The organism is Bradyrhizobium sp. USDA 4516 (genome assembly GCF_054055915.1).
In genome coordinates this window covers 1,414,891-1,810,000 of the sequence record NZ_JBSRXT010000001.1, presented here as the reverse complement: position 1 = coordinate 1,810,000, position 395,110 = coordinate 1,414,891, and the positions used below count along the sequence as shown (strand labels likewise).

Here is a 395,110-nt window from a genome sequence, read left to right as displayed (position 1 = left end):
ATGTCGGTCCCGAGGCCGTGCTGAAGGCGCAGATCGCCCAGGTCCAGGCCGACAAGAAGATGTCGGCCAAGGACAAGAAGGACGCGCTCGCCGACCTCAACGACGCCCTAAAGTCGCCGCCGCCCGCGGTCGAGAACAAGGGCAACATCGATCTCGTGACCAAGAGCTACGACAAGCTGATGGAAGAGTTCGGCGGCAGCGACGACAATTAATGCGTCGCATGATCTCGCCGGAAAACCGCTTCGCACTTTTCCGGATCACGCCCTGAGCCGTCAGCCGAATCAAAAATGAGCCCCGGAGAAATTTCTCCGGGGCTTTTTTATTGTCTCGGGACGCGTCCGGTTCAGGTGCGCGTGCGCATCCGCATCATGAAGCTGTCGAACGAGAGCTCGGCGACCTGCATCCAGGCCAGCGATTCGTTGCGATAAGCGGCGAGGCTCGCATGCATCTTGCCGAAATGCGGATTGCTCTTGGAAAGATCCGCGTAGATCTCGTTGGCCGCGTTGTAGCAGGCTTCCAGCACCTCCTGCGGGAATGGCCGCAACTGCGCGCCGGCCACGATCAGGCGCTTCAGCGCCGGCGGGTTGACCGCGTCATATTTGCCGGTCACCCAGGTGAAGGTGTCCTCGGAAGCCGCCTGGATCGCGGCCTGATAGTGCTTCGGCAGCGCGTTCCACTTGTCCTTGTTCATCACATTGTGGCCCTGGCCGGTACCTTCCCACCAGCCGGGGTAGTAGTAGAACTTCGCGACCTTGACGAAGCCGAGCTTCTCGTCGTCATACGGCCCGACCCATTCAGCGGCGTCGATGGTGCCTTTTTCCAGCGCCGGATAGATGTCGCCGCCGGCGATCTGCTGCGGCACCCCGCCGACCTTGGCGATGATGGTGCCGGCGAAGCCGCCGACCCGGAATTTCAAGCCCTGGAAATCCGCCATCGACTTGATCTCCTTCCTGAACCAGCCGCCCATCTGGGCGCCGGTCGAGCCGGTCGGAATGCCGATGCAGTTGAATTCTGCGAGCAGATTGTTGAGCAGGTCGGTGCCGCCGCCCCATTGCAGCCAGGAAATGTGCTGGCGCGTGTTGAGGCCGAACGGCAGCGACGTGCCGAAGGTGAAGGCGGGATTCTTGCCCCAGTAATAATACAGCGCGGTGTTGCCCATCTCGACCGTGCCGTTGGAGACGGCGTCCAGCACCTGCAGGCCGGGGACGATCTCGCCGGCGGCGAACGGCTGGATCTGGAAGCGGTTGTCGGTGATCTCGGCGACGCGCTTGCAGAAGAATTCACACCCGCCATAGAGCGTATCGAGCGCCTTCGGCCAGCTCGCCGCGAGCCGCCACCTGACCTCCGGCATCGATTGCGCGACCGCGGGCGCGGCGACCGCCGTCGCAGCCAGCCCGACGCCGCCTGCCTTCAAGAATTCACGACGTTTCATGCGTATCCCTCCTGTGTGCCGATGCCTCGACAAGGGGAACGATCTTGGTGCCGTCTTTCTTCGCCGATCGATCGACGTTCTGTGATGAATGTGTCCGGTGGCCCTCGACGGGCTCTTGTTGTGGAAATCCGAGTTTCCGGTTCCGCCGGTGAGGATGATCGTTTGCCGGAGGAAATCAAGCGCCTGCCTTCGTTGCAGGTGCGAAGGGCAATCGGCGCTGTCGGTCTCATCCGATACCCGCCGCGATGGCTGCCGGCCCTGCCGCGATCTGCTACGCAGGGCGGGTGGGTTGATGGGAGTTCAAGGACATGGCCAACAAGAAAATCGTGGTTGCCGGCGCAACCGGCCTCGTGGGCAACGCCGCCTTGCGACACTTCGGCGCATCCGACGATTGCGAGCGCATTGCGCTGTCGCGCCGCAAGCCACGCGATCTCTATGGCGCGCGGCATGTGCGAATCGATCTCACCAGCGCGGAGGATTGCCGTCGCGCCGCGGCGGAGCTCGGCGGCGCTACGCACCTGATCTACGCCGCGCTCTATGAGGCGCCCAGCCTGGTTGATGGCTGGCGCGATGCCGGCCAGATCGAAACCAACGACCGGATGCTGCGCAATTTGATGGGCGTGCTCGAACCCGTCGCGCCCGATCTCAAGCATGTCGCGCTGCTGCAGGGCACCAAGGCCTATGGCGTGCATGTCCGGCCGCTCACGGTGCCGGCGCGCGAGGGCCGTTCGGAGATGTACGAGCAGCCGAATTTCTATTGGGCGCAGGAGAATTTCCTGCGCGAGCTGCAGCGGGGCAAGAGCTGGCACTGGAGCATCTTGCGCCCGGTCCTGATCATCGGCGAAGCCATGGGCGGCGCGATGGACCTGATCCCGCCGCTCGGCGTCTACGCGGCGGTGCTGCGCGCGCAGGGCAGGCCGCTGGATTATCCGGGCGGCGCGCCGCGCGTCGCGCAAGCGGTCGATGTCGATCTGCTGGCACGCGCGATCGCCTGGTCGGGTGACGCCGAGGCTGCGCGCAATGAAGCGTTCAACGTCACCAATGGCGACGTCTTCACCTGGCAAAATATCTGGCCGGCGGTCTCGGACGCGCTCGAGATGACGCCGGGCCGGCACGTGCCGCTGTCGCTGGCGCAGGAGTATCCGAAATGGATCGCGCCGTGGGACGAATTGCGCAGGACGCACGACCTGATCGCGCCCGGGCTGGAGGAGTTCGTCGGCCTGTCCTTCCAATATGCCGATTACAGCATGCGCTACGGACAGACTGAAGCTGGTCCGCCGTCGATCGTCTCGACGGTGAAGATCAACCAGGCCGGCTTCACCGAGATGATGGATACGGAAGCGATGTTCCGGAAGTGGTTCAGGCTGGCGAAGGCGAGCCGGCTGCTGCCGTAGTCATTGAGCCGCGCTCCATCTTCTCCCTCTCCCCGTTCTTACGGGGAGAGGGTTGGGGTGAGGGGCATCCATCCGGCGAGCACTTCGCCGCTTGTTGAGCAGTTTGCCTCGCCCCTCACCCGGATCACACCGGACGATGCTTCGCATCGCCGGGGCGATCCGACCTCTCCCCGCAAAGAGCGGGGAGAGGTGAAGGGCACACTCGCTCTTTCGGCGAGCGGAGCGACCGAAGACGCTACCGCGAGAACGCTACTTCCATCGCCTTGCGCGTCTTGATCGTATCGTTGCTCTCGTCGACCTCGACATCGCTCCAGCGCACGACAGCGCCATGGGCGACGTCGCTCTTCAGCTTCACCCGATGGGCAAGCCCGATCGGCAATGCGCCGGCGGCGAGGCTGGCGGCGGCCGGCATCAGCTTGCCCCACACGGTGTAGCCGCCTTCGCCGTCGAGCATCTCGCCGGCGCGCAGATTGCGCTTGGCCACCGCTGCGACGTCGCCGCGGAAGCCGCGCGGCTGCCCGGTCGGCTCGTTGCGCAGCGCTGCCGACAGCACGGAGATGTTCAGCTCGAGTCCGATCAGATGATACGGCTTGTACATCGCCGCATAGCGGCCGGAGGCGTCGGTCTTGAGGCCGTACTGCTTGAAGCAATCGGCGGCATAATCGTTGGGCGCCTCCAGCACCACATAGACGCCCCAGCGCAGATCGCGGAACACCGGACGGCCGTCGCGCTCCAGCGACGACACCACTTCGACGATGCCGGATTTCTCCAGCACGCCGCCCTTGTCGCGCGGCCGCATCACATGCGGCAGGTCGTCGACGCCGCAGGGCGGAAACAGCAATCCCTCCGACGGCACGTCGAGGGTGCAGGCGTTGGCGATCGCCGCCATCTCGATCGCGGATTTGGTGCCGTCGAGGAAGGAGTTGAACATCTGCGGATTCATGCCGGCGGATTGCGCCTCGCCGGCGGTGAGCCCGTAATGCTGCCACACACCGTCCGGCGTGACGTCGTGATAGGCCGGCAGGTACTTTGTGCCCTTGCCGGCGGCGACGACGCGGAAGCCGGTCGCGCGGGCCCAGTCGACCAGCTCGGCTGTCAGCGCCGGCTGGTCGCCATAGGCCAGCGAATAGACCACGCCGGCCTTGCGTGCCTCCTCGGCGAGCAGCGGCCCCGCCAGCACATCGGCCTCGACATTGACCATCACGACATGTTTGCCGGCGGCAATCGCCGCGCGGGCATGGCGGATGCCGACGGCGGGATTGCCGGTCGCTTCCACCACGACATCGAATGCGCCGCCGGCGATCGCACGCGCGCCGTCGTCGGTGAAGGTGGTGGCGCTGATCCGCGCGTCGTCCCAGCCGACCGTGCGGCACGCCTCGCGGGCCCGGTCACGGTCGAGATCGACGATCACGGGCACCTCAAGCCCCGGCGTGTGCGGCACCTGCGACAGGAACATCGAGCCGAATTTTCCGGCGCCGATCAGGACGACGCGCACCGGCTTGCCGGCGGCGGCGCGGGTTTTGAGGAGGTGATGCAGGTTCATGATGCTTTCCAAACAAAAGGGTCGTTCCGGGGCGCGTGAAACGCGAACCCGGAACCTCGAGATTCCCCGATGCGCAACTGCGCATCTGCGGTTCGACGCTAACGCACCGCCCCGGAATGACGGTCGAAGACTTTACTCCGCCGCCTGCCGCGGTGCACGAGCGAGCCGCAGCAGCGCGTCGTCGGCGACGGTCTGGATCGGCGTGAAGTCGCGGTGCGCGATGTAGTCGGGCCGCGTCGGGGTGCGGATGTAATTCGAGACCGCGTTCAGCGTCAGGTAGACGATCTTGCGCGGGTAGGGCGTGATGTTGCCGCTCGATCCGTGCACCAGATTGCCGTGGAACATCAGCATGCCGCCGGGCTTGCCGGTCGGCGCGACGATGCCGCCCTGCTTCACGAGGCGGGTCACGGTTTCCTCGTCCAGCGTCCACAGCGGATAGGATGTGGTTTCGAGATCGTGCGAGGCTTTCAGATCGCCCGCGGTCTGGCTCTGCGGCACCAGCATCAAGGGGCCGTTGATCGGCATCACCTCGTCGAGGAAGATCGCGATGTTCATCGCGCGCGGCTCCGGCATGCCGTCATCGCGCTTCCAGGTGCCGTAGTCCTGGTGCCACTGCCAGACGTCGCCGGTGAAGGCCGCCTTCGCGTTGATCTTGAACTGATGCATGTAGACCTTCTCGCCGAACAGCTGCTCGATGGGGTCGATCATGCGCGGATGCGCGCCGAGGGTGCCGAACGCCTCATTGTAGAGATGCGCGGCGAAGGCCGTGCGCGGCGCGCCGCTCTTCTCGCGCCACACCTCGGGGCGGTTGGCGTCATAGATCGAGACTGCTTCGCGCGCGAGGAAGTCGACCTCTTCCTGGCTGAACAGCTCGGGCAGGAACAGCCAGCCTTCGCGATGGAAAAATTCGACCTGCTCTTGGGTCAGTTTCATGGTGCTTTCCTCCTGTTGTTATTGTCATTCCGGGGCGATGCGTGAGCATCGAACCCGGAATCTCGAGGTTCCCCGATGCGCAATTGCGCATCTGTGGTTCGGTGCTCCGCACCGCCCCGGAACGACGGCGTGAACGTCACGCCGCCACGTCGATTGCCCTCAGCTTCTCCTCGGTCATCCGTCCTGCCGTCTGCGCATGCGCCAGCGCCGCGGCTTCTGCCGCTGCGGCATTGCCGGAAAAAACATGCGCGGCGATGGTCTCGTGCTCGGTCCAGGCGCTGCCGCGGTAATCGAGCTCGGCGAGCACGGTCGCCATCGAGCGGCGCATATGCGGCCATTGCGGCGCGATCATCTCCTCGATCGCGGAATTGCCGGCGAGGCGATAGATCGCGCTGTGGAAATCGACGTCGAGTGCGATCAGGCGCGCCAGCGGCGTGCCGTCGTCGATCGCGCGTCCGGCTTCGAGCGCGGCTTCGAGTTGCGCGCGTGCCGCGGCATCTTCCTTTACACGCGTAGCGGCAAGCCGTGCCGCCAGCGCATCGATGGCGCCGCGGACTTCATAGAGTTCGCGGATGCGCTGCGGATCGAGCTGCGTCACCTCGAAGCCGCGTTTGCCGCTCTCCGCGACAAGGCCCTGGCGATGCAACAGATGCAGGGCGTGCGAAATCGGCTGGCGCGAGACGCCGAGCCGATCGGCAAGTTCGTTCTGGGTGATGCGCTGGCCAGGCAGCAGCGTGCGGTCGATGATCGCTTCGAGCAATCGCCCGTAAACCTGGTCGATGAGGTTTGGAAGCGGGTCCAACGGGATCATACCGACTGTCCAGTTTGGAATACGGAATTCCGTGTTCGAAAATGAGGTTACTGCGGGTTGGGGGAGCGGTCAAGGCTCCGGTTTGCGACCACGCTAAGCGATTGAGAATGGGCCGGTTTTTGACCGGGCCGCGCTGCGACAGCCGTCCCAACGTCGTGATGGCCGGGCTTGGGTCGGCCGTCCGCGTCCTTCTTGATGCCGGGACCAGAGCGGCGGATGCCCGGGACAAGCCCGGGCATGACGAGTTTTTCGGAAACGCTACTTCGCCTTGCCCAGCTCCATCAGCGTCCGCGTCATCAGATAGAGCCGCGGCACGATCGAGTTGGTGTCGATGTATTCGTCGCGCGCGTGATAGCCCCAGCCGGCGAGGCCGAAGCTTTCGACCACGACCGCCTTGCCGCTGCGCGCGGCGTAGCCGGCGTCGGTCGCGCCGCCGGTCATTTCCGCGATGTCGAGCGTGCGCCCGAGTTCGGTGTAGATCGTCTGTCCCTGCCTGGCGAGCGCGCGGCCGCGATCATCGGCCACGAACGGCGGGCGGCCCGCGACGACCTTCACGGTCACCTCGGTGTCCGCGATCAGTCTGTTCTTCACCTTCTCGTCGAGCGCGGCCTGCAGCTTTTGCACGCCGTCGGGAATGGTGAGGCGGATGTCGGCGCCGGCGGTGGCATGATCGGGGATCTGGTTGCGCACAGTGCCGGCCTTCGCGGTGGTCCAGTTCAGCTGCGTGCCCGGAATCGATTTCGCGATGTCCTGGGTCTGCAGCAATTGATGCGCGAGCTCGATCAGCGCGTTGCGGCCGAGCTGCGGCGCCGCGCCGGCATGCGAGGCCTTGCCTTTCACATCGATCGTGCCGGTGGCGGTGCCGCTGGCGCCGAGCAGCAGGCTTTCATTTTTCGCGACCGGCGGCGCCACCGTCGGCTCGCAGGACAGCACCACGTCGTGCTGGTCGGCGAGCTCGGCGATGATCTCGCCGGAGCCGATCGAGCCGACCTCCTCATCCGGATTGAACGACACCGTGAGCTTGGCGTAATCGCGCCAGCCCGCATCGTTCAGGATCTTGAGCGCATGCAGGATGACGGCGATGCCGCCCTTGTCGTCGGCAATGCCGGGTCCGTAGATCCTGTTGCCGTCGACCTTGTAGGGCTGGGTGTCGAGGATGCCGTGCTCATACACCGTATCCATATGCGCGATCAGCATCAGCTTCTTCGTGCCGGTGCCCTCAAAGCTGCCGATCACCATGTCGGCGCCGGCGCCCTTCGTGGTCTTGCGCCGCTCGGTCTTGGCGCCGAGCGCCTTCAGCCGTGCCTCGGTGTAGTCGGCCATCTTCTTCAGGCCTTCGACATCGCTGGAGCCCGATTCGATCAGCACCATGTCGTGCAGGCTCTCGATCACCGCCGGCTGGGCCTGCTCGGCGGCCGCGCGCAGCTTCTCGTCTGCGGCGGCAAGGGCGGAGGAGGAGGCGAGGGCGAGCAGGCCAGCCGACGCGAGCAATTTGATGGATAGTTTCATGATTGTCCTCCCTGCGCAGATGCAGAGAGACACTAGCATTGCGACTTGGCTGCCTCCAGCTGTGTCAGCTGCGCTCAAGCACCTCGACATCGAAGGTCCCGATCTCCGAGGCGTCGGCGGTCGCGTCGATCGTTGCGATCCTGTCGCCTGAGACCGTGACCCGCAGCACGATGCGCAGCGCGCCGCCGAAGATGACGGCAACGCCGATCCCGCCGTCGACCAGAGCGGCTTTCGCCGCCTGCGCGCGTCCCTTGAAGCTTTCGGCAACCGCTGCGGCGCCGCGGATCACCGGCAGCGAGCCGAGCCGCTGTGCGGCCTGATCGGCGCGCACCACGACGTCGGGCGCCAGCACGGCCAGCAGCCCTTCGAAATCGCCGTTGCGGGATGCGGCAAGAAAGGCCTCGACGATGCTGCGCTGCCGGATGAGATCGGCATCCGGTGCGGGTGGCGCACCCTGCACGCGACGCCTGGCACGGCTGGCGAGCTGCCGCGCGGCGGCCGGCGTGCGGCCGACGATCGGCGCGATCTCCTCGAACGGCACCGCGAACATATCGTGCAGCACGAAAGCCAGCCGCTCGGCCGGCGCCAGCGTTTCCAGCACCACGAGCAGCGCGGCGCCGACGGAATCGGCCATCTCGGTCTCGCGCTCGGACGGATTGTCCGCGATCGGCTCCGGCACATGTGGGCCGATCGGCTCCTCGCGGCGCGATTTGCGCGAGCGCAGCATGTCGAGACAGATGCGCGCGATCACCGTGGTCAGCCAGCCCCCGAGATTGTCGACCGCCGCCGTGTCGGTGCGGCCGAGCCGCAGCCAGGTTTCCTGCACGGCATCGTCGACTTCGGCGGTCGAGCCCAGCATGCGATAGGCCACCGCCCGCAGGCGCGGCCGGTTGGCCTCGAACTGCTCGGTGAGAGAATTTTTCTCGTCCACGGTCACATTCCCTTTGTCCGCTCCGTCATGGCCATGACGAACGAAACTGCGCCGATGTGACAACAGATCGGCACGGCGCCGTCAAAAGGCAATTCAGGAGAATGACATGATGAAAGCCCGCATGAACCACCCGGTGATGGTTGTTCCCGAGGCCATGAAGGCGCTGCAGGCGCTGAGCGAGAGCACCAAGCCAGCTCTGCCGGAAAAGCTGCTGGAACTGGTGCATCTGCGCGCCAGCCAGATCAATGGCTGCAGCGTCTGCGTCGATATGCACCCAAAGCTCGCCCGGCGTGCCGGCGAGACCGACGAGCGGCTGTTCGCGGTCGGTGCCTGGCGCGACGCGCCGTATTTCACCGAGGCCGAGCGCGCCGCGCTGGCGCTGACCGAAGCGGTGACCCGGCTCAGCGACCGCGAGGATCCGGTGACGGACGCGGTGTGGGACGAGGCGGCCAAGCACTTCGACGAGCAGCAGCTCGCGTCCCTGGTGCTGGGTATCGCGGCGATCAACGTCTGGAACCGGCTCAACGTCGCGGTGCGCCAGCCGGTCGGCGCCTGGAAGGTGTGAGAGAGTAGCTTTCTTACTTCGCCTCTCCCCTTGTGGGAGAGGCCGCCACCGATGCGTCGCATCGGTGGCGGGTGAGGGGTCTGCCTCCGCGGAGAGAACCCCTCACCCGGCACGATGCCGCTGCGCACCATCGCGCCACCCTCTCCCACAAGGGGAAAGGGTGCACCGCTTACGCGGAGAGAAACTCCAGCACGATCTCGCAGTAGCGCTGCGGGGCCTGCTCGAACATCGGATGGGTGGTGCCCGGGATCATCTCGGTGCGCGAACCCTTCACATTGGCGGCGAGCGCGTGCAGCACCTTCGGCAGCACGCCCTTGGTGTTGGCGCCGCCGATGAACAGCGTCGGCGTCTTGATCGCTTCCGCGTCCGCCTTCGAGAATGGCGGGCGTTGGTCGCGGGTCTGGCCGATCAGCGTGGTCGCATTGTCGCGCAACAGCTGCTTGGAGGTTGCCGGAATCCGCTTCCACGCGCCGGGGCCTTCGAGCGCGTCCATGAAGATCTGCAAGCCGCCGTCGATGTCGCCCTTGGCGATTTCCGCCGCGCATGCCGCGAAGCGTGCTGCCAGCGGCGAGGGGCCCGGCTTGAAATCGGGATCGAGGGTCTCGTCGAGCTCGCCGCCCGGCTCGGCGAGGATCAGCTTGCGCAACAGGTCAGGCCGCCGCTGCGCGGCACGGAAGCAGATATGGCCGCCGCGGGAATGCCCCATCAGGTCGACCGGTCTGGTGTCGAATTTTTCGATAAAGGCGATCACGTCGTCGACGTGCTGCGCGATCGAATAGGTGTCGCCGATGCCGTCCCAATGCGCCGGGAAGAAATGCCGCAGGCTGACCGCGATCACGCGGTGCCGCCGCGTCAGCGGGCCGAGCACCGCCGACCAGATCCGGAAGTCGCACAGCGAGCCGTGCACGCAGATCAGCGGCGGGCCCTCTCCGACATCGAGATAGGGCATATCGAAACCGTTGACGTGGAGGCTGTGCATTTTGGGCTCGCGGAGAGGCAGGAGATGTTGTTGATTTGGCCGAAGTTCCCACGGAATTCGGGTGGATAGCAACATTCTCCAAGCCTAGATTCCGGATCAACGGCAGGCTCACGCGAGAGCTGAAGGGAACATCTGGAGCGAGCCATGACCGGCCAGCATTTTGCAATCTTCGAGACCATGATCGGCGCCTGTGGCGTCGTCTGGGGCGAGCACGGCGTTACCGGGGTGCAGCTGCCGATGGGCACCGAGGAGAAGACCCGCAAGCGGATCTTCCAGCGCAACGGCGAGGTCACCGAGGCGGCGCCGCCGGCCGAGGTGCAGCACGCGATCGACGGCATGATCGAGCTGCTCGCCGGCAAGCCGAACGACCTTGCCGACATTGTGCTCGATCTCGACGGCGTGCCGGAATTCAACCGCGGCGTCTACGACATCGCGCGGAAGATCCCGCCGGGCAAGACCGTAACCTATGGCGATATCGCCAAGCAGCTCGGCGGGGTCGAGCTGTCACGCGATGTCGGCCAGGCGCTCGGCCGCAACCCGTGCCCGATCGTGGTGCCTTGCCACCGCGTGCTGGCGGCGGGCAACAAGCCGGGCGGCTTCTCGGCCAATGGCGGCGTCGTCACCAAGCTGAAGATGCTGCAGATCGAAGGCGCGATCGTGAACCACACGCCGAGCTTGTTTGATTGAGGTGCGCGCGCTCTTATCCTCCCCTGGAGGGGAGGATCGGTTCGCATGAAATGCGAACCGAGGTGGGGTGAAGGTCTCTCGTAACGGGCGCTGCCCGCGTTGAGAGATCACCCCACCCCGTCTCACATTGCGCTGCGCCTGATGTGAGCCACCCAGAGAGCGAGCTACGCTCGTCTCGCCCCCTCCAGGGGAGGGTGGCAGGGTGCGACTATCGCGAGTTTGGCTCACGTCACACCGTTTCGCACACAAACCCGCTGCCCTTCCGCCTGATCTTGCCAATCGACGGCGAGGGGAAATGCGCGGGGCAGCACAGCGTGTCGGTGTCGCAATAACGCTCCAGGAAGCCGCGCCGCGTCTTCGCGGCTTGCGCCTGGTCGACATCGAACTTCGCCGACAGCTCCGGATAATGCGTCTGGATCGGCGAGTGCATCAGATCGCCCGAAAAGACCGCAGCGTCCTTGCCGCGGCCGAAGGCGAAGGCGACGTGGCCCGGCGTGTGGCCGGGCGTCGGCAGGATGCGAGCATGGTCGCCGATCGCAAAGTCATGGCCGACGATCTCGGCGCGCTTGGCCTCGACCACCGGCAGCACGCTGTCCACGAAAGGCGGGACTTCCGCCTTCGCGTTGCTCTCGGTCCAGTAGTCGAACTCGGCCTTGTCGAACACGTAGCGCGCGTTTGGAAAGGTCGGCACCCAGCGGCCGTTCTCCAGCCGCGTGTTCCAGCCGACGTGATCGACATGCAGATGCGTGCACATCACATAGTCGATGTCAGCGACGGAGAAGCCGGCTGACGCCAGACTGCGCAGATAGTTGTCGTCGGTCTTCATATTCCATTTCGGCCGCGCCGGCCGCGGCTTGTCGTTGCCGATGCAGCTGTCGATCAGGATGGTATGGTGCGGTGTCTTCACGACGTAGGACTGGAACGCCAGGATCAAGGTGTCGCTGTCGTCGAGCGCACCGGTGGCCTGCATCCAGCCGCGGTTCTCGGCGAGCACGTCCGGCGTCAGTCCGGGCAGCATGTCGTGCGCGGGCAGGAATGTGGTCTCCTGCTCGACGATGCGATGAATGGTGAGATCGCCGGCGGCAAACTTCAGGCTCATGGTGATTCCTTGGCGTTGGCGCTTTCGAGCGAGGTGGAGTCCGGTTCGCGTGAAGAAGCGCGCAGGAAAGTTCTAGTGCGCGTCGCGCACGGCGGGAATGATGATGTTGGCAAGGATATCCATCGCCGCAAGGCCTTCCTTCGGCTGGCCGTACCGGGCTGCCGTCGTCATCATCACAAGGTCGAGATCGGAGCCAGGCCGGCGATGCACAAGACCTGCGCCGGGAGGTGAGAGGCGGGGAGGCATTCGCGCGTCACATGCTCCCCGCTGTTGCCGTGGTCACGCCGCCGGCGGCGCCGAGATCTTCACCGACGGCCGCTCCAGCATTTTCTGGTAGAACGCGTCGAGCTTGGGATAGGCCTTGCGCCAGCCGCAATCGGCGAAGCGGAAATCGGCATAGCCGAGCACGCAAACGAGGCCGATCTGCGCGATGTCGAACGACGCGCCATCGAGAACATCCGGCCGGTTCTCGAACCGCGCCATGCCGGCCCAGGCCCTGTTCCAGTGATCGTCGTGCCAGGCCTGCCACAGCGAGCCCTGCGGCCGCACCATTTTCTCGTAGCGGCACAGCAGCATGGAATCGAGCATGCCGTTGAGCAGGGAGTGATCGGTCTTCAGCTTCCAGCGCCGCGGGCCGTAGCCCGGGATCAGCCGGCCGCCGCCGAGCTCGTTGAGATATTCGACGATGACGTAGGAATCGAGGATGACGTCGCCATGGTCGAGGATCAGCACCGGCAGTTTCTTCAGCGGCGAGATCTTGGAGTATTCGTCGTTGGCCGTGCCGGGCGCGACGGTCGCCGGCACCAGCTCGATCTTGTCGATCAGGCCAAGCTCGATCGCCGCGATGCGCACCTTGCGGGCGAACGGGGAGGCGGGAGAGAAGGTGAGTTTCATGGAGATGACCTCTTTACGAACACACAGTCGTCATCCTGAGAGACCGTGAATGTATGACTCTCGATGACGCAACATACTCGATGTCGTCCCGGCCTAGTGCGCAATTGCGCACGGGAGCCGGGACGACGAGGGGAGAGATTGCGCTGTATCCCCGAAAACTACGCCCCAACGATTTCCTGGCGCTGCTCGCCGAGGCCTTCGATGCCGAGCGTCACGACGTCGCCGACGTTGAGATATTGCGGCGGCTTCATGCCGGTGCCGACGCCGGGCGGGGTGCCGGTCGTGACGATGTCGCCGGGCAGCAGCGTCATGAACTGCGAGACGTAGGAGATGCACTTCGCCATCGTGAAGATCATGGTCGAGGTCGTGCCGGTCTGGCGGCGCTGGCCGTTGACGTCGAGCCACATCGACAGCTTCTGCACGTCGGCGATTTCATCCTTGGTGACGAGCCACGGGCCGACCGGGCCGAACGTGTCGTGCGACTTGCCCTTGGTCCACTGTCCGAGGCGCTCGATCTGGAAGTTGCGCTCGGAGACGTCGTTGCAGATGCAGTAGCCGGCGACGTGGTTCAGCGCGTCGGCCTCCGAGACATATTTGGCGCGGGTGCCGATGATGGCGGCGATCTCGACTTCCCAGTCGAGCTTGGTCGAACCGCGCGGCTTCTCGACCGGATCGTTGGGACCGGACAGCGCGGTGTTGGCCTTCAGGAAGAAGATCGGCTCGGACGGGATCGGGTTGCCGGTTTCCTTGGCGTGGTCGGAATAATTCAGGCCGATCGCGACGAATTTGGAGATGCCGGTGACGGGGGCGCCGAAGCGCGGCTTGCCGGCGACGGCGGGCAGGGAGGCGGGATCGAGGGCAGCAAGCTTCTTCAGCGATTCCGGCGTGTAGGCATCGCCGGTCAGGTCCTTCAGATGGGCCGAGAGGTCGCGGAGCTGGCCGGATTTGTCGATCAGACCGGGCTTTTCCGCACCCTTTTCGCCATAACGAACAAGCTTCATGTTGATCACTCCCTACGATGTCCTGAGGATTGTTACTGGTATACCTCGACACGCTTCATGGAACAGCGCGCCGGGAAATTCAACCGCCCTGAGCGCGCTGCATTGCTGCCAAGCCCTATTTCAAGGCCATTTCGGTCCAATCAGCCCAGCGCGATAAACCTGAACGCGTCGCCGTCGCGCTTGATGTGGCCGGCATTGAAATGCCCGCCGATCACCAGCGTCGACGTATCGGCAAAGCGCGCGAACAATTCGCGCCGCGTTGCGGCCGATTGCTTCTGGTCGGAGTCCGCGGTCGACGACCAGTCGAGGTGGTACATCTGGCAGGGATGATGCGCGACATCGCCGGTTAGCAGCCCTTCCTCGCCGCCGGACCTGATGTGGATGCTCATATGGCCGGGGCTGTGTCCCGGCGTCGGGATCAGCGTGATCTCCTCGGTCAGCCGATGGTCGCTCGGCACCAGCTCGGCCTTGCCGGCATCCGCGATCGGCTTCACGGAATCGGCGAACACGGCGGCATGCGCGGGATCGTCGCTATGGTCGCGCCAGTGCTCGTATTCGGTCTTGCCGAACACGTAGCGCGCCTTGGCGAAGGTCGGGACCCATTTGCCGCCGACGAGTTTGGTGTTCCAGCCAACATGGTCGACATGCAGATGCGTGCACAGCACGGTGTCGATGCTGTCTGGGGCAAATCCGGCTGTGGTCAGTTTTTCCAGGAACGGATCGCTGCGGTTGTTCCAGGTCGGCACGTTGCGGCCCTGCTTGTCGTTGCCGAGCCCGGTGTCGACGATGATGCGGTGCTCCGGCGTTTCCACCAGCAGCGAATGGATCGACATCTTCAGCCGGCCGTCCTCGTTGGCGAAATGCGGGATCAGCCAGGGCAGGCTCTGGATCTCTTCCCGGCCGGCCAGCGGCAGGATGAAGCGGGTGCTGCCGACCGTCTCGAGCTCGACGACTTTCGTGATCCTGACCTTGCCTACGGTCCAGTGCATGCGGCGTGTCCTCTATTTTTTTGTTGCTCTTGCCGGACCATGCGGGTTTCCGCACGCCGACGCAATGGATCAAGTCGGCGCCTCCTGCGTTACCGCCTCGTTGGACGAAGGAGTGTGCAATGCCGGAACTCGCAATCTCCCCTGAAAAGGTCGGCTTCTTGATCGAGAAGGCGCGGGAATTCGACGTCAAGGAGGGGCTCGTCGATCCCGACTCCGGCTCGAACGGCGCCGACGACGACATGATCGATGTGCTGGAGGATGACGGCACGGATCCGGTGGCGCGCGAGATCACCGGCTTCATCAACGCGCTCAGCGAGGACGAGCAGGTCGACCTCGTCGCCCTGATGCGGCTCGGCCGCGGCGACGGCACGATCGAGGAATGGGCCGATCTCCGCCGCGAGGCGGCGCGCGGACGCACCGGCCATGTCGCCAACTATCTGTTGGGCGAGCCGATGCTCGGCGATCTCCTGGCTGAAGGACTCGACGAGTTTGGCTTGGGGCCGAGCGACGAACGCATCACGCCGATCCACTAAGGATGCGGCTCCTTGCTTACCTCGCCCCGCTTGCGGGGAGAGGTCGGAATTCAAGCGTAGCTTGAATTCCGGGTGAGGGGGGCCTCCGCAATCTTTGCCTTCACCGTCTTTGCGGTGACAGCCCCTCACCCCAACCCTCTCCCCGTAAGAACGCAGGGGTGTCCGGGGAATGATTCACTGTGTCGCGGTGCATGCTCGGCAGGACCGAGGCAAATCGGTCTTTTCTGGTTGTCGAGACACAGAGGGCCGAGCATGCGATATCGCGGTAGCATTTTTGGAAGGCTGCTTGAACCGATCAATCGACGGCAGTTTCAGACGGTTGTGGATCGTCTGGACGGGGATGCCTACGACAAGTCGTTCAGGAGCTGGGATCATCTGGTGGCGCTGATCTATGCCCAGCTTAGCGGCAACAGCAGTCTGCGCGGGGTAGTGACTGGCTTCAACGCCAATTCGCAGCATCACTATCACTTGGGAACCGGCAAGCTGTCGCGCTCGACGTTGTCCGATGCCAATGCCCGCCGTCCGATCGGCATTTTCGCGCAAACCTTTGCGGCGCTGTCGGCGATGGCGCGTCGCCAGCTGCGGAGTGAAGGCATGGAGATGGTGCGTCTGATCGACGCCAGTCCGATCCCGCTCGGCAAGGTCTGCAGTTGGGCGACGTGGAACGGCCGCATCCGCGGCATGAAGCTGCATGTCGTCTACGACCCAAGGAGCGATGTCCCGACCTGCGTCGAGATGACGGCCGCGAACGTCAATGACATCGAGATCGGCCGACAGACCCCAATCCAGCCCGCCACCACCTATGTGTTTGACAAGGGCTATTGCCGTTTCGACTGGTGGCAGAAGATCAATGATAGCAAGGCTTTCTTCGTTACCCGGGCGAAGACGAGCATCCGTCTTCGCTCGCTCAGGCATCGCGCCATCCGCAAGCGTAACGGGGATGGCTTCGAAATCCTTGCCGATGACGAGGTGAAGCTCACCAGCAAGGGCGATTCGCGCCTTCCAATCCCGCTCCGCCGCATCAAGATCAGACGCGAGAAAGGCGGCAAGATCACACTCCTGACCAACGACCTTGCCCGTAGCGCCGTCGAGATCGCCGCCCTCTACAAGAGCAGATGGCAAATCGAGCTGCTGTTCCGCTGGATCAAGCAGCATCTCGATATTCGCAAGTTCCTCGGCGCCAACGACAACGCGATCCGCCTTCAGGTGCTCGCTGCGATGATTGCCTACCTGCTGCTGCGCATCGCCGCTCACACCAACTGCATCAAAATGCTCCCGCTCAGGTTCGCCGAACTCGTCGGCCAGCTCCTGCTCACGCGTCGATCCCTCGCTGCCATCGACAAACCTCCGCCCATCAACCCCAGCCGTCGGAAATCAACCATCTCACCTGACCAGATGGAGCTCCGCTATGCCTGAATTTCCCCGGACACCCCTGCGTAAGAACGGGGAGAGGGAGCAGGAAGGAGAAACCGTGCTAACGCGCGCAGTCGACGATCACGGTGCCGATCTTGTCGCCCTTCTCGACGGCGAGATGGGCGTCGGCGGTCTCGGCGAGCGCGAATTGCCCGGCGATATTGTGCACGCGGGTGCCCGACGCCAGCCATTTGGTGATGTCGGCCTGCGCGGCCGCGAGCAGCGGCGGCGGCAGCGCGAACAGCACCAGCGAGCGCACGGTGATGCATTTCTCCATTAATTCGCGCACCGGCAGCGTGGGGGTGCGGTTGCCGTTGGTGGCGTAGACCGCGATCGTCGAGTTCATCGCCATGATCTTCAGCGTGGTCGCGAGATTGCCGCCGAAATCGACGTCGATCACGCGGTCGACACCGCGGTTCTCGGTGAAGGCCATCACCTTGGAGACGACATCCTCGGTCCGGTAGTTGACGACGGTGTCCGCGCCGGCGAGCCGTGCCTCGACGTCCTTGACCTGCGAACTGACGGTCGCAATTACGCGCGCGCCGCCCCATTTTGCCAATTGCACGGCGTAGTGGCCGACCGCGCCGGCGCCGCCGGTAACCAGCACCGTCTGCCCCGAGATCGGGCCGTCCGCAAACAGCGCGCACCACGCCGTCATGCAGGGGATGCCGAGCGTAGCACCTGCCGCGAACGACACGTCCTGCGGCAGCGGCGTCACCAGGTAATCGGCCAGCGTGATGTATTCGGCCGCGGTGCCGAAGGCGCGGCCGTTGCGCTGGCCGTTGAACAGCCAGACGCGGTCGCCGACCGCAAAGCGCGTGACGCCTTCACCGACCTGGTCGATGATCCCGGCACCGTCGCTGTTCGGGATCACGCGCGGGAATTCCATCGCGCGATAGTTGCCGCTTCGGCGGCCGACATCGGCCGGGTTGACGCCGGACGCCTCGAGGCGAACCCGGACTTCACCGGGACCAGCCTCGGGCGTCGGCATCTCGCCGACGGTAAGCACCGTCGGCGCCGCGCCGGTCCGTTCGTACCAAACAGCTCTCACAACGTGCCTGGGAAGGCGCCGCCATCGAGCAGCAGGTTCTGCCCGGTGATGAAGCCGGCCTTGGCCCCGCACAGGAATGCGCAGGCATAGCCGAATTCGTCGGGATCGCCGAAGCGGCCGGCAGGGTTCAGCTTGGCACGCTCGGCCAGCACCTGCTCGGCCGAAATGCCGCGCTTCTCGGCCTCGGGCTTCGCGGTGCCGCGCAGGCGGTCGGTCTCGAACGGGCCCGGCAGCAGGCCGTTGATGGTGACGTTGTTGATCACGGTCTTGCGCGACAGGCCGGCGACGAAGCCGGTGAGGCCGGCGCGGGCGCCGTTGGACAGGCCGAGGATCTCGATCGGCGCCTTCACCGCGGCCGAGGTGATGTTGACGATGCGGCCGAACTTGCGCGCCATCATGCCGTCGACGGTCGCCTTGATCAGCTCGATCGGCGTCAGCATGTTGGCGTCGATCGCCTTGATCCAGTCGTCGCGGGTCCAGTTGCGGAAATCGCCCGGCGGCGGGCCGCCGGCATTGTTGATCAGGATGTCGGGCTCGGGGCAGGCCTTGAGCACGGCTTCGCGTCCCGCCGCCGTCGTGATGTCGCCGACGATCTCGGTGACGGTGACGCCGGGGTGCGCCTTGCGGATTTCGTCGGCGGTCTGCTTCAGCGCCTCGGCGCCGCGCGCCGTCAGGGTAACGTGCACCCCCTCATTGGCGAGCGCGATCGCGCAGGCGCGGCCCAGTCCCTTGCTCGATGCGCATACGATGGCGCGGCGGCCTTTGATTCCAAGATCCACGGTTCACTCCCTGTGATATCGGTCGGTTTGTAAAGGTTTGATGGCACCAGTCTAGCCAAGCTCGGCGGCGCCGATAAGGGACGTGCAATGCATAAGTGCATGCCGGACAGGAACAGTGCGGTGGGCCGGCGGGCTAGATGCGTTGCTCGCGCCGCAGCCGCTCGATCGCCATGGTGGCTTCGGGCGGCAGCGACCGGAATCCGGCCTGTCCGGCCGCGGAGAACAACGGCCGCAATTGCGATCCGTTGAGGAATTGCGGCTGTCTGGCGAGCGGCACCAGCTGATCGAACACCAGCACCAGCGTGGTCACGACGAGACCGACCCTGATGGCGCCGAGCAGCGCGCCGCCAAGGCGGTCGCCGATCCCGATCTCCGCGCCGATGGTGTCGTCGAGCATTGTCCGCGCCATCTTTCCGAGGATGACGCCAATCAGGAGGAAGAGGCCGAACAGCAGCACGCCATTGGGCGGAAACGGCGACGACGGCAGCGTCGCGATGTGGGGCCCGATCATCGCCAACGCGGCGACTGCAAGCGGCATGGCGACGAGATAGGCCAGGATGGTGACCGCGCTGCGCAGCAGGCCGGTCGTGAAGCCGGTCACCACTGCGAACATCAATCCGAGGATGACGGCAAGGTCGAAGAGATTCATGGATGAGGAATTCCTGCCCCAATCTCCTACTGTCCCCTGGTTGATCAAACCTGCTTACATCAGGGACAATTGTCGCTATCACTCGTCCGCTTCAACCCGGGAACCTGTCGATGTCCGACCTATTCGATGTCAGTAAAGAAATGATCCTCATCACCGGCGCCTCGCAGGGGCTCGGGCGGCAGTTCGCCCGCGTGCTGGCGGCACATGGCGCCGCGGTGGTGCTGGCCGCGCGCCAGACCGCGAAGCTGAAAAGCCTCGAGGAGGAGATCAAGGCCAAGGGCGGCCGCGCTGCCGCGGTGCAGATGGACGTCGCGGATATTTCCGGCATCGCGCAAGCACTCGACGTCGCCGAAGCTGCGCTCGGTCCGGTCACGGTGCTGATCAACAATGCCGGCATCGCGATCGAGAAGCTGTCGACGGAGCAGACCGAGGCGGATTGGGACGCCGTGATTGGCGCTAATCTGAAGGGCGCCTACTTCCTCGCGACCGAACTTGCGCGGCGCATGATGGCGCGCAAGCAGCCGGGCAATATCATCAACGTCGCGTCCGTGCTCGGACAGGGCGTGCTCAAGGCGGTGTCGCCCTATGCGATCTCCAAGGCCGGCATGATCCAGGGCACCAAGGCAATGGCGCTGGAGCTCGCCGGCAACAACATCCGGGTCAACGCGCTGGCGCCGGGCTATATCGATACCGAGATGAACCATGATTTCTGGTCGACGCCGGCGGGCGAGCGGCTCGCCAAGCGCATCCCGCAGCGCCGGGTCGGCGCCGAGTCCGATCTCGACGGCGCGATCATGCTGCTGGCCTCGAACGCCTCGCGCTACATGACCGGGACGGTGGTGACGGTGGATGGCGGGTTCTTGCTGAACTAGCTTTGTAGCCCGGATGAAGCGCAGCGAAATCCGGGGAGCATGCGTGAAGGTCCCGGATTGCGCTTCGCTTCATCCGGGCTACGATTGCAACGCATCAGGTCACGAGCACGGCCCGAGGCAGTCGGCGCGGTTTCTGGATAATAGAAGAATGCCGCTGATTTGCCCGACGAGTCAAGTCGCCGTGTCGAAGCCTGTCAGTAGCTCGTGATCTGTCGCCTGTTTGTAGCTCGTGAAGTGTCGTGTTTTCGGTGCTCCGGAACAAGGGGGGCGCGATGGGCACGGCATCCATTCACGAGGGTGTACGACGGATGCGGTTTTCAGATTTGCTGGATCGGACGGAGGCGAAGGAACTGACGCAGGAGGCAGCATCGGAGGTTCTTGGGATCAGTGTTCGGACGTTTCAACGCTGGGCGGAGCGCTATGAGGCGGAGGGCGACGACGGGCTTGTCGACCGCCGGCTGGGGCGTCGTTCGCCACGGCGGGCGCCGGAGGAGGAGCTGGAACGGATGCTTGCGCTGTACCGGGACAAGTACGCGGACTTCACGGTGAAGCACTTCCACGAGCAGATGCAAAAGCGGCACGACTATGTGCTGGGCTATACGGTGACGAAGCTGGCGCTGCACGCGGCGGGGCTGGTGCGGAAGGCTCCGAAGCGTTCGGCGCACCGCAAGAAGCGGCCGCGGCGGCCGCTTCGGGGCATGCTGCTGCACCAGGACGGATCGCGCCACGTTTGGATCGAAGGCCTGCCCGCGAGGGACCTGATCGTCACGATGGACGATGCGACCAGCGAGATCTACTCGATGGTGCTGGTCGAGGAAGAAGGAACGGCCTCGACCTTCCAGGCCTTGCGCGAAGTGATTGGCGAGCATGGCCTGTTCTGCGCGCTCTACACCGACCGCGGCAGCCATTATTTCCTGACCCCAAAAGCTGGCGAGAAGGTCTCGAAGACGCAACAAACCCAGGTGGGACGGGCTTTGTCGCATCTTGGGATCGAGCATATCGCAGCCTATTCGCCGCAGGCGCGCGGGCGTTCCGAGCGGGTGTTCGGCACCTTGCAGGATCGGCTGCCGAAGGAGCTGCGGCTTGCCGGGATCACGACGGTTGAGGCTGCCAACGCGTGGCTGAAGGCGCATTACATCCCCGGGCACAACGCCGCGTTTGCGATCAAGCCCGAACAGGAAGGCACGGCATTCGTGGCCGACCGGCATGAGGCCTGGCGCGAGGCGCTGTGCGTGATCGAGGAGCGAACCGTCGCCAACGACAATACCGTTGCATGGAACGGTCGGCGGCTGCAGTTGCCGGAGAGCCGGCTCAGACCTCACTTCGTCAAGGCCTTGGTGCGGCTCCATGAGTATCCCGATGGCACCGTCAGCGTGTTCCTTGGACCGCATCGATTGGCGAGGTTTGCGCCTGACGGACAGCAGATCAGCCCCGACGCGCTTCAGCCTGGCGGCGTGCTCGGAGCCATCAAGGACAAGCCCTGGCGGGCGCGCAAGCGCGCGTCCTTGACCGCTCCTGCGCGCGCCGCCGTCGAGAAAGCGCGGGTCGGGACGGAGAAACGGGCTTCAAGTCGAACAAAGAAACTCACCTACAGGGCTAAAACCGCCACAACAGCCGTGGCATGATCAATCAGGGAAAGCCGTCCCCGCCTTCCGGCTCCCCTGCAAATCAGAAACGAAGGCGACAGATCACGAGCTACAAAAACACGACATCTTCACCCGCTACGGACAGTCGCCGTGTCGAAGCCGGCAGCCCCCCGGCTCCTTTGCATGGGGTTGTTTTCGATATTTTGGCAATGCGGCCCTGCGACGGCAGCCTCATAGGGGGACAAAGGCGCTCTTGCGCCGTGCCCACCCTACGCATTTGGTCACCCCGCCCGCATCTCCGCCCTGATCATGTCGGCCGCCTTCTCGCCGATCATGATGGTCGGTGCATTGGTGTTGCCGCCTATCAGGGTCGGCATGATCGAGGCGTCGACTACGCGCAGGCCTTCGAGCCCGTGCACGCGCAGCTTCGGATTGACCACCGCGAGCGGATCGCCGGTGCCCATCTTGCAGGTGCCGACCGGGTGATAGACTGTGTCGACGCGCTCGCGCAGGATGCTGCGGATATCGTCGTCGGTGCGCACGTTGGACGTGAACACATCCTTCTGCTGCAGGGCGCGCAGCGCCGGCGCCTCCATCAGCCGCCGTGTGGTCTTGTAGCCCTCGACCATCGATTCGAGATCGGCCCCCTCGCCGAGGAAGTTGGGGTCGATCAGCGGCGCCTGCATCGGGTCGCTGCCGGCCAGCGCGACGCTGCCGCGGCTCTTCGGCCGGAGCAGGCAGACATGGCAGGAGAAGCCGGTGCCGCCGTGGCGCTTGCGGCCGTGGTCGTCGACCATCGCCATGCCGAAATGCAGCTGGATGTCGGGGATGTCGAGATCGGGCCGCGTCTTCAGGAAGCCGCCGCATTCGGCGAAGTTCGAGGTGAGGGGGCCGCGGCGCTCGCGCCGATATTGCATGATGGCGCGGACGAGCCGCGGCATGCCCTTCAGCGAGATGCCGGCGAAGTTCGGATTGTCGGACATGTAGCCGAAGATGAAATCGGGATGGTCCTGCAGGTTTTGGCCGACGCCGGGCAGATGATGCACGCTGGCGAGGCCGTGCTTGCCGAGCGCTGCGGCATCGCCGACGCCCGACAGCATCAACAGCTGCGGCGACTGGAACGCGCCGGCCGCAAGCAGGACTTCGCGCCGCGCGCGGATTTGCTTCAGCTCCTTGCCCTGGCGGTATTCGACGCCGACCGCGCGCTTGCCCTCGAACAGGATGCGCGTTGCGTGCGCATTGGTCTCGACGCGAAGGTTGGGACGCCTGCCGATATGCGGATGCACATAGGCGCGTGCCGCGCTCCAGCGCTCGCCGTTGCGTTGCGTTACCTGGTAGATGCCGAGGCCCTCATGGTCGTCGGCATTGAAATCCTCGCGGATGCGGAATTGCGCCTCCTGCGCCGCCTGCAGGAAGGTCTGCTGGATCGGATTGCCGGAGCGCAGCTTGTTGACGGCGAGCGGGCCGCCCTTGCCGTGATACTCGCCGTCGAAATCGGAATTGTCTTCCGAGCGCTTGAAATAGGGCAGCACGTCGGCGAACGCCCAGCCGGCATTGCCGAGCGCGGCCCAGTGGTCGTAATCGGCGCGATGGCCGCGAATGTAGACCATGGCGTTGATCGCCGAGGAGCCGCCGAGCCCCTTGCCGCGCGGCTGATAGCCGATGCGGCCGTTGAGGCCTTTCTGCGGCACGGTGTTGAAGGCCCAGTTGTTGACGGTGCCCGCGACCATCAGCACCAGGGCGCCCGGCGTGGTGACGACCCAATTGTCATTGGTGCCGCCGGCGTCGAGCAGCGCCACCGACGTCGCCGGATCCTCCGACAGCCGCCCCGCCACCGCGCAGCCGCCGGAGCCCGCGCCCACCACCACGAAATCGAATGTGTCAGTCACGTTTCCCCCATTCCTTATTTGTCATTCCGGGGCGATGCGTTAGCATCGAACCCGGAATCTCGAGGTTCCCCGATGCGCAATTGCGCATCTGTGGTTCGCTTCGCGCCCCGGAACGACAGCACTTCTACGACAACATCCGCATCAGCTTCTCCAGCCGCGCGACCTTCGCGCCATAGGGCGGATAGAGATCGGCAAGCCGGTTGAAGCGCGAGCGGTAGAACACCGGCTTGAACTTGGTCAGCGTCTTAAACCCCCACTCGCCGTGATAGGCGCCGGTGCCGGAGGCGCCGACGCCGCCCATCGGTTGATAGGCCTGCGCGAAGTGGAACAGGCAGTCATTGACGGTGACGCCGCCGGACACCGTGCGCGCCAGCACCGCATCGCGGGCGGCGCTGTCAGTGCCGAACCAGTACAGCGCCAGCGGGCGATCGCGGCTGTTGACGAAGGCGATCGCCTCCGCCGCATCGCGCACGCCGATGACCGGCAACAGCGGCCCGAAGATCTCCTCCTGCATCACCGTCATGTCCGGCGTCGCGTCAACGATCACGGTCGGCGGAAATTTGCGCCTCGCCTTCCACTCGCGGTCGTTCGGCGCTGCCGGCTGCATGATGGTCGCGCCTTTCGCGGCGGCGTCGGCGACCAGCCCCTCGAGGCGTGCATAGTGCCGATCCGAGACGATCGACGTGTAATCGGCGTTATCGGGATCGGTACCGAACATGTGCTGCATGTGACCCTGTAGCCGCATCGCGAAGGGTTGCACCGAGGCCTGCGGCACCAGCGCGTAATCGGGCGCGATGCAGGTTTGGCCGGCATTGAGCAGCTTGCCATAGGCGATGCGCTGCGCGGCTTCGTCGATGTCGGCGGAGCCGTCGACGATCACGGGCGACTTGCCGCCGAGCTCGAGCGTCACCGGCGTCAAATTGCGGCCACAGGCTTCGGCCACCAGCCGGCCGACCCGCGTCGAACCGGTGAAGATCAGATGATCGAACGGCAGCGCGGCAAACGCCTTTGCGATTTCGTCGTCGATATCGGTGACCGCGAGCTCGGTGACATCGAATTTTTTTGCGATCGTCTCCATCAGCAACCCGGCAAAGCGCGGCACCAGCTCGCTCGGCTTGATGATGGCGCGGTTGCCGGCCGCGATCGCGGCGACCGCGGGCGCCAGGGTCAGCTGCAGCGGATAATTCCACGGCGCGATGATGCCGACCACGCCGAGCGGCTGCGGCATCAGCCGGTTCTTGGCCGGCGCGAACTGGACCGTGGTCGGGACCTTCCGCAGCGCCATCCAGCCTTTGAGGTGCTTGGCCGCGTGCCTGATCTCGCCGAGCACCAGCATGGTCTCGGCGATCGCGGTCTCGACGGTGCAGCGGTGGCCGAAATCGGCCGAGATCGCCGCCTCGAATCGCGCCTCATTCTCGGTCAGCGCGGCGCGCAGGCGGCGCAGCCGGTCGAGCCGTGCCTGCAATGTCGGCGCCGGCTCGCTGCGCGACAGCTCGAACTGGCGATGAAAGGCCTCCTCAAGCGCATGCAGCCCCGGACTCTTCAATGGCCGGTCCATGGCATTTCCCCCTCGGATGACGTTTTCTTGACTGATTTGTTGCGCGCCAAGCTCCGCTTTTGCGCGCGGTCTGGCAAGGCCCGGTTCCCGGCAGCAAATCCTGCCGGGATAAGCCGGCGATTTCGACGTCACAAAATCCTCAAAAACCCGCATCCGGGGCTTTCCAAACCGGGCTCACGTTGATACATACGCCCCGCACCCGATGGCTTCGGCCCGGGTCGCCTTCTCAGGAAGCCCCCGGACGGATCGATCGGCGCCGTTGAAAAGCGTTGGCCGGCCGGCTCAGGCACCCTTTCTGCAAGGCACGCAACGGTTTAACGCGGGGTGGAGCAGCCCGGTAGCTCGTCAGGCTCATAACCTGAAGGTCATAGGTTCAAATCCTATCCCCGCAACCAAAGTCCGGACCAACCGGTTCCGATAAAATGGCCCGCATCTCGCGGGCCATTTTTGCTTTAGGAGGACGATCGGGCCGCGTGTCGTCGACCGATTAGGCGCAGATCACGGCATTTCCGCAACACGGGCCGCTCCCTAGACGATGAAATGGAATTCGTGCCACGCACTCCAGCTGATGCCATCGCTGGCGCGAACCCAGAGGTCGTCAGGCACGGTACCGCCCTGGAATGTCGTACTCGCAATTTGGGCCGCGCTGACGTTGATGGCGGTGCCGGTGGGCTGCGTATTCCCGCCAATGCTCCAGTGGCCGCTGCTTGCCGACGGCGTCGAATCCCAGAGTTGATATTGTGCGATACTGTCGCCGTCGGCATCCGCGACTGAAAACAGAGTTAGTGCGGCCACGCTCTGATTAGCCGTCGCGTGGAAGTCGGACGCGGTCACCAACGGAGCGCTGTCAACCGGCGCGGTGACGTGAAATTCCTTCCACGCCCCCCAGGCAAAGCCGTCGTAAGCCCTCACCCAGAGATCGTCCGAACCCGAGCCGCTTTGAAAGCTTATGCTCGAAAGTTGAGCTGCCGTGACATTGATGGCGGCATTGGTGCCTTGGGCGACTCCCCCGACCACCCAGTGCCCGCTGCTCGCATCCACCGTCGAATCCCACACCTGATAGTTTGTGATGGTGTCGGCATCCGCATCGGTGATCGAGAACAGCGTCGAGGCCGCGATGTCCTGGCCGTGGCTCGCCGAATAGTCGGCGGCCGTGACGATCGGAAGGTTGTCGACCGGCGCATTGACGTGAAACTCCTTCCAGTTGCTCCATGTCATGCCATCAAAGGCTCGGACCCAGAGATCGTCAGAGCCCGAGCCGCTCTGGAACGATGTACTGGCCAGTTGCGCCGCACTCACATCGATGCTCTGGCCGGTGGGCTGCGCGACGCCGGCCACGACAAAATGCCCGCTGGCAGGATCGGCGGTCGAGTCCCAGAACTGGTAGTTGGTCATTGCATCGCTGTCGGCGTCGTTGACCGTGAACAGGCTTGCCGCCGCGACAGTCTGGCCATGGGTGGCGGTCAGATCCGATGCGATCGCCACAGGAGCATTGTCGATCGGGGCATTGACGTGGAACTCTTTCCAGTTGCTCCATGTCATGCCATCAAAGGCTCGGACCCAGAGGTCGTCGGAGCCCGAGCCGCTCTGGAACGATGTACTGGCCAGTTGTGCCGTGCTCACATCGATGCTCTGGCCGGTGGGCTGTACGACGCCGCCCACGACAAAATGCCCGCTGGCAGGATCGGCGGTCGAGTCCCAGAATTGGTAGTTGGTCATTGCATCGCTGTCGGCGTCGTTGACCGTGAACAGGCTTGCCGCCGCGACAGTCTGGCCATGCGTGGCGGTCAGATCCGACGCGATCGCCACAGGAGCATGGTCGATCGGGGCATTGACGTGGAACTCTTTCCAGTTGCTCCATGTCATGCCATCAAAGGCTCGGACCCAGAGGTCGTCGGAGCCCGAGCCGCTCTGGAACGATGTATTGGCCAGTTGTGCCGCGCTCACATCGATGCTCTGGCCGGTGGGCTGCGCGATGCCGGCCACGACAAAATGCCCGCTGGCAGGATCGGCGGTCGAGTCCCAGAACTGGTAGTTGGTCATTGCATCGCTGTCGGCGTCGTTGACCGTGAACAGGCTTGCCGCCGCGACAGTCTGGCCATGGGTGGCGGTCAGATCCGATGCGATCGCCACAGGAGCATGGTCGATCGGGGCATTGACGCGGAACTCTTTCCAGTTGCTCCATGTCATGCCATCAAAGGCTCGGACCCAGAGATCGTCGGAGCCCGAGCCGCTCTGGAACGATGTATTGGCCAGTTGTGCCGCGCTCACATCGATGCTCTGGCCGGTGGGCTGCGCGACGCCGGCCACGACAAAATGCCCGCTGGCAGGATCGGCGGTCGAGTCCCAGAACTGATAGTTGGTGATCGTATCGCTGTCGGCGTCGCTGACCGTGAACAGGCTTGTCGCCGCGATAGTCTGGCCATGGGTGGCGGCCAGATCCGACGCGCTCACCACAGGAGCATGGTCGATCGGCGCGTTGACGTGGAACTCTTTCCAGGCCCCCCATGCGGTGCCGTCATTGGCTCGCACCCAGAGATCATCCGAGCCGGAGCCGGTCTGGAACGAGGTATTGGTCAATTGTGCGGCCGTCACATCGATGGCTACGTTGGAAGCCTGCGCTACTCCGCCGATCACCCAATGGCCGCTGGCGGGATCGGTCGTTGAATCCCAAACCTGATAGCCGACGATCGTGTCTCCATCGGAGTCGGTCGCACTGAAGAGACTCGATGCGGCGATGTTCTGTTTGTGGGTGGCCGAAACGTCGGTTGCGTTGGCCACCGGCGGATGGTCCGCAAATGGGGTTGCCGTGAGCCGGGTCCACGCGCCCCAGAGATATCCGTCATATGCCCGGACCCAGAGCGTGTCTGAGGCTGTGCCGAATATATAACTCACTTGCGAGATATTGGCGGCCGAGACGTCGATTTCGGCATTGGTGGCTTGCGTGACACCATTGATGGCCCAATGCCCGTGGCCCTCGGTGTCCCACAACGCATATTGGGTGACCGCATCGCCATCCGCGTCGGTGGCCGAGAACAGTCCCGATCCGGCCAGCGAGAGCTGCCCGTGCGTGCCGGTCACGTTAGTGGCCGTGACCGTTGGGGCGCGATCGGCCGGAGAAATCACAAAGGATTTCCAGTCGCTCCACAAATAGCCGTCGAAGGCTCTGATCCACAGCGTGTCCGAGCCGGGTCCGGCCTGGTAACTCGTTTGAGCCAGCTGCGAAGCGCTGATGTCGATCTCGGTGTTGGTGCCCTGAACTGTTCCGTTCACCGTCCAGTGACCGTAGCCGTTGCTGTCCCACAGGGCATATTGGGTGATGCTATCGCCCGCGGCCATGTTCACCGAGAACAGTGACGAGGCGGAAAAAACCTGATTTCGAGCCGCGGCCTGATCGGCCGCCGTCACGACCGGTGTCGTCCGGATGCTGTATCCGAGATCCTTCAGAATTCCGATGTCCAGGTTGGAGATCGCGTACTGGTAATTGCCGTAGAAAACGATCCCGTTCATCAGGTCCAGCGTGAGAGGATCCTGAACGGTCGAGGGACTGGCGTAGAGGTCGGATTGCTGATTGCCGAAGTGGTAGTAGTTCTGGGTGGTGCTGTTCGTGGTCAAAGGCACCGGGCCGCCGTAAGCGGCCTCGGCATTGGCACCGACAAAGTAAGCGCCGTATGCGGTCTTTTGAATCAGGGTGTCGAACGTCGATTCGTAGGCGCCGGCCAGCTGGCCGCTCTGGTTGTACCAGCCCACCATGCCGAAGCCATGCATGAGCTCGTGGAGAAAAACGTCGATCGGATTGATCACGTTTCCAGGGACCTGACTGGAGTAGGTCAGGCCGTAGTCCAGGTCGATGTACTGGAAGTAGCCGGGGTCGATGTTGATGGTGATGTCGCTCGTCGTGCCGGGGACATGCTGTCCGGTGGTCAGCTCGTACTGGCTGGATGGCTCGTACACGGCGAGCCCGCCGCTTGAGCCGATATAGTAGCTGGAGGTAGGCCCGCCATCGGCACGGCCAACGGCGGTCGGCAGGATGTTGAGCGACACAACCAGAGTGCCGATGCCCAGGATATATTGCTGCCAAATGTTGAGGGCCTGCTCAAGATCGTAAACGAGAGACGCGTCAGCGGATCCGCCGACGTTCGACGGATCGTTCAATGTTACTGAATAATTCCAGGGCATCTCGGTCGGACTTTCAATCTATGGTAGCGCCGGCGTAATAAGTGACATTCAACTGACTGCCGCGGTGTAGTCAACAGACGTCAAGGGGGCCGGCGCCGACGCGGCATCCGTGCCGCGATCCGTAAGACTACGGACCTCGGGCCGAGTTCGAACGGCTCCGCTAAGGGTTCCTCGATCGGCATGATCGAGCTCACGAATCCGGCGCGGCCGTTCATAACGCCAATTGCATCTCGCCGGAGAGCCATAGTACTCTGGCTGTCATATTCATCTGCTGCTCTTTGGTTCGCTGCGAACAGTCAGTTTGCACTGACGGCGAAGTTGTAAGGGCGGGGGCAGGGCGCGCTTACGGCAATCCCGGCTCATTCGACTGCAGTCAATTTCAGCTACTCAACAGATTAATCGTGAAATGATTGAAACGCGGGGCGGCAGCACAGCAGACAGCGGGATAGTTGCACTCGTGATGTTGCTGCGTTTTCACGGTATCCCGGCCGATGTCGACCAGATTCGTCATCAATTCGGGAATGGCTCGTTCGCAACGCCGGAGATGCTGCGCTACGCGCGCTCGACCGGCGTCAAGGCCCGCGAGGTGAGCAGCAACTGGCTGAGGCTGGAGAAGGTCCCGCTTCCGGCCATTGCCCTGTTGCGCGACGGCGGCCATCTGATCCTTGCCAAGGTGGGCGCAGACAAGATCCTCGTTCAGTCACCCCTGTCAGAGCGCCCGGAGTTGATCACGAGGGCCGACCTGGAGGCGGTGTGGGCCGGCCGGCTGATCCTGGTGAGCCGCCGGGCGGGACTGGTCAACCTTGCCCGTCGCTTTGATTTGTCATGGTTCCTGGGAGCCATTCACAAATATCGCTACCATTTCCTGGAGGTGTTGATCGCCTCCTTTTTCTTGCAGCTGTTTGCGCTCGTGTCGCCGCTGTTCTTCCAGGTGGTGATCGACAAGGTCCTCGTTAATCACACGCTCAGTACGCTCGATGTGCTCGCGGTGGGTTTGATAGGCATTGCGGTTTTTGAGACGGCCCTCGGCATATTGCGAACATACCTGTTCTCTCACGTGACGAACAGGATCGACGTCGAACTGGGAGCCCGCCTGTTCCGGCACCTCATAGGCCTTCCGATTGCCTATTTTCAGGCGCGCCGGGTCGGCGACTCGGTTGCGCGGGTCCGCGAGCTCGAGAATATTCGCAACTTCCTGACCGGCTCTGCCCTGACGGTGGTGATCGATCTGTTCTTCACCGCAGTTTTCATCGCGGTGATGTTCGTCTACTCGCCGATCCTGACCTGGATCGTCCTTGGATCCTTCCCGCTCTATGTCGGTATCTCGGCCGGCGCGACGCCGCTGTTCCGTCAGCGGCTGGACACCAAATTCGAGCGCGGCGCCGAAAACCAGGCCTTTCTTGTCGAGAGCGTAACGGGTGTCGAGACGATCAAGGCCATGGCGCTCGAACCGCAGATGCAGCGCCGCTGGGAGGAGCAGCTTGCCGAGTACGTTGCCGCGAGCTTCCGCGTGCTCAGCCTGGCGAATGTTGCGAGCCAATCGGTTCAGTTCGTGAGCAAGCTCGTCACCGCGGTGATCCTTTACGCCGGTGCCAAGCTGGTGATCGACGGCAGCCTTACGGTGGGCGAGCTGATCGCCTTCAACATGTTCTCCTCGCGCGTCAGCGCTCCGGTCCTGAGACTGGCGCAGCTCTGGCAGGACTTCCATCAGGCCAGGCTCTCGGTCGCGCGGCTGGGCGATATCCTGAACACGCCGGCGGAGCAGACGTTCAATCCCGGTCGCGCGGTGCCGCCTCCCATCAAGGGCCAGGTCACACTCGAGCACGTGTCCTTCCGATATCGTGTGGATGGACCGGAAGTGCTGCACGACATCAACATCAACATTCCCGCCGGCCAGGTGGTCGGCATCGTCGGTCCGTCCGGCTCAGGCAAGAGCACCTTCACGAAGCTGGTCCAGCGCCTTTACGTCCCGGAAAAGGGCAGGGTTCTCGTCGATGGAGTCGATCTTGCGATGGTCGATCCGGCGTGGTTGCGTCGCCAGGTCGGCGTCGTCCTGCAAGAGAACGTGCTGTTCAATCGCAGTGTGCGGGAAAACATAGCGCTCGCCGACCCGGCCGCTCCGATGCAGCAGGTGATCGCGGCGGCCCAGCTTGCGGGAGCTCATGAGTTCATTCTGGAGCTGCCGGAAGGCTACGACACTGTCGTAGGCGAGCGCGGCAACAGCCTGTCGGGAGGGCAGCGGCAGCGTATCGCGATCGCGCGGGCCCTTATCACCGACCCGCGCATCCTGATCTTCGACGAAGCGACCAGCTCGCTGGACTATGAAAGCGAAAGGGTCATTCAGGACAATATGAACCGGATCGTGAAGGGGCGAACGGTCTTTGTCATTGCGCATCGTCTGTCCGCGGTCAGGCGCACCGATCGAATCATCACCATCGATCGCGGGCGGCTCGTCGAACAGGGATCCCACGAGGAGCTGCTCAGCACAGGCGGAAGATACGCGTCACTGTACCGGTTGCAGGCGGGGATCCATGAAGTCGGCTCGTGAAGCGCTTCCGGCCGGGGGCAAATCGAGGGACGAACTGGCTTTCCTGCCGGCCGCCCTCGAAATCGTCGAGACGCCGCCATCTCCGACGGCCAGGCTTACCGGCGTCCTGATTGCAGCGTTGTTCTGTTGCGCGGTCGCGTGGGCCGGTCTCGGCAAGATTGACATTGTTGCCTCTGCATCGGGAAAGATCGTGCCGGGCGATCGTGTCAAGCTGGTTCAGCCGCTCGAAATCGGCGTGGTCCGGGCCATTCACGTTCGCGACGGCCAGACCGTCAAGGCGGGCGAGGTTCTGATCGAGCTGGATCCGACGAGCAATCAGGCCGAGCTTCAGCACCTGAAAAACGATCTTCTCTCGGCATTGCTGGACATTTCGCGCACGCGCTCCGCGCTCGACGGAAACACCGGCGCGCTTGACGGGGCGCCGGACGACACGCCGCCCGCCTTGATTAAAATGCACCTGGAGTTCTTGCGGAGCCAGGATTCGGAGCAGCGCGCCAAGCTGGCGGAACTGGATCGGCAACGGGTCCAGAAGGTCGCGGAGACCAGGACAATCGAGGCCGGCATCGCGAAGATCGATGCTTTGCTTCCGGTGCTGCAAGAGCGGGTCGGGGTTCGCAAGTACTTGGCCGACAGGGAGTACGGCTCGAAGCTGCAATATTTGTCGGAGCTCCAGGAACTCGTCGGGCTGCAGCAGGACATCCTGGTGCAGCGGAGCAAGCTCGAAGAGGCCAATGCAGCCGTGGCAGCCCTCGATGAGACGCGCGCCAAGCTCGTCTCGGAATACCGCCACCGCTTGTACGACGATCTGGCCAAGGCGACGCAGAAGGCCGGCAGCCTCAAGGACGAGGTGGCCAAGGCCGAGCACCGGACGAAGCTTCAGAAGCTTGCGGCGCCCATCGATGGCGTGGTGCAGCAACTGGCTGTGCACACGGTCGGCGGGGTCGTAACTCCCGCCCAGACGCTCGCGGTGGTGGTGCCGAGCGACAATCAGATTGAAATCGAAGCGATGGTTTCAAATCGCGACATCGGCTTTGTGCACCCGGGTCAGGACGCCGAGATCAAGGTCGATACTTTCAACTTCACGCGTTACGGCCTGCTGCACGGCAGGATCGTCAGCGTCTCGCGCGATTCGGTCTCCCGGGACAGGTCGCGGGACTCGGCCCGCGGGACGAATGGCGGAGGGACGGAAGAAAGCAGCGAGCCGAAGGGTCAGGCGCCGGCGTATATCGCGCATGTCTCAATTGACCGGACCAAGATGATCATCGACGACAAGGAGATCAGTCTTTCGCCGGGGATGGCCGTCACCGTCCAAATCCGGACGGGCGCCCGCAGCGTCATGAGCTATTTGCTGTCGCCGATCATGCGCTACCGGCAGGATGCTCTCCGAGAGCGGTGAAAGCCGGCAGGTCGACCCGTCATGACGGGGTCCGGGATTCCACGTGGCTCAAGCTTGGATCGGATTCGTGTATCGCAAGGCAGTTTTGCCCGGCGTCGTACGTCCGATATCCATGGCTGTTCAGCCTGCGAACGAGTTCAGCCTTGTCGGTCTTGATGAATTCGGCGTGGATGACGGGATGATGCTGCTGGATCGTTGCGCCGGCCCCTTCCAGCACCTTCAATTCCATCCCTTCGACGTCGATCTTGATCAGATCGCAGCGGCTGAGCTTCAGGGAATCCAGGGTGACCATCGCCGTTTCGGTGCTGTTGGCCTCGGAATAATCGACCTTCTGGCCGATTTGCTCGGTAGCCGGGCGTCGCGTCACCTCCAGGCTCCCGAAGCTCGCGGGCTCCTGGTGGCTTAAGTTCGGCACCCGGGTTTTCCCGGTTTCCGACGAAATAACCGCGTGTATGGCCTTCGCATTAAAGCAGTTGTTGATCGCGATGTTGCCGGCAAGCGCATAATAGACCCGCTCCTGCGCTTCGATCGCAAGGACCGAGCCCCAGCCGTCCATATGTTTGGACCATTCGATGGTGTGAACGCCGATGTTTGCCCCGCAATCGATCGCGACGACGCCATCGCCCCGATAGGTTCTTCGCAGTGCAAGAAGGCCCTTCGTCAGCTCGATTTCGGTGGCATCGAACACGCCGTGCTCGAGGATCTGGATCCCGACTCCAAAGGTGTGCTCACCCGCCGTGTGGTAGTCCAGCCGGTTTACGATCAGCGGGCCGTGCGCTGACGCTGCGATGACGAATGGGACCTTGCTGGGGTTGCGGCTCATCGTTTGTATTTCTTTGTGTCTGCGCCAGCGGAAGCGGCCGGGAGGGGTACTCGCCAAGGTTTCGTCCGTTGACGCGGTTGTCAATCTCGCTTACGTTCCGTCTACTTTTTAAGCGTAATCTATATTTTAGGGCAGGGGATATTCGTGAATGCCATTGCCGTCGCGCCGGCGATCGGGCTGAATCGCTCGATTGACCATGTGACTGACCAACCCAAAGTAATCGTTGATCGTTCGACCAGCGCCGTACCGGTCAAGTCGGACGCTGTTTCGTCAGATGCCGACGCGCCGAAGCCTGCCTATCCCGCGGCCGCCGAACTGCCGACTCAAGTGGGTCCCAAGGGACTGCGCTTCGACTTCAACGATGGCGCCCGGGTATTCTGTCCCGAGGCCGAAACTCCCTGGCGCGTGCGGATCTGGGACGCCGAGTGCGGCAATCTTCTTTTCGAGACGCAGTTCGCGGGCGGCCGCGTCAACAGCTCAAAGCGATACTATGTTCGTTTCCGGATCGAGGTTCTGCAGGGCGATGAGGTCGTGTTCTCGCACGAGTACAATGCGAGGGACCGTCACGTCCTGATCCAGCTTCCGATCGGCACCCTGGGCGACACGATCGGCTGGTTTCCCTATGTGGCGAAGTTCGGGGAAGCGCATGGGTGCAGGCTGACCTGTGCGATGGCGGAAAAGTTGATTCCGCTGTTCCGGGATGCGTATCCCGAGATCAACTTCGTCACCCACGAGGAAATTCAGACCGACCGCTACTACGCCACGTACAGCGTCGGATTGTTCTTCGACGACAAGAACTTCGTGTTTCAGCCGAGCGACTTCCGCCATGTCGGGCTGCACCGGACCGCGGGCTACATCCTCGGCGTCGATCCCGCCGAGGTGGCGCCCCGCATCTCGCTTGCGGATGATCGCAGGCCGTTTCCCGAGCCTTACGTCTGCATCGCGGTGCAGAGCACCACGCAATGCAAATACTGGAATAACCCCGCCGGCTGGCGGGAGCTGACCGGCTTTCTCACGCAAGCCGGCTACCGCGTGATCTGCATCGATCAGAAACCGACGCACGGCCACGAGCTGGTGTGGAATCACATTCCCAACGGCGCGGAGGACTGGACCGGTGATCGGCCGATCCAGGAGCGGGCGAACCTGCTCAAGCACGCGGCGTTTTTCGTCGGCCTTTCCAGCGGCCTCTCATGGCTGGCCTGGGCGGTCGGCACCCCGGTCGTGATGATCTCGGGATTCACGCATCCGACAAATGAATTTGCTACGCCGTACCGGGTCATCAACTATCACGCGTGCAACAGCTGCTGGAACGATCCGGCGGTTCGATTCGACCACAAGGATTTCTTCTGGTGTCCCCGCCACAAGGGGACGCCGCGTCAGTTCGAATGCACAAGGCTGATCACCGTGGATCACGTCAAGTCGGTGATCAGAACGATTCCTGGATTTAAGCTTTAGCCGTTTTCAAGCACTGTTTTTTTGGGGGGCCGCGCTGCCATGAGCACAACATTTGTAAGCTCGGGTGTTACCAGCTCAGGACTGATCGAAACGGGGTCCAATATTCTCGAGGTCCTCAACGGAGGCTCGGCAGTTTCGACGGGGCTATCTGGCGGCGGCCAACTCTTGGTCGACTCCGGCGGCTACGCGGTCCGCACCGCGATTTCTAGCGGCGGCAGTGCCGTCATCAGCGCAGGTGGCGGGGCCGATCATCTCACCGTCTCGAACGGCGGCACGCTCAACGTGGCCGGCATGGTCAACAGCAATACCGCCGTGTTGACCGGCGGTGTCGAGAATGTCCTGTCCGGCGGGTTCATCTCCGGCGCGAGCGGATCGGGGACCGGAATTTCGGGTGGCACGGTCAACCTGCTGGCTGGCGGCTCGGCCGCCTTCGTCGGGGTGTCGAGCGGCGGCACCTTCAACGTAATGGGCAAGGTGCTCAGCAACGTTGGTATCTACACCGGCGGCGTGGAGAACGTCTCCTCGGGTGGTTTTATCTCCGGCAACAACAGTGCCGGCACCGGCGTTTCCGGCGGCACCCTGAATCTGTTGGCAGGCGGCTCGGCCGCCTATGTCGCCGTCTCGAACGGCGGTGTCTTCAACGTCGCGGGCACGGTGCTGAGCACCGTCGGGGTGTATAGCGGCGGCGTAGAGAACGTGCTGTCGGGCGGCGTGGTCCTCGGCGTGTCCGGAGGCTTCGGCACCGCGATCTCCGGCGGCACGGTGAACGTGCAGACGGGCGGGTCGGCGACCGCAATGTTCGTCTATGCCGGCGGTGCGCTGAATGACAGCGGCGTCGTCACCAACCAGTTCGTGCTCAGCGGCGGCGTCGAAACCGTTTCGTCCGGCGGTCTTGCGTCGGGGGCGCAAATCTCGGCCGGCGGTCTGCTCGACGTTCTCGCCGGGGGCTCGGCGACGGGTATCGGCGATGCCGGGAGGGTGATCATCGAGGCCGGCGGCATTGCCGACCACATCCTGGTTTCGTCCGGCGGCGTGCTCAGCGTCGGCGGCACCATTACCAGCAATACCGGCGTGTTGGCCGGCGGCGTCGAGACTGTCTTGTCCGGCGGGCTCATCTCCGGTGCGGCCGGCTCCGGAACGGGAATTTCGGGCGGCACGATCAACCTGCAGGCTGGCGGATCGGCCTTCTACGTCGGCGTTTCGAGCGGCGGCACGTTCAACGTGTCCGGTTATGTGGGCGCAGGGTCCGTATACAACGGAGGCGTGGAAACCGTTTATTCGGGTGGGCTGATCTCGGGTGGCGCTGGAATCGGAACAGGGGTCTCTGCCGGCGGCACGCTGACCGTACTCGCGGGCGGCTCGGCCGCATGGGTGGGCGTTTCGAGTGGCGGCATTTTCAACGTGTCCGGCACCTTCCTCAACAATGGCGGCGTCTTTGCCGGCGGCGTGGAGAACGTCTATTCGGGCGGTCTGATCTCGGGCGCGAGCGGATCCGGAACGGGAATTTCGGGCGGCACGCTCAACCTGTTCGCGGGCGGCTCGGCCGCCTTCGTCGGCGTATCGAGCGGCGGCACGTTCAACGTGGCGGGCACAGTGCTGAGCAACGTCTCTGTCAACAGCGGCGGTGTCGAGAACATTCTTTCGGGTGGTGTTGTCACCGGCGTCACGAGCTCGGGGACGGGCATATCCGGCGGTACCGTCAACGTATTTGGCGGCGGCGCGCTGGATCACGCGACGGTTTCCAGCGGCGGCGTTCTGAACATCTCTGCCGGTGGCACGGCGCACCACCTGACGGTGTCGGGCGGCGGCACCATGAATGTCAGAGGCACAACCACCAGCAACGTGCTGGTCACGGACGGTGGTGTCGAGAACGTGCTGTCCGGAGGACTGATCTCCGGGACTTCCGGCTCCGGGACTGTCATTTCCTCCGGCGGCATCGTGAACCTGCAAGCCGGCGGTGCTGCGGCCTATCTGACCGTTTCGAGCGGCGGCACGTTCAATGTGTCGGGCACCGTGCTCAGCAATGTGACCGTTTCTGCCGGTGGCGTTGAGAACGTCTTCTCGGGTGGTATTGTCGGCGGCGCGTCAGGCTCCGGGACGTCCATTTCCGGCGGCACACTCAACGTCCTTGCGGGCGGTTCACTTGCTCACGTGACGGCCTGGAGCGGTGGCGCTCTGAACGTTTCGGCCGGCGGTACCGCGCACAACATCACGGTGTCGAGTGGCGGCACCATGAGTGTTGCCGGCACGATCACTAGCAACACGACGATCACCGACGGCGGTGTCGAGAACGTGCTGTCCGGCGGCCTGATCTCCGGGGCGTCGAGTGCGGCGACCGTCATTTCCGCGGGCGGCATACTGAACGTTCAGGCCGGTGGTTCGGCTGCTCACGTCGGCGTGTCGAGCGGCGGTACCTTCAATGTCGCGGGCAATGTGCTGAGCAATACAGCAGTCTTCAGCGGTGGCGTCGAGAACGTCTTGTCCGGAGGATCGATCTCAGGGGCGAGCGGATCGGGGACTGGGGTTTCGGGCGGTACCTTGAACTTGTCCGCTGGCGCCACGGCTTCCTTTGTCGGCGTGTATAACGGCGGCATCTTCAATGTTGCGGGCACCGTGCTGAGAAATAACGGCGTCAATGCCGGCGGTGTCGAGAATGTGTTGTCTGGCGGCCTGATCACCGGCGCCATCAGCTCCGGGACCGGCGTCAACTCGGGCGGCGTACTGAACGTCCAGGCCGGCGGCTCGGCGGCGTTCGTCGCCGTTTCGAGCGGCGGCACGCTCAACGTGTCGGGCACCGTGCTCAGCACGGTCGGCGTCTATACCGGCGGCGTCGAGAATGTCTTCTCGGGTGGTGTCGTCACCGGCACATCGGTCTCCGGCACGGGCACGGGCATAGCCGGCGGCACGGTCAACGTATTCTCGGGCGGTGCGCTGGCCCACGCGGGGGTGTCCAGCGGCGGCGTCCTGAATGTTTTCGCCGGCGCTACGGTGCACGACGTCGGGGTGTCGAGCGGCGGCACGTTCAACGTTGCCGGCACGGTGACCAGCCACGTCGCGGTATTTGCCGGCGGCACCGAGATCGTATCGTCGGGCGGCTCCACGGGGCCGGTCATCATTTCCGGCGGCTTGCTCGAATTGCAGGCCGGGAGCGTCGCGAGCGGCGGCATCAGCTTCAGCGGCTCGGGCGGGCAGCTCAAGATCGATGGCACGTCGATATCCACCACCATCAGCGGGCTGGTGCTGGGCGACAGCATCGATCTGGCAGGCCTCAATTTCGTATCCGGCGGATCGGCGATCTTGCTTCCGGGCAATATCCTGCATGTCACGGAGGGGGCTTCCACCTTCGACCTGCAGCTCGATCAGACGCCCGGCGTGCGGTTCGGCGTCAGCGCGGATTCCGGCACCGGCACGCTGATCACGGCGCGTGCCGACAGCGCGCCGGTCACGTCCGCGTCCGACATACACGCAACCCTTGGCCAGAGCTTTGTAGCGGCTTCCAGCCTCTTCAGCGTGTCGGACGCCGACGGCGATACGATCACCCAATACGCGTTCTGGGACACCGAGGGCAACGGACATTGGGCCATCAATGGTGTCACCCAGGCCACCAACACCGAGATCGATGTGTCCGCGGCGAACCTGTCGCAGGTCAGCTACGTATTTGGTCCCACTGGATCGACGGACTCGCTCTACGTGCGGGCCAATGACGGCACGCTTTGGGGCGGCTGGACCAAATTTTCGGCAACGGCATTTGCGGACACCGCACCGACCGTGAACGCAAACAACGTCACTGCAGCGCACGGTCAGACATCGGTTGCCGCATCGAGCCTGTTCACGGTGTCCGATCCGGATCCCGATACGATGACCCAGTTCGCCTTCTGGGACACCGGCGGAAACGGCCATTGGGTGGTGAATGGTGTTGCCCAGGCCGCCGGCGTCGAGATCGATGTTCCGGCGTCGCAGCTGTCGCAGGTGAGCTACGTCTTCGGGCCGACAGGGTCGGCCCCTGACACGCTGTATATCAGGGCGAATGACGGGACATTGTGGGGAGGTTGGAAGAGCTTCACGGCAACGCCGGGACCCGATCGGCCTCCGGTCGTCACAGCGCCGAACCTGACTGGAAGCCACCTGCAGCAGTCGGTTCCCGCGACCAGCATCTTCACGGCCACGGATCCAGACGGCGATCCGATCACCCAGTACGCCCTTTGGGACACCGGTGGCAACGGCCACTGGGTGGTGAACGGTGTCGCCCAATCCGCCGGCGTCGAGATCGATGTCTCTGCAGCGCAGCTGTCGCAGGTGAGCTACGTGTTCGGCCCTGGCGGCTCAGCGCCCGATACGCTCTACGTGCGGGCCAGCGACGGAATGTTGTGGGGAGCCTGGACGGCTTTCACGGCGATGCCGGGACCCGACACTGCTCCGGTCGTTACCGCATCGAACGTGAAGGCGGCCCATGGGCAGACGTCGGCGCTCGCCTCGAGCCTGTTCGGGGTCACCGATGCCGAGAGCGATACGATCACTCAGTATGCGTTCTGGGACACCGGCGGAAACGGCCACTGGGTTGTGAATGGCGTTGCCCAGGCTGCCAACACCGAGATCGATGTGAGCGCGGCGAACCTGTCGCAGGTGAGCTACGTGTTCGGTCCGGGCGGCTCGACGCCCGATACGCTCTGGGTGCGGGCCAATGACGGCAGCCTGTGGAGCGCGTGGAAGAGCTTCACGGCAACACCAGGCGACGACACTGCTCCGGTCGTTACCGCATCGAACGTGAAGGCGGCCCATGGGCAGACGTCGGCGCTTGCCTCGAGCCTGTTCGGGGTCACCGATGCCGAGAGCGATACGATCACCCAGTACGCGTTCTGGGACACCGGAGGAAACGGCCACTGGGTGGTGAATGGCGTTGCCCAGGCCGCCAACACCGAGATCGATGTGAGCGCGGCGAACCTGTCGCAGGTGAGCTACGTGTTCGGCCCCGGCGGTTCGACGCCCGATACGCTCTGGGTGCGGGCCAATGACGGCAGCATGTGGGGAGCCTGGAAGAGCTTCACGGCAACACCGGGTGATGACACCGCTCCGGTCGTCACCGCATCGAACGTGAAGGCGGCCCATGGGCAGACGTCGGCGCTCGCCTCGAGCCTGTTCACGGTTTCGGATGCCGAGAGCGATACCATCACCCAATACGCCTTCTGGGATACGGGCGGGAACGGCCACTGGGTTGTGAATGGCGTTGCCCAGGCTGCCAACACCGAGATCGATGTGAGCGCGGCGAACCTGTCGCAGGTGAGCTACGTGTTCGGCCCCGGCGGTTCGACGCCCGATACGCTCTGGGTGCGGGCCAATGACGGCAGCATGTGGGGAGCCTGGAAGAGCTTCACGGCAACACCGGGTGATGACACCGCTCCGGTCGTTACCGCATCGAACGTGAAGGCGGCCCATGGGCAGACGTCGGCGCTCGCCTCGAGCCTGTTCACGGTTTCGGATGCCGAGAGCGATACCATCACCCAATACGCCTTCTGGGATACGGGCGGGAACGGCCACTGGGTTGTGAATGGCGTTGCCCAGGCTGCCAACACCGAGATCGATGTGAGCGCGGCGAACCTGTCGCAGGTGAGCTACGTGTTCGGCCCCGGTGGTTCGACGCCCGATACGCTCTGGGTTAAGGCCAATGACGGTAGCATGTGGAGTGTGTGGAAGAGCTTCACGGCAACACCGGGTGATGACACCGCTCCGGTCGTCACCGCATCGAACGTGAAGGCGGCCCATGGGCAGACGTCGGCGCTCGCCTCGAGCCTATTCGGGGTCACCGATGCCGAGAGCGATACCATCACCCAATACGCGTTCTGGGACACCGGCGGGAACGGCCACTGGGTTGTGAATGGCGTTGCCCAGGCTGCCAACACCGAGATCGATGTGAGCGCGGCGAACCTGTCGCAGGTGAGCTACGTCTTCGGCCCCGGCGGTTCGACGCCCGATACGCTCTGGGTGCGGGCCAATGACGGCAGCATGTGGGGAGCCTGGAAGAGCTTCACGGCAACGCCGGGTGATGACACCGCTCCGGTCGTTACCGCGTCGAACGTGAAGGCGGCCCATGGGCAGACGTCGGCGCTCGCCTCGAGCCTGTTCACGGTTTCGGATGCCGAGAGCGATACCATCACCCAATACGCCTTCTGGGATACGGGCGGGAACGGCCACTGGGTTGTGAATGGCGTTGCCCAGGCTGCCAACACCGAGATCGATGTGAGCGCGGCGAACCTGTCGCAGGTGAGCTACGTGTTCGGCCCCGGTGGTTCGACGCCCGATACGCTCTGGGTTAAGGCCAATGACGGTAGCATGTGGAGTGTGTGGAAGAGCTTCACGGCAACGCCGGGACCCGACACCGCTCCGGTCGTTACCGCATCGAACGTGACCGGGATTCACGGCCATTCAATCGCGGCCTCGAGCCTGTTCGGGGTCACCGATGCCGAGAGCGATACGATCACCCAGTACGCCTTCTGGGACACCGGCGGGAACGGCCATTGGGTTGTGAACGGTGTCGCCCAGGCCGCCAACTCCGAGATCGATGTGAGCGCGGCCAACCTGTCACAGGTGAGCTACGTCTTCGGCCCCGGTGGCTCGCCATCGGATACGCTCTGGGTTAAGGCCAATGACGGCAGCATGTGGAGCGCCTGGAAGAGCTTCACGGCCACCGCAACGAACCAGGCGCCGACAGTCTCGGTCTCGAACGTGACGACAGTCTCGGGGCAGGTCTTCGCGGCTTCGAGCCTGGTCAGCGCGACGGACGCGGATGGCGATACCATCACGAAATATGCGTTGTGGGATTCCAACACGAACGGGCGTTGGAATGTCAACGGCGTGAACCAGTCTGCGAATACAGAGATCGACGTCACTTCGGCACAACTTGCCCAGACGACCTATCAGGCCGGTTCCGGCACCGACCAGCTCTGGATTCGGGCCTATGACGGCATCGCATGGGGAGCGTGGCAGCCGTTCTACGCGACCGGAGAGAGCCCCAGCACTGCCACCATCGCAGCGGGTACCACCCTGGAATTGACGGGGGCTTCGAACGCCGCCGTTACGTTCCTGGGCAGCACGGGGACGCTGAAGCTCGACAATTCCGCGAGCTTCACCGGAACTGTCGCCGGGATGTCCGGTTCGGACACGATCGATTTCGCGAACATCAATTTCGCGAACGTTCAAACGCCGACCTTCACCGGAAACGCCTCGGGCGGAACGCTCACGGTGACGGACGGCACTGTCACCGCCAGCATTGCGCTGCTGGGCAACTACATGGCTTCCACATTCACGGCCTCGAGCGACGGCCATGGTGGTACCTCGGTCGTCGATCCGCCGGCGATGCAGGTCAGTCAGCTTGCGCAGCCGCAGCATGCGTAAGGGCTTGAGATAGGCGGCTGTGGAGGGCCCTCCGCAACCAAGATCGCTCAACCGGCAAAGATGAAAAGGCCCGCCTCCTGGCGGGCCTTTTTCGTGCCTTGCAGCGCTTCCGCGACGCCGCGCGACACCTAACGCCTGGTTGCTCAGTACCTGATCACAGCGACGAGCCGTTACAGGCTGCTTCGACCGCCTGGTCGTCCACATTCGGGTCGGCCGCGGCGGTGGCCCAGGCGAGCTCGACGAGGGTCACGATCCGCCGGCCGGCACCGTCGAGCTGGCAGACGATCAGGCCTTGTTCTTCGATGTAGGTCAGAAGATGCCGGGCACGGCGCAGCGAATGCGTGCCGTAGGCGCGGGCGATCGCGGCATCGCTCGGGCACGGCCAGCCCTCCTTCGCGGCGCGGGCGATCATCATGAAGACGCCCTGCATGTCCTCGGGCAACAGCGCGGCACGCAACGAGACGTCCTGCCAGGCGTCGTCCTCCGCGACATCAGCGCCGAGCCCGGCGCGGGCGCGCGTCAGCATCCGGCGGAAATCGGTCAGCTCCGGCACCACGGCACCGAGACCCTCGATGCGGCAGCGGACCACGAACTCCTGATAGAGCACGCCGATGGCGCGGAAGCCGGCGTCGGGCTCGGCGAGGATAGCGCGCAGGATACGGTCCAACCGTTCACGCCGCTCGGCCAATTGCTCGGCGCTCGGCGGCGGCTCCGCAGCTTCGGGATCTGGCTCCGGTGCCGGCTGCTTGGCGGCCATCAACTGGCTGAGCAGGTCCGGCGACGGCGTCCGGCGCTGCGGCCGCACCGCTTCCGGCGGCGGAGCGGCGAGGATGATCGCGCGTGCGTCCTCCAGTGCCGCTTCAGGCAGCGGCATCAACCGCGGCGCTGCGTTGCGCGGCTGGGTGTCGGTCGGACCGATGCGCAAGCCCAGCGGACGGCGGGAGAGCGCAGGTCCCAGCGCCATGAATTGTCCGCGCTCGAGGTCGCGGAAGGCTTCCGCCTGCCGCCGTTCCATGCCGAGCAGGTCGGCGGCGCGCGCCATGTCGATATCGAGGAAGGTACGGCCCATCAGGAAGTTCGACGCTTCGGCCGCGACATTCTTGGCGAGCTTCGCCAGCCGCTGGGTTGCGATGATCCCGGCGAGCCCGCGCTTGCGACCGCGGCACATCAAATTGGTCATTGCACCGAGCGAAAGCTTGCGCGCCTCGTCGGACACCTCGCCCGCGACCGCCGGCGCGAACAGCTGCGCCTCGTCCACCACCACCAGCATCGGATACCAGTGGTCGCGGGCGACGTCGAACAGCCCGCCGAGGAAGGCCGCGGCGCGCCGCATCTGGTTCTCGGCGTCGAGTCCTTCGAGATTGAGCACCGTGGAGACGCGATGGATGCGCACGCGCTCGCCGGCGACCTGCAGGCTGCGCTCGGTGTGGTCCTCGGCGTCGATGACGAGGTGGCCAAATCGTTCGGCCAGGGTGACGAAATCACCTTCAGGATCGATGATGGTCTGCTGCACCCAGGGGGCGCTCTGTTCCAATAGCCGGCGCAGCAGATGGGATTTGCCGGAACCCGAGTTGCCCTGCACCAGCAGGCGTGTCGCCAATAGCTCCTCGAGGTCGATGGCCGCCGAAGTGCCGGCCGTCGTTTGTCCCATCTCGATCGCTACGGTCATGTCCCGACTCAAATTGCCCTTGCGGAGAGGCGGCTTAACAAGCTGATCGCGCCGCGTCGAGCGAACCGCACCATCATCCCCAGGCGCGGCCGGGAGGCGGACGGTGTTGATGCTCGCCGGACGAGATGAAGATTGATCGAGCCACTACAACGTGTTTAGCTTGCATGTCTGATGTAGATTTTTTCGAACCAGTTCCTGTTCAGCTGCGCGATCCGGCCCGATTCGGACCCGCTCTTATTCGATCAGCCCGTCGAACTCTCAGCCCGTCGAACTCAATGTCTGAGTTCAACTACGACGCATTCATTTCCTACATTCTTCCCGATCCAAACGGGATTGATCCCAGCTTGCAAGGCTCGCGTTGTCGAAGGCATCCGCCAAAAATCGAAGGTTTCACGGATCTTATCCCCGCTCACGCGCGCATGTGGCGGAGCGATCCTGATGTCGGGAGCGAGATCGCGTAAATCTTTCCGGCGTCGGTATTGATCTTTGCCGTTATCGCGTTCGGGCAGGTCTCGGCGCCCCTCGGCGACGGGATCTGGGACCAGGCCTCCTGGCTCGCACTTGCCGTGCCGCTGGTCATCATCGCTTTCTACATTTTCCGGCGTTCCGTGCGTGCTTCGTAGAAGGAGCGGGCGTTCGCAGTGACGTCGATGTGATCGGCGTCGCTATTCTCATGCCGGATACCTCCGTCCCGTTTGCCGGTGGTGTCTCGGCGCGCAAACCTCGTCGTAGTCCGCCGCACAAAAGAAACGTGCGAGGAAACATGACTGAGAGCATCGTTGATGCCGTAGCGCCGTCGGTCGCGGCGCCTGGCGCAGTGTCGCCGCGAAAAGTGTTTTGGGCGACCTGGTTCGGCTGGATGCTCGATGGCTTCGATTCCTCGATGTACGCCTACATCCTGGTCGGCGCGTTGAGCGAATTGCTGCCCGCCAGCGGCATCGAGCCGAGCAAGGCCAATATCGGCATCTATGGCGGGCTGTTGTTTTCGATCTTCATGCTGGGCTGGGCCTGCTCGATGGTCTGGGGCTGGGCTGCGGATCGTTACGGACGGGTCCGGATCATGTGCTGGACGGTGCTGGTCTACTCGCTGTTCACGGCGCTATGCGGGCTTGCGACCGGTATCGTGATGTTCGCATTGTTTCGCTTTGTTGCCGGCTTCGGAATCGGCGGCGAATGGGCCGCGGGCACGCCGCTGCTGCAGGAATCCGTGCCGGAGAATACGCGGGTGCGGCTCGCCGGATGGCTGCACACGGCGACGCCGACCGGGCTGTTCCTCGCCGCCGCCGTGACGCTTGCGATCGGCAGCACGCTCGGCTGGCGCGGCATGTTCCTGCTCGGCATTCTGCCCGCGCTGCTGATCGCGTATCTGCGCAGCAACATTCCCGAACCCGAGCGCAGGGCTGCGCACGAGCAGCCGTCGGTCGCGGCCTTGTTTGCCGGCGACCAGGCGCGCACCACCTGGGCCGCGGCGCTGATGATGGCCTGCATCATCTTCGGCCTTTGGTCGTCGAACTTCTGGGCCCCGACCGTGATCTCGACCAAGCTGGTCGCCGCGGGCGCGACGCCGGCGCATGCGCAAGAGATGGGCGCGGTGGCCGGCCTGATCACCAATGTCGGCACGCTGATCGGCTGCCTCCTTGTACCATGGCTAACGACCTGGCTCGGCAGCCGGCGCCGCACCGCGGTGCTGTTCTTCGTCGGCGGGCTGATCTCCGTCGTGGTCTCCTATGAGGTCGCGATCGAATGGCTCGACAGCCTGACGCTGTTCATGGTGCTGCTGCCGGTGCTCGGCTTCTTCACCAATGGTGTGTTCGGCCTGTTCACGATCTGGCTGCCGGAGATGTTTCCTTCGGCGCTGCGCGGCTCGGGCTCCGGCTTCGCCTTCAGCATGGGCCGCGTGCTCGGCGCCGCCGGCCCGACCCTGATCGGCGCGCTCGCCGCCCGCACCGGCAGCTTCCCGCTGGCGATTTCGATGCTGTCGCTGATCTATGTAGTCGGCCTGCCGCTGATCGCCCTGGCGCCGGAGACGGCCGGCAAGCCGCTGGCGAGATAGCAGGCTACTTTGCACGTTGCGCGCGGCTTCGGCCGCGCGCCGTCACTTACTCCGCCGGCTTCGCGGTCGCTGGCGTCTGCGCGGCCACGGGCGTCTGCGCAGCTACGGGTACCTTCGCGGGCGCCTTGTCGACCTTCTTCGACCAGGAGCGGTAATAGGCGAGTGCGGTCATCAGCACGATGCCAACAATGCTGACCGCGATCTGCATCCAGATGCTGCCGGAGACCTCGACCAGCAGCACATGCGCGATGACCGCGAGGAAAACGCCGGTGCAGAACACTTCGAGCGACTGCTGGCCGCATTTGATGATCGGCTGGAAGATCGGCCATTCATATCCGGGCCATTCGCGCGGCAGGAAGCGGGTGACGAAGAAGGCGAGGACGATGAAGTGCAGCACGCGATAAGGCGCAAGGTTGGTCTTGTCGTTCGGATTGAAGGCGTCATAGAGCCAGGCCGGCATCGCCTGTCCGAGCTCCGGGAAGCGGCCCGCCAAGGTCATGACCAGCGCGAACAGCAGATAGGCGCCGCCGAGCCAAAGGAAGGCGCGCGAGCGGATGAACGTGATCGATTCGCTCGCGCCGCCGAGCGCGAACCAGCCGCCGAACACGAACAGGAACTGCCAGCAGAACGGATTGAAATACCATGAGCCGGACGGATAGGCCGGCAGGTTCCAGCCGAATTGCCGCGCCGCGAGATAGAGCAGGAACGAGGCCAGCAGCGTCAGATTGAGCTTGCGCAGCATCGCCCACAGCACCAGCGGATAGCACAGCATCAGCGCTATATAGAGCGGCAGCACATCCATGTTGACCGGTTTGAACGCCAGGATCAGGCCCTGATAGAGCGTCTCGGCCGGATTGTGCATGAAGCCCGCGACGTTGAATTCGTCCTGCAGGTTCGGGTCGTGGTAGCGCTGGGAGAGATAGCCGATCTCGGCGATATAGATCACGAACAGCAGGACGTGGGCGACATAGATCTGCCAGGCGCGCTTGATCAGGCGGGTGGCGCCGATCACGGTGCCGCGCTCGAGCATCATGCGCGCATAGACGAAGGATGCGGTGTAGCCGGAGATGAACACGAACAGATCGGCCGCGTCGCTGAAGCCGAAATTCTTCTGAGTGATCCAGTTCACCGCGTTGTTCGGGATGTGATCGAGATAGATCGCCCAGTTGGCGAAGCCGCGCAGCAGATCGAGGCGATAGTCGCGGCCACGCGGCGGCAGAACAGCCTTGACGTCCATCGGTACGCTCCCATCCCGAGTGCCCGCGTGTCCGGTCGCGGGTCGCCCACGACGTCATACTAGAACAGGATTTCGACAGTTGTGTATTGGTTTTCCGGAAACGGATCGCCGCCACAGCCGGCCAAACAGCGATGAATTTGGATCAAATCGTTCGCGCCGCGAACCACGCGGTGCGTAGGATGGGTAGAGCGAAGCGAAACCCATCGCTCCGTGTCGACCTGGCGAATGATGGGTTTCGCTTCGCTCTACCCATTCTACGAGAGCCGGCCGCGCACCGGCGCGGCTAACGCTGCACAAACCCGTTATGCAGCGTGGTGAACAGCGCCTTGCCCTTCTTCACCAGATCGTATTTGCGGCCGTAAAGCAGCCAGACCGCGGTGAGGTGGCACATCCCGCCCATCATCAGCGACATCGCAGTGTAGGGATCGAGATTGCGGTGATAGGTGCCGGCGCGGCTCGCCTGCTTGATCAGCTGCACATAGCGCAGCGCGTATCTGTCGACCGCCTTCTTGATCCGCGGTTCGGCGGCAAGCACGCTCGGCCAGATCTCGAGGAAGAACACCCGGCCCCAGCTCGGGTTGTCCTTGATGTACTGGAAGTTGGTGAGGAAGATGATGCGGAGCTGCTCGACGGGATCGCCACCCTTGAGCAGCAGCGGCTCGGTCTTCTGATACAGCGCCTCGAAATTGCCCTCGGGCACATCGAGCACCAGCGCGCGCTTGTCCTCGAAATAATCATAGATGCTGGAGAGCGGTACTTTCGCCGCGGCGGCGACCTCGGTGAGCGAGGTTCCGTCGATGCCTTTTTCGCCAAACAGCTTGGTGGCCGCCGTGAGGATCTGCTCGCGCCGGTCGCGGCTGCGTTGCTGCTTGAGCTTGAGTGTCGTCCCCGAAGCCACGGTGGTCTCCAAGAGCGTTTTCGCGCGAAGTGGATACCGGTTCGCGCAAGGAAGACGCGTCAAAGCAGGAATCTCATCCCCGTAAAAACAGTAAGGCAGCGGGATCGGAACACAAGTGCTATTGCGACGGGATACAGCGGTAAAGCCTGCGGGTCAGACCGGCGCGTTCCGCCGCTCATGTGTGCGGAACGCGTTGCGGGCAATGATCTGGCGCATGATCTCGGAGGTGCCGTCTAGAATGCGGACCACCCGCGTTTCCCGCCAGATGCGCTCGATCGGCAGGCCTCTTGAATAACCGGCACCGCCGAACAGCTGCATGGTCGTGTCGGCGACGCGCTGCACCATGTCGGCGCCGGTATATTTGGAGAGCGCTGCCGCGGCGGTGCGGGCGGCGGCATCGCCCTGGTCGTAACGCCAGGCTGCCTCATAGGCGACAAGCCGCGCGGCATGCAGCGAACTCGCCATGTCGGCGATCTGCCACTCGATGCCCTGATGGTCGCGCAGCTTGCGTCCGAACGTCTCGCGCTCCGAGACATGGTCGAGCGCGTAGCCCAGCAGCTGGCTCGCCGCGCCGACGCAATAGGCGCCCCAATGGGTGCGCCCGGCATCCAGGCACCGCATCGCGATGGCGAATCCTTCGCCCTCCTGTCCCAGCAGATTCTCGCGCGGAATACGGCAATCCTCGAAGATCACTTCGGCGTGCTCCGAGCCGCGTCCGGCAGCCATCTCGACCAGGCGGCCGATGGCAAGGCCCGGCGTCTTTGCGTCGACGACAAAGGCCGCGATGCCCTTGGCGCCGGCGGAGGGATCGAGCGTGGCGAACACCGTGAAGACGCCGGCCGCGGGCGCATTGGTGATATAGGTCTTGCGGCCGTCGAGCACGTAATGATCGCCGTCCCGCCGCGCTCGGGTCTGGATCCGGGCGGCATCGGATCCGGCATTCGGTTCGGTCAGCGCGAACGCGCCGATCACCCGTCCGCTGGCGAGCTCCGGCAGCCATCGGTCGCGAACCGCCGGCTGCGCGTAGAGCTCGATCGCCTTCGAGCCGATGTGAACGTTGACCCCGCTCAGATAGTAGAAGGCGGTGTGGGCCTTCGCGAGCTCCTCGATCGCGATGCAGCTGCCCAGCATCGTGAGGCCGAGGCCGCCGAATTGCTTCGGCTTGTTGGTGCCGAACAATCCCATCCTGCGCAGGCCGGCCATGGCGCTGTCCGGCACCTTGCCGGTCGCCTCGATCGCGGCATCGTGCGGCTGTAGCTCGCTGCGCACGAATTCACGCATCCGGCCTTGCAGAACGCGGAGGTCGTCGGGAAGCTCAAAATGCATCGCCGGCACCAAAAGTCGAATAATCTTCGAAAAATGTTGCGCCGCCTTCCGGCAGATGTCAAGGTTTTGCGGAAGTTCCGGAGAATACGGCATGCTCGCAGGCTTGATGCAGCAGGTCCCGCTCACCCTCAATCTGGTGAGGGACGTGTCGCGGATCTCTATCCGAACAAGACGGTGACGACGCGGTATTGCGACCGCGTCCATGTCATCAGCTATGCGGAGCTGCTCGGCCGCGCGGGCCAGCTCGCCAACTTCCTCGCCGAGATCGGCGTCGAGCGCGGCATGCGCGTTGCCACGCTGGCCTGGAACTCGCGCCGTCACCTCGAGCTTTATCTCGCCGTGCCCTGCATGGGCGCGGTGCTGCACACCATCAATGCGCGCCTGCACGCGCTTGATATCGCAAGACTGCTCGCCCACGCCGAGGATCGGGTGCTGTTCGTCGATCGTTCGATCTGGCGAACCGTCGGGACGGAGATCGAGCTGCGCAACACGTTTGAAGCTCACTAAACGCTTCAACCCATCTTCCGACCATCGCATCTTCCGCCGCAACTTTGTCCACTTGTTACGGGACAAAACCACGAGTTGTGGACTGGCGACCTGTCGCTTTGGGGAGAAGATCATGCCACGTTCGTTTCAATCCAATTATTCCGTTCGGCTCTTCCTCGGCCTCGCCGCCGCCCTCACGATCGGGCCTGCCTCGCCGGTATCAGCGCAACAGGCCTCCGGCACCGCGCTGGCCCGCGTGCTCGTGCTCGGTACCGGCGGCACCATCGCGGGGCAGGCCAGCGCACGCGCCGGCAACGCCTATGACTCAGGCAAGGTCAGCGCAGCCAACCTGGTCGCGGCGATCCCGGGCATCGACAAGCTCGCCCAGATGTCGGCCGAGCAGATTTCGTCGATCGGCTCGCAGGACATGAACGACAACGTGTGGTTCGACCTCGTCAAGCGCATCCGCGCGGCCATTGACGACAAGGAGGTCGACGGCGTCGTCATCACCCATGGCACCGACACGATGGAGGAGACCGCGTTCTTCCTGCAAAACGTACTCGACACCGACGTCCCGATCGTGCTGGTCGGATCGATGCGGCCCTCGACCGCGATCGGCGCCGACGGTCCGGCCAATCTCTACGAGGCGATGCGGGTCGCATCGGCCCCGGAATCCCGCGGCCGCGGCGTGCTCGTGGTGCTCAACGACACCATCCATGCCGCGCGCTGGGTGCAGAAGACCAACACCACCAGCGTCGAGACGTTCCGCTCGCTCGAAGCCGGCCCGGTCGGCTATGTCGACACCGGCTCGCTGCGCTTCCTGCAGCCGGCCGCACCCGTCAAGGCTGCCAGGTTGAAGCTGCCGGATGCGCCGCCCTTGCCGCGGGTCGACATCATCTATTCGCACGCCAACATGGACGCCGCTGAGGTCGAGGATGCGGTCAGGCGCGGCGCCAAGGGCATCGTGCTGGCCGGCGTCGGCGACGGCAATTCATCGAAGGGCGCGATCGATGCGCTGGCCGCCGCGGCGAAGCAGGGCGTCGTGGTGGTGCGTTCGACCCGGGTCGGCTCAGGCTTCGTCAACCGCAACGTCGAGGTCGAGGACGACAAGCTCGGCTTCGCGGTCTCGCTCGATCTCAACCCGCAGAAGGCGCGGGTATTGCTCGAGCTCCTGATCGCGAACGGCATCACCGAGCCGTCGGCGGTTCAACAGGCGTTCGCGCGGTAGACCACCGGTTTTGAGGCGCCGTCGGCTTCGCCTGCGCGGCCTTGTTCGCCGCGCGCCACGCTGGGAGCAGCAGGGCGCGCGCTTCCGCGATGCGCGACATCACGGTGGTGACGGGAATGCCGGTGACTTCGGCGATCTCCTTGTAGGAGAGATCGATCATCTCGCGCAGCGCGATGACCTCGCCGAGCGGGGCGGGCAGGTCATGGATGAGTTGCCGGATGGTCGGGGTGTCGCGCCGTTCCGGCGTTACATTGTTGCCGGAGGGTTTCCGGTCGAGTTTCTCTTGGCAGACGGCTTTGAGGATCGCGAGCAGCCACGGCCTGATGGCCGGGCCGCGAACGCCGTCGAACCGGCGCAGTGCGCGCCGATAGCATTCCTGCACGGCCAGTTCGGCGTCCGCCTCGGTCCGCATCAGGACCTGGGCGAACGCGTAGGCATCGTCGAGACACGGCAATGCAGCGTCGCGAAACTGCTGCGCCGTTTTATTCCCGGCTTTCGCACTTCGCATCATAGGGTTGCATCTCGTGAATAGCTTTACCGGCAATCGGCGCAGTGGTATCAGGCTCCGCGCCGGAGTCGTGGACCGTCGCGCCAAGCGTAGGGACAGGAACGACGTGCGCACACGACATGCGCGCGGCGGACAGCAAGCGATCGATCGTGTCAGCCCTGATCGATCGAGCGTCGGAGCGCGGATCATGTCCGAGACACAGGTGCCCAACCGGTTCTCGATTTTCCATCATGGGCTGGCCAAAGGGCCGGCCTATGAGGCTTGGCGCGAAGGGATTTGCCGCGGCTTCTGCCGGCTCGACGTCGGACCGACCGACGACAACCGCATCGACTGCCACAACGAGTTTACGCTGCTGCATACGGTCGCCATCGCGACGCCGCGCGGCGGCTCGGCCCGCTTCGCCCGCACCCGCGCGCTTCTGAATGACGGCTGCGACGACCTCGTCCTGATCTCTGCGACGCGCGGCACGGTGCAGGTCACGCAGGCAGGCAAGGCGATCGAGCTTCAGCGCGGCCAGATGTGCCTCACCGAAATGAATATCGTCGGCACCGCCGACCTCACCCGGTCGGGCAGCTTTACGACGACGCGGTTTCCGCGGCGCCTGCTGCTCCAGGTCGCACCATTGGTGGAAACGCAGCTGGCGCGGGTACTCGGGCGCGAGCCGGCCCTGGGCGCGATGATCGAGCGCTATTCCGTGCTCTGCACCGAGCTTGCCGGCGATCTGGACGTGCCCGGCCAGCGGGCGGCGGCGCACCATCTCGCCGACCTGGCGGGTCTCGTTCTCGGCAGCAGCGCCGAGACAAAGCAGCTGTCGGCACGCGACGGCGTGGCGAAGGCGCGGCTCGATCTGATGAAGGCCGATGTTCTCAAAAATCTCGACAACGGTAAGCTCACGATCGAAGCCATAGCAAAGGCGAATGCGCTGAGCACCCGCCAGGCGCAGCGCCTGTTCGCGTCCGCAGGAACGACATTCTCGGAGTTCGTCCTCGAGCAGCGCCTGCTGCGGGCGCGCCGGCTACTGCTGCACGAAGAGGGCGCCGGCCGCAAGGTCAGCGACATCGCCTATACGGTCGGCTTCAACGACCTCTCTTATTTCCATCGCGCGTTCCGCCGGAAGTTCGGCATAGCACCGGCGGAGATGCAGATGGAACTGGGGCGGCGGCATTGAACGCCTCCTGCCGCGGCGCTAGATCAGCAGACCAGCTTCATCGCAACGAGGGCGCTGCCAATGCCTCTGTGGACCTGCGAACAATGCGGCGCGCAATTTCCTGAGACCGCTGCGCCGCCGCCGGCTTGCCCGATCTGCGAGGACGAGCGGCAATATGTGAACTGGAAGGGGCAGGCGTGGCTGACGCGCGAGGAGCTCGCAGAGCGGCACAAACTGGTCTGTCGCGACGATCTTGGCCTCGTCGGGATCGCGCTCGAGCCGTCCTTTGCGATCGGGCAGCGCGCGCTGCTGGTGCCGGACCGCGGCGGCTGCGTGATGTGGGACTGCGTGCCGCTGGCAACCGCCGAGGCGATCGCCCATGTCAGATCGCTCGGCGGGCTGAAGGCGATTGCGATCTCGCATCCGCATTATTATGGCGCGGTCGCCGACTGGAGCGCGGCGTTCGACAATGCCCCGGTCTATCTGCACGGCGACGATGCACAATGGGTGACGCGGCCTTATCCGTCGATCGTGCCGTGGCAGGGGGACAGCCATCGCATCTCCGACGACATCCTGCTGGTGCGCGGCGGCGGGCATTTCGCCGGCGCCACCATGCTGCATTGGCGCAATGGCGCCGACGGGCGCGGCGCGCTTCTGACCGGGGATATCGCGATGGTGGCGATGGACCGCCGCTCGGTCAGCTTCATGTATTCCTACCCGAACTATATCCCGCTCAATGCATCGGCGGTCCGCCGCGTCGCGCGGGTGGTCGAGCCGCTGGCCTATGATCGGATCTACGGCGCCTGGTGGGGCAAGAACATCGCCTCCGACGCCAGGGCGGCGTTCGACCGCTCGGTGCAGCGCTATATTGCGGCGATCGCGGACTGACGGTTCCGGCCGCTTTTGGCAACCTTGCCACGCGGCGCGATCGCGCTATATCAGGGCTTTCCCGCCCCTTACCGATTGTCCGAGTTTCCGCATGACCACAACTGCCGCTGCCGAATCCCAGCCATTCCAGGCCGAGGTTGCCGAATTGCTGCACCTGATGGTGCATTCGGTCTATTCCGAGACCGATATCTTCCTGCGCGAGTTGATCTCGAACGCGTCGGATGCCTGCGACAAGCTGCGCTACGAGGCGATCGCCAATCCGTCCCTGATCACGGACGGCACGCCGCCGGAGATCAGGATCGTCCCGAACAAGGCGGCCAACACGCTTGCCGTGGTTGATACCGGCATCGGCATGGAGCGCCAGGAGCTGATCGACAATCTCGGCACCATCGCGCGCTCCGGCACCAGATCGTTCCTGTCGAAGCTCACCGAGGCCAAGGACGGCGCCAACCTGATCGGCCAGTTCGGCGTCGGCTTCTATGCCGCCTTCATGGTCGCCGAAAAGATCGTCGTCACCAGCCGCCGCGCCGGCTCGGACGAGGTGTGGGTGTGGACGTCGGAAGGCGGCAGCGGCTTCGAGATCGCACCGGGGGGCGAAGAGGCCGCCCAGCGTGTCGCGCGCGGCACCGAGATCGTGCTGCATCTGAAGAAGGACGCCGCCAAGTATCTCGAGGCCTACGAGATCGAGCGCATCGTCCGCGAATATTCCGACAACATCCAGTTTCCGATCCTGCTGGTGCCGGAAGAGGGCGAGCCGCGCCAGATCAACTCGGCGAGCGCGCTGTGGCAGCGCTCGAAATCCGAGCTCAAGCCGGAGGATTACGCCCAGGCCTACAAGCAGATCGCCGGCGCGTTCGACGAGCCGGCGATGACGCTGCATTACCGTGCCGAGGGCCGGCAGTCCTACGCCGTGCTGCTGTTCGCGCCGTCGCAAAAGCCGTTCGACCTGTTCCAGGTCGAGCGCAAGGGTAAGGTCAAGCTCTACGTCCGCCGCGTCTTCATCGCCGACGATGCCGAGCTGCTGCCGGCTTACTTGCGCTTCATCCGGGGTGTGATCGACAGTGAGGACCTGCCGCTCAACATCTCGCGCGAGATGCTGCAGAACAATCCGCAGCTCGCGCAGATCCGCAAGGCCGTCACCGGCCGCGTGATCGGCGAGTTGGAGACGCTCGGCGAGAAGGAGCCGGAGACCTTCGCAAAGATCTGGAACGCGTTCGGCCCGGTGATCAAGGAAGGCCTGTGGGAGGATTTCGAGCGCCGCGACAAGCTGCTGGCACTGGCGCGCTTCACCACGACGTCGGGCGAGAACCGCTCGCTGAAGCAGGTTGTCGACGACTTCAAGCCGAACCAGACCGAGATCTATTATCTGGTCGGCGACAGCGTCGAGCGGCTGAAGTCGAACCCGAAGCTGGAATCGGCGCGCGCCCGCGGCATCGAGGTGCTGCTCCTGACCGATCCGGTCGATGCGTTCTGGACCTCGGCGCCGCTCGATTTCGGCGGCAAGCCGCTGAAGTCGCTGAGTCAGGGCGATGTCGATTTCGGCCTGATCCCGCTTGCCGATGACAAGGACGACAAGAAGGACGAACCCGCGGCCGACGCGGCGACCACGATCGCCGTGATCAAGGACGCGCTCGGCGAGCGCGTCTCCGACGTCCGCGCCTCGCAGCGGCTGACCGCGAGCGCGTCGTGCCTCGTCGCCGGCGGCGATGCGCGCGACCGCGCGCTGGAGCGGCTGCTCGCCCAGCAGAACCGCGGCGCGATCACAAAGCCGGTGCTCGAGATCAATTTGCGCCACCCGCTGGTCGCAGCGCTCGCGACCGATACCGCGCAGGCGAAGGACCTGTCGCTGCTGCTGTTCGAACAGGCGCAGATCCTCGACGGCGAGATGCCCGACGACCCCGCCGCGTTCGCTGGCCGCATGAACCAGCTTGTGCTGCGCGGATTGGGGAAGTAGAGCGCGAACTCTGAACCCGTCATCCTGAGCCCGTAGCCCGGATGGAGCGAAGCGCAATCCGGGACAGGTCCATCCGTGGATAGCGCGGCCCCGGATTTCGCTGCGCTCCATCCGGGCTACGCATTCCTAAAACTGGCAGGCTGACTGCGCCGCCCAGGCGCTTGACAGGCCGCGGTCCATTGATGTTATGTTATAACATAACATCAAACGAATGCCCCATGTCCCGCCGCCGCCGATCCCTCCAGCAACTGTTTGATCTCGATGCAAAAACTCCCCGTCACCATCTTGTCCGGCTTCCTCGGGGTTGGAAAGACCACTTTGCTGAACCACGTCCTGAACAACCGCCGCGGCCTGAAGGTTGCGGTGATTGTGAACGACATGAGCGAGGTGAACATCGACGCCGACCTGGTTCGCGATGGCGGTGCGAACCTGTCCCGGACTGACGAAAAACTGGTCGAGATGAGCAATGGCTGCATCTGCTGCACCCTGCGCGACGATCTGCTGAAGGAGGTACGCACGCTCGCCGAGAGCGGCCGCTTCGATTATCTCCTGATCGAATCGACCGGCATTTCCGAGCCGCTGCCGGTCGCCGCGACCTTCGAGTTTCGCGATGAAGATGGCCAAAGCCTCTCCGACATCGCGCGGCTCGACACCATGGTCACGGTGGTCGACGCCGCCAATCTCCTGAAGGACTACGCCTCGACCGATTTCCTCAGCCAGCGCGGCGAAGCGCTCGACGGCGACAAGCGCACGCTGGTCGATCTGCTGGTCGAGCAGATCGAGTTCGCCGATGTCGTGGTGCTGAACAAGATCGATGCCGCGACGCCTGCGCAGCGCGAGGCCGCCCGTACCATCGTGCGTGCGCTCAATCCCGAGGCCGACCTCGTCGAAGCGAATTTTGCGCAAGTCCCGTTCGACCGCGTGCTCGACACCGGCCGCTTTGCCTATGAGCGCGCGCAGCAGCATCCGCTCTGGCACAAGGAACTCTATGGCTTCGCCGAGCACGTGCCGGAGACCGAGGCGTACGGTATCAAAAGCTTCGTCTACCGCGCGCGGCGCCCGTTCGACCCGGTGCGCTTCCACGGCTTCCTGCGCGAGAGCTGGCAAGGCGTGATCCGCGCCAAGGGCCATTTCTGGATCGCGACGCGCCCGGATTGGTGCGGCGAGCTGAGCCAGGCCGGCGCCATCGTGCGGACCGAAGGGCTCGGTTCGTGGTGGGCCGCGATCCCGCGCGTGCGCTGGCCGGATGATCCGGACTGGCGGCTGATGATGCAGCGGAGCTGGAACGATCTCTACGGCGATCGCCGGCAGGAGCTGGTCTTCATCGGCTCCGGCATGAACGAGGACTACATCCGCCGCAGGCTCGATGCCTGCCTCGTCACCGGCAGACCGGGCATGGACCCGCAAGCCTGGGCCGGGCTGCGCGATCCGTTTCCGCCGTGGAGCAGGACAGGCGAGGCGGCGTGAGACAGTCACCGTAGATGGGGTAACGGGCCGGCCGCCCGCTCGCTACGGCGCAATTTGGAAGCGCGCTCGCGAGCGGCCTGTTGGTTGGAAGGCGGTCGTCCCTCAAACTGATGGTGTTCAACGGAGTCGGGCAAGCCCGCTCCAAGCATCATTAAGGGACGACCATGTACCACTATGCAGGAATTGACGTGTCTTTGGAATGCTCGAGCGTTTGCCTTGTCGATGGGACAGGCAAGATTTTGCGCGAGACGAAGGTTGCGAGCGAGCCGGCGGCGCTGATCGCCTGGTTCCGGTCGCTGGGTCTGGTACTGGAACGGATCGGGCTGGAGGCAGGCCCCTTGTCGCAATGGCTGTATGCGGGTCTGCGAGACGCAGGGCTTGCGGTCGAGCTGCTGGAAACGCGGCACGTTCGCGAAGCCTTCAAGTCGATGCCGGTGAAGACGGACCGCAACGATGCCCGCCGGATCGCGCAGTTGATGCGGCTCGGCTGGTTCCGGCCGGTGCACTGCAAGTCGGTCGCGGCGCAGGAGACCCGCGCCATCCTGACGGCGCGCAAGCTGCTGCAATCCAAGCTTCGCGATGTCGAGAACAGCCTGCGCGGCATACTTCGCGGTTTTGGCCTGAAGGTCGGTGCGACCACCGAGCGCACGTTCGCCGGGCGCATCCGCGAGCTCGTGACCGGCCATCCCGGACTGGAGTTGGTCGCGGCGGCGCTGCTCCAAGCCCATGCGGTGCTGCTGCGGGAGTTCAAGAGCCTGGACAAGCACACCCAGAAGCTCGCCAGGACGCATCCATCCGCCAAGCTCCTGATGACAACGCCGTCCGTTGGTCCGATCGTGGCGCTCACCTATGCCGCGGCGATCGACGACCCGAAGCGCTTCCGCTCCTCGAAGGCCACGGGAGCCCACTTTGGGCTCACCCCGAAGAAGTACCAGTCCGGTGAGACCGACTACACCGGCCGCATCAGCAAGATCGGGGATGCCTCCGTGCGCGAGGCGCTCTACCAGGCAGCTCACGTCATGCTGACCAAGCCGGTCAAGAATTGCTCGGCATTGAAGAGCTGGGCGATGCGGATCGCCCGGCGCGCAGGCATGCGCAAGGCCAAGGTAGCGCTGGCTCGCAAGCTCGCCGTGATCCTGCATCGCATGCTCGCCGACACCAAACCGTTCAACCCGATGACCAAGGCCATCTAGCCAGGAGCAGCAATCGGTTCCGGGCGGGCCACGACACCAGGCTCTCCCCGAGCGAAGTCCCTCCGCTGGGACGATGGATCCGGTCAGGCCGCCATCCGGGAAGTGGCTCACGACCACGCAATCCGTAGATTGGCCGGCCGGCTCCTCAATGCACCCCATCAGGCGACGGCCTTCGCGCCGATCCCGTACAGAAGCAAGTGCCCGGCGAGTGGATGACGCGAAAAGGGATTGACTAACCAAGGCCCGTTACAGAAGCCCGGATGGAGCGAAGCGCAATCCGGGGTCTCCCGCCGCTTGAGAGGTCCCCGGATTTCGCTGCGCTCCATCCGGGCTACGCTTCTAAAACCGGTCCCAACCCGCGCCGTATCTGCTAGAGAATCCCGCATCAGGGCGGAAACGGCGCGGCGTTGCGATGGCTGGCGGCAGCGATATCTTCTACGGCGGCATTCCGGTGTTTCGCGGCTTCGCGCGGCTGATGGACCCCGCGCTGTATGCGCCGTTGCCGGATGACTGGACGGTCGGCGTCGCCGATATCGTGGAATCGACCAAGGCGATCGCGGCGCAGCGCTACAAGGCGGTCAACATGGCCGGCGCCGCGGTGGTCGCCGCCGTCACCAATGCGCTGGAGGGCCGCGAATTCCCCTTCGTGTTCGGCGGCGACGGTGCGAGTTTTGCGGTCGCGCCCGCCGATCTCGACAAGGCGCGCGAAGCCCTGGCCGCGACCGCGCGCTGGGTGCACGACGACCTCGATTTGGTGCTGCGGGTGGCGCTGGTGCCGATGGCGGCGATCCGCGCCGCGGGCGCCGATGTCCGCGTCGCGCGCTTCGGGCCGTCGGCCAATCTGTCCTATGCGATGTTCTCAGGCGGCGGTCTTGCTTACGCCGATGCCGCGATGAAGCGCGCCGAGTTCGCGGTCGATCCGGCGCCTCAGGGCACGCAACCCGATTTGTCCGGCCTGTCCTGCCGCTTCGAGGTGATGCCGTCCGCGCGCGGCGTCATTCTGTCGGTGCTGGTGCTGCCGGCGAAGAACGCCGATCCCGCGTCCTTCCGCAAGGTGATCGAGGATATCGTCGTCCGCGTCGAGAAAAGTCCCGATGCCGGACGGCCGGTGCCCGCCAGCGGTCCGCCGCTGCACTGGCCGCCGCAGGGAATGGAGTACGAGGCGCGCGCACGGCGCCGCGGCCCGCTCGCGCTGCGTCGCGCCGTGGTGCTCACATTCACGCTGTGGGCCTATACGCTGATGCGGTTCAACATCCCAGTCGGCAAGTTCGCGCCGAAACGTTATCTGCAGCAGGTCGTCGAGAATTCAGACTTTCGCAAGTTCGACGACGGCCTGCGCATGATCCTGGATTGCACGCCGGAGCTCGCTTCCGACATCGAGCAGCGCCTCGCCGCCGCCGCGGCGCAGGGCATCGTGCGTTATGGCCTGCACGAGCAGGAAGCCGCGATGATGACCTGCTTCACCCCGTCGGTGATGCGCGCCGACCACGTTCACTTCATTGACGGCGCCCGCGGCGGCTACGCGTCGGCCGCGACGGTGCTGAAGGCGCGCGCGGTGTAGCAATTTTTCTAACCTCTCCCCGCTCTTTTGCGGGGAGAGGTCGGAAGCCACGCCTCGCGTGGCTTCCGGGTGAGGGGCAGGGCAATGCGTGGCCGCAAGGAGATATTCATCCGACTCGCGAGATCGACGGTGAGCTGACTAGAATTCAGATATGGCTACGCGGATAGAGCCCCTCACCCCAACCCTCTCCCCGCAAGAGCGGGGCGAGGGAGCACGGTCCCGTCGCGGTTGCCGCTCGGCTCAGAATTACCGCCCCACCCGCGTCCAGGTCTCGCCGCCGCACAGCGCGCCGACGCAGCCTTCGACGCGTAGCGTGCTCTCGCCGGTCACCGAGATGCTGCTCGCATAGGTGCCGCCGTCGTCGGCGTTGTAGATCTGGCCCGACCATTTGCCCGCGGCGACCGGATGCATGCCGGAAAACAGCGGCAGCCCGATGATCGGCCGGCTGGACAGCGACGGATTCGGATTCTTGTTGTCTACCTGGGGCTTGCCGGTCATCGGATCGATCGGGTCGCGCAGGCTCACCACCACGCCGCAGATGCCGCCGCCGCATTTGCTGATCTTGACGCGGGCATCGCCGGCCTGGGTCTGCCAGACGCCGACCGGCTCAGGCGCGCCTTGCGCATGCGCGGCGGGCACGGCAAGCGCCGTCGCAATGATTGCGATCATGAATTCGAATCTGCAGGCCATGGCTTATTCCCCCAGAGCATGACCCGGAAAAGTGCGAAGCGGCTTTCCGAAAAGATCATGATCAAACAACAAGCTAAAGCGCGATGACGATTCGACTCAATCTGATCGCGCTTTAGAGGTCGGCCTGCATAACAAGTCGAAGAATTTCTGCAATGTCATATTCGCGCGATCAGGTGAGCGCGGTCCCGAAAAAATCTGGTGCCTGTTTCCGGAGCAGTCATGCTCAGGCAACGCTCCGGTGCGAGGGCGCTGTGTCGTATTTATCCCCAGCGGGTCAGCCGGATCGAAATGATGCTGGCAAGGCCGAATGCCACCATTGCACCGCCGACCAGCGCAAACAGCGTCCACGCCGGGGCGCTCACGGTAGCGAGCCACCAGCCGCCGATGCCGACCAGCAGCAGGCGGATGGTGCCGGCCAGCACCGGTCCGCCGACCTTGGCCGCGCCCTGCGAGGAGAAATAGAGACAGACGCCGACGCCGAAGAAGCCGAAGCCCGGGCCGGCCAGCGCGAAATAGGACGAAGCCGCGGCGGTCACGCCGGGATCGGTGGTGAACAGCGCAATCCACAGCGTCGGCTTGAGCGCGACCACAAGTCCGACGAAGCCAACGACAAGTCCGGCGACGGTGCCGGCGGTCCACGCCACCTTGCGGGCGCGCGTCACGAGTCCCGCGCCGATCGCCATGCCGACCATCGGCACCGAGGCGACGCCGATCGCGAACGCGATCGGGATCAGCAAGAATTCCAGCCGCGAGCCCATGCCGTAACCGGCCAGCGTTTCGGTGCCGAAGCTGGCCAGGATCTTGGTGAAGATCAGGATGGTCAGCACGCTCTGCAGCGGCGACAGGCAGGAGATCGCGCCGACCTTGAGAATGTCGAGGAACATCGCGCGCTGGAAGCTGAAGGCGGCGAAGTCGAGTTTCAACCGGCTGCGGCCAGAGGCGAGATACCAGGCGAGGAAGATCGCACCACACGTGAAGGCCGTGAGCTGTCCGGCGGCGACGCCGCGCATGCCGAGACCGGGCATGCCGAACAACCCGAGACCCAGCACGCCGCCGACCGCGATCTGGATCATCGAGACCGTGATCAGCGTCATCGAGGGAATTCGCATATCGCCGGTGCCGCGCACCACGGAGGCGAGCGTGTTGACCAGCCAGATCGAGATCGCGCCGGAGAACAGCACCTGCGAGTAATGCATCGACTGCTCGAGCACGCCGCCATGTCCGCCGAGCAGCGCATAGAATTTGCGGCCGAAGCCCAGCATCATCACGGTGAAGAACAGTCCGGCGCATCCGCCGATGATCGCCGCATGCAGCGCCAGATCGGCGGCGCGGTCGCGGTTGCCGGCGCCGAGCGCGCGGCTGATCGCCGACGAGACGCCGCCGCCCATCGCGCCGGCCGACATCATCTGCGTCAGCATCGCGAACGGAAACACCAGCGCAATGCCGGCCAGCGGCTCGGTGCCGAGCCGGCCGATGTAAGAGGTCTCGGCCACCGCGACCAGCGTCGAGCCGAACATGGCGATGGTGTTCGGGATCGCAAGGCGAAGCAGCGTCGGCAGGATCGGCGCGGTCAGCAGGTCATTGACCGGCGTGGCGGGCGCGGCCGGCTGCACGTCGTCGATCGAGGCATCAATGGTCATGCGTCACGGCTCACTTCGCAAGCGGGAGAGGGGCGCACTGCAATCCAACGCCAGTGAACCGGGCTCGCAATCAATAAATGATGATCGACATGTTACGAGGTTGCACCGTTGATCGCCACCGCCGCCGATGCAGGGGTCACCACGGCAGGCCGCATAGGTCGATCTTGCCCTGGCGCGGCGCGCGGACGATGTCGTTGACGAACGGCGCCATCGCCTCGAAGCGGATCTGCCCGGAAGGCTGCTCGCAATAAACTTCGCCGCTGAAGGGATGCCAGCCGCGCGCCTGGTAGAACGCGAAATTGTGCGGCTCGCAGAATAAGATTGCAAATTTCACCGCGTCGTTGGCACGAATGGTGTGCACGGCGGCATCCAACGCGAGTGACGCATAGCCGCGCCGCCGGCAGTCCGCGCGGGTCGAGACTCCGCCGATGCCGCCGACATGCACCTTGTGGCCATTCCAGGTGATGGTCCGGAAATAGATACCGACATGGCAGGCCAGCCCGCTGTCGTCGGGCGCATCGAGCAGTACGCGCAAATCCGCGTGGGCCCATTTGATGTCCGCCCAGACCGACTTCTCGGCGGCATCCGGGCTCCAGACCGCCTGGAGCAGCGGCTTGGCGCGCTTCCACGATGCATCTCCGTTGAGAATGTCGATTTCGATGCTCATCGTCTGGGTCCTTGGTCTTGGTTCGGGCTGTGCCGATCTGTCATGGGCGATCCGAAAATGCGGTGTTTCTCCGCCATGGAACCTTCTATAAGGGGGGCCCGTTAAGTGTAGTCTCCCACCCTCTGTTGGACATTACCCCATGACCTTCACGCTACCCGATCTGCCCTACGCCCACGACGCCCTTGCTCCCTACATGTCCAAGGAAACGCTGGAGTTTCACCACGACAAGCATCACCAAGCCTACGTCACCAACGGCAACAACGCGATCAAGGGGACCGAATTCGAAGGCAAGTCCCTCGAGGAGATCGTGAAGGGTTCGTTCGGCAAGAACGCGGCCGTCTTCAACAATGCCGGTCAGCACTACAACCACATCCATTTCTGGAAGTGGATGAAGCCGAATGGCGGCGGCAGCAAGCTGCCCGGCCGGCTCGAGAAGAAAATCAACGAGGACCTCGGCGGCTTCGACAAGTTCAAGGCCGACTTCGCCGCTGCCGGCGCCGGTCAGTTCGGCTCCGGCTGGGCCTGGCTGCAGGTCAAGGGCGGCAAGCTCGAGGTCGCCAAGACTCCGAACGGCGAGAACCCGCTGGTCCACGGCGCGGTGCCGATCCTCGGCGTCGACGTCTGGGAGCACTCCTACTACATCGACTACCGCAACCGCCGTCCGGACTATCTGAAGGCGTTCGTCGAAAACCTCGTCAACTGGGACTACGTCGACGAGCTGTTCGGCAAGGCCGGCTAAGCGCGGCTTCGACCGTCGCATATTTCTTCACCCTCCCCTGAAAGGGGAGGGTCGTTTCGCATGCAGCGAAGCGAAATGCGAAACGGGGAGGGGTCATCTCTCAGCACGAGCAGTCTCTCAATGGAGAGACTGTGACCCCGCCCCGCCGCTCATTTCATTCGCATCGACCCTCCCCTTTCAGGGGTGGGTGATTTGAGTGTGCGGCAAGATGCGCCCTCACTCGACACACACCAGCGGGGGCATTGGTGGGTAACGCGGCAAGCTATCTCCTCGTCTTCTTCGGCGGCGGTCTCGGTGCCACGTTGCGCCAGCTGATCAACGTCACCTGCGCGCGCTGCATCGGCACCGCGTTTCCCTACGGCACCTTCATCATCAACATCACGGGCTCGACCGTGATGGGCCTGATCGCCGGCTATCTCGCCTTCAAGGGCGACGCCTCGCAGCCCTGGCGGCTATTTTTGATGACCGGCATCCTCGGCGGCTACACCACCTTCTCCGCCTTCTCGCTCGACACCGCGCTGCTCTACGAGCGCGGCGAGCTCGGCCTTGCGGTGTTGTATGTCGCGGGCTCGGTCGCTCTCTCGATCGCCGGCCTGTTCGCCGGGCTCGCGATCATCAGGCATTTGACGTGAGATGCACTCGGCACCGCCGTCTCTGGAATACTGGATCACCCGCATGCGGGTGATGACACCGCGTGGTGTGGCAACTTGAATCGAGAACCATCCTTCCCGTCGTCCCGGCGAAGGCCGGGATCCATTACCCCCAAGTCTCAAATGTTGCGCGCGCTGGGCCGCGATCCCGTTCATCACTGAGTGCGGTGGTTATGGATCCCGGCCTTCGCCGGGACGACGTGGGAAGGGGTCTCGTCACCTTCCATCCCGCGGGAACTGTTCATCTGTGGAATCCGCCAACCTCCCCGGCCGGCGGCATTTCCCGCCTCCAAATTTCCCTTTGGTAACCTCGCCTTAACCATGATTAGCGTTTGGTTAGGGTCGGAATGACGCGTGAAAAGCCCTCGTTTTGACATGTTGGCAGGGGAAGCAGGGCCCGGCTTTGGACGGGCCCCCCATGCGACAGATGTAAGAGGCTCTCGCGCAGTTTTGCCGCGCCGGGCGCGCGGCCGTGGAAGGGGTGCCGATTGGCGGCCCGCCGAATTGGGACACTTGCGTTGAGAGGATATTGCCGATGAATCCCGCCGACGTGGCTCAGTCAACTCTGCCACTGGCATCGAGCGACGTGTCGCTGATCGCGCTGTTCTGGCAGGCCCATTGGGTCGTCAAATGCGTGATGTTGGGACTTCTGTCCTGCTCGGTGTGGGTCTGGGCGATCGCAATCGACAAGATCCTGCTCTACGCCCGCACCAAGCGGGCCATGGACAAGTTCGAGCAGGCCTTCTGGTCCGGCCAGTCGATCGAGGAACTCTACCGCGCCCTCTCTGCCAAGCCGACCCAGTCGATGGCGGCCTGTTTCGTCGCGGCGATGCGGGAGTGGAAGCGCTCCTTCGAGAGCCAGTCGCGGTCCTTTGCCGGCCTGCAGGCGCGGATCGAGAAGGTCATGAACGTCTCGATCGCCCGGGAGGTGGAGCGGCTGGAACGCCGGCTGCTGGTGCTCGCCACCGTGGGCTCGGCAGGCCCCTTTGTCGGCCTGTTCGGCACCGTCTGGGGCATCATGTCGAGCTTCCAGTCGATCGCGGCCTCCAAAAACACCTCTTTGGCGGTGGTGGCGCCCGGTATCGCGGAAGCGCTGTTTGCCACCGCGATCGGCCTGATTGCCGCAATTCCGGCGACTATTTTCTACAATAAGTTCACTTCGGAGGTGAACCGGCAGGCCGCGCGCCTGGAGGGCTTCGCCGACGAGTTCTCCGCCATCCTGTCCCGTCAGATCGACGAGCGGGGTTGAGTTAGATGATGGTCACTTTTGCGGGTGTGCGATCATGGCGATGAGCATGGCAGGGTCCGGCGGTGGCAGACGCCGCCGCGGCGGGCGCAAGCCGGTCATGGCCGAGATCAACGTCACGCCGATGGTCGACGTGATGCTGGTGCTGCTGATCATCTTCATGGTCGCGGCGCCGCTGATGACGTCGAACATCGACATCGACCTGCCGGTGGCGAGCGGCGGCAAGTCGATCTCGTCGAACCAGCCGCCGCTGACATTGTCGGTCAAGCGCACCGGCGGCGGCTGCAACTCGAATGTCGAGCTCTATCTGGGTGACGCGCCGGTCACGGCCGCCGATTTTCCGGCCAAGATCAAGGCGATCGGTGACGCCCGGTCGGATGCCGAAAAAGTGGTCTATCTGCGTGGCGACAAGGACGTCTGTTACACGGATATGATGAAACTGCTCGGGGAGGTCCGGGCCGCGGGATTCAAGGCGAATATCGTCATCATCCCGGAAGGCGGATAACCACCATGCCAAGGCACGGGGAAGCCTGATTTGAAGGTCAAGGTCGACAAGACTCTGGCGGCATCGATTGTCCTGCACGTCCTCGTGATCGGGTGGGGCCTCGTGTCGTGGTCGACCAAGGCGTACGTGATGCCCGAAGAGGAATCGGTTGCCGTCGACGTGATCTCGCCCGACCAGCTCTCGCATGTCATGGCCGGTCAGAAGGACGGCAAGAAGGAAAATCCCAAGCCGCTGGTCGACAAGGTCGCTGAAGCGAAGCCGGTCGACGACACCGTCGGCAAGGTCGAGGAGAAAAAGCCCCCTGTCGTGACCGACACCGCGCCGCAGCCGGCGCCGAAGGTGGAGAAGCCGGAAGACAAGAAGCCGGATCCGCCGAAGAAGGTCGAGAACAAGCCGAAGGAAGAGCCGAAGCCAGTCGAGAAGAAACCCGATCCGGTGAAGCCCGACCCGATCGCGGAAGCGATCAAGAAGGAAGAGAAGAAGCCGCCGCCGAAGCCGGTCGCACAGGCCGCCAAGCCGCCGCCGGAGCAGAAGCCGAAGGATCGCGTGTTCGACCAGAGCAAGATCGCAGCCCTCCTCGACAAGCGTGACCCGACGCGGGCCGCGGCGACCGGCGATACGCTCAATGCCAATGCGGCGCTCGGCACCGCGAAGGGCAAGGCTGCCGACAACTCCGCGACCTGGGGCGCGATGTTCAAGCAGCAGGTCGAGCGCTGCTGGAAGAAGCCCTATGGTGGCATCGAGGCGCAGCAGACCGAGGCGGTGTTCTCGATCAAGCTGAAGCGTGACGGCTCGCTCGAGGGCATGCCGGTGCCGGAAGGCACGCCGGCGACGCCCTATCTGCGCGTCTATCAGGAGAGCGCGCTGCGGGCGATCATCGAATGCCAGCCGTACAATCTGCCGGCGGCCTTCTTCGACGAATGGAAGTATTTTGCGCCGGTGTTCACAGAGCGAAAGACCTGAGGGCGACGGCGTCGCTTGGCCAATAGCAAACAAAGTCTACGGACAATGACCGACCAGAATGATTTGCGTACAATGACGTTTCGCCTCGACCGCCGACAGATGATCTCCGGAATGGCTGCCCTTGGCGTGCTGGCCGGAAGCCGCAGCGCCTTTGCACAGAAGCGCGTCGTCATTCCGGAAGGCGACTTCGCGCCGCTGCCGATCGCGATCCCGAACTTCGCCGCCGGTACGCCCGGGGACACCGAGGTCGGTGTCGGCGTGACGCAGGTGATCACCAACAATCTGAAGCGCAGCGGCCTGTTTGCGCCGATCGATCAGGCGGCCTATCTCGAGAAGCAGATCAACATCGACGCGGCGCCGAACTTCAACAACTGGAAGAGCATCAACGCGCAGGCGCTGGTGACCGGCCGCATGACGCGCCAGGGCAACGGGCGCGTCAAGGCGGAGTTCCGGCTCTGGGACGTCAACACCGGCCAGCAGCTCGCCGGCCAGCAGTACGACACCTCGGCCGAATACTGGCGGCGCATTGCCCACATCATCTCCGACCAGATCTACGAGCGGCTGACCGGCGAGAAGGGTTATTTCGATACCCGCGTCGTGTTCGTCGACGAGAGCGGCTCGGCGGATCGCCGCGTCAAGCGGCTCGCGCTGATGGACCAGGACGGCGCCAATGTGCGCTACCTGACCCGCGGCTCGGATCTCGTGCTGACGCCGCGCTTCTCGCCGTCGACCCAGGAAATCACCTATATGGAATTCGGGCAGGGCGACCCGCGCGTCTATCTGCTCAACATCGAGACCGGCCAGCGCGAGATCGTCGGCAACTTCCCGGGCATGTCGTTCTCGCCGCGCTTCTCGCCCGACGGCCAGCGCGTCATCATGAGCCTGCAGCAGGGCGGCAACTCCAACCTGTTCGTGATGGATCTCCGCTCGAAGTCGATGACGCGGCTGACCGACACGCCGGCGATCGACACCTCGCCGTCCTACGCGCCCGACGGCACGCGGCTGTGCTTCGAGTCGGATCGCGGTGGCAAGCCGCAGATCTACGTGATGCCGGCAACCGGCGGCGGTGCACAGCGCATCTCGTTCGGCGACGGCACCTATTCGACGCCGGTTTGGTCGCCGCGCGGCGACTACATCGCCTTCACCAAGCAGGGCGGCGGGCAGTTCGCGATCGGCATCATGAAACCCGACGGTTCGGGCGAGCGCATCCTGACCTCGGGCTTCCACAATGAAGGCCCGACCTTTGCGCCGAACGGGCGCGTCGTGATGTTTTTCCGCGATCCCGGCGGCAACAGCGGCCCGTCGCTGTTCACCATCGACGTCTCCGGCCGCAACGAGCTGCGGGTACCGACCCCGGGCTTTGCCTCCGACCCGGCCTGGTCGCCGCTGTTGTCGTGAGCCGGGTGCAGAGCTGCTCCGGGAACCTCGGCGGCGGTCAGCACTTCTCACCTAGCGCACTGAATTTTATAGTGAATTCCGGTCGTCGCCTGGGCGCGGCAAGGACTTGCTAACGATGTTCGCTCAGAAAGACTTCACCTGCGATCAGTAAGAGTGCGAGCTGAAAAGGACGCGCGCTCTCACAATGCAGTTTGCAAGTCAGACGGGTGAACCGGACCGGTCGATGTCGCCGACGATTTCGGCGGCACTGGTCGATTCCCTGTTCATGAACCCAGCGCCCATGATTTTCGGCGCCTTCGGTCCCGCCATTGCGGGCGCCGTGATTGCGGCTGTCACGAGCAATCTGTTGTGCTGGCTGTGCGTGCCGCTGTTCATCGTGGTGGGGCTGGCGCGCGCGCTGCAGATGTACCGCTACAAGCAGCGCAATTCCCGGCTCACCGTCGAAGAGTCCGTGACCTGGGAGAAGCGTTACCGGATCGGCACCATCGCCTACGGCATCTCGCTCGGCATCTGGGGCGTCACCGTGCTGCTCACGACCAATGATGCCGCCGCGCACATGCTGTGCGTGACCACGGTGGTCGCCTACACCTCGGCGGGGGTAGGGCGGACCTTCGGCCGGCCGCAGATCTTCCACCTGCATCTGTTGATGTCGATCGGTCCCCTGATCCTGGCGCTGATGTATGTCGGCGGCCCCTATCACATCGCCCTTGCACTGCTCAGCCTGGTGTTCTTCAGCGCCATCCGGCATCTGACCTCCAGCCTGCAGCGCATCTACGTCAACGCCTGGATCGCCAAGGAGCGCGAGGCCGCGCTGGCGGGCCAGTTCGATACCGCGCTGAACAACATGCCGCACGGCCTGTGCATGTTCAGCGCCGACGGCCGCGTTGCGGTGATGAACCACCGCTTCATCGAGATGATGCAGCTGTCGGACGATTTCGTGCAGCGCGGCGCCAGCGCGACCGACATCTGCAACGCCTGTGTCCTGTCCGGCTCGATCTCGGCCGCGGCCGCACAGCAGATCCTCTACGAGATCGAGAGCTCGCAGCGCGGCGATATCGTCACCAGCGATCCCGACCCAACCAAGAACCGCTCGCTCGACTGGACTTTCCAGCCGATGGCCGGCGGCGGCACGGTGGTGCTGGTCGAGGACATCACCGAGCGCAAGGACGCCGAGGCCCGGATCAGCCACCTCGCGCGCTACGACGAGCTGACCGCGCTGCCCAACCGCGTCAATTTCCGCGACGAAATCGGCCGGCTGCTCGCCATGCAGCACGGCGACCATCGCTCCGCATTGCTGTTCGTCGACCTCGACCAGTTCAAGCAGGTCAACGATACGCTCGGTCATCCCTGCGGCGACCAGCTGCTCTGCGCGGTCGCCGAGCGGCTGCGCGAGATGCTGCGGCCGGAGGATTTCGTGGCGCGGTTCGGCGGCGACGAGTTCGTGGTGTTCCAGCAGAACATCCACTCGCACGAGGACGCTGCGGCGCTGGCTCGTCGCATCGTCGACCGCCTCAGCGAGCGCTACAAGATCGACAACCATTTGGTCGAGATCGGCGCCAGCGTCGGCATCGCGATGACCGCGCCCGGCGTCGGCGCCGACACGCTGCTGAAGAACGCCGACATGGCGCTCTACCGCGCCAAGGCCGACGGCCGCGGCACCTTCTGCTTCTTCCGCGACGAGATGGCGCAAACCGTCGAGGCCCGCCGCATCCTCGAGCTCGACCTGCGCAAGGCGCTCGCCAACGAGGAATTCGAGCTGTTCTACCAGCCGCTGATCAACCTGAAGTCCGGCAAGGTGAGCACCTGCGAGGCGCTGCTGCGCTGGAACCATCCGGCACGCGGCACGGTCTCTCCCGTCGACATCATCCCCGTTGCCGAGGACATGGGCCTGATCGTCGATCTCGGCCGCTGGATCCTGCGCAAGGCCTGCATGGAATGCATGAAGTGGCCCGAGGCGGTCAGCGTCGCGGTCAACTTCTCGCCGCAGCAGTTCCACCAGCGCGACGTGCTGAGCGAGGTTCGCTACGCACTCGAGGTCTCCGGCCTGCCGGCGCACCGGCTCGAGATCGAGATCACCGAATCCTCGCTGCTGCACAACACCGAGCTGACCCACGACTTGCTGTCCCAGCTGCGCTCGCTCGGCGTGCGGATCTCGCTGGACGATTTCGGCACCGGCTACTCGTCGCTCAGCTACCTGCACAATTTTCCGCTGCAGAAGGTCAAGATCGACCGCTCCTTCCTCGAGGGCATCGACAGCGACCGTCCGCTGACCCTGCTGCGGGGGGTGGCGCGACTGTCGGCGGATCTCGGCATGTCGGTCGTGGTCGAGGGCATCGAGACCAATGAGCAGCTCGAACTGATCAGCGCCGATGGCGCGGTGACCGAAGCACAGGGATACCTGTTCAGCCGGCCGGTTCCCTCCGTCCGCATCCGCCAGCTGCTCAATGCCTCGCACGGCCGGCGGACCGACGAGCAACTGCACGTGGTTCCCTCGCGCTCGATCGCTTGACCCGGCGCAATACCCTCAATCGATAGTTGTGAGAGCCTTCGGCTGCACCATTCGTAGTGTACCCTTGCGGCGAGAGGTTAACTGTATTGCCTCGATTGCTTTGACGGAAATTAAGAAGCTGTTAATCTTTTGGCCGCGCGTTGAAGTTGTTGCGTTGTTCAGGGAGTACCAAATGAGGTCCGCGGCCGAAGCCATCAAGCCCGCGACAGGAAGGCTTGCGGACCCTCTGGATCAAGTCGATTACCGCCTCGCTCAGACCCCGGAACAGAAAGACGAGATCTACCGGCTTCGCTATCGCGCCTATCTGCGCGAAGGCGCGATCCGGCCCTCGGCGGATGAGCGGGTTGTCGATCAGTTCGATGATGCGCCGAATGCCTGGGTGTTCGGTGTCTATCTGCAAGGCGAACTCTGCAGCTCGATCCGCATCACCGTGGTGACGCCGGAATGGCGTACCTCGCCGACGCTCGAGGTGTTCGGCGACGTGCTGCTGCCGAAGCTTGATCAGGGTCTGGTCTTCATCGACTCGACGCGCTTCGTCGCGGATCCCGAGAAGGCCCGGAACGTCCCGGAACTGCCCTATGTCACCGTGCGCCTCGGCTCGACCGCGGGCGTGCACTTCAACGCCGATTACGGCCTGGCGCCGGTCCGGCCCGAGCACATGGCGTTCTACCGGCGTGTGTTCCTGCACGAGACCTGGTCGGAGCCGCGGCTCTATCCCGGGCTGGTGAAGCCGGTCGGCTTGATGGCGTCGCATTTGCCGACGGTGCGGGAACGCGTGCTGGCCCGCTATCCCTTCCTGCGCTCCAGCGCCTTCGAGCGGCGCATGCTGTTCGACCGCGAAGGCCAGTTGCAGCCCGACGGCTTCGTGCAGCCGTTCGAGCGCGCTTCGATCGTGCCGAATCCCTGAGGGAATCGGCCATTCTCATCGAGTCAGTTTCGATCGACTGTTGCGCGCAGGCCAAATTGTCCTGCAAAAGCGGCCGGTTCCCGCGAACCTTGCCTTCCCTTCACCATCGCGCCACATTTGCCACCCATTAACCATCGGGGGCGCTTTTCGCCATTGCCTGGCATTTGATGGGGTTCAGCAAGGTCTCGTCAAGGTTGACGGAACGTTCGCTTAACCATCGCCCTGTAGACCGATTGGGTAGTACGAAGAGCGCGAGCGTGGAGGCTCCGGGAATGAATTATCTCCAGGGTATGAAGCTGGTTGCGGTTCTGGCGGTGGCGCTGTCGATGGGCGCCTGCGCCAACAAGAACCCGTTGGACGCCAATGGCGCGATTGGGGGCGCCGCGACCCCGGGCAGCCAGCAGGATTTCGTGGTCAATGTCGGCGACCGCGTGTTCTTTGAGAGCGATCAGACCGATCTCAGCCCGCAGGCGACGGCGACCCTCGACAAGCAGGCGCAGTGGCTGCAGACCTATAATCGTTACTCCTTCACCATCGAAGGTCATGCCGACGAGCGCGGCACGCGCGAATACAACATCGCGCTCGGTGCCCGGCGTGCCCAGTCGGTCCGCGCTTACCTCGCCTCGCGCGGCATCGATCCGAGCCGCATGCGCACCATTTCCTACGGCAAGGAGCGTCCGGTCGCGGTCTGTAACGACATCTCCTGCTGGTCGCAGAATCGTCGTGCCGTCACCGTGCTGAACGCCAGCTCCTGACGCGATCCGAGACAAGTGTTTTCAAACCGGCGCCTTCGGGCGCCGGTTTTGTTTTTGCCGCGTGAAGGCCCGGCCCGCCGTCATCAAGATGAACGAAGCTGCGCGCAATTGGCCGCTTGCTTGTTCCAGCGTCCGTACTAAACCGGTATCCCGCGACGCTGTCCCGGATTTGAAGTGCCAGTCACAATTCCGGCGTACTCCGTCTTTCAATGTCGCTCGCTTTTCACGTCGATCTCGTCGTCAGGGCAAAATGTCATCCAGGATTCATTTTCTTTCCTCCGCCGCGGCGATCGCGGCGTTGCTCGCCGTTTCCGCGCCAGTGTTTGCCCAATCCGACGATTCCGATGCTGAAATGCGGATCGAGCGGCTCGAGAACCAGCTGCGGCAGCTGACCGGCCAGAACGAGGAACTGCAATACCGTAACCGCCAGCTCGAGGAGCGGCTGCGGCAGCTTGGCGGGCAACCGCCAGGCCCAGCTGGACAGGCTCCGGCGGGCCAACCCGTTGCGGCGGCGCCACCGGCGCAGCAACCGCAGGCCTACCCGCAAGCGCAGCCGGGCTACGCCCAGCCCCGGCAAGGCTACGGCCAGCCGCAGCAAGGATATGGCAGGCCGCCGCAGGGCGGCTATGACCAGCAGCAGCAGATCGCGGCGCCTGCGCCGATCGCGCAGGAGCCGGCGCCGGCGGCTTCCGGCCGCCGCGGCCGCGGCGATGCCTTCGATCCGAACCAGAACCCGAATGCCCCAGGGGCGCCGCGCGCACTTGGCGGCGGCGGGATGCCGATGCCCGGTGAGGCGGCGGTTGGTGCGCCCGGCGGCCGTGGGGCAGGCGAGCCGCTCAATCTCGGCAACACCAGCCCGCAGCGTGCGCCCGGCGCGAGCGCAGCCCTGACCACGCTGCCGCCGTCGGCGACGTCGAAGGACGAGTTCGACCTCGGCATCGGCTATATGCAGCGCAAGGACTATGCGCTCGCCGAAGAGACGATGAAGAACTTCGGCCAGAAGTATCCGAACGATCCCCTGGTGGCGGACTCGCAATACTGGCTCGGCGAAAGCTATTTCCAGCGCCAGCAATATCGCGATGCTGCGGAGACCTTCCTCGGCGTGACCACCAAGTTCGACAAGTCCGCGAAGGCGCCCGACGCCCTGCTGCGGCTCGGCCAGTCGCTGGCGGCGCTGAAGGAGAAGGAAGCGGCCTGCGCCGCGTTCGGCGAGATCACGCGGAAGTACCCGCGCGCGTCCGGCGGGGTCAAGGCTGCGGTTGATCGCGAGCAGAAGCGCGTGAAGTGCTAAACCAGATGCGGGAAGGCCGCTTCCGGCCTCTCCGCCAGCAGCTGGTTTTGCGATGCCCGACGATCAATCCGCCATCCCGGCAAGGGACGCCAAGCGCCTGTTCGCAGGCCTTGCGGGCGCGCCGGCGCTCCTGCTTGCGGTGTCCGGCGGTCCCGATTCAGTCGCGCTGATGTGGCTCGCCGCGCGCTGGCGCCGCGCGCTCGCGCAGGGACCGCGGCTGGTGGCGGTCACGGTCGATCACGGCCTGCGTCCTGAAGCGGCTCGCGAGGCGCGCGACGTCAAGCGGCTGGCGCGAAGTCTCGAGCTGCCGCATCACACGATGCGTTGGACTGGACCAAAACCTGGAACCGGTGTGCCGGCGGCGGCGCGCGCGGCCCGCTATCGACTGCTCGCGCAGGCCGCACGCAAGCATGGTGCCACGCATATTTTGACCGCGCACACCCGTGACGATCAAGCCGAGACGCTGTTGATGCGGATGTTGCGCGGCAGCGGCGTTGCGGGCCTCTCGGCAATGGCGCGCGAGACCGAGCGCGACGGCGTCTTGCTGACACGGCCGCTGCTCGACATCTCCAAGGCCCAGCTGATCGCGACGCTGCAGAAGGCGCGCATCCGCTTTGCCGACGATCCGACCAACCGCGATCGATCCTTCACGCGTCCGCGGTTGCGCGCGCTGATGCCGATGCTCGCGGCGGAGGGCGGCGACGCGCGGAACCTGGCGCGGCTTGCCGCGCGGATCGCGCGCGCCAACGCCGCGCTGGAGGTGCTGGTCGACGGCGCCGAGCACTATCTTGCGTTGAAGAGCGAGGATAACTCCGGCGCGGGCTTCGATGCTGCACTGTTCGCAGTAATGCCCGAGGAAATCCGCGTCCGTCTGCTCAAGCGCGCCATCGACCGCGTCGGACATGAGGGCCCGGCCGAGCTCGGCAAGGTCGAAACCCTGGTCGCCGCGATGGACGAGGCCTTGGATGGGACTTTGGGAAAACGCGAATCCAGGCTGAAACAGACCCTTGCCGGAGCGGTCATCAGCATCGCCGCCGGCCGGATCAGGATCGGCCCGGCACCGCCCCGCCGGGGGCGCTCCCGCTGAGCCGGGTTCGATTGTTTCAATCGCTGTCATAATCGGGCAAAGAGGCTTAACCACCCCGGAAAAACACCGGATTCAGCGCCATTTTTTGACCGGGAATCGCGCTAGGATGCGGTAAATAGTCGTGCGTGGTTCCCTTGGCATCTACCCCAGCGGCACCTAAATTGTATGCCATCGACGGGATGGATTCCCTGGGGATTCCCACAGAGCCTGCCCAAGGATAGAGAGAGGCCGCGATCCGCGCGACCACGAAGGAAGACCATGAACGCCAATCTGCGGAATTTCGCCCTCTGGGTCATCATTGTCCTGCTGTTGCTGGCGTTGTTCACGCTTTTCCAGAATCCTGGCCAGCGCTCGTCGTCCTCGGATATCTCGTTCTCGCAGCTTCTCACTGAGGTCGATCAGGGCCATGTCCGCGACGTCGTGATCCAGGGGCCGGAGATTCACGGCACCTTCAACAACGGCACGAGCTTCCAGACCTACGCGCCGAGCGATCCGACGCTCGTGAAGCGCCTCTTTGACGCCAAGGTGCAGATCACCGCGAAGGCGCCCGGCGACAACGTGCCGTGGTTCGTCTCGCTGCTCGTCTCCTGGTTGCCGTTCATCGCGCTGATCGGCGTGTGGATCTTCCTGTCGCGGCAGATGCAGGGCGGCGCCGGCAAGGCGATGGGCTTTGGCAAGTCGCGCGCCAAGATGCTGACCGAGGCCCATGGCCGCGTCACCTTCGAGGACGTCGCTGGTGTCGACGAGGCCAAGCAGGACCTGCAGGAGATCGTCGAATTCCTCCGCGACCCCGGCAAATTCCAGCGGCTCGGCGGACGGATTCCGCGCGGCGTGTTGCTGGTCGGCCCTCCCGGTACCGGCAAGACGCTGATCGCGCGCGCGGTCGCGGGCGAAGCCAACGTGCCGTTCTTCACCATCTCCGGTTCTGACTTCGTCGAGATGTTCGTCGGCGTCGGCGCGAGCCGCGTCCGCGACATGTTCGAGCAGGCCAAGAAGAACGCGCCCTGCATCATCTTCATCGACGAAATCGACGCGGTCGGCCGTCATCGCGGCGCCGGCCTCGGCGGCGGCAACGACGAGCGCGAGCAGACGCTGAACCAGCTGCTGGTCGAGATGGACGGCTTCGAGGCCAATGAGGGCGTGATCCTGATCGCGGCGACCAACCGTCCCGACGTGCTCGATCCCGCGCTGCTGCGTCCCGGCCGCTTCGACCGCCAGGTCGTGGTGCCGAACCCGGACGTCGTCGGCCGCGAGCAGATCCTCAAGGTTCACGTCCGCAAGGTGCCGCTGGCGCCGGATATCAACCTCAAGACCATCGCGCGCGGCACCCCGGGCTTCTCGGGCGCCGACCTGATGAACCTCGTCAACGAGGCTGCGCTGACCGCCGCCCGCCGCAACAAGCGGATGGTGACGCAGGCCGAGTTCGAAGAGGCCAAGGACAAGGTGATGATGGGCGCCGAGCGCAAGTCGCTCGTGATGACCGAGGAAGAGAAGCTGCTGACGGCCTATCACGAGGGCGGCCACGCCATCGTCGGCCTCAACGTCGTCGCGACCGATCCGATCCACAAGGCGACCATCATTCCGCGCGGCCGTGCGCTGGGCATGGTGATGCAGCTGCCCGAGCGCGACAAGCTGTCGATGTCGCTCGAGCAGATGACTTCGCGCCTTGCCATCATGATGGGTGGCCGCGTCGCCGAAGAGTTGATCTTCGGCCGCGAGAAGGTGACCTCGGGTGCTGCCTCCGACATCGAGCAGGCGACCCGCCTTGCCCGCATGATGGTGACGCGCTGGGGCCTCTCGGAAGAGCTCGGCACCGTCTCCTACGGCGAGAACCAGGACGAGGTGTTCCTCGGCATGTCGGTCTCGCGCACGCAGAACGCGTCCGAGGCGACCGTGCAGAAGATCGACTCCGAGATCAGGCGTCTGGTCGAGGAAGGCTACAACGAGGCGACCAAGATCCTCACCGAGAAGCGCGAGGACCTCGAGGCGCTCGCCAAGGGCCTGCTCGAGTTCGAGACGTTGACCGGCGACGAGATCATCGACCTCTTGAAGGGCAAGAAGCCCAATCGCGAGTCGGTGCTGGAGCCGTCGACGCCGCGCGCATCCGCCGTGCCGCCGGCCGGCAAGCCGCGCCCGCGTCCCGATCCGGACACCGGCATGGAGCCGCAGCCGCAGGCGTAAGCCTCGCCCGCGATGGCCGGCACGTCCGGCAAACCAGTTGTGCAAAAGCTCGGCCTCAAGCCGGGCTTTTGTATTTTTGTCGACGGGTTGTCCGTTCCCTACGGCGACGTTGTCGGCGAGCTGCCCGCCGATGTGCTGGTGGCGAAGACCGCACGGGCACCGCTCGATGTCGTGCACCTGTTCGCCGCCAAGGCCGAGGGGCTTGCGGCCAGGCTGCGGCGTTATCGTCAGGCGATCGCCCCTGACGGCATGATCTGGGTGTCGTGGCCGAAGAAGAGTTCGCGCGTCGCGACCGACCTTACGGAGAGACAGGTCCGCGAAACCGGCCTCGCGAACGGCCTGGTCGACGTCAAGGTTTGTGCGGTCGATGACGTCTGGTCGGGACTGAAATTCGTGATCCCGGTCAAGGACCGCGGCAAGCGCTGAGATCGCGCCTTTCGAATATCCGTGGCCTCCGCTGCAACGCCGTGGCATCCTCGCGCCCAGCCGTCAAACGGCACGGCCGCGTTGTCTGAAGGCGCGGCAAGAAAAAGGGGAGGGGAGGCCGATGCGCAATGCATTCGGCGCGCTTGGCGCCATTTCGTTCCTGCTGCTGCCCACGTCTTCTCTCGCCGCCGAGATGCGCGGCGTCACATCAACCGAAATCAGGATCGGCCAGACCATGCCCTATAGCGGGCCGGTGTCGGCGTTCGGCGCGCTCGGCAAGGGCGAAGCCGGCTATTTCAGGATGCTGAACGATCGCGGCGGCATCAATGGCCGCAAGATCAACTTCATCTCGCTGGACGATTCCTACGCGCCGCCGAAGACGGTGGAGCAGACGCGCCGCCTCGTCGAGAGCGACGAGGTCGCGCTGATCTTCTCCTCGATCGGCACCGCGCACAACACCGCGATCGCAAAGTACCTGCAGGGCAAGAACATCCCGCAGCTGTTCCTGGCCTCCGGCGCCTCGAAATTCGGCGACGTCACGCAATTCCCGCAGGCGACGATGGGCGTGCAGGCGCCGTTCCGCTACGAGGCACGGCTCTATGCGCGCTATGCGCTGGCGAAGAATCCGAATGCAAGGTTCGCCGTCATCTCGCAGAACGACGACTACGGCCGCGACTATCTCGCCGGCCTCAAGGACGTGCTCGGCGAGAAGTATGAGTCTCTGGTCACGGTTGCGACCTATGAGATCACGGACCCGACGATCGACTCCCAGATCGTCAAGCTGAAGGCCACCAATGCCGACGTCTTCGTGATCGCGGCGACGCCGAAATTCGCGGCGCAGTCGATCCGCAAGGCCTTTGAGATCGGCTGGCGGCCGATGACTTTCCTGTCCAACACAGCGGTGTGGATCTCGACCGTGATGCAGCCTGCCGGCCTCGAGGCCGGCACCGGCATCATCTCCACGGCCTATGTGAAGGATCCGGACGACCCGGCATGGAGCGACGATCCCGGCATGAAGGGCTGGCGCGAGTTCATGACCAGATACGTGCCGGACGGCGACCAGCACGACACCAACTACGTCAACGCCTACAACAGCGCGATGGCGCTGGAGGCGGTGCTGAAGGCCTGCGGCGACGATCTCTCGACCGAGAACATCCTGCGTCAGGCATTCGCGATCAAGGGCCTGGAATTGCCGATGTTGCTGCCGGGCATCAAGGTCAACACCTCGCCGGCCGACCACGTGCCGGTCGATCAGATGCAACTGATGCGCTTCAACGGCAAGACCTGGGATCGCTTCGGCGAGCTTCAGACAGGGAATTGAGGGTGGGGCTGATCGCGCTTGAACTGTGAGCGCCGGGGATCAAACCCGTCATCCTGAGGAGCCGCGCAGCGGCGTCTCGAAGGATCGACGGCCCGACTGGTGGCCGATTCATCCTTCGAGGCTCGCCCGGCGGCGCAATTGCGCCGCAAGGCTCGCACCTCAGGATGACGGGACGACGATGCGATTTTGGACTTGTGCGGCGTCGGTTAGTTCGTGCTCTGACCCGCCGCCGCCGCGCCGGCCTTCGTCTCGTCCGAGCGCACATGGATCACGGCGATGTCGTCCTTGTACAGCCGCTTCCAGCCCTTCAGGTGATCCAGCGCGTTGCCGGCGGGCGAGTCCGAGCTCAGCAGCGTGGCATCGATCCGGTATTTGTCGAGCAGGCCCAGCAGCCGGCCGACGTCGCGGGCGTCGAGCGCATCGTAATAGTCGAGCACGAATTGCTCGCCATAGAGCTCGGCGCGGCCGTCGATGAACACCTTCATGTCGCGGCTGACCATGTAGCCGCCGAACGGCGCGGTGCTGAACACGCGTTGCGCCTTGTGCTGCTGCAGCACGTCGACCGCGGCAACGGGCGAGAACATCGGGAGGAATTTGAACTGATGCTGCGCGACGAACATCGCCGTCGTCACCCACGCGCCGATCACCATCGCGATCACAGCCAGGATCGTGACGACGGGAAATGCGCGCGCTTCTTCGAAGCGGGCGGCGGTGGCGCCTGCCGTTCCCCATTGCTCGGCGATCGGCTTGGCGAGCACCAGCGGAGCGATGAACGCGAATACCTCGATGTTGCGGACATGGCTCAGCGCCATCCAGATCAGCCCGAGCAGCAGCAGGATCCGCGGCACCGACAGCGTCAGCCTGCGATAGCAGATCAGGCCGATCAGGCCGAGCAGCGTGGCTTCGAAGAAGCTGGGCTTGCTGAAATCCGCCGGCTTCCATTCCCCGATCAGCGTCAGCAATTTGCCGAGGCTGAGGATCTTGGTCGCGCCCAGCAGGCTGTTCCAGCCATAGGGCGTCAGGCAGCTCGCGGCCAGCGCGGCGAGGCCGAACAGGCCCCATCGCACGACAAGCTGGCGGCGGCGGCCGGGCTCCGCGTTCCACACCGCCTCCAGTCCGATCGGTCCGATCAGCGCCAGCCCGAGAACGAAGCCGCCATGCAGATTGGCCCACAGCGTCATCAGCGGCAGCAGCCACCATGACGGTGAGGTGCGGCGATCCGCGGCCGCGAGCAGGCCGCCGATGAACGCCAGCAACACCGGCAGCGCCAGCACATGCGGCCGCGCCAGAAAGTGGATCGTCGACAACAGCAGCGCCAGCGCCGCGATCAGAAGCGCGCGCGCCGGATCGAAATACGGGCTCAACAGATGCAGGAAGATCGCGACCGTCGCGCCGATCGCCATCGACGACAGGATCACCGGTCCGGCCCAATCGCCGCCGTATACGAGCGCGTACACCACCTGCGACAGCCACGAGCTCGAGATCCAGGGCTCGCCGAAACGGGTGAACGAGAACACGTCCGATGTCGGCATCGCGCCGTGTTCGAGGATCCACTGTCCGACCCGGATCTGCCACATCGTGTCGGAATCGCGCAGCAGGATTTCGCCGGCCGAGAGATAAAACAGATAGGCGCCCACGGCGGCGCACAGCGGCACCAGTCCTCGCGCCGCGCTACGGCTGCTCACGCTGCTGGTGATGGAGAGTGACATGCGCTTTCTTGCTTGTTTCGGCCGGGGGCATCCAGAGCCAACGCCACGCGTGATGCTGGCGCGCACTCGACCACGGCTTCCGATAAATTCGGGTAAATGCCGCGGCGATATCGCGAGTGTGCGCAAGATCAGATGTCTCGATTTCGAGCGATCACCTTAGCCGGCGATTTACCATCGCGGCCCTGAACCGGTCGGGGAGAGGCCCGAAGCACCGCCGGCTCAATCAGAGGTGGTACCAGAGGTTGCAAAAAAATCCTTACAATTCCAGCTTGTCAACCAGTCTGAATAGTTGTTCACTTCTTCAGGCGATTGCGGGATCAATCGCTCAAAACGTTGAAGACTCGTGTGTTCTGCCGGTGGGCGCCGGCCGGGGCGCACGGCGGGGGGACGGAACGCCATGGTTTACCGGCGAACTCATCAGGTCGTGAAACGGCTGGCCGCGCGGCGCAGCGCCATCCTGTCGGCTGCGCGGGACGCGGCGGCGGCGGGCGGCATGGCGGCGGTCCAGATCGCACCCGTCGCGGTGCGGGCCAATGTCGCGGCGGGAACAGTCTACCGCTATTTCCCGTCGAAGGCCGAGCTGATCTCGGAATTGATCACGGAAGTCTCGCGCGACGAGCTCACGGCGATCCGGCGTGCCGCCGATGCCGCGCCGGGGCCGTCATCGGCGCTTGCCGCCGCGGTGACGACGATCGCGGTCCACGTGCTGTCGCAGCGCAAGCTCGCCTGGGGCATTTTGGCCGAGCCGGTCGACGTCGACGTCACCGCCTCGCGCCTCGCCAGCCGCCGCGATATTTCCGGCGAGCTTGCCATGCGCATCGATGCCGCGGTGCGCGCCGGGCACCTGCCGGCGCAGGACACGGCGCTGGCCGCCACCGCCTTGCTCGGCGCGCTGCACGAAGCGCTGGTCGGCCCGCTGGCGCCGGCCAATCTCGACGATCCGATCAAGCTGCGTGACGCGGTGCAGACCGTGACGCTGCTAGCGCTGCGCGCGGTCGGCGTGATGGACGCACGCGCGCGTGGCCTCGTGGTGCAGGCGACGACTCCGGCGAAGGCGCTGGTCGGCGCCTGAGTCCAGGATGAGGCCAAAGCGCGCGAAGAACACTTCTGTCGCATTGGCGTTGTAGTTTTGCGGGCTGGGTTCAACCAATCTCACGGAGCAACCCATGACGACAACCCATGGCTCGGCCAAATGGCAGGGCGGCATCAAGGACGGCAAGGGCGCGATCTCGACCAAGAGCGGCGCGCTCTCGGATTACCCCTACGGCTTCGCCAGCCGTTTCGAGGGCAAACCGGGTTCGAACCCGGAGGAGCTGATCGGCGCGGCGCATGCCGCCTGCTTCACGATGGCGCTGTCGTTGATCCTGGGAGAAGCCAAGCTCACGGCGGAGCATATGGAGACCAAGGCCGATGTGACCCTGGAGAAGGTTGCCGACGGCTTCGCCATCACCGCGGTGCATCTGACGCTGTCGGCGAAGATCCCGGGCGCCGACAACGCGACGTTCCAGGAACTGGCCGGCAAGGCGAAGGCCGGATGTCCGGTGTCGAAGCTGCTCAACACCAAGATCACGCTCGACGCGTCATTGCAGGGCTGATCGCGGCGCGGCGGGTTAGAGCGTTTTCGAGCGAAATAGGCACCGGTACGCGTGAAGAAAACGCGCCAAACAGGAATCTAGAGCTGCGCGTCGCCCTTCGGGCCGACCGAGGCGATACGCAGCATGTTGGTGGTGCCGGGGGCGCGGAGCGGCACGCCGGCGACGATGATGACGCGCTGGCCGGCCTTGGCAAAACCGTCGCGGAACGCAATCGAGCCGGCGCGGTCGACCATGTCGTCGAGATCGTGGGCGTCCTCGGCGACCACGCAATGGACGCCCCACACCACCGACAGCTTGCGGCCGGTGACGAGGTTCGGCGTGATCGCGACCACCGGCACCTTAGGCCGCTCGCGCGCCACCCGGATCGCGGTCGAGCCTGATGACGTCCAGCAGATGATCGCCGACAGGTCGAGCGTCTCGGCGATCTGCCGCGCGGCGTCGGCAATGGCGTCACCCACCGTCGCTTCGGGATCGACGCGCTGCGCGTTGATCACGTTGCGATAGGTCGGGTCGCGCTCGACCTCCTCGCCGATGCGGTTCATGGTGGAGACTGCCTCCACCGGGAATTTGCCGGCGGCGGATTCCGCCGACAGCATGATGGCGTCGGCGCCTTCGTAGACGGCGGTGGCGACGTCGGAGACTTCGGCGCGCGTCGGCACCGGCGCCTGGATCATCGATTCCAGCATCTGGGTTGCGACCACCACCGGCCTGCCGGCGCGGCGCGCCATCCGGATCATCTGCTTCTGCAGGCTCGGTACCCGTTCCAGCGGCAGTTCGACGCCGAGATCGCCGCGCGCCACCATCAGCGCGTCCGACGCTTCGATGATGTCGGCAAGGCGGTCGATCGCCTGCGGCTTCTCGATCTTGGCCATCACGGCGGCGCGGCCGCGGATCATCTTCTTGGCCTCGATCACGTCCTCGGCGCGCTGCACGAAGGACAGCGCGACCCAGTCGATCCCCTCCGGCAGCGCGGCTTCCAGGTCGGCGCGGTCCTTTGCGGTCATCGCCGACACCGGCAGATCGGTATCGGGCAGGCTGACGCCCTTGCGGTCCGACATCTTGCCGCCGATCACGACGCGCGTGACCGCGCGCTCGGGCGAGGTTTCCTCGGCGATCAGCCGCACCTTGCCGTCGTCGAGCAACAGCGCATGGCCCGGGCGGAGCGCCGCGAGGATCTCCGGATGCGGAAGCTGGACGCGGCTGTTGTCGCCCGGCGTCTTGTCGGAATCCAGAATGAAGCTCTGGCCGTTCTTGAGCTGGGTCGCGCCTTCCGCGAACGAGCCAAGCCGCAGCTTCGGCCCTTGCAGGTCGACCAGGATGCCGATCGGCCGGCCGTAGCTCGATTCGACATTGCGGATGGTCTTGACCAGCTCCCGCATCTTGTCATGCGGGGTATGGCTCATGTTGATGCGGAAGACGTCGGCGCCCGCCTCGAACAGCTTGCGGATCATCGCGCTGTCTGAGGAGGCCGGGCCGAGCGTTGCGAGGATCTTGATTCGACGCAGTCGTCTCATGGTTTGTTTCCGGGTGGTGCGGCTGGCGGCAGACCAGACGCGCCCGGCGGCGCTGCGCCCGGCGGCGGGTTGGGCAGGCCCGGCATCGCCCCGGGACTTCCTGGACCCACGCCGCCCGGCATTCCCGGTACTTTCTGCGGCTGTTGTTCGTTGGCTTCGGTCAGCTGGACGGTCCATGCACGCTGCTCGCCGGTGTCGACCTCGAAGAAGCCGGTGCGGTCGAACCCGCGCGCCAGGCAATTTTCGGTGCCCTTGATGGTGAATTCCTTGTCGCGCGAGCACATGAAGGCCTGGCCGGACCATTCGCCGCCGCGATCATAGTCGAGAGCGTAGATGTAGTAGTAGCGCGCCACAAGGTTGCCGCGCAGCAAGGTCTCGCAGGTGCGCGACGACACATTCCACCAGCCCTCGGTGGTCCAGCCCTCGGCGTCCTTGTAGCCGAGCGCGATGCCGACGCGGCTCGAGGTGTTGTTGCAGAGCCGGAAATCGGCCGCCGCCGGGCTCGTCCACAGGCAGGCCGCGACCAGCGCCAGCACCGGCAGGAGGCCGGCCAACGTCAGACGGATATTGCGGGGAGCTGAGGCAAGGGAATCTGTTGGGCTCATGCAGCGAAGCTATATCAAATCATGGACGATTTCGCGTGCCCGGCCGGCACTGTCAACGGGCGGGCGCCCGTCTGCGACGCTGTCGGACCATGGCCGGGGTGGCCGGACCGGTCCGTTTTGCGCGCCGATATGGCAAAATCTGTGACAATTCCCGATTGCCAAAAACATCATAGCGATATTGTGTCCTTGGGCCGCTGGCGGGCTGCTGCTTGATTGTCCCGCCGGTCAGGAGGCCGCCCCGCCCCGGGCGGCTTTTCTGTGCGTAGCCGCTAGGCGCCCCGGTAAATCGCCTTTTCGTGCGATCCCGGCGCCGGCCCGGCCGAGAGACCGGCTCGCTGATTTACCCGCGCTCAGTGACGCTCACAGCGGATCGGGCCGGGACCCGCGACCGGGGATAGCCGCCGCGGATGGAAAAGGGGCGGGCCAGGGCGGGCCGGAAAAAGCGGCAGGCCCACAAAAACCGACCACCAACGGTAGGCTCGCGCCGCTGCGACCCGCGAGGGATTGATAATTTGCTAGCCGCCGATCGCGGCGCTTTGATCGCGGCATGCCACCCCGCCGTTACACGAAATGGTCAGGTCGCTACCCGCCGGGCAGCCCCGCTCAATGGCTCGCAGACGGCCATGTTACCTGCAACATCCAGTGCCACGGGTGCAGCCGCTTGGTCGATGTCCGGCTCGACGCCCTACCGCAGGACTGGCCATGGTCGCGGGTCGGCTGGTGCCTCGTCTGCAAGGAATGCGGCGCTGCGGGCGCGGTGAACATCGTGCCGAACTGGCATGACATGACGGGCCAAGGGGTGCCATTCTCGGCCGGATGGAATAAGCGCTGATCACGCCCAACAGCAAAAGAGCAGCCGAGATGGCACTTAGTGACGCATGCTTTGATTTTCTGCAAGCGACAGCGGAGGCAGCAGAAGCGCTGGCGGAGGGTGTCCACCGCTACTCGGCACCTGACTATCCGATCCCCTATGGCAACGAGATCGACGCCCTTCGGCGCGCGTGTTTGGCCCTTCGAGAAAGGCCGTACGATCCGGTGGCTGCTGCCGAACTGTTTCGCTTGGTTTCCAAGGTCATGGCCTTTCACGACGCTCCTCCGGACACGCCCGAGAGCGCTCATCGCGAAACCGAAATGAAGACGCTCATACGCTTGTTGGAAGAGCCGCTAGACAGTTCGGACAAGGCGGCGGTGCCGGCAGTAGTTAGCAACGTGGTAGCGGAAACGAAATTCACGGCAATGGCTGCCGAACGTCTCAAAGGCATGCTGTCGAAGCTGGGCAAATCCGCTTACGATGTTGCAATCAAGATCATTAGCGACATTGGTTCGGCGACTGTGAAGAAGATGCTGGGCCTCTGAATGTGCAATCTATACAGCGTCACCACCAACCAAGAGGCGATCCGCAACTTGTTTCGCGTGGTCAATCGCTACGTCGGCAATCTTGCGCCGATGACGGGTGTCTTTCCCGATTACCCTGCGCCGGTTGCCCGAAACGCGGACGCTGGGAGCGAGATGGTGCTGATGCGATGGGGTATGCCGCCACCACCGCGCACCGGCGGCCCGCCTGTGACCAACATCCGCAACACATCGTCACCGCACTGGCGCGGCTGGCTCAAGCCAGAGAACAGGTGTTTGGTCCCGGCCAACAGCTTCGCCGAGTACGCGCCCGAGCCGAACCCGGAGACCAAGAAAAAGGATGTGGTCTGGTTCGCGCTGAACGAGGACCGGCCGCTGTTCGCCTTCGCGGGCATCTGGACCGCGTTTAAGGGCGATCGCGGGACGAAGTCCAAACCGATCCCGGGGCCGCATCTGGTCTATGGCTTCCTGACGACGACGGCGAATGCGATCGTCGAGCCGATCCATCCGAAGGCTATGCCGGTGATCCTGACCACCGATGAAGAGCGCGACGTTTGGATGCGAGCGCCGTGGGACGAGGCGAAAGCCTTGCAGCGGCCGTTGCCCGACGACGCGCTAAGGGTCGTAATGCGCGGCGCCAACAAAGAGGATACGGCTACCGCATAGGGTCAGATCAATGGACTTTCAGCTTGGCAGCTTGAGGGCCGCGCAATCAGTTTGTCAGCAGTACTTTCTTCTTTCCGATCTCATCCATGATAATTAGGACGATACGTGTCGCCTGCTGCGGTGTCGCGCCCTCACCGTGCAACCCCAATAGCGATCCGTTCCAGTTGGCGTATTCTGCGCCAAATATCGGCAATTTCGCTCGATAACAATTCATCAAGGTGAGTGACGGCACCGCCCCACTTGCCAAAATTTGCGTCCATCAAACTTCGGCGCTGGTCGTGCTCATCTTCGGGTATGTCTACCTCTCCGTCCTCGTAGGCCAATCCTGATGTGTTCTGACGCATGATTGTAACCAAGTCGGCGACGCTGGATCGCACCGATTGCAGCGCAGCGATCGCGTCAAGTCGAGCTTGCTGCGTCGACGACGGCTCTGGATGACGATTGCTGTATCGCTGCATGTCACGCAGCGCCGCATCGCAAATCTCAATTTGCTCGAACGCTGCATTCGGCCAAGAGGCATAAATGTCATGTAGCGATCCATTGTCATACTCGAACAGAAGGCTCGGCAGACGGTAGAGACCGTCGCGCGCCAGTTTAACGCGATCACGTTCGGCTTCTAATGCTTCGGCGGACCTCACGATCATTGTGACTGCGGCTGCTGCCGACTGACGTCGCTGTTCACGCAACTGTCGATAAACAGGTGCGGCTGCAAAATAGGCTGCGGCAAGAGCCAGGAGAGCAGCCAAGAGGGTTTGCCATTTCTCCAACCCCACCCAAAACCTGTCGGCGAAGACCGGGCCGGCGACGCCAGTCCACGCCGCCAAGACGCAGGCGAGGATTAACATAGAAATTGAGAGAAAATCGCGTTGTGGCTCACGCATTGGACACTCTGGGGCTGATGGGGACTGATACACGCCAGATCGCATCAGGAGAAAACCGACCGGGCGCAAAGTCCTGTGGATAGGTCGGGCGGGGCTGGATAGCCTTTAGTCCCGCTGTCAGAGGCACGCAGCCTGTGGTAGAAGTGCTGGTTTGCCTCAGCCGCAGCTAATTTTCCCTGCCACGAACGCCGATGACAATTGACCATTTCGAATTCAAGTTCTACGCGGCCCTAGCTCGAAATGAACTGCTAAAGCGCCAAGGTACGGCCTTCCAAGACTTCTTCGTTGAGGTGGCCCATCACAGTTGGAGCCCCGATTTTGAAGGTCGGCGCCCGCAAGGTAGCGTGGGTGACAAGAAATGCGATGGTTACCGGCCCTCGAACGAGACGGTTTTCCAATGCTACGCGCCGCGACAGATGATGCCACGGCCGCTGTGTTCTAAGATCAGGGAAGACTACTTTGGGGCACTTCGCCACCGTCAGACTACGCCGATCAGGAAGTGGACGCTCGTACACAATGACCACGAGCAGTTGCCTACGGAAGCGCACGAACTCATCTTGAAGCTTCGGCGCCGGGTATCGCGCATCTCAATCGATGTTATGGGGCCTGAACATCTGCTCCAATTGATCATGGCGCTGCCGACTGAGCGTCTGATGTTGCTTTTCCCGAATGGTTTGTCCGGCAAGGACCTGCGCGCAATCAGCTATCGTGACATCGATGAACTGATCGGAAGTTTGGGTGGGTTAGAGCCCGACCCCGGGGGCGAACGACCGGATCCGCCATCGACTGAAAAAATTGCATACAATCGGTTCTCGGAGGAAGTCGCCTTGATCCTGAGAACCGGCTACATCGTTCAACGCAAGTTTTTCGACTACTTTGCAAGCACCTCGCGTTCCACCGTCGGAAACAGGCTCGCCGAAAAGTTCAAAAAGTTATATGCGGCCAGGGCGTCGGCCGGTGATGACGCGGATCAAATCTTTTGGGCCTTGGCTGAGGCAGTCGGAGGCTTGGCCACCGAAAAGCCTCGCCGCGCTGCAATCATTGGATTGATAGCCTACATGTTTCACAGCTGCGACATTTTTGAAAATCCTCCGATGCGGGTCACGTCGTGATTTTGCCCACTAAGCATCTGCCGTCGGATCGGGCGTTGTTGACTGTCGGCGCGCGCGTTCTAGCGTTGCTGGACGAACCTCGAACAGTTTCGTCGTTGTGGGATCGGATCAGGTTAAAGCGAGAGCTCCGTGATAACCGCGCCCCAATGTCCTATGACTGGTTCGTTCTGGCTCTCGATCTTCTATATTTGATGGGAGCCATCAATTTCCACGACGGCGTCGTTCAGAGATCGACGAAATGATCCACGAGATATGGAGCCCATCGAGGCCAACATTTAAGCGCCTGCGGTTCGGTAAGGGATTGAACATCGTTTCTGTCCGCCGTTCGGCTCAGGCTGGCCCGACCGCAAAGCGAAATGCAGCAGGAAAATCTAGTCTTATCGACATAATCCATTTCCTATTCGGTGGAAATCGCGAAGCTGGTTCGCCGTTGTCGGCACCGGAACTTTCGACCGATGCGTTTGAGATGATCTGCGACATTGGCGGGTCCAAAGTCGCCATCACGCGCTCATTAGAAAAGTCGCAGCGCGTTATCATAGAAGGCGATACGCGGCCGTGGCCTCGCGCCCCCGAGATTAACGATGAAACTGGCGAAGTCTCTGCGGCCATCGACGACTGGAATGACATCCTCGGTCGCGCGATGTTCAAACTTCCGCCGGCGGCCAACATTGGTAGCGGGGAGTTCCTAAGCTTCCGCGCCTGCTTTCCCTATTTTGCTCGGCGCCAACGGGTCAGTGGTTATGCCGACTGGCGTCGTCATTTCATTCAGCAACGCCCTGTGGCTTGGCAGGTTGCTCTCGCAACCCTCTTTGGATTGGATAGAGAAGGTCCGCTAGCATTATTCAGGATCAAGGAAGCCGATCGGCAAAAGGGTCAACTCGAGAAGCTGCTCAAGAGTGAGTTTTCGGCGGTTGCAATACCCTCCACAGCTCGCTTGCGGATCAACGTCCGCAAATTGCAACGCCAACTGTCCCGCCTTGAAGGTCAGCTTAATGGATACAAGGTGGTCGATCTCTACGATGACTTGGTCGCTGAGGCCAACACGTTGCAGCGGACAATCGACGAACAGACGAACGCCAACGTGTTAGATGACGAACTGGCGCGCGACATAGAGGCTGCGATGCAGTCAGAGCTACCGCCGGCGCTCCCCGATCTCGTCTCGTTGTATAAGGAAGCCAATGTCGTGCTCGGCTCCGAGATGCTAAAGCGATACGAGGAGGTCGAGGCATTTCACAGGGCCGTGGTTTCAAACCGACGTGATCACCTCCAAGCAGAGGCGCAAGACGCCCAGCGACGCTTAGCGGAACGGAAGCGTCACATTGTCGATATGAGCCTGCGTCGAAACGAGTTGTTGGAAACCATCAACAGCGGCGGCGCGCTGGCGCAGTATCGGAAATTGGACAATCAACTGGCGTCCATTCGATCAGAATTTCAGGCAACCCAAAGGCAGTTGGAGTTGGCTGAGAAGCTGGACACCATGCGATCCGATTTGAAGGTCCAGCGGGCCGAGGCTGAGCGTCGGATTTCACAGGATGTGACCGAGCGAAGACCTACCGTCGAGGAAGCGGCGCTTATTTTCGATGATATATCTCAGCGCCTATACGATCAGCCCGCAATCTTTGACATAGTGGCGGACAAGGACGGACTTAACTTCAAGATTGAGGCGCCCGAAATCGCGAGCGACGGCATCAAGCAGGTTCAGATTTTCACATTCGATCTCACTCTTGCAACCCTTTGCGCCCGCAGAGGAGCGTGGCCGGGCTTTCTCATTCACGACAGCCACATTTTCGACGGCGTCGATGGTCGGCAGATCGCAAAGGCTCTGCTTATTGCATCAGAGCGTGTCGCGGAACTCGGTGGTCAGTACATTGTCACGATGAACTCCGACGACCTTGAGAAGGCTGAGCGCGAGGGAGGCGTTTCGTTTGCCAAGTACATCGTTGAACCGGAACTGGATGACAGCCCGACCGGCTGCCTGTTCGGCTTTAGATTTGCCACTGCCGACGATCCGCAGGATCGGCCCATAGCGATCAGTGACGACCGACCTCCACCAGCAATTGGTTTTTCATCCGCAGACGACGACTAGATTGCCAAAGGTACTTTGGGGCCTGCCCTCGAAAAGCGGGTACGCGGCACGGCCGGGTTCCCGCGTATTTGGGGACAAAGTTTTCCGATTTTGCTGCGCCGGGTTATCGTTGCGACTTCCGTAGGATAGCGCGATGAGCGATTTGGAACTGGTATGGCGATCATGGCGGGCGCTTTCGCGACCTGACCGGCGGCGTTTCATCGAGATGTTGCGGTCGCATTGCGCCGAGGAGCGCGCGGCGGTGCTCCGGCGGAACGGTGGCGCCGGCTATGGCGCGAAGGCGGCTAGCCTCGCCGAACTGGCGCTGGGCGAGGCCGACTTCCAACGATTTCGGCCATAAATGGGCACCGGTGCGGTGTAAATCACCGGCCCGGTCTCCTACAGCGGCCAGCCGGGAAAACACATGGGCTGCAATTTACGGCGCGGGTAGCGAAGGCTGGAATACCCGTAGGATTACGGCCTCCGGTCCGTTGGCACAAACTGCACTTTTAGCGTGCAAAGTTCCGGGCATAAGCTGTCGCAGTTCCCATGGGTGGAGGTGTGCTATGGCCGAGGTCTTCATTCGTGTGAGCATTGTCCTGTTCGGACTGACCCCGATCGCGATAGTCGCAATCGCTGTGTTTATCTGAGCGAACGAACCTGGCCCGACCGCTCCACCCGGGCCGGTAGATGGCCCCAGCGCCTGCCTCCCATGGCCCCCAAAGGGTGCTGGGGCCCGCTAAATAAAGAGGCCGCCCGAGTTGGCGGCCTTTTCATTCAAACGTCTTACCGGGCCGAGGCCCGATCCGGGCGCGCAAATGTCAGCTTTTGGCGGCCATGCGAAAGGCCCACGATACGCAGTGCAAGGAGCCGCAAGTCACTTCTGTCTCCGCACGGTCGATCCGGCGCGCACACCTGAGGGCGTTTCGCCGAAGCGCCGGCGGAACGAGCGATTGAAATTAGAAAGATCACCAAAGCCCACTGCAAACGCGATATCGATGATGGCCGAATGCAGATGGTGCGGGTCAGTCAGCATCGCGAAGGCACGCTCAAGCCGGCATCCAGCAAGGTGCTCGGTGAACGACTTTCCGGTCCCCTCGTCGAGCAATTTCTGCACGTATCGCCGCGACATGCCGATCGCCCCCACGGCCTTATTCAGATCGAAATTGGGATCGCTGTAGCGTCTCGCGATCTCCGCCAGGATCGCCTGTAGGTTTGCTGCCTTCACGCTGCGCTCCGTAACGATGTCTGCTGCTTGGTCGGTCGGCCCGAGCGTCGCAGCGACAAGATCGAGGAGATGTACGCTGACGGTGGCGGCCAGTTGTGATGACGGAGGTTCTTTGAAGGATGCGAGCGACCGCAGGTAGCGGTTGAGAAGTCTCAGCGCCGGTCCGGAACGCACTGGCCGACCGGATAGGTCTTCCGGGTTGGCAACAAGAGACCTGAGGGCGGCAGCCTGCACGGTCACGAAGGTGACGCTGCCGCCACGCGGTCCCAATACTCGCAGCGGCCTTCCCCGATCGACCAAACACGCGGAGCCGACGTCATGGGTATACTCTCGGCCAGCGTTTGCAAATTGGACCGGTCCAGCCTCGACGAGGTTCAGTCCAAATTGTTCACAGCTATCCTTGAGGTGGTGCTTGTGACGAATAAACTCGACCGGCGTCGTGACAAGGCGACAAACGCCAACCGCGCCGAGCGATAAGTAGGTGATGTCGATACGCGGGCGGCCACCGCTGTGGTCTATCACGTCCAAGGCGAGGTTCAGCCGCGCAAACTCCTCACGGAGCGTCGAGAGGCGCGCGCGCTCCGGCAGCATCTCGGTCGACCACCGCAAAAGGCGAGATGACGTTGGCATTTCGACCTCCCGTTTTGGGAGCAGCTCCTCAAGCAATCATATCGGGCGGTGCTTCGCTACTGTGTGAAATGGCTTACAAAGGGGGAAGCCGGCTGCGCGACATTCCGCTGTCGGAGGCACAGCGGACATCGTGAGCGGCTTGTGGTGCTCCCGGCGGATGGGTGCATAGGAGCCCATCCGCCGGTGCGCGCGGCCGTCGGACCATGCGAACGACTGCGTGCTCAAGGCCCGATCGTGCGAGCAAGACCAGCTTCACCAACGCCCTCCCGGGTGGCCGGCGGCGGCGCGGTGACCCACTCGATTTGCAAGATCGCCAGCGGGCTGCAATCGACCCGGTGATCGGCGGGGACGCCCTGCTTCTTCGCGAGATTGATCAACGCGACTTCTTCGCGCGCGGTCGCCAGCATGTCCCGCTCGATTTCGATCTCCCTCTCGCGGCGCTGCTCGGCCGTCAATGCCTCGTCATCGTCGGCGCACTCGTCGATCTCGCGATCGAGCGCGGCGATCAGCGCATCACGATGCAGCCACGCGAACAAGGCTAGCGTGTCGGGCATCTGGGCAAAGCCGACGGCACCGGGGCTGTTGTGAACATCGACGCGATGCTGCGCGGTCGGCCAACCGATCGATGAATTATGCTCAATGGCGGCGCTCGCGTTTGGCCGTCCGGTTTCGGCCAGAGCTTCGATATCGGCGCGCATCTTTTGCCGTGCGAGCGACGACGGCCAGGGCGAACATCGCGTCCGCTGCAAATCGGCTTGCAGTTCGCGCAACCTGCGGCGGCGGCCCTCAATCGCATCGAGGATATTTCCCTTGAACGGCGGCATCCCGACTTCGACCATCTGCGCGACAGTCCCGCGTGGCCTGTCGGAAATCGCCGTCTCGATGCTGCGAAGCAGTTCGCCGAGGCGCTGGCTTTCCACAGTTCGCGTCGCCTGCGCGTCAAGCAACCGGCCGAGATCGGCGCGCTTCTGGTCCAGCCGCCTTTGCTCAGTGACCACACGAATGTCGGTGTCATCGAGATCGGCGCCGCCTGCGCCGCGCGGCCGTTGCAGTTCGGCGATGCGAGCCTCGATCCCGAAAATATCGGCGCGCACCGCTTGCTCGCTCGCGAAGTTTTCACGATACAGCGCGCTGCACTCTTCGGCGCGAAGCTTCATCTGCTCAACCCGCTCGCGCGCTGCTGGCGGCAAAACGTCGAGCGCATCGCCGGAGCCGATCGTCATCATCACGCCGAGCGCGCTGCCGGCGTTGCCAGCGGGCGACGGTGCGCGCGCCTCATTCCTGAAACCAAAAATCTGGTGCTGATTGTGCGCCATGGCGTACCCTCACTCGATGATCGACGGCATGATCGATACGCCGCTTCGTTTGCAGCGAAAACGGGTAGCTCGCTCCAAAGATCGGGCGCGCTCGAAACGTCGAAAGGTGACCCGCACGTCAGATGAAGAAATTCTCCCCGCGAATGGGGTGAATTTCGCCCGGGAAGGCCGATCCACCGGCCGATCCATTGCCGCTGTCGCCCGCCATGGAGCAGCTACGACGAGCGCAAGATATTATTGATCAACCACGCGCTCGGTGCACGCCCGCCGCGCATTTTTAGGGCGATCCAGATCAGTTGCCGCTTCCGATCGCGGTGCCTGCATGTTTCGTCGGCCTTCGTCCTGACCCATTCCGACGTGCTGTAACGGCTGAGCGCACTGGCGATCTCACCGGCTACCGCCCACCGGCTTCGGCCGTGATAGAACGCCGTCAACTCGCGGATCGCGGCGTCGCTCGCCCGGAGCGCCGCCTTCGTTTCCGGGCTGCGTTCGCCCGGCCGGGTGCGCAGCGCGTCACGAAGTTCGGCGAGATCGTCCGCCGTGAGCGAGTTGAGATCGAGCCGAGCCGTCATGGCCCTATAGCCCGTCGTCAGGAGCGCCGTCGTAGGCAATTTGCGTAACGCGGCGCTGCGCGAAGTCGCCGCGCGCGAGCCGCAGGCGCACCTCCTTGACGTGATCCGGCAATCGCAGCAGCGCGCCGACATGCCACAGATTGATCTCGTCGATAGCATCGAGCATTTCGGAGATGGACGGCCTGAATTTCGCGGTGCGCCGCAGATTGCGGAATGCGATTGCCAGCCGCAGGCGCAAGACAGGCGGATCAGTCGTCGCGATCTCGGCCGCCGCAATCTCGATAAAGTCCCCCAAATCGATGTCCTTCACGCCAAAGGCCAGCAGCAGCACGCCGATTTGCTGCTTGATCTCGGCGGCCGTCGGACGAACGTAGGCGGGTTTCAGACCGGCGAGCAGCCGCTGGTACTCCGGGTTCTCAAGCATTTCTTCGGCCTCGGCGAGCGTCTGCCGGACGTAGCTCTCCGAATTGCGTCCGGGCGGGTCCGTCAGGATGTTCCACAGACTGTTACTCAGCGAGGATGGCTCGCCCTTCGCGAACCGGCTCTGCGCCGCGACGATCATCTCGACCCCGACCGCTGCGCGGCGATTGCGCGCGCCGCCTGCGTCGGACTTGCGAACGATCTCATTCATGTTCCGTCTCCTCGTCAGAATTGCCGAGCAGGCCGCATTGCCGCTTGATCCGCTCGGCGGGTGTTTCGGGACGTGCGGCCGGCTCGTCGAGCCAGCATTTCCCGTTTAGCCATGTGGCCGGATGCTTGGTGAAGCGCTCGGGTTCGCCGGTGCGTGCGGCGGCATATCGCTGTGCGCCCGCTAGCAGTTCGGCCGACGTTGCCGCGCCGCTGCTGACAATCCGCTGGTAGGCCTTCTCGGCCTGTCCGCGTGCGACGTGTCGCGGATAGGTGCGATAGAACTCGTCGAAGCCCTCGGCGTGCTGCTCGCCGTTGACGCGAAGCTGGCTCCCGCGCGGTTTCCCTGAGTGATCGCTCTCGTCAACGCCATTGCGGTGATCACTCTCGCGCGCACGCGCGTATTGGGTAGTTCCCTTGGGTAGTTCTATGGGTAGTTCATTGGGTAGTTCTTGTGCGGACGCTGTACGTCCGGGTTTCTGTCGCGCCGCGTCCGGGTTTCTGCCACGCGCGTCCGGGTTTACTGACCGCGCGCGTCCGGGTTTCTGATCAGATACCCGGACGCTATTGGCGTCCGGGTTTTGGTCGGAAAGGTGGACGCTATTGCCGTCCGGGTTTTCAGCGCCATTACCTGACGCGCGCGTCGGGTTTTTCAGGATCGGCCTGTAGGAGTTCGGCTTGGCGCGGCCGCCCGAGCCAACGACATCGAGATGCCCTCGGGCGACAAGACTGGTCACGTTCCGGCGCACCGTGCGGTCGGTGATCCCGAGCGCATTCGCGATGGTCTCTTGCCTCGGCCATGCGTCACCGGTGCGCTGGCCGACGTGCTGCGCCAGGATCACTGCAACATTGAGCGCCAGCGGCGGCAATGAACGATCGACGGCGACCTGCCGCAGCCAGAGAAACAGGCCGCGCATATACCCGGCCTTGTTACCGATTTCGTCGGTCTCAGCGCGCGCCATGCCGCTCAAGTCAGCTTCGGCCATGGAGAGCGATGCCGATAGGTTTGGGCGAACACGCCCTCAAACAGCGCATCACCACACGGCTCGATTTGATAGTGCACGATAACCTGCTTGGCAGTCTCGGCGGGGACGTGCGTCCCGTCGGAGAGGTCCCAGCTTGGATCGCCATTGCGCCCAAGAGTGAGTTGCAAGTTCACACCATGCCGCATGGCGGCGAGAACTGCATCGACGGCGCGCTGACGTGACGGAAGCTTCTTCATTTTCATAGTCCGATACTTCCCTTGGCCCTTGCGGGGCTTCGGCGACCGGGCCTAAATTGTTGGGACTTAGCGAGCCCGATCCATCCGGTCGGAAAATCAAAGTTGGCGCCGCTGCTGCTTCTTACAGAGCAGAGCGGCGTCGTTGCATTGGGTTTGCGCGGCTAAGCGAACCCAAGACGAATGCGCTCGCTGTCAGGGATGAGCGGGATGCCGTTGTAGTCGATGACCTTGAGCGCGCCGCTGCGGATCGCTCGCCAAGTGGTCACGCGGCTGGTGCCAGTCATCCGGCTCCATTCGGAAATGCGATAGCCCAGGCGCGGCGAGCGCGGTGGCTCGTCATGGTAGGTGAGGGGATTGGTTGCGGTCGTCATGTGATCTTTCTTCGGTTACTGATCGTGCCGAAGAAAGTCCGCTAGTTGCTACTGAGATAGAAGGTTAAACGTTTAAGGCGTTTTGACCCCGCGCTTAACCAGTCTCGCTCGCCCGCTTTATCCGTGCCCGTCGCGCTTGCTCAAAACGATCCTTAGCTGGCGGGACAATTCCGACAACGCGGTGCAGTGCTTTGACCGTGGTCATGAGTGGTTGGTATTTGCCGAAGTCTCGCGCGCCAATTCCAAACTTGTCTAGCAGATCGAAAAGCGGTTCCCACAGGAACTCACGCTCGGGCGATCTCTGACCCGCCGGCTGGCGGTAAATGATCCGATAGCGCTTCGGATCACGCAACCTTTGCACTCCGAGCAGAGCATCTCTCAGCGGTTGAGTGGGGCCGATCCTCTCTCGCGTTCTGCGTTCCTTCGGCGAGACTGCGTTAATCATTGACCAGTGTATCGCTGGGTGGAGCATCGCGGCTTGCTGCCATGCTTCCAGCGCTTTCTCAAAGTGAGCTTCAACTTGAGCAAGCAGCTTGTCGGCATGCTCAAATTTCATTGGTAGCCCTTTCGTTGTCGCCCCCGAGTACCGGATCGCCATCCAGTCGACGGCCATCACGATCTGTTCAATGTCCGAGCGGCTGCGAGGACCGAAGGCTTTCAGAACGTCGGCAACGTGCTGAGAGTTTTCGATCGTGATGTAGGGCGACAACGTCACGCCGCCCACGATTGCAAGTCTGGACCTGAACTCATCCGCGCCACGACCTGTGTCGTCCGAAGTTCCCCGTTCGTGTTTGCTGGGCAAGTCATAGGCCATCCCGGCAATTTGGGCGCGCCGTAGCGTTACCGCTAGGCCCGTCGGGAAACATCTAGCTACGAGCCGGGGATGGAGGGCCGAAGGTTAAACCCCCGGGGGAATTCCGCCGATCGACTAACCTTCCGGTCCTACGTGAAGCAGGGCGATATTGGTCCGGCCGACGCCGGAGCGGCATAGCCCCGATCGAAAAAGCGTCGACAGGGTCGGCGCTTAGCCTCCCCATTGTTCTATCACGAAATCTCCCGCAAGACCTCGGGCTCAGTGATGCGTAGTTCCAAAGGGATCATCCGGCCACTTGATCCTTCCGATCCCCGAAGCCTCGACCACCCGAGCCACGAAAAGCAATGGCTCGAATTGGCGGCAGAGCTAGGGCGGATGGCAGCGGACGAAGATTGGGATCGATTGCACAACCGAACCAGCGGGCGAGAAGATGGGAAAGCAAAAGGCGGCGGTCATTTACGCAAGGTTTTCTAGCGATTTGCAACGAGACAAATCGATCGACGATCAGGTTACGCTTTGCGAGCAAATTGCGCGGCGAGAGGGATACAGGATCATCGAGGTGTTCAGTGATCGCGCCAAGTCCGGCGCGAGCATGTTCGAGCGCGATGGTCTGCTCGCGTTGATGACCGCCGCGAAGAAGCGCGCCTTTGATGCCGTAATTTCCGAGAGCCTTTCGCGCCTGTCGCGCGATCCGGAGGATACCGCCGCGATCTTCAAGCGGCTCAAATTCAACGACATCACGATCTTTGACCAGAACGGTGCGGTCACCGACGTCCACGCCACCGTCGGCGGCCTCGTCAATTCGATGTTTTTGAAAAATCTGGCCGACAATGTTCGCCGCCATCACAGTGGCCGCGCCCGCGAAGGAAAATTCCCCGGCGCGCTCACCTATGGTTATCGGTGCATTCCTGGCAAACCGGGAGAGCGCGAGATAGACGAGACGCAGGCCGCGATCGTGCGGCGCATCTTCGCCGAGTATGCGGACGGCAAACCCGCGCGCCAGATCGCAGCCGATCTCACTCGCGAGGGCATCCCCTCACCGGGCGGCGGCAAGCACTGGAACCACCAAACTTTCGTCGGCGGCATGAAGGGGCGGCGGGGAATGCTCGGAAACAAGCTCTACGCCGGCACGATTGTTTGGAATTCGAACCGGACTATCCGCAATCCCGAAACCGGAAAGCGGACGCAGCGGAAGGCAAATCCGGACGATCAAATCGTCACGAGCGCCCCGCATCTGCGGATCATCGACGAAGCGACATGGGATCGCGTTCACGCGCTTTGCGATCAGCGCGCCAGCAAGTTTGGACATGATCGGCGGGCAGGGGTGCGGCGCGGCCAATACAAGGACCATCTCCTGTCCGGTATGCTTTGCTGCGGCGCTTGCGGCGGCAATATGCGGGTCTATCAGGTGACGGCCAAGGGCGGCGGCCGGGTGGCATGCGCCGCCGCAATCCAGAAGAGCACATGCACACACCGCAAGAGCTACTACCTTTCCGGCTTGGAGGCGGCGGTGCTGGACGGCATGAAAGCCAATCTCGCAAATCCGAAGGCCTTGATCGAATATACCCGGGCCTATCACGCGCGGTGGGCCGAGCGGCAGCGGGAGATTTCGACGGATCGGGCAACAGCCCAAAAACAGCTTAACAAGCTGACGGTACGGATTGACCGCTACGTGACCGCGATCGGCGAAAGCGACGAGCCCGTCAAGGCGATGATGGAGCGGCTTAACAAACTGGAAGCGGAGAGGGCGGCGTTGGAGGCAAGGCTGGATGCGACGGCGGCCGAGGGCAACGTCATTGCCCTACATCCGACGGCCATCGACAAGCTCGCCTCAAATGTTGAGGCCATGCACGCCGCCTTGAGCGAGGCGGCACGGATCGGCGCCGACCCGACCAAAGCCGCCCGGTATCGGAGCGCCTTCCGGAGCTTGTTTGATCGGTTTTTGGTCCAGCCTACCCCGCGCCGGCATGCCTATGAGGTTACGCCAATGGCCCGGCTTTCGGTGATTTTGGGTGTTGATCTATTCCCCAAGACCCGAAGCGTCAAAGAAATGTTGGCGGAACAGGGGGTTAATATGCCGCTTGTGGCAAATGTGACAATTCCCACCTGATATCAATATGGTGAGCGCGACACACGGGATCACGATCATGAGCATTGACGACAAAACCAGAACGGAACTCGAGGCCGCGGTCTTCCGGCGTCTCGTCAGTCACCTGCGCAACCGCGCCGATGTGCAAAACATCGACCTGATGAACCTCGCCGGCTTCTGCCGCAACTGCCTGTCCAACTGGATGAAGGAAGAGGCCGACGCCAAGGGCCTTGCCGTGAGCAAGGACGAGAGCCGTGAGGCGGTCTACGGTATGCCGTATGAGGAATGGAAGGCGAAGTATCAGGGCAGCGCGACGCCGGAGCAACTCGCGGCGATGAAGAAAGCCCAAAGCGGGCATTAAGCCGAGCAACGTCATTCCGGGATGGTGCGTTAGCACCAGACCTCAGGTGCGCAATTGCGCATCGGGGAATCCCGAGATTCCGGGTTCGATGCTGCCGCATCGCCCCGGAATGACGTTTATACCTGAAAGACCAGCATCTCCTGTGGGCGCGCTGTGGATGAGCGCGATGTTTCCTTGACGGAACGCGCGCCAAAATCGAGGGTCGCCCGCAGCAAGCGGTGCGCAAGGCGCGTATTCGCGTAACATTTCAATGCCTGTTCAGGAGTGCGCGATGGCCACCACGTCTGCCGCCGTCAAGGAAGAGTCCGCAACGCGATTTGCCAAAGACCAGCTCAAGTCCATCATCGAGCGCATCGAGCGGCTGGAAGAAGAGAAGAAGACGATCTCGGACGACATCCGCGACGTCTATGCCGAGAGCAAGGGCAACGGCTTCGACGTCAAGGCGCTGCGCGCCATCATCCGTCTGCGCAAGCAGGATCCGAACGAGCGCCAGGAGCAGGAGACCATCCTGGAGACCTACATGCAGGCGCTGGGGATGCTCTGAGGCGGCCAGCGGCCACCCCTGCTGGCGTTTGCCAAGGCGCTCCAAGCCCCCCAAGGCTCAGGTCGATGCTCCTGGAAGGCCTCCTGTCGAGGCTTGGGTGAAATCACGGGATTTGCTACACTGGCGGTGAGGTAACCGGGCAGATCGTTCAGATGGACGTGCCAGGACCAGAGCGCCGGCTCGCTGCGGTCCTCGCCGCCGACATGGTCGGCTATAGCCGCCTGATGGAGGCTGACGAGACGGGCACCCTTGCGCGCCTCAAAACCCATCGCATCGAGCTGATCGATCCGGCCATCGCCAAGAATCGCGGCCGCATCATCAAGACCACCGGCGACGGCCTGCTGGTCGAATTCCACAGCGTCGTCGATGCGGTGCTGTGCGCGGCCGAGGTCCAGAGCCGGATGGCGAAGCGCAACGCCGACGTCGCGCCGGCGCGGTGGATGCAGTTTCGCATCGGCATCAATCTTGGCGACGTGATCGTTGACGGCGCCGATATCTTCGGCGACGGCGTCAACGTCGCGTCCCGTCTGGAGACGCTGGCCGAGCCCGGCGGCATTTGCATTTCCGGCGCGGTGCGCGATCAGGTCGGCGATCGCCTGGAAGATCTGAGCTTCGAGGATCTCGGCGACCAGACCGTCAAGAATATCGCGCGCCCGATCCGGGTTTTTCGCGTTCATCTCGAATCCGGTGCCAGGCCCGTTCCGGAGCACCCGAGTGCGGTGGCCGCCCCTGTCGTCGCCAAGAAGCCCTCCATCGCCGTGCTGCCGCTCGTCAACATGAGCGGCGATCCCGAGCAGGAATTCTTCGCCGACGGGCTCACCGAGGACATCATCACCGAGCTGTCGCGCTTCCACGATCTGCTGGTGATCTCGCGCAACTCGAGCTTCGTGTACAAGGGCAAGGCCGTGAAGGTGCAGGACGTCGCGAAGGAATTCGCCGTCGACTATGTGCTGGAAGGCAGCGTGCGGAAGGCGGGCGGCCGGATCCGCGTCACCGTGCAGCTGATCGACGCCGTGGCCGACCGGCACGTTTGGGCCGAACGCTACGACCGCGAGCTTGCCGACATCTTCGCGATCCAGGACGAGATGACGCGCGCGATCGTGGCGACCTTGCCGGGGCGCGTCGAGGCTGCCGCGCATGACCGCGTCAAGCGCAAGCCGACCGACAACATGGCGGCCTACGAGTGCGTGCTTGCCGCCAAGGTGCTGCATCATCGCTCGGCACGGGACGACAACGCGGAGGCGCAGCGCCTGCTCGAGCGGGCCATCGTGCTTGACCCAAACTATGCCCATGCTCACGCCTGGCGGGCCTGCGTGCTCGGCCAGACCTGGGTCTACAACTGGTGCACCGACCGCGACGCGACCATGGCGCAGGTCGCCGCAGAGCTCGAGATCGCGCTCAAGCTCGACGACAATGACAGTGACGTGCACCGGATCCTCGCCGCGCTGAACCTTAACCGCGACGACCACGACAAGGCGGCCTTCCACCAGGAGCGCGCGCTCGCGCTGAACCCGAACTACGACCTCGTGGTCGTGCAGCAGGGCGAGCTCCTGACCTGGCTCGGGCGGCCCGAGGAGGGCATCGACTGGATCAAGCGGGCGATGCGCCTCAATCCGTTCCATCCGGAGCGCTTCTGGAGCCATCTCGGCCGGGCCTGCTATTGCGCCGAGAAATACGCCGACGCCGTCGAGGCGTTCTCGCGCATCACGCGCCCCGACCACACCCATCATGCCTTCCTCGCGGCGACCTTCGCGCAGATGGGCAACACGGTGGCGGCCTCTGCCCACGCCGCCGAGGTGCTGAAGCGCGAGCCGACCTTCTCGGTTGCCGCGCATCTGACAACCCAGCGCTACAAGTATGAGCCCGATCGGGCACGCTACGAGGCCGGCCTGCTCAAGGCAGGGCTGCCGGCCTGAAGGGGCGGAAAGCTATCTTGTCGGCAGAAGCGCGGCTCAGCGCAGCGAGGCGGTGCGGAGCACGAAGGACTGGGTCGTCAGGAGGGCGGTCGCCGAGCCCGAGAAGCGGTCGCAGGTCATGCCCATCATCGGATCTTCCGAGAAGGTCATGACGACGGCGGCCTGCGGCTTCACGAAATGAGCCCGCATCATGGTCATGTCGGTGTCGCCAAGCACCGTGGTCAGCATGGCATTGCTGGCGCTCGGCGCCAGCATCACCACGCGCATCCAGATATCGTTGCCCTTGGCAGCCGAGATCCGCGCGGAGGTGGTTATCACGCCCTGGCTCGGTGCGCCCTTGGCAACGACGGTGTTGATTTCGGTGCTAGGGACCGCACCATTGCGCGTCGGGCGCACGTTGCGCGGGATCGGCGCGGTCGCTGCGACGATGTTTGCGCGATCGACCGGTGACGCCGCAGGCGCATAGGCCAGCGCCTTGTTGAAGTTTTCGGTTGTCGTGCTGGCAGTGGTCTGCGGATCGGTACCGCCGACCGCCTCGCGGGCCTTCAGCGCGGCTATCTGCGCCGCCGACGCCTGCTTCGGCGCCTCACCCTCGTCACCCCAGAAGCCGCGGGCATTGATGATGTCGGCAGGCGATTGCGGCGCGGTGTTCTCGGCCACCTGCACCACTTGCACCGCGGGCTTCGCCTTCGGCATCGGAACGAGTTGGGCGTCGGCGGCGGCGAGCTGGATGGCGGCGGCGAACTGCGGCTTGGCGCGCGGCAGCGGAACCGGATCGGCGGCTTTGGCGGGCGCGGCGGCGGCCACCACGGTGTTGGCGGCGGGCTTGTCGTTCACGCTGGCCGCGCCTTCGTCTTCATCGTCACTCGACTTGCCGCCACCGAACAGCTTCGCGAACAGGCTCGGCTTGCCGATGGTCGCGGCATCGTCACCATTGCCGCGGCGCTCGATATCGGCCTTGGCAAGCTCATAGCCCTTGAGCGGCGTGCCGTCGGTCGGGACATGGACGGTGCGGCCGTCGGGGAACACCCTGACCAGCTGATCGCGGGTCATGCGCGGCCAGTGGCGGATGCTGCCGGTGTCGAGATGGACGAACGGCGAGCCCGAGGTCGGATAGAAGCCGACGCCGCCGCGCTGCAGGCGGAGGCCGGCGTAGCGGATCTGCTCCAGCGGCACGCCCGGGATGAAGAAGTCCATCGCATGCCCCAGCATGTGCTGGCTGTGGCGCGCGACGCCCGAGGAGCGGCGGCGGAGCATGGCGTTGGTGGCAGGGGCGCGGTAGGCGGAGATGATCTGGATCGGCTGCTTGCCGCCGACGTCGTTATAGACGTCCCACAGGATGTCGAAGAGGTGACGGTCCATCACCGTTTCATCCTGGGAACGCCAGTCGCGCAGGAAGTGGTTGAGCTGCTTCAGCGCGCCTTCGTCGTAGCGGCCCTCGCGCTTGAAGGTGACGGTGAGGTCTTCGCCGGAATGGGTGTGGTGGAAGGAGAGGGTGCGGGTCTGGTTCAGCGCGGTGGCATCGTGCACCGATCCTGCGCCCGCCAACAGCAATAGCGCAGTCAGGCCGACTTGGTATCCGGCCTTAGGCAACGACAGCGGATTGCAGCGGCGTGCGAAGACAGCCAGCACTATGAGCCCACCCAGTCGACGAGCGTTCGGTCGGCATCTTTCGCAGACCCCCTGCGGAAGACGGTGAACGCTTTCTTAAAGCGGGAGGGTTAACCGAGGTTTACCGACCCGCCCCCAAGTTAGGCTTAACTAACTGGGCGACTGTGGCAAAAGATAGCCCTGCTCCCCGGCCGAGACCCGAAATGGTTAACGTAAATGATCTCGCCTTTTGAGCGAGATCGTTGATTTTGCTTCAAAATTTATCCCAATCGGGCGGCAATGCAGATTAGCGGGTGATCACCCGGCGCTGCTGCTGGGCCTGCCCGCGACGGATCGGCTGCGGCTCCGGCTGTCCGAATCCTCCGAACAGGCGCTCGAAGAAGTTTGGTCCGGAGGAGCCAAAGCCGTTGTCGCCGGCGACATTGACGCCGGCGGGCAGGCTGCTGCTCGGCGGACGCGAGTAGCTCGGCTGGGCGTGCGCCACTACCGTCTCGAGATCCTTGCCGCGGCCGTTCCTGAGCAGCGACAGCATGGCGGCGTCGCGGCCGTAAACGTCCCTGCGCAATTGCAGCTTGCCGGCATCGTCCACGAACGCGGTCTGGTAGGTGATGTTCACCGGGATCGGCGTCGGGAATTTCAGGTCGACCTCGCTCGAACCGTACATGCTGCGGATCCGCTCCGGCGTGTAGTGCTGGTTCGGCTCGGTAATGTTGAGCAGGACGGCTGCGTACTGATCGGGATTCTGCACGCGCATGCAGCCGTGGCTGAAAGCGCGCTCGTCCTTCGCGAACAGGTACTTGTCCGGCGTGTCGTGCTGATAGACCAGGAACTTGTTCGGGAAGTTGAAGCGAATGCGGCCGAGCGCGTTGGCTTCACCCGGCGGCTGCGAAATGTGGATCGAGCCGTCGCGGTTGCGCTCGAGCCTGAGGCCCATGCGCTGCAGCACCGTCGGATCCTGCTGCAGGGCCGGCAGGTATTCGTTGTAGATGATCGACGGCGGCACGTTCCAGGTCGGATTGACCGTGATGTACTTCATCGTCTCGGTCAAAAGCGGCGTGGCATGCTGGCCGGGCTTCCCGGTGACGACGCGGGTGGTCCAGACCGGCGCGCCGTTCTGCATCACCTTCAGCGTGTAGTCCGGGATGTTGAGGATCACATAGGCATTGCCGACACTGGCGGCGCCGAGCTGGCGCGGCAGCCAGCGCCAGCGCTCCATGTTGACGATCACGGTATCGATCTGCCGGTCGCGCTTCGGATTGTTCAGCGCCTTCACCGTGCGCTCGTCGAGAACGCCGGTCGGCTTGAGGTCGACGCTGCTCTGGAATTTCTCCACCGCCCGCGCGACCGTCGCGTCATACTTGGTGCTGTCGGCATCCTCGGTGATGCCGAGCTTGTTGCGCAGGTCCGGCACGCGCGGATCGTCCATCTCGACCGCGGCCTGCTTCTTGCGCGCCGGCAAATATTTCAGCGTCGGACCGTCCGCGATCGTGATGACCGGACCGTCGCCCTGGCCGCGCAACTCGGCGAGCTTCTTCTTCAGCTCCTTGTAGAGCTTCTGCGGCGGGTTGTAGCCGTCGAGCGCGGCGGAGGCGTCCTTGGCGGAGGTCACATTGGCGAACACTTCCGCCGGATCGATCGGGTGCTCCGGATAGAGAATGTCCGCCGACACCTGCGACCAGTGCATGCGGCCGCTCTGGGCCTGGCGGGCGTAGTCCAGCATGCTGGCGGCGAGCTTCAGCTCGGCGTCGGCCAGCGCGTCCGGCGAGGTCGCCGCGGCGAAATCCGGCACCGGATAGTCTGATGCATCGAGGCCGTCGGCGGCCGCGTCCTTCAGGCGGGCGATGACGCCCTTGCCGGCGTCGGTCAGCTTGCCGGCTTTGGTGAACACCGGCGCGTATTCGCGAGCCGAATAGAACTTCTCGGCCGCTGCGCGCTCGTTCTTGCGGTCAAAGCTACGCAGCGACTTGCTGGCGAGCAGTTCGCGCAGCTTGTCGGCAACCGGCTGATCCTCGGCAGCAACGTTGCTTGCCGCCTTCGCCGGTTCGCCCGCCGGCGCTGCGGCGGTCGCGGGAGCAGGAGCTGTGGTCGGCGCCGCTGCCGTTGCAGGCGCGGGGCTTGCGGCAGGCGCGGTGGCCGTTGCAGGGGCGGGGGTGGCCGCCGCCGGCGCGACGGCGGTATCGGTCTTTGGCGCGTCGGCGGGCTTCGTCGCCGGCGCGGTTACGGCATCGGCGGGCTTCGGCTCGACGGCCTTTGCAGTCGCGCTCGGCTCTGCCGGCTTGGCGTCGACCGGCTTTGTCTCAGCAGGCTTGGCTTCGGTGGCGTGCACATCCGCTGGCTTCACGTCGGCCGGCTTGGCTGCATCGGGCAGCGCGGCGGTGGTGTCGGCCTTGAAATCGCTTGCGGTGGGGGGCGGCACGTTGGCCGGTTCGGGGCGCGGGATCGCCGCGTCGATCGCGAGTTCCGAGGCGCTGGAGTGCGGCGTGTCCTGCGCGAAGGCCGCGGTCGCGGACACCGTGAGGAAGGTTGCCGCGACGGCCATCAATACGCGGTCAAATCCTCGACGGTTGTTCGAACAGTCACGCATCGTCACACCCCCTGGGTGAAACTGCCCCTCATCAAGCTGGAACAGTTCAAATCAGAATTTGGTTTCATAGCTTGCGCGAAAGCGCCGGCCTCTCGATCGACTCGCACGCCTGCACACAACGAACGCAGACGATACCTTTGCCCCTCTCATGCAGCCAGCGCCATGCGGGGCAACTCACGACAAACTGACCTCGAAGCAGCTGATTTCGCTCCGGGCTGTGCGTTTTTGCCACGCGGCACAGCCTTTGTCTGTCACCGCCACGACACGGTTCAAGAGGTTCCCTGGTGCGGCCTGTCGGCCTCGAGAGCTAAGTGGCGTCGCTTGCGCGCGCGCCGGCCGCAGCTTCGTCGAGCTTGCGATAGAGCGTCGAGCGGCCGATCTTGAGGCGGCGCGCGACCTCCGACATCTGTCCGCGATAATGCGAAATCGCGAAGCGGATGATCTCGTTCTCGAGATCTTCTAGAGGGCGCACCTCGCCCGCGGCATTGAGCATGGAAAGGCCGCCGGCGGTTGGCAGGGAGGCGACAACCGGTATTTCATTACCGGAAATCATGGCGGGGGCCGTGGAAGGCGACACCACGAGCGGCTCGCCCTGCAGCGATTTGCCGTCCGGCGCCGGATGCGCCGTTCCTTGCGGGAAATCGGCGAGCCCGAGCTGGTCGCCATCGCTCATCACCACGGCGCGATACACCGTGTTCTCGAGCTGGCGGATGTTGCCCGGCCAGTCGAGCTGCGAGAGGTGGGCCATCGCCTCGCCGCTGATGCCGGTGATGTTGCGGTTCTCCTCGGCGCAGAATCGCGCCAGGAAATGCCGCAGCAGATGCGGGATGTCTTCGCGCCGCTGTCGCAGCGCCGGAATGGTCAGCGGCAGCACGTGCAGGCGATAGAACAGGTCCTCACGGAACTGGCCGCCTTTCACGAGATCGAGCAGCTTGCGGTTGGTCGCCGAGATGATGCGAACATCGACCTTGACCGGCTTGCGGCCGCCGACCGCCTCGACGGTGCCTTCCTGCAGGGCGCGCAGCAATTTCACCTGCGTGGTCAGCGGCAATTCACCGACCTCGTCGAGGAACAGCGTGCCGCCATGCGCTTCGACGAACTTGCCCTGATGGCGCTCGGTGGCGCCGGTGAAGGCGCCCTTCTCGTGGCCGAACAGGATCGATTCGACGAGATTGTCCGGGATCGCGCCGCAATTCACCGCAACGAACGGCCTGGCCTTGCGCTCGCTGCTGCCGTGAATGGCGCGCGCGAACAGTTCCTTGCCGACGCCGGATTCGCCCTCGATCAGCACCGGGATCGTCGAGGACGCGGCCTTTTGCGCGGTGCGCAGCACCCCGGCCATCGCCTCGCTGCGGGTGATGATGTCGGAGAAGGTCAGCCGGCCCTCGCGGCTGTGGCGGATCCGCTGCAATTCGCCCTTAAGCGCCGAGGCGTTGAGGGCGTTGCGCAGGGAAACCTGCAGTCGCTCGAAGCCGACCGGCTTGACGACGAAATCCTGGGCACCGGCGCGCATCGCCGACACGACATTGTCGATGCCGCCATGCGCGGTCTGCACGATGACCGGGACGGTCAAACCAGCTTCACGAATTTTTGCGAGGACTCCGAGACCGTCGAGGCCCGGCATCACGAGGTCGAGCACGACGGCGTCAATCGCCTGCGTCTCGGATGCGGTCAGGGCCGCGATCGCCGCGTCGCCACTGTCCACGACGAGGGGCTCATAGCCGCACTTCTGCACCATGTTTTCAACCAAACGGCGCTGTACTGCGTCGTCATCGGCGATCAAAATGGTGGCAGCCATGGTTTTCCCCGCACGCTACGTTTATTTGTCTCGAATCGGGGCAATGTCGCCGATGCCGATTAACGCACTCTTAAATGTTGCAAACCCGCATTCATTCCGCCGCCGCTGACATCTTTCCGACTGAACTAAGGTTACGAACAAGATGACCTCGCGCTCCAAAACTGCATCCAACAAGTCTGCCCTCGGCAAGGCCGCTCTCCGCAAGGAAGCCGCGTTGCGCAAGACGGCCGCGCAACGCAAATCGTCCGCAGGCGGCCCGGCCGCGAAAAAGGCGGCCAGCAAGACCGGCAAGCTTCCGGAATGGAATCTGGCAGATCTCTACTCCGGTATCGATGCGCCTGAGGTCGCACGCGACTTGCAGAAAATGGACGCAGATTGCGTCGCGTTTGAGACCGACTACAAAGGCAAGCTTGCCGAAAATACCGCCAAGGAAGGCGGCGGAAGGTGGCTGGCCGAGGCGATCAGGCGCTATGAGGCGATCGACGATTTGGCTGGCCGTCTCGGCTCTTACGCCGGCCTGGTCCATGCCGGCGACAGCGTCGATCCCGCGATTTCGAAATTCTACGGCGATGTCTCCGAGCGGCTGACCGCCGCGTCGGTGCATCTGTTGTTCTTCTCGCTCGAGCTCAATCGCGTCGACGACGACGTGATCGAGCGCGCGATGGCCGAACCGGAGCTCGGCCATTACCGGCCGTGGATCGAGGATCTGCGCAAGGACAAGCCGTACCAGCTCGAGGATCGCGTCGAGCAGCTGTTCCACGAAAAGGCGCAAAGCGGCTACGCGGCCTGGAACCGGCTGTTCGACCAGACCATCTCCGGTCTGCGTTTCAAGGTCGGCGGCAAGGAGCTCGCGATCGAGCCGACGCTGAACCTGCTGCAGGACAAGGCGGGGGACAAGCGCAAGGCTGCCGCGCAGGCGCTCGCCAAGACCTTCAAGGACAATGAGCGCAGCTTCGCGCTGATCACCAACACGCTCGCCAAGGACAAGGAAATCTCCGACCGCTGGCGCGGCTTCCAAGATGTCGCAGATTCCCGCCATCTCAACAACCGCGTCGAGCGCGAGGTGGTCGATGCGCTGGTCGCCTCGGTGCGCGCGGCCTATCCGAAGCTGTCGCACCGCTATTACGCGCTGAAGGCCGGCTGGTTCAAAAAGAAGAAGCTGCCGCACTGGGACCGCAACGCCCCGCTGCCGTTCGCGGCGACCGGCACCATCGCCTGGCCCGAGGCGCGCAACATGGTGCTGTCGGCCTATAGTGGCTTCTCGCCCAAGATGGCCGCGATCGCGGAGCGCTTCTTCGACGATCGCTGGATCGATGCGCCGGTCCGTCCCGGCAAGGCGCCCGGCGCGTTCTCGCATCCGACCACGCCGTCGGCGCATCCCTATGTGCTGATGAACTATCAGGGCAAACCGCGCGACGTGATGACGCTGGCGCACGAGCTCGGTCATGGCGTCCATCAGGTGCTGGCGGCGAAGAACGGCGCGCTGATGGCGCCGACGCCGCTGACGCTGGCGGAAACCGCAAGCGTGTTCGGCGAGATGCTGACCTTCAAGCGGCTATTGTCCCAGACCAGGAACGCCAAGCAGCGCCAGGCGCTGCTCGCGGGCAAGGTCGAGGACATGATCAATACCGTGGTGCGGCAGATCGCGTTCTATTCATTCGAGCGCGCGGTTCATACCGAGCGCAAGAACGGCGAACTCACCGCCGAGCGGATAGGCCAGATCTGGCTCAGCGTGCAGGGCGAGAGCCTGGGGCCGGCGATCGAGATCAAGCCGGGCTACGAGAAGTTCTGGATGTACATTCCGCACTTCATCCACTCGCCGTTCTACGTCTATGCCTATGCGTTCGGGGATTGCCTCGTGAACTCGCTCTATGCGGTCTATGAGCACGCGTCCGAAGGCTTTGCGGAGCGCTATCTCGACATGCTCGCCGCCGGCGGCACCAAGCACTATTCCGAGCTGCTGCGGCCGTTCGGGCTCGACGCCAAGGACCCCAAATTCTGGGACGGCGGCCTGTCCGTCATCGCCGGCATGATCGACGAACTGGAGGCGATGGGCTGAGGCCCATCGGCGTTCCGGCCGGGCCGGGCAGCAGCCGGTCCCGTGCCAGTTTCGTTCGGCGTTTTTTGCGCCTGGCGGCATGATCGTTCCATGATGCCTGCGTTTGGGAGGGCAATCCTGCCGAGGGGCTGGCGCGGCGTCGTCGCTCGAACGTGGATCGGGGACGATTTGCGCTTCAAATCGCCCGATCGGGACCGCGCCGTTGCCCTGCCTATCCGTTTGCGGTAATGGCTCGCGGAGGAACGCGAATTTCTGACTGGGGACAGCGATGGCAGACCATAGCGAAGTGGCCTACACGACCGCCGACGGCAACGATTACGTGGCGCATGAGCAGACCTATGAAGGGTTTCTCATGCTGGTCAAATGGGGCACCATCAGCGTCGCCATTATTCTCGCCTTGATGGCCTATTTCCTGGTCTGATCCTTAGATCGGCTAGCGGCGCCGCCGTCCTGCGGCGGTGCCGGAATTTCCTGTCGAAACCCGGATCTAAAAACCGGGTATCCAAATCTGGCGAAAATAACGCTAGTTTGAAGACGCGTGCGCCGCTCGCGCCGCCGGAGGGCCCATGAAGATTGCCGTTGCCAAGGAAATTGATCCGTCCGAGCCGCGGGTTGCGGCCTCGCCCGATACCGTGAAGAAGTTCAGGGCACTCGGCGCCGAGGTCGCGGTCGAGCCGGGCGCGGGCATCAAGTCGGGCCTTCCCGATTCGGAGTTCACCGCGGTTGGCGCCACCGTCAGCGCGGACGCGCTCAAGGACGCCGACATCATCATCAAGGTGAAGCGGCCGGAAGCCTCCGAACTGTCCAAATACAAGCGCGGCGCGCTCGTCATCGCGATCATGGATCCCTACGGCAACGAGGCCGCGCTGAAGGTGATGGCCGATGCCGGCGTGTCCGCCTTCGCGATGGAATTGATGCCGCGCATCACCCGCGCGCAGGTGATGGACGTCTTGTCCTCGCAGGCCAATCTGGCCGGCTACCGCGCCGTGATCGAGGGCGCCGAGGCCTTTGGCCGCGCCTTCCCGATGATGATGACCGCCGCCGGCACCGTTCCGGCCGCCAAGGTGTTCGTGATGGGCGTTGGCGTCGCCGGCCTGCAGGCGATCGCGACCGCGCGGCGGCTCGGGGCCGTCGTCACCGCGACCGACGTGCGCCCGGCCACCAAGGAACAGGTCGAATCGCTCGGCGCGAAATTCCTCGCCGTCGAGGACGAGGAATTCAAGAACGCGCAGACCGCCGGCGGCTACGCCAAGGAAATGTCCAAGGAGTACCAGGCCAAGCAGGCCGCGCTGACCGCTGAGCACATCAAGAAGCAGGACATCGTGATCACGACCGCGCTGATCCCCGGCCGTCCGGCACCAATGCTCGTCACCGGCGAGATGGTGAAATCGATGAAGCCCGGCTCGGTGCTGGTCGATCTCGCGGTCGAGCGCGGCGGCAATGTCGAGGGCGCGAGGCCCGGCGAAGTGGTCGAGACCGATGGCATCAAGATCGTCGGCTACACCAATGTCGCAGGCCGTGTTGCGGCGTCGGCCTCGGGGCTCTACGCGCGCAACCTGTTCTCGTTCATCGAGACGATGGTCGACAAGGCCAACAAGGCGCTCGCGGTCAATTGGGACGACGAACTGGTGAAGGCCACCGCGCTGACCAAGGACGGCGCCGTCATCCATCCCAACTTCCAGCCGAAGTAAGGAGAGAAGCCATGGAGCATCTCGCGCAGGCCGTCGATCCGTTCGTGTTCCGGCTGTCGATTTTCGTGCTCGCCGTGTTTGTCGGCTATTTCGTGGTGTGGTCGGTGACGCCGGCGCTGCATACGCCGCTGATGAGCGTGACCAACGCGATCTCGTCGGTGATCGTGGTCGGCGCGCTGCTTGCGGTCGGCGTCGGCATGGTCTCGAGCGGTTCGGGCTGGGCCCGCGGCTTCGGCTTCGTCGCGCTGATCTTCGCCTGCGTGAACATCTTCGGCGGCTTCCTGGTCACCCAGCGCATGCTCGCGATGTACAAGAAGAAAGCCAAGTGAGCGGCAATCACCTCGGGGTGATGAGGATTTTGGGGGACCTGAGATGAGCGCCAATCTCTCTGCACTGTTGTATCTCGTGGCGGGGGTGCTGTTCATCCTGTCGCTGCGCGGCCTGTCGAGCCCGGCGTCGTCGCGCCAGGGCAACATGTTCGGCATGATCGGCATGGCGATCGCCGTCGGCACCACGCTGGCGAGCCATCCGCCGGCCGACGGCGTGGCCTGGCTGCTGGTGATCCTCGCGGTCGCGATCGGCGGCGGCATCGGCGCCGTCATCGCGCGCCGGGTGCCGATGACCTCGATGCCCGAGCTCGTCGCCGCGTTCCACTCGCTGGTCGGCATGGCCGCGGTGCTGGTCGCCGCCGGTGCGTTCTATGCGCCCGAGGCGTTCGACATCGGCACGCCCGGCAACATTCATCCGCAGAGCCTGGTCGAGATGTCGCTCGGCGTCGCGATCGGCGCCCTGACCTTCACCGGCTCGGTGATCGCGTTCCTGAAGCTGTCGGCACGGATGAGCGGCGCGCCGATCATCCTGCCGTTCCGCCACGTCATCAACATCGTGCTGGCGCTGGCGCTGGTGTTCTTCATCGTCGGCCTCGTGATGAGCGGCAGCGCGCTCGACTTCTGGCTGATCACCATCATCGCGCTGGCGCTCGGCGTGCTGATGATCATCCCGATCGGCGGCGCCGACATGCCGGTCGTGATCTCGATGCTGAACTCGTACTCCGGCTGGGCCGCGGCCGGCATCGGCTTCACGCTCGGCAATTCGGCGCTGATCATCACCGGCGCGCTGGTCGGCTCCTCCGGCGCGATCCTGTCCTACATCATGTGCCACGCGATGAACCGCTCGTTCATCTCGGTGATCCTCGGTGGCTTCGGCGGCGAGACCGCCGCGGCCGGCGGCGGCTCGGGCGAGCAGAAGCCCGCCAAGCTCGGCTCGGCGGATGACGCCGCCTTCATCATGAAGAACGCCTCGAAGGTCATCATCGTGCCCGGCTACGGCATGGCGGTGGCGCAGGCCCAGCACGCGCTGCGCGAGATGGCCGACATCCTGAAGAAGGAAGGCGTCGAGGTGAAATACGCCATTCACCCGGTGGCGGGCCGCATGCCCGGCCACATGAACGTGCTGCTGGCCGAGGCCAACGTGCCCTATGACGAGGTGTTCGAGCTCGAGGACATCAACTCGGAGTTCGCCCAGGCCGACATCGCCTTCGTGATCGGCGCCAACGACGTCACCAACCCGGCGGCGGAAGAGGACAAGACCTCGCCGATCTACGGCATGCCGGTGCTGCAGGTCTGGAAGGCCGGCACCGTGATGTTCATCAAGCGCTCGCTCGCCTCGGGCTATGCCGGCATCGACAACCCGCTATTCTACCGCGACAACACCATGATGTTGCTCGGCGACGCCAAGAAGGTCACCGAGAACATCGTCAAGGCGATGTAAGGCGGTATCGATGGCGCTGAACCGGGAGTGGCATCGAGCGCATCGCATGCCGCTCCAGGCGACGCGCGAGCAGCGCATCAAGTGGCACGTCGCGCATGCGGCGGCGTGCGCGTGCCGACCGGTCCCCGACAGCATCAAGGCGGACGTCGAGAAGCTGCTCAAGCTCCACGGCAAGACATAGCCGCGGCCACCGCTGATGGCACTGGCACTCGCAATCCTGAAATGGTTCCTGATCGCCGCGGTCGTCGTCTATCTCGGCGGGCTCGCGGTGCTCTACGTCAAGCAGCGCGAGCTGCTGTTTCCGATCCCGCCGGTCGGACGGACTGCGCCGGCAGCCGCGGGCCTTCCCGAAGCGGAAGAGCATGTCCTGACCACGGGCGACGGCGAGAAGGTCATCGTCTGGCACGTGCCGGCGAAGCCGGGCCGGCCCGTCGTGCTGTTCTTTCATGGCAACGGCGATTTCCTTGCCGGGCGCGTGGCGCGCTTCAAGGCCATCACGGCCGACGGCAGCGGGCTGGTGGCGCTGTCCTTTCGGGGTTACGCAGGGTCGAGCGGGTCTCCGAGCGAGCAAGGACTGCTGCAGGACGCCGCAGCGGCTTACGCCTTCACCATCGCGCGCTACCGCGCCGAGCAGATCGTGGCCTGGGGTTTCTCGCTCGGCAGCGGCGTTGCGGTCGCGCTCGCCGCCGAACATCCGCTCGGCAAGCTGATCCTCGAGGCGCCCTATACGTCGACGGCCGACGTCGCCGGCGCGCATTTCTGGTATGTGCCGGTCAGCCTCCTGATGCGCGATCAATTCCACTCCGACCGGCTCATCGCGCAGGTCAAGGCGCCGCTCCTGATCATGCATGGCACCGACGATCCGGTGATCCCGATTCGCTTCGGCGAGCGCCTGTTCGATCTCGCCCATGAGCCCAAGCAATTCGTGCGACTGCCCGGTGGCGGGCACGACAATCTCGACGATTTCGGTGCGATGGCGACGGCGCGGCGGTTTATCGGCGCCGCAAGAGGCTGACGGCGGCGATTGTCTGTCGCATAATCGCGCCACCGAAGTGAGGGGACCCCACGATGAGTGCACACGGACCGATGCCGCGGTCGGCCTGGCTGTATCCCGTTTTGGCGGTGCTGTTGTTTGCCGCGGTCACGGCCACCGGTTACAGCTTCGCGCCATCGGCCGGGGGCTGGGTGTTTGCGGCGGTGCTGCTGGTCATTCTGTTCGGCACCGTGTTCGCGGCGGTCCACCATGCCGAGATGATAGCCGAGCGGATCGGCGAGCCGTTCGGCACATTGCTGCTGACGCTCGCGGTGACGATCATCGAGGTGGCGCTGATCTCGACCATCATGCTGGGCGAAACGCCGGCGCCGACCCTGGCCCGCGACACGGTGTTTGCGGTGGTGATGATCGTCTGCAACGGTCTGGTCGGGCTCTGCATCTTCATCGGCGGCTTGCGCTACAAGGAGCAGGATTTCCAGATCACCGGCGCCAACCTTTATCTCAGCGTGCTGTTCGTGCTCGCGACCATCACGCTCGATATGCCCAATTTCACGCTGACCTCTCCGGGCCCGGTGTTTTCCACGGCCCAGCTCGCCGTGGTCAGCATAGTGACCGTGCTGCTCTATGCGGTGTTCCTCTACACCCAGACCATCCGTCACCGCGATTATTTCGTCAGCGGCGCCAATGAGGCGGCGGCGCATGGTGAGGTGATGTCGGACCGCATGACGGCGATCAGCGTTGCGCTGCTGCTGGTCTCGCTGCTGGCGGTGGTGCTGCTGGCGAAGAAATTCTCGCTGGTGGTCGATGTCGTCACCGTCAAGATCGGCGCGCCGCCGGCCTTTGCCGGCCTGGTGGTGGCGGCCCTGATCCTGTTGCCGGAGAGCGTTGCCGCCGTGTCGGCGGCGCGCAAGAACGACCTGCAGAAGAGCATCAACCTTGCGCTCGGCTCGTCGATCGCCACCATCGGGCTTACGGTTCCCGCGGTGGCCGTAGCCGCCTATGCGCTCGACAAGCAATTGGTGCTCGGGCTCAGCAACCAGCATATGCTGATCCTGCTGCTCACCTTCATGGTCAGCATGCTCACCTTCGGAACCGGCCGCACCAACATCCTGTTCGGGCTGGTTCACATGGTGGTGTTCGCCGTGTTCGTGTTCATGGTTTTCGTGCCGTAGAGCATGATCCGCTTAAAAAAAATTGGAGAAAATGACGATGCTCAGTGCCAAATCGGATGTGCAGGTGGATACGGCGGAAGTCCGGGTGACCGAATGGCGCCTCGCGCCGGGCAGCGCCACCGGCCACCACACCCATGAGATGGACTATGTCATCGTTCCGATCACGGCGGGCGAGATGACGATCGTGGCGCCGAACGGCGAGCGCTCGAAGGCGCAGCTCGGAGCCGGCAAATCCTATTTCCGCAAGGCCGGGGTCCAGCACGACGTGCTCAACGAGACGGCCAGCGAGATCGTGTTCCTCGAGGTCGAACTCAAGCCCTGACGCGGCGCGAGAACCAAGCAAGGAACCCTGCACCCGCCGAATGGCAGGTCCGAGCCGGTGCGGCTGTGGAAATTCATAACCCGTTAACGGCTGCGCGATGATCTAGCAGGCGGATGCGGCCTGCGCAGGGGACGCCTCCGGCTGAAACCAAAGCGACACCAAAGGTGACGTCGGAACGGGGGTTTGCCACCGATCCGACGCAGTTGATCCCTGAATGTGCCTCAAAGTTCCAGCATGTAATAGCGGGGTGGGGAGTGGCAGGTCATGCTGAGTTACCTGAAGAAATTTGTGATGGACATCTTACCCTCGGTGGCAGCGACCATCATCGGGGCGTACATCGTTAATCACTACATCGTGGCCAAGCCGGAAGCACCGTCAGCCGCAGCCTTGACCGCCGCAGTCGATCCCAAGGCAAATCCCAAGGCAGATCCGAAAGCCGCCGCCAAGCCCGCCACCGTCGTCAGCAGCCTCCCCGAAGCCGGCGTGAAGGCCAAGGGCATGTCCGAGCGCACGCTGATCGAGCGGTCGGCGTCCGAGAAGGCTACCGTCACCGAGAAGCCCGCCGAGAAATCGGCCGACCCCAAATCGGCCGATGTGAAGCCTGACGTGCCGGCCGATACCGCCAGCATCCCGGCCGACACCCGCCATCATCCGGCGGCGCCGAAGGCCGTCGCGAAGGTCGCGCCCGCCGCGCCGCAGCCGGCCGCGCCCGCGACGTCAGCCGCGCCGGTCGAGGCTGCTGTGACGCCCGAGGAAAGCCGCGACGCCAACGACCTCGCACGCGCCGCCATCGAGCGGCTGCGCAAGGAGCGTCCGCAGGAGGCGGCGCGGTCCCAGGATGCCACGCGCACCGATCTCGCCCGCCTGCCTGAGGCGCAGCGTCCGGCAGCCACGTCGGCGATCCGGCCGTTGCCGCCGCCGATCATGGTGTCGAGCCCGTCCACTGACAATGTCGATCAATCCTCGCAGCCGCGTCCGCCCTATGCCGCCGGCGGCCAGGATTCCAACCGGCTGACGCCGCCGGCCGACATTCCGGTCCCGGTGGTGCAGGCCCCGCTCGACCTGCGCGCCGAGGCGATCATGCCGGCGCAGAAGAACGAGCGCACGTCGGTGACCGACGACATGTTGTCCGGCATGAAGTCGATGTTCCACGCCGTCCTGCCGAAGTAGCCGCAGCGCCGCTCGATCGTTTCTGACGGATTGTCTTCACGCCAAGGGCTAGCCGCCGGTGCGCGCCAGCCCGCTGCGCGCATTGCCGTCGCTTGGCCGCAGCGCGAGCGCGCGATTGTAGGACGCCGCCGCCTTGGCCTTGTCGCCGAGCCGCTCATAGGCCTGGCCGCGCGTGCTCCACGCCCCAACATTGCCGGGATCGGCCTGCACGGCCTCGTCGAGATCGCTGGCGGCCTGCTTGGCCTTGTCGAGCGCGAGGTAGCTGGTGGCACGGCCGACCAGGGGCTCGGCCCTCTGCGGCGACAGCCCGCTGGCTGCCGTGAAATCGTCGATCGCCTGCTGATGCTGTCCGCGGCCCTGATAGATCAGGGCGCGGCCGTAGAGCGCCTGGATGTTGTAAGGGTCGGCCGCCAGCGCCTGTTCGAACTCCGCCATCGCCTCGTCGAGCTTGCCGGAGCGCGCCAGCGCCTGCGCACGCGTGGTGTGATCCTTGGCGCTGTTGACGTCTTGCGGGGTGATGGTGTCGGCGGCGGGCTTGTCGGCGGTGGCAGCGGGCTTCGGCTTGTCGTCCGAGGAGCCCCATGAACCGAGGTCGAAGGAGCAGCCTGCGAGCGGCAGGCCGAGAAGCACTGCAATGATGACGAGATGCGGCGCGCAACGGCGCTGCGCGGGTCCTGGAAAGGGCGGGCGGGCTACCGGATCAGCTGTCATGCAAAATGCTCTTGCCGGTCGTTTTGCATGGGTACCCCGGAACGCGGCGTGCTTCAAAACGACAACGCGGGCCCGTGGCCCGCGCTGTTAGACTTCCATATCGGCAAAACGGTTCAGCGAGGGCCGCGACCGGCGCCTGCACCGCCCGGACGGCCGCCGCGGTCGCCACCGGGGCCAGCGCCGAACACCGGCTTCGGCTTCATCGGCAGCAGGCCTTCGCGCTGCAGCTTCTTGCGCGCCAGCTTGCGCGCGCGGCGCACGGCTTCGGCCTTTTCGCGGGCCTTCTTCTCAGACGGTTTTTCGTAGTGACCGCGGAGCTTCATCTCGCGGAAAATGCCCTCGCGCTGCATCTTCTTCTTCAGCGCCTTCAGGGCTTGGTCGACATTGTTATCGCGGACGAGAACCTGCACGCGGCATCCTCTTTTGAATTGATCGGTTCGGAATCTGGCGAGGTGAAGGGACGGCAAAAGGCCTGCCTCTTAACCCTAGGCGCGCGCATGTATCAGACAAACGCGCAGATGTCCACCGGTCGAGTGACTTTCGGGCCTAGTAAAGCCACGAAATAGGGCGAAAATGCCATTGTGCGGCCCTGATTTGGGTGGTTTGGCGCCCAGATGAGGGCCGCTCCCGGCGTTTTGGATAACCCGGACATTGGAAATAGGGGAGATGCGAGATGGAGATGAAGAAATACGCTGCCGAGGCCATCGGTACGTTCTGGCTCACATTCGCTGGTTGCGGCAGCGCGGTGATCGCGGCCGGCTTTCCGCAGGTCGGGATCGGCCTGGTCGGCGTGTCACTGGCCTTCGGGCTGAGCGTGGTGACCATGGCCTATGCGATCGGCCATATCTCGGGTTGCCACCTCAACCCGGCGGTGACGGTCGGGCTCGCCGCGGGTGGGCGTTTCCCGGGCGGCCAGGTGCTGCCCTACATCATCGCGCAGGTTGTGGGCGCAATCATCGCGGCCTGGCTGCTCTATGTGATCGCGAGCGGCGCGCCCGGCTTCGATGTCAGCAAGGGCTTTGCCTCCAACGGCTATGACGCGCACTCACCCGGCCAGTACAACATGGTGGTGTGCTTCATCACCGAGGTGGTGATGACCATGATGTTCCTGTTCATCATCATGGGATCGACCCATGGCAAGGCGCCCGCCGGCTTCGCGCCGCTCGCCATCGGCCTCGCGCTGGTGATGATCCATCTCGTCAGCATTCCCGTCACCAACACCTCGGTGAACCCGGCGCGCAGCACCGGGCCGGCGCTGTTCGTCGGCGGCTGGGCGCTGGGGCAGCTCTGGCTGTTCTGGGTCGCACCCCTGATCGGCGGTGCGCTCGGCGGCGTGATCTATCGCTGGCTCAGCGACGAGCCGACCGGCATCGTCGCCGGCGCGAAGACGGCGTGATCGGCGAGAGCGTTTTCGAGCGAAGTGGACGCCGGTTCGCGTGAAGAAAACGGGTAAACAAAAATCCAGAGCATCGGTTCTGATTCAATCAGAACCGTTGCTCTAATGGATCGTGGTTGCCACGATCCCATTTCCATCGATGCGACGAAGGCGGCTATCGGCCGCGTGTGGAATTATCCCTTGCGGGCCGGCGTCACTTCGGTGACGTGTCCCATCTTGCGGCCGGGGCGCGGCGTGCCCTTGCCGTACAGATGCACTGTGGCGCCGGGAACGGTGAGCCACTGCTCGTAGCTCAGGATGTCGTCGCCGATCAGGTTGGTCATGACGACGTCGCCGTGGCGCACCGGCTTGCCCAGCGGCCAGCCGGCGATCGCGCGGATGTGCTGCTCGAACTGTGAGATCGAGGCGCCGTCGAGCGTCCAGTGACCGGAATTGTGCACGCGCGGCGCGATCTCATTGACCAGCACCGTCGCCTTGCTGCCGTTGCCGGGCACCGCGAACATCTCCACCGCGAGCACGCCGACATAGTCGAGCGCCGAGGCGATCTCTTCGGCGATCGCGCGCGCCTGCACGGCAAGCTCATCGGTGATCGCGGCCGGCGCGCGGGAAATTTTCAGGATGTGGTCGCGATGCTCGTTCTCGGTGACGTCGAAGCATTCGACTTCGCCGGATGCGGAGCGGGCCGCGATCACCGAGATCTCGCGCTCGAACGGCACGAAGGCCTCGAGGATCGCCGACTTGGTGCCAAGGTCCTCCCAGACCTGTTCGAGGTCATCGCCCTCGCGGATGATGGCCTGGCCCTTGCCGTCATAGCCGAAGCGGCGGGTCTTGATCACCGCGGGCAGGCCGATGCGTTCGATTGCCGTGCGCAGCGTGCCGACCGAGGACACGTCGGCGTAGTCGGCCGTGCCGATGCCGAGCTTGCTGATGAAATCCTTCTCGATCAGCCGGTCCTGCGTGGTCTCCAGGATCTTGTAGGCCGGCAGCACCGGGCGCCGCGCGGCGAGCACCATCGCGGTCGCGGCCGGGACATTCTCGAACTCATAGGTGACGACGTCGACATCGTTGGCGAACAGTTCGAGCGCCTCGACGTCGGCATATTCCGCGCAGGTCGCGTTCTGCACCACGTCGAACGCCGGGGAGTCCGGATCCGGCGAAAACACCTGGCAGCGGAGCCCGAGGCGCGCCGCGGCCATCGCCAGCATCCGGCCCAATTGTCCGCCGCCGAGGATTCCAATGGTGTCGCCCGGCTTCAGCTTCACTGCGTTCGAAGCCGTCACGCCGCGCCCTCCGGATGCTCGTTGACCGCGTCGGTCTGCTGCTTGCGCCAGGCCGCAAGGCGGGCCGACAGAGCCGGATCGTTGAGTGCGAGCACGCTCGCCGCGAGCAACGCGGCATTGATCGCGCCGGCCTTGCCGATTGCCAGCGTTCCGACCGGGACGCCGGCCGGCATCTGCACGATCGAATAGAGCGAATCGACGCCCGACAGAGCCTTCGACTCGACGGGAACCCCGAACACCGGAAGCTCCGTCAGCGCGGCCGTCATGCCCGGCAGATGGGCGGCGCCGCCGGCGCCGGCAATGATCACCTTGTGGCCGGCTGCCTTGGCGCCCTTGGCAAAGGCATAGAGCCGATCCGGGGTGCGGTGGGCCGAAACGATGCGCGTTTCGCAGGCCACGCCGAGCGCAGCCAGCGTCTCGGCGGCATGGCGCATGGTTTCCCAGTCGGACTGACTTCCCATGATGATGGCGATCGGAGCGGTCATCTCTTCAATTCTGTGCAGGAATCCAAAAGCATAGGCCGATTATAGGGACGGCCCGGGCGTCATCCAAGGCGTGGCAAGGGAGTTAGAATGGACTATCCTGTCTTGGTGAATCCCGGCAAGCCTTCATAAGCAGGCCTCAACAAGGATGCGCATGAAGAAGAAGACGACGTCGGCCGCCTCCGGGGCCGCGAAACGACGGAAAGGCGCGCCCGCCGCGCGCAAATCCAGGCCGGGCAAGACTGCAGCCAAGCGGGCTGGAACCAAACGGGCTGGAACCGGAGCTTCCACGCGAGGCGCGGTCGCATCCGGCGACAAATCGACCATCCGCAGCTTGCGGGCGCAGCTGGCGCGGGCGCAGGCCCGGATCGAGGAGCTGCAGGCCTCCGCCGAGACCGACTTCCTGCTCGACATCTTCAACAGGCGCGGATTCGAGCGCGAGCTCGCCCGTTCGCTCTCCTTCATCAAGCGTTATCAGGCCTCCGGTGCGCTGATCGTGCTCGACGTCGATCGCCTCAAGCCGATCAACGATGCCTTCGGCCACGCGGCGGGCGACGAGGTGCTGAAGGCGATCGTTGCCGCGATATCGGATCAGGTGCGCGCTTCCGATGTGATCGGCCGTCTCGGCGGTGACGAGTTCGCCGTGCTGCTGTGGAATCTCAGCGAGATCGATGCCCGCGCCAAGGCGGCTGCGCTGGAAGAGGCGATCGATCGGTTGACCTTCATGTTTCGTAACAGCCAGGTCACCGCAGGCGCCTCCGCGGGCGTTGCTATCCTTACCGCGCACTCGGATATCGATCGCGTGCTCGATGAGGCCGACCGTGCGATGTATGTGCGCAAGGCCCAGCGGCGCCACGAATCCCGAGAATTATAACGCGCTCAAATCCTCCGGCACATTTCCGTAAGCACGCAACAGCTTGGCATCGCCGAATTCGCCGATCGCAGGATCGCCGGTGCGGCTGAACGCGACGGCGCCAATGCTGCCGGGCATCCGCGACATGGTCTCCGCGCGGCGCAGCGCGACCGCCGAGCTCTGGCATTCCTCGGCATTGCCGGCGACCGGCGTGCCGTCATCATCCTGCATGAAGGGCAGTGCCACGTAATACGTTACATCGGCCATCGCTGTGCTCCCTGAAGATCAGGCCAAGGATCAGGCGGCATCGCTCGCCGCCCGGGTCTGCGCCGGCACGCAGCCGGCGGTGATCGCGGCCTGCAATTCCTCAAGCTCGGCTTCCAGATATTCGTTGGCCATGATCAGCGCCTTGATAGTGCTGCGCAGGTTGCCGTCGCACATCGCGATCGCCTGATCGCAGGCTTTCTCGTAGCGGCTGTTGTCGGGCAGGGAAGGCGGTGCGGACATGGCGAAACTCCCTCTGATGGCTGGCGGCTGGGCTGGCATGTTCTCTTTTTGTTCATGTGGAGTCAAGCGCCGGGAAACCGCCTTCCGTCCGTTGCCGCGAACGTGAAGCCGGCGAGGCGCTGTGGATGACGGGGAAAACCGTCGCCCGGTCTGAACCGGAAGCGCCGAACCGCGAAGGCCCGCGCCGCGGCACGCGTCAGGCAATGATGTCGGGCGTGATCTGGTCTTCGATAAAGGCGATGCGATCGCGCAGTTGCAGCTTCCGCTTCTTCAAGCGCTGCAGCATCAAGAGATCCGGCGCCGGCGACTGATGCAGCGCGTCGATCGCGGCATCGAGGTCGCGGTGCTCTTGTTGCAGCCGCGCGAGTTCGGCGATTAGTTCGCGCTCATCCTGATCGTTCATGGTTGTGTATTAACTGATAAGCACGATAAGGTTGTTGCGGCTGAAGTCGCCGCTCGCCGGAATATCCTCCTTGAACGCGCGCCGCGCAAGCCGGACCGGTTCCATAGTCACGATTGGTTACAGATAAACCGAAATGAGTGCGTGCGGCATTTCGCGTCCCCCATCGACAGCGCCGTCCACTCGTGTACACTCGGCGGTCCGGATCGAACCTGAGGTTTAACGCACCGAGGAGTGTTCGCAATGGCAATACAGGCCCATCTCATTGAGCTGGAGCGTAAACACAAAATACTCGAGAACGAACTGCACGAAGCGCTCGTTCACCCCTCTGTAGACGACCTGCATATTTGCGAGCTGAAGCGCCGCAAGTTGATGGTCAAGGATCAAATCGAGCGGTTGAGACTGTCCGCCGACGACACGGTCCACTAGACCGCCCCCCTGCAAATTAGCAAATAGCCTGGCCTTTCACCGAGGGATGAACGCCCAAGCGCGCGCGCATCCCCCGGGAGGCCTTACTGTATTTGCTCAGAGTTCCGCCAACGCGCCGACATGGTCGGCGACCGCGAGGGACGATGTCAGTCCGGGCGATTCAATCCCGAACAGGTTGATCAGGCCCGCGACGCCATGATCGGCCGGCGCCTGGATCAGGAAATCCTGGGTCGCCACCGCCGGCGGCACGATCTTGGGGCGGATTCCCGAATAGCTCGGCATCAGCGCGCCGTCCGGCAGGGCCGGCCAGTATTTCCGGATCGCCGGATAGAACCGCTCGGCCCGATCAGGGTCGACCGCGTAATCGATGTGATCGATCCATTGGACGTCGGGCCCGAACCTCGCCTGTCCGGCCATGTCGAGCGTCAGGTGCACGCCGAGCCCGCCGGGTTCCGGCACCGGGTAGATCAGCCGCGAGAACGGCGCCCTGGCGCTGCAGCTGAAATAATTGCCCTTGGCCAAATAGGCCGTCGGAATCAATTCGATCGGCATGCCCTCGACGTTGCGCGCGACCGCCGTCGCACCGAGTCCGGCGGCATTGACCAGAAGATCGCAGGCCAGCGTCATCGGCGCCGCGCCGCCGGCCTCGATCTCGAAGCCGTCGGCGGTGGCCCTGGCGTGGAGCAGCGGCGTATGGAAGGCGAACGCCGCCCCGGCCGCCTCGGCGTCACCGCGCAGCGCCAGCATGTAAGCATGGCTGTCGATGATCCCGGTCGAGGGCGACAGCAGCGCAGCGTCGCAATTCAGCGCCGGCTCCAGCGCGCGCGCCGCCTCGCCGGACAGAAGCTGCATGTCGTCGACGCCGTTGGCCTCGGCATGCGCGCGGATCGACTGCAGCTTCTCGGTCTCCGCAGGCGTGGTGGCCACGATCAGCTTGCCGCAATTCTTGTGCGGGATTCCGTGCTCGGCGCAGTAGCGGTAGAGCGCCCGCTTGCCGCTGACGCACATCCGCGCCATCAGGCTGCCGGCGCGGTAGTAGATGCCGGCGTGGATCACCTCGCTGTTTCGCGACGAGGTCACCGTGCCGATCCCCTCGGCCTCCTCGAGCACAATCACTTCGCGGCCGGCCTGTGCCAGCCGCCGCGCCACGGCGAGGCCGATCACCCCCGCACCGACGATCACGCAATCAACCCTGTCCATCTCGTCCTTCAGGTCCGAAAATTTCCGCCCGGCCACGCCATGACCGCTGCCGCCAACATCGTTCAGCCGATCCGGTCGCTTTGGGCAAGTGCTTATTAGGCAAGTGCTTGGGCCATCTCAAAAAGTTGGGAGGTCATGCCCTGTTAGTGGAGCATTAATCATGTCAGGGCAATTGCCATAAATTAAGTCAGCATTTTCCGGTTGCATCAGTACGCGTTTACCCGATCCAAACCGCCGGAGCCGGACACTCGCTCCGCAAATCCGCGGGTGATCGATGGCTGGCAGGAAGGTGCAGGCGGGCGGGAAGAATTCGATTCCGGCAAGGGCCGTGCTCTGCCTGATTGCCGCCGTCGCGCCGTGCGCTGCAGCGCGGGCCGGCACCGGTGCGTTCGCGCCGTCGAGCTATCTGGGCAGCCTCGATCCCGGCCTGGTCTGGGAGCTCCTGATCGGCAGCGTGGTGGTCGCGTCCTTTTTCGGTGCGGTCGGGCTGTGGATTCTCTCGGCGCTGCGCAAGGCCAAGCGCGCGCAATTGCGGCGCAACGCCTTCGTCTCGTCGGCACTCAACCATTTGAACCAGGGCGTGGTGATGACCGATGCGCAGGAGCGCATCGTGTTCTGCAACGACCGCTATCTCGACATCTACGGCCTGTCGCGCGCCGACATCAGCCGCAACATGACCGGCGTCGAGCTGCTGGAACTGCGCCGCGACCGCGGGGTGCTCGATCTCAGCGCCGAGGATTTCTTCGCCAGGGCCGCGGCGCCCGACGGATTGGTTACCGAGCTGCCCGGCGGCAGGTCGGTGCTGGTGAAGTATTTTCCGCTGCCGAACGGCGGCTCGGTCGCGACCCATCTCGATTGCACCGACCAACGCAAGCTGTCGCGCAAGCTCGCCTCGACCACACAATTCCTGGAATCGGTGCTCGACAACGTTCCGGTCTGCGTCGCGGCCAAGAACATCGAGGACGGCCGCTACATCTTCGCCAACCGCGCCTTCGAGCGCTTCTCGCGCTTCTCGCGCGATCACATCGTGGGCAAGCGCGCCGACGAGATCTTCCGCCCCGAGACCGCCGCCAGCATCGACACCGCCGACCGCGCGGCGTTGAGCGCGGCGGAAGGCTATCACCGCAGCGAATTCTTCGTCGAACGCGGTTCGGACAAGCGGATCCTCGCCTCCAACCGCGTGATCGCCCGCAACGAGGCCGGCGAGCCGGAATTCCTGATCGCGCTGTTCGAGGACGTCACCGATCGCCGTTCGCTGTCGCGCGAGCTCGAGAACAACAAGAAGTTCCTCGAGCTCGTGGTCGACAACATCCCGGTCTCGCTGATCGTGCAGCGGGTCAGCGACGGCCGCTACCTCCTGGCCAACCGCAGCGCCGAGACGATCCTCAATCGCCGCCGCGAGGACGCCGCCGGCCTGACCGCGTCCGACATCTTCAATGCGCGTGAAGCCAAGCTGATCATCGCCCGCGACGATGCCGCGATCAGGAAACGCAGCATGATCGCCGAGGAGCATCCGATCTCGACCAAGGACGGCCTGCGGCTGTTCCTGACCCGCCGCATGACCGTGCTCGACGATGTCGGCGAGCCGCAATATCTGATCAAGACCCATGAGGACGTCACCGACCGGCGCCAGACCGAGTCGCGGATGGCGCACATGGCCTATCATGACGGCCTGACCGATCTGCCGAACCGCGCCGCCTTCCTGCAGGCGCTGACCCAGATGATCGAGGCCTGCGACGGCACCGACGAGGAGTTCGCCGTGCTCTGCGTCGATCTCGACGGGTTGAAGGAGATCAACGACGTCTACGGCCATGCGATGGGCGACAAGGTGCTGATCGAGGTCGCGCAGCGTTTGCAGGCCGTGGCACGCGGCGGCGTGGTGGCGCGGCTGTCCGGCGACGAATTCGGCCTCATCATCGACGGCAAGCAGCCGGTCGCCGGCATCGCGCTGGCCGAGCAGGCCGCCGAGGCGCTCGGGCAGGATTTCCTGATCGACGGCAAGTCGGTGCGAACCGGCCTCACCACAGGGATCGCGGTGTTCCCGGACAACGGATCCGACGCGGCCTCGCTGCTGGCCAATTCCGGCGCGGCGCTGTTTCGCGCCAAGGCGAAGTCGCGCGGCACGATCTCGATCTTCGAACCGGAGATGGACCAGCAGATCCGCGATCGCCGCGTGCTGCACCAGGAGCTGTCGGTCGCGATCAAGAATGGCGAATTGTCGCTCTACTACCAGCCGCAGGCCGCCGCGGGCGGCAGCGTGGCGGCCAGCCAGATCATCGGCTTCGAGGCGCTGGCGCGCTGGCACCATCCGGTGCGCGGCTTCGTGCCGCCCGGCGACTTCATTCCGCTCGCGGAAGAAAGCGGCCTGATCGTCGAGATGGGCGAATGGATTCTGCGCGAAGCCTGCCGGGAGGCGGCCTCCTGGGCGATCCCGCTGCAGGTCGCGGTGAACCTGTCGCCGGCGCAATTCACCCATGGCGACCTCGTCGGCCTCGTGCATTCGATCCTGCTCGAGACCGGGCTCACGCCGGACCGGCTCGAGCTCGAAATCACCGAGGGCGTGCTGATCGAGGATTTCGACCGCGGCCTGTCGCTGCTGCGGCGGCTGAAGGCGCTCGGCGTCCGCATCTCGATGGACGATTTCGGCAGCGGCTATTCCTCGCTGAGCTACCTGCAGGCATTTCCGTTCGACAAGATCAAAATCGACCGTGCCTTCGTCATCAATCTCGGCCGCAACCCGCAATCGGCCGCGATCGTGCGCGCGGTGATCGATCTCGGCCACGGCCTTGAAATGTCGATCGTCGCCGAAGGCGTCGAGACCGAGGCGCAGCTCGACTTTCTCGCCGAAGAGGGCTGCGACGCGGTGCAGGGCTATCTGATCGGCAGGCCGGCCCCGATCGGTCAATTCGCCGCGCTGGTCGGCGGCGACCAGCTTGCCGAAACCGTGCGCAGAGCCGGGTAATTTGGCCTGAATCGCCCGGCCGGCTGTGCTTGCCATCCGCTGCACGTCCGGCTACATCTCGACCCACCACATCATTTCAGCCGAGAAAGGAGGGCTGCGTCGTGGCGAGATACACCGATCCCCACCTCAAGCGTGGCCCCGTCAACGCCCTGCAGATGCGTTTGCAGGGCTGACCGGAAACTCGCGCTAAATCCTTCCTGGTCTGCCCTTCGTGGCCGTGCGGCGTCGACGCTTGAGCGTTCGCGCCCGCACATCAATCCCTCGCCGCGCTTCGACACGCACATCCGATGATGGCTGGACGCCTCGGGATGTTGCGATTGCCGGCAAGACCAGAGAATTGATCGTGACCCTCATCAATGTCCGCAATCTCGGCGTGACGCTGAACGCGCCGCTGTTTTCCGAACTGAATTTCGTCGTCAATGCCGGCGACCGCATCGGGCTGGTGGCCGCCAATGGCCGCGGCAAGTCCACGCTGCTGCGCTGTATCGCAGATGCGATGGAGCCTAACGAAGGCGATATAACCCGCGCGCGCGGACTGACCGTCGGCCATGTCGAGCAGGATGCGCCGCCCAGACTGCTGGATACGCCGTTCCATGCCGCCGTGCTCGAGGCGCTTCCCGGCGAGCAGCGCGCCAGCGAGGGCTGGCGGGTCGACGTCGCCTTGCAATCGCTCGAGGTGCCGGAGGAGCTGTGGACGAGACCGCTGAAGCAGCTGAGCGGCGGCTGGCTGCGGCTTGCGGTGCTCGCCCGCGTGCTGGTGACCGAGCCCGACGTGCTGCTGCTCGACGAGCCGACCAACCATCTCGACCTCGCCAAGATCGGCCGGCTCGAGGGCTGGCTGAACGCACTGCCGCGCGAGATGCCGGTGGTGATCGCAAGCCATGATCGCGCCTTCCTCGATGCGACGACCAACCGGACACTGTTCCTGCGCCCGGAGCGGTCGCAGCTGTTCTCGCTGCCCTATACCGCGGCGCGCGCGGCGCTCGACGAATTCGATGCCTCGGACGAGCGACGCTATCAGCGCGACATGAAGGCCGTGCGGCAGCTCCGGCAGCAGGCCGCGAAGCTCAACAATCTCGGCATCAATTCCGGCAGCGACCTTCTGCTGTCGAAGACCAGGCAATTGAAGCAGCGCGCCGAGAGACTGGAGGAGACGGCGAAGCCCGCGCATCTGGAACGCTCGGCCGGAACGATCCGGCTCGCTAACCGCGACACCCATGCCAAGGTCCTGATCAGGCTGGACAACGCCGGGATCGCCACACCCGACGGCCGGATGTTGTTCAGGACCGGCCAGCAGTTCATCTGCAAGGGCGACCGGATTGCGCTGCTCGGGCCGAATGGCGCCGGCAAGACCCGCTTCGTCGCGGCGCTGCGGCTGGCGATCGAGAATGCCGCAGCGGCACCGGCCGAGATCCGGGCCACCGAGTCATTGGTGCTTGGCTATTGCGATCAGGCGCTGGCCGATCTCGCCGATAGCGACACGCCGATGCGCATGCTGACGCGGCGCTTCGAGGTCGGTGATCAGCGGGCGCGCGGCCTGCTCGCCGGTGCCGGGCTCTCGATCGAGATGCAGGGCCGACCGATCGGGCGGCTGTCGGGCGGGCAGAAGGCCCGCCTCGGCATGCTGGTGCTGCGGCTCACCCAGCCGAACTTCTATCTGCTCGACGAGCCGACCAACCACCTCGACATCGAGGGCCAGGAGGCGCTGGAGGACGAGTTGATGGAACAGCAGGCCAGCTGCCTCCTGGTGTCGCACGACCGCCAGTTCGTGCGCACGGTGGCCAACCGGTTCTGGGTGATCGAAGGCAGGAAGCTGATCGAGGTCGATGGACCGGAACAGTTCTTCGCCGCGGCCGGCGCGGACTAGCGCGTGATGGCGTCAGATTGGATAGCCGTCGCGAAGGCGGTGTGCCTCTCCCGCTCGCGGGCCGTCGCAGGAGGAGCGCTGCCAAAATATCGAAAACAACCCCATGCAAAGTAGCCGGCGGCGGCGCGGCGTTCGAGCAGGCTACTTGACACGTCGGGCAACTCAGGGGCATTATTCCAATATTCCGAAATCATGCAGGCGTACGCTCGCCCCGCAAGCGGGAAGGTGAGTGTGCCGTGATTCACCAAGACATCACGTAGTTCAGCGCCGCACCTTGACGCATTTTTCGTGCGAACCCGTCTTTTGTTCGCATTCAAATGCGATAGGCGTTGCGCATGGCGGACTATGACGTCGCGATCATCGGCGGTGGCTTGAACGGCACGAGCATTGCCCGTGATGCCGCCGGCCGCGGCCTGCGCGTGATCCTGCTGGAGCAGGGCGATCTCGGTTCCGGCGCATCGCAGGCTTCGCCGCGGCTGGTCCATGGCGATCTGGCCGGGCTGGAACGGCGGGAGTTCTTCCGCGTCCGCCGGGCGCTGAGGGAACGCGACGTGTTGCTGCGCATTGCGCCGCATCTGGTGCGGCCGGTGCGCTTCGTGATCCCGGCGCATGCCGAGGAGCGGCCGCCGTGGCAGTTGCGGTCGTTGCTGCTGCTCTACGAACGGCTGACTTCGCGCAGCGGTCTGCCGCGCTCGGCGACGCTCGATGTCACCCACCATCCGGTCGGCAATGCGCTGAAGCGGCCGTTCGGAACCGCGTTCGAATATTCCGACTGCGTCGTCGACGATTCCCGGCTCGTCGTGCTCACCGCCGTCGATGCCGCGGCGCGCGGCGCCGATATCCGCACCGGCGCGCGCGTGACCCGGGCCGAGCGCGGCGAGACCTGGCGGCTGGTCGTGATCGACCGCGGCTACCGGCGGGTGATCACGGCGCGGGCGCTGGTCAGCGCGACCGGCGCGTGGACCGCCTCGGTCGCCGACATCGTGCTGCGGGTGCCTGCGCCGCAGCTTGCGACCGTGCAGATCAGCCAGATCGTGGTGCGCCGCCTGTTCGACTGCGACAACGTCTATGTGTTTCAGAACCCTGACGGCCGGTTGATCTTCGCCAGTCCCTACGAGCGCGACTTCACCCTGATCGGCAGCGTCAGTCATCCCTTCAAGGGTGATCCGGCGGTTGTCGCAATTGGTGTGCGCGAGGAGGCCTATCTCTGCGACGCCGCCAATCGCTACTTTCGCGAACAGATCGCTCCAGTCGATGTGCTGCGGACCGTCTCCGGTGCCAATTCCGTGCTCGTGCCCGCGCGCCGGCACATGAGCGATGGCGCAGCGCTGCTCGATGTCAGGCGCGGCAAGGCGCCGCTGCTTACGATCTTCGGCGGCGACGTCACCACCGCGCGGCGCCGCGCCGAGCGGACGGTGTCGGAGTTCACGCGGTTTTATCCGATGACGCCGCGCTGGACCGCAACGGCGCCGCTGCCGGGCGGCGAGTTCGCGTGGCAGCGCTTCGAGACCGAGGTCGACATCGTCCGCGACCGCTGGCGCTTCCTCGGCGAGGCGCAGGCGCGGCGGCTGGTGGCCGCCTATGGGCTGAACGTCAGAGATGTTCTGGGCGACGCCAAAGAGAAGGCCGATCTCGGCCCGGCCTTCGGTCCCGAACTGACCGGCGCCGAGGTGCGCTACCTCATGCGCAAGGAATGGGCGCGCTTTGCCGACGATATCCTGTGGCGCCGCTCAAAGCTCGGGCTGACCATGCCGCAAGCCGATCGCGACGCGCTTGCGGCGTTCATGGCGAAGATGGATTGAGCTCGATTCAAACCTCCCCTTGAAAAGGGGAGGTCGCTTTGCTCGCCAGAGCAAAGCGGGTGGGGATTCTGCCTCCATGACAACCGGTGTCGTTCGTGGCCGACCCCCATCCCGACCTTCCCCCTTTCAGGGAAGGAGGAGAGCTCCAGCAGCGGCTATTGCCGGGCCGCCTCCTGTGACCAGGCGAGGTCGCGCCGGGACGGACGGCGATGCAGCCGCTCCGAGATCAGGCTCGTTGCCTGCCGGCCCTGGCCGGCGCGCAGGCATGCGACGATGAAGGTGTCCTCCCACAATTCACGTTGCGCATGGCTGCCGCCGATTCGCACCAGCTCTGGCATCAGCGGCGCAAGGATGCGCACCGCGTCGTCGTGATCGCCGGCGGCGAAGGCCGCGATCCCGCGGCCGAGCCCGATCGCCGCGGGGCCCGGCGCCAGTCTGCCGTCGGCGTCGCGCGTGGCCATCTCGACCAGCCGCGCCTCGAGCGCGTCGTTGTTGGTCGTGGCTGCGACGAGCGCGTGGTGCACGTCGGCGAAATGCGCGCCGGCCTTCGGGAAGTAGCCGTCGCCATAGGCGGCGACATCCTTCCAATGCTGCTCGAGACCGGTCTTGCCGGCGACCGTCAGCCGCCACAGCAGCGAGGCCGTGTCGGTGAAGATATTGAGCGGCGGATAGGGGCGGCCCGCCGGCTTGATGTGCTGCTCGTAAATGTCGAGCGCGCTGTCGGCGTCGCCTTCCTCGATCGCAATCAAGGCGAGGTGCCAGGCGAGATGGCCCTGCAGGAAGCTGGTGCGATCATTCGCCGGTAGCCAGGCGGAAAGGAAGCTGCGGCCTTCCGCCGCGTCGCCCTGCTCGAACAACGCATGCGCGACCGCGTGCGCGGCGCCGGCGTTCTCCGGCTTCAGCGCATAGCCGCGCTCGGTGATGGCGCGACCCGAGACGATATCGCCGGCCTCGGTTTTCGACCAGCCGAGATAGGTGAGGAACCACCAATCGTCGCCATAGTCGCCGGCGTAACGCTCGCAGACGGCAAGCCGCGCGGCGTCATGATCGGGCCGGCCGGAGAACGCATAGAGGCCGAAGGCGCCGAGCAACAGCGACAGCACCTGCGCATCGCGCGGATATTCGCTGAGATGCTGCTCGGCCGCGGCCATCGCCTTCTTGCCCTGGCCCTCGATCACAGACGCCATGATCTCGATGTGCTGGCGCTCGCGCGGGCTTGCGGCCGCGGCCAGCTGCCGTGCATCGGCCGCCTTGGCGCGGGCCTTGGCACCCTCCATGCTGAACTGGTGCACGCGGGCACGGCCGATATGGGCCAATGCGAAATCGGGGTCCTCGGCGATCGCGGCCTCGAACGCCGCATCGGCGCCATGCAGCGCCGCCAGCATGCGATCGACGCCGTCGACATAGTAGGCGGCGGCGCGGTCCGAGGTCGTCGTCAGCGGCAGGCCGTAGCGGTCGTGAATCATCGGTTGCCCTCCCGGATTTGGCTGCGGAGTCTAGCAGAGGCGCGGACGCCGACAATATTGCGGGAGATGTCCGTGAGGCGGTTGAGCCGGTGGCGATCCACCGCTAGCTTGCCGCCAGAATCGGACCTTACGGGGAATCGGGGCTGACGGACGTGACATCGGGCGAAGCGAGTGCGGAGGCGGCAAGGCCGTTGCCTGAACCGGCCGTCTCGGACATGCCGCTGCTGCGGGTCGAGGGTGTCGCCAAGTCGTTCGGCAATTTCCGCGCGGTCGACAAGCTCTCGCTCGATATCCGCGCCGGCGAGTTCTTCGCGCTGCTCGGCCCGAGCGGCTGCGGCAAGACCACGCTGCTGCGCATGCTCGCCGGCTTCGAGACGCCGGACGAGGGCCGCATCCTGCTTGGCGGCAGCGACATCGCGCAGGTGCTGCCGCATGAGCGGCCGGTCAACATGATGTTCCAGAACTACGCGCTGTTCCCGCATCTGTCGGTGCGCGACAACATCGCCTTCGGTCTGAAGCGTGCCGGCATGGCGCGCGGCGACATCGCGGCCCGCGTCGCCGAGATGGTGGCGCTCGTCAAGCTCGAGGGGATGGAGAAGCGCAAGCCCGACCAGCTCTCCGGCGGACAGCGGCAGCGCGTCGCGCTGGCGCGCTCGCTGGCGCGGCGCCCGCAGGTGCTGCTGCTCGACGAGCCGCTCGCGGCGCTCGACAAGAAGCTGCGCGAGAGCACGCAAGGAGAGCTCATGGAGTTGCAGCGCCGGCTCGGCATGACCTTCATCATCGTCACCCACGACCAGGAGGAGGCGATGACGATGGCCGGCCGTATCGGGGTGATGGATGCCGGCCGTCTGGTCCAGGTCGCCACCCCGCGCAATCTCTACGAGGCGCCGGCCTCGCGCTGGATCGCCGAGTTCGTCGGCGACATCAATCTGTTCAACGGCGAGGTCACGTCCCGCGAGAACGGGCGCCTGACGGTCGCGACGGCTGATGCGGGCAGGCTGGCGGTCAGCGAGCTGTGGCCGCCGGTGACCAGGCAGGTCGTTGCCGTCGCGATCCGCCCCGAGAAGGTGAAGCTGTCGCGCCGCGCGCCGGCAACGGACGGCGGCGCGTCGCAGGCGATCAACCGGCTGGAGGGCGTCGTCACCGACGTCAACTATCTCGGCGGCGTGACCAGCTACCGGGTGAAGCTGGAGACGGGCGCGGTGGTGCGCGCGTCGATGGCCAACACCGCGCGGCTCGATGTAGATGCCTATCTCGCCGGCCAGCGTGTGGTGGCATGGTTCACCGCCGACGATTGCCTGGTGCTCGAACAATGAGCGCGCGCCGCATCTTCGCCCGGCCGGCGCGGTTCGCCGCGATCGCGCCCTATCTGTGGATGGTGCTGTTCTTCCTGGTGCCGTTCGGCTTCGTGCTGAAGATCAGCCTGTCGCAGACCGCGATCGCGCAGCCGCCCTATACGCCGGTGTTCGAGTTCACTGAGGGCCGCGCGGCGCTGGCCGCGGCGTTCGCGCAATTGTCGTTCGACAATTTCCGCCTGCTGATCTCGGACAATCTCTACATCCTGTCCTATCTGCGCAGCCTCGTCGTCGCGGTGACCGCGACGCTGATCCTGCTCCTGATCGGTTATCCCATTGCCTACGGCATGGCGCGGTTGCCGCAGCGTTGGCAGGGCGTGGCGATGATGCTGGTCATCGTGCCGTTCTGGACCTCGTTCCTGATCCGCATCTATGCCTGGATCAACATCCTGCAGCATGACGGCCTGCTCAACCAGGTTCTGCTGGCGCTGCACATCGTGTCCGCGCCGGTGGTCTGGCTGTCGACGGACAGCGCGATGTATCTCGGCATCGTCTATTCCTATCTGCCGTTCATGATCCTGCCGCTCTATGCGACGCTCTCCAGGATGGACGCGTCGCTGCTGGAGGCCGCGGGCGATCTCGGCGCCTCGCCGTTGCAGGCGTTCTGGCTGGTGACATTCCCGCTGTCGCTGCCCGGCGTCGGCGCCGGCGCGCTGCTCTGCTTCATTCCTGTTGTCGGCGAGTTTGTGATCCCCGACCTGCTCGCCGGCTCCAACTCGCTGATGATCGGGCAGACGCTGTGGCTCGAGTTCTTCACCAACAAGGACTGGCCGGTCGCATCGGCCGCCGCGGTCGCCTTGTTGCTGCTGCTGGTGCCGCCGCTCGTGCTCTACGATCGCCTGCAGCGGCGTCAGCTCAAGGCCAACAGCTGATGGCGCGCCCCGTCACCAGGCTCACCAGGCTCACCCGCTTCAACATGACGTCGCTGGCGCTCGGGCTGGCGTTCCTCTATCTGCCGATCGTCATCCTCGTGATCTACTCGTTCAACGCCTCGCGGCTGGTGACGGTGTGGGGCGGCTGGTCGCTGCGCTGGTACCGCGAGTTCTTTGGCGACCGCGCCATGCTGGAAGCGGCGTGGATGAGCCTGTCGGTCGCCGCGGTGTCGGCGACGCTGGCGACACTGCTGGGCACGCTGGCGGCGATCGGGCTGGCGCGCGGCGAGCGGTTCCGGGGCCGGGCACTGTTCTCCGGCATGCTGTATTCGCCGCTGGTCATGCCCGAGGTGATCTCCGGCCTGTCGCTGCTGCTTTTGTTCGTGGCGCTCAATGCCGAGCGCGGGTTCTGGACGGTGACGATCGCCCACACCACGCTGACGATGTGCTTCGTCACGGTCGTGGTGCAGTCGCGCCTCGCCACGCTCGACCGCAGCCTGGAGGAGGCCGCGATGGACCTCGGCTGCGATCCGGTGCGGGCGTTCCTCCTGGTGACGCTGCCGCTGATCGTGCCGGCGATCGTGGCGGGGTGGATGCTTGCCTTCACGCTGTCGCTCGACGACGTCGTGATCGCGAGCTTCACCACCGGCCCGGGTTCGGCGACGCTGCCGATCCGGATCTATTCCGAGGTCCGGCTCGGAGTGAAACCCGAGATCAACGCGATCTGCACGCTGGGGATCGCGCTGATTGCCGTGATCATCGTGATTGCCTCGTTCGCCTCGAAACTGTCGAGCGCGCGCGGCGAGAGCGCCGCGCCGCTGTAATTTCCGTCATTCCGGGGCGATGTGAAACATCGAACCCGGAATCTCGAGATTCCCCGATGCGCAATTGCGCATCTGAGGTCTGGTGCTAGCGCACCATCCCGGAATGACAGCGCGTCACGACTTGACGGCGCCTGCCGTCAGCCCGCCGACCATGTAGCGCTTGAAGGCGTAATAGACCGCGGCCGGCGGCAGCGCGTAGATGAAGCCGGTGGTCATCAGGAGCTCCCACGGCGAGTCGTCCGCGGCGAGGAAGTTGCCGAGCGCAACCGGCAGCGTGATGTCGGTGTCCTTCGACAGCAGCAGGAACGCGTAGAGATATTCGTTCCAGGCGAGCAGGATCGCATAGGTGCCGACCGCGACCAGCGACGGCATCATCAAGGGCACATAGACCAGGCGGAACAGCTGCAGTGTGGTGGCGCCGTCCATCGTCGCGGCCTCGTCGAGCTCGACCGGCAGCTTGTCGGAGGCCTGCTTCAAGACCCAGATCGCGTAGGGCGCGGCGATCGTCACCATCGCGAGGATCAGCGACCAGTGATTGTTGAGCAGGCCGTAATTGCCCATGGTGCGGTACATCGGCACGGCGAGGAACGCGGCCGGAATGAAGTAGGTGAACAGCGCCAAGTTCATGACGGCGCGGCCGCCCGGCACGCGCAGCCGCGAGATCGAGAACGCGGCGGCGGTGGCGACGAACAGCGTCAGCGCACCGACCGCGAGCGCGATCACGGTCGAATTCCAGAACTGGATCCAGAAGTCGCGCAGGAAGTAATGCTGCTGGTGGAACACGATCGAGAAATTGTGCAGCGTCGGATGCGTCGGCCACAGCTTGCCGGTGAACGCGTCCTCCTTCGGCGAGATCGCGAACACGAACATGTGGTAGATCGGAATCATGGTCCAGATGAAGACCGGGATGCCGATCAGGAGCAGCTTGGCCTCGGTACCGACTTCGCGGAGGGTGGGTAGCTTCATCGCGACAACCGTTTCATCATGAAATAGACCAGCGGCAGCACGAACGGCATGGCGCAGACGATCGAGGCCATCGCCAGCGAGAGCTGGTCGAGGCGCAGATAGCGGATGCCGAGCGTCGACAGCACATGGGTGAGGTCGGCGGGCCCGCCGCCGGTGAGCAAATAGACGCTGTTGAAGTCGCCGAGCGTCCAGATCATCGAGAGCAGCGTGCACGTGACGTAGAGCGTCTGCATCGACGGCCATGTGATGTAGCGGAATTTCTGCCACCAATTGGCGCCGTCGACGTCGGAGGCCTCGTACAGATCGTGCGAGATGGCGAGCCGTCCGGTCAGCAGGATCAGCGTCCAGAACGGCAGCGACTTCCAGATGTGCACGCCGATCGCCATCGCCAAAGCGACCGATGGATCGTTCAGCCAGTTCGGGCCGTCGTCGCCGGTGAACTTGAAGATCAACTGGTTGACCACGCCCCATTCGGGATTGAGCATGAAGCGCACCGACAGGATGGTCGGGATCGAGGGCACCGCCCAGGGCAGGATGAAGATGACAGACAGCCACCTGATCCAGGGCCGCTGCTGGGCGAAGAAGCCGGACAGGAACAGCGCGATCAGCATCTTGATGTTGATGCCGATGACCAGGAAGATCAGCGTGTTGATCGCCGCGCGCGCGAAAATCGGGTCGTGATAGAGCGCGACATAGCTCGCCGGATGGCGCGCCAGCCACAGGCCGTAGCCGACCGGATAGACCACAAAGGCGAGGAAGACGAGCAGATAGGGCGCGAGCAGCACGATGCCCCAGACCTGCGGCGGCGACAGCCGCGCCGACAACGGCGGCGAGGGGACATCGGATGCGGAGAGTGTGATCGCCATTCGGTTACTCTAAGATGTCGCTTACGTCGTCGATGTCGCCTACGTCGTCGTCCCGGCGAAGGCCGGGACCCATAACCACAGGGCCCGGCCGTTGCCAGAAAGCCGTCGACCAGCCTGCTCCCAAATTACTGCCTCGGCGTATGGTCCCGGCTTTCGCCGGGACGACGCGGAGCAAGTGTCGGCAGTGCCGGTCATCGTTGATGTTACCCCGCGACCTGCTTGATGCGGGCGATCAGTTCGTCGACGGCCTTGTCCACCGGCACCTTCTCGCTGACGACGCGGTTCATCGCCTTGGCCCAGACGTTCTCGTTGTTCAGGATGGTGAACTTCCAGTTCTTGGTGAAGTCGAACGGCGCGGTGCCGCCGGTGAACTGATTCCAGACCGCCTTGCGATGCCGGTCGGCCTGCCAGAATGGGCTCGCTTGGCTGGCCTTGGTCACCGGGAACCAGCGCCCGAGCGCGCCCTCGACATAGGGCCGCACATTGTCTTCTTGCATCAGGAACGCGATGAACTGCTTGCCCTCGGCCTTGTTCTTGGCGTTGGCGAAGATCAGTCCGGTCTTGACGTCGGAGCGGTACTTGATGGTCGAGCCGTCCGGCGCCTTCGGGAAGGACGCGGTGATGATGTCCTGCTCATAGGCCTGCTTGCCGGCGGCGCGCTGCGCGTCGGTCAGCGCCGGGTTGGTGGAATCCTCGAACCACTTGGCCGCGATCGAGATCGTGAAGTTGTGGGTCATCACGATCGTCTTGTTGTGGAACGCGACGTTGTTATCCGGGTCCTTCCAGGTCGTGGAGGAGGGCGGCGAGCAGGCCTTGATGTAGGTGTCGGTGTAGTCCTTCAGCGCGTGGATCAACCCGTCGCGCACCTTGGGATCGTCGACCAGGAGCTTGCCGTCGTCGTCGACCAGCTTGACATGATAGGCGTCCATGAAGGTGTAGAACGACTGGAACGAGTCGGTGGATTCCACGCCCATCGGCTGGCCGACGCCGTAGATGCGCTGGCCGGTCGCCTTGCGGATCGCCGGCTGCACCTTGTCGCACCAGAACGACCAGTAATCCTCCCACTTGGTCGGGATGTCGGCGGCCTTGAAGCCGGCCTTCTCGAGCATGTCGCCCCAGATCTGGACGTGCATGCTCTGCTGCTTCAGCGGGAAGCCGTAATAGGCCTTCTTCTTGGCGACGTCGTTGTAGAGCAGCGCCGTCTCCAGCGTGTTCGGCGCGAACGCGTCCTTCATCGGCAGCAGGATGTCGGAGAGATCCTCGAGTTTGCCTTCATAGGCCCATTTGCCCTGGGCCTGCACATCGTAGGTGTCCGAATAGGCGACGTCGGGCACGGTGCCGGAATCGAGCGCGGCGACCGTCTTCGGAATCATGTCCTGGATCGCGTATTGCGACAGTTCGACCTTGATGCCGGTCTTGGCTTCGAATTTCTTGATCGTCTCGAGCAGCGCGTCGTCTTCGGATTTGTAAAATCCCTTGCCCCACCAGACGGTGATCGTCTTGCCCTGGGCCAGAGCGGGTGCAGTTGCGGCGAACAGGCCGACCGCGGCGACCGCAATTGATAGCGCACCGATAACCTTGGATCTCACGTTGTTCTCCCTCATGAGGCCGGCTTTTTAACCGGTTGGAGAAAACACTAGCGCATGCCCGTGACCCGATAAAGATGTCGCGCCGCCGACTTGTGTAGGGGTTTGCGGCGAGCGCGTGGATCGGTCCCGGTGCATCGATGCGCAAAGTGAATGGATTCAGTTCGACTTCGCATTCTCGGCCGACGCCGCCGGTGCGCCGCCGGGCGCGCCTGCCGCAGCATCGGGCGCCGCCGCGGGCCGTGCGGCTCCTCCGCCGGTGAAGCGCTCGATCACCGAGCGCACCGCGTCGCGGGTCTTGCGATCCTTCACCGCATCGAGCAGCGGAGCGGAGGCCGGCGAGCGGCGGATCAGGCTTTCCGGATCGGGGAAGATCAGCGGATCGTCCCACGGGCCCTGGATCACGAAGGGCAGATCGAAACCGTTGCCGCCGGCCGATGCCGAGGTCAGGCTGGCGACGCCCTTGAGATCGTATTCGCGCGACGGCACCGAGGCCGTGCCGGTCAGCGTGATCTTCGCGGTGGGGCTTTCGACATGAATGTCGTCAGCGGTCGCGACGCCGTCGGCAAATTTCACCGAGATGCTGAGATTGTCGTAGGGCGTCGAGCCGGAGCGGAAATTGCCGCCGCCGGACAGCGGCCGCTTCTCCAGCCGCTTCAACAGCTGCTCGACATTGAAGCCCGCGATCGCGCCGTCATGTCCATTCAGCGTCGCGGTGCCGTCGAGCGACGACGCGAGCCCGAACGGGCTCGAGCCCGAGGCGGTCAGCGAGACGTTCAGGTTGCCGCGGCCGGACAGCTTGTTGATGCCGAACAATTCGCTGGCGCAGGCCTGCAGATCGACATCGGTGAACTGGAATTGTGCCCTGACGTCGGCGACCGCATCCGAGCGCGCGATCGCGAACGAGCCCTTGGCGATGCCGCCATACATCTGCGCCTCGCCGACGCTGAGCGCCAGCGCGCCGCCGCGCAGATTGGCGCCGAACGCGGTGCGGCCGAGCTTGGACGGGCCGACCGTCACCTTGGCCGCCGACAGGCGCATGTCGAGATCGGTCGACGACAGCGAGGACAGGTCGAACAGCTGCCTGTTCCAGTCGCGCTGGCCGCTGGCCAGCAGGCGGAACGTCGAGATGTAAGGCGTGAAATCGAGATTGCCGGCGGCAAGCGTCGCCTGCAGCGTCTGCCGGCCGTTATTGGCGTAGGTCATCACGCCCTCGGCGACGTTGCCGTCGAGCTCGACATTGACATTGGTGAGCGCGACCGAGCCGCCGACCACATTGGCGCGGGCCTTCAGCGCGAAGCGGCCGAAGCCGCCACCGCCGCCGGGCGGCGCCTGGCCCATCCAGCGCAACGCGTTGCGCAGCGACGGTGAGTCCATGGTGGCGACGCCTTCCATCATCAGGCTGGTGCGGTTGGCGACGGTTCCGTCGAAAGCAACTTTCAGCGGCGCGCTGGCGAGCCGTGCCTTCAGGCCGGAGCGGTCACCCGACAACAGCGCGACGAAGTCGCTGGCGCTGATCGAGCCGTCGACGCGTTCGCCGCGCCAGTCGAACTGGCCGGTTGCGGCAAAGGAACGCGAGATCGAGGGCCAGGCCAGCGACAGGTCGATATCGCCGAGCTGCTCGGAGATGTTGTTGGTGCCGTCCTGGTAGTTCAGCTCGCCGTCCTGGATCCGGATTTCGGAGAACGACACCTGGTTCTCGGCGCCGGGCGTCATCGCCTTGGCGATGGTCTCGACGAACGGCGTCCAGTTGCTCTCGCCGGCGCCGTCGCGGACCACATGGATATGGGGACGGAGCATCATGACGTCGGCAATCTCGAACCGCCGCAGCAACAGCGGCAGCAGGCGCAGATTGGCGGTCAACACGTCGACCTGCAGGGCGGGACCGATGGTATCGGCGCCCTTCAGCCCGACATTATGAAAGGAGACGTAGCTGCCCGGAAAAACCGAGACGTCGATCGGGCCGTTGACGACGAGTTCGAGCCCGGTCACGGCGCGGATCTGCGCCTCCACCGCGCGCTGCAGCGCGTCCCGGTTGAGGAACCACGACGTTCCGACCAGCCCGACCAGCGCCAGGCCGAAAAGCGCCGCGATCGGCATCCCCAGGCGCTTAATTCCTTGGGCCATCGTCAATGACATATCCGGGTCGGGTTGAATTTTGTCGGGTCGTCGTCGAACACAGCGGGCTCTCGCCGGAGGCCCCTGCCAACCCACGCAACTTGAAGGGTTTTCTTGTCGCTTTCAAGGCCATGTTGCTGCCGCGGGCCGCCGCCCGTCGCCGCACCGGGCCGTGATTGACGCATTGCGAAGATTTCGCCTAATAATCCGCTTTGCCACAGCCGTTCCGCCCTCCATCAGGTATTCGCTGCATGAACAAAGTTTATCCCGACGCCAAATCGGCACTCGATGGTCTCCTCAAGGACGGCATGATGATCATGTCGGGCGGCTTCGGCCTCTGCGGCATCGCCGAGACCCTGTCGGACGCGATCCGCGAGTCCGGCGTCAAGGGCCTCACCGTCGTCTCCAACAATGCCGGCGTCGACGGCATCGGCCTCAGCCGGCTGCTGGAGACCCGCCAGATCAAGAAGATGATCTCGTCCTATGTCGGCGAGAACAAGCTGTTCGCCCAGCAGTATCTCGCCGGCGAGCTCGAGCTCGAGTTCAACCCGCAGGGCACGCTGGCCGAGCGCATCCGCGCCGGCGGCGCCGGAATCCCGGCCTTCTACACCAAGACCGGCGTCGGCACGCTGATCGCCGAAGGCAAGGAAGTGAAGGAATTCGACGGCGAGAAGTACATCATGGAGCGCGGCCTGTTCGCCGACGTCGCCATCGTCCATGCCTGGAAGGGCGACACCGCCGGCAATCTGGTCTACCGCAAGACCGCGCGCAACTTTAACCCGATGATGGCCACCGCGGCGAAGGTCACCGTCGCCGAGGTCGAGCACCTGGTGCCGGCCGGCGAGATCGATCCGGACCACATCCATACCCCCGGCATCTTCGTCAAGCGCATCGTCGAGGTCGGGACCGGCAAGAAGCGGATCGAGTTCCGCAACACCCGTCCGCGGCCCGCCGCCTAAAACATAATCCTTCAGGAGAGCCACATGGCCTGGACCCGTGAACAGATGGCCGCCCGCGCCGCCAAGGAGTTGCGCGACGGCTATTACGTCAATCTCGGCATCGGCATCCCGACGCTGGTCTCGAACTACATCCCCGACGGCATCGACGTCAGCCTGCAGAGCGAGAACGGCATGCTCGGCATGGGCCCGTTCCCCTATGAGGACGAGGTCGACGCCGACCTGATCAACGCCGGCAAGCAGACCGTGAGCGAGCTGCCCTCGACCAGCTATTTCTCGTCGGCCGATTCCTTCGGCATGGTGCGCGGCGGCCATATCGATCTGTCGATCCTTGGCGCCATGCAGGTGGCGCAGAACGGCGACCTCGCCAACTGGATGATCCCCGGCAAGATGGTGAAGGGCATGGGCGGCGCCATGGACCTCGTCGCCGGCGTCAAGCGCGTCGTGGTCGTGATGGAGCATTCCGCCAAGGACGGCCCCAAGCTGCTCAAGCAGTGCAACCTGCCGCTGACCGGCGAGCGCGTGGTCGACATGGTCGTCACGGATTTGGCGGTGTTCACCATCGACAAGCACGGCAAGGACGGCATGGCGCTGATCGAGCTCGCCGACGGCGTCACGCTCGACGAGGTCAAGGCCAAGACCGAGGCCGAATTCCGCGTCGCGCTGAAGAACACCTGAGATGATCGGCGCGGGACGATCCTCGATCCGTCCCGCACGATCCGACGAAGCCGGCTTCATCGCCCGAACCGTTCTGGCCGCGCAGCGCGGCCAGTTGCCGCGCGGCTGGTTCGACATCGCGCTCGACCGGGGCGAGGCGGAATGCCTGGCGTTCATGACACGGCTCGCCGTGGCGCGGGTGCGGTCATGGTATCACGTCGCCCATTTCCTGATTGCTGAAGTCGATGGCGTGCCGGCTGCCGCGCTGTGCGCGATTCCGGCATCCGGAACCGTCCTCGCCGCACGTGCGGCGATCGAGGAAGTCGCAGCAGAGACCGGCATGGAGGCCGATGCCATCGTTGCGCGCGGCGGCTATGCCCGTAACTGCTGGGTGCAAGGCGGCGAGGGCGACTGGCTGATCGAGCATGTCGCCCGACAAGCGTCCCATCGCAGCGGCGGTCTGGTGCAGGACTTGATCCGCCGCGCACTCGCCGACGGCAAGGCGGCCGGTTACACGCAGGCATCGATCTCGTTCCTGATCGGCAACGACGCCGCCGAACGCTGCTACGCCAGGGCCGGCTTCGCCTTCGCCGAAGAGAAGCGCGACGCCGCCTTCGAGGCGATGACCGGCGCGCCTGGCTTTCGCAGATTTGCGCGGGCGATGTGAATAGGGCGCACGGCGAACGGCCCGCATATACATCTGTCGTCCCGGCGAAGGCCGGGACCCATACGCCGCGGCGGATGTTGCAGGCGGGACTCGTCGTTGCAATCGCGCATGACAATTCGCGTCGGTGGTTATGGGTCCCGGCCTTCGCCGGGACGACAGTGAGTGTGCGGCACGGCTTGTGAGTCATACGCCCGCATTTTCGCGACATGGTTTGTCCGGGTTGACAGTTTCTTGCTGAGTTTCCCGTCGGGCAGCCACACGGCGCGGCGCATTCGGCGCCCGTCGCCCTCGCCGGCTTGTCCGGTCGTCCATGCAATGGCAGAATTGCGCCATGTTGTGCAAAATCGGACACGGGCCATGCCACTCATCCGGATCTGGGTCTATGACGGTATCCTCGCTTCGGGCGTGGCGGGGATTGTCGACGTGTTCACCGCCGCCAATTCGGTGACGTCGCGGCGACCGCGACGTCGCAGCGGCACGCCGTCGCAGCTGCGGTGGCGCGTCGAGTCCTTGAGTGGCCGGCCGGTCCACACGGCGTCAGGCCAGGTCATCGGCGTCGATGGGCCGATCGGTGCGCGGTCTTCGGCAGACGCGGTGGTGATCCCGGGACCGTTCGTCGGCGATATCGAGCGTTTCTTCGCGCGGCTCGATACCGTCGAGCCGCTACTCGCGGCGCTGCGTCGGCAGCATGAGCGCGGTACCCTGCTCGCGTCCTATTGCACCGGCAGCTTCATCCTCGCCGAGGCCGGCCTGCTCGACGGCAGGGTTGCGACCACCCATTGGGCGAAGGGACGGACATTCGCGATGCGCTACCCGGCAGTGGATCTGCGCGTCGCCGAGATCCTCACCGAGCAGAACCGCATTGTCTGCTCGGGCGCGGTGACCACCTCGCTCAATCTCGCGCTTCGGCTGGTCGAGAAATTCGCCGGTGCCGACGTAGCCGCCGAGACCGGCAAGCTGATGCTGATCGACAGCAATCGCGTCTCGCAGGCACCCTATGCCAGCCGCGCGCGCGACACGCAGCACTCCGACGCGCTGGTGGCGCGGGCGCAGAGCATGATGGAGAAGTCGCTGCAACAGGGCTTCAGTCTGGCCAGGCTGGCCCGCGACCTTTCGGTCAGCGAGCGGACGTTGAACCGCCGCTTCAAGCTGGCGGTCGGCGAGGCGCCCTTGCAATATCTGCAGGCGCTGCGGGTGGATGTCGCCAAGCGCCTGATCGAAACCACGCGGCTGAAGCTCGACGCGGTCAGCGGGCGCGTCGGCTACAACGATCTGTCGACCTTCCGTCGGCTGTTCAAGCGTGAAACCGGGCTCTCGCCCCGCGAATACCAGCGCCGGTTCGTGCGCAAGGCTACCGCCGCCTGAGAAGGCCGTGTCCGAATTTGCCCTGAAAATGGCGATACTGCCACTGCTGCCGGGAGTGCGCCGCGCATAGACCTCCTGCTGTCAACAACAGGAGGTCGCCTCAATGCCGATGATCGACGTGACAATTCCCGAAGGAGCCCTGAAGCCGGAGGCGGAAGCGCGGCTCATCAAGGAGCTCGGCGATATCCTGATCGGCCACGAGGGGTTCGATCCGGCGAACAAGGTTGCGCAAGGCGTCACCGTTGTCTTCCTGCATCGGCCGGCCGCCGTTTATGTGGCGGGCCGGCCGTCGCCATCGCCACGATTTCGCATCGTCCCGACGGTCCCCGAGGGCCAGTACACCGAAGCCTCGCGCGCGGCCTTGGTGAAGGACGTGACCGATGCCGTGGTGCGCGCCGCCGGCGGTTCGTTCGACGATGTGGCGCCGCAGGTATGGGTGTTTCCGACCGAGATCCCCGACGGCCAGTGGGGCAGCCGTGGCGTCATTCGTCCGCTGCCGGACATCCAGGCCTTCATCGCCGGCGAGCACGAGCGCAAGGTCGGCGAGGCGCGTCTGGCGCGACGGCGGCGCGTCAAGGCGCTGGAGTTGCTTGCGGGCGCGCTCGACGCTGCCCGTAAGGGCGTCGACTGACGCGGGCGCAACCATGACATCCGACACGCATTTCAGGCTCGCGGCGGTCCAGGCCGCCGCGGTGCCATTCGATCGCGACGCCTCGCTGGAGAAGGCCTGCCGCCTGATCGGCGAGGCCGGCGGCATGGGCGCGACGATTGCCGCCTTCGGCGAGACCTGGCTGCCCGGCTATCCCTTCTTCTGTCACGCGCCGACCGGGCCGAACACGTTTCGCGCGATGGCCGAATATCTCGACAACGCGGTCGAGATTCCCTCGCCCACGACCGATCGGCTCTGCGCCGCCGCCGAGGCCGCGGGACTGGATGTCGTGATCGGCGTCGCCGAACGTGATGCCGTGACCAAGGGCACGGTCTACTGCACGCTGCTGTTCATCGGCCGCGAGGGACGGCTGCTCGGCCGCCATCGCAAGCTGAAGCCCACCTTCAACGAGCGCTCGGTGTGGGCCGATGGCGACGCGGCGGGCCTGCGCGTGCATGAGCGGCCCTATGGCCGGATCAGCGGCCTCAATTGCTGGGAGCACAACACGATGCTGCCCGGCTATGCGCTGGCCGCGCAGGGAACGCAGATCCACGTCGCGGCGTGGCCGGGGCGGGAGCCCGCGGTGGCGCCACCGTCGCCGACGCCGCTCTGGCCGCGGCAGTTGTTGCTGTCGCGAGCGTTCGCCTCGCAAGCCGGCTGCTACGTCATCGCGGTCGGCGGCATGCGCTCGCACGAAATCACGCCGGAACGTTACCGCGAACTATCGACGATCGAGTACAGCGGTGACAGCGTCATCATCGATCCGCGCGGCGAGGTCATCGCAGGTCCGGCGCAGGGCGAGACCATCCTGATCGCGGACGGCTCGCGGGAGGCCGTGCTCGCCGCCAAGGCGCTGTGCGATATCGGCGGCCATTATTCGCGCCCCGACCTGCTGCGGCTGATCGTCGACCGCAATCCGCAGGAGCAGGTCATCGACTGCGGCTTCGCCGGGCGTGTCACGCCGGAGATGTGGGAGTGACGCGACGGCGCGGGTAACCCGCGCCGTCAAAGCCTGTAGCGAGAAAGGTCGCTCCGTGTCACGAAGCTTCCTGCGGAATTGCCGATGGTGATTCCTCGCCCTTGAGCTCCTCGAGGCTGCGGTGCCGCGGCTCGATGCCGAGCGCCCATACGGTGATGATCTGCACGATGAGCAGTCCGATCATCAGGGCCATCACGCCGGCGACGCCGCGCGCTTCGAACAGCATCACGACCAGGAATGGTGTCACGATGGTGGCACCTCGACCGAGTGTGTTGACTATGCCGGATGCCCGCAGCCGCACCTCGGTCGGGAACAGTTCGGGAATGTAGATGCCGAACAACAGTGCGACCAAGACATAGATCGGCACGGTCAGCGCGAAGCCGACGGCCGGCAGCAGGAATGGATCCGAGATCATCGGATAGATGACGCCGAGGATGATCGATATCAGCGATGCGCCGATGATCGTGGGCTTGCGGCCCCAGCGGTCGGCGGTCAGGGCGCCGATCGCCGAGCCGATCGGCGCGCCAAGCGCCATCAGCAGCGAGTAGCCGAACGAGGTCGCGACGGACAGGCCCTGCTTGATGAAGAATACCGGCAGCCAGGTCACGAAGCCATAGAGCAGCGTATTGATGGTGATCAGGCATACCGCACCGACGATCATGCGGGAGAGCAGCGGCGCGGTGAACAGCGTGGCGAGATCGGGCGACACCGGTGCCGGTGTTGCAGCCGCGGGCGGCGGCAAGGGTTGGCCCTGGGAAGCTTCCTTCTCGATCGCCTGCATCAGCGCCTCGGCCTCGGCGGTGCGTCCCACCGCCTCCAGCCAGCGCGGCGACTCCGGCAGCGACTTGCGCAGGTACCAGACGATCAAGGCGCCGACGCCGCCCAGCACGAACATCGCGCGCCAGCCGAATTGCGGGACGACGACCGATGCGACCAGCAGCGCGATGGGCAGGCCGGTCACGACACAGACGGCGGTGAAGCCGAGCCACTTCCCGCGGCTCCGGGCCGGCACGAACTCGGTCATGGTGGAATAGCCGACAACATTTTCGGCGCCGAGACCGACGCCCATCACGAAACGGCAGGCAATCAGAAAGGCCATGTTTGGCGCAAGCGCCGCCGCCAGGGACGCGATGCCGAACAGCAGCAAATTGAACTGGTAGGTGAAACGCCGTCCGTAACGGTCGCCGAGGAAGCCGGTGCCGAAAGATCCGAGCATCATGCCGACGAAGGTTGCGGAGATGAACGCGGCGTTTTGGGCGAGCGTCGAGAACCCGGTTTTCAGCGTCACGCCGAGCACTGTGCCGGCGATATAGATGTCGAAACCGTCGAAGAACATTCCGATCCCGATCAGGATCATGATCCGGCGATGGAATGGTCCGATCGGTAGCCGATCGAGGCGGCTCCCGGCATTGACCGATGTCGACATATGCGCTCTCCCCTTGACTGTTTTCCTCGGTGATGCGGCCCGCCATCTGTGGGCGGTTTGCCGCTTTGCTCGACTGCGGCTAGTTCAACCGGCGCTGGCTGGCCGTGTCGCGGTACCAATCGAATGGCTGTTCGTGGGTCGCGACCATCACGCTCTTGGTGTTGAAATGGTCGTCGAAACTCTCGGTGCCGCATTCCCGGCCGATGCCGGAATCGTCAACGCCGCCCCAGGGCGAGGCCGGATCGAGCCGGTGGTGATCGTTGATCCAGACGATCCCGGCCTTGACCGCGGCGGCCACGCGATGCGCACGCGCGACGTCGCGGGTGCGAATGGCGGCGGCGAGGCCAAAGGGCGAATCGTTGGCGAGCCGGAGCGCGTCGGCCTCGTCCTTGAAGGGGGTCACCGAGGTGAAGGGGCCGAACACCTCCTCCTGGAAGATCCGCATGTCGGATTTGACGTCGGCGAACACGGTCGGTTCGACGAAATAGCCGTTGTCGTGGCCCGCGACCTTTGCGGCCACGCCGCCGGTGAGCAGCCGCGCGCCGTCTTCATGACCGTAGCGCGCATAGCTGAGAACGCGGTCGCGCTGGCGTGCCGAGATCACCGGCCCAAGCTGCGTGTTCGGATCGAACGGATCGCCAATGCGGATGGTGCGGGTCTTGGCCTGCAGCTTTTCGACGAACTCGTCGTAGATCGAGGCCTGCACGATATGGCGCGACGCGCAAACGCAGGTTTGGCCGGCGCCGATGAAGGCGCCGAATGCGGCATAGTTGACGGCGCGGTCGACGTCGAAATCGTCGAATATCATCACCGGCGTCTTGCCGCCGAGCTCCATGGTCTGGTGCGCGAACACCTTCGCCGCGGCGCTGCCCGCGATGCGGCCGGCTTCGGTCCCGCCGGTCAGCACAAGCTTGTCGATGTCGCCATGCTCGGCGAGCATCTTGCCGGCGCTCTGGCCGAGGCCAAGCACGATGTTGAAGACGCCGGGAGGCAGTCCGGCCTCGCTGAAGATCTGGGCGAGCTTCAATGTCGTCAGCGGCGTATATTCCGACGGCTTGACAACGGTGACGCATCCGGTCGCCAGCACGACGGCAAGCGACTTGCACAGGATCATGAGCGGGTGATTGAAGGGCGTGCAGTTGGCGACGATTCCGATCGGCGTGCGCAGGGTGTAGTTCAGATACGCGCCTTCGACCGGGATGACGGAATCGCGGCGCGACAGCGCCAGTCCGGCGAAGTAGCGGAAGAAATCCGGCAGGCGCGACAGCTGCGCGCGGGTTTCGTTGACCGGACGGCCGTTGTTCAACGTCTCCAGCCGGTACAGCGTGTCGAGATTGGCCTCGAACGCGTCGGCCAGCCTGTTGACGAGCCGGGCGCGCGCCCTCGTGTCCATCCCGCCCCACGCCTTGCCTTCGAATGCAGCGCGAGCGCTCTTCATCGCACGGTCGATATCCGCGGCGGTCGAATTCGGAATCCGGGCGATGACGTCGCCGGTCGCGGGATTGCGGACGTCGAGCATCTCGCCGTCTCCGGCCTCGACCTCGCGTCCGTCGATGAAGTTGCCGTGGATCTCGACGTCGATCGTCGCGGGCTTCGACGGAATGTTCATGATGACCTCTCTTCGACGATGACGGCGTTGCGCTTGAGTGCCGGCAGCACGCGCTTCTCGGTCGCCGCGATGTGAGCCTTGATGATGCGGGCCGCGGTGCGTGCCTCGCGCCGCTGCATGGCGTCGATCAATGCGACATGCTCGGCCACGAGCTTCGCCGGGTCGTGGCCCTTCAGATTGGAGACGCTGACGCGCACCAGCCGATCGGCCTGGCCGATCAGGTCGCAGAGCGTGGTCGCCATGCGGCGGTTGCCCGACGCGTGCGCCAGCGCCGAGTGGAAGCCGCGATTGTAGGTGATGAAGTCCTCATGGCTGCCGGAGAAGCGACGGAATTCATCGAGTGATTTCAGGATGCTGTCGGGCGCGCTCTCGATTGCTTCGGCGACGCAGGCCGGCTCGAGCGCAAGGCGGAAGCGCAGCAGATCGCGGGCGTCGGACAGCGAGATCGGATTGACCCGGTAACCCTGGCGGGGCTGCACCGTCACGAGGTTCTCGCGCTCGAGCCGCAGCAGGGCGTCGCGGACCGGCTGGCGGCTGACCGCGTAACGCTCCGCCAGATCCTGCTCTCGTATTTCATCGCCAGGAGCAAGCTGACACGATAAAATATCAGATCGCAGGTTTTCGTAGATATTCTCGCGGAGAAGGATCATTTTATTGGAGTCTCCTGCCCAATAAGATGCAATCTGTGAAATATCACGTCAAGCTGAAATCCTTGAAATTCGGGTGATTTGATTTATCAATCGTCCGCAGGGGCGCTTTGGAGCCCAAATGCGCGAATTTCGGGCACGATTTGAAAGAGAGCGACGATGGACAGGCTTTTGGCCAACCGCACAGTCAACGCAGCCCAGTCGGGCGAGGGGCCGCCGCTGGTCCTGTTTCACTCGCTGCTGTCGGATCGCGCGAGCTTCGATGCGATCGTGCCGGAACTTGCCCGGTCGTTTCGGACCATCGTGCCGGAACTACCGGGATTCGGTCGGTCGAGCGCGGTCGAGGGTGGTGGCCTCGCCGCGATCGCCGATCGGATGGCGGACGCGGTGCATGATGCGGCTGATGGCACGCCGGCCATCGTGCTCGGCAACGGTTATGGCGGGTTCGTCGCGCTGCAGATGGCGATCCGCCACCCGGCGATCGCGAGCCGGCTGATCCTCGCCGACAGCGGTGCGGCGTTCTCCGAGCCGGGCCGCGAGGCGTTTCGCAACATGGCCAGGGTTTCACGCGAGAAGGGGCTCGCCGCGATCACCGACATTGCAATGCGCCGGCTGTTTGCACCGGATTTCCAGGCACAGCATCCCGCGCTGATGCAGGATCGCCGCGACGCATTCCTTCGCACCGATCTCAACGTGTTCTGCGCGGCCTGTGACGCGCTGGCGAGCCTCGATCTTCGTGCCGAACTACGCAGCGTGACGGTACCGACACTCGTTGTGGTCGGCGAATATGACGAGGCGACGCCGCCGCCGATGTCATACGAATTGGCAGGCGGTTTGCCGAGAGCGAAGCTCAGGGTCGTTCCGGGATGTGCGCATGTCCCGCAACTGCAATCGCCAAAACTGTTCCTCGATACGATCGGCGATTTCCTGGCGGTCAAGCATAACGCCCCCGCCTGAGGCGCGCGCAAAGGGCTGGATCGCGCCGCGGGTCACGCGGTGGCGTGCCGACAATTTGGGCAGAACGCCCAGCTAATGCCGTTTGACGCGACAGCATCTCTGCCTAGTCTGACCGGAGACGGAGATGAAACATGCGAGCGATCCTTGATCACTGCACCGGCGGTCGCAGGCGCAGCTTGCCGGCGGGCACGGATTTCATCGAGGAGGGCGGCAAGACCGGTCATCTGTTCGTGCTGCTCGAGGGCAAGGTGGAAGTCGTCAAGGGCGACAGCCTGGTCGCCGTGATCGACGAGGCCGGCGCGGTGTTCGGCGAGATGAGTGTGTTGCTCGACCGGGCGCACAGCGCCAAGGTGCGCACGGCCACTGATTGCGTCCTGTACGAGTTCGACGATGCGGCGTCGTTCCTGCGCGAGCAGCCGGAGGTGGCGCTGCTGATCGCGCAGCTCCTGGCGCAACGGCTTCATGTCGCCACGACCTATCTTGCCGACCTGATGCACCAATATGCCGATCACGGCACCCATCTGGCGATGGTCGGCGAGGTGCTGCAGAGCATGATCAACCTGCCGCCGATGCAGGTCGCGCCAGGCTCGGATCGGCAATCCGATCCAAGGATATGAGCCAGTCCGGCGCCTCGCGCACAGGCGCCGCCGGCCGCGACAGCGGCGCCTTGAGATCGATCATCTGCGCATCGCCGGCGGCGAGCCAGAACGCCTTGTCCTGCGCGAGATCGAGCACGATGTAGACCGGAGGCCGGCCGGGCTGCAGGCCGGTGTTGAACACCCAGCTCGCTCCGATCCGGTCGAACCACGAGCCGCTCTGGATGAACGGCGACTGATGCACATGGCCCGAGATCACCATCGCCGGATGGTGGCGCTCGATCCAGCCGAGCAGCTCGGCGTCGCCGAAGAAGCGCTTGCCGCCCCAGCTGGTCGGCGAATCCGCCGGCGGGGCGTGATGGACCCAGACCCAGCGGCGGTGCGGCACCGCGGCCGCCGCGCGAAGCTGATCGTCGATCCGCGCCTTGACCAGCGGGCCGTCCCACCACGGGCACACCGTGAACAGCGTGTCGCCGATCGTCAGGTTGTCGCCGTCGCAGGCGACGCCGAACTCCCGGATGCCGGCGACCCAGCGCGCGATCTTCTCGCCCTCCGGGTTGCGCTCGTCGAGGTCGTGATTGCCCGAGCAGAAAATCACCCGTGTGAGATCGGCGAGCCGCGACAGGTATTTCGTGACGACGACGATCTGGGCGCGGAAATCGACCGCCGAGCCGAGGTTGAGCGCATCGCCGGCGAAGATCACGAGATCGAATTGCGGTGCCGCCGCCAGCAGCCAGTCGAACTGCGGCAACGAGTAATGCAGATCGGCGACGACAAGACAGCGCATCGGTGAAATCCGAATGCCCGGAAAACGGGCGGGGCCGCACGGCAATGATTTCAAACAAGCCAAATCGCAGCAAGATCTATGCCGCGCCGCGCGGATCCGACGCGACAGATGTTCGCAGTGTCCTGGAATCGGCCGGCAAGAGCGGGAAGGGCGGATCGCTGCTCACGCCCTTGCTGTGGCGTGAGCGAAGGTCACCTCGATCAGCGTGCCGGTGCGGCCGCCGGTCCGGATCTGGAATTTGGCGCGATTGGCTTCGACCAGCGCCTTGGTCAGCGACAGGCTGACGCCGCCGGAGCCGGCCTGATCTGACGGCGTCGGGGCGCGGAACGGCTCCAGCGCGGCGGCGACCTCGTTGTCGTTGAGGCTCTGCCCGGTGTCGCGCACGCGCAGCATCACCTCACCGAAATCCGACAGCGCGGTCGAGACGATCACCTGGCCGCCGGCATTGGCGAGATGGATCGAGTTGCCGATCAGGTTCAGCGTGATCTGGCGCAGCGCGCGGGCGTCAGCGACTACAGGCGGCAGCGTGTGGGCCAGCGAGGTGCGGATGATGATGCGCTCGCGGTTGGCCTGCGGCTGCATCACAGCGACGCAGCTCTCCACCATCTCGTTGAGGTTCTGGCTGGCGAAGGCGAGGTCGAGCTTGCCGGTCTCGATCCGCGACAGGTCGAGCAGATCGTTGACGATCGCGATCACCCGCTCGCCGGAGGCGCGGATGTCCTTCATGTATTCGACATAGCGCTCGTTGCCGAGCGCGCCGAAGCGCTCGCCGATCATCACCTCGGCAAAGCCGATGATGGCGTTGAGCGGCGTGCGCAGCTCGTGGCTGATCCGCGCCAGCATGTCGGACTTGGCGTTGGCGGCGCGTTCGGCGAGCCGCCGCGCCTCGCGCAATTCGCCTTCGCTCTTTTTGGTTTGCGAGAGATCACGGAACACCGCGAAGAAGTTCGGTCCATCGGCGCGGGTGCGGCCCATCGTCACCGACAGCGGGATGATGCCGCCCTGGCGGACGCGGCCGAGCGTCTCGCGGCCATGGTCGAGCAGGCTGGCGACGCCGGCCGATTTCAGGCTGGCAAGATAGTCGAAGATGCCGTGCTGGCTTTCCGGCGCGAACAGATCGGCGAGCTTGCGGGTGACGAACTCGTCGCCGTCATAGCCGAACAGCGCCTCGGCGCTGCGGTTGCAGGAATGGATGTTGCCGTCGGCATCGAACATGATGATGCCTTCGGCCGCGGTGTCGAGGATCGCGCCGAGCTCTTCGGCGTCGGCCTGGCCGGCTTGCGGCTCAGCCGGCGCAAGCAGCGGCTCGGCGGCCGCCGCAGGCTCCGGCTCGGATAGCGCGGCGGCGATCGAGGCATCCTCGTCCAGCGTGCGCGAGAAGATCAGCGCCAGCGCGGAATCGTCGTCCCAGGTGATGGTGTGCAGCCGCGCCTCGGCGGACACCGACTGCGCGCCGTGCTCGGCGCTCTGGTTCGCGGAGATGGTCACCGGCGTGCCGGTGCCCGACGTGCTGCTCGCCTGCGAGACGCCGGGCTCGACATAGAGCGCGTCGAGGCCGCCGGCGGCTTCCAGCGCGTGCAGGCTGTCATGGCCCATGCGCGAGAGGAAGGCGCGGTTGGCATAGAGCAGGCGGTCGAGCCGGTAGATCAGGATGCCGACCGGCAACAGATCGAGCAGCGCGCGGTCGCGCCGGGAGTCGGCGCGCGGCGCCGGCTCCGCCGCAGCCAGCCAGCCGGCCTTTGGTGTTTCCGCCGGTGTCTCCAGCTGCGCGACCGCCTCTTGCGCTGGCGCCTCTGCTTGCTGCGGCGGTTCGCTTGCGGGCGGCGCTTCGGCGACCGGCTCGGCCGGCACGCTGTCGTCCGTCGTCGCGGCGAGGCCGGCCTCGTTCTCGAGCCGCGCCGACAATTGACGGGCGAGCTCGTTGAAGGCGTTGTTCTCGACCGGCGTCAGCGACGGCGGCCGGGTGTCGCCGGCGGGACGGAACGGCACCACATTCGGTGGCGGGTCGTGACGCACTTCGTGCGTTTCCTCGTGCGTTTCCACGGCGTGATCCGGATCGGCTCGGTGTGAAGTCTCTGCGGCTGTCGGCTCGGTCAATTCCTCGGGTGGTGCTGCTGCGGTCGTGTCGGGCGGCGGCTCCGCGTGCGGCGGAGGATCGTCCTGTGGCGCGGCGGGCCCGGGCGGCGCAACGGTGCGCGGCGCCGGTGCGACATCGGCCGACAGCGATTGCGGCGCGACCGTGCCGCTGAAGAACTCATAGCGGCGCAATGCGGCGAGTCGCGCAAGCCCGTCGAGGTCGCGACACACACCAAAGCCGCGGTAGCCGGCGAAATTCCTGGCACGATCGAACACCGGCAGGCCGGACAGTTCGACCGGCAGCCGGCCGCCACCGTCGACCGGCCAGTGCAGCGTGATGCCGCTCCAGGTGTCATGGCTGGCGAACGCCTGCATCACGCGGCCCTCGGGATCGAGGCCAAAACTCTCGGCGATGTCGCTCCACAGCCGGCCGAAGCCCGCCGCGGTGTGCAGGCCGATCAGGCGGGTGAATTCATCGGAGCCAAGCGAGAAGCGGGCCTCATGGTCCATCTGCCACATGAAGCGCAGCGGATGGCGCCGCACCGGCAACGGCTCGTCGAGCCATGATGGTGGTGGCACCGGCGCCAATGTCGCGGGCTCCGGCTCGGCGGCAGGCGGCGGCGCGGGCGCATCCGCGATCGCATAAGGCGAGGTGGCGGGATCGGCCGGGGGCGCCGATATTTCCGGCGCGTGCGTGCGTGCCATCTCTGCGAGATCATGCGCGGGCTCCGGCACGGGCTGTTCGGCGTGCGTCTCCGTGGGCACTTCGATCAGCGCTTCCGACAGCGGCTCCTCGACGGCGGGGTTTTCGTCAGGTGTGGTGTCGAGAGGTGCAGTCTCGACGGGCGCTGTCGCTGCGTTTGTCTGTTCTGCTGACGCGGGCGGCGACGGAAGCTGCGCAGGCTCTTCGATCTGCGCGCCGTCCGGCACTTCGATCAGTGCTTCCGACAGCGGTTCCTCGGCGGCAGCTGTTTCGTCTTGCGTGGTGTCGAGAGCTGCGGTCTCGACGGGCGCTTCTACGTGCGCCGCCTCTGCTGCCGCGGCAGATGGAGCAACATTCTCAGGTTCGGATTTGGCCGCGCTGACGATCGGCTCGATCGTGACGCGCTCTTCCAACTGCGGATCCAGCGCGTCGAACAAGGCGATCGATGCTGCGCTGGCCGTCGCGGGCGCTTCGTCATGCGCAACGGCTTGTTCTACAACTGCAGGTGCTGGCGGCGGCTCTACGGCCATGGCCTCTTGCTGCGCTGGCGCTGCGGGAGCCGGTGCTTCGCGCGCCGGCGTCTCCGGCTCAACCGGCGCAGGCACGATCGGCGCCGGCCTTGCGGCGAGATGCGCCGCCGGCTTGATCAACGCGACCAGCGCGCGATCGGCGCCGTGCCCGATCCGCTGCAGCACGACGCGGCCGATCGCAACGCTCGCCGCCGCGCGGCCCTGCGCCAGCGCCTCACCGCGCGCGGCATCGAGACCGGCTTCGGTGAGGTCGTGCAGGCCGGGCAGCGTACGCGCCGCCTCATTGGTTGCGACCAGCAGTCCGTTGCTGCTGAAGGCGGCGGCCGGACGCGGCAAGCCCTGCAGCAGCCGCTGCAGGCGTTCCGCGAGCGGCATGCCGCGGCCGGTCGCGTTGAGCGCCGTCATCAGGATGCCGTGGCTGCCGTCCGGCAGGTCGATCCGGGCGCAGCCGCAGGTCGCGAGCATGCCGGGCGCAGCGCCGAAGCCGCGCAGCCGCTCCAGGCGGACCGCGCCATTGGCGTTCAGGCTGTGGCCGAGCCGCGCGACTTGGCGGCGGTGCGGATCGGCCGGGCCGAAGCCGCGCTTCGCCAGTTCGGCGCCGTTGGCGGCACCGAATACCTGCGCGCCGACCGGATTGGCCCAGAGAATCCGCGCGCCGTCGGCCGCCCACAGCCATGCCGGCAGGGCGCCCGTCGCATGATCCGCCAGCCTGACATCGCCGAGCGCCTGGATCTGGAATTCCGCGTCACTCATCACGCAAGATTTGACCGCATGGGTTTGGCTTTCTTCCTTAAGCTCAGCCGAAGGCCCGGCAGCCGCAGGACGACAGCCTTAACAGAAGGTTAGTATCGCAACTGGGGGGCGGCAGGTCCATGTCCGCAGCGAAACTGCCCCCGCCAAAGCCGGGATAACGTTAACTCGGCTGAACGATCCACAGCCGTTTGGCGTTGTCGGGCAAAGAGAGGTTGCTGCGAGCCGCGCGATGCGGAACCAGGCGGCGCCGCGTCACACCTGCGATTGCAGTGCCACGATATATATTCTGCCGTCTATCTTGCCCTGGGCCCGCAGGGCCAAGCGGCGGGCCGATCAGCAAGCGAGGGAGAGCGACCATGAGCGACAACGGGCGTGACCATTTCGAGATCCCCAAGTTCGAGATTCCCAAGGATATGCGGTCGATGGCGGAGGCGAGTTTTGAGCAGGCGCGCAAGGCGTTCGAGCAATTCGTGACCAACGCCAAGGACACCGCCGGCAAGATCGAGGAGCGCAACGCCACGGTGCGCGCCGGCGCCAAGGATCTTTCGGCCAAGGCGCTGTCCTATGCCGAAAAGAACGTGCAGTCGTCGCTGGACTACGCCGAGGCGCTGCTCAAGGCCAAGGACCTCAGCGACGTCATGCGGCTGCACAGCGAATATGTGCAGGGCCAGATGCGCTCGCTCGCCGAGCAGGCCAGCGAGATGGGCCAGGCCGTCAGCCGGGCCGCGATGGACGCGGTCAAGCCGAAGAACTGACGAGGCGCATTGGCCGCGGCCGACCCTGGCGCATTCAGCCTCGGTCGGCCGCGGTAATCTTTTGTTCCGTCAGATAAAAAATGTGGCGTCGCACGCGATCTTACGTTGCGTTGCACAAAATTGACATGATATGGGTGTTTATTAGGCGCGCCCGACGAAGGGCACTCCCGTGAATCAAGGCAGCGTGATCCATTTCAGCGCTCCCGGCCTGATGGGCTCCGGGACGTCCGCAATGGTCACATCTACTCACCCGTTGCGAAGGATTACACGTATGACCAACCCGTCCGATCCGTTTTCCGCCTCGATCATTCCGTTTGAAGTTCCCGAGCAGATGCGCGCGTTCGCCGAGAAGGGCGTTCTGCAGGCCCGCGACAGCTACGCCAAGTTCAAGGACGCTGCCGAGACCCACAACTCGACGGTCGAGGCCGTGTTCACCTCGGTGAGCAAGGGCGCCAGCGAGTATTCGGCCAAGCTGATCGAGTTCTTCAAGGCCAACACCACCTCCTCGCTCGACTTCGCCCAGGAGCTGTTCAGCGTGAAGTCGCCGACCGAAGCGGTCGAGCTGTGGACGTCGCACGCCCGCAAGCAGTTCGAGACCTACACCGCGCAGGCCAAGGAACTGGCCGAGCTCGGCCAGAAGGTCGCCAGCGAGACCGCCGAGCCGATCAAGGCCAGCGCCTCGAAGTTCTACAAGCCGGCCGCCTGATCGCTGCCGTTTGGGAGACCAGCGAAAGGCCCGGGCCGAAGCGGTCCGGGCCTTTTTGCTGGGCAGGAGCCCGTCAAGCGGCCCGACATAACAGCGGAAATCGGCGCGTTACGGCCTTGCCAAAGCGCGGCGTTGCACCTAGTTTCCGCCCGAAATCGCCGCCCCGCTTGAGCGGGCCGCGCGTCAGGATGCAGTTGTAGCTCAGTTGGTTAGAGCGCCTGTCTGTGGAACAGGAGGTCGGTGGTTCGAGCCCACCCAACTGTACCATCCGCAAGATCACTCAGCGCGACATCGCAAGATCAGACCATCGCAAGGTCGCTCGCCCTTGTCGCCCGGCGTGTCATCGCGTCCGCTTGCACTTCTCTGTCCCGTCACCCAAACTGGCTGACACGACGCCTTAACGACGCCTAGTGACACCTTTGGGGGGATGCATGGGGATCGCCGGTTCAAGGAGTTTTTCGTTTGGGTTGATTTCAGCGGTTGCCTTGGCGGCGCTGCTGCTGCCGGGCCGGGGCGAGGCCTACACGCCGGATCAGCAGCAGGCCTGTACGCCCGACGCGTTCAGGCTTTGCAGCCCCGAGATTCCCGACGTCGATCGCATCACGGCCTGCATGATCAGGAACAAGGCGCAGCTCTCGCCGGCCTGCCGCGTGTTCTTCCGCGGTGGTCCCGAGCCGCGTGAAGCGAGCGAGCGCGTGGAACGGCGTCCTGCCAAGCACAAGGCCGCCAAATCGCACAGGGCGAAGAAGTCCACCCACTAAATGATTCCCATCGCGCGCACGCGGCTAACTTGGCGCATTCTCGTCGAGCGGACCGCTGTGCGCTTCACCTCGCCCCGCGTGCGGGGAGAGGTCGGAACGCATCGTCAGATGCGTTCCGGGTGAGGGGGAGTCTCCACAAGCGCAACTATCGCCATCCACGCGGAGACAGCCCCTCACCCCAACCCTCTCCCCGTAAGAACGGGGAGAGGGAGCGCAGCGCCATCGCGGTCAACGCAATCTCATCGCGCGGTGGATCGCCTCCATGCGATTTCAAGGTTGCGATGCGCGACAGACTGACGCCTTGTGACGCTGTCACGCAGCATCATCTCTGGGGCTTGTATTGTCAGCCAAATCTGTTCCGCTTGTGGAACGGATGGAGTGGGACGCGTGAGCGAATACTACAAACAAGAGATCGATCGGCACTTCGCCTGGTTCGAAGCCAAGCTGCCGGAAAAGCCGGCGCGCTTCGTCGCGTGGCTGCGCAAGCCGTCGTCGCGCTATGTGCGGATTCCGCTCGCGATCCTCCTGATCATCGGCGGCATCTTCAGCTTCCTGCCGGTGCTCGGACTCTGGATGCTGCCGCTCGGACTCCTTTTGTTCGCGCAGGACGTTCCGTTCCTGCAGAAACCGACCGCGCAATTGCTCGGCTGGATCGAGCGCAAGTGGATCGAGCGCGAGCGCGCGAAAGCTGCCGGAAAACGCTAGGCACTGAGTCAAATCAAACGCTTAGCGCTTCCATTTGCGGTTGCGTCATAAGTTCGGTGTGACGCAAAAAGCAAAACGCACCGGTGATCTTGGCCACTTTGCGGATTGCAAGAAATTTTTTCTTTCGCGAATCAGCGTGCTGATTCATTTTCGCCTCCTGGGGTCAATCTGGAGGCCAACGTATGAACGTGATTGTTTTCGCTTCGCGTAAGGGGGGCTCGGGAAAAAGTACCCTGGCTGCTCACCTCGCCGCGCAAGTGCACAAGGCAACGAAGCCCTGTCTGCTGATCGACGCCGATCCGCAGGGCTCGCTGACTCTCTGGCACAAGCTGCGCGGCACCAACGAGCCGGCGATCAAGACGGCGGTGAACTCGGTCAGCGGGATCATTGCCCAGGCCAAGCGTGACGGCATCGAGTGGGTGTTCATCGACACGCCGCCGAACCTCTCGGCCGTGGTCGACGACTCCATCAAGAACGCCACGATGGTGATCATTCCGGCGCGGCCCGGCGTGTTCGACGTCAACGCCGTGCAGGAAACCATCCAGACCTGCCGCTCGATGCGCAAGCCCTATGCCGTCGTGATCAACGGCGCACCCGCGCAGCGTGACGGCGCCGAAAGCCGCATCGTCGCGATCGCGCGCGAGGCGCTGGCGAAATTCCGCGCACCGGTGTGGAGCGGCCAGATCACCAACCGCGCCGATCTTCTGATGGCGCTCGGCCAGGGCGAAGGCGCCCGCGAATATTACGCCGAAGGTCGCGCCGCTGCCGAGATCAATCGGCTGTGGGCCGCGATCGAACGCTCGATCAAGGCGATCCGCGGCACGGCGTCGGCGTCCGGTACGATGCACAAGCAAGCGGCGTAACAACGCCGCTTACGTTCGAAATGGAAAGAACGCGCGGCTCCCGCGCGTTTTTTGTCGTCGAGAATATTGGAGTCATTCCGGGGCATGCGAAGCATGAGCCCGGAATCTCGAGATTCCGGATTCGATGCTCACGCATCGCTCCGGAATGACGGAGGGGATGCCCTCACGCCACCATCAGCAGATAGAACACGATCACCGGCGCCAGGGTCAGGATCACCGACCAGATGCCGACAGCCCATAAAATATCCTCGGTCGTAAAGCCCGGCTCGGCACCCGGCCTCACGGCAACAAACCCATTCCTCGAATTCACGACGCCCCCGCGCTGGTCTTGGCAATGCGGAAGGCTGTACGCGAGCGGATTTAAGATACCGGTCGGAATTTCGCGGGCATTTGCGCGCGGGTGCTACTTCGGATTAACCACAGCCCCGCCGGTCGGTCGCGTTCGGCCGGGTGCCGTTCGCTTCAGTGCATTGCTCCGTCCCGATCGCGGATCGCTCCGAGATGCTCGTTGATCCGGAATACGATCAGGATGAACTCGGCGGCGATGCGCGAGAACACGATGCCGACGAAGACGCTGGCGATCGACGCGAGCAGCTGGATGAATCCGACGAACGGGCTGATCGCCATCGCCGTGAGGCTCCACAGGATGCCGGAGATCCCGAACAGCACGATGACCGCGATCACCAGCCAGTAGAACGTCTTGATGATCGTGGGCGTGATGAAGCGGTCCCACTGAAACAGATCCTGGAAATCGAACATCATGGTTCTCCCGGCCAGCCGAATATGATTCGCGTCTCGTTCATCCTACTGCGTGACCGCCGGCGTGATCACTTCATCCCGGGAGCCTGCGCCGCAGGCGTCCGTCGGGAAGAGGCTTTCGCCGGGCCAATGGTTCGGGACGGCGCCAGGCGCCTCCGCGACCAGAGGGATCGATACCGCAGAAGCCCATTCGGTCTCGCCAAAGGCGAGCCCCGGACCGGGCGCCGGCAGTCCAGGGGCGAGCTATGCGAGTGGGCCGGTTGTGATTGCCGCAAATAACGGCCACAATCGGGCTTCCCTCCGGCATATCCTCACCCAATGACCACGCTGACCTTCGAAGACTTCAAGCCCGGCCGCTTCGGCACGTTCGGCCCGCGCCATGTTTCACGCGAGGAGATCCTCGCCTTTGCCGCCGAATTCGACCCGCAGCCGATGCATCTCGACGAGGAGGCGGCGAAGAAATCCATGCTCCGCGGCCTGTCGGGCTCGGGCTGGCATCTCGGCTCGCTGATGATGCGGATGCTGTTCGACGGCTTCATCGGCCGCACCGCCTCGCTCGGTTCGCCCGGGGTCAACGAGATGCGCTGGGTGGCGCCGCTGCGTCCGGGCGACGATTTGACGCTGGATGTCGACGTCGTCGAGGCGCGCGTCTCGAAGAGCCGGCCCGAGACCGGCATCGTCACTTTCAAGGGCACCATCCGCAACGCGCGCGGCGAGATGCTGTGCGAGATGGAGTCGCCGATCATCGTCAGCCGCCGCGACGGCGCGAGCGCATAGGAGAGGTCATGCGCTTTTTTGAAGATATCGAGATCGGCGCGCGGCGCGAGTTCGGCTCCTTCACCTTCACGCCCGAGGACATCAAGAGGTTCGCCGCGCAGTTCGATCCGCAGCGCTTCCATCTCGACGAGGAGGAGGGGCGCAACTCGCTGTTCGGCGGGCTCGCCGCATCGGGCTGGCATGTCGCCAGCGTCTGCATGAAGCTGCTCGTCGCCGACGGCAAGCGGCTCGCCGCGGAAGCCGCCGCGCGCGGCGAGGAGGTCGCGGTCTGGGGGCCCTCGCCGGGCTTTCGCGAACTGCGCTGGATCCGCCCGGTGCTGGCGGGCGATACCATCAGCTTCACCAACCAGGTCGAGACCAAGCGCACGTCCGAAAAGCGGCCCGAATGGGGCATCCTTCAGGCCCGCAACACCGGCGTCAATCAGCGCAACGAGGTGGTGTTCTCGTTCCTCGCCACCGCTTTCGTGCCGCGGCGGAATCCCGGTTCCTGATGTTGCCCGCGCGCCTCTGATGTTGCCCGGACGCCATGGTTAGCGGATGACTTCTGCTGCCGACGCAGTTGTGCGTTGCGTGGAACTCAGTTTTTGCTAACGCATTCTGAACCTTTGTCCCTGCCTTATGGTTTGAGGGCACGGACATCTGGCAAGAATGACTGGGGATACCATGGCAGATCGCAGCGCGCTGAAACTCGTCGGCATTATCTTCGCGACGGTAACGGTTGTGGTGATGCTGGCCACGGGAATGGTCGTGAAGGGCTTTGCCGACGGCAATTATTCCTTCGAGACCACCGCGAGCATCGACCGCTGATTGACCGTCTGTAACTCCCGGCGCTCGAGGGAGCGCAGGTGGCGTGCATTTGCGCTTTTCAATGTGATCTGTCGGCAGGCTGCGTCACATTTCTTCCAAGCTTCAGTCTAACGATTCCAGATCAGCACCATCACGACCGTCGCGGCTGCCAGGATGCCGATGAAGCGGATCATGATCGTGCCGATGCCCTGCTGCGGCTGGCGCAGCGGAATCGGATCGGCGGCGTTATCCGGCCGGACGCTCTGCATGACTTCGTCTCCAAATGGATGCCCGGCTAGTGTCCCGAATCCGAAGTTCGCATCATTTGCCGCACCTTCGGAGCGAACTTCGGATTCGATAAGGACACTAGCAAACCTTTGATTCTAGTGTGCTTTATGAATGCGAAGTTCGTGAAAGTGGCTGCCGCGAAATCGCACGAACTTCGCATTCAGCACACTAGGCGCGGTCCGGACGCGAATTCCGGATTGGACGCGGGCTCGACATCCCCAGTTCAAATCGGCTTCTGCAAAAAATTGACGTCGCGGAGTTTACACCGCGCTGAATAACGAATCGTTCTGCGCTGAATCAGGCCGCAAAGCGAAGCCGCCGCCCCCTCTTCAGGAGGCGGCGGCGATCAGTTTGGAAAACTGAAGTATCAGCTGTTGCGCAGGCCGTCGGCGGCGCGCTTCCACTGCGAGACGTTGTCGGCGATCATGCGCGTCGACTTCATCGCGGCCTGGCTGAGCTGGGCATAGCCGGAGATCTCGCGCTGGACGCGCTGGCCCTCGGCATGCAGCAGGTCACGCAGGCTCTCGAGCTCGCCGATCAGCTTCTCGATCTCGGCGAGCGAGGTGCCGGCGACGCGCTGGATCAGCGAATTGACGTTGCTGACGGTGGCATCGGTGTTGGTGTCGGTCGGCGCGGTCTCCGGACTCGCCACCGGCCGGCGCAGATAGGCGATATCGTTGCGCACGAAGTCGCGGATGCCGGCTTCGACTTCCGAGACGGCGGCGAGGTTGGTGTCGACCTCGGACGTCGTTTCGACTTCGGCTTCCTCGGTACGGTTGGTGGCGTTCATCGGCTTTCCCCTTGTTCGCAATGGCGAAGCGCGGCTTGTCCCCCGCACGACGAATTGATGAAGTTACGGACCTATCAGTGCCGCCGAATTTGACCGCATCTGGGCCAAGTTGCGGCAATGCCTGATCATTTAGCGCGATAGAGCTAACAGACCGTTCACCATGAGCGCTTGTAGCCGGCGCTGATGCTCTTGTTGGTGGTGCCCTGGGAGGTCTCGCCGACCGAGCCGGAGACGGTGACGCCGTCGAACAGCTTCTGCTCGGCGCCGATCCGGCGCAGCCATCGGTCGTCGGAGGTCGACAGCGTCTGGCCTGCCGTGATGCTGGTGCCGGTGTCGTTAACCGACAGGCTCGCCGACTGATCGGTGTCGTAGCTGCGCGAGGAGTGGTTGATGATGCCGGGCACCGGGACCACGCCCTGCTGGATGAGGTTGTAGCCGTTCTGCAGCGTCAGCGAATATTGCTCCGACAGCGGCACCGACTTGCTCAAGGAGGTGCCGACCTTGCTCTGGTCGGCGGAGGGATCGACCCGCGCCTCGACCGAGGTCTTGTCCCAGATCGAGGCCACGCCGCCGGTCGAGATCGCGGCCCAGGCCGAGCCGCCGGACTGCGGCAGGCTGCCGCCATTGGCGAGCCGCTCCGACAATTGCTCCGACGTCGTCATCGTGCCTTGCCTTGCGACCGTCATGTCGGCGCCGATGCGGGTATCGAGGAATGGCGAGATCGACTGCTTGACCGACACCGCCGACGAGCCGTTGGCGTTGTTGTTGGTCGACCAGGATGGATCCTTGCCGGCGATGCTGGCGGGCCTCGCCGCACGCTTCGGCGCCAGCGTGGGCAGGCTCGTAGAATCGGTGTCGAGCTGGCTCCAGTCGAGCTTGCTCTCGTCGATGTCCTTCAGGATGTCGGCGTCATTGGCATTGGCCGCCGGCGGCTCCTCGTCGGCCGCAGCCTCGGCGTTATCAGCTGCGCTATCCTGGGCGGCGGGAGCGATCTGCCACGGCGGGGTTTGCGCGCCGGCCGACAGCGCCATCGCCAGGCTGAAGCCGGCTGCCAGCACCTGCAGCCTTGCCCAGCCAAATCGTAATGTGAAAGTCATTCCCAGCCCGCAAATTCCAGAGCCGCAGCATGCATTGCCGTGGCGCAAAATTGTGGCATCGGCGCTCTGAAAGCAAGTGATCAACGCGTGATCGTCATGTCCGGGACAAACGCGCAGCGCGTTCGCGCGGCGCGTCCCGAGCGCGGCCGTTCGGGGCTGGCAAAACAGGCCGCCGCTGCCGGGGCGCCTGAACGCGAAGACGCGCTTCGCGCTTTAGCGCCCCGGACATGACGAAGGCGTGAAAAGCCGTCAGACCGCGATGCGCGGCAGATGGATCGGGTAGCCGACGGTCTGCTCGACGAGGTCGAAACTGTCGACCAGCACGCGGAAGCTCGTCAGCTTGCCGGCCCTGAACTGCGCGAAATGCGCGATCCGGAGCGAGATCGGCTTGTTGGAGTCGAGTGCCGTCAGCGAATAGCGCAGCATCGAGGCTGCGGAATCCACGCCGAGCATGATCTGTTCCCGGTCGAAGCGGTGAACCCTGAGGTTCTCGCCGATCTGCCGGATCACCTCGAGCACCGCGGCCTTGCCGCGGCGCGCGCCGAAAAAGGAAAACAGGTCGATCGGCCCATAGATGGACCATTCGACCTCGTCGTCGAGCAGCGGCTCGATATCTGCAAGCTGGCGTTCGTTGATCGCGCGATGCAATGCGCGCGAAAAACGCCAGAGACTATGCTCTGTCATTTTGGCCTTGTCCTGAAACTGGATTTTCAAACGCAAACGGATGGCAGGGGGTCAGCGCCGACGCCTTGCCAGGTTGCTGCACATCGCTATTGCGGCCTGAAATAGTGCCGAACGGCAAAAACGCAAATGATTTTTTTGCAATGCACAATTGCGCGGAATTTTACCGGAATGTGACCGCCGACCTCTGGATTCTGGTTCCGACGCGCTTTTTTGATGCGAACCGGCATCCACCCCGCATCACGTGGGGAGTAGGCTTCGCGCGAAAAGGCTCCGGTCGTTGCAATTCAGCGGTCGCGCTGCCGCACCGGTTGCCGCTCGATCACGATCTCGGCGTCGCGGATCGCCACCACCGCGAACAGCAGCGCGCCGCCGATGCCGCCGATCCCGGCGCCGAGCGGCATGAAGGTGAAAAACACCAGCGTTCCGCTGTCGATACCAGAGGTTCTGGCCAATCCGATCCAGCTAAGCCCGGCTCCGATGCCGAAGGCGGCGCCGCCAAGGGCGCCCAGCGCCAGGCCAAGCACAGCGAGCAATGCGATTTTCATGGTGATTTCAGCCCCGACCGCAACAAGCCCGGTAATAAGTCAGCGCCGGGCTGTCGAGGTTCAACGCCGGCGTTGCGAATTTGCCTGCACGATGTCGTCGTGCCCGGTCAGCGCCGCCGCGACGTCGCGCTCCAGCACCTGCTGGACGAGGTCGAAGGTGTCGATGATCTCGCGGATCTCGGTGATCTTGCCGTCGCGCAGCGTGTAGAACACCGCCACATCGAACTGCACCACGCGGGCGTTGTTGCGCTTGCGGAAGAACACGCGCAGCTGCGCGGCGACCCTGTCGCCCTGGGTCACCACGATCGGCGCCTCATAGCGCATGTCCGAATAGCGCTCGTGGATCGTGGTCCACATCTGGCGCAGCGCGGCCTTGCCGCGGTGCTGGCCCATATGCGGAAGAATGTCGATCGGGGCGTTGGCGAGAAACGCGACGTCGTCGCTGCAGCGATCGAGCGCGCCCTCGATGCCGCCGGCATAATAAACGTCGAGGAAGTTCAAGACGCGCTGCCGGTTCAAATCCTCGCCCATGATCGACTCCGCCGGTCCGACTCGCTCTGGCCCGGCATTGTGAACCGGAGCATTCCACAATCAAACAACATATGTTTGACGCGCGAGACGCGATTAGGTTCGGCAACCAGCGCGTGCATTGTGGCGCAAAATGCATGCGGCGCGCCGGTTCGCGCAATGCGACGACGGGCGGCTGTCGCGGCGCAGGCGGCGGTTTATTCCGCGCCTGCGCCGCTTAAATCTTCGCGCCCGCGGCCTTGCCGCGGCGCCGCCGGCCCGTATGCTTCGCGGCGGAAGGCGGCCGAACAGAGCCGCCCCGATGGGGAGAGACCAATGAAGCGCATCACCCACTTCGCCGCGATCCTGTCGCTGCTGGCATGCCCGGCGATCCCGCCCGCCTTCGCACACACGCCGCAGCAGCCTGCCCACCAGCTCTACAACGAAGGCGACCTGAAGCTCGAGAGCGGCGAGGCGATCAAGGATTTCTCGATCTCCTACGTCACCCACGGCACGCTGAACGCGAAGAAGTCGAACGCCATCCTGATGGTGACCGCGATCTCGGGCAATCATCACCGGCTCGATTTCATGATCGGCCCCGGCAAGGCGCTCGACCCCGACAAGTATTTCATCGTCTGCACCGACGCGATCGGCAACGGGCTGACCACGTCGCCGAGCAATTCGAAGGCGCAGCCGCGGATGCAGTTTCCGAAATTCGCGATCCGCGACATGGTGGAATCGCAGTATCGGCTGATGAAGGAGAAGCTCGGCATCGACCATGTCGTCGCCGTGGTCGGCCCCTCGATGGGCGGCATGCAGGTGCTGCAATGGGGCGTCAGCCATCCGGACTTCATGGACGCGCTGGTTGCGATGGTGCCGCTTGCGAAGACGCCGGCCTGGTCGGTCGCGGTGATGGAGGCCTCGCGCAAGGCGATCATGAACGATCCGGCGTGGAAGGAAGGCAATTACGAGGCGCCGCCGGAGAAGGGCCTCAAGCTGTTCCGCGATATCGTCGCGCTGCTCGCGGCGCGCACGCCCGATATGTATGCGGCGCAGTTCAAGTCCGGCCCCGACGTGCTGCCCTGGATGGCCGAGCAGGAGACCGCGCTATGGAAGCTGTTCGACGCCAACGACTGGATCTACCAGAGCTGGGCCTATGACCGGCACGATGTCGGCACCACGGCCGGGTTCGGCGGCGACACGGCGAAGGCGCTGGCTTCGATCAAGGCGAAGACGCTGATCCTCACCGGCACCAAGGACCTGCTCAATCCCGAATTCGAGCCGAACCAGATGGCAAAGGACATTCCCGGCGTGACGATCAAGACGATCAGCCCGGGCACCGTGACCGGCCACGCCTCGGCCGGCGGTTTCTTCCCGGCGGATGTCGAGTTTCTCAACCGCGAGACCGGCGTGTTCCTCGACGGCGTGACCGACGGCGGCAAGAAACTGAACTGATCGGCCAAACCGGCCGCGTCTCGCAGACGCGGAGCATGCGGCGAGCAGCTGTCCGCGAGTTAATGAAACCTCCGCCCGCGCCCCCGGTTGGTTCGGCGTGGGCGACGCATCCGCGATCAGGAGTTCCGTATGAGAAACACCATGCCGCTTGCCGTCGCCGCCCTGGTTGTCTCCAAATAAATCATGCGAGCGCGCACCGCGCGACGGTGAGCCGGCGTCGACACCGGACACGAGGCCTTGAGCTCCTCCGGGGCCGGCCGGTGAAATCGCGCCGGCTCGCTGTCGCGGTGCGTTCGACAACAGCTAATCCGACGGCGCCGCGTTGCCGGCGGCGGGGTCGATGGTGAACCGCTTCGTCTTCCCGGAACCGGCCGTGCCGCTGCGCCGTTGATGCGGCAGCATTGCATTGGAGCCGTATCATGAAATCGATTGTCCTCGCGTCCGTCATTGCCGTCAGCGGGTTTGCCTTGGCGTCGCCTGCCGACGCCAAGGGTTGCATCAAGGGTGCGATCGTCGGCGGCGTCGCCGGTCATTATGCCGGCCATCACGGCATGCTCGGCGCCGCCGCCGGTTGCCTCTACGGCCGCCATCACGCCAAACAGCAGCGCCAGCAGCAGCCGCAGTCACAGCCCGCGCAGCAGGAGAAGCTGTAGGGTCGGTTGTGAAGCCACGCTCCGGGAATGAAGTCTCGTTCCGGGAACGCCGCCCGCACCGGCCGCGTTGTCTCCATGCGTAACGGAGACGATGATGACGAAACCAAAGACAAAGACCATCCAGCCCGTTCCCGACGACAACAAGAGCCACAAGGGCCCCGGCAGCAGCCCCAGCGTTCCCATCGACACCACCAAGGGCCATCGCGACGACGAGAAGCACAACATCCGCGAGCAGGCCGCGCACGGCAATCTGACCCAGAACACCAGCAACAAGCGATCGGGTTAGACGCAAGGCGAGCATATTCCGCCGTCGTCCCGGCGAAGGCCGGGACCCATAACCCGCGGCGGATGTCGTGAACGGGATTCGTCGCTCCATTGTCTTTCACGATGATCGTCTGTGGTTATGGGTCCCTGCTTTCGGAGGGACGACACCGAATATGTGGTTCGGCCGGTGAGTCATACCTCCGCATTCTCGCGACATGATCTGCCCGAGCTTTGCGCTTCCCTTGCGCCCCGTTGCCGATCGGCCTTATCTGCGAGCATGCAGATCAAGGACGAACGCCCCGAAGACGCCGCCGCGATCAGCCGCATCACGGCGGCAGCATTCGCAACAGCGCCGCACAGCAGCGGCACCGAAGCCCGCATCGTCGAGGCGCTGCGCCAGGCTGACGCGCTGACGATTTCTCTGGTCGCTGTATCCGACGACGGCAGCATCTTCGGCCACGTCGCGTTCTCGCCGGTCCGGATCGAAGGTGTAGTAGGACGTTGGTATGGGCTTGGCCCGGTCTCGGTCGCACCCGACCTGCAACGGCAGGGCACCGGCGGCGCGCTGATCCGCGCGGGACTTGCTCGCCTCGCGGCGATGAATGCTGACGGCTGCGTCCTGCTCGGCGATCCCGCCTATTACAGCCGCTTCGGCTTTGTCAGCGATCCCGCGCTGACCTATGGCGGCGAGCCCAGCCCGTACTTTCAGCGGCTGGTGCTGAAGGGCGATCCGCCGAAGGGGGATGTGAAGTACCATGCGGCGTTCGATGTGACGTGATCAGGTACCGCCTCAAGACGACGTGGCTTACGGCAGAGTCATTTCCTCGATCCGCGCCGGCACCGCGCCAAAATCGCTGAACCGGGCCCAGTTCGGCCGTATCCGCACATAGCCGATGTTCGGCCATGTCTCGCGCTCCGGCCCGTCGGGCCACGCCGCGAAATACACCTGCTTGCAGGCGATGAGCTCCGCGCCGCTCGGGAAGTCTGCGATGCCCTCGACCTGTGCGGTCTGTTCGGCGTCCCAACCGATCACCAATGCCGCGCGCGGATCGGCGCGGAGGTTCTGGTATTTGCGCGAGGTGGTCAGCGTGTCGAAGAAGATCTCGAGATTGTCGCTGACCGCGATCCCGACGACCGCCGCCTGGGGCGCGCCGTCGTGAGCCGTGCTGACCACCGCGAGCCGATGCACCCGCAGGAAGGCGAGAAGCTCGGCGCGCGTCATGATCTACCTTTTCTTCCACCCGCCCCGCTTGCCCGGCGCGCCGCCGCTCGACCGCGGCGACGGGCCGAACTCCGGCCCCGACTGCCGCGAGTCGGTCGGCTGGATGATGCGGCTCGTGGTGCCGAACGGCTTTGCGGGCAGCGCGCCGCTGGGGCGGAAGGGCAGCGATTCCGGGCCGTGCATCTCGTCGAGATCGGGCTTGTGGATGCGTGAGCCGGACTTGCCGCCGCGGCTCGCCTTGAGCGAGGTCTGCGCCGACTTGTTCTTCAATGCGCTGACCGGCAGGTTGGCGGCATCGCCGTATTTTCTTGTGCCGGCATAGGCGCCGGCCTGCTTCTGCACGTTGCGCTGCTTGGCGGTGGGGTCGTCGACCACGGCCATCTCGGTGGCGCGCAGCCGCTTGACCTCGTCGCGCAGTCGCGCGGCCTCCTCGAAGTTCAAATCGGCCGCGGCCTCGCGCATCCGCGTTTCGAGATCGCTCAGCACGGCCTCGAAATTATGCCCGATACTGATGACGTCGTCGGCGATGCCGCCGTCGCCGATCTCGACCAGCACGTGGTCGCGCTCGTAGACGGAGTTGAGGATGTCGCCGATCGACTTCTTCACGCTCTCCGGCGTGATGCCGTTGGCCTCGTTGTACTCGACCTGCTTCTCGCGGCGCCGCGTGGTCTCGGCCATCGCGCGCTCCATCGAGCCGGTCATGCTGTCGGCATAGAGGATCACCTTGCCGTCGACGTTGCGCGCGGCACGGCCGATGGTCTGGATCAGCGAGGTCTCGCTGCGCAGGAAGCCTTCCTTGTCGGCATCGAGGATCGCGACCAGCGCGCATTCGGGAATGTCGAGGCCCTCGCGCAACAGGTTGATGCCGACCAGCGCGTCGAATGCGCCGAGCCTGAGGTCGCGGATGATCTCGATGCGCTCGATGGTGTCGATATCCGAGTGCATGTAGCGGACGCGGATGCCCTGCTCGTGCAGATATTCGGTGAGGTCCTCCGCCATGCGCTTGGTGAGCACCGTGATCAGCGAGCGATAGCCGGCCGCCGCGGTGGCGCGCACCTCGCCGACGAGATCGTCGACTTGGGTGCGGGCAGGGCGGATGTCCACGGGAGGATCGATGAGGCCGGTCGGACGGATCACCTGCTCGACGAACACGCCGCCGCTTTCGTTCAGCTCCCAGCCGCTCGGCGTCGCCGACACCGCAACCGTCTGCGGCCGCATCATGTCCCACTCCTCGAAGCGGAGCGGCCGGTTGTCCATGCAGGAGGGCAGGCGGAAGCCGTATTCGGCGAGCGTCGCCTTGCGGCGGAAGTCGCCGCGGAACATGGCGCCGATCTGCGGCACGGTGACGTGGCTCTCGTCGGCGAAGATCAGCGCGTTGTCCGGTACATATTCGAACAGCGTCGGCGGCGGTTCGCCGGGGCGGCGCCCGGTGAGATAGCGCGAATAGTTCTCGATGCCGGCGCAGCTTCCGGTCGCCTCCATCATCTCGAGATCGAAGGTGGTGCGCTGCTCGAGTCGCTGTGCCTCCAAGAGGCGGCCCTGGTCGTTGAGCTGGTCGAGGCGCTGCTTCAACTCCGATTTGATCGACTTGATCGCCTGCACCAGCGTCGGGCGCGGCGTCACATAGTGCGAGTTGGCGTACATCTTGATGAATTCGAGCTCGTCCTGCTTGTGGCCGGTGAGCGGATCGAACTCCTCGATGGTTTCGATGGTGTCGCCGAACAGGTTCACCCGCCAGGCGCGGTCCTCATAGTGCGCCGGGAAGATGTCGATGACGTCGCCGCGGACGCGGAAGGTGCCGCGGGTGAAGTCGGCCTGGGTGCGCTTGTACTGGAGAGCAACGAGGTCGGCGATGAGCTGCCGCTGATCGATGCGCTCGCCCTTCTTCAAGGCGAAGGTCATCGCGGTGTAGGTCTCGACCGAGCCGATACCGTAGATGCAGGACACGGAAGCGACGATGATGACGTCGTCGCGCTCGAGCAGCGCGCGCGTCGCCGAGTGACGCATGCGGTCGATCTGTTCGTTGATCGAGGAATCCTTCTCGATATAGGTGTCGGTGCGCGGGACGTAGGCTTCCGGCTGGTAGTAGTCGTAATAGCTGACGAAATACTCGACCGCGTTGTCGGGGAAGAAGTTCTTGAACTCGCCATAGAGCTGGGCGGCCAGCGTCTTGTTCGGCGCCAGGATCAGCGCCGGGCGCTGCGTCGCCTCGATCACCTTGGCCATGGTGTAGGTCTTGCCCGAGCCGGTGACGCCGAGCAGCACCTGGGTGCGGTCGTTGCGGTCGATGCCCTCGACCAGCTCGGCGATCGCGGTCGGCTGGTCGCCTTTCGGCTGGTAGTCGGACTTGATCTCGAAGCGCACGCCGCCTTCGGATTTTTCCGGGCGCGGCGGGCGGTGCGGGGTCCACACCCGCATCGAGCCGTCGTCCTTGCGGAATTCCGGGCGGCCGTCGCGGATCAGGTTCTCCAGCGCGTCGGCAGTCGCCTTGACGCCGAGCGCCTCCATCTTGCTGCGCGGCGGCCGCGCCAGGGCTTCGTCGTCGTCCTCGGCGGTCGGCAGGCCGAGCTGCCGCGCCAGTTCCGGATCGAGGGTCGGGATCGTGGCCGAGGTTCCGTAATTCGCCTGCGGGGCCTCCTCGAGCCCGGAAGCATCGCGCTTCGCGACGCCCTCGCTGGTCTCGCGCGTCGACGCCCGCGCGCGATGCGCGGCGGCCTCGCCGCCGGCGCGACGGTCCCAGGAATTGTCCGGCGGCGGCTGCAGGCCGGTGCCCGAACCCATGCCGGCATCGCCGCGGTTGATCGCCGGATTGAGCAATTCGGCAAGCGCGGGCCCGATCGGGAGGACCTCGGGCCGGTGTGCTTTGGATTTGGGGGTTTTGCCGGGCTTTTTCGGAGTGTTCGGTGTCTTCGCCATGCCCCGAATATGGGACGAGTCCGGCAGCGAGAAAAGGGCAAACGGCGGCCGGATCGCTGCTCGGGCAAGGCTGCTGACAGCAGGGTGTCAGCAGGCGGCGGCTTCGCGGCCTTTACGCCCGCGGCAGGTCGACGATGTCGAGATGGATCCCGCCGCAGCCGTCGCAGCGCATGGTCCAGTATTCGGCGGCGCGGCCGGGGATCACGCGCAGCAGCGAAAGCGATGCGGCACATTCCGGGCAGCTGGTGCGGACCTGCGCCGGCCAGACCGGATCCGGCTCGCATTGCGGGACGGCGGCGACCACGACGTTACCGGTCACGCCGACGCTTCGGCCGCCGGCATTGTCATGCCATAGCGTTGCGGGAACCGGTCGATAGCCCGCTTCGCGTCGGCGATCGCCGCATCCGGATCGGACCACGCAAAGCCGATGTCGAGCGTCGGAAACAGCATGCCATCGATGACGACCGGCCTTTGATCGACCCGTTGAACCCTGGCGTGCCATTGCCCCTTCCCCACTTCGAACGACTTGATCTCAAAACCGCTGTAAATCATGTGCGACCTCGAAATGCCCTTCTCATAGGAAGCACGAGCGCGTTGCGCTAAATGTGAAGCAGTTCACAACTCGCCGGGTTTATTTCCGCGCAGCAAAGGAACCCGGAGCTAGCCGCGGCCGGCGATGTGGTCGGCGAGCACCGCGGCATCGTCGCCGACGCCTGACAGGAACGAGGATTTCATCTTCGACAGCCATTGCAGGCCGAGGAAATAGAGGCCCGGCACGTCGGAGACGCCATGGCGGTGGCGCGGGGCCCCGGGGGCATCCAGCACCGGTATGTCGATCCAGTTCAGATCGAGACCGTAGCCGGTGGCCCAGATCACGCTCCTGATCCGCGCGGCGCGCAGGTCGATCGCGTCGAGCGGCGCGGTGAGGCACGGCGGATCGGGCAGGCGGAGGCGCGCCAAGGGATCATCGGGATGATCGAGGCCGCGCGCCGCGACGAAGTCGTCGACGATCCCGAGGAACGTCGCGTAATAGGCGTCGCCATTGGCGATGTTGGCGGCGAGATCGGGCGCGATCTCGAGCACGCCGTCGCGCGCCGCCGTCACGCGGCCGAGCAGGGTCACGCCGCCGGCGGCGAAGCGGCGGAAATCGACGGTGTGGCCGCCATGGGCGCCGGAAATCACCGGCAGCAGCCGCGACGGGCCGCGCTGCTCGACCGGCGTCCGGTCGATGCCCATCTCGGCCAGCCACCAGATCAGGTCGCGGCCGCGATAGCGGCGCGGCAGGCGGTTGTGACGTCCGACCGAGAGGAAGACCTCGCGGCCGGCGCGCATCAGCTCTTCGGCGATCTGCGCGCCCGAGGCGCCGGCACCGACCACCAGCACTGCGCCGTCAGGCAATTGCGCCGGATTTTTGTAGCCGGCGGCATCGATCTGGAACAGGCCGGGATGCTCGCGCAGCAGCAGCGGGCCGCAGCGGCCGTTGATAGGGACCGGTGGCGATGACGACGTTGCGGGCTGCGATGCTGCCGCCGGCAAATTCGGCGAGGAAACCGCCGGCGTCGCGGCGCAACTTCGTGACCGCGACACCGCAGCGGATCGGCGGCGCGACGAACGCGGCGTAGTCCTCGATGAAGGCGATGATGGCGGCGGTGTCCGAGAAGCCGTCGGGATCGCTGTGCGGAAACGCGAAATCCGGCAGCCGCACCGACCAGTTCGGAAACTGGAACATGAGGCCGTCCCAGCGTTCGCTGCGCCAGCGCTCGGCGATGCGCCCCCGCTCCAGCACCAGATGGGCTATGCCGCGCTGCTTCAGCCGATGGCTCATGGTGAGCCCGGCTTGGCCGCCGCCGATCACCAGCGTATCGACGGTCTCGTCAGGCACTGCGCGTTCCCTTGCGGCGGGCCGCGGGCTCCGCCGCGGCGCGGATGATCCAGCGCCGGAACGCGGCGAAATCGCGCTGCTCGGCGTGGAAGCCGCGATAGACCAGATACCAGCGCATGCCCTTCGGCACGCTGAGCGCAAACGGCGCCACCAGCCGGCCGGCGGCGAGATCGTCGTCGATATAGGGCCGGATGCCCATCGCGATGCCGAGCCCGTCGCTAGCTGCCTGCAGCGCCTGGCCGTAAAACTGGAATTCCGGCCCGCGCGCGGTCAGGCGCGGCACGCCCGCGGCCTTCAGCCAGGACGGCCAATCGTCGGGCGAATGCGCGACGCGGATCAGGCTCGGGCCCTTGAGGTCGGCGGGGCGCTTCAGGGTGTTGGCGAGCCGCGCCGTGCACACCGGCATCAGGTCGGCGGCAAACAGCGGCTCGGCGACGAGGCCTGGCCACTGGCCGTCGCCGAGCTGGATGCCGCAGCTCCAGTCGTCGGCGAACGGCACCGCCATGCCGCCGGTCGTGATCCGCACCTCGATGTCGGGCTCCGCTTTGCGGAACTCGGCAAGGTGCGGGATCATCCATTTCAGCGCAAAGGTCGGTCCGACGCCGACGGTCAGCACCCGCGCGCTCGCGGATGCCGTGACCTGCGCGGTGAGGCTCGCCAGCGCGTCGAAGATCGGCGTCAGCCCGCCCTGATAGGCGCGGCCCGCCGGAGTGGTGACGAGGCGGTTGGCCTTGCGCTCGAACAGCGCGACGCCGAGCCGCTCCTCGAGCAGATGCACCATCCGGCTGATCGCGGCGGCCGAGACATTGAGCTCGCTGCCCGCCGCCGCGAAGCTGCCGGTCCGCGCCGCGGCTTCGAACGCCTTGATGCCGTTGAGAAAGAGCAGCCGCCGCATGAACCCTCAGGAAAACTGATGCAAGGTCAAGATAACTCAGTTTGCCGGAAGAGGCCAAGCGGCGCAGAAATACCGGAGACAATGAATCCCTGCTGATCCCGGCGAGGACCACATGACAGAGACCACAGACGCCCTGGTGCTCGATCTCGTGGAATGGGTGGCGCGCGGGCCGCGGCGCTATACCGAGGTGCTCGAGGTCTGGCGCACCTCATGCCCGCGGCTGACGATCTGGGAGGACGCCGTTGACCGCGGCTATGTCGCGCGCCGTCCCTCGGTTGAGGGCATACGGGTAACGGTGACGGAAACCGGTGAGACATTCTTGCGCGCGCATGGGCGGATACATTGAGTCCGGCGATTTGTCCGATCCGCCTGCCGAACTGCTTTCTTCACCTCACCCGCAAGCGGGAGAGGGGGCGCAGTATTGACGCGGCTGGAATTGCCAATCTCTGATGTCAGCGTACCGGTTCGGCGAGCCGTGGCCGGATGATCTCGACCATCCGGTCGGCTGATGTCCCCGGCGGAAAGAAGCCGAGATAATTGCCCTCGCGGTCCATCAAATAGATGTAGGCGGTGTGATCGACGGTATAGTCGCCGGCATCCTTCAGCGGCACCCGCGCGAAGTAGACCTTGTAGGCATCAGCGAGCTTGCGGATCGCATCACCGCTGCCGGTCAGTCCGATCAGGCGCGGGTGGAACATCGGCACGTACTCCGCGAGGTGGGCCGCGGTGTCGCGCTCGGGATCGACCGTGATGAAGATCGGTTGAACCTGGTCGCCGTCGCGGCCGAGCTTGTCGAGCGCCAGGGCGATCGCTTGCAGATCGGTCGGGCAGACGTCTGGGCAGGTGGTGAAGCCGAAATAGATCAGCATCAGCTTGCCGCGAAACTCCTTGTCGGTGCGTTCATGGCCGGCCTGATCGGTCAGCGCGAACGGGCCGCCGACCGGCTCCCTGTTCCACATCAGGATGTCCATGATCTCGGCGGCCGAGCGCGCCGATTGCGGCGGCGCATCGCCCGCCAGCACCGGCGCCAGCGTCAGCCACAGGCCGGCGCCGGCGTAAGCGAAGCCGCGCAGGACCGGCGCGATCATATGCCGAAGGAGAGGCGGCTGCCCGTCGTCGTGACCAGCACCTTGTCGCCCATCTGCGCGGTCGCCTCCTGCACGAAGTTGAGCCCGGAGCAGTGCATCGGGATCAGCACGTCGGGGTCGAGCTTCCTGATCTCGGCGACCACCTCGGTGAGGTAATCCTTCGGCGCCGGCCCGAGATGGAAGCCGCCGACGATGGCGTGCACCTTCTGGATGCCGGAGACCTCCTGTGCCTGCTTCACCGAATTGACGATGCCGACATGGCCGCAGGACGAGATCACGACGAGGCCGAAGTCCCGCACGTTGAAGCAGGTGGCGTGCTCATGGATGTGCTCGTCGGGCACGATCTTGCCGTCCATCTCGGCCGGCAGATAGTGGCTGGCATTGCAGCCGAGCCCGTCCTTGATGCCGAACTCGACCCAGGTCTGCGGCAGCACACGCTCGATGCTGCGGCGGGTGATCTTGCCGGTGGTGAAGGCATGGCCCGCGATCACGGTCGGGGTCTCGCACAGCACCGTGGTGACGCGCTGCGCCGCGAGCTGGCGGCGATCGAGCGTGCCGAAATCGTTGAACTGGCCCTTGGTCGGCGTTGCGCTGACGCGGTGGCAGAAATTGTCCTCGCCGCCGGCATAGAGCTTCACGTCGGCCGGTAGTTTATCACGGAATTTGTCGAGGAAGCCGTTGAGGCCGCCGAAATGGTCGTAGTGGCCGTGGCTCACGATCAGCCCATCGAGCTTCGCCGGATCGACGCCGACCAGCGCCATGTTGTTGAGCAGCACCTCCGGCGTGTAGCCGTAGTCGAGCATCAGCGTGCGCTGTGCGCCCTTGGCTTCCGACTCCAGCCACAGCGACAGGCCCCATTCATTGTGCAGCGACTTCTGGTAGTCGGCGGAGCGCGGCGGCGGCGCGATGGTGACGCCGCCGGCCTGCTTCGGCTTGAAGAACAAATCGAAGCTGGAATCGACCAGCACGCGGATCGAGAGCTTGTCGACGGTCGGCACCTCGATCGGTGCGGCGCTCGCGATCTCGACGCAGGAGAAGGCGCCCGCGGCTGCGGCGCCGGCGAGCGCCGCCGAACCTTTCAGGAAATCACGTCGTGCCAAATCCCGCGTCATCGCAATCCCCCGTGTTTTGAAAACTTTTCAATACCAAACACGTTGAGCCTAGGAGCAATCGGGACGCGGCTCAATCGGGCATTTGCGCTGCTTGCAGATCACATTCGCGCGCGGTGCAATGCGGGCGCCATTGACTTGGGTGCGGTTATGCGTCCAACTCCATGCATTCGCATCTTTCTCGCCGATGCACGACATCGGCAGTCCCTGGCAATGCAGGATCACGCCCATGATCGACCTTCACTACTGGTCCACGCCGAACGGTCACAAGATAACGATGTTCCTTGAGGAAACCGGATTGGAGTACAGGATTTTCCCGGTGAACATCGGCAAGGGCGATCAGTTCAAGCCGGATTTTTTGCAGATCGCGCCGAACAACCGCATCCCCGCAATCCTCGATCACGCGCCGAAGGGCGGCGGCAAGCCGCTACAGCTGTTCGAGTCCGGCGCGATCCTGCTCTATCTCGCCGAGAAGACCGGACAATTCCTGCCGGCCGATATCCATGGCCGCTATGACGCGATCCAGTGGACGTTCTGGCAGATGGGCGGGCTCGGGCCGATGGCCGGGCAGAACCACCATTTCCGCAACTACGCCGTCGAGAAGCTGCCTTACGCGATCGACCGCTATGTCAACGAGACCAACCGGCTCTACGGCGTGCTCAACAAGCGGCTCGCCGACCGCGAATTCGTCGCCGGCGACTACTCGATCGCCGACATGGCGAGCTATCCCTGGGTCGTGCCCTACAAGAACCAGGGCCAGGAGATCGACGATTTCCCGCATCTGAAGCGCTGGCTGGAGACGATCGGCAAGCGCCCGGCGACCGTGCGCGCCTATGCCAAGGCGAAGGAGGTCAATCCGAATTTCGGCCAGCCCGCGATCCGCACCGAGGAAGAGCGCAAGTTGCTGTTCGGGCAGACCGCGGCGGTGGTGCGGTAGGGCGAACTCCTCCGTCATTGCGAGGAGCGAAGCGACGAAGCAATCCATCTTTCCGCGTATGCGGGTCGATGGATTGCTTCGCTTCGCTCGCAATGACGGATGTAGCACTCGCGGGTTTTCAAGCCCCGACATACCTCGCCAGCCGCCGTTCCTTCCACGCCGCGAGCCCCTCGGCGAGATCGCGGCCCGGCACCAGCGCGGCGAACTGCTCGCTCTCGACCAAAAGGCCCTCGGCAATCGGCATGTTGAGCCCGCGCGTCACAGCGGTGATGGTGCCGGCGACGGCGCCGGGCGAATGCCTGGTGATGCGGCCGGCGAGCTCGCGCGCGGCCGTCAGCAATTGATCGTGCGGCACGATCTGATTGACCAGCCCGATCTCACGCGCATGCTCGGGCGGGAACGGATCGCCTGCGAGGAGCAGCTGCAGGGCGCGCTTGCGTCCGGCCAGCCGCGGCAGCCGCTGCGTGCCGCCGAAGGTCGGGGGCATGCCGAGCTTGATCTCGGGTTTTGCAAATAGCGCGCGGTCGCTGGCGACAGCGAGATGCACCGCCTCGGTAATCTCGCAGCCGCCGCCGAAGGCGAGCCCGTTGATCGCGGCGATCACGGGCTTCTTGAATGCCTCGAGCCGCGCGGTCATGGCCTGGCCGCGGCGGACGAAGTCGCGCACCGCGACGGCGGAGCCCTGCTTGACGCTCTCGGAAAACTCCTTGATGTCGGCACCGGCCGAGAAGGCCCGCTCGCCGGCCCCGGTCAAAATCACGGCGCGCACCTCAGCGTCGCCCTCGATGCGGTCGAGCGCAGCCATCAGCTGATCGATCAGCGCGTAGTTCAGCGCGTTGAGCTGCTCCGGACGGTTCAGGGTGATCAGGGCGATCGCGTCGGTGATCTCGAGCAGGATGGGGGCGGGCACGATGCAGTCTCCAGCAATTGTGTGTCGGGCCGAATGTAGGGCCAGCCGCAATTTGTGTATATTCACTGGTTAGTATACATACGCGCCATGCCCAGACCCTCCGAGCCCACCCGCGAGCGCATCGTCCAGGCGGCGAGCGCGCTGTTCTACAATGAAGGCATTCGCCGCGTCAGCGTCGACGAGGTCGCCGCCAAGGCCGGCCTCACCAAGCGCACGCTGTACTATCACTTCAAGAGCAAGGACGATCTGGTCGCTGCCTATCTCGCCGCGCGCGACCAGCCCAATCTCGCGCTGTTCCGAAAGTGGTTCGCGGAGGCCGAGGGTGGCCTGCCGGTGAAGGTCGAGGCGATCTTCAGGAACCTCGCGCGCTCGGCGCGGCATCCGAAGTGGAAGGGCTGCGGCTTCCTGCGCACCTCCGCCGAACTCGCCAACATGCCCGGGCATCCCGCGATCAGGATCGGCGCCGCGCACAAGAAGAAGTTCGAGGACTGGCTGCGCGCGACCTTCGCGGAGCAGGGCATCGCCGATCCGCTCAAACTGGCGCGGCAGATCCTCTTGCTGCTGGACGGATCGTTCGCCGTGGTGCTGCTGCATCGCGACCCGAGCTACATGGAGACCGCCGGCGAGGCCGCGCGCACACTGATCGAGACGGCGCTGGGGAAGCAGGGCGTAAGCGGGGTTAGGACATGACGAGAGTAGGTTGAATGGTAGTCGCGAAGGCGGTGCGCTCCCTGCCCCGCAAGCGGGAGAGGTGCAGCAGCCTGCGGCGAGACCGTCTCGCAATGACGGCTAAAGCGCGCCGCGCTCCCGCAGCAGCGCCAGCACGGCGTTGAGGTCCGGCAACACGGCTGCGCATTTCGCGCGGGTCTCGTCGGTCGGCGGCGCCATGTCCGGCACCATCAGCGTGATCGCGCCGGCGGCGTGGGCGGCGGCGACGCCGTGGTTGGAGTCTTCCACCGCGATGCAGGACGCCGGCCTCACGCCGAGCCGCGCGGCGGCCTTGAGATAGAGCTCGGGATCCGGCTTGCCCTGCGCGACATCGTCAAGCGTCAGCAGCGTGTCGAAGCGCGCGCGGATGCCGGCGAGGGTGAGGTTGCGTTCGGCCGAACGGCGCGATGACGAGGTGACGATCGCCATCGGGCGCTCCGCAAGAGCGAGCGCATCGAGCAGAGCGAGCGTGCCTGATTTGAGCGGCAGGCCCGACCGCATCATCCGATCGCGATGTTCGAGAAACGCTTGGTTGACGTCCGCGAGCGGAAACGCCGCGCCGTAATGGTCGCGCAGCATCGCCTCGCAGACCGGGCCGGGAAGGCCGACCATCGAATGGCACAGCGCGACGACGTCGTCAGTGTAGCCGCACACGTTCAGCGCCGCGACCAGGCTGTCGAAGTAAACCTTCTCGGTGTCGAGCAGCGTGCCGTCCATGTCGAGCAGGACGGCGTCGACGGTCCAGCGTGCGTTCACGTGGCGCTCACCGCTGCTTGCTGTTCCGCGAGCTTCCGCAAGCATGCGGGGCACAGGCAGTCGCCGCCGTCGGTCGGCATCGGCAGGCGAAAACTCTCATCGCAGCACCAGCATGCTCCGGTGAGCGAGCAGGAAAATTCGCTGCCGCATGCCGTGCAGGCAAGCTGGCGCGGAGATGCTGGTTTGGAACGATCGTTTGACGAGAGGTCCATTCTAACCGCGATTTAATGCGCGAATTAATCTCGGGTTCATCCCGGACCGCGCTATGATGCCAGGCAACTGATATAGCCGGGATAGGCCGTTAAGGGAATTCTGATGGCCCGTGATTCGCAAGCCGCGCTGGTTGCCCTCAACCGGTTTGGATTCGGTGCCCGCGGCGGGGCGTCCGGCGACTTCATCAACGCCGCCTCCGATCCGCGCGGTTTCGTGCTGGCGGAACTGGCGCGTCCGAACGGCGCGCTGCTCGAAGTGCCGGGCCTGCTCTCGACGCCGGAGCTCGGCAAGCAGGTGTTCGACTATCAGTTCGAGATCCAGCAGGCGCGCAATGCCGCGAAGGTCGCGCAGCAAGGCGCGAGCGAGACACCGCCGCAAGGGTCCGACGCAAAGCCGGCGCAGCGGCGCAATCTGTCGCTGTCCACGGCCGCCAAGGAGATCGCCGGCAAGGATCCGGCGATGCAGGCGCAGGGCGCCGATGGCGCCAACGCGGCGATGACGCCGTCGGCTCCGATGCGGCCTCCGACGATGCAGACGGTGGCTGGTCCGCCCAAGCCGCCGGCGCAACCGCTCAACATCATCCAGAAGACGTTCCGCGCCGAGGCGCTGGCGCGCCTGCAGCGCGGCGTGGTCGCCGATTGCGGCTTCGTCGAACGGCTCGTGGTGTTCTGGTCCAACCACTTCTGCGTCTCCGCCAACAAGGGCGCGCTGGCGCGGATGTGGGCCGGCTCGTTCGAGCGCGAGGCGATCCGTCCGCATGTGCTCGGCCGTTTCCCGGACATGCTGAAGGCCGTCGAGCAGCATCCGGCGATGCTGTTCTTTCTCGACAACCAGCAATCGCTCGGCCCGGAGTCGCGCGCCGGCATCAACCGCAATCGCGGCCTGAACGAGAATCTCGCGCGCGAGATCATGGAGCTGCATACGCTCGGCGTCGGCGGCGGCTACACCCAGGACGATGTGACGGCGCTGGCGCGCGTCATCACCGGCTGGACCTTTGCCGGCCGCCGTGGGCAGTTAGGTGTGCCCGGCAGCTTCGTGTTCAACGCCAATGCGCACCAGCCCGGACCGCAGCAGGTGCTTGGCAAGAGCTACGCGCAGGCGGGCGTCGCGCAGGGCGAGGCGGTGCTGGCGGACATCGCGCGGCATCCCTCGACCGCAAAATTCATCGCGACCAAGTTCGCGCGCCACTTCGTCGCCGACGATCCGCCGCCTGCGCTGGTGGCGAGGCTGCAGGATATGTTCACGAAAACGGACGGCGATCTCAGGGCGCTGGCTACCGCGCTCGTTCAGTCCAGCGAGGCCTGGCAGCCGCCGCTGACAAAGATGCGTTCGCCTTACGAATTCCTGGTCGCCTCCGGCCGCCTGCTGGCCCGCAATCCCGAGGATCCGGGCCGCTATCTCAACGGCCTCAATGTGCTCGGCCAGCCCCTGTGGTCGCCGGCCGGGCCGAACGGTTTTCCGGACACCGCCGCGGCCTGGGCGGCGCCTGAAGGCGTCAAGCTCAGGCTCGACATCTCGGCGCAAGTCGCCTCCCAGCTCGCCGACCGGTTCGATCCGCGCGACCTGCTCGAGCTCATTGCCGCCGATGCCGCCTCGCCCGAGACGCGGCGCACCATCGAGCGCGCGGAATCGCGGCAGCAGGCGCTGGCGCTGCTGTTGATGTCGCCCGAGTTCCATAGGAGATGACGATGGAATGCTCCGAGAGCCTGATGCTGCAGGCGACGTCGCGGCGCGCGCTGCTGCTCGGCGGCGCCTCCTTTGCGGCCTGGGCCTACCTCCCGAAATTCGCGCGCGCCGCCGATGGCCGCGATCCGCGCCTCGTCACCATCATCCTGCGCGGTGCACTCGACGGCCTCGCCACGGTCGCACCGGTCGGCGATCCTGATTATGCCGGCTTGCACGGCGCGATCGCGCTGCGCCCCGATGGCCCGAACGCGGCGGTGATGCTGGATCAGTTCTTCGCCCTGCATCCGGCGATGCCGGAATTTTCGCGGATGTATCGCGCCAAGCAGGCCGCGGTGGTTCATGCGGTGGCGACCTCCTATCGCGATCGCTCGCATTTCGACGGTCAGGACGTGCTGGAAAGCGGCTTCCCCGGTCCGGGCCGCGTGCAGTCCGGCTGGCTCAATCGCGCGCTGGAAGCCTTGCCGAAAGGCGAGCGGGTGACGAGCGCGCTCGCGGTCGGCCCGACCACGCCGCTGGTGCTGCGCGGCGCGGCGCCGACCGTCGGCTGGGCCCCGACCGCGCTACCGCAAGCCGCCGACGACACCGCGATGCGGCTGCTCGATCTCTATCAGCACCGCGATCCGGCGCTGGCGAGCGCGCTGACGCAAGGCTTGCAGCTCGAGAAGCAGGCGCAGGGCGAGGAGATGAAGCCGAAGCCCGGGGCGGGCGGCGTGGCGGCGATGCGCCTCGTGGCGCGGGGCGCCGCGAAATTGATGGCGGCCGATGACGGCCCGAGGATCGGCGCGCTCGCCTTCGACGGCTGGGATACCCATGCCAATGAAGGCGGGCCGGTCGGCCGCCTCGCGCAACTGCTCGGCGGCCTCGACGGCGCGCTGGCGGAATTCCAGAGCGGCCTCGGCGCGCGCTGGCGCGACACCGTGATCGTGGTCGCGACCGAGTTCGGCCGCACCGCGCGCATCAACGGCACCGAGGGCACCGACCACGGCACCGGCACCATCGCGCTGCTCGCCGGCGGCGCGGTGAATGGCGGCCGCATGATCACCGACTGGCCCGGCCTCAAGCCCGCCAATCTCTACCAGGCCCGCGACCTCGCCCCGACCACCGACCTGCGCGCCGTGATCAAGGGCGTGCTGCACGACCAGTTCGGCCTCGGCGAGCGCGTGCTGGCCGATGCCGTGTTTCCGGACAGCGCCCCGGTAAAGCCGATGAAGGGGTTGGTGGCTTGACTTCCTCGACCTCTCCCCGCTCTTTGCGGGGAGAGGTCGGAAGCGACGCATCGCGTTGCTTCCGGGTGAGGGGCGGGGGCAATGCGTGGCCGCAAGGAAACACCTATCCGACTCGCGAGAGGGCTGCGCGCCAATCAAACGGACGCGGAGACCGTGCTTTGGAATCGCATCCGCAATCGCCAGATTGATGGCCATAAGTTCGCACGGCAGGTGCCGGTCGGGAGTTACATTTGCGACTTCGTCTGCCGCGAGCGACGGCTCGTGATCGAAGTGGATGGCGGTCAGCACGCGGACTCAGCTGCAGACGTGGTCCGGGACCGGTATCTCACCGGGGAGGCTATCGCGTGCTTCGCTTCTGGAACAACGATGTGCTCGGCAACGTCGAGGGTGTGTTGATTACAATTCAGACTGAGTTGCGCGGATAGATGCCCCTCACCCCGACCCTCTCCCCGTGAAGGACGGGGACAGGGAGCGGAGAGAGTGCCGTTCGCTTCACGCCTTCGTTATCCCATCGATCTCCGCCATCTCCTCCGCGGAGAGCTTCCAGCTGATCGCCTTGACGTTCTGCTCGATCTGCTCGGGACGCGTCGCCCCGGCGATAACGCTTGCGACTTGCGGGCGGGCGGCGAGCCAGGAGAAGGCGAGCTCGAGCATGGAGTGGCCGCACTCCCTGGCAAACGCCTGCAGCTTCTCGACGATGTCCTCGTTGCGCGGCGTGACGTAGCGATCCTTCAACGCCGGCGCCTTGGCGAAGCGGGTATCGGCGGGTGCAGCGGCGCCGCGCTGGTACTTGCCGGTCAACAGGCCGCTGGCGAGCGGGAAGAACGGCAGCAGGCCGAGATTGTATTGCTGCGCCGCCGGCAGCAGGTCCTTCTCGATGCCGCGCACCAGGAGGCTGTATTCGTCCTGGCAGGACACGAAGCGGTTCATGTTCATCTGGCGCGCGACGTACTCGGCTTCGGCGATCCGCCAGGCCGGGAAGTTGGAGTTGCCGATGTAGCGCACCTTGCCCTGGCGGACGAGATCGTCGAGCGCGCGCAGCGTCTCGTCGATCGGGGTGAGCGGATCGTAGTCGTGCTGCTGGTAGAGATCGATATAGTCGGTCTTCAGGCGAGTGAGGCTCGCTTCGACTGCGGACATGATGTAGCGCCGCGAGGCGCCCTGCTTGGTGCCGTCGGTCGCCATCGGCTTGGAGAATTTGGTGGCGAGCACGATGTCCTTGCGGCGGTCGCCCAGCACGGTGCCGAGCACGGTCTCCGAGCCGCCCATGCCGGCATAGATGTCAGCGGTGTCGAACAGCGTGATGCCGAGATCGATCGCCTTGTGGATCACCTTGCGCGAGGTCTCGAGGTCGGTGCGCTGGCCGAAATTGTTGCAGCCGAGGCCGACCGCGGACACGCGCAGCCCGGAGCCGCCGAGATTACGAATTTCCATGAGACAATCCTGTGGGATAGGCGAGGGGTGCCGCGTATTGTGACAAGCACACTAGGGCCCGGCAAGGTGCCGTCCTACCGCCGATAACGCATGACGATGTCGCAAAATGAGATGCCGCAAAAAAAGCGGTCCCGGTCAGACGCGGCGACTGACGGGGACCGCTTGGCGAAGATCTGAGACGGGGGGCCTGATCTGCGCGAGCGGAAGCCTAGCCGGGCTTTGTAACGTGCCGGTGACACCTCTGTTCAATCCACAGGCCGCGAAGATCCGCTCAGACAATCTTGCGATAGATGACGAAGCCCGGCTTGTCTGCGACCTTGTCATAAAGCTGCATCGCGGTGTGGTTGGTCTCATGCGTCTGCCAGTAGACGCGTGGCGATCCCGCGAGCCTGGCCTGCGCGTAAACCCCGTTGATCAACGCGCGGCCAACGCCCTTGCCGCGTGCGGCTTCGCTGGTGAACAGATCCTGCAAATAGCAGGTTGGCGCGATCGCCGTGGTCGAGCGGTGAAACAGATAATGCGTCAGCCCGAGCAATCTGCCGCCGGCGTCGGCGACCAGCGCGTGCACCGGCTCATAGGCATCGAAGAAGCGTTCCCACGTCATCGCGGTGATCTCGGGCGCGAGCGCGGTCGGCCCGGATCGCTCATAGAAGGCATTGTAGCCGTCCCAGAGAGGAAGCCACTGGGCGTAGTCGTCGCGGGTGACGAAGCGGATGGTGACGTCGTCGGCCATGGAGGATTCCCGGATGATCCTGCGTTGCGGGCGATGTCTCCGCACCGCTCGCAAGGTTCTACCGTCGCTATCTCGCAGGATCAATTGCGGACGAGGTCGCGCCTCACTCGGCGGCGCGCAGCAGCCGCGCCAGACGGCGCTCGCGCCCGGCGCGCTGGGCCCGATATTCATCGGCCTTCGCGGGATCGTCGGTGTGCCGCACGAGGTCGGTGACCGGCGTGTAGCTCAGCATGCGGCCGCCGTCCGGCAGTGCGGTGCAGCTGAAGCGCAGCACCTGGCCGTCGGCGAGGTTGAGATTGATCGGCGTGGAGTCGCCGGCGCGCATCATCGCGATGCGCTCGGCGATGAACGCGCTCAGCTCGTCTTCCGGTAGTTCATAGGCGCCGGTGTCGCGGCCGTGATACATCAGGGCGACGAAGGGCGGCTTGCTCTCGGCCTGCGCATCCGACAGCGCGAAATAGTCGCGGAAGGCGCGGTTGATGAATTCGGCGCGGGTGTCGGCGTCGAGCAGCACGATGCCGATGTCGACCTGGTCGAGCGCGGCTGCGAGCCGCTCCGCGGTGGCGTGATGGTGCTGGTCCGCAGCAAAGGCGTCGATCCATTTCTGCCGTAGCATTCCGGTGATCACGGCGGTGCCGGCCGCGGTCGCCGCCAGCATCAGCATCCGCGCGACGTCGGCGGTGTCGTAACCGGGCAGCGCGCGATGATTGAGGAAGAACAGCGCCGAGGCGGCCACCGCGATCGCGGCGGAGATCAGCCCGGAGGTGATGCCGCTGATCGAGCTCGCAAGCGCCACGATGCAGACGAACAGCGGCGCGGGATTGGGGACGGCGACAACGAGGCGATCGAGCAGGAAGGCGGCGGATGCCGTGATCGCCGTCAGGGCCGGACCTGAAATTGCACGCCAGTCGAACCGCATGCGCGTTCTCGCTATCTATCAAACGAACGATAAAGCCGCAGTTTGACGACAGGGCCGCAACCGCGCCGGCATTTCCGTCCCGACCGTTAAGCGGGCGTTGCGGGGGCCGAACCAGCTTTCGCTGCTTTCAAATCAAATGATATGCAGATCGGCACGGAACCCGGTTCCGTGCCTGCGGGTTACCGCGTGCTTTGCTTGCAAGAGGACATTCGATGCCCGCCATTTCGCCGTCGCTGCTGCCGATCCTGATGCTGTTCGCCTCGAACGTCTTCATGACCTTCGCCTGGTACGGCCATCTCAAGTTCAAGGATCATTCGCTCCCCATCGTGATCCTGGTGAGCTGGGGCATCGCCTTCTTCGAATACTGGCTGGCGGTGCCGGCCAATCGCTGGGGCAGCGCGGTCTACTCGGCGGCGCAGCTCAAGACCATGCAGGAGGTGATCACGCTGGTCGTGTTCGCCGCCTTCTCGGTGTTGTACCTGAAGGAGCCGCTGGGCTGGAATCACGCGCTCGGATTTGCCTTCATCGCCGCCGGCGCGTTTCTGATCTTCCACAAATGGGGCTAATGCTTCACCTCGCCCCGCGTGCGGGGAGAGGTCGGAACGCATCGTTAGATGCGTTCCGGGTGAGGGGGACTCTCCGCAAATGCAGCGATCTCCGAATACGCGGAAAGAGCCCCTCACCCCAACCCTCTCCCCGTAAGAACGGGGCGAGGGAGCACACTGCCGCCGCGGTTCGACCTGATCTCATTGCGCTTTAGTGGTGCGGGGCCGGCTTGGCGGTCGGCGTCGTGACATGCGCGGGGCGTGCGCGGTCTTCGCCTTGCGTGCCGGTCACGATCAGGAGCGATGCCGCCAGCAGGATCGCCGCTGACAGCGTCACGGTCACCAGTCCGACGGGGGTCTTCATCATGTCGCGCCGCTGTCTCTCCCGCGCCTTGCCGCGGATCAGGTGCCAACCGGAAATTGCTTGATTACGCCGGGATCGCCGTTGCCATGGTGATGTTGCTCGACAGCACCGTCACGGCGACGACCAGGCACAACGTCAGCGCGCCGAGCGCGAGCGACGCGGCGATCGCGTTCGTCAGCCGGGATGATGCCACCGGGGCAGGGCGGCCATCGAAGCCTGCCGTGCCGGACCACCGTTTCATGGTCTAAATCCCTCAGGCCGCGAGCGAATCACTCGCGACATCCGCGCGAATCTGCCGGTTGTCACCGGCAACATTGCGGCGGCGGCGCCGTCCAAAAATGGCTAAAATACGGCGGTGGCGCGAGTTTTGCCCGTTATTTGGGCAGTTTCCCCGTTATTCCCTGGATTCACACCCGGCCGTTCAGACGCCGGCCGCGAGGCGAGGCTCAGGCTCGGCCTCGGTACCAGGCTGCCAGTCCATCGAGACAAATCCGGGGGTCTGCTCGACCCGCTTGAGCCAGGCGCGGATCGACGGAAAGGTCGCCAGGTCGAAGTCGCAGCGGTCGGCGACGTGGGTGTAGCCGTAAAGGGCGATGTCGGCGACGGTGAGCTGTCCGGCGGCGAAATAGGCGTGTTCCTTGAGGTGATTTTCCATCACCTGCAGCGCCGCATAGCCGCGCTCCATCCAGTCCTCCAGCGCGTGCGTCTGCAGGTCGCGTCCGCCCTTGACCAGCGACAGCCAGAAATAGGCGGCGCCGATGTTCGGCTCCAGCGCGTGCTGCTCGAAGAACATCCACTGCAGCGCCTCGGCGCGCTCGATCCGCGACTCCGGCGCCAGCGGCGTGCCGATCGCGACATACCAGAGGATGGCATTGGACTCGGCGAGATGGCGGCCCTCGGCGACCTCGAGCAGCGGCACCTGGCCGCTCGGATTCTTGGCCAGGAATTCCGGGGTGCGGCTCTCGCCGCGCAGGATGTCGATCTCGATCGCCTCGTACGGCGTGTTCAGCACGGCAAGCGCCAGCCGGACCTTGTAGCTGTTGCCGGAGCGCTGCATCGAATAGAGCTTGTACATTGCGTCGTGGTTCATTCGGTCAGGGAGACGGTACGCTTAAAAATTGCGCGGCCTGTCACACCGCAACGCCGCTAAACAATGATGCTGACGGGGGTGCGTCGCAAGCCCTGCAGTGTGGAAAAAGTCGAAACGTCTACTGCACTGCACACGTGCAGAACGATTCCATCCACACGGCAGAACAACTCGGATCACGCCTGCGCGACGCTCTGCACGGTGCCGGTCGATCGCCAAGGTCGCGACCATGGCCGGCGCGCTGAAATTCACAAACCTTAACGCGCCATCCTTGGCGGCACGACGCGCCGGTCTGCGTTGACGACCCGCCGCTAGCGCCGTCAGGCAGGTTGCCGCGCGGCATTGTCCTCGGAGCAATCCGCGCCGGCGCATGCCGCCGAAGGGCCCGCCGGCAAGACCGGAGCTATGGTCGCCGGCCTTGCCGGATATGAGTCATCCGGTGCCGGAACTTGCGGAAAATTGCGCGCGCCGCGAGCCATGCGGGAAAGTTTTCGTGCTTTACCGCCAAGCTTCTTGCGGTGCAGCGGCGACAGGCCTAGGGTGCCGCGATCCCATTCAAATCAAGTCGTGGCCCTACGGCTCACGGCGTTTGCCAGGAGATAATAATGGCCTTCCTGTCCGCTGCGCTCGACCGTGTGAAGCCGTCCGCGACGATCGCGGTCACGGACAAAGCACGCGCGCTGAAAGCCGCGGGCCGCAACGTCATCGGTCTCGGCGCCGGCGAGCCTGACTTCGATACGCCCGCCAACATCAAGCTCGCAGCGATCCACGCGATCGAGGCCGGCAAGACCAAGTACACCGATGTCGGCGGCATTCCGGAGCTCAAGGAAGCCATCATCAACAAGTTCGCGCGCGAGAACGGCCTGACCTACAAGCCGAACCAGGTCATCGTCGGCACCGGCGGCAAGCAGGTGCTCTACAACGCGCTGATGGCGACCATCAATCCGGGCGATGAGGTGATCATCCCGGCGCCGTACTGGGTCAGCTATCCCGAGATGGTGGCGCTCGCCGGCGGCGAGTCGGTGCCGGTGGTTTGCCCGGCCTCGACCGGCTTCAAGCTGCGTCCGGAAGATCTCGAGAAGGCGATCACGCCGAAGACCAAGTGGGTGATCCTGTGCTCGCCGTCGAACCCGACCGGCTCGGCCTATACGAAGAGCGAGCTCAAGGCGATCACCGACGTGCTGGTCAAGCATCCGCATGTCTGGGTGATGACCGACGACATGTACGAGCACCTCGTCTATGACGACTTCGTCTTCACCACGGCGGCGCAGGTCGAGCCGAGCCTGTACGACCGCACGCTGACCGTGAACGGCGTGTCGAAGGCCTACTGCATGACCGGCTGGCGCATTGGCTATGCCGGCGGCCCGGCGCAGCTGATCAAGGCGATGGCGACGATCCAGTCGCAGTCGACCTCGAACCCGTCATCGATCGCGCAGTGGGCATCGGTCGAGGCGCTCAACGGTCCGCAGGACTTCATCGCCGCGAACAACAAGGTGTTCAAGGAACGTCGCGACCTCGTGGTGTCGATGCTCAACCAGGCGAGCGGCATCGAGTGCCCGCGGCCGGAAGGTGCGTTCTACGTCTATCCGTCCTGCGCCGGCACGATCGGCAAGAAGGCGCCGTCGGGCAAGCTGATCGACAACGACGAGGCGTTCGTCACCGAATTGCTCGAGAGCGAAGGCGTCGCCGTGGTGCAGGGATCGGCATTCGGGCTCGGCCCCGCGTTCCGCATCTCCTACGCCACCAAGACTTCCGATCTCGAGGATGCCTGCAAGCGCATCCAGCGCTTCTGCGGTAATCTGCGGTAGGTCGATCCGAAATCAAGAAACGCTCCCGCACCTGGTGCGGGAGCGTTTTTGTTTGTGCGCCGAATCGCGCCAGTAGATTCGACGAGTCAAATCACATCCAGCTCACCTCACGCGCGTGTGTGCGAACATCGATGCCACACGCGGGAAGTTTTTACGGCCGCTTTGCGCACTGCCTTGTTTTGGACACGAGCCTTCCTTCCTGTCCGCCGCGCGAATTCAGTTCAGTTCACCTTGCGGAGACAGATAATGCGACTTTCGACCCTCACCCTTGCAGCGCTTGCGTTGCTGGCGCCGTTCGCCACCGCCAACGCGGCGCCTCAGGTTCAAGCCGGGGTCCTGCAATGCCAGGGCGGCGAGAATGTCGGCTTCGTTGTCGGCTCTGTCGCGCGCCTCGAATGCGTGTTCCAGAGCGGCGGCCGTCGGCCCGAGCCCTATGTTGCGACCGTGAAGCGGATCGGCGTCGACCTCGGCGTCACCGCGACGACCCAGCTCGCCTGGGCCGTGAGCGCGCCGACCACCCAGCTCCCGCGCGGTGCGCTGGCCGGCAGCTACGGCGGCGTCGGCGTCAACGCCTCGGTCGGCCTCGGCGCCGGCGGTAACTTCCTGTTCGGCGGCCCGAACAACGCCTACGCGCTGCAGCCGGTCAGCGTGCAGGGCCAGACCGGCCTCAACGTTGCGGCCGGCATCGCCGGGATCGATCTCGAGCCGGTCGCCTACGGCGGTCCGCGCCGTCATCATCGTCACCACCGTCATCATCATCACCACCACTAGATTTGTCTTAACGCGTTTTCTTCACGCGAACCGGTATCCACTTCGCTCGAAAACGCTCTAGGCTGGTCGGTGTTCGATCAAAGAGGCCCGCGAAAGCGGGCCTCTTTTTTGTTGTCTGTTGTTTGCTATCCGTTGCTCGATCAATCGGCGGACCCCGAGGAACATAGCCGCGCCGCAACATCTCCTGACAATCGGTGGCCAGGCACCACAAATTCTGGCTGGACGTTCGATGTTGTGGCATAGGATGCGAACGGCGCCGCAGACACGGCGCCGTTCTGTTCTCTGCTCGCGTCATGCCTCTCAGCCGGAGACTCCCCAACATGCGTCGCTTCACTTTCCTCGCCGGAGCTGCCATTGCCACGCTGACCGCAATCGTTGGCGCCAGCGCCCAACAGCCGATCCAGCGCGTGCAGGTCGGCGTCCTTGAATGCCGCGGCGGCGCGAGCGTCGGCTTCATCGTCGGTTCCGTGACCCATCTCGGTTGCGTGCTGCGCGCCAATGGTCTGCCTGAGGATCGCTACATCGCGACCATCCAGAAGGTCGGCATCGATCTCGGCATCACCCAGGAATCGGCGCTGGCCTGGGGCGTCTATGCGCCGGTGGAGCGGCTCGGGCCGGGTGCGCTCTCCGGCAACTATGCCGGCGCGCAGGGCAGCGCGACGCTCGGTGTCGGCGTCGGCGGCAACGTGCTGGTCGGCGGCTCCGACAACACGATCGCCCTGCAGCCGCTCAGCGTGCAGGGCCAGGTCGGCATCAACATCGCCGCCGGCCTCGAGAGCCTGGAGCTGCGTCCGGGCCGCTAACGCGCGCCCGTGCGGTTGATCAGCTTGCCGAAGAAGCCGCTTGCTTCTTCGGCAACGATCCCGGGCGCCTCGGCGTGAACATAGTGCCCGGTCTCGACGAACCTGATCGAAGGTTCGCTCCAATAGTCTCCCAACCTGTCCGACCATTCGGGCGCGATCAACGGATCGCGGCGGCCCCAGAGAAAGCGCGAGGGCACGTCGATGCGCGGCTGCACCGGCAGCTTGCCTTCCAGCCAGCGCCGGCGATTGGGCGCGGACGAGAGATACCAGTCGAAGCCGCCCTGGATGTTGCCCGGCTTCATGAAGTTGTCGACATAGGCTTCCAGCAGATCGCCGAACACCGCGGGATCGTCGCCCGACCAGTGGTCGAGGAAATGCCGGAAGTAGAGCCGGCATGACTCGCGCGAGCTTCCGACCAATTGCGCGGCCCATGGCAGCTGCTGGAAGTATTGATACCAGACCTCGATCAGGTGACCGGGCTGGCCGTAGCGATGCCCGAGGCCCGGATAGGGCGTGCAGAGATAGAGCGTGCCGGTCAGCCGCTGCGGCTGACGATGCGACATCGCCTGCATGACATAGGCGCCGAGATCGCCGCCGATGACGCCGAAGCCGTCATGACCGAGCGCGTCCATGACGGCAAACATGTCCAGCGCGTGGCGCTCAGCGGTGGCGGACGCATCGGGCCCCGGTGTCGGCTTGCCGGTGTCGCCGCAGCCGCGCAAGTCGGGCGCGATCAGTTCAAAACTGTCGCCGAGGCGCAGCATCAGCGGGCGCCACACCAGCCAGAACTCCGGCCAGCCGTGAAGCAGGAGCAGCGGCGGCCCTTTGCCGAAGCGCGCGACATTGACGCGCAGGCCGCCGATATCGATCTTCTGTTGTGTGATGCCTGCCGCGGCTGCTTCCGCGAAGGCTTTTTCCAGCGCCGTCATGAGGACTCCCTGTGGTTTGCCGCAGGCTGTCCGCGTTCGCGCGTCCGGTCCAATACTCGTTCGATACGGTTGCAGAGCTGTTGCGTATGACTGACGGCACCCGCCGCCGTGCTATACCGACGGCATGGAATTGCGACATCTCAGATATTTCGTGGCGCTCGGCGAGGAATTGAACTTCACCCGCGCGGCCGAGCGGCTGCACATCGCGCAACCGCCGCTGAGCCAGCAGATCCGTCAGCTCGAGGACGAACTCGGCGTGACGTTGCTGCAGCGGAATAGCCGTCCTGTCAGGCTCACCGAGGCGGGCGAGCTGCTGCTTGCGCGCGCCCGCTCCCTGCTCGCAAATTTCGAGGCCGCGGTTGTGGACACGCGGCGCGTCGGGCGCGGCCAGGCCGGCAAGCTCGCGATCGGATTCGTCGGCTCCGCGATGTTCGCCGGTCTGCCCGATATCATAGGCAGCTATCGCGACGCCTGTCCCGACGTCGAGCTCGTGCTTGACGAGATGCTGGCGGCCGAGATTGCCGAAGCGCTGCGGCGACGCCGGATCGATGTCGGCTTCGCACGCCCGGCGCTATTGCCGGAGGCGGGTCTTGCCCAGCGCCTGATCCTGGAGGAGCCCTATGTCGCGGCGTTGCCGCGCGCGCATCCGCTTGCCGAGAGGGACGACATTGCGCTTGCCGAATTGTCCGATGATGCCTTCGTGCTCTATCCGGCGCGGCCGGAGCCATCGGTCACCGGCCTGATCGTCGCCGCGTGCCAGGCCGCCGGATTCACGCCGCGACTCGCGCAGGAGGTGCTGCATCTGCAAACCGCGATTGGCCTGATCGCCGCCGGCGTCGGTGTATCGCTCGTCCCGGAGGCCGCGGCACGCGCGCAGACCGGTCGCGGCGTGGCGTATGTCCGCTTGGCCGCGCCGGCGGTGACGGCGCCGCTCACGATTGCGTGGCGTGAAGAAGATGTCTCGCCCGCCGTGCAACGCCTGCTCGACCTTGCGATACGCTGGCGCGAGATTGCTCCGGGACTTGCGCGAAGGAACTGACGCAGCGGACGCGATTGTCCGGACAGTGGCTCGGAATTGCAAACTTCCGCGACGCCGCACCGCAGCGACGTTTTCCCGCTTGCCAAATGTCAAACGCAGGCAGAGCATAAACGGTCGCCGACCCAATCATGGGCCGAGCTCCAAAACGAGGAGGCGGCAATGGGACAAGACGTCAGAAGTCCCCGAGGTCCACGGTGCATCGCATTGGTGGGCCCTTTCCAAAGCGGTAAAACCACACTTCTGGAAGCGATCCTGGCGCGCACTGGCGCCATTAAAACTGCCGGCAGCGTCGATGCCGGAACCTCCGTCGGCGATGCCAGCCCCGAGGCGCGTCAGCACAAGATGGGCGTAGGCCTGACCGCCGCCACCACCACCTTTATGGGGGACAGCTACACCTTTATCGATTGTCCCGGCTCGATCGAATTCGCGCACGATATGCGTGCAGCGTTGCCGGCGGTCGATGCCGCGGTCGTGGTCTGCGAAGCCGACGAGAAAAAGCTGCCGCAGCTGCAGATCATCCTGCGCGAGCTCGAGGAGCTCGGAATTCCCCGTTTCCTGTTCCTGAACAAGATCGACCGCGCCAACAAGCGCGTCCGCGAGACGCTTGCGACGCTGCAGCCGGCCTCGCGCGTGCCGCTGGTGCTGCGCCAGATCCCGATCTGGAACGGCGATCTGATCGAAGGCTTTGTCGATCTCGCGCTGGAGCGCGCCTTCGTCTATCGCGAGCACAAGCCGTCGGAGGTGATGGCGCTCGAGGGCGGCAATCTCGATCGCGAGAAGGAAGCCCGCTTCTCGATGCTGGAGAAGCTTGCCGACCACGACGACGCGCTGATGGAGCAGTTGCTGGAGGATATCCAGCCGCCGCGCGATGCCGTGTTCGACGATCTCGCCCGCGAACTGCGCGAAGGGCAGATCTGTCCGGTGCTGCTCGGCGCTGCGAGCCGCGAGAACGGCGTGCTGCGCCTGATGAAGGCGCTGCGCCATGAGGCGCCCGGCGTCGCCGAGACCGCCGATCGGCTCGGCATCAAGGATCAGAAGGATGCGCTGGCCTACGTGTTCAAGACCGTGCACTTGCAGCACGGCGGCAAGCTGTCGCTGGCGCGCGTGCTTGCGGGCCGGCTCGACGACGGCGCGACGCTGCAATCTTCAAGCGGCGAGAGCGGACGCGTCTCAGGCATCCTCGCGGTCTCGGGCGGGCATGACAGCAAGCGGCCGCAGGCCGAGGCCGGCGACACCGTCGCGCTCGGCAAGCTCGATGCGATCAAGACCGGCGATACGGTCTCGAGCGGCAAGACGGCGCCGGCCTCGCTGGTCAAGGTCGAGCCGGCCGCGGCCGTGCTGTCGATCTCGATTGCCGCGACCGACCGCAAGGACGATGTCAAGCTCGGCCAGGCGCTGCTGCGGCTGAACGAGGAAGATCCCTCGCTGACGATGATCCAGAACCCGCGCACCCACGACACCGTGCTGTGGGGGCAGGGCGAGATGCATCTGCGCGTGGCGCAGGAGCGGCTGAAGGACCGCTACGGCGTCAACGTCAAATCGCATCCGCCGGCGATCGGCTATCAGGAGACCATCCGCAAGCCGATCACCCAACGCGGCCGGCACAAGAAGCAGTCCGGCGGCCATGGCCAGTTCGGCGACGTCGTGCTCGACATCAAGCCGAAGCCGCGCGGGTCAGGCTTCGAATTCCACGAGAAAGTGGTCGGGGGCGCGGTGCCGCGCAACTATATCGGCGCGGTGGAAGAGGGCGTTGTCGACGCGCTGGCGCGCGGCCCGCTCGGCTTCCCCGTGATCGACGTCGACGTCACGCTGACCGACGGCTCCTATCACAGCGTCGACTCGTCCGATCTCGCGTTCCGTACCGCGGCGCGGATCGGGGTCAGCGAAGGGTTGCCGCAGTGCCAGCCGGTGCTGCTGGAGCCGATCCATATGGTCGAGATCGTCTGTCCGACCGACGCCACCGCCAAGATCAACGCGATCCTGTCGGCGCGCCGCGGCCAGATCCTCGGCTTCGACACCCGCGACGGCTGGATCGGCTGGGATTGCGTCCGCGCCACGATGCCGGAATCGGAGATCGGCGACTTGATTGTCGAACTGCGCTCCGCCACCGCCGGCGCCGGCACCTTCACCCGCCAGTTCGACCGCATGGCCGAAGTGACGGGCCGCGCCGCCGACCAGATCATCGCCGCGCATCGCGACGCGGCGTGATCGAATTGTCATTCCGGGATGGTCCGAAGGACCAGACCCGGAATCTCGAGATTCCGGGTTCGATGCTGTCGCATCGCCCCGGAATGACGGGCCAAGATAGCGCCCGTGATTCCCTTCCTATGAGGCAGTTTCCGCCAGCATGCTTGAATCCCGCCGTAACCTGGCGCTGGCCTGCGCGCTCAGCGCAATGGCCGGCTATGTCGACGGCATCGGCTATCTGCATCTCGGCGGGCTGTTCGTCTCCTTCATGAGCGGTAACTCGACGCGGCTTGGCGTGACGCTGGCCGAGGGGCATTGGCAGCACGCGCTGGAAGCGCTGGAGCTGATCGTGCTGTTCGTCGCCGGCGCCGCAGCCGGCAGCCTGATCGTGCTCAGCGCGCTGGTGCATCGCCAGCCCCTGCTCCTGCTCATCGAGGCGTGGCTGCTCACGGCGGCGGCGGTGGCCTATGCCTATGGCCTGTCGAACGCCGCGGTCGCCGCCATCGTGCTGGCGATGGGGCTCGAGAACGCCGTATTCCAGCTCGAAGGCGGGGCCGGGCTCGGCCTCACCTATGTCACCGGGGCGCTGGTGAAGGCCGGTCAGCTGATCGCCGCCGCGCTCACAGGCGGTGCGGGCTGGGCCTGGCTCCCGAACCTGCTGCTGTGGGCGGCGCTGGTCGCGGGCGCGCTCGCCGGCGGGCTGGCCTATGGCTGGATCAACCTCGCCGCGATCTGGTTCGCCGCAGCCGCCGCGTTCGCCCTCAGCGCGCTGGTTGCCGCAACCGCGAAGCGGACGCATTGACAGCGCGCCCGCCTTGGCCGATGTCACGATCATGACGTCCTCAAGCAAAACCCGCGCCGCGTGCCTGATCGGCTGGCCCGCCGCGCATTCCCGCTCGCCGTTGATCCATCATTACTGGCTGCGCACGCTCGGCATCGAGGGCGGCTATGTGATCGAGGCGGTGCCGCCGGAGGACTTCAAGGATTTCCTGTTCCGCCTGTCGCTGCGCGGCTTCGTCGGCGCCAACGTCACCATTCCGCACAAGGAGCGCGCGCTGGCGCTGTCGGCACCGGATGCGCGCGCCCGCGCCGTCGGCGCCGCCAACACGCTGTGGTTCGCCGATGGCGAGCTGCGCTCGACCAACACCGATGTCGAAGGCTTCATCAACAATCTCGACGCCTGCGCGCCCGGCTGGGACAAGACGGAGGACGCGCTGGTGCTCGGCGCCGGTGGCGCGGCACGTGCGGTGGTGTTCGGCCTGATCGAGCGCGGCATCGCGCGCGTGCATCTGGTCAACCGCAGCATCGATCGCGCCCGCGCGCTGGCCGAGCAATTCGGCGCGCGGGTTCATCCCGCGACATGGGACGAGGTTGATAAGCTGCTGCCGCGCGCCGGCCTGCTGGTGAATACCACCTCGCTCGGCATGCATGGTCAGCCCGCGCTCGAGGTCGATGTCGGTCTGCTGCCGCAACACGCGGTCGTTTCCGATCTCGTCTATGTGCCGCTGGTGACGCCGCTGCTTGCGGCGGCAGAGGCGCGTGGTCTGAAGACCGCTGATGGACTCGGCATGCTGCTGCATCAGGCGGTGCGCGGTTTCGAATTGTGGTTCGGGCGGCGTCCGCAGGTCACGCCGGAACTGCGCACGCTTGTTGAGGCCGATCTCACAAAGACTTGAGGCCTGGAATAGCATCTCCGGAACGGGGTCTGGTGTTAGTCCCCCCGCGTTCCCTCCCGGAGATCAGTCATGCCTGCCAGCCGCTCCCATCTCATTCGGCCGTTCATCGCGCTTGCGATGGTGACGGTGTCCACGCTCTACGCGCTCGCGCAGCAGCCGCCGACACCGACGCGGGTGCGTGGAACCGTCGAGAGCGTCGACGGCGATACGCTCGCGGTGAAGTCGCGCAGCGGCGAGGACGTCAAGCTGCACATGGCAGGCAACATGGTGGTGCTCGGTCTCACCAAGATCGCGCTGTCCGACATCAAGGTTGGTTCCTTCATCGGCACGACCACCGTGCCCGGCCCCGACGGCACGCCGAAGGCGGTCGAGGTGCACGTCTTCCCGGAGAACATGCGCGGCACCGGCGAAGGCTCGCGGCCGTACGATCTGAAGCCGAACAGCAGCATGACCAATGCGACCGTCGCGCAATCCGTCGTCAGCAATGACGGCCACACATTGCTGGTCAAATACAAGGACGGCGAGAAGAAGGTGGAAGTCGCACCCGATACACCGGTCGTGACCTATGTTCCCGGCGACAAGGCGGACCTGAAGGCCGGCGCCAAGGTCATCGCTTTCATGAAGAAACTGCCGGACGGCTCGCTTGAGACCGACCGCGTCAGCGTCGGCCGCGACGGCCTTACGCCGCCGATGTGACGCACAATGTCATCCCGGGGCGATGCGAAGCGTCGGGATATCGAGATTCCGGGTCTGGTCCTTCGGACCATCCCGGAATGACGATCTGAACGGGCTACATCAGAACACGCGAGCGCATCACCTGTCCGTTATCGCAGTAACAGTTCCCTCGTCCGGCGCGTAGTTGTCGTGTGAGCCGTCGCTTCCGCGAGGAGTTGTGGCTTGCACGGAATACCACCAACTCCCCGGTGTTCCCTGATTCGCCAGCCCAACCCATGAGGGACACCATGCCGAAATCGACGCTGTTCGCCGCATTGCTTCTTGTCGCCTTTGCCTCGGCTGCATCCGCGCAGCAGCCGCCGGCGGTGCGTATCCGCGGCACCATCGAGGCCGTCGACGGCGCGATGCTGTCGATCAAGTCGCGCGACGGTGCCGACATGAAGGTGCGGACCACTGACAACGTCGCGGTGTTCGGCGTCGCCAAGACCGATCTGTCGGAGATCAAGCCCGGTTCCTATATCGGTGTCACCGCGATGCCCGAGCCCGACGGAACGCAGAAGGCGATCGCGGTTCACATCTTCCCGGAGAACCAGCGCGGCGCCGCCGAAGGCTTCCGCCCCTGGGACCTGCGCGCCAATTCGACCATGACCAACGCCACCGTCGCCGAGACCGTGAAGGGCACCGACGGCCAGAACATCACGGTGAAGTACAAGGACGGCGAGAAGAAAGTCGTGGTGCCGCCGGGCACCCCGGTCGTCACCTTCGTCGCCGGCGACAAGTCGGAGCTGAAGCCGGGCGCCAAGATCATCATCTTCGGCGCGCTGAAGAAGGATGACGGCACGCTGGAAGCCAACCGCGTCAATGTCGGCCGCGACGGGATTGCGCCGCCGATGTGAGGCAGAGCAGGCTCCGCTGTCGTCCCTGCGAAAGCAGGACCCATAACCACAGGGTTGAGTTGTTGAAGCGCGCTGTCGCCGCGGCGTTGCGAAACGACGGCCATCGGTGGTTATGGGTCCCGGGTCGCGCTTCGCTTGCCCGGGACGACGTGTTGAGAGAGGCTGCCGCTCCGCGCTAAACCGCCAGCACGTGATCGTCGATCTCGGCGATGGTGTTGACGCCGCACAGTCCCATCGTGGTGGTGAGCTCCTTGCCCAGAATATCGATCGCCTTGGCGACGCCTTCCTGGCCGCCGGCGCCGAGGCCATAGGCATAGGCGCGGCCGATCATGCAGGACTTCGCGCCGAGCGCGAGCGCCCGCATGACGTCCATGCCGGTGCGGATACCGCCGTCGAACATGATCTCGAGCTTCGAGCCGACCTCATCGACGATCTCCGGCAGCACCTCGATCGAGGACGGCGCGCCGTCGAGCTGGCGGCCGCCATGGTTGGAGACCACGATCGCCTGGGCGCCGGTCTTGGCGGCAAGCTCGGCGTCCTCGACGTCGAGGATGCCTTTAAGGATCAGCTTGCCCGGCCAAATGCTGCGGATCCAGTCGATGTCCTTCCAGTTCAGCGAGGTGTCGAACTGCGAGGCGGTCCATTCCGACAGTTTCGTCAGATCCTCGGTGCCTTTGACGTGGCCGGCAATGTTGCCGAAGGTGCGGCGCTTGCCTTGCAGCACGCCTGATACCCAGGCGGGCTTGGTCGCGAAGTCGATCAGCTTCGACAGTGACCATTCCGGCGGCACCGTCATGCCGTTCTTGATGTCCTGGTGGCGCTGGCCGATCACCTGCAGGTCGACGGTCAACACCAGCGCCGAGCATTTCGCCGCGATCGCGCGCTCGATCAGCGACTTGATGAAGCCGCGGTCCTTCATGACGTAGAGCTGGAACCAGAACGGCTTGTCGACGGCGGCGGCGATGTCCTCGATCGAGCAGATCGACATCGTGCTCTGGGTGAAGGGAATGCCGGCCGCCTGCGCGGCGCGGCAGGCATAGATCTCGCCGTCGCCATGCTGCATGCCGAGCAGGCCGACCGGCGCCAGGATCAGCGGCATCGCGGCCGGCTCGCCGAGGATCGTGGTCGCCAGGGTGCGCTTGGACACATCGACCAGGATGCGCTGGCGGAACTTGATCTGCTGCAGATCTTCCGAATTCGCGCGCAGCGTGTCCTCGGTGTAGGAGCCGCGGTCCGCATAATCGAAAAACGCCTTCGGCACCCGGCGCTTGTGCAGCTGGCGCAGATCTTCGATGCAGGTAATGTGCTTCATGGACGGTCCCGGCCCTTCTTCTGTGTCGCAAGTTCGATGTCGCGAGCCTTGTTTAGGCAGCAAGTCTTGCGGGTGTTCGATCTTGCCGTCATCTAGCATGGATGGGGGACCTGCCAAATCGAAGACGGATGGGAGAGCGCGATGACCCAATCAGGCTCCAAACCGAAAGCAAAAGCAGACGAGAACGCCGAGAAGCGCCGGCTCGACGAGGCCCTGGAGGAGGGGCTGGAGGAGACGTTTCCCGGTTCCGACCCCGTCAATGTCACCCAGCCGGCCCCCAGCAAGGGCGACCAGCACGTCAAGCGCAACGGCAAAGGGTAGGGGACGACGTTCGTTCCCCAGGTTGCCGAAAGAGTAATAATGTTATATCTTTCAGTGCCTTAATGTAGAGGCACGGGGTTTAGCCCCGGTAATGATTCATCATATTTTTTGAAGTCCTTTTAGCGCCTGGCAGTCTATAAGGCCGATGCACGCTAGACTGGTAGGCGTTCAGGACTCTCTCGCCGGGTGGTTCGAGAGGTCCGTCTTGGGGGTTACATGAGCCGCAAATATTTCGGGACCGATGGAATTCGGGGCCGCGCCAATGGGCTGATCACGCCGGAGCTCGCGCTCAAGGTGGGGCAGGCCGCGGGGTTGGTGTTTCAGCGTGGCGATCATCGCCATCGCGTCGTGATCGGCAAGGACACGCGGCTGTCCGGCTACATGATCGAATACGCCATGGTCGCGGGCTTCACCTCGGTCGGTATGGACGTGCTGCTGGTCGGCCCGATGCCGACCCCGGCGATCGCGATGCTCACCAAGTCGATGCGCGCCGATCTCGGCGTCATGATCTCGGCGTCGCATAATCTGTTCGAAGACAACGGCATCAAGCTGTTCGGCCCGCAGGGCTTCAAGCTGTCGGACGATGTCGAGAAGCAGATCGAGCAGCTGCTCGACGAATCGCTCGACCGCCGCCTGGCGCAGAGCGCGAGCCTCGGCCGCGCCCGCCGCATCGACGGCGTCCATGACCGCTACATCGAATTCGCCAAGCGCACGCTGCCGCGCGATCTCTCGCTCGACGGCCTGCGCGTCGTGGTCGATTGCGCCAATGGCGCCGCCTACAAGGTGGTGCCGGAAGCGCTGTGGGAGCTCGGCGCCGACGTGGTGCCGATCGGGGTCGAACCCGACGGCTTCAACATCAACAAGGAATGCGGCTCCACCTCGCCGGAAGCGCTGTCGCGGAAGGTGCGCGAGATGCGCGCCGACATCGGCATCGCGCTCGACGGCGATGCCGATCGCGTCATCCTGGTCGACGAGCGCGGCCACATCGTCGACGGCGACCAGCTGCTCGCGGTGATAGCGCAGAGCTGGAAGGAGGAGGGGCGCCTCGCCAAGCCCGGCATCGTCACGACCGTGATGTCCAATCTCGGGCTGGAGCGCTTCCTGCAGGGCCTCGGGCTGCAGATGGTCCGCACGCCGGTCGGCGACCGCTATGTGCTCGAGCAGATGCTGAGCGGCGGCTACAATCTCGGCGGCGAGCCGTCGGGCCATATCATCATGTCGGACTATTCGACGACCGGCGACGGTTTCGTCGCGGCACTGCAGGTGCTGGCCGTGGTGCAGAAGCTGCGCCGCCCGGTGTCGGAGATCTGCCGGCGTTTCGACCCGTTGCCGCAAATCCTGAAGAACGTGCGCTATCGCAGCGGCAAGCCGCTCGACGACGCCGAGGTCAAGTCCGCGATCACCGACGGCGAGAAGCGCCTCAACGGCCATGGCCGTCTGTTGATCCGCCCCTCCGGCACCGAGCCGGTGATCCGCGTGATGGGCGAGGGCGACGATCGTATCCTGGTGGAAGAGGTCGTCGACAACATCGTCAGCGCACTCGGCCACGCCGCCGCGGCTTAAGCCCCGTCCGGCCTCGTCAGCTCGTGATCCTGAGGAGCGCGCCCTTGCGCGCGTCTCGAAGGATGCACGGCCCATTGTCGCAATGTGGCGAGCGCCGGGCCGTGGACCCTTCGAGACGCGCGGAGCCTGTCATCGGGCCGCGCTTTGCGCGGACCCGTTGGCGCTCCTCAGGGTGACGGGGATAGAGTTTGGCCGCCGGCTGGCCACACAGCGCATCGCTGCCATCGGCTAACGCAACTGGTTTGCCTCACCTCCGCGTCGTACGACACGGAGGTATTTTTGCGAATCTGTCCGGGAATGCTGCATTGAACAAACCCGTCGTGAGCAAACAGGCGCTGGGCGAGCCGGTGGCGGTGCCGGAGCTGACGGCCGCGAAGGTCGCCGCCGCTGCGGGGCCGGCCTATGTCGTGCTTGCCGGCATCAGCTTCTCGCACTTCCTCAACGACACGATGCAGTCGCTGATCGCTTCGGTCTATCCGATCCTGAAGGACAATTACGCGCTCGACTTCGCGCAGATCGGCATGATCACGCTGGCGTTCCAGTTCACGGCGTCGCTGCTGCAGCCGCTGGTCGGGCATTTCACCGATAAGAAGGCGCAGCCGTTCTCGCTTGCGATCGGCATGGGCTTCACCTTCTTCGGGCTGTTGCTGCTCAGCGTTGCGCACGCCTATGGCGTCATCCTGATCGCGGCTTCGCTGGTCGGCCTTGGCTCCGCGGTGTTCCACCCGGAATCGTCGCGCATCGCGCGGCTGGCATCGGGCGGACGTTACGGCTTCGCGCAATCGGTGTTCCAGCTCGGCGGCAGTTTCGGCACCTCGATGGGACCGGTGCTCGCAGCACTGATCGTGGTGCCGTTCGGCCAGCCCTCGATCGCCTGGTTCTCCTCGATCGCGTTCCTTGCCATCGTGATCCTCTGGCGCATCGGCGTCTGGTACAAACCGCAGATATCGGGCAAGAAGACGGCCGCCAGCGCGCGGCATCCCGACCATCCGGATCAGCGGCGCGTGAAGATCGCGCTCATCGTGCTGGTCGCGCTGCTGTTCTCCAAGCAGCTCTATGTCTCGAGCCTGTCGAGCTATTACATCTTCTATCTGATCGACCGGTTCGGCGTCTCGACGCAGGCGGCGCAGCTCTATCTGTTCGTCTTCCTTGCCGCCAACGCCGCGGGTGCGTTCATCGGCGGTCCGCTCGGCGACCGCTTCGGCCGCAAATACGTGATCTGGTTCTCGATCCTCGGCGCGCTGCCGTTCACGCTGGCGCTGCCCTATGCCGGCCTGTTCGCCAGCGCCGTGCTGACCGTGGTGATTGGTTTAATCATCTCGTCGGCGACGTCGGCGATCATCGTGTTCGCGCAGGAATTGATGCCGCATCGCTTCGGCATGATCTCTGGCGTGTTCTTCGGCGTCGCCTTCGGGATCGGCGGGCTCGGCGCCGCCGTGCTCGGCAAGCTCGCCGACCACACCTCGATCGCCTTCGTCTATCAGCTGTGCGCCTTCCTGCCGGCGATCGGCCTGCTCGCGGTGTTCCTGCCGAGGATGCCGCAGGCCGTGCGCTGAACGCCCGGCCGCAGACGCGATGCCCGCGTTAAGCATTCGCTAACACACCCGGCCCGCGTGCCCTGCGAACGGCGCGGATGCGTCAACGCTTCATTAGCACTTGTGGCGGGATCGCGATGTTTCGCCGCCTCCTGCGCCATTTTAATGGACCCATAAGCGACAGCCGCAGAGAAAGGTGAGAGAAAATCAACCTTAAAAATTAGGGTTAAGTGCCGCTTAAACATTTCCTGCCATCGTCCGGGCCGTGAGTTTCAGACGTGGGGCTTTCGTGTCGCCTCACTTGGCCCAAAAGGACGAAGCCAATGCGTAGCGTAAAGACCCTGATTGCCGCCGGTGCGGCATCTCTGTTGTCCTCGGCGGCGTTCGCCGCCGACATGCCCATCATGCCGCCACCTCCGATGGCGTATGCTCCTCCGCCGGTCCAGGATTTCGGCGGCTGGTATCTGCGCGGCGACATCGGCATGACCAACACCCAGGCCAAGCTGCACGTCAACGCCTACGACACACTGCCGGCCGGCACTGCCTTCAACCAGTATGGCCACGGCTTCGACGGCGGCGTGCTCTACGGCATCGGCGTCGGCTATCAGTTCAACAGCTGGTTCCGTGCCGACATCACCGGTGAGTATCGCTCGAAGGTGAGCTTCAACGGCACCGATTTCTTCACGTTCCCCGGGCCCAGCCCGCTGAGCGACGCCTATCATGGCGGCATCCAGAGCTGGGTTGGCCTCGTCAACGTCTACGCTGATCTCGGCACCTGGGGCTGTTTGACCCCGTTCATCGGTGCCGGTGTCGGTGCCGCGACGATCAAGACCTCGGCCTTCTCCGACGTCGCGACGTTCCCGAGCGGGTCGGGCCTCACCAGCTCCTTCATCGCCGATGGCGCCACCAAGACCAACTTCGCCTGGGCGCTGCATGCCGGTGTCGCCTACAAGGTCACCAACAACTTCACGGTTGAACTGGCCTATCGCTACCTCGACATGGGCACTGCCGCCCACGGCCAAGGTCACTTCTTCGACGGCACGCCGGCCGGACCCTCGAGCTTCCAGTACCGCGACATCACCTCGCAGGACGTGAAGCTCGGCGTGCGCTTCAACTTGCCGTGCTGCGACGTGCCGCCGCCGCCTCCGCCGCCGCTGATCCGCAAGGGTTAATTTCGGGCCTTCACGGTTAACGATTGCAACGGCGCGGGACCATCCCGCGCCGTTTTTCTTTGCCACGTCATGTCGCGAACTTGCCGCGTCATGTCGCGCACTTCTGCAACTTGCGTGCTCGAAAACGGGCGGCGACAACGATTGGTTAAGGTTAACAGGCGATGATCAGCGCGAAATCGGTGCGGTGGATGGAGCGTTGCAATGCGTAGGTTGGTGCTGGCGGCGATGATGATTGGAACGGTGACCGGCGCGCAGGCTGCCGACCTGCCGGACTTTCCGATCCTGCGCGGCTCCTATGTCGATGCACCGAGCAGGAGCGGGAACTGGGAAGGATGGTACGTCGGCGGCCAGATCGGCTATTCCTCCGGCGACATCGATTTCAGCCACGCGCCAAGCGCGATGACCTCCTTCATGCTGCGCGAGAGCGTTCTGGCCGACCCGGTTTCGGGTTGGGCCCTGCTGCCGAAGAACCATGCGCAGAGCAACGGGTTCGGCGCGTTCGTCGGCCGCAACTGGCAATGGGACGACGTCGTGCTCGGCGTCGAGGCCAACTACAATTACCTGAACGGCCTCGAAAGTTCGGCGGGCGACTCGATGACGCGGCAGATCGTGAATCCCAAGGGCGAGACTCCTCCGAGCGGGCACACCTATACCTACAACACCACGTTGTCGGGGAGCGCCGCCTTGCAGGTCAAGGACGTCACGACCTTCCGTGGACGCGCCGGATGGGCGGCAGGCAACTTCCTGCCATACATGTTCGGCGGTGTTGCGGTGGGACGCATGTCCGTGTCGCGTTCGGCGACGGTGTCGTTTGACAAGTACGATGCCTGGGCCGAGACCCAGACGGTCGGCAACAACACCGTTACAATTCAGCATAACGACTACCTGGGCTCAGGCAGCGCCGCCCAGACGGAGCAGCGGGTGAACAACTATGCGGTCGGCTGGACCGCGGGCCTCGGGCTTGAATATTGCGTGGTCGGCGGGTTGTTTCTCCGCGGCGAGTGGGAATATGTGCGCTTCGCGGCGGTCAAGAATATCGCCGTCGACATGAACAGCTTCCGGGTCGGCGCCGGCTACAAGTTCTGATCGCCGCTGCCGTAGCCGGCGACGGTTGACAGACCGGGGAGCGACTGCTGCTCTGTCGCCACACGGTGCGGAGCGCGATCACATGAAAATCTACGGCGACGCCAATTCAGGCAACTGCCTGAAGGTGAAATGGGTGTGCGACAGGCTGGCGCTGCCGTACACATGGGTCGAGATCGACACCATGAAGGGCGGCAGCCGGACCGCGGAATTCCTCAAGCGAAACGGCTGGGGCCAGGTGCCGACGGTGGAGCTGGATGACGGCCGCACGCTGGCACAATCCAACGCCATCATCCGCTATCTCGCGCGCGGCAGCGACCTGATCCCGAGCGATCCCTATCGCGTGGCGCAGATGGATGCCTGGATGTTCTGGGAGCAGAACAGCCACGAGCCCTATGTGGCCGTCTGCCGCTTTCAGGCCGTGTATCTCGGCAAGGCCATCTCGGAGATCGATCCGAATCTCATCAAGCGCGGCTATGTCGCGCTCGATCATCTGGAGCGGCATCTTGCGGGGACGCAATTTTTGGTCGGAGACGCGTTCTCGCTCGCCGACGTCTCGCTGCTCGCCTATACCCGTGTCGCGGAGGATGGCGGCCTCGAACTCGCGCGCTATCCCGTGATCCGTCGCTGGATCGCCGATGCCGAGCGCGTGCTCGCGCTGCCGCCGGTCCGCTGACCTCAGGTGAATGCCGCCATGACTGAAGCTTCATCCATCACGATCCGCCGCGCCCGCCGCGAAGACGTGGCCGCCATCGTCGGCATGCTTGCGGACGATCCGCTCGGCAGTGCGCGCGAGCGGATCGAGGATCCGCTGCCGCAAAGCTATTACGAGGCCTTCGCGCGGGTCGAGCGCGATCCCAATTTGCAGCTCGTCGTCGCCGTCGACGGGGACGGCGTCGTCGTCGGCTGTCTGCAACTCGCGGTTCTGCCGGGCATCAGCTCGCAAGGCGGCTCACGCGGCCTGCTCGAGGACGTTCGCGTTGCAAAGCATTGCCGCAGCCGCGGCATCGGCGAGAAGCTCGTGCAGTGGGCGGTCACGGAGGCGCGCGCGAGGGGCTGCATGCTCGTCGAGCTGCTGACGCATCAGACGCGGGTCGATGCGCAGCGCTTCTATGAAAGGCTCGGGTTCGCGCGCAGCCATCTCGGTATGACGATTCGCTTTTGAAACGCGTGCAAGAAGTTGTGCCATCTACCGGGCAATACCTGCAGCAGCGGATAGTCTGCGATCCGGTTAACAGCCAATAAACTAAGCCGGTCTCCGTGATTTTACGGGTCGGAACGAGTCCGGTATGTTGGACGTCTCCCACGGGGCGGCGGGCAACTGGGGATTGGAATGTCGGATTATTCGATCGTGCGGGTCGGCAACGAATACATCGTGCAGGCCGGCGAGAAGCGCATTCTGAAAGTATCGAGCCGGCGCAGGGCAGTTAAGATCATGACTCTGGCGGCAGATTTGCTCGATCAGGAGACGATCCAGCAGGTCGAGGACGCCCCATCAATCAGCCGTGATGCCCGGATTGTTCCAGACGAGTCCGAACTTTCTTGACGTTTGGGTACCTTTCCACTATCCCCGACCGCGGGAAACCTCTCCCCACCGAGAGGCAGCTATCTGGAAGGGTAGATTATGACTGCAGCGAAGCCCGCTTCGCGGCCTGAAGTGCCGCATTTTTCCTCCGGCCCCTGTGCCAAGCGCCCCGGCTGGAACCCCAACAATCTCAAGGACGCTGCCCTCGGCCGCTCGCATCGCGCGAAAGTCGGCAAGGCCAAGCTCAAGCTCGCGATCGAACTGACGCGCGAGGTGCTTGAGGTGCCCGCCGATTACAAGATCGGCATCGTGCCGGCGTCGGACACCGGCGCGGTCGAGATGGCGCTGTGGTCGCTGCTCGGCGCGCGGCCCGTCACCACGCTCGCCTGGGAATCCTTCGGCGAGGGCTGGGTCAGCGATATCGTCAAGGAATTGAAGCTGAAGGACGTCACCAAGCTCAACGCGGCTTATGGTGAAATCCCCGATCTCTCCAAGGTCGATCCGAAGTCGGATATCGTCTTCACCTGGAACGGCACCACCTCGGGTGTGCGCGTGCCGAACGCTGACTGGATCAGCGCGGATCGCGAAGGCCTGACGATTTGCGACGCGACCTCGGCCGCCTTCGCGCAGCCGCTCGATTTCGCCAAGCTCGATGTCGTCACCTTCTCCTGGCAGAAGGCGCTCGGCGGTGAAGCCGCGCACGGGATGCTGATCCTGTCGCCGCGCGCGGTGGAACGGCTCGAGACCTACAAGCCGGCCTGGCCGCTGCCGAAGATCTTCCGCCTCACCAAGGGCGGCAAGCTCAACCAGGGCATCTTTGAAGGCGAGACCATTAACACGCCGTCGATGCTCTGCGTCGAGGACTATCTCGATGCGTTGAACTGGGCGAAGTCGATCGGCGGCCTGAAGGCGCTGATCGCCCGCGCCGATGCCAACACCAAGGCGCTCGCCGACTGGAAGGCGAAGACGCCGTGGATCGACTTCCTGGCCAAGGATCCCGCGATCCGCTCCAACACCTCGGTGTGCCTCAAGTTCACCGATCCCGCGATTACCTCGCTTCCATCAGACGCACAGGCCGACTTCTGCAAGAAGCTGGTCGCGCTGGTGGAGAAGGAGAACGCCGGCTTCGACTTCGCGTATTACCGCGATGCGCCGGCGGGTCTGCGGATCTGGTGCGGCGCCACCGTCGAGGCTAAGGATGTCGAGCTGCTGACGCAGTGGATCGACTGGGCGTTTGCCGAGACCAAGGCAGCGTTGCCCAAGGCGGCATAAGCTTTCTCTTGTCACCTCTTCCCGTTCTTGCGGGGAGAGGTCGGATTGCTCGGCAGCGCAATTGCGCGCCTGAGCGATCCGGGTGAGGGGCCCTTTCGGCTTGTTCCTCGCCCGTGGCTGCCGTCACCCCAACCCTCCCCCGCAAGAGCGGGAGAGGGAGAAGTGATCAGAGACTTCACCAGATCGGTCCAGGAGACCCGCCCGCGGCAGGGCAAAGGAACAATCGAGATGACAAAACCCAAAGTTCTGATTTCCGACGCGCTGTCTCCCGCCGCCGTCCAGATCTTCAAGGATCGCGGCGTCGAGGTCGACTTCCAACCCAACCTCGGCAAGGACAAGGAAAAGCTCGCCGAGATCATCGGCAATTACGACGGCCTCGCGATCCGCTCGGCCACCAAGGCGACCGCCAAGCTCATCGAGAAGGCGACGAGGCTCAAGGTGATCGGCCGCGCCGGCATCGGCGTCGACAATGTCGAGATCCCGGCCGCGACCGCCAAGGGCATCATCGTGATGAATACGCCGTTCGGCAATTCGATCACGACCGCCGAGCACGCGATCACGCTGATGCTGGCGCTGGCGCGCGAGATTCCGCAGGCCGACGCCTCGACCCAGGCCGGCAAGTGGGAGAAGAACCGCTTCATGGGCGTCGAAATCACCGCCAAGACCCTCGGCGTGATCGGCTGCGGCAATATCGGCACGATCGTCGCCGACCGCGCGCTCGGCCTGCGCATGAAGGTGATCGCGTTCGATCCGTTCCTGTCGCCGGAGCGCGCCAAGGACATCGGCGTCGAGAAGGTCGAGCTCGACGATCTCTTGAAGCGCGCCGACTTCATCACGCTGCATACGCCGCTGACCGAGAAGACCCGCAACGTGATCGATGCGGCCGCGATCGCCAAGATGAAGAAGGGCGTGCGCATCATCAACTGCGCGCGTGGCGGCCTGGTCGACGAGCAGGCGCTGGTCGACGCGCTGAATTCCAAGCATGTCGCGGGCGCCGCCTTCGACGTGTTCGTCGAGGAGCCGGCGACCTCGAACGTGCTGTTCGGCCATCCCAACGTGATCTGCACCCCGCATCTGGGCGCCTCCACCACCGAAGCGCAGGAAAACGTCGCGCTGCAGGTCGCCGAGCAGATGTCGGACTATCTGTTGTCGGGCGCGATTTCCAACGCGGTCAACTTCCCCTCGATCACCGCGGAAGAGGCGCCGAAGCTGAAGCCGTTCATCGAGCTCGCCGAGAAGCTCGGCTCGTTCGCCGGCCAGCTCACCGAGAGCGGCATCCTCAAGACTGAGATCACCTATGAGGGCCACGTCGCCGAGATGAAGATCAAGGCGATCACCTCGGCGGTGCTGTCGGGCCTGCTGCGGCCGATGCTGGGCGAGGTCAACGTGGTCTCGGCGCCGGTCGTCGCCAAGGAGCGCGGCATGGTGGTGGACGAGGTCGTCCGCGCCGCGCAGAGCGACTATGAAAGCCTGATCACGGTCACAGTCACCACCGAGCGTCAGGAGCGTTCGGTGTCCGGCACCGTCTACGCCGACGGCAAGCCGCGTCTCGTCGACATCAAGGGCATCCGCGTCGACGCCGAGTTCGGCAAGTCGATGATCTACGTGACCAACGAGGACAAGCCGGGCTTCATCGGCGCGTTCGCGAGCCTCTTGGGTGATGCGAAAATCAATATCGCGACCTTCCATCTCGGCCGCGTCAAGCAGGGCGGCGATGCCATTGCGCTGGTCGAGGTCGACGGCGCGGTGCCGGCGGAGCTGCTCGCCAAGGTACAGACACTGCCGCAGGTGAAGCAGGCCAAGGCACTGACGTTCTGAGCCGCTGACGTTTTAAAGGCGCTGGCGTTTCAAACGCTGTTTGAGCGGTCCTCGTCATCGCCCGGAACGCCCGGCATGACGGAAGGAAGATACCGCTCAAGCAGTCCATATTCCGATCTGCGGAACATGACGCCGTCTCCGGTCCCGGAGGCGGCGTTTGTCGTTCCGGGGCGTCCGGTATTGCTGTTGCGCCCGCCGAAAAATGTGTACGAACGGGCCACGACGCGCCACAATGACCGTCATCTCAGAGGGAGAAAACAATGCGTGAAGCCGTAATCGTTTCCTACGCGCGCACCGGCCTGGCAAAGTCCGGCCGTGGCGGATTCAACATCACCCCGCCGATGTCGCTCGCCGCGCACGCCATCAAGCACGCGGTCGACCGCGCAGGCGTCGACAAGGAATATGTCGAGGATTGCTATCTCGGCAATTGCGCGCATGGCGCGCCGAACATCGGCCGCCAGGCGGCGCTGCTCGCCGGCCTGCCGAAGTCGACCGCGGGCGTCTCCGTGAACCGCTTCTGCTCGTCGGGCCTGCAGACCATCGCGATGGCCGCCAACTCGATCCGTTCCGACGGCTCCGATTGCATCGTCGCCGGCGGCGTCGAGAGCATCTCGATTCCCGGCGGCGGCTCGCCGAAGGAATCGATCGATCCCGAGCTGCTCAAGACCGCGCCCGACATCTTCATGGCGATGATCGATACCGCCGACATCGTGGCCGAGCGCTACAAGCTCAGCCGCGAATACCAGGACGAGTATTCGCTGGAGTCGCAGCGCCGCATGGCCGCCGCGCAGCAGGCCAACAAGTTCAAGGACGAAATCGTCCCAATGAAGACGAAGATGAAGGTGGTCGACAAGGCGACCAAGGCCGAGTCGATCGTCGACTACGTGGTCGATCGCGACGAGTGCAACCGCCCCGAGACCACGCTGGAGGGCCTCGCCAAGCTCGAGCCGGTCAAGGGCCCGGGCAAGTTCATCACCGCTGGCAATGCCAGCCAGCTCTCCGATGGCGCCGCCGCCGTGGTGCTGATGGAGGCCAAGGACGCCGAGAAGCGCGGCCTCAATCCGCTCGGCCGCTTCGTGGCCTGGGCCTCGGCCGGCTGCGAGCCCGACGAGATGGGCATCGGTCCGGTGTTTGCGGTGCCGAAGCTGCTCAAGCGCCACGGCCTGAAGGTGGACGACATCGATCTCTGGGAGCTCAACGAGGCGTTCGCCAGCCAGTGCCTCTATTCGCGCGACCAGCTCGGCATCGATCCCGAGAAGTATAACGTCAATGGCGGTTCGATCGCGATCGGCCATCCCTTCGGCATGACCGGCGCCCGGCTCACCGGCCACCTGCTGCAGGAAGGCCGTCGCCGCAAGGCCAAGTGGGGCGTCGTGACCATGTGCATCGGCGGCGGCCAGGGCGGCGCCGGCCTGTTCGAGATCTACAGCTAAGCGTGATCGACACTGATCGTGTGCGAACGAGCGGCCCGGCGGCAACGCCGGGCCGCTTATCATTTGGAGCCGGCTAGCTCGCCGGTGAGGTAAGCGCGCGCTCGTCAAACTCGAGCGAGGCAATCAGTTCGAGCGTCTGCCGGAGATCGGCGGCCTGCCTTGCGCCGAAGGCGGTCTCGAAGCGCTCCTGCGCCTTGAGCCATGCGGCCTGTGATTCCTCGAGCCTGGCTTCGCCGCGCTTGGTGAGCCGCACCAGCCGGCTGCGCCGGTCGCTCTTGTCGACGGTGATGGTCAACAGACCGTCGCGCTCGAGCGGCTTGAGGTTGTGGTTCAGCGCGGTGCGGTCGAGCACCAGGGCTGCGGCAAGCTCGCCCATCGTCGGCGCGCCCGACCGCCTGACATAGACCAGAATCGCCCGTTGCGTGCCGCGCAGGCCGGATGTCGCAAGGACCTGATCGTAGAGCTGCGACACCCGCCGCGTCGCCTTGCGCAACGCCGTGAGATTACACCGGCTGGGTTCCGTTTTCGCCATCGCTGCCTCCGAGGACTTGACAGATACATGCATATGCACCTAATGGCAATAGATGCATATGCACGTATTTCGGAGGGTGTGATGTCGGAGGTAGAGGCGGAGACCATCGATCTGGTCGTCGAACCTGATGCGCGGCCGCGGTCCTGCGTCGCCACCGCAACCCCGCGCCAGGTGCTTGCGATCGTGTCGGTCGGAATTTGCCTCGCCAATCTCGATCTGTTCATCGTCAATGTCGGGCTGTCGAACATCGCGCAGGAATTTCGCGCCGCCTCGCTTGAGGATTTGTCCTGGATCCTCAATGCCTACGCCATTGCCTACGCGGCGTTGCTGGTGTTCTTCGGCCGGCTCGCCGAACGCCACAGCCGCAATCTCAGCTTCCTGCTCGGCGTCGCGCTGTTCACGGCCGCGTCGGCGGCATGTGCGCTGGCCTCCAGTGTCGAGTTCCTGGTCGTCTCCCGCGTGGCGCAAGCGGCCGGTGCGGCATTGATGACGCCAACCTCGATCGGCCTGCTGCTGGCGTCGTTTCCGCCCGAGCAACGCGCCGGGGCGGTGCGCACCTGGACGGCGATCGGCGGCCTTGCCGCCGCACTGGGCCCGCTCGCGGGAGGCGTGCTGGTCACCTTCGACTGGCGCTGGATCTTCATCGTCAATGTCCCGATCGGCGTCGTCGCACTGATCGTCGGCTGGCTGAAATTGCCCGAAGTGCCCGGTCACGACGTGCCGCGTCCGAGTTCATGGGCTGCGCTGCTGGTGACCTCCGGTATCGGTGCGCTGACATTTGCGATTGTGAAGGCGAACGATTGGGGATGGAGTTCGCGCGGCGTCGTGCTTGGCTTTGCCGTCGCGACCGTCTCGCTCGCCGCCTTCGCGTGGCATTGCCTCAGATCGAGGAATCCCTTCGTCGATCCTGCGCTGTTCGCGGTCAGGCCGTTCACCGGCGCGTCGTTGGTGATGGCGCCTTATTCGGCGGCCTTCGGCGCCCATGCTGCTGTCCTGCGCCTTGTGGGAGCAGACGGTATGGGGCTGGTCGGCGTTGAAGACCGGCCTTGCGATCGCTCCCGGCCCGCTGATGGTGCCGATCACCTCGCTGCTGTTTGCCGGCCGGCTGATTGCGCGGTTTGGCGCCGCGGCCGTCGTCTCCGCCGGAATCCTGCTGTTCGCGGCCGGCCTCGCGATCTGGGCGACGCTGCTCGGGGCCGACCCCAATGCGCCTGCCGTCGTCGCGGGCGTGATGCTGATCGGTATCGGCGTCGGGCTGACCTTTCCGACCCTGATGGGCGTCGGCGCCGGCGCGCTGCCGCCGTCGTCGTTTGCCACCGGCTCCGGCGTCATCAACATGATCCGGCAGGCGGCACTGGCGATCGGCGTCGCGATCTTTGTGGCGATCCTTGCAACGCCGGTCTCGATGACCGAGCGGATCGCAGCGTTTCAGCGCGGCTGGTGGATCATGATCGCGATCACCTTGGCCGGCTTCGTGCCGAATTATCTGTTCATCCGGCGCAAGGCAGATCGCTAACGCCGAAAGACATCGCCGCGCCATGCGGCAGCCGCGGCGGCGCCATCGTCGCGCCGCAGGGAAACCTCAATCGAACCAGTCCCTTCCTCGCTGCGTCTCACCACGAGAAACGGCGCGCAGTCGAGCCCGGCGCGCCGTTCGTCTCGCGCGCGATGCGGCGTTTTTTTCCGGAGGGATGTCATGTGTAGGATTGCGAATTATCTTGTGACCACCAGCCTAGTGCTGGCGGGTGCGCTGGTTGCCGGGCCGCTGCAAGCGGCCAATCTCGATGCGGCCTCGCAGGTCGATGCCGTGACCGTCTATCCCGATGGCGCGAGCGTCACCCGCGTCATCACGCTGGATCTGCCTGCCGGCGACAACACCCTCATCGCCAGGGATTTCCCGATCGGGCTCGATCCGTCCTCGCTGCGGGTCGAAGGCGAGGGCGGAGCGAAGCTCACGATAGGCGCGATCGACACCAAGCTGCCGGGGCCGCTGCTGCCGCAAAATCTCTCCGAGATCGACAAGCGCATCGAGGCGCTGAACGATCAGCGCGCCGATTTGCAGGGACTGATCAGCGCGGCCGAGGCGCGGCGCAAATTTGCTGAGCGGTTTGCCGAGGCGTCACCCGCGGGCCTCGGCGAAAAGGGCGAGGCGCGTCCGCTCAGCGAGTGGCGCGCGGCGTTCTCGGCGGTGGCCGACGAGGTCGCAACCGCCGACAGCGCGATCCGTGACGCCGAGCGCAAGATCCGCGTGATCGACCGCGATCTTGCGCAGCTCGCAGCCGATCGCACCAGCAAGCCGCCGAGCAAGGTCGAGGTGCGGATCGATGTCGCCTCGCAGGCGGCGACCAAGGCGACCTTGCGGGTCACCTATGCGGTTCCCGACGCGCGCTGGACGCCGCTCTATGACGCCCGGCTCGACACCGGCGCCAAAGACCGCAAGCCCGCGATCGAACTGGTGCGCCGCGCCGAGATCACCCAGTCGACCGGCGAGGACTGGTCGAGCGTGGCGCTCGTCGTCTCCACCGTGCGGGTCGCGCGCGGCGGCAATGCGCCCGACCTCCGCTCGCTGATCGTGCAATATCCGCAGCCGCCGCGGCCGCTGGCGAAGCTTTCGGGAGAGGCCAGCATGCGGTCGCGCGAGGCGCTGGCACCCGCGCCGGCCGCCGACGCGGTTCAGCAATTCCGCTTTGGTGGGGGACGCATGGACGAACTGGAAGCCACCGCCGAGGTCGGCGCCTTCCAGGCCACCTTCAAGATTCCCGGCCGCGTCAGCGTTGCCGCCAATGAGGGCGCGAAGAGCCTGCGCATCTCGACGGCGACCATCACCCCCGATCTCGCGGTTCGCGCCGTTCCGGTGATCGACCCGACCGCGTTCCTGGAAGCGAGCTTCGTGCAGGCCGACGATGCGCCGTTGCTGCCGGGGCAAATCTCGATCTACCGCGACGGTATCTTTGTCGGCCGCAGCCGGATGGCCACCGCCGCGAAGGACGAGACCGTGCGGCTCGGTTTCGGCGCCGACGACAAGGTCAAGATCGAACGCACGGTGGTGAAGCGCAACGAGGGCTCCGCCGGACTGATCGTGACCACGTCGAAGACCGACGAGCGCGCCTTCAAGACCACGGTGCGCAACGGCCACGACTTCCCGATCAAGGTCGCGGTCCAGGATCAGCTCCCAGTCAGCGAGAACGACGATATCGTGGTGGAGATGCTGCCGTCGTCGACGCCTGCCACGACCACCAATCTGCGCGACAAGCGCGGCGTGCTGGAATGGGCGTTCGAGGCCAAGGCCGGTGATATCAGGGACATCAATTTCGCCTGGCGAATGCGCTGGCCCAAGGACAAGGGCGTCGTGATGGTGCCGGCGGGCTAGAGCCCGTGCCGGGGCTCTAGCGTTGTTGCTTGACGCGTTTTCTTCACGCGAACCGGAACCCACTTCGCTTGAAAACGCTATGAGGACCTGCGTCATCTGCCGATGACAACCCTGCCGATCTCGGGCATCACTTTGCCAAAGGCAACAAAGCCTGAGATCGGGAGGATCCATGAGCTACCAGCACATCATCGTCGATGATCCGCGTCCGCGCGTCCGCCGCATCACGCTGAACCGCCCCGAGAAGCGCAACGCGCTGAACAATCGCCTGCGCGGCGAGATCTTCGAGGTGCTGGAGCAGGCCGACCGCGATCCCGAAATTTCGATCTCGATCCTGCGCGGCGCCGGACCCTGCTTCTCGGCGGGCTACGATCTCTCCGCCGACAATCGCGTCGACCAGCCCTATCACTCGGCATCCGGGCCCGGCCAATGGTCGCGCCATGTCGTCGAGGGCTGGTTCTCGATCTGGGATCTCGCAAAGCCCGTGATCGCGCAGGTGCACGGCTATTGCCTCGCCGGCGGCACCGAGCTCGCGACCGCTTGCGACGTGGTTTATGTCGCCGACGACGCCCAGATCGGCTATCCGCCGGTGCGGCTGATGAGCCCGCCCGACATGCAGTATCACCCGTGGCTGGTCGGCATGCGACGCGCGATGGAATTGATGCTGACGGGCGACGCGATGTCCGGCCGCGAGGCCGCCGAATGGGGCTATGCGACCCGGTCGTTTCCGCTCACCGAACTGGAGGCGAAGACGCTGGATTTCGCCGAGCGCGCGGCGAAGGTGCCGATCGAGCTGCAGCAGCTCAACAAGCGTAGCGTCCACCGCGCGATGGAAATCATGGGTGCCCGCGCCGCGATGCGGGCCGGCACCGAGATCCAGGCGCTGGCCTTCACGACCGAGGCCAGCAAGGCCTACATGGCGGGCTTCCGCCGCGACGGCGGCAGCGTGAAGGCCCAGCTCGACCAGCGCGACACGACGTTCGGAGATTACCGGACGAAGAAGGAGTGAGGATCACGCAAGCCGCGCGCTGAGCTGTATCGCCGTCACCCTGAGGAGGCCGCAAAGCGGCCGTCTCGAGGGGCGGCGGCCCGGCTGTCTCCGCGCGGCTGCATCGGGGGCCGTGCATCCTTCGAGGCTCGCCCAGCGGCGCAATTGCGTCGCAAGGCTCGCACCTCCAGCGACAAAGGCGTAGCCTTTGCGCGGGGATGACGGAATGGCCGTCGTGCCGGGATGAGCATCACGCTATCCGCATATTCGTTGTCATGCCCCGCCTTGAGCGGGGCATCCAGTACGCCGCGGCTTGTCCGTTGAGCTCGGGCGCCTCTGGAATACTGGGGCGCCCGGTCGAGCCGGGCGACGACACTGTTGTGCGTGGCGAGCGCCGCCTCACTTCGCCTTCAGGAACTCGCCGACCTCGAGCAGCACGAACTCGTCGTCATCGGCCTTGTTCGGGTCGCGGCTCGAGGAGAACGGCAGGTTGTTGTCGTTGCCGACGATGATGTGGGTCTCGTCGACCCGGTCGACGTTCTCGATGGTGAAGAACGGGAAGGTGTAGACGCCGTCGTTGAGCGGCTTGCGCGCCTTTTTGTTCGGATCGCGAATCTTCATCAGCTCGATATAGGCGATCTTGCGCACCGGCTTGCCGACATTGGCATCGGACAGCTCGATCTTGTAGACGCGCTTGAACTTGGCGAGATCAGGAAAACAGTTCTCGCCGCGCTGGCCTTGCGGGCAGGCCTTGTCGGCGGTGCCTTCGCCATTGTCGCGCTCGATCACGAGGCCCTGGGCCGGATCGATCATGTTGAAGTCGCCGATCGCATTGCCGTTCTGCTCGAACACATACTGCCAGGTGCGTCCGGTGAACTTCTCCGCCGCGACGTCGAATTCCAGGATGCGTGAGGCCTCCTTGCCGTCGACCTTCTCCGAATCCTTCTTGTCGGCATCCCACAGAGGCCCCTCGAGCAGGCCGTAAAGGAACTTGCCGTCCTTGGAGGAAGCAAAACCTTCATAGCCCTTGGAGCGGCGCAGGTTGACGTTGGTGTAGCTGGCGCCGGGCGCGCCGGGCGACTGCACCGCCCAGTGATCCGGCGAGCGCACCGGCTTGCCGTCGGCGACGGTCTCGAACACGGCGAGGATCTTGCCGGTCTTGTCGGCCTTGAGGATGTAGGGCCCGAATTCATCGCCGATCCAGAAAATGTCGTTGATGATCTGGAAGCCTTCGGTGTCGAAATCGGCACCGGTCAAATAGCGCTTGGCGGTGTCCTCGTGGACGATGCGGAACGGCACCTTCCTGTCGGGATCGTGCAGGAACACCGTCTCCTGACGCTCGATCTTGCCGCTCGCCCAGTCGATCTTGTGCCGGTTCAGGTACAGCATCGAGTCCGCCGAGTTGTAGCGCGAGCCCATGCCGTTGTCGGTGATCACCCAGAACGAGCCGTCGGGCATCACCTTGATGCCGGAATGGCCCTGCAGCGGCTGGCCCTTGAACGGCAGCGACACGCCGGTCGGCCGCTCGTACGATTTGCCCATCACGGCGCCGATGGCGTCGACGCGCTTGCCGGTGGTGTATTTGCCCGAGGTCTTCAGATCATCAGGGGCGTCGGCGGGCGCGTCGATGAAGCTCTCCGCCGGCATCACGGCGTGTCCCGCCAGCGTCGCCGGGAATTCGCCCTCACCCTGCGCGAATGCCGATGTGGCGAGCAGGATCGAGGCGACGGAGCAGAGCAGGGACAGGCGCATGGTTGATCTCCCAAAGGATAAACGATGCGGTGTTCTCCGAGCCGCCTGTTACAGCCGGCTGACAGTTTTGTGAACCGCGGATGTTGCGGCGGGATAAGGCTTGCGGCGTTACGTCGCCTTGCCCGCCGGCTGCATCGTCTGCGGCAGCAGGAACGGCACGCCGTTTCCGGTATAGGCGATCGCAGCGTCGATCTCGAAGATCTCGCGCAGCGTCTCGGCCTTCATCGCCGCCGTACGGTCGCCGTCGACGGCAAGCCGGCCGCGGTGCAGCAGCAGGATGCGGTCGGCGAACCGCATCGCGAGGTTGAGGTCGTGCAGGATCGCGATCACCGCGGTGCCGCGGGCGGCGCGCCGCCGGGCCGTTTCGACCAGGTCGATCTGGTGCCGCAGATCGAGGCTCGAGGTCGGCTCGTCCAGCAGCAACAGTCCCGGTCCATGCAGCGCTTCGCCGCAGGCGAGCTGCACCAGCACGCGGGCGAAATGCGCCCGCTGCTGCTCGCCGCCCGACAGCGTCGGCAATTGCCTGAAACGGAAACGCGCCAGCCCGACCTCGTCGAGCGCCGCCTCGACCACCGCGCGCGGGCTTTCGCCGGCGCCCATGCTGACGATTTCCTCGACGGTGAACGGGAAGGTGACGTTGACGTGCTGCGACAGCATCGCGCGGTGCTGCGCCAGCGCGCGCGGGCCGTAAACCTGCAGGTCGCGCTGCCTGAGCCTGATCGCTCCGCGCGACGGGCGCAGGTCGCCCGACAGCATCCGCAGCAGGGTCGATTTGCCGGCGCCGTTGGGACCGACGATCGCGACCATCTCGCCGGCACCGATCTGCAGCGACACCGCATCGACCAGCGTCGCGCCGCCGACCGTCATCGATACCGACTGTGCTTCGAGCAGGGCCGTCATAGCGACACCAGCCCGCGCTGCCGCAGCAGCATGGCGAGGAAGAACGGCGCGCCGATCGCTGCCGTCAGGATGCCGATCGGCATTTCCGCGGGTGCCACGATGGTGCGCGCCACGGTGTCGGCGCCGACCAGGAGGATGGCGCCGAGCAGCGCGGAGGCCGGCAGCAGCAGCCGATGCGCGGGCCCGATCACCAGCCGCAACAGATGCGGCACCACGATGCCGACGAAACCGACCACGCCGCAGACCGAGACCGCGACCCCGGTCATCGCCGACACCAGCACGATCGAGATCCGCTTCAGCCGTTCGACGTCGACGCCGCTGTGGAACGCCTCCGCCTCGCCGAGCACCAGCACGTCGAGCCCGCGCGCGATCGAGAGGCAGGCGGCCAGCGCGACCGCCAGCACCGGCGCCAGCGCCGTGAGCTTGCTCCAGGTCGCGCCGCTGAGCGAGCCGAGCAGCCAGAAGGTGATGTCGCGAAGCTGGCGGTCGTCGGCGACGAACACCAGAAGGCCGATGCCGGCATTGGCGATCGCGGCGATCGCGAGCCCGGCCAGCAGGAAGATCGCAATCGATGTCCGGCCGCCGCGGCTGGCGATGCCGTAAAGCACGACGGTCGTGATCAGCGAGCCGGCAAAGGCCGCGATCGGCAGCAGCTGGTGTTGCAGGAAGCGCAGGCTTTCGCCGAGATGGCTGTCGGTGAACACGATCGCGGCCGCCGCGGCAAACGCGCCGCCGGAGGAGACGCCGACCAGCGCGGGGTCGGCAAGGGGATTGCGGAACAGGCCCTGCATGATCGAGCCTGATACGGCAAGGAGGCCGCCGACCATCGCCGCCGCCGCGATCCGCGGGATGCGGATCGACCACACCACGAGCTGGTCGCGTGCGAGCAGCGGGTTGGCGACACGATCAGCCCAAAGCCCAAGCGCCGCCGGAAGCCGAGCCATTGGAATGCCGGCAGCCCCGACCGTCAGGGCGACGAGGGCGGTGCCTGCGAGCGCCGCAAGCAGGCAGAGCAGGGTGAGTGTCGCGGCCGGCCGCAGCGACATGCCGGCGCGCCGTCGTTTCGCACGCCGGCGGCGTTCGGCCAGCACGCTCATTGCCGGCAATTCGCGGTCAGCGCTGCCGGCTTGAAGTAGTCGGCCTCCGGCGCCAGCGCCGGATAAAGCTTGACCGAGAGGTCGCGTGCCGCGGCCGCGGTGCGCGGTCCGAAGCCGAGCAGATAAAGGCCTTCCATCGAGATGAAGGCCTTGTTGGCCGCGACCGGCGTCAGCGCGAAGGCCGGATGCGCGAACACGGCATCCGACGTCAGCGAATCCTTGCCGCGATCGATCGACAGCACGACATCCGGTTTCGCCGCCACGATGGCCTCGTCATTGACCGGCTTGTAGCCGTCGTAACCATCGATGGCGTTGACGCCGCCGGCAAGCCGGATGATCTCGTCCGCCGCGGTCTTGTGGCCCGCCGCCATCGCCCGGCCGTTCAACAGCGACATCACGAACATCACGCGCACCGGCTTCGTTACCTTGGCACGCAGCGCGCGCAGTTGCGCGAGATCGCTCTCCACCGCCGTGGTCAGGCAGGCGGCGCGCGGATCGGCGCCCATGGCGTGGCCCACCAGTCTGATCTTCTCGACCAGCCCGGCCTCCGAGAACGTCTCGGGCACCAGCACCAGCGGCACCTTGGCCGCTTCCAGCACGTCCATGGTCTCCTTCGGCCCGGAGCCCTGCACCGCGAGCACCAGCGACGGGTGCAGGCCGAGCACGCCCTCCGGCGACAGCTGGCGCATATAGCCGACGTCGGGCTTGTCGCGCAGCGCAGCCGGCGGGTAGAGGCTGGTCGCATCGACGCCGGCGATGCGGTCCTCGAAGCCGAGGGCATAGAGAATCTCGGTGATCGCGCCGCCGATCGAGACGATCCGCGACGGATTGTCGATCACGACGTCGCGGTCGCGTGCGTCATGCACGGTGATGCCCTCGGCCGTCACGGCTTCGATCGGCAGCAGAGAGAAGGCGAGCAAAGCGAGCGTGCGACAAATTGTCATCGGGGCCGTCACTTGGTCAGGATCAGCTTGTTCTGCGAGGTCAGCCGCAACCGGTAATGCTCTTCGCCGTGCATGATGATGATCTCGCGCTCCGCAGCGAACAGGTCGCGGCTGTCGAGACGATTACCGCGCATGATCAGCGTTTTGGCCGCGCCGGATGCAGGCTCGGTCTGCTTTCCGGCTGCGTCGATATTGTCTTCGGAAGCTGCGGACATATTGTGGTGCTGCGCCTGCGAAAAATTTTCAAATGGTGTTTGCTTGTATAAGCGGGCGAAGGCGCATTCCAACGGCCGCACTTTACAATCGATATAAACAGCGCCGCCGCATTCTTGACCGTTTTGTTGCCGGCTCGTAACCAATCCTCACGCGATGCAAGCGGTGGCTTGATCGCGATGTAGCCAGCAAGCCGCTCGTCAGAGAGCGCACGCCAGCCAAACCAGAAAAGCGATGATCAGGCTGGGGCTAGAATGGCTGACGGGGCTAGGGTTTCGCGCGCCCTGATTTTGGGCGCGTCGGTATTTTCATTTGTGGCAGCACTGCCGGAACGCGGCTTCGCGCAGACCGCCGATCCGTCGGCGGCGCGTCCTTCGACCGAGCGGCCGAAGCAGGCCAAGCGGAAGCCGAAGCCGGCGGCCGAAGCTCAGGCGGCGCCGGCGGCGATGAACGCGCGGGCGCAGATCGGCGCGGTGCCGGTGCAATCGCTCGACACCATCACGGCGGTGGCCTCCAAGACCGAGGAGCGCGCGATCGATGCGCTGGCGCCGGTCAGCTCCGTCACGCTGGAGAAGATCCAGGGCCTGCAGCCGAACCGGCTCTCGGACATATTCTACAACGTGCCCGGTGTCTCGGTTCAGGAGCGCGGCGACGATCCGGCGACCGTCATCAACATCCGCGGCTTGCAGGATTTCGGCCGTGTCGCTGTTGTCGTCGACGGCGCGCGGCAGAACTATCAGCGCACCGGCCACAACGCCAACGGCTCGTTCTTCCTCGATCCCGAATTGATCGGCGGCGTCGACGTGGTGCGCGGCCCGACCGCGAACATCTACGGCTCCGGCGCGATCGGCGGCGTGGTCTCATTCGGCACCAAGGACATCGACGACGTAGTGCGTCCCGGTGAGCGCTGGGGTGTCGACATGTCGGGCTCCTACGGCACCAACAAGGACCGCGGCATGGGCTCAGTGTTCGGCGGTGTACGCGTCGATCCGAATGTCGATGTGTTCGGCGGCGCGGTTTATCGCACCCAGGGCAATTACAAGGACGGCGCGGGCACCGAGATCAGTAACACCGGCAACGATATCGCGGCCGGCCTGATGAAGGTGACGTTCCGCCCGGCCGAAGGCCACGAGTTCAAGATCGGCGGCATCTTCCAGGACTACCAGTACAATATCGGTCAGCCGAACCGCGGCCCGACCACGACGGCGGCGCCGCTGGCGGCAATCGCGGGCTCCTCGGTCTACGCTTCCGACGCGAAGAACTACACGGGTACCTTGAGCTGGCGATATTCCAAGCCCGACGACATGCTGTTCGACTGGAACATCTCGGTCTACGGCAACCGCACCGACAACGACCAGGTCAAGACCTACAACAACCGCATCACCACCGGCGGCGGCGTCTGCACGCTCGCCAATCCCGGCAACAACATCTCCGGCTGCGTCGGCGACAAGCGAGGCTATTTGCTGGATACGGTTGGTGTCGACGTCAACAACACCTCGCGCTTCAATTTCGGCGACTGGCGCAACGCCGTGACCTACGGCTTCGACGCCTTCCGCGACGATGTCGAGACGTTCGATTCGCGCGGCAATTCCAACATTACGACGCCGGGCGGCCAGCGCACCGTGTCCGGCGGCTTCGTGCAGCTGAAGCAGAACTATTCGACCTGGCTCGAGCTGATCAGCGCTGTCCGCTACGACCATTACGAACTCAATTCGATCAACACCACGACCAGCGGCGACCGGCTGTCGCCGAAGATCACGCTCGGCGTCACGCCGGTTGCCGGCTTCACGCCCTATGCGAGCTATGCCGAAGGCTATCGCGCGCCGTCCATCACCGAGACGCTGATCGCGGGCGGCCACGCCACCGGCGGCGGGCCGGCGCTGTTCAACTGCCCTGACGGCACCAGCGGCCTGTTCTGCTTCCTGCCCAATGCAGCGCTGCGGCCGGAGGTCGGCAAGAACAAGGAAGCCGGCATCAACCTGAAATATGACGGCATCTTCACCGCGAGCGACTCGTTCCGCGGCAAGGTCAACGTGTTCCGTAACGACGTCGACGGCTATATCGACCTCGTCGCCTCGGCGCCGACCCTGACGCCGTTCGGGCGGTTCAGCCAGTTCTACCAGTACCAGAACATCGCCCACGCCCGCATCGAGGGCTTCGAGCTCGAGACGATGTATGATGCAGGCGACTGGTTCGTCGGCGTCGCCGGCCATCTGATGCGCGGCCGGAACACCCAGACCAATGTCGGGCTCGCCACCATCACGCCGCGCAAGGTGACGACGACGGGCGGCGTCCGCCTGCTCGACCGTTCGCTGATCGTTGCCGCGCAATGGTCCTCGTTCGGCGCCAACAACGACCTGCCGGCGGGCTATCTGCCCTCGACCGGCTACGAGCTCGTCAACCTCTATCTGACCTGGAACGCCACCAAGGACATCACCTTCACGGCATCGGTCGACAACCTCTTGAACCAGTACTACCGGCCTTATGCGATCCCGGGCTCCTCGACCGACGGCACGACGCAGAACGACGTGCTGTTCTCGAGCCCCGGTCCGGGCACCGTTTACAAGGCCGGACTCAGGATTCACCTAGGTGGAGCGTAACGCGAGACGCCGATCATTCCATCCAGGTTGCTCCGGCCGCGCTGATGCCCCCAGCGCGGCCTTGGCGTATTCCTTGGCGCGTTCATGTTATTAACGAGATCAACCGGCAGGATCCGGGCATCCGCCGTCAAACAGGAGAGAGTTTTCATGTTCATCGCAATGAACCGGTTCCAGGTGATCAAGGGCAAGGAGCAGGCGTTCGAGACGGTCTGGAAGACGCGCGAATCCTATCTCGGCGATCTGCCGGGCTTCATCGAATTTCATCTGGTGAAGGGCCCCGAGGCCGAGGACCACACGCTCTATGCGACCCATACCGTCTGGGCCAGCAAGGCGGCGTTCGAGGACTGGACGAAATCCGATGCGTTCCGCCGCGCCCATTCGCGCGCCGGCAACGAGACCGGCGGCAGCCTCTATCTCGGCCATCCCAAATTCGAGGGTTTTGAGGTGCTGATCACCGAGCGCGCGAAGAGCCCGGCATGACGGAGACGGCCGTGCAGAACGCGGAGCTTGCGGGATTGAAGGCCTATATGGCCGACAATCCCGGCGCTGTGATCGAGGACGTTGCGCGTGAGCGCAAGGTGACGCCGCGCGCGGTGCTCGAGGCACTCCCCAAGGGCATGGTGCGGATCGGCGCCGGGGAGTTCGCCGCCGCGATGCAGGACATCGCGGAATGGGGCGAGGTGACGCTGATCGTGCACACCGATGACGCGATCTTCGAGTTCACCGGCGCCATTCCGAGCGGCGAGGTCGGCCGCGGCTATTTCAACCTGATGCAGCCGAAGGGTCTGCACGGCCATCTGAGGCACGAGCGCTGCGCGGCGATTGCCTTCGTCGAGCGGCCCTTCATGGGCAAGGTGTCGGCGTTCATCGCCTTCATCAATCGCGACGGCGGCATCATGTTCAAGGTGTTCGTCGGCCGCGACGAGACGCGCGCGCTGCGTAGCGATCAGCTGGTGCGCTTTCATGCGCTGGCGGACCGCCTCGCACCGAACGCGGGCTGAAGATTTCTTCTCCCTATCCCCGCTTGCGGGGAGAGGGTCGGGGTGAGGGGACCCTCCGGGCACCGTGCTCGTGGAGAGTCCCCCTCACCCGGCTCGCAACTTGCGATGCGATCCGACCTCTCCCCGCAGGCGGGGCGAGGTGAGATGCGGTTGGAGGTGAGTATGCTAATTCGCACGTTTGGCAGAAGTAGCCAGCTATCAATCGTCGTCCAGTTGATTGCGGTCGTGACTGCATCTCTCCCAAGCAGTAGCCTTGCCGCATCCGACGCCGCACTGCTGCCGCGCAACCTCTCGCCCTGGGGCATGTTCGAAAGCGCCGACATCGTCATGAAGGCGGTGATGGTTGGGCTCGCCTTCGCCTCGCTCGTCACCTGGACGATCTGGCTCGCCAAGACCGTCGAGATCCGCCGCAAGACCGCGCTCGCCCGGCAGCGGATCGGCCTCCTTGAGCGCGACACCCAGCTTGCCGAGGTCGAGCAGGCGAGCCGCGACGGCAGCGATGCGGTAGCGCAGATCGTGCAATCGGCCTCGCGCGAGGCTGCGCTGTCCGGCGGGATGTTCGACGACGGCTTCAAGGAGCGCATCGCGCTGCGGCTGGAGCGGGTCGAGGCGGCGATGTCGCGGCAGATCGCGCGCGGCACCGGCGTATTGGCGACGATCGGCGCCACCGCGCCGTTCGTCGGCCTGTTCGGCACGGTATGGGGCATCATGAACGCCTTCATCGGCATCTCCGAGGCCCACACCACCAATCTCGCGGTGGTCGCGCCCGGCATCGCCGAGGCGCTGCTTGCGACCGCGCTCGGCCTGGTCGCCGCGATCCCGGCGGTCGTGATCTACAATCACCTGACCCGTTCGATCGCGTCCTACCGCGCATTGCTCGGCGACGCCTCCGCCATGGTGATGCTGCTGGTCAGCCGCGAGGGCGATCGCAGCCTGTTCCGGCTGGCACGCGCTGCGGAGTAGGCGATGGGCGCGAAGCTTGGCACTGGCGGCGCATTCGGCGGCCGGCGTCGTGGCGACGACGATCTGGTCGAGGCGCATGAGATCAACGTCACCCCGTTCATCGACGTGATGTTGGTGCTGCTGATCATCTTCATGGTGGCGGCGCCGCTCGCGACCGTCGATCTCGGCGTCGATCTGCCGGCCTCGACCGCCGAGCCGCAGCCGCGGCCGGACAAGCCGGTGTTCGTCACCGTGAAGTCCGATCTCTCCGTCGCGGTCGGCGAGGACGTGATCGCGCGCGAGACGCTGACGTCGACGCTCGATGGCGCCACACAAGGCAGGAAGGACGAGCGCATCTTCCTGCGCGCCGACAAGGCGGTCAGCTATGGCGATCTGATGGAGGTGATGAACCTGCTGCGCAACGCCGGCTATCTCAAGATTGCGCTGGTTGGCCTCGACGGGCGTAGCTGATCCATGAATGCGTACGCGCTTCATGATGCGGGCGGCGAGATCTGGCTGCGGCGCTGGGGCCTGTCGGTGGCTGTGATCCTGGCGGCGCATGCGGCAGTGCTCGCGGTTGGCATGAGCTGGGTCCCGGCGCCGCCGCCCGGCGTTGCGGTGCCGGCGGTGCTGGTCGATCTGACGCCGATCACCTCGGCGCCGGAGATTTCGGAGACCGAGCTGCCGCCGGGGCCGGCAATGCAGGAGGCCGACGCGTCGCCGCCGGAGCCTGCCGCCGCGCAGCCAGTGCCGCAGGAGATCGCGCCGACGCCGATGCAGGAGAAGCCCGACGTCGTCGCGCCGCCGGAACAGAAGCCGCAGATCACGCCGCCGAAACCCGAGCCCGCGAAAGTCGTTCCGGAGACGAAGGTCGAACCGGTCAAGCCGAAAGTGGTTCGTCGGGAAGCAAAGCAGCCGTCCGAGGCAACCCCGGCACCGCGCACCATCGCGCCAAGCCGCGCCGAACGGCAGGCGCCGGCAGCATCCGCGATCAGCGCCGGCGCAGCCGCGTCAGCGATCGCCGCTTATAACGCCCGCGTCCGCGCGCATCTGTTGCGCTTCCATTCCTATCCCGCAGGCGGCAACGGCCAGCGCGGGGTGGTCCGCCTGGTGTTCACGCTCGGCCGCGGCGGGCAGGTGCTGTCGAGCCATCTCGGCGGCTCCTCCGGCAATCCGACCTTCGACGCGCGCGCGTTGGCGATGGTGCGCCAGGCCCAGCCGTTTCCGGCGTTTCCGTCCGAGATCACGCAGGGCTCGATGGGCTTTTCCGTGCCGGTCGCGTTCGTGCCGCGGTAGTGCGCGACCTCATTGAGAGAGGCCGCACATCTATTCCCGTCATCCTGAGGTGCAAGCCTTGCGGCGCACTTGCGCCGCTGGGCGAGTCTCGAAGGATGCACGGCCCGGCTGCTGGCCGTCGATTCTTCGAGACGCGCTTCGCGCTCCTCAGGATGACGGGGATAGATTGAGTTCGCTTCAATACGCCGGAAGCTCCGTTACTCCTTCACCGCCCCCGTCAGCGACGACACGTAGTAGTCGACGAACAGCGAGTAGAACAGCGCGACCGGCAGCGAGCCGAGCAGCGAGCCGGCCATCAGCGCGCCCCACTGGTAGACGTCGCCGGTGACGAGCTCGGTCAGGATCGCGACCGGCACCGTCTTGTTGGCGCCGCTCTGGATGAAGGCGAGCGCGTAGATGAACTCGTTCCAGGACAGCGTGAAGGAGAAGATGCCGGCCGAGATCAGGCCGGGCACCGCGAGCGGCAGCGTGATCCGCCACAGGATCTGCAACCGCGTCGCACCGTCGACCAGCGCGCATTCCTCGAGCTCGTAAGGGATCGACTTGAAATAGCCGATCAACAGCCAGGTGCAGAACGGCACCAGGAAGGTCGGATAGACCAGGATCAGCGCCAGCGGCGAGTCGAACAGGCCGAACTGCACGATCACGGTGGCGAGCGGAATGAACAGGATCGACGGCGGCACCAGATAGGCGAGGTAGATGCCGAGGCCGACATAGGGACTGCCGCGGAAGCGCAGCCGCTCGATCGCGTAGGCGGCGAGCGTCGAGGCGAACAGCGACAGGAAGGTCGAGCCGATCGCGACCAGCATGGTGGTCTTCAGCCAGCGCGGATAGGCCGTGTCGAACAACAGATGCTTGATATGCGCGAGCGTCGGCGAGGTGATCCAGAACGGATTGTGCTCCTTGTAGTTCAGCAGCTCGGCGTTCGGTTTGAACGAGGTGACCGCCATCCAGTAGAACGGAAACAGCAGGATCAGGATGAAGCAGGCGAGCGGCAGATAGATCATCACCACGCGCCGGGCGCGGGAGTCCCACGCCATCGTATCGGGCGTGGCGCTGGCGACGTTGGAGGATTGGGCTGCAACGTCAGTCATTGGCTTCTCCCTGCTGCCATTTGCGGCGCGCGAGGCCGAAGTAGCTGAACAATGTTGCGAACACCAGGAACGGGATCATCGAGACGGCGATCGCGGCACCCTCTCCGAGCTCGCCGCCGGCGATGCCGCGCTGGAACGCCAGTGTCGCGAGCAGATGGGTCGAGTTGACCGGCCCGCCGCGGGTGATGGCGTAGACCAGCTGGAAGTCGGTGAAGGTGAAGATGATCGAGAACGTCATCACGATCGCCAGGATCGGCATCATCATCGGGAAGGTGATGTAGCGGAAGCGCTGCCAGGAGGTGGCGCCGTCGAGCATCGCCGCCTCGTAGAGCGAGGGCGAGATGGTCTGCAGCCCCGCCAGCAGCGAGATCGCGACGAACGGGATGCCGCGCCAGATATTGGCGGCGATCAGCGAGAACCGCGCCGGCCAGGGCGAGCCGAGGAAGTCGACATTGCTGTCGCGCCAGTGCAGCACGTCGACCAGGAGATAGGAGATGATCGAGAACTGCGGATCGTAGATCCACCAGAACGCCAGCGCGGAGAGCACCGTCGGCACGATCCACGGCAGCAGCACGATGGCGCGGATCAGGCTCTTGAACGGAAAATGGTTGTTGAGCAGCAGCGCCAGCCAGAAGCCGAGCGCGAACTTTCCAAAGGTTGCAACCGCGGTGTAGAAGATCGAATAGAACACCGCGTTCCACCACAACGGATCCTTGAGCAGATACTGGAAGTTCTCAAGTCCGATGTAGATGCCGCGCTGGCCGATCGTGGTGTCGGTGAAGGCAAGCCAGATGCCGAGGCCCAGCGGATAGGTGAGGAACACCAGCAGCAGGCCGATCGCGGGCGCAAGGCACATCACGATCAGGAACGGCTTGTAGTCGAACAGGCGCGCGAGCCAGCCCGGCTGGTGCAGCGCCGCGCCGCGTGAGGGGAGGGTGGTGACAGACATCAGGTTCTTGTCTCGGTCCGACTTCCAGGGGCATTCCGGGATGGTGCGTTAGCACCAGACCCGGAATCTCGAGATTCCGGATTCGACGCTACGCATCGCCCCGGAATGACAGCGGCTTGAGGTCGATCTTACCGGCCCTGCCGCCGGAAGTACCGCTTGGCGCGCTGTTCGGCTTCGGCGGCTGCGGCTTCGGGCGTTGCGGCATCGGTCGCGACCGAGGCGCACATCTGCACCAGCACATAGTCGGCGTTGACGGCGCCGGTCGCGGTCGAGATCGGCCCCTTGTAGCCGTTGTAGTAGGGGCTCCGCATCGTGTCCTTGAAGATCGCGACCTTGGGGTCGCTCGACCACACCGCGGCGTCGGCATAGGCCGCCAGCGGCTGCGACCAGTAGCCGGAGTTGGCGTTGAGCCACGGCTCGTACTGTTCGTGCTCGAGCATGAACTGCAGGAACGCCTTCGCGGCGTTGGGATACTTGCTGTGCTTGAACACCATTGCGTTCAAGGTCAGGCCGGACATCGGAGAGGTGGGAGCCAACCCCTTGATCAGGAACTGATGCGCGGTGTCGTCGGCGATCGCCTTGGTCGCGGGATCGTTCTTCAGCGAGAAATACAGCGAGACGCCGTTTGCGGTCAGGCCGATCTCCTGCGACGAGTAAGCGCGGTTGTTGGAGACGTCGTTCCAGGACGGCGTGCCGGCGATGAAGGTCGGATAGAGTTCCTTCAGATATTTCAGCGCCGCGATCGTCTCCTTGCTGTTGATGATGATGTTGCCTTCCTCATCGAGCAGCGCGGCGTTGTGCGACCACAACAGCCAGTTGGCGAAGCCGTTGCCGTCGCCGACCGCGTTGCCGAGTGCGAAGCCCGCGGGCTTGCCGGCCGCCTTCAGCTTCTTGCAGAGTTCGAGGAAGCCGGCGTGGTCCTCCGGCACCTTGTCGAAGCCGGCGGCGTTGACCAGCGACTTGCGGTAGACCAGCGGGCCGCCCGAGGCGCCGAACGGCAGGCCGACCCAGCTCTTCGACTTCGAGCGCATGCCGTACCGGCGCGCCAGCGTGAGCCATCCGCCATAGCGCTTGTCGAGATAGTCGGCGACATCGGTCAGCTCGATCAGCTTGTCGATATAGATGTGCGGCGCGTCGCCGAAGCCGATGATGATGTCGGGGCCGGCGCCGGAGTTCGAGGTCACGGCGGTCTGCTGGTTGATGTCCTCCCAGCCGACGAAGTCGACTTTGATCTCCACGCCGGTCTTGTCGGTGAATTTCTTGGCATTGGCGCGGAACACGTCCTCGTCGGCCTGGACGAAGCGTACCGGCCGCAGCATACGCAAGGTGGCGTCCTTTTCGATCGGCAGCGACGGCGCCGCCACGTCGGCTGCCTTCACCTTCGACGCCTCCTGCGCCGAAGCGCCGGTGACCGCCAGCGCCGCCGCGGAAGCCCCCAGCACCAGCGCGTCGCGACGCGTGATCTCGTACTTCATGTCGTTCGCACTCCCGTTCTTATTGTTTCGTTGTTGTTTTTTCCTTCCCGGCGTTTGGCCGCCGGTGAAGGTCTCTTGGTCTCGGCGCCAGCCGCGCAAAGGGCCCGCAAGAGACGGGCCCCGCACGAAAAACGCATTCCCGCCCTAGCTGTTCGGACCGCGATCCATGCTGACGGGCTGCCAGCGGCGCAACGCGGTGTTTTGCAGCACCGACGGGTTGACGCAGCTTACCGGCCACATGCCTTGCAGCACTAGTGACAATTCGTAGCCCACCCGGCGCTTGCGCGCCTCGTCAAAACGTGCCGACGCCGACGCGACATGGGCGGTCAAGGTAACATTGTCCATCCCGAGCATCGGATTGTTGTGCGACGGCGGCTCCTTTTCCAGCACGTCGAGCGCGGCGTGGGCGATCCAGCCCTCTTGCAGCGCCTTGATCAGCGATTCCTCGTCGACCGTGGCGCCGCGGCCGGTGTTGATGAAGATCGCCGACTTTTTCATCTGGCGAAAATGCTTCTCGGTCAGCATGTGGTGCACTTCGGGCCGCGCCGGGGCGTGCATCGAGACGAAATCCGACTGAGACAGCACCTCCGACAGCGTCGAGGGGATCACGCCGTGGTCGTACATCAGGGTTTCCTGGATGAAGGGATCGTAGGCCACCATCCTGAGGCCGAACGGCGCGGCGCGCTTGGCGACAGCGCGGGCGACCCGGCCGAACGAGATGAAGCCGAGCGTCTGGCCCATCAGCCGCGGAATTTTCAAAAGCGCCGGACGGCCCTCGGCCCAGCGGCCGGTGCGCACCATCTTGTCCTGCTCGATCAGGCGGCGGAAGCCGGCGAGCAGCAGCATCATAGCGTGGTCGGCGACCTCCTCGATGAAGGTGTCGGGGATGTTAGTGACAGGGATGCCGCGGGCGGTCGCGGCCTTGACGTCGACCGAGTCGACGCCGACGCTGCCGAGCGTGATCACCTTGCAATTCTCGAGCGCGTCGATGACCGCCTTGGTGATCGGCATGCCCTTGGCGTAGATCGCGTCCGCGGTGCGTGCAGCGGCGATGAATTCGGCCTCATTGGCCGGCGCCTCGATGATCTCGGCGCCGATCGGATCGAGCGCCTCGCGCTCATAATCGTAGCCGCCGCCGGCGACCGTGAAGCTCGCGCCCTTCGGCGTGACCACCCTGAATTTCGACATTGTCTGCTCCTGATGTGAGTCTGCTGTTCTTGCTTCTTGCTGGTTTGCTTCTTGATCTTGCTTCTTCTTGCTTCTTGGAGCGCGGCTGGGTCGCTGCCTTCCCATGCTTGTACGCGAGCCGCGCTGTTCTCTCCACAATTGCCGGTTGGTCCGCGGCCTGATTCTCCGGGCTTCTACGGGGAACCTCCGTAACCATCAGGTAAAGGGTCTCACATTACGGTGCGCGGAATCAATCCGCCAATCGCGTCGCGTTCCCCGCCTCTTCTGGAGACCCCCGTGAAGCTGTCAAATCTGAAGATCACCCCCAAGCTCGGCATTCTGGTGGGGGTGACCCTCCTTGGCCTGTGCACGGCCGGCATCCTCGCCGGTCACCTGATGCAGCGGGAGATGATGAATGCGCGCATCGACCAGGCCAAGGCCATCGTCGAGATGGCGAAGAACATGGCGGCGGGCCTGAAGAAGGATGTCGACGCCGGCAAGCTGACCAAGGAAGCGGCACTGGCCGAGTTCGGCAAGCGCGCCAACACCCTGACCTACGACAACGGCGCCGGCTATCTGTTCGGCACCGACTACAGCGGCATCACGGTGCTGGCGCCCGATCCGAAGCAGGTCGGAACCAATCGCATGGACATCGTGACCAATGGTCGCAAGCTCTCGCAGGAACTGATGGACGGCGTGAAGGCCAAGGGCGAGATCCTGCTGTTCTATGATTATGTGAAGCCCGGCCAGGAGACGCCGATCCGCAAGCTCGGCTACGCCGTCGCGGTCCCCGGCTTCGATATGTATCTCGGCACCGGCGCCTATCTCGACGATATCGATGCCAAGATGCGGCCGATTGCCTGGCTGCTCGGCCTCGCGATCCTCGGCATCGGCATCGTTTCCGGCTCGGTCGCCTGGCTGATCGGCCGCAGCATCTCCCGTCCGCTCAACCTGCTCGGCGCCCGCATGCGCGACATCGCCGACGGCAAGCTCGACGGTGACATCCCCGGCGTCGGCCGCGGTGACGAGGTCGGCGGAATGGCGGCCACGGTTCAGGTCTTCAAGGACAACGCGGTTCGCATCCGCGGCCTGGAACAGGCCGAGGCCGAGACCAAAGCACGCGCGGAGGCCGAGCGCCGTGGTGCGATGGAGGATATCGCCAACGATTTCGAGCGCAGCGTGAACGGCATCGTCCGCACGGTGGCCTCCGCCGCCGCCGGCATGCAGACCACGGCGCAGTCGATGACCGCGACCGCAAGCGACGCCAGCGCGCGGGCCGCGACCGTCGGCGCTGCGTCCGACAGCGCCTCCAACAATGTCGGCACCGTCGCCGCTGCCGCCGAGGAGCTCTCCAGCTCGGTTGCGGAGATCTCCCGCCAGGTGGCGCGCTCCAGCGAGGTCGCGAGCCAGGCGGTGGCCGATGCCGAGCGCACCAACGCGACCGTGCAGGCGCTCTCCACCGGCGCCGAGAAGATCGGCGAGGTGGTCAAGCTGATTCACTCGATCGCGGCTCAAACCAACCTGCTCGCGCTCAACGCCACCATCGAGGCGGCGCGCGCCGGCGAATCCGGCCGCGGTTTCGCGGTGGTCGCCTCTGAAGTGAAGGCGCTGGCCAACCAGACCGCGAAGGCGACCGAGGAGATCTCGGCGCAGGTCGCCGCGATGCAGGCGTCCACCGGCGAGGCGGTGACCTCGATCGGCGGCATCACAGCGACGATCGCGCAGATGAGCGAGATCACCGCCTCGATCTCGACCGCGATCGACCAGCAGGGCGATGCGACGCGCGAGATCGCGCGCAACATCCAGCAGGTCGCGGCCGGCTCGAGCGAGATCTCCGCCCATATCGGCGGCGTCACGTCAGCGGCCGCCGCCACCGGCACCGCGGCCGGCGACGTGCTGTCGAATGCCCGCGAGCTCGACACCCAGTCCGGCATGCTGCGCAACGCGGTCGACGAGTTCCTGCAGAAGGTGCGCGCGGCGTAAGGTTTGTAGGCCTGCCCAAACGTCATTGCGAGGAGCGTAGCGACGAAGCAATCCATCTTTCCGTGCATGCGGATCGATGGATTGCGTCGCTTCGCTCGCAATGACCGGGGCCTACTGCTTCTCGATTCCGGCGTCGGCGATCAGCTTCTCCCACAGCACGAGCTGCTCCTTGAGGAATGCCTCGAACTCCTCGGGCGTGCCGGAGAATGCCTCCATGCCGCGCTCGGCGAGTTGGCTCTTGATGTCCGGCCGCTCGACGATCTTGCGGATCTCCGCATTCAGCCTGACCACGACGTCCTTCGGCATGTTGGCGGGGCCGAGATAGCCCTGCCAGGAGGTGATATCGAAGCCCTTCACGGTGTCGTCCATCGTCGGCAGGTCCGGCAGCAGTGCCGACTTCCGCTTGGTGGTGACGGCGAGCGGCTTCAGCACCTTGGCGTTGACGTGCGGCAGCCCGGTCGGCACGTCGATGAACATCATCGAGATGCGGCCGGCGATGACGTCGGTCAGTGCCGGCGGTGAGCTCTTGTAGGGCACATGCAGCAGGTCGATGCCGGCGAGGCGCGCGAAGGTCGCGCCGGAGACGCTCGCCGATGACGAGCCACTGGCGTAGCTGTACTTGCCCGGCTCCTTCTTGGCGAGCGCGATCAGCTCGGCGACCGAGTTCGCCGGGATGTCCGGATGGATCACCAGCATGAAGGGCAGGTCGCCGGTGCGCGCGATCGGCGTGAAATCCTTGATCGGATCGTAGTTCATGGTCTTGAGCAGATACGGATTGGCCGAGTGCGTCGTGTTCGTGGTGACGAACAGCGTGTAGCCGTCGGGGGCGGAGCGGGCGACATAGTTCGCCGCGATCGAGCCGTTGGCGCCGGCCCGGTTGTCGATCACCATGCCGACGCCGAGCGCAACGCCGAGCTCCTTGGAGATCAGCCGCGTCGTGGTGTCGGTGCCGCTGCCGGCGGCAAACGGCAGCACCAGCGTGATGTTGCGGGTGGGATAGGTCTGGGCAAGTGCCGCCCCGGATATCGCCGCAAGCGCGGCGGTGGCTGCGGCCGCCAGGCAGCAGTATCGTCTCAATCCCATGACCATGTCGTCGTCCCCCCGCGCAGGCCCTGAACAGGCCCATTGCGGCCGAAGCTAACCCGGCCGCCATGGCCGCGGAAGCCGTGCCGGGAGCAGCCTTTCGCCGCATGGCCACTCCCGGGCCGTCGCAGGGGCACGCTGCCAAAAATATCGAAAACAACCCCATGCAAAGGAGCCGGTGGCGGCCGGTGCCCGACCAGGCTTGACACGTCGGGCAAATCAGTGTCATATTTCTAATATTCCGAAAGTCGGCCGTGAGTGCGTTACGATCCCGCCGGAAAGACCTGCGCGACGTGAAACGCCTTGGTGGTGATGAGCCACCGGCCGTCGATCCGATGAAACACCAGATGATCGATGAAGCCGGTTTGGCCGGCCCTGACGCGCACCTTGGCGATGGCCAGGTCGGACGCGGTCTGGTCGATGCTGATGATGGCCTCCTCGCGCGGCGATTTCATCGACGCCGGCGAGGGACGGCTGCGGATGAAGTCGCGGAATTCGGCGGCCGAGCGCACCGTGTGCCTGCCGTCCCGGATGCCGTGCACGATGCAGGCATCGGCGAAGACGTCGCGGAACCGGCTATCGTCGACGTCGTACATCAGGTTGAAATATCCATCGATCGCGGATGCGATGGCCTGGATGTCGCTCATTGCAAAATCTCCTTGGCGGTTGATGTGGCGGTGGCCGCACCGGATCGAACCGGTGATCTGCGCCGACAGTGGCCGATATGGTGGCGGAGTGCTACGACTGGGCGGTCATCTCTTGGATGACTGAAAGGCATCGGCATGGACGAAGTTGACGGTCGGCTGGTTGGCGGCCTGGTGGTCCTCGCGGCGCTGGCGGATGCGCGCAGTTTTGGCCGGGCCGCCGAACGGCTCGGCATGACGCAATCCGGGGTCAGCAAGGCGATCGCCAAGCTCGAGGCGCGCCTCGATGCCAGGCTGGTTCACCGCACGAGCCGCGCCGTCGAGCTCACCGAGGAAGGACGCGCGCTGTGCGAGCGGGTTGCTGCGCATCTGGCCGGGATCGGCGAAGCGGCGGCGGAGACCTCGAAATCGCGCGATGCGGTCCGCGGCAGGTTGCGGGTCAATGTTGACCCGCTGTTCTCCCGCATGGTGCTGTCGCCGAAGCTGAGCGAGTTCCTGCTGCAGAATCCAGGCATGGAGCTGCGTATCGAGACCCGCGACCGGATCGCGGATCTGGTCAGCGACGGTTTTGATCTGGCGGTGCGTTTCGGCGAGCCGGTGCCGTCGGCGCTGATTGCGCGCCGCGTGCTCGATGCGCGCGTGCTCACCGTGGCCTCGCCGATCTATCTCGAACGACACGGCCGGCCGCTTGATCCGCGGGAGCTGGCAAGCCGCGACCATCAGTGCATCCATGCAATCGATGCGGCGACCGGGCGTCCCTTCGATTGGGAGTTTCGGCGCGGCAACGAGGTCGTGCCGGTCGCGGTCAACGGGCGGCTCACCGTAACCGATTCAGGAACCAAGCTCGGCGCTTGCCTGGCCGGCTTCGGCATCGCGCAGGTGATCGATCTCGGCCTCGACGATCACCTGAGAGCCTGACTGAAAAATGGGTGAGTGATCTCAGTGGGGTGTGATTCCATCGGATTTGCAAAGATTCGAGGGAGAGCACGATGCCCTGGACCAAGATCACTCGGGAGCAATATCGGCGGGACGATCTGCGTTATGCAAGCGATATGACCGATGCGGAGTGGGCGGTGATCAGACGCCTGTTGCCGCGAGCGAACCGGCGCGGCCGGCCGCGTAAGACGGAGCTGCGTCGTGTGATCGAAGCGATCCTCTATATCGTTTCGACCGGCTGCCAGTGGCGGGCGTTGCCGCAGGAGTTCCCGCCCTATTCGACGGTGCAGGGCTATTTTTATAGATGGCGGGATACAGGCCGGTGGCAGAGGATTGTCAGCGTGCTTGTCCGACGGGCGCGAAAAAAGCTTGGACGGACACCGAAGCCGACGGCAGCCGTGATCGACAGTCAAAGTGCGCCAACCACGCAAGCTGGCGGACCGCGCGGCTACGATGCAGGCAAGCGCATCTACGGCCGCAAGCGGCATATCGTGACGGATACCAATGGCCTCCTCCTTGGGGTTCATGTTCATCCGGCCAACGTTCAGGACTGCCATGGCGCCGTACCGCTGCTGAAGAACGTGCGGATGAACTTCCCCCGGCTGCGCCACGTCTTTGCCGACCGGATCTACCGCGGAAATCAACTCCTCGACGCGCTCTCAGACTGCGGTCCATGGACTGTCGAGATCGTCGAGCGGCCTCAAGGCGTCAAAGGCTTCCAGCTTCTGCCGAGGCGGTGGGTGGTTGAACGCACATTCGCTTGGTTCGGCAGATGCCGCCGCCTCGCCAAGGACTTCGAGGCGACGGTGGCAACCGAAGCTGCCTGGCTGCTGATTGCACACATCAGGCTCCTGACCCGCAGACTCGCGGCTGCAGCTAAGGTTGGGTGATTTATGAGTCAGACTCTCAGGAGCGGCGCGCTGATCGAGCTGTTTCCGGACTGGCCCGACGAGTGTTTTCCGCTCTACGTCTATTACGCCTCGCGTAACCACGTGCCGGCGAAGGTGAGGCGGTTTATCGACTTCATCACGGACACGCTGGCGGCAAAGCCATATTCGCCACGCAAATCCGCCGGCTTGCGCAAGGTCAGCTAGCCATCTCCTCGGCGTCTGCTAGAGCGGGATGGGTTTGGTTGGATTGGCTTGGCGCGCTCTCGGTTCACCTATCCCGTTGGGGAGAGGTCGGATTGCGCCTGGCGATGCGAAGCATCGTCCAGTGCAATCCGGGTGAGGGCTCTTGCTCTCTCGATAGATGGTGCTGTCCTAGGACGCAGCGCGGACCAGGACACCCCGACCGTTAAGCATCCGGACGATTTGTTTACCTTTGATTCACTCAAGTTAATTGACTGGCACACGCTTTGATTCGATCATTCCCGCACTGGGCAAGGCGGTTTCATTAAGGACAATTTTTTCAGGCCCAGAGGGGCTAGCCCGATTACCGACGCGGCGGCTCGGCAAGCAATGGAATGAGGAGCGGCCTCAGCATCACCTCCAAGGGTGCTGGGGCCGTTTCTTTTGCCGTTAGGCAGTTCGCTGACTTGCCTATGCGAATGCGGTGGCTCGGAACCGGGCGCAGACTGGGCGCCATGTTCAGGCTCAGCCACTACGATGGCGTCGAGTACACCTTTATGGCGTTGGCGGCGATATCGTTCGTAGCGCTCATCGTAGGCGTCGGCGTCCTGTTGTCGGCGTCCTGTTTATGTGATGAACCTGTCATCTCATGGATTGATCCAACCGCCTTGGCCTCAGCGTGTACCCTCTCGCCGGGGCCATTTCTTTGGATAGGAACGGCCGACGTGGATCCCGGTTACCGCAACGTCCATTGCTGACTACCTGCCCACAGCGCATGGACGAATCCACGGGAAATCGGCCCCAGCCAGTCGCCTCGCTGGGGCTGCTTCTTTGGAGCGCTCCCAAGAGCGCCCACCGTCGATTACGGTGAAGTTGCGCGTTACGCGCAAAGTGAAAGAGGCCATCAAACTGGGGCGGTCTCGATCTCAAACAAATAGAACGATGGCAACCAGAGCGATGGGGCTCAGCCCCAACGCTACAATGCTCGCCCTATAAAGTAGGTCACTAGTCATGATACAACCCCTGCGTGGGGTTGAAATCTAGCTCGGGATGACTGGCGACCAAAGTGCAGTTTGTGCCACTGCTAGGAAATTAATCGTGCGCTGGATGAGAATAGGCCGCCAGCTGAGGCGGCCTTACTTGCCGTATGCCCGCGACTGTCATTTGCACGCCGAACACCGCGCGGCTTGTTCGGCATCGGTTTGATGGCGGTCCACTCGTAGTCGCTGAGTTCGCAGCGCATGCTCCGAGGCTCCGGTTTTCGGAGCTCGGGCAGCGCCATCAACTGGCAACGCCCCGTGCCGTGTCGCTAATGCTCTGAATTGACTTCCGCTTTCGGCGGCATAGCGGACTGGGCCGGACTTGCTACTGGCTCGACCCGGTCGCGGATGACCCGCAACGGACTTTAGGAACGCCCCGGGCCGATAGGAACAATCCATTCCGCATGGCTTTTACGTGCGATGGACGATCTGCTCAAGCGCGCCGACCGCGCTATTGAGGATAGCTATCGCGTCAAGGAAGAAGCGATAGAGCACCTTATACGGGCCCAAAGGGTAGCCCGGGAGGTGAGAGCTACTATCGTTCGTGCCGAAAGCGCTAGGTCCCGCTATCGTCAGCTTGGGCTGGAAACGGCTGAGAGGCAGGGCGCGTTTCAGGAAAATCCTGCGGGTACCTCACCTTCCGATCAGCGGGACTGAAGCCCAATAGTCGTCGCGCGGATATTTGGTCCAGCAGGCGTTTATGCGCTGCAGAAACAGCCTCCGCCAGCTGTCTGGAACGCTGTATAGCGGCGTCGGCACGCGCGAACAGTGTCTCAAGGTCCTGTGCCATGCCAGATAACGCGGGGGGGGGGGGCGCCGTTCCGGCGAAGGCGCCTCAAGTGAACTGCCGCCCGCTTCGCTGTATTCAGTGCCCTAATTCCAGTAAAGTGCCCTTGTCGTCGGCGGCGGTTCCGCGTCCCCCCGACTGGGGCCGGTCGCGCTTCCGCCTACGACAGGGAGCGCCGGGATGGTGTTGCCAGGTTTCCGCTTTTTCCGTCTCTCGTCTCTCGACAGAGAGCACGACGCTCGTCACCTGGCGTCGGGACGCGCAGCCATTACGCTGGGCCGCAAAGTGCTTTCGGAAAATCCTCGACCAAACATTCCAAAAACCAAGCAGCGCGAGATCAAAAAACCATCACCTCAGCAGCCTGACGGCTTTCGGATGCAAGCGGCTGTCGATAGAAAAAGGAAGGCGCAGGAGCGGCGCTCTTTTGAGCGGCAACAGCTATCTATTGCCAATAAACACGTAGCGAAGGCTGAATGCGTGATCAGGGAGCAAGTGGCCTTGATCGAGAACCTACGATGCAGCGGCCAAGACACGAAGCTCGCGGAGGAAACGTTGCGGGTGTTCGAGGCCAATCTACAGGTAATGCAAGAACACCGCGAGCTTATCGTTAGGGCCATCGAGGAGACCGAGGAAGGGCTTCAAGGCAACCTTGTTAGTTGGCCAGCTCCCGCATGGGGAAAACAGGGAGCCGATTCGGCCGAACCGTAACGTCCGGTGATCAAGCCAGCCCCTCGTCGATCTGCTCAATCGTTTTGACAATTATCGCTCGATGCTCACGCAGCGTCTTTAGATTGTGCTCAAAGCCCGTGAGCATCTCCTCCGCAACTTTGGTGTCGTGACGTTCCGCCCGCAAATTATCAAGTAAAAGTCGTTGCTTCGTGATGTGTTGCTCGGCGGTCGCGATATGCCTGTCGGACTGCGCAAGGTGTTCGACTTCGGCTTGTCGATCCATGTTTTAGCTCCACGACGCCCATCTTCAAACGCGTCCACGGAGATGTCGTTCCTTTGGGCGGTACGTCAAAATGTGCCGAAGTTGCCTATTGGCCCATCGCGTCATTTAGCTGCGCTGCAGAATTTGGTCGCTATCGGTGCTATAGCAGACTTTGGCAAGCTGTCCGCCCGGCAGATTTATGGGTTCACGGCCTCGCGCTTCGCCGATGTCTTGGCGGACCCTTGGCGCGAGGCGATGATGACGCCGGCGAGCACCAGCGCGTAGCCGATCAGATGGAACGGCGCGAGCGTCTCGCCGAGCAGCAGGATCGCCATCGCCGAGCCGAACACCGGCACCAGATGGAAGAACGGCGCGGCGCGGTTCGGGCCGATCAGCGCGACGCCGCGGTTGAAGAACAGATAGGCGAGCGTGGACGGGAAGATCAGCACATAGGCGAGCGTTGCGCCGGTCAGCAAGTCGAACTTCAGCGTCACGCCGTTGGCGAACTCCCAGGCCGCCACCGGCAGCAGCATCAGCGCACCGCAGCAGGTGGTGAACGAGATCAGCGAAAGCTGATGGATCTTCGGTCGCCGCGGGATCAGCGCCGAATAGAGCCCGAACGATACCAGCGAGGCGCCGAACATGATGTCGCCGCGGTTGAAGCTGATGCTGGCGAGCGCGGAGAAGTCGCCGCGCAGGATGATGGTCAGCACACCGGCCAGCGAGATCGCGATGCCGGCCAGCTGCGCCGGCGTCAGCCGCACGCCGAACAGGATCAGTGACCACAGCGCCACGAACAGCGGCCCCGCCGACTGGATCAAGAGCGCGTTGAGCGCCTCGGTATACTGCATCGCCCAGTAGGAGATCGCGTTGTTGAAGGCGAAGCCGACCGCGGACAGCAGCAGCATCAGCGGCAGGGCGCCGCGCAGCTTCGGCCAGTCCAGCTTCAGATGCGGCCAGGCGAACGGCAACAGGATCAGGAAGACGCCGAACCAGCGGATCGTGGTCAGCGTGACCGGCGGCACATGGCTGCCGACATGCCGCGCCAGCACGATGTTGGCGGCCCAGAACAGCGATGTCAGGCTGAGCAGCAGATAGGGCTGGTTATTGAGCCAGCTGAGCGGCGAGCGGCGTGGGGTTGTGGCAGGTGCGGGCAAGGTGGTCATTATCGGGCGGATGTTGTGCCCGAATCCGGCGCCGCGACAAGACGAAAGAGCGGATTGGAGCCATGCGCGGGGGCTCAATCTGACGCGGAAGCCACACTGCCGCGGAATAACAGAATCCGTCATCCTGAGAGACCGTGAATGAATGCCTCTCGATGCCGCAACATACTCGATGTCGTCCCGGCGAAAGCCGGGACGACGAGCGGAGAGATTGCGCTGCATCCTTGCCTATCTCTGCGGCCCCGACAGCGAGATGTCGCGCTCGGCGCGAAACACGTTGCTGTAGAGATTGGCGATCCATTGCCGTCCGCTCGAGGTGATGTTGAGGTAGCGGATCGCCTTCTGCACATGCGGTGCGACGCTGTCCCAGTAGAACCGCGGATAGCGGTCGACGAGATCGGCCGGCGAATCGTAGCCGAGCTGGCGGTTCAGTCCGGCCTCCTCGAATTCGATGTACAGCGCGTTGGCCTTGCGGATGTAGTGGGGATCGCCGAGCTGGCCGATCAGGTCGGCCGCGCGCAGCAGGGTGGCCTCTTCGCCGAAATCCTCATCGTCATCAGGCGCGCTCAGCGGAAAGCGGGTGCCTTCGATGGCACGCACGATGCGCTCCTTGTCGAGCAGGGTGACGCCCTTGAGCCGCTCCATCACGAAGATCTTGGAGCGGTCGACGTGGTAGGACATCAGCGCCGCATCCGACGAGCCGCGCGGCAGGATGATCTTGCGGCCGTCGGCCTCGACCAGATAGCCGTCCTGGCCGTCGGCCTCGAACAGCCCGCGCACATAGCCGATGTCATGGGTGAGGCAGGCGATGATGACATGGGCATAGTCTTCGGCGCTCATATGCGAGTGCAGCGCGCGGCCGCGCAGGATGTCGTGGCCGGCCAGCGTCACCAGCATGGTGTGCTCGACATTGTGATAGAGCGCGTCGCTGTTGCCGATGCATTCGAGCGCGATCCGGGCGATCGAGGGCACCATTTCCACCAGCTGGGTCTGCGAAGAGCCGAACCGGCGCTGCATGTACTCGCCGAGGAACTTGCCGAGCGCGTCGGCCGCTAGTTCTGGAAGGGTCATCACGGCCTTGACCTCCGAGAGCTGACCTGAGCTTACGGCTCGGCGGTATTTCAGGCTAGTCCCGCGATGTGACATAATCGTTGCGGCCGGACCGATGTGGCGGGAGTGACGGGCTTTGGGCGGGAGCGGGTGATGGGTGTCGATCTCTTGAACGTCAAAGGCCTGAACGAGCTGGACCGCGAGGCGCCGGTCGTGATGGTCAATCTGATGCGGTTTCGCGCGCGGTCGCTCGACGGCGACGGCTCGGGCTGGGATGCCTATTTGCGCTACAGCGCGCTCACCGTCCCGATGATCAAGGCGCGCGGCGGCACGCTGTTGTGGACCGGCAGCGCCGAGACTGTCGCCCTCGGCGAGCCGGCCGGCCAGAGCTGGGATTATCTCGCGCTGGTCTACTACCCGAGCGTCGCCGCCTTCATCGACATGATGACCTCGGCCGACTACGAAGACCGCTGCGACCCGCATCGCCGCAACGGCTGCGAGGAGCACGTCATCATCGCGACGCGCGAGGCCTACAGCAAGTTCAAGGTGGGGTAGCCGACGAACCCGGCTCCCATCCCGTCATTGCGAGCGTAGCGAAGCAATCCATTTCACCGCGTAGTGGAGCGATGGATTGCTTCGTCGCTAACGCTCCTCGCAATGACGGTTGACAGTGACCCTCAGGATGATGGGTTTGCGAGCGGCTGCAGCGCCGCGTGGCAGGCGCTCTGCACGACACGGCAGACATCATCGCTCGACCGCCCCGCGCTCAGCGATGCGAAGGTCGGATAGCTCGTCAGCGCGAAGATCAGGTCGACGGCGTCGCTGCGAGCTTGCTGTGACGCGCCCTTGCCCGCGATGCGGTCGATCAATCCGGTGACGCCGCGGCGGCGGCGCTCGTTGCGCTCGCGCACGGCTTCGGCGAATTCGGGATCGGTCGCCATCGCGTCGTGCAGCCGGCCGACCGCGGAATCCCGGCTCCAGAATCCGCAGAAGATCTCGACCATCCGGTCGAGCGCGGCGCGCGGATCGGCCATCGTCATGGCGTCGGCGAGCTGGTGCAGCCCGCCATGGCGCGCGATCTCGTCGAACACCGCCTCGAGCAGCCCGCGCCGCGAGCCGAACTGGTTGTAGACCGTCAGCCGGGTCACGCCGGCCGCCTTGGCCACCGTATCGAGCGAGAAGCGCGCGATGCTCTCGTCGCGCAATGTGCGCGAGGCGGCCTCGATCACGCGCTCGCGGGTCTCGGCGGCGGCAGCGCTGCGCGCCGGGCTCACATAGCTGCGCGGCGGCATCGGTTTGCCTTGCTTTCGTCAGATTGACTATACATTATGTATATCTAATTTCCAATGCCCATCCGGAGCGACATCATGCAGACCGCCCTGATCATAGCGCTGTCCCTTCACGTCCTGTCATCGGTGTTTTGGGCCGGCTCGAGCTTCACCCTGGCGCGCACCGGCGGCCTCGGCGGCGAAAAGCTGCTGTTTCCGCAAATCGGCGCCGCGACGGTCGCGATCGTGACCGGCGGCACGCTCTGGCGCCTGGTCCACGAAGGCTCGTTCGGGCTGTCGGAGCAGATTCTGGCGGGCGGCGCGATCGCGGCGCTGGCCGCGATCGCCGTGCAGGTCATCGTCGGCGGCGGCGCGGTCCGGCAGCTGCGCAGCAGCGCGGGCGATACCTCAGCCGCGCGCTCGCGCCTGGCGGTCGCCCAGCGCATCGCCGCCGCCCTGCTCGCGATCACCGCGCTGTGCATGGGCGCGGCGCGCTATGCGTGAGCCTGGAGCCTTTCCCGTTCCGATAGAATCGCAACGGGGCTCTAAAGCGCGATGAGATTGGGTTGAATCATCATCGCGCTTTAGCTCCTTGTATGAGCATGATCTTTTCGGAAAACCGCTTCGCACTTTTCCGGATCATGCTTTGGACTCTTGTTGTGACGCGTTTTCTTCACGCGAACCGGTATCCACTTCGCTCGAAAACGCTCTAGAACTTCCGCACCAGGTCCGGAGTGATCTCCTTCAGGCTGCGGATGCCGAGCAGCGCGAGATCGCGGTCGATCTCGGCATGCAGCAGCGAGATCGCGCGCGCCACGCCGGCCTCGCCGGCGACCACGGCGGCATAGAGGAACGGCCGCCCGACCCAGACGAAATCCGCACCGAGCGCCAGCGCCTTGATCACGTCGGTGCCGCGGCGGATGCCGCCGTCGACCATCACGGTCATGTTGCCCTTCTGCGCCGCGATCTCCGGCAGCGTGCGCAAGCCGGAGACGGTGTAGTCGAGCTGGCGGCCGCCATGGTTGGAGACCATGACGCCGTCGCAGCCATGCTCGCGCGCCAGCCGGGCGTCTTCCGGCGAGATCAGTCCTTTGACCACGAGCTTGCCGCGCCAGCGCTTGCGGATCAGCTCGACATGCTTCCAGGCTAGCTGGTCGCGGCTGCCGATGTTGCGCATCAAATTCTTGGACAGCACCGGCGGGCCCTGCTTGGCGTCCATGTTCTCGAAATGCGGCATGCCGTGGTTGAACACGGTGCGCGCCCAGGTGTTGAGCAGCCAGTCGGGATGGGTGATGGTGTCCCAGAACACCCGCGGCGTGATCTCGAGCGGCACCTGGAAGCCGTTGCGGATATTGTTCTCGCGGTTGGGCGGCACCGGCACGTCGGCGGTGACGACGAAGGTGTCGTAGCCGGCGGCGGCGACACGGTCGACCAGCGGCTCGATCCGCTCGGGAAGGCCGGCGAGATAGGCCTGGTACCAGGCCGAAGGATTGGCGGCGCGAACGTCCTCCAGCGTGATCAGCGAGGAGGCCGACAGGATCATCGGAACGTTGGCGGCGGCCGCGGCGCGCGTCAGCACGATGTCGCCGCGATAGGCGCACAGCGCGGACGAGCCCATCGGCGGAATGCCGAACGGCGAGGCGTAGCTCTTGCCGAACAGCGTCGTGGTCTGGTCGCGGCCGGAGACGTCCTGCAGCACCCGCGGCACGAAGCCGTATTCCTCGAACGCCCGGCGATTGTCGGTGCGGGCCATATCGGTCTCGGCGCCGCCCGAGATGTAGCCGTAGAGGAATTTCGGCAGCAGCCGGCGCGCCTGCGGCTCGAAATCGTCGAGCGTGAGATAGCGCCGCAGATGCCGGGGTACGGCGGGTGCAGCGCGGTTGACGGTTACGGCAGGCGGAGAGGGGGCTGCGGTCCGGTCGTGCACGTTGAGCGTTTCCGTTGTTCTTGGTTCTTGGTCGGAAGGCCAGACTAGAGCATGATCCGGAAAAGTGGATACCGGTTTTCCGAAAAGATCATGCTCAAACAAAGAGATGAGATCATGATGCGATTCCATGGAAACGCATCATGATCTAGCGCCTGCCGGCGGGCCCGACAAATTTCTCGTTGAACTTGTTGACGGACTGGCTGACGTCGCTGAGCGTCTTGCGGGTCTCGGCGATCATGGCGCCGGATTTCTTGTCGAAGCTCTGGATCAACTCGCGCAGCGAGATCACGGTCGGCAGCAGCTCGCCGCCATATTTGTCGCTGCCGAAGCTTTTCAGGAACTTGTCGGCCGAGTTCATCTTGGCGTCGACCGCGCTGATGCCGTCGTCGGCGGCGTCGATGAAGCCGGCGATCAGCTCGCCATTGCCGGACAGCGAGTTGGTGAAGTTCTCGAGCCCGAGCAGCGAGTCCTTGATGTCGGCCTCGTTCTCGCTGATGACGCGGTCGACATTGCGCAGCGCGACCCGCAGCTTCTCCTGGATCCCCATCGTGCCTTCGGCGTCGGCCGTCAGTTCGGGAATGCCGTCGGCGCCGAGCGTCGGCGGCGGCGCATCGTCGGTGCCGCCGGTGAAGGAGATCGAGGCGATCCCGGTCAGGCCCTGGAATTCGAGGCCGGCCTGGGTATCCTTCTTGATCGGGGCGTTGCCTTCGATCCGCGTCATCGCCACCACGCGGTGCCGGTCGAGCCTGATCGAGACCACCTCGCCGATCCGCACGCCGGCGAAGTTGACGCTGCCGCCGCGGCGCAGGCCGGAGAGCCGAGCCCTCGAAGATGACGCGGAACGGCACCATCCGCTTGATGCCGGCATAGCGCTGATAGCCGAGCCAGCCGCCGAGCGAGCCGGCGATCAGGGCCAGCGTCAGGGTGCCGATCAAGAGATTGCTGGCGCGCGCCATGCGTAAAACCCGTCTGCGAAGCAGGTCTCAAGAGATAGCGGATTTGCCGCCGATAGTCACCGCGGGCTTTCCTTACCTCGCCCCGCTTGCGGGGTCGAGACGAGCGAAGCTCGCTCTTAGAGGTAGGATCGCATGCAGCGCAGCGGAATGCGGTCCGGGTGAGGGGAGTCTCCGCGCATTCGTCTCTCGCCGTCCTCGCGGAGCGAGCCCCTCACCCCAACCCTCTCCCCGTAAGAACGGGGAGAGGGAGAGGAGAATTACGCGCTCTGCTTCCGCGATGCCGCGAACACGCCGGCCAGCACCAGCGCGAAGCCGATGAAGTGGAAGGCCTGCGGATGCTCGCCGATGAACACGATCGACATGATGGTGCCGAACACCGGAACCATGTGGAAGAACGGTGCGGCCCGGTTGGCGCCGATCAGCTGCACACCGCGGTTGAAGCACAGATAGGCCAGTGTCGAGGGGAACACCGCGACATAGAACAGCGACAGCAGATTGTTGATCGTGAGCTGCATCACCGGGCGCGCGCCGAGTTCCCAGATGTAGAGCGGGATCAGGACCAGCGCGCCGCAGCCGAAGGTGAAGGCGGCGACCGACAGGCCGTGGATCTTGGGCCGCTTCAGGGTCAGCACCGAATACAGCGCGAAGATCACCAATGCGACGATGAAGATCAGATCGCCCTTGTTGAACTCGATTTTCGACAGCGTCGTGAGATCACCGTGCAGCAGGATCACCAGCACGCCGGCGAGCGACAGCAGCACTCCGAACAATTGCGCCAGTGTCAGCCGCGCGCCGAGCAGGATCAGCGACCACAGCGCGACCACCAGCGGTACCGCGGATTGCAGCAGCAGCGTATTGAGCGCCTGGGTGTGCTCGAGCGCCCAGTATTGCAGCGTGTTGAAGGCGCTGATGCCGGTGATCGACATCAGCACCATGATGCCGAGATTGTTGCGGATCACCGGCCAGTCGCGGACGAGGTGCTTCCAGGCAAACGGCAGGATGATCAGGAATGCCGCCGACCAGCGCAGGAACGACAGCGTCACCGGCGGAATGTGGCCGGCGGCGAGGCGGCCGACGATCGCATTGCCGGCCCAGCACGTCGCGGTGATGCAGAGCAGCAGATAGGGCTGGTTGGCGATCCAGGAGCCGGCCGCAGGCGTTGATGTGGTGGAATCGGAGGCAGACATAAAGAGGGCCCGGGTTCACGACGCCGCGGCCTGCCCGGCTGGCACCGCCGGGCCGGTATGGATCTCCCCGGCTCGGATCACAGACACGGATTTCGTCATTCCATCAATGGGGATAGACGCATCGCGACCATGCGCGAAGACCCCTTCACCAAGGCAGCCTGACGGCGCCTGGCCGGGCCAGCCCCGCGCCCGTCGCGCACGGAATCGAATGCTTGGCTCTAGCCGGTCTCCGGCGGCGTGGTCTGGCGCTTGACGATCTGCTCGGCGAGCTCGATCAGGATCCGCTTGGTGTCGGGGTCCTGCACGTCGCGAAACACCCGCAGCATGCGCAGTTCGAGCAGGGACTGCAGCGATTCCGCCGTCTGGCCGGCCTGCGCCGGCGCTGCCGTGACCGGCCGGCGGTTGAGGATGTCGGCGGCGATTCCGAGCATCTCGGCGACGGTCGCCAGGCGACCGGTATCGATCTTCACCGTGCCGTCGACGCCGTTCTTTTGCAGAGAGGCGCCGGCGCACAGGATCTCGGCGAGATCCGCCTGCGACAGCCCGATTGCGCGCCAGCGCGCCTGCACCAATTGGTCGATCTGGTCGTCCTGTGACGTGCTCATGATGCGTTCAGACCATCTCCAGCTAGGTCCGTGGACAGCATTTCCGCTACGAAAGTTGGTAGCAAATGAACCGGCGGTTCGTCGCGATGGGACTTCTACGGATCATCGGCTGGACAACGGGTCCTGCCGTACCGGGCAACGTGCAGGATGATCGGCGCCTCGACGCCGGCCGGGCAGTCGCGCCGGACGAGCACCGGAGTGCGCACCCTGGTCTGGGATGCTCGCATCAGCGTCATCCGGCGACGGCCCTTATTATCAAGACCGTGCGCGAATGCAATCAGGGGGCGATCGGGAAGATGAACCCAACCGGATGTGTGACCGCGCCACAGATCGCGGTGTCTGGTCCTGGCAGGGCGATGCGGTCGGCATGGCGGCAGCCCCGGGAGCGCCGCCATGGCTGCGCGGCGCCGCTCACAAATCGATGATTCCGAGCGCGATGCTCTTGGCCACCCCATGGGTCTTGTTGGATGCCTCGAGCTTGCGCAGCGCCTGCTTGATGAAGCCTTCCACCGTCTCCGGCGAAATGCCGAGGATCTGCGCGGTGTCGGCCACGGTCTTGCCGCGCGCCGCCCAGGCGATCACTTCCTTCTCCCGCCCGGTGAGCTTGATGGTTTCGGCGGCGTCCGCGGGCTTGAGGATGGTCGGCGCGTTGCGCTGGTCGCGGTTGACGATGTCCATCGCCCGCTGCACCCAATAGATCATCAACAGATGCAGTTCATGGCGATGGCAGACGAACAGCTTGTCGAAGTCGCGCGGCTCGTCTTCCCAGAAGAACACCGTCGAGCTCGAATGCACCGCGCCGAGCCGGTCGCGATAGTGGAAGGGAACGACGAAGCCGTCCTTGAATCCGAACTCCCGGGCGGCATCCATCGTCTTGACCTCGGGCGGTCGCTTGCGTCCGCTTCGCTCCGGCAGCTTCAGGCTGCTCCAGCTGAACGGCGTGTTGGTGCGTCGTGACCGCGCCAGCGCCGGATCGGCATGAACGAACTCGTTCTGCACATACGCCCGCTTCCAGGCATCGGGAAATGTGCCGATATGATAGGGCAGATCAAGGTCGGGCCGGCCGGCATCGACAAAGGCAAAGCCCGAGAAGCCGTAATTCTGGACAACGCGATGCAATGACGAGCTGAGCTCGTCGATGGTATCCGACGCCTCGATGGTCGAAATCGCGTCTACCAGGCCCATTGACGAAAACCCCCGGTTTTAGGGGGTACCACAGTTAACCCCTTTTGTTCCAGATGTTCCCGCATTTGGAGGAAGGGACAAATGCTTCATTCATTGGACGGCTACCACGCCCTCATTACCAGGGAAAAGCTTGATCCGGCGCATGTCGGGGCGATGTTGCGGCTGCGCAAGCGCCTGTTCGTCGACCATTGCGGCTGGCTTCTGACCACGGTCGGGGATGTCGAACGCGATCAGTTCGACTGCTGGTATACCGAGCACTGCCTGTTGTTCTCCGGCGTCGAGCTCGTCGGCGGTTTCCGGGCTATCCGCACCGATTATCCCTATCTTACCAAGTCGGTCTTCCCGCAGCTTGCGCTGCGTCGCTTCCCGACCAGCCGCGATGCCTGGGAGATCAGCCGTTTCGGCGTGCTGCCGAACGTTGCGAGGTCGCAGGCCGCACGCGTGAACTACGCGCTGATGTTCCGCTTCGCCGAGCTGCGCGGAGCGAAGGCGCTCGTCGCGTTGGCCGACCTCTCCTATGAGCGCTTTCTCACCCGCATGGACATCCGCACCCGCCGCTACGGCCCGCCGCAGGTGATCGGCAATGATCGCATGGGCCGCCCGCTGACGGCGCTAGCCGGAGAAATTCCGCTCGGTCTCGCCGCCAATCCCGGCCTGACCAAATTCCTCGACCTTGGACGGCAATTGGAGATCCACGATGCTTCACATGTTCTCGGACGTTCGAGCATTCCAGCGTGATCCGCTGCGTCTGCTGCTGACGCGCGGCAACGAGTCCGCGCTGGGGCTGGTGCCGTTGCAGCTCGGTCCTGCGCCGGTGTTCCTGGTGAACGATCCCGATCTGCTGCGCCCGATCCTCAAGGCGCCGGAGACCGACATCGGAAAGGGCAAGCTGATCAAGAAGCTGACGCCGGTGCTCGGCCGCAGCTCGCTGATGCTGAGCGGCGAGGAGCACAAGCGGCGCCGAGCGGTGCTGCAGAAGCACATGGCCAAGGGCAGCGTCGAGAAATTCCTGCCGCATATGTGCGCCGAGATCCGCGCGGTCGGCGCCAGCCTGGCGCGGCTCGGATCGTTCGATCCGCACCATGTCACCGCGATGCTGGCGCTGCGGACGATCTGCGTCGCGATCTTCGGCTCCCAGGTGATGTCGTCCGGCGACGAGGAAGCCCTGGTTCAGGCGGTGGGCGCGATCGAGGACGATCTTGCGGAAGAGATGTTCCGCGCGTTGCCGTTCGGTCCGGTGGCCTGGTATCGGCGGCGCAAGAACCGGATCTGCGCCAAGCTTGCGATGTCGACGGTGGTGCAGCGCCTGCGCCGCAAGGCCGGCTCGAGCAGCGCGCTGCGCGATCTCGAGGCGCTCGGCCTGACCGATCGCGATCTCGAGGACGAGATCCTGACATTGCTGCTGGCCGGCCATCACACCACGGGTTCGACTGCGGCGTGGATGTTCTACCAGATGGCTGCCGATCCCGCCCTGATGGACGAGATCGCCGACGAGGCGGCGGAGTGCCTCGGCGACGACGGCGAGCTGCGACTCGACGCGGTGAAGCGCGCCAATCTGAGCGCGACGCTGGTCAAGGAGGTCTGCCGGCTCTACCCCAGCGCCTGGTGGTTCTCGCGCGAGGTGATGCAGCCGGTGACGATCGGCGGGCGCGACCTCAAGGTCGGCACCTCGCTATTGATCTGCCCCTGGCAGCTGCAGCGCGATGGCAGGCATTTCGAGGATCCGGACCGCTTCCTGCTGACGCGGCGCTACAACACCGACGCCTACATCCCGTTCGGCGCCGGTCCGCGCGCCTGCGCCGGGATGGGGGTTGCGATGCTCGAGCTGCAACTGCTCGCGCTCGAGATCGCCGCGGCCTATCGCTTCACCGGCGTCAGCCCGAATCCGGCGCCGTGGCCGAAAGCCTCGGTGACGCTGATTCCCCCGCCGATGACCATCGACATCGAAATCCGCGAGATGCGCCCGCGCATCCCGCATCTCGGCGACGAAGCCGAGCATCTGCCGTACATCCCAACCGTGGGTGCGGCGTCCATCAGCACACTACAATCGGTATCCCAATGACAACTCAGCTAACAACGGCCAGCGCCGGGCAAAGGGCCATGGATCAAGTGCAAGTGCGCAGTTTGCGCGACGTCATCGCTGTCTTGATCGAGCAGCGCAGCATCGTGAGGGCGGCCGGCGCAAGCTTCGCCGCGCATCTGCTTGACCTCGCGATCATGCAGCTGCGGCTCAACGTCAACGATATTACGGCGGAGGAATTATCCGGTCTGTCCGACTTCGTCGGAGCGGAGTTTATGAGGGACAAATCCTCGCATTGATCGCGGCGACCGGTCTTCGGATCGGTCTTGCGTAGGATCCGTCTTGCGCAGGCTCAGCCTTGCGCAGGATCAGTCTTGCGCAGGATCAGTCTTGCGTCGCCACCAGCGCCTTCATCGTGGCGCCGGCGGCAAGCGCGGCGTCGTTCGGATCGATCTCGATCTGCAGGCCGCGCTGGCCGCCATTGACGAAGACCGTGACGTGGGTGAGGGCGGTCTCGTCGATCGCGGTCGGCACCTTCTTCTTCTGGCCGAACGGGCTGATGCCGCCGACATGATAGCCGGTCAGCCGCTCGGCATCGGCCGGGCGCATCATCCTGGCCGACTTGCCGCCGAGGGCGGCGGCAAGTTTCTTCATGCTGACCTCGCAGTCGGACGGCACCACGGCGCAGACCGGCTTGCCGTCGACCTCCGCCATCAGCGTCTTGAGCATGCGATTCGGGTCGACGCCGAGCGCCTCGGCCGCCTGCAGCCCGATGCTCTCGGCGCTGGAATCGTAGACATAGGTGTGAAGCTTGAAGGCAATGCCGAGCTTGCGCAGCGCCATCGTCGCTTGGGTGGAATTGGGCATGGACCCTGCCGGTTAATCTAGGTGAATGATCGCCGTAATAGGAGCTGCGATCAATCCACAGCAGGGTCCGGCGTCACGTTGCCGTAACATTAAATTCCCGCCAGCCCGGCGCAGCCGGGCGCAGCATGGAATTTAATGGGGATATCAAAGGGTTGTAGGTCGTCTAAAAGGCGTAAACGAGCCCCTTCTTGCTTGCGCAGCCGAGCCGCTTCCTTTATCCGGTAGGCGCCTTGCGTGCGCGCGGCCGGGCGCCGCGATTTAGGCTGGGCATATCAATGCAGGTCGCTGTGGGCGGACGCGTTTTCGCCGCGATCATGGTCTGAAACACCTGAAGGGAACATCTTCGCAATGGCCAATGTTGTCGTCGTCGGCGCCCAATGGGGTGACGAAGGGAAGGGCAAGATCGTCGACTGGCTGTCGGAACAGGCCGACATCGTCGTGCGCTTCCAGGGCGGCCACAATGCCGGCCATACGCTCGTGATCAATGGCGAGACCTACAAGCTGGCGCTGCTGCCCTCCGGCGTGCTGCGGGCGAACAAGCTCGCGGTGATCGGCAATGGCGTGGTGTTCGATCCGCAGGCCTTCCTCGACGAAGTCGCCAAGCTGAAGGGGCAGGGCGTCGCGGTCGGACCGGACAATCTGCGGATCGCCGAGAACGTCACGCTGATCCTGCCGCTGCATCGCGAGCTCGACGCCTTGCGCGAATCGTCCAACGCCATCACCTCGATCGGCACGACCCGCCGCGGCATCGGCCCGGCCTATGAGGACAAGGTCGGCCGCCGCGCCATCCGCCTGATGGACCTCGCCGACCTCGACACCCTGCCGCACAAGATCGAACGCCTGCTGGCGCATCACAATGCGCTGCGCCGCGGCCTCAACCTCGCGGAGATCGACGGCAAGAGCATCCTGAGCGAGCTGTCGGCGATGGCGCCGAAGCTATTGCCCTATGCCGAGACGGTGTGGCGGCTGCTGGACCTCAAGCGCCGCGAGGGCAAGCGCATCCTGTTCGAGGGCGCGCAGGGCGCGCTGCTCGACGTCGACCACGGCACCTATCCCTATGTGACGTCGTCCAACACGGTGGCGGCGCAGGCCGCGACCGGCACCGGCCTCGGCCCGGGCGCGGTCGGCTATGTGCTGGGCATCTGCAAGGCCTACACCACCCGGGTCGGCCAGGGTCCGTTCCCGACCGAGCTGAACGACGAGATCGGCGAGGAAATCGGCCGTCGCGGCAAGGAATTCGGCGTCAATACCGGGCGCAAGCGCCGGGTCGGCTGGTTCGATGCCATGCTGGTGCGACAGACTGTCCGCACCTGCGGAATTGCCGGGCTGGCGCTGACCAAGCTCGATATTCTCGACGGGTTCGACAGCATCAAGGTCTGCATCGGCTACAAGCTCGACGGCAAGGAAATCGACCATCTGCCGGCGGGCGAGGGCGCGCAGGCCCGGGTCGAGCCGATCTATGAGATCATCGAGGGCTGGAAACAGCCGACCGCCAATGCGCGGTCCTGGGCGGACCTGCCGGCCCAGGCCATCAAGTACGTTCGCCGGGTCGAGGAACTGGTGGGGTGTCCGATCGCCCTGCTATCCACCAGCCCGGAGCGTGAAGATACTATTCTGGTACAGAATCCGTTCGAGGCTTAACGGGATATTACCTATATCCCTCCAATTGTGTGGAAATGGCTGACTACTACCCGCTGATCGCCCGTGCCATCGCCGGATTGGACCCCAACGCCCCCGGCGAAGCCCGCCGTGCGCTGTATGCGCGGGCGCGAACGGCGTTGATCCAGCAGCTCCGCGGCGTGCAGCCGCCGCTCTCCGAGTCCGAGATCACCCGCGAACGGCTGTCGCTGGAAGAGGCGGTTCGCAAGGTCGAGTCCGAGGCCGCGCAGCGCGCCCGCGAGGCCTCGCGTCCCGGTGGCGCTGCCGCTGTCCGCGGCAGCCGCGCCAATGCCCGGCCGCCCGAGCCCGGTCCCGCCGACACTGCCGCGCGCCCGCGGCCCCCGGCCGAACCCCGTCCGCCGCGCAATCTGCGCCCCGACGCGCCGCCGCCGGCCCCGCCGCGGCCGCAAAACCCGCCGGTCCCGCCCGAGACCCAGGCGCCGCCGGCCCGACCGGGCCCGCCCCGCCGCGGTCCGGAAGGCGCGCCGCCGCCGGTGCCGCCGGCCGCGCCGGGCGTGCGCGGCTTCCGCGACATCACCGCCGATGCTGACGATCTCGGCCGTGCCGCGGCGCAAGCCAGCCGCAACGCGCGCAAGACCTACGCCAACGTGCCGTCGCCCTCGCCGGAATTCGATCGGCTCGAGCCGAGCCTTGAGAATCGCGGCGGCGATCCCGAGGCGCCGTATTCCTACGACGAGTCGATCGAGGAGGCCGAGCGCTACACCCCGCAGCCGCCGCAAGGTCCGCCGCCGCAGCGGTCGCGGGCCGGCAACGGCGAGCGCGAGCCGAAGAAGCCGCCGCGCGTCGGCTCGATGTTCCCGTTCAAGACCGCGATCGTGATCGGCATCCTGCTGATCCTGGTCGGCACCGGCATCCTGTTCCGGCAGCAGGCCATGACCCTCGTCAGCAGCCTGTTCAAATCCTCGGCCCCGGTCGAGGCGCCGAAGGATGCCGCGTCGACGCCTGCGAGCAAGAAGATCACCGACCGCGTCGGCCAGCCCTCGTCGTCGGGCGAGACGGTCGCCCCGGTGGCGCAGCGCGTGGTGCTGTATGACGAGGATCCGTCGGATCCGAAGGGCAAGCAGTATGTCGGTTCGGTGGTCTGGCGCACCGAGCAGGTCAAGGGATCGGGCAACCAGAAGCCCGACATCGCCGTGCGGGCCGACATCGACATCCCCGATCGCAAGTTCAAGATGACGATGTCGTTCCGCCGCAACACCGATTCATCGCTGCCGGCGAGCCATACCGCGGAATTGACCTTCATCCTGCCGCAGGACTTCGCCAATGGCGGCGTCGGCAACGTGCCGGGCATCCTGATGAAGTCGAACGAGCAGGCGCGCGGCACGCCGCTGGCAGGGCTCGCCGTCAAGGTCACCGACGGCTTCTTCCTGGTCGGCCTCTCCAATGTCGACGCCGACCGCTCGCGCAATCTGCAGCTCCTGAAGGAGCGCTCGTGGTTCGACGTGCCGCTGGTCTACACCAACCAGCGCCGCGCCATCATCGCGATCGAGAAGGGCGCCCCCGGCGAGCGAGCCTTCAACGAGGCGTTCGCGGCGTGGGGTGAGTAGCGGCCTTAGCTCTCGCCCCGGTCGCCAGCAATGTCGTCGCCCGGCTTCGTCCGGGCGATTCCGTATCGCAGCAAGATCAGCGGCTGTTGCAGCGCATCGACGTGCAGAGCTCCGGAACATCGCCGCGACTTTCGATTTTTCCCTAGAACCGTCGCGCGACCGCGTTACACTTGGTTGACGTCGGGCAAGGGCACGCCATGAAACGCTATCTGATCTTCGCAGCCATCGGGCCGTTCATCGGCGGCTTCCTGCTGCTGCTCATGACCACCTATCAGTCCGGCTACTGGACCGAGACCAGTGGCGGCGAGGTGACCAAGCTGCTCGTCGTGTTCGTGAAGTCGCTGCAATACAATTATCTGTTCGGCATCGTGCCGTCGCTGATGTTCGGCGCGATCGACGACATCCTGATGCACGTGAAGCGGATCGCGCCGGTGGTGCGGATGCTGCTCGTCGGCGCGGTGGCGTTCGTCGGCGCGGCGCTGACCTATGCCTCGCACGGCTCCGAGAGCGGCGCGGTGCAGTTCATCCTGTACGGAATGGTCGGCTTCATCCCAGGCGTGATCACGTCCTGGCTGGCGCACAAATATGCCGAAGAGCTGCACGCGCCGGCGCAGCCGGCTTCCCAGCATTAGGGCAGGTGCTCAGTACCAAGGGAAAAGCAGAAGTCGCGTTCGGCGACTTCTGACCCAACCGCGAAATGAGCACGTCGCGATCGGACAAGGGCCGCGCTCAACGCCCGGCGCGGAATAGATCGCCCCTTGCAGTAATCGTATCAGCGCGCGAGACGCGGGAGGTCCGGCTACCTTCACACAACTGTCATATCATCGTCATGGAAACGTAGTCCCAATGTCATGTCCGCGTTCGTCCTCGCGACCCGCGGCCGCCCGGGGCAGTGGCGATGCCGATCCCGGGCGTGCTCCATTCTGTGTTCGCGCATTTATTTCAGCCGTCGCTGCAGACGACCGGGACGTACGGGATCTGCGTTTCGGATTCGGGGAAAGGAATTTCGAGTGGCAGATGCAAGCTTCAGCCTTCTGACGGGCAACAGTATCGAAACGCGCCTGGTCCGAGCCGGCGGCATTATTTTTCGCGAGGGGGAGCAGGCCAACGAGCTCTTCGTGATCAAGAGCGGCTATGTGCGCATTCAGGTCGGCAACAAGACCATGGCGGACCTCGCGCCTGACACGATCTTTGGCGAGATGGCGTTGATCGACAATGGGCCAAGGAGTGCGACCGCCACGGCGCTCACGGATGTCGAACTCGTCCCGGTCTCGGAAAAGCAGTTTCTCTTCCTCGTGAGCCAGACGCCGCATTTTGCCCTGAAGGTGATGAGGACGCTGGCGCAGCGGCTCAGAACGATGAACAAGGGCGTCTACTGAAGCGAGCACGGCAGAGCCTCGAGGTAACAGGCCTTGAAGGTGACACAGTGGTAATGTGACGCAACTTGAACCGCCTGCCTGCGTTACCATGTGATGGCCATGACCGAGGACGACATCTTCACGCCCCACGCCGCGCGATCGCGGCCGCCCTTTGGCGGCGCGCAGGCGCGCGGCAAGGTCATCGACCAGGATGGGCGCGAACTCGCCGATGGCCCGCTGCATCCGCAGTTCCAAGGTTTTCAGGGAGCCTTTCAGGAAGGCTTCCAGTTCGACTTCCGCAACTCCACCGCCAACCCGTTCGGCAATCTGACTCGCGAGCAGCGGCTGCAGCGGCTGGAGACGATCGCAAAGTTGCTCGACGTCGCCTTCATCGTGCCGGGCACCAATGTGCGCTACGGCATCGACGGGCTGATCGGCCTGATCCCGGTGGTCGGCGATATCATCACCACCGCGATCTCGCTATGGCTGGTGCGCGAGGCCCGGTTGCTGGGCGCGCCCTGGCACATCACTGCGCGGATGCTCGCCAACGTCGCCGTCGACGGCGTGATCGGCATGGTGCCGGTGGCGGGCGATGCCTTCGACGTCATGTTCCGCGCCAATATCCGCAATGTGCGGATGCTGCGGCGCTGGCTCGACAACCAGCCGAGATTGTGACCTCAAAAACAAAAGCCCCCGGAACGATCCGAGGGCTTTTCGTTGAGCGAAGAGCAGAAAGCTTATGCGGCGTCAGCGTCGGTCTGGCTGGCGGCCGGGCGCGGACGACGCGGCAGCGGAAAAGCCTCGCTCTCATAGAGCGAGCGGATGCCGTTCTGGTCGAAACGGGCTTCCTCGACCTGGAGATAGGCGCCGTTCAGCGAGTCCGCCGGCAGCTGCTCCATCGCGAACTGCACGGCCTCGGCAGCGGTGCCGAAACGGCGGTAGGCGAAACCCGCCCGCTTCTTCTTGCGGATCGCGGCGGGGAACAGTTCGGCGGATGTGTTATAGTTGAACGGACGCAGGGGACGCATGGTCGACGACCTCTTGTGTTCTTTTCAGTTGGCGTTGCGAAAGGGATTTTGGGGGACGGCGGCCTATTATCGGCGGCGCGCCGTACATGTCATTTCGACCCCTAATATAGGCCTCTTTGACAAAAATGCGACCCCAGAAGAGCCCCTGACAGGGCACATGCTGAATCCGCGCATAGCACCGGCACCAGCCAGATAAGTCATTTTGTTTCAATAACTTATGGCTCTCAAATCTTGTCGAGCCAGGCCAGGATCGCGACCACGATCAAAATCACCCCGAAAAGGCCCATTCCGGAGTGGCCGAGGCCATAGCCATAGCCGCGAATTCGGCCGCTATAGCCGCCCAGCAGGATAATCAGCAAAAGGATGATGAGGATCAGTCCAAGCGACATGGCGCCCTCCTCAGAACAGGCGGCAGCCGCACGGCGAGACGCCTACGGCCCCGCGAACACCGAGCAAAGCACATTCCGGCCTGCGAGTCGTTAAGGCCGTCAGCCGATCACGAGGATGTTGCCGGGCGCCGGAGCCAAAACAAAGCCCCACGCGACTGGCCTGCTGGTCGCGTGGGGCGCGGCGTGGTGGGCGCCGTTACTTCTTCTCGTCGAGCTTCAGCGCCGCCGAGTTGATGCAGTAGCGCAGGCCGGTCGGGCCGGGGCCGTCGTTGAAGACGTGGCCGAGATGGCCGTCGCATTTCGAGCACAGCACCTCGGTGCGGATCATGCCGTGGCTCATGTCGCGCTCCTCGTCGACATGGCTCTCGACCGCGGGCTTGGAGAAGCTCGGCCAGCCGCAGCCGGAATCGAACTTCTGGTCGGATTCGAACAGCGTCTGCCCGCAGCCGGCGCAGACATAGGTGCCCTTGCGGGGATCATGCTCGTATTCGCCGGTGAAGGGCCGCTCGGTCGCTTTCTCGCGCAGCACGGCGTACTGCATCGGCGTCAATTCCTTGCGCCACTCGGCCTCACTCTTGCGGACCTTGCCGTCGGTCTTGGTATCGGACATGGAAACTCCCTTGTTGGTTGTCATTGCGAGGAGGGAAGCGACGAAGCAATCCATCTTTCCGCTTGCCGCGGCATGGATTGCTTCGCTTCGCTCGCAATGACGGGAAGCGTCGCCTCAGTTGGTGACCTTGGTGCTGCCCACCAGCGTCGGCTTCTCGATGTAGTTCTCCGCGAAGATCTTCTTCAGGTTCTCGACCTTCGGGATGTCGTTATAGGCAATATAGGGTTGGTTCGGGTGCAGCGTCAGATAGTCCTGGTGGTAGCCCTCCGCCGGATAGAAAGCCTCGAGCGCGCCGACCTTCGTGACGATCGGCTTCTTGTAGACCTTGGCGGCGTTGAGCTGGGCGATATAGGCGTCCGCCACCTTCTTCTGCTCGTCGCTGGTGGTGAAGATCGCCGAGCGATATTGCGTGCCGGAATCGGGGCCCTGCCGGTTCAGCTGGGTCGGGTCGTGCACGACGGAAAAGAAGATCTGCAGGATCTTGCCGTAGGAGATCTTCTGCGGGTCGTACTTGATCTCGACCGATTCCGCATGGCCGGTGGTGCCGGTCGAGACCTTCTCGTAATCGGCGCTTGCCTTGCTGCCGCCGGAGTAGCCGGACACCGCGCTGACGATGCCGGCGGTGTGCTGGAATACGCCCTGCACACCCCAGAAGCAGCCGCCGGCCAGCACTGCGGTCTTGATGCCGGATTCCGGCGCGCTCGCGGCCGGCGCCGGGATGATCACGGCGTCCTCAGCGGCAAGCGAGGGCGCAACGGCAAAAGCTGTGACGGCCAGCGCGCCGATCGCGGCGGCGCACAGCGAGAGGCGGCTGAGGGAGCTTTTGGGCATGGGTTCCTCGTGGGATCGCAAGTGGGGCCAGTCTAGAGCGGGAGCCGGCATTGGCCAATCAGGCCGGGTGGCTCCGACGCTTCAAAATACGGGCGAGGAGGCGTTTTGTTACGGCGCCGGCCACACGGTTTCGTGAGGGAAATGCTGGGGATATAGCGCAATCTCTCCTCCCGTCGTCCCGGCGAAAGCCGGGACCATAACCACAGGATTGAATTGTTAGAAGGCTGTGGCCCCAGCGTCGTGCAACAATGACCTTCGGTGGTTATGGGTCCCGGCTTTCGCCGGGACGACATCGGGTATGTTGCGTCATCGAGAGTCATACATTCACGGTCTCTCAGGATGACGGGTCTACAAGTGCGCGGCACGTCACACCACCACGCTCAGCCGCTTCGCCGCCCGCGTGATCCCCGTGTAGAGCCACCGCGCGCGCGAGTCCTGGAAGGCAAAGCTCTCGTCGAACAGCACGACGTCGTCCCATTGCGAGCCCTGCGACTTGTGCACGGTCAGCACGTAGCCGTAGTCGAACTCGTCATAGGGCTTGCGCTGCTCCCACGGCACGCCTTCGACGCCGCCGTCGAAGCACTCGCCGCGCACCGAGACCTTAGTGACCTTGTAGCCGAAATCCTCGTCCGGCATCACGCGCATGGTGATGATCCTGGATTTGGACTGCGCGCGCGCCTTGACCCGCCACAGGCCGCCGTTGAACAGGCCCTTCTTGCGGTTGTTGCGCAGGCAGACCAGCTTGTCGCCGGCGACCGGCAGCGGATCCTCGATGTTCTGCCGCTGCCGCACCCGCATGTTGTAGGCGCGGCGGGTGTTGTTGCGGCCGACCAGCACCTGGTCGGCGCTCATCACGCGGTCCGGATCGAGCTCCTTGCGTGACACCACCTCGCTCTCGCCATGGCGGCCGATCTCGAGCTCGCGACCCTCGCGGATATCCATCGACATCCGCACGATCGGATCGTCCTGCGCCTGGCGGTGCACCTCGGTCAGCATCGCGTCGGGCTCGGCATCGGTGAAGAAGCCGCCGCCCTGGATCGGCGGCAATTGCGCGGGATCGCCGAGCACCAGCAGCGGGCAGTCGAACGACATCAGATCGCGGCCGAGCTCGGCATCGACCATCGAGCACTCGTCGATCACGATCAACTTGGCCTTTGATGCCGGCGCGTCGTCCCAGAGCTCGAAGCTCGGCTGCTCGACGCCGGACTCGCGGGCGCGGTAGATCAGGGAATGGATCGTCGAGGCGCTGTCGCAGCCCTTGTTGCGCATGACGAGCGCCGCCTTGCCGGTGAAGGCCGCGAACTTCACCTCGCCGTCGACGCCTTCGGCGATGTGGCGGGCGAGCGTGGTCTTGCCGGTTCCGGCATAGCCGAACAGGCGGAACACCGGCGGCGTGCCGTTCTGGCCGGGCTTGGCCTTCAGCCAGTCGGCGACGGCTTTCAGCGCAGTGTCCTGATGCGGCGTGAAGGTGGTCATGGGCTTTCGGAAGAGTGAGCGCGCGACCGATAGCGCCGCGACTCAGGCCAGCACAAGCTAAACATTCATGCGTTCCGATCAAGCCGTCTCCCGCTGCGCGGAATTGGGGTTTCGCCCCCGAGGCTAGACTTGATCCGGAGCGCCACTAGACTGCCCCAAAACAACAAGCGGTCGAGACCACGATAATTGGTCGAAGAAGCGACCTTGGGAGTGACTCCATGAAATTCGGCATCTTTTACGAGCTGCAACTGCCGCGCCCCTGGAACGACGGCGACGAGCTCAGGCTCTACCAGAACGCGCTGACGCAATTGGAAACCGCCGACCGGCTCGCTTACGACTACGCCTGGGTCGTGGAGCACCACTTCCTCGAGGAATATTCGCACTCGCCGGCGCCGGAATCCTTCCTTGCCGCCGCGAGCCAGCGCACCAAAAACATCCGGCTCGGCCACGGCATCTTCCAGCTCACCACCAATCATCCCGCCCGCGTCGCCGAGCGGGTCGCGGTGCTCGATCTCCTGAGCAACGGCCGCTGTGAGTTCGGCATGGGCGAGAGCGCCTCGATCACCGAGCTGACGCCGTTCGGCCGCGACATGGAGACCAAGCGCGAGGTGTTCGAGGAAGCCGTGCAGGCGATCTTTCCGATGTTCAGCAAGGTAGGCACCGAGCATCACGGACAATATTTCGATATCCCGCTGCGCAATGTCGTGCCGAAGCCGGTGCAGAAGCCGCATCCGCCGCTCTGGATGGCATGCTCGCAATTGCCGACCATCGAACGCGCCGGGCAGAACGGATTTGGCGCGCTCGGCTTTCAGTTCGTCAGTGCCGAGGCGGCGCATGCCTGGGTGCACGCCTATTACAACGCGATCACCAAGCGGCTGAAGAAGCTGGCCGACTACGAGATCAATCCGAACATGGCGCTGGTCTCGTTCTTCATGTGCGCGAAGACCGACGAGGAGGCGCGCCGGCGCGCTGACGGCGCGACCTTCTTCCAGTTCGCGCTGCGCTATTACGGCCAGGCACAGAACCGGCAGCGGCCGGCGCCCGGCACCGTCAACATGTGGGACGAGTATAACAAGTGGAAGCGCGACAATCCGGAGGCGCAGGAGGCCGCGCTGCGCGGCGGCCTGATCGGCTCGCCGGAGACCTTGCGCAAGAAGCTGCGGCGCTTCCGCGCCTCGCATATCGATCAGGTGATCCTGCTCAACCAGGCCGGCAAGAACATCCATGAGCACATCTGCGAGTCGCTGGAGCTGTTCGCGAAAGAAGTGATGCCGGAGTTCCAGCACGATCCCGAGCACGATGCCTGGAAGAAGGGCGTGCTCGATGGCTCGATCCAGCTCGAGGAGATCGACACCCAGGCGTTCACGGACCGCTATGGTAAACTCGCTGTCAATGTCGGCTCGAAGGCAGCAGCTGCGGGCTGATCAATTAATGCGCAGCCGCCTCGCGATCGCGTGAAGAAAATAATTCGCTACACGCGCTCGGAGCTTTAAAAGAAACGGCACGCGCGATGCCTGCACCGAAGTGCGGGCATCGCTATTTTTGTGCGGTGCTCGACAGCTTCATTCGCGCGCCCCATCATCCTGACATCGTATGATCGCGTGGTGAAGAGCGCGCTTGATCGTCAGGAGAGTTTTGGAATGAAGCGCCGTGAGTTCCTCCAGCTGTCGCTCGTCACAGCCGCTGCCGCTGCGCTGTCACGCGGCGCGCAGGCGCAGGCGGACGCGAAGGAAATTCGTATCGGCTACCAGAAGAACGGCGTGCTCGTTATCACGCGCCAGCGCGAGGCCTTGGAAAATCATTTCAAGCCGCAGGGCATCGGCGTGAAATGGATCGAGTTCTCCTCGGGCCCGCCGATGATGGAAGCGATGAATGTCGGCAGCGTCGATTACGGCGCGGTCGGCGATTCCCCGCCGATCTTCGCGCAGGCCGCGGGCGCCGCCATCGTTTATGCCGCGGCCCAGCCCATCATCAACGGGTCCGGCATCCTGGTGCCGCAGAATTCGGCGATCGCGTCAATCGCCGATCTCAAGGGCAAGCGCGTCGGCTTCACCAAGGGATCGAGCGCGCATAACGTCGTGATCCAGACGCTGGAGAAGGCCGGGCTCACCTATGACGACATCACGCCGGTCTATCTGACGCCGCCCGACGCTGGGCCGGCCTTCGCCAATGGCGGCATAGATGCCTGGGCGATCTGGGATCCGTATTTCGCGATCGCCGAGACCAAGCAGAACGGCCGCATTCTGGTCAAGACGCGCGACATCACCAAGACCAATTCGTTCTACATCGCCAACCGCGACTTCGCCCGCAATCGCGGCGCGGTCCTGCAGCAGATCGTCGATGTCACGACGTCGAGCGCGGCATGGGCGCAGGCGCATCCCGATGAGGTCGCCAAATCGCTCGCCGCCGTCACCGGCGTGCCGCTCGATATCCAGACCATCGCGGCGAAGCGGGCGGGCTTCTCGGTCGGACCCGTGACCGACGACATCATCGCGACCCAGCAGGGCGTCGCCGACCGCTTCTTCAAGCTCGGCCTGATCCCGAAGCAGATCGCGATCCGCGACATCGTCTGGCGCAATCCCCAGACCTGATCGGCGCGCGTTTGGTCATTTCAATGCAGAGGATAGTCCCATGACGCGTTTATTTCGACGCTGGGTCGCTCGCGCGGTGCTGTCGCTCAGCATCGTCGCCGCAACCGTCAGCGCCTCCTACGGCCAGGAGAAGGTCGTCCGCATCGGTTACCAGAAATACGGCAAGCTGGTGCTGCTCAAGAGCAAGGGCTCGCTCGAGGAAAAGCTGAAGGCGGTCGGCACCAAGGTGGTGTGGACCGAGTTTCCGTCCGGGCCGCCGCTGCTCGAGGCGCTCAATGTCGGCGCGATCGATTTCGGCAACACTGGCGAGGCGCCGCCGATCTTCGCGCAGGCCGCCGGCGCGCCGATCCAGTATGTCGCCTATGAGCCGCCGGCGCCGAAGGGCGAGGCGATCCTGGTGCCGAAGGACAGCGCGATCAAGTCGGTCGCTGACCTGAAGGGCAAGAAGGTCGCGCTGAACAAGGGCTCCAACGTCCACTATCTACTGGTGAAGGCGCTGGAGAAGGCCGGCGTCAAATATTCCGAGATCGAGTCGGTGTTCCTGGCGCCGGCCGATGCGCGCGCGGCGTTCGAGCGCGGCGCGGTCGATGCCTGGGTGATCTGGGATCCGTTCCAGGCCGCGGCGGAGGCTGCGACCGGCGCCCGCACCGTCGCCGACGGCACCGGCATCGTTGCGAACTATCAGTTCTACTTCGCCTCGAAGAAATTCCTGCAGGCCGATCCGAAGATCGTCGAGCTCGTGCTGGCGCAGCTGAGCGAGGTCGATGACTGGGCCAAGGGCGATATCCACGCCGTTGCCGAGCAGCTGGCGCCGAGCATCGGCCTGTCGGTGCCGGTGGTCGAGGTCGCCTTGAAGCGGCAGGCCTACGGCATCAAGCCGGTCACCGATGCAGTGGTCGCGGACCAGCAGCAGGTCGCCGACACGTTCTTCGCGCTCGGCCTGATCCCGAAACAAATCAAGATTTCCGACGTCGCATGGAGGCCGGGCACGTGAGCAACCCAACCAACGCCAACATCCTCTGGTTCCTGCCGACCCACGGCGACAGCCGCTATCTCGGCACGTCGATCGGCGGCCGCGAGGTGAACTTCAATTATCTGCGCCAGATCGCGCAGGCCGCGGATCAGCTCGGCTATTACGGCGTGCTGCTGCCGACCGGGCGGAGCTGCGAGGATTCCTGGGTGGTGGCCTCTGCCGTCGCGCCCTGGACCGAACGCCTGCGCTATCTCGTGGCGGTGAGGCCCGGCCTGCAGTCGCCGAGCGTCGCCGCACGGATGACCGCGACGCTGGACCGGCTGTCGAACGGCCGCCTTCTGATCAACGTCGTCACCGGCGGCGATCCGATCGAGAACAAGGGCGACGGCATTTTCCTCGATCATGACGAGCGCTACGCGGTGACCCGCGAGTTCCTCAACGTCTACAGCGATCTGCTGGCGGGCAAGACCGTCAATGTCGAAGGCAAGCACATAAGGATCGAGGACGGCCGCCTGCTGTTCAATCCGGTGCAGTCGCCGCGGCCGCCGCTGTATTTCGGCGGCTCCTCGGATGCCGGCATCGACGTCGCGGTCGACACCGTCGACAAATATCTGACCTGGGGCGAGCCGCCGGCGCAGGTCGCCGAGAAGATCGCCAAGGTGAAGGCGGTGGCGGCGCAGCGCGGCCGCAAGCTCTCGTTCGGCATCCGCCTGCATGTGATCGTGCGCGAGACCAACGCGGAGGCGTGGCGCGCCGCCGACGAGCTGATCCAGTACGTCACCGACGACACGGTGGCCGCAGCGCAAAAGATCTTTGCGCGGATGGATTCGGTCGGCCAGCAGCGCATGGCGCAGCTCCATGGCGGCCGCCGCGACCAGCTCGAGATCAGCCCGAACCTGTGGGCCGGCGTCGGCCTGGTGCGCGGCGGGGCCGGCACCGCGCTGGTCGGCGATCCCGAGACCGTCGCCGCGCGGATCAAGGAGTATCAGGAGATCGGCGTCGATACCTTCATCATGTCGGGCTACCCGCATCTCGAGGAAGCCTATCGCTTCGCCGAATTGGTGTTCCCGCTGTTGTCGCTGGCGCAGGGCGGCAACGTGACGCCGATCCGCGTCAACACCGGGCCGTTCGGCGAGACTATCGGCAACGACTACCGTCCGCAGAAGCAGGCATCGCAATCATGAGTCTCATCGACAGTCTCCCGCGCCGCAAAGCGTTTTCGAGCGAAGTGGATGCCGGTTCGCGTGAAGAAAACGCGTCAAAACAAAAATCTGGAGCTCCGTTCCGATCCCATCGGAACGGAAACAGCTCCAGCGCGCCGAAACTCCCGAAGGTCGACGGCTTGATCCCCTGGATCGTGCCGCTGGCGATCGTGCTGGTGTGGCAGCTTGCCTGCGTCACCGGCTACGTGCCCTCGCGGGTGTTGCCGGCGCCGACTGACGTCGCGGTGGCGGGATGGAAGCTGCTGCTGTCCGGCGAACTGGTCCGCAACATCTGGGTCAGCTTCTGGCGCGCCTCGATCGGCTTTTTGATCGGCGGCGGCATCGGCTTTGCCTTCGGTCTCGCCAACGGGCTGTCGCAGCTGTCGGCAAAGCTCACCGACACCACCTTGCAGATGGTGCGCAACATTCCGCATTTGGCGCTGATCCCGCTCGTCATCCTGTGGTTCGGCATCGACGAGTCGGCCAAGCTGTTCCTGGTTGCGCTCGGCGTGTTCTTCCCGATCTATCTCAACACGCTGCACGGCATCCGCACCGTCGACCCGCAGCTGATCGAGATGGGCCGCATCTACGGCATGACCGACGGTGAGCTGTTCCGCCGGGTGATCTTTCCCGGCGCGCTGCCCTCGATCTTCGTCGGCCTGCGCTTTGCGCTCGGCATCATGTGGCTGACCCTGATCGTCGCCGAGACCATCGCGGCCTCGTCGGGCCTCGGCTACATGGCGATGCAGGCGCGCGAGTTCATGCTGATCGACGTCGTCGTGCTCTCGATCCTGATCTACGCCTTGCTCGGCAAGCTCGCCGACAGCGCCTCGCGGGCGCTGGAGCGGCTGACCCTGTCGTGGCATCCCGCCTTCCAGAAGAAGTGAGAATGAGAATGCAAGAAGCGCTTCGTTTCGAAACCGCTGAAGCCGAGCCGGTCGACCGCACCGAGATCGTCGTGAAGGCGCGGCAGTTGCGGCGCGTGCCGGAAGGCGCGGCCCGCGGCCTGTCGCTGACTATCCGCGGCCTGCGCAAGGCGTTCGGGGACAACGAGGTGCTGCGCGGCATCGACCTGCACATCCCGGCCGGCCAGTTCGTCGCGATCGTCGGCCGCAGCGGCTGCGGCAAGAGCACGCTGCTGCGTCTGATCGCCGGCCTCGACGCGCCGACGGCGGGAACCATCGCCTTCGGCGAACAGCCGCGAGCGCAGGATGTCCGCGTCATGTTCCAGGAACCGCGGCTGCTGCCCTGGGCGCGCGTGCTGTCCAATGTCGAGGTCGGGCTGGGGCGCGAGCGTGCCTCCGCCGACGCACAGGCGCGCGCCGAGCGCGCACTGGTCGAGGTCGGACTCGGCGACAAGCGCACGCAGTGGCCGTCGGTGCTGTCGGGCGGTCAGAAGCAGCGCGTCGCCCTGGCGCGGGCGCTGGTCAGCCAGCCCCGCGTGCTGGCATTCGACGAACCGCTCGGCGCGCTCGACGCGCTGACGCGGATCTCGATGCAGCAATTGCTGGAACGGGTCTGGCGCGACCAGGGCTTCACCGCGATCCTGGTGACGCATGACGTCGCCGAGGCGGTCGCGCTCGCCGACCGCGTGCTGGTCATCGAGGACGGCCGCATCGCCGAGGACGTCGCGATCGACCTGCCGCGGCCGCGCCGGCGCGGGTCGGCCGAACTCGCTGCGCTGGAGGGCGAGATCCTGAAGCATCTGCTCGAAGGCAGCGAAGACAGTCTGTGAGGTCGCCATGAATTCCATCGTCCGCAATGTTTCGATCGAGCCCGCGGTTGCGGCCGCCGAATTTCGCGGCGCGATGCGTCACCTCACCGGCGGCGTCAGCGTGATCACGGCCGGCCGGGCCAAGGATATCTCGGGAATGACGGTGACCTCGGTGTCGTCGCTCTCGGTCGAGCCGCCGTCCTTGATCGTCAGCATCAACCGCGCGGCCTCGTCATGGCCGCTGATCGCACGCCATGGCGTATTCGGCGTCAATATCCTGGCCGCGGATCAACGCGACATCGCCGAGCGCTTCACCGGCAAGGGCGGCCTGAAGGGCGCGGACCGCTTCACCGGGGCCGAATGGACGACGCGCGCGTCAGGCGTCCCGCTGCTGGTCGGCGCGCTTGCCGCGGTTGATTGCGAGGTCGAGGAGACCATCGAACGGCATTCGCACGTGATCGTCATCGGCCGCGTGCTCGACGTGATTGCGTCCGAGCGTACCGCCGCGCTGGTGTATTGGCACGGCGAGTATGTCGCGATCGACCATGAGGAAGACGCCGCACGGCTGGCTGAGGTCAGCCTGCCGTCGCGTCATGTTCATGTGCGAGGGCCGCGTTAGCGCGCCGTGCTTATCCGGATCGGACTTTAGAAAACTGCGCTCAGCGATGCCGGGCTGTCGATGATCACATTGCTGCCGCGGACGCCAGCCCATACAGCCTGGACGGTCTGAGCTGCATTGGCCAGCGGAATGCCAACGACGAGTGTGGTCGGGATACGGCCAAAGCTCGACGGGGTCTCGTTATAGGTGAAGCTTGCGACGACCGGCGAGACCGTGCCATTGACGGTGACTCCGAACACGCCGCCCGGAATATCGTTGCCCGTGGCGTAGGGATTCGGAACGTTAAGGGTGATGATCGCGGTGGTGCCGACGCCCTCCGGAATCGTCAGGCTGAGGCCTTGCATCGGCGTTAGAGTCGCGGAGGTCGTGGACAGGGTGCCGCTGGTCTGCGCATAAAGGGCCATATCACTCTCCAGTTGTCTAATAATGTAACCGCAATAGGAGATTGAATAAGGCAACCTGCCGCAAGATTCAAGGGATGAACGGCGCCGAGGCCGGCGCGGCACGTTGGCCGTGGCGCTTTCCCAATCGGCGCATTAAATGGCGCGGATGTTTCGGAGAGGTGATCGTTGGATGAAGCGCGTGGGAACCTGGCTGTTCTACATCGTCGGTGCGATCGCCGTCGCCTATCTCGCGCTCTATGCCTATGTGACGTTCACGGGCCGCGACATCACGCCGGGCGATCCGATCCGGATCTTCCGCAAGCCCGACGCGCCCAGCTATTCGTGAGGCGAGGCAAGCGGCGGGACTTGCCGCCACCAGGGTTTCTCAGCCGGCGTTCGCCATGCGCTGATAGTCGGGCGCGCCATTGCCGGCCGGGGTGATCGGGATGCCGCCGTCGGCATATTCGTTCAGCTTGTTGCGCAGCGTGCGGATCGAGATGCCGAGGATGTTGGCGGCATGGGTGCGGTTGCCGAGGCAGTGCTTCAGCGTTTCCAGGATCAGGTCGCGCTCGACATCGGCGACGGTGCGGCCGACCAGCGCGCGGGCGACCTGCTCGGCGGCCAGCGTAGCGTGCGCGACCGCGGGCGCGGTCTTGGCAAGGTCGAGGCGGTCGCCGTCGGGGGTCAGGATCGCGTCAGCGCCGATCTCGTCGCCCTGCGCCATCAGGACCGAGCGATGGATAGTGTTCTCGAGCTCGCGGACGTTGCCCTGCCAGCGGTTCGCGGTCAGGACGCGGCGGGCATCAGTCGAGATCGGACGCACCGGCATGCCGTTGGCCTCGGCATATTTCCTGGCGAAATGCTGCGCCAGCTCGAGGATGTCGGCCGGGCGGTCGCGTAGCGGCGGAATCTTCAGGTTGACGACGTTGAGGCGGAACAGCAGGTCCTCGCGGAAGGTGCCTTCGCGCACCGCCTCCGAGAGGTTGCGGTTCGAGGTCGCGATGATGCGGATGTCGACCGGGACCGGCTTGGTGCCGCCGACGCGGTCGATCACGCGCTCCTGGATCGCGCGCAGCAGCTTGGACTGCAGCCGCACGTCCATCTCGGAGATTTCGTCGAGCAGCAGCGTGCCGCCGGTCGCTTCCTCGAACTTGCCGATGCGGCGGGCGACCGCGCCGGTGAAGGCGCCCTTCTCATGGCCGAACAGCTCGGATTCAAGGAGGTGCTCGGGGATCGCGGCGCAGTTGATCGAGATGAACGGCCGCTTGGCGCGGGCCGAGCGGGAATGGACGTAGCGCGCCAGCACTTCCTTGCCGGTGCCGGACTCGCCGGTGATCATGACGGAGGCGTCCGAGCCCGCGATCTGCTGCGCCAGCTTGATCACCCGGCCCATCGCCTCGTCGCGGTAGATCAAATCGCGCGCGTCATTGGCGACCGCGGCCAGCACCGCTGCGATCAGCTCGGGGTCGGGCGGCAGCGGGATGTATTCCTTGGCGCCGGCATGGATCGCGGCGACCGCGGCGCGGGCGTCGTTGGAGATGCCGCAGGCGACGATCGGCACGTGGATGTGCTCGGCTTCGAGCCGCATCACGAGGTCGCGGATGTCGAGGCCGACATCGACCAGCAGGAGGTCGGCGCCCTTGCCGCCGCGCAGCACGTTCATCGCCTGTTCGGCGGCCTCGGCGTGGGTCACCGAGGCGCCGTTGTCCATCGCGATCTTGGTCGCGGTCGTGAGCTGGCCCTTCAGGGTGCCAACGATGAGAAGCCGCATGATGATCTCCTGTTCGTCTGGTCGCGCAGGTCCCGCGCGTGACCGCCTGAGTTGTTAAGAGCGTTCTGCCTTGATGATTTCGGTCATGGTCACGCCGAGCTTGTCTTCCACCAGCACCACTTCGCCACGCGCCACCAGGCGGTTGTTGACGTAGATGTCGATCGCCTCGCCGACGCGGCGGTCGAGCTCAAGCACGGTGCCCGGTCCGAGCTTCAAGAGGTCGCCGACGTCCATCTTGGAGCGGCCAAGCACCGCCGAGACCTGCACCGGCACGTCGAACACGGCCTCGAGATCGGCCGCGATGCGCGCGGCATGTTCGTCTTCGTTGTAGCCGATGTCGTCGATGGTGGGCGCGTCGGCGGAGTTGAGATCGGGAAGCGGGACTTGGGTGTCGGTGTCGGTCATGGTTCAGCCCTCAATCGCCTTCAGCCGGCCTGGCCGCGGGACGCCAGATAGCGCCCGACGAGTTCGTTGATCTTGCCTTCGATCGCGGCGCGTTCCAGCACGACGCCGCCATCGGCCCATTCGATCCGGCAGTCGCCGGTCGCAATCGTCGGCTCGGCCAGGATCACCAGCCGGCCCTGAAAGCCGGAATGCGCCGCCATCCGCTCGATATTGTCATGCGCCGCCTCGTAGAGCGCGTCGTTGATGCGGACCACGAGATGCGGCGTCGCCACCAGATGCGAGAAGCAGTCGGAGACCAGCGCGGTGATCTCGCCGAGCGGCTCGCGCGCGATCAGCTCGGAACAAAGCTTGCGGGCGACCGCCACCGCGACGTCCACCGCCTCGGTCTCCATCCGCGTCTCGATGCCGGCGAAGCGCGCCGCGATGCCCTTGATCGCGGTGCCGATCTCCTCCAACGCCTGCGCGGCGCGGCGGTCGCTCTCGACCTTGGCCTCGCGCAGCGCGGCCTCGTAGCCGGCGCGATAGGCCCGCGCCTCGGCGTCGGCGACCTTCTGCGCGACCTCGGCCGGCGTCGGCGCGCGTTCGCGTGCGCGGTCCGGCGCCGAGAAATCCGTGTCGAACAGGAATTTTGCGGGCGCGGCCATCAATACACCAGCTCGTCGTCGGCGCGGTTCTTGGTCAGCGTGATCTCACCGCGGGCGGCGAGATCCTTGGCGAGGTTGACCAGAAGCGCCTGGGCCTCGTCGACGTCGCGCAGCCGCACCGGGCCCATCGCGGCCATGTCGTCCATCAGCATCTTGCCGGCGCGCGAGGACATGTTGCCGAGGAAGAAGCTGCGTACCTCCTCGTTGGCGCTCTTCAGCGCGACGCCGAGCTTGTCCTTGTCGATGTTGCGCATCAGCGTCTGGGCCGAGGCGGTATCGAGCTTGATCAAATCGTCGAAGGTGAACATCAGCGCCTTGATGCGCTCGGCGGATTCGCGGTTTTCCTCTTCCAGCGAGGTGATGAAGCGGGTCTCGGTCTGGCGGTCGAAATTGTTGAAGATCTCGGCCATCACCTCATGGGCGTCGCGGCGGCGGGTCTGCGACAGGTTCGACATGAACTCGGTGCGCAGCGTCTGCTCGACGCGCTCGATGACTTCCTTCTGCACGGCTTCCATCCGCAGCATGCGGCCGACCACGTCGAGGGCGATGTCCTCGGGCAGGATCGCGAGCACGCGCGCGGCGTGCTCCGGCTTCAGCTTCGACAGCACCACGGCGATGGTCTGCGGGTATTCGTTCTTGAGGTAGTTGGCGAGCACCTCTTCCTGCACGTTGGAGAGCTTCTCCCACATGTTGCGGCCGGCCGGGCCGCGGATCTCGTCCATGATGCCGGAGACGCGCTCGGCCGGCAGGTATTGCTGCAGCAGCCGTTCGGTGGCGTCGAAATTGCCCATCAGCGCGCCGGAGGCCGACATCCGCGAGACGAATTCCAGCATCAGGTCCTCGACCACGTCGGCCTCGACGGTGCCGAGGGTCGACATGTGGACCGACAGCTCGCGTACTTCCTCGTCGTCGAGCATCGACCAGATCTTGCCGCCATACTGCTCGCCGAGCGCGAGCATCAGGATTGCCGCGCGCTTGGGGCCGGGCAGCGGCTTGCCCTTGGGCCGGGCGCTTTGCCGGTTCGCCAGCGTCGAGAGGACGGTGGCGATGTCGTTGGCGTTGGTGGTCTGGGGTACGGCGGCCATGTCAGTTCTCTACCGGCTCGCTCAGCCATTGACGGACGATGGAGACGGTTTCGTTCGGATTGCGTTCGGCGAGCTCGCCGACCCGGTGCACGGCCTGGGCGTGGACCTGGCCCTGGATCTGGGCGACGTCGATCAATTGCGCCGCGCCGCTGCCGCTCGGGATCAGCGCCTGACCCGGCGTTGCGGCGCTCTCGGCATGCGCTTCCGCCAACGCGGGCATGCCCGCGCCGGCCAGCGCCGGAATGACGTCGGCCGCCACGATGCGCTTGACCAGCGGGCGGACCACCATGAACAGCACGACGAGGCCGAGCATCATCATGACGCCGAGCTCGATGACGTACATCACGTCATCCTTGGTGAATTGCAGCATGCCGAGCAGGCCGGTCGGCTCGGCGATCGGCTGCGCAGCGGGCGGCTCGGCGAAGCGCAGGTTGACGACCTCGACCTGGTCGCCGCGCTTCTGGTCGAAGCCGATCGCGGAGCGGACCAAAGCGGCGATGCGGTCGAGCTGCTCCTTGGTGCGGTCCTGATAGACCAGCTCGCCTTTTTCGTTCTTGGAGTAGCTGCCGTCGACCAGCACCGCGACCGAGATGCGGTTGACGCGGCCGGCCTCGGTCACCTCGGTCTTGGTGGTGCGGGAAATCTCGTAATTGTTGGTCTCTTCGCTCTTCTTGCTCTGGTCGCGGGCGCGGGCGGCGTTGTCCTGGTTCTGGCTGCCCGGCAGCTCGTTGGCGACGGTGACCTGGCCGGAATTGTCGGCGGTGAGGCTACTTTCCTCGCGGGTCTGGGTCGAGCGCAGCACCCGTCCTTCGGGATCGAACTTGTCCGAGGTCTGGGTGATCTTGTTGTAGTCGAAGTCGGCGGAGAGCTGGACGCGGGCGCGGCCGGCGCCGACCACCGAGGAGACGATGTCCTCGACCTGCTTGCGCATCCGCTTCTCGAAGGCGGCGCGGCGCTCGTCGCCGACCGCGGCGTCGGCATCGGACTGGGCGCCGTCGGCGAGCAGTTGCCCGGCCTCGTCGACGATCGAGACCCGCTGCGGCTTCAGCCCGTTGACCGCGGAGGCGACGACGTGGCGGATCGCCCGGATCTGCTGCGGCTCCAGCGCGCCGCGCACCCTGAGCACGATCGAAGCTGATGGTTCAGGCGTCTCGCGCGAGAACAGCGGCTTCTCCGGCAGTACCAGATGGACGCGCGCGGCCTGGACGCGGTCGATGGCGCGGATGGTGCGGGCGAGCTCGCCCTCCAGCGCCCGCAGATGATTGATGTTCTGGACGAAGCTCGTGGTGCCCAGGGCATCCGACTTGTCGAAGATCTCGTAGCCGACGCCGCCGCCCTTGGGCATGCCGCCCTCGGCGAGCTTCATCCTGAGCCGCGTCACCTTGTCCTTCGGCACCATGATCGCAGCGCCGTCATTGCGCAGCTCGAACGGGATCGCCTGGCGCTCCAGCTCCTTGATGATTCCAGAAGAATCCTCGGTCGACAGGTCGGTGAAGAGGGTGGTCATCTGTGGCGTCGTGACGCGCATGATGACGAAGGCGAAGAAGCCGATCAGAGCCGCGGTGACCGCAACCATGGCCGCGAGGCGGGCCGCACCAAGACCTCTCAGGAAAGCAACCAGACTTTGCACCAACGGCCCCCAGGGATTCGGCCCGCGCGGGTCCGACTGGGCAAATATTGCCTAGGGTATGGTTTCCATATGGTTAACGAAGGTTAAGGACCGCGGCAAAATCGCGGACATGAAAAAAACCGGCTTCGCAAGGCGAGGCCGGTTTTCGTCAAATGCCACAGGATCGGCGCCGAATTACTGCCGATATTGCTGGATTCGGGTGGTGCGCAGCCCGGCCAGACCGTGCTGGTCGATCGAGAACTGCCAGGAAAGGAATTCATCGACGGTCAATGTGTAGCGGCTGCAGGCCTCCTCGAGGGAGAGCAGGCCGCCGCGGACCGCAGCGACGACTTCGGCCTTGCGGCGGATGACCCACCGTTTGGTACCGGGGGCCGGCAAATCCGCAATCGTTAACGGGCTGCCGTCAGGCCCGATGACGTATTTCACCCTCGGGCGATGGGGTTCTGTCATGGCGTACTCACAAACTCTCAACCACTGAACTCGCAAGGGGTAAGCTACGCCTCCCGGTTTAAAATTTGCCTAAGCCCAAGCGTTCAATACGAATCTCGTTGGAACGGCCGGGAACAGGCGGGTCTGCCCGCCGGCAGGCACACCGGCGCGCGGCGCAATTCGCGGTTCGGCGCGCTCAGATCGTGGGGCGCAGGGGACCGCGCGCCAGCGTCAGCAAGGCGTCGGCGAGCGCCTCCGAGGCCTTGTCCGGCCGTCTTTTCTCGTAGATGGCGAATTCTAGATCGGGAAGCGGCGGCAGGCCGTCGCCAATTCCGAGAACGCGCAGGCCCGTGGTGACCGCGCTGAGCGGCAGCGGGGTGACGGCAAGTCCCGCGACGGCGGCGGCACGGACGCCGGTCAGGCTCGGGCTGGTATAGACGATCTCCCAGCCGAGCTCGCCGTCGCGCAGCGCGGAGAGTGCGGCGTCGCGCGACACCGATCGTTCGCGGTACAGCGCCAGCGGCAGCGGCGCGCCGGGAACGAGATCGAACGTTTCCGCCGCGGTCCACACCAGCGGTTCGCGCCACACCAGACGGCCTTTCGACGTTCCGAGCGGCCGCTTGGCGAACACCAGATCGAGCCGGCCCGCATCGAGCTGCTCGATCAGTTCGGCGCTGACACCGATCTGCACCTCGAGCTTGACCCCGCGATGCAGCGCGGCGAAGCGGCCCAGCGCCGACGGCAATGAGCCGCCGGCGACTTCCTCGACCACGCCGAGACGAACCGAGCCGGACAGCCGCGGCGCCACCAGCCGCTGCCGCGCCGCTTCCTCGAGCTGCAGCAAACGCCGCGCATCGCCGAGCAGCATCTCGCCTTCGTCGGTCAGCGCGACGCTGCGCGTCGTGCGCCGGAACAGCGGCCGCCGGGTCTCGAGCTCGAGCCGCTTGATCTGCTGGCTGATGGTCGACTGGGTCAGATGCAATTGCTCGGCGGCGCGGTGGAAGCCGCCGCAATCGGCGACCGCGACGAAGGCCCGCAAAAGTTCGAGGTCGAGCATCGATTAATCCATATCTGTAATCAATCATATTATAGAATATCGTTTCTATTATCAATTCCGCCCGCCTACCTTCGCTTCAGATGATCAAGCAAGGAGAGGCCATCATGTCGGAGACGACACCACGAACCGATCGCACGGCGCGCCTGGCGCGCGCGCGAACTGTCTGCGGCACAAACGGAAAGGTCTGCCCGACCGACCGCGCGGTCGAGCTGCTAGAGGCGGTCATCGCATCCGGCGACCGGGTGGCGCTCGAGGGCGACAACCAGAAGCAGGCGGACTTCCTGGCCGCGTGCCTCGCCGGGGTGGACCCGTCGCGGGTGCATGATCTGCACATGGTGCAGTCGGTGCTGGCGCTTCCCGATCATCTCGCGGTGTTCGAGCGCGGCATCGCCAACCGCCTGGACTTCGCCTTTGCCGGCCCGCAGAGCCGCCGCCTTGCCGAGCTCGTTGCCGCCAAGGCGCTGCGGATCGGTGCGATCCATACCTATCTCGAGCTTTACGCGCGGATGCTGGTGGACCTGACGCCGCAGGTTGCGCTCATCGTGGCCGACAAGGCCGATCGCGACGGCAATCTGTACACCGGTCCGAACACCGAGGACACGCCGACCATCGCCGAGGCCGCGGCGTTCCGCGGCGGCGTCGTCGTGGCGCAGGTCAACGAGATCGTCGATCGTCTGCCGCGCGTCGACATCCCCGGCGACTGGGTCGATGTCGTGGTGCCCGGTCCGAAGCCGTATGCGATCGATCCGCTGTTCACGCGCGATCCCGCCAAGGTCAGGGACGAGAACGTCCTGATGGCGATGATGGCGATATCGGCGGTGTATGAGCCTTATCAGGTGACACGGCTCAATCACGGCATCGGCTATGCCACCGCGGCGATCGAGCTGATCCTGCCGACCTTTGCCGCCAAGCGCGGGCTGAAGGGCAAGGTCGCGCGGAATTTCGTGCTCAACCCGCATCCGACGCTGATCCCCGCCATCGAAGCCGGCTTCGTCGACAACGTCTATTGCTTCGGCTCGGAGCTCGGCATGGAGCGATTTGTCGCCAGCCGTCCCGACGTGTTTCCGGTCGGCGCCGACGGCAATCTGCGCTCCAACCGCGCGCTGGCGCAGGTCGCCGGACAATATGCCTGCGACCTGTTCGTCGGCGGCACCTTGCAGATCGATCCCGAGGGCAACAGCTCGACCGCCACCAAGGACCGCATCACGGGCTTCGGCGGCGCGCCGAACATGGGTGCCGATCCGCGCGGCCGACGCCACGACAGCGTTGCCTGGCTGCGTGCCGGCGAGGAAGCAGGCGAGCGCCTGCGCGGCCGCAAGCTGGTGGTGCAGATGGTCCAGACCCGGCAGCCGAACGGCGCGCCGAGCTTCGTCGAGCGCCTCGACGCGTTCGACCTCGCGGCCTCGGCCGGCTTCGCGCTGCCGCCGGTCATGATCCATGGCGACGACGTCAGCCACGTGATCACCGAACGCGGCGTTTGCAACCTGTTGCGTTGCCGCTCGCCGCAGGAGCGCGAGGCCGCCCTGCGCGCGGTCGCCGGCGACACCGAGTTCGGCAGGCGGCAGGACGCCGGGACGACCGACGGCCTGCGCCGCCGCGGCATCGTGATGCTGCCGTCCGATCTCGGCCTCGACGTCGAGACGGCGACGCGCGACTGGCTCGCCGCGAAATCGATCGACGACCTCGTCACTGCATCGGGCGGCCTCTACGTGCCGCCTGCCAAATACCGCCGCTAGAAGGAGGCTCCCATGACCCACGCCGAACACATCCCAGGCAGTCCACCGGCCTCACTCGACAAAGCGAGGCAACTCGCCGCGGCATTGTTGTCCGAGCGCGGCGAAGCGTCGGGCGCCCTGATCGCGCGCCAATTGCAGCAGACCATGCGCGCGCTCGATGCCACCGGCCGGCACGGCTTTCAACGCTATCTGGCGAGCGCGTTTCAGCCCGACGCGGCGGCGCTGCAGGATGCGGCGAAGCGTTATCTTGCCGACGGCACCGCGGCGGCCGCGGCCGATTTGGCCGACGCCGCGGATCCGCCGCGCCAGGAGGTGTTGCGGCGGATGAACATGGCGCCCGGCGGCACGGCGAGCCTGATCGCGATGCGCAGCGAGATCGCCGGCCGTTTCGGCTCCGAACCGGAGCTGAAGCTGCTCGATGCCGATCTCAAGCATCTGTTCGTCTCATGGTTCAATCGCGGCTTCCTCGAGCTTCGCCGCATCGACTGGCAGTCGCCGGCCGCCGTGCTCGAGAAGCTGATCGCCTATGAGGCGGTGCACGAGATCAAGGGCTGGGACGATCTGCGCCGCCGCCTTGCGCCCGACCGCCGCTGCTTTGCCTTCTTCCACCCCGCGCTGCCCGGCGAGCCGCTGATCTTCGTCGAGGTCGCGCTGGTGCAGGGATTGGCCACCGCCGTGCCACCGCTGCTGGTGCAGGATGCGGATCAAGACAGCGCAGGCCTCAGGGCCGCGCATGCCGACACCGCGATCTTCTATTCGATCTCCAACTGCCAGGACGGACTGCGCGGCGTGTCGTTCGGCAATTTCCTGATCAAGCAGGTGGTCGAGGAGCTGCAAACGGAATTCCCGCAGCTGAAGCGCTTCTCCACGCTGTCGCCGATCCCGGGCTTCCGGCGCTGGCTCAGCCAGCAGCCGCAATCCGGCGGCAACGAGGTCGCGATGCTGCGCGAGCTGGAGCGCGAGGGCTGGTGGCACGACGCGGCGACCTGCGAGACCCGGCGTCCGGTCCTGATGAAGCTGTGCGCGCAATATCTCACGCGCTCGCCGGCGTCAGGAAATCGCATCGATCCGGTGGCGCGCTTCCATCTCGGCAACGGTGCCCGGCTGGAGCGGATCAATTGGCTCGGCAACACGGCCGACCGCGCGATGGCGGAATCCTTCGGCATCATGGTCAACTATCTTTACGATCACGACAGCATCGAGCGTAACCATGAGGCCTTTGCGCGCGTAGGAGAGATTGTCCGTTCACCGCAGGTGGACGCGCTTCTCTGATTTTCAACTCAGCATACAACAACGGAGCAGTAACATGATGATGAACAGACGCGCCTTCTCGACCGCCTTGCTCGCTGGAGCCGCGGCTTCACTGGTGTCCACGCGCGGCATGGCCGCCACCACGCCGCCGGTCAAGGCGCGCAACGTCGTGCTGGTGCACGGCCTGTTCGCCGATGGCTCCTGCTGGTCCGAGGTCATTCCGCGGCTGCAGGCCGCCGGGCTCAACGTCACGTCGGTGCAGAATCCGTTGACCACGCTGCCTGAAGCGGTTGCCTCCGCGCAGCGGGTGCTCCATCGCCAGGATGGTCCGACCGTGCTGGTCGGTCATTCCTTCTCCGGCATGATCGTCACCGAGGCCGGCGTGCATCCGAATGTCTCGGCGCTGGTCTATGTTGCGGCGCGCGCACCCGATGCGGACGAGGATTACACCGCGCTGGCCAAGACCTATCCGACGCCGCCCGCGAGCGCCGGCATCGTGTTCGACGGCGACGAGGGTCGGCTCGGCGAAGAAGCGTTCCTGCGCGATTTCGCCGGCGACCTGCCGGAGGCGAAGGCGAAGGTGCTCTATGCCGTGCAGCAGCCGTTCCAAAAGCAACTGCTGGCCGGCAAGACCAGCCATGCGGCCTGGCGCAGCAAGCCGAGCTACTACGCCGTCTCGACCGAAGACCGCACCATCAATCCGGATCTCGAGCGCTTCATGGCCAAGCGGATGGGCGCCACCACGATCGAGGTGAAGGCCAGCCATCTCGCGCTGATCTCGCAGCCCGACGCGATCGCGCGGCTGATCCTCGACGCCGCGCGACAGTCGAGCTGAGCGTCGGCGCCAGCCGTGCGTGGGAGAGCATCCGCTTCTCCCGCGCACGATCACGCGATTTAAAGGATATGCGCGCCATGACCGTCGAAGATGCCGCGATCGCCGGCGCGCGGCACAAGATCATGTCCGGCGGCATCGACATCCGGCGGCCGGGCGCGCTTGGTGCCGAGCGTGTTCAGCAGCGCCGCGACCGCGACCATCACAAGGACACCGGCAAGACTGAGTCCGATCTGCATCGAGAGCCGGTTCGAGATGTCGAACAGGTCGCATTGGCTGGCGAGCGCCAGCAGGACGCCGAGACAATAGATCGGCAGCGAGTTCTCGCCACAACGCCTCGCGCTGCGCAGCATCGGCGTCGTCAGTCCCTGCCAGCCCGCTGGAACGAGCCATGACACCACGATGGCAAGTGCCAGAAAATGCAGCAGCCGCAACGGGCTCAGATTCGACTTGTCCATCGGAAACAGCAGATCCGTCAGCGCCTGCGGCAGCAGCGGCGGCTTGATGCCGTGGCCCAGCGCAACGACGAGGCCGAACGCGAGATAGAGCGCGGACAGAACCAGCGCAGGGCGCGACTTCAGCCATCCCTGGACGGTCCTTCCCTCGATGACGTACCATGCGCCCAGCACGACCGGAAGCTGCCAGGCCAGCGGGTTGAAGAACCAGACGCCGTCGGGCCAGGCAGGAATGCTCAAGCCGAAGACGTGCACCAGCGCGTAAAGCGACAGCGAAAGACCAAGCGCCAGGTTCGGCGCCCGCAGCAGCAGCCACAGCAGCGGTGCGAACAACACGTGACAGATCACAAAGACCGGCAGCACGTCGGTATTGACAGGGTGGAATTGCAGCACCGCGGCGTGCGCAAGCGCTGCGCCCGGACGTTCGAACAGAACCCGCGTATTGCTGTCGTCGGCGAGGCGATCGCTGCCCGCGAGGTAGACGACGATCGCGCAGGCGAGCGTCAGCAGCAGAAAGGCGGCATAAATATCCCATCCTCGCCGCAGCGAACGGCCGATCATGCCGCGCCAGCCGTCGCGCTGACGCGCTCTGCCGTAGGCCAGGGCGCAGGTGACGCCCGAGATGAACATGAAGATTTCGGCGGCATCGCAGAAGCCGTAGTTGCGCAGGGTCAGCCAGCTTCCGACGTTGTCTGGAATGTGATCGAGAAAGATCCACCACAACGCGATTCCGCGACAGACATCGATGCGCGGGTCGCGGCCGGTCGATCTGAACTCCGGCGGGGTCTCGCCGAGCAATCGCTTCGAGCTGCGGGTTCGATCGTGCATCTGTCGATCTGTCTGGCGGGCGCGCGCGGCCTCATCGGACCTAGGTCCATGAGACGCTCGGGTGCTCCGAGGCGTGCGCGTGCCGGACTAGCCTCCGGTCAACCTGTATGATTATGCGTTGCGGCTACCCGAGGGTTGGCGGCGCTTCCGCCGGCCATCCGCAATCACGGGGGCCGGGTGGATCGCTATCCTCCGACGGCGCCGCCTGCGCGACGTCGCCGATGTCCGGCAACAAATGCTGCTTTCGCATTTCGGCGAGGCGGGCACGACAGTATTCACGATAAAGCATGTCGAATATGATGGACATGATCGAACGCCTTCTTGATCACCAGGTTGACTTTCCCACGTGACAGATTTCGACCATTTCAACCGGCGGCGATAACCGACAGTGCCGCAGGCAGTCCGACGCAACCAAAATCGATATCAGTCGTCCTACTGAATGACCTGCGCGTGGCGACTTAGCCAGGAGACCGCGTACAGGGGCATGACACTGATTTGCGCTATACTCTGCCAGGAATGTTTGAAACGGATCCGATGGCAGCAATTACAAATAGAGCGATCGCGACTGCTTCTTCTTAAAAGGGAAATTTGCCGCGATTTTCATGATGTCATTATATACGTAATATTTTGACCACCAAGTGAATTAGTTCACATCAGCATCAATCACAGGCGAACAAGACTAGCAGACCGGTAACGTGGCTTCTTGGACTCATGCGCACGGATCGGGCGAAGACCGGTGCGTGAATCGCAAAATGCAGATACCGATTGTGGAGTGCCGCAACATTTCATTCCGACGTTTTGTGAAGGCTGGAGGTCCCCATGCCGATGGACGCAGCCAATTTCGCATCGTATCGATTTTCGACGTGCGAGCTTCCAGAACGCATTCGTATCCCGCTCTGGCGCGAGCACTTTGGCCGATGCATTGTGCACGCCGATATCGAGCCTCTCTCGAACGTTTCATTCCAGGCCGATGCGTCGCTGCGAGCGGTTCAGGGTTTGCGCATGCTGGCGCTGAAGGGCACGTCGATGCGGTTCAAGCGTTTGCAGGCGAACCTTGCCGATGGCGATGACTCGATCGGGGTCATCTTCTGCTCTCCGGGCAGAGGTCAGCTATCGCAGCGCGGCCGAGACGCCGATTTTCGCGCCGGCGATGCAATCGCAATTCTGCATTCCGAGCCTGCCAGCGTCACCTATATCGACGGGTTGCAATTCGGCCTGGCCGTGCCGCGCGAGGCACTTGCGCAGCGCGTGAGCGACGTCGAAGGCCTGGTCATGCGGCCAATTTGGCACCGGACAGAAGCATTCCGACTGTTCATCTCATACCTGAAATCGGTGCTTAAGACGAAAGCGCTGAGCGCGCCGAAGCTTCGCGATACGGTCGTGACCCATATCCACGATCTCATCGCGCTCGCGATCGGCGAGTGTGCTGCGCTGGGCGAGAGCAGCGCGAGCGCCGTCGTCGCTGCGCGGCACCATGCCGTGCTCGACTACATCGCCGCACACTTTGAGGAGCCCGGGCTCAACGTTCAAACGGTTGCGCGTGGCCAGGGAATCTCGTCGCGCTATCTGCAGCGCCTGATGGCGTCATCGGGACCGTCATTCACCGAGCGCTTGAATGAATTGCGGCTCGAGCGGGCGCTCAAATTGCTCACCGAGCCAGATGCCGGCCGTCGGCGAATTTCCGATATCGCGCTCGAGGTCGGTTTCTCGGATGTTTCGCATTTCAACCGTCTGTTCCGGGCCCGCTTCGGCGATTCGCCACGCGGTGTGCGGCTCGCACGAAAGGGCTCTCACTGAGCCGCCGCCCCTGATCGGGATGTGCGCGGGATGCTGCCTGGGGGCGCTCCGGAGCGAAGGGCGAGGTGGGTTGAGGCCGGCTGCAAGTCTGGTTGGGGCAAAACCCGACGTTGGGGCGGGCCCGAGCCTCGAACGCCTCTCGCGGCCGTGCGCGCATTAGCTTATGTGAATCGACACAACTTATGTGAATCGAAGCGCTATGGTGGCGGCTCTGCTCCCGGAGTGGCGAGCCATTGGTCGATCTGGACGGCGCGCTCGGCCTCGCGGGCCTTCTTGAGAAGTCGTTCCCGCTCGGTGCCGGGAGGCAGATGCGAAGCCCTCGCGCGGGCCGCTTCCTCCAGCTGAATGAGGCGGTATGCGAGCGTCGTGGTTTGCTTGAAGCGATTGCGACGTTTCATGTGTGCAATTGGTGTTTGAACCCTGATGTAGGTCCGAACCGCGCTCGTCGTCGTTTGTTCCTATTGAACGGCGGGGCGTGGCCTGTCCTGGTCGCGTCCTTGAGAGCACCATGCGGCGGGCCGGCCAAGGAATGCCGGACATCGGCCGGCAGCGTCGATCTGCAGGAAGCGAGCCGAGCCGAGATGAGAACGATCATTCCCCGTCAGACGCTCGTCGAAGCCAGGGGGATGCGGAAGAGTTCGCTATCGCCCGCATCGCGAACCGAAATGAAATTGCCGTCGCGAACCATCTCCGGCTTTTCAGTGCCGATCCGGTGAGCGATGAAGCTGCCGTGATCCTGGGCGTCCTTGTCGTCGGCACAGTCGTGACCGACGACGTCGTGTGCGGGGATGTCGCCCGCGAGATGGAAGAAGTATCTGGGCATCTAGGTCAGCTTGTCCAAATTGCCGAACGGCTTCGCGGGCGGCGCGTTCTCGGCGTTCTTGATCTGCTGCGCGCCTTCCTCGGCTAGCCTGCCATCGTTGATGATCTCGGCGTTGAGCTGCTTGACCCGTCCGCCGATCCTGTCTGCAATGCCTGTCATGGCTTACCTTTGTTCGTGCTGCCGCCCGCGGCCTCTCACGACTGAAGTATCGCTCGTGGAGAATGTTCCTCCGAGGGGTAAGGACCCAGCCATCCAAGAAAGGAACAAATGACTGTCCGGAAGATTGGATCGCCAGCAACGGCCGAGGCTCAGGCAGGCCGAGCGGTTGACGCGAGAAGTTCAGTGACGAAGCGCCTGACCAGGAAAGAGCAGTTCGATCGATCGAAGATCAACATGCACGATCTGCTTCAGGTGAGATGCTGGACACATGCCCTCGGCGTGTCGCGCGAACAGCTGCGTAAAGCCGTCGAGAAGGTCGGTGACTCGGCCGTGACGGTTCGCAAGGAGCTCGGAATTCCCGAGGAATGACATGGCCACCGAACAGCAGATCCGGGACTACGCGCGGCAGCTCTGGGAGAAGGCCGGAAAGCCCGACGGCAGGGACGAGGAATTCCGGCACGCGGCCGAGGTCGAGCTGAATGCGGAGAGCGAAAGTCCGGACGCGCCAACACTGGACCAGCCGAACAAGACGTCCATTCCCGGATGAACGCCTTGGCGCGAGGAGCGCGCCGGCAACGCGATTGATCGGGATCCTCCGTTAGGAACATTGCCATTCTGTCGCGGTTCTCGAAACGCCGCATGGAGCGGTGAGGAGGACGTTATGAAGAAGCTGGTTCTGATTTCTGTTGCCGCCGTATTGGCGTCGACGGGCGCTTTTGCCCAGAGCACGATTGTCGGCACGACCGGTGCCGGACATGCCGCCACCGTGCAGATCGAGCCGCAATATCGCACGCGAATCCACAGCTATGTGACCGAACACAAGATCCGTCCCGTCGAGACGCGGGAGAGGATCGTCGTCGGCTCGCCTGTGCCGCGCGAGGTCGAGCTTGAAGCGGTGCCTGCCGATTGGGGTCCGTCGCTCACCAGATATCGCTATGTCTATACCGGCCAGCGCGTGATGCTGGTCGATCCCGACACCCGTACGGTCGTGCAGGAAGTCGAGTGAGGCCGCTCTGATGGCGGGCCGCCTGCAACGGCGGCGGCCCGCGCTCAAGCGCCGTTCCGTCAGCGGCCATCGACCGCGTCGGTCGTCAGAGACCGATGCTGGCCACAGCCGCTTCCGCGACGCCCTTCGCGTCGAGGGCGCCGGTCTTGCCGATCTCGATGACCTTGCGGGCCACGATCTCGCAAAGCGGATCGTTGCGATCGACCAGACCCATCGAATGCAGCGCCAGGCTGAACGCCCTGTTGAAGAGCTCGATTTGCTCCGGCGTGTATTCGCCCGTCTTCAGCAAGCGATTGATCGGCATTGTCGAGCCCCACAGCAAGCAGCCAAGTGATGTGGCTATAGCATGGAACCGTCGCGATCGGCACCCGGCTTTCCCTGCGCCCTCCAGCAGAGGCGAGACGAGAAGCAAAAGCTCGGGCAAATCATGTCGCGAGAATGCGATCGTGTGACCCACAAAAACCGTGCCACACACTCAGTGTCGTCCTGGCGAAAGCCAGGAGGTGGATTCACATTCGAAGTGCAACACTTGAGCAAAGGACTCGGCAGGCGTGCGGTAGTCAAGGCATTTGCGCGGGGTGTTGTTGTAGGCGGCGATGAACTGGCGGAATCTGGCGGTCGAGAGGGTTACGAGATCCGTCTTGCGGGGAATAAAGCGGCGCATCCTGCCGATGGCGTTCTCGATGCCACCCTTCTGCCAGGGGGCATGGGGATCGCAGAAGAAGGTCGCGATCGAGAGGCGGTGCAGCGCCAGGTGACCGGCGAACTCGGTGCCGTTGTCGAAGGTAACGCTCTGGCGCAGCTCTTGTGGAAGGGGCGCGAAGAAGCCCACGAGATGGCGGGCGACACCGCGCGCGACCTTGCTGGCAAGGCGGATGCCGAGCAGCAGCCGCGAGGTGCGCTCGTGCACGGTCAGCACGGCCTGACCGTATTTCGAGAACATCATCAGGTCGGCCTCCCAGTGCCCGGGCACGCTGCGGTCGGCCGCTTCGAGCGGCCGATTTGCCAGGGATACACGGCCTTCGATGAAGCTTGCGGGGCTGCCGCCCCGCTTGCCGCGGCAGCCGCGCTTGCTCTTGGCGCGCGGCAGATAGCGCCGCCAGTTGAAGTCCGTGGTGCGCCTGAGTTGGCGATAGATGAAGCGGTAGATGGTCTCGTGGGAGATCACCTTGCGCCCGTACTCGCGGGGCCAGCCGGCCAGCGACCTGCTCGGGCGACCAGCCGCGGCGAAGGCGTTGCAACACCGCGCGGCGCAGGCCGGGCTCCCGTTCGAGGCGTCCGCCCGTCCAGCGCCGCGCTCGCATCTGGTGCTGGGCATAGCTCGGCTTGTAGCCGACCTGGCTCCCCCGATTGCGCCTCAGTTCCCGAGAGATCGTTGATGGCGAGCGATCCAGAGCTGCCGCGATTTGCCGGACCGAGCTGCCATTGGCCGATAGGCAGGCAATCTCGCATCGGTCGTCCAGAGAGAGCTGCTTGTAAGTCCGCCCCATGGCAACACCTCCTCAAGGAAGTGTTGCACTTCGTTTGTGAACTCAGGGGACCCATTACCCCAAATCTCAATTGTTGCGCGACGCTGGGGCCACGATCCCGTTCATCACCAAATGCGGTGGTTATGGGTCCTGGCTTTCGCCAGGACGACGATAGAGTGTGGTACCCGCGCTGGGCGATCCAGCACGCCGCGACCTCTCGGCTCAAGCATGGAGGCCTCTGGAATACTGGATCATCCGCTTTCGCAGGGACGACATCAGTGATTGCGGTGAGCGCGGTCGCCCGCTCAACGCGCAGCTACGGATCGTGGCAATGTGCTCAGCTCGAGCCAGTCGCCCCGCGCACCACGCGCTTGATCTTGTCGGTGGTATAGGTCTGCCCGCCGATCGAGAGCAGCGGCGGGGAGGCGGTCAGGTCGACGGAGTCGACAACGCCCTGCACCTCGGTCGAGATGGCGATCGGGTTGCCCTTGGAATCCTTGCCGGTGGCGGTCAGCGTGTAGGTGCCGGCCGGCCATTGCGTGCCGTCATTGCCCTTGCCGTCCCAGACGAAGCTGGCGTTGCCCTGCTTCAGGCTGAAATTGCCGGAATAGGCGGTCTGGCCGGTCGCGCTGGTGATCGTGATGGTGGCGCTGGTGGCTTGCGGGGACACCAGATTCCAGGTCGCGGATTTGTCGAACTGGGTCTTGCTGCCGTCGACCGCGACCGTGTTGCCGACATAGACCAGCGCCTGGGTCGACTGCGCGCTCTTCTCGATCTCGATCAGCGACTTCAGCTGATCGTTGGATTTCAGTTGCTGCTCGACGCCCGCGAACTGCACCAGCTGCTGGGTGAACTGGTTGGTGTCGAGCGGGTCGAGCGGGTTCTGGTTCTGCAATTGCGTGGTCAGCAGCGTCAGGAAGGTCTGGAAATTGTCGGCGATGCCCTGCGAGGAGGTCGTCAGGCCGCTGCCGCTGCTGCTTCCAGAGTTCGTTCCGTTGCTGGTGCCCGGTGCTGAGACGACGGGCGTCGGCATGGTTGCATCGACTGCCATGGTGAACTCCTTACACTCTGATATCGACGCCGCCGAGGGCGCCGGTTGCACGGCCGTAGGAGCGGCCCGCCGCTGCGGCGGGAACGCTGTCCTCCTCGGTGACGATCAAACGATGGGCGTTCGGATTGGACTGGCCATTGTTGTTCTGGCCCGACTGCGACTGGTCGCGCAGGCTGAACTGCAATCCGCCATTGCCGGTCGAGAGGCCGGCATTGTCGAGCGCGCGCTGCAGCTGGTTGGCGTCCTGGCGCAGCATCGACAGCGTTTCCGGGCGTTCGACGGTGAGATGCGAGGTGACCTGGCCGTTGCGATCGACATCGATGCGGACATCGATGCGGCCGAGCTCGGCGGGGTCGAGCCGGATCTCGAAGCGACTCTTGCCGCTCTTGGCGGAGGCGGCGATCTGCACCGCAAGCCCGCTGAGCGGCACGGCGGCGCTCTGCGCGGCGTTGGTCACGGTCAATTGTGCGGTCGCAGACGGCGTCGTCTGGGTGGTCGCCAATTGGGTCTGGAACGTATTGGGCGCCTGAGCGCTGGAATCGGGCGTCGCGAGCGGGGATTGCACAGCCGCCTGGCCGCCGACCGTCGGCGCGGCGTTGCCGTCGCCCTTCGCATCGGACTTGATGGCATCGGCTGCACCGTCCGCGGCGGCCTTCGCCTTGCCGGCGGCGGCGGCCGATTGCGCGACCGCGGGGACGATGTTGGTCGGAGCGGCCTGCGCGGTGTTGGCGTTGCCCTGGGCTGCGCCGTCCTGATCGGCAGGCGCCGTCGCGGCCGCGTCCGTCGTGGCGACCTGCGCCTTGGCCTGCGTCGTCGTCTTCGCGGCGGACGTTCCGGCGGCAACCGTGGCGGCGAGTGCCGCATCGCCGGTCGCCGTCGCGGCGCCCGGAACCGTCGTCGCATCGGCGGTGGTGATGATCTGCGCGTCGGTCTTGACGCCGGCTGCCTTCGCGACCTTGTCGGCGTTCGCTGTGGTGGCTGCCGCCGCTGCGGTGTCGGCGCCGGCAGGCGCGCTGGTGCCGGCCGCCGCGCCGGTGCCGGCGATGGCCGAGCTTGCCGCGATGGCCGCCGCCGCGATCGCGAGTGGTGCGGCCGGCTGGTCGGACGGCGCGGTGGCCGCCGGTGTCGGGGCGGTCGCCGGTGTCGCGGCAACAGGAGCAATCACGGCATTCACGGTTGCCGCACCGGGATCCTGCTGCGCAGTAGCCTGCGTCGCGTCCGGCTTGTCACTGGTCGATTTCGCATCGGAGCTCGATGTCGAGTCGTCCGATTTCGATTTCGACTTGGTCTTGGACGGCGCGTCGCTGTCGCTGTCGACCTTGTTGTCGTCCCGAGAACTGCCGGAATCCCGCGACGTCCGGTCGGGGCCCGTGCTGGTGTCGCGGGGGCGTGCGTCGGTCGTCGAGGGCGGATCGTCGGACCGCCGCGAGGGTGCCGGCTGGGAGTCGTAGCGGCTGCTGTCGTTTGCGGACGCAGTGTTGCTGTCGACCAGCGCGGCAAAGCCGTCGTTCCCCGCCTGCGAAGCGGGATCGGGCCGCGCCGACCGCTGCGTCGCGCCCTGAAAAGACCGGCCTGCCAATGCTTCCGACGTGACGCTGACCACTGCCAACCCTCGCAAATGAGACTTCCGGCGTTTTGTCAGCAAGGAGTGGGCCAACAAGGGGGCGGCAATAAATAATGAGTTATTTCAGAAGGTTATGGGCTATCTTGGTCGGCTGGAACGGGTTCCCGGCAGGTCTCCTTTTTGCCCGGCGGCAAGATTTGCCGTCCAGGCGCGGCACGGCACGGCTTCCGCGGATTGCCTCACCGGAATACGGCCTATATTAAAGGTGGCCTCCAACGCGTCCGAACCGACCGAAGCGGCCTTGGATGTGTTCTAAGGCTCTCTGGACAAAAGGCTTTTTCCAATATCGTCGCGGAGCGCATAAGCTCGCCGCGACAGTGACCAATGACCGCTTAAAGATGCTCAACAGTCTGGATCTCGAAGGCCGCCCTGAAGACACACGGATCGTCGTTGCCATGTCCGGCGGCGTCGACTCGTCAGTGACGGCTGCGCTGTTGAAGTCGCAGGGTTACGACGTGGTCGGGATCACGCTGCAGCTGTACGACCACGGCGCCGCGACCCATCGCAAGGGCGCCTGCTGCGCCGGCCGCGACATCCACGACGCGCGCAATGTCGCCGAGCGGATCGGCATCCCGCATTACGTGCTCGACTACGAAAGCCGCTTCAAGCAATCGGTGATCGACAATTTCGCCGACAGCTACGCGCTCGGCGAGACGCCGGTGCCGTGCATCGAGTGCAACCGTTCGGTCAAGTTTCGCGACCTGCTCGCGACCGCGCGCGAGCTCGGCGCGCAGGCGCTCGCTACCGGCCACTATGTCGCCTCGCGGCGGCTTGCCGACGGATCGCGCTCGCTGGTCTGTGCCGCGGATGCCGATCGCGACCAGAGCTATTTCCTGTTCGCGACCACGCGCGAGCAGCTCGACTTCCTGCGCTTCCCGCTCGGCGACATGACCAAGCCGCAGACCCGCGAGCTGGCGCGGCGCTTCGATCTCGAGGTCGCCGACAAGCAGGACAGCCAGGACATCTGCTTCGTGCCGACCGGCCGCTATACCGACATCATCGGACGGCTGAAGCCGAATGCGATCGCGCCGGGCGATATCGTCGATCTCGACGGTCATGTGATCGGCCAGCACCAGGGCATCGTTCATTTCACCGTCGGCCAGCGCAAGGGGCTCGGCATTGCCTCCGGCAGCCCGCTCTATGTGGTCAAGCTCGATGCGGCGACGCGCCGTGTCGTGGTCGGGCCGCGCGAGGCACTGCGGATGGATCGCATCGCGCTGCGCGACGTGAACTGGATCGGCGACGGCGCGCTGGATCGCGTGATCGGCGAGGGCATCGAGATCTATGTCCGCGTGCGTTCGACGCGCGCGCCGCAGCCGGCGTGGTTGCGCGCCGTCGATGGCGGCTATGAGGTCGAGCTCGTCGCCGGCGAGGAGGGCGTGTCGCCCGGCCAGGCCTGCGTGTTCTACGACGCCGCCTCCGGGCAGGCGCGTGTGCTCGGCGGCGGCTTCATCAGAAGTGCAAGCGCCAGCCGCGCAATGCGGACCGCGACGCAGGACGTGTTGGCGCCGCTTGCGGAAGCGGTTCGCGGATAGACAGAAGAAAACGTCGGGGCAGGGGAATGGCTGGGGACATCGACCGCGAAGGGGTCGAAAAGGCGTATGGCCGCTGGGCACCGATCTACGATCTGGTGTTCGGCAAGGTGTTCGATCAGGGCCGTCAGTCGACGATCGCGGAAGCCGACCGGATCGGCGGCCGCGTGCTCGACGTCGGCGTCGGCACCGGGCTCTCGCTGTCGGAATACAAGCGCACCACAAAGCTATGCGGCGTCGATATTTCCGAGCCGATGCTGCGGCGGGCGCTCAAGCGCGTGCGCACGCAGGGCCTGACCAATGTCGAGGCGCTGGCGGTGATGGACGCCAAGAATCTCGCATTTCCGGATGCGTTCTTCGACGCGGTGGTCGCGCAATATGTCATCACCGCGGTGCCGGATCCCGAGGCGACGCTCGACGATTTCATCCGCGTGCTGAAGCCCGGCGGCGAGCTGATCCTGGTCAATCACATCGGTGCCGAGAGCGGCCCGCGCCGCGTCTTCGAACTCGCCTTCGCGCCGCTGGCGCGGCGGCTCGGCTGGCGTCCGGAGTTTCCGTGGGAGCGGCTGACTAATTGGGCGGCGAAGCATGGCGGGGTCAGCCTTGCGGAGCGCCGGCCGATGCCGCCGATGGGGCATTTCTCGCTGATCCGCTTCCGCAAATCGTGAGGTTGCGGCGATTTTGCGAGGGAACATCGGCGCGTCGTCACGGTTTTCTCGTCATGAGGATCAGTCGAACACTCGCTTTATCCTGTGTGCTGATGCTGGCACCCGCTGTTGCCGCGGCGCAGGCGCCGCCGACATCAGCCACGCCGCCGGCACAGACCGCGCCGCCGGCGCCGCAGCGCGCCGCCGCGAATTGCGCGCCGCAGCAGCAGCCGTCGCATCCCGGCGCGCCGGCTCCCGAGGGAACCACCACCGGGCAGAGCAGCCAGCCGCTGGGCGACAAGCTCGCCAAATCCGACGGGGTGTTGTGCCCGCCGGCCGGGGTCGATCCCGAAATGCGTGCGCCGACCCCGCAAGGCGGCAACACGCCGGTGATTCCGCCGCCCGGCAGCCCCGGTGGCGACCCATCGGTGAGGCCGAAATAGCCTCTGCCTGCAATAAGTTGCTGCCCCGTCCGGGTTTGCTTGACAGGCGCGCATGCCACTCTTTATATGCCGCGCGTTCGCACCCGCGGCTCACCAGCCGCCGATGGCGAGCCCATGGCGGGGTAGCTCAGCTGGTTAGAGCACGGGAATCATAATCCTGGGGTCGGGGGTTCGAGTCCCTCCCCCGCTACCATCTTTCCCCACACTCCTTTGACGCGGTTCGGATAAGCCTTTTCGCCCAGCAGGGCGTTTAGCCGACCTGCGATCTCCACAGTTACGCCGCCCGGCCGCTCTGGATCGCGGAAAACGGTGACGGTCTCGACGAGATCCCGGATGGCTTCGGCGGCCTCTCCGTTGCCCGCGCTGACACCCTTCGCGAGCGCTTCCTCAAGACGGCCGAGTTGTTCCTCATATCGTTTCAGAATGGCCGGATGCAGCGCAACTTCCTTTGCGGCCGGCGGTGCATTCTGCAGTTCCTCGGAGATGCGCTTTCGTTCGGCACCCAATGCTGTCGATCGCGGACCAAGAATGGACGGATCGCCAAGTCCTTTTGCTATCGCATCAACCAGCCGGTCGATTTCCCTGTTTAGTTTTCCGATCTGCTGCTCAAGAGCTTGTCTCTTCGCAACTGACGCAGATGCGAGGCGTTTCCTTTCCTCGAGGTATGTGCGCACGTACTCGGAAATGACTTTCGGCGCGCGCAACTCGGCCTTCAGGCCACTGAGAACTGCACTCTCGATCCTGTCCAAATAGAAGGTCTTGGCGTCGGGGCACGTTCCGCTCTCCGTGTCGGCCGAGCAGCGAATGCGGACGCGCCCCGATTTGTCCCGTCCATTGGTTGCCATGCCGGAGCCACATGAACCGCAGCGGATCAGGCCAGATAGCATCCGGCGAGGCCGACGTTGACGACTAGGATGGGTACGACCACGTTCCTCTTTGCGCTTCTGAGCCGCTGTGAACAGTTCCGAACTGATGATTGCAAGATGAGGTACTTCAGCGATCTGCCAGTCACTTTTCGGATTGGGGCGTGACAGGCGCTTTCCAGAATCTGGATCTTTCACCATCCTGACCTTGTTCCAGACGAGGCGTCCTACATAGAGCTCGTTCTGCAGAATGCCGGCACCCCTTTCTAGGTTGCCATTGATGGTTGAAGCATTCCACGCGCGCCCACGTGGGGGTGATACTCTCTCCTTGTTGAGGTCGTGCGCGATTTCGCGAGGCGTCCGACCGTCGACATATTCCTGAAAGATCCGCCGGATCACTTGTGCCTCGGCCTCGACGACGACCCGCTCGCCGCTTCTGCCGGCGATCGCCGCGTACCCGTACGTCAAGCCACCTCCAGCCAAGCCTTGCTTGATCCGCCCAGCCTGGCCACGACGCACCTTGTGAGCGTTATCCTCGCGATAGAGCTGTCCGACCAGGCCGCGAAGACCGACCAGTACAGTATTGACCACGCCTTCGTGCACCGCCCGGATCTCGATACCGAGAAAAGATAGCCGCTTATGGATGCCCGCGAGATCTTCCATGTCGCGGGAGAGACGATCAAGTGCTTCGACGACAACAACATCAAAGGACTTCTCTCTTGCATCGTCCAGCAGCTGCAGCAAGCCGTCGCGCCCCATCAACGAGCCGCCGGAGCGGGCTCGGTCTTCATAGGTGCGGATGACGCTCAATCCATCGCGACCGGCATAGGTCTGACAGAGCGAAAGCTGATCCTCAATCGATCGTTCGTTCTGAAGGTCTGTCGAGAATCGGGCATAGATCGCCGCTCTCCTTTTTGCTTCTTCGATTGGCTTGTTCTCTCTCATGATCTTCCCTTGCAGCCAGGCGAGCGAGTACGCGTGCAAGCCGCAAGATCGCCTCGGCTGGACTCGGCTGCAAGGGTAATTTCTGACAGGTATCCCGCACGATCGTGCCTCTAGATCGCCGCACGACCTAACGAAGTGCGCGCACCGGTGCTCGCGCCTATTGATAAAGTGTCGGTGGCAGCGGCCATTCTCGATGTATTCCTTAGACACTTGCAGAAGAAGTCTTCAGAGCTCCGCCATGCGATGGACGTCGTTGCAAAGTGAATCCACATAAGGTCCCGTTCGACTACGTATTTGTTGATCACCATGAGACGCGCGATCCTTGACTCTTTCAACTGCAGGCCAAACAAGGTTGCGATATCTTGCGCCCAGACCGGGATGCATGCGTCATCTCGGTCTGGCCGATGACGGTTTGGTCAAGTCGATCATCTTCGCGTTACCTCATCGCTTGCTGCTCGACATGTCTTTGCTTCAACAGTACGTGCTCAGCGTAGTCCGCCGAATTTCCACGTCCTGGGTCTTTGGTCTGAAGTGCAGATCGGCGTCGGCGAGCTTCCCGTCTGCCGGTGTGGATCGCCCATGGCGAAGGTGCTCCGCTGCCGAGAGCGCCCGGATGGGGATATTACCTTCACTGCAAGGCCTGCGCTTCGCTTTCGCGATGAGACGATTCCCTGCTTATGGCGTGACGACCTATGGCAGCCGTCCCTCCGTCCGAAACCCTCGCACGCTTCTTTTTCCCCGCCGGCAAGCCGGCTCCTCGCGACCGCTTCGCTGCAAAAAAGACGCTGGCTCGGGTGCGCCGCTGCGCTTCGCCCCAAAGGTTCGGCAGCGCTCCGGCCGCCATGACGGTCTCGCCATCGCAGGGCATCGGCCCAGCGGCAGCGAAGGAGACAGACCATGACTGCAATCGGATTCGTCACCCGTACGGAAAACGGCGGCTTCAGAGGCGAGCTCAAGACCTTGTCGATCCGCGCCCACATCGACATCATTCCCAACAGCGGCAAGTCGACTGAGGCTCAGCCGGATTTCCGCATCCTCGCCCAGGGTGTTGAGATCGGAGCCGGCTGGATCCGGCGCGGCGAAAGCAGCGGCAAGGACTACGTCAGCCTGTCACTTGCAGCACCTGAACTTGGGTCTCGCAAGCTCTACGCCAACCTTGGCCGAGCCGTCGGCCTGGGCGATGACAACGGCTTCTTCCTGATCTGGAATCCTGGAGACTAGCCCAGGATTTTGGGCTCCCGCGCGAAGCGCGGGAGCCTTTTCGCGTGTGCCGAGCATGACCGGCAGCTTGGAGGTGGAAGTCCTCTATCCAACCTGATGACGGTGAAGGATTAGCGAAGCGCAAGGGCGTCATCGCGAGGTGGGGTCTGAAGGAAGCGTGGAGCAAAGCCGCGGCCCGATGGACAAAACCGGATAACGAGGCCTACCCGGCCGGACGAGCGAGCACGTGATCGCGAAGTCCACGGTCATCAAGGGCCGGGGTGGTAAATCCGGCGGGCGTGCGGCGAAGGCGGTCGATCTTACCTCGGGAGATCTGCGCTGCGTCTCGGCAACGAGACTGAGGTCGTCGTAAGGCGATCTGACCGCAGTGCAGAAGTCAGCAGAGGGCATAGTAGGCGGAACGAGTTTCGCCGAAGGCCTGAACGCTGGAAGTGACGAGTAGATGCAGCGATATCGCATCGGCCATGCGACTGAATTCCGGGCAACTGGCCTCGGAACGGCGGGAAGGGGTGAAACCCTGACTGACGCTGATCAGAGGAGTCGAAGCTGGCGCGACGATTGCTGACACCCAAACTACGGCGGCAACAGACAACTCTTGCCGCTTAATCCAGCGAACCGCCGTATACGGACCCGTATGTACGGTGGTGTGGGAGGGGAGGGGCTGCGAGGCTCCCCCCTATCCCGATTCCAGGCAGACGCCTATCGACTGTCATTGCCGGTAGCTCGGAGGGCTTGTTCTGCCTGATGACGCGCTCTGCGCGCGGGTGCTGCGCAGAGCATCGGTGGCGAAAATACCGCAAGAGCGTCCAAGCCGGCCCAGTACCCGCGGAAGGCTGCAAGCGGTCAAAAGGAGATGCTCATGCCGATGGCCTGCAAGCAACCTGCAAAGGAGGCTGCGGCAAAGAAGCCCGCGGCCAGGCCGCGGCGGAAGTCAGCTTGGGTTGTCCTGCCGATGGCGATTCACATCCGCCGGTCGCTCTGATCAGGTCGTAACGCGCCGTCGTTCGAGGTTTGGAGCCATATAGGCGGCCGCGACCTGTTCGCTACATGTTGCACGCTCGCAGTGATGGTTGGCGGAAGCCGAAAAATTTGCAGCCTGCGCGGGTTAAGAAGAAGCGCTTCCCAACAAATCAATGACTCGAAGAAAAAAGCGCGCGGTGAGGTCCAGTTTCGTCGAACTAGGTCATCGTGACGGCTGCGATCCCTCGCGCAATATATAATGTGTCGCTCGCCGGAAGCACTCGCCCGCGGGTCCCGCCGTCATTGCATGCCGGCGTCCTTATCATTGTCCCGCGTTCGGGTGCCTTGTTAACCGGTCTCGCGACTGCAGTCGCCTCGGTGCCCGCGGGCATTGCATGCCCGCGTCGCTATCACTGCCCTGTCGGCGGCTGCCTTTTTGATTTTGTCACTCTTCGCTTGATTTCACTTCTTCCGGGTTGCTCAGCGCTCTCATCGTCGAGGGCTAATGGGCTCCGCCCCTCGCGCGCGCCAGGGTAAAGCGCCAGCTTTCGCCGACGCCGACCCGAGCGGTCTCCCCGGTCTTCCGCGCTTCTCTCACTCTGCCGATTTTGGACGACATGGCACGCGCTTGTGCAGACCCGCTTCTTGCGAAGCGGCCCTCATCGGGCGGGCGAGTCCCCTCCACTCGGGTCGCCCTGGCACTTGCTAACCCGGTCTCGCCGACGGGCAGGGGCGCAGGCGCGGAGTGCGCCATGCACCCATGGAAGCAAAAGGAAGAATGATCATGTCGGCCAAATCAGTTGAAATCATTCCCGTGAGCGGGACTGAGGTTCTCATTCCGCTCAGCAAGCTCAAGAAATCCCCGAACAATGCGCGCAGGACGCCGCACAGCGAGGCGGCGATCGAAGCCTATGCGGCGAGCATCGCCGCCAAGGGCATCCTGCAAAATCTGGTGGTCGAGCCCGAGTTTGACGGAAAGGGAACGGCCACCGGGTTCTATTTCGTGACCATCGGGGAGGGTAGGCGGCTGGCCCAGCTGCTGCGGGTGAAGCGCAAGGAGATCAGGAAGATCGAGCCGATCCGCTGCGTCGTCGATACCGCGAACGATCCCCACGAGATCAGCCTGGACGAGAACGTTACCCGGGAAAGCATGCATCCGGCCGACCAGTTCGAGGCGTTCAGGAAGCTCCCGGACGAGCGCGGGCTCGGCGCGGAGGGGATCGCGGCTCGCTTCGGCGTCACCGCGCATGTGGTGCGGCAGCGGCTGCGGTTGGGCGCCGTTTCGCCCAAACTGGTGCAGCTCTATCGTGACGGCGATCTGACGCTTGAGCAGCTGATGGCCTTTGCCATCGTCGACGATCATGCCCGGCAGGAAGCCGTCCATGAGCGCTTGCCCTTCGACCCGGATGCCAGCACCATCCGTCGCCTCCTCACCGAAACCCATGTCGCCGCCACGGATCGCCGCGTGCGTCTTGTTGGGCTCGAGGCCTACACGGAGGCGGGCGGCACGGTGCTGCGCGACCTCTTCACCGAGGATCGCGGCGGCTATCTGGAAGACGTCTCGCTGCTCGACTTGCTGGTGACGGCACGGCTCAACCGCGAGGCAGATGCGCTGCGGGCGGCCGAGGGATGGCGGTGGACGGAAGCCCATCTCGACTTCCCGCATGCCCACGGCATGCGCCGGGTCTACCAGCATCCGGTTGAGCTTTCGGCTGAAGATCAGGCCGCACTTCAGGCGGTTCAGACCGAGTTCGACCGGCTGACCGAGCAGCATCAGACGGCCGAGGAACTGCCCGACGACGTGGACGCGCGGTTCGGCGAGCTGGAGACTGAAATCGAGCGGCTGGAGGCGAAACGGCAGGCCTACGATCCCGCCGACGTCGCGCGCGGCGGCGCCTTCGTGGTGCTCAATCACGACGGCACGGTGCGGGTCGAACGGGGTTTCATCCGCCCGGAGGACGAGAAGCCCGAGGCAGAAACCGGGCCGGAAAGCGGCGCCGAGGCGCGGGAGGAGGAGGGTCGGGACGATGAGGAGGGCGCGCCGGATGGCGAAGACGACGAGGGTGCCGCCGACGAGGACGACAGGGACCAGCCGCTATCCGACACTCTTGTTCGCGACCTGACCGCGCACCGAACCTTGGGGCTGCGCCTCAATTTGAGCGAGCAGCCTGACGTCGCCATCGTAGCGCTTACCCATGGGCTCGCCGCCCAAATCTTCTATGTCGGCGCGGCCGCGCATGTGGTCGGCATCCAGCCGGTGAAGACTGATCTCGCTGCGCACGCGGACGGGATCGAGGACACGCCGGCCGGCAAGGCGTGGTCGGATCGCCATGCCAATTGGGCACGGCAGATGCCCAAGGACGTCACCGGATTGTGGGATTTCGTGGCCGAGCTCGACCACGACAGCCGTATGGCACTGTTCGCGCATTGTGTCTCCCTGACGGTCAATGCGGTCAAATTGCCGTTTGATCGGAGGCCGCGGGCGCTAGCGGCGGCCCGCCGTTTAGCCGAGGCCGTGGCCCTCGACATGACCGCCTACTGGCGCCCGACAGCGCGCAGTTATCTCGGCCGGGTCACCAAGGCGGGCATCCTGGCGGCGGTCCGCGAAGGCCTCAGTGAGGAGGCCGCCGAGCGCCTGTCGGCGATGAAGAAGGCCGACATGGCGCAAGCCGCCGAGCAGCTGTTGGCGGCGACCGGCTGGCTGCCGTCGCTGCTGCGGACGGCCCCTCCGCAGGGGACTACCGATCTCCAAAGCGAGGCGCAGGGCAGCGAACCGCATTCGCAAGCAGCTGAGTGCCTCGCCGGGCCCGCGTGGGCGGGCCCGGCGGGCTCAAAAAAATGCGGCCGCGCAGCTGACGGTGTGCGGCCGATTCCATTGATGCAAAGTGGCGATTTCCCCACGCAAGGCTCGCTCCGTTCGGAGGCACGATCCGTCCGATCCGCGCCGATTGCTGCAGCCAGATTGGCCGTAACCGCGCCTCCTTCGACCTTCACCAACGAGACGTAGACCGGAACCGGGAAGTGCGGATCTTGGTCATGACCGCGCGCATCCAGCACGCATTGGGGCGGACAATTCCGGCGGTGCGACCGATGTCCTGTGCGAACATGTGGCCCGGTTTCCTTGCGTTGATCCGGCTTCGTCCTCTCTGCAATTGATGCACGGACATCGGCTTATCTTCCGCCGATCGAGCCGTTGTCTCATGCTGTGACGTCGGCGGTCGCCATGAAAATCTCCGTCAGTTTGGTCATGGGCTCGCGTCAAACGCAGTCACGATTGGGCTGATCAAGCCCGGGGGACGGCAAGCGCCTCGATCGCCTTCCCGCAACGGCTGCGTCTGCTTTTTTCCCCTGCCGCGAAGCGGCGGCATTCCTCGCGAAGCACAAAAAAGCAGGCTTATCGCCGTCCTCCGCTGGCGCTGCGGGCCTTAGCGGCTGCGGGCCGATCGCTCCCCGGGCCAGGGATCGCCATCGAGGCTGCGATGGGCGCCGCCCGAGCAAAACAGACGGAGATCATCATGGCGACCATCGGCACTTTCACCGCTTCCGACAACGGCTTCACCGGCTCGATCAAGACGCTGACGCTCAACATCAAGGCGAAGCTCGTCGCATCCGAGAAGGACAACGACAAGGCTCCCGACTACCGGATCTTTGCGGGGGCGACCGAGTTCGGCGCCGCCTGGAAGAAGACCGCCCGCGACAGCGAGCGCGAATATCTCTCGGTCAAGCTCGACGATCCGAGCTTCCCGGCACCGATCTACGCCTCGCTGGTCAAGGTCGAAGGCGACGAGGGCTTCACACTCATCTGGTCGCGCCGCAGCGGCGACTGATCGGCCACAACCATCGGCCCCGCCTCCTCGGAGGCGGGGCTTTTTTGCGTTTCTTGCGCCGCTTTGGAGAGGGGCAGAGGAGCATTTCTTACGTTTGGAAGAGCGGCCTCGTGGCCCGCTAAAATGCGACCGACCCGACGGATTATTGGCCTGCGTTTGGGGCTGAGCGAACGGGATTACCCGGCGCATTTGCCTCTGATTTTCGATCTCCGAGCATGCTATTTCGCCGGCCTAACGAGCGTTCGCTCCTGCCTCCAGAGCTCGAATTGCCAGCGTTTGTTGAGCGAAAAGCCTCAAGTTTATGTCGTTGAGATCAAGCGCGCGGTGGATCGACTAGACGATTTGAGCAAAGCCAGGCCAATCAGACATGAGGACAGAGCAGGGTCGGGTGTAGGGCAAGATAAAAGCACTGGCGCCGAAGTGCGGCTAGGTGATTGTCTGCACATCCAAGATTTATTGCCATCGACATGGTGCTTGTCACCATAATGTACGTAAACGATTCAATTTTCTCGGTAAGCTCGTCTCTGTATGTTCCAGCACAATTGTTGCGCTGTCAGCGTCCGATCGCCGGACACGCCTAGGGGCGGTAAAGCGCGGAAAGAGGAGGACGGAAGTTGAACCCGCGCGGTATCGCCAGAGGCCGGCCCGCACCACGCCTAGCACCCCGCATCTGAATGGAGGATCCGTTTCCGCCGACGAGAGCACTTGCCGTTTTCAGGCCACCTTGGAAGCGATCGATGGCCGCAGCGAAGAAGGGAGCGTTGGAGGCGCTGCGGAAGGTCGCCCCCGCGGCCAGCGCGCCGTCGTAGCCTGCGAACTGCCCAAGCGGGCTCGTGTAGGAACCCGGGTGGCCCGGCCTCGGTTGAACGGCAGGACCGGAGGAGTTCTCTACGAAAGCGCCAACGGCGATGTCTGGCGGCTAGTCCGCCATCCGCACTCCGGACGCCCGGCGGTTGAGCATCAGCCGAACGCCAGCTCAGGCGGACGGCGTCCATCACCGAGGTCGGACAATTCCTGCGGCCTTCCGTCATGGAACCTGAAAAGATGGCTAGGGAAGGGCCGTGATGCGGTCCTTTGTTCCGCATTGTGTTGACGTTCTGAACGAAATTTCGTGCCCCCACCGTACCCGCTCGAAAGGGAACTCACCGCTGGGACCCTGCGTTGGCCAAGTGTACTTCTACAGCCGCTGGGGGCCGTCAAGAAAGTCGAGCTACTGACGCCGGCCTGCCTCCTTCCGGGATGTGGCATCCGCACTTTTGTCAGGGAGCATCGATGATCGAAGCTGACGACCTCACAAGCGCGCCCGATGAAATCAGCGCGGCCCAGTGGCGTCAGATCGTCAATGGCGCGACTGATACGGCCATCATCAGCGCCGATGAACGCGGACTCGTTACCAGCTGGAATACCGGCGCGAGCCGGATCCTTGGCTGGAGCGAACCCGAAATGCTCGGCAAGTCCTTGGACCGGATCTTTGCCGCAGACGCTGGCCAGGCGCAGTTGCGCAAAGAAATGGAAGATGCGATCGCGCACGGTAGGGGCGGCGGCGAGGAAGGCTGGCGCCTCCGCAAAGACGGGAGCCGTTTCTGGGCGGTGGGCGAACTGAGCCCGATCCGCGAGGGCGGAAAGATCGTCGGTTTCGTCAAGATCCTGCGCGACCGCACGATCCAGCGGGAGGCCGAGGAGATGATCCGTGAAGAGCGGCATTCGCTCGAAGTGCTCAATCGCGCCGGATCGGCCCTCGCCCTCGAGACTGATCTCCAGCGCCTGGTGCAAATCGTAACGGATGCGGGCGTCGAACTCAGCGGTGCCGAGTTTGGGGCATTTTTCTACAACCTCACCAACGAGGCCGGCGAAAGCTACATGCTCTACACGCTTTCGGGAGCGCCGCTGGAGGCATTTTCGAAGTTTCCGATGCCGCGAAATACCGAAGTGTTCGCGCCGACCTTCAACGGCGAGGGCATCGTGCGCTCCGACGATATCACCAAGGATCCCCGCTATGGCAAGAATGCGCCGCGTCGAGGCATGCCCGAAGGCCATCTGCCCGTCCGGAGCTATCTCGCCGTTCCCGTGATTTCGCGGACGGGGGATGTGATCGGAGGCCTGTTCTTTGGCCACGGCAAGCCTGGCGTCTTTTCGGAGCGCTCCGAGCGGGGCCTCTCGGGGCTCGCCGCCGAAGCGGCCGTGGCAATCGACAATGTCCGTCTTTCGCAGGCGTCGCATCGCGAAATCGCAGAACGCAAGCGTGCCCAGGAGGCGCTCGTCGAGTTGAATGCCACGCTGGAAAAGCAGGTGATCGAGCGCACCGAACAGCTTAAGCGCAACGAGGAGGCGCTGCGGCAGTCCCAAAAGATGGAAGCGGTGGGGCAGTTGACGGGTGGGGTCGCCCACGACTTCAACAACCTCCTCCAGGTGATCATGGGAAATCTCGACACGTTGCAGCGTAATGTTCCTTCGGATTCCGCGCATCTGCAGCGCGCCGTTCGTCACGCGATGAATGGCGCCCAACGGGCGGCCTCGCTTACCCAGCGCCTTCTCGCGTTCTCGCGCCGCCAGCCCCTCGATCCCAAGCCGATCGACGTGAACGTTCTGGTCAACGGCCTTTCCGAGATGGTCCATCGCACGCTCGGCGAGACGATCGCCGTGGAGACCGTGCTCGGCGCCGGGTTGTGGCGCGTGGAAGCCGACCCCAATGAGCTCGAGGCTGCCATCCTCAATCTCGCCGTCAACGCTCGCGATGCCATGCCAAATGGGGGAAGGCTAACACTTGAGACCGGTAACGCCCACATCGATGAAGCCTATGTCGCGGCACATAGGGAAGTGGTGGCGGGCCAGTACGTCGTCATATCGGTCACCGACACCGGCGTTGGCATGGACCGGCAGACCGTGGCGCAAGCGTTCGAGCCCTTCTTCACGACGAAACCCGTCGGCAAAGGCACGGGACTTGGGCTGAGCCAAGTGTATGGCTTCGTCAAGCAGTCGGGCGGTCATGTAAAGATTTATTCGGAACTTGGGCAGGGCACCACCGTCAAAATTTACCTGCCTCGCCTGTTAGGCGACTCGTCGGATGACACCACACCTAATGAGACGCTCAATCCGGAGGCGACCCAGGAAGAGACCATTCTCGTCGTCGAGGATGACGCCGACGTCAGAGCCTACTCTGTCGACAGCCTCCGCGAGCTCGGCTATCGCGTGCTGGAGGCCCATGATGGGCCGGCGGCTCTGCGGATTCTAGACCGGCAACCCCGAGTGGATCTCCTGTTTACAGACGTGGTCCTTCCGGGCGGTATGACGGGCGCGCAGGTCGCCGCTCAAGCCAGAGCCATCCGCCCCTCCTTGAAGGTGCTGTTCACTACCGGATATGCCCGCAACTCGATCATTCATCACGGCCGGCTCGATAAGGGCGTGCAATTGATCGTCAAGCCCTTCAGCTTCAATGAACTGGCCGCCAAGGTACGCGACGTGATGGATCAAATCGAAAACTGAGCGATGGGGCGCGCAGCAGAACGAGTTGGCTTTTCTGCCGTGACACGACAAGGATGATCATCGGCATCGAGCATTGGCCGTGGCGGCACCGATCGGGTCAAGTCAGCGCGGCGGCCGACGCTCGCCAGCCCACCGCATCTGACTTCACGGGGGCAACCTCGATCGTAACCTTTTCCGTCCTGCCGCAGGTAGAGCACTCGAATGTATGGTCCTCGAATCCCCGCTCGCCGGAAGAGATACGCGACAGCGCGAGCCCGTGCTTGCACACCGGGCACATCGGGCGATCGTTTAGGGACTCCATGCGGCTGGCCTCGAAGGCAACATCGCAGGCGCTGCGGAGGACGGTTCGACTCTTACGCCTGGAGGAGGCCGCCGCCTTTGGCTATCCTCGCGAGCGCTAGTTCTGAATAGCGGGCCGTGAGACCTTTGGCTATCCGCGACAGGCGCCGTAGTTCAACGGCGGGCGACGGTCCCTGCAGTTCAATGGGGCAGCACGATTATCGTTCCTTCGACCTGCCCCGGTCGCCGCTGAAACCGCCGACGTCCGCCGACGTTGCTTTCAGGAGGTGGGTCGCAACGAGATTGCTCCGATGCTGGGGGGCGTCGACATCGGTCCGCAACACAGCCGGTCAATTGTGCGGGAATCGGCGGGCGGCTGCATCAAGGAAAAGCCGGAATTGTCGCCCGCCCTGCGTCTGCAATTGGAGCGGCTCCCGAAAACCGAAGCCCCTGACTCGGCCCCCTCGGGCTCGCCGATCTGTGTTCACGCGGTAGCCGCCGCCCGCCGGGCTATAAAACCGCGCGTCCAAAGCGCTCCTCGCAGACGCTAGGACTTATTGTTTTAATGTCTTAGGTTCAAATCGGCGGAGAGCCGCCGACTCAGCCCCAAGGGGCTGCATGGAACTTCCGCCGCCAAAGCCACTAATAGCGAGCCAGATTGGCAGGTCCCCTACCTTCGAGATGCTTGTCGATTGTCCGTTTCGCTGCAGCGATCGCTTCCTGGGTACGTTGATAGGTCATTGTTCTGATCGTTTATCCGCCAGCGATCGGCGTCGCTTCCAGCAAGAACCCGCCGCCGGGTTGCTCGATAATCACCAATCGGTGCGCTAGATATTCAAGTTCGTCCGTCACGTTGGTAATCTCGTTCTGGATTTCGGAACAGGCGGGTAAGGCCCGGAATGGTCCAAATGTCGAGGTTGGTCTTCCGGGCGCAGCAAGCTCTGCGTTGGTGTCAGCGCTCTCCCGGCCACCAACTCGATGGCGGCCGCTTCCGGCTTTAGGTGGTTTGCCTGACCAGGGCGCGACGCCGCCCGCTTAAAATACACACGGGCCGTTGGCTCTAGCTCCAGGATGTAAAGTGCAAAATTCTGACGAGTTGATGGCTGCGGCGGTACGTAAATGTTTCTTACCTAAGAAGGAGTAGGCTCTGGGCTTGACCGACGCCTCGGGTCGAAGCTGGCACTGAAGCGCTAGCCGTCGTGGGATTGAAGGTCGCACGCGACGCAAAACAAGCCGCTAGGAATTCGCCATTCCGCGCAGGATACGCAAGCGTGGGTCAAGGCGCGCCGCCGGTCAATGAAAGAGTTTTTCGAGCTCCACGAGAATATGCATATGATCCTTCGTGGTAACCGTCATCGCGCGCTGCGACCGTGTTGGATCTTGTCGGGGTTGACTGGCGAAATGGTGATCACGATTGCGGGTTGGACCACGCAGACAATGGACACCGCCCGACATTGCCGGGTGGGTGGCCGCGGGTCGATGCTGAACTCATCGGGCTCGCTGCGAAGTTTGAGCCGTTAGTGCGCGAATACTACGCGCGGCATGCAGAATGGGCGCGGTTGCACACGAAGATGCATGAAGAAATGGACGAGCGGTTTGGTGAGGGTGCGCCGATCGATGTGTGGGATAAAGCAAATAACAGATCTCTGACCGAAAAGGCAGGTTCTTTGAGGAGGCCCGCGACAGGCTGGGTATTACGGAGATTTGCGAGCATCGGCGGCTGAAGGCAAAAGCACTCGTTGCATTCTGGCACGCCAGTCCGCTTTGTACGGGTGATCGCGAGTTCTCTCAAGACGAAGCCGCCTTTCAGAATCTGTTCCAGTCGCTGAGTTCTGTGGGCTTGCGGGTAGTGATCGGGCCACGGGGTACGCAATGCCCGAGTGGCCGAACGTCGAGCAGCAAGATGAAGACGACGAGGCGGCCTGAAACGAGCTAGCTCGCGCTGGCTCAAGAAAAAGACGCCGCCGGTCTCAATAATACACGCCCGGCGGCGTTTCCTTCCTGAACTGGGACGCTGAAATCCCCAGCACCAAGCAAACTGCAGGGGCTGTGCCACGGGCCAATGACGCAGCAAGTGCGCGTGATATGTGAGGCCGTTCACACGCGATCATCACGAGTCGGCCTAACGTACCGATGGGTGGCAACTCGGTGTCGGAGAATTGTGATGCCGTTTTTCAGCAGCCAAAGCTTGGCGTCAGCAGCCGCTGCTTCAGTGCTCAGTATTCTCGTCGTGGGAGCGCTTGCCTTTTCGGCCGTTGGTTATGTGGAGTGGTCATCGGGCGTTAATCTGATCCATTTCATGGGCCGGACTGCCGCGGATGCCTCAACGCCGGTTCTGCCGCTCAAGGGGCGAACAGGTTGCGAGCAGGGCAATAGGCCGCTGCCCGCGCTTTCTCTACCGCTCGAATGACGCCGACCTAAAGCGACAGCGCCCGATGTCCCTAGGAGACTAAACCGCCAACGGGCAGGCAGGGCCTCATCGCCTGCTGGCGACGTGCATCGGCGAGTTTGTGCCTGGCTCGGGCGCCCCCATAGTTGCCCATATGGCAATGCCTATGGCCAGCGCTAACAGCACGGTCTTTGTAGCAATCTTGTCGCCAGACATCTTGAGACGCCTCTCATGCGTCAGCGTGGCAAATCTCAAAAACTACGCCGCCGGGCCCGAAATGGTTTGTCCCGGCGGCGCCCTGTCATTCCCAGCGCTAGGGCCCTGAAATTCCCAACGTCACTTGCTTAACAGGTACCCGGAGTGACGGCTGTTGCCTAACTCACACAAGGTCCAAAAGAGGAGCCGACGCTCAGGGCCGGTGCGCCAGCTCCTCCGAAACGTGACCGTGCTGCGTCCCCAACGGTCCCGTCCCTCAGAGAAGCCTGCGCCGATCACGTTGCTGATTTGCTAACGCCTCGGGAACAAGTGGGAATGCGAAGAGTCAATTCGTTGCTCCCGCGATCAGGTGCCCCCCCGACCGGGAGTTGAGTGGCGACCCTGGTGCCCCCAGCGCCGGGGTCGCTTGTATGCGTCCCCCTGAGGCTCTCGGCAAGTGCGACGTCGAGTGCAATTCAGGCTGCCGCGGATGTACCGGCATTCTGCCTGAACCGAGGTGGCTCTTGCTCACCGGCACCCGCGCCCCCAGCAGTCGAAACGACGGCCTCAGCGATCCCCAAGCTGGGGCCGTTTTCGCGTTTTGTGTGTAGAATTGGCCGCGGGCGCGGAAGACACGCCATCGGGGCCCGGGCTGTTGCGGCGAACAGGGAGGCGATTGGGGAGCGTTTGTCGTCGACCAGATGGGCTTACAGGCACCTGCGGGATAGCTTGCCATCCACACCAACATGCCCGCCACCGTTCCAGCCGACGTCGACAAGGCCCTCAAGGGCGGCAACCCACCGCCGTCCAGTCTCTCCGCAGAGGAACGACGCGCCTATGAAGAACTGGTCAGAACTCTGGCGCGAACATGCTCACCGGAGGTCACCCATGAAAAGATTGGAGGCGATGCGCCAGTTTTCGGCGTAGCTCGAGTGGTAGGCTTTAGCCCACGAGCTATGGGAGTGCTATGGTCACCATTGTCAATTTGGGATTGGAGGACGTTTGATTAGTGCTCGACCAAACGCGCCGATCATTGCTGCCGCCTCATGATCTCCACGATCATCGAGAATGCGATGAAGCGTCCTCGCACTTTCTTGGAATACGGGCAAAAGCGATGGGTCACGTTCGCACAAGACACCTGCGATACACAGTGCAAGGGCCTCCACACCCATCTTCGCTTGAGCTAAAGGATCTGCTGCCATCTTTTCCTGCCTCCATCGACAGTTTAATCGTACACTGCGCGGTCCCGGGCTCAGTTTTTGTGACGACGCTCGCTCCGGGAGGTGATCAGGCCCTTCAATTCCTCGACAAGACGCCGCCTGATGAAGTTGCGTTCTGCGTCAGTCAGTTGAGTGTCCAACAGCCGCCGGTACCGCCGTACATTTGCTTCGCGAGTCCACCGAGCATCCGCGCGGGATACTCTCAACGGCCGATGCCGCTTCGTCGCAGCATGTCGTTCGGAATCGCAAACGGCGCGCACCGGCTTGCTCAACCGAGGCAGCTGCATCGCCATTCCACCGCGCGGCGGCGGATCCTCCTCGTCGTCCAGCCGCTTCAGCGCCGCCAGGATATCGGCGAGGCGCAACCGATGTGGAATGCCAGGGATCTCCCGCAGGGTCGGTTGCGATTCGATGACGTACATATCCGATGCCCAGGACGATAGGATGACGCGCTTCTCGTCTGTCGAGAGCCGCGCGTCATTCAATACATCGCCAGGTGAATTGTAGTGGGATACTGAATGAAATAGCGACTCATTGATGTTGGCATTGCCATTGACATGGCTCATGTCGTGCCTCCCGTTTCTCCGTTCGCCTAGAGGCGCGTTGCTGAAGGCTTGAATATAGAGGTCGGCGACGGTCATACGCCGCCGACCTCTGACGTTAGTTGCTGTTGATCGCGATACGCTTGACGTTCGACCGTGACTGCTCGGACCTCGGCAGCGTTACAGTGAGGACGCCGTTCTTGAAGTCGGCCTTCGCCTTATCTTCCTCGACGCCATCAAGCGGAATCTGGCGCTCGAAAGAGCCGTAATATCGCTCGCTGACGAACTTGGAATCGTCGCTGCGTTCTGCTTTCCTTTCACCCCGGATTGAAAGGATGCCGTTGGCGATTTCAACCTGGACATCCTTTTCGCTGAGGCCTGGAAGCTCGGCGGAAACCGTAACCTCCTTATCGGTCTCATTCAGTTCCAGGCGCGGCCAGCTAAACTGGCCCTCCATCAACGGAGCGTTGATGCGACCGAATGAACCGAAGCCGCGGAAGGCGTCATCGAACAAACGGTTCATCTCGCGGTGAAGCGTGAGAAACGGATCGAATGCCTCTCGTCCGGTTGAGAGTTCTTGCCCTTTGCCCCAGGGAACGAGATCCCGAATACCCATGATATCCTCCTTAACTTGACATGCAGCTGGTCAGCGCACGGACGGTTACCGTCCGTGCGTGTTTTGGCCCAATAGGAAGCGGGCTCAGGCCGCCTTCTGCGTGATCTGTCCGCCAGGAGCGCCACTTCCGATGGCAATACGCCGAGGCTTCATGGCCTCGGGGATTTCGCGCACGAGCTCGATCCGCAGCAGACCGTTCTCGACCATTGCCGACTTGACCTGCACGTAGTCGGCGAGGTTGAACTGTCGCTTGAACGGACGCGCCGAGATACCCTGATAGAGGTATTCGTGCTGGTCCTTGTCGCCCTTGCGGCCTTCCACGGTCAGCACGTTCTGCTCAGCCGTCACCGAAATCTCGTCCTGGTTGAAGCCGGCCAGTGCGACCGAGATCTGGTAACGGTCCTCTCCGAGCCGCTCGATATTGTAGGGCGGGTAGTTGTCTTCGGACCGTTGCTGGGTTTCGTCGAGAAGATCGATGAGGCGGTCGAATCCAATACTCGAACGCCACAGGGGAGCGAAATCGTATGTCCTCATAGCCAAGTCCTCCAGAGAGCAAGATGGATACGAAGGAGCGCAAGACGATCGGTGCAAGACACCTGTCCGGCGCCCTGGTTGCTTTGCCGAGCCCAACCTGGCGCCCGGCACCGCCCGTAAGCGGCAAAAATCCAATTAGAAAAACGGCGATCAGTTTCAAGAGCGTTCGCAAAAATTTTTTGGCTTGGTTTTAGTCGGGTTATTCCGGCCCGCGCACCGGAACCGAGTTCGGGCAGTTGGCTCGCGAGGGCACGCCGGCCATCTGCGCCGGGTCGGGAGACCGCTCAATGCTGAACCTCGCGCGGGATCGGAGAGTTTGCACTTTGTCCCCGGGCGTGCCAGTCCCATTGCGGTATTTCCATTTGCTCTGGGGCCGGCTGCCGTGCAAAGGCTCGCCACGAAGGCACGCGTCATGTGAGATCCGTTGCGCAGCCGGCGCGGAAGCCTAGCTTGCAACTGACCTGTCAGAATTTCAGCCGGCCAATTCGGGCAATTCGCTCCGCAGGCCAGTCATAATGAAGTTCACGCCTATCGCCGCTACAATGAGCGCCATGGTGCGGGTCATAACGTTGATCCCGGTTTTTCCCAGGAACCGCTCAATCGCCGCCGCCGTCCAGAGTGTCAATCCGATCAGGAATGTTGCGATGATTGACGCCGCAGCAAGCAGCGCCTTCGAAAGCCAGCCAGGATTATCATTGGAAAGGGTGATCATGATGCCGACTTCGGCTGGTCCGACGAGCAAAGGGAATGCAAACGGTGTTATCGCCATTCCATGGATATCTACCTCGCTGCTGTCAACTCCGGTGGATTGCAAGAATTTCCCATACTGTGCCTGAAACATCTCGAGCGCGATGACCAGTGCGAGCAACCCGCCCGCGATACGAAAGTCATCGAGGCCGACATTGAAGAAGCCGAGGATCTGCTTGCCGAGGACCGCGGCCCCCACAAAGAAAACCGCAACCGCCGTGCATGCCAAGACGATGATACGATGGATATTTGCGCTTCGCGCCTGCCGCGTGATCGCAAGAAAGACTGGAATGGCTCCGACCGGATTCGTCAGCGCATAGAGCAGCATCGTGATTCCGACGAACTGATTCCAAAGCATAGTCGCAGCCCACCTTGGACAGCTGAACGCCGCCGCCCTCAATCCTTTTCGATGGTAATTTGTGACTCAGCTGCGAGGCCAGCCAGCCAGTGAACTCACTATTGTACGACGCAAAACGTCATCTGGAATGTCGGCGGATTTACACACGATAATGCGTGGCGCCTCGCTACGACCGGCCCAGACCAGGCTGTATTTGTGAATTAAACCGCCCGACTTGATGCTTTCAAGGGCCTCGGTAAGTAAATCGTGAAGCTGTGCCGTCATGATGGAGCCCCGCAGTTAGGTGCCCGACGCCTCCAATTCAGTCATTTCCAATTCGCAACATCGCGCGAGCGAGCTCGAGCTCACTGATTGCCTGGCGCAATGCCCGGCGGGCCGCACTCTTGTCGCCGTTCGCACAGGCTGCGCTCAATTCAGCAAGGTGTCGACGCGCCGTGTCGGCGTGCGCCACAAGATCCGCAGCCCCTGCAAAGCTGGATGCCCGTTTCGAGTCCATGGTCAAATTGTCTCCGAGGACCTTTCGGTAAGCTGAAGCTTGCTCACAACAGACGATGGGAGCAGATTCGGCCATTTCAAGGGTTCTTGGCCATGGTCGCAGCCCGGAAGGCTTGTGATCGTAGAGCCGCTCAGAATTCGGTCAGCACGGTTGTCGCTGGAAGCTTGATCGAGCCGACCGGGTCCATGGGACAAGGGGGATCCTGGAACATCCCGGTTGCTGGCCTCCTTGTGTCGGTTGCCAAGTCATCGATCGCAATGGCACGGCCGTCGCGCCCGTGCCATACGAGTACGCCGAGCATCTTGTGCTCGGCATCGTGAGATTAGCGAGTAGGACCTTCTCCACGGAGCGCCTATGACGGTCCATGTCCATTTGATGACGATGCATCTATGACGAAAGTCGCGAGCGCTGGATCGCTCTCGACTCTAAGCGGCGTTCGATTCCAAACCGTTTGAGATCGCCGGAAACGAAATCGTCGGCAAGTCGTCCGGCGCATGATGGGTGTGGCACACTAACCTCAACCTCACATGCCTTTTAGGCGTCCCTCGTGGACGTCGATTGATTGTGCCTTCAGGCGCGTCACGAGGCGAGACAAGCCGTGGTTTTTGGTCACGTGCTGGAAGATCTAGAAGCATGTATTGTACTCCAAAAGAGGGGCGTGAGCTGGGGATACTCGACGGGATAGGAGACTAGAGCTGACGTCCGCAAGGTTTTGGCAGCCAAACAGGAGCGTCCGGTGCTCGCGACCAGGGCGCTTTTTGTTTGTGAGGCTCACTCCCGCTCTACATCGACGATACATCCTCGCTTTCCGTTGGCGAGGTGAGCGCCAGAACCAGAAGTCTCGCCGAGCGGGCGCAGCGGGAAGGGCGCCGGCTGGGCTTCATCGTCATCGACTATCTGAAGTACCTGAAAGCGTCATCCCAATATCGTGGCCAGCGTCACTATGAGATCGGCGAGATCTGCGGTGGTCTGAAGTCGCTGGCCAAGGAGCTGAATATCGTCGTCATCCTGCTCGCGCAGCTCAATCGAGAAGTCGAGAAACGAGATGACAAGCGGCCACAGCTTTCCGATCTGCGTGAGAGCGGCGACATTGAGGCGGACGCCGACACGGTGCTGTTTCTCTTCAGGGAGGAATATTACCCGTCCAAGCTCGAGCCGAAGCCGGGCACACCCGAGCACATGGAGTGGCAGACGAAGATCGAAAGCTGCCACAACCGCCTCGAGATCATCGTTACGAAGCAGCGAAGCGGGCCCACTGACTCGTCAGGGTATTCTGTGACCCCGCAGCACAGCTATGCGCTCGACTTGGTCGCGACGATCACGCGGCTGCAGGCATCGTCGCCGACCAAGCTGGCGGTGCGCTGCCCTCTGGGTGCCGAACCGCGCGATCGCGACCAACATCTCCAAGCCGGTGCAATGCGACATGATGCCGATCAAGCGGGCAGGTGGGTGGTACGAGGCGCCGGGCGCGACGATGGAGCGGGCGGTTGATCTCGCTGCGTTCAGGATACATCCCGGCGCGACGATGCTTTGAGGAGATGGCGAGATCAGGCAGCGTGACAAATGCATAGCGAAAGTGTCATTAGGAGACGAATGAGCATTTTGAACCGTTTGAGTATTTTTGAATGAAAACAATTATTTAAGCGAGTAACGTGGGATATAGAAGCCCGCCGCTGCCCCTAGTATTTATTCCTCATCACCGCACGGCTTTGGGTATCTATCGGTGATGAGATCGCCGTCACCGCGCTCCCGCCTTCTTGCAACGGAAAGGAGTGCGCTGTGGTCATCAAGCGTCGCAATCGAACGAAACATACCAAGACATTCGAAGAGAGATTGGCCGAGGAGGCCGCTCGCTTCAGGGTCGCTGCTGCGCAGCTCCCGCCGGGCACTCAGCGCGAGCTATATCTCCGCCGAGCGCGTCAGGCCGAAACGGCAGCCCATATCAACGAGTGGCTGACATCGCCAGGGCTACAGCCGCCTAAGGCGCTCGAGGACGTACACATGAGGAAGTAACATGACCCCCAGAGAACGCCGTGACATGCCGTGGATTATTGGAGCTGCCACTTTGGTTTTTGTCCTGTCGATCGTCGTTGGCGGCATGACGTACTTCCGGTAGACAGCCGGCCGTGTGGAGCGAGATCCCCAGTGGATTGACTTTTGCAGTCGTAGCCAATATTCGCGCGCAAATCAGCTTGAGTGAATAGATGCGCCCGGCGGCTCCCGTCCGGGCGTCTCTCGTTTCAGGCAGCTTTCGCGTCGATCGGTTTGATCTTTTCCAGGTCGCTGCCAAGTTCTTGTTCGGCCATCTGCACGTCATAGGCATTCTGCAGGTTCAGCCAAAGCTGAGCAGAGGTTTTCAGCGCCTTGGACAGGCGAAGAGCAGTGTCCGCGGTAATCGAGGTCTCCTCGTTCGCAATACGCTCAATCCTGGTACGGGGAACGCCGCAAACCTTGGCGAGCGCACCGGCCGAAATGTCGAGCGGGATGAGAAATTCCTCGCGTAGCACCTCACCGGGGTGCATTGGGGGCAGTTTCTTTGCCATATGACCCTCCTTGGTCTGGCTAGTGGTAGTCAACGAACTCGACCTCCTTTGGACCTTCAGCGGTCCATGTGAAGCAAATGCGGAACTTATCGTTCACGCGGATGGAATATTGCCCCTTGCGGTCGCCTTTCAGGGCTTCAAGGTGATTGCCGGGAGGGGCCAAAAGGTCGCGTAGGTTCACAGCTGCGTTCAGATACTGGAGCTTACGGCGAGCTAGCTTGAGCAGATCGGCCGGAAAGCCTTTCTTGGCTTTGCCGTTGAAGGCTGCTTCGGTCAGCTCGTCCTTGAAGCTCTTGATCATGATCGGAGTGTATCATACGGTGATACGCCTCGCAAGAGGTTTGTATCATAATATGATACGTTCTTGTAGATCCGCAAGTTTTCCGATGCGGAATCCTCCTACCGAATAGGTGGGAGCCGCGGGATTACCACGCCGCTCTGGAGTGCGCTTTGAAGCCGGGCGTCGGCGCGCGATCGGGATTTGGCATCGTCGAGCCGGCAAGGATGACGTTTGCCTGCACTGGGCGGCCGCGTCGGCATTCGAGCGGCCCGCAGGGGCGCAAAGCGATCTTTTCATTCGGTTCAAGAACGGGGCGACCTGTCAGGTCGTCGGCTCGGATAGCTATAACTCGACGTCGGGTCTCCTCCAGCCGGTGTGACATTCTCCAAACGGGCGCTTGCGAACCCAGCAGCGTATGCGTATCTCGCCCCGATCCAACCACGCCAAGTCGATACTGGACGTGGCGCGCGAGAGCTCTGACTGGTTCGCGCAGGTTCTGACTGTCGACAACACGGGCGCGATCTCGCGTGAAGCCGTTGAGATCCAGCGCAGGGAGTATCTACGGCGACGAGGCCGGCGATGCGCTGATCGAGCAGGAATATTTCTGTTCCTTCGAGGCTGCGGTTCTCGGCTCCTGTTGGGGCAAGCAGATCCGAGAGGCAGAGCAGGGCGGCCGGATCCCCGATGTCGCGGTGAATCGCTATCTGCGCGTGAACACCGCGTGGGATATCGGTGTCGACCATGCGATGGCGATCTGGTGCTTCCAAGTCTATTTCATGTTCCTAGCCCGGTGCTCCATGCGATCCCGGCGCTCAAGAGCTTCTACGCTGAAGCCAACACGTTCTGGGGCAAGGTCTGGGCGCTCACGGGGCGTTCGGTCATGGTGCTATGGGGCTTGTTCCTGACCGGCATCGGGACCGTATTTCAGTGGCTTGATCCAATTGCCGCGGCGCTTGGCGATCCTGATCTGAAGGCCCAAGTGATGGAGGCGCTGGAGGACAACCCGCAGTACCTCGCTTACGTGTTGATGGGATCTCAGCCATCACTATCGCGGCTCGGCTTCGATCGGTTGGGAAGGCCTGACCGATGTGGGAGACCGTCATTGGATGGTTCTTGAAGGGGCCGCTTGACCGCATCTTCAGTACCGTGGACAACGCGATTAACAATGAGACGACCCGAGAGCAGGTCAAGGCCGATCTCGCGAAGTCCTACCTCTCGTCTCAAGTCGCTATTTTAACCGGTCGCGGATGGTGGTTCCCACTACTGTTCATCGTGCCAGCAGGCTTCTGGTTTGCTGCTGTATGCATCTATTCAGTCCTTTGGTGCAAGGCATGCGCCTTTCCACAGTCGTGGACGATTGCTGCGCTTCCCTCCCCACTGGATCAATGGATGGGAGCCATCTTTGGCTAGCTGTTCATCGCCAAAGCTGGCGGCGAAAATTGTCGCGCGACTTAAGCGGTAGGGCAATGCGAAGTGGAAAGGATATCCGAATCCAGCTGCTCGAAAACCAGCTGACCGAAAGCTATGACAAGCGCGTGTTGGCTGCCGATCGCCTCGCCGAAGCCATTCACAGCACGCGTACCGCGTTGGAAGCCCTGACCTCAGAGATACGGGCAAAGCGATGAACCAGATCATCAATCAGTTTCGACGCATCTTCGCCGGCGACGGGCGCGGGGACAAAGATTTCACGCAGCAGGAAGAGCGGTTGAAGAAGGCTCAGGATGAACTGAAGGAAGCATCCGCTTCATTGGCGCGAGCCGCTAACCATCTCGCCGACTTCGTCAAAGCCAGGATGTGATGGAGTTCCAGCCTTCATGATCGTTCTCTCGGTTCTCACCATCGCCATCGCGCTCAGGAGTGGCGCGAGTGGCGAACGAATCCGCCTGATCTTCTGGACAGGCGGTAGCTCGGCCTGATGCCTTCACGCCTGTTTCCCTCCCTAGACTTTCCCAGCGCCCTTTCGTTCACGCCGGGATGTTGAGGAAGTTACGACCTTGCCCCCGGGTGTGATTCTGATGCTGTGCCCATTAGGGCAGCTAAGATCGGATATCGTCCGGGACGCGAAGGCAAGCGTTGCTGCCGAAAGGATCAACGCTAGCTCGCGACAAATCGGGCACAGATACTTTTTGTCTGTAGGCGATATTGGCGACGCCATCGGGCTCTCCGCCAAAACACTGCCGGGAAAACGCAGGTTAGGATTGCGGGTTCCCGTGCTGGCTCTCCTCTTGCGGGAAAGGATCGTGCGTTTTGCGGCCGAGGAAGGTGTCAGGCGGAGGTAGTTTTTAATAGTTCAGCCGCCTTTGCAATGGGTTCGCGGACGAATGCGGTCTGCTTGGATATTTGGGCGGCTTCATCGTGAACCCGATGAACAGGTTGGATTGGCATGGCTGTGCTCCTTGGCTTTGCAGGCGGGAGCGCTCTCGGTCTCTCACCACCGACGCCTACGGGCAGATGACGCTGGAGCGATTTTGCTCAATAGTGAACATAAGCTGGCGCCTAATCGGCGTCGGGCTCTTCTTTGTGCCTCGCCACTGAACCATCAGGTGCGTGTTCGCCCTGCGAGAAAGGTAGGATATCTCGCTGTAACAAATTGATGCAGAAAGTGCGCTCCGCCGGGCGCAAGATTCACTTCGGTTATTTCGGGAACCCTACTTTGCCAAGATCCTCCATGGCATGGGGCAGGTGATTTTCATTTCCTATTTTTACAGCCCTAAAATGACGACCGCTGCATCCTGGCGGACAGCGGTTCGGCAATCAGTCTAGGCCCCAGCCAGTCCCCTCGCTGGGGCCTTTTTTTTGGAACAGAGGGCCACAGGCGCGGTTCTAGTCTCGCTTTGATGAGGAGTGGGACGACCCCTCGGCCTCAGTGCTCTTCCCGGGCGCTGGGGCCGTTTTTGCAGTTTGAGGTTAGCTCACTTTGTTGCGGCTGATCGCGAAGGAAAAGCGGACCGTCATAACGGGGCCGGCGTCGTCCCGGACCTCGATCTCCATTTGCTCAGCGCCGCTACCGCTGAGGGTCGCTACGGCATCACGGGCCATGCCGCCTAAAGATCGCGCAGCCTCGTCCTGTGCCGCGTCCAGATCCCGAAGATCGAGGCCTTCCTCGTCAGGGGTTGTTCCGTTGCCATCCTTTAAATCGAAGTAATACCGAGGCATTGAGCGCGCCCATTCATTTCCTAACATTTCAAAGCGAAATTCGGAGGCGCGTTCCTAGTGGCCCCGCTTTTTGAAATGCGGGCGGCCTGTTTGGGGAGCACAGGAACAGGTCCTCATTCGGCGGTTGGGTCATCGGCGGAGCTGCACCTCGATCACATCGCGGGTCGTGCCGGCATGCGGCGAGACGATCGCGACCTCGCGCTTGGCGAGCTGATTGATCAGGGTTGATTTGCCGACATTCGGCGGACCGGCGGTCGCGACCACCAGGCCGTCGCGCAACCGCTCGCCTCCGGACAAGTCGAAGCACAAGGTCAATTTCGACAACCTCACGCCGCTGTTTCCCAATCAGCGTTGATTGGCGGTGATGGAGTGCGCGATGTTCTGCATCAGCACCGTTTTGCCGGTGCGTGGCGGCGCCACGATCAGCGCGCGCACTACCCCCCGCGGCATTCCGACAACGACGGAAGCCGAGCTCCAGCGACGCCCCCGCGCTGGGGCTACTTCTCTAGGCCATCACCCGAACGGGTCTTTGCCTGGCTGAAGAATGGCGCAGGGCGCGCTTCCAGCAGTTGCTGGATGGACCGGCACCGAGAATCGGCATTCGGGGCGGCGCGACTCTATCTGGAGGTTGGGGCGCGGCGCATGGCAGCTGAGCGGGGGCTTGTTTAGCGAACCCTGGTAGGCTTGCTCATCTCCGCAAGCCCGCCAGCAGTAATGCGATAGCTGACCTTTCCGTCAGCTTCTCGAATCTCAATCCACTGATGGCGAAGTAAGGTCAGCTTCAACTTTGCCTGATCTGGCAGATCGACAGCGGGGACCCATTCACCGCCCCGAAGGTGCTCCAGAAATTGCCGATGGCGATGATTGAACGAAGTGGCCAAGCCAAGTCCAAAGAGCAAAAATTGTTCAGAGTGGACGAATCCAGCAGTCCAGACATCATGGGCATCGAAGGCCCGTCCGTCGTGATCCAAATGGATCACTGACTTATCCCGCGCGAGGCCGACCCGTGAAATACAGCGACAGAACGCTCCCGACGCGATAGAGTGAGTTGTTGAACACAACCGAATGCGTCAAGTGGCTCGTGTATTGGGAGATCGTTCATGAGATTCGTTTTCCTCGGTATCGCAATGGTCGGAATCGTAGTCGGGACACAAGCAAAGGCAGGCGCGAGCCGAGACTATGAAGTTGACTACTACGCGGAGCGACAGCTTCAGACGCAGGTTGGAACGTTCTACAAGCCATGCGGTACCGGCGCCGCCACAATGAACGGGCAGCGAACGCACTACTTCAAGAAGTCGCAATCATCATGTCTGGTCACTGGGGGACATCCGCCGCCAGCGACAATAAGCTGCGAGTTCACCCAAGCGGGTTGCACAGACGCTCTCGCACATGCGTTTCCGCTCATCCCTCACGCACCCGGCTTCAGCCTGAGCATGGGTGCTGCACCCGCGCTGTTCCAAGCTAGCGCCGTTGACCAGGAGCTTTATAAGCGAAACAAGCGCGATTCCGGCGTGAAGTAAATCGGATTGGAGCTTTACGCGACTTAGGTGGCCTCCGGATTAGCCGCATTTGGAGCCGCCGCCTTTGCCGCGGCCAGTTCATTCGCCTTGTTAGCGCTGAGCGCTTTGATTTCCGCCAGCCGCATTTCTCGCTTATGCTTTTCATCAGAAAGCATCTCGATCAAGTCAATCAACATCTGAGCCTCGCCGGGCTCGATGTCGACGATTAGATTCACGTCCTTTTCCATGTGGGCGCCAATATTGCCAACGATGCGAACCGCGTCGATCGCATCCACGCTCTCGTGCGTTACGCCCTTTGGAGCCGTATGATCGTCTAGCTGTTTTCGTCGATTAACGGCGGAATCTGCCTCCTAGAATTTCAAAGTCGTGCGTAGGCCGAAGACTGTTGCGTTCTTAAGCGCTCGGCCCGGGATCGGCCCCGCCGGGTCCGTTGCTCCGCCCCCGGGATGAATGATGTATTGGAAATTTGGCTGCAGGGTCCAGCCGTCCCGTAACTGATATTGATACACCGCCGTCAACAGTCCTTCGAAGCTGCGCACCGGCCATATCGGACCAAAGAGTACGCGATAGTCGACGTCCAGTGACTGAGCCCGCCTCGAGACGTGGGCGTAGCCAGCAGCGATGCCGAATTTGTCGTCTGGTCGTTTGTCGCTGAGGCCGATGAACTCGAGTCCGGCGTCAGCGTAGAGATCAATCAGATTGCGGTCCGCGGGAGCGCCGGAGATGCGAGCGAAAACGCCGATTCCCCGATCATCGCTTTTGGGCACGCGATAAATCTGCTGCTCGAAGACTGCCCATCCGCCGACATCGCCTGTCAACATCAGGGGAGTGCCGCTGCTGGCCGGCGCCGCAAGCGAAACGCCGTTGCTGGCGAGTTGAAGATCGGAGAATGGCCCGAGGTGACGCCACCCGCCGAACTTGATCTGGCCCGTCAGATTGGGATCGCCCTTCGTGTTGTTCCAGGAGTACTGGATTTGGCCCAGCAGAAGGGGCGGATCGTTAATCCGGAAGTTGACGCCATATCGGTTGCGTTGTTGTGGATCGCCTGGGCCCGGACCCGCCTGGTTGCCGTCGAAGACGCCGCCAAGAATGGATAGCTGATCCGTGATGTTGACCAGCAGCCGGGTGCCCATTGCCGCCAACGGCGGCGACGGACCGCCGCTGGGCAGGTCGAGAGATGTGATTGCCGGCCACCCCATCGATGCGTTGGTGAAGACATCTGTATATTTCGTGTTGAAGAACTCGCTATCGGCGGCGAGCTGCCCGAACTTCAGGGAGACCTTTTTGTTACCCCACTGCTTCTCGAAGTAGGCTTCGTAAAGTCGCGTCGACGGCAATGCCTCGATGCCGCTGACGACGAAGAGATTGTCGAGATAGTTGCGCGACAGTCCCGCACCGTGAATCTGGAACATATTGGCGTGGAAGGTAAGCTTGTCGATGCCGGCGAGCTTCTGCAGGTCGACATCGACGGCAAGGTTCAGCCGGCCTTCATAGATCGCTCCCTGCTTCAGCCCGCCGGAGAAATTTCCGAGCGTCTCGCCGATGTAGGTCGCGGCGAATTTGATCCCGTATTTTTGAAACTTGTTCGGCAGAAGTCCAAGCGTCTTCTCCTCGATGGTGCTCTCGCCGGTGTCCGGATCGGCAGGCTTGTCTTCGTCGGTCTTCTTGTCTTCCTGCGCGAAAGCGTGGGTGCCGGCGAGAAGCCCCGCAACAAGGACCGTCAGCGTCAGGCATCTAACGACCATGTTCAATCGAACCGCATAGCGAGGAGTCCGCAAGACAGGGGCACATTGGGACACGGTTGAATAGCAAACTCAAGAGGGCGCGCGCGCTGGCCGGTTCCGCCCAGGTGATTTTCCAAGCCCGTGATTTTTGCGGCAGCGCGAGAGGCGAGCCGGCTTTGAAAACGGCAACCCCGGGAACAATCGGAACTTTGCCTTGACGCTGCCGTTCGTGAGTGGGGCCAGAAATGGAGGAGAGTGAGATGAATAAGCTGATCGTCTGCGGCGCCCTTGCCGCTTTTGTGCTCGGTGCGCAGGCTGCGAGCGCCGCCGAATTCTACATCGTGCGCGATGCCGCGACTAAGAAATGCACGGTCGTCGACACAAAGCCGACAACTACCACCACGACGGTCGTTGGCGACGGCGTCTATAAGACCAAGACGGAAGCCGAATCCGCCGTGAAGACCACCAAGGTCTGCACCGAACAGTGATGATCCGTCGGCCATGGTTCGGGCCGGTCGGAAGGACAAGGAGGATGAACGATGCCTGTATTTCTGTTGTGGGCCGTTCCCGCCGTCATCGTGATCGGCGGCGCCGGCTATTGGCTGATTCACATACACTGATCAAACTACGATGATCACGAAGCGGCCCGTCCGGTCATGTCAGGCGAGTCGCTTTTCTGCCGGGCCGGCGCCCTTTTCGGACGGGCAGCGGACGAAGCCAGGCAACCACGCCAACCGCCGTACGTTGACCCTCGAATGGGGCGCAGCTACGGAGCCGCCGATGATCGAAACCGATACCCTTTTGGTGAAGTGCCCCAACTGCGGCGCTTGGCCTATGGCGGCGGGCCCGAACGCCCCCTATTCCCATCAGGACGTTCGGCTGAGATGCGCCAAGTGCGGCCATGGCGAGGATGGCCGGCTACGACGCTCCACGTCCGTCGAACGCCCCCCACAGCAGCCGCATGCCGTTTGAATCATGAAGATACGCGCGCACTTGCAAAGCCACATCGTCGAGCTCGATGACGGCTCGAGATGGCAGATCTTTCCGGGCGATCTCGACTTGACGCTGAACTGGGAGCCCGAGACGGACCTGATGGTTCTCGATGCAGACGACGAAGTTGCGTCTCATGTCCTGGTCGGTAGTGGCGCAAAGGTGCGCGCGAGGCCCGTGGGCGACAGCTGGCCTGCGACGCAAGTCAAGGACGCGCTGAAGGGCGGTTGAGCGCTTTTTGCAACCCGCCGGTTGGAAGACGAGTTTGGCTCGCGGAGGCGCAGGGATGCCGACGCCTGGCGTTGTCGATCAGCGATCTGGATACTGTCGAGCGGCTAAATGCGCTGGGCGATCCTGCTCCGGAAGAGCGTGACAAAATCGAGAAGCTGCTCGCGAAGATCGACACCGCGCTGAGCTTGCTCGAGCCGCGACATGTTGCCGGACCGAGCAGCGAATGAACCGGCGCTGCCGCCAGTCAGCGCGCGGCAAGCTGACAAAGCGATCTCGGACGAGGATCGTCTCCGTGTGGCGCAGGGCTGGCTAGGCCTACTCCGGAGACGCTCGCAGTCGGAGCAAGAGGCGTTCGAAGCCAGAAGCAAAGCCGAGGGCACAGGGCAGCCCGACTCGGAGGCCTCGAACTAGCGATAATTGGTGAACAATTTCCGAGAGGAACGCGCCTTCTGTCCAAAAATCAACAGAGCATCGCTAATGGAAGTGGAGCAACGCATGCAAAAGCGGCGTCGTTTCAAACAAGAGCATTCTCTAGAAGTGCGGTTGACAGAAGAGGCCAAGAGCCTGCGCGACGAAGCCAGCGGGCTTCCACCAGGTATCGAGAAAGAAGAGCTGTTGAAGGAGACCCGACAGGCTGAGACTGGCGCTCACATGAGCGAGTGGCTCCTCTCCCGGACTCCAGCCGTCCACCTAGCTTGACCTACGTCAACGTGGCTTTAGCTGCTGGCCTGAGAGTTCCGGCATGGCCGAGCGCGCCTTTGGCGTCGCGGCGTTGATTTGGCTGCGGATGTCGTAGAGGCCGCCTCAGTTGGCGGCCTCTTTCATCCTAGATCCAATTCATATGTTGGCCGAAAATCCGGCGAAGTGCCATCATATTGGGATACTGAATACCCAAAAGATGACCGAGGTATGGCGCAGCGCTTCTCACTCCGGTATCTGACAGGAACTGCCGGTCTTGCGGTCCTTCGGGCCCTGAGCACTTGCGGCCCCGCCAGCCGGCGTTATTCGGCCTGTTCGATCGCGGCTGGCATTTTGGCTACCGACATCAGAGATCGAGCGACTTGGTTTAGCAACTGATCAGAATTCTCCTCTTCCGCAAGTGACTTCGACAACAGCGCGACGACTGCACTATGGCGTAGCTGCTGGGCGAGATTCTTCGCCGTGGTGTAAGCCGAGATTTCATAGTGCTCCACACGCTGTGCAGCTCCGATTAAGGCGAGGTCCGCGGCCGCGTCTTCCTTTTCCTCTCCCTCAGCCATGATTTCCTGGCCTTCCTCGATAAGCCCCATCATTCCCTTGCAAGGCTTCGCTCGGACGGTCTTGCCGAGCAACTCGAAGCATTCATTGATGCGCTCCACCTGGTTTTCGGTCTCGACGAGATGTTGCTCAAACAGCTCTCGCAACTGATCGAAGCGAGCTGCCTCGGCCATCTTCGGAAGCGTCTTGGTGAGTTGCTTTTCGGCATGCAGGATGTCGCGGAGCTCATCGATCAACAAGTCGCCAAGCCCGGCTTGGTCGTCTGGCGGCGAACTTTCCGCGACGATCGCGGCGGACGCGCCGGGGTCAGCCTGGATCGCTGGCGATTCCGTGAAGACCCAGCCATTGCCCTCGTTCCACGGACCGCGGGCGTCGATCTCGCCGTGGTCGCCGGCCCCGGTGGAGTCGTTGAAGAACTGGTCGACCAGTCCCGGTGTTGGGGCGATGCGGCCGATGCTGAAAGCGGGCTTGGCCATGCTCTCGAGCGCCAGCGCGAACGCTCTCATGTGTGTGATTTCCCGCGTCATCAGGAACTGCAGCGCGTCCTTGGTACCGGCGTCGTCGCAGAAATTGATTAGGCGTTCATAGACGATCTTGGCCCGCGCTTCGGCGGCGATGTTGCTGCGCAGATCGACGTCGAGCTCGCCGGTTATCTTCAGGTAATCGGCCGTCCACGCATTGCCCTGGGAATTGAATAGGTTCACGCCGCCGCCACCAGCGATCGCAATCAGGGGATCGGCTTCGGCGGCCTGGCGATCGAACTTCGCCGGCTTGAGATGCATCCGGGCGAGTGTCCCCACGACTTCGAGGTGACTCAGTTCCTCGGTGCCAATATCCATCAGCAGGTCCTTGCGATCCGGATCCTCGCAGTTGAGCCCCTGTATTGAATATTGCATCGCGGCGGCGAGCTCGCCGTTGGCACCACCGAACTGTTCAAGAAGCATGTTGCCAAAACGAGGGTCTGGTTCGTCGACGCGGACAGTGAACATCAGCTTCTTGACATGGTGGTACATCGAAAGGCCTTGCAATGAGAGGGGAGATCATCCCGAACGGAAGCCAGGATCGTTTGTTCCTATCGGACGGAGGATTCCTGCCCGGACGCCGAACCGCCGACTTTCCTTGTTGGAAAGCCGGGGGAGGACCTCGACGGCACGTTGAGCGTTGGGGAGGTACTTATCTTTCCGATCGTTGAGACATGTTCAAGATCGCTAGCTCCAAGCTTTCCGGTGAATGTTAGACCGACCAGAGCGGAATCGCGGTGGCACATTCAATCGCCCGCAGCACTGCGCCGGCCTCGCAGCAGGTGGCCCGCGCCCTGACCTGGGGCGCAGATGAGAAGCTTCTTCTGGTCCTGACAGCCGTCGGCTGGCTTGCCTCGCGCGGTTGTGGTGTGCCGCTGCGGCGCGCAGGAAACCATGCTCTGCCAGTGACGGTCACTGCGTCGCTGCTGCCCCGTGATTTAAAACTCGTATTCGACCAAACTCGGCCGGATCCGGACGGTGATTGGGCATGTGCATGGCGTCCCGCTTTCCGGCAAACGAAAAGATGCGTTTCCCTCAGGCCACGCGCTGCACATGGACTGGCACCGGCGGCCAGCGGGTTGCCGGCTGGTCCCCGGCGGGCGATCCGCGCGATTGCGGTCGGGCTGTCGCTCACTCGCATTGCGATCCTGGCGCATTGGGCGAGCGATGTCGTTGCCGGCTTCGCACTCGGGGCGATTCTCGAACGGGTCCTCCGGCTTTGGACCGGCTACTCGAACGGAATTTCAAAGGAGGATGATCATGCCGACTCTTGAAGACCTGAAGGGATACATGGAGCGCGCAACCGGTCTGAAGCGCCCCGGCAAGCGGAAGGCTGTGGATCTCGCGCGAGCGCGAAAGCCTGTTACGGTTCGCTTTAAGGACGACGGTCTCATTCCAAATCACCCGCGATGGCCGCTCGTACTGTATCGAAACGCGGTCGCTTTCGACGAGGACCTGGACGCCGCAGCCGTGATCGAAGACCTATTTGAAGCGAACGGATGGGGAGATAGCTGGCGGGATGGCATCTACGATTACGTGCATTATCACTCCAGGATCCATGAGGTGCTCGGCATCGCGCGCGGCAAGGGCCGCGTTCGGTTCGGCGGCAACAAAGGGAAGATCTTCACCCTGAAGGCTGGGGACATCGCGGTTCTTCCCGCCGGCACAGGCCATCAGTGCCTTTCCGCGGGCGATGAGTTCCTCGTCATCGGGGCATACCCGCCGACCGGTACATACGACGAGTGCACGAGCGTCGAAGACCGTCAGCGAGCGCTGAAAGCCATTCCGAAGGTTTCGGTGCCGCGTAAGGATCCGGTCTATGGGGCCGGCGGGCCGCTCTCGAAGCTCTGGAAGAAAGCGAAATGACCGAGTACGTCATCCGCTTCGTCCTCGGGGGCGCCGTCGTATCGGTCTTCGCGATGCTGGGAGATCTCCTGCGTCCAAAGAGCTTCGCCGGCCTGTTCGGAGCAGCACCCTCGGTCGCGCTCGCGACGCTTGGGATCGCGGTGTATCAGCACGGGGCCAATTACGCCGCCTTGCAAGCTCAGGCGATGATTGCGGGAGCGGTTGCGCTCGCCATCTACAGTGTCGTCGCCTGCCATCTGCTTGTCCGCGCAAAGCTGCGAGCGGTGACGGCGACCTTGCTGTCACTCGTCACTTGGCTGGTCGCCGCTTTCGGGCTGCTGGTTTTCGCTGGAGGTCAGACGTGAGCCCGATCCGCTTTTCAACATCATCTCTCAAGGAAGGCCGCTGGTACGCTCGGCGCGCTGGGCATGCTGGCCTTCGCGGTTGGTTTCTCGATGCTAATCCCACGCGGCAACATCCCCGCCGTCTTCGTCGGCGCCTCCCTCGCCTGGTTGACTATCGCGGTAGCGGCTTGGTACGTGCGCCGGAAAATGAGATCGACGCGGACCGTGAAAGAGCCCAGCGGCTCCACGAATTCGCGAACGCGATAGACGGGCTGGCGATCTTTTCTTCATTAGTTCGCAATGAGGAAGTTTGATCTCGTCATGGCCGAGCTACCTTCCGGGCATTCATATCGGCACCGTCACCCGCCCAGATATTGATTTCCCAGCAGTACACGGGCTGACGCGACTCCTGTTGGGGCACTTGAGGTCCTATTGGGGCATTTGAGGGCCGGGCGAAATGCAGCACGGTTCGTCCCAAGATCGTGCACAAGGGAGACCAGAGGAACTGCGGTTATCGGCGCGGGTTGAATGCAAAGCAGTCCAGTTGCTGCACGCGGCTTGTGCAAGGTTTATAATGGCCGACGAAACGATCAAGACCACCGGCATAGCCGCACACGGCGCCTCTCGCCTCCCGTGGGTCGAGATCGACAGTTTCAACCTCAAACTTAAAGATGAGGACGAATTCCTGGGGGACCGTGCCAGCAAGGGCGCCTTCCGGGAAACTCTCGAAAAATGGCGAAAGCCGCTGCGCAAATTTGGCGAAGATCCCTTCGGGAAGGAGCTTTCCGAAGATATCAGCAAAAAGGAGCTCGACGCCGTCCTTGGCGGCGACGATCCCGAAGCCTCCGTTGTCGTCCACAGCGCATCGAGGACTTTGCACAGGAGCTCGCCCGCGTAACGCGGCGGTTCCTAAAAGCCAAGGCCCGGGAAAAAACCGAGCGCATCGTAGTGGGCGGCGGTTTTCGGGACAGCCGCCTCGGCGAACTCGCCATCGCCCGGGCCGAAATCCTCCTGAAGGCGGACAACTATAAGGTCGAGATGCTCCCGATCCATTCTCATCCGGACGACGCCGGCCTTATCGGCGCGCTATATCTCGCTCCATCCTGGACCGTGGACATCGGAGGCACGAACATCCGCTGCGGCGTCGTGGAAACGCGACGCAAGAAGGCGCCGAACCTCTCCAAGGCGTGCGTGTGGCAGTTCGAGCTATGGCGTCATGCCGACGACGAGCCGTCGCGTGAGAACGCTGTGAGGCGCCTTGTCAAGATGCTCAAAGAACTGATCGCGAAGGCGGAAGACGAGGGATTCAAGCTCGCGCCATTCATCGGCATCGCATGCCCAGGCGTTATCAAGAGCGACGGCTCGATCGAGAAGGGCGCGCAGAACTTGCCCGGCAACTGGGAGAGCAGCAAGTTCAATGTACCCGCAAGTCTCGTCCAGGCGATCCCGCAGATCGGGGAGAACGACACCGCGGTCATCATGCACAACGATGGGGTCGTGCAGGGACTTTCTGAGGTCCCCTTCATGCAAGACGTGAAGCGTTGGGGCGTGCTGACGATCGGCACCGGTCTCAGCAACGCCCGCTTTACCAACCGCAATGGCAAAGGCGAACGCTGAGGTTATGGGAAGAAGGTGGCTCGATATCCGGTAAAATGAGGGCCGATCGTTGGCTGGGTTATGAAACGCGTTTTTGGGGGAGACCAAGATCGGCATCTCAGGAGGCAGCTGAAATTTCCTTCCTGAACTGGCATAGGCGGCGGTCACCACCGCCATTTCGTTCGGCCAAGGGCGACTTTTTGCCGCTCATAGGGCAAGGTTTCAACGGAGGAACCTCGCTGACTTCGCGGGTTTATCACCGGAAGGAGGGATCGGCGCTAGCGAGTGGAAATGACTGCTGTGATAGCGGCGGCCGAGCGTGTCGCTGCCGACTAACCGTCGAAGAGGCCGTGATTAGCGGAAACCCAGCCCACGATCCCTACAGAGTTGAAGGAGGCACGTGGTGACCCAACCGACCGAAAAGGAAATCGAGAAGCGCGCCTACGAGATATGGGAGCGGAGCGGCAAGCCCGAAGGCCGGGAGGAAGAATTCTGGCGGTTGGCGGAGCAGGAGTTGCGAAACGAGGACAAGTCATCTCCCCTCCGCACTCCAGATAGCCTGTAAGGAGAAGAAGCGCTAACCGGATGTCTCATTCCGCAGCAGCCGAAACTGTATTGCTGTACTTTGTGCTGCCCCTTTGGTTATTGGCGGGGTTTGCTGATTATCTTTGCCATCGCGCATCTCGGATTGAGACGACAAGCGGCTATAAGGAAACCCTACTTCATCTGTTGATGTTGATCGAACTTGCGATACCATTGCTGGCGGCGATTTTTTTTGAAATCAACGCTCTTATTATTGCGGCTATGATCGTGGGCTTTGTTACGCACCAGCTGACAGCCCTCTGGGATACAACATTCGCCAGCCATAAGCGGAGCATCACGCCCATCGAACAGCAGGTCCATAGTTTTCTCGAGCTGATGCCTCTCATGGCGATGGTGATCGTCATCATCTTAAACTGGCCGCAATTCCTCAGCCTTTGGGGACTGGGTTCTGGGCCCGCACGTTACGAACTCGCCCTGAAGCGAGAGCCATTACCATGGACGTATGTGGCGGCGTTTCTATTCGCGGTCCTGCTGTTTGAAGTCCTTCCCTATATGGAGGAATTCGTTCGAGGCTTACGGTCGCGGAAGAGGGCTTAGCTCCGAACGCGGAGCACCATCAATGAAGGTTGCCGTCATCGGAGCGACAGGACTTTTAAGGTCCGCTATTGTGGCTGGCTTTCCTCGCACGGCCATTCGGTCCTTTCGATGAGTAGAATCGCCGACATTAGGTGTCCTGGCACGATCTCAACGAGGCGCGGATTGTATCTTCACAACCACCGCTGTCGTTGCACAGCCCGTCAACAGGCTCGCTGCTTGTGCTGCACGTCGGTTACTCCTTCTGGGAAGGATGGATCGTGGTCGATGGTGCTGTATCTCTCGTCTCACCGAATCTGCTGGCTGTGGTTTGCCTTCGGCATTCCAGTGTTCATGGCGGTGGCCGCTATACTCTGGCTGATGATAGCTAAACCTTAACTTGAGGTGTTTTGAAGCGTGATGGCAGTGCCGAGCTCGCCAGGATGCTCCGCTCGCGGTGGCATGCCAGCTTGCAGTAGTTGCCGGGGAGCGAGCAGGCCTCCGGGATGGTCGAGCGGATAGGAGGGGATACCTGTTAGGCCGCCAAAGCGCCCGTTGCTCAGGCGCGCCTCCGTTATTGGCCAAGAACTCTGCGTGCGAGATGAATATACGCAATCGCTCTGGATGAATGTCCCGGTGGTCGAAGTTGCTAGCCTGTCGGGATCCGACCGGGCGGACGTGGTCGTGGTCGGTTCTGGCATTGCTGGGCTGCCGGTGGCGTGGAGCTTGCAAGCCGTGGGCGCTCCGTGATCGTGCTGGATCGACACCGCCATGACGGCGCGCACGACCGCGCATCTCGCCACAGCGCTGGACGACTATTCCAAGGAGCTCGTGGGCGCGCGCGGCGAGGAATGTGCGCCTTACTACCAAAGCGTCATGACCGCGATTGACCGCTGAAGCTATCCTGGAACTCGAAAACGTCGACTGCGATTTCTGCCGGGTCGACGGAATCTGGGTGCATTGCCGAATCCCAGACCGGGCGGCCAACCGCCAGCGGCAGCAAAAGGGGAAAGGAGCCGCCTCGCAACGGCTCCGTCCTTCCGCTATTTCTTGCCCTCGCCGACCGTAGGCGCGGGCTTCTTGTCGAGATCCTGCGCCATCTCAAGATGATGCTTAAGCGCCGGCAGGGTTTTGCCGGCCCAATTCTTCAGATCCGCGTTATCGCCGCCCTTGGCATAGCGCTCGAACAGGTCGACGGCATCCTTATGAGCGCTGACCTGCATCGAATTGAACTCCGAGCTGAAGTCGTTACCGTTGGCACCCTTCAGCTTGTCGAGCTTGCTTTGGTGCGATGAATCGAGAGCGCTGGGCAATTCGGCTTTCACCTTGCCACTGGTGACAAGTCCCTTCAGCTCGGTGCTGGTTTTGGTGTGGTCCGTTACCATCTGGGAAGCGAAAGTTTTCTCCGCTGCATTTCCCTTCTGCTGTGCGAGCTTGTTAGACTCGATTTCAAACATGTCCGATATCGCGACCTGCTTGACAAAATCCACCGTCGAGGGGCTGACCCCGAGCACGGAATTGACCCCGGTCTTTTCGCTGACGGATTGCGCCATGACCGGTGTCGCCAGCAAAATGCACGCGATTGCTATTATAGTGCGTCTCATGTGTATCTCCATCAGTTTGCGGTCTTGCAATTGACGCCCTTGCGAGGCGTTAGTTGAGCTTAGTCGCCGTCTGCTCGTCGAATTTGGCGGCGAGGGATCGAACGATATCGTGTGGCTGAGCTTTCCATCCAGGCGATCAAGACGTCGTAGTGGCGACCGGCCGCAACAGGAGACCCGCCAGATAGCAGCGGCCTCAAGTAATCGGTCTTGCGGCATCTTCGACCGCTCGGGCGGTGGAACGATCCCGTGACCAAACGAGCCTGTTGCGGGTGTAGACCTCCTTGCGGTTGAGGCGGAACTGGACGCAGTAGCCGTCGCATTTGCGCTTTTCGCTGATTCCCGCCCTGTTCTTGGCCAAGCTATCGTCAAAGGCGAGGTGGTGGTTGGCCTACGCACTACCCTGAAGTTTTAAGCCGAGTGCCGGTAAACGTGGCGGAGGTATACGCGTCACTACGCAGCGACCTGTACATCGGCTCCATTACTTCTTTTTCTTGGGGACTTTCTTGCCTTTTTTGCGGGCCTTGGAAAGTCCGATCGCGATCGCCTGCTTCTTGCTTTTTACCTTGCCGCCCTTTCCGCCACGGCCACTTTTGGCCGTCCCCTTCTTGTACCGTCGCATCTCGCTCTTGACGTCCGAGCCCGAGCTCTTCGAGTAGCGACGCTTCTTCTTGGCTTTTTTTGCCATGGGTTCTTCACTTTCCACTAAAAGACGCTGCTAGTTGAACTGCCAGAAGCATGACTTCCGCGCTGTCGGCTTTCCCATCCACCGCATCGACAATCTAGATGGCGCTGGCAAGTTCCAACGCACATTCCGGGCATCCGTTAGAGGATATACCGAATGCGGTGTCCTCATAGGAACGCTGTCAGATGTTTCACGCTTGATAGGTTGGAGAACCTCGATCGATGCACCGCACCAGAATTCGGCTCAAGCACCAGCCATCCGACCAAGCCGGCCGACGCGGTTGGCGGCTTAGCACCGAGGAAGATGAAGAAGGTATCGAGGATTGGATGGTCGGCGGAGGCGACAGCCCGTCAGCTTGAACCGCAAATAGTCCCGGAAATTGTTGCTGCATCAACCAAGGGATCAGGGTAGCCACACGATGGTTCGTCCCAAGGGTTCACCTCCTATTTCGAGCCCGATTCAGCGGGCCAGCCGTTTGATGGTCTTGGCCGCACGGCTGGGACCATGCCAGCCGAGAAACTTCAGCTCCTTGTTCTCCAGCGCATTCGTTGCTCGAAAGAACTGTTCGAGGTCATCGCGTGCATGGGTGGGAAGATTGCGGATATCCTTGAGATTAGTTTCGAGCGGTGATCTATCAGGCACCGCAAACACCCGATCGTTGCGCTCCGTCTTGCCCTTTTTCTTCTGTTCGACTTCGAGAATGCCGATGGGACGGCAGCGCAGCACGACGCCCGGATAGGTCTGCGCGTCATGCAAGATCAGCACATCCAGCGGATCGCCATCCTCGGCCTTGGTCGAGGGAATGAACCCCCAGTCGTAGGGATAGGTCAGCCCGGCCATCAGTGGCTTCGCCAAGGCAAAAACGCCAAGCTTCGGATCGAAATCGAGCTTGCACGAACTGCCGCGCGGCGTCTCGACCACGGCGAAGATGTTGTTATCGTCGGCCCAACTCGGTAGTTTTGTCAGATTGGTCATGGCGGACGACTCGGGCCTCAAAAGGAGCAGCGGGCCCGACGGAAATCGATCCGCCGAGCCCTGCCGGGAATCAGGCGGAGGTGGAGGCCTTCTTGTTGACGCCCTTGCGCAACGCAACCGTATTGAGCTTGGCGTTCGCGGCCTTCTCTTCGTTTAGGTTCGTGGTAAGGAAGCGCACGATATCGTCGTGGCCGAGCTCCTCCGCCCAGGCGATCAAGGTGCCGTAGCGGCATATCTCGTAGTGCTCGACGGCCTGCGCGTTGGCGACGAGCGCCGCATCCAGCACCGTCTTGTCCTCGATCTCGCCGGCCGTCTCGTCGGCTTCCTTGATGATCCCGTCGATGGCTGGGCATTGCGTGCCGCTTGGCGATTGGCCGAGTTTCTCGAACACCTTTTCGAGACGCTCGATCTGCTTGTTGGTCTCCTCGAGATGGCTCTTGAGGCCCGTGGCCAGATCCCGGTTGTTGGCTTTGTCGATCATTTTCGGCAGGGCCTTGGTGATCTGCTGCTCGGCATAATAGATGTCCTGCAAGCCATGCAGCAGAAGATCATCCATCGTCTTGATGTCTTTGGTGAATAGTCCCATGACGCCGCTCCTCGCTCCTAAAGCGGGGGGAACGCATGCTCGCCGTGCTGGTTCCTGGGCGTGAACGCCGCAGCCGGCCGGGAAGATTATGATGGTGGGGCGCCTCGTGCGTCCGCAGGAACTCGCGCAAACAGGCCGCGTTTTGCCTCTTTGGGTGGAGTTCAACATGGTCAGCACCTCGCTCTGGATGGAGACCGAAATCCTGCCGGAGGCGGGTGCCCTCAAAGGCGATGTGCAATGCGATGTCGCCGTGGTTGGTTCGGGCATCGCCGGACTGTCGACGGCGTACGAATTGATGAAGCGCGGCCGCTCGGTCATCGTCATCGACCGCAAGGGTATCGCAAGCGGCATGACGGCGCGCACTTCGGCGCATCTTGCGCCGCTCTGCGATGATTTGATGAGCGAATTCAGGAAGCTGCGCCGCGCCGAGGCCGCCAAGCTGTTCTACGAAAGTCAGGCCGCCGCCGTGGATCGCGTCGAGGAAATCCAGACAAGCGAGAAAATTGCCTGCGACTTTCTCCGTCTTGACGGTTATCTTTTTCAAGGCAATGGCATGCCGGCCGACATATTCGATGAGGAGCTGGAAGCGGTGCGCGAGGTCGGCGCACCGGTGCACCGGCTGGTCGGCGTGCCGCTCAAGGGCTGCGAGAGCCGGCACGTCTTGCGCTATCCGCGCCAGGCAAAATTCCATCCCCTCAAATATCTCGCCGGACTTGCTGCCGCTTGCGCAAGCGGCAGCGTCCGTTTCTTTGCCAACAGCCCGGTCGAGGAAGTCGCCGAACATGACGGCGGCGTCACGCTGCGAACCTCACAGGGGCAGATCACGGCCGCGCATGCTGTCATCGCGACCAACGCATCAATCGCCGACCGCTTTCAACTGCATACCAAGGTTGCTCCTTACCGCACTTACGTGCTCGCCTTTGCCATCGCGCGGGGCGAACTGGCCGACGCGCTCTATTGGGACACCGAAGATCCCTACCATTATGTGCGGTTGCAAACGGGCCCCGAGGAGGTTGATTTCGTGCTGGTCGGCGGCGAAGACCATAAAAGCGGTGAGGCCAACGATGCCGACCAGCGCTTTGCTCGGCTGGAGAACTGGGCGCGTGAATTGATCCCGGCTTTGGACCGCATAACCCATCGCTGGTCGGGTCAGGTTCTCGACACGATCGACTATGCCGGCTTCATCGGCCGCGAGCCCGGCAGCGAGCGCATTTACCTTGCAATGGGCGATTCAGGCCAGGGTCTGACCCATGGTGTGATGGGCGCGATGCTGAACACAGCCCTCATTCTGGGCGAAGATCATCCGTGGAAGTCCGTCTATGCGCCGGATCGCAAGCCGCTCGCAGCGGCGCGGAATTTCCTGCGCGAGAACATGACGATCCTGCAAAACCTCGCGGAATATGTGGCGCCGGGTGAAATCGCTTCGCTCGAAGAGCTTCAGCCGGGTGAGGGCGCCATTCTGCGGCGGGGACTCGAAAAGATCGCAGCCTACAAGGACAAGGCTGGCGAACTGCATCTTCATTCGGCCAGTTGCACGCATATTGGCTGTCATCTGCACTGGAACAGCTTCGAGAGCTGCTGGGATTGTCCGTGCCACGGTTCGATCTTTGCGCCCAACGGACGGCCGATCAATGCTCCGGCCGTGTCGGCTTTGCGCCCGGTAAAGGTCTAGCGAGATCCGGTCAAGGCTCAGGGAGCGTTCCATCTTCAAGGACGAGGACATCGAGCAGGGCGATCTGCGTAGCCCGCGCACACCGTGGGCCGTCCTACGGCCGCTGCCAATTGAGCCGATCGTTGACAGCTTTCGGTGCGAGGTGTTGATCATCGGCGCCGGCATCACCGGTGCGCTGATGGCCGAGCGCCTGACACGGCAAGGCCGCCAGGTGGTCGTCATCGATCGCGAGCTTCCCAGTCTCGGCAGCACGGTGGCCAGCACCGCCATGCTGCTCTGGGAAATCGACCGGCCGCTGTTCGAACTCGCGCAGCTCTATGGTTTCGAGAAGGCCGTTCGCTGCTATCGGGCCAGCCACCATGCCGCGCAAGGCCTGCCGTCCCTGGTTAGGCAGCATGGAATTGCCTGCCAGATGCGACGGCGTCTCTCGCTCTATCTCGTCGTCGATGACAGTCCGAACCTTGTTCAGGATGAATATGCGCTGAGGAGCCGCGCCGATCTGCCTTCCCTCTATCTCGATCACGCCGCGCTGCTGAAGCGCTTCGGCATCGCGCGGGCGGGCGCCCTTTTGTCAAGGGACGCGGCTGATGCCGATCCTGTGCTGCTCACACATGGCCTGCTTGATATCTCCCTGCAACGCGGTGCCCGCCTTCTCAAGGCCAACGCGGTTGCCTACGACAGCACGGCCCAGAGAGTCACCGTCGGCCTTGAGAACGGACTTTCGATCGAGGCGCGCCAGGTTGTGCTCGCGACCGGCTATGTGATGCCGGATATTGTGCGGCCCACGGCGCAGCAACCAGCTTCCAGCTGGGTCATCGCGAGCCGGCGGCAGCCAGGCCATCTGTGGCCCGAACAGGCGCTCATCTGGGAAGCGAGCCGGAACTATCACTATGCGCGGACCACCGCTGATGGCCGCATCATCCTTGGTGGCGAAGATGACCGTACGCTCATCGAGCCTGACGCTCGTGATGACGCCACGCCTGCCAAGGTGAGGGCGCTCAAAGATTATCTGAAGGCGCTTTGGCCGCATGCATCGGAAGATGTGGCGTTCGGCTGGTCGGGCGCCTTCGATACCACCCATGACGGCTTGCCGTTGATCGGCAGGGTGCCCGGCTCCAAGAATATCTTCGCCGCCTTTGGCTATGGCGGCAACGGCATTACCTTCAGCTTCCTCGCGGCGGAACTTCTGGCGGCGATGCTTGCCGGAGGTTCTTCGCCCCTGTTCGATGATCTTGCGATTGATCGCGATATTCCCGGCTAACGACGCGCGATCAGGCAGCCCAGCATGAAGGCGACGAGCACCGAGGGCAGCGGAGCCTCTCGCACCACATCACGCAGAAATGCGAGCACCTGGCCCGGCGGCTGCCCTTCTTTCCTTTGCCGCACCGTGCGGGCGGTCTCACGCCTTCCGAAACGTCTGTGCTGGATTGCGCTTCATCGCTCCGCGCCGCACCTGATCCGCCATTCCCTGCTCCTTCAATCTGGGCAATGGACCGGCGGCGGAACCGTTCCTACTGCGAACGCTGTGGCCGTACGCGGTGCTCTAGCAACGAAGGGGACCCGAGGCCGTTCTGGAAGGACCGACAACGATCGATCAAGAATGGTCATGGCTAAAGATCCGCCGGAGCCTAAACGAGACGGCAAAGGGGCCCACATCTCGGGCTCTCGCAAGCCTGCGCGGGAAGTTCAGGAGCCCTTCACCATCCGCCCGCCGGAAACCGATCACGGCTCGATGCCCAATCTGAAATGGTCGTTCGCTGACAGTCACGTCAGGATCGAAAAGAGCGGGTGGACCCGCGAGACGACGATCCGAGAACTGCCGATCGCAAAGGACGTGTCAGGAGTCAACATGAGACTGGAGGCAGGGGGCGTCTGAACTGCATTGGCACAAACAAGCCGAATGGTCGTACATGCTTCGAGGCAAGGCGCGGATCACCGCGGTCGACGAGGCCGGCTCGAACATTCGCGGACGATGTTTCTATTTTCCGGCGGGAATCCCGCACTCGATCCAAGGACTCAACAGCGACGTGAAGGGTGCGAGTTTCTGCTCGTCTTCGACGATGGTGCGTTCTCGGAAGAAAACACTTTCCTACTAACCGACTGGCTCGTCCACACGCCGCGTTCGCGATGGGCACTACATCGACAACACGGGAGACCGCCCGCTGCGGTTTCTGGAGATGTCAGGTCGAACCGGTATGTCGACATCTCGCTTAACCAATGGCTTCCCCGCGCGCTCGTCGAAGCGCATTTGAAAGTTACGGGTGACGTCCTGGCGCGGCTCCTGACCGCCAAAGTGGCGCGCACGATAGTATTCCCGCGACCAATCATCGAGCAGGAGGTCGAAATGCCGCCGCGTGGTGTCCGTATGGAGGCGATGGAGGCACGTTCTGTCGATGCCATTCCAGTCGGAAAGGAGTGGCAATATGAACCCAAATGGGACGGATTTCGTTGCCTGCTGGCGCGGGACCGGGACGCGGTGTCCATGCGCTCGAAGTCCGGCCAGGATCTCGCCCGATACTTCCCGGAGATCGTCGCCGCAGCCCGCGATTTGCGCGAGCAGAGGCTTGTGCTTGACGGCGAGCTCGTCGTCGAGATTGGCGGGCAATTTTCGTTCAATGACCTCCTGCAGCGCATCCATCCGGCCGCTAGCCGCGTTCAGAAGCTGTCCCGGGACACGCCGGCCCTATTTCTCGCTTTCGATCTGCTGGAGCTGGGCGACAAAAAGTTGGCCGACCAACCGTTGTCCCGACGGCGACTTCAGTTGGAAAAGCTTGCTGGCCGCAGTTTTTCGAGCGCGCCGCTATTTCGGCTATCGCCGGCCAGCACGAAGTTCGGGGATGCCGAGCGGTGGCTGCAGTCGGCCGGCGGCGGAAGTGACGGCGTGGTCGCGAAGCGGCTCGATCTTCCGTACCAGACCGGGAAGCGCGAGGGCATGCAGAAGATCAAGCGATATCGCTGCGCTGATTGCGTCATTGGAGGCTTTCGCTACGGCGAGAAGCTGCAGGCCGGCCGCAAAGCTGTCGCCTCATTGCTGCTGGGGCTTTACGATGCAGATGGCCTCCTGCACCACGTCGGCTTTTCGTCAGCCATCAAGGCAAAGGACAAGCCGGCGCTGACCGAAAGACTCGAGATGATTGCGGCGACCAAAAGCTTCACTGGCAACGCGCCAGGCGGACCAAGCCGATGGTCGACGAGACGGTCGTCCGAATGGCAGGCGGTGAAGCCGAAATACGTTGTCGAAGTGTCCTACGATCACTTCACCGGTGGCCGCTTTCGGCACGGCACGACCATCCTTAGATGGAGGTCCGACAAGAAGGCGAACCAGTGCACCAACAGATGAAGCAAAAGATCGCGCGGGACCTCATGAGGGCGATCGAGCCAGCCTGACGGATACTTGGGTCGACGCAGATGTGAATCGTATTGGCGCCAGGTGGCCCCAGCCGTAGCACATCTCTCTTGGCCATTCTTCGGTCGTCTCAAGGACTTTGCCGTATCAGACGCAACAAGGGTGTTCCTTCATGGTTCCTTCGTTAACGCGCCCCGGGCGACTCGACCGGGTGCCCTCGGGAACCACGAGATGCAGCCGGGCTTTTACCTCTCGATGTTCGAGAAAGCCGATAGAAGTGAAGAACTGACTTCCGCGATTGCCGACGGTTTCGTCCGCGTCCGCGGAGCGCGGGAGCATAACCTCCGGAACGTTTCGCTGGACATCCCGCGCAATGAGCTCGTGGTCTTCACAGGCGTGTCCGGATCCGGCAAGTCCTCCTTAGCGTTTGGGACGTTATACGCGGAGGCTCAACGTCGTTATCTCGAATCCGTATCACCTTACGCACGTCGGCTATTCCATCAGATGCAGGTGCCCGACGTCGACGCAGTCGAAGGATTGCCGCCAGCCGTCGCTCTTCAGCAGCAGCGCGGATCGCCGACAACCAGGTCGTCGGTGGGAAGCGTCACGACGCTCTCCAACCTCTTGCGCATACTGTATTCGCGGGCGGGCACATATCTGCGCGGGCAGGCCTTGCTTTACGCGGAGTCCTTCTCGCCCAACACGCCGGAAGGCGCCTGTCCGAACTGTCACGGCATCGGGCGAATTCATCAGGTCGTCGTCGAACGAAGTCTGGTACCCGACGACACTTTGACGATCCGTGAGCGCGCCATTGCGGCCTGGCCTTCGGCTTGGCAGGGCCAGAATCTCCGGGACATTCTCGTCACCTTGGGGTATGACGTCGATAGGCCGTGGCGCGAGCTTTCGAAGAAAGATCGTGACTGGATTCTCTTCACGGACGAGCAGCCAACCGTACCGGTGTATGCGGGATACACGCCAGCCGAGACGCGAAAAGCCCTGAAGCGCAAGGAGGAGCCCAGCTATATGGGCACCTTCACCGGCGCCCGCCGGTACGTGCTTCAGACATATGCCACCACGCAGAGCGTCATGATGAAGCGGCGTGTAGCGCAGTTTCTGTCGAGCGATGATTGCCCGGTCTGCGGTGGGAAGCGGCTAAAAGCAGAAGCACTTTCGGTCAAATTCGCAGGAATGGACATTGCCGAGATGTCTCGCCTGCCGTTGGCCAAGCTCGACGAGCTTATCAAACCGTATATTGATGGAAGCAAGAAAGACGGTACCGACGATCATCCCGAAAAGGCGCTTGTCGTTCAGAGAATCGTCGAGGATCTCGTCGGGCGTCTCGAAGTTCTGCTTGAGCTAGGCCTCGGTTATCTCACCTTAGAGCGCAGCACGCCGACGTTATCGCCGGGCGAACTGCAGCGTCTGCGTCTCGCGACGCAGGTCCGATCGAACCTGTTCGGGGTCGTCTACGTACTGGACGAGCCCTCCGCTGGCCTGCACCCGGCAGACACTCAGGCGCTCTTGCGGGCACTCGGGCGCCTGAAGGCATCGGGAAATTCGCTCTTTGTCGTTGAACACGAGCTCGATGTGGTGCGCGAGGCCGACTGGATCGTCGACGTTGGGCCCGCTGCCGGGGACCAGGGCGGTCGGATACTCTACAGCGGGCGCCTTGCCGGTTTGGCCAAAGTCGAGGCGTCCCAAACACGAAGGTATCTGTTCGAAGATGCCGCGAGGGCACCACGCAAGATCCGTCGGCCGAGCAGCTGGCTGAAGCTGCGGAACGTGACGCGGAATAACCTGAGCCGTCTCGATGCCGACCTCCCTCTCGGCGTCCTTACATGTGTGACCGGCGTGTCCGGCTCGGGCAAATCCACTCTCATCAGCCAGTTTCTCGTCGAGGCGATCGCGGAGAACCTAGGTCAGCAACGCAAATCCGATCTGGACGAAGCTGAGCTGCAGGAGACCGTGCGTACGCTGAGTGGGGAAATTACGGAAGGGTTGGATCGCGTTAAACGTCTCGTTGTGGTCGATCAGAAGCCGATCGGCCGGACCCCGCGGTCCAATTTGGCGACTTACACCGGCTTGCTCGATCACGTGCGTAAACTGTTCGCCGGGACGAAGCAGGCGCGTGCCAGGCGCTACGACGCCGGCAGATTTTCGTTCAATGTGGCCAAGGGCCGTTGCGAAACCTGCGAGGGCGAAGGCTATGTATGCGTAGAGCTGCTGTTCCTTCCGAGCGTCTATACTCCGTGTCCGACGTGCCGGGGCGCTCGCTATAACCTGAAAACGCTCGAGATCAAGATACGGGACAAGTCGATCGCCGATGTGCTGGCGATGACCGTCGACGCGGCTTTCGAGTTCTTTAAAGACGATGACGTTCTTTCGCGCTCTTTGGGCGCTCTGCGCGAGGTCGGGCTCGGTTACATTAGACTTGGCCAGTCCGCCACCGAACTTTCAGGAGGAGAGGCGCAACGCGTCAAACTCGCCACCGAGCTCCAGCGCGCCCATCGTGGCGGTACATTATACGTTCTCGATGAGCCGACGACGGGACTGCATCCGTCCGATGTCACAAAGCTCGGCAATCAGCTGCAAGGGCTCGTCGAGGCTGGCAACACCGTCGTTCTGGTCGAGCATGATATGTCTGTTGCAGCGGAGAGCGACTGGATTGTAGAAGTCGGCCCCGGCGCTGGAAACGAAGGAGGCCGCATCGTGGCGTCCGGACGACCGGATCAAGTTGCTGCCTCCGGGAGCCGGACAGCAGAATATTTGAAGCGAGCGCTCTAACGAGTTCATCGAAGGCCGCCGGCCCCCATAGGAACACCGGGGGACGCAGTTGGTTGTTTGCCATCGCCTGCCCGAAAGAGACACGCATGGAAGGCATCCTCGTCGCCGAATTCGATACTCGCCGCGCGGCAGAGCTCGCGGTCGAGCACGTTGTGCAGGAGTGCGGAGTCCAGAGAACCGACGTGGTGCAGCCGAGGGGCGCCGACAATACATCCGGCGATCGACCCGCGCTCGCCGACGTGAAGGTAAAGCCGAAGCCGGGCGAGAAGCTTGAGGGCCCGATCGAAGTATCCGTCGACTTCCATGGCGACGATCCGAAGCGCGTCGTGGACGCGCTGAAATCCGTTGGTGCTAAGGCCGTCCGGACGAAGTAAAGGACAGAATCATGCCCGAATATCCCAAACCGCCGTTTCCCAGCCAGCGACAACCCATGCCAGGCTCGACGGGGAAGATGGACCCGCGCCCGGATCATGGCGAGACAAGCTATAAGGGCTCGGGACGGCTTCAAGGCAAGTGCGCCATTATTACTGGCGGCGACAGCGGCATCGGGCGCGCGGTCGCCATAGCCTTCGCCCGCGAGGGCGCGGACGTCCTGATCGCCTACCTTGACGAAAGCGACGATGCGAAAGAAGTCGCGGCGATGATTGAGAAGGAAGGGCGCAGGGCTGTCCTCGTCGAGGGCGACCTTCGCTCGGCCGACCATTGCCGCACCGTGGTCGACCGCGCCGTGCAGGAACTTGGCGGCGTCGACATTCTCGTCAATAATGCCGCGCATCAGGCGACCTTCGCCGACATCGGCGACATCAGCGACGAAGAATGGCGCATGACTTTCGAGGTGAACATCCATGCGATGTTTTACCTCGCCAAGGCCGCGGTCCCGCATATGAAGCCTGGAGGCGCCATCATTAACACGGCATCGGTAAATTCCGACATGCCGAATCCGATACTGCTCGCCTACGCGACGACGAAGGGAGCGATCCAGAACTTTACGGGCGGCCTGGCCCAGATGCTGGCGGAGAACGGCATCCGGGTGAATGCCGTTGCGCCGGGTCCAATTTGGACCCCGCTTATTCCCTCGACGATGCCAGAGGAGGCCGTAAAGAACTTTGGCAAGCAAGTGCCGCTGAAGCGGGCTGGCCAGCCGGCTGAACTCGCCACAGCCTACGTGATGCTCGCCGACCCGCTATCCAGCTACACTTCGGGCACGACCGTCGCGGTGACCGGGGGCAAACCCTTCATTTGAGAAGTGGCCGGCATAAAGCATCCCGTGACGCCCGATGGCCGCTACTTCGTCGTGAAAGAGAAGCTTTAGGTCTCGGCAATCCGGACGTTGAGCCGGGCGCCTCCATAAAGCTTAGGAGGCACGCTTTCAGCGAGGGCAAGTTGGGCGATGTGCATCGATGGTCCTTTAGCTAGGAAGCACCGCTCGGAGCAGTAAGATGATTGCATCCGAACCGAGTTTGGCAATGCTCCGGCCTTGCGGTGCCGATCACCGCGCGCGTGCCCTCTATAGTGATGCGCTCGAGGAGCTCTTGCGCACGCGTCGGCATCGCCTTCGCGGCGATCCCAACTCCCATAGAGGTGACGCTCAAGCAGACAACGACGCCTATCTGATGTATCAATCCCGGAGTGAGTGGCGCAGAAAACGCTCCAAGCGATATCGATCGCCGTCCGCACTGTGATTGCATTTGCCATTTCAAGCTCCGTGACAAGGGCATCATTGCCGTGCAATGCCTTTCCACGGCGAAGGTTGCATCCTTTTCCCAACCTTAAAGCTGGCACCGGGCGTATCGTAGGAACCTTGCTCTCCCGAAGACATTTGCCGTTAAGATCTTAAACGGAGGATGTTATGGGACTCGAAGCGAAGGAATCCGGCAACTTGATCGGCAGCGACAAGGTTGAAGGCACGACAGTTTACGGTGCAGACAGTCAGAAGATCGGCAGTATCGAGCGGGTGATGATCGACAAAAAGAGCGGAAAGGTCTCCTACGCGGTCCTGAGCTTCGGCGGCCTTCTTGGCATCGGCGATGATCACTATCCACTGCCTTGGCAATCGTTGAAGTACGACACCAATCTTGGCGGGTACGTCACTGGCGTGACAGAAAGCCAACTGCAGGGCGCGCCCAAATATCGTGATGAGACGGCATGGAATTGGAATGATCCGGCGGCCGGTCGATCGGTAAATGACTATTACCGAGTACCAATCTGATTGCCCTCGAAATGCGGTGTGCTCGTCATCAAAGTGCGCTGCATTCGCGAAAAGCGTGTGGGAGCATCGTCGATTAACCGGTCGGCCGCAAATCGGGTCTTGAAAGCGAGTTCTAGGAAGCGCTCGCGCGAGCAAGCCTAGCGCAGGTACTCGCCCGCGCCGCGGGAACCTTATCTCCTCAGGCGAAGCGATATAGCGCGCCTCTACTTCCCGCACCACGAGGCCCTGAGAAAAATGTGGAGACCCGGCACGCGCGCGGCTGAACGCTTAGTGCGCTCGGCCCAGTCAGGGCCGCTGGTCACGCGTTAGTTGGACTGCGATATGTCAGACTGTCAGACATCTGAGTCCGTGTATCTCAAGCGCTCGGGTTCACGGCCAAGGCCGGGATTAGGAACGCGGTACGGGTCCGCGATCCGGGCCCGGGGAAGCTGATCTAATTGCTGTCCAGGAACTGTCGCATTAGCGGCAAGCACGCCGCACGGCCTTGCAAGTCAAGAAAGGTAGGTGCGCGCGAACTGGAATATGAGAGCGGATAGGCTATCCGAGACTGAGGGCGTAGAAATACATCGCCGCGATTATCGCGACGCTTAGTAGCGTGATGCCGAAACTTTCCCATCCCGAACCGATTTGACGAATCGCTCAAACGTTCCGGCGCTGCGACATCCTGTCAAAGCGCTTGATGAGCAATGCGCCTCACTCCTTGTCGCCCGATTAACTTGGTGGACGCCCGCGACGGGGCAGCTTCGGGCCAGTGATCCGGTCTGCCGCGACGCGAAGGGCGCCGGCATGTTTCATCGCTTCAACGCGAGCCGGCCCAGGCGGCAAAGCGCGCGCATGATCCAGCGCCAGTATCGCTTCCGCATAGCGAGACGCCAAGCATTCGACGAGCGAACCGGTATGGACCGCCAAGGGCAAGATTTCGCCGGCTCTGTGGGATGCTTATTCGATGGCGATGGCGCGATATCTTCCGGCATCGCTCGAGGTCGCCGTTGCCTTTTACGCGGCCGAACACGAGGGACGGAACTGGCGGCACCTGTGTTCTCAGCTCGAGGTCGTCCAAGTGCCTTGGGGGCATGATGGCTGCATGACTGTCGGTGCGGAGCGGCTGGTTGATCATCTGCGGCAAAGAATCAACGCTCTAGCCTCGCGTGCGCCTCCTTACGGCCGAGCAGATGGAGCGCGCGTCTGAAAACGCGACAAAGCGGGATAAAATTCAAGGTGAGACATTACCGAACTTAGACACGTGTCAAGTCGAGGTAATCCGGCAGAGCGGTCTAAAATGCTGAGATTTCCCGGTAGACTGACGGTGCGCTCAGCCAGTCGCGCGCTGAGGATGCGGTCCGGGGAGGATCACATCCGGAAAGAAGCCCTGACGCCGCTAGCCCCCGTCGGGGCTTCTTGCTGCTTACGCCGGCTCAGATTGTACGAACGCCGCCCGCTTAAAATGCATGCGGACGGCGTCGGTTCTAGCCCCAGGAAGGATCTGCAAAATCCTGGCTAAGCTAAGTCTGCACAAAGACTTAAAAAGTTTAATACCCCTGAAGGGGTAGCTTGCCGTCAGAACGCGCGGCGCGCCCACGTTGTCGCACGACTGGCGTGCTCTCTGCCGATCAGCCGAACGGGCCTTTGCCAGCCTGCGTCATTCTGACGAAGGTGCCGTTCTCGCGGTACTCAAGCCACTTCATGTTTCCTCGGCATACTTCAGGTCAGCCCAATACTCAGCCGGTGTCGCCTTATCCCGGTAGAGCATTGGATAGTTGATCTTCTCGATCTAGATCCGGCCGCCCTGGATCGGCTCGAATGCGTGAGCGTGCTCCATGATCCTGCGGGCGGCTTTCTCGGGACTGGCGTAAAGGACGATCTGCGGTCAGTTTCATCGGCGGTTTGGAGATTAGCTACTTTTCTGCGGGGCGCCTTCCGTGTGCATTCATTGGAAAATATGGCGCTCTCACGGCAATCGAAGCGAAAGACTTGAGATCGACGAAGCTACAGTATTGGTTCGATCGATCGATGCATGGCCGACGTCGACTATACCAGTCACCGAGTCCTACAGCCTCAGCGATGAAGAGAAAGTCAGCCTCTCTTAATTTGAAGGTCAAAGCCCTACCGCTGTTCAACCCTGGTGCGCCACAGGGCATCGAAGGTATTCTGGCGAGATGGCGTCCATTCTTCTGAACCGATCGGATCGCTGGGCTTCTCTATGAGTGCACTTGCAAGCTCCTCGGTGGGACGTGCCTGCGTCGAAATCCGCACGGGCCACTCCAATAATGATTTTGAAAGCATGGGCTTGCCTTCGTACCAGCATTTTCGTCCGTCGATGAGGCGCCAAGACCAATACTCGCGCGGATTTGGGGGCATCACCGCACTGCATTGCTGTTTTGCCTGCGCGGTCGGCATTCCAATCAATAGAAAAGTAGCGATGCGAGCGGCCAAAGGAATAAATGAAAATTGCCTCTTCATCGGAACACTTAGAGACTACTTCGTTGCCGCAGTCGACTTACAGCAACGACCAAGTCGGGCCGCTCAAGAACCTCAACTAACTTGTCGAGTATGCGTTCACTGTCGTGGGGGCGGGGCAGAAGATACTCGTCCAATATGCACAGGGCTTCGCTGACGGCATGAAGAGCCAGCTGTTGATCGGTCATCGCTTCTTACCCATTCGAATTGGCGGAGCGTTGCGATTTCAAGGAAGCTTAAAGATCAAGTCAGCTTTTGGACTTATCCCATCAAATTTTATTTCAATCGAGGGTGAATTTAGGTCAGCGCTTCTGTCTCAGGATTGCGATTTGGCTATCGCCTCACCGCCGCTCCGCGCCACGCCACGTGCACTTCGATTGGCGTATCGCTACACAAACGAAGAGTCCGACGAGGCGCTGCGCCTCCACGCCCGGATCAGCGCGACGGATCACGCGATGGGAGCGCGAGGATCTGCTCGACGCTTTGCAGCAGCGGCTCGATGCGAACCCGCTTGCTATGCGCCTTCGTCGCGAGACGGTCGAGCATCCGTTCAGCGTCACCTCATCAAGCCGTGCGAAATGAGCCTTCAAATTTTTCAAGTCAGTGAATTTCTTGCATAGCGCCAGCAACTACCACCGTTGCCCGATCTTCTTGACTCCCGATCTCGGAAGAACGGCGCGGGCGCGGGAGTTAAGGCTCAATAGATTGGGGCCAAAAAAGCGAAGTGTGGCAGGATCACTGGCTTGTAGCAGCCACCAGTCGGCGCATAGTCAAGCAATGATAGAGCAGCGCCCAGCCTTCATGGCTTGCAAAAACCCCGGCACCGGCTGGAGAATCGATATTCTGTGGGCCGATGGCGAAACCGAAGTCATCAAAGGTTTTGTTACGGAGCACGACGCAACGAAGTGGATTTCCGAGCATTCGGCGGCGTGCCAAGAAAGCGCTGGCCCACCGCGCTAGCATGGCTTCTAGTTCGGAGGAGCGGCGACGATGGATCGCGAGACGGAAGAACTGGCAAGTAAAATCGCAGAATGCGCGAGACAGGCGCGCCATCAAGCCGCGCTTCTGCCGGAAGGTCCAGTCCGCGACGCACTGATAGAAAAAGCCAAGCATTACGAAGCACAAATCCCCGCCGACTCTACGTATACGACTGTTACGTAGCGCTAATGGGCAGGTGACTGCATTGCTTCGGCGCTCCGACTCATCCGGCAGGCTTCCACCCGAGGTTTGCCTTTGAGTTAAGTGTTCTTCCTTCGTCTTCATCGTCGAATTGCGTCGTTTTTAGATGTGCCCGCGGTGTGTGCAACTCTCGGCCGGTGGTGACTATCGACGTTGCGCCGCAGGGACAGCGCATCAGTGACACGGCCTCCCTGAGGGCAGCTTTTCGCCGCATGCCCCATGGCGCTGCTTCGACCGCGCTCGGAAACTCTGCCAAGAACCCGTCTCCGGTGTTCTTCACGATACGGCCGCCGTGACTGGCAATAGCAGGCTCACTTCTCTTGCGAGAAGTTCGCTCAGCTTGGCGTGCGTGGCCTCTTCGTCATCGTGCATGAGCCGTGAATAGCCGGCGACATCGGCGGCCATTATGGCCGACAGCCTGCGCTCTATCCGACCTGGCCACTCTTGCACTATGGACCCGCGATCCAAGCGACGCCCGATTGTACGACGGACAAGCCGCGCCCCCAACGGCCTTGACGAAGATGCCCGAGAGGCCGCCGATCAGCTATCGGCCCGAACGGCAAAACCTAGGAACAGTCGATATTCGCCGGACATTAGCGCTCATGCAACAAGTCCGTTTGGTAGGCGACCGGCGCGAGGAGACTTACATGGCTGACGAAAGCTCAGTTGCACCTACTGCCACGCCCGAGCAGCGAATAGACCGAGCTTCAGAAGCGATCCGGCGGATGGCTGAAGACGACGCGTTGCAACATTTGCCACAACATGATCGGTGGCTGCATCATTTGAGTGAAGCGACCCGGTCAGCTCCATTTCAGTCCCTTGCCGTTGCATTCTTGCTAGGCGCCTTCCTAGCTCGTCGGTAGCGTCCATGCAGCGCAGCCCTACGAATTGCCAGACGGCAATATCTTATTCGGATTGCTCAATGACCTTGCTCGCATCAGGCTCATCAATCCCATCCGCCCGATTGCACTCGCAAGGCATGCCGGCGCCGCACTGACAGCCATGTGCCTCCGCCGTCCAAGGCAAGTGCGGATGGTTCTCGCAGACCCAGCCCAACCCCAAGCAAATCGGACAGGTCGGTTTGGTCATTCTTGAGCTTTGTCGGGCAGACCCAATTCCTTGCGGACCGCAGCAGCGGAGTTGCCGACCTTTTCGACGACCTTCTGAAGGTCATTCTTCGACACACCAAGTGCATGGGTCCAATACTTCACCTCGTATGGCTCGTGCATGTTGATCTTCGAGCGATCTGGCTGGACGCGGTTGGTTAAATTGTTTGGCATTGCTTCTATCCCAAAATAAAAGGTCGCGGCCGTTGGCTGGTCCGAAGAAGATCAGGCTATTGTCGGGGCGGTTTGCAAAATTGACCGTCGCGGCAGTAACGTCGGCCACCCAAAGCTAGTTCCTGCCAACGCTTCCTTGCCCCCGAAGATCCGGGGTACATTCTCAATCAGTTTAAACCGGTGGCCCCGGCTGCACCTCGCTAGGGCCGTCGACTCGGCCTCAGCGTCTCGCCGGGTCCGTTCTGTTCAGGGAACGAGCAGCAGTCCACGACGTCAAATCTAAACGATGGACTGGGACTATTACCGCGGCCTTAGCGCTCTCCGCGGGCGTTGAGGCCATTCTAACGTCAGGGGCCGCTTTTCGCGACTCGTGAATAGCTTCGCTAAAATCTCAGCCTGGTCTTTTGTCAGCTTCTCGGCGAACGCGCCGTCCTTTTCTATCTGGGCCGGTCCTTTGCATTCGCTATCGTAGACCATCCAGCCGTTGCCGCCTTGCCGAACGAGGAATCGGCCTCTCATCGGGCGTCCAATAAATTCCATTGCAACACCACCTGTGAAATTGAAGGGTTTCACGCGTCCAGCGAATTGAAACGGCCCCAACCCGAGGGCCGCCAACCCGAACAATGCGGGTTTTCCTCCAGCAGCCGGGGGGGGCTGGATCGGCTGGGGGACCTGAGCCGACTCGTTGCCAAGCCGATCGTTCCTATTATCGATCGTTAGGATAAACGGCCCAGTGATGCTGGTTTTGGCGTGCAGGTGATCGTGGCAACTCGGCCCCTCCGCGCCGCGCCTCACCGCGTTGGGGCCGTTTTTGCAAAGACTACGCGAAAAGGTCTTTGCTGACCTGGGTGATCCGCGGAGTGCCAGCGTTATTAGCGAACCGAAATAAACATTCAGCTGAAGTCGTGTTTATTCGGTTAGCCGAACAGATTCTCGCCGGCCTGGGGTCATGCGATTGGGTGCCGTCCTAGTTAGGACATTCGCTGCGGGCCTACCTTAGAACGCGACAAAGAAAAAACCCATCAGTAGCAGGGCGAGCAAAACAGACGCCCCGGCCGCTATCTTTCGTCCGGCGCTTGGCTTCGCTGATTGGTTCATATGGGGGGCCAGAACCCGGAAGATTGAAGTCACTCGCTCATATGCGCGCCGGTCTCAGCTTGCCGGGTTCTCTTAAGTAGCTGCTCTTTTTCCATACCTGCGGGGAGTACGCTTGCTTCTTCACGAAGACTCTTGGCCTCTTCGGTAAGGCGTTCCTCCAGAGAGTGCTCTTGCTTGAAGTGCCGACGCTTAATGACCATGCGCTGTCCTTTCCGTGGCGGAAGGCGACGTGCCCCCCGAGCTGGAGCTACTTCGAGATAGCGATGCGGCGTTGAGCGCGTCGCCGAGGGGCGGATGGGCGCGGAGGCGACCATCTGGATTCGAGAATGCCCCCGGCGTAGCTTTCTCAAGCAGAAAAAGCGGGTGCGCGTTTGCGACCGCTTTTTCTTGATGTCGGTTTGAGGGGACCTCTTACTTTGCAGGCTCCATCATTGGTTTACCCTTATCGACGATATGGACCGTCAACATCTTCAGGGTTTTGTCGCCTGCCACCTTGAAACCACCGTGGGGCACGTCGCGAATGTTGATTGTTGCTGCTCCCGTAGGAAATGGCACCTCTTTTCCATCGGGTAGCGCCAACGTTGCGCCCTCTAGAACGTAAACGGCTTCCTCGCCATGATGCGTGTGGCGAATGAGATTATTTCCGGGCTGTACGTCGACGACGCTGACTACAATCTCCATATTCGTGCCGCTTAGGTCGGCGCGTTTCAACTCGGTGCGGTTTGTTTGGGCATTCGCGGACCAGGTAAGGGCGAAGAAAATAAGAGCAGTGATCCGAAGCATACTTTCCTCCTCAAATAGACAATGAAATGTTTTCGCGACACGCCAATGTGACGCCCACTTATCCAACAGCAACCATTACGAGAGTGCAAGGGAAGTGCAGCATAATCCATCCTGAAGCAGATTGTGGCGATTGAGGCGACGACTACACCACCCCGCCGATCGTGGTATCGACCCGTGATGGCCGCATCGTCAGAGATTGCGAAGCAAAGTAAACCTCCGCGCATCGGAAGGTACCAGTAGGAGAAATCGGCAGGGCCTACCAGAGACGTCTTTGGCGAATTGATCACTTCGCCTCACTCGATCCGGGTATCAACCCAGCCGACCTTGCCGCAGGCGGTGAACTTGCGGTGCACCGAGATTTCAGCCCAATCCCATCTGCAAGTCGGCAAGCTTCAGCAGCCGCTATGATGTTGGCAGCCGACGCAAGAACGCAAGCACCGTCTTGAAACCGGCGTTGCGATCGACAGGGCCAGTCCAATAACGGAGATGACGGGCGGGTTTTCGACGCCAAGGCATGGGCCGATATACTCAGTGCATCGAGTTCATGGCCGGTCGGGCTGCGGAGCGCATGTTGCTAGGCGGCGAACTCGCCGCTCCGGTTGAAGAACGTCCTTAGCGGGGATCGCTTGTGCATTTCCCTGCACGAACGAAAACATCCAGGTCCGGAAGCTTCATTCGCAGCTCCTCAACGAAGAGCGGGCGAGCAAGCCGCCGCCGGCAATCCTGGCTTGTCAGCTCGGTTCGCAAAACCAGCTTCTAGAACTCATCTGCCGGGGACGCCCTATCCCCGCCGAGCCTGCTGCAGCTCTTCGGAGTGGATTGTCGCCACCGCGTGACTGAATACTTGGCTGGCGTCGCCTTGCGCAATCACCGGTAGAGAAAAAATCCGTGGACGCCCGCATAATCGAAAGTAGTGGGGAGCAGGCTCTCCACGGCGCCGCGCTGCGGACGGCGGCAGCATTTACCCGCGGCGGGGAATTGATTTCTTAACTCAAACCTTGGGTGCGGTGATCGCGAAGCTTGAGGACTTCCGAAGCGGTCCCTTGCCGGAAATTGGGCTTCATCCGCGATAGGTCGGGCCATGGGCTTTGCCGGTCATCATGTCCCGCTGAAACGTAACCCCGCGCCCATTATGCCGGGAGTGCCGCCGTCACTTAAGAGTGGTCGCTGACAAGAGACGGCAAGGCATCCCTGCGGCACGGATATCCCCAGCCTCGTTGTCCACATCCGCAACTCCTTGAAGCTGCAGCAAAGACGAATGCCCTCGGAGCGCGCACCATAAGCCCACGTATTGTTCGGGAAACGAATATCGCCGGCGGCCTAGTTTCAAGTGCAGAAGCGATGTCTGCCTTCGGGGTCGATGCCGTAGCCCGTCGACATTCGCCGTCGCCCGCTCGTAACTGGCCTTCAGCTGCTTGACCTGCTGGCGTGTTTGCGCAAGCGATGCCTCGAGCTGGTTGACTTTGTACTGGAACGGCGCCGGATCGATACGAAACAGCACCGCGCCGGCGACCGCGGTGGTGTGCCTGGCACATGGGATAGGTTGATTGTCCAGGCGTCATCGACCCGCGACCCGTCTAGAAATGGTATCCGCGCGACAAGGAGAGGTCTGGCGCGATCTGGTAGGTCAAGTTGAGAAATTGGCCGGAGATGGTCGGAAGGAAGCAGACGAGGGGCACCACGCGCCTACGGCACGATGCCGGCACCGAATACGGGCTTTCGATATTCCGCGACAGAGGTCGATTTCGCACGCGACTCCGAGAAGAATTATCGCATGTTGTTCGATTCGATTGATGAAGGATGAGGAATAGGCCCGGAGCAACTCGAGCGACGATGCGGGTAAGCCGACATCGGATCCCGAACGTTTTGGGCGTTTGCTGGAAGGCCTCCGGAAATACTGTCCCGGCATGATTGTGCAGCTCTCGACTGGAGGGCGCTCAGGCACAGGCCGGGAGCGAGGCGGAATGCTGTCACTGCGGCCGGACATGGCGTCGCTGTCGACCGGGTCGTGCAATTTTTCCACGCGCGTTTACGAGAATGCTCCCGAACTCGTCGACTGGTTGGCCTCCGAGATGCTGGCTCATGAGATAAAGCCGGAGATCGAGGCGTTCGACCTATCGATGATTTTCCAGGCCATCGCTATGCAAAAGATCGGCAATATCAAAGGACCGCTGCACGTCCAATTCGTAATGGGCGTGAAGAACGCAATGCCCGTCGATCGAGCAGCGTTTGAGTTCTATATTGAGGCCCTTAACCGGTTGGCGCCTGATGCGACCTGGACCGGCGCCGGCATTGGAAAGGACCAGATCACGCTCAATGCGTGGTCTCTTGAACTCGGTGGACACTGCCGCACAGGACTTGAGGACAATGCGCGACTGGATCGTGAGAAGCTTGCACCGTCGAACGCTGCGCTTGTCAAGCGTGTGGTCGAACTCTGCGGTCGATACGGGCGGCGTCCAGCGACCGTGCCGGAGGCGCGCGCTATTGAAGCTCGCTCCATGAGTTGGGCGTCGAAAATGCCTTTTAGTTGTCGTGCGAGGACGGCTAGGAATTGGTGCTGCTCGCCGGGATTATCGTCATGAGGGCCGGCCTAGCCATGCATACGTTGCGGTTGTGTAGGTCGCAGACCGTCTTTATGCGTAACCCTGATTACCCCTCACTATCCGACGCGCCTCGCACTCCTCGGCGCCACGCTCCCGGACTGACGCCGACCATTGCTGAAAATACCCTCGTAAAGTGGCTCTGATTGGCAAACCCAGCCGATTTCGCAACCTCGGACAGCGGCAGATCGCGGATGGTCATCAACTGCTCGGCCGTCTTCACCCGCCGGCGAAGTAGCCATCGATGCGGCGGCAGACCAGTGGAGATTCGGAACGCCCGCGAGAAATGATCGACCGAAAGATCAAACTCGGCTGCGATCTGCCGTAAAGGAGTCTTCCCGGCGAGATCGGCATTGAGCATATCGCAAGCGCGGTCTAACTGCCACGGAGCGAGGCCGCCGCGTATCGTCTTGGCGCTACGCCGAAGGCCACCGTAGGTTTGAGCGACGTGCGCAGTAAGTGCGTGCAACATGTGGTCGACGAAAAGCTGGTTGGTCTCGTCCGCTCGACGCAAAGCTTCCACGAGCGACGCACCGAGGTTACGGACGACTGCGTCGTCGTGGCCTATACCCGGCTCATAGGCAAGCTCGCCAATGCGCGGTGCGCCGGCCTGCCTCGCAATGTCGTCAAGGGCCGAGCGCGGAAGATAGAAAAAGAGGGAGTGAAACGGCTTGTCGATGACGTAGCGCGGATCGCGCTTCAGATCGTAGAGATAGGTCGCGCCGCCGTGGACATTCGTCTTGATGACGCATCGGCCCCGCTCCCAGCACTCGCAGTCCGGATAATCACGAAATTTGAGGCTGACGAGGTAGGCGTCCTCGGAGGGCAGCGAACCGGAAAGGCTCGGCACCGGGTCGTCGTTTCGGGTTTCGGTCACCGCCAGCTCGGAACTGCGCAGCGTACGTGCAATCAGCGAAGGTGCGTTCTTCGCCTGCAGGGGTCGTCCGAGCCTCGATCCGTAGACGCCGGCCTGTGCCATTTGAGTTGATCCGGAAGGTTAGACCGCAGGCGCTGATCGCCCTGCGAATTTTGCGGTGCATTATCGGAAATAGGCAAGCGGCTGTCCACGGCCACCCGGCGACGCGCAACTTTTCGTGAGGGCAAATCGTCGCGAAAGTCGCAACGGATTCGGAAGCAATTTCAATGCGGTCGACCCAATCAACTGCCGCCAGGAACTGGGGTGAAATCCGGAGCGCAGGTCGCAACGATTCGCAAGCACACGTGATTCCGCGACTCGCAGTCGCATGGTCCTCGTTTGGCACGGAATGAGGCAAGACATGACGGCTTTGGGAAAGACGCGGGGGCCCTGCGAGCCCTAGAAACACGCCGTAGAAGCCAAGTGACCGTGACGGCCGTGTCATGACATGGACCTTACGGGCATCTGCGAAAAAGCAGCGAAAGACCGCGGGGCAGAAGCGATCAGGAGGCCACGCAAATGCTTAGGGCAACCGTATCCACGGGCTCGCAGCCTTCATCGCACGTAGCGCGCTTACCTATGACTCTCAATACTAACACTGCAGACCGCCCACTTGTTTTGATCGTGGACGACGACGAGGAGATCCGGTCGGCGCTTCGGGAGCTTTTGCTATCGGTCGGCATCGACGCGTGCTGCTTTGGCTCGACGCAGGAATTGTTGCGTGCCGATCTTCCGGAGCGGCCCGGCTGCCTGATTCTCGATGTTCGCATGCCCGGAGCAAGCGGGCTGGATCTGCAACAGCGTCTGGCATTGAACGGCAACACGAGGCCGATCATTTTCCTCACGGGTCATGGCGATATAGCCATGACCGTCCAGGCAATGAAGGCGGGAGCCGTCGATTTCCTGACGAAGCCAGTCAGAGACCAGACACTCCTCGACGCCGTCGCGGCGGCGATCGAGAAGGATGTCTCGCAAAGAGCCGCGGCCAAGCGCATAACGCAACACGCCGCCCGCTTCGCAACGCTGACACCGCGCGAACGTGAAGTCCTGGGCGAGGTAGCAAGGGGCCGCCTCAACAAGCAGATCGCCTTTGATCTCGGCATCAGCGAGATCACTGTGAAGTTGCATCGCGGCAACGCGACGAGAAAGCTGCAAGCAACGTCCGTCGGAGACTTGATCCGGATTTGGGAAGCACTTCCTGCGGAACTTCGCGGGAGGTAGCCCATCCTACACCAAGGAATAGGTACAACCCGATCAGCAATGGGCAGATGATCGGCGGGCCATGCCAGCGAAAGTCATCTGTTTGTCCAAAACGCCCCTAGTTGCCATCGTAGATGACGACCAAGCTGTACGAGAGGCTCTTTGCGATCTCCTCCTGGTCCTGGACGTTGCGTGTCGCTCGTTTGATCGGGCGGAGGCGTTCATGGCTGAATTTGTGCCAGGCCGCTTCGATTGCCTGATCACGGATGTGAGCATGCCCGGCCGGAGCGGGCTCGAACTACAGGAGCGATTGCGCGAGCTGGGCTCGTCAATGCCGGTCATTTTCATCACCGCGGACACAAGCCCGGCGACAGAGGCTCGCGCACTGAGGGGCGGTGCCTATGCCTGCCTGACGAAGCCGGTCAATGATGAGGTGCTCTTTCATCTCCTGCAGAACGCAATGAACTGCGCAGGCCGCTCGCGACGCAACGAGCGACGGGATCCACCATCAGATGACTAATCTCGCCCGACAGATATCGCAAGGCGGCCAGCCGAATCTCGTTGCCTCTGCTCCCGGCACGGAACTGGCCGACCTTGTGTCCGAAAGCATCATCGTCAGCAACCTGCACGGTGTCATCCAGTACTGGAATGCCGCATCGGAAGTCCTGTACGGCTGGCCTTCCATGGCGATGGTCGGTCGACACGTGGCAGAGATCGGCTCGCACGGCCACTCGGGTGTCGATCACATCGACATACTGCTCCGCGAAGGTCGATGGGAAGGTATCGTCTTTCGGCGTAGCCTGACCGGGGTCGAGGTTGCGGCGGCCGTGCGGCAGGTGGTGCGACGAGACGCAACCGGCGCGGTCCTTGACATCGTTGAGTGTGGCCGAAATGCAGGACCACTAACCGAAGCAGTGTACCTGCGCATGGATGCCGAGTTGCAGGGATCTCTGGCCGCTGCTTGGGAGCTTGATGCCTCGCCGGCCCGGCCCCTGCTCGATGCAATCGCGAAGCACAGGCGTGGCGGAGCCGCTATCGACCTTGATCAGCATCCGGACTGGGTCAACGGACTGCTTACCGCCACTCGAATTCTGGCTGTCAATGATCGCGCGGTTCGCATGTTCGGGGCACATGCAGGGCACGAGCAGATGATCGGTCAACCGATCGGTACGTTCTGGCCGGCTGAAAGCCGCTCAATCCTGGCCGGACTAATCGGAGACGTTGCCACAGACCGCTCGCGCCTCGAGACCCGCAGAATGGTCCTGAGCGGCGCGATACGCAACCCCATCATCAGGGCCTGGCATTCTGCGGACCCGAAGCCGTCGGGCACCGTGCTTGTTACGATCAACGGCGCGATCGAAGATGACCGCACGTCCTGGGAGTTGCACGCGAGCGAGGATCGATATCGCAAGCTCATTCAGTATCTACCGACGGCTCTCTGGCAGGTCGATTCCCGACGCGCGGGCGAGGTCTTCGACGATCTGAAGGCGAAGGGTGTTCGCGATATTGCTTCCTATCTGGCGACACACCCTGATCTTATCGAGCACGCCAAGGACGTCGTTCGTGTGACGGACGTCAACCACGATGCAGTCTCACTGTTTCGGGCACGCAATCCCGCCGACCTAATCAAACCGGTTCGATACCTGTTTGCCGCCGTCCCGGGGCTCGCCGAGCGGGTCATGGTGGCTCACTTTGAAGGTCGACGCAATCTCATAGAGGAGACCAGGATCCGTGCATTCGACGGTTCGCTCATCGATGTCCTGTTCACGGTCACATATCCTGTGCCCCCCGAGCAACTCGACAACACCTTCATCACCATCCAGGACATCAGTGAGCGCTTGAACGCCGAACGGCAACTTCGGAAGCTGCAAGCTGATTTCGCGCATGCTGGCCGCATCGCAACTCTTGGGGAGCTCGGAACTTCGATCGCGCATGAGATCAATCAGCCGCTTACGGCCATCGTGACCAATGGTGAGGCAAGCTTGAGGTGGCTGGCGCGCGCAGATCAAAACATCGAAAAGGTCACCCAGCTCACGTCCCGAATCGTGGCGAATGCGCGGCGCGCGAGCGAAATCATTCATCGCATACGAGGCATGGCGGCGAAGCATGAACCAGAGAAGCGGCTCATGGATATCAATGACGTCGCGAAAGAAGCGCTGTTATTCATTCGCCACGACATTGAGTCAAAATCAATTGCCTTGTCGACGACGTTTGCATCTGGGCTTCCCCAAGTGATTGGTGACCGGATTCAACTGCAGCAGGTGATTATCAATCTGCTCGTCAACAGCGTCCAGGCCATCGTGCACTCCGGTCAACCGACACGTCGAATCGACGTCCAGACGTCGGTCACCGAAGAAGGCTCGGTCGGCTTCTCCGTCTTCGACAATGGGCCGGGTATCGCCACCGGAGACCTCGGGCGCATCTTCGACAGCTTCTTCAGCACCAAGGATGCAGGAATTGGCATCGGCCTTGCGATCTGCCAGTCGATCGTTAGGGCGCACGGAGGCAGCATTTTGGGCGCGAATCGTCCAAATGGCGGCGCGCATTTTCGCTTCACGCTTCCGGTGCCGGCGACTGCCGGTCCCGACTTCAGCGTTGTCGCGCTCATTCGGTAAGTGCGCCAACGTTCGCATGAGCGCCTGCGTTTGCAAGGAATTGCGCCCGCGATGCGGACAATCTCTCCCGAACTATACCGAGGTATAGGTCGACCTATCCGCTGAACCAGCGCGACCAGACCCGCTGCACGATGCCCTCGTACAGCGCTCACCGCCATGATCGCAGCACACGGGAAGCGATGCATCCGCAGACGCGCGGAACGAACGCTCTTCCCCAATGCGAGTGGAAGTTCATGAGCAAGCCCATCTTGCGCGCCCCCCTGGACAATGTGCCCGGCGCGACGCAGGCGCATAGGAGTGACCTGCCGGTCGGTGAGCGGCGCCCCGCCAATGAAGAGATGGCACGCGTGCTCAGGACTAAGCCCTTTCGCGTTGCTTTGGAACCGTCCAGCGGCACGATTGCATACTGGAAGCACGAGCCCGTACACGACATCGTCAAGCCGATGGTCGATCACGTCATCATGACCTACCCGACCGGCGTACAACGGCTCGAGCGGCGCACCGGACGATCAGTTGCGATCGGAACGGCTCGTCCCGGCGTCGTGACGCTCATTCCGGCTGGTTCGACCTCTCGGTGGGATATTCACCGGCCGATGCATGTCCTTCAGCTCTATCTTCCGCAGGCAACACTCTCGCGTGTTGCCGACGAAGCCTACGTGGCCGCGCCCGGCGATCTTCTGGAGCGGACAGTGTACTCGGATCCCGTTACATCCCGGTTGCTGATGAGTGCAGTGGATGTTCTGGAAGGACACGCGACGCTGGAAGCATTGTTCAGGCAGCAATTGATGGACCTTCTGGCAACGCGCCTCTTGGCAGCACATGCTGGCTCGTCGATCACGGTCCGGCCAGCTCTGGGCGGCCTGTCGCCAAATGTCCTGCGCCGCGCCATCGAGCGCTTGCGCTCCGATAACGATGCGGACGTTTCCCTCGGAGCACTCGCTTCCGAGGCCGGCCTCTCGCGCTACCACTTTTGCCGTGCCTTCAAGGAGAGCACAGGCCTTTCGCCTCATGCCTGGCTCCGCCAGCGACGGCTCGAGCAGGCCATGGAGATGCTGCGCGACACGGACGCATCGGTCGTCGCGGTCGCGGAGGTCCTCGGCTACGGCTCTCAGACCGCGTTCGCCGCGGCATTCAAACGGTTCACCGGCGAAACGCCGACCAATTGGCGGCGCAGCATGCGCTAGCAGCAATCGCGCTGCAATCGGCGCAATCGCTCTTGGGCAGTGGTCCGCGAGCTCCCCTAGATAGCCGCAAGAAATCTGACGACACGGAGACCAACAGATGATTTCCAAAAAGACCTTCAGCGGCCTCGCCACGTCGCGTCGAAATTTGCTGGCGAGCACGCTCATTTGCGCGACATCGCTGACCGTTCGCCCGTCTTCGGCGATTGGCAAGGAAAGGGACCATTCGATGTCGGCCACACAAGGAAGCGATCCCGCGACTTCTGTGACGACCAAGGACGGCGTGCAGATATTCTACAGGGATTGGGGGTCGAAGTCCGCCCAGCCGATCGTCTTTCATCACGGTTGGCCGCTCAGTTCCGACGATTGGGACGCGCAGATGCTGTTCTTCGTCGGCAAGGGCTATCGAGTCATTGCGCATGACCGGCGAGGTCATGGCCGCTCGAGTCAAGTGAGCGATGGCCATGACATGGACCACTACGCAGCCGACGTTGCGACTGTCGTTGACCATCTCGATCTTCGCAATGCCATTCACGTTGGTCATTCCACGGGCGGCGGCGAAGCAGCGCGCTACGTCGCACGCCACGGCAGGAACCGGGTGGCCAAACTGGTCCTGATCGGGGCCGTGCCTCCCTTGATGTTGAAGACGGAAGCCAATCCGGCGGGCGTGCCCATTGAGGTGCTTGACGGATTGCGCAAGCAGCTCGCAGCGAACAGGGCACAGTTCTATCTCGAATTCGCGAGTGGCCCGTTCTATGGCTACAATCGCCCAGGTGCACAGGCGTCCCCGGCGGTGATCTGGAATTGGTGGCGCCAAGCAATGATGGGTAACGCCAAGGCACAATACGATGGCGTCAAAGCCTTCTCGGAAACCGACTTCACCGAGGATCTGAAGAACATCGACGTCCCCACGCTCGTCCTGCATGGCGGCGACGATCAGATCGTGCCCGTTGGCGATTCTGCAACCTTGTCGGCGAAGCTTCTGAAACGAAGCACTTTGAAAATCTACGACCTGCTACCGCACGGTCTGTGTACGACGCATCCCGATATCATCAACGCAGACTTGCTGAAATTCGTGAGCGCCTAACCCGGTGCCTTCATCGAAGAGAGTCAAACCCAAGGAGCAATCAAATGCGACTAGTCATCATTGGCGCCGGATTCGCCGGCATGTATGCCGCTCTCTCTGCGGCCCGGCTGCGCGACATCCAGGGCGTTTCGCCCGAGGCGTTCGAAATTGCGTTGGTTTCACCGGAGCCGACGCTGGTGATTCGACCGCGGCTCTATGAGCCGAAACCGGAGACCCTGACAGCTTCGCTCCTGGATGTGCTGAAGGCCGTTGACGTTGCCTATGTGAAAGGCAGCGCCGAGTCGATCGATACCAAGTCTCAAGTGGTAGACATCGTTGCGGCCAAGGGTGCGAAGCAGAGACTCACCTATGACCGATTGATTGTCGCAGCTGGTAGCCGGCTGTTCCGTCCCAGTATTCCCGGGCTCGCTGAACACGGTTTCAGCGTCGACCAGCTCGACGACGCGATCGCCCTCGACCGGCATTTGCATCATTTGGTGGGGTGGCCGGTATCACGGATGCGCGACACGGTTGTCGTGGCCGGCGGCGGATTCACTGGCATCGAAGTCGCGACAGAAATGCCCGCACGGCTTCGTGAGATCCTCGGCAAGGATGCCAAGCCGCGTGTCATCATCGTCGAACGAAACAGTGCGATCGCCCCCGACATGGGCGAAGGTCCTCGTCCTATCATCGAAGCCGCGCTCCGCAAGTTGGGGGTCGAGACCCGGCTCGGCGTTGGCGTTACCTCGCTCGACAAGTCCGGCGTCACGCTTTCCAGCGGCGAGCATATTGATAGCGGGACCGTGATCTGGGCGGCCGGCATGCGGGCCGCTCCGCTAACCGCGCAGATTCCCGCTGAGCGCGACAACTTTGGGCGCCTGCTCGTCGATCCCGACTTGCGCGTGCTGTCGGTGCCTGGGGTCTTTGCGACCGGCGATGCGGCGAGGGCGGCATGTGACGAGGTTGGCAACTACGCGCTGATGTCCTGCCAACACGCCACGCGGATGGGCGCCTTCGCCGGCAACAATGCGGCCGCCGAGCTGCTCGGCGTCCCTACCAAACCGTACCGCCAGAAGGCTTACGTCACTTGTCTCGACTTAGGAGAAGCCGGTGCGCTCTTCACGCGCGGTTGGGAGCGCAAGGTCGAGATGGTCGGCGACGAAGCCAAGAAGACCAAGAAGGAGATTAATACCGTCTGGATCTATCCGCCGCGGGCCGAGCGTGCCGCTGCTCTTGCTTCCGCTGATCCGGAGCGTGTCACTGATCTCTAAACACCTCACGAGCATTGACCGCGCTTTCTGCGCGAAAGCACGAGCCGCTCAGGATCGAGCGCAGAAGTTCTCGAAGATGGATCGGATGATTCGCAATACTCAACAGGAGACAACCATGAACTTAGACACTGTCGCACGCTCCGTTAGATCGAAGCCCGACGAATTGGTACCATCGCGCTACGCGCTGAAAATCGGCGACATCGATGTTATGGTGATCAGCGACGGCGTGCTGCCGCTGCCGTCCAAAATGCTGGCGCACAACGCCGACCCGGCCGTCCGCGCCGCCTGGCTGGACGACATGTTCCTGCCGCCGGACGCGTTCGACTGGGCACTGAACGTGGTCGTGGTACGCAGCGGCGCGCAGACCATCTTGATCGACGCGGGTCTCGGACTGGACCCGGATCTGCACCTGCCGCGGGCCGGGCAGTTGGTCAAGCGACTGGAAGCCGCCGGCATCGACCTGGCATCCGTGACCGACGTGGTGCTGACCCACATGCACATGGACCATGTCGGCGGCTTGCTGGTCGAGGGCGTGAAGGACCGGCTGCGTCCGGACCTGCGGATCCACGTGGCGGCCGCGGAGGTCAAATTCTGGGAGGCGCCCGATTTCTCCCGCGTCTCCATGCCGCCGGGATTCCCGGACGCGCTTCGGGCCACCGCCAAGCGGTTCGCGAACGAGTACCACAACCAGCTGCGGACGTTCGAAGATGAGCACGAAGTTGCGCCGGGCGTCGTAGTCCGCCGCACCGGTGGCCACACTCCCGGACACAGCGTGGTTCGCGTGGCATCCGGCGGCGACCGGCTGACATTCGCTGGCGACCTCGTCTTCACCGTCGGGTTCGAGCACCCGGATTGGCACAACGGCTTCGAGCACGATCCCGAGGAAGCCGCTCGCGTCCGGATCGAACTTTTGCGCGAACTGGCGGCGAACCGCGAACTGCTGGTGGCCACGCACATGCCGTTCCCGTCGGTCGGTCATGTTGCGGTCGCAGGCGACGCGTTTCGTTGGGTGCCGGCCTTCTGGGACTACTGACCGATTGTTGGCTCAAATCCGAACCAGGGGCGGGCGTTGACAAGCGGCGACCGCGCCCGCCACTGACAAGCTTGGAGCTTACCACCGTGAAACACGAGACCGTGCGCGCATCGTCGTTCGCGATGCCGCTGAGCAGTCCGGCCTTTCCTCCCGGTCCTTACCGCTTCGTCGACCGCGAATATTTCATCATCCAGTACCGCACCGATCCCGACGCGCTGCGCCGCGTGGTGCCGGAGCCGCTGGAGATCACCGAACCAGTAGTGAACTACGAGTTCATTCGCATGCCGGATTCCACCGGCTTCGGCGACTACACCGAGAGCGGCCAGGTCATTCCCGTATCCTACAGGGGCCAGCTGGGCGGCTTCACCCATCAGATGTTCCTGAACGACCATCCGCCGATTGCGGGCGGGCGCGAGCTATGGGGGTTTCCCAAGAAATTGGCGCAACCGAAGCTCGAGGTCGAAATCGATACGCTGGTTGGCACTTTGAACTATGGCTCAATCCGCATTGCGACCGGCACCATGGGCTACAAGCACCGGTCGCTCGATACGGCGGCGGAAGCCCGCAAGCTCGCAGCCCCCAATTTCCTGCTCAAGATCATTCCGCATGTCGATGGTTCGCCGCGCATCTGCGAGCTGGTGCGTTTCCACCTAAAGGACATCACCGTGAAGGGTGCTTGGACCGGCCCCGCTGCCCTGGATCTGTACTCGCATGCCCTGGCACCCGTCGCCGAGTTGCCGGTGCTGCAGGTGCTGTCGGCCAAGCACCTCGTCGTGGACCTGACGCTCGGGCTAGGCGGCGTGGTCCATGACTATCTTGCCACCGACCAGAGCCGCGGCTCGGTCTCGGACGTCTTGATCGAAGCAAATGCCGGCTGACCGAGATCAGCCCTACATCCGGAGCTCCAGAAAATGCTGAACGTCATGCGCGGGGATATCGATCCGGCGCCGCAAGCGGCCAAGCCATTGCCATATGATGTCGTGGCCTTGGTGCTGCAGGGTGGCGGCGCGCTTGGTGCATATCAAGCCGGCGTTTACGAAGGCCTGCACGAAGCCGGCATACGGCCGAACTGGTTGGCTGGCATTTCGATCGGCGCGCTGAACGCCGCCATTATTGCCGGCTCGCCCGAGGCCGAGCGGATCGAACGGCTACGCAAGTTCTGGGAGAGCATCTGCGCGGCGGCGGTGGAATGGCCGGTCGGCGAAGGGCTTGCCAATGCGATGCCGTTCGCCTTCGATCTCCGCTCAGCGCACAATGCCCTGGCGGCGCTCAGGGCCCTCTTGCAGGGGCAACCCGGCTTTTTCAAGCCACGCTTCCCGCCACCGTTCCTGTCGCCCTTCTCGGGCAACGCGGCGACGAGTTTCTACGATACCTCACCATTGCAGCAGACGTTGGAGCGGCTTGTCGACTTTGATCGGCTGAACGCCGGGCAGGTGCGCGTCAGCATTGGCGCGGTCAACGTCCGTACGGGCAACCTGACCTATTTCGACACGGCTGAACGCCGGCTCGGACCGCAGCATTTCATGGCATCCGGTGCCCTGCCGCCGGGCTTCCCTGCGGTCGAGGTCGACGGCGAGCACTATTGGGACGGCGGCGTCGTTTCGAACACGCCTCTATCCCGAGTGCTGTCGAGCGAGCCGCGCGACACGCTGACCTTCCAGGTCGATCTTTGGTCGGCACGGGGCCGTGTGCCGAATGACTTGATGGAGGTGTCGAGCCGCCAGAAGGACATTCAGTATTCCAGCCGCACACGCGCCATCACGGACCAGGCGCTACGGATGCAGAAGATGCGTCAGGCGCTGCAGCGAATGCTCGAAATGTTACCGGATGGCGCGAAGCAGGATCCGGAAATCCGCGCCATCGCGGACATGGCTCGCCATCGCTCCTGCAACATCATCCATCTGATCTACCAGTCCAAGATCTACGAGCGCCATTCAAAGGATTGCGAATTCGGATTGAATGCGATGCGGGCGCATTGGCAGAGCGGTCTGGAGGATATCCGCCGTACATTGGCCGATCCGCGGCGGCTCGACCCGCCTGCTCCCGAGCTCGGCATTGTCACGCACGATATCCACCGCCGTGACTGATCTCGCGGCAAATCTAATCCCAAACCATCGAAAGGAAGTCCCATGTTGAAGGGCAGGGTAGCCGTCGTCACCGGATCGACCAGCGGTATTGGGCTCGGTATCGCTAAGGAGTTGGCTAAGCTCCGGGCAGACATCGTTTTGAATGGCTTTGGCGATGCCAGCGAAATCGAGGCGATCCGAGGCGGCATCGAACGCGAGCATGGTGTGCGCGCCGTTTACGATGGCGCCGATATGTCGAAGGAGGAGGCCGTGCGCGGATTGATCGCAGCGACGGTCGAGAAATTCGGCCGGCTCGACATCCTCGTCAACAATGCCGGCATCCAATTCACTGCGCCGGTCGAAGAGTTCCCAGCCAACAGGTGGAACGCGATCCTGGCGATCAATCTGTCGGCCGCCTTCCACGGCATTGCGGCGGCGGTCCCGCAGATGAAGAAGCAGTGCTGGGGGCGGATCGTCAACATTGCCTCCGCGCACGGCCTCGTCGCTTCGACGCATAAGGCAGCCTACGTCGCGGCCAAGCACGGACTGGTCGGCTTGACCAAAGTAGTCGGCCTGGAGACTGCCGGGAGCGGGGTCACATGCAATGCAGTCTGTCCGGGCTGGGTGCGAACGCCCCTCGTCGACAAGCAGATCGACGACATCGCTGTGCAAAGAGGGGTCAGCCGGACGGAAGCGGCCAGGACACTCCTGGCGGAGAAGCAGCCGTCCCTCGAATTTGTTTCTCCGGCGCAGCTTGGCGGCACTGTCGCTTTCCTATGTTCGTCCGCCGCCGACCAGATCACCGGAACCGCGATCTCGGTTGATGGCGGTTGGACCGCCCAGTAACCGCAAAGGAACGCGATCAACATGCATAGCGAAGAAAAGGTCATTGTCCTGACCGGCGGCACCTCAGGGATCGGGCGAGCGGCGGCAATCCGCCTTGCCAACCAGGGCGACAAGGTGCTCGTGACCGGCCGCCGGGCGGGTCCTCTGGACGAAACGATCGCCGAGCATCCGAACATCGCGGGTATCGTTGCGGATGCGGCCTCGATCGATGATGCCAGGCGCACAATTGCCAAGGCGATGGATCTCTGGGGCAGAATAGACGCCTTGGTCAACAACGCCGGCGCGGGCGCAATCCTTCCATTGGCCGATACCACGGCCGATCGGATCATGGATATCTTCTCGGTTAATGTGCTCGGTCCTAGCCTGCTTGCCTCCGCTGCCCTTCCGCACCTGAAGACGAGGTGCGGCACCATCATCAACGTGTCGAGCACCTTTGGTCACCGACCCGCGGCCGGACTGTCTCATTATGCTGCGAGCAAGGCCGCGCTGGAGCACCTGACCCGTTGTTGGGCGCTGGAGCTTGCGCCATTCGGCATACGGGTGAACGCTGTCGCCGCTGGGCCAACGGAATCCGGCGCCCTCACCGGCATGATGGGACTGACCCAGGAACAGGCCGCCGCGGTCAAGGAACAGGAGCGTGCGCGCATCCCGCTCGCGCGGCGCGGCGTTCCGGACGATGTCGCAGAATGGATTGTCCGGCTTGCCGGCTCAGCCTCGGAATGGATGACCGGCCAGGTGGTTGCCATCGACGGCGGCCTCGGGTTGGCCTAGTCGCAATCGGGGTGTGGGCGCTGAATCCGGAAGTGATGATCAGCACAATGGATGCCGACCTGAGGAACAGGGTCGATGAGCTCGAACAACGACTGCAGAGCGGAGTAGCCGAGAATGCCCGCCTGCAGGGCGAACTCGCGATCGCGTTGGAGCGGCAGTCCGTCACGGCAGGAATCCTCAATGTCATCGCCAGTTCGCCAACTGACGTGCAGCCGGTATTCGACGTCATCTCCGAAAGCGCGAGGCGATTGCTTGCCGGCCAAACGGCGCTCGTGACACGTGTCGTCGGCGACATGCTTCATCTGGCGGCATGCACGGCAGGAAGCGTGGCCGGTGATGAGGAGATCCGAATCTCATTTCCCGCGCCGCTCACGTCCTCCGGGATCCACAGCCGGGTCGCACTCACGTCGACGATTGCATTTCGCTCCGATATCGAGACCGAACCGGGTGTGCATCCGGCGATCAGGAGTATGGCACGCGCGAGGGGATATCGAAGCATTGTGGTCGTGCCCATGCTCCGAAAAGGCGTGGCGATCGGTACGATCGGCGTTTCGCGCGTCGAACCCGGAACCTTCACTGGTAGCCAGATCAACCTTCTCAAGACGTTCGCCGATCAGGCCGTGATCGCGATCGAGAACGCACGGTTATTCGAAGAAGTAGAGGCCCGCACGAAGGAGCTCGCTAGATCCCTCGACGATCTACGCGCGGCCCAGGACCGCCTGGTGCAGACCGAAAAGCTCATATCGCTCGGTCAGCTCACTGCTGGCATTGCGCACGAGATCAAGAACCCGCTCAACTTCGTCAATAATTTTGCCACGCTCTCGGTCGAACTGACCGGCGAGTTGAACGAGCTCCTCACTCCGGCCATGCTCCCGGACGACATCCGCGGCGAAGTGGATGAACTGAGTGAGCTGCTAACGGACAACCTTCAGAAGATCGTGCAGCACGGCAAGCGCGCCGACTCCATCGTCAAGAACATGCTCCTGCATTCGCGTGGTGGCGGCGGCGAGCACCGGCCTGCCGACGTCAATGCGCTCGTCGAAGAGAGCCTCAATCTTGCCTATCATGGCGCGCGCACCGAGAGACCGCAGTTCAACGTCACCCTCAGGCGCGAGTTCGATCCGAACACCGGGATCGCCGACGTGTTCCCGCAGGAGATCACGCGGGTGCTGCTGAACGTCATCTCCAATGGCTTCTATGCCGTGGCGAAGCGCTGTGAGCGCGGTGATCCCGGATTTGAACCCGCGCTCAGCGCCGTCACGCATGATCGCGGCGAATACGTCGAAATCCGCATCCGCGACAATGGCGTCGGTATTCCGCCCGAGGTGAAGGAGAAGATGTTCAATCCGTTCTTCACGACCAAGCCGCCGGGCGAGGGAACGGGCCTCGGACTTTCCATGAGCCACGACATCATCGTGAAGCAACATGGCGGCAGGATCGATGTCGAGACTGAGCCCGGCGAATTCACCGAGTTCACCATCCTGCTGCCGCGCAACATCGGTCTTTCTCACAGTATCGGGGGCTGACTATGACTGTATCGGTTCTTGTGGTGGATGACGAACCCGATCTGGAGGTTCTGTTTCGCCAGCAATTTCGACGCGAGCTTCGCGCCCGGCGCTTTGTGATGGACTTTGCCGGATCGGCAGCGCAGGCCCTGAACCGCATTTCCGATACCGGCGAGCAAACGCTGATCCTCATCCTCTCCGACATCAATATGCCCGGAATGAGCGGGCTGGAGATGCTGCCGGAGCTTCGCGCTCGGCGGCCCGACGTTCCGGTGATCATGATCACGGCGTACGGGGATGCCGAAACGCGCAAGACGGCACTTGAACGGGGGGCACACGCCCTGTTGACCAAGCCGATCGACTTCGGCCAGGTCCGCCAGGCGATCCAGGCGAGACTGGAACAGCCCGCATGACCTCCACCGTTCTTGTAGTCGATGACGAGCCGGATCTGGAGGTGCTCGTCCTCCGGAGGTTTCGCCGGCAGATTCGCGAACGGCAGTTAAGCTTCGTGTTCGCGCGTGACGGTCTTGAAGCGCTGCAATCGATCGAGCAGCATCCGCATGTCGATCTCGTGGTCTTGGACATCAACATGCCGCGCATGGACGGCCTTTCCCTGTTGGCGAAACTGCAGGAGCGAGAGGACAAGAAGGTGGCGATTGTCGTGTCGGCCTACGGCGATATGAGCAACATACGTACCGCAATGAATCGCGGCGCGTTCGACTTCCTGACCAAGCCCATCGATTTCGCCGACCTGGAATCCACGATCCAGAAGACCATCCGTCACATCGAGGTCTTGCGCGAAGCACGCCGGCGACAGGCGGACGCGGAGCGGGCTCATGCGTCGCTGTCGAGATATTTCTCGCCTGAGCTCGCCAAGCGCCTTGCTGCTGTAGATGGCGACGATGGAATGCAGGTCCACTGGCGCGACATTGCAGTGATTTTCACCGATATTACAGGGTTTACGTCACTCGTCGAGACGGCCGATTCGAATGTGCTGAGAGATCTGCTCAACGAATATGTCGGTGGACTGACGGAGGTCGTCTTCGCCTATGAAGGGACGGTGGCGAAGGTGATCGGTGACGCCATTCAGGTACTGTTCAATGCACCCGGCGACCAGATCGATTACCCCGCCCGCGCGATCGCCTGCGCGCAGGCGCTCGATCGATGGGCCGAAACATTTCGGGAGCGCTGGAAACAGAGGGGCGTTGACTTCGGTGTCACGCGGATAGGCGTCCACGCCGGACCTGCGCTGGTCGGCAATTTCGGCGGCGGCCGTTACTTTGACTACACAGCCTACGGGGACACAGTTAACACTGCCGCCAGACTGGAGGCGGCGAACAAGACATTGGGCACACGGATCTGCGTCAGCGACTCGATCGCATGTAAGGTTCGGGAGTTCAGAGGGCGGCCGATCGGCGACCTTGTTCTGCGGGGACGAAGTGAGGCGCTACGCGCCCACGAGCCCTTGTCAGCTGCGGAGAGTTATGGGTTGGCCGCGACACAGTACGCGACTGCCTTTAACAAGTTGGAGGCAGATGACACTGACGTGGTGCCAGCCTTCGCAGCACTGGTCGGTCTCAACGCCGCCGACCCGCTGGCGAATTTTCATCTGAAGCGGCTCCTCAACGGGGCCAAGGGTGTTCGAATGCATGTGGGGTAATTGGGCACACCTCCAGGGCGTGGGCTCATTGATGCGTAGCTTCACCTGAGCGTAGGGCCCTTCCGTCGGTGGCAACCGACCGCTATTGCTGAATCCCAATCATGTTAAACGAAGATCATATGATGCCGCTTGTTCTGACCAACATCCTCGGAATTGCCGGTATCGTCGTTTGGCATCTTCAGGGGAGCAACCGTCCGACCGGCCGACTGATCGCCCAGATCCTGTTCTTTATCGGCATGAGTTTTACGCTCTATCTGGGCGGCATCGCTCCGCATCGCGTCGATGGCGCCCAGTTGCGGGGTCTCGGCGCGTTGCTCTCCATATCGGCCAGGATCCTGTGGTGGACCCATCTCGCATGGGCCATCATTGGCCTAGTCCACATCTATATGTTGCTCAATCGTCGGCCACGGGAAGCGCACCTGATCCAGGACATGGCCGTTGGTGTCATCTATCTCGGTGTGGTGCTGTCGATCATTGGTTTTGTGTTCGGTGTCCCGGTTGGTACGCTGGTCGCGACCTCAGGCGTCGTCGCGATCATTTTCGGCCTTGCGCTGCAAAATACCCTTGGCGATGTCTTCTCAGGGATCGCGCTGACGCTGGGGAGGGCCTATGCCATAGGCGACTGGATCCAATTGAAGGATGGCACGGAAGGCCGCGTCGTTGAGACCAACTGGCGCTCGACCAATCTGCTTACCGGAGGGTACAATGTCGTCGTTGTGCCGAACAGCATCCTGGCAAGACAGGGTGTTACCAATCTCAGCCGCCCCGACGAGACGCACCAGATCACGTTGACCGTACGCATTGCCACCACGACGCCAAACTTCGTCGAGCAAGTCATGCGGTCCGTACTGGATGCCAGCACGCGGATCGTCCAGGACCCGTCGCCGATTGTCGCCCTGAATTCGATTGACGCCGCCGCGATTGAAGTCGAGTTGTTATTCCGTGTGGAGAGTCCCGCCGGCTGGACGGCGGCCCGCAACGAAGTCATCGACCTCCTTTACAGCCAATGCAAAGCAAACGGTCTATCTTTGGCCGCGCCGGCCGAAAGCCTTGTCTTCGACTCGGCCGCGATCAGCGGCGAACATTCTGCCAGGGCAATCGAAGCGCATTCATCCCGCGCGGGTTAAGGTTCACGCAAAGGTATCCTTCCAGAGCGCCGCAGGTGTTTCCTTTGAAAGGAACGAGATCGGACAGCGTGACGCTGCGCGGTTTCTCGCGCCAAGCGTCGTCGGCCTCCCACATGATCTGTGCGACAGCGCCCCTAGTACCCCAACGCGTGGACATGGAGCTTGAGGTTGCCGTCCTCCCGGTTGCCGATGTCGATCGCGCTAAGCGATTTCGGCGGCTACAAGGCGTAGTCGATTGCGCAGCCAGGCGTGTGCGGGGTCGTTGTTATGTCGAGGATGCCAATACATCGCTTCGTGAATGTCGGGCAAGGCAATGGGGGGCTCGAATAGTTTGAGCCTCGGGCAGGAATGCAGCGCCCGGACCTCGCGCTCCAGCACGAGACTGATGAGCGGGGTACCCTCGATGAGAAACGGAACCAGCAGGAAGCTTTCGACCGTGACGTGAATGCGCCGCTGGATACCCATCTCGGCAAGGCGCTGGTCGGCCAAGTTTAGCTGCCGGTCCATACCGATGCCATAGACGAGATGCGGCAGTTCCAGGAACTGTTCGTGGGTCAAGCAATCCTTCGCGATGTGCGGATGTTGGGCGTCGGCGGCACATAGCCAGCGGTCGCTAAGTAGAGGCGTCGACGGGAATCCGGCGTCGCCAAACAGTTCGCTGGGCTCGATCACGAGGTCGGCCTGGCCGCTCTGCAACATGCGCCCCGGGTCGCGGGCGCGCGGCAGGAGGTGAACGGTCACGTTGGGTGCTTCGGTGGTGAGCGCACGCACCAGCGGCGTCAACAATACCAGGACGGCGTAGTCCGAAGCACTTATCGAAAAGCTACGCGAATTTTCGGCAGGATCGAAATGCGCCTTCTTTGAAAGCGTCTGCTCGATGCGCTCCAGCGTCTCCCGCACCGGAACGATGAGCTCTTCTGCGTTTCGCGTCAGCTCCAACCCTCGACCGAAGCGAACCAGAAGCGGATCGTCGAACAACTCGCGGAGACGCGACAGAGCCGCACTCATCGCAGATTGCGTAAGGCCAATGCGCTCGCCGGCGCGACTGACGTTTCGTTCCGTCAGCAGTGCATCGAGCACGACTAGGAGATTGAGGTCGACGCTGCGAAGGTTCAAAGCCCTGCTCCCGTTGACCGGCAAGTGGCACGATGCAGGAGTGTGCACGTTCCGACCGAACAAAATCAACCTGATTTGATGGTTTCGGGAGCCCGCGGCCGGGGAAAGATCGGGTCATAATATCCATACGATCGATGTTAGACATCCATTGCATCGATAGTGGGGCGCGGCGCCGGGTTTGCTGATCGCCACAGTCCGATCGCCTGCAAAACGCAGCATTCGCGTAAATATTTGAAATCACAAATATCGATTGGACGCCTTGTAATTCTCCCGAATAGCCTCGTGACGTTGCCAACATGTCGCGCACTTTCCTCCAAGCGGGGCAGGAAATAGCGCGAGGCTGCGATGGGAGGCTATACGATGAGACATCGTTTGGAGATGGGCGTTAGTGCGCGCGCTGCGCTTTGGGATCTCGCTTCCGGTCCGCGACCCGATGCTTTCCGCACGGTGATGCGTCGGATCGTGGGAGGCGTCGCCGTTGTTGGCACGCTTCGGGAAGAACGGCCGTGGGGAATGACGGTGAGCGCGTACACGCCCGTCTGCATGGAGCCACCGACCCTTCTGGTCTGCATCAACGCGAAGACGGTCACGGCCGCGGACATCGAGAGAGACCGGAAGTTCTCGCTCAATCTGCTCAGTGAAGCTCAAGCCGGACTCTCTCAACGTTGCGCACAGCCCGGTGCTTCGAAGTACCTCGACGGCTATGTCGTGCCCGCGGACGAGCTTCCCGTCCCATCTTTTACACCCGTGCTGCGTGAGGCGATCGCAACGTTCGATTGCGACGCCTCCGAAATCCGACGGATAGGGACCCATGTCGTCGTGATCGGTGCGATCCGCACGATCTTGGCGCCTACGTCGCTTCGTCCCCTGCTGTACGGGCAGGGCCGTTACTTGAAGACAGTCGCGTTGGACCTCGCATCCGCAGGGGCGTCTGCATGAGTATCGAGAAGGTCGTCGAACGATTCTACGAAGCCCACAACGCCCGCGATGCCGCAGCGGTCGCGGCTCTTTATGCGCCCGACGCCAGTCACGAGGAGATTGCGCAACGCAAGGTCAAACAAGGTCCGAAGGAAATAGCGACGGGCCTGGAGCGCTTCTTCGGCTGGTTTCCCGACGCTTCCTGGACACCGGAACGGCGTGCCGTCGGTGCGAACGGTGTCGCCATGATGAGCTACCTCCTGAAGGCGACGCTCAAGAGCCAGATGGGACCGATCGCGCCGCGCGAGCAGGCGATTTCACTTCGCGGCGTGCATTTGTTGGTAATCCGCGACGGCCTCATTCACCGGAGCGAGGACTACTGGGATGCAGATACTTTTCAACGTCAACTCAACCATGTCTAACGGAGAATAGAAATGAGAAGCGGGAAGGAATACCTGGAGTCGCTCCGCGACGGCCGGAAAGTCTATGTCGGAGGCGAACTGATCGAGGACGTCACGACTCACCCTGCGACTAAGGGCTATGCCCAAGCCATCGCCGGATATTACGATCTCCACCTCGATCCGAAGAACCAGGAAATTGCGACCTTCATCGACAAGCACGGTAACCGCCAGTCGATGCATTGGTTCCTACCGCGCAGCAAAGAGGACGTCGTCAAGCGCCGGCAATACTGCGACTTCCTCTGCCGCCATTTCAAGGGCGGCATCTTCACCAGGCCGCCTGCCGGCATGAACGTCGTGATGTTTACCCAGGTGGACGATCAGAAGCCCTGGTCGGAAAACTCCCGCTTCTCCGGAAAGAAGCGCGATCTCTCCGGCAACATCCAACGGCAGTGGGAAGAAGTGACTTCGCAGGATCTGGCCATCTCGCCGATGTTCCTCGACGTGCAGTTCGATCGCGGCCGCGAAAATGCGATGGCCGAGACGCCGATGCTCAAGATCATCGAAGAGCGCGATGACGGCATTCTGGTGCGAGGCTGGAAGGCGATCGGCACCTCCGTTCCGTTCGTCAACCACCTCCTCATTGGAAACCTCTGGCGCCCCGGTCAGACGCCCGAGCAGACCGTTTACGCGCTGGTACCGATCGCCACGAAGGGCATCTCGGTCGTCGCCCGTAAATCGAACGCTCAGCCAGATGCCGATCCGTACGATCGTCCCTTGGCCACGATCGGAGACGAATTGGATGCGATGGTGTACTTCGACGATGTCCTGATTCCCTGGGACCGCGTCCAACACGTCGGTAATCCCGATCATGCCAAGTGGTATCCGCAGCGGCAGTTCGACTGGGTGCATCTCGAGACTCAGATCCGGCATTGCGTCCACGCCGAACTGATGGTTGGTCTCGCGCTGCTCCTAACGCAATCGCTGGGTACCAGCACCAATCCGGTCGTACAGGCCCAGCTCGCTGAACTCATCCGCTTCCGCGAGACGTGCCGTGCATTCATGATCGCCGCCGAAGAAACCGGCTTCGCGACACCCGGCGGTCTTTTCAAGCCGAACAACATCTACATCGACTTCGGCCGTGCCTATTATCTTGAAAATCAGAACAAGATGGTCAACTTGCTCATCGATTTCTGCGGCCGCGGCGTCGTGATCCAACCGTCGAGAAAAGAGCTGGAGGACCCCTACATCGGTCCGAAGCTTTCCGAGGCTTTGCGCGGTGCCGAGATCAGCGCGTACGACCGCATCAAGATCTTCCGTCAGATCAGCGAGCGGTTCCTGACCGAATGGGGCAACAGGCACGAGATGTTTGAGAAGTTCAATGGAACGCCGCTCTACCTCATCAATCTGCTCACGATGCAGCGTACGGAGTACCAGGTAGACGGTCCATTGACCGAGTTGGCTCGGCAGGTTCTCGGCTTCGGCGATACGGCAGAACTCGGCAAGCGAGCTGCAGAGGCACAGAAGAACTCGCACTACGCCAATGTGCGCTTCCAACCCGAATACGTCAAGGCGCAGGACCAGCGCGACGGTTATATGTCGACGGCCGCCGAGTAGAAAACATCCTGAAGAGCTCGGGCGAAAGCCCGAGCGTCGAGGGCTCTCTTCAGTGAGAGGCCGGCAGGTGGCAGCGCTCCGCCATCGACCAACCCCTCACATTTCGGACTTGAATCTACTCGATACGGATTTGCAAGGCGCCGCGGCAACCGCTGCGATGCCCTCGAACTTGAGCGACCCACGGATCGGGCTGCCAACCTACGCTCTCATAAGAACAGTGCTGGCATGATCGGATCATTCACGTACGAAAGTCTTCCGTGTCGCGTTGTCTTCGGCAGTGGCACGCTGGGTACCGTCAACGCCGAGGTCAGACGCCTCGGTGGCAAACGAGCTCTGGTGTTGACCAGTTCGCAACAAATGACGCAGGGCGTCTCGCTCGCGGACGAGCTTGGGTCGCTCTGTGCCGGCATATTCTCCGACGCCACGATGCATACGCCGGTCGAGGTGACAGAGCGGGCATTGACCGCGCTGAGGACGTGCCAGGCGGACTGTGTCATTTCGCTCGGCGGCGGATCGACCATCGGCCTCGGCAAGGCGTTAGCGTTGCGCACCGGCGTCAATCAGCTCTGCATTCCCACCACTTATGCGGGCTCCGAAATGACTCCGATTCTCGGAGAAACCCGCGATGGACGGAAGACAGCCCTACGCAGTGCGGCCGTGCTGCCGGAAACGGTTGTCTACGACGTCGACCTGACGATGACCTTACCTGCTAAGCTTGCCGCGACTTCGGGCATCAATGCGATCGCCCATGCCGCGGAGGCGCTCTATGCTCAAGAGGCCAATCCCGTGATCTCGCTGATGGCGGAAGAGGGCATCCGTGCCCTTGCACATGCGCTGCCCGTGATTGCCGTCACAAGCGACGATCACGACGCGCGCACCGAAGCACTCTACGGCGCATGGTTTTGCGGGGTTTGTCTCGGTACCGTCGGAATGGCACTGCATCACAAGCTTTGTCACGTGCTCGGTGGTCGGTTCGATCTTCCGCATTCGGAAATGCACGCCATCGTTCTCCCGCATGCGCTGGCCTATAATGCGGCGGCAGCCCCCGACGCCGCGGCTCGCATCGCCAAGGCAGTAGACGCGAACAACGCAGCCGCCGGGTTATTCGATCTAAGCCGGCGACTAGGCACGAAGCGCGGGTTGCGCGAGATCGGTATGCCGGAAGATGGTATCGACCGTGCGGCGGACCTTGCGATAGTCGACGCCTATTGGAATCCCCGTTCTCTCGAGCGCGACGCAATCCGAGACCTTATCGCCCGCGCTTGGGCAGGCGAACCGCCTGCCGTACCTTAGGAGACGATGCTCTCTTCCGCCAAACAAAGCGAACTCAACCCACGGAGTGATAATGCGCAACTTCAACGAAGATACGATCACTGATGCGGTGCTTGAGCGACTGCAGGGCGCAACGAATGCCCGCATTCGAGAGATCAGCGAGGCCCTGGTGCGACATCTCCATGCGTTTGTACGCGAGGTGCGTCCCACCCAAAAGGAATGGGAATACGGCATCGACTTCCTCACGAGGACCGGTCAAATGTGCGACGACAAACGCCAGGAGTTCATTCTGCTCTCGGATACTCTGGGCGTCTCGATGCTGGTCGACGCGATCAATGTTTCTTCGGTGCCCGGCGCGACGGAAAGCACGGTGCTCGGCCCGTTCTTCGTTCAGGACGCTCCAGAAGGGAAATTGGGGGAGGACATCTCCAACGGCGTCGAAGGCGATCCGCTTTTCGTCACGGGCTCGGTCTCGACCGTCGACGGTCTCCCCCTTGCCGGCGCATCGGTCGATGTCTGGCATTCCGACGACGATGGTAATTACGACGTGCAGCAACTCGGTGAGATCGGGGGGCTGGCGATGAGGGCCCGCTTCCGCACCGACGCCAGTGGTCGATTTAATTTTTGGTCGATCAAGCCGGCAGCCTATCCGATACCGCACGACGGCCCAGTCGGCGAAATGCTAAAGGCACAGGGCCGGCATCCTTGGCGGCCGGCACACGTGCATTTCATGATTTCCGCCCCGGGCTTCGAGCAATTAGTGACGCACATCTTCGTCGCAGGCGACCAGTACCTCGATTCCGATGTCGTCTTCGGCGTGAAGGACGATCTGGTCCGGGAATTCGTGCTTCGTAACCCCAGCGACGAAGGCGACGGTCGGGCCACCAATAGAAAGTACTACTACCTAAACCACAATTTCGGTCTGAAGAGGGCTGCGAAAAGCTCACAATCCTTGGAGTCAACGAAGGTCTCGAGAGTTCCCGGCGCACAAACCTGAGTGCGTTCGCCGCTCAGCTCTCTCGACCGTAGCGTCGAGCAGCTACTCACTAGTGTTGGGCTGCCAAGATGAGCATAGGCGCCACGCAGGGCTCAGCGCGCCCGGCGAGACTGGCGGTCCATCGTCCGATCCCTGTTGCCGGCACGCGTGGCCCATTCCGACAAAGCAAAATTATCTAATGATCTCAATAGCCCGAAAGGCTGCAAAATATCGGAATAGCACCAGAAAACATTGCCGAGATTCGAAGACTTCCAATCTGAATGGAGACCGGCTTCTCGATCATCTTAGCGCGATAGGAGGTCGCGTCGAGGCGGCTTTAGGCGAAAGATTTCAGAAGGTACCGTAGGTTTTCTGGCTGTGCGGAAAGGCGGTAGCGCTCCCCCGCTACCATCTTTCCCAAGGGGCTGCATGGAACTTCCGCCGCCAAAGCCACTAATAGCGAGCCAAATTGGCAGGTCCCCTACCTTCGAGATGCTTGTCGATTGTCCGTTTCGCTGCAGCGATCGCTTCCTGGGTACGTTGATAGGTCATTGTTCTGATCGTTTGTCCGCCAGCGATCGGCGTGGCTTCCACCAAGAACCCGCCGCCGGGTTGCTCGATAATCACCAATCGGTGCGCTAGATATTCAAGTTCGTCCGTCACGTTGGTAATCTCGTTCTGGATTTCGGAACAGGCGGGTAAGGCCCGGAATGTTCCAAATGTCGAGGTTGGTCTTCCGGGCGCAGCAAGCTCTGCGTTGGTGTCAGCGCTCTCCCGGCCACCAACTCGATGGCGGTGCAAAATCCTGACGAGTTGAAGACTGCGGCGGTACGTAAATGTTTCTTACCTAAGAAGGAGTAGGCTCTGGGCTTGACCGACGCCTTGGGTCGAAGCTGGCACTGAAGCGCTAGCCGTCGTGGGATTGAAGGTCGCACGCGACGCAAAACAAGCCGCTAGGAATTCGCCATTCCGCGCAGGATACGCAAGCGTGGGTCAAGGCGCGCCGCCGGTCAATGAAAGAGTTTTTCGAGCTCCACGAGAATATGCATATGATCCTTCGTGGTAACCGTCATCGCGCGCTGCGACCGTGTTGGATCTTGTCGGGGTTGACTGGCGAAATGGTGATCACGATTGCGGGTTGGACCACGCAGACAATGGACACCGCCCGACATTGCCGGGTGGGTGGCCGCGGGTCGATGCTGAACTCATCGGGCTCGCTGCGAAGTTTGAGCCGTTAGTGCGCGAATACTACGCGCGGCATGCAGAGTGGGCGCGAAGGCAAAAGCACTCGTTGCATTCCGGCACGCCAGTCCGCTTTGTACGGGTGATCGCGAGTTCTACTTTCAAGACGAAGCCGCCTTTCAGAATCTGTTCGTTGCAGTCGCTGAGTTCTGTGGGCTTGCGGGTAGTCATCGGGCCACGGGGTACGCAATGCCCGAGTGGCCGAACGTCGAGCAGCAAGATGAAGACGACGAGGCGGCCTGAAACGGGCTAGCTCGCGCTGGTTCAGGAAAAAGACGCCGCCGGTCTCAATAATACACGCCCGGCGGCGTTTCCCTCCTGAACTGGGACGCTGAAATCCCCAGCACCAAGCAAACTGCAGGGGCTGTGCCACGGGCCAATGACGCATCAAGTGCGCGTGATATGTGAGGCCGTTCACACGCGATCATCGCAAGTCGGCCTAATGCACCGATGGGTGGCAACTCGGTGTCGGAGAATTGTGATGCCGTTTTTCAGCAGCCAAAGCTTGGCGTCAGCAGCCGCTGCTTCAGTGCTCAGTATTCTCGTCGTGGGAGCGCTTGCCTTTTCGGCCGTTGGTTATGTGGAGTGGTCATCGGGCGTTAATCTGATCCATTTCATGGGCCGGACTGCCGCGGATGCCTCAACGCCGGTTCTGCCGCTCAAGGGGCGAACAGGTTGCGAGCAGGGCAATAGGCCGCTGCCCGCGCTTTCTCTACCGCTCGAATGACGCCGACCTAAAGCGACAGCGCCCGATGTCCCTAGGAGACTAAACCGCCAGACGGGCAGGCAGGGCCTCATCGCCTGCTGGCGACGAGCATCGGCGAGTTTGTGCCTGGCTCGGGCGCCCCATGGTTGCCCATATGGCAATGCCTATGGCCAGCGCTAACAGCACGGTCTTTGTAGCAATCTTGTCGCCAGACATCTTGAGACGCCTCTCATGCGTCAGCGTGGCAAATCTCAAAAACTACGCCGCCGGGCCCGAAATGGTTTGTCCCGGCGGCGCCCTGTCATTCCCAGCGCTAGGGCCCTGAAATTCCCAACGTCACTTGCTTAACAGGTACCCGGAGTGACGGCTGTTGCCTAACTCACACAAGGTCCAAAAGAGGAGCCGACGCTCAGGGCCGGTGCGCCAGCTCCTCCGAAACGTGACCGTGCTGCGTCCCCAACGGTCCCGTCCCTCAGAGAAGCCTGCGCCGATCACGTTGCTGATTTGCTAACGCCTCGGGAACAAGTGGGAATGCGAAGAGTCAATTCGTTGCTCCCGCGATCAGGTGCCCCCCCGACCGGGAGTTGAGTGGCGACCCTGGTGCCCCCAGCGCCGGGGTCGCTTGTATGCGTCCCCCTGAGGCTCTCGGCAAGTGCGACGTCGAGTGCAATTCAGGCTGCCGCGGATGTACCGGCATTCTGCCTGAACCGAGGTGGCTCTTGCTCACCGGCACCCGCGCCCCCAGCAGACGAAACGACGGCCTCAGCGATCCCCAAGCTGGGGCCGTTTTCGCGTTTTGTGTGTAGAATTGGCCGCGGGCGCGGAAGACACGCCATCGGGGCCCGGGCTGTTGCGGCGAACAGGGAGGCGATTGGGGAGCGTTTGTCGTCGACCAGATGGGCTTACAGGCACCTGCGGGATTGCTTGCCATCCACACCAACATGCCCGCCACCGTTCCAGCCGACGAGGCCCTCAAGGCCGGCAACCCACCGCCGTCCAGTCTCTCCGCAGAGGAACGACGCGCCTATGAACAGCTGGTCAGAACTCTGGCGCGAACATGCTCACCGGAGGTCACCCATGAAAAGATTGGAGGCGATGCGCCAGTTTTCGGCGTAGCTCGAGTGGTAGGCTTTAGCCCACGAGCTATGGGAGTGCTATGGTCACCATTGTCAATTTGGGATTGGAGGACGTTTGATTAGTGCTCGACCAAACGCGCCGATCATTGCTGCCGCCTCATGATCTCCACGATCATCGAGAATGCGATGAAGCGTCCTCGCACTTTCTTGGAATACGGGCAAAAGCGATGGGTCACGTTCGCACAAGACACCTGCGATACACAGTGCAAGGGCCTCCACACCCATCTTCGCTTGAGCTAAAGGATCTGCTGCCATCTTTTCCTGCCTCCATCGACAGTTTAATCGTACACTGCGCGGTCCCGGGCTCAGTTTTTGTGACGACGCTCGCTCCGGGAGGTGATCAGGCCCTTCAATTCCTCGACAAGACGCCGCCTGATGAAGTTGCGTTCTGCGTCAGTCAGTTGAGTGTCCAACAGCCGCCGGTACCGCCGTACATTTGCTTCGCGAGTCCACCGAGCATCCGCGCGGGATACTCTCAACGGCCGATGCCGCTTCGTCGCAGCATGTCGTTCGGAATCGCAAACGGCGCGCACCGGCTTGCTCAACCGAGGCAGCTGCATCGCCATTCCACCGCGCGGCGGCGGATCCTCCTCGTCGTCCAGCCGCTTCAGCGCCGCCAGGATATCGGCGAGGCGCAACCGATGTGGAATGCCAGGGATCTCCCGCAGGGTCGGTTGCGATTCGATGACGTACATATCCGATGCCCAGGACGATAGGATGACGCGCTTCTCGTCTGTCGAGAGCCGCGCGTCATTCAATACATCGCCAGGTGAATTGTAGTGGGATACTGAATGAAATAGCGACTCATTGATGTTGGCATTGCGATTGACATGGCTCATGTCGTGCCTCCTGTTTCTCCGTTCGCCCAGAGGCGCGTTGCTGAAGGCTTGAATATAGAGGTCGGCGACGGTCATACGCCGCCGACCTCTGACGTTAGTTGCTGTTGATCGCGATACGCTTGACGTTCGACCGTGACTGCTCGGACCTCGGCAGCGTCACAGTGAGGACGCCGTTCTTGAAGTCGGCCTTCGCCTTATCTTCCTCGACGCCATCAAGCGGAATCTGGCGCTCGAAAGAGCCGTAATATCGCTCGCTGACGAACTTGGAATCGTCGCTGCGTTCTGCTTTCCTTTCACCCCGGATTGAAAGGATGCCGTTGGCGATTTCAACCTGGACATCCTTTTCGCTGAGGCCTGGAAGCTCGGCGGAAACCGTAACCTCCTTATCGGTTTCATTCAGTTCCAGGCGTGGCCAACTAAACTGGCCCTCCATCAACGGAGCGTTCCTGCGACCGAATGAGCCGAAGCCGCGAAAGGCGTCATCGAACAGACGGTTCATCTCACGGTGAAGCGTGAGAAACGGATCGAATGCCTCTCGTCCGGTTGAGAGTTCTTGCCCTTTGCCCCAGGGAACGAGATCCCGAATACCCATGATATCCTCCTTAACTTGACATGCAGCTGGTCAGCGCACGGACGGTTACCGTCCGTGCGTGTCTTGGCCCAATAGGAAGCGGGCTCAGGCCGCCTTCTGCGTGATTTGTCCGCCAGGAGCGCCACTTCCGATGGCAATACGCCGAGGCTTCATGGCCTCGGGGATTTCGCGCACGAGCTCGATCCGCAGCAGACCGTTCTCGACCATTGCCGACTTGACCTGCACGTAGTCGGCGAGGCTGAACTGTCGCTTGAACGGACGCGCCGAGATACCCTGATAGAGGTATTCGTGCTGGTCCTTGTCGCCCTTGCGGCCTTCCACGGTCAGCACGTTCTGCTCAGCCGTCACCGAAATCTCGTCCTGGTTGAAGCCGGCCAGTGCGACCGAGATCTGGTAACGGTCCTCTCCGAGCCGCTCGATATTGTAGGGCGGGTAGTTGTCTTCGGACCGATGCTGGGTTTCGTCGAGAAGATCGATGAGGCGGTCGAATCCAATACTCGAACGCCACAGGGGAGCGAAATCGTATGTCCTCATAGCCAAGTCCTCCAGAGAGCAAGATGGATACGAAGGAGCGCAAGACGATCGGTGCAAGACACCTGTCCGGCGCCCTGGTTGCTTTGCCGAGCCCAACTTGGCGCCCGGTACCGCGCGTAAGCGGCAAAAATCCAATTAGAAAAACGGCGATCAGTTTCAAGAGCGTTCGCAAAAATTTTCTGGCTTGGTTTTAGTCGGGTTATTCCGGCCCGCGCACCGGAACCGAGTTCGGGCAGTTGGCTCGCGAGGGCACGCCGGCCATCTGCGGCCGGGTCGGGAGACCGCTCAATGCTGAACCTCGCGCGGGACCGGAAAAGTTTGCACTTTGTCCCTCCCCGGGCGTGCCATTGCGGTATTTCTATTTGCTCTGGAGCCGGCTGCCGTGCAAAGGCTCACCACGAAGGCACGCGTCATATGAGATCCGTTGCGCAGCCGGCGCGGAAGCCTAGCTTGCAACTGACCTGTCAGAATCTCAGCCGGCCAATCCGGGCAATTCGCTCCGCAGGCCAGTCATAATGAAGTTCACGCCTATCTCTGCCGATCAGCCTAACGGGTCATTGCCAGCCTGCGTTATTCTGACGAAGGTGCCGTTCTCGCGGTACTTGAGCCACTTCATCGTTTCCTCGGCATACTTCAGGCCAGCCCAATACTCAGCCGGTGTAGCTTATTCCGGTAGAGCATTGGGTAGTTAATCTTCTCGATCTAGATCCGGCCGCCCTAGATCGGCTCGAATGCGCGAGCGTGCTCCATGATCCTGCGGGCGGCTTTCTCGGGACCGACGTAAGGACGATCTGCGGTCAGTTTCATCGGCGGTATGGAGAATTAGCTACTTTTCTGCGGGGCTGCCGTTCTGTGCGCATTCATTGGAAAATATGGCGCTCTCACGGCAATCGAAAGCGAAAGAGATCGACGAAGCTACAGTATTGGTTCGATCGATCGATGCATGGCCGACGTCGATTACACCAGTCACCGAGTCCTACAGCCTCAGCGATGAAGAGAAAGTCAGCCTCGCTTAATTTGAAGGTCAAAGCCCTACCGCTGTTCAACCCTAGTGCGCCACAAGGCATCGAAGGTATTTTGGCGAGATGGTGTCCATTCTTCTGAGCCGATCAGATCGCTGGGCTTCTCTATGAGTGCGCTTGCAAGCTCCTCGGTGGGACGTGCCTGCGTCGAAATCCGCGCGGGCCACTCCAATAAGGATTTTGAAAGCATGGGCTTGCCTTCGTACCAGCATTTTCGTCCGTCGATGAGGCGCCAAGACCAATACTCGCGCAGATTTGGGGGCATCACCGCACTGCATTGCTGTTTCGCCTGCGCGGTCGGCATTCCAATCAATAGGAAAGTAGCGATGCGAGCGGCCAAAGGAATAAATGAAAATTGCCTCTTCATCGGAACACTTAGAGACTACTTCGTTGCCGCAGTCGACTTACAGCAACGACCAAGTCGGGCCGCTCAAGAACCTCAACTAACTTGTCGAGTATGCGTTCACTGTCGTGGGGGCGGGGCAGAAGATACTCGTCCAATATGCACAGGGCTTCGCTGACGGCATCAAGAGCCAACTGTTGATCGGTCATCGCTTCTTACCCATTCGAATTGATGGAGCTGCAGTTTTCAAGGAAGCTTAAAGATCAAGTCATCTTTTGGACTTATCCCATCAAATTTTATTTCAAGGCGCCGCGCAACCCAAGAAAGCTCTCCGGTCTAGCTTGCGAAAATCGGCAAAGCGCCACCAGAGGATCGCGCCCTTAGGTCACGGACACCAAAAAGTCGGCGGAAAGCAGTCAGTCCCCCCGCCGTTCGTGAGCCGCGATCCCTTCGATCGGTGCCGAATAGTCAGCGTTGCACCAAGTTGCGTGGACGCCGATGAGGCCGATTGACAGCCGGCTCCTCTAAGCGCTCGGATGCGCCCCCGCCGAGGCCGTGGCCTGAAAGCAAACGGGCCGGCGCAGGGCCGGCCCGTTGCGTTCCTTGCCGGTGCGAGCTGATCAGGCGGCCTTCATCGGCATGCCCATTTGCATCATGTTCATCGCGCTCTCGCAACACTTCATGAACATGTCCTTCATGGCCGGGTCCATCGGCATCATCTCGCAGGTCATGCCGGCGTCAGTCATCGTGCGCTTCATCTGGCAGGGCATCATCATGGCCATGTTCATCATCGGCATCATGCCGCCGGCCATCGATGGGTTCATCATGCCGCCCATCATCATGGGCATCGGCATCATCTGCATTGCGGTGTTCATCGTCATTCTCCAAGGTCAGAGTAGGAAGCAATCGTTTGTTTCGCCAAATTAGATAGAGTGCGCTGCGATATTCGCGAAGAGGGAAAATTCCGTCTCGTTCGCTTTCGTCCAAGAAAATGGAAGGCCTGCAAGATGAGAGGGCGGGCATGTTCAAGAAAACAGATATTTATCTGCTAAATTGGATAGGCATTCATGGGCTACGCTTCTCGTAGCGCGGCCGAAACGTCCGGCGTGCTGGCGGACCGACGGGTGCAGCGCGATGCAAAGCGGTGACGGGGCCGGTTCGCAACACGCAGGCTCTCATCCAGCCCTCTAGCCGGGCCGCCGATTGCCCTCGCTGGCAGCCGGCAAGACATCTTGCGGATGCTTGTTGTGATGCTCGACATACTCAACGAGCGTATCGTCGGGATGACGGACGAGCATGTTGCGTCCTGTCGGGACCGCCTTGGGCGCCTCCAGTATGCTGGCGCCTACTGTCGGCAGATGGCTGGCGAAGGCGTCAATGTCCTCTACCAGAAGCGTCAGGTGGGTCGGCCGAAACCGCGTCAGGCTTTCATCCGTTCCCGCGATAAACAGAATTGATGCGACTTGCGCGAGCCTGAGGTCGTATTGGGGATAGTCGAAGCGAAGGTGCGCCTTCTGACCGATCAGCGTCTCGTAGAAGAGGACAGTCTCGTCGAGCCGTTCCAGCGGCAGATAGCGTCTGGCCAGGATGTTGAGTATTCGCGTGAATCTTGTCCCTATTGGCGACCGGGTCTCTGTTTCCAATCAGACAGCCGGCGTAAGAGCGTACGGCGCCGTCTGCGCAACGTCTCGATTGCACGATCGATCCGCGCAAGCTTGTCCTGCATGATTGCCGAACAATTGAGTCCGGGACGACCTGGACCGTCTTCAAGTGCGGCCAGGAGATTGCGAATCTCGCGGGTTGAGAATCCGGAAGCAATCAGGTCTCGCACCCACGCAGCCCGGTCGACGTCGAGCGCCGAGTAGCTTCGATAGCCGTTTGGTGTCCGTCGCGGAACAATCAAGCCTTCATGTTCGTAGTGGCGGAGCACGCGGGCGCTGACGCTCAGACGATCGGCTGTCTCTCGAATTCTCATCATACTCTCCGTCGATGGGTCGCTTAGCACCTTCTCATTAATGTCAATGTCAAGCGCAATGCGCTCTGGCTTGCCGAAGACAATGTCGGTCCGCGATTGAAGGGCGACGATGCTTCAAGGAGACGATTTTACTTGTATCGTCGAAGCGCATTATCCCGTTGTCGCTGGGCTTTGGTCATCTTTGAAAAGACTATCCCGGAACGAGCGCCTAGCATGTCACGGGTTTGCAATCGTGAGTGCATGCAATGAATACCCCTCGTGTCGACAGTGGGCGCCCTGTTGCCAGCGTACGATCGCCGATTATCGTTAATCAGCTCGGAGCGGAAGTGCGCGCTGCGCTGATCGAGCATTGGTCGCGACCCCTGATCATCGATCATCCTGCGGATCGGCCAGCTTGGGAAATCGCGCCGGAGGCCGATGTGCTGTTGACGCGGCCGCTGGCCGGCTGGAGCAAGGCTCCCGCGGACAGGCCGGCAGGCTGGCCGTACGGCTTGCGGTGGATCCAGACCGCGTCGACCGGCGTCGATTTCTTTCCGACATGGCTGCTCGACGGTCCGGTGGTCACCGTTGGGCGCGGCATCTCGGCGGACGCGATCGCCGAATATGTCCTGGCGGCGATCCTGGGCTTTGCCAAGCGAATCCATGAGATCCGTCCGCGCAACCGGCAGGAATGGAAGATCACCCCGCTCGGTTCGCTCAGTGGCAAGACGGTTGGGATCGCAGGGTTCGGTGCGATCGGCCACGCGGTTGCCGAGCGGCTGAAGCCATTCGGTGTCGAGATCAGGGTGCTCCGGCGCTCCTCATGGCGATATGCCATTCCGGGTATTGTTCCCGTCGACAGTGTCGAGGCTCTCGTCGCCGCAGCCGATCATCTTGTGATCGCGCTGCCGGCGACTCCCGAGACAGTGTATCTGATCAATGCGGACGTGCTGGCGCACGCGAAGAAGTCCCTGCATCTGATCAACGTCGCGCGTGGCCGCATCATCGACCAGCAGGCGCTGTTGCGGGCGCTCGACAACGGACAACTCGCCGGTGCGACGCTCGATGTCACAGATCCGGAGCCGCCACCGGATGGCGATCCAATCTACAGCCATCCCAAGGTCGTTCTGACGCCACACGTCTCCTGGACGGGGGCGGATGACGTCAAGCGGCTGGCCGACAAAACGCTGGTCAATCTCGACGCCTATGCGCATGGCGTGCCTTTGGCCGACGTCTTCGACAAGAAGCTTGGATACTGAGCGAGGAACCCTTGAAAATGAACAAGATCGTCGAGAAGCCGAAGAAATACTCCCTGGTCGAGCGTCTGCCGGCTGCTTCGTTCGAGGAGGAACGGCTGCATCGCAAGCAGCGCCTCGCGGCAACCTTCCGGCTGTTTTCCCGCCATGGGTTCGACCAGGGGCTTGCCGGGCATGTTACCGTTCGCGACCCGGAATTCCCGGACCGGTTCTGGATCAATCCGCTGTCGAAGTACTTTGGCCAGATCAAAGTGTCCGACCTGCAATTGGTCGACCACGCCGGCAACATCATGATCGGCGACAAGCCGATCAACCAGGCGGGCTTTGTGATTCATTCGGCGATCCACGCCGCCCATCCCGAGGTCATCGCTGCCGCCCACACCCATTCGACCTATGGCAAGGCCTGGTCCGCGCTCGGCCGCCTGCTCGATCCGCTCACCCAGGATTCGTGTGCGTTCTATGAGGACCATGCGCTGTTCGATCCGTTCTCCGGTGTTGTGCTGGAGGCGGAAGAGGGCAGGAAAATCGCGGAGGCGTTAGGATCGAAGAAAGCGGCAATCCTGCAGAACCATGGGCTGTTGACGGTCGGACCGACGATCGAGGCGGCCGCCTGGTGGTACATCGCAATGGACAATGCAGCCCGCACGCAGCTGCTCGCGGAGGCGGCCGGTACGCCGAAGCCGATCCCGCACGAAGTGGCGAAGTTGACCGCAGGTCAGGTTGGTACCCACAAGGGTGGCTATTTCAGCTTCCAGCCGCTCTGGGATTGGATCAGCGAAGCCGAGCCGAATCTGTTCAACTAGAGCATGATCCGGAAAAGTGGAACCGGTTTTCCGAAAAGATCATGCTCAAAGAGATGAGATCGTGATGCGTTTCCGCGGAAACGCATCATGATCTAGCAATTTCAGTGTTCGCCGAATGGCCTGGAACCGCGAGGGAGATAAAGGTGAGCCCGCGACAGGAAGCAGCCGTCAACAAGCCATCCAGATCGACCGGTGGCCGTCCGTGGACGGAGAAGTACAAGCTCAGAGGCATGGCGAAGTCGAACACGCCGGTCGAGAAGATCGCGCGAAGTCTCAATCGCAGCATCGCCTCGACCGCGACGGCAGCAGCCAGGCTCGGCATCGTACTGAACGACCAATCCGGAACGCTCCAGTCCCCGTCCGGCTAACAGCTCGTCCACGGTTTCGTATGATCGCCCGCTGCGTGTACATCGTCGAGACGACCGGATCGCAAAGGTTTGCCTTCGAAGCGAGAAGCCGTGACGATGCGGAAGGGTTGACACGGTCGGCCCGGTTCACCCGCGCGTTCGACGGCTTTTGTTCGAAGCGGCTCGGTGCGGAGAGCATTGAGACGCGCCTGCGTGTCGCGACCGATCAGGAGGCGGCGGCTTTCCGAGAGCGTGCTGAGGAATTCGCCGACGAAGGGAACGGCGTGCTGGTCGCTTATCTCGGATCGGATGCGCCGGATCGCGCGTCGCCTCTTTAGTCTCGCTCAAGCGCCGAAGAGAAGTAATTTCCATCTGCACGTTCAGTTCTGGAGCGTCACATGCGCGGCCGCGGAATCTTTGGTGATTCGCAGCGCTGACGTTTACGCACCAAAGCGATAATATCGCTGCAACAAAATCGCCGCGGCACTGTCCGCGCGCCAACGTGGAGTAGCAGCAATCATGGCGCTCGACGGACCCATCGCTCCCCGCAGTCTCACCGCGAAGCTTCACTACCTCAAGCGTGGAGCGGAAAAGCCGACCTTCTATCGAATCGAACCACCTCCCGGCGTGCCGCAATGGAACGGCATCGACGATGAGCGCGAAGTGCTAATCGAGGATGCGCGTGGTCGCGAGACAGAATTCTCGCTGGACCGCAACGGCTTCGCCCTGGCCAAGGCGCCGACGGCCGTCGCCAGCTTTTACGATCCGGAAGAGATCAAGCGGGTTTATTACCCGGAGGTCGAACAACTGCTGCGTGCGGCCGTCGGCGCAAGCCGTGTGTTCATCTTCGACCACAACGTGCGCAATGCCAGCGTTCCAGGTCTCGCTCCGCCTTCGCGGCAGGTGCACAACGATCACACGGTCAACTCCGCGCCGCGCCGCGTCCGCGACCACCTTGGAGCCGAAGCGGACGAACTGCTGAAGCATCGGTTTGGCATCGTCAATGTGTGGCGACCGGTACGCGGTCCGGTACTGGACTCGCCGCTGGCACTGTGCGACGCGCGCTCGTTTACGGACGACGATCTGATTGCCAGTGACCTTGTCTATGCCCACGTTCGCGGCGAAACATCCCGGGTCGAGTACAAACCGACGCATCGCTGGTACTATTTTTCCGAGATGCAGACCGACGAGGCGCTATTGATCCGGATATACGACAGCGCCAGCGACGGGCGCGCGCGGCTGTCGTTTCATACCTCGTTCGAAAATCCGTTGGCACCGGGCGCGCCGCCGCGCGAAAGTATCGAGGTCCGCGCGTTGGTGTTCTTTCCGCTTGCGGCGTGAACAGACATCTCGGCGGCGCAGGACACTAGCGCCGCCATTAAGGGTGGCGCGCTCGCTCATCGCCGACAGCCGTTTGATCGACAGTGCGTCGTATCCTCCCGGCCTCGTGACGCCCGAAAGCCGAGCTCTGCAGAGAAGAGCCTCTCCGAGGCGCGTAACTTTCAATTTCCGAGAAGAGCCCGAGCCCGGACGGGAGACACGGAAGTAGCTCAGCGCCGCCCAGCTAGGCGGACTTCGCTGTGCGACTTGCGAATCGTAGTTTTTCATTCCGCGTCGTATTGGTCGGCGTGTCAGATCTTGCAATCTTGTAGCGCCGCTGACAGTTCCGCAATTAATTGCTGATGCGCGCGGGCACGAGCGCCTAACCATCATTCACTCGGCAAGTGATTTGCCCTGATCGAGGAATGAGGTGGCGTGCATGTCTGCTCAGAATACTCCGTTGCGAGATTCGGCTTCGCGGCTGCGCGGTTCGGATGACATCGCCCTTCTTTCCGCAGCCGACTTGATCGAACATTATCGGGCAGGAACGCTCTCGCCGGTTGAAGCGACCCAGGCTGTCCTTAATCGCATCGGTCGTCTCGACCGCCATGTCAACGCTTTCGCGCTGCTGGACGCCGACGCCGCGCGCGTATCGGCGCGCGAGTCCGAAACTCGTTGGAGACGTGGCGAGCCGCTCGGTCCAGTCGATGGCGTGCCGGTGGCGCTCAAGGACCTCATTCTCGCCAAGGGATGGCCGACGCTGCGGGGCAGCCGGGCAATCGATCCGGCGCAAGACTGGAACGAGGATTCGCCCGCCACAGCCCGGCTGCGGGAGCAAGGCGCGGTGCTGCTTGGCAAGACGACGACGTCGGAATTCGGTTGGAAGGGGCTCGGCGACAGCCCGTTGACCGGCATCACGCGCAATCCCTGGAACGTCGCACACACGCCGGGCGGCAGTAGCGGCGGGGCCGCGGCCGGCGCGGCCCTGAGTTTCGGGCCGCTGCATGTCGCGACGGATGGCGGCGGTTCGACCCGGCTTCCGGCGGCGCATAGCGGCGTGTTCGGGTTCAAGCCGACCTTCGGTCGCGTTCCCGTCTATCCGCCGTCGCAGAACGGGACGCTTTTCCACGTCACGCCAATGACACGCTCCGTGCGTGACGCGGCCTTGCTGCTCGATGTGATCGGGCGGCCCGACGGACGCGACTGGACCGCGCTGCCGCCGGCCGAGATCTCCTGGCAAGCGGAGCTCGAGCAAGGTGTCCGTGGCCTGCGCATCGCATTCAGTCCGAATCTCGGCTACGCACAGATCGACGCGCAAATTGAGAGGATCGTTACCGAGGCGGCCAACACGCTTGCCGGGCTCGGGGCGATCGTCGAGCAGGTCGATCCGGGTATCGAAGATCCGATCGATTTGTTCCAGACCTTCTGGTTCGCTGGCGCAGCCAAGCTCCTGGCCTCGTTCGATCCCGCCCATCGTGCCTTGGTCGAGCAGGGCCTGCAAGCCGTGGCCGAGAAGGGCCGGGCGATCGATGCCGTCACCTATCTGCGGGCAGTCGATCGCCGCGAAGCGCTCGGTCGACATTTCAATCGTTTCCATCAGGATTGGGATCTGCTGCTCACACCGACCACGGCGTATCCTGCTTCGGCGATCGACGCGTCGGAGGCCGATCTCGTGATCCGGCCGATCCGCTCCCCCTTCACTTATCCGTTCAACCTGACGCAGCAGCCGGCGGCCTCGGTGCCGGCAGGCCTTACCGACGCAGGATTGCCGGTGGGTCTGCAGATCATAGGAGCGAAATTCACAGATACCACCGTTCTGCGCGCCGCACGCGCGTTCGAGCAGGCGAAACCATTCCCGCGCCCACTGGACCCGTCATGACCGAGCAATCCCAACGCCCTGACCTCGAACTACCGCAACTGGCAAATGCCTATGCCAGCGGCGCGCTCACGCCGTCGACCGTGGTCGAGCAAATCCTGGACGAGATCACGCGCCGCGGCGCGGACGGCGTCTGGATCAGTGTCGTGGCGCGCGAGGATGCGCTTGCGCGAGCTGCGCATCTTGAGTCGTTGCCGGGGCGGGAGCGGCTGGCTCTGCCGCTCTGGGGCGTTCCGTTCAGCGTCAAGGACTGTATCGACACGGTCGGCCTGCCGACCACGTCGGCTTGTCCGGCATTTTCCTATCAGCCGGCGAAAAACAATCCGGCAGTCGAACGCCTGCTGGCGGCAGGCGCGATCTTGATCGGAAAGACCAATATGGATCAGTTCGCGACCGGGCTGGTCGGGGTACGCTCGCCATATGGCGTTGCGCGCAATCCCTTCGATCCCGCTTACATTCCCGGAGGATCCAGCTCGGGCGCGGCGGTCTCGGTTTCGGCAGGACTGGTCAGCTTTGCACTCGCGACCGATACCGGCGGGTCGGGACGGGTGCCGGCGGCCTTCAACAATGTCGTCGGACTGAAGCCGACCCGCGGATTGATCAGCGGTGTCGGATCGGTCGCGGCCTGCCGCTCAATCGAGACGCTCTCGATCTTCGCGCTGACGGTTGGGGACGCGCAGGCGGCGCTTGAGGTCGCGCGGGGGTACGACGAGGAAGATCCGTTCTCGCGCACCGGGTCGCCAGCGGCAGTTCGTCCGCTGCCGGCGGAATTCCGCTTCGGTGTTCCCGCTTCGCGATGGTTGGACTTTTTCGGCAATGTCGATGCGGCTGCGCTGTTCAGCAAGGCAGTCGAGCGGTTGCAAGGCCTCGGCGGCCGCAAGGTCGAGATCGACTACGCGCCATTCGCGGAGATCAACGATCTTCTGTTCAAAGGGCCGTGGCTGGCGGACCGCTATGGTGCCCTGCGACACTTCGTCGACGAACGGCCCGAAGCCCTATTCCCGGTCACCCGCGACATCCTGCTTGGAGGGCGTGGCGTTTCCGGCGGCGACGTCTTCGCGGCGCAACAGCGGCTGAACATTCTGAAGCGCCAGATTGAGAAGCTCTGGAACGAGATCGACATTCTCATCGTGCCGACCACCGGCACAATCTACCGCATCGACGAGGTCGCGGCCGATCCCATCACGCTCAACGCGCGGCTCGGGACGTATACGAACTTCGTCAATCTGGCCGATCTTTCGGCGGTAGCCGTTCCCTCGGGATTTCTGCCTAGCGGCCTGCCACAGGGCGTCACCGTGATCGCCCCCGCCTTCGCCGATCATCACGCCGCTGCCCTGGCGCGGCGCTTTCACGGCGCCGGCCTTCCGCTCGGTGCACGCCACCTGCGTCCGGCCGCGAGTTCGGCTCATGCCCACCGAGATAGGGAGACCGTATCGTGACGTCTATTGCCACTTTTTTTGCCAGATCGAGCAGGATCGCACGAGCCGCGGCTGTCACGCTCGCGGCCGTGGTGGCGCTGGTGAGCACGCCCTCACGCGCTCAGGAGATCGCGATCGGTGAAGGGATTGCGCTCGGCTGGGGCCAGTTCTTCGTCGCCGACCACGACAAGACCTGGCAGAGGCAGGGGTTGACGCCCAAGGTTTCGACCTTTGCCAGTGGCCGCCTGGTGTTGGACGCGCTGGTCGGTGGCGGCGTGGTGATCGGCACGGCGGCGGAAACGCCCGTGGTGTTCGCCACCCTGAACGGGCTGCCGGTGCGCATCATCGGCACGTTGAACCGTCATGAGCCTTTCGATCTCGTCGCCATCAAAGAGATCAAGACCGCCAAGGATATCAAGGGTCGGCGTATCGGCTATTCGCAGGGGACGAACGCGCATTACTACCTGTCCAAGCTGCTCAGGCAGGAAGGTCTGGCGTGGTCGGACGTCACGGCGGTCAGCCTAAACCCCGGCGATTTCGTCAGCAGCCTGGCGGGCGGTGCGATCGATGGGTTCATCTGGACGGAGCCCCATCTGTCGCAGGCGATCGCGCAAGGAGCGGACAGGTTCCACATCATCCGCTCGGAGGGCCTCTACAAGACCTTTTCAACAATCATCACGTTGCAGTCGACCATCGACAGCACGCCGGACCTCCTCGTCAAGGCAATGAAGGCGCTGCTCGAAGCGGACGACAATATCAGGAAGGACCCCGATGCCGCGGCCACGCTGACCGCTGAACGCATCAAGCTCGATCCCGTGATCGCAAAAGCGTTCTGGAAGCGGGCAAATTTCAAGCTCGAACTCGACAAGGCGTCGTTGGTATCCCTGATGGAGGAGCAGGCGAATTGGGCCGTCGACAATAAGCTGGTGCGGCCCGACGCAAGGATTCCGGACTTCAACACGGTGGTGGTGACATCAGTGCTGGATCGGGCGGGCCGGGAAAAGGGTGATCGACCGCAATGAATGCAAGGGTGAAGCTTCCCTCGCGGGCCGCCGTCAGTGAACCGCTGATCACGTGCATCAAGCTCGGTCATGTCTACGATTCCGGTCGTGGCCGCACCGCCGCGCTCGGCAGCATTTCGCTCACGATCGACCGCGGTGAATTCGTTTGCGTTCTCGGGCCGAGCGGATGCGGCAAGACCACGCTCCTCAACATCCTGGCCGGATTTGTCATGCCCGCGCACGGCGACGTTCGCGTGGGCGGCCACGCGATCGAAGGGCCGAGTTCCGAACGCGGCGTTGTGTTTCAGGACTACTCCCTGTTCCCATGGCTGACCGCGCAGGCCAACGTCGAGTTCGGGCTCCGGATGGCGGGGCGCGTCGCCCGTGAACGAGCGAAGATTGCGCACGATCTGCTCAGGCTCGTCGGCCTGCCCGATGTCGGGGCGAAGTACCCTTTCGAATTGTCCGGGGGAATGAAGCAGCGCGTCGCCATCGCACGAGCGCTTGCGACCCGCCCATCGCTGCTCCTGATGGACGAGCCGTTCGCGGCACTCGATGCGATGACGCGCAGCTCCCTGCAAGCCAAGCTGATCGAGATTCACCGGCAGGAGCAGCCAACCATCCTGTTCGTGACCCACAACATTGCCGAAGCGCTCGCGCTTGCGAGCCGGCTGATCGTCATGTCGCCGAACCCGGGACGGATCGTGGAGGATATCAGAGTCGATCTGCCGCGTCCGCGTCGTCGGACGGCGCCGCGCTTCCACGAACTTTACGAGCACGTCGCACGGGCGATCGGCCTGGAAACGGCGGAGTAGAAGCATGGCCTTCGGCGTCAGCCGCCACAGCATCGCCGGCACTATCGGCACGCTCGTCTTTTTTGCCGCATGGGAGGCGCTCAGCTGGAGCGGCCTCGTCAACAACGTGATGCTGCCTGCGCCGAGCACGATCGTGCAGTCCGGGTGGGCGCTGATCGTGGCGGGTGAGTTGCCGCGGCATCTCGGTGCCAGCTTGCTGCGGGCGGCGATCGGTTTCCTCGGCGGATCGGTGCTCGGCGTGGCGCTTGGCGTCGCGATGGCGCAATCGCCGCTCTTGCACGGGACGATCAATCCCCTTATGCAGATGTTTCGCGCCGTTCCGTCGCTCGCCTTTGTTCCGCTAGCGATCTTCTGGTTCGGCATTGGTGAAACCTCCAAGATTTTCCTGATCGCCTGGGGCGTCTTCTTCCCGGTTTGGGTCAATACCTACATCGGCGTCCGCGATGCGAGCCCGCTGCTCGGACGAGCGGCAGCGAGTCTCGGCGCGCGCGGTTGGCGCAACTTCGTTTACGTGGTCATACCCGACGCGCTGCCGTTCATTATCGCCGGGCTTCGCGTCAGCCTGTCGGTTGCGCTGGTCGTCCTGGTTGCGGCAGAGCTGGCCGGAGCGGCGTTCGGGGTGGGTTACCTGATCCAGATGTCGCAGCAGGTATTTCGGGTCGATCAGATGTTCGTCGGGTTGATCGTGCTCGGCGTGATGGGGTTTGCGGCCGATCTCCTCTTCGAACGTACGGTCCGCAAGTTGTTGCCCTGGTACGGCGCCGAGCAGGCCGGGCAGAAGGGCCCGCAAATCGAGCGAGCCTCTGGTCGCCTGGTCGCGAAATAGCGAAAGCAATTTATTGCGGGTGCCAGGTGCCGGGATCGGCTTACAAAGCCTGGCGCTAACAATGCGAGGTGAAGGTGCAACCAATTCAGGTGGAGCTACGTGAAAATTCCACGGCGCTGGCGTTGACCTGGCCGGACTGCGGAACCCGTTTGGTCGCGGCGGAGACGTTACGTCGGGCCAGCCGCGCGGCCAGCGAAATCCGGCGGCTGGTTGACGGCATCGAGCTCCCGATTGTGCCGGGGCTTCACGTCGTTGCCGTCGAGCCCGTTGGGAATTACGCCCTGCGTCTCCATTTCTCCGACGGCCATGACCGCGGCATCTATCCGTGGTCCTACCTGCGCGAACTTGCCGGGCAGCCGTTAACGTGAGGTCGACTCATGGATGAGATCAAAAGTGGCC

At 63.6% G+C, this 395,110-nt stretch carries 377 protein-coding genes, 3 tRNA genes and 11 pseudogenes (2 of these 391 running past the window's edge); 227 read left to right on the top strand and 164 right to left on the bottom strand.

Annotated elements, in window-relative coordinates; genetic code table 11:
* Positions 1-212, top strand: the end of a protein-coding gene (locus ACVI1L_RS08525; RefSeq protein ID WP_076827472.1) for a hypothetical protein. 424 nt of this gene lie to the left of the window's left edge; the window shows 212 of its 636 coding nt (coding positions 425-636); the start codon falls outside the window, past its left edge; its stop codon occupies positions 210-212.
* Positions 213-343: 131 nt separating this feature from the next.
* Here ACVI1L_RS08525 and ACVI1L_RS08520 read toward each other — a convergent pair whose 3' ends face one another.
* The gene (locus ACVI1L_RS08520; protein WP_057017852.1) at positions 344-1,432 is read right to left on the bottom strand and encodes a TRAP transporter substrate-binding protein; all 1,089 of its coding nucleotides are present in this window, start codon (positions 1,430-1,432) and stop codon (positions 344-346) included.
* A gap of 308 nt (positions 1,433-1,740) precedes the next feature.
* On the opposite strand from ACVI1L_RS08520, the gene ACVI1L_RS08515 reads away from it, so the two are divergent.
* A complete protein-coding gene (locus ACVI1L_RS08515; RefSeq protein WP_456782681.1) occupies positions 1,741-2,826 on the top strand; it encodes an NAD-dependent epimerase/dehydratase family protein in 1,086 nt (361 codons plus the stop codon).
* Positions 2,827-3,061: 235 nt separating this feature from the next.
* Here ACVI1L_RS08515 and ACVI1L_RS08510 read toward each other — a convergent pair whose 3' ends face one another.
* The 5 genes from ACVI1L_RS08510 to ACVI1L_RS08490 form a co-directional block, all read right to left on the bottom strand.
* The gene (locus tag ACVI1L_RS08510) at positions 3,062-4,369 is read right to left on the bottom strand and encodes an NAD(P)H-dependent oxidoreductase (protein WP_456782680.1); all 1,308 of its coding nucleotides are present in this window, start codon (positions 4,367-4,369) and stop codon (positions 3,062-3,064) included.
* A gap of 132 nt (positions 4,370-4,501) precedes the next feature.
* Positions 4,502-5,302, bottom strand: coding sequence for a phytanoyl-CoA dioxygenase family protein (locus tag ACVI1L_RS08505; RefSeq protein ID WP_050425629.1), 801 nt, complete (start codon positions 5,300-5,302; stop codon positions 4,502-4,504).
* A gap of 136 nt (positions 5,303-5,438) precedes the next feature.
* Positions 5,439-6,113 carry a GntR family transcriptional regulator gene (locus ACVI1L_RS08500; protein WP_057017850.1) on the bottom strand — a complete coding sequence of 225 codons (675 nt, stop codon included), beginning with the start codon at positions 6,111-6,113 and terminating at the stop codon, positions 5,439-5,441.
* A 258-nt stretch (positions 6,114-6,371) separates the two neighbouring features.
* A complete protein-coding gene (locus ACVI1L_RS08495; protein ID WP_456782679.1) occupies positions 6,372-7,622 on the bottom strand; it encodes a M20/M25/M40 family metallo-hydrolase in 1,251 nt (416 codons plus the stop codon).
* Positions 7,623-7,686: 64 nt separating this feature from the next.
* Positions 7,687-8,553 carry a sigma-70 family RNA polymerase sigma factor gene (locus ACVI1L_RS08490; protein WP_456782678.1) on the bottom strand — a complete coding sequence of 289 codons (867 nt, stop codon included), beginning with the start codon at positions 8,551-8,553 and terminating at the stop codon, positions 7,687-7,689.
* A gap of 109 nt (positions 8,554-8,662) precedes the next feature.
* On the opposite strand from ACVI1L_RS08490, the gene ACVI1L_RS08485 reads away from it, so the two are divergent.
* Positions 8,663-9,118 (top strand): carboxymuconolactone decarboxylase family protein, encoded by a 456-nt coding sequence (locus tag ACVI1L_RS08485; RefSeq protein WP_028341912.1) that lies wholly within the window; start codon positions 8,663-8,665, stop codon positions 9,116-9,118.
* A 169-nt stretch (positions 9,119-9,287) separates the two neighbouring features.
* Here the strand turns inward: ACVI1L_RS08485 and ACVI1L_RS08480 are convergent, their stop codons facing one another.
* A complete protein-coding gene (locus ACVI1L_RS08480; RefSeq protein ID WP_253625376.1) occupies positions 9,288-10,097 on the bottom strand; it encodes an alpha/beta fold hydrolase in 810 nt (269 codons plus the stop codon).
* 144 nt (positions 10,098-10,241) lie between these two features.
* On the opposite strand from ACVI1L_RS08480, the gene ACVI1L_RS08475 reads away from it, so the two are divergent.
* Positions 10,242-10,784, top strand: coding sequence for a methylated-DNA--[protein]-cysteine S-methyltransferase (locus ACVI1L_RS08475; protein WP_057017846.1), 543 nt, complete (start codon positions 10,242-10,244; stop codon positions 10,782-10,784).
* A gap of 229 nt (positions 10,785-11,013) precedes the next feature.
* Here ACVI1L_RS08475 and ACVI1L_RS08470 read toward each other — a convergent pair whose 3' ends face one another.
* The 4 genes from ACVI1L_RS08470 to ACVI1L_RS08455 all read right to left on the bottom strand — a co-directional run bounded on the left by ACVI1L_RS08470 (position 11,014) and on the right by ACVI1L_RS08455 (position 14,767).
* Positions 11,014-11,883, bottom strand: coding sequence for an MBL fold metallo-hydrolase (locus ACVI1L_RS08470; RefSeq protein WP_057017845.1), 870 nt, complete (start codon positions 11,881-11,883; stop codon positions 11,014-11,016).
* A 279-nt stretch (positions 11,884-12,162) separates the two neighbouring features.
* Entirely contained in the window at positions 12,163-12,777 is a 615-nt protein-coding gene (locus ACVI1L_RS08465; RefSeq protein WP_057017844.1) for a glutathione S-transferase family protein, read from the bottom strand.
* Between the two features lie 158 nt (positions 12,778-12,935).
* On the bottom strand, positions 12,936-13,778 hold the full coding sequence (locus ACVI1L_RS08460; RefSeq protein ID WP_076827518.1) for a fumarylacetoacetate hydrolase family protein: 843 nt from the start codon (positions 13,776-13,778) through the stop codon (positions 12,936-12,938).
* 140 nt (positions 13,779-13,918) lie between these two features.
* Positions 13,919-14,767, bottom strand: coding sequence for an MBL fold metallo-hydrolase (locus ACVI1L_RS08455; RefSeq protein WP_168858406.1), 849 nt, complete (start codon positions 14,765-14,767; stop codon positions 13,919-13,921).
* A 119-nt stretch (positions 14,768-14,886) separates the two neighbouring features.
* Here ACVI1L_RS08455 and ACVI1L_RS08450 point away from each other — a divergent pair, with 119 nt between their 5' ends.
* Positions 14,887-15,300 (top strand): DUF3775 domain-containing protein, encoded by a 414-nt coding sequence (locus ACVI1L_RS08450; RefSeq protein WP_057017842.1) that lies wholly within the window; start codon positions 14,887-14,889, stop codon positions 15,298-15,300.
* A 252-nt stretch (positions 15,301-15,552) separates the two neighbouring features.
* Positions 15,553-16,716 carry an IS4 family transposase gene (locus tag ACVI1L_RS08445; RefSeq protein WP_057015126.1) on the top strand — a complete coding sequence of 388 codons (1,164 nt, stop codon included), beginning with the start codon at positions 15,553-15,555 and terminating at the stop codon, positions 16,714-16,716.
* 58 nt (positions 16,717-16,774) lie between these two features.
* On the opposite strand, the gene ACVI1L_RS08440 is transcribed toward ACVI1L_RS08445, so the two are convergent.
* The 3 genes from ACVI1L_RS08440 to ACVI1L_RS08430 all read right to left on the bottom strand — a co-directional run bounded on the left by ACVI1L_RS08440 (position 16,775) and on the right by ACVI1L_RS08430 (position 19,192).
* The gene (locus tag ACVI1L_RS08440; RefSeq protein ID WP_076828120.1) at positions 16,775-17,764 is read right to left on the bottom strand and encodes an NADPH:quinone reductase; all 990 of its coding nucleotides are present in this window, start codon (positions 17,762-17,764) and stop codon (positions 16,775-16,777) included.
* Positions 17,761-18,543: an SDR family oxidoreductase gene (locus tag ACVI1L_RS08435; protein WP_057017840.1), complete on the bottom strand. Its 783-nt coding sequence runs from the start codon at positions 18,541-18,543 to the stop codon at positions 17,761-17,763. Before ACVI1L_RS08435 ends, ACVI1L_RS08440 begins: the two co-directional genes overlap by 4 nt.
* A gap of 133 nt (positions 18,544-18,676) precedes the next feature.
* Positions 18,677-19,192, bottom strand: coding sequence for a CvpA family protein (locus ACVI1L_RS08430; RefSeq protein ID WP_438075092.1), 516 nt, complete (start codon positions 19,190-19,192; stop codon positions 18,677-18,679).
* A gap of 110 nt (positions 19,193-19,302) precedes the next feature.
* On the opposite strand from ACVI1L_RS08430, the gene ACVI1L_RS08425 reads away from it, so the two are divergent.
* Positions 19,303-20,064, top strand: coding sequence for an SDR family NAD(P)-dependent oxidoreductase (locus tag ACVI1L_RS08425; RefSeq protein WP_456782677.1), 762 nt, complete (start codon positions 19,303-19,305; stop codon positions 20,062-20,064).
* A 308-nt stretch (positions 20,065-20,372) separates the two neighbouring features.
* Entirely contained in the window at positions 20,373-21,689 is a 1,317-nt protein-coding gene (locus ACVI1L_RS08420) for an ISNCY family transposase (RefSeq protein WP_456782676.1), read from the top strand.
* Positions 21,690-21,931: 242 nt separating this feature from the next.
* Here the strand turns inward: ACVI1L_RS08420 and ACVI1L_RS08415 are convergent, their stop codons facing one another.
* A complete protein-coding gene (locus ACVI1L_RS08415) occupies positions 21,932-23,539 on the bottom strand; it encodes a GMC family oxidoreductase (RefSeq protein ID WP_456782675.1) in 1,608 nt (535 codons plus the stop codon).
* Between the two features lie 124 nt (positions 23,540-23,663).
* The gene (locus tag ACVI1L_RS08410) at positions 23,664-25,097 is read right to left on the bottom strand and encodes a coniferyl aldehyde dehydrogenase (RefSeq protein WP_456782674.1); all 1,434 of its coding nucleotides are present in this window, start codon (positions 25,095-25,097) and stop codon (positions 23,664-23,666) included.
* A 318-nt stretch (positions 25,098-25,415) separates the two neighbouring features.
* Here ACVI1L_RS08410 and ACVI1L_RS08405 point away from each other — a divergent pair.
* Positions 25,416-25,492 (top strand) — tRNA-Met (locus ACVI1L_RS08405).
* 133 nt (positions 25,493-25,625) lie between these two features.
* Here the strand turns inward: ACVI1L_RS08405 and ACVI1L_RS08400 are convergent.
* On the bottom strand, positions 25,626-29,276 hold the full coding sequence (locus tag ACVI1L_RS08400) for a hypothetical protein (protein ID WP_456782673.1): 3,651 nt from the start codon (positions 29,274-29,276) through the stop codon (positions 25,626-25,628).
* Between the two features lie 406 nt (positions 29,277-29,682).
* On the opposite strand from ACVI1L_RS08400, the gene ACVI1L_RS08395 reads away from it, so the two are divergent.
* Positions 29,683-31,824, top strand: a complete 2,142-nt coding sequence (locus ACVI1L_RS08395) for a type I secretion system permease/ATPase (RefSeq protein WP_456782672.1) — start codon at positions 29,683-29,685, stop codon at positions 31,822-31,824.
* Positions 31,808-33,220 (top strand): HlyD family type I secretion periplasmic adaptor subunit, encoded by a 1,413-nt coding sequence (locus tag ACVI1L_RS08390; protein WP_456782671.1) that lies wholly within the window; start codon positions 31,808-31,810, stop codon positions 33,218-33,220. The genes ACVI1L_RS08395 and ACVI1L_RS08390 overlap by 17 nt, the downstream gene beginning before the upstream one ends.
* A 19-nt stretch (positions 33,221-33,239) precedes the next feature.
* Here ACVI1L_RS08390 and ACVI1L_RS08385 read toward each other — a convergent pair whose 3' ends face one another.
* Positions 33,240-34,043: an FkbM family methyltransferase gene (locus ACVI1L_RS08385; protein WP_456782670.1), complete on the bottom strand. Its 804-nt coding sequence runs from the start codon at positions 34,041-34,043 to the stop codon at positions 33,240-33,242.
* 144 nt (positions 34,044-34,187) lie between these two features.
* On the opposite strand from ACVI1L_RS08385, the gene ACVI1L_RS08380 reads away from it, so the two are divergent.
* Both ACVI1L_RS08380 and ACVI1L_RS08375 read left to right on the top strand, forming a co-directional pair.
* Entirely contained in the window at positions 34,188-35,498 is a 1,311-nt protein-coding gene (locus ACVI1L_RS08380; protein WP_456782669.1) for an autotransporter strand-loop-strand O-heptosyltransferase, read from the top strand.
* A gap of 165 nt (positions 35,499-35,663) precedes the next feature.
* The gene (locus ACVI1L_RS08375) at positions 35,664-42,887 is read left to right on the top strand and encodes a hypothetical protein (RefSeq protein WP_456782668.1); all 7,224 of its coding nucleotides are present in this window, start codon (positions 35,664-35,666) and stop codon (positions 42,885-42,887) included.
* Between the two features lie 154 nt (positions 42,888-43,041).
* On the opposite strand, the gene ACVI1L_RS08370 is transcribed toward ACVI1L_RS08375, so the two are convergent.
* The gene (locus ACVI1L_RS08370; protein ID WP_076828111.1) at positions 43,042-44,556 is read right to left on the bottom strand and encodes an ATP-binding protein; all 1,515 of its coding nucleotides are present in this window, start codon (positions 44,554-44,556) and stop codon (positions 43,042-43,044) included.
* Positions 44,557-45,035: 479 nt separating this feature from the next.
* Here ACVI1L_RS08370 and ACVI1L_RS08365 point away from each other — a divergent pair, with 479 nt between their 5' ends.
* Both ACVI1L_RS08365 and ACVI1L_RS08360 read left to right on the top strand, forming a co-directional pair.
* Positions 45,036-45,179 (top strand): hypothetical protein, encoded by a 144-nt coding sequence (locus ACVI1L_RS08365; RefSeq protein WP_168858401.1) that lies wholly within the window; start codon positions 45,036-45,038, stop codon positions 45,177-45,179.
* Positions 45,180-45,319: 140 nt separating this feature from the next.
* Positions 45,320-46,609 carry an MFS transporter gene (locus ACVI1L_RS08360; RefSeq protein WP_057018169.1) on the top strand — a complete coding sequence of 430 codons (1,290 nt, stop codon included), beginning with the start codon at positions 45,320-45,322 and terminating at the stop codon, positions 46,607-46,609.
* Positions 46,610-46,655: 46 nt separating this feature from the next.
* Here ACVI1L_RS08360 and ACVI1L_RS08355 read toward each other — a convergent pair whose 3' ends face one another.
* From ACVI1L_RS08355 to ACVI1L_RS08345, 3 genes are all read right to left on the bottom strand, one after another.
* Positions 46,656-47,846: an OpgC domain-containing protein gene (locus tag ACVI1L_RS08355; protein ID WP_057018168.1), complete on the bottom strand. Its 1,191-nt coding sequence runs from the start codon at positions 47,844-47,846 to the stop codon at positions 46,656-46,658.
* Between the two features lie 283 nt (positions 47,847-48,129).
* Positions 48,130-48,744, bottom strand: coding sequence for a TetR/AcrR family transcriptional regulator (locus tag ACVI1L_RS08350; protein WP_456782667.1), 615 nt, complete (start codon positions 48,742-48,744; stop codon positions 48,130-48,132).
* Between the two features lie 153 nt (positions 48,745-48,897).
* Positions 48,898-50,070: an acyl-CoA dehydrogenase family protein gene (locus tag ACVI1L_RS08345; RefSeq protein WP_456782666.1), complete on the bottom strand. Its 1,173-nt coding sequence runs from the start codon at positions 50,068-50,070 to the stop codon at positions 48,898-48,900.
* On the opposite strand from ACVI1L_RS08345, the gene ACVI1L_RS08340 reads away from it, so the two are divergent.
* Together ACVI1L_RS08340 and ACVI1L_RS08335 are read left to right on the top strand one after the other, a co-directional pair.
* On the top strand, positions 50,065-50,577 hold the full coding sequence (locus tag ACVI1L_RS08340; protein ID WP_456782665.1) for an AMP-binding protein: 513 nt from the start codon (positions 50,065-50,067) through the stop codon (positions 50,575-50,577). The two genes, ACVI1L_RS08345 and ACVI1L_RS08340, sit on opposite strands and share 6 nt — an antisense overlap.
* 112 nt (positions 50,578-50,689) lie before the next feature.
* Positions 50,690-51,784: an asparaginase gene (locus tag ACVI1L_RS08335; RefSeq protein WP_456782664.1), complete on the top strand. Its 1,095-nt coding sequence runs from the start codon at positions 50,690-50,692 to the stop codon at positions 51,782-51,784.
* On the opposite strand, the gene ACVI1L_RS08330 is transcribed toward ACVI1L_RS08335, so the two are convergent.
* Positions 51,744-52,295 carry a sigma factor-like helix-turn-helix DNA-binding protein gene (locus ACVI1L_RS08330; RefSeq protein WP_244558823.1) on the bottom strand — a complete coding sequence of 184 codons (552 nt, stop codon included), beginning with the start codon at positions 52,293-52,295 and terminating at the stop codon, positions 51,744-51,746. The genes ACVI1L_RS08335 and ACVI1L_RS08330 overlap by 41 nt on opposite strands.
* A gap of 184 nt (positions 52,296-52,479) precedes the next feature.
* Between ACVI1L_RS08330 and ACVI1L_RS08325 the strand changes: the two genes are divergently transcribed.
* The 6 genes from ACVI1L_RS08325 (at position 52,480) to ACVI1L_RS08300 (ending at position 60,502) form a co-directional block, all read left to right on the top strand.
* The gene (locus tag ACVI1L_RS08325; RefSeq protein WP_076828101.1) at positions 52,480-53,460 is read left to right on the top strand and encodes an AraC family transcriptional regulator; all 981 of its coding nucleotides are present in this window, start codon (positions 52,480-52,482) and stop codon (positions 53,458-53,460) included.
* 60 nt (positions 53,461-53,520) lie between these two features.
* Positions 53,521-54,327, top strand: coding sequence for an MBL fold metallo-hydrolase (locus tag ACVI1L_RS08320; protein WP_456782663.1), 807 nt, complete (start codon positions 53,521-53,523; stop codon positions 54,325-54,327).
* 91 nt (positions 54,328-54,418) lie between these two features.
* A complete protein-coding gene (gene htpG, locus ACVI1L_RS08315) occupies positions 54,419-56,281 on the top strand; it encodes a molecular chaperone HtpG (protein WP_316396076.1) in 1,863 nt (620 codons plus the stop codon).
* 261 nt (positions 56,282-56,542) lie between these two features.
* Positions 56,543-57,748 carry a zinc metallochaperone GTPase ZigA gene (zigA, locus tag ACVI1L_RS08310; RefSeq protein WP_456782662.1) on the top strand — a complete coding sequence of 402 codons (1,206 nt, stop codon included), beginning with the start codon at positions 56,543-56,545 and terminating at the stop codon, positions 57,746-57,748.
* Positions 57,749-57,912: 164 nt separating this feature from the next.
* A complete protein-coding gene (locus ACVI1L_RS08305; RefSeq protein WP_057016162.1) occupies positions 57,913-58,941 on the top strand; it encodes an IS110 family RNA-guided transposase in 1,029 nt (342 codons plus the stop codon).
* A 412-nt stretch (positions 58,942-59,353) separates the two neighbouring features.
* Positions 59,354-60,502 (top strand): DUF3095 domain-containing protein, encoded by a 1,149-nt coding sequence (locus tag ACVI1L_RS08300; RefSeq protein ID WP_456782661.1) that lies wholly within the window; start codon positions 59,354-59,356, stop codon positions 60,500-60,502.
* Between the two features lie 246 nt (positions 60,503-60,748).
* Here ACVI1L_RS08300 and ACVI1L_RS08295 read toward each other — a convergent pair whose 3' ends face one another.
* The 3 genes from ACVI1L_RS08295 to ACVI1L_RS08285 form a co-directional block, all read right to left on the bottom strand.
* A complete protein-coding gene (locus tag ACVI1L_RS08295) occupies positions 60,749-61,192 on the bottom strand; it encodes a DUF2147 domain-containing protein (RefSeq protein ID WP_057018115.1) in 444 nt (147 codons plus the stop codon).
* 260 nt (positions 61,193-61,452) lie between these two features.
* Entirely contained in the window at positions 61,453-62,832 is a 1,380-nt protein-coding gene (locus ACVI1L_RS08290; protein WP_456782660.1) for an MATE family efflux transporter, read from the bottom strand.
* 136 nt (positions 62,833-62,968) lie between these two features.
* Positions 62,969-63,499, bottom strand: a complete 531-nt coding sequence (locus tag ACVI1L_RS08285; RefSeq protein WP_456782659.1) for a GNAT family N-acetyltransferase — start codon at positions 63,497-63,499, stop codon at positions 62,969-62,971.
* A gap of 139 nt (positions 63,500-63,638) precedes the next feature.
* Here ACVI1L_RS08285 and ACVI1L_RS08280 point away from each other — a divergent pair, with 139 nt between their 5' ends.
* From ACVI1L_RS08280 to ACVI1L_RS08215, 14 genes are all read left to right on the top strand, one after another.
* On the top strand, positions 63,639-64,238 hold the full coding sequence (locus tag ACVI1L_RS08280) for a superoxide dismutase (RefSeq protein ID WP_016846956.1): 600 nt from the start codon (positions 63,639-63,641) through the stop codon (positions 64,236-64,238).
* Positions 64,239-64,483: 245 nt separating this feature from the next.
* A complete protein-coding gene (crcB, locus tag ACVI1L_RS08275) occupies positions 64,484-64,870 on the top strand; it encodes a fluoride efflux transporter CrcB (protein ID WP_057018130.1) in 387 nt (128 codons plus the stop codon).
* 553 nt (positions 64,871-65,423) lie between these two features.
* The gene (gene tolQ / locus ACVI1L_RS08270; RefSeq protein WP_016846954.1) at positions 65,424-66,137 is read left to right on the top strand and encodes a protein TolQ; all 714 of its coding nucleotides are present in this window, start codon (positions 65,424-65,426) and stop codon (positions 66,135-66,137) included.
* A gap of 34 nt (positions 66,138-66,171) precedes the next feature.
* A complete protein-coding gene (locus ACVI1L_RS08265; RefSeq protein WP_016846953.1) occupies positions 66,172-66,639 on the top strand; it encodes a biopolymer transporter ExbD in 468 nt (155 codons plus the stop codon).
* A gap of 30 nt (positions 66,640-66,669) precedes the next feature.
* Complete coding sequence (locus ACVI1L_RS08260) at positions 66,670-67,602, top strand: cell envelope integrity protein TolA (RefSeq protein ID WP_057018118.1); 933 nt, start codon at positions 66,670-66,672, stop codon at positions 67,600-67,602.
* Between the two features lie 72 nt (positions 67,603-67,674).
* Positions 67,675-69,000, top strand: a complete 1,326-nt coding sequence (tolB, locus tag ACVI1L_RS08255; protein ID WP_028340643.1) for a Tol-Pal system beta propeller repeat protein TolB — start codon at positions 67,675-67,677, stop codon at positions 68,998-69,000.
* A 184-nt stretch (positions 69,001-69,184) separates the two neighbouring features.
* Positions 69,185-71,509, top strand: a complete 2,325-nt coding sequence (locus ACVI1L_RS08250) for a putative bifunctional diguanylate cyclase/phosphodiesterase (protein WP_456782658.1) — start codon at positions 69,185-69,187, stop codon at positions 71,507-71,509.
* A gap of 172 nt (positions 71,510-71,681) precedes the next feature.
* Positions 71,682-72,416 carry an N-acyl amino acid synthase FeeM domain-containing protein gene (locus tag ACVI1L_RS08245; protein ID WP_057018120.1) on the top strand — a complete coding sequence of 245 codons (735 nt, stop codon included), beginning with the start codon at positions 71,682-71,684 and terminating at the stop codon, positions 72,414-72,416.
* Positions 72,417-72,688: 272 nt separating this feature from the next.
* Complete coding sequence (gene pal / locus ACVI1L_RS08240) at positions 72,689-73,171, top strand: peptidoglycan-associated lipoprotein Pal (RefSeq protein WP_016846948.1); 483 nt, start codon at positions 72,689-72,691, stop codon at positions 73,169-73,171.
* Between the two features lie 250 nt (positions 73,172-73,421).
* The gene (gene ybgF, locus ACVI1L_RS08235; RefSeq protein WP_456782657.1) at positions 73,422-74,462 is read left to right on the top strand and encodes a tol-pal system protein YbgF; all 1,041 of its coding nucleotides are present in this window, start codon (positions 73,422-73,424) and stop codon (positions 74,460-74,462) included.
* Positions 74,463-74,514: 52 nt separating this feature from the next.
* Positions 74,515-75,549, top strand: a complete 1,035-nt coding sequence (gene tilS, locus ACVI1L_RS08230; RefSeq protein WP_456782656.1) for a tRNA lysidine(34) synthetase TilS — start codon at positions 74,515-74,517, stop codon at positions 75,547-75,549.
* A gap of 258 nt (positions 75,550-75,807) precedes the next feature.
* Positions 75,808-77,730, top strand: coding sequence for an ATP-dependent zinc metalloprotease FtsH (ftsH, locus tag ACVI1L_RS08225; protein WP_057018122.1), 1,923 nt, complete (start codon positions 75,808-75,810; stop codon positions 77,728-77,730).
* A gap of 39 nt (positions 77,731-77,769) precedes the next feature.
* Entirely contained in the window at positions 77,770-78,156 is a 387-nt protein-coding gene (locus ACVI1L_RS08220) for a DUF3052 domain-containing protein (RefSeq protein ID WP_456782655.1), read from the top strand.
* 121 nt (positions 78,157-78,277) lie between these two features.
* Positions 78,278-79,477, top strand: a complete 1,200-nt coding sequence (locus ACVI1L_RS08215; RefSeq protein ID WP_456782654.1) for an ABC transporter substrate-binding protein — start codon at positions 78,278-78,280, stop codon at positions 79,475-79,477.
* 206 nt (positions 79,478-79,683) lie between these two features.
* On the opposite strand, the gene ACVI1L_RS08210 is transcribed toward ACVI1L_RS08215, so the two are convergent.
* Positions 79,684-81,186 carry a hypothetical protein gene (locus ACVI1L_RS08210; RefSeq protein WP_456782653.1) on the bottom strand — a complete coding sequence of 501 codons (1,503 nt, stop codon included), beginning with the start codon at positions 81,184-81,186 and terminating at the stop codon, positions 79,684-79,686.
* Positions 81,187-81,583: 397 nt separating this feature from the next.
* Here ACVI1L_RS08210 and ACVI1L_RS08205 point away from each other — a divergent pair, with 397 nt between their 5' ends.
* Both ACVI1L_RS08205 and ACVI1L_RS08200 read left to right on the top strand, forming a co-directional pair.
* Positions 81,584-82,258: a TetR/AcrR family transcriptional regulator gene (locus tag ACVI1L_RS08205; protein WP_026191806.1), complete on the top strand. Its 675-nt coding sequence runs from the start codon at positions 81,584-81,586 to the stop codon at positions 82,256-82,258.
* Positions 82,259-82,352: 94 nt separating this feature from the next.
* Entirely contained in the window at positions 82,353-82,781 is a 429-nt protein-coding gene (locus ACVI1L_RS08200) for an OsmC family protein (RefSeq protein WP_016841620.1), read from the top strand.
* Positions 82,782-82,858: 77 nt separating this feature from the next.
* On the opposite strand, the gene pyk is transcribed toward ACVI1L_RS08200, so the two are convergent.
* Positions 82,859-84,295: a pyruvate kinase gene (pyk, locus tag ACVI1L_RS08195; RefSeq protein WP_076828028.1), complete on the bottom strand. Its 1,437-nt coding sequence runs from the start codon at positions 84,293-84,295 to the stop codon at positions 82,859-82,861.
* Positions 84,292-84,900, bottom strand: coding sequence for a DUF1036 domain-containing protein (locus ACVI1L_RS08190; RefSeq protein WP_038377731.1), 609 nt, complete (start codon positions 84,898-84,900; stop codon positions 84,292-84,294). The genes pyk and ACVI1L_RS08190 overlap by 4 nt, the downstream gene beginning before the upstream one ends.
* A gap of 861 nt (positions 84,901-85,761) precedes the next feature.
* Between ACVI1L_RS08190 and ACVI1L_RS08185 the strand changes: the two genes are divergently transcribed.
* Entirely contained in the window at positions 85,762-86,256 is a 495-nt protein-coding gene (locus ACVI1L_RS08185) for a DUF2321 domain-containing protein (protein WP_456782652.1), read from the top strand.
* A complete protein-coding gene (locus ACVI1L_RS08180) occupies positions 86,257-86,919 on the top strand; it encodes an SOS response-associated peptidase (RefSeq protein WP_456782651.1) in 663 nt (220 codons plus the stop codon).
* Positions 86,920-87,050: 131 nt separating this feature from the next.
* Here the strand turns inward: ACVI1L_RS08180 and ACVI1L_RS08175 are convergent, their stop codons facing one another.
* Positions 87,051-87,800 carry a hypothetical protein gene (locus ACVI1L_RS08175; RefSeq protein WP_456782650.1) on the bottom strand — a complete coding sequence of 250 codons (750 nt, stop codon included), beginning with the start codon at positions 87,798-87,800 and terminating at the stop codon, positions 87,051-87,053.
* Between the two features lie 191 nt (positions 87,801-87,991).
* On the opposite strand from ACVI1L_RS08175, the gene ACVI1L_RS08170 reads away from it, so the two are divergent.
* The 4 genes from ACVI1L_RS08170 to ACVI1L_RS08155 all read left to right on the top strand — a co-directional run bounded on the left by ACVI1L_RS08170 (position 87,992) and on the right by ACVI1L_RS08155 (position 91,338).
* Positions 87,992-88,912: an ABC-three component system protein gene (locus ACVI1L_RS08170; RefSeq protein WP_456782649.1), complete on the top strand. Its 921-nt coding sequence runs from the start codon at positions 87,992-87,994 to the stop codon at positions 88,910-88,912.
* Entirely contained in the window at positions 88,909-89,154 is a 246-nt protein-coding gene (locus ACVI1L_RS08165) for an ABC-three component system middle component 6 (protein ID WP_456782648.1), read from the top strand. The genes ACVI1L_RS08170 and ACVI1L_RS08165 overlap by 4 nt, the downstream gene beginning before the upstream one ends.
* The gene (locus tag ACVI1L_RS08160) at positions 89,151-90,998 is read left to right on the top strand and encodes a DUF2326 domain-containing protein (RefSeq protein WP_456782647.1); all 1,848 of its coding nucleotides are present in this window, start codon (positions 89,151-89,153) and stop codon (positions 90,996-90,998) included. The genes ACVI1L_RS08165 and ACVI1L_RS08160 overlap by 4 nt, the downstream gene beginning before the upstream one ends.
* Positions 90,999-91,131: 133 nt before the next feature.
* Positions 91,132-91,338 (top strand): hypothetical protein, encoded by a 207-nt coding sequence (locus ACVI1L_RS08155; protein WP_456782646.1) that lies wholly within the window; start codon positions 91,132-91,134, stop codon positions 91,336-91,338.
* Between the two features lie 516 nt (positions 91,339-91,854).
* Here ACVI1L_RS08155 and ACVI1L_RS08150 read toward each other — a convergent pair.
* From ACVI1L_RS08150 to ACVI1L_RS08115, 8 genes are all read right to left on the bottom strand, one after another.
* Complete coding sequence (locus ACVI1L_RS08150) at positions 91,855-92,835, bottom strand: AraC family transcriptional regulator (protein WP_456782645.1); 981 nt, start codon at positions 92,833-92,835, stop codon at positions 91,855-91,857.
* Between the two features lie 221 nt (positions 92,836-93,056).
* Entirely contained in the window at positions 93,057-94,151 is a 1,095-nt protein-coding gene (locus tag ACVI1L_RS08145; RefSeq protein ID WP_456782644.1) for a hypothetical protein, read from the bottom strand.
* A gap of 215 nt (positions 94,152-94,366) precedes the next feature.
* Positions 94,367-94,723, bottom strand: a complete 357-nt coding sequence (locus ACVI1L_RS08140; protein ID WP_456782643.1) for a hypothetical protein — start codon at positions 94,721-94,723, stop codon at positions 94,367-94,369.
* Positions 94,724-94,727: 4 nt separating this feature from the next.
* The gene (locus tag ACVI1L_RS08135; protein WP_456782642.1) at positions 94,728-95,354 is read right to left on the bottom strand and encodes a hypothetical protein; all 627 of its coding nucleotides are present in this window, start codon (positions 95,352-95,354) and stop codon (positions 94,728-94,730) included.
* Positions 95,347-96,336, bottom strand: coding sequence for a helix-turn-helix domain-containing protein (locus ACVI1L_RS08130; RefSeq protein WP_456782641.1), 990 nt, complete (start codon positions 96,334-96,336; stop codon positions 95,347-95,349). Before ACVI1L_RS08130 ends, ACVI1L_RS08135 begins: the two co-directional genes overlap by 8 nt.
* The gene (locus ACVI1L_RS08125) at positions 96,318-96,572 is read right to left on the bottom strand and encodes a hypothetical protein (RefSeq protein ID WP_456782640.1); all 255 of its coding nucleotides are present in this window, start codon (positions 96,570-96,572) and stop codon (positions 96,318-96,320) included. The genes ACVI1L_RS08130 and ACVI1L_RS08125 overlap by 19 nt, the downstream gene beginning before the upstream one ends.
* A gap of 161 nt (positions 96,573-96,733) precedes the next feature.
* Positions 96,734-96,943, bottom strand: a complete 210-nt coding sequence (locus tag ACVI1L_RS08120) for a hypothetical protein (RefSeq protein ID WP_456782639.1) — start codon at positions 96,941-96,943, stop codon at positions 96,734-96,736.
* 94 nt (positions 96,944-97,037) lie between these two features.
* Positions 97,038-97,757, bottom strand: coding sequence for a hypothetical protein (locus tag ACVI1L_RS08115; protein ID WP_456782638.1), 720 nt, complete (start codon positions 97,755-97,757; stop codon positions 97,038-97,040).
* 430 nt (positions 97,758-98,187) lie between these two features.
* On the opposite strand from ACVI1L_RS08115, the gene ACVI1L_RS08110 reads away from it, so the two are divergent.
* The 4 genes from ACVI1L_RS08110 (at position 98,188) to ACVI1L_RS08095 (ending at position 102,667) form a co-directional block, all read left to right on the top strand.
* Entirely contained in the window at positions 98,188-99,867 is a 1,680-nt protein-coding gene (locus tag ACVI1L_RS08110) for a recombinase family protein (RefSeq protein ID WP_456782637.1), read from the top strand.
* A gap of 37 nt (positions 99,868-99,904) precedes the next feature.
* Entirely contained in the window at positions 99,905-100,207 is a 303-nt protein-coding gene (locus ACVI1L_RS08105; RefSeq protein WP_456782636.1) for a DUF1244 domain-containing protein, read from the top strand.
* Positions 100,208-100,478: 271 nt separating this feature from the next.
* Positions 100,479-100,751, top strand: coding sequence for a DUF2312 domain-containing protein (locus tag ACVI1L_RS08100; RefSeq protein ID WP_456782635.1), 273 nt, complete (start codon positions 100,479-100,481; stop codon positions 100,749-100,751).
* Between the two features lie 152 nt (positions 100,752-100,903).
* A complete protein-coding gene (locus ACVI1L_RS08095; protein ID WP_076828030.1) occupies positions 100,904-102,667 on the top strand; it encodes an adenylate/guanylate cyclase domain-containing protein in 1,764 nt (587 codons plus the stop codon).
* Between the two features lie 36 nt (positions 102,668-102,703).
* Here ACVI1L_RS08095 and ACVI1L_RS08090 read toward each other — a convergent pair whose 3' ends face one another.
* The 3 genes from ACVI1L_RS08090 to ACVI1L_RS08080 form a co-directional block, all read right to left on the bottom strand.
* Entirely contained in the window at positions 102,704-104,299 is a 1,596-nt protein-coding gene (locus ACVI1L_RS08090; RefSeq protein WP_253625391.1) for a DUF882 domain-containing protein, read from the bottom strand.
* A 265-nt stretch (positions 104,300-104,564) separates the two neighbouring features.
* The gene (locus tag ACVI1L_RS08085; protein WP_456782634.1) at positions 104,565-106,862 is read right to left on the bottom strand and encodes a L,D-transpeptidase scaffold domain-containing protein; all 2,298 of its coding nucleotides are present in this window, start codon (positions 106,860-106,862) and stop codon (positions 104,565-104,567) included.
* Positions 106,863-107,169: 307 nt separating this feature from the next.
* Entirely contained in the window at positions 107,170-108,660 is a 1,491-nt protein-coding gene (locus tag ACVI1L_RS08080; protein WP_456782633.1) for a sigma-54-dependent transcriptional regulator, read from the bottom strand.
* A 142-nt stretch (positions 108,661-108,802) separates the two neighbouring features.
* Here ACVI1L_RS08080 and ACVI1L_RS08075 point away from each other — a divergent pair, with 142 nt between their 5' ends.
* The 10 genes from ACVI1L_RS08075 to ACVI1L_RS08030 all read left to right on the top strand — a co-directional run bounded on the left by ACVI1L_RS08075 (position 108,803) and on the right by ACVI1L_RS08030 (position 117,838).
* Positions 108,803-110,719: a M3 family oligoendopeptidase gene (locus tag ACVI1L_RS08075; RefSeq protein WP_456782632.1), complete on the top strand. Its 1,917-nt coding sequence runs from the start codon at positions 108,803-108,805 to the stop codon at positions 110,717-110,719.
* Between the two features lie 268 nt (positions 110,720-110,987).
* Positions 110,988-111,140 carry an aa3-type cytochrome c oxidase subunit IV gene (locus ACVI1L_RS08070; RefSeq protein WP_092080774.1) on the top strand — a complete coding sequence of 51 codons (153 nt, stop codon included), beginning with the start codon at positions 110,988-110,990 and terminating at the stop codon, positions 111,138-111,140.
* Between the two features lie 145 nt (positions 111,141-111,285).
* On the top strand, positions 111,286-112,410 hold the full coding sequence (locus ACVI1L_RS08065; protein WP_057019008.1) for a Re/Si-specific NAD(P)(+) transhydrogenase subunit alpha: 1,125 nt from the start codon (positions 111,286-111,288) through the stop codon (positions 112,408-112,410).
* An 11-nt stretch (positions 112,411-112,421) separates the two neighbouring features.
* Positions 112,422-112,739, top strand: a complete 318-nt coding sequence (locus ACVI1L_RS08060) for a proton-translocating transhydrogenase family protein (protein WP_016841609.1) — start codon at positions 112,422-112,424, stop codon at positions 112,737-112,739.
* 43 nt (positions 112,740-112,782) lie between these two features.
* Positions 112,783-114,180, top strand: a complete 1,398-nt coding sequence (locus tag ACVI1L_RS08055) for an NAD(P)(+) transhydrogenase (Re/Si-specific) subunit beta (protein WP_076828040.1) — start codon at positions 112,783-112,785, stop codon at positions 114,178-114,180.
* 10 nt (positions 114,181-114,190) lie between these two features.
* The gene (locus ACVI1L_RS08050) at positions 114,191-114,361 is read left to right on the top strand and encodes a hypothetical protein (protein ID WP_200844487.1); all 171 of its coding nucleotides are present in this window, start codon (positions 114,191-114,193) and stop codon (positions 114,359-114,361) included.
* A 15-nt stretch (positions 114,362-114,376) separates the two neighbouring features.
* On the top strand, positions 114,377-115,195 hold the full coding sequence (locus ACVI1L_RS08045) for an alpha/beta hydrolase (protein WP_456782631.1): 819 nt from the start codon (positions 114,377-114,379) through the stop codon (positions 115,193-115,195).
* A gap of 53 nt (positions 115,196-115,248) precedes the next feature.
* Positions 115,249-116,346, top strand: a complete 1,098-nt coding sequence (locus tag ACVI1L_RS08040) for a calcium:proton antiporter (RefSeq protein WP_057019011.1) — start codon at positions 115,249-115,251, stop codon at positions 116,344-116,346.
* Between the two features lie 37 nt (positions 116,347-116,383).
* Positions 116,384-116,668, top strand: a complete 285-nt coding sequence (locus ACVI1L_RS08035; protein WP_028340624.1) for a cupin domain-containing protein — start codon at positions 116,384-116,386, stop codon at positions 116,666-116,668.
* Between the two features lie 264 nt (positions 116,669-116,932).
* Positions 116,933-117,838 (top strand): hypothetical protein, encoded by a 906-nt coding sequence (locus tag ACVI1L_RS08030; protein ID WP_456782630.1) that lies wholly within the window; start codon positions 116,933-116,935, stop codon positions 117,836-117,838.
* A 48-nt stretch (positions 117,839-117,886) separates the two neighbouring features.
* Here ACVI1L_RS08030 and ACVI1L_RS08025 read toward each other — a convergent pair whose 3' ends face one another.
* Entirely contained in the window at positions 117,887-118,549 is a 663-nt protein-coding gene (locus tag ACVI1L_RS08025) for a tetratricopeptide repeat protein (RefSeq protein WP_456782629.1), read from the bottom strand.
* Between the two features lie 113 nt (positions 118,550-118,662).
* Positions 118,663-118,959, bottom strand: coding sequence for a 30S ribosomal protein S21 (gene rpsU, locus ACVI1L_RS08020; RefSeq protein ID WP_021078544.1), 297 nt, complete (start codon positions 118,957-118,959; stop codon positions 118,663-118,665).
* A 263-nt stretch (positions 118,960-119,222) separates the two neighbouring features.
* Between rpsU and aqpZ the strand changes: the two genes are divergently transcribed.
* Positions 119,223-119,945 carry an aquaporin Z gene (gene aqpZ, locus ACVI1L_RS08015; RefSeq protein WP_057019013.1) on the top strand — a complete coding sequence of 241 codons (723 nt, stop codon included), beginning with the start codon at positions 119,223-119,225 and terminating at the stop codon, positions 119,943-119,945.
* Between the two features lie 173 nt (positions 119,946-120,118).
* Here the strand turns inward: aqpZ and ACVI1L_RS08010 are convergent, their stop codons facing one another.
* A complete protein-coding gene (locus tag ACVI1L_RS08010) occupies positions 120,119-121,225 on the bottom strand; it encodes a 5-(carboxyamino)imidazole ribonucleotide synthase (RefSeq protein WP_076829604.1) in 1,107 nt (368 codons plus the stop codon).
* On the bottom strand, positions 121,222-121,710 hold the full coding sequence (gene purE, locus ACVI1L_RS08005) for a 5-(carboxyamino)imidazole ribonucleotide mutase (protein WP_028335999.1): 489 nt from the start codon (positions 121,708-121,710) through the stop codon (positions 121,222-121,224). The genes ACVI1L_RS08010 and purE overlap by 4 nt, the downstream gene beginning before the upstream one ends.
* A gap of 145 nt (positions 121,711-121,855) precedes the next feature.
* Between purE and ACVI1L_RS08000 the strand changes: the two genes are divergently transcribed.
* Positions 121,856-122,581: a GGDEF domain-containing protein gene (locus ACVI1L_RS08000; protein ID WP_057019015.1), complete on the top strand. Its 726-nt coding sequence runs from the start codon at positions 121,856-121,858 to the stop codon at positions 122,579-122,581.
* On the opposite strand, the gene ACVI1L_RS07995 is transcribed toward ACVI1L_RS08000, so the two are convergent.
* The 3 genes from ACVI1L_RS07995 to ACVI1L_RS07985 all read right to left on the bottom strand — a co-directional run bounded on the left by ACVI1L_RS07995 (position 122,576) and on the right by ACVI1L_RS07985 (position 123,470).
* Positions 122,576-122,827: a hypothetical protein gene (locus ACVI1L_RS07995; protein ID WP_018268738.1), complete on the bottom strand. Its 252-nt coding sequence runs from the start codon at positions 122,825-122,827 to the stop codon at positions 122,576-122,578. The two genes, ACVI1L_RS08000 and ACVI1L_RS07995, sit on opposite strands and share 6 nt — an antisense overlap.
* 30 nt (positions 122,828-122,857) lie before the next feature.
* On the bottom strand, positions 122,858-123,067 hold the full coding sequence (locus ACVI1L_RS07990; RefSeq protein ID WP_028336001.1) for a hypothetical protein: 210 nt from the start codon (positions 123,065-123,067) through the stop codon (positions 122,858-122,860).
* A 196-nt stretch (positions 123,068-123,263) separates the two neighbouring features.
* Complete coding sequence (locus ACVI1L_RS07985) at positions 123,264-123,470, bottom strand: YdcH family protein (RefSeq protein WP_016847372.1); 207 nt, start codon at positions 123,468-123,470, stop codon at positions 123,264-123,266.
* Between the two features lie 240 nt (positions 123,471-123,710).
* On the opposite strand from ACVI1L_RS07985, the gene ACVI1L_RS07980 reads away from it, so the two are divergent.
* The gene (locus ACVI1L_RS07980) at positions 123,711-123,896 is read left to right on the top strand and encodes a YdcH family protein (protein ID WP_016847370.1); all 186 of its coding nucleotides are present in this window, start codon (positions 123,711-123,713) and stop codon (positions 123,894-123,896) included.
* A gap of 96 nt (positions 123,897-123,992) precedes the next feature.
* Here the strand turns inward: ACVI1L_RS07980 and ACVI1L_RS07975 are convergent, their stop codons facing one another.
* Entirely contained in the window at positions 123,993-125,096 is a 1,104-nt protein-coding gene (locus tag ACVI1L_RS07975) for an NAD(P)/FAD-dependent oxidoreductase (protein WP_057019051.1), read from the bottom strand.
* A gap of 274 nt (positions 125,097-125,370) precedes the next feature.
* Here ACVI1L_RS07975 and ACVI1L_RS07970 point away from each other — a divergent pair, with 274 nt between their 5' ends.
* From ACVI1L_RS07970 to ACVI1L_RS07960, 3 genes are all read left to right on the top strand, one after another.
* Positions 125,371-128,058 (top strand): sensor domain-containing protein, encoded by a 2,688-nt coding sequence (locus ACVI1L_RS07970; RefSeq protein WP_456782628.1) that lies wholly within the window; start codon positions 125,371-125,373, stop codon positions 128,056-128,058.
* 343 nt (positions 128,059-128,401) lie between these two features.
* Entirely contained in the window at positions 128,402-129,925 is a 1,524-nt protein-coding gene (locus ACVI1L_RS07965) for an ABC-F family ATP-binding cassette domain-containing protein (RefSeq protein WP_229191708.1), read from the top strand.
* A 335-nt stretch (positions 129,926-130,260) separates the two neighbouring features.
* On the top strand, positions 130,261-131,727 hold the full coding sequence (locus ACVI1L_RS07960; protein WP_456782627.1) for a glycerol-3-phosphate dehydrogenase: 1,467 nt from the start codon (positions 130,261-130,263) through the stop codon (positions 131,725-131,727).
* A 155-nt stretch (positions 131,728-131,882) separates the two neighbouring features.
* On the opposite strand, the gene ACVI1L_RS07955 is transcribed toward ACVI1L_RS07960, so the two are convergent.
* The gene (locus tag ACVI1L_RS07955) at positions 131,883-133,112 is read right to left on the bottom strand and encodes a tetratricopeptide repeat protein (protein ID WP_456785526.1); all 1,230 of its coding nucleotides are present in this window, start codon (positions 133,110-133,112) and stop codon (positions 131,883-131,885) included.
* Between the two features lie 296 nt (positions 133,113-133,408).
* On the opposite strand from ACVI1L_RS07955, the gene ACVI1L_RS07950 reads away from it, so the two are divergent.
* Genes ACVI1L_RS07950 through ACVI1L_RS07940 form a run of 3 tightly spaced genes read left to right on the top strand, consistent with a single transcriptional unit; the run spans position 133,409 to position 136,244 of the window.
* Positions 133,409-134,509, top strand: coding sequence for an ABC transporter ATP-binding protein (locus ACVI1L_RS07950; protein WP_253590554.1), 1,101 nt, complete (start codon positions 133,409-133,411; stop codon positions 134,507-134,509).
* Positions 134,506-135,420, top strand: coding sequence for an ABC transporter permease (locus ACVI1L_RS07945; protein ID WP_057019022.1), 915 nt, complete (start codon positions 134,506-134,508; stop codon positions 135,418-135,420). The genes ACVI1L_RS07950 and ACVI1L_RS07945 overlap by 4 nt, the downstream gene beginning before the upstream one ends.
* Positions 135,420-136,244, top strand: coding sequence for an ABC transporter permease (locus ACVI1L_RS07940; RefSeq protein WP_168855443.1), 825 nt, complete (start codon positions 135,420-135,422; stop codon positions 136,242-136,244). The genes ACVI1L_RS07945 and ACVI1L_RS07940 overlap by 1 nt, the downstream gene beginning before the upstream one ends.
* Positions 136,245-136,358: 114 nt before the next feature.
* On the opposite strand, the gene ACVI1L_RS07935 is transcribed toward ACVI1L_RS07940, so the two are convergent.
* From ACVI1L_RS07935 to ACVI1L_RS07920, 4 genes are all read right to left on the bottom strand, one after another.
* Positions 136,359-137,210 (bottom strand): carbohydrate ABC transporter permease, encoded by an 852-nt coding sequence (locus tag ACVI1L_RS07935; protein ID WP_057019024.1) that lies wholly within the window; start codon positions 137,208-137,210, stop codon positions 136,359-136,361.
* Entirely contained in the window at positions 137,207-138,076 is an 870-nt protein-coding gene (locus tag ACVI1L_RS07930; protein WP_026191797.1) for a carbohydrate ABC transporter permease, read from the bottom strand. The genes ACVI1L_RS07935 and ACVI1L_RS07930 overlap by 4 nt, the downstream gene beginning before the upstream one ends.
* A 203-nt stretch (positions 138,077-138,279) precedes the next feature.
* The gene (locus tag ACVI1L_RS07925; protein WP_456782626.1) at positions 138,280-139,665 is read right to left on the bottom strand and encodes an ABC transporter substrate-binding protein; all 1,386 of its coding nucleotides are present in this window, start codon (positions 139,663-139,665) and stop codon (positions 138,280-138,282) included.
* A gap of 156 nt (positions 139,666-139,821) precedes the next feature.
* Positions 139,822-141,789 (bottom strand): AsmA family protein, encoded by a 1,968-nt coding sequence (locus ACVI1L_RS07920; protein ID WP_076829623.1) that lies wholly within the window; start codon positions 141,787-141,789, stop codon positions 139,822-139,824.
* 242 nt (positions 141,790-142,031) lie between these two features.
* Here ACVI1L_RS07920 and ACVI1L_RS07915 point away from each other — a divergent pair, with 242 nt between their 5' ends.
* The 6 genes from ACVI1L_RS07915 to ACVI1L_RS07890 all read left to right on the top strand — a co-directional run bounded on the left by ACVI1L_RS07915 (position 142,032) and on the right by ACVI1L_RS07890 (position 147,053).
* Positions 142,032-142,739, top strand: a complete 708-nt coding sequence (locus tag ACVI1L_RS07915; RefSeq protein ID WP_016842309.1) for a CoA transferase subunit A — start codon at positions 142,032-142,034, stop codon at positions 142,737-142,739.
* A 24-nt stretch (positions 142,740-142,763) separates the two neighbouring features.
* Entirely contained in the window at positions 142,764-143,414 is a 651-nt protein-coding gene (locus ACVI1L_RS07910; protein WP_018268725.1) for a 3-oxoacid CoA-transferase subunit B, read from the top strand.
* A 1-nt stretch (position 143,415) separates the two neighbouring features.
* Positions 143,416-144,060, top strand: coding sequence for a GNAT family N-acetyltransferase (locus tag ACVI1L_RS07905; protein ID WP_456782625.1), 645 nt, complete (start codon positions 143,416-143,418; stop codon positions 144,058-144,060).
* Between the two features lie 357 nt (positions 144,061-144,417).
* A complete protein-coding gene (locus ACVI1L_RS07900; RefSeq protein WP_456782624.1) occupies positions 144,418-145,425 on the top strand; it encodes a GlxA family transcriptional regulator in 1,008 nt (335 codons plus the stop codon).
* A 103-nt stretch (positions 145,426-145,528) separates the two neighbouring features.
* Positions 145,529-146,056 (top strand): tautomerase family protein, encoded by a 528-nt coding sequence (locus ACVI1L_RS07895; protein ID WP_253606845.1) that lies wholly within the window; start codon positions 145,529-145,531, stop codon positions 146,054-146,056.
* A 13-nt stretch (positions 146,057-146,069) separates the two neighbouring features.
* The gene (locus ACVI1L_RS07890; RefSeq protein WP_456782623.1) at positions 146,070-147,053 is read left to right on the top strand and encodes a carbon-nitrogen hydrolase family protein; all 984 of its coding nucleotides are present in this window, start codon (positions 146,070-146,072) and stop codon (positions 147,051-147,053) included.
* Positions 147,054-147,111: 58 nt separating this feature from the next.
* Here the strand turns inward: ACVI1L_RS07890 and ACVI1L_RS07885 are convergent, their stop codons facing one another.
* The 3 genes from ACVI1L_RS07885 to ACVI1L_RS07875 form a co-directional block, all read right to left on the bottom strand.
* Positions 147,112-148,479 carry an MFS transporter gene (locus ACVI1L_RS07885; RefSeq protein WP_456782622.1) on the bottom strand — a complete coding sequence of 456 codons (1,368 nt, stop codon included), beginning with the start codon at positions 148,477-148,479 and terminating at the stop codon, positions 147,112-147,114.
* 79 nt (positions 148,480-148,558) lie between these two features.
* Entirely contained in the window at positions 148,559-150,088 is a 1,530-nt protein-coding gene (locus ACVI1L_RS07880; protein WP_253588862.1) for an aldehyde dehydrogenase, read from the bottom strand.
* Entirely contained in the window at positions 150,085-150,738 is a 654-nt protein-coding gene (locus tag ACVI1L_RS07875; protein ID WP_456782621.1) for a GntR family transcriptional regulator, read from the bottom strand. The genes ACVI1L_RS07880 and ACVI1L_RS07875 overlap by 4 nt, the downstream gene beginning before the upstream one ends.
* 156 nt (positions 150,739-150,894) lie before the next feature.
* On the opposite strand from ACVI1L_RS07875, the gene ACVI1L_RS07870 reads away from it, so the two are divergent.
* Both ACVI1L_RS07870 and ACVI1L_RS07865 read left to right on the top strand, forming a co-directional pair.
* Entirely contained in the window at positions 150,895-151,692 is a 798-nt protein-coding gene (locus tag ACVI1L_RS07870) for an alpha/beta fold hydrolase (RefSeq protein WP_456782620.1), read from the top strand.
* Positions 151,693-151,823: 131 nt separating this feature from the next.
* Positions 151,824-152,309 (top strand): Crp/Fnr family transcriptional regulator, encoded by a 486-nt coding sequence (locus ACVI1L_RS07865; protein ID WP_229192476.1) that lies wholly within the window; start codon positions 151,824-151,826, stop codon positions 152,307-152,309.
* Here the strand turns inward: ACVI1L_RS07865 and ACVI1L_RS07860 are convergent.
* Positions 152,248-153,075: a metallophosphoesterase family protein gene (locus ACVI1L_RS07860; RefSeq protein WP_168855451.1), complete on the bottom strand. Its 828-nt coding sequence runs from the start codon at positions 153,073-153,075 to the stop codon at positions 152,248-152,250. The two genes, ACVI1L_RS07865 and ACVI1L_RS07860, sit on opposite strands and share 62 nt — an antisense overlap.
* A gap of 162 nt (positions 153,076-153,237) precedes the next feature.
* Positions 153,238-157,137: a PAS domain-containing protein gene (locus ACVI1L_RS07855; RefSeq protein WP_456782619.1), complete on the bottom strand. Its 3,900-nt coding sequence runs from the start codon at positions 157,135-157,137 to the stop codon at positions 153,238-153,240.
* A 356-nt stretch (positions 157,138-157,493) separates the two neighbouring features.
* Here ACVI1L_RS07855 and ACVI1L_RS07850 point away from each other — a divergent pair, with 356 nt between their 5' ends.
* The 5 genes from ACVI1L_RS07850 (at position 157,494) to ACVI1L_RS07830 (ending at position 160,064) form a co-directional block, all read left to right on the top strand.
* Positions 157,494-157,892: a phasin family protein gene (locus ACVI1L_RS07850; protein ID WP_057019032.1), complete on the top strand. Its 399-nt coding sequence runs from the start codon at positions 157,494-157,496 to the stop codon at positions 157,890-157,892.
* Positions 157,893-158,163: 271 nt separating this feature from the next.
* Positions 158,164-158,598: a phasin gene (locus ACVI1L_RS07845; RefSeq protein WP_028336028.1), complete on the top strand. Its 435-nt coding sequence runs from the start codon at positions 158,164-158,166 to the stop codon at positions 158,596-158,598.
* A 190-nt stretch (positions 158,599-158,788) separates the two neighbouring features.
* Positions 158,789-158,865 (top strand) — tRNA-His (locus ACVI1L_RS07840).
* Between the two features lie 200 nt (positions 158,866-159,065).
* Complete coding sequence (locus ACVI1L_RS07835) at positions 159,066-159,359, top strand: hypothetical protein (protein WP_420888228.1); 294 nt, start codon at positions 159,066-159,068, stop codon at positions 159,357-159,359.
* A gap of 378 nt (positions 159,360-159,737) precedes the next feature.
* Positions 159,738-160,064 (top strand): hypothetical protein, encoded by a 327-nt coding sequence (locus tag ACVI1L_RS07830; RefSeq protein ID WP_018273595.1) that lies wholly within the window; start codon positions 159,738-159,740, stop codon positions 160,062-160,064.
* Positions 160,065-160,077: 13 nt separating this feature from the next.
* On the opposite strand, the gene ACVI1L_RS07825 is transcribed toward ACVI1L_RS07830, so the two are convergent.
* A complete protein-coding gene (locus ACVI1L_RS07825) occupies positions 160,078-160,212 on the bottom strand; it encodes a hypothetical protein (RefSeq protein WP_301322284.1) in 135 nt (44 codons plus the stop codon).
* A 34-nt stretch (positions 160,213-160,246) separates the two neighbouring features.
* Between ACVI1L_RS07825 and ACVI1L_RS07820 the strand changes: the two genes are divergently transcribed.
* Entirely contained in the window at positions 160,247-160,927 is a 681-nt protein-coding gene (locus tag ACVI1L_RS07820) for a ParA family protein (protein WP_028336032.1), read from the top strand.
* A gap of 163 nt (positions 160,928-161,090) precedes the next feature.
* Here ACVI1L_RS07820 and ACVI1L_RS07815 read toward each other — a convergent pair whose 3' ends face one another.
* Positions 161,091-161,237 (bottom strand): hypothetical protein, encoded by a 147-nt coding sequence (locus ACVI1L_RS07815; protein ID WP_162832441.1) that lies wholly within the window; start codon positions 161,235-161,237, stop codon positions 161,091-161,093.
* A 152-nt stretch (positions 161,238-161,389) separates the two neighbouring features.
* Positions 161,390-161,686, bottom strand: coding sequence for a DUF4282 domain-containing protein (locus ACVI1L_RS07810; protein ID WP_028340592.1), 297 nt, complete (start codon positions 161,684-161,686; stop codon positions 161,390-161,392).
* Positions 161,687-162,004: 318 nt separating this feature from the next.
* Here ACVI1L_RS07810 and ACVI1L_RS07805 point away from each other — a divergent pair, with 318 nt between their 5' ends.
* The 3 genes from ACVI1L_RS07805 (at position 162,005) to ACVI1L_RS07795 (ending at position 163,270) form a co-directional block, all read left to right on the top strand.
* Positions 162,005-162,463, top strand: coding sequence for a MaoC family dehydratase (locus ACVI1L_RS07805; RefSeq protein ID WP_057019033.1), 459 nt, complete (start codon positions 162,005-162,007; stop codon positions 162,461-162,463).
* Between the two features lie 8 nt (positions 162,464-162,471).
* Positions 162,472-162,954: a MaoC family dehydratase gene (locus tag ACVI1L_RS07800; RefSeq protein ID WP_076829845.1), complete on the top strand. Its 483-nt coding sequence runs from the start codon at positions 162,472-162,474 to the stop codon at positions 162,952-162,954.
* Positions 162,955-163,126: 172 nt separating this feature from the next.
* The gene (locus ACVI1L_RS07795; RefSeq protein ID WP_016841369.1) at positions 163,127-163,270 is read left to right on the top strand and encodes a hypothetical protein; all 144 of its coding nucleotides are present in this window, start codon (positions 163,127-163,129) and stop codon (positions 163,268-163,270) included.
* Positions 163,271-163,377: 107 nt separating this feature from the next.
* On the opposite strand, the gene ACVI1L_RS07790 is transcribed toward ACVI1L_RS07795, so the two are convergent.
* The 6 genes from ACVI1L_RS07790 to ACVI1L_RS07765 all read right to left on the bottom strand — a co-directional run bounded on the left by ACVI1L_RS07790 (position 163,378) and on the right by ACVI1L_RS07765 (position 167,184).
* Positions 163,378-163,518: a hypothetical protein gene (locus ACVI1L_RS07790; protein WP_167350365.1), complete on the bottom strand. Its 141-nt coding sequence runs from the start codon at positions 163,516-163,518 to the stop codon at positions 163,378-163,380.
* Between the two features lie 386 nt (positions 163,519-163,904).
* The gene (locus ACVI1L_RS07785) at positions 163,905-164,327 is read right to left on the bottom strand and encodes a hypothetical protein (RefSeq protein ID WP_016841371.1); all 423 of its coding nucleotides are present in this window, start codon (positions 164,325-164,327) and stop codon (positions 163,905-163,907) included.
* Between the two features lie 155 nt (positions 164,328-164,482).
* Positions 164,483-165,424: a hypothetical protein gene (locus tag ACVI1L_RS07780; RefSeq protein WP_253589047.1), complete on the bottom strand. Its 942-nt coding sequence runs from the start codon at positions 165,422-165,424 to the stop codon at positions 164,483-164,485.
* A gap of 249 nt (positions 165,425-165,673) precedes the next feature.
* Positions 165,674-166,108 (bottom strand): nuclear transport factor 2 family protein, encoded by a 435-nt coding sequence (locus ACVI1L_RS07775; RefSeq protein WP_026193357.1) that lies wholly within the window; start codon positions 166,106-166,108, stop codon positions 165,674-165,676.
* A gap of 284 nt (positions 166,109-166,392) precedes the next feature.
* Complete coding sequence (locus ACVI1L_RS07770) at positions 166,393-166,653, bottom strand: hypothetical protein (protein ID WP_456782618.1); 261 nt, start codon at positions 166,651-166,653, stop codon at positions 166,393-166,395.
* A 60-nt stretch (positions 166,654-166,713) separates the two neighbouring features.
* Complete coding sequence (locus ACVI1L_RS07765) at positions 166,714-167,184, bottom strand: nuclear transport factor 2 family protein (RefSeq protein ID WP_057019035.1); 471 nt, start codon at positions 167,182-167,184, stop codon at positions 166,714-166,716.
* A gap of 312 nt (positions 167,185-167,496) precedes the next feature.
* Here ACVI1L_RS07765 and ACVI1L_RS07760 point away from each other — a divergent pair, with 312 nt between their 5' ends.
* The 4 genes from ACVI1L_RS07760 (at position 167,497) to ACVI1L_RS07745 (ending at position 170,310) form a co-directional block, all read left to right on the top strand.
* A complete protein-coding gene (locus tag ACVI1L_RS07760) occupies positions 167,497-168,615 on the top strand; it encodes an alpha/beta fold hydrolase (RefSeq protein ID WP_456782617.1) in 1,119 nt (372 codons plus the stop codon).
* A 419-nt stretch (positions 168,616-169,034) separates the two neighbouring features.
* Positions 169,035-169,268: a hypothetical protein gene (locus ACVI1L_RS07755; RefSeq protein ID WP_057019037.1), complete on the top strand. Its 234-nt coding sequence runs from the start codon at positions 169,035-169,037 to the stop codon at positions 169,266-169,268.
* Between the two features lie 94 nt (positions 169,269-169,362).
* A complete protein-coding gene (locus tag ACVI1L_RS07750) occupies positions 169,363-169,554 on the top strand; it encodes a hypothetical protein (protein WP_233475299.1) in 192 nt (63 codons plus the stop codon).
* Between the two features lie 255 nt (positions 169,555-169,809).
* Positions 169,810-170,310, top strand: a complete 501-nt coding sequence (locus tag ACVI1L_RS07745) for a GNAT family N-acetyltransferase (protein ID WP_141343020.1) — start codon at positions 169,810-169,812, stop codon at positions 170,308-170,310.
* 27 nt (positions 170,311-170,337) lie between these two features.
* Here ACVI1L_RS07745 and ACVI1L_RS07740 read toward each other — a convergent pair whose 3' ends face one another.
* The 7 genes from ACVI1L_RS07740 to ACVI1L_RS07710 all read right to left on the bottom strand — a co-directional run bounded on the left by ACVI1L_RS07740 (position 170,338) and on the right by ACVI1L_RS07710 (position 176,447).
* Positions 170,338-170,754: a pyridoxamine 5'-phosphate oxidase family protein gene (locus ACVI1L_RS07740; RefSeq protein ID WP_076829856.1), complete on the bottom strand. Its 417-nt coding sequence runs from the start codon at positions 170,752-170,754 to the stop codon at positions 170,338-170,340.
* Between the two features lie 3 nt (positions 170,755-170,757).
* Positions 170,758-173,670 carry an excinuclease ABC subunit UvrB gene (uvrB, locus tag ACVI1L_RS07735; protein WP_076829859.1) on the bottom strand — a complete coding sequence of 971 codons (2,913 nt, stop codon included), beginning with the start codon at positions 173,668-173,670 and terminating at the stop codon, positions 170,758-170,760.
* A gap of 112 nt (positions 173,671-173,782) precedes the next feature.
* Positions 173,783-173,989: a hypothetical protein gene (locus ACVI1L_RS07730; RefSeq protein ID WP_371852155.1), complete on the bottom strand. Its 207-nt coding sequence runs from the start codon at positions 173,987-173,989 to the stop codon at positions 173,783-173,785.
* A complete protein-coding gene (locus ACVI1L_RS07725) occupies positions 173,986-174,222 on the bottom strand; it encodes a hypothetical protein (protein ID WP_038377734.1) in 237 nt (78 codons plus the stop codon). Before ACVI1L_RS07725 ends, ACVI1L_RS07730 begins: the two co-directional genes overlap by 4 nt.
* A gap of 108 nt (positions 174,223-174,330) precedes the next feature.
* On the bottom strand, positions 174,331-175,068 hold the full coding sequence (locus ACVI1L_RS07720) for a hypothetical protein (protein ID WP_456782616.1): 738 nt from the start codon (positions 175,066-175,068) through the stop codon (positions 174,331-174,333).
* Entirely contained in the window at positions 175,061-175,552 is a 492-nt protein-coding gene (locus ACVI1L_RS07715) for an NAD(P)-binding domain-containing protein (RefSeq protein WP_456782615.1), read from the bottom strand. Before ACVI1L_RS07715 ends, ACVI1L_RS07720 begins: the two co-directional genes overlap by 8 nt.
* Positions 175,545-176,447, bottom strand: coding sequence for a LysR substrate-binding domain-containing protein (locus ACVI1L_RS07710; protein ID WP_018273588.1), 903 nt, complete (start codon positions 176,445-176,447; stop codon positions 175,545-175,547). The genes ACVI1L_RS07715 and ACVI1L_RS07710 overlap by 8 nt, the downstream gene beginning before the upstream one ends.
* A 112-nt stretch (positions 176,448-176,559) precedes the next feature.
* On the opposite strand from ACVI1L_RS07710, the gene ACVI1L_RS07705 reads away from it, so the two are divergent.
* Positions 176,560-176,793, top strand: coding sequence for a hypothetical protein (locus ACVI1L_RS07705; protein WP_456782614.1), 234 nt, complete (start codon positions 176,560-176,562; stop codon positions 176,791-176,793).
* A 106-nt stretch (positions 176,794-176,899) separates the two neighbouring features.
* On the opposite strand, the gene ACVI1L_RS07700 is transcribed toward ACVI1L_RS07705, so the two are convergent.
* From ACVI1L_RS07700 to ACVI1L_RS07690, 3 genes are read right to left on the bottom strand one after another with little or no spacing between them, the layout of a single operon-like run.
* Positions 176,900-177,535 (bottom strand): SCO family protein, encoded by a 636-nt coding sequence (locus ACVI1L_RS07700; RefSeq protein ID WP_316399157.1) that lies wholly within the window; start codon positions 177,533-177,535, stop codon positions 176,900-176,902.
* A complete protein-coding gene (locus tag ACVI1L_RS07695) occupies positions 177,532-178,647 on the bottom strand; it encodes an MBL fold metallo-hydrolase (protein ID WP_316399156.1) in 1,116 nt (371 codons plus the stop codon). Before ACVI1L_RS07695 ends, ACVI1L_RS07700 begins: the two co-directional genes overlap by 4 nt.
* A gap of 48 nt (positions 178,648-178,695) precedes the next feature.
* Entirely contained in the window at positions 178,696-178,875 is a 180-nt protein-coding gene (locus tag ACVI1L_RS07690) for a hypothetical protein (protein WP_456782613.1), read from the bottom strand.
* Between ACVI1L_RS07690 and ACVI1L_RS07685 the strand changes: the two genes are divergently transcribed.
* On the top strand, positions 178,874-179,581 hold the full coding sequence (locus tag ACVI1L_RS07685; RefSeq protein WP_316399154.1) for a glutathione binding-like protein: 708 nt from the start codon (positions 178,874-178,876) through the stop codon (positions 179,579-179,581). The two genes, ACVI1L_RS07690 and ACVI1L_RS07685, sit on opposite strands and share 2 nt — an antisense overlap.
* A 118-nt stretch (positions 179,582-179,699) precedes the next feature.
* Here ACVI1L_RS07685 and ACVI1L_RS07680 read toward each other — a convergent pair whose 3' ends face one another.
* Positions 179,700-180,491 carry a crotonase/enoyl-CoA hydratase family protein gene (locus tag ACVI1L_RS07680; RefSeq protein WP_253589056.1) on the bottom strand — a complete coding sequence of 264 codons (792 nt, stop codon included), beginning with the start codon at positions 180,489-180,491 and terminating at the stop codon, positions 179,700-179,702.
* A gap of 87 nt (positions 180,492-180,578) precedes the next feature.
* Here ACVI1L_RS07680 and ACVI1L_RS07675 point away from each other — a divergent pair, with 87 nt between their 5' ends.
* Positions 180,579-181,181 carry a TetR/AcrR family transcriptional regulator gene (locus ACVI1L_RS07675; protein ID WP_057019048.1) on the top strand — a complete coding sequence of 201 codons (603 nt, stop codon included), beginning with the start codon at positions 180,579-180,581 and terminating at the stop codon, positions 181,179-181,181.
* Between the two features lie 99 nt (positions 181,182-181,280).
* Here the strand turns inward: ACVI1L_RS07675 and ACVI1L_RS07670 are convergent, their stop codons facing one another.
* The gene (locus tag ACVI1L_RS07670; protein WP_456782612.1) at positions 181,281-181,955 is read right to left on the bottom strand and encodes an HAD family hydrolase; all 675 of its coding nucleotides are present in this window, start codon (positions 181,953-181,955) and stop codon (positions 181,281-181,283) included.
* Between the two features lie 315 nt (positions 181,956-182,270).
* Between ACVI1L_RS07670 and ACVI1L_RS07665 the strand changes: the two genes are divergently transcribed.
* The 3 genes and pseudogenes from ACVI1L_RS07665 to ACVI1L_RS07655 all read left to right on the top strand — a co-directional run bounded on the left by ACVI1L_RS07665 (position 182,271) and on the right by ACVI1L_RS07655 (position 185,505).
* Positions 182,271-183,854 carry a DUF1800 domain-containing protein gene (locus tag ACVI1L_RS07665; RefSeq protein WP_456782611.1) on the top strand — a complete coding sequence of 528 codons (1,584 nt, stop codon included), beginning with the start codon at positions 182,271-182,273 and terminating at the stop codon, positions 183,852-183,854.
* Positions 183,851-185,080: a DUF1501 domain-containing protein gene (locus tag ACVI1L_RS07660; RefSeq protein ID WP_168855589.1), complete on the top strand. Its 1,230-nt coding sequence runs from the start codon at positions 183,851-183,853 to the stop codon at positions 185,078-185,080. The genes ACVI1L_RS07665 and ACVI1L_RS07660 overlap by 4 nt, the downstream gene beginning before the upstream one ends.
* An 81-nt stretch (positions 185,081-185,161) precedes the next feature.
* Positions 185,162-185,505: pseudogene (locus ACVI1L_RS07655) on the top strand (endonuclease domain-containing protein).
* Between the two features lie 67 nt (positions 185,506-185,572).
* Here the strand turns inward: ACVI1L_RS07655 and ACVI1L_RS07650 are convergent.
* From ACVI1L_RS07650 to ACVI1L_RS07640, 3 genes are all read right to left on the bottom strand, one after another.
* Positions 185,573-186,514 carry an aldo/keto reductase gene (locus ACVI1L_RS07650; protein ID WP_229190700.1) on the bottom strand — a complete coding sequence of 314 codons (942 nt, stop codon included), beginning with the start codon at positions 186,512-186,514 and terminating at the stop codon, positions 185,573-185,575.
* 271 nt (positions 186,515-186,785) lie between these two features.
* Entirely contained in the window at positions 186,786-187,247 is a 462-nt protein-coding gene (locus ACVI1L_RS07645) for a GNAT family N-acetyltransferase (RefSeq protein ID WP_172649052.1), read from the bottom strand.
* Positions 187,248-187,350: 103 nt separating this feature from the next.
* On the bottom strand, positions 187,351-188,166 hold the full coding sequence (locus ACVI1L_RS07640; protein WP_456782610.1) for a PAS domain-containing protein: 816 nt from the start codon (positions 188,164-188,166) through the stop codon (positions 187,351-187,353).
* 212 nt (positions 188,167-188,378) lie between these two features.
* On the opposite strand from ACVI1L_RS07640, the gene ACVI1L_RS07635 reads away from it, so the two are divergent.
* Positions 188,379-188,732 carry a DMT family protein gene (locus ACVI1L_RS07635; RefSeq protein WP_028336063.1) on the top strand — a complete coding sequence of 118 codons (354 nt, stop codon included), beginning with the start codon at positions 188,379-188,381 and terminating at the stop codon, positions 188,730-188,732.
* A gap of 190 nt (positions 188,733-188,922) precedes the next feature.
* Here the strand turns inward: ACVI1L_RS07635 and ACVI1L_RS07630 are convergent, their stop codons facing one another.
* From ACVI1L_RS07630 to ACVI1L_RS07620, 3 genes are all read right to left on the bottom strand, one after another.
* The gene (locus ACVI1L_RS07630) at positions 188,923-189,078 is read right to left on the bottom strand and encodes a hypothetical protein (RefSeq protein ID WP_168859260.1); all 156 of its coding nucleotides are present in this window, start codon (positions 189,076-189,078) and stop codon (positions 188,923-188,925) included.
* 61 nt (positions 189,079-189,139) lie between these two features.
* Positions 189,140-189,316 carry a hypothetical protein gene (locus ACVI1L_RS07625; RefSeq protein WP_168859259.1) on the bottom strand — a complete coding sequence of 59 codons (177 nt, stop codon included), beginning with the start codon at positions 189,314-189,316 and terminating at the stop codon, positions 189,140-189,142.
* 180 nt (positions 189,317-189,496) lie between these two features.
* On the bottom strand, positions 189,497-190,150 hold the full coding sequence (locus tag ACVI1L_RS07620; protein ID WP_057015955.1) for a glutathione S-transferase family protein: 654 nt from the start codon (positions 190,148-190,150) through the stop codon (positions 189,497-189,499).
* 617 nt (positions 190,151-190,767) lie between these two features.
* Here ACVI1L_RS07620 and ACVI1L_RS07615 point away from each other — a divergent pair.
* From ACVI1L_RS07615 to ACVI1L_RS07605, 3 genes are all read left to right on the top strand, one after another.
* On the top strand, positions 190,768-191,970 hold the full coding sequence (locus ACVI1L_RS07615; protein WP_028340563.1) for a pyridoxal phosphate-dependent aminotransferase: 1,203 nt from the start codon (positions 190,768-190,770) through the stop codon (positions 191,968-191,970).
* Positions 191,971-192,216: 246 nt separating this feature from the next.
* Complete coding sequence (locus ACVI1L_RS07610; RefSeq protein WP_028336065.1) at positions 192,217-192,741, top strand: DUF992 domain-containing protein; 525 nt, start codon at positions 192,217-192,219, stop codon at positions 192,739-192,741.
* 320 nt (positions 192,742-193,061) lie between these two features.
* Positions 193,062-193,544 carry a DUF992 domain-containing protein gene (locus tag ACVI1L_RS07605; RefSeq protein ID WP_225648054.1) on the top strand — a complete coding sequence of 161 codons (483 nt, stop codon included), beginning with the start codon at positions 193,062-193,064 and terminating at the stop codon, positions 193,542-193,544.
* On the opposite strand, the gene ACVI1L_RS07600 is transcribed toward ACVI1L_RS07605, so the two are convergent.
* A complete protein-coding gene (locus ACVI1L_RS07600) occupies positions 193,541-194,473 on the bottom strand; it encodes an alpha/beta fold hydrolase (RefSeq protein ID WP_456782609.1) in 933 nt (310 codons plus the stop codon). The genes ACVI1L_RS07605 and ACVI1L_RS07600 overlap by 4 nt on opposite strands.
* 124 nt (positions 194,474-194,597) lie before the next feature.
* Here ACVI1L_RS07600 and ACVI1L_RS07595 point away from each other — a divergent pair, with 124 nt between their 5' ends.
* The 6 genes from ACVI1L_RS07595 (at position 194,598) to ACVI1L_RS07570 (ending at position 200,946) form a co-directional block, all read left to right on the top strand.
* Positions 194,598-195,512, top strand: a complete 915-nt coding sequence (locus ACVI1L_RS07595) for a LysR substrate-binding domain-containing protein (protein WP_253589064.1) — start codon at positions 194,598-194,600, stop codon at positions 195,510-195,512.
* 159 nt (positions 195,513-195,671) lie between these two features.
* The gene (locus ACVI1L_RS07590; protein ID WP_076829896.1) at positions 195,672-197,720 is read left to right on the top strand and encodes an elongation factor G; all 2,049 of its coding nucleotides are present in this window, start codon (positions 195,672-195,674) and stop codon (positions 197,718-197,720) included.
* 139 nt (positions 197,721-197,859) lie between these two features.
* The gene (locus ACVI1L_RS07585) at positions 197,860-198,501 is read left to right on the top strand and encodes a YoaK family protein (protein ID WP_057015948.1); all 642 of its coding nucleotides are present in this window, start codon (positions 197,860-197,862) and stop codon (positions 198,499-198,501) included.
* A 31-nt stretch (positions 198,502-198,532) separates the two neighbouring features.
* Positions 198,533-199,375 (top strand): shikimate dehydrogenase, encoded by an 843-nt coding sequence (locus tag ACVI1L_RS07580; protein WP_057015954.1) that lies wholly within the window; start codon positions 198,533-198,535, stop codon positions 199,373-199,375.
* 117 nt (positions 199,376-199,492) lie between these two features.
* Entirely contained in the window at positions 199,493-200,071 is a 579-nt protein-coding gene (locus ACVI1L_RS07575; protein WP_194295382.1) for a hypothetical protein, read from the top strand.
* 266 nt (positions 200,072-200,337) lie between these two features.
* Positions 200,338-200,946: a single stranded DNA-binding domain-containing protein gene (locus ACVI1L_RS07570; RefSeq protein ID WP_057015947.1), complete on the top strand. Its 609-nt coding sequence runs from the start codon at positions 200,338-200,340 to the stop codon at positions 200,944-200,946.
* Positions 200,947-201,121: 175 nt separating this feature from the next.
* Here the strand turns inward: ACVI1L_RS07570 and ACVI1L_RS07565 are convergent, their stop codons facing one another.
* Entirely contained in the window at positions 201,122-202,258 is a 1,137-nt protein-coding gene (locus tag ACVI1L_RS07565; protein ID WP_016846679.1) for an alpha-hydroxy acid oxidase, read from the bottom strand.
* A gap of 141 nt (positions 202,259-202,399) precedes the next feature.
* Between ACVI1L_RS07565 and ACVI1L_RS07560 the strand changes: the two genes are divergently transcribed.
* The 11 genes from ACVI1L_RS07560 to ACVI1L_RS07510 all read left to right on the top strand — a co-directional run bounded on the left by ACVI1L_RS07560 (position 202,400) and on the right by ACVI1L_RS07510 (position 213,980).
* The gene (locus ACVI1L_RS07560; RefSeq protein ID WP_092085158.1) at positions 202,400-202,579 is read left to right on the top strand and encodes a hypothetical protein; all 180 of its coding nucleotides are present in this window, start codon (positions 202,400-202,402) and stop codon (positions 202,577-202,579) included.
* A gap of 216 nt (positions 202,580-202,795) precedes the next feature.
* The gene (gene glmM / locus ACVI1L_RS07555) at positions 202,796-204,142 is read left to right on the top strand and encodes a phosphoglucosamine mutase (RefSeq protein ID WP_016846677.1); all 1,347 of its coding nucleotides are present in this window, start codon (positions 202,796-202,798) and stop codon (positions 204,140-204,142) included.
* A 305-nt stretch (positions 204,143-204,447) separates the two neighbouring features.
* A complete protein-coding gene (locus tag ACVI1L_RS07550) occupies positions 204,448-205,698 on the top strand; it encodes an MFS transporter (RefSeq protein WP_456782608.1) in 1,251 nt (416 codons plus the stop codon).
* A gap of 302 nt (positions 205,699-206,000) precedes the next feature.
* Positions 206,001-206,849 carry an outer membrane protein gene (locus ACVI1L_RS07545; RefSeq protein ID WP_176937006.1) on the top strand — a complete coding sequence of 283 codons (849 nt, stop codon included), beginning with the start codon at positions 206,001-206,003 and terminating at the stop codon, positions 206,847-206,849.
* Between the two features lie 201 nt (positions 206,850-207,050).
* Entirely contained in the window at positions 207,051-207,935 is an 885-nt protein-coding gene (locus ACVI1L_RS07540) for an outer membrane protein (protein WP_229190707.1), read from the top strand.
* Positions 207,936-208,017: 82 nt separating this feature from the next.
* Positions 208,018-208,608 (top strand): glutathione S-transferase family protein, encoded by a 591-nt coding sequence (locus ACVI1L_RS07535; protein ID WP_456782607.1) that lies wholly within the window; start codon positions 208,018-208,020, stop codon positions 208,606-208,608.
* Positions 208,609-208,626: 18 nt separating this feature from the next.
* Positions 208,627-209,097: a GNAT family N-acetyltransferase gene (locus ACVI1L_RS07530; protein WP_456782606.1), complete on the top strand. Its 471-nt coding sequence runs from the start codon at positions 208,627-208,629 to the stop codon at positions 209,095-209,097.
* A 168-nt stretch (positions 209,098-209,265) separates the two neighbouring features.
* Entirely contained in the window at positions 209,266-209,478 is a 213-nt protein-coding gene (locus ACVI1L_RS07525; protein WP_050382779.1) for a hypothetical protein, read from the top strand.
* 78 nt (positions 209,479-209,556) lie between these two features.
* A complete protein-coding gene (locus ACVI1L_RS07520) occupies positions 209,557-210,729 on the top strand; it encodes a phosphoserine transaminase (protein WP_057017938.1) in 1,173 nt (390 codons plus the stop codon).
* 228 nt (positions 210,730-210,957) lie between these two features.
* A complete protein-coding gene (serA, locus tag ACVI1L_RS07515) occupies positions 210,958-212,547 on the top strand; it encodes a phosphoglycerate dehydrogenase (RefSeq protein WP_028333510.1) in 1,590 nt (529 codons plus the stop codon).
* 260 nt (positions 212,548-212,807) lie between these two features.
* The gene (locus ACVI1L_RS07510) at positions 212,808-213,980 is read left to right on the top strand and encodes a thiolase family protein (RefSeq protein WP_057017940.1); all 1,173 of its coding nucleotides are present in this window, start codon (positions 212,808-212,810) and stop codon (positions 213,978-213,980) included.
* Positions 213,981-214,053: 73 nt separating this feature from the next.
* On the opposite strand, the gene ACVI1L_RS07505 is transcribed toward ACVI1L_RS07510, so the two are convergent.
* Positions 214,054-214,512, bottom strand: coding sequence for a MarR family winged helix-turn-helix transcriptional regulator (locus tag ACVI1L_RS07505; RefSeq protein WP_076830085.1), 459 nt, complete (start codon positions 214,510-214,512; stop codon positions 214,054-214,056).
* Between the two features lie 27 nt (positions 214,513-214,539).
* Here ACVI1L_RS07505 and ACVI1L_RS07500 point away from each other — a divergent pair.
* The 4 genes and pseudogenes from ACVI1L_RS07500 to ACVI1L_RS07485 form a co-directional block, all read left to right on the top strand.
* Positions 214,540-215,409: pseudogene (locus ACVI1L_RS07500) on the top strand (MFS transporter); the annotation flags it as partial.
* A gap of 85 nt (positions 215,410-215,494) precedes the next feature.
* Positions 215,495-216,028, top strand: a complete 534-nt coding sequence (locus ACVI1L_RS07495; RefSeq protein ID WP_456782605.1) for an MFS transporter — start codon at positions 215,495-215,497, stop codon at positions 216,026-216,028.
* Between the two features lie 180 nt (positions 216,029-216,208).
* Positions 216,209-217,882 carry a mucoidy inhibitor MuiA family protein gene (locus ACVI1L_RS07490; RefSeq protein ID WP_456782604.1) on the top strand — a complete coding sequence of 558 codons (1,674 nt, stop codon included), beginning with the start codon at positions 216,209-216,211 and terminating at the stop codon, positions 217,880-217,882.
* A 169-nt stretch (positions 217,883-218,051) separates the two neighbouring features.
* On the top strand, positions 218,052-218,888 hold the full coding sequence (locus ACVI1L_RS07485; RefSeq protein WP_076829918.1) for an enoyl-CoA hydratase-related protein: 837 nt from the start codon (positions 218,052-218,054) through the stop codon (positions 218,886-218,888).
* Positions 218,889-219,266: 378 nt separating this feature from the next.
* Here the strand turns inward: ACVI1L_RS07485 and ACVI1L_RS07480 are convergent, their stop codons facing one another.
* The 5 genes from ACVI1L_RS07480 to hemP form a co-directional block, all read right to left on the bottom strand.
* A complete protein-coding gene (locus ACVI1L_RS07480) occupies positions 219,267-220,619 on the bottom strand; it encodes an esterase-like activity of phytase family protein (RefSeq protein ID WP_456782603.1) in 1,353 nt (450 codons plus the stop codon).
* Positions 220,620-220,727: 108 nt separating this feature from the next.
* Positions 220,728-221,519, bottom strand: coding sequence for a heme ABC transporter ATP-binding protein (locus ACVI1L_RS07475; protein WP_456782602.1), 792 nt, complete (start codon positions 221,517-221,519; stop codon positions 220,728-220,730).
* Positions 221,516-222,616 (bottom strand): FecCD family ABC transporter permease, encoded by a 1,101-nt coding sequence (locus tag ACVI1L_RS07470; RefSeq protein ID WP_456782601.1) that lies wholly within the window; start codon positions 222,614-222,616, stop codon positions 221,516-221,518. The genes ACVI1L_RS07475 and ACVI1L_RS07470 overlap by 4 nt, the downstream gene beginning before the upstream one ends.
* Positions 222,613-223,560: a heme/hemin ABC transporter substrate-binding protein gene (locus ACVI1L_RS07465; protein ID WP_456782600.1), complete on the bottom strand. Its 948-nt coding sequence runs from the start codon at positions 223,558-223,560 to the stop codon at positions 222,613-222,615. The genes ACVI1L_RS07470 and ACVI1L_RS07465 overlap by 4 nt, the downstream gene beginning before the upstream one ends.
* Before the next feature lie 8 nt (positions 223,561-223,568).
* Positions 223,569-223,775, bottom strand: a complete 207-nt coding sequence (gene hemP / locus ACVI1L_RS07460) for a hemin uptake protein HemP (RefSeq protein WP_057015592.1) — start codon at positions 223,773-223,775, stop codon at positions 223,569-223,571.
* A 252-nt stretch (positions 223,776-224,027) separates the two neighbouring features.
* On the opposite strand from hemP, the gene ACVI1L_RS07455 reads away from it, so the two are divergent.
* The 6 genes from ACVI1L_RS07455 to ACVI1L_RS07430 all read left to right on the top strand — a co-directional run bounded on the left by ACVI1L_RS07455 (position 224,028) and on the right by ACVI1L_RS07430 (position 229,612).
* Positions 224,028-226,373 (top strand): TonB-dependent hemoglobin/transferrin/lactoferrin family receptor, encoded by a 2,346-nt coding sequence (locus ACVI1L_RS07455; RefSeq protein WP_456782599.1) that lies wholly within the window; start codon positions 224,028-224,030, stop codon positions 226,371-226,373.
* Between the two features lie 147 nt (positions 226,374-226,520).
* Positions 226,521-226,853, top strand: coding sequence for an antibiotic biosynthesis monooxygenase family protein (locus ACVI1L_RS07450; protein ID WP_021080657.1), 333 nt, complete (start codon positions 226,521-226,523; stop codon positions 226,851-226,853).
* Positions 226,850-227,374 carry a heme utilization cystosolic carrier protein HutX gene (gene hutX / locus ACVI1L_RS07445; RefSeq protein ID WP_456782598.1) on the top strand — a complete coding sequence of 175 codons (525 nt, stop codon included), beginning with the start codon at positions 226,850-226,852 and terminating at the stop codon, positions 227,372-227,374. The genes ACVI1L_RS07450 and hutX overlap by 4 nt, the downstream gene beginning before the upstream one ends.
* A 225-nt stretch (positions 227,375-227,599) precedes the next feature.
* Positions 227,600-228,337, top strand: coding sequence for a tonB-system energizer ExbB (gene exbB / locus ACVI1L_RS07440; RefSeq protein ID WP_456782597.1), 738 nt, complete (start codon positions 227,600-227,602; stop codon positions 228,335-228,337).
* Positions 228,338-228,340: 3 nt separating this feature from the next.
* Positions 228,341-228,787, top strand: a complete 447-nt coding sequence (gene exbD, locus ACVI1L_RS07435; protein WP_076829938.1) for a TonB system transport protein ExbD — start codon at positions 228,341-228,343, stop codon at positions 228,785-228,787.
* Between the two features lie 3 nt (positions 228,788-228,790).
* Complete coding sequence (locus ACVI1L_RS07430; protein ID WP_456782596.1) at positions 228,791-229,612, top strand: TonB family protein; 822 nt, start codon at positions 228,791-228,793, stop codon at positions 229,610-229,612.
* A gap of 197 nt (positions 229,613-229,809) precedes the next feature.
* On the opposite strand, the gene ACVI1L_RS07425 is transcribed toward ACVI1L_RS07430, so the two are convergent.
* From ACVI1L_RS07425 to ACVI1L_RS07410, 4 genes are all read right to left on the bottom strand, one after another.
* Positions 229,810-230,652 (bottom strand): carbohydrate ABC transporter permease, encoded by an 843-nt coding sequence (locus ACVI1L_RS07425; protein ID WP_016840579.1) that lies wholly within the window; start codon positions 230,650-230,652, stop codon positions 229,810-229,812.
* A gap of 46 nt (positions 230,653-230,698) precedes the next feature.
* Positions 230,699-231,655 carry a carbohydrate ABC transporter permease gene (locus ACVI1L_RS07420; protein WP_137479049.1) on the bottom strand — a complete coding sequence of 319 codons (957 nt, stop codon included), beginning with the start codon at positions 231,653-231,655 and terminating at the stop codon, positions 230,699-230,701.
* A gap of 128 nt (positions 231,656-231,783) precedes the next feature.
* Positions 231,784-233,130 carry an ABC transporter substrate-binding protein gene (locus tag ACVI1L_RS07415; RefSeq protein ID WP_069276553.1) on the bottom strand — a complete coding sequence of 449 codons (1,347 nt, stop codon included), beginning with the start codon at positions 233,128-233,130 and terminating at the stop codon, positions 231,784-231,786.
* Between the two features lie 144 nt (positions 233,131-233,274).
* Positions 233,275-234,318, bottom strand: coding sequence for a C-terminal binding protein (locus ACVI1L_RS07410; protein WP_229192585.1), 1,044 nt, complete (start codon positions 234,316-234,318; stop codon positions 233,275-233,277).
* Positions 234,319-234,594: 276 nt separating this feature from the next.
* Here ACVI1L_RS07410 and ACVI1L_RS07405 point away from each other — a divergent pair, with 276 nt between their 5' ends.
* Positions 234,595-236,280: a methyl-accepting chemotaxis protein gene (locus tag ACVI1L_RS07405; RefSeq protein WP_456782595.1), complete on the top strand. Its 1,686-nt coding sequence runs from the start codon at positions 234,595-234,597 to the stop codon at positions 236,278-236,280.
* A 111-nt stretch (positions 236,281-236,391) separates the two neighbouring features.
* Here ACVI1L_RS07405 and ACVI1L_RS07400 read toward each other — a convergent pair whose 3' ends face one another.
* Both ACVI1L_RS07400 and ACVI1L_RS07395 read right to left on the bottom strand, forming a co-directional pair.
* Positions 236,392-237,363, bottom strand: a complete 972-nt coding sequence (locus ACVI1L_RS07400) for a Bug family tripartite tricarboxylate transporter substrate binding protein (protein WP_229160502.1) — start codon at positions 237,361-237,363, stop codon at positions 236,392-236,394.
* A gap of 263 nt (positions 237,364-237,626) precedes the next feature.
* Positions 237,627-238,010: a nuclear transport factor 2 family protein gene (locus ACVI1L_RS07395; RefSeq protein WP_456782594.1), complete on the bottom strand. Its 384-nt coding sequence runs from the start codon at positions 238,008-238,010 to the stop codon at positions 237,627-237,629.
* 135 nt (positions 238,011-238,145) lie between these two features.
* On the opposite strand from ACVI1L_RS07395, the gene ACVI1L_RS07390 reads away from it, so the two are divergent.
* The 4 genes from ACVI1L_RS07390 (at position 238,146) to ACVI1L_RS07375 (ending at position 242,548) form a co-directional block, all read left to right on the top strand.
* On the top strand, positions 238,146-238,925 hold the full coding sequence (locus ACVI1L_RS07390; RefSeq protein WP_456782593.1) for a LysR family transcriptional regulator: 780 nt from the start codon (positions 238,146-238,148) through the stop codon (positions 238,923-238,925).
* Positions 238,926-238,996: 71 nt separating this feature from the next.
* Positions 238,997-239,833: an IS5 family transposase gene (locus ACVI1L_RS07385; protein ID WP_076824982.1), complete on the top strand. Its 837-nt coding sequence runs from the start codon at positions 238,997-238,999 to the stop codon at positions 239,831-239,833.
* A 3-nt stretch (positions 239,834-239,836) separates the two neighbouring features.
* Positions 239,837-240,037, top strand: a complete 201-nt coding sequence (locus ACVI1L_RS07380) for a hypothetical protein (protein WP_456782592.1) — start codon at positions 239,837-239,839, stop codon at positions 240,035-240,037.
* A 1,983-nt stretch (positions 240,038-242,020) separates the two neighbouring features.
* Entirely contained in the window at positions 242,021-242,548 is a 528-nt protein-coding gene (locus tag ACVI1L_RS07375) for a hypothetical protein (RefSeq protein ID WP_253589081.1), read from the top strand.
* Between the two features lie 10 nt (positions 242,549-242,558).
* Here the strand turns inward: ACVI1L_RS07375 and ACVI1L_RS07370 are convergent, their stop codons facing one another.
* The 3 genes from ACVI1L_RS07370 to ACVI1L_RS07360 all read right to left on the bottom strand — a co-directional run bounded on the left by ACVI1L_RS07370 (position 242,559) and on the right by ACVI1L_RS07360 (position 245,008).
* Positions 242,559-242,792: a hypothetical protein gene (locus tag ACVI1L_RS07370; protein WP_253589082.1), complete on the bottom strand. Its 234-nt coding sequence runs from the start codon at positions 242,790-242,792 to the stop codon at positions 242,559-242,561.
* 176 nt (positions 242,793-242,968) lie between these two features.
* Complete coding sequence (locus ACVI1L_RS07365) at positions 242,969-243,937, bottom strand: DMT family transporter (protein WP_253638666.1); 969 nt, start codon at positions 243,935-243,937, stop codon at positions 242,969-242,971.
* A gap of 225 nt (positions 243,938-244,162) precedes the next feature.
* Positions 244,163-245,008, bottom strand: a complete 846-nt coding sequence (locus ACVI1L_RS07360) for a metal-dependent phosphohydrolase (RefSeq protein ID WP_253638667.1) — start codon at positions 245,006-245,008, stop codon at positions 244,163-244,165.
* Between the two features lie 129 nt (positions 245,009-245,137).
* On the opposite strand from ACVI1L_RS07360, the gene ACVI1L_RS07355 reads away from it, so the two are divergent.
* The gene (locus ACVI1L_RS07355) at positions 245,138-245,539 is read left to right on the top strand and encodes a DUF1330 domain-containing protein (RefSeq protein WP_456782591.1); all 402 of its coding nucleotides are present in this window, start codon (positions 245,138-245,140) and stop codon (positions 245,537-245,539) included.
* Between the two features lie 122 nt (positions 245,540-245,661).
* On the opposite strand, the gene ACVI1L_RS07350 is transcribed toward ACVI1L_RS07355, so the two are convergent.
* Entirely contained in the window at positions 245,662-246,276 is a 615-nt protein-coding gene (locus ACVI1L_RS07350) for a TetR/AcrR family transcriptional regulator (protein ID WP_253625434.1), read from the bottom strand.
* A 75-nt stretch (positions 246,277-246,351) separates the two neighbouring features.
* Here ACVI1L_RS07350 and ACVI1L_RS07345 point away from each other — a divergent pair, with 75 nt between their 5' ends.
* Positions 246,352-246,756, top strand: a complete 405-nt coding sequence (locus ACVI1L_RS07345; protein WP_057015609.1) for a hypothetical protein — start codon at positions 246,352-246,354, stop codon at positions 246,754-246,756.
* Between the two features lie 205 nt (positions 246,757-246,961).
* Here ACVI1L_RS07345 and ACVI1L_RS07340 read toward each other — a convergent pair whose 3' ends face one another.
* The 5 genes from ACVI1L_RS07340 to ACVI1L_RS07320 form a co-directional block, all read right to left on the bottom strand.
* Positions 246,962-248,179, bottom strand: coding sequence for an alpha-hydroxy acid oxidase (locus ACVI1L_RS07340; RefSeq protein ID WP_456782590.1), 1,218 nt, complete (start codon positions 248,177-248,179; stop codon positions 246,962-246,964).
* Positions 248,180-248,324: 145 nt separating this feature from the next.
* Complete coding sequence (locus ACVI1L_RS07335) at positions 248,325-249,047, bottom strand: MlaD family protein (RefSeq protein WP_456782589.1); 723 nt, start codon at positions 249,045-249,047, stop codon at positions 248,325-248,327.
* 345 nt (positions 249,048-249,392) lie between these two features.
* Positions 249,393-250,322, bottom strand: a complete 930-nt coding sequence (locus ACVI1L_RS07330) for a DMT family transporter (RefSeq protein WP_456782588.1) — start codon at positions 250,320-250,322, stop codon at positions 249,393-249,395.
* Positions 250,323-250,540: 218 nt separating this feature from the next.
* On the bottom strand, positions 250,541-250,927 hold the full coding sequence (locus ACVI1L_RS07325) for a hypothetical protein (protein WP_253625436.1): 387 nt from the start codon (positions 250,925-250,927) through the stop codon (positions 250,541-250,543).
* A 411-nt stretch (positions 250,928-251,338) separates the two neighbouring features.
* Positions 251,339-252,112, bottom strand: coding sequence for a helix-turn-helix transcriptional regulator (locus tag ACVI1L_RS07320; RefSeq protein ID WP_016842683.1), 774 nt, complete (start codon positions 252,110-252,112; stop codon positions 251,339-251,341).
* An 81-nt stretch (positions 252,113-252,193) separates the two neighbouring features.
* On the opposite strand from ACVI1L_RS07320, the gene ACVI1L_RS07315 reads away from it, so the two are divergent.
* From ACVI1L_RS07315 to ACVI1L_RS07305, 3 genes are read left to right on the top strand one after another with little or no spacing between them, the layout of a single operon-like run.
* Entirely contained in the window at positions 252,194-252,850 is a 657-nt protein-coding gene (locus ACVI1L_RS07315) for an acyl-homoserine-lactone synthase (RefSeq protein WP_456782587.1), read from the top strand.
* Entirely contained in the window at positions 252,810-254,174 is a 1,365-nt protein-coding gene (locus tag ACVI1L_RS07310) for a cytochrome P450 (protein WP_253589087.1), read from the top strand. Before ACVI1L_RS07315 ends, ACVI1L_RS07310 begins: the two co-directional genes overlap by 41 nt.
* A 38-nt stretch (positions 254,175-254,212) precedes the next feature.
* A complete protein-coding gene (locus ACVI1L_RS07305) occupies positions 254,213-254,431 on the top strand; it encodes a hypothetical protein (RefSeq protein WP_016842680.1) in 219 nt (72 codons plus the stop codon).
* Between the two features lie 85 nt (positions 254,432-254,516).
* Here ACVI1L_RS07305 and ybaK read toward each other — a convergent pair whose 3' ends face one another.
* Entirely contained in the window at positions 254,517-254,999 is a 483-nt protein-coding gene (gene ybaK / locus ACVI1L_RS07300) for a Cys-tRNA(Pro) deacylase (RefSeq protein ID WP_028333475.1), read from the bottom strand.
* Between the two features lie 348 nt (positions 255,000-255,347).
* Between ybaK and ACVI1L_RS07295 the strand changes: the two genes are divergently transcribed.
* The 5 genes from ACVI1L_RS07295 to ACVI1L_RS07275 all read left to right on the top strand — a co-directional run bounded on the left by ACVI1L_RS07295 (position 255,348) and on the right by ACVI1L_RS07275 (position 260,259).
* A complete protein-coding gene (locus ACVI1L_RS07295) occupies positions 255,348-256,640 on the top strand; it encodes an adenylosuccinate synthase (protein ID WP_076829982.1) in 1,293 nt (430 codons plus the stop codon).
* 35 nt (positions 256,641-256,675) lie between these two features.
* Positions 256,676-258,226, top strand: a complete 1,551-nt coding sequence (locus ACVI1L_RS07290) for a hypothetical protein (protein WP_456782586.1) — start codon at positions 256,676-256,678, stop codon at positions 258,224-258,226.
* A gap of 197 nt (positions 258,227-258,423) precedes the next feature.
* Positions 258,424-258,858: a DUF5413 family protein gene (locus ACVI1L_RS07285; protein ID WP_038382276.1), complete on the top strand. Its 435-nt coding sequence runs from the start codon at positions 258,424-258,426 to the stop codon at positions 258,856-258,858.
* Between the two features lie 378 nt (positions 258,859-259,236).
* Positions 259,237-259,605, top strand: coding sequence for a Crp/Fnr family transcriptional regulator (locus tag ACVI1L_RS07280; RefSeq protein ID WP_244558901.1), 369 nt, complete (start codon positions 259,237-259,239; stop codon positions 259,603-259,605).
* Positions 259,606-259,698: 93 nt separating this feature from the next.
* Positions 259,699-260,259, top strand: coding sequence for a DUF4112 domain-containing protein (locus tag ACVI1L_RS07275; protein WP_456782585.1), 561 nt, complete (start codon positions 259,699-259,701; stop codon positions 260,257-260,259).
* A 62-nt stretch (positions 260,260-260,321) separates the two neighbouring features.
* Here the strand turns inward: ACVI1L_RS07275 and ACVI1L_RS07270 are convergent, their stop codons facing one another.
* From ACVI1L_RS07270 to ACVI1L_RS07250, 5 genes are all read right to left on the bottom strand, one after another.
* On the bottom strand, positions 260,322-260,612 hold the full coding sequence (locus tag ACVI1L_RS07270; RefSeq protein WP_016844322.1) for a hypothetical protein: 291 nt from the start codon (positions 260,610-260,612) through the stop codon (positions 260,322-260,324).
* 224 nt (positions 260,613-260,836) lie between these two features.
* Positions 260,837-261,001: a DUF3309 family protein gene (locus ACVI1L_RS07265; protein WP_016844323.1), complete on the bottom strand. Its 165-nt coding sequence runs from the start codon at positions 260,999-261,001 to the stop codon at positions 260,837-260,839.
* 196 nt (positions 261,002-261,197) lie between these two features.
* Positions 261,198-261,611, bottom strand: coding sequence for a peptide-methionine (R)-S-oxide reductase MsrB (msrB, locus tag ACVI1L_RS07260; protein WP_057017314.1), 414 nt, complete (start codon positions 261,609-261,611; stop codon positions 261,198-261,200).
* A gap of 114 nt (positions 261,612-261,725) precedes the next feature.
* Entirely contained in the window at positions 261,726-262,442 is a 717-nt protein-coding gene (gene msrA, locus ACVI1L_RS07255) for a peptide-methionine (S)-S-oxide reductase MsrA (protein ID WP_316397127.1), read from the bottom strand.
* 366 nt (positions 262,443-262,808) lie between these two features.
* Positions 262,809-263,918, bottom strand: coding sequence for an ATP-dependent DNA helicase (locus ACVI1L_RS07250; RefSeq protein ID WP_057017316.1), 1,110 nt, complete (start codon positions 263,916-263,918; stop codon positions 262,809-262,811).
* A gap of 218 nt (positions 263,919-264,136) precedes the next feature.
* Between ACVI1L_RS07250 and ACVI1L_RS07245 the strand changes: the two genes are divergently transcribed.
* The 7 genes from ACVI1L_RS07245 (at position 264,137) to ACVI1L_RS07215 (ending at position 271,017) form a co-directional block, all read left to right on the top strand.
* Complete coding sequence (locus ACVI1L_RS07245; protein ID WP_456782584.1) at positions 264,137-265,342, top strand: LLM class flavin-dependent oxidoreductase; 1,206 nt, start codon at positions 264,137-264,139, stop codon at positions 265,340-265,342.
* A 216-nt stretch (positions 265,343-265,558) separates the two neighbouring features.
* Entirely contained in the window at positions 265,559-266,509 is a 951-nt protein-coding gene (locus tag ACVI1L_RS07240; protein WP_456782583.1) for a sulfonate ABC transporter substrate-binding protein, read from the top strand.
* 40 nt (positions 266,510-266,549) lie between these two features.
* The gene (locus ACVI1L_RS07235) at positions 266,550-267,503 is read left to right on the top strand and encodes a sulfonate ABC transporter substrate-binding protein (RefSeq protein WP_456782582.1); all 954 of its coding nucleotides are present in this window, start codon (positions 266,550-266,552) and stop codon (positions 267,501-267,503) included.
* A complete protein-coding gene (gene ssuD, locus ACVI1L_RS07230; RefSeq protein WP_141342576.1) occupies positions 267,485-268,666 on the top strand; it encodes an FMNH2-dependent alkanesulfonate monooxygenase in 1,182 nt (393 codons plus the stop codon). The genes ACVI1L_RS07235 and ssuD overlap by 19 nt, the downstream gene beginning before the upstream one ends.
* A 158-nt stretch (positions 268,667-268,824) precedes the next feature.
* Entirely contained in the window at positions 268,825-269,571 is a 747-nt protein-coding gene (locus tag ACVI1L_RS07225; protein ID WP_057017321.1) for an ABC transporter permease subunit, read from the top strand.
* Positions 269,572-269,579: 8 nt separating this feature from the next.
* The gene (locus ACVI1L_RS07220; RefSeq protein WP_438080284.1) at positions 269,580-270,419 is read left to right on the top strand and encodes an ATP-binding cassette domain-containing protein; all 840 of its coding nucleotides are present in this window, start codon (positions 269,580-269,582) and stop codon (positions 270,417-270,419) included.
* Positions 270,420-270,426: 7 nt separating this feature from the next.
* Entirely contained in the window at positions 270,427-271,017 is a 591-nt protein-coding gene (locus ACVI1L_RS07215) for a flavin reductase family protein (RefSeq protein WP_253625444.1), read from the top strand.
* Positions 271,018-271,043: 26 nt separating this feature from the next.
* Here the strand turns inward: ACVI1L_RS07215 and ACVI1L_RS07210 are convergent, their stop codons facing one another.
* Complete coding sequence (locus tag ACVI1L_RS07210) at positions 271,044-271,421, bottom strand: hypothetical protein (protein WP_016844337.1); 378 nt, start codon at positions 271,419-271,421, stop codon at positions 271,044-271,046.
* Positions 271,422-271,590: 169 nt separating this feature from the next.
* On the opposite strand from ACVI1L_RS07210, the gene ACVI1L_RS07205 reads away from it, so the two are divergent.
* Positions 271,591-271,746, top strand: a complete 156-nt coding sequence (locus ACVI1L_RS07205; protein WP_028333460.1) for a hypothetical protein — start codon at positions 271,591-271,593, stop codon at positions 271,744-271,746.
* Between the two features lie 39 nt (positions 271,747-271,785).
* Here ACVI1L_RS07205 and flbD read toward each other — a convergent pair whose 3' ends face one another.
* The 7 genes from flbD to ACVI1L_RS07170 form a co-directional block, all read right to left on the bottom strand.
* A complete protein-coding gene (gene flbD / locus ACVI1L_RS07200; RefSeq protein ID WP_456782581.1) occupies positions 271,786-273,171 on the bottom strand; it encodes a sigma-54-dependent transcriptional regulator FlbD in 1,386 nt (461 codons plus the stop codon).
* A 54-nt stretch (positions 273,172-273,225) separates the two neighbouring features.
* Positions 273,226-273,576, bottom strand: coding sequence for a flagellar motor switch protein FliN (fliN, locus tag ACVI1L_RS07195; RefSeq protein WP_028333458.1), 351 nt, complete (start codon positions 273,574-273,576; stop codon positions 273,226-273,228).
* Positions 273,577-273,596: 20 nt separating this feature from the next.
* Positions 273,597-274,220, bottom strand: a complete 624-nt coding sequence (locus ACVI1L_RS07190) for a FliH/SctL family protein (protein WP_018273553.1) — start codon at positions 274,218-274,220, stop codon at positions 273,597-273,599.
* Positions 274,220-275,305, bottom strand: a complete 1,086-nt coding sequence (fliG, locus tag ACVI1L_RS07185) for a flagellar motor switch protein FliG (protein WP_018273552.1) — start codon at positions 275,303-275,305, stop codon at positions 274,220-274,222. Before fliG ends, ACVI1L_RS07190 begins: the two co-directional genes overlap by 1 nt.
* A 1-nt stretch (position 275,306) precedes the next feature.
* Positions 275,307-276,935: a flagellar basal-body MS-ring/collar protein FliF gene (fliF, locus tag ACVI1L_RS07180; protein ID WP_057017466.1), complete on the bottom strand. Its 1,629-nt coding sequence runs from the start codon at positions 276,933-276,935 to the stop codon at positions 275,307-275,309.
* A 174-nt stretch (positions 276,936-277,109) separates the two neighbouring features.
* Complete coding sequence (gene sciP, locus ACVI1L_RS07175; RefSeq protein WP_002714638.1) at positions 277,110-277,385, bottom strand: CtrA inhibitor SciP; 276 nt, start codon at positions 277,383-277,385, stop codon at positions 277,110-277,112.
* A gap of 175 nt (positions 277,386-277,560) precedes the next feature.
* A complete protein-coding gene (locus ACVI1L_RS07170; protein WP_057017327.1) occupies positions 277,561-278,421 on the bottom strand; it encodes a LysR substrate-binding domain-containing protein in 861 nt (286 codons plus the stop codon).
* Positions 278,422-278,501: 80 nt separating this feature from the next.
* On the opposite strand from ACVI1L_RS07170, the gene mdcA reads away from it, so the two are divergent.
* The 3 genes from mdcA to ACVI1L_RS07155 are packed head-to-tail and all read left to right on the top strand — an operon-like array spanning position 278,502 to position 282,243.
* Positions 278,502-280,157: a malonate decarboxylase subunit alpha gene (mdcA, locus tag ACVI1L_RS07165; RefSeq protein WP_456782580.1), complete on the top strand. Its 1,656-nt coding sequence runs from the start codon at positions 278,502-278,504 to the stop codon at positions 280,155-280,157.
* Between the two features lie 12 nt (positions 280,158-280,169).
* Positions 280,170-281,429 carry a malonyl-CoA decarboxylase gene (locus ACVI1L_RS07160; RefSeq protein ID WP_456782579.1) on the top strand — a complete coding sequence of 420 codons (1,260 nt, stop codon included), beginning with the start codon at positions 280,170-280,172 and terminating at the stop codon, positions 281,427-281,429.
* 34 nt (positions 281,430-281,463) lie between these two features.
* Positions 281,464-282,243 (top strand): alpha/beta fold hydrolase, encoded by a 780-nt coding sequence (locus ACVI1L_RS07155; RefSeq protein WP_456782578.1) that lies wholly within the window; start codon positions 281,464-281,466, stop codon positions 282,241-282,243.
* A 59-nt stretch (positions 282,244-282,302) separates the two neighbouring features.
* Here the strand turns inward: ACVI1L_RS07155 and ACVI1L_RS07150 are convergent, their stop codons facing one another.
* Positions 282,303-283,523: an OpgC family protein gene (locus ACVI1L_RS07150; RefSeq protein WP_456782577.1), complete on the bottom strand. Its 1,221-nt coding sequence runs from the start codon at positions 283,521-283,523 to the stop codon at positions 282,303-282,305.
* A gap of 825 nt (positions 283,524-284,348) precedes the next feature.
* On the opposite strand from ACVI1L_RS07150, the gene ACVI1L_RS07145 reads away from it, so the two are divergent.
* Positions 284,349-285,320: an AraC family transcriptional regulator gene (locus tag ACVI1L_RS07145; protein ID WP_456782576.1), complete on the top strand. Its 972-nt coding sequence runs from the start codon at positions 284,349-284,351 to the stop codon at positions 285,318-285,320.
* A 197-nt stretch (positions 285,321-285,517) separates the two neighbouring features.
* Here the strand turns inward: ACVI1L_RS07145 and ACVI1L_RS07140 are convergent, their stop codons facing one another.
* The 3 genes from ACVI1L_RS07140 to ACVI1L_RS07130 all read right to left on the bottom strand — a co-directional run bounded on the left by ACVI1L_RS07140 (position 285,518) and on the right by ACVI1L_RS07130 (position 286,302).
* The gene (locus tag ACVI1L_RS07140) at positions 285,518-285,718 is read right to left on the bottom strand and encodes a hypothetical protein (protein WP_057017332.1); all 201 of its coding nucleotides are present in this window, start codon (positions 285,716-285,718) and stop codon (positions 285,518-285,520) included.
* Between the two features lie 203 nt (positions 285,719-285,921).
* On the bottom strand, positions 285,922-286,143 hold the full coding sequence (locus ACVI1L_RS07135) for a DUF6894 family protein (protein ID WP_028333448.1): 222 nt from the start codon (positions 286,141-286,143) through the stop codon (positions 285,922-285,924).
* The gene (locus tag ACVI1L_RS07130) at positions 286,144-286,302 is read right to left on the bottom strand and encodes a hypothetical protein (protein ID WP_253589102.1); all 159 of its coding nucleotides are present in this window, start codon (positions 286,300-286,302) and stop codon (positions 286,144-286,146) included.
* Positions 286,303-286,485: 183 nt separating this feature from the next.
* Here ACVI1L_RS07130 and ACVI1L_RS07125 point away from each other — a divergent pair, with 183 nt between their 5' ends.
* The 3 genes from ACVI1L_RS07125 (at position 286,486) to ACVI1L_RS07115 (ending at position 287,308) form a co-directional block, all read left to right on the top strand.
* Positions 286,486-286,671 (top strand): DUF3606 domain-containing protein, encoded by a 186-nt coding sequence (locus tag ACVI1L_RS07125; protein ID WP_028333447.1) that lies wholly within the window; start codon positions 286,486-286,488, stop codon positions 286,669-286,671.
* A 1-nt stretch (position 286,672) separates the two neighbouring features.
* On the top strand, positions 286,673-286,849 hold the full coding sequence (locus ACVI1L_RS07120) for a DUF2934 domain-containing protein (protein ID WP_076830016.1): 177 nt from the start codon (positions 286,673-286,675) through the stop codon (positions 286,847-286,849).
* A 114-nt stretch (positions 286,850-286,963) separates the two neighbouring features.
* Entirely contained in the window at positions 286,964-287,308 is a 345-nt protein-coding gene (locus tag ACVI1L_RS07115; protein WP_028333446.1) for a DUF1236 domain-containing protein, read from the top strand.
* 85 nt (positions 287,309-287,393) lie between these two features.
* Here the strand turns inward: ACVI1L_RS07115 and ACVI1L_RS07110 are convergent, their stop codons facing one another.
* The 4 genes and pseudogenes from ACVI1L_RS07110 to ACVI1L_RS07095 form a co-directional block, all read right to left on the bottom strand.
* A complete protein-coding gene (locus tag ACVI1L_RS07110; RefSeq protein ID WP_125459363.1) occupies positions 287,394-287,597 on the bottom strand; it encodes a hypothetical protein in 204 nt (67 codons plus the stop codon).
* A gap of 186 nt (positions 287,598-287,783) precedes the next feature.
* Positions 287,784-288,798: pseudogene (locus tag ACVI1L_RS07105) on the bottom strand (IS30 family transposase).
* 316 nt (positions 288,799-289,114) lie between these two features.
* Positions 289,115-289,828 (bottom strand): flagellar hook assembly protein FlgD, encoded by a 714-nt coding sequence (locus ACVI1L_RS07100; RefSeq protein WP_016844363.1) that lies wholly within the window; start codon positions 289,826-289,828, stop codon positions 289,115-289,117.
* A 10-nt stretch (positions 289,829-289,838) separates the two neighbouring features.
* Positions 289,839-291,431: a flagellar hook-length control protein FliK gene (locus ACVI1L_RS07095; RefSeq protein ID WP_456782575.1), complete on the bottom strand. Its 1,593-nt coding sequence runs from the start codon at positions 291,429-291,431 to the stop codon at positions 289,839-289,841.
* A gap of 359 nt (positions 291,432-291,790) precedes the next feature.
* Between ACVI1L_RS07095 and mnmA the strand changes: the two genes are divergently transcribed.
* From mnmA to ACVI1L_RS07075, 4 genes are all read left to right on the top strand, one after another.
* Positions 291,791-292,987 carry a tRNA 2-thiouridine(34) synthase MnmA gene (mnmA, locus tag ACVI1L_RS07090; protein WP_168855262.1) on the top strand — a complete coding sequence of 399 codons (1,197 nt, stop codon included), beginning with the start codon at positions 291,791-291,793 and terminating at the stop codon, positions 292,985-292,987.
* 26 nt (positions 292,988-293,013) lie between these two features.
* Positions 293,014-293,652, top strand: a complete 639-nt coding sequence (locus ACVI1L_RS07085; protein WP_141343435.1) for a class I SAM-dependent methyltransferase — start codon at positions 293,014-293,016, stop codon at positions 293,650-293,652.
* A 53-nt stretch (positions 293,653-293,705) separates the two neighbouring features.
* The gene (locus tag ACVI1L_RS07080) at positions 293,706-294,074 is read left to right on the top strand and encodes a hypothetical protein (protein WP_076830031.1); all 369 of its coding nucleotides are present in this window, start codon (positions 293,706-293,708) and stop codon (positions 294,072-294,074) included.
* Between the two features lie 116 nt (positions 294,075-294,190).
* Positions 294,191-294,267, top strand: a tRNA-Met gene (locus ACVI1L_RS07075).
* On the opposite strand, the gene ACVI1L_RS07070 is transcribed toward ACVI1L_RS07075, so the two are convergent.
* Positions 294,224-295,882 carry a recombinase family protein gene (locus ACVI1L_RS07070; protein ID WP_168855397.1) on the bottom strand — a complete coding sequence of 553 codons (1,659 nt, stop codon included), beginning with the start codon at positions 295,880-295,882 and terminating at the stop codon, positions 294,224-294,226. The two genes, ACVI1L_RS07075 and ACVI1L_RS07070, sit on opposite strands and share 44 nt — an antisense overlap.
* A gap of 897 nt (positions 295,883-296,779) precedes the next feature.
* Here ACVI1L_RS07070 and ACVI1L_RS07065 point away from each other — a divergent pair.
* The 6 genes and pseudogenes from ACVI1L_RS07065 to ACVI1L_RS07040 form a co-directional block, all read left to right on the top strand.
* A complete protein-coding gene (locus ACVI1L_RS07065) occupies positions 296,780-297,103 on the top strand; it encodes a DUF736 domain-containing protein (protein ID WP_168855264.1) in 324 nt (107 codons plus the stop codon).
* A gap of 1,744 nt (positions 297,104-298,847) precedes the next feature.
* Positions 298,848-301,070, top strand: coding sequence for a ParB/RepB/Spo0J family partition protein (locus ACVI1L_RS07060; protein WP_456782574.1), 2,223 nt, complete (start codon positions 298,848-298,850; stop codon positions 301,068-301,070).
* Between the two features lie 508 nt (positions 301,071-301,578).
* On the top strand, positions 301,579-301,890 hold the full coding sequence (locus ACVI1L_RS07055) for a DUF736 domain-containing protein (RefSeq protein ID WP_456782573.1): 312 nt from the start codon (positions 301,579-301,581) through the stop codon (positions 301,888-301,890).
* Positions 301,891-303,162: 1,272 nt separating this feature from the next.
* On the top strand, positions 303,163-305,373 hold the full coding sequence (locus ACVI1L_RS07050) for a PAS domain S-box protein (protein WP_456782572.1): 2,211 nt from the start codon (positions 303,163-303,165) through the stop codon (positions 305,371-305,373).
* Positions 305,374-307,816: 2,443 nt separating this feature from the next.
* Positions 307,817-308,062 carry a hypothetical protein gene (locus tag ACVI1L_RS07045; RefSeq protein WP_156436217.1) on the top strand — a complete coding sequence of 82 codons (246 nt, stop codon included), beginning with the start codon at positions 307,817-307,819 and terminating at the stop codon, positions 308,060-308,062.
* An 839-nt stretch (positions 308,063-308,901) separates the two neighbouring features.
* A pseudogene (locus tag ACVI1L_RS07040) lies at positions 308,902-309,093 on the top strand (epoxide hydrolase); the annotation flags it as partial.
* A gap of 395 nt (positions 309,094-309,488) precedes the next feature.
* On the opposite strand, the gene ACVI1L_RS07035 reads toward ACVI1L_RS07040, so the two are convergent.
* The 3 genes from ACVI1L_RS07035 to ACVI1L_RS07025 form a co-directional block, all read right to left on the bottom strand.
* On the bottom strand, positions 309,489-310,097 hold the full coding sequence (locus ACVI1L_RS07035; RefSeq protein ID WP_456782571.1) for a hypothetical protein: 609 nt from the start codon (positions 310,095-310,097) through the stop codon (positions 309,489-309,491).
* 19 nt (positions 310,098-310,116) lie between these two features.
* Positions 310,117-310,614, bottom strand: a complete 498-nt coding sequence (locus tag ACVI1L_RS07030; RefSeq protein WP_026193316.1) for an Hsp20/alpha crystallin family protein — start codon at positions 310,612-310,614, stop codon at positions 310,117-310,119.
* Between the two features lie 84 nt (positions 310,615-310,698).
* Positions 310,699-311,148, bottom strand: a complete 450-nt coding sequence (locus tag ACVI1L_RS07025) for an Hsp20 family protein (protein ID WP_092088751.1) — start codon at positions 311,146-311,148, stop codon at positions 310,699-310,701.
* A 23-nt stretch (positions 311,149-311,171) separates the two neighbouring features.
* Between ACVI1L_RS07025 and ACVI1L_RS07020 the strand changes: the two genes are divergently transcribed.
* Entirely contained in the window at positions 311,172-311,342 is a 171-nt protein-coding gene (locus ACVI1L_RS07020; RefSeq protein WP_158074180.1) for a hypothetical protein, read from the top strand.
* Positions 311,343-311,620: 278 nt separating this feature from the next.
* Here the strand turns inward: ACVI1L_RS07020 and ACVI1L_RS07015 are convergent, their stop codons facing one another.
* Complete coding sequence (locus ACVI1L_RS07015) at positions 311,621-312,253, bottom strand: MarC family protein (protein WP_456782570.1); 633 nt, start codon at positions 312,251-312,253, stop codon at positions 311,621-311,623.
* A 66-nt stretch (positions 312,254-312,319) separates the two neighbouring features.
* A complete protein-coding gene (locus ACVI1L_RS07010) occupies positions 312,320-312,517 on the bottom strand; it encodes a hypothetical protein (protein WP_456782569.1) in 198 nt (65 codons plus the stop codon).
* A 1,018-nt stretch (positions 312,518-313,535) separates the two neighbouring features.
* Here ACVI1L_RS07010 and ACVI1L_RS07005 point away from each other — a divergent pair.
* Complete coding sequence (locus ACVI1L_RS07005; protein ID WP_083714969.1) at positions 313,536-314,240, top strand: DnaB-like helicase C-terminal domain-containing protein; 705 nt, start codon at positions 313,536-313,538, stop codon at positions 314,238-314,240.
* Positions 314,241-314,989: 749 nt separating this feature from the next.
* Here the strand turns inward: ACVI1L_RS07005 and ACVI1L_RS07000 are convergent.
* Complete coding sequence (locus tag ACVI1L_RS07000; protein WP_092088747.1) at positions 314,990-315,292, bottom strand: HigA family addiction module antitoxin; 303 nt, start codon at positions 315,290-315,292, stop codon at positions 314,990-314,992.
* A gap of 19 nt (positions 315,293-315,311) precedes the next feature.
* The gene (locus tag ACVI1L_RS06995) at positions 315,312-315,593 is read right to left on the bottom strand and encodes a type II toxin-antitoxin system RelE/ParE family toxin (RefSeq protein ID WP_092088745.1); all 282 of its coding nucleotides are present in this window, start codon (positions 315,591-315,593) and stop codon (positions 315,312-315,314) included.
* A gap of 769 nt (positions 315,594-316,362) precedes the next feature.
* On the opposite strand from ACVI1L_RS06995, the gene ACVI1L_RS06990 reads away from it, so the two are divergent.
* Positions 316,363-316,689 carry a hypothetical protein gene (locus ACVI1L_RS06990; protein ID WP_456782568.1) on the top strand — a complete coding sequence of 109 codons (327 nt, stop codon included), beginning with the start codon at positions 316,363-316,365 and terminating at the stop codon, positions 316,687-316,689.
* Between the two features lie 504 nt (positions 316,690-317,193).
* Positions 317,194-317,370: a hypothetical protein gene (locus ACVI1L_RS06985; RefSeq protein ID WP_456782567.1), complete on the top strand. Its 177-nt coding sequence runs from the start codon at positions 317,194-317,196 to the stop codon at positions 317,368-317,370.
* Between the two features lie 1,109 nt (positions 317,371-318,479).
* Here ACVI1L_RS06985 and ACVI1L_RS06980 read toward each other — a convergent pair.
* The 3 genes and pseudogenes from ACVI1L_RS06980 to ACVI1L_RS06970 all read right to left on the bottom strand — a co-directional run bounded on the left by ACVI1L_RS06980 (position 318,480) and on the right by ACVI1L_RS06970 (position 319,708).
* On the bottom strand, positions 318,480-318,728 hold the full coding sequence (locus ACVI1L_RS06980; protein WP_028344455.1) for a DUF6894 family protein: 249 nt from the start codon (positions 318,726-318,728) through the stop codon (positions 318,480-318,482).
* A gap of 138 nt (positions 318,729-318,866) precedes the next feature.
* Positions 318,867-319,016, bottom strand: a pseudogene (locus ACVI1L_RS06975) (GTPase); the annotation flags it as partial.
* 377 nt (positions 319,017-319,393) lie between these two features.
* On the bottom strand, positions 319,394-319,708 hold the full coding sequence (locus ACVI1L_RS06970) for a hypothetical protein (protein WP_157183483.1): 315 nt from the start codon (positions 319,706-319,708) through the stop codon (positions 319,394-319,396).
* Between the two features lie 120 nt (positions 319,709-319,828).
* Here ACVI1L_RS06970 and ACVI1L_RS06965 point away from each other — a divergent pair, with 120 nt between their 5' ends.
* Positions 319,829-320,248: a hypothetical protein gene (locus ACVI1L_RS06965; RefSeq protein ID WP_456782566.1), complete on the top strand. Its 420-nt coding sequence runs from the start codon at positions 319,829-319,831 to the stop codon at positions 320,246-320,248.
* 23 nt (positions 320,249-320,271) lie between these two features.
* Here the strand turns inward: ACVI1L_RS06965 and ACVI1L_RS06960 are convergent, their stop codons facing one another.
* Positions 320,272-320,523 (bottom strand): hypothetical protein, encoded by a 252-nt coding sequence (locus ACVI1L_RS06960; protein ID WP_456782565.1) that lies wholly within the window; start codon positions 320,521-320,523, stop codon positions 320,272-320,274.
* 75 nt (positions 320,524-320,598) lie between these two features.
* Positions 320,599-321,993 carry a carbohydrate porin gene (locus tag ACVI1L_RS06955; protein ID WP_456785525.1) on the bottom strand — a complete coding sequence of 465 codons (1,395 nt, stop codon included), beginning with the start codon at positions 321,991-321,993 and terminating at the stop codon, positions 320,599-320,601.
* A gap of 239 nt (positions 321,994-322,232) precedes the next feature.
* Between ACVI1L_RS06955 and ACVI1L_RS06950 the strand changes: the two genes are divergently transcribed.
* From ACVI1L_RS06950 to ACVI1L_RS06935, 4 genes are all read left to right on the top strand, one after another.
* Positions 322,233-322,460: a hypothetical protein gene (locus ACVI1L_RS06950; protein WP_076829459.1), complete on the top strand. Its 228-nt coding sequence runs from the start codon at positions 322,233-322,235 to the stop codon at positions 322,458-322,460.
* A gap of 505 nt (positions 322,461-322,965) precedes the next feature.
* Entirely contained in the window at positions 322,966-323,193 is a 228-nt protein-coding gene (locus ACVI1L_RS06945; RefSeq protein ID WP_233475235.1) for a hypothetical protein, read from the top strand.
* Between the two features lie 71 nt (positions 323,194-323,264).
* On the top strand, positions 323,265-323,420 hold the full coding sequence (locus tag ACVI1L_RS06940; RefSeq protein WP_176731294.1) for a hypothetical protein: 156 nt from the start codon (positions 323,265-323,267) through the stop codon (positions 323,418-323,420).
* Positions 323,421-323,613: 193 nt separating this feature from the next.
* Positions 323,614-323,892, top strand: coding sequence for a hypothetical protein (locus tag ACVI1L_RS06935; RefSeq protein ID WP_309249314.1), 279 nt, complete (start codon positions 323,614-323,616; stop codon positions 323,890-323,892).
* Positions 323,893-324,194: 302 nt separating this feature from the next.
* Here ACVI1L_RS06935 and ACVI1L_RS06930 read toward each other — a convergent pair whose 3' ends face one another.
* Entirely contained in the window at positions 324,195-325,463 is a 1,269-nt protein-coding gene (locus ACVI1L_RS06930; RefSeq protein ID WP_229190175.1) for a DUF892 family protein, read from the bottom strand.
* Positions 325,464-326,231: 768 nt separating this feature from the next.
* Between ACVI1L_RS06930 and ACVI1L_RS06925 the strand changes: the two genes are divergently transcribed.
* The 6 genes and pseudogenes from ACVI1L_RS06925 (at position 326,232) to ACVI1L_RS06900 (ending at position 330,769) form a co-directional block, all read left to right on the top strand.
* Complete coding sequence (locus ACVI1L_RS06925; RefSeq protein WP_456782564.1) at positions 326,232-326,837, top strand: cupin domain-containing protein; 606 nt, start codon at positions 326,232-326,234, stop codon at positions 326,835-326,837.
* Positions 326,834-327,181, top strand: a complete 348-nt coding sequence (locus ACVI1L_RS06920) for a DUF3147 family protein (RefSeq protein ID WP_456782563.1) — start codon at positions 326,834-326,836, stop codon at positions 327,179-327,181. The genes ACVI1L_RS06925 and ACVI1L_RS06920 overlap by 4 nt, the downstream gene beginning before the upstream one ends.
* A 553-nt stretch (positions 327,182-327,734) precedes the next feature.
* Positions 327,735-328,777, top strand: a pseudogene (locus ACVI1L_RS06915) (ROK family protein).
* 382 nt (positions 328,778-329,159) lie between these two features.
* Positions 329,160-329,321: a DUF2934 domain-containing protein gene (locus ACVI1L_RS06910; protein ID WP_075968978.1), complete on the top strand. Its 162-nt coding sequence runs from the start codon at positions 329,160-329,162 to the stop codon at positions 329,319-329,321.
* A gap of 20 nt (positions 329,322-329,341) precedes the next feature.
* A complete protein-coding gene (locus ACVI1L_RS06905; RefSeq protein WP_028344071.1) occupies positions 329,342-329,896 on the top strand; it encodes a hypothetical protein in 555 nt (184 codons plus the stop codon).
* 747 nt (positions 329,897-330,643) lie between these two features.
* On the top strand, positions 330,644-330,769 hold the full coding sequence (locus ACVI1L_RS06900; protein WP_256521279.1) for a hypothetical protein: 126 nt from the start codon (positions 330,644-330,646) through the stop codon (positions 330,767-330,769).
* 146 nt (positions 330,770-330,915) lie between these two features.
* On the opposite strand, the gene ACVI1L_RS06895 is transcribed toward ACVI1L_RS06900, so the two are convergent.
* The 4 genes and pseudogenes from ACVI1L_RS06895 to ACVI1L_RS06880 form a co-directional block, all read right to left on the bottom strand.
* A complete protein-coding gene (locus tag ACVI1L_RS06895) occupies positions 330,916-331,476 on the bottom strand; it encodes a DUF4142 domain-containing protein (protein WP_028343205.1) in 561 nt (186 codons plus the stop codon).
* Between the two features lie 487 nt (positions 331,477-331,963).
* Positions 331,964-332,161: pseudogene (locus ACVI1L_RS06890) on the bottom strand (DUF6496 domain-containing protein); the annotation flags it as partial.
* Between the two features lie 456 nt (positions 332,162-332,617).
* Entirely contained in the window at positions 332,618-333,133 is a 516-nt protein-coding gene (locus ACVI1L_RS06885) for an inorganic diphosphatase (RefSeq protein ID WP_456782562.1), read from the bottom strand.
* Between the two features lie 70 nt (positions 333,134-333,203).
* The gene (locus tag ACVI1L_RS06880; RefSeq protein ID WP_076829434.1) at positions 333,204-333,719 is read right to left on the bottom strand and encodes a YciE/YciF ferroxidase family protein; all 516 of its coding nucleotides are present in this window, start codon (positions 333,717-333,719) and stop codon (positions 333,204-333,206) included.
* A 166-nt stretch (positions 333,720-333,885) separates the two neighbouring features.
* Here ACVI1L_RS06880 and ACVI1L_RS06875 point away from each other — a divergent pair, with 166 nt between their 5' ends.
* From ACVI1L_RS06875 to ACVI1L_RS06835, 9 genes are all read left to right on the top strand, one after another.
* Positions 333,886-335,391: an FAD-dependent oxidoreductase gene (locus ACVI1L_RS06875; protein WP_456785524.1), complete on the top strand. Its 1,506-nt coding sequence runs from the start codon at positions 333,886-333,888 to the stop codon at positions 335,389-335,391.
* A 142-nt stretch (positions 335,392-335,533) separates the two neighbouring features.
* Entirely contained in the window at positions 335,534-336,652 is a 1,119-nt protein-coding gene (locus tag ACVI1L_RS06870; protein WP_076829431.1) for an NAD(P)/FAD-dependent oxidoreductase, read from the top strand.
* 345 nt (positions 336,653-336,997) lie between these two features.
* A complete protein-coding gene (locus tag ACVI1L_RS06865) occupies positions 336,998-337,267 on the top strand; it encodes a cupin domain-containing protein (RefSeq protein WP_253625470.1) in 270 nt (89 codons plus the stop codon).
* 34 nt (positions 337,268-337,301) lie between these two features.
* Positions 337,302-337,487 (top strand): cupin domain-containing protein, encoded by a 186-nt coding sequence (locus tag ACVI1L_RS06860; RefSeq protein WP_375162578.1) that lies wholly within the window; start codon positions 337,302-337,304, stop codon positions 337,485-337,487.
* Positions 337,488-337,765: 278 nt separating this feature from the next.
* Positions 337,766-338,731 (top strand): ATP-dependent DNA ligase, encoded by a 966-nt coding sequence (locus ACVI1L_RS06855; protein ID WP_456785523.1) that lies wholly within the window; start codon positions 337,766-337,768, stop codon positions 338,729-338,731.
* 261 nt (positions 338,732-338,992) lie between these two features.
* Complete coding sequence (locus ACVI1L_RS06850) at positions 338,993-341,521, top strand: excinuclease ABC subunit A (RefSeq protein ID WP_456785522.1); 2,529 nt, start codon at positions 338,993-338,995, stop codon at positions 341,519-341,521.
* A gap of 86 nt (positions 341,522-341,607) precedes the next feature.
* Positions 341,608-341,895: a hypothetical protein gene (locus tag ACVI1L_RS06845; protein ID WP_253589144.1), complete on the top strand. Its 288-nt coding sequence runs from the start codon at positions 341,608-341,610 to the stop codon at positions 341,893-341,895.
* A gap of 11 nt (positions 341,896-341,906) precedes the next feature.
* Positions 341,907-342,764 carry a glucose 1-dehydrogenase gene (locus ACVI1L_RS06840; protein WP_253589145.1) on the top strand — a complete coding sequence of 286 codons (858 nt, stop codon included), beginning with the start codon at positions 341,907-341,909 and terminating at the stop codon, positions 342,762-342,764.
* A gap of 606 nt (positions 342,765-343,370) precedes the next feature.
* The gene (locus ACVI1L_RS06835; RefSeq protein WP_225649539.1) at positions 343,371-343,730 is read left to right on the top strand and encodes a PRC-barrel domain-containing protein; all 360 of its coding nucleotides are present in this window, start codon (positions 343,371-343,373) and stop codon (positions 343,728-343,730) included.
* Between the two features lie 2,103 nt (positions 343,731-345,833).
* Here ACVI1L_RS06835 and ACVI1L_RS06830 read toward each other — a convergent pair.
* The 6 genes and pseudogenes from ACVI1L_RS06830 to ACVI1L_RS06805 all read right to left on the bottom strand — a co-directional run bounded on the left by ACVI1L_RS06830 (position 345,834) and on the right by ACVI1L_RS06805 (position 350,527).
* A complete protein-coding gene (locus tag ACVI1L_RS06830) occupies positions 345,834-346,190 on the bottom strand; it encodes a hypothetical protein (protein ID WP_125459264.1) in 357 nt (118 codons plus the stop codon).
* A 732-nt stretch (positions 346,191-346,922) separates the two neighbouring features.
* Complete coding sequence (locus ACVI1L_RS06825; RefSeq protein ID WP_229190199.1) at positions 346,923-347,450, bottom strand: hypothetical protein; 528 nt, start codon at positions 347,448-347,450, stop codon at positions 346,923-346,925.
* A 103-nt stretch (positions 347,451-347,553) separates the two neighbouring features.
* Positions 347,554-347,819 (bottom strand): annotated as a pseudogene (locus tag ACVI1L_RS06820) (adenylate/guanylate cyclase domain-containing protein); the annotation flags it as partial.
* Positions 347,820-348,451: 632 nt separating this feature from the next.
* Entirely contained in the window at positions 348,452-348,646 is a 195-nt protein-coding gene (locus ACVI1L_RS06815) for a DUF3606 domain-containing protein (protein WP_253638726.1), read from the bottom strand.
* Between the two features lie 1,127 nt (positions 348,647-349,773).
* The gene (locus ACVI1L_RS06810; protein WP_168855288.1) at positions 349,774-349,944 is read right to left on the bottom strand and encodes a hypothetical protein; all 171 of its coding nucleotides are present in this window, start codon (positions 349,942-349,944) and stop codon (positions 349,774-349,776) included.
* A gap of 211 nt (positions 349,945-350,155) precedes the next feature.
* Positions 350,156-350,527 carry a cupin domain-containing protein gene (locus ACVI1L_RS06805; RefSeq protein WP_016844188.1) on the bottom strand — a complete coding sequence of 124 codons (372 nt, stop codon included), beginning with the start codon at positions 350,525-350,527 and terminating at the stop codon, positions 350,156-350,158.
* A 1,841-nt stretch (positions 350,528-352,368) separates the two neighbouring features.
* On the opposite strand from ACVI1L_RS06805, the pseudogene ACVI1L_RS06800 reads away from it, so the two are divergent.
* Positions 352,369-353,109, top strand: a pseudogene (locus ACVI1L_RS06800) (3-keto-5-aminohexanoate cleavage protein); the annotation flags it as partial.
* 67 nt (positions 353,110-353,176) lie between these two features.
* On the opposite strand, the gene ACVI1L_RS06795 reads toward ACVI1L_RS06800, so the two are convergent.
* Positions 353,177-354,106 (bottom strand): helix-turn-helix domain-containing protein, encoded by a 930-nt coding sequence (locus tag ACVI1L_RS06795; protein ID WP_141340809.1) that lies wholly within the window; start codon positions 354,104-354,106, stop codon positions 353,177-353,179.
* Between the two features lie 516 nt (positions 354,107-354,622).
* On the opposite strand from ACVI1L_RS06795, the gene ACVI1L_RS06790 reads away from it, so the two are divergent.
* The 15 genes and pseudogenes from ACVI1L_RS06790 to ACVI1L_RS06720 all read left to right on the top strand — a co-directional run bounded on the left by ACVI1L_RS06790 (position 354,623) and on the right by ACVI1L_RS06720 (position 370,384).
* On the top strand, positions 354,623-355,264 hold the full coding sequence (locus ACVI1L_RS06790; protein ID WP_316397990.1) for a response regulator transcription factor: 642 nt from the start codon (positions 354,623-354,625) through the stop codon (positions 355,262-355,264).
* Positions 355,265-355,325: 61 nt separating this feature from the next.
* Entirely contained in the window at positions 355,326-355,763 is a 438-nt protein-coding gene (locus ACVI1L_RS06785) for a response regulator transcription factor (protein ID WP_141340811.1), read from the top strand.
* Complete coding sequence (locus ACVI1L_RS06780; protein ID WP_141340812.1) at positions 355,756-357,858, top strand: PAS domain-containing sensor histidine kinase; 2,103 nt, start codon at positions 355,756-355,758, stop codon at positions 357,856-357,858. The genes ACVI1L_RS06785 and ACVI1L_RS06780 overlap by 8 nt, the downstream gene beginning before the upstream one ends.
* A gap of 233 nt (positions 357,859-358,091) precedes the next feature.
* The gene (locus tag ACVI1L_RS06775) at positions 358,092-359,042 is read left to right on the top strand and encodes a helix-turn-helix domain-containing protein (protein ID WP_076826971.1); all 951 of its coding nucleotides are present in this window, start codon (positions 358,092-358,094) and stop codon (positions 359,040-359,042) included.
* A gap of 226 nt (positions 359,043-359,268) precedes the next feature.
* Entirely contained in the window at positions 359,269-360,126 is an 858-nt protein-coding gene (locus tag ACVI1L_RS06770; protein WP_456785521.1) for an alpha/beta fold hydrolase, read from the top strand.
* A 44-nt stretch (positions 360,127-360,170) separates the two neighbouring features.
* Complete coding sequence (locus ACVI1L_RS06765; RefSeq protein ID WP_229188906.1) at positions 360,171-361,376, top strand: NAD(P)/FAD-dependent oxidoreductase; 1,206 nt, start codon at positions 360,171-360,173, stop codon at positions 361,374-361,376.
* Between the two features lie 76 nt (positions 361,377-361,452).
* Positions 361,453-362,409: an MBL fold metallo-hydrolase gene (locus ACVI1L_RS06760; RefSeq protein ID WP_076826840.1), complete on the top strand. Its 957-nt coding sequence runs from the start codon at positions 361,453-361,455 to the stop codon at positions 362,407-362,409.
* A gap of 86 nt (positions 362,410-362,495) precedes the next feature.
* Positions 362,496-363,287: an acetoacetate decarboxylase gene (locus ACVI1L_RS06755; RefSeq protein ID WP_076826973.1), complete on the top strand. Its 792-nt coding sequence runs from the start codon at positions 362,496-362,498 to the stop codon at positions 363,285-363,287.
* Between the two features lie 33 nt (positions 363,288-363,320).
* Complete coding sequence (locus ACVI1L_RS06750; protein ID WP_076826842.1) at positions 363,321-364,496, top strand: DUF3734 domain-containing protein; 1,176 nt, start codon at positions 363,321-363,323, stop codon at positions 364,494-364,496.
* 42 nt (positions 364,497-364,538) lie between these two features.
* Complete coding sequence (locus tag ACVI1L_RS06745) at positions 364,539-365,321, top strand: 3-hydroxybutyrate dehydrogenase (RefSeq protein ID WP_076826844.1); 783 nt, start codon at positions 364,539-364,541, stop codon at positions 365,319-365,321.
* Between the two features lie 21 nt (positions 365,322-365,342).
* Positions 365,343-366,092, top strand: coding sequence for an SDR family NAD(P)-dependent oxidoreductase (locus ACVI1L_RS06740; RefSeq protein ID WP_076826845.1), 750 nt, complete (start codon positions 365,343-365,345; stop codon positions 366,090-366,092).
* Positions 366,093-366,202: 110 nt separating this feature from the next.
* Positions 366,203-367,618, top strand: a pseudogene (locus ACVI1L_RS06735) (GAF domain-containing sensor histidine kinase); the annotation flags it as partial.
* Positions 367,619-367,620: 2 nt separating this feature from the next.
* Positions 367,621-368,010 (top strand): response regulator, encoded by a 390-nt coding sequence (locus ACVI1L_RS06730; RefSeq protein ID WP_076826847.1) that lies wholly within the window; start codon positions 367,621-367,623, stop codon positions 368,008-368,010.
* On the top strand, positions 368,007-369,257 hold the full coding sequence (locus ACVI1L_RS06725) for an adenylate/guanylate cyclase domain-containing protein (RefSeq protein ID WP_076826849.1): 1,251 nt from the start codon (positions 368,007-368,009) through the stop codon (positions 369,255-369,257). The genes ACVI1L_RS06730 and ACVI1L_RS06725 overlap by 4 nt, the downstream gene beginning before the upstream one ends.
* Positions 369,258-369,358: 101 nt before the next feature.
* Positions 369,359-370,384 (top strand): mechanosensitive ion channel family protein, encoded by a 1,026-nt coding sequence (locus tag ACVI1L_RS06720; RefSeq protein WP_076826850.1) that lies wholly within the window; start codon positions 369,359-369,361, stop codon positions 370,382-370,384.
* 201 nt (positions 370,385-370,585) lie between these two features.
* On the opposite strand, the gene ACVI1L_RS06715 is transcribed toward ACVI1L_RS06720, so the two are convergent.
* Positions 370,586-371,500 carry a LysR family transcriptional regulator gene (locus ACVI1L_RS06715; RefSeq protein WP_076826976.1) on the bottom strand — a complete coding sequence of 305 codons (915 nt, stop codon included), beginning with the start codon at positions 371,498-371,500 and terminating at the stop codon, positions 370,586-370,588.
* A gap of 360 nt (positions 371,501-371,860) precedes the next feature.
* Here ACVI1L_RS06715 and ACVI1L_RS06710 point away from each other — a divergent pair, with 360 nt between their 5' ends.
* The 5 genes from ACVI1L_RS06710 (at position 371,861) to ACVI1L_RS06690 (ending at position 376,702) form a co-directional block, all read left to right on the top strand.
* The gene (locus ACVI1L_RS06710) at positions 371,861-372,439 is read left to right on the top strand and encodes a flavin reductase family protein (RefSeq protein ID WP_158074181.1); all 579 of its coding nucleotides are present in this window, start codon (positions 371,861-371,863) and stop codon (positions 372,437-372,439) included.
* Positions 372,436-372,840 carry a nuclear transport factor 2 family protein gene (locus tag ACVI1L_RS06705; RefSeq protein WP_076826854.1) on the top strand — a complete coding sequence of 135 codons (405 nt, stop codon included), beginning with the start codon at positions 372,436-372,438 and terminating at the stop codon, positions 372,838-372,840. Before ACVI1L_RS06710 ends, ACVI1L_RS06705 begins: the two co-directional genes overlap by 4 nt.
* Positions 372,841-372,852: 12 nt before the next feature.
* Entirely contained in the window at positions 372,853-374,433 is a 1,581-nt protein-coding gene (locus ACVI1L_RS06700; RefSeq protein WP_076826856.1) for a 4-hydroxyphenylacetate 3-hydroxylase family protein, read from the top strand.
* A gap of 225 nt (positions 374,434-374,658) precedes the next feature.
* On the top strand, positions 374,659-375,726 hold the full coding sequence (locus ACVI1L_RS06695; RefSeq protein WP_076826858.1) for a maleylacetate reductase: 1,068 nt from the start codon (positions 374,659-374,661) through the stop codon (positions 375,724-375,726).
* Between the two features lie 52 nt (positions 375,727-375,778).
* Entirely contained in the window at positions 375,779-376,702 is a 924-nt protein-coding gene (locus ACVI1L_RS06690) for an intradiol ring-cleavage dioxygenase (RefSeq protein WP_076826860.1), read from the top strand.
* A gap of 432 nt (positions 376,703-377,134) precedes the next feature.
* Here the strand turns inward: ACVI1L_RS06690 and ACVI1L_RS06685 are convergent, their stop codons facing one another.
* Positions 377,135-377,344, bottom strand: coding sequence for a hypothetical protein (locus tag ACVI1L_RS06685; protein WP_156436216.1), 210 nt, complete (start codon positions 377,342-377,344; stop codon positions 377,135-377,137).
* 1,060 nt (positions 377,345-378,404) lie between these two features.
* Between ACVI1L_RS06685 and ACVI1L_RS06680 the strand changes: the two genes are divergently transcribed.
* Together ACVI1L_RS06680 and ACVI1L_RS06675 are read left to right on the top strand one after the other, a co-directional pair.
* Positions 378,405-378,650, top strand: coding sequence for a hypothetical protein (locus ACVI1L_RS06680; protein WP_156436217.1), 246 nt, complete (start codon positions 378,405-378,407; stop codon positions 378,648-378,650).
* Between the two features lie 839 nt (positions 378,651-379,489).
* Positions 379,490-379,675, top strand: a pseudogene (locus tag ACVI1L_RS06675) (epoxide hydrolase); the annotation flags it as partial.
* A 395-nt stretch (positions 379,676-380,070) separates the two neighbouring features.
* Here ACVI1L_RS06675 and ACVI1L_RS06670 read toward each other — a convergent pair.
* The 3 genes from ACVI1L_RS06670 to ACVI1L_RS06660 all read right to left on the bottom strand — a co-directional run bounded on the left by ACVI1L_RS06670 (position 380,071) and on the right by ACVI1L_RS06660 (position 381,730).
* Positions 380,071-380,679 carry a hypothetical protein gene (locus ACVI1L_RS06670; protein WP_057017336.1) on the bottom strand — a complete coding sequence of 203 codons (609 nt, stop codon included), beginning with the start codon at positions 380,677-380,679 and terminating at the stop codon, positions 380,071-380,073.
* 19 nt (positions 380,680-380,698) lie between these two features.
* Positions 380,699-381,196: an Hsp20/alpha crystallin family protein gene (locus tag ACVI1L_RS06665; RefSeq protein ID WP_245311465.1), complete on the bottom strand. Its 498-nt coding sequence runs from the start codon at positions 381,194-381,196 to the stop codon at positions 380,699-380,701.
* A gap of 84 nt (positions 381,197-381,280) precedes the next feature.
* The gene (locus tag ACVI1L_RS06660; RefSeq protein WP_057017338.1) at positions 381,281-381,730 is read right to left on the bottom strand and encodes an Hsp20 family protein; all 450 of its coding nucleotides are present in this window, start codon (positions 381,728-381,730) and stop codon (positions 381,281-381,283) included.
* A gap of 23 nt (positions 381,731-381,753) precedes the next feature.
* Between ACVI1L_RS06660 and ACVI1L_RS06655 the strand changes: the two genes are divergently transcribed.
* Complete coding sequence (locus tag ACVI1L_RS06655) at positions 381,754-381,924, top strand: hypothetical protein (protein ID WP_156436218.1); 171 nt, start codon at positions 381,754-381,756, stop codon at positions 381,922-381,924.
* Positions 381,925-382,762: 838 nt separating this feature from the next.
* Here ACVI1L_RS06655 and ACVI1L_RS06650 read toward each other — a convergent pair.
* Entirely contained in the window at positions 382,763-383,119 is a 357-nt protein-coding gene (locus ACVI1L_RS06650) for a hypothetical protein (RefSeq protein ID WP_156436219.1), read from the bottom strand.
* Positions 383,120-383,689: 570 nt separating this feature from the next.
* Here ACVI1L_RS06650 and ACVI1L_RS06645 point away from each other — a divergent pair.
* On the top strand, positions 383,690-384,022 hold the full coding sequence (locus ACVI1L_RS06645; protein WP_456782561.1) for a hypothetical protein: 333 nt from the start codon (positions 383,690-383,692) through the stop codon (positions 384,020-384,022).
* Positions 384,023-384,282: 260 nt separating this feature from the next.
* On the opposite strand, the gene ACVI1L_RS06640 is transcribed toward ACVI1L_RS06645, so the two are convergent.
* Entirely contained in the window at positions 384,283-384,738 is a 456-nt protein-coding gene (locus ACVI1L_RS06640; protein ID WP_456782560.1) for a VOC family protein, read from the bottom strand.
* Positions 384,711-385,070, bottom strand: a complete 360-nt coding sequence (locus tag ACVI1L_RS06635) for a MerR family transcriptional regulator (protein ID WP_456782559.1) — start codon at positions 385,068-385,070, stop codon at positions 384,711-384,713. The genes ACVI1L_RS06640 and ACVI1L_RS06635 overlap by 28 nt, the downstream gene beginning before the upstream one ends.
* Before the next feature lie 326 nt (positions 385,071-385,396).
* Between ACVI1L_RS06635 and ACVI1L_RS06630 the strand changes: the two genes are divergently transcribed.
* From ACVI1L_RS06630 to ACVI1L_RS06575, 12 genes are all read left to right on the top strand, one after another.
* A complete protein-coding gene (locus ACVI1L_RS06630; RefSeq protein ID WP_245311467.1) occupies positions 385,397-386,308 on the top strand; it encodes an NAD(P)-dependent oxidoreductase in 912 nt (303 codons plus the stop codon).
* A gap of 17 nt (positions 386,309-386,325) precedes the next feature.
* A complete protein-coding gene (locus ACVI1L_RS06625; RefSeq protein WP_456782558.1) occupies positions 386,326-387,108 on the top strand; it encodes a class II aldolase/adducin family protein in 783 nt (260 codons plus the stop codon).
* Between the two features lie 143 nt (positions 387,109-387,251).
* A complete protein-coding gene (locus tag ACVI1L_RS06620; RefSeq protein ID WP_456782557.1) occupies positions 387,252-387,476 on the top strand; it encodes a hypothetical protein in 225 nt (74 codons plus the stop codon).
* Positions 387,477-387,511: 35 nt separating this feature from the next.
* The gene (locus ACVI1L_RS06615; protein ID WP_456782556.1) at positions 387,512-387,793 is read left to right on the top strand and encodes a hypothetical protein; all 282 of its coding nucleotides are present in this window, start codon (positions 387,512-387,514) and stop codon (positions 387,791-387,793) included.
* Between the two features lie 181 nt (positions 387,794-387,974).
* Positions 387,975-388,796: a CmcJ/NvfI family oxidoreductase gene (locus ACVI1L_RS06610; protein ID WP_057017343.1), complete on the top strand. Its 822-nt coding sequence runs from the start codon at positions 387,975-387,977 to the stop codon at positions 388,794-388,796.
* 418 nt (positions 388,797-389,214) lie between these two features.
* Positions 389,215-390,654, top strand: coding sequence for an amidase (locus ACVI1L_RS06605; protein ID WP_456785520.1), 1,440 nt, complete (start codon positions 389,215-389,217; stop codon positions 390,652-390,654).
* Complete coding sequence (gene atzF / locus ACVI1L_RS06600; protein WP_057017345.1) at positions 390,651-392,090, top strand: allophanate hydrolase; 1,440 nt, start codon at positions 390,651-390,653, stop codon at positions 392,088-392,090. The genes ACVI1L_RS06605 and atzF overlap by 4 nt, the downstream gene beginning before the upstream one ends.
* On the top strand, positions 392,087-393,091 hold the full coding sequence (locus ACVI1L_RS06595) for an ABC transporter substrate-binding protein (RefSeq protein WP_456782555.1): 1,005 nt from the start codon (positions 392,087-392,089) through the stop codon (positions 393,089-393,091). The genes atzF and ACVI1L_RS06595 overlap by 4 nt, the downstream gene beginning before the upstream one ends.
* Entirely contained in the window at positions 393,088-393,885 is a 798-nt protein-coding gene (locus ACVI1L_RS06590) for an ABC transporter ATP-binding protein (RefSeq protein ID WP_456782554.1), read from the top strand. Before ACVI1L_RS06595 ends, ACVI1L_RS06590 begins: the two co-directional genes overlap by 4 nt.
* A gap of 4 nt (positions 393,886-393,889) precedes the next feature.
* On the top strand, positions 393,890-394,711 hold the full coding sequence (locus ACVI1L_RS06585) for an ABC transporter permease (protein ID WP_456782553.1): 822 nt from the start codon (positions 393,890-393,892) through the stop codon (positions 394,709-394,711).
* A 74-nt stretch (positions 394,712-394,785) separates the two neighbouring features.
* Positions 394,786-395,079: a gamma-butyrobetaine hydroxylase-like domain-containing protein gene (locus tag ACVI1L_RS06580; protein WP_057017471.1), complete on the top strand. Its 294-nt coding sequence runs from the start codon at positions 394,786-394,788 to the stop codon at positions 395,077-395,079.
* A gap of 9 nt (positions 395,080-395,088) precedes the next feature.
* Positions 395,089-395,110: the start of a fumarate reductase/succinate dehydrogenase flavoprotein subunit gene (locus ACVI1L_RS06575; RefSeq protein WP_456782552.1), read on the top strand. 1,715 nt of this gene lie beyond the right edge of the window; the window shows 22 of its 1,737 coding nt (coding positions 1-22); the start codon lies at positions 395,089-395,091; its stop codon lies beyond the right edge, outside the window.

Coding starts and splice junctions, on each gene's coding strand:
- ACVI1L_RS06625 (WP_456782558.1), top strand. CDS start 386,326: ATGAACAAGATCGTCGAGAAGCCGAAGAAATACTCCCTGGTCGAGCGT.
- ACVI1L_RS07580 (WP_057015954.1), top strand. CDS start 198,533: ATGACGTCCTCAAGCAAAACCCGCGCCGCGTGCCTGATCGGCTGGCCC.
- ACVI1L_RS07785 (WP_016841371.1), bottom strand. CDS start 164,327: ATGAACGCCACCAACCGTACCGAGGAAGCCGAAGTCGAAACGACGTCC.
- ACVI1L_RS07985 (WP_016847372.1), bottom strand. CDS start 123,470: ATGAACGATCAGGATGAGCGCGAACTAATCGCCGAACTCGCGCGGCTG.
- ACVI1L_RS08300 (WP_456782661.1), top strand. CDS start 59,354: ATGGCTGGCGGCAGCGATATCTTCTACGGCGGCATTCCGGTGTTTCGC.
- ACVI1L_RS07085 (WP_141343435.1), top strand. CDS start 293,014: ATGGCTGGGGACATCGACCGCGAAGGGGTCGAAAAGGCGTATGGCCGC.
- atzF (WP_057017345.1), top strand. CDS start 390,651: ATGACCGAGCAATCCCAACGCCCTGACCTCGAACTACCGCAACTGGCA.
- ACVI1L_RS07390 (WP_456782593.1), top strand. CDS start 238,146: ATGGACGAAGTTGACGGTCGGCTGGTTGGCGGCCTGGTGGTCCTCGCG.
- ACVI1L_RS07620 (WP_057015955.1), bottom strand. CDS start 190,150: ATGTACAAGCTCTATTCGATGCAGCGCTCCGGCAACAGCTACAAGGTC.
- tolB (WP_028340643.1), top strand. CDS start 67,675: ATGACGTTTCGCCTCGACCGCCGACAGATGATCTCCGGAATGGCTGCC.
- ACVI1L_RS06605 (WP_456785520.1), top strand. CDS start 389,215: ATGTCTGCTCAGAATACTCCGTTGCGAGATTCGGCTTCGCGGCTGCGC.
- mnmA (WP_168855262.1), top strand. CDS start 291,791: ATGCTCAACAGTCTGGATCTCGAAGGCCGCCCTGAAGACACACGGATC.
- ACVI1L_RS07135 (WP_028333448.1), bottom strand. CDS start 286,143: ATGCCCAGATACTTCTTCCATCTCGCGGGCGACATCCCCGCACACGAC.
- ACVI1L_RS07960 (WP_456782627.1), top strand. CDS start 130,261: ATGGCGGACTATGACGTCGCGATCATCGGCGGTGGCTTGAACGGCACG.
- ACVI1L_RS07780 (WP_253589047.1), bottom strand. CDS start 165,424: ATGACTTTCACATTACGATTTGGCTGGGCAAGGCTGCAGGTGCTGGCA.
- ACVI1L_RS07690 (WP_456782613.1), bottom strand. CDS start 178,875: ATGGGCGTGATCCTGCATTGCCAGGGACTGCCGATGTCGTGCATCGGC.
- ACVI1L_RS07140 (WP_057017332.1), bottom strand. CDS start 285,718: ATGAAACGTCGCAATCGCTTCAAGCAAACCACGACGCTCGCATACCGC.
- ACVI1L_RS07315 (WP_456782587.1), top strand. CDS start 252,194: ATGCTTCATTCATTGGACGGCTACCACGCCCTCATTACCAGGGAAAAG.
- ACVI1L_RS08390 (WP_456782671.1), top strand. CDS start 31,808: ATGAAGTCGGCTCGTGAAGCGCTTCCGGCCGGGGGCAAATCGAGGGAC.
- ACVI1L_RS06660 (WP_057017338.1), bottom strand. CDS start 381,730: ATGAGGACATACGATTTCGCTCCCCTGTGGCGTTCGAGTATTGGATTC.
- ACVI1L_RS08160 (WP_456782647.1), top strand. CDS start 89,151: ATGATCCACGAGATATGGAGCCCATCGAGGCCAACATTTAAGCGCCTG.
- ACVI1L_RS08295 (WP_057018115.1), bottom strand. CDS start 61,192: ATGGCCTGCAGATTCGAATTCATGATCGCAATCATTGCGACGGCGCTT.
- ACVI1L_RS07050 (WP_456782572.1), top strand. CDS start 303,163: ATGATCGAAGCTGACGACCTCACAAGCGCGCCCGATGAAATCAGCGCG.
- ACVI1L_RS08065 (WP_057019008.1), top strand. CDS start 111,286: ATGAAGATTGCCGTTGCCAAGGAAATTGATCCGTCCGAGCCGCGGGTT.
- ACVI1L_RS06955 (WP_456785525.1), bottom strand. CDS start 321,993: ATGGTCGTTAGATGCCTGACGCTGACGGTCCTTGTTGCGGGGCTTCTC.
- ACVI1L_RS07355 (WP_456782591.1), top strand. CDS start 245,138: ATGGGTGTCGATCTCTTGAACGTCAAAGGCCTGAACGAGCTGGACCGC.
- ACVI1L_RS06995 (WP_092088745.1), bottom strand. CDS start 315,593: ATGATCAAGAGCTTCAAGGACGAGCTGACCGAAGCAGCCTTCAACGGC.
- ACVI1L_RS08120 (WP_456782639.1), bottom strand. CDS start 96,943: ATGACGACCGCAACCAATCCCCTCACCTACCATGACGAGCCACCGCGC.
- ACVI1L_RS07330 (WP_456782588.1), bottom strand. CDS start 250,322: ATGTCTGCCTCCGATTCCACCACATCAACGCCTGCGGCCGGCTCCTGG.
- glmM (WP_016846677.1), top strand. CDS start 202,796: ATGAGCCGCAAATATTTCGGGACCGATGGAATTCGGGGCCGCGCCAAT.
- ACVI1L_RS07890 (WP_456782623.1), top strand. CDS start 146,070: ATGACATCCGACACGCATTTCAGGCTCGCGGCGGTCCAGGCCGCCGCG.
- ACVI1L_RS07860 (WP_168855451.1), bottom strand. CDS start 153,075: ATGCGCTGTCTTGTCGTCGCCGATCTGCATTACTCGTTGCCGCAGTTC.
- ACVI1L_RS08470 (WP_057017845.1), bottom strand. CDS start 11,883: ATGAGCCTGAAGTTTGCCGCCGGCGATCTCACCATTCATCGCATCGTC.
- ACVI1L_RS08480 (WP_253625376.1), bottom strand. CDS start 10,097: ATGCACAGCCTCCACGTCAACGGTTTCGATATGCCCTATCTCGATGTC.
- ACVI1L_RS06860 (WP_375162578.1), top strand. CDS start 337,302: ATGCTTCGAGGCAAGGCGCGGATCACCGCGGTCGACGAGGCCGGCTCG.
- ACVI1L_RS07525 (WP_050382779.1), top strand. CDS start 209,266: ATGTCGGATTATTCGATCGTGCGGGTCGGCAACGAATACATCGTGCAG.
- ACVI1L_RS08215 (WP_456782654.1), top strand. CDS start 78,278: ATGCGCAATGCATTCGGCGCGCTTGGCGCCATTTCGTTCCTGCTGCTG.
- ACVI1L_RS06865 (WP_253625470.1), top strand. CDS start 336,998: ATGGCTAAAGATCCGCCGGAGCCTAAACGAGACGGCAAAGGGGCCCAC.
- ACVI1L_RS07150 (WP_456782577.1), bottom strand. CDS start 283,523: ATGCACGATCGAACCCGCAGCTCGAAGCGATTGCTCGGCGAGACCCCG.
- ACVI1L_RS08250 (WP_456782658.1), top strand. CDS start 69,185: ATGCAGTTTGCAAGTCAGACGGGTGAACCGGACCGGTCGATGTCGCCG.
- ACVI1L_RS07545 (WP_176937006.1), top strand. CDS start 206,001: ATGCGTAGCGTAAAGACCCTGATTGCCGCCGGTGCGGCATCTCTGTTG.
- ACVI1L_RS07270 (WP_016844322.1), bottom strand. CDS start 260,612: ATGCGTCCCCTGCGTCCGTTCAACTATAACACATCCGCCGAACTGTTC.
- ACVI1L_RS07265 (WP_016844323.1), bottom strand. CDS start 261,001: ATGTCGCTTGGACTGATCCTCATCATCCTTTTGCTGATTATCCTGCTG.
- ACVI1L_RS07590 (WP_076829896.1), top strand. CDS start 195,672: ATGGGACAAGACGTCAGAAGTCCCCGAGGTCCACGGTGCATCGCATTG.
- ACVI1L_RS07235 (WP_456782582.1), top strand. CDS start 266,550: ATGACGCGTTTATTTCGACGCTGGGTCGCTCGCGCGGTGCTGTCGCTC.
- ACVI1L_RS07055 (WP_456782573.1), top strand. CDS start 301,579: ATGGCGACCATCGGCACTTTCACCGCTTCCGACAACGGCTTCACCGGC.
- fliN (WP_028333458.1), bottom strand. CDS start 273,576: ATGACCGACACCGACACCCAAGTCCCGCTTCCCGATCTCAACTCCGCC.
- htpG (WP_316396076.1), top strand. CDS start 54,419: ATGACCACAACTGCCGCTGCCGAATCCCAGCCATTCCAGGCCGAGGTT.
- ACVI1L_RS07970 (WP_456782628.1), top strand. CDS start 125,371: ATGGCTGGCAGGAAGGTGCAGGCGGGCGGGAAGAATTCGATTCCGGCA.
- ACVI1L_RS07905 (WP_456782625.1), top strand. CDS start 143,416: ATGATCGGCGCGGGACGATCCTCGATCCGTCCCGCACGATCCGACGAA.
- ACVI1L_RS07850 (WP_057019032.1), top strand. CDS start 157,494: ATGAGCGACAACGGGCGTGACCATTTCGAGATCCCCAAGTTCGAGATT.
- ACVI1L_RS06760 (WP_076826840.1), top strand. CDS start 361,453: ATGGATCGGATGATTCGCAATACTCAACAGGAGACAACCATGAACTTA.
- ACVI1L_RS07215 (WP_253625444.1), top strand. CDS start 270,427: ATGAATTCCATCGTCCGCAATGTTTCGATCGAGCCCGCGGTTGCGGCC.
- ACVI1L_RS08345 (WP_456782666.1), bottom strand. CDS start 50,070: ATGCATTTTGAGCTTCCCGACGACCTCCGCGTTCTGCAAGGCCGGATG.
- ACVI1L_RS07540 (WP_229190707.1), top strand. CDS start 207,051: ATGCGTAGGTTGGTGCTGGCGGCGATGATGATTGGAACGGTGACCGGC.
- ACVI1L_RS07940 (WP_168855443.1), top strand. CDS start 135,420: ATGGCGCGCCCCGTCACCAGGCTCACCAGGCTCACCCGCTTCAACATG.
- ACVI1L_RS07385 (WP_076824982.1), top strand. CDS start 238,997: ATGCCCTGGACCAAGATCACTCGGGAGCAATATCGGCGGGACGATCTG.
- ACVI1L_RS08485 (WP_028341912.1), top strand. CDS start 8,663: ATGAAAGCCCGCATGAACCACCCGGTGATGGTTGTTCCCGAGGCCATG.
- ACVI1L_RS06650 (WP_156436219.1), bottom strand. CDS start 383,119: ATGAAGAGGCAATTTTCATTTATTCCTTTGGCCGCTCGCATCGCTACT.
- ACVI1L_RS06585 (WP_456782553.1), top strand. CDS start 393,890: ATGGCCTTCGGCGTCAGCCGCCACAGCATCGCCGGCACTATCGGCACG.
- ACVI1L_RS07640 (WP_456782610.1), bottom strand. CDS start 188,166: ATGCGGTTCGACTGGCGTGCAATTTCAGGTCCGGCCCTGACGGCGATC.
- ACVI1L_RS08340 (WP_456782665.1), top strand. CDS start 50,065: ATGCATCGCCGGCACCAAAAGTCGAATAATCTTCGAAAAATGTTGCGC.
- ACVI1L_RS06635 (WP_456782559.1), bottom strand. CDS start 385,070: ATGAGAATTCGAGAGACAGCCGATCGTCTGAGCGTCAGCGCCCGCGTG.
- ACVI1L_RS06725 (WP_076826849.1), top strand. CDS start 368,007: ATGACCTCCACCGTTCTTGTAGTCGATGACGAGCCGGATCTGGAGGTG.
- ACVI1L_RS07320 (WP_016842683.1), bottom strand. CDS start 252,112: ATGGGCCTGGTAGACGCGATTTCGACCATCGAGGCGTCGGATACCATC.
- ACVI1L_RS07370 (WP_253589082.1), bottom strand. CDS start 242,792: ATGGATCGACAAGCCGAAGTCGAACACCTTGCGCAGTCCGACAGGCAT.
- ACVI1L_RS07000 (WP_092088747.1), bottom strand. CDS start 315,292: ATGGCAAAGAAACTGCCCCCAATGCACCCCGGTGAGGTGCTACGCGAG.
- ACVI1L_RS07710 (WP_018273588.1), bottom strand. CDS start 176,447: ATGCGGCGGCTGCTCTTTCTCAACGGCATCAAGGCGTTCGAAGCCGCG.
- ACVI1L_RS08035 (WP_028340624.1), top strand. CDS start 116,384: ATGCTCAGTGCCAAATCGGATGTGCAGGTGGATACGGCGGAAGTCCGG.
- ACVI1L_RS07425 (WP_016840579.1), bottom strand. CDS start 230,652: ATGGCGTGGGACTCCCGCGCCCGGCGCGTGGTGATGATCTATCTGCCG.
- ACVI1L_RS08465 (WP_057017844.1), bottom strand. CDS start 12,777: ATGAAACTCACCTTCTCTCCCGCCTCCCCGTTCGCCCGCAAGGTGCGC.
- sciP (WP_002714638.1), bottom strand. CDS start 277,385: ATGACAGAACCCCATCGCCCGAGGGTGAAATACGTCATCGGGCCTGAC.
- ACVI1L_RS08385 (WP_456782670.1), bottom strand. CDS start 34,043: ATGAGCCGCAACCCCAGCAAGGTCCCATTCGTCATCGCAGCGTCAGCG.
- ACVI1L_RS06690 (WP_076826860.1), top strand. CDS start 375,779: ATGCGCAACTTCAACGAAGATACGATCACTGATGCGGTGCTTGAGCGA.
- ACVI1L_RS08460 (WP_076827518.1), bottom strand. CDS start 13,778: ATGAAGCTTGTTCGTTATGGCGAAAAGGGTGCGGAAAAGCCCGGTCTG.
- ACVI1L_RS07495 (WP_456782605.1), top strand. CDS start 215,495: ATGCTGCTGTCCTGCGCCTTGTGGGAGCAGACGGTATGGGGCTGGTCG.
- ACVI1L_RS07725 (WP_038377734.1), bottom strand. CDS start 174,222: ATGATTTACAGCGGTTTTGAGATCAAGTCGTTCGAAGTGGGGAAGGGG.
- ACVI1L_RS08455 (WP_168858406.1), bottom strand. CDS start 14,767: ATGCACTGGACCGTAGGCAAGGTCAGGATCACGAAAGTCGTCGAGCTC.
- ACVI1L_RS07565 (WP_016846679.1), bottom strand. CDS start 202,258: ATGAAGCACATTACCTGCATCGAAGATCTGCGCCAGCTGCACAAGCGC.
- ACVI1L_RS08060 (WP_016841609.1), top strand. CDS start 112,422: ATGGAGCATCTCGCGCAGGCCGTCGATCCGTTCGTGTTCCGGCTGTCG.
- ACVI1L_RS07380 (WP_456782592.1), top strand. CDS start 239,837: ATGAGTCAGACTCTCAGGAGCGGCGCGCTGATCGAGCTGTTTCCGGAC.
- ACVI1L_RS07950 (WP_253590554.1), top strand. CDS start 133,409: ATGCCGCTGCTGCGGGTCGAGGGTGTCGCCAAGTCGTTCGGCAATTTC.
- ACVI1L_RS06590 (WP_456782554.1), top strand. CDS start 393,088: ATGAATGCAAGGGTGAAGCTTCCCTCGCGGGCCGCCGTCAGTGAACCG.
- ACVI1L_RS08095 (WP_076828030.1), top strand. CDS start 100,904: ATGGACGTGCCAGGACCAGAGCGCCGGCTCGCTGCGGTCCTCGCCGCC.
- ybgF (WP_456782657.1), top strand. CDS start 73,422: ATGTCATCCAGGATTCATTTTCTTTCCTCCGCCGCGGCGATCGCGGCG.
- ACVI1L_RS06815 (WP_253638726.1), bottom strand. CDS start 348,646: ATGCCAAACAATTTAACCAACCGCGTCCAGCCAGATCGCTCGAAGATC.
- ACVI1L_RS06895 (WP_028343205.1), bottom strand. CDS start 331,476: ATGAGACGCACTATAATAGCAATCGCGTGCATTTTGCTGGCGACACCG.
- ACVI1L_RS06985 (WP_456782567.1), top strand. CDS start 317,194: ATGAACCAGATCATCAATCAGTTTCGACGCATCTTCGCCGGCGACGGG.
- ACVI1L_RS07170 (WP_057017327.1), bottom strand. CDS start 278,421: ATGCTCGACCTCGAACTTTTGCGGGCCTTCGTCGCGGTCGCCGATTGC.
- ACVI1L_RS08280 (WP_016846956.1), top strand. CDS start 63,639: ATGACCTTCACGCTACCCGATCTGCCCTACGCCCACGACGCCCTTGCT.
- ACVI1L_RS08400 (WP_456782673.1), bottom strand. CDS start 29,276: ATGCCCTGGAATTATTCAGTAACATTGAACGATCCGTCGAACGTCGGC.
- ACVI1L_RS07410 (WP_229192585.1), bottom strand. CDS start 234,318: ATGTCGAAATTCAGGGTGGTCACGCCGAAGGGCGCGAGCTTCACGGTC.
- ACVI1L_RS08190 (WP_038377731.1), bottom strand. CDS start 84,900: ATGAGCCCAACAGATTCCCTTGCCTCAGCTCCCCGCAATATCCGTCTG.
- ACVI1L_RS08505 (WP_050425629.1), bottom strand. CDS start 5,302: ATGAAACTGACCCAAGAGCAGGTCGAATTTTTCCATCGCGAAGGCTGG.
- ACVI1L_RS08520 (WP_057017852.1), bottom strand. CDS start 1,432: ATGAAACGTCGTGAATTCTTGAAGGCAGGCGGCGTCGGGCTGGCTGCG.
- ACVI1L_RS08395 (WP_456782672.1), top strand. CDS start 29,683: ATGATTGAAACGCGGGGCGGCAGCACAGCAGACAGCGGGATAGTTGCA.
- ACVI1L_RS06805 (WP_016844188.1), bottom strand. CDS start 350,527: ATGCTTCGGATCACTGCTCTTATTTTCTTCGCCCTTACCTGGTCCGCG.
- tolQ (WP_016846954.1), top strand. CDS start 65,424: ATGAATCCCGCCGACGTGGCTCAGTCAACTCTGCCACTGGCATCGAGC.
- ACVI1L_RS07740 (WP_076829856.1), bottom strand. CDS start 170,754: ATGACGCGCGCCGAGCTTCTCGCCTTCCTGCGGGTGCATCGGCTCGCG.
- ACVI1L_RS06680 (WP_156436217.1), top strand. CDS start 378,405: ATGCCGTTTTTCAGCAGCCAAAGCTTGGCGTCAGCAGCCGCTGCTTCA.
- ACVI1L_RS07060 (WP_456782574.1), top strand. CDS start 298,848: ATGTCGGCCAAATCAGTTGAAATCATTCCCGTGAGCGGGACTGAGGTT.
- ACVI1L_RS07245 (WP_456782584.1), top strand. CDS start 264,137: ATGAAATTCGGCATCTTTTACGAGCTGCAACTGCCGCGCCCCTGGAAC.
- ACVI1L_RS07990 (WP_028336001.1), bottom strand. CDS start 123,067: ATGTCCGCACCGCCTTCCCTGCCCGACAACAGCCGCTACGAGAAAGCC.
- ACVI1L_RS07595 (WP_253589064.1), top strand. CDS start 194,598: ATGGAATTGCGACATCTCAGATATTTCGTGGCGCTCGGCGAGGAATTG.
- ACVI1L_RS08050 (WP_200844487.1), top strand. CDS start 114,191: ATGGCGCTGAACCGGGAGTGGCATCGAGCGCATCGCATGCCGCTCCAG.
- ACVI1L_RS06705 (WP_076826854.1), top strand. CDS start 372,436: ATGAGTATCGAGAAGGTCGTCGAACGATTCTACGAAGCCCACAACGCC.
- ACVI1L_RS07755 (WP_057019037.1), top strand. CDS start 169,035: ATGAAATCGATTGTCCTCGCGTCCGTCATTGCCGTCAGCGGGTTTGCC.
- ACVI1L_RS07575 (WP_194295382.1), top strand. CDS start 199,493: ATGGTGACGGTGTCCACGCTCTACGCGCTCGCGCAGCAGCCGCCGACA.
- ACVI1L_RS07685 (WP_316399154.1), top strand. CDS start 178,874: ATGATCGACCTTCACTACTGGTCCACGCCGAACGGTCACAAGATAACG.
- ACVI1L_RS07535 (WP_456782607.1), top strand. CDS start 208,018: ATGAAAATCTACGGCGACGCCAATTCAGGCAACTGCCTGAAGGTGAAA.
- ftsH (WP_057018122.1), top strand. CDS start 75,808: ATGAACGCCAATCTGCGGAATTTCGCCCTCTGGGTCATCATTGTCCTG.
- ACVI1L_RS07770 (WP_456782618.1), bottom strand. CDS start 166,653: ATGAAAATCGCATTGCTCGCTGTGCTTGGCCTGGCGCTGGGCGCCCTT.
- ACVI1L_RS08285 (WP_456782659.1), bottom strand. CDS start 63,499: ATGAGCATCGAAATCGACATTCTCAACGGAGATGCATCGTGGAAGCGC.
- ACVI1L_RS07070 (WP_168855397.1), bottom strand. CDS start 295,882: ATGAGAGAGAACAAGCCAATCGAAGAAGCAAAAAGGAGAGCGGCGATC.
- ACVI1L_RS06780 (WP_141340812.1), top strand. CDS start 355,756: ATGACTAATCTCGCCCGACAGATATCGCAAGGCGGCCAGCCGAATCTC.
- ACVI1L_RS08070 (WP_092080774.1), top strand. CDS start 110,988: ATGGCAGACCATAGCGAAGTGGCCTACACGACCGCCGACGGCAACGAT.
- ACVI1L_RS08125 (WP_456782640.1), bottom strand. CDS start 96,572: ATGAAGAAGCTTCCGTCACGTCAGCGCGCCGTCGATGCAGTTCTCGCC.
- ACVI1L_RS07375 (WP_253589081.1), top strand. CDS start 242,021: ATGGTGTTGCCAGGTTTCCGCTTTTTCCGTCTCTCGTCTCTCGACAGA.
- ACVI1L_RS06900 (WP_256521279.1), top strand. CDS start 330,644: ATGACGGCGCGCACGACCGCGCATCTCGCCACAGCGCTGGACGACTAT.
- ACVI1L_RS07865 (WP_229192476.1), top strand. CDS start 151,824: ATGCGAGCGATCCTTGATCACTGCACCGGCGGTCGCAGGCGCAGCTTG.
- exbD (WP_076829938.1), top strand. CDS start 228,341: ATGGGCGCGAAGCTTGGCACTGGCGGCGCATTCGGCGGCCGGCGTCGT.
- msrB (WP_057017314.1), bottom strand. CDS start 261,611: ATGTCCGATACCAAGACCGACGGCAAGGTCCGCAAGAGTGAGGCCGAG.
- ACVI1L_RS07325 (WP_253625436.1), bottom strand. CDS start 250,927: ATGAGCACGTCACAGGACGACCAGATCGACCAATTGGTGCAGGCGCGC.
- pal (WP_016846948.1), top strand. CDS start 72,689: ATGAATTATCTCCAGGGTATGAAGCTGGTTGCGGTTCTGGCGGTGGCG.
- ACVI1L_RS07275 (WP_456782585.1), top strand. CDS start 259,699: ATGGCCATGACCGAGGACGACATCTTCACGCCCCACGCCGCGCGATCG.
- ACVI1L_RS08210 (WP_456782653.1), bottom strand. CDS start 81,186: ATGTCACTCTCCATCACCAGCAGCGTGAGCAGCCGTAGCGCGGCGCGA.
- ACVI1L_RS08040 (WP_057019011.1), top strand. CDS start 115,249: ATGAGTGCACACGGACCGATGCCGCGGTCGGCCTGGCTGTATCCCGTT.
- ACVI1L_RS07030 (WP_026193316.1), bottom strand. CDS start 310,614: ATGGGTATTCGGGATCTCGTTCCCTGGGGCAAAGGGCAAGAACTCTCA.
- ACVI1L_RS08360 (WP_057018169.1), top strand. CDS start 45,320: ATGACTGAGAGCATCGTTGATGCCGTAGCGCCGTCGGTCGCGGCGCCT.
- ACVI1L_RS07430 (WP_456782596.1), top strand. CDS start 228,791: ATGAATGCGTACGCGCTTCATGATGCGGGCGGCGAGATCTGGCTGCGG.
- ACVI1L_RS08450 (WP_057017842.1), top strand. CDS start 14,887: ATGCCGGAACTCGCAATCTCCCCTGAAAAGGTCGGCTTCTTGATCGAG.
- ACVI1L_RS08140 (WP_456782643.1), bottom strand. CDS start 94,723: ATGACGGCTCGGCTCGATCTCAACTCGCTCACGGCGGACGATCTCGCC.
- ACVI1L_RS08110 (WP_456782637.1), top strand. CDS start 98,188: ATGGGAAAGCAAAAGGCGGCGGTCATTTACGCAAGGTTTTCTAGCGAT.
- ssuD (WP_141342576.1), top strand. CDS start 267,485: ATGGAGGCCGGGCACGTGAGCAACCCAACCAACGCCAACATCCTCTGG.
- ACVI1L_RS07825 (WP_301322284.1), bottom strand. CDS start 160,212: ATGAATCAGCACGCTGATTCGCGAAAGAAAAAATTTCTTGCAATCCGC.
- ACVI1L_RS07305 (WP_016842680.1), top strand. CDS start 254,213: ATGGATCAAGTGCAAGTGCGCAGTTTGCGCGACGTCATCGCTGTCTTG.
- ACVI1L_RS07635 (WP_028336063.1), top strand. CDS start 188,379: ATGCCCGCCATTTCGCCGTCGCTGCTGCCGATCCTGATGCTGTTCGCC.
- ACVI1L_RS07450 (WP_021080657.1), top strand. CDS start 226,521: ATGTTCATCGCAATGAACCGGTTCCAGGTGATCAAGGGCAAGGAGCAG.
- ACVI1L_RS07915 (WP_016842309.1), top strand. CDS start 142,032: ATGAACAAAGTTTATCCCGACGCCAAATCGGCACTCGATGGTCTCCTC.
- zigA (WP_456782662.1), top strand. CDS start 56,543: ATGCAAAAACTCCCCGTCACCATCTTGTCCGGCTTCCTCGGGGTTGGA.
- ACVI1L_RS08430 (WP_438075092.1), bottom strand. CDS start 19,192: ATGAATCTCTTCGACCTTGCCGTCATCCTCGGATTGATGTTCGCAGTG.
- ACVI1L_RS07295 (WP_076829982.1), top strand. CDS start 255,348: ATGGCCAATGTTGTCGTCGTCGGCGCCCAATGGGGTGACGAAGGGAAG.
- uvrB (WP_076829859.1), bottom strand. CDS start 173,670: ATGGCGAAGACACCGAACACTCCGAAAAAGCCCGGCAAAACCCCCAAA.
- ACVI1L_RS08175 (WP_456782650.1), bottom strand. CDS start 87,800: ATGCGTGAGCCACAACGCGATTTTCTCTCAATTTCTATGTTAATCCTC.
- ACVI1L_RS07570 (WP_057015947.1), top strand. CDS start 200,338: ATGCCGAAATCGACGCTGTTCGCCGCATTGCTTCTTGTCGCCTTTGCC.
- ACVI1L_RS07700 (WP_316399157.1), bottom strand. CDS start 177,535: ATGATCGCGCCGGTCCTGCGCGGCTTCGCTTACGCCGGCGCCGGCCTG.
- ACVI1L_RS07480 (WP_456782603.1), bottom strand. CDS start 220,619: ATGCGCCTGTCCCTGCTCTGCTCCGTCGCCTCGATCCTGCTCGCCACA.
- ACVI1L_RS08475 (WP_057017846.1), top strand. CDS start 10,242: ATGACCGGCCAGCATTTTGCAATCTTCGAGACCATGATCGGCGCCTGT.
- ACVI1L_RS08420 (WP_456782676.1), top strand. CDS start 20,373: ATGCGGTTTTCAGATTTGCTGGATCGGACGGAGGCGAAGGAACTGACG.
- ACVI1L_RS08370 (WP_076828111.1), bottom strand. CDS start 44,556: ATGACCGTAGCGATCGAGATGGGACAAACGACGGCCGGCACTTCGGCG.
- ACVI1L_RS06930 (WP_229190175.1), bottom strand. CDS start 325,463: ATGTACCACCATGTCAAGAAGCTGATGTTCACTGTCCGCGTCGACGAA.
- ACVI1L_RS08150 (WP_456782645.1), bottom strand. CDS start 92,835: ATGCCAACGTCATCTCGCCTTTTGCGGTGGTCGACCGAGATGCTGCCG.
- ACVI1L_RS08000 (WP_057019015.1), top strand. CDS start 121,856: ATGCGCATGAAGAAGAAGACGACGTCGGCCGCCTCCGGGGCCGCGAAA.
- ACVI1L_RS06980 (WP_028344455.1), bottom strand. CDS start 318,728: ATGCCTCGGTATTACTTCGATTTAAAGGATGGCAACGGAACAACCCCT.
- ACVI1L_RS06740 (WP_076826845.1), top strand. CDS start 365,343: ATGCATAGCGAAGAAAAGGTCATTGTCCTGACCGGCGGCACCTCAGGG.
- ACVI1L_RS06925 (WP_456782564.1), top strand. CDS start 326,232: ATGCCGACTCTTGAAGACCTGAAGGGATACATGGAGCGCGCAACCGGT.
- ACVI1L_RS07100 (WP_016844363.1), bottom strand. CDS start 289,828: ATGGCAGTCGATGCAACCATGCCGACGCCCGTCGTCTCAGCACCGGGC.
- ACVI1L_RS06790 (WP_316397990.1), top strand. CDS start 354,623: ATGACTCTCAATACTAACACTGCAGACCGCCCACTTGTTTTGATCGTG.
- ACVI1L_RS07145 (WP_456782576.1), top strand. CDS start 284,349: ATGGACGCAGCCAATTTCGCATCGTATCGATTTTCGACGTGCGAGCTT.
- ACVI1L_RS08080 (WP_456782633.1), bottom strand. CDS start 108,660: ATGGCTGCCACCATTTTGATCGCCGATGACGACGCAGTACAGCGCCGT.
- ACVI1L_RS06745 (WP_076826844.1), top strand. CDS start 364,539: ATGTTGAAGGGCAGGGTAGCCGTCGTCACCGGATCGACCAGCGGTATT.
- ACVI1L_RS07065 (WP_168855264.1), top strand. CDS start 296,780: ATGACTGCAATCGGATTCGTCACCCGTACGGAAAACGGCGGCTTCAGA.
- ACVI1L_RS07610 (WP_028336065.1), top strand. CDS start 192,217: ATGCGACTTTCGACCCTCACCCTTGCAGCGCTTGCGTTGCTGGCGCCG.
- ACVI1L_RS06920 (WP_456782563.1), top strand. CDS start 326,834: ATGACCGAGTACGTCATCCGCTTCGTCCTCGGGGGCGCCGTCGTATCG.
- ACVI1L_RS08145 (WP_456782644.1), bottom strand. CDS start 94,151: ATGGCGCACAATCAGCACCAGATTTTTGGTTTCAGGAATGAGGCGCGC.
- ACVI1L_RS08055 (WP_076828040.1), top strand. CDS start 112,783: ATGAGCGCCAATCTCTCTGCACTGTTGTATCTCGTGGCGGGGGTGCTG.
- ACVI1L_RS08330 (WP_244558823.1), bottom strand. CDS start 52,295: ATGATGCGAAGTGCGAAAGCCGGGAATAAAACGGCGCAGCAGTTTCGC.
- ACVI1L_RS07020 (WP_158074180.1), top strand. CDS start 311,172: ATGGATACGAAGGAGCGCAAGACGATCGGTGCAAGACACCTGTCCGGC.
- ACVI1L_RS06850 (WP_456785522.1), top strand. CDS start 338,993: ATGTTCGAGAAAGCCGATAGAAGTGAAGAACTGACTTCCGCGATTGCC.
- ACVI1L_RS07930 (WP_026191797.1), bottom strand. CDS start 138,076: ATGGCGATCACACTCTCCGCATCCGATGTCCCCTCGCCGCCGTTGTCG.
- ACVI1L_RS07395 (WP_456782594.1), bottom strand. CDS start 238,010: ATGAGCGACATCCAGGCCATCGCATCCGCGATCGATGGATATTTCAAC.
- ACVI1L_RS08170 (WP_456782649.1), top strand. CDS start 87,992: ATGACAATTGACCATTTCGAATTCAAGTTCTACGCGGCCCTAGCTCGA.
- aqpZ (WP_057019013.1), top strand. CDS start 119,223: ATGGAGATGAAGAAATACGCTGCCGAGGCCATCGGTACGTTCTGGCTC.
- ACVI1L_RS07160 (WP_456782579.1), top strand. CDS start 280,170: ATGACCCACGCCGAACACATCCCAGGCAGTCCACCGGCCTCACTCGAC.
- ACVI1L_RS08155 (WP_456782646.1), top strand. CDS start 91,132: ATGAGCGATTTGGAACTGGTATGGCGATCATGGCGGGCGCTTTCGCGA.
- ACVI1L_RS08245 (WP_057018120.1), top strand. CDS start 71,682: ATGAGGTCCGCGGCCGAAGCCATCAAGCCCGCGACAGGAAGGCTTGCG.
- ACVI1L_RS08265 (WP_016846953.1), top strand. CDS start 66,172: ATGGCGATGAGCATGGCAGGGTCCGGCGGTGGCAGACGCCGCCGCGGC.
- ACVI1L_RS08495 (WP_456782679.1), bottom strand. CDS start 7,622: ATGAAACTATCCATCAAATTGCTCGCGTCGGCTGGCCTGCTCGCCCTC.
- ACVI1L_RS06885 (WP_456782562.1), bottom strand. CDS start 333,133: ATGACCAATCTGACAAAACTACCGAGTTGGGCCGACGATAACAACATC.
- ACVI1L_RS07605 (WP_225648054.1), top strand. CDS start 193,062: ATGCGTCGCTTCACTTTCCTCGCCGGAGCTGCCATTGCCACGCTGACC.
- ACVI1L_RS06835 (WP_225649539.1), top strand. CDS start 343,371: ATGGGACTCGAAGCGAAGGAATCCGGCAACTTGATCGGCAGCGACAAG.
- ACVI1L_RS08305 (WP_057016162.1), top strand. CDS start 57,913: ATGTACCACTATGCAGGAATTGACGTGTCTTTGGAATGCTCGAGCGTT.
- pyk (WP_076828028.1), bottom strand. CDS start 84,295: ATGAGACGACTGCGTCGAATCAAGATCCTCGCAACGCTCGGCCCGGCC.
- ACVI1L_RS06905 (WP_028344071.1), top strand. CDS start 329,342: ATGTCTCATTCCGCAGCAGCCGAAACTGTATTGCTGTACTTTGTGCTG.
- ACVI1L_RS07805 (WP_057019033.1), top strand. CDS start 162,005: ATGACCACGCTGACCTTCGAAGACTTCAAGCCCGGCCGCTTCGGCACG.
- ACVI1L_RS07765 (WP_057019035.1), bottom strand. CDS start 167,184: ATGGGCGAGGATTTGAACCGGCAGCGCGTCTTGAACTTCCTCGACGTT.
- ACVI1L_RS07795 (WP_016841369.1), top strand. CDS start 163,127: ATGGCAGATCGCAGCGCGCTGAAACTCGTCGGCATTATCTTCGCGACG.
- ACVI1L_RS07490 (WP_456782604.1), top strand. CDS start 216,209: ATGTGTAGGATTGCGAATTATCTTGTGACCACCAGCCTAGTGCTGGCG.
- ACVI1L_RS07015 (WP_456782570.1), bottom strand. CDS start 312,253: ATGCTTTGGAATCAGTTCGTCGGAATCACGATGCTGCTCTATGCGCTG.
- ACVI1L_RS07750 (WP_233475299.1), top strand. CDS start 169,363: ATGACGAAACCAAAGACAAAGACCATCCAGCCCGTTCCCGACGACAAC.
- ACVI1L_RS07345 (WP_057015609.1), top strand. CDS start 246,352: ATGCAGACCGCCCTGATCATAGCGCTGTCCCTTCACGTCCTGTCATCG.
- ACVI1L_RS07900 (WP_456782624.1), top strand. CDS start 144,418: ATGCCACTCATCCGGATCTGGGTCTATGACGGTATCCTCGCTTCGGGC.
- ACVI1L_RS07560 (WP_092085158.1), top strand. CDS start 202,400: ATGACCCAATCAGGCTCCAAACCGAAAGCAAAAGCAGACGAGAACGCC.
- ACVI1L_RS08510 (WP_456782680.1), bottom strand. CDS start 4,369: ATGAACCTGCATCACCTCCTCAAAACCCGCGCCGCCGCCGGCAAGCCG.
- ACVI1L_RS06950 (WP_076829459.1), top strand. CDS start 322,233: ATGAATAAGCTGATCGTCTGCGGCGCCCTTGCCGCTTTTGTGCTCGGT.
- ACVI1L_RS07290 (WP_456782586.1), top strand. CDS start 256,676: ATGGCTGACTACTACCCGCTGATCGCCCGTGCCATCGCCGGATTGGAC.
- ACVI1L_RS07285 (WP_038382276.1), top strand. CDS start 258,424: ATGAAACGCTATCTGATCTTCGCAGCCATCGGGCCGTTCATCGGCGGC.
- ACVI1L_RS06830 (WP_125459264.1), bottom strand. CDS start 346,190: ATGAAGAGGCAATTTTCATTTATTCCTTTGGCCGCTCGCATCGCTACT.
- ACVI1L_RS07130 (WP_253589102.1), bottom strand. CDS start 286,302: ATGACAGGCATTGCAGACAGGATCGGCGGACGGGTCAAGCAGCTCAAC.
- ACVI1L_RS07975 (WP_057019051.1), bottom strand. CDS start 125,096: ATGGACAGGGTTGATTGCGTGATCGTCGGTGCGGGGGTGATCGGCCTC.
- hemP (WP_057015592.1), bottom strand. CDS start 223,775: ATGTCCGCAGCTTCCGAAGACAATATCGACGCAGCCGGAAAGCAGACC.
- ACVI1L_RS08410 (WP_456782674.1), bottom strand. CDS start 25,097: ATGGACCGGCCATTGAAGAGTCCGGGGCTGCATGCGCTTGAGGAGGCC.
- ACVI1L_RS06665 (WP_245311465.1), bottom strand. CDS start 381,196: ATGGGTATTCGGGATCTCGTTCCCTGGGGCAAAGGGCAAGAACTCTCA.
- ACVI1L_RS08425 (WP_456782677.1), top strand. CDS start 19,303: ATGTCCGACCTATTCGATGTCAGTAAAGAAATGATCCTCATCACCGGC.
- ACVI1L_RS07520 (WP_057017938.1), top strand. CDS start 209,557: ATGACTGCAGCGAAGCCCGCTTCGCGGCCTGAAGTGCCGCATTTTTCC.
- ACVI1L_RS07210 (WP_016844337.1), bottom strand. CDS start 271,421: ATGGCCCTTTATGCGCAGACCAGCGGCACCCTGTCCACGACCTCCGCG.
- ACVI1L_RS07895 (WP_253606845.1), top strand. CDS start 145,529: ATGCCGATGATCGACGTGACAATTCCCGAAGGAGCCCTGAAGCCGGAG.
- ACVI1L_RS07760 (WP_456782617.1), top strand. CDS start 167,497: ATGAAGCGCATCACCCACTTCGCCGCGATCCTGTCGCTGCTGGCATGC.
- ACVI1L_RS07115 (WP_028333446.1), top strand. CDS start 286,964: ATGAAGAAGCTGGTTCTGATTTCTGTTGCCGCCGTATTGGCGTCGACG.
- ACVI1L_RS07025 (WP_092088751.1), bottom strand. CDS start 311,148: ATGAGGACATACGATTTCGCTCCCCTGTGGCGTTCGAGTATTGGATTC.
- ACVI1L_RS07875 (WP_456782621.1), bottom strand. CDS start 150,738: ATGATCCTTCTCCGCGAGAATATCTACGAAAACCTGCGATCTGATATT.
- ACVI1L_RS07420 (WP_137479049.1), bottom strand. CDS start 231,655: ATGTCTGTCACCACCCTCCCCTCACGCGGCGCGGCGCTGCACCAGCCG.
- ACVI1L_RS06880 (WP_076829434.1), bottom strand. CDS start 333,719: ATGGGACTATTCACCAAAGACATCAAGACGATGGATGATCTTCTGCTG.
- ACVI1L_RS07475 (WP_456782602.1), bottom strand. CDS start 221,519: ATGACGGCCCTGCTCGAAGCACAGTCGGTATCGATGACGGTCGGCGGC.
- ACVI1L_RS07855 (WP_456782619.1), bottom strand. CDS start 157,137: ATGAGTGACGCGGAATTCCAGATCCAGGCGCTCGGCGATGTCAGGCTG.
- ACVI1L_RS07585 (WP_057015948.1), top strand. CDS start 197,860: ATGCTTGAATCCCGCCGTAACCTGGCGCTGGCCTGCGCGCTCAGCGCA.
- ACVI1L_RS06845 (WP_253589144.1), top strand. CDS start 341,608: ATGGAAGGCATCCTCGTCGCCGAATTCGATACTCGCCGCGCGGCAGAG.
- ACVI1L_RS07400 (WP_229160502.1), bottom strand. CDS start 237,363: ATGGGATTGAGACGATACTGCTGCCTGGCGGCCGCAGCCACCGCCGCG.
- serA (WP_028333510.1), top strand. CDS start 210,958: ATGACAAAACCCAAAGTTCTGATTTCCGACGCGCTGTCTCCCGCCGCC.
- ACVI1L_RS08045 (WP_456782631.1), top strand. CDS start 114,377: ATGGCACTGGCACTCGCAATCCTGAAATGGTTCCTGATCGCCGCGGTC.
- ACVI1L_RS07625 (WP_168859259.1), bottom strand. CDS start 189,316: ATGAAACGGTGGTCCGGCACGGCAGGCTTCGATGGCCGCCCTGCCCCG.
- ACVI1L_RS07120 (WP_076830016.1), top strand. CDS start 286,673: ATGGCCACCGAACAGCAGATCCGGGACTACGCGCGGCAGCTCTGGGAG.
- ACVI1L_RS07365 (WP_253638666.1), bottom strand. CDS start 243,937: ATGACCACCTTGCCCGCACCTGCCACAACCCCACGCCGCTCGCCGCTC.
- ACVI1L_RS06770 (WP_456785521.1), top strand. CDS start 359,269: ATGTCGGCCACACAAGGAAGCGATCCCGCGACTTCTGTGACGACCAAG.
- ACVI1L_RS07800 (WP_076829845.1), top strand. CDS start 162,472: ATGCGCTTTTTTGAAGATATCGAGATCGGCGCGCGGCGCGAGTTCGGC.
- ACVI1L_RS06855 (WP_456785523.1), top strand. CDS start 337,766: ATGGAGGCACGTTCTGTCGATGCCATTCCAGTCGGAAAGGAGTGGCAA.
- msrA (WP_316397127.1), bottom strand. CDS start 262,442: ATGCCCAAAAGCTCCCTCAGCCGCCTCTCGCTGTGCGCCGCCGCGATC.
- ACVI1L_RS06730 (WP_076826847.1), top strand. CDS start 367,621: ATGACTGTATCGGTTCTTGTGGTGGATGACGAACCCGATCTGGAGGTT.
- ACVI1L_RS06710 (WP_158074181.1), top strand. CDS start 371,861: ATGAGACATCGTTTGGAGATGGGCGTTAGTGCGCGCGCTGCGCTTTGG.
- ACVI1L_RS07415 (WP_069276553.1), bottom strand. CDS start 233,130: ATGAAGTACGAGATCACGCGTCGCGACGCGCTGGTGCTGGGGGCTTCC.
- ACVI1L_RS07935 (WP_057019024.1), bottom strand. CDS start 137,210: ATGAAGCTACCCACCCTCCGCGAAGTCGGTACCGAGGCCAAGCTGCTC.
- ACVI1L_RS08205 (WP_026191806.1), top strand. CDS start 81,584: ATGGTTTACCGGCGAACTCATCAGGTCGTGAAACGGCTGGCCGCGCGG.
- ACVI1L_RS06795 (WP_141340809.1), bottom strand. CDS start 354,106: ATGGCACAGGCCGGCGTCTACGGATCGAGGCTCGGACGACCCCTGCAG.
- ACVI1L_RS07650 (WP_229190700.1), bottom strand. CDS start 186,514: ATGGAAATTCGTAATCTCGGCGGCTCCGGGCTGCGCGTGTCCGCGGTC.
- ACVI1L_RS07350 (WP_253625434.1), bottom strand. CDS start 246,276: ATGCCGCCGCGCAGCTATGTGAGCCCGGCGCGCAGCGCTGCCGCCGCC.
- ACVI1L_RS07945 (WP_057019022.1), top strand. CDS start 134,506: ATGAGCGCGCGCCGCATCTTCGCCCGGCCGGCGCGGTTCGCCGCGATC.
- ACVI1L_RS07455 (WP_456782599.1), top strand. CDS start 224,028: ATGGCTGACGGGGCTAGGGTTTCGCGCGCCCTGATTTTGGGCGCGTCG.
- ACVI1L_RS07010 (WP_456782569.1), bottom strand. CDS start 312,517: ATGACGGCACAGCTTCACGATTTACTTACCGAGGCCCTTGAAAGCATC.
- ACVI1L_RS07790 (WP_167350365.1), bottom strand. CDS start 163,518: ATGCAGAGCGTCCGGCCGGATAACGCCGCCGATCCGATTCCGCTGCGC.
- ACVI1L_RS06700 (WP_076826856.1), top strand. CDS start 372,853: ATGAGAAGCGGGAAGGAATACCTGGAGTCGCTCCGCGACGGCCGGAAA.
- tilS (WP_456782656.1), top strand. CDS start 74,515: ATGCCCGACGATCAATCCGCCATCCCGGCAAGGGACGCCAAGCGCCTG.
- fliG (WP_018273552.1), bottom strand. CDS start 275,305: ATGGCCGCCGTACCCCAGACCACCAACGCCAACGACATCGCCACCGTC.
- ACVI1L_RS07955 (WP_456785526.1), bottom strand. CDS start 133,112: ATGCTGGCGGCGCTGCATGGCGCCGATGCGGCGTTCGAGGCCGCGATC.
- ACVI1L_RS07240 (WP_456782583.1), top strand. CDS start 265,559: ATGAAGCGCCGTGAGTTCCTCCAGCTGTCGCTCGTCACAGCCGCTGCC.
- ACVI1L_RS06785 (WP_141340811.1), top strand. CDS start 355,326: ATGCCAGCGAAAGTCATCTGTTTGTCCAAAACGCCCCTAGTTGCCATC.
- ACVI1L_RS07675 (WP_057019048.1), top strand. CDS start 180,579: ATGCCCAGACCCTCCGAGCCCACCCGCGAGCGCATCGTCCAGGCGGCG.
- ACVI1L_RS08030 (WP_456782630.1), top strand. CDS start 116,933: ATGCTGAGTTACCTGAAGAAATTTGTGATGGACATCTTACCCTCGGTG.
- ACVI1L_RS06695 (WP_076826858.1), top strand. CDS start 374,659: ATGATCGGATCATTCACGTACGAAAGTCTTCCGTGTCGCGTTGTCTTC.
- ACVI1L_RS07885 (WP_456782622.1), bottom strand. CDS start 148,479: ATGTCGACATCGGTCAATGCCGGGAGCCGCCTCGATCGGCTACCGATC.
- ACVI1L_RS08135 (WP_456782642.1), bottom strand. CDS start 95,354: ATGAATGAGATCGTTCGCAAGTCCGACGCAGGCGGCGCGCGCAATCGC.
- ACVI1L_RS08100 (WP_456782635.1), top strand. CDS start 100,479: ATGGCCACCACGTCTGCCGCCGTCAAGGAAGAGTCCGCAACGCGATTT.
- ACVI1L_RS08105 (WP_456782636.1), top strand. CDS start 99,905: ATGAGCATTGACGACAAAACCAGAACGGAACTCGAGGCCGCGGTCTTC.
- ybaK (WP_028333475.1), bottom strand. CDS start 254,999: ATGCCCAATTCCACCCAAGCGACGATGGCGCTGCGCAAGCTCGGCATT.
- ACVI1L_RS07870 (WP_456782620.1), top strand. CDS start 150,895: ATGGACAGGCTTTTGGCCAACCGCACAGTCAACGCAGCCCAGTCGGGC.
- ACVI1L_RS07470 (WP_456782601.1), bottom strand. CDS start 222,616: ATGAGCGTGCTGGCCGAACGCCGCCGGCGTGCGAAACGACGGCGCGCC.
- ACVI1L_RS06720 (WP_076826850.1), top strand. CDS start 369,359: ATGTTAAACGAAGATCATATGATGCCGCTTGTTCTGACCAACATCCTC.
- ACVI1L_RS08075 (WP_456782632.1), top strand. CDS start 108,803: ATGACCTCGCGCTCCAAAACTGCATCCAACAAGTCTGCCCTCGGCAAG.
- ACVI1L_RS07880 (WP_253588862.1), bottom strand. CDS start 150,088: ATGAACATTCCGTCGAAGCCCGCGACGATCGACGTCGAGATCCACGGC.
- ACVI1L_RS07980 (WP_016847370.1), top strand. CDS start 123,711: ATGGCAATACAGGCCCATCTCATTGAGCTGGAGCGTAAACACAAAATA.
- ACVI1L_RS07995 (WP_018268738.1), bottom strand. CDS start 122,827: ATGGCCGATGTAACGTATTACGTGGCACTGCCCTTCATGCAGGATGAT.
- ACVI1L_RS07310 (WP_253589087.1), top strand. CDS start 252,810: ATGCTTCACATGTTCTCGGACGTTCGAGCATTCCAGCGTGATCCGCTG.
- ACVI1L_RS08335 (WP_456782664.1), top strand. CDS start 50,690: ATGCCACGTTCGTTTCAATCCAATTATTCCGTTCGGCTCTTCCTCGGC.
- ACVI1L_RS08115 (WP_456782638.1), bottom strand. CDS start 97,757: ATGGCCTATGACTTGCCCAGCAAACACGAACGGGGAACTTCGGACGAC.
- ACVI1L_RS06765 (WP_229188906.1), top strand. CDS start 360,171: ATGCGACTAGTCATCATTGGCGCCGGATTCGCCGGCATGTATGCCGCT.
- ACVI1L_RS06965 (WP_456782566.1), top strand. CDS start 319,829: ATGAGATTCGTTTTCCTCGGTATCGCAATGGTCGGAATCGTAGTCGGG.
- ACVI1L_RS08185 (WP_456782652.1), top strand. CDS start 85,762: ATGGCACTTAGTGACGCATGCTTTGATTTTCTGCAAGCGACAGCGGAG.
- ACVI1L_RS07250 (WP_057017316.1), bottom strand. CDS start 263,918: ATGACCACCTTCACGCCGCATCAGGACACTGCGCTGAAAGCCGTCGCC.
- ACVI1L_RS07530 (WP_456782606.1), top strand. CDS start 208,627: ATGACTGAAGCTTCATCCATCACGATCCGCCGCGCCCGCCGCGAAGAC.
- ACVI1L_RS08500 (WP_057017850.1), bottom strand. CDS start 6,113: ATGATCCCGTTGGACCCGCTTCCAAACCTCATCGACCAGGTTTACGGG.
- ACVI1L_RS07645 (WP_172649052.1), bottom strand. CDS start 187,247: ATGGCCGACGACGTCACCATCCGCTTCGTCACCCGCGACGACTACGCC.
- purE (WP_028335999.1), bottom strand. CDS start 121,710: ATGACCGCTCCGATCGCCATCATCATGGGAAGTCAGTCCGACTGGGAA.
- ACVI1L_RS07220 (WP_438080284.1), top strand. CDS start 269,580: ATGCAAGAAGCGCTTCGTTTCGAAACCGCTGAAGCCGAGCCGGTCGAC.
- ACVI1L_RS07190 (WP_018273553.1), bottom strand. CDS start 274,220: ATGGCCGCGCCCGCAAAATTCCTGTTCGACACGGATTTCTCGGCGCCG.
- ACVI1L_RS08320 (WP_456782663.1), top strand. CDS start 53,521: ATGCCTCTGTGGACCTGCGAACAATGCGGCGCGCAATTTCCTGAGACC.
- mdcA (WP_456782580.1), top strand. CDS start 278,502: ATGATCAAGCAAGGAGAGGCCATCATGTCGGAGACGACACCACGAACC.
- ACVI1L_RS07660 (WP_168855589.1), top strand. CDS start 183,851: ATGACGATGGAATGCTCCGAGAGCCTGATGCTGCAGGCGACGTCGCGG.
- ACVI1L_RS07845 (WP_028336028.1), top strand. CDS start 158,164: ATGACCAACCCGTCCGATCCGTTTTCCGCCTCGATCATTCCGTTTGAA.
- ACVI1L_RS07080 (WP_076830031.1), top strand. CDS start 293,706: ATGAGGATCAGTCGAACACTCGCTTTATCCTGTGTGCTGATGCTGGCA.
- ACVI1L_RS07485 (WP_076829918.1), top strand. CDS start 218,052: ATGAGCTACCAGCACATCATCGTCGATGATCCGCGTCCGCGCGTCCGC.
- ACVI1L_RS07335 (WP_456782589.1), bottom strand. CDS start 249,047: ATGCCGGCATCAAGCGGATGGTGCCGTTCCGCGTCATCTTCGAGGGCT.
- ACVI1L_RS08355 (WP_057018168.1), bottom strand. CDS start 47,846: ATGGACGTCAAGGCTGTTCTGCCGCCGCGTGGCCGCGACTATCGCCTC.
- ACVI1L_RS06875 (WP_456785524.1), top strand. CDS start 333,886: ATGGTCAGCACCTCGCTCTGGATGGAGACCGAAATCCTGCCGGAGGCG.
- ACVI1L_RS08445 (WP_057015126.1), top strand. CDS start 15,553: ATGCGATATCGCGGTAGCATTTTTGGAAGGCTGCTTGAACCGATCAAT.
- ACVI1L_RS08130 (WP_456782641.1), bottom strand. CDS start 96,336: ATGGCCGAAGCTGACTTGAGCGGCATGGCGCGCGCTGAGACCGACGAA.
- flbD (WP_456782581.1), bottom strand. CDS start 273,171: ATGCGGCTTCTCATCGTTGGCACCCTGAAGGGCCAGCTCACGACCGCG.
- ACVI1L_RS07465 (WP_456782600.1), bottom strand. CDS start 223,560: ATGACAATTTGTCGCACGCTCGCTTTGCTCGCCTTCTCTCTGCTGCCG.
- ACVI1L_RS08180 (WP_456782651.1), top strand. CDS start 86,257: ATGTGCAATCTATACAGCGTCACCACCAACCAAGAGGCGATCCGCAAC.
- ACVI1L_RS08025 (WP_456782629.1), bottom strand. CDS start 118,549: ATGACAGCTGATCCGGTAGCCCGCCCGCCCTTTCCAGGACCCGCGCAG.
- ACVI1L_RS06670 (WP_057017336.1), bottom strand. CDS start 380,679: ATGACCGTCGCCGACCTCTATATTCAAGCCTTCAGCAACGCGCCTCTG.
- ACVI1L_RS08515 (WP_456782681.1), top strand. CDS start 1,741: ATGGCCAACAAGAAAATCGTGGTTGCCGGCGCAACCGGCCTCGTGGGC.
- ACVI1L_RS06840 (WP_253589145.1), top strand. CDS start 341,907: ATGCCCGAATATCCCAAACCGCCGTTTCCCAGCCAGCGACAACCCATG.
- ACVI1L_RS07615 (WP_028340563.1), top strand. CDS start 190,768: ATGGCCTTCCTGTCCGCTGCGCTCGACCGTGTGAAGCCGTCCGCGACG.
- ACVI1L_RS07910 (WP_018268725.1), top strand. CDS start 142,764: ATGGCCTGGACCCGTGAACAGATGGCCGCCCGCGCCGCCAAGGAGTTG.
- ACVI1L_RS07205 (WP_028333460.1), top strand. CDS start 271,591: ATGAAGCGCGTGGGAACCTGGCTGTTCTACATCGTCGGTGCGATCGCC.
- ACVI1L_RS07775 (WP_026193357.1), bottom strand. CDS start 166,108: ATGACAGAGCATAGTCTCTGGCGTTTTTCGCGCGCATTGCATCGCGCG.
- ACVI1L_RS06610 (WP_057017343.1), top strand. CDS start 387,975: ATGGCGCTCGACGGACCCATCGCTCCCCGCAGTCTCACCGCGAAGCTT.
- ACVI1L_RS07695 (WP_316399156.1), bottom strand. CDS start 178,647: ATGACGCGGGATTTGGCACGACGTGATTTCCTGAAAGGTTCGGCGGCG.
- ACVI1L_RS08290 (WP_456782660.1), bottom strand. CDS start 62,832: ATGACCATTGATGCCTCGATCGACGACGTGCAGCCGGCCGCGCCCGCC.
- ACVI1L_RS07510 (WP_057017940.1), top strand. CDS start 212,808: ATGCGTGAAGCCGTAATCGTTTCCTACGCGCGCACCGGCCTGGCAAAG.
- ACVI1L_RS07705 (WP_456782614.1), top strand. CDS start 176,560: ATGACAGAGACCACAGACGCCCTGGTGCTCGATCTCGTGGAATGGGTG.
- ACVI1L_RS07665 (WP_456782611.1), top strand. CDS start 182,271: ATGGCCCGTGATTCGCAAGCCGCGCTGGTTGCCCTCAACCGGTTTGGA.
- ACVI1L_RS08325 (WP_076828101.1), top strand. CDS start 52,480: ATGTCCGAGACACAGGTGCCCAACCGGTTCTCGATTTTCCATCATGGG.
- ACVI1L_RS07920 (WP_076829623.1), bottom strand. CDS start 141,789: ATGGCCCAAGGAATTAAGCGCCTGGGGATGCCGATCGCGGCGCTTTTC.
- ACVI1L_RS07820 (WP_028336032.1), top strand. CDS start 160,247: ATGAACGTGATTGTTTTCGCTTCGCGTAAGGGGGGCTCGGGAAAAAGT.
- ACVI1L_RS07600 (WP_456782609.1), bottom strand. CDS start 194,473: ATGACGGCGCTGGAAAAAGCCTTCGCGGAAGCAGCCGCGGCAGGCATC.
- ACVI1L_RS07045 (WP_156436217.1), top strand. CDS start 307,817: ATGCCGTTTTTCAGCAGCCAAAGCTTGGCGTCAGCAGCCGCTGCTTCA.
- ACVI1L_RS07155 (WP_456782578.1), top strand. CDS start 281,464: ATGATGATGAACAGACGCGCCTTCTCGACCGCCTTGCTCGCTGGAGCC.
- ACVI1L_RS08085 (WP_456782634.1), bottom strand. CDS start 106,862: ATGCGTGACTGTTCGAACAACCGTCGAGGATTTGACCGCGTATTGATG.
- ACVI1L_RS07630 (WP_168859260.1), bottom strand. CDS start 189,078: ATGATGAAGACCCCCGTCGGACTGGTGACCGTGACGCTGTCAGCGGCG.
- ACVI1L_RS07505 (WP_076830085.1), bottom strand. CDS start 214,512: ATGGCGAAAACGGAACCCAGCCGGTGTAATCTCACGGCGTTGCGCAAG.
- ACVI1L_RS06810 (WP_168855288.1), bottom strand. CDS start 349,944: ATGGTCATTAAGCGTCGGCACTTCAAGCAAGAGCACTCTCTGGAGGAA.
- ACVI1L_RS06655 (WP_156436218.1), top strand. CDS start 381,754: ATGGATACGAAGGAGCGCAAGACGATCGGTGCAAGACACCTGTCCGGC.
- ACVI1L_RS07745 (WP_141343020.1), top strand. CDS start 169,810: ATGCAGATCAAGGACGAACGCCCCGAAGACGCCGCCGCGATCAGCCGC.
- ACVI1L_RS06750 (WP_076826842.1), top strand. CDS start 363,321: ATGCTGAACGTCATGCGCGGGGATATCGATCCGGCGCCGCAAGCGGCC.
- ACVI1L_RS07035 (WP_456782571.1), bottom strand. CDS start 310,097: ATGACCGTCGCCGACCTCTATATTCAAGCCTTCAGCAACGCGCCTCTA.
- hutX (WP_456782598.1), top strand. CDS start 226,850: ATGACGGAGACGGCCGTGCAGAACGCGGAGCTTGCGGGATTGAAGGCC.
- ACVI1L_RS06775 (WP_076826971.1), top strand. CDS start 358,092: ATGAGCAAGCCCATCTTGCGCGCCCCCCTGGACAATGTGCCCGGCGCG.
- ACVI1L_RS08200 (WP_016841620.1), top strand. CDS start 82,353: ATGACGACAACCCATGGCTCGGCCAAATGGCAGGGCGGCATCAAGGAC.
- ACVI1L_RS06825 (WP_229190199.1), bottom strand. CDS start 347,450: ATGAAGACGAAGGAAGAACACTTAACTCAAAGGCAAACCTCGGGTGGA.
- ACVI1L_RS07810 (WP_028340592.1), bottom strand. CDS start 161,686: ATGTTCGATTTCCAGGATCTGTTTCAGTGGGACCGCTTCATCACGCCC.